The sequence below is a fragment of the Tunturiibacter empetritectus genome, from assembly GCF_013410875.1.
In the GTDB taxonomy this organism is placed as follows: Bacteria; Acidobacteriota; Terriglobia; order Terriglobales; family Acidobacteriaceae; genus Edaphobacter; species Edaphobacter empetritectus.
The window spans coordinates 1,957,192-2,418,564 of the sequence record NZ_JACCCU010000001.1 but is presented as its reverse complement, the minus strand read 5'-3'; the positions used below and the strand labels follow the sequence as shown (position 1 = coordinate 2,418,564).

Here is a 461,373-nt window from a genome sequence, read left to right as displayed (position 1 = left end):
AGACATATAGAACGTGACTGTAACGTCAGCTCTGGTGGCAGGTTTTCCATCTGCGCCTGTGAGTTTTACTCGAAAGACGTTGCTGCCCTTTTGCGGCGGGTTGGGATCTGTGGTGAAGTCGATATCTGCCATGGCTGCAGCGGGTGCATTTGCTGTCGAAGAACTTCCCCCCGCTCCCGGCGCGGGTGGCACGAAAGAACCTGCCGCAGCCTGTAGCTGGCTTTCTGAGTCGATGAGGAAGCTGGCAGATGTGACGATGGATTCGTGTGCCTTCAGGCCCTTGAGGACTACAAAGTCATCGCCAACGCGGGGACCAATTGTGATCTCTTTTGGCTCAAGACTGCCGTTGCCGTGATTGAGGAAAATCAGTTGTCGTGTACCGGATTGAAAGACGGCCGACGCAGGGACAATTAGTTGATGTCCCAGGTTTGTTTTCAGATCGACGTTCACGAACATACCCGGTTTCAGTTTGAGTCCCGGATTTGTCATCGCTAGCCGCACACGAACGGTGCGTGTTGCCATATCCACTTGCGGCAGAATCGCTTCGATCTGACCGGAGAAGGTGCGGCCCGGATACGAATCGACGGTAATCTGCGCAGTATTGTTGGGTCTTATGCGGCCTATGTCGTCCTGGAAAACCTGGGCATACACCCACACGCGAGATAGATCGGCAACGGTATAGAGTTTGGTCGAAGGCTCGGCGTACATATTGGGCAGGGCATTTCGTTCGGTGATGTATCCCTCAACCGGAGAGTTGATGGTGAGGTCAGTCACCGGTTTGTCAGTTTCTTTTAGCTTTGCGATCTCGCTTTCGGGTATATCCCACTGCTGTAGCCGCTGCTCCGCCGCGCTCGAAAGTGTGGCCGCGCCATCAGCTACACCATCAATGGTGCTTGCGCTCATGGTCTTCTGGTTCCGCCGTGCCAGCAGATACTCTTGTTGTGTCGCCACAAGGTCAGGGCTGTAGATAGTGAAGAGCGGCTCACCTTTTCTCACATATTGATACGTGGCATTGGCAAACACCTTGCGGATGTAGCCGGGAAAGCGCACCTGCACACAGGAGATCAGACGCTCATCGATGTCTACCGTGCCGGTCGTGCGTATATCGTCGCTCAATTGTTTGTATTCGACTGTGCCAGTCTGCACGCCGATACTCTGCATCCTCTCGGGTGTGAGTTGGACTGGAACAAGCTGAGCATCCATCTTCATATCTGGCATGGATGGCTTTGGATCATCCACACTAGCAGGCGGACCAGAGGCTACTGGCTGCATATCGCCGGACATCGACGTCTTCATTGCTGCTGGCTGGTTCGCCTGATGGAAACGGTATGCCCAAACTCCAGCGACAACTGCGAGGACGGCGATCCAGACGAGTGACGTTCTCAAGACATATTTGTTCATCGCAGTGTCGCTCCTGTTAGAGATTCGAGGTGGGCCAAAGCAGCTTCGTGATCCACGAGGGTCTGCGCGTATTCGAGCCTCAGACTCAGAAGGTCGGTGAAGTACGAGAGAACGTGAATGAATTGCTCACGATTGAACGCATAAGCGTTTAGTGTGGCCCGGTACGCTGCATCTGATTGTGGGATGAGACCTTCCCGATATTCCTTTAGCAGCTCCGCATCGCTCGTAGCTTTGACATACCCTCCCTTCACTTCAGCGAGTTGCTGTTGCAGATGTGCATTGAGTGTTTGTTGTGATTCTGAGCGCTTCTCCGTGGCCTCTGCGATCTCCGCATTCACCCGCGTTTTGCGCGGGAAGCGCACATCGAAGGTGAACATGTAATAGTCCCGATACTTGCGGTCGGTGTTTTGGTAGATATAACCAACTTCAAAGTCCGGCTTTCCTTCACGCTTCGCGGAGGCCAACTGCGCGTCCTGCTTCCGAATGGAACTCGCATCGACCTGAATCTGAGGGTTGTTTTGCTTGACCATCGCGAGCAGCTCGTCGGAGGAGCGGTTGAGTGGAGTCTCGACCAAGTCTTCCGTAGCAATGTCCGGCGATCCCTGATCTCGATTGAGCAGTCCTTTGAGATGAGCCTGTATCTGCCCCATTTGCTGATGGTGCATCGTTATCTCTTTCACGATCTTTGTTCGATTCATCTGCGCCTGCAGGACATCCTGCTGCATCCCCTGTCCAACCTGATAGTGGGCCGTTGCATCCTGAATGAGTTGGTCGAGAACGGCTTCGTTTTGCCGCAGGATGCCGAGCGTCTGTTGCAGATACGCCAGTTGGAGATAGTCGGCTTTCACCGAATCGGCAATGTTGGTTTTCGTGACTTCAACTTCGGCCACCTTTGTATCGGCATCACGTTCGGCTACTGCCCCGCGCGCTTGCAACTTCCCGGGATAGGGCAGTTCCTGCGATGCGCCAACGCCGATGTAGGCAAAATCGCTGTTGGTGTATCCGGCAAACGGCTTCGGACTACCCACACTCAACTGCTGGTAGGTCAATTTGGGATCAGGCAGCGTAGTCATCTGCGGCGCCACTTGCCTCGCGGCTCGTGCGCCGTGATCGGCTGCGGAAATCTGTGGGTTGTTTGCCCCGGCCTCAGCTAAAAGCTGGGACAAGGATGTGGGTGTACTCGCCATCGGCGTCTGCCCAGAGGCAGAAAATGCAGTGGCCAGCACGAGCGCGGCAGTCAAAGAGACCACGTTCATACGGAAGCTCCAATCTCAAATGCAGTTCAAGGCATTCGCCAAAACACGCAAACAGGTGTGCGTGCTCGGCAAAAGTAGAGTGCGAGAGGGGAGCTGACTAGATTCGTAGAATGGAAATGGTCGAAGGCGGGGGCTTCGGAGGCGAGTAGTCGGGATGTTCGACCCATTCAATGATCGTTACGGGCCTATTCAACATCTCAAAAGCAGCCAACCAGATTACATCTGCCACAACTGGATGGAAGGTCACTGCTTTCGTGTCCAACGCGTTCTCATGAACACTCGGGGGAGTCTTCTGGCAGCAGCCATGCGACGCAGACATATTGTCCGTCAGCCCACACTGGTTCTTCATCATGCGGCAGCAGGCACGTTCTTCGGTGTTCATTTCCGTGCTGGAAACCATGCAGGCCATCGCCGGCGCCAAGCACGACATCAGTAGCAGGACCAACACACCGAATTGTCGGACAATACGCATCGCTGTGACTAGACTACGTCTACCCAATGAATCGAGCAAATGGCGATACCGGCGTCGTGGCAGCCACGCGCAGATGCACCGACGACGCCGAGTTCAAGTCGTTTTCAATTCTTCTTCGCTCCAGCGCATCGGATGTCAGTCGATTGGAATTCCTGTTTATGAGAATCCGGACAGCCGAATGATGGACAGTGAAGGGAATGCCTCTATCACTGACACTGATATTCGCGTACGAGATAGTTCTGAAGAAAGTCATCGGACGGCACAGCTTCCGGTACTCTCTGACAACTAACCTGAGCGGTTTCCGGATCACGCTCGACGTCTACACGCGAGCGACCTCCGAGACGAAACGGGGATGCAACAACAAAGTCATGGAGATGGTAATTGAAGTCGGCAAAAACCAAGCTTTCAGCACCCTCGCAACGAGAACCTCGCTTACTTAAAGCCAGCAAAAAAGGTGCTGGAAACTCTCAGCACCCTCGCGGTAAGACTTGAATTGTCACTGTGCCATAAACCATTCATTTCTTTGGCTTATGGCGGGGACGACGGGGCTCGAACCCGCGACCTCTGCCGTGACAGGGCAGCGCTCTAACCAACTGAGCTACGTCCCCAAATTTCGCCTTCGACAACGATTATATCTTACTCGAACGGCATAAATAAATCATTGCCAATCCTGATTCGTTGTCTTTGAGTTCGGTTACGGTCTCTTCCGAAGGCCAGTACGCCCAACCCGACGACAGCACTAAGTCTATCAGATCAAGGAAGATTTTAATGGTCCGATTCGTCGTTAGCGCGCGTTTTTATAGATGAGTTCGAGTAGCTCATCGTACATCGCCTGCCTCTGCTCCAACGATCCGCTGCGAATTGCCTGAGTCGCGCAGTGAGAGAGGTGATTCCGCATTAGCGCACGAGCCACCGAACGAAGCGCCTCCTGCACAGACGACACTTGGGTCAGAATGTCGGCGCAGTAGCGATCGTCCTCGACCATACGCTGCAAGCCTCGGATCTGTCCTTCGAGTCGCCGCAGACGGCGCAGGTTGGAGGCCTTTATCTCAGGATCGACTCCGGTAGCCTTGCGTTCCGATTCGCCTATCTCACAGGCGCAGGAACCTGTCATCGCGCTTTCAGATTGAAGATCCGTTTTTTTCGTAGCCATGTTTTCCCTATTCGAGCCGCAACCGTCGCAATCGGAGGCTGTTGGTCACCACACTGAAAGAACTGAGCGCCATCGCCGCGCTGGCTATCACCGGGCTCAGCAGCAAACCAAACGCCGGATAGAGCGCACCAGCCGCAACTGGAATTCCGATCACGTTATAGACGAAGGCCCAGAACAAATTCTGCCGCATCACGCGCATCGTGGCCCGCGAGAGGATTATCGCTGCAGCCACGCCGGTGAGATCGCTCCGCATCAGCGTTATATCGCCAGCTTCCATAGCGATGTCCGCGCCACTGGCCATCGTAAGCCCCACATCAGCCTGTGCCAACGCAGGAGCATCGTTGACCCCATCTCCCACCATCGCGACCACGCGATGTTCCGCTTGAAGACCCTTGATGGCATCCACCTTGCCCGCAGGGAGCACGCCCGCAATCACCTCATCGATGCCAACCCTCTGTGCAATGGCAAGAGCTGTGCGTTCGTTATCGCCGGTAAGCATCACCACGCGAAGCCCCTCGTCGTGCATCTTCCGAACAGCGTCGAAAGAGCTAGATTTGATCGTATCTGCAACCGCGAGAACGGCGGCCAGTCTGCCCTCGATCGCAATCCATAGCGGAGTCTTTCCTTCCACTGACATTCGCTCGGAGGTCGAAACCATCGGTTCAACGAAGACACCGTACTTCTCCATCAATGCAGTATTGCCGATCAATACGGCTTCCCTATCGACGACTCCCACCACGCCAAGTCCGGGAAGCGATTCAAACTCCTCAGCATGAGGTGGATTTAAACCACGCGCTGCGGCGTATTGGACGATGGCGTCAGCAAGTGGGTGTTCACTGGCGCGTTCCAAGGCTGCGGTAGCGAGCAGGACGTGATCCTCGGCGGTACTCCCGCTCTGTGTTCCAGCCACATCGTTACCACTTGCAGCGAGAAAAAAATCAGTAACCTCGGGACGCCCCGCCGTAACGGTCCCCGTCTTGTCCAGCACGATCGTATCGATCTTCTCTAATCGCTGAAGAGCCTCACCACCTTTGATCAGAATCCCATAGTTGGCTCCTCGTCCCGTCGCCACCATCACCGCCGTCGGAACAGCCAAACCCATCGCGCAGGGGCAGGCAATCACCAACACGGTGACAGCAGCCGCAAACGCCTGCATCACGCCCGAGTGCGGCGCGAACAACTGCCACGCCGCGAAGGTAACGATAGCAATCGCCAGCACAGTAGGAACAAATATCGCGCTGATACGATCCGCGATCCGTTGAATCGGAGCACGAGATCCCTGGGCCTCACGCAGGAGGCGCACGATCTGTGCCAACGTGCTGGCCGCCCCCAGGCTAGTCGCCCGGTACTGCAGCGATCCCCGCTGGTTCAGCGTTCCCCCCATCACCCTGTCTCGAGCCGTCTTTTCAATCGGCAATGACTCGCCTGTAAGCATCGACTCGTCTACGCTACTCCTGCCCGAGATCACCTCTCCATCCGTAGGGAGTCGCTCGCCAGGCCGCACCAGCACAATGTCGCCACTCTGGATCGACTCCAACGGTACGCTGCTCTCGATACCATCTCGCAGAACGGTCGCAGTCTTCGGTTGAAGCTGCACAAGCTTTCGCAGAGCGCTTGCCGTCTGTCCCTTCGCCCTGCTCTCCAGCGCACTCCCAGTCAGCACCAATCCAATGATCAGAATGGCAGCTTCAAAATAAACATCGGGGGCGATGCCGCGCGCCACAAAAAATCCGGGTGCGATCGTACTTGCAGCCGAGTAGAGATACGCAGCGCCGGTGCCAAGCGCCACTAGCGTATTCATATCCGCCGTCCTATGCAGAAGCGCAGACCATGCCTTGATGTAAAAACGTCGCCCCGCCCATCCCAGAATGAATGTCGCAAGCGCAAAGAGAAACCAGCGAATCACTTCCGCATCCATCCGATACATCCAGGGAAGCACGCTGCGCAACAATGGATCAATCACCCGCGTGCTCCAGCTCATCAGCGGATCTTTCATTCGCTCCAGCCCGCCCGTGCCGCCAATCGTCATCAGTGGCGTCATCAGCGGCATCGACAGGAGCATAGCCACTCCACCGGCGATCAGGCTTGTCACAGCCTTTAGTCGCAGTTGCCGATACTCCATCAGCTGCGCCTCGTCGTGTTGCTCTTGTTCTTCGAGGGCGGACTGATGTTCGGCAGGGAACTCAGCGCCGTAGCCTGTGCTTCGAATCGCATCTACCAGCGCAGAGGTCGAAGTCGCATCAGGATCGAACGTCACCGTCGCATTGTGCAGCATCAGGTTGACCGTCGCATCCCGCACCCCAGCCTGGCCGGCAAGCTCCCGCTGAAGAAAGGACTGACACGCCGCGCAGGTCATCCCGAAGACCGGAATAGTGACATGCTCTACCAAAGCCGTGATTTCGGCTGGGGCAGTCACGTTGGCGTCAGCTCCGTCTTTGATATTCAGACTACCCGGCATCGCTTCCTCCCTTGTTACTTCTCGCTGCGTACCGTAAATCCGACCCGATGGACCGCATCGGCGATCTTCTCCGCTGCAACCCGCTCCGGATCGAATGTCACCATGGCCAATCCAACCTCGACTGAACTCACCTCAACTCCGTCGATCTTTCCGAGAGCATCTGTCACCCTGCGAACACAAGCTCCGCAGTGCATCCCTTCAATAGACAATGCAAGCGCTTCTCGCATGAAATCCCTCCTCTCCAAGAGTAGATGCAAATACCCCCTGGGGGTATTCATAAATTATAGCTACTGTAGAAGGTGAAACGAATATCAGGCGGCCACACATTGCATCCAGCCCGCCGCTCCCATACACTGTTTTAAGTCCCAGAGAACTTCAATGGGCGGTTAGCTCAGTTGGTTAGAGCGCCTGCCTTACAAGCAGGATGTCGGGGGTTCGAGTCCCTCACTGCCCACCAGCCCATCTTCTAAATTTATCGCCAAAGCCAAAAGAACACGTTGCAGTCCTCTGAGTATTGAGAGCAGCAGGGCGATCTAATTTGTGCCACTAACGACGAAGCGCAAAGAAGCCTGATAAAGTTCTTTTGCCATGTCAAACCCCGAGTGCTACAGAACAGAACGGCATTATGAAGAAGCCACAAAGACTCGTTTAGCCGCCGAAGACGATTTAAAGAGCTCTTCTCCAAACGCGTCGCCGGCCGCCGTGCGCACCGCAAGGCTTCAGACAGCAAAGCGCGAACAGGCCGCGGCGAGGGAGATTCTCATCGAGCATAGGGGCAGCTGCCCCATCTGCAAAACCAAGGGCATCCCGGACTAAAGCCGTTCGCGGATTACAAACTATCAAATGCGCTTCGAAAGTCAGGCGCTTCGCAGGTTCTCGATCATGTCCAGCACATCAGCCGAGTCCACCACGAAGCGCGAGGTGCCATCGAGCGAATCTGCATCCTCGAGCACCCAGCGACGCTCGTGTTGCATCCTGCCGGCTTCGCTGCGACGCAGAGAACCATGAAAGTGGCTGGCGCCTGTCGCTCGAGCCAGGGTCTTTGCATCCTTAACGCGCAGACCGCCGCCCACAGCGATATCAATTCTTCCGTCAGCAACTTTCACCAGCCGCGCCAGCTTGTCCGCTCCCGACAGCACATCAGGCTCGCCCCCAGAGGTGAGAACACGTCTGCAGCCGGTTGCGATCACGTCTTCCAGGGCCTGCTCCAGCGAGTTGGTGTAATCAAAGGCGCGATGAAAGGTGACCTCGAACGGGGCAGCCAACTCCACTAGTTCGCGCGTCCGCTCCAAGTCCACCGTGCCGTCCATACGAAGGATGCCAAGCACAAAGCCACTCGCTCCGAGGCTGCGCGCGTGAAGCAGATCCTCCCGCATGACCGCGAACTCATCGTCCGTATAGTTGAAGTCGCCGCTTCGAGGCCGCAAGAGAACATGCACGGGAAGTCCGCTGCGAAGGACCGCTGCGCGTGTCAGACCATGACTCGGAGTAAGCCCGCCTTCGCTGAGGGCAGTGCATAGTTCAATCCGATCAGCCCCGCCTTCGCGCGCGGCGAGACAAGCCTGAAGACTCTCAGCACAAAGTTCGAAGATAATCTTGCGCATCAACTCACACGAACCACAGGAGCTTTCTGATCCTTATACAGAGGCTAGCCCGGCCATCTTGCGACGGCGTTCTACCGAGTAGCCCTTCTTTATATACAGGATAAATTCATAAAGTGGAAATTTTAGCGTCAAACGATCAGAATTATGCGAAATAAAGACCGAGAGGGTCAAAGTCACCTTCGACCCCAGTCGCAGTTAGGCATCTCCTAAGCCCCTCCAGCTTTCAGCAGTTCTCCAATCCGAGCCCGCCACAGCGCACCCAGGATGGGATCAACAGTGCCGGGCAGAACCTTCAAAGAAGGGTACCGGCGTTGCAGGGCTTGAACGATCCCATCGCGAATCGGCGCGACATGTTCAAGGATGCTTCCAGTGAACGCAAGGTCGGGAACCCATCCCGGACGGCCTTCTGATGCGTCACGCTGCAGCCGCTCGATGACCAGGTGAGCAAGGTGGGCCAGCTCCTCTGCTTCGCGCTGAAGAACGTTCTGTGCCACAGCGTCTCCCTCCGCCGCGCACCTCACCACCAGGGGAGCCAGGCGAGTAAAGTCCGGAGCAGGGATCTGGTTAGCATATCCGATCAGCGAATCGAGATCAGGCAACTGCCACAGCTCAAGAATCGTCGGCAGCAGGGTGGTCGTACGGCCTTCGTCGATAGCAAAAAAGGTATCGCGCAGCGCCTGGTGCCCGATCCGGTTACCGGAGCCCTGATCGGCCAGCGCCGGTCCCCAACCTCCGGCAGTCGTCAGATTCCCCGATAGAAAACGCCCCGCAACGTTTGAGCCCGTGCCTGCCATTACAAGCACCCCCGGTCCGCCAAAGAACGCAGCATCGAGCGCGATCTCCACATCTCCAACCAGGACCAGCGAGCCGCCCACACGTTTCGCAAAGGCCTTCCGTATCCAGTCGGTCACCAGCGCCACCGTGATGCCGGCCGCACCAACACAACTGCGTGTGACCGATCTCATCGACACGCCGGTTATCGAGGTCAACTCCGCAAGTGCCTTATCCAGATTCTGCGTCGCAGTATTCGCGTCGGTGCGCATACGTTTGATGGTGCCGCCCCGCACTCGCGCCAGTTCGCGGGTCTCATCTGCCAGTACATACTCCGTCTTCGTGCCGCCCAGATCCAGTGCCAGATAAAACGCCAAGCGTCTTCCTCGTCTCTCTCTAACTTCAAAAAATAGTAACAACAGAAGACAGCATATTTGTTTCTACCTGAGACAGTGTCGCAATAAAGTGTGCGGCGACCTCAGGAGAGCCGTGCCTCAACAGCCAAGGGCAGAGCCGAAGCCCCGCCCTTGTCATCATGACGCATACTGCAGCCTGATGCTTCTATAAAAAGTAGCGTTAGAACCGGTAGTTCGCTGAGAACTGCAGATGTCTTTCTGAAGATCGCACGGATTGTTGAATACCATTGGCTGTGCCCTGGTTCGAGATATTGCCGAAGTTGGCCGCATCGTTGATATTCGTACCCGGATTGCCGTAGCTGACGATGTTGAACGCGTTGAACGCATCGAACCGGAAGCCAAGAGTCTGTTCACGAAACGTGTGAAAGTCCTTGAAGGCCGACATGTCCACATTCAGATACCCCGGACTGCGGATATTGCCGTTCCGTGCGGTGCCAAAGGTGTTGGGAGCAGGCACTCCGAAGGCGCACACGCCGTTGTCGACACCGGGCGTCGTACAAGGTATCGCGGAGGGGTCGGTTCCGAACCAGTTGTCGATGCTGCGATGAACGATCTTCAACTTCCGATACTGATTCGGGCGCGAATTTCCGTAGCTGTTCGAGTTGTTGCCAGGACCGTTGGTAGTCCCAGGGAAGCCCGAATACACCACGCCGGCTACCGAGAGCTTCCATCCCCCGATCGCTTCGTCGGCCCAGCGGTTGATGCCGGAGAGGTATTGTTTTCCGCGCCCGAACGGCAGCGCATAGACTCCTGTGCCGCTAACATTATGTTTTACGTCATAGGCTGCCGGTCCCCAGTCTGCAGCGCTGTCGTAGTAATTTTGAAACGCGCCCTGTCCGAAGTTGGAAGCCCCGGAGCTATTCACAGGATAGTTGCCCGCGCTATTGGTCAGCGCCTTAGCGTAGGTATAGTTCAGCGTAAACTCCAGTCCGTGGCTGGTGCGCTGACGAAGCACCGTCTGGAGCGCCTGGTAGTTCGACGCTGCACGAGACTCGGTGATAAGCAGCGAGCCGGAGCCGATGCTCACCGAAGGGTCGATGGCGTTAATGCCGATGAAAGGATTGTTGTAGTAGGGAGCAGTGGTCTGATCCCCATTGACCAGGTATTGATTGAGGTTTCCGTAGTCTTCGATGTGCTGTCCCTGTTCGCCAAGATATCCGACCTGAAGCGACAGAGTACGGCTCACAGCGTATTCAAGGGTGAGGTTCCACTCCTGAACATAGGCAGGCTGAATGTCCTTCGGGTAGACGTTGAAGGTACCGCCAAAGGCGACCGTGCCGCTGGCGAAACCCTGCTCTGCGGTACGCGGGCTACCTGGATTCCCGGGCGTCGGCGTGACGACGTTGACATTGACGGCCTGGATAAAGGGAGTGATGGAGGTGAGACGCTGGTTGGAAGAGTTGCCCTCAAAGAAGCTGGTCGCGCCGTATCCACCGCGAACGACGAAGCGGTCGTTTGCCTGGTAGGCGAACCCGAGTCGCGGAGTCAGTTGCCGGTAGTTGGCGTCGTAGCAGGCATGGTTGCTGCACAATCCTGAACCAGCTGGTGCACCGGCCGGAATATGGCCGGCGTAGATCACCTGGCCCGTTGCAACATCGATATTGCCGGTCTTGTCATTGGACTCCACCCACGGCTGGTCGTACTCGTAACGCAGACCGATATTTAGTGTGAGATTAGGCAGCGCCTTGAAGTCGTCGTTGATATACCCGGCAGCGCGCCACTGTCTCTGTCCAACATTCACGCTGGCCAGGGTGGCCGACGCTGAACTCACACGATCGAGTACAAAGTCCGCACCGCTGTAGCCACCGAGACCGGCAGGGTTTGTTGAAGAGGGATTACTGGTGAAGGATCCGGTGTAGCCAAGTGAACCCAAAAAGCCATTGTTGTTGCTGGTCGGATAGTTATTCTGATACCGGATGGCTTGAACGCCAAGACTGAGCGTATGCCTTCCGCGCTGCCAGGTAAGGTTGTCGATGTAGCTGTAGGTGTTGTCGACAAGACTGCCATTGTTGCTCGCATTGTTTCCGAGAGTAGTGAACCCCGCGTCGTTGTTACCTGAAAGACCCTGGGCTGTGAACCCTTGGTAAGCCTGATTGGGAAACGTAATGCCAACAACAGCATTGCCGTTAGTCCCGAACACACCCGTCGTGTCGACCGGCAAGCCTTTACTCCAGCTGACGCGGGTATAACCGATACGCGCCGAGTTCACGATCGCCGGCGAGAAGATGTGGACCCAGTTCGCGCCCGTCACCTTAGTGGGGTAGACGCTGGTTCCGGGGAAGGAGATCGGCAGAACCGAAGTCGAACCATCGTAGGCCGTGGAGATGGAAAAGAATCCCGTAATCTTGTCCGAAGAGCGCGGATCGTACTCGATCTTGATGTCACCCTGGTTGTTGGCCTGGTAGGTCCTTGACGGTCCCGTAAGGTCGTTGTTGATGATGCCGTCCGAAGGAGTCGTATTGGGAAGCGGGTAGAGATTCGGATGAGCGAAGAGATACTTTGCAACTGGATTCACGATCGGTATACCTTGGTTCCCGACGTAAGGTGCGAAGTTGTTCTCCGGATCGTAGAGCTGCGTACCGCCATTGGCCAGAAGCGCGGAGAAGTCCCCGTTCCGCATGGCCTGGGTGAAGACGCTATTTCGGGAGAGGCCTCCGCTATGCCGGCGTGATCCAAGGTAGTCGACGAAGAAGAAGAGTTTATCGCGCTTGATGGGACCACCCAGGGTGCCCCCAAACTGAGACTGGGTGAACGGATTGATCGGGATAATCTGATCCCGCGTCGCGTGATTGTTCGTCCAGGAGTTCGCGTTGGTCTTGGAGTCCTGAACGTAACCATAAGCCGAGCCATGGAACTGATTGGTTCCGCTCTTCAGCACGCTGATCACGCCCGCTCCATTGACGTTGCCGTAGTCCGCAGGGGAGTTTGCGGTAATTACCTTAAGCTCCTGCAGCGACTCCGGCGCAGGACTGTAAGCGATCAGATTATTAAAGCTCTCGTTGAGATCGATGCCGTCGAGCGTGTAGTTATTCGCCTGAGCGCGATTCCCGTTGAGATTCACCGAGTCGGTGTAGAAGGTGCTGCGCTCGATGCCGGTCGTGCCCGAGGTTCCTACGCTGCTCACAGCACCTGGCACATAAAGCGTCAGCGCGGAGAAGTCGAGGCCGTTCAGGGGAAAGTTCTCAATCGTATTCGTGGTGAAGGTTCCGCTCAGCGTAGCGTCATTGGTGTTCAGAATCGGAGCCGCCTCAGACACATTCACCACCTCCGAAGAAGCTCCCAGCGACAGCTTGACGTTGAAGGTGACCGTCTGCAGGACCTCGAGCTGAAACGCCGGGATCGTCTCTTTATTGAAGCCCTTCGCATCAACCAATACCTCATAGCGGCCGATCGGCAGAAACTGAACTCGATACAGCCCAGCCGAATTTGTTGTCACACTCGAGTCCACACCCGTATCCGTGTTGTGCGCCACAATGCTCGCCCCGGCAATGACGGCGCCGCTCGGGTCCGTTATCACGCCAGTGATCGTCCCAGTGACGGTCTGAGCTAGCAGGCTTTGCGTACAGAACAGCGCGGCCATAACGATCACGGCCCCGGAGATACATTTGAGAAATTTCATCTTTTGCGCTGCTTTCATCATTTTGAACAACTCCAGGGTGTCTGTAGGACATGGGAGGGATCCGCGCAGCGGACAACGGCTATCTGAGGCCGAAGATCCGTTCATTGCGGTCAGGAAGAATCAAATTGTTGCTAGAGAATAGAAATCTATGGAAACATTTGTCAACATTACTTTTCATAATTCTGAAGAAAATCAGTTCATATACTCAAAATGAAAGCACCAATCTGCCGAAATCCAGCCCGTCTGCAGACTTAAGCGTGATTAGAATGGACGAGACATGGCCCAGAAGACCCAGGATCGCGCAAACCAGATACTTCATCTCCTGCTGCAGAAGGGCCAAAGCTGCGTTGAAGACTTGGCCGTTACCATCGACGCCTCTCCGGCCAGCGTCCGCCGGGACCTCATCAAACTGGCCCAGCGCGGCCTGGTAAACCGCACCCACGGCGGCGTCGAGCTGGCCGGAAAGATGACCTACGAGCCATTCCGGTTCGATGCCGCCTTTCCTCTGCGCGAAGAGCGTTTCGCGAACGAGAAACGGCGAATCGCCATCGCCGCCGCCGAGATGGTCAACGAAGGCGACACCATCGCGCTCTCACCCGGCACCACCACCACCCAGGTAGCCCGCAGCCTCCGCCATCGCGAGGGCATCCACATCGTCACCAACGCGGTCAATATCGGCATGGAGTTCTCCAGCCTCCCCAACGCCCGCGTCACCCTCACTGGAGGCTCCATCCGCTGGCCCGGCGCGTTCTCCATGGTCGGCGCAACCGCCTTCGACTCCCTGCAGCGGCTCTTCTTCGACAAGGTCTTCATGGGCGCATGCGGAATTCACCCCGACCACGGTCTGACCGTCATCGAATCCGACGAAGCGCTGGTTCTAGGCGAGATGGTCAGACATTCCAAGCAGGTCATCGCCGTCGCGGACGCCAGTAAACTCGGCATCTTCACCTCGGTCAAAGTCTGCGCCACAAGCGACCTGCACACCATCATCACCGACGACAGCGTCGACCCCGAACTCGTTGAAGCCTTCCAGCGAAAGCAGGTCCGTGTAATCACCGTTTAAGCAAGATCATCGCCCGATGCGAAGCAAGCCCGAATCGCAAAAAAGATTGAGGTTACGCCCTCACCAACTCGTGAGAGTATTTAGCTTATGCGTACAGTCTGGGCCCTTCTTCCGCTTTTTCTCGGAGCGCCCGTGCTCCTGCAGCTGCACGCCCAAAGCAGACCCTCGATCACACCGCCCAGGCTGATCAGCATGCCACCCCCGGATTGCAGGGCAGGGAAGCCCTGCCACAGAACCCACGGCCAAGTCCGTCTCATCGTCGATGTCCTCGAGGACGGCAAAGTAGGCGACATCCGAGTAGAGATTGGGGATGATGCCACGCTGGCCGATGCCGCCACCGCCGCTGCCCAACAGGCCGAGTTTGTCGCCGGCTCCTTTCTAGGCAAGCCGCAAAATATGGATTACGTCTTGAACTTTCGTTTTTAAGCCGTTCCTGGACATTTGTAGGCCTTCGTTCTCGGCGCCCATCGACAAAAAAAACTGGTAGATTCAAATCTTTTGTCCTCCGATCGGCATCCAAAGAACGCAACCCCGGGAGTATCATCATAAAGTGCCGAAGTATTCCATCGTCGTCCCCTTCCATAACGAGGAAGAGAATGTCACCACACTCTACGATCGCCTGAAGGCCGTCATGGAGCACGTCAACGAGACCTTTGAACTGGTCTTTGTCGACGACGGCTCCCGCGATCGCACCTACAGGTTGCTCGAAGAGATCGCTGCGGTAGACAGCCGCGTACTGGTCATCAAGCTCCGCCGCAACTTTGGCCAGACCTCGGCCCTTGCCGCCGGCTTTGACCACGCCCAGGGCGACTTCATCCTCGCCATGGACGGCGACCTCCAGCACGACCCCGATGAGATTCCCGGCTTCCTCGCAAAACTGGAAGAAGGCTACGACGTAGTAAGTGGCTGGCGCTCCCAGCGCGGCGACAACTTCATCATGCGCCGCATCCCCTCACGCGCCGCAAACTGGCTCATGGCCGCGCTCAGCGGCGTCGACATCCACGACTTCGGCACCACCTTCAAGGCCTACCGCCGCGAGGTCATCCAGAACATCCCCCTCTACGGTGAGATGCATCGGTTCATCCCCGCCCTCGCCTCCTGGTATGGCGCCAGCATCTGCGAGATTCCCATCTCTAATCCCGCACGCGAGTTCGGTGAGAGCCACTACGGCATCTCCCGCACCTTCCGCGTCTTCTTCGACCTCCTCACCATCCGCTTCCTGCTCCGCTATATGACGCGGCCTCTGCACTTCTTCGGAACTATCGGAGCCTTCGGCGTGGTTGCTGGCTTCGGTATGTCTGCGTGGCTTCTCATCCTCAAGATCGTCACCGGCCAGCACATCATGAGCCTCCACGGCCCGCTCTTCGTCATCGCCGGAGTTCTGATCCTCGCCGGAATTCAAATGATGGGCATCGGTCTGCTTGGAGAACTCCAGGTTCGCCACTTTCACACAGCCGCCCACCGCGCACCCTACGCCGTAGACCGCATCCTCCGCCTCCGCTCCGAAGAGAGCCTGATCCAGTAATCCGCGTCGTTCAAGACAAGCACGCCCCCTATCAGATTCCGATGACAGGGGCCGGCAATACTCGTCGTCGACCGGAGATCAACTTGTATCGGCCATTCAACCACCTAAGTAGGGGCGTTTCCACGAACCAAAAACAGACCATACCCGTCAGAATTACGCACACCAATGCGATCCCTTCTCTCAAGACAAGGGGACCGCTCCTCAGGAGCTCTATCGGAATCCTGGCCATGAGTCGCGAGATCATCTCGGTAGAAATCGCAGATGTTAAATAGATCGAATAAGATCCATCCCCAATAGCGACCAGCATCTTGCCAAGCCGGGACCTCACCTGCGGCCCCCAGAAAACCACTCCGCTAACCAGCAACCACGCTGCAATCCCCCACGTCCCCACGCGCAGAAGCATACCTACCCCCAGCAGGACGTTCTGTTCCAGTGCGACGTTCGTCGTAGTGTAGAAAGTCACCAGTCCTGCCGCAATTACTCCTGCAACCAGCATCGCGACACCCGCCTTGCGCTGTCTTGCGAATCTCTGAAACCCAAGTGCCGTAATATTTCCCATCACAAACTCAAGCAGAATTGGATTCATGACAATCACAAGCCCCGATCGACGGATGCCCAGAAACTGCCCAGCCACCACCAGAAGAACCAGCGCTGCGATCGTATTCCGAACCGCATCTCGTAGAGTGATCCGCAGAAACACAGTCAGGACGTAATAGAAGAACATCTCGAAGATCAGCGTCCACGCCAGACCAATGATCAAATGGATCCGTGGATAAGAGAGGCCCGGGAGCAGAAACCAGAAGTCCAGGAACGTGAATCCAGACACCTCACTCGAACGAAGCCATCGAGTCAAAGGGAAGAGAATAACGATCCAGTAGATCGGCAGGATTCGCAGGATGCGCCGGGAGATGAAGTGGAGTGACTCGAATCGAGCATCTCCCGATGCAGCTCTCAACGCGGTCAGTCCTAAAATAAATCCGCTGATGACAAAAAAAATGTCAACGCCGAACATTCCAAGATTTCCAAATCGCACCATCGTCAAACTACCGCTTCCGCCCATCACCTGCATCAGATGGAGCGCAGCCACCAGAATGACGGCAATCGCCCGCCATATCTGAAGGCCTTCGATTTGATGAGGGGTCTTTGAAAGCGGCATGGCGCTGGAGTTGATCGGCAAGCTGATCCTGTTCAGTCGGAGGCTAGAGAGGCATGCGGAACCGATGCTGCTCCACCCCCATCTTAGCAAAATGCCTGAGCCTTATTTGCTTCCGGACGGTGCAGGCGGCACCTTCTGCTGCTCTCTCTTCAACTCTTCCTGCGCCTCCCTGGTCGAGTCCTTGAACGCCGCAGCATCCAGATCCTTGGCCAGTTTGTCTTGCTCGACCATCGGATCGGTCAACGCCTCCAGGTATCCCACAAACTGCTGAACACACTCCTGCTCTGCAGAGGGTTGCGGGTTTTCGTTCAACTTCTTCCGCAGCACATCCTCAAGCCGCAGCGCATCGTCCAGGCTGAATGCAATGGAGACGTACGACGTACGGCTGCGCATCCCAAAGATATCCTCATGCAATCCCGTCTGGCTCACGATCAACCCGTTGCGCGCATTTTCGAAGGATTGCTTCCCACACGTCTCCACAATTGCGGCCGCACCCTCCGCCGCTAAATGATTCGGCCCCAGCGTCTTCGCTTGTGCCTGGCTCGTAAGAGCATTCAGAAGAGCATCGCTTTGGGGTCCCGAATGACATCCCTCGATCAGTACCACCATCCCAGCGAGGAGCAAACCACGCCCCACTGCCGCTCCTCTTCCTCCACGTGCCCATTCATTCACTGTTTAGCCTCAACCATCCCACGGATCTCCCCATTGCAAAAATCCGCATGTGCAAAATTCTGCTTAATTCTAATGCCTGAAGTCCAGCCCGGCTATACCCTTTCAGAGCCATTTCAAATTAAGACCCGTTTCCTGATTGTCTCGCCAACTCTGCTCGAAATGCCCTCTCTCGCTTATCAACATAGGCCCTATATCCCGCAGGATCGACAAATGCGTTTACATCTCCCACCTTCGACTTCGCGAACATCTCTTTCAAATCAAAATAGTTCCCATGGGCTCCCAGAAACACATCGCAAGGCAGTGACTTCATCATCCGAAATGTCAGCTCATAGTCTTGCGCCATCGTCGGATACACAGCACTTTTTCCCAGCCTGTATCCCGGATTCACGGTTGTGCTGATTGCGCATCTGACGCCCGGGCACACGAAGGGCTGTGCGACCTGGCGTATGAAGGCATGGCAAGAGCACAACTCTGCGCAAAATCAGCCGCCACTCATCTGCCTGAAAGAGAATTAGCCTTCCCGGTACATCGCCGTCGCCATTCTCAAAAACTAAACCGCCGCCTCTGCCTTGCCGCCGATCACCTGCGCCCCAAACCGCTCCATCTCCTCCGCCTGTGGGCTCGACTGCAGCAGCACCAGATCCACCCCCACCGCGGCAAACTCCTCCATCCGCTCCGACACCTGCTCCGGCGTTCCCACAAACCCGCACCGCAGCCCGCGATTCGACACCGAATAATCCTTCAACGAGATCTCCGTCTGCAGATTCGACCCCGTCACCCACTGCTCATAGTTCGCATACCCACGCGCCGACTGCTTCACATCCGTAATCCGTTCCACCTCGCGCAGCGCATCCGCCTCCGAGTCCCGCACCACCGCATACCCCGCCACGCCGAACGTCATCGGCCCCAGCCCCAGCCTCTCGCGCCGCTGTTTCATATCGGTGATCTTCTTCCCCACAGCCTCCGGAGCATCGCCATGCATCAGGTACGCATCGCACTTCGCCGCAATCAGATTCTTCGCCGTCTCCGACTCGCCACCCGCATACAACGTAGGCCGCGGCTTGCTCACTGGCTTCGGCGAAAGCACATTCTCCCGCACGTCGTAGTAGTTGCCTTTATAAGAAAACCCCTGCGTCTTCCAGCATCCATCCACCACATCCAGCCACTCCGAAGTCCGCGCATACCGATCGTCATGCTCGTCGAAGTGGACTCCATACTTCGTCGCCTCATCCTTCCACCAGCTCGAAACCACGTTCAGAGTCAGCCGCCCATGCGACATCTGATCGATCGAAGCCGCCTGCTTGGACAGCAGCGCCGGATTATGAAACGTGGGCCGCACTGCAACCATCAGCTCCAGCCGCTCCGTCACCGCAGCCAGCGCCGCCGTCGTCGACCACGCATCGAGCGAAGGAGCATCCACACCCTTGATGTCATTCAGGTTCAACTCCGCAATCAGAGTCAGATCGTATCCAATTGTCTCGGCCTTCTTGGCCAGGTCGCGCACATACTCCCAGCTGGCCTCCATCTTCTCGTCGTCGACGTTGCGCAGCCACCCACCAAACACCGGCAACCAGAAGCCGTACCGCATCCTCGTCTTTATGCTCCCCGCCTTTGTGCCCCCTACCTTTGTGCTCCCTGTCTCTGTACTCAACGCCGCGCTCCCGTCAGTTCCGGCACACCAGCCCGGCGCTCATTTACGATCCGAGCCTCCTCCTCCAGCCAATCTGCCAGCTTCACAAATGGATCGAACCCCACAACCTTCTGTCCATCCGCCACAAAGTTCGAGAGCGCATTGATGTCGTAGTACATTCTCACACCGTCGCGATCATCCACCATAAACTCCACACCACCAAGCTCGATTCCCGCAGCCGCCATCAACCGCTCCACCTCTTCGATCACCTCAGGCGGCGCGTCAAAGGCCTCTACCGCCAGCCCATCCTTAGCCGCATCGATCGGGCAAGCCGCACGCTCCAACTCCACTCCCAACGGTGTCTTGCAGATATCCGCCGGGCAAAGGTCAAACGTCTCGCCGGTAATATGTATCTTGATCGCGTACAAATACTTCCCGTTCAAAACCTCGACCCGAACGATGTACGACCCGCGCGCCGGAACAAACTCCTGCACCAACCCGGTCGAATCCATCCCCAGCATCAGCCCGTTCTCGGTAGCCGAAGCCTCCGCCAGATGCTCCTTCGTCTGGAACTTCACCACGCCGCTGCCACTGCCGCCAATATTCGGCTTCACCACAACAGGGAATCGCAAACCCTCCGCCGCAACACTCGCCTGTGAAGCCCGATGAATCACTCGCGCCTTCGGATACCCAAGCCCCAGCGCCTCCAGCATCGAAAGCTGCGCCGCCTTCGACAACTCACTTCGAAAAGCCTTCACACCGTTCACCACGCGAACCCCGCGGCACTCCAGGTGCTCCAGAAACCCAAGCGTGTAAAAGATCTGATCTCCATGCCCACGATTCCACGCCGATGGGCTCATCTTGTTCAGCACAACCGCGTACTTCTCCTCCGGATGATCCTCCGGCCCATAGCTATGCTCTACCGCATTCACCTTCACGTAGTTCGCCCCGCGCCGATCCAACTCCTCAAACAACAACCTGAACCAGATCGGCTGCTCATAATAAATCGCAATAGGCAAAGACTGACGGCTGGACATAATCTTCTTCACATCCTCTTCAAAAGGGTTCGACTCAAAACTCTTCACGCAGTTACAACGGCCGGGAAAGGGGGCGAAGCGACGCCACGAATCTGATATCTCAAGTTTAGATGAAGAAACGATATGGGAGCTTCAAATAGGCCACCCAAACCAAAGCCACTCTCTATGCCGCCATGTTGTACCCTGAACCAGCCATGCAAGCCATCCAGATCCACACCACCGGCTCCGCCGACGTCCTCACCCTCACCGACCTACCCACGCCAACCCCCGGCCCCGGCGAAGCCCTCATTCGCATCGAAGCCTCCGGCGTCAACTTCATCGACACCTACTTCCGCGAGGGCCGCTACCCCGCCAAACTCCCCTACACCCTTGGCCAGGAGGCCGCCGGCACCATCGTCTCCGTCGCCCCCGACGTGACCACCTTCAAGCCCGGCGACCGCGTAGCCTGGTGCCTCATCCCCGGCACCTACGCCCAGTTCGCCGTCGCCCCCGCCGCCCGCCTCGTAGCCATCCCCGAAGGCGTCACCACCCAGCAAGCCGCAGCCGCCATCCTGCAGGGCATGACCGCCCACTATCTCCTCCACTCCGCATACCCCGTTCAGTCTGGCGATGAGATCCTCATCCACGCCGGCGCAGGCGGCACCGGCCTCCTCTTCATCCAGATGGCCAAAGCTCTCGGTGCCCGCGTCTTCACCACCGTCTCCAGCGAAGAAAAAGCCACCCTCGCTCGCGCCGCCGGTGCCGACGAGATCATCTTCTACACCAAAGAAGACTTCGCCGCGAAGGTCAAATCCCTAACCAACAACAAGGGCCTCCCCGTGGTCTACGACTCAGTCGGAAAATCCACCTTCGAGCAATCCCTCCAATGTCTGCGTCCCCGCGGCACCCTCGTCCTCTTCGGCGGATCCAGCGGAGCCGTCCCACCCTTCGACCTCATCCGCCTCTCCACCATGGGCTCCCTCTTCGTTACTCGCCCCACTCTCAAGGACTACATCGCCACCCGCGCCGAACTCGAACACCGCGCCAAGGATGTCTTCGACGCCATCGCTAACGGCACCCTCAGGCTTCGCGTCGAACACGTCTACCCCCTGGCCGACGCCGCTCAGGCCCATCGCGAGCTGGAGTCCCGCGCCACCACCGGCAAACTCCTCCTAATTCCGTAACCTGATCCCATAGCCTTCCGACCAACGGGAGGACCGAAGCAGCAAGCCTCGCCCAAACAAGGTATACAAGTCACGAAGTGACCGCCCCACGCGAAGTGGGCCCGTCCGGCAGGACTCACGCACTTACAATCAAACCATGCAAACCCCGGCGCCCCGCAGCGCGATCAGCCTCCTCCTCGCCCTCGCCGCCGCACTCCTCCTCACCCCACCCGCCCGCGCCGTAGTAGTTAGAGGTAAAGTCACCACTCCCCTCGGCCTCCCCCTAGGCAACGCCCGCATCCAGCTCATCCAGGGCAGCCGCGTCGTCGCCTTCACCTTCTCCCTCATGGACGGCACCTACGAGCTCCGCAGCGGACTCCCCGGCCGCTTCGTCCTCCTCACCTCCGCCTCGCCCTTCACCCCCAGCATTGGCGACGCCTTCTACGGCGGCCGCATCGCCGTCGTCAGTCGCAACATCGTCCTCGAGTACGCCACCGTCACCCCGCAACTCGCCAGCACCTCCACCGCCATCCCCACGCCAATCCAGCAAGTCCCCGCAGCCATCACACTCATCCCGAAGCAAGTCCTCGAAACCCAGATCAATCTCCTCAACGATCTCCGCCAGGCCCCCGGCACCAACGTTATCCAGACCGGCCAGGCCGGCGGCCCCATCGAGCTCTACCTCCGCGGCGGCAGTCCAGACGCCAACAAGATCCTCATCGACGGCATCCCCGCCACCAACATCGGTGGCCCCTTCGACTTTAGCTCCCTCGCCACCACCGCCCTCAGCGGCCCCGAGATCTATCGCGGAGCCAACAGCGCCCTCGAAGGCACCGGAGCCGAAGCCTCCATCGTCAGCCTCGGCACCACCCGTAGCAACTTCCTTCGCCCCACACTCGACTACACCGGCGACGCCGGAAACCTCCGCACCTACCGCAACGAAGCCATCCTCTCCGGCACCTACAAAAGGCTCGACTACCAGGCCGCCTTCAGCCGCCTCAACACCTCCAACGCCCTCCCGCGCGACCAGTTCCACCTCGTCACCAGCACCGCCAACATCGGCTACACCATCCTCACCAACACCACCGCCCGCTTCACTCTCCGTAATGCCGACTCCGCCGCCGGCCTCCCCCAGGCGCACGACATCTACGGCATCTCCGCCTCCGGCAAGCAATCCGATCAGGATCTCTACTCCGGCATCACTATCGAAAACATCCTGGCAGGGAACTGGCACAACCTCGCCCGCTACGGCATCGCTCGCAAGCGCGAGCAAGAGCAGCAGTTCGACCAATCACCCGACACCATCACCTACGGTAACCTCGTCACCCTCCGTGGAGCCAACGGCTACACCGTCACCGGCCAGGCAGCCTTTCTCTCTCCAACCCTCGACAACGTCCACAACCGCGACGAGCTCTACTACCAGACCGACTACACCCTCCCCTACCGCATCGCCCTCCTCTTCAGTTTCCACTACGAAGACGAGCGTGGCCGCCTCTATAACCCCACCACCGGCTTCAACCAGCAGGCCCAGCGCACCAACTTCCTCTACACCCTTCAACTCCAGGGCGACCTCCATCACCGCCTCTTCTACTCCTTCGGCGGAGCCATCGAGCGCAACCACCTCTACGGCACCGCCGGAACCCCGCGTCTCGGCCTCACCTACGTCCCCGTCCTCCCCGGCCACCGTCCCTTCCACGGCACCAGCATCCGCGCCAACATCGCCACCGGCGTACAGGAGCCAACCCTCGAAGACCAGTTCACCAGCCTCGACACGCTTCTCGCACAAACCGCCAACCAATCCGCCATCGCCACCTACAACATCCGCCCTCTCGCCGCCCAGCGTTCCCGCACCTTCGACCTCGCCGTGGACCAGAACATCCTCAACCAGAAACTCATCCTCAAAGCCGGCTACTTTCACAACCAGTCCAGCCATCAGTTCGAGCGCCTCGCCCCCAACGGCCTGGAGCAGTACTTCAACATCCCCGCCAACATCGCCCTGCAAGTCCCCGACGCCTCGCTGAACTCCCTCGCCTACCGCACCCAGGGCCTCGAGCTCGAGCTCCAGTACCAGCCCCTCACGCACCTCTTCCTGCGCGGCGGCTATACCTACCTCGCCTCACTGGTCGAGCAGTCCTTCACCTCCGACAACGTCGCCCCCGCCTTCAACCCCGACCTCCCCGGCATCCCCATCGGAGCTCTCTCTCCCATCGTTGGCAATCGCCCCTTCAACCGTCCGCCCAGCACCGGCTTCTTCGCTGTTCAATACTCCGCCAGCAGATTCTCCGCCGCCATCAAAGGCGCGCTCGCCAGCCGCAGCGACGACTCCACCTTTCAACTCCACAACGATCGCAACGGAGACAACACGCTCCTCCTCCCCAACCAGAATCTCGACTTCGGCTATGCCAAGCTCGATCTCAACCTTCTCTTCAGCGCCACCCGCCACGTAACAGTCTTCACCCAACTCGACAATCTTCTCGGCCAGCAACACATCGGCCCCATCGGCTATCCCGGCCTGCCCTTCACCATCCGCGCCGGCCTGAAGATCCGCATCGGCGGCAACTAGAGTCGTCCTTCACGGGATCTGTTCTCCTCCCACACCCGAAAACACGTCATCTCGACCGAAGCTGTTCACAGTCTCACCGTGAACAGCGCAGCGGATTTGCGGCCACAACTCTCGGTTGCAGCGGACCGATTCGCGCTGCTGTATCCGTCAAGACCCGTACTTGCTTTTGCTATTGCCGTTGTTGTTGACGTTGCCTTTGTTGTTGCCTGCTCTTCGCAGTCATCCTGAACGGAGTGAAGGATCCCGACACAGTCCACCCACCCATACCGTTCGAACCTTCCAACCTAAGCATCCAAAGTTTCGCTCCCCCACAGAGACCGTCATCTCGACGGCTCAGACGCCCAATAATTGCTCCGCGCCGACACCAGCAGCTCCGGATGATGACCCAGCCGCACCTTGATCGTATGCAGCCCCGGCTCCGAAGAAGTCGGTGTAAAGCTGAGTACGTAGCTGTTATGAAGATGATTCGTCAAAACGCCAAGATCCTGCGTCAACTCCTGCGCATTGTCAAAGCTGCTCCACTCGCCCCCGGACAACGTTGCAACCTCAGCCGAAGTATTCTTGCTCATCGCACCGAGGATCAAACGCAGTGGCTCGCTCAGGTTGAAGTAAGCAATCAACTCCGCGGGGCTTCCCGTATCTCCTCCTTTTGGATAAGTTCCAACTGTAGGCGGTGTTACATTCCCAACAGCAATCGGTTTTGTCTTGGGCCCTGGTTCCTTTAACTCCTGTCGTAGGGCCGTCTTCTCCGCTGAAAACGTGACGCTGTAGATCGCGGTATTTGTCTCGCCCAGCTCCCGCACAACATCCTTCAACGGAGTCTTGCTCCCCACATCGTGCCCCTGGCTCAGCAATAGAATGGCGCGACGATTGTACGTAGGGCGCTTCTGTAACAAATCAAGTCCATATGCGATGCTGTCGAAGATCGCAGCTCCTCGATCCCCCACATCAGGATGATCGATCGCATCGCCCCACTCCGCAACGTTTGTTGTAAAAGGCGAAGCCGCCTCCGGCTGACTATCGAAGTTCACAATCGACACCTCGTTCGGAGCTTCGCCCAGCAGCGAAGCAATCATCGTGTCGAGATGCGCATAACTCGAAAACTGCCCCCGAGCATCTCCGCCCGTCTGCATCAGCACCACCAGCGACAGCGGCCGCCTCGTCTCCTCCTCCAGCGTCACCTTCTGCGGAACTCCATTGTCGGTCAGCACAAAATCTTCCGCCCGAAGCGAGTACACCAGATCTTTGTCCGGCGTCTGCACAAGAGTCGGAACAACCACCAGAGTCGTAGTGGTATGCAGCGTCGTCTGCGCCATCACAGTGCTGCTCAAAGAAGCAAGGAAAACAACGGTTTTGCGGAGCCCTAACATCATCGTGTCTGAGTTAGACGAGCCAGTGGTGTGTCAGGACGGAAAAACCAGTAAAAAAGGTCCTGCCGGACGGGCCTCCTGCGCGGAGGGCGGGCGTTCGCACGCCTCTTTAGAGCTTCGCGTAGTCCTCCCGTTGGTCGGAATCGTCTTTCTTCGCAACCAACGGGAGCGCCTAGCGAAGCGGTATACAAGTCACGAAGTGACCGCTCCACGCGAAGTGGGCCCGTCCGGCAGGACCGCGCACCAAAAAACGCAACCAAACATGTCTCCCACGTGTTTCCATCATGTATGTTCTTTCCCTCCCCGCATCGCCCAGCCTCACTGCACCGTCTAACCTAACGAAGGGAAACAAAAATGACCCGATATCTGCTCGCACTAACCCTCCTGGCAGCGACCACAGCAAGCACAATCCACGCCCAGGAGAGCCCCGCTACCACCCAGGCTCTCGTCGCATTCGACAGCAAAGCCCCCGTCAGCCCCACCGCAAAAGATCTCACCCTCAAGGTCGACAATCGTGTCAGCCCACTTACCAACCTCGCCGCCATACCCCCTGGCGGAGCCCAGGTCGCCCTCCTCATCGATGACGGCCTCCGCACCAGCGTCGCCCGCGAGATGAACAATCTCCGCGCCTTCATCACCAGCCTACCCGCTGGCACCGAAGTCTTCGTCGGCTACATGCAGAACGGCACCGTCTTCCCCGGCTCCGGCGCCTCAGGCTTCACCTCAGACCTCGCCGCCGCCGCCCAGGGCCTCCGCATTCCCAGCGGCATCCCCGGCTCCAGCGCCAGCCCCTACTTCTGCCTCTCCGCCTTCGTCAAGAACTGGCCCGGCCAGGCCGAAAATCAGGTCAGCCCCGTCCAGCGCACAGGCCCCGTTCACAAGCCACGCTTCGTCCTTATGATTACCAATGGCGTAGACCCCTACAACGGCAGTACCAGCCCGCTCAACCAGAACAGCCCCTACGTCGACTCAGCCGTCACCGACGCCCAGCGCGCCGGCGTCCCCGTCTACTCCATCTACTTCAGCGATGCCGGCTTCAGTCGTGGCCGTGGCAGCTTCAGCGGACAAAACTACCTCGCCCAGATGGCAGAAGGAACCGGCGGCCTCTCGCTCTACCAAAGCACCGGTCAGAACCCTGTCTCAATGGCCCCGTACCTCAAGCAGTTTCAAGAGGCCATCGCCCGAACCTACGTCGCCACCTTCCCCGTAGACGCCAACAAAAAACTCGTCAGTCTGAGAACTTCAACCGACCTCCCCAAGACCAAACTCCGCGCTCCCACCCAGGTCCGCCCAGGAACCGTCGTGCTCTCTCAGCCCTAGCCAAAAATCTTGTCACTCTAACCTTGAGCTTGTCGAAGAGGAAGAACCGCGCGGTTGCAGTAGTCGTTGCTTGTTCTCGTCAACCTTACCAAAACTCGTCACTTCGACCGAAGCCGTTCACAGCCTCATCGTGAACGGCGCAGCGGAGAAACCCTCTGTCGCCTTCGCTTGCTCTTCCCTTCTCTAACCCCAGAGCAAGCGATCCCAGGAAACCAATCTTGACCGTAGCAACAAGTCGACGGTTGCTGGGTTTCATCAAAGGTTCTTCAAAGGGGGTGGCAGCGCCTTCTACTTTGTTTAGAGTAAAAGTGTCTTTAGCATGTCAGAGGAGGCATGATGGATCGGCGCGAGTTTCTCATTGGTACAGGAACTTTGGTATCTGCCCATCTGTTGACCCGCATGGCGCACGCTGCTGGTGCATTTGGTCCCTCGTGGGGCCGTGGCAGAAAGGCTCCTTTCCGCACGCTCTACAACAATGACTCAACCAATCTGCTCTCCTGCTACAGTCCATGGAGCAATCCCGGCAATAACCTACATCCCCAGACCTTCAGCAAACGACTGATCGAGGCAAGTGTCGCCGAAGTTGCCGGCATGGTCGACGTGCAGCTCTTTTGTCCTGGCCTTTGCTGGGTCCCATGGTGGAAAAGCAAGGTGTATCCGGCGACAGAGCACTACCCCTAGTACTACGACTTGATTGGTCGCCCAAAGGGACCCTTCGATGCATATGCCAACTACATGCTGGGTGGCGGCGATATGGTCCGTGACTTCCTAAGTGCATGTCGTAGTCATCGGCAAAGGGCCTTTGTGAGCTTTCGCCTCAACGATGTGCAGTTTCTGGATACGACCGGGAACACCGTCACCACCAGCTCGAAGATGTGCAAGTTCTGGTACGAAAACTCAGCTTATCAAAGAAGCGATAACTTTACCTTGGGTAACGACTACTTGAAGAACCCTGAGCGTGCCCAGAATTGGGCAATTCCGGAGGTGCGGCAATATAAATTGAGTTTGATCAAGGAGCTTTGCAGATACGGCATCGACGGTCTTGAACTTGACTTCAATCGTTATGCAAACTATTTTCCGCCTGCTTCCAATGCTCAAGAAAATCAGAAGATCATGGTCGACTTCATACGGGGCGTGCGTGCTGCGCTTGATGAGGGGCCCGATCCCGATCTGACTCTGCCCGATCCAACGAACGAGTGGCCTGTAGAACACAACGAGTTGAGACGCAGGTTTTTGTGCGTGCGCGTTCCCTCGTTCCTCGACGTCCATCAGAAGCTGGGCATCTCTCTGCCGGCGTTTGTCGAGGCTGGCGTCGACATGGTCAATGTCTCCGATGGCTACTACACCACCAACGAGAGCGATCTTCCCACAATTCGGAGCTTGATTCCGGAGACGGCGATCTACTTCGAAGCAACCCAAACGACAAATGTTACTGCGACCTTGCCGGATGGAAGTAGGCCGTTTCTGCGCACGACAGACCAGCAATTCCATACCGTCGCCAATACCGCCTACAACCAGGGTGCCGATGGAATCAGCCTGTTTAATTTTGCCTACTATCGGGAAACGAGCAACTCCATAGCGTCCGATCCCGGCGTCGGGCCTTTTAACGAACAGCCCTTTCACATCTTGGATAGCCTGCGTAAATCCGATGATGTAGGGAGTCCACAGTGGTATGTTCTAGCCGTTGACCACGATTCTTATATATCGCCCTCCATGCAGATGCCGCAGACACTGCATGTGGGAGAGTCCTTTACGTTCAAGTTATCTATGTATCTTCGAGGAAGGCAACCCAAGGGAACTCTCCGGGTGCGGATTGAGCCGCCAGTGGGCTATACGGATGGGCCAGTTCCCGATTGGGCATCCTCGGTGGAATGGAACGATATGCCGCTCGAACCCACCCCGTTTATTGCGGCGCCCCTGCATGATCCCTACCAGGCCAATCTTGCTGTGGATCCTACTCGTTTTTGCTGCTTCAAAATAGATCATGCAACAGTAAAAGAAGGGCAGAATCTCATCAAAGTAACATTGGCGCAACCGACATCGCAGAGCGCAGGCAAGATTACCATCGACTATCTCGATGTGGCTTGGCCGTAAAAGTCTTTAGGTTTTTTCCTGCTCACAATGGTCTCAGCCTGAGAGAGGCTTTACTCCTTTACGCTTTCAGGTTGAAAGCGGCTCAAGAGGGAGAGCTGCCTTCAGCCAACCCGATACACCCTCCGCAAAATAAATCCGGATTTGGTGGCGTATTTTTCGGCTCCGAAATCATTGCGGCTAACGACCATGTTCAGACCACCATCCCACCACGTTTACACCAGCAAAAAACCACCACGAAACACATGTTTTTTCCAAAACACCCCTCAAAACTCCAGCAAAAACAGCAAAGCCCTGGCTCTCACCAGGGCCCCACTTTTTTTGAAACAACTTCTTAGTACATGCCGTCCATACCGCCGCCGCCATGGTTGTGTCCGCCGCCCGCAGCTTCCTTCTTCTCCGGGATATCAGCGATCATCGCCTCGGTGGTCAGCATCAAGCCAGCGATCGAAGCCGCGTTCTGCAGAGCAGTACGCGTAACCTTCGTAGGATCAATGACGCCAGCCTTCACCAGGTCCTCGTAGGCGCCGGTAGCGGCGTTGTAGCCGTAGTTGGTCTCCTTCGATTCGTGGATCTTGCCGATCACCACTGCGCCCTCTTCGCCTGCATTCGAGACGATCATGCGCAAAGGCTCTTCAATCGCGCGACGGATAATCGTTGCACCGATCTTCTCATCGCCTTCAAGGCCCTTGATTACAGCATCAACCGCTGGGGTGCAGCGAACAAATGCCACGCCGCCGCCCGGAACAATGCCTTCCTCAACCGCCGCGCGCGTCGCATGCATCGCATCTTCAACACGAGCCTTCTTTTCCTTCATCTCGGTCTCAGTCGCCGCGCCAACCTTGATCACCGCAACGCCGCCAACCAGCTTGGCAAGACGCTCCTGCAGCTTCTCACGGTCGTAGTCAGAGGTGGTCTTGTCGATCTGGGCGCGAATCTCCTTCACGCGTCCTTCAACATCACCATCCTTGCCGCCGCCATCAACGATGGTTGTGTTGTCCTTATCGATCGTCACGCGCTTCGCAGTGCCAAGGTCCTCGATCTTCACACCCTCAAGCTTGATGCCGAGGTCTTCCGTGATCGCCTTGCCACCAGTCAGAATCGCGATATCCTGCAGCATCGCCTTGCGACGATCGCCGAAGCCAGGAGCCTTCACGGCCGCGACATTCAACGTTCCGCGCAGCTTGTTCACCACGAGAGTCGCAAGCGCCTCACCGTCCACATCCTCGGCAATAATGACGAGGGGTTTCGCGGTGCGTGCGATCTGCTCGAGCAGGGGAAGCAGGTCCTTCATCGACGAGATCTTCTTCTCGTAGATCAGGATGTAGGGATTCTCAAGAGCAACTTCCATCCGCTCCGCATCGGTCACGAAGTAAGGCGAAAGATAGCCGCGATCGAACTGCATGCCCTCGACGACATCCAGTTGAGTCTCCATCGTGCGAGACTCTTCGACGGTAATAACGCCGTCCTTGCCAACCTTCTTCATAGCCTCGGCAATAATCGTGCCGATCTGAGAATCAGAGTTCGCCGAAATGGTTCCAACCTGGGCAATCATGTCGCCCGAAACCGGCTTCGAGAACGTCGACAAGGCACCACCTACTGAAACACCGTTCTCATCGCGCTTGCCGATGATGGCCTCAACCGCCTTATCGATACCGCGCTTCAGCGCCATCGGGTTTGCACCGGCAGCAACCGTCTTCACACCCTCGCGATAGATCGCCTGAGCCAAAACGGTAGCAGTGGTGGTACCGTCGCCGGCAACATCGGAGGTCTTCGAAGCCACTTCGCGAACCATCTGCGCGCCCATGTTCTCGAGCGAGTTCGAAAGCTCAATCTCCTTGGCAACGGTCACGCCGTCCTTGGTGATCGTCGGCGAACCGAACTTCTTCTCGATAACGACATTGCGACCCTTCGGTCCAAGCGTCACCTTCACTGCGTCAGCCAAAATATTGACACCACGCAGGATAGCCTGACGCGAATCTTCTCCATGCAGAATCTGTTTTGCCATTGTCTTACTCCTGTTTACCGGCTCAAAGCCGATCAAAGTATGTTGATTGGTAAGCAAGCAGCTTTGTTTTTGCGCCGAAAGCGCATCCGCTGCGTGCAATGCCACGAAGTGCCTACTTCTTGAGAATTCCGAGGACTTCTTCTTCCCGCATGATCAGCAACTCTTCGCCGTCGATCTTGATCTCTGTGCCCGAGTACTTTCCAAACAGAATGCTGTCGCCGGCCTTCACATCCAGCGGGAAAACCTTACCTTCGTCGTTTGACTTGCCCTTGCCGACGGAGATCACCTCGCCCTCCTGCGGCTTCTCTTTTGCCGAGTCCGGGATGATGATCCCACCACGAATGCTTTCGCCCTCTTCAATGCGCCGAACCAGAATCCGGTCGTGCAGCGGTGTAAATGATGTTGTAGCCATTGCTTACATCTCCTTAGTGCGATTTGGCGAACGGCTGGCCGTCCGCGTTGTAGAGCGCAGCCTCTGCCATTGACCTCTGGCCCGAGCCGCAATAAATGAGTGGAACAGGCCGCAGCCCAGGCTCCTAAAGCAAATAAGAGAGCCGTTAGCACTCAAGCCTTCCGATTGCTAACGATAGTCAGCCCGCTTCCCGTTGTCAACCCGGCTGCGTGAAATGTGAGTGAAACCCGCGCAAGGCCCGCCAGGCCTACCGGGCCATGATGACCGACCCACAAACCCAATCTCAAAAGTCGTAGAATGAGGCCATGTCGTCACGCCGCACCGTCTGGTCCCTATCGTTCCTCGTTCTCCTCTTCGCCTTCGCATCCAGCCTTCCCGCCAGGGCTCAGGATCAGGATGTCCCTGCCAAGCGTGGCCGCAAATACAAGGCGCCGCCAGCTACGTCCCACATCGAGGTTACCGTCGTCAAGAAGTTCAACGGCAAGCCCATCATGAACGCCGCTGTCATCTTCAATCCATCGATGGACGGCAAGGACGAGGGCAACCTCGAAGTCAAGACTGATCCCGACGGCAAAGCCGTCATCGACGTTATCCCTACAGGCAGCACGGTGCGCGTGCAGGTTATCGCGCCGGGCTTCGCAACCTTTGCCGAAGAGTACGAAGTCAAAGAGGCCAGCAAAGAGATCTCCGTCGCTATGATTCATCCCAGGGAGCAGGTCTCCTCCTACGAGAACAACGATGGCAAAGCTGCAACCAGGAAGCCAGGCGTTCAGGAGCCGATAAGGCCGACTGTGCCGGTTACCAGGCCGGCACCGGGCAATCCGCCCGCAACTTCGCAGCCTGCCACTCCCAACTCGACACCCCAGCTGTAACCGACCAGGCAGTATGAAAAGAGTCTATGGACAGGCCGCTAACAGGAAAGACTGTGCTTGTAACTGGGGCGGCCAAGCGAATCGGCCGGTCTATCGCTCTGGCTCTCGCCGAACGCGGCGCAGACGTAGCCATCACCTATCTCTCTTCTCAAACCGAGGCGCAGCAGACAGTTCACGCGCTCGCGGCCCACGACGTCGACGCTTTGGCCATCCGCTGCGATCTACGCAATCCCGAGGACATTGAACAGACCGTAGCTGCAGTCATCAACGATCTGGGCCGCATCGACTTACTCGTCAACAACGCCGGAATCTTTGCCTCCGAAGCGCTCGAGAACATCTCAGTCGATCAGTGGGATGCGATGTTTACCACCAACACCCGGGCACCCTTTCTTATGGCCCGGGCTGCGCACCCACACCTGCGCGCTGTCAAAGGGCGCATCCTCAACATCGGCTCGCTAGGAGGCCTGCATCCCTGGGCCACTCACGGCCACTACTGCACCTCCAAGGCGGCGCTGCATATGCTCTCGAAGACCATGGCGAAGGCCTGGGCGCCTGAGATCAGTGTCAACTGCATCGCCCCCGGCATGATCGTTCAAGGAGAGGTTGAAGAGGCCTATGAGCACTTCGCCCGCAAAACACCCATGCAGCGCAACGGCACTGCCGAAGATGTAGCGGCAGCTGCCGTCTTTTTCGCCACGGCGCCCCACTTTATTACTGGCCAACTCCTCGCCGTCGACGGCGGCCTTGGATTGTAAAAGATAGGTCCTGCCGGACGGGCCTACTGCGCTTGCCACCCCACGAACGAAGACCTGTTCGTGAGGCCCCGATTCGCGCGGTCACTTCGTGACTTGTATACCGCTTCGCGTGGTGCTCCCACCAAATCTACTGCCCCAGCAGTCTCCGCCACCAGCTCTTCTCCTGCAGATCCTCATAGAGGTTCAGCGGCTCCACTTGTGGCGGCATCGGCTTCCCCATAAATACCGCAAGAGGATTGGATACACAGAGCAGATGCGCATAATCCGGCCCATACTTCGCTGCGACCAACTCCAGCGCCTCTCGCATCTTTGGTGCGCGCGAGGTCGTATTGTGCGCATCGGTTGCCAGAAAGTGCACCCACCGATTCTCGAGCAGCTCATGCGCCATCCGCTCTGCATGCTTGCCCATCCGGCCTAGCACAGACCCCGCCGTGACCTGCACCAGTACTCCCCGCTGCAGCCACTCCGCGATTCGATCCTGATCGGCCTGCAGCGTAGGATTCCTCTCCGGATGCGTCAGAATCGGCGTTAGACCGGCCAACTGCAGTTGATAAAAGATTTCAGTCAAACCCCGCGGCAGTCCATAGTCCGGAACCTCTACCAGTAGATAGCCCAGCCCGTTGATGCTGAACTTTGTCGGGTCAACTTTGGCCTCCTGGATATTTTCATACGACATATGGAAGTCGCATCCACGGCCCAGCTTTATACCGATCGAATCACGATCTAACCGCTCCTGCAACTCGATAATCTTCGCGTTGATGATGGGAGGGTCGTAGGAGTATTGGCCGTTCGAGTGCGGCGAACACACGATGTGGGTGATCCCATCCGCTGCAGCCATCTTCGCCATAGCTACAGAGGCTTCGAGGGTCGAAGCACCATCGTCCATGCCCCACAGAAGGTGATGGTGAATGTCAATCATTGCGTGATCAGCTTATCATCGCGTCAGTGGGCTGGTTGCGTTATCGCGCTGTAGCCAAAGACTCCGCCATCGCTTGAAACAAGCGCAAGCCATCCGCAGATCCAAGGAGAGCCTCGCTGGAACGGTCCGGATGCGGCATGAGACCCAGCACATTGCGTCCTTCGTTCAGGACGCCAGCGATGTTCTCGAGCGATCCATTCGGGTTCGCAGCAGCAGTCACCGTGCCCTCTCGAGTGGCGTAGCGAAAGGCGATGCGATCCTGTTTCTTCAGCGTTTCCAGCGTATCGGAGTCGCAGAAGTAGTTACCTTCCATGTGGCCAATTGGCATCTGCAACACCTGCCCGCGAGACAGCCCGTGCGTAAAGGGAGAGTTGTTTGTCTCGGTTCGCAGAAAGGTTTGTTTGCAGATGTAGTGCTGGCTGGCGTTGCGCATCAGTGCGCCGGGAAGGAGGCCTGCTTCGCACAGAATTTGAAAGCCGTTGCAGATTCCCATCACCAGTCCACCGTTTTGGGCGAACTTCTTTACCGATTGCATGACTGGCGCAAAGCGGGCAATGGCGCCGGTTCTAAGGTAGTCGCCGTAGGCGAATCCGCCGGGGACGAGGATGGCGTCGCAGCCCTGAAGGTCCTCTGAGGCGTGCCAGAGGTAGGTCACAGGCTGGTGCGCGATCGCGTCCACCACGTGGTGGGTGTCATGGTCGCAGTTGGACCCGGGGAAGACCAGAACGCCGAATTTCATGCTTTAAGGATAGCATTTGCCTTCCGGGAGTTCGAAAGATGGGCTCGAACCCTTGAAAAAATCTGGTTGTGGTGGCGGGTGCGGTTTTATTGGGGTTTGTGGTTTTCCACCGTGCAAAATGATGGTTTTTTGCTGGTGAGAACGTGGTGTTTTGCGTGGCTGACGTGGTGTTTTAGCACCGTGTTTTTTGCTCACTAAAAATACGCCACGTTTTGGAACTTTATTTTTGGATTAGGTGCGTGCGTCCTGCCGGACGGGCCCACTGCGCGTGGGGCGGGCGTTCGCACGCCTTTTTCCGAGCTTCGCAAGGTGCTCCCGTTGGTCGCGGACCAGAGCTTGGCCGACCAGCGGGAGGATTGATGCTGTTTGATTCGCCGAGACCGGTATACGCGTCACGAAGTGACCGTTGCCCGCGCAGGGCGCTCGTCCGGCAGGACATCTCTTACACAGGGGCGTAGATGGCAAAGCCTCGAGGCGGAGCAGGGAACTCGGAGTTGCCGTCCGCGTCGGTCGTTCGCTCGTCCGGGTGAGCGTCGTCGTGGCCGTCCCAGGCGATGGGAGCGAACTTCTGATTCGCCCACTTGGTCTTTACTGAGGTGCCCGACCACTTGTCGCCAAGGTTGTTGAGCACGTAGATCAGGCCCGGTTGATCGACACTGTCGTCTTTAAAGCCGACGCGCTGCATGATGTAGAGGTCGGGATCGGCGTGCAGGATCTGCGAGTCGCCTCCAGCGTACTTCTGGTGGGCGATGATCAGGGCGTCGATTCCGTTCGGAGTGAGCGGCCGCGCCAGGCCGTTGTTGTAGTAGTCGTACCAGAAGATGCTGGGATACCCCTCGTGCACCATGATGAACGAGTAGGCCATCATCTTGTCGTTGACGATCGCGTTGTCGCCCATGTCGTGGTTGTCGACGAAGGTAGCGGCGTGCATGGGCCGCTTCATGACGACTGCGCCGTCGTCGGTCAGGTTGCGCAGATCGTAGCTGGGCTTGTCGCAGACGTCCTTCAACTTGTAGCGGAGCGGGAAGTCAAAGGCAGCAATCTGGGTGTCGGTCAGCTTGTTGACTTTGTCCAGCCACTGTCCTATATCCTCGCCGCCAGACCACATCTCACCGACAACGTAGGGGGTGAACTCCTTGCCGTCCTTGACGTAGCGATACTTCGCCAGCAGACCGATGATCCACGCGCCGAAGCCTTTTACGAAGTCGAAGCGGAAGCCGTCGAAGCCCAGCTCCTCGATGAGGAAACGGGCATACTCGAACATCGCGGTGTAGACGACGGGGTTGCGATGGCAGAGGTGAGGGAAGCCGGCGAAGTTCTCGCCCTCCATCATCACCTGCTCGTAGCGGCTGGGATGAAAGCAGTTCCAGTCGCGGGGAAACTTACCGCTCTTGGGATTGAACTTGGTCCAACGTTTCTCGCCGTCGAGAGGGTTGACCTCCTCCTCGTCGGCACCGGAGTTATGGTTGATGACCATATCCGCGTAGAGGCCGATGCCGTGTTTGTGCGCTTTGGCGATCAGCGCTTCGAGCTCGGCGCGGTTGCCGTAGTAGGTCTTGGTGCCGCCCTTCTGGTCGAAGTCGCCAAGGTCGAAGTAGTCGTAGGGATCGTAGCCCATTGAGGCGTGGTCGGAGCCTTTCGAGACCGGAGGCAGCCACAGCGCACTAAATCCTGCGTTGCTAAGGTCCTCTACTTTTTCGGCTACGAAGTTCCACCACTCGCCCTCTTTTTTATCGTGCTTGGGCGAGTCCCAGTAAAACGCCTGCATCATGACAGCCATCTTGATCGTGCTCCATTCCAGTGCCGTTCGCGCGAGCGTGTCCCTCGCGGTTGCAAAGGTGCGCATCGAATGAAGTGGCTTGAGTTATAGTTCTGCTTCAGAGGGTCTGATGCGCGCCGAAGCGGACAGGTTGGTATGGAGATTCGAAACAACAATACGACGGCTCATCTGAAGACGGCGGGCGGCGCGCTGCTTAACTGGTGGCGGGCGGCGACGCTGGATGGACTGATTGTCGGAGTTCTGTGGCTGATCGGGCTGGAGTTGATCCGGGTTCCGTTCGCGCCGCTCTGGGCGGTTCTTGGGGGTATCCTGCAGATCGTTCCAACCTTCGGCGGTATGATCGCGCTGATTGGTCCGGTGCTGGCGGTTGCGTTCAGCGGCCATGACGAGTGGCGTCTGGGGCTGGTTCTGGGCCTCTATGGACTGATTGTTATTCTGGAAGGGCTGGTCATTGGGCCTTACGTGCTGCATCGGACTACGAAGGTTCCGTGGTGGGCGGCGTTTCTGGGGCCGATTGTGCTGGGGATTGTAATTCCGTTTTGGGGTGTGCTGCTGGCTCCTCCGCTGCTGGCGGTTGTTTTTGCGTTTCGCAAGCAGCCGGGTGCGCCTCCGCTCTGAACGAACGACCATCGCATGTTCTCTGGAGCTTGAATGACCTACGAAGTGAAAGAGGGAAGATTCCCATTGAGGTACATTGCGGGTTGAGAAACCCTATGAAGCTCATTTCAAGTAGGAGCGGCGCAAGCCTCGGGCGGCGCGGGCTGCGATTCGCAATCAGTGAACTCTGAATCGACCGAAAAGGATCGCTTGCTTCAGCGCCTCTCGAAGACTATAAGTTACAGCCATCTTCAATCCGCGGGCCCCGTTTAGAACGCAATCAGCGCAACACGGAGGAGCCCATGATTAATGTCTCATTGCAAAGCACCGATCTCCAATTTCCCCTGGATATAGTAGGCCTTATCGCTTACCCACCCAACAACCAAGTCAGAGACAACACGCACATAAGTCCCGGTAATAACAAGCCACGGTCGCTATGGCTTCGCCCCGGAAGCAGTTGGTATTCCCCTGGTGGTGCATTCAGGCTCACCTTGCAGGAATCCGATGGAAACCTGATTCTCGAGAGCGTCGACTCGTCCTCCATCGGCTTAGCCCAGGTGACTGGGGGCCCGGCGCCAGCACTCGATCCTAACAACCAGATGCGATGGGTACCGGTCTGGAGTGCCAAGATAAACGGAAAGGGCGTCACAGAGGTAGATTTTCAGGAGGATGGCAATCTGGTGGCGTATGCGGGGTCAATTCCGGTGTTCAATACGGGTACATTTGGCATCCAGCACCCGACCCTCTATCTGCAGGATGATGGGAATCTTGTCGTTTATACGGATGGCCCCACCGCCAAGTGGTCCACCAAAACAAGCGTGCTCTTAACTCCTGGAAAGAACACCTGAGTATGAAAGTGGGCGGCAGCCACTGACCAGAAAGGCAACAGAAGTGTTTCCCGGGGGGTTGATAAGTTCTGGTCGAGCGTGTGCGAGGAAACACTTCGGGGGTCAATCTGTGCGCATCCTATCTCGTGGTCTTTGTGGAAGCGCTTTCGTTCTGCTTGTCAGCCTGATAGCTGGAGCACAGAGTGAAGGCTCACCGAAACGTCCTCGAGCCGCCGACATTGGGCTGAAGGTTGGCGTGTTGCCAACAGGTCCGCTCGATGCGATTACGGATGTTGCAGGTGTGGAAGTTGGCCAGACGACTCTTATTCGCGGTGACAACGTGCGAACTGGAGTGACGGCCATTCTGCCTCACGCCGGGAATATGTATCGCGAACGCGTTCCCGGCGGGATCTTTATTGGTAACGGCTATGGAAAGCTTACAGGGTCTACACAAGTGGATGAGATGGGAGAGATTGAGACGCCCATCCTGCTGACCTCAACCACCAGTGTTCCTCGTGCGGCTGACGATTTGATTAGCTACATGCTTTCGCTTCCGGGCAACGAGGGTGTACTTTCGATCAATGCGATCGTGGGGGAGACGAATGACGGATGGCTTAGCGACATTCGTGGTCGCCACATCGCGCCGGAGGACGTAACCAATGCGATCAGAGATGCCAAGCCGGGGCCTGTTGATGAGGGCACAGTGGGAGCCGGTACGGGCACCGTAGCCTTTGGCTGGAAGGGTGGCATAGGAACCGCGTCGCGACGCCTTCCGGCCACGCTGGGCGGATACACGGTCGGCGTGCTGGTGCAGTCAAACTTCGGAGGGATACTTACCATCAACGGTGCGCCTGTGGGTCAGGAGCTTGGTCAGTATTATTTGCGCAAGGAAGCCGGTCAGGTCGAGGGCGTAAAAGATAAGGCCGATGGTTCTTGCATGATGGTGATCGCGACGGACGCTCCACTGGATGTGCGCAATCTGAAACGCCTTGCAGCTAGAGCTTGGGTCGGGATGGGCAGGACGGGCAGCTCCGCGTCGAACGGTAGCGGCGACTATGCGATCGCGTTCTCCACCGCATCCCAGGTTCGCATTTTTACGAGCGATGTATCCACGACGCGCAGGACTGAGGTGCTCACTAACGATGCGATGTCTCCTCTCTTCGAGGCCGTGATCGAGGGGACAGAGGAGGCGATTTACAACTCGATGCTCAAGGCCACCACTGTGACTGGCAACGGACATACGGTCGAAGCGCTGCCGATCGACAGAGTTGTAACCATCCTCAGACAGCACCAACTCACGAAGTAAGCGCGATGCAGAAGCATCCTTAGATTTATTTGTTCTTTTGCTTGTCGGCGGAGGGCTCAGGCTTTTCAAAGATCAATCCGTATTGAGCCGCTACTTCGAACAGCTTGCCCATGTCGGACGGCGCAATCTTCGACGCTTCCGCGAAGAAGCGCTCGATACCCGCCGGATAAGTAAGAAAGATAATGGTGCCCGGCGCCTCTCCCACGCAATGGTAGGTGTGACGCACGTTGCGGGGTGCATCGAGGACGTCGCCGGCTTTCGCGCGAATTGTCCGGTCTCCGAGCAGGATGTCGAACTCGCCGGAAGCGATGTAGAACACTTCGTCCTCCCGCGTATGTATGTGCGGGGGCGGTCCGTCTCCTGGATTTAGGAGTTGTTCCATTACGGCATATCTGCCGTTCGTACTTTCGGCGCTCTGTTTGATGAGCATCTTGTCGCCCAGCACGAGGAACTCTCTCACGGCAGGTGGTTGCGCTTCCACTGCAGACTTCGGTGTGTTTGTCATTCTTCTCTCCTGAAGTGTTCTGATCCCGTTTCCATTTACTTCTCGCCCAATTTACTTCCCGCCGGACATGTCCATGCGTGTGTCGGCGGCTGGCCGAAGGACGTCTGGGCCCGGCACCGGCTTCATACCAATCTCCGCAAACAGCTTCATGGCGTCCGCCATGGAACCACGCATGGGCAATCCTTTCGGAGGGAGTGTGCGGTGCTTTGCCGGCTCTGCAAGCTCAACGATCGACCGCTCAAAACCAGCAGGTACGTACAGGTTGAGCACTCGACAGGTCTCTGAGTCGACCCTGAAACTGTGCGCTACGCCAGGTGGCACAGTCACCGCGGATCCCGCTTTGGCTTTGATCTGTTTTCCGTCCACCAGAAAAGTGATCTCGCCATCCAGCAGGTAGAAGATCTCCGTTTGAGTATGCGTGTGTGGAGGCGGTCCGGAGTCTTTGGGGCATAGCTCTTCAAGGAGCGAAAAGCTGTTTCCGGTCTGATTCCCATCCGCAAGCACCAGCCAAAGGATGTCCACCTGCCAGTATGCGGGGGCGGTCTCCCGGTTCTCTATAAACGGCGCAAAGGTAGCTGAACCTGTCATAGAACCTCCTATCGTCCACGCTAATAGGATGCGAAATCTACAGGCAGCACGTTAATATTCAAAGTTCCGCTTGCAACAGCTTCTCGTCAGAGGGTGGCGCGGTCGGAGGGTTGCAGTAGTTCAGGCTGGTATGCGTGCCTGGCATTGGCGCGTTCGCTCCTCTCACTCTGGCGTTTAGCCGCCTAGTTTGTAACGAGTTTCGGCGAGGCGGTAGAGCGGGCGCCATACCAGACGGTTGATGGTAACGACCATGATTGCCATCACGATCGTGGCGAGGAGCAGGATCTGGAATTGGCCGCTGTCTGTTGCCGCGCTGATGACTGCACCAAGCCCAACCGTCTGCAGCGTCTGGTTTTTGAGCCGGAAATATTCTGCGATGATGCTCGCGTTCCATGCGCCGCCGGAGGCTGTCACCATGCCGGTGATGAGGAAGGGAAAGATGCCGGGCAGAATGACCGTCTTCCACTTCTGGATGGTGGTGAAGTGGAAGAGCGTCGCGACTTCTTTTAGATCGGATGGGATCGCCATTGCACCGGCGATGACGTTGAACAGGATGTACCACTGCGTTCCTAAGAGCATCAGCGCGATAGAGCCGATATTCATGTTGCCGCCGATACGGATGAGAGCGAGAAGGATGACGGGGAAGAGTGCAGTTGCGGGAACGGAGGCTGCGATCTGCGCGATGGGTTGTGCGATGCGCGCGAGCCGGGGATGGAAGCCGATGGCAACGCCTGCGGGAATCGTCCACGCAGCAGCGAGAATCAGTGAGATGTTGACTCTGAGGAAGGTAGCCATCGCGCCCTTTAGGATTGTGGCGAACTCGCTGCCATGGACCTGCCGTAGAAGCGCCAACGCCTGCCAGGCCGCATAGAGAACCGCGGTTGCCCCAATCACGATAACAAGTCCGCGCAAGATGGTAGACGCAGAGCCGTTCTTTTTGACCTCGCCATCGGAGTTTGCAGCGTTGGCAACTGTGCCGCCGGCTCGTCCCTCTGCGAGCCGGCGATAGAGACTCTCCTCGAAGGGAACGATCGTGTGCTGACGTAGCGTTCGCAGTCCGCGAGACTGCTGGAGAAGATGCAGCAGTGGCGAGCGCACTCTTGAGTTGCTCTCTACCTGCTCGAATTTGAACTTGTCGCTCCACGCGATGATGGGCCGCCAGACGAGCTGATCGGTCGCGACGATGATCGCAACCATCGTAAGCAGGCCCCAGGTGATGGCTGCGAAGTTTCCCGTGCCGGCAGCGGTTTGGAGGTATGATCCCAGTCCCGGAAGCCTGAAGTCGCGTGTGCCCAGGACGAACATCTCGCAGGCCATCAGGAAGAACCATCCGCCTGCGACCGACACCATGGAGTTCCATACCAGTCCGATGGCGGCATAGGGAAGCTCTAACTGGATCAGCTTTTGGAGGCGCGAGAACTTGTAGATGCTCGCGGCTTCGGAGAGCTCTCGCGGGATGCTCTTGATGGACGAGTAGAAGCTGAAGGCCATGTTCCAGACCTGGCCGGTGAAGATGAGGACGATGGCGCCCATCTCGACGCCGATCTGCCGGGTGGGAAAGAGCGCGACCATCGCCAGCATGACGCCGGGGAGAAAGCTGAGGACGGGAATCGATTGGAGGATGTCGAGGCCAGCGATCATGAGCGGCTCGACGCGTTTGCTGTAGGCGGCGATGTAGCCGTAGCCGATGGCGAAGACCAGGCTGAGCAGGTAGGCAAGGCCGATGCGCACGATGGAGTAGAACGCATACTGCGGCAGTGCGCGCGGACTCTGCGAGATGACGATCTCCGGTTCGGGATGGCCGAACCAGTAGCGCGCGATGACGACGACTCCGTAGAAGCAGGCCAGGCCGATGCCGGCGACGCAGAGGTCGAGCACGACGGGCCAGCTGCGCTGCAGCACCTGGGAGCGCGCAAAGGTCTCACGTCCGCGGATGTTGCTGAAGCTATCCGGCAGCTTCATCATGCATCGATCTCCGCGGTGGAGCTTGCTTCCGTGTCGTGATGAAGTTTTTCTGACTGGATGAAGCGTCGGCGGGAGGCGTCGAAGTCGAAGAGCTCGGCGTAGCGGCCCCAGTTGATGGCGGTCTCCAACTGGCGGAGAGTCTCGTCTTCGCTGAACTGCTCGTCGAGCATGTCGTGGAAGAACTCCTCGGGGACGCTGCGGTCGCTTTTGGACTCGATGGCGCGCACGATCTGGCGAAGGAGCAGGACGTTTTCGACGGCGGCGGTGCGGAAGAGCTCTTTCTGGCGAAGGATCTCGGAGTTGGCGTACTCGGCGCCGGTGGGTGTGATGGCGGCGTCGCCTTCTGTAACCGTGAGGAAACCTAATAGCTGCGCGGCGTCGACGATGGGGAGCAGGTCGTCGATCTGGAAGGCGAGGTCGTCAGCGAGGCGATAGATGTCGTCCTTGCCGTTGTGGTCGAGAACGAGCTCTAGCAGACCAGCGATTCCGCCGGGGCGTGCGTGCGGCAGCATCTGGTAGTGCATTTGCCGTTGATCGCGGACCGTCTTTCCGGTGGAGGTCTGGGGCAGGGCTGGCGGCTGGGCGTCAGGCTGCGTCAGCACTTTGTAGATGTAGTCGACCAGTTGGGTGAAGGCGGTTGCTTTGCGGTCGCGCGGGTGAGGGATTGCGACGCGGAAGTCGGTTCGCACATGGCCCGGGTTGCGTCCGAGGACGATGATGCGATCGGCAAGCTGGACGGCCTCTTCGATGTTGTGGGTGACGATGAAGATCGACTGCGTTGGGATGGTCTTGTTCTGCCAGAGCTCCAGCAGTTCGCTGCGGAGGTTCTCGGCCGTGAGCACATCGAGCGCGGAGAAGGGCTCATCCATGAAGAGAACTTCGGGCTCGACGACCAGCGCGCGTGCGAAGCCGACCCGCTGCCGCATGCCGCCGGAGAGCTCCTTGGGATACGCAGCCTGGAAGCCGTCCAGACCCACTGTGTCGAGGATCTTCATGCCTCGTTTGCGACGGTCGGCGGCGTCCATACCACGAGCCTTCAGCGGAGCTTCCACGTTTTCCAGCACGGTCAGCCAGGGGAAGAGGGCAAAGCTTTGAAATACGATGGAAACGTTGACATCCGCGGTTGCAATTGGTTTTTCGTGCCAGTACACCTCCCCGGCAGAGGGCGCGGACAGGCCCGTCAACATGCGCAGCAGGGTCGATTTTCCTGAGCCGGAAGGCCCAAGTAACGCAACAATCTCCCCGGCCGTAATTGACAGGTCGGTGGGCGAAATTACCTGGATGCGGTTTTCGCTCGGTTGCGCGTAGTACTTTTCAACACGTTCGGCACGAATGATGGCTGGCTGCATAAGAAATTTGGTGGTACTGGATGCGGCGGGTGAATTTGTGGCGGTTTGTGGGTCAACCACCTCTGCGCTCAGCGTATCATTACTAGGTGGGCGAAATATAAATCCGCTGCCTGCGTACGTCACATTTAAAACTGAACTTTGAACCTTCTACTTTTGGGGAAACTTAGCATGGCAGATTTAACTTCTACCGCAACACCCAAGCCCAAGGTGCTGGTCGCTGACGACGAGCAGGTGATTGCGAATACTCTGGCGATAATTCTTAACCAGGCAGGCTTTGAAGCCCGTGCTGTATTTAGCGGCGAGAAGGCCGTCGAGTTGCTCGATAGCTTTCAGCCCGATATGCTCATCAGCGACGTCATCATGACCGGAATGACAGGCATCGAAGCTGCCATCATCACGCGCAGCAAGCTGCCGAAGTGCAAGATCCTTCTCTTTTCGGGCCAGGCCGCTACTGCGGATCTGCTAGAAAAGTCTCGTGCGCAAGGTCACGAGTTCGAGATCCTCGCCAAACCCGTTCATCCGACCGATCTTCTCGCAAAACTCCGCGGATAGATCTATGGATAGATCTGAGGCAGTCTTAGAGCGAACGACGAAAACAGCGGGACTTCGGTCCTGCTTTTCTCTGCCCCAAAGAGGCAACCGCATCAGGCGGGGTTGGAAGAGCTAACCGGGAACTGACGGCGCTCCTTTACTTTGACCGCGGGCACGCCAGCGTACACGGTCCAGGCCTCGAGGCTTCGCGTGGCAACTGACCCCAGACCAAGCACCGATCCCTCGGCCATATTGACTCCCGGCGCGACTGAGGCCCGGGCGCAGACCCAGGCGTAGGCCCCGATATTCATCGCATACGCGATCAACGGGAATGCCGGATCATCGTAGTCGTGGGTTGCCCCGCAGAGGTAGGCTTCCTGGGACAAGATGGCGTGCGACCCCAGAGTGACCGGCGCCGGGTTGTAGATCTCAACGCCATCTCCCGCAGTGACCTGGTCGGCACAGATCAGATTCCACGGAGCCCACACCTTTGAGCGCGGATAAAAATGGCAGTTCGGCCCCATCGTTGCCCCGAAGAGACGAAGCAAAAACGCTCTCCAGGAATGTAACGGTCTTGGTGACGTTCTATAAAAGATGGCCCAGCAGAGATTCCAATTTAGCCGCCTCAGCCGGTCTCGCAGCGAAAATGCGGGACGCAGGTATGGGTCCGCAGCCGTCTCTGCCGAGATATGGTCTGCCGCGTTGTAATGAATCTGCCTGGGCATCGGGGCTCCTTCTTACTCTGAGTCCACAACGGTGGGAGTGAGAACCGTAGCTGTTCCAAATAGCCGGATGATAGCCTTCGCATTCTCGCGCATATCGTAGCGGCGATGGAAGCACTGATACGCCAACTCCGCCATACGTTGCCGCTCTGCAACGGTCATGCCGATCCACCCCTTCAACAACTTCAACGTGCCGTCCGGAGTGTCCAACTCCATCAATCCTGCGCCATCCTCCGCGATCTCCTCCGCGATGTTTACCTTGTCGGCCAACAGTACGGCCTTTCCGCAGGCCAGTGCCTCGGCAACAGCAATGCCGAAGTTCTCCTGATGCGAGGGCAGGATGAAGGCCTCCGATCCGTAAAACGCCCCCCACTTCGCGTCGCCCGTCACCATACCCGGCCAGAAGACGCGATCCTTGATACCCAGGTTCGCCGCTGTCGCCTTCAACTTAGCGCTCCACTGCTGCTGGTCCGGCCCTGCCATCACCAGGTACAGATCCGGATCGTCCGCTGCAACCTTCGCGAACGCGTCGATCAGCATATCGCAGCCCTTCTTGCGATGAATGCGCCCGAGAAAAACAAGATATCGCTTTCCCTTGGCCTCAGGACACTTCGCGAAGAAGGCGCGCTTCTGCACCTCGGGATCGCCCGTCGGTCCGCTGGCGCCGTAGGGCACAACATAAGCATTCCACCGATGCAGCCAGAAGCTCTGCTCCGCGAGTCGCTTCTCAGCCTTCGAGGTAAAGAGTACCCGATAGGCACCACGCAAGATCCAGTACTCAGCCGGAACCCAGTAGAGCCACTTCTTGATGTGCTTCAGCGGAAACGCGTGTTTGAAGTAAGGGTCCAGCATACCGTGGGTAAACACGACATAAGGCGTATTGCCTGCCAGAGTTCGCCACGCCGCATATCCGCAGTACTGCCAGAGGCCGTTGACCACCACGCCGTCGAAGCGATGACGATTATTCCTTAGCCATGGCAGCAGCTTGGAGTTAAACCCATAGGTCGTATTGGTAGGACCTAGCGCATGGACTGGAAACCCCACATCATCAAGGTATGGCGCTGACGGATCGTCGAGTGTGACCACCTCGCCGGTATAGCCAATGGGGCCGTAACTGAGCAGCACCCGCACCGACTCTGTAGGACCGCCCGCCTCAGGGTTCAGTGTTCCAATGATGTGCAGAATCCGCATAATTCTTCGACTATCAACTGTTAAGCATAGCAGCAGAGGTAGCCCTCAAATGATGGGCGCACTAAAGTTGTAATCACGTCGACAACCTCCTTGTCACTGCCGAAATCGCTCGTCGAAGACCGATGAGATCCTCTTCATAACTCCACCCGGATATTCTCTTCAGGCCGCGCTGCCCAAGGGCCTTCGCTGTCTCCGGGCTTTCAAGAACTCGTCGCAGGGCATCTCTCAGTGCGTCTACATCGCCGACGGGAAACACAAATCCTTCGACGCCATCGCTCACCAGATCAGGCTGACAACCCACGTCATCAGAGAGGATGATGGCGCACCCCGAGTTCATCGCCTCATTCACGATCAGCCCCCAGGGCTCATCCTGCGAGGGCAGCACAAAGACCGTGGCGAGACTAAAAAAAACCGGCAGCTCCGATTGATTGCGAAACCCGCAAAAGCGAACTCCAGCATCGCCGCTCTCGGAGGCACGCCTCTCAAGCGCCGCCCGTTCCTCGCCATCCCCCACGATCAGGAGGTAGGGAACTGGCTCGCTTCCAACTTCAGAGCAAAGACTCAGATAAGCTTCGAGCAGATCTTCGCATCTTTTCCGTCTCTGCAGCTTTGAGGCAAATAGAATGATGGGGCGGGAGGCGTCAAGATTCAACTCCCGCAAGAGATCGCCTCGTCGCAGATCAGCCTCTCGGCTGCGACTTTGAAAGTAGTTGTTGTCCACCGCATACGGCATCGGGAACTGCGGGAGTTCCTCGCCCAGAGTGTGACGCCAGTAGGCAGCGTTCAAACTCCCAATCGGCAGCACGCCGTCGACGAGTTGCTTCAACCCGCCGAAAAAAAGGTGCTTCACTATCTGTTTCAGAGCATCGCTCTGCTTCCTTCCAAGTCGCGACTCCGCACGAAGCAGCACCGGGATTCCAAGTGCTTTGGATGCCAGCATTCCCTGCAGCGCGTTCAACGTCGAGTAGCCATGAACCCAGAGCAAATCGAATCCCCGCGCTGCATTGTTTCCTCGAAGCCGGCTAAAGATGCCGTAGTTCAACTGACTCGTCGGCCCGGTTCTCCTCTTATCCCATATCGCCGGGAGGAATTCGTAACGATAGCCGTCCAGCAGAGGCACGTCCCACTTCACGTCCACGCCGAATCCTTTATCGACATACTCCTGCACCGAGAAGTCCGATCCAAAGAAAACGGTCAGTTCAATATCCGGCTCCTGCGCGATGCGCCGCAACAACGGAGCCTGGTACTGGATGGGATGGCTCACCAGATAGGCGACCTTCACCTTCTTCTTATTGTTCTCTCGGCTTTGGTCAGGAGATCTCATGAGAATGGACTGCGCTAGGCGATGATCTTTCGCGTCAGTTGCGCGATGGCCTGGCGCAGCGCCTGAATGTCCTCTTCAAAGCTCCAGGCATTGATTCTGTCGAGGGCGCGCTGACCCATCTGCGTCGCGGTCTCCGGTGTCGCCAACACGCGTTGCAGCGCCTCGGCGAGCGCATTCACATTGCGCACGGGGAAGACATACCCTTCCACTCCATTCGTTACCAGATCGGGCTGACAGCCGATATCGTCGGACAGAATGACCGCACGTCCAGCGTTCATCACCTCATTCACCACCAATCCCCACGGCTCATGGCGGGCGGGCAGCACAAATACGGTTGCGAGATCGAAGAACCTCGGCAGCTCCGATTGATTGCGAAATCCACAGAATCGAACGTCAGCCAGCCCGCGCGATCTGGCCTGTTCTTCGAGCGCGGCTCGCTCCTCGCCGTCGCCGACGATCAGCAGGTACGGGCGTGGCTGGTCGCTCTCGCGGTTGATCAGCCTCACATAGGCGTCGACCAGATCGGAGCAGTGTTTGCGCTGCTGTAGTTTGGAGGCGAACAGGATGACTGGTCTGCCGGCATCCAGGCCAAGCTCTCTTCGGAAGGCCTCGCGGGTCGCAGCTGCTTCCTGGCATCGTCGCTGGAAGTAATTATTGTCCACGGCATATGGCATCAGAAAACGCGGCACGTCGTCGCCCAGATAGTGCTGCCAGTACTCGGTATTCAACGTGCCGGCAGGTAGAACTCCATCCACCATGTGTTTCAGAAACTGAAAGAAGAGGCTCTTGAAAAGAAGCTTCGGGCCGCTTCGTGGACGGTCTCGCAGCCACATGTCGGCGCGCACCAGCACGGGAATTCCCAACGCCTTCGCAGCCACCATTCCGTGCAGCGCATTCACCATGTTGTAGCCGTGGGTCCACAGCAGATCGTAGCCAGGTTCTCCATTGCGACCGCGAAGTTCGCTGTAGATACCGTAGTTCAGCGGGGTCGTCACCGTCTGCGTTCCATCGTCGCGGATCACGGGCAGAAATTTGTGGCGGTATCCGTCGAGCAGCGGCACGTCCCACTTCACGTCCACACCGAAGCCTTCGTCCTGATAGCTGCGGACAGAAAAATCCGAGCCGAAGAAGACAGTCAGGTCAATGTCTGGCTCCTGCGCGATGCGGCGCAACAGTGGAGCCTGGTACTGGATAGGATGGCTCACCAGATAGGCCAGCCTTACTCTCTTCTTCAAGTCTTTGCCAACGTTCGACGGTAAAACCATATCTTTTAGGTTCTCAGGCGAAGCCCGGTCGATGCGTCCGTGACTACTGTTGAATGGCAAAAATCAAAACCGAAACAATCGCTAACAGAGTAGAGATACCGCCGTTCTTGAGGACTGCCTTCATGGAATCGGTCGGCAGGAATACGATGTCTTCGGCCTGCAGAACAGGGTCTGGAATCTTACCGTTGATCACCTTGGCGATATTGACGCGAACCACCTGTCGGGTGGTGCCTGTCGTACGAATAATTCTGAGGTCGTTGAATTTGCCTTCGAAGCCTGGGCCGCCTGCAAGGGCTGCCACCTTCATCAGCGTCAGAGGAGAGTTTGGCGGTAGCGGGATCGCACCCTGGGTCTTGAAGGCGCCCAGCAGATAGACCACGCCAACCCGTGGAACGATAATCGTGTCGCGCGGAAAGACTGGGATGTTGATCAGCGCGCTCTTCGAGGGATCGGTGCCAAGGTCAATGACGATCGGCTCGGCTGCGCCGTAACGATTGATCGTGATGATGTGGCTTGCGGTCGGTGGCAGTCCTCCTCCGCTTCCTCCTCCGCCAGTTCCGCCACCACCTGCCAGTACATCAAACAGGCGGCGCTGGCCAACCACCGGCACGATTCCGTGTACTTCGCCCATGAGTGTAACGACCTGATTAGGAGACTCCGTAATCAGAATCGACACCTGTGGATCGCGAAACATGCCAGCCGCCATCAGCTTCTGCGCGATCAGATCCTGAGCCTGATGAATGGTAAGGTCGTTCAGCAACACATTTCCAATCAGGGGCAGCTGAACGGTGCCGTCAAGACCGATCCGTGCGGTCGGGGCATAGTCCTGGTTTTCGAATACACGAATGGAGAGCACGTCGCCAATCCCGAGATAGGGGTCACGGCCTGCTGGGAACAGAATTGCAGGATCGGTGGTGATCGTAATGGGGGGATTGATCTCGGTGGTGATCCCGAGCCCAGGTCCGCTGAACTGCGCCTCTGCGAAGCGGCCGCAGAGTGCCATCAGAAGAAAAACTGTTGAAGTAAGCCAGATCTTTCGACGGTCAATTCGATTTACGTGTTTCTCGGCTTCTGTCCGGAGACCTTCCCGCTTCTGTCTCATCGCTTCGTCTCCCCGGCGTTGGTGTGATCCCCTTCGGCAGCCGTCTGCGACTCCCAACTGTCGGAGTCCACACTGGAGTAGGAATAGCCCGAGTAGCCGTAGTAGCCGTAGTACTCCGGCGAGTTCAGGTCAACTGCATTCAGCACAATTCCGGTGATGGCCGCGCCCGAGCGGAGCAGCAGATCCCTGGCCCGGCGCACCACATGCTTGCTCGACTTCCCATGCCGCACGACCAGCACTACCGCATCCGCCTGCCGCGCCAGAATCACGCCGTCGGTCACCGACAGGATCGGAGGCGAATCGATCACGATGTAGTCGTATAGCTCTCCACAGCGTTTGAGGATGGTCTCCATCGCTCCCGAACTCAACATTTCGGTAGGAAATGGTGGAACCGGCCCACTCGGTAGAATGTCCAGATTTGGAACCTCAGGCACCCTCTGTACCGTCTCCTCCAGCTTGGTCGCTCCGGTTAGCACCGTAGTCAGACCGATCTTTCCGTTCAAGCCGAACCGATGATGAATATTGGGTCGTCGAAGGTCTCCATCGATCAGCAGAACCCGCGTATCCCGTTGCGCCAGAATCGCAGCGAGATTGCTCGCAGCAGTCGTCTTTCCTTCCGACGGCGTTGCGCTGGTCAGCACAATGAACTTCGGCGGCTGTCCGGTACTAGAAAGCAGCAGAGACGTACGCAAGGAGCGGAACGCCTCCGCAAACTGCGACTTCGGCTGGGTCAGGATTCCGACGTTGCGTTGCGCTGTGCTCAACGTCGCGGCCTGATCGACCGATGACCTGCGCGCTCGCGGAATGATCGCCAGCGACGGCAACTCCGTAATGCTTTCGATCTCCGCAATGCTGCGCAGTCCGGTATCCAGGCTCTCCATCAGGAAGGCCACCACAATTCCCGCCAGAAGGGCAAAGACCAGAGCCGTTATGATCACCGTCGATTGAGGTCGTAGCACGGGCTCCGCCGGAGGCAGCGCCTGGTCCACCACATCGACATCCAGAGACTCAAGCCCCGACTGAACGCTGGCCGTTCGCAACCGGGATTTCAGGCTGTCATACAGGGTTCGGTTGGCTTCATACTCCCGTTGCCGCAGGGTGTACTCCACCAGTTGATCCCGCAGCTTGTAAGCGTCGGTCTTCTCAGTCTCAAGCGCTGCGGTCGTTTGGTCTTCATTCGCCTTTGCGACCACATAAAACTGCTTCGCCTGAACGATTAGACGGTTTTGCTCTGCATCGATCTCTTTGGTGTACTCATCGATTGTAGCCTTTAGCGCTTTCGACTGGGGATGATTGGGGCCCAGCGAAGACTCCATCGTGGCGTAGTTCGCTTTCGTCGCCGCCAGCTGAGAGCGCAGTTGCGTAAGTTCTCCAGGCGCCGTTCCGGGAGTCAGCTCGATGGTACCTTCCATCGTATTCGGGTCCATTCCGCTTACGACGCGGTAGCGTGCTTCGGCGATGATGCGGGCCAGCTTCGCCCCGCCGGCCGCTTTGGCTAGGTCATCGATCGATGCGCTGATCTGATTGTGGTTTGGGTCAAATCCAAGGATGCCAAGGCGGCGCTGCATGTCCATCATCTGTTCCTGCGACGCCTCTACCTCCTGCTTCAGGCCTTCGAGCGTGCCTGAGAGCCAGACAGAGGCGCGCTGCGATGATTCGTATCGGACCTGATAGCTTCGCTGAACGTAGTCCGAGATGACCTTGTTGACGATGTCTGCTGACAGCTTCGCGTTCAGGCTGCTGTAGCTGATGCGGATAATGTCGGTCTTTGCGACGATCGTGATGTGAAGATTGCTCTGAAGGCGATGAACCGTATCCTGCCTGGTTTCGCCATCCTCCAGAGTCGCTCGCGGCTCCGGGCGGCTTTTCTGCTCCAGAAAGTCAGCGTTGTTGGCCAGGTCCATCTCGCGGCACACGCTCAGCATCAGCGAATCGCTCTTGATAATCTCAATCTCGCTCAAAAGCTTTGTGCCGGGATCGCCGCCGTAGGTCGTGGCCGCACTGACCCGGTATTCGTTCGACGAGCCCGAACGCACCTGAATCCGTCCGTAGGCCTCATAGAGCTTAGGCTGCGACTCAGCCTTGTAAATCCCGTATGCCAGGCCCAGCAGGACAGCAATAATCAGGACCAGCTTGCGTTTCCGCAGCACAATCAGAGCTTCTGAAAGCGTAGTATCTGTAACCGTCGTACTGAACCCTGCCTGGTTCGTCTCCGGAACACCTACATGCGGCGGCTGCGTATTTTTAGAACCCATTCCCTCTAGTCTACCCGAGCGGCCCCGATGGAAGCAGTATTAGATGAGCATCAGGCTCCTAATGGTCCAAAAGTGTTACCTGATCCTGTAATGGCCGGTTACAATCCGATCCCGCATATTCTCGACCAGGAGCTATGACCTAATCAAATGTTGAGCAATCGATAGAAACTGATACTGCAAATCTTTTACGAGCGGGTCTTCCATCCCATGGAAAGGCGTGACCGAACCGAAAGATTTTCGCCACAGGAGCCGCCGCTTTCCTGAGTCTCCTCCGTGGGAGGCTTTGCTCTCGAAAGCGTGAGTCGCTTCGCGAGAGCCGGGTCGTGATAGCAGGCAGCCGGCTAGTGAAAAGACCCATTCCGTAACTTCGGATACCAGGTCAGCTGTACCGCCGTCGAAGTATCCTTCTGCAGTCCCGACTTGTAAACCGGAGCCTTCCAGCCCTCGTACTGAACCCAGGCGTTTAGCTCGACGTCTTTTCCCAGTCGCTTCACAACGCTCGCCATGAACTGGTTTTGCGTTGTGCCGCCGGGGATGAAGTTCGCAGGCGTCTTCTTGTTCAGATACTCCAGCTGAATCCACTCGTTACCCGAAAGATGATAGGTCAGCCACGCCTGGCCGCCCTTGGCCTCGCGACCGATCCAGTCCCCCATAATGAATCCGTTATTCGTATAGCCCTGCTTCTGGACGGTCTCCCAATAAGCGAGCTGTCCTGAGTGAGCCACCGAGACGCCCGGGTCCGTAGATACCGCCTCCACTCGAAGATCGAGGCCTTTGACTCCTGGAATCTGTGACAGATATAGCCCAGTTCTATACGACGCACGGCGAGGCGCGCTGATTGGCGTTACATCGTCGTGCGAGATAGAGTCCACCACGAAGGTTACATATTTGCGAAGGAGGGGAAGCCGGTACGAGGCGCTGAAGTCGCTGTACCGCGCTCCGGGATCGTTACGGCCTGCTTTTTCAGACGCGGACGTATCATTCGGATCGAAGAAGCCGCGCAGAAAGGTGTGCAGTGTTACCGGCGAGTGACCTTTACCACCGAAGATGATTGTTCGCTCAAATCCAAACTCGAAGTTTTCTGTCGGCCGGAAAGAGAACATCTCTGCGTGCACCCAGGGGTCACGCGGAACGTTATGCCCCTTCAGGTCGCCGTAGAAGAAGTCATAACGAAGCGGCCCCAGTAGCTTTGACACGAACGGAATATACAGGGGTTCAACTCGGTTGATGCGAAACGAGTAGATATTCTCCGCATTGTTGGACCATGCCATCGAACTGCCTGCCGCTGGTCCCAGCCATGCATCGCTCTTGCCGCCGGAGATCTCATGGCCCAGCACGTGAACCGAGGCGTACGCCTCAACCAGCCGAAACGGGTTCTGCGCAGAAAGAGGTCCCAGGGGGATCGTGGCCTGAGGCCCCGGATAAGGAATGATAAGGTCGACCGTAGACAAAAGCTGCGCCAGATCGAGAGAGTACCCGTCAGCCGAAGGGGCATGTTGATACTCACCGCGAATATAGAGCGAAAACGGCCCCCACTCTCCGAGTCCCGAGGCACCCACGACGCTGTTGAAGCCGCTCTGGTAGGGGCGTCCGTAGTCGTTATTGAATGTCTGGCCAAGATGGTAGCTGTCCCGCAGAATCGGTCCGCTGATTCCCAGCAGGCGCGTATAGGAGGAGTCCAGCCCGTACACAACCCCGCGCTCAATCAGCCCGCCGTCAGGATCCTCCTCGCTTATCTCGTTCTCCAGCTTTGCGAGGATCGATTGTGCCTCTTCGTTTCCGCTGTTGACGATGTCGCCCTGCGAGTCCTGCAGCATGTGCAGAATGCTGCGACGCGTGTAGGGGCGCATTCCGAGAAACATCGTGTTGACGAAGCCCATCGAGTAGAGCCGTGTGATCGCCGGATACACCCAGCTATCGTCCGGAATATATGTCGATCCAAGGCGATCCGGCGGTGGCTTCAGATCATCAGGAGCATAGCCGGGATAACCGATAAACGGTCTCTCCCGGCTCGTCTGCTCCGGAGGAACGACCGGCTGGCCTGTCGGCGTCGGAGGAGCCAGCGAAGGGTTGGACACAGGAGGAGCTGCAGGGGATGTGGGATTTGCAGGAGTTGTTGAGGACGCTGGCGGCTGTTGCTGCACTGCGTAAGGCGGAACTCCGTTCGTTGTTCCGTTTAGAGCAGGCGCCGGGGCTGAGTCAGAGGCTGGCGGTGGCGGAGCGGGAGGGAGCGCTGGCGTCTGCGCGATCGCTGTTGATGCGGCACATAAACTCAGTGCAGCAAAACAAAGAGAAACTCTGGTCCGCACTCACACCTCAATCTGGGTCTTTGAAACGCCGATACCAGTGTAACTGCCGACAGCGGTTCGTCCGAAGTTACCAACTGATGACGGGGGGAAGTCCTTGTTCAGTGCATGAAATACGGCAACAATATCTCTGGCTTACCCTATTTGGCTTACCCTAATTCATTTGGAATTTGCGATAACCCAGCCGTAGATCGTTGTTGCGAGTTCAGTTAGAGGGAGATGCCGTTCAGTGCATGAAATACGCTTGGCTGAGCCGCTCCCCGGCCCTCTTCAGCCACGCCCTCGTGCAGACTTTGCGACCCAGCAAAAACCCCTGCATTTGCACCAGCGGATCGTGGGCCGAGTCGTTCCGCGTGCCCTGAAGCCGATATCCTTTGCATTCAATCAGAACCGGACCCCCGCCGCCCCGGATTCGCCCCAAGGACTCCTGGGTCACGCGATACAGGGCCACCGCATCGTTCGCGTCCACCGGCATTCCGGGCATCCCCCATCCGCGAACCTTCGCACTCAGCCGATTCACGCCATCGTTGCCTTTGCCAGTGGGTGGTAAGACGACAAAGATCATCGGCAACTCAAGCTTCGCAGCGGTCTCGATAATCTCCCGCCACTCCCTCTTGCTCAGCTCCGAGTGGCCAGCATATGCGACCACCACGCTTCCACGCTTCAGCGCCTTGAACGAGAGCGCTGCACCCATTGCCATGCGCAGCCGGTCGCTAGCATTCTCCACCCAGGGCAGAACCCGCGCCAACGCACCCTCCCGGGCCAGCTTCGCTTCATCGATCTTGCCCTCATGAAACTCTGCAACCCGCCCTAACAGGGAATCGATCTGCGTCTTCGACTGCGCGCCCGAGATCAGATCCATCACCACGCCCGGTTGTGAGTCGCTCACCAGATCGCCCGGCAGCAGCTCGAGCGCAGTTCCCACTCGGCAGGCCTCCTCCCCGCGTGTAGAAGCCAATCTTCGTCGCGCCTTCACGCTTTTCTGCAATCCGGCGATGTGCTCGTTGAGAGCTCTCGCGTCGGCCATCACGCTGTACATCTGCAGCAGCTTCTTATTCGGCACCAGTGGATTCTCGTACAGCCCCGCGTCGCTCAACCAACCCTCCGTAACACTTCAAGTTACAAAACGAGAGGGTTCCACAAGGAACCCTCATCGCCATCAAACCCTTCAAAAATCCGTTAGGCACGCGCCGGATCGGCCGCATCCACATCCAGCCCAAGCTCAACCAACGCCTTCTGCGCAGCCTTCGGTTTGAACTTCCCATCGCGAGCCAGCTTGGAGAGCGTAGCCCCAACGACTGCCTCGGCACTCACTTCAAAGTGCCTCCGCAGATGCTCGCGGTTGTCGCTCCGTCCGAAGCCATCCGTTCCCAGCGTTACCAGGCGAGAAGGCAGCCATGGCGAAAGCAGATCCGGCACCGACTTCATATAGTCGCTGGTTGCAATGATCGGTCCAGCCGAGTTGCCAAGCGCCTGCAACACATATGGCACCTTCTCTTTCTCCGCCGGATGCAGCCTGTTCCACCGCTCCACCGCCAGTGCATCGCGCCGAAGCTCCGTGTAGCTGGTCACGCTCCACACATCGGCATGCACGTTGTACTTCGAAGCCAGAATCTCCTGCGCTCGGAGCACCTCATTCAGAATCGGCCCGCTGCCGAACAACTGAACAGTGGCCTCGCCGCTTGCCGGCTTCAGCTTGTACATCCCGCGCAAAATCCCCTCTGCCGAACCCTCCGGCATTGCAGGCATCGCGTAGTCCTCGTTGTACATCGTGATGTAGTAGAAGCAATCTTCGCCCTTCTGATACATCCGGCGAATGCCATCCTGAATCACTACGGCCAGCTCGTACACGAACGCCGGATCATAGGTAATGCAGGTCGGAACAGTGCTGGACAGAACGATGCTGTGTCCATCCTGGTGCTGTAGCCCTTCGCCGAGCATCGTGGTGCGGCCAGCCGTACCGCCCATCAGGAAGCCCTTGCCGCGAGAGTCCGCAAACGCCCACACCATATCCCCGATGCGCTGAAATCCAAACATTGAGTAGTACATGTAGAAGGGAATCGCCGGCACCTTGTAGTTCACATACGCCGTGCCCGCCGCGGTAAACGAGGCCATCGACCCCGCTTCGGTAATCCCCTCTTCGAGAATCTGCCCGTCTTTGTCTTCGCGGTAGTAGAGCAGCATATCCGCATCGTGCGGGCTGTACTTCTGGCCCTCAGGAGCATAGATTCCAACCTGCCGAATTGCGGACTCCAGCCCGAATGTGCGGCCCTCATCCGGCACAATCGGGACAATCAGCTTTCCAATTGCCGGGTCCTTCATCAGGTGCCGCAGGATGCTTACGAACCCCATCGTCGTCGACACCGCGCGCTTGTTTGAACCGGCAGTCCACTCGCCGAAGTACTCAAGCCCAGGAGCCTTGAAGTCGATCTTCGGAACTTCGCGTGTCGGCAGATATCCGCCGAGTTCCTTGCGCCGCTCCTGCATGTAAACAATCTCAGGAGAATCCTGCGCCGGACGGTACGGGGTACCCGACTTCGCCGCCTCCTCCGGAATCGGAATCTCAAACCGCTTCACAAACGCCGCCAACCCATCATCGGCCAGCCTCTTCTCCGAGTGGGTCGCGTTGCGCGACTGCGCCGACCCCAATCCATGCCCCTTGACGGTCTTCGCAAGAATGACCGTCGGACCGCCTTTGTGTTCGACCGCTCGTTTGTACGCGTTGTAGATCTTCGTCCGGTCGTGGCCGCCGCGATGCAGCAACCCAAGCTGCTCGTCGGTCATATCCTTCACCAGCTCCAGCAGCTCTGGATACTTCCCGAAGAAGTTCTCCCGTAGGAAAGCCCCGCCCTTCGCCTTGAAAGTCTGGTACTCGCCGTCGACGCACTCTTCCATCCGTCGCAGCAGCAGGCCGGTGTGGTCGCGCTCAAACAACGCATCCCAGTCTGAACCCCAGATCACCTTGATGACGTTCCATCCTGCTCCGCGGAAGACGCCCTCCAGTTCATCGATGATCCGCTTGTTCCCGCGCACCGGGCCGTCGAGCCTTTGTAAGTTGCAGTTGACGACGAAGATCAGATTATCCAGCTTCTCGCGCGCCGCCACCGAGATCGCGCCAAGGCTATCCACCTCGTCCGTCTCACCGTCGCCCACAAAAGCCCACACCTTGCGTTCAGTCGGCTCAATCAGCTTGCGATTCTCCAGGTACCGCATAAACCGCGCCTGATAGATCGCATTCAGCGGTCCGATGCCCATCGACACTGTAGGGAAGTTCCAGAAGTTCGGCATCAGCCAAGGATGCGGATACGAGCTCAGCCCCGGCGTCTCTCTCAGTTCATGGCGAAAGTTCTTCAGCCTGTCGTCATCCAACCGCCCCTCAAGATAAGCCCGCGCATAGACCCCCGGCGAAGCATGTCCCTGAAAGTAGACAAAGTCCCCCGGTTGCTGGTGCCCATCCACCGTGTACTTCGCATGGAAGAAATGATTGAAGCCAACCTCCAGCAGCGTTGCCAGTGAGGAGTAGGTCGAGATATGGCCGCCGATCCCGGCGTCTTTCTTGTTCTGACCGTGAACCATTGCCATCGCATTCCAGCGAATCAGGCTTTCGACTCGGCGTTCCAGCGCTCTGTCGCCTGGATACGCAATCTCGTCATGTTTGGGAATCGTGTTGCGATAGGGAGTCGTCAGCTCGCTTGGCGTTGGGACTCCGGCTTCGTGGGCGCGCTTGCGCAACGCCTCAAGGAGTTCCGACCCCTGCTCCCAGTCTGCGGCAACGACGTCGTCAAACGCCTCGATCCACTCCGAGATCTCTGCGATAAAGTCCTGCTTGGCGGCTTCTTCCAGTTTCGTTGTCATAGGTCTTCTTATGCTCCCACGCTTATAACGATATAAGGCTTACGTGAAAACGTAAAACAAAGGTCCTGCCGGACGGGCCTCCTGCGCGGAGCGCGGGCGTTTGCACGCCTCTTTAAAGCTTCGCGCGGTCCTCCCGTTGGTCGGAATCATCTTCCCTCGAGACCAACGGGAGCGCCAACCGAAGGGGTATACACGTCACGAAGTGACCGCCCCACGCGCAGTGGGCCCGTCCGGTAGGACCCCGCCTCTAAGACGAGTAATCCGCATTAATCCGCACATACTCTTCGGTAAGGTCACAAGTCAGAAACCGGCACTCCGCCTCACCCAGTCCCAAATCCATCGTGATCGTATAGTCCCGGGCCTCCATCTCCGCATGCGCCGCCGACTCCTGGAACGCAGCCGACCGCACCCCAAGCTCAAACACCGGCTGGCTCCCAATCGTGATATTCACCAGCGCTGGATCAAACACCACGCCACTGTATCCAGCCGCAGCCAACAGCCGTCCCCAGTTCGGATCGGCGCTCGACCACGCCGTCTTGCACAGCGGCGAGTGAGCAATCGCCTTCGCCACCTGCTTCGCCTCAGCCTCGGTCCTGGCGCCGGTGATGTGCAGCGTGACGACATGACCTACGCCCTCGCCATCATCCACAATCTGGTACGCCAGCGACCCGCACACCAGCTTCAGAGCATTCGCAAACGGCTCCTGCGTGCGGGCATCGAGCTTCACGCCACTAACGCCGCTGGCCAGCAGCAGCACCGTATCGTTGGTCGAAGTATCGCCATCAATCGAGATCGAATTAAAGCTTCGCTCTACGGCAGGCTCGAGCACCCCGCGCAACTGTTCACTCTCCGCGGCAATATCGGTAAACAAGTAAACCAGCATCGTCGCATGCGCCGGACCCACCGGTGCACCAAGCTGCGGATGAATCATCCCCGCACCCTTCGCCACGCCGAAGATCCGCACCTCAACGCCATCGACATCGATCGACGCTCGCGCCACCTTCATCTTCGTATCAGTCGTCATAATGGCGCGTGCGAACGAGTCTGCATGCTCCGCCGTCGCACCCATCTCCTGCTCCAAGTCAGGCAGGGCTTCTACTACCTTCTCCGCAGGAAACGGCACGCCGATAATCCCGGTCGAAGAAGGGAAGACCTCATCGAAGATGCAGCGAAACCTCTCCGCCGCAGCGACACACGTCTGCACACACGCGTCGACTCCCGGCTGCCCGGTCGCACAGTTCGCATTCCCCGCATTAACCAGCACTACGCCCACGCGCCCGCCGGTCGAAGCTATGTGCCGCCGCCCTACCGTGACCGGCGCCGCCACCACCTGGTTCTTCGTAAACATCGCAGCAGCATTCGAGCCTTTAGACGCGACTGCAATCGCAACATCAGTGTTGCCGCTTGCCTTGATTCCCGCCTTCACCGCGCCCCACACGAAACCCAGCGGCAACCCCGGCGACTTCACCATCTCGTCACTTTGCATACCCTTTACTCTACAATCCTCAGTTCCGCATGTTCATCGCTGCCAAACCTCGCCATATGCTTCACCACGATGCGAGCTCGAGATGCAGCCAATCACGGCCATTTGCGGGAAAGCTTTTGCAAGCGCAACAAAATAAGCGAGTTGAAACTAGGGAAGTTGCCTATCAAAACGCTATAGGCAGCGTCCGGCCTTCCAGCGAGCTCTGCCGCGCCATCTCCAGCAGCTTGATGGTGCGGTAGCCGTCCTCCGGCTTCACGGCCAGCTCAGCCGTGCCGTTGATCGCATCGCGCACATTGGCGTAGTAGAAACGGTAGTCCCCCAGTTCGGTCTTCACCTTGGCTCGGGCCAAAGTGCCGGGTTCATTGGGATGGGGAGCGACGGTCAGACTGCCCCAATGCTCTTCGGCATCAGCCAACCACTCGCCCTCGCCCATGCGCGGTAGCTTCGCTCCACCCAGCAGGGCCGGCTCCTGCGGATCGAGGCCGAACTTCTTGAAGCTGCCCTTGGTTCCGTGCAGCAGAAACCTTGGCGCAGCATCACAGGCCAGCATGCTTGACCGGCAGTGCGCCCGCAGCTTCGGATACTCCAGCGTAATGTCGAACGCATCCTCAATATCGGTAGAGTCCCGATCCATCCGGACGCTCGCCGTGATCCCCTCGGGAACGCCAAACAGCGTCAGTACCTGGTCCACAAGGTGAGGCGCAAGGTCGAACAGCAGCCCATTGCACCCGCTCGCTCCCTCCTTCCACGTATTCTCGCGAGGCACCGGCCGGAAGCGGTCGAAGTGCGACTCAAAGGTCACGAGCCGCCCCACCGACTCGTTCTGCAGGATCTTCTTTACCGTCAAGAAATCGCCATCCCAGCGCCGGTTATGAAACGGAGCCAGCACTCGCCGCTGCTTCAGCCCGAGCTCTTTCAACTCCAGCGTCTCTTCGCTGGTCGCAGCAAACGGTTTGTCGACGACCACATGCTTTCCCGCCAGCAGAGCCTGCTTCGCCAGGTCGTAGTGGGTCTCATTCGGCGTTCCCACCACCACAAGCTGTACCGCAGGATCGCTCAACGCATCCTCGAACGACCGCAGAATCCGTGTCGACGGATAGGCCTTCCCGGCTTCGTCGCCCTTACGCTGGACGATCGCCTCCAGCTTCAACCCGGGAACAGCACTCACAAACGGGGCATGAAACACCTGCCCTGCCAGCCCAAACCCGACTACCGCTACCCCAATCTCAGCCATTCCCCGCTCCTCGCAGACTCACTCGAACGCCGTATTGATCCGGCGAAACGGTTTATAAACCCATTCACAACAGCTCCGCTCTTTGTTACCAACTTCAACAAAAAAGCAACAAAAATTTCTTTGCGCAAGCTGAAATCCTGAAACAACCGTGATGTGAGTGTAACGATTGCATCTTTTGAAGATTTTTGACAATCGAGCGCATCAGTAACTCATACAAGTAGTTTGTGACAAAGCCAACAAGCTCCCGCTGTTCCACCGGTCTTGCCATAAACTAGTCCGTGAATCTAACAAGATGCAGGTTACGATTAACCGTATGAGCAAAAGCAAAACAGCGGGCGCTCCTCAAGCGTCAGTTCGTTATCTCGGGTTCTGCCTCGTTCTGGCGAGCGGTTTCTCTTATGCCCAGGGGCCCGGCGCCCAGACTGCGCAGACCCCAGCCAGTGGACCCAGCACAGCCACCAACAGCTCTGCCGTGGCGAACGCCCAGCAGAGTCTGTACACCGCCTCCGGCCAGAACGGCGCCCAGCCGACACAAGACTCCTTCAAGGGCAGCGTGGTCACCGGCAAGGCGACCGAGGGGGTTCTCGACCTCTCGCTCGATGACGCGATCCAGCGCGGCCTGCGTCAGAACCTCGGCCTCATTCTGCAGAGCTCGTCGGTGAAGAATGCCGCCGGTCAGCGTCTCGAGGAGCTTCAGCCGCTGCTTCCCACCGTCACCGCTTCGGCAAGCATCGAGGTGGAGCAGGTCAACCTCGCGGCCTTCGGCATTAAGTTCCCTGGTGTCCAGCCCATCATCGGGCCATTCCAGGTGGTCGATTTCCGCGCCTACTTGACCCAGAATCTGGTCAACGTCTCAGCCCTCAAGAACTACCTCGCCGCGAAGCATAACTTCCAGGGCGCACGACTCACCGCAGAAGATGCACGGGACCTGGTAGCCCTCACCGTGGGCAACGCCTACCTGTTGTGCATCGCAGACTCGGCCCGCATCGAAGCGGTCACGGCGGAGTTAGCTACATCAAAAGTCTCGCTGGATCAGGCCGTAGCCGCACACGACGCCGGCACCAGCCCGAAGCTCGACGTGCTGCGCGCGCAGGTCGACTACCAGAACGAGGAGCAAACACTGATCTCGGCGAAGAACAGCCTCGAAAAAGACAAGCTGGCCCTGGCGCGAACCATCGGGCTGCCCCTTGAGCAGGTCTTCCGGCTGACCGACCTCGTCCCCTTCCAGGTACTCGACAACGTCGATCCGCAAGTTGCATTTCAGCAAGCCCTCAAGGGCCGCAAAGACCTAAAGGCTTACGCCGAACAGGTGAAATCTGCGAGCGATGAAAAGACCTCGGCCTGGGCCTATCAGCTTCCTGTCGCCAGCTTTTCAGGCGACTACGGCGACATCGGCACCACACCCGGCCACTCGCATGGCACCTTTACCGCAACCGGCCAGGTAAGCGCACCCATCCTCCAGATCGCCAAGACCAGGGGGCAGGAGCAGGTCGCCGACGCCCAGTACGAACAGGCCCGCGCGAAGCTCTCCGACCAGGTCCAGCAGGTCAACCAGGATGTGCGCGACAGTCTGCTCGATATTCAGTCGGCGGCGAAGCTGGTCGAGTCTACGCACTCCAATGTGGATCTTGCCAATGAGGCTCTCAGCGAAGCGCAGCAGCGCTTCCACGCCGGGGTTTCGGACAACCTCCCTGTCTCGCAGGCGCAGTCCCAGACGGAGCAGGCCAACGACCAATACATCAGCGCGCTCTACCAGCACAACGTCGCCAAGCTTGGTTTGGCGCGTGCCCTTGGCGTAGCGCAGTCCAACTACAAAGATTATCTCGGAGGAAAGTAAACTTGCCAGACCAATCAGATCAGCAGCAGGAAGGCCAGACCGCGCAGATCAGCGGCACAGTGCAGATCAAGCAGAACGGCGGCGGCAAACAGCCCCCGGACGATTCGCAGAAGGATTCCCACAAGCAGGAAGAGGACGACGCGCCGGAGAAGAAATCCGGCCGCAAGTTCATCATCATCGCTGTCATCATTCTCCTTGTCATTGGAGCAGGAATCTTTTACTGGCGCTCTACCTTCAGCGAGGACACCGACGATGCCCAGGTTGATGGCGATCTCTATCAGGTAAGCTCCCGCGTCACCGGCCAGGTCATCAAGGTCTACGTGGAAGACAATCAAGAGATCAAAATAGGCGATCCTATCGCCGAGATCGACCCGCGTGACTATCAGGTAGCCCTCGAGCAGGCTCAGGCTAACCTCGCCAGCTCGCAGGCCGCTGCGCTCCAGGCCACTGTCAATGTGCCGATCACCGGTGTCAATGTGAACACCAGCGTAAGCACCACCGGCTCCGACGTTACTGGCAGTTCTGCAGCGGTCGAGCAGGCCCGCAAGCAGGCTCAGGCGGCAGAGGCTCGCGTCGTCGCAGCCAAAGCTACCGCGGTCAAATCGCATCTCGACGTCGAGCGCTATACCCCGCTGGTCGAAAAAGACGTCATCTCGAAGCAGCAGTATGATGCCGCCGTGGCTACAGATGCCGCGAATCAGGCCTCTGTGCTGGAGGCCGAAGCAACGGTCATTGGCCAGCAGGCCGCCGTCACCCAGTCGATCCAAAAGCTTGCCCAGTCGCGTTTTCAGGCAGCGCAATCCATCAAAACCGGCCCAGATCAGGTGCGGGTCCAGCAGGCCAAGGCTAACTCCGCCCTCGCCGATGTCAAACAGGCGCAGGCCAAGGTCGATCAGGCCCTGCTCAACCTTGGCTATACCCACATCACCGCTCCCACCACCGGTATCGTCAATAAAAAGAACGTGCAGGTGGGCGCGAACCTCAGCATCGGCCAGGACGTTCTGACGATCATTCCGCTGACCAATCTATGGGTTACGGCAAACTTCAAGGAGACGCAGCTCGCCAAGATGAAACCCGGACAGTCGGTGACTCTCAAGGTCGACGCTCTCGGAGGACGCAAATTCCACGGTAAGGTGACGCAGATCGGCGGAGCGACCGGCTCCAGGCTCTCTCTCTTCCCGCCTGAAAACGCGACCGGAAACTATGTTAAGGTCGTCCAGCGAATACCTGTTCGTGTCGATTTCACGAATCTGCAACAGGAAAACGGCGACTACGCGCTGCGCCCTGGCATGTCGGTTACGCCGGATGTAGAGGTCAAATAAGCGAGAGGGAAACCACCGCGGTCTTCGTGGCATCTGAGAACTGAAAGCATGTTCTTACGAGGTGGAAGATGGCAGTTGCAATCAAGAAGGCCAGTGTGAGCGCCGCGAATGTAGCGCCGCACTGGCACGCACACGCGAAAGAGATCCAGAAGTACGGCTCTGTGGTCGAGGATATGCCTCACCCTTTGAGCGCAAAGGTTCGCGCCGAGGTGGTCGCCCAGCTCAATCAACTTCTGGCCGATTCGATCGCATTGCGCGATATGTACAAGAAGCACCACTGGCAGGTCTCCGGACCCACCTTCTACCAGCTTCATCTCCTCTTCGACAAGCATTTCGACGAGCAGATCGAGATGGTAGATACCATTGCCGAGCGCATTCAGCTTCTGGGCGGAGTCACCATCGCCATGGGTGGCGACGTTGCGGAGATCACCCGCATCCAGCGGCCGCCACGCGGCAGGGAAGAGGTGCCGGTACAGATCTCTCGCCTCCTCGAAGCCCACAAGATCATTATTCAGAGCTGCCTCGACACCTCCGAGGCGGCAGATAAGGCCGGCGACCAGGGCACAAACGATCTGGTCGTCAGCGACATTCTGCGCCCCAATGAACTCCAGTCCTGGTTCATCGGTCAGCACCTGGTCGAGATGCCGTTGATCCTGGAAAAGTAGATCCTCGAACAACAGTCGAGGATTGGCCCGGAAGTCTGTGAATCCTGGCTTAGCCTCATCAGACAGCCCGGTCGCGCGAAGCGTCCGGGCTGTGTATGTTAAAGAGCAGGAGTTCGCATCCAACTGCGGCCTCCAATCATCTTTAGTACGTACACTCCTATGCCGATCGCACTCGCATTCTTCGTCCACTACGCCTACCTGATCGTCTTCCTTTGGGTATTGGTGGAGCAGGTCGGCATCCCGATTCCAAGCATCCCGGTCCTGCTCACCGCGGGAACCCTCAGCGCAACCCACACCGTCAGCCACCTCTATATCGTGATTGCGGTTCTGTTCGCTTGTCTCATTGCGGACACCATTTGGTTTGCCCTCGGCCGTCGTTACGGCAACAGCGTGCTGAAGCTCCTATGCCGCCTGTCATTTGAAGCCTCCACCTGCGTCAGCAAGACCGAAGGCTACTTTACCCGCCGTGGCCCAGTCACCTTGCTCTTCGCCAAGTTTGTCCCCGGCCTCAGCACTGTCGCTGCTCCCATCGCCGGTCAGACCGGGATGCCCTACTCGAAGTTCCTCATGTGGGATCTCGCCGGCTCGCTGATCTGGGGAGAGACCTTCATCCTCGCTGGCCGGTTCTTCGGCGACCTCGCGAAGAAGAGTGCTCCGTTCTTTCACTGGCTCGGCCACTTCGCCTTCGTAATCTTCGCTCTAATGGTTCTGGGCTTCCTGGCTCACCGTATCTGGAAGCAGCGCAAGTTCCTCCAGCAGGTTCGTGAGCTGCGCCTGGAGCCCACCGAGCTGAAGGCGATGCTTGACGCAGCCGAGGCCAGCGGCAATACGCCACCCTTCATCGTCGATCTGCGTCATCCCCTCGACTATCTCCCCGATCCGCGTGTGCTGCCCGGAGCGCTCCGCATCGGCCCCAACGAACTCAAGGCTCACAGCGAGATCATCCCCCGCGATCGCGATGTGATCCTCTACTGCACCTGCCCCAGCGAAGAGACCAGCGCCAAGCTCGCCTTGCAGCTGCACAAGATGGGTGTCTACCGCGTCCGTCCACTCCGCGGCGGTTTTGATGGCTGGAAGGAAGCAGGCTTTCCACTGGTTGACTATGTTACCGAGGCGCCAAGCACCGATGTCGTCGAGAAGATTCTTCCAGTCGACTCAAAAACCGCCGTCCCGTCAATGTAAGTCGGACCCGTCACGAAAGTGACCGCTGAATCGGTCCCAGCAAACCAGTCTTCGTTTATGAGTGACTGAGCACAGGAGGCCCGTTCGGCAGGGACTCGAGTCATTCTGTTGCTTCAGCCACCCATCCGAAAATTAACGGTAATCGTTGTCTGCACCTCCACAGCTTCCCCATTTAGCTGATAAGGCCGGTATCGCGCCGCTCGTATCGCATCCATCGCCGCGCTTTGCAGCATCATCGGCCCGCTGAGCACGTGCAGACTCTCGATGGTTCCACCTCGCGAGATGACCGCCTCTACGACCACCGATCCTTCCACATGAGCAGCTCTGGCAATCGCCGGATACACTGGACGAATCGGCGCAATCAGCAATCCCTGCGAGACCCCTGTCGAGACATTAATCGTCTTATGCGGAGCTCCACCCGTCCCAATGGACACACTAGGATGCGGCTCACATTCTTCGGTGACAATCCCAATCGGCAACCCGCGCATCCCCATGTTGTCCGGAGATAGAAGCGCAGGCTCTTCGGCCGCAGCAACTTCTCTGCCCGGTAGCAGCGTTGAGATGATCGCCGGTTGAGACGGCGTAGCTGTCGCAAAACTCGAAGCGGCCTCTGTGACCTGCTGCACCCGCAACGGAGGCGCAGGAGGCTTCGGCAACAACGGCAAGAGGATCTTAGGCGCTCCAATAGAAAACGGCAGCGCCTCCGGATGCAGCAGGGGCAAAGCAATCACAAGGCCGGCAATGGCAAATTGCAGGCCAATCGACGCCACGGTCGTCCAACGTTTGCTCGATGACACTTCAGCAACACGCGACTCAACCAGACTGTCCTCAAACATGGAAGCACCTCCAACTTTCGGATCTAAGGTGCGCATCCAGCGAGGAATACGGCTGTACGTTGTTAGACACCTACAAGGTGTGCGTATGTTCCCAGCGGGAGCTAACCTGCACACAGCCTGGAATGCGTTCGTGCCTCAAACCCTCCAAAAAGAGGCGAGGACAATCCATCCTCTGAAACTCAAGGAGGGTACTTGACACAACCACCCCCTGCTACCAGCTAAACTGAAAGAGCACAACAGGCTAGTCAGCTACAAGTACACCCATAAGGCGTTTCGTTCGAATAATTTGCACACTTCACGGGGTAGGGGGACAACAATCCGCCCCGTCGCACTAAAGCATCAGCAGGAGAGGGAATTGGCCTACAACGATCTACGCAAATGGATTAAGCAGCTTGAGAAGGCCGGAGAACTGAAGCGCATCACCATCGAGGTCTCGCCGGATCTCGAGATGGCAGAGATCGCCGATCGCACAGCCAAACTAGGTCGAGGCACTGCAAAGGCAGGCGGCCCCGCGCTTCTCTTCGAAAACGTTGAAGGCTATCCTGGTGCTCGCGTCCTGATGAATCAGTTCGGCAGCGAACGCCGCATGAGGCTTGCGCTCGAGACTGACTCGCTCGACGCTATCGCCGACCGCATTCGCACCCTTATCAAGCCGCAGATGCCAACCAACTTCATGGACAAGCTCAAGCTTCTGCCAATGCTGTCCGAGATAGGCAGTTTCTTTCCTAAAGTCGTCTCCGCCAAAGACGCCCCCTGCAAACAAGTCATCCATCGCGGCGAAGAGGTCAATCTTCTCGAACTCCCCATCCTCAAGACGTGGCCGCAGGATGGCGGGCCCTTCATCACACTGCCCTGCGTCATCACCCGCGACCCGAAGTCCGGCAAGCGCAACGTAGGTATGTACCGCATGCAGGTCTACGACGGCAAGACCACCGGCATGCACTGGCAGCGTCAGAAGGTCGCCGCGGAACACATGCGCGAGCGCCTCCGCGAAGCCTCTCCCGACTCCGCCGCCCGTGTCGACCTGATGGCCATCACCGCCGGCGGTACCGCTGCCGCATCCTCTCTCGACACCCTCACCACCACCACCGTCACCAGTATCCGCGAAGACCGCATGGATGTGGCCGTAGCCATCGGCACTGACCCTGCCACCACCTTCAGCGCCATCGTGCCCGCCCCACCCGACGTCGAGGAGTACCTCATCGCCGGCTTCCTCCGCCAGAAGCCGCTCGAATTAGTCAAAGCCGAGACCGTAGACCTTGAAGTCCCAGCCAACGCCGAGTACATCCTCGAGGGCTACGTTGAGCTGGGCGAACTCCGCACTGAAGGCCCCTTTGGCGACCACACCGGCTTCTACACCATGCAGGACGAGTACCCCGTCTTCCATATCACCTGCATCACCCACCGCAAAGACCCCATCTACGCAGCCACCCTCGTAGGCAAGCCACCCATGGAAGACGCCTGGATGGGCAAGGCTGTCGAGCGCATCTTTCTTCCGCTTATGCAACTGACACTGCCGGAGATCGTCGACGTCAATCTTCCCGCCGAAGGTGTCTTCCACAACCTCATGATCGTCTCGATCAAAAAATCCTATGCGGGTCACGCACGCAAGATCATGAACGGCATCTGGGCTATGGGTCAGGCGATGTTCACCAAATGCATCATCGTTGTCGACGAAGACTGCGACGTCCAGGACCTCGCTGAAGTCACCCTTCGCACGGCCAATAACATCGACCCCGAGCGCGACATCCAGTTTACCCTTGGCCCCGTCGACTCGCTCGACCACGCCAGCCGCCTGCCCAACTTCGGCAGCAAGATGGGCATCGACGCCACGCGCAAGTGGGCCGCCGAAGGCTTCGATCGCCCCTGGCCGCCCATGCTCACCATGGACGCAGAAGTAAGGGCAAAAGTTGATGCTCTCTGGAAGAAGCTGGGCATCGAGTAAACCGAACAACGCTGCCGCCGGTAGATTCAGTTTGCCGTGTGGGTGGCAAGCGCAATCGTCACTACATCGTTCGGAGTCTTGGTGGTGCTCCCGTCGCTCTCCGGATGATATTCGACCGTCATCGTCGTCGCATTCACGATCACGCGAAGGTATCCGTAGTCGGTGGCATCGTAGCTCTCCAGCGTCAGCGTGTTGTCGATCTTGTATGGCGTTCGAAACGTGCCCCGCATCGCTGAAAGCGGGTTATGCCCTCCGCAACCCGCGACGACGAACGGTATTTGGAGCTTGTTGACCGTGCGTGTGTACCGCTGGTAGTTATGCGCATGGCCGGAGAAGACCGCGTGAGGCCACACTCCCGCCGCGGTGCAGGCTGCGTCAATATCCGCAAGCATCAGCGGGCTGCCACCATGCTCTACGCCTCCCGTGAACGGAGGATGATGCACCGCGATGATTACCGCGCCAGCAAATTTATCGCTCTTCACCCGCTTTAGTGCAGCCGTTAGAAATGCAATCTGCCGATTATCCAGCACGGTGTTCTGTCCGTTCTCGCCGGATATGACGCCGGGATCCTCCAGCACATTGCTATACAGGCCGAGGATGCGCACAAACGGAGCCTCCAGCGTGAAGTACACGCCGGGCTGAATCATCGTTGTGCGAAGAAGATTCCCTGAGTCCGGCGACTGGGCCGCTGTAGCCGAGCAGAAGTTACGCAGAAACGCATCCAACGTGGGCGCAGGATCGTTCGGATAGACCACACCGTCATGGTTGCCCGCAACCGCGAAGATGGGCGCGGGATAGTCGCGATAGGGCTCGAAGAACTGGTCGTAGTAGTAAGTGCTCTCGCCAAAGTAATAGACCACGTCCCCCAGGTGGAAGAAGAACGAGGGAACATCGGCCGGGTTGGCTTCGCTGAAGTCGGAGACCATCTTGTCGGCAACCAGCGACTGAGTGTCTGGCCCGGTTACGCTGCCGGTGTCGCCAACCGAGTGAAACACAATCTGCTTCGCCTGTTGAATCGCCTTGACGACGCCAGCGCCCGCAAGTCCATACGCTTGTTCCAAGGTGACGATCGGTTCGACCGCACCACCGGCAGGTGGCGGCACGGGTTCAACCTTGGCGATTCCTTGATACTTCTGATCCGTAACTGGATCTTTGAAGCTAACGGGATCGGGAGAAGGTTTAGGCTGCGAAAAGATCGGCTGATCGTTTGCAGCGCCCGGCTGCTGGGATTTGCCATTGGCATCGAAGCTTTTGATAGCGTACTGCAGCGTCTGACGAGGTGTTTTTTTTCGCATCGGGACCTCCAGCGGTCAGAGAGTGCAACCCAGATTACGCGCCCTGGGGACGAAGAATTGTGAAACCTGGGATATTTGATGCCGCCGAAGACGCCGCGTACATATGAGAGCACCCGGCACTACTCCGCGCTCTTCACCGTAATCGCACTTAGATTCCGTACCCAACGCTGCGGCTTCTTGTCTTCACTATCGACAAGCTTGAACTGCCCATCGTCCCCCAGCGGCTTACCTCCCATACTGGTCGCAACAAGCACCGTGCCGTTATGTTCTGACCCCTCAATCTCTGTAACCGAGTAAAGCACCCAATACTTATCCGTCCCCTCCGCCACGAGGTAACTTCGCAACATCTTCTGGTGCGTCGTCTTATCCACGGGCAGTCCAACCTTCGCCAGAAGTGCCCCCAGCAACACACCGGAGTAGGTCTCATCCGCCTTGGTGTGCTCGTTGTGAACGGTGATCGTCGTCTGCGGCATTGCCGATAGATCCGCAACCGACAGCGTCGTCGCCTTGCCATCCAGGGTTAACATCAGGCTCGTCGAAGGCTGCGCAGGAGCGTGCTGGTGCTCTGCCATTACCCCCATCGGAACCGTCTGCGCGCACGCCTCGACGGCGATCACTCCGGCAAAGCAAAGACTTACGAGCATCGAGAGGGGGAGGCATGCGCTTTTCATGGCTTTCAGCCTACCGCGCCCCCGTCGTATACTCAAGGCATGTCTATCGTCCGCGACGCCGCAGCCATTGCCAAGGGAATGAGCATCACGATGAAGCAGGTCTTCCAGCCGACCGAAGTCGAGAACTATCCCGACGGCAAAGGTCCCATGCGCGGAGCCAAATTTGAGGAGCGCTTCCGCGGCAAGCACCAACTCCAGCGCGACGAGAACGGCCTCGAAAAGTGTGTTGCTTGCTTCCTCTGTGCTGCCGCCTGCCCCTCGAACTGCATCTACATCGAGGCCGCAGAGAACACCGAAGAGACCCGCATCTCCTCCGCCGAGCGTTACGCTAAGGTCTACAACATCGACTACAACCGCTGCATCTTTTGCGGCTACTGTGTCGAGGCCTGCCCCACCGACGCCATCACCCACGGTCACGGGTTCGAGCTTGCCAGCCTCAACGCCACGACCCTCGTCATGCGCAAGGAAGACCTGCTCATTCCCACACCAGCGCTTCCCGATGCCGTGCGGTCCCAGAAAGACCAGGCAGAGATCCTCGCCTAAGAGATTCGCGCATAAAAGATCCACGTTGATGTTTACAGAACCTGACGGTGAGTCCCGGTGGCTCTCCGCACTACGACCGGCGCGACAACGCACCGCGCAACCAGTGAAGGACATCAAATAAAGATGAAGACAGCTAACCAACATCCCCTTGAAAAGATCTTCAAGAGCCGAATTGCCATTATCGACGGCGCAATGGGCACGACGATCCGCACCTACGGCATGAAGGAAGCTGACATCCGCGGCGAGCGATTCAAGGATTCGACCAAGGACCTGCTCAACAACGGCGATCTCTTCTCCCTGACCCAGCCGAAGATGATCTGCGACATCCATCGCCGCTTTCTGGAGGCGGGAGCGGACATCATCGAGACCAACACCTTCGGCGCGACCAGCATTACCCAGAGCGAGTTCTTCGTAGACGATCCCCGCGAACACGGCGGCCGCAAAGATCCGGAGTTCTACCAGAAGATCATCGACGATCCGATGCTCAACAATCTGGCATGGGAGATCAACGAGCAGTCTTCACGGCAGTGTCGCGAATGGGCCGACCGCGTCGCGAATGAAACCGGGCGCCAACGCTTTGTTGCAGGAGCGATCGGTCCGCTGACCGTCTCTCTCTCGAACTCCCCCGATGCAGATGATGCGGGTTTCCGCGTCGTCACGTTCGATCAGGTAAAAAACGCATACATGCAGCAGGTTCGTGCGCTCATCGCAGGCGGCTCCGATCTGTTGCTGGTCGAGACAATCTTCGATTCTCTGAACGCCAAGGCCGCACTCGTAGCCATCCGCGAAGTCTTCGACCAGGACGGCTTTACGGCGAACAATAAGGAGCTTCCGGTGATGATCTCGGCAGCAGTCGGGCGCGGCGGCGAGACGCTGATCTCCGCGCAGACCACGGAGGCCTTCTGGAACGCAGTGAAGCACGTGAAGCCCCTGTCCGTTGGGCTCAACTGCTCTCTCGGCCCCGATCTGATGTATCCGTTCCTGGACGAGCTCGCAACAAAAGCGGACGTGGCGATCTCGTGCTACCCGAATGCCGGCCTGCCAAATCCTCTCTCCGAGACCGGCTTCGATCTCGGACCGCAAGATATGGCGCGTTATCTTGGCGACTTCGCACGGGCAGGCTTGATCAACATCGCCGGCGGCTGCTGCGGCAACACGCCCGAGCACATCGCAGCGATCGCCAAGGCACTCGAAGGCCAACCGCCCCGACAGTTGGTCCGTCAGATCGAGCGTGCCGCGTGAGTGTAAGCGCAGCCGAGCCGACGCATCCCAAGCCGCTTCGCCTCTCAGGATCACAACCCTTCACCCAGCAGGCTGGCGTCTTCATCATGATCGGCGAACGGACCAACGTTGCCGGCTCTCCGAAGTTCGCCAAGCTGGTCAAAGAGGGCAAGTACGAAGAAGCGGTCAGCATAGCCCGGCAGCAGGTTGAGAACGGCGCCAACGTTCTCGACATCTGCATGGACGAGGGCATGATCGACGGCGTCGCAGCAATGTCGCGCTATCTGCAGTTGCTAGCCAGCGAACCCGAAGTCGCCAAGGTTCCGTTCATGATCGACTCCTCAAAATGGGAGGTTATCGAAGCGGGACTGAAGTGCCTGCAGGGCAAGGGTATCGTGAACTCGATCTCGCTTAAAGAGGGCGAAGAGAAGTTTCGCAAGAACGCTGCGACCGTGCTGAAGTACGGGGCGGCGGTCGTTGTGATGGCCTTCGACGAGCAAGGCCAGGCCGCGACCTACGAGGAGAAGATTCGCATCTGTGAACGCGCCCACCGGATCCTCGTCGACGAGGTCGGCTTCCCGCCCGAAGACATTATCTTCGACCCAAACATCCTCACCGTCGCCACCGGCATGGAGGAGCATAACAACTACGCCGTCGACTTCATCAACGCCACGCGCTGGATCAAGGCCAACCTGCCCAACGCAAAGGTGAGTGGCGGCGTCTCGAACATCTCCTTCAGCTTCCGTGGCAACAACAAGGTGCGCGAGGCCATGCACTCTGCGTTTCTCTATCACGCCGTCGCCGCAGGCATGGACATGGGAATCGTCAACGCCGGAATCCTCGAGGTCTACGAGGAGATCGAGCCGGAACTTAAAGTTTTAGTTGAAGATGTTTTACTCAATCGCCGGTCGGACGCGACTGAGCGACTGGTAGAGTACGGCGAAGCCCTGAAGGCCGCAGGTACAGGATCGGTCGCAAGTGAGAAGAAGGCAGAAGAGTGGCGCAATGGCACGGTCGAGGAGCGTCTCTCCCACGCCCTGGTCAAAGGCATCGATACCTACATCGAACTCGACGCAGAAGAAGCTCGCGTCAAGCTTGGCCGTCCTCTGCTGGTCATCGAAGGTCCACTGATGGACGGCATGGGAATAGTAGGCGATCTCTTCGGAGCTGGAAAGATGTTCCTGCCCCAGGTCGTCAAATCCGCCCGCGTCATGAAGAAGGCAGTAGCGCATCTGACCCCGTTCATGGAGGCCGAAAAAGCCGAGATGGCCGCCTTGGGCCAGGTCGTCAAGGCTCAGGGAAAGATCCTGCTCGCAACCGTCAAGGGCGACGTTCACGACATCGGCAAGAACATCGTCGGCGTCGTTCTCGCGTGCAATAACTACGAGGTCATCGACATGGGCGTGATGGTCTCCTCCGAGAAGATCCTCGAACGCGCCAAGGCAGAGAAGGTCGACCTTATAGGCCTCAGCGGCCTCATCACGCCGTCACTCGACGAGATGGTGCACGTAGCTCGGGAGATGGAACGGCAGGGCTTTAAACTGCCGTTGCTCATCGGCGGCGCAACCACCAGCCGCAGGCACACAGCCATCAAGATTGCGCCGCACTACAGCGAGCCGGTGGTCCACATCCTTGACGCCAGCCGCGCCGTACCCGTCACGACCAGCCTTCTCAGCGACGAAGGTAAGCCGGCGTTCGTAGCGCAGCACCGCACCGAGTACGAAGCCCTCCGTGCCGCCCACTCCGCACCGCGCCAGACGGTAATCTCCCTCGAGGCCGCTCGCGCAAGACGGACTTCGATTGAGTGGCGAACCGAAGACGTACCCACACCCGCGTTCACCGGGGTACGTGTGCTGGATAACTTTCCTTTGGCCACATTGCGCGACTACATCGACTGGTCACCCCTCTTCCACGCCTGGGGCCTGAAGGGCGTCTACCCTCGCATCCTCGAGCACGAACAACAGGGCGAGCAAGCCCGCCAGATCTTCGCGGACGCCAACACTCTGCTCGATCGCATCATCGAGAAGAACCTCATCACCGCGCGCGGCGTCTACGGCTTCTTTCCTGCCAGCGCCGTTGGCGACGATGTGGCGCTCTACTCAGACGACACGCGCAAGACAGAGCTCGACCGCTTTCATTTCCTCCGCCAGCAGGCAAACAAGGAGGGCAGCGAACCATGCCGATCACTCGCCGATTTCATCGCACCCACCGAGGCAGGGCTGTCCGATCACATCGGCGCCTTCGCGGTGACCACCGGCATCGGCCTGAAGGACCTCTGCGATCGCTTCCGGGCCGACAACGACGACTATAGCGCCATCATGGCCGAGGCTGTCGCGGATCGGCTCGCCGAAGCCTTCGCCGAGTGCCTGCACAAACGCGTCCGGGACGAGTGGGGTTACGGGCTCGAAGAAGGTCTCACTCCCGCCGATCTCATCCAAGAGAAATATCGCGGTATCCGGCCTGCCGCGGGTTATCCGGCTTGCCCCGACCACACCGAAAAAGGCACACTCTGGCGTCTGCTCGACGTGCAGGCCAACACCAGCATGTTGATCACGGAGTCATTCGCGATGTGGCCTGGCTCGAGCGTAAGTGGGCTCTACTTTGCACACCCGGAGTCACGCTACTTCAGTCTCGGCAAGATCGATCGCGATCAGGTCGCCGATTATCACAAGCGCAAGGGAATGAGCGTGGCTGAGGTCGAGCGATGGCTGGGCCAGAATCTGAACTACGATCCCGAGTAACTGCGCTTCCAATCAAGACCGCGGTCGGTAAGGTGAGCCCAGCCTCTCGATTTGCCTATGGAATCCAAACCTCCGGTAAAATAAGAGTGACTGTTTTCAAACGCGATTGGCCTGGGAAAGTCTCCTTATCCCAACCCAGGAGCGTTCTCTTTGAGGATTTGAAGATTGGGCGTATGGTCTAGCTGAAAGTTGTTTAAGAACCAATGGAAACTCCCATCAACGGCACTCGGTCCATTTTGCATATCTGCACCCGCGAGACCATTCGGCCCCTCCGCGATCAGGTTCTCCGGCTTTCAGGATTTCACGTTGACTCCTCCCTCGAGCACGCCGAAGGTCTGTCCATGTTTCGGTCGCGCCACTACGATCTCGTCCTGATCGACGTGGAAGGGGAAGAAGGCATTCCTCGCGCCGAACAGATGTGCTCTGAGATCAAGACCGCCCAGCATCAGCAGCTCGTAGCCTTCGTCTGCAACTGGCGCGTCGCGATCCTCACCGACTGCCCCGACGAGATCGTTCGCACAGAGTTCGACCCCGCCGCCTTCGCCAAGGGAGTCAAGGACATTATCCCGCTTCCGTCGAATGCCGCTTCAAACTAAATCTGTGGAACCGGAATCGTCCGCTTATCCGCGCTGACCATGGTCTTTGGCTTCGTTGTCACAGTGGTCGAAGTCGTCGCTGCAGCCCCGTTCGCTTGCCCATTGGCAGCTGGAGCCGCCTGAGTATTCGCAGTCGGAACTGCACTCTGAGTCGTGGTGCTCGTAGCCGCGGCGGTCGTTGTCGTAGCCGCAGACTTCTTCGCCTTCGCCGTCGTAGCACTCTGCGCCACCGCGAACGAACCAGCCAGCAGCAGCACGCTCATCGCAAAACTCCCAACAAACTCGATCTCTCTCTTCATCGGCGATCTCTCCTCAACTAGATTCGTGCACTCACCACCTGCCCAGTACACCCATCCACCCGCATCCCGTCGATACAACTTCCGCGTCAAAATCTCCACAGAGTTGCGACGTCAGCCAGCCTGTGGTACAAACGATGTATTCCAGTCTGCTTCGGCAGATTTGAATTTCATGCAGAGTGGTTGAGGGACGAGCCCTTTGACGCCACGACAACCGGACAGAACAAACGCGTACCGGTGTCAACTCTCTCCTGGGGGCCTTTTAGGCTGCTACAGGGAACATGAGATTCGGAGCACGCAAGCCAGAGTTCCAGGCTTGTACCCCGCATTTCACCTTCCCAGCCTATCCGGCGACCCCCAAAAAAGAGAGTAAGCGCAAAAGTTCACCCCTTTCCCCTCGGAAAGAGCACGATGAACTACTCCTGTAGCCGGTACGAGCTGAAGTGCAACGAGTGCGGCAAGCGGTTCGGCAACCAACCCCTCTCCGCCTGTCCTGATTGCCTCGCCCCTCTGGAAATCGCCTATGACCTCGAGGCCGTCCGAGGCATCTTCACCAGGGAAAACATCGCAGCCGGGCCGGCCAACATCTGGCGTTACGCCGCTCTCCTCCCCATCCCCGAAGGCTTCGAGCCCGATCTCCCCGTAGGCTTCACCCCGCTCGTCCGTGCCAAAAACCTCGGCAAGCATATCGGTGCCAACAGTCTCTACATCAAGAACGACGCCGTCTGCTTCCCAACCCTCAGCTTCAAGGATCGTGTCGTCTCCGTCGCGCTCGCCAACGCGCAGAAGTTCGGTTTCAAGATCGTCGGCTGCTCCTCCACCGGCAACCTCGCCAACTCCGTCGCCGCTCAGGCAGCCCGTCTTGGCCTCAAAGCCACAATCCTCGTCCCCGCCGACCTCGAACCCGCCAAGATCCTCAACACCCTTGTCTATGGCGCACGCCTCATTCGCATCGACGGCAACTACGACCACGTCAACCGTCTCTGCACCCAGATCGCCGACGAGTACGCCTGGGGCCTAGTCAACGTAAACCTCCGCCCCTACTACGCTGAAGGCTCGAAGACCGTAGGCTACGAGATCGCCGAGCAGCTCGGCTGGCGTCTCCCCGATAACGTCATCGTCCCCATGGCCGGCGGCTCACTCATCCGCAAAATTCGCAAGGCCTTTCAAGAGTTGATCGATCTGGGATTGGTGGACGCCAAGCCCGTCCGCTTCTTCGGCGCTCAAGCCTCCGGCTGCTCTCCCATCTCCGTCGCCGTCAAAGAGGGAACTGACACCATCGAGCCGCAGCGACCCAACACCATCGCCCGCTCACTTGCCATCGGCAACCCAGCCGACGGACCCGCTGCGGCGAAGATGATCCGCAGCACAGGAGGTTGGGCGGAGGACGTCTCCGACGTGGAGATCGTCTCAGGCATTCAGGAGCTAGCCGAGACCGAAGGCATCTTCACCGAGACCGCCGGCGGGGTCACCACCGCCGTCACCGCGCGTCTTTACGCCGACGGCCGCATCAGCCCCAACGAGATCACCATCGCCTGCATCACCGGCAACGGACTCAAAACGACCGACGCACTCACCGGCCGTTATCAGCCTGAGCGCGCCGTCCGTCCGCGCCTCGCAGACTTCGACGCCTACCTCCGGGAACTCGACGGAATCACAGAGCCAGAACTGGCCACAGCAGGAGCCCTCTAATGTCGATCAAAGTTACCCTCCCCACTGCCTTCGTCCGCCACACCGATGGCCGCAAGCACTTCAGCTCCGCGGCCGCCAACCTCCCCGGCCTCATCGCCGACATTGACCAGACCTTCCCCGCGCTCTCCACCCAGATCAAGGACGAAGAGGGCAAGCTCCGCCGCTTTATCAACATCTACGTCAACGACGAGGACATCCGCTTCCTCGGTGGCGAAACCTACGCCTTCCAGGACGGCGACGAGATTATGCTCATCCCCTCCATCGCCGGCGGCTGCATCTAAACTGCCTGAAAACAGTTGATACGCTGAGCCGTAAGGACCGCCTCCACACCATACTTGACCAATATCTTGAGCCGGAGCAACGCGTAGGGTGCATTTCAACTCTTATGTGCTGTAGACATTCGCGCGTTGGTGCGCAACTCAGTTCTAGGAAAGAAGGTCAATCATGTTTCTCATTCTTGCAGTTGTACTAATCCTGCTTTGGATCGGTGGCTTTTTTGTTCTTCACGTCAGCAGCTTCCTCATCCATCTGCTTCTGATCTTTGCCTTGATCTCAATCATCATGAACTTCGTCAGCGGCCGACGCGCCGTCTGAACGCCATAAGTTTTGTAAAAGAAAAGGGCCGAACCTGTTTTAAAGGTTCGGCCTTTTCGCGTTACGAAAGCTGGATCTATTGGTGCGCTACAGGCTGAGGAATCTCGATCCCAACCGCCGGTATGACGTTTGCTAAAGCCTCAGGAGTCTCTTCCTGCAGCTCAGGCAGATTGCCCTCAAGCGCAAGCTTCAGCACCTGATCCATCTCTTCAACAAAGTGCAGCTTCATGCTCGTCTTCAGCAGTTCCGGCAGATCCGCCATATCCTTGCGATTCTCCTCCGGCAGAATCGCCTCGAAGATTCCCGCGCGATGTGCCGCCAGCAGCTTCTCCTTCAGACCGCCAATCGGAAGCACCTTGCCGCGCAGAGTAATCTCACCGGTCATCGCAATATCACGCCGCACCTTGATTTTGGTAAGCGCACTTGCCAGCCCGGTAGCCAGCGTGATGCCCGCCGATGGACCATCCTTCGGAATCGCTCCCTCCGGCACGTGCACATGGATGTCGACGTTCTTATAAAAGTCCTTCGCAAGCCCAAGATGATGCGAGCGCGAACGAATATAAGTCAGTGCAGCCTGCGCTGACTCCTGCATTACATCGCCAAGCTGCCCGGTCGCCGTCATCTTGCCCTTGCCGTCGAGCACCTGCACCTCGGTCTGCAGAATCGTCCCGCCCATCTCGGTCCACGCAAGGCCCGTCACCAGGCCAACTTCGCTCTTCTCGTGAACCTGTGAGTCGCGGAACTTCGCTACGCCGAGAATATCCCCGATATTCTCCCCGCTGATCGTCTCCCTATGCTCCGCGCCGTTCTTCACCACGCGCCGTGCAACCTTGCGGCACACATTCCCAATCTCACGCTCAAGGTTTCTGACACCAGCCTCGCGTGTATAACCGCGAATGATCTGCCGCAGCGCATCGTCCTCGAAGACGATCTGCTCTTCCGTCAACCCCGTGCCTTCCCGCTGCTTCTTCACCAGATACTGTTTGGCAATCTCCAGTTTTTCGATCTCGGTGTAACCATGCAGCCGCAGAATCTCCATGCGGTCCTGCAGTGGGCCGGGAATCGTGTGAAGCACATTCGCCGTAGCGACAAACAGCACCTGCGACAGATCGTACTCAACATCCAGGTAGTGATCCTGGAACGAAGTATTCTGCTCCGGATCCAGCACCTCAAGCAGCGCGCTCGCCGGATCGCCGCGGAAGTCCGAAGCCATCTTGTCGATCTCGTCCAGCATGAACACCGGGTTCTTCGTTCCAGCCTTCTTCATCGACTGAATAATCTGCCCTGGCAGAGCGCCAATGTAAGTGCGGCGATGCCCGCGAATCTCCGCCTCGTCCCGAACGCCGCCCAGCGACATCCTCACAAACTTGCGACCCGTAGCCTTCGCAATCGACATCCCCAGTGAGGTTTTACCAACCCCCGGAGGCCCGACAAAGCAGAGAATCGATCCCTTAGGATTCTTTACTAGCTGCCGAACCGCAAGGAACTCAAGGATCCGTTCCTTGATCTTCTCCAGCCCATAGTGGTCTTCGTTCAGAATCTGTTCCGCATGCTCGATCGAACGAATCTCCTTCGACCGCTTCTTCCATGGCACAGCTAGCAGCCAGTCCAGATAGTTCCGCGACACCGTCGACTCGGCCGACATGGGCGGCATCGCCTCAAGCTTCTTCAGCTCCTGCAGCGACTTCTCCAGTACATCCTTCGGCATCCCTGCTGCTTCAATCTTCTTCTTCAGTTCGTCGAACTCAGACTTCTCCCCGCGACCAAGCTCCTTCTGAATCGCCTTGATCTTCTCGTTGAGGTAATACTCCTTCTGAGCCTTCTCCATCTGCCGCTTTACGCGCGACTGAATCGTGCGATCCATGTTCAGCTTCTCAATCGCGACATCCAGCACATCCGCAACTTTGGTCAGCCTGCTCTCCGGGTCAAAGACCTCGAGCAGCTGCTGCTTCTCTTCAATCGAGAGCTGCAGGTTTGCCGCAATCGTATCGGCCAGTTTTGCCGGCTCATCCGCGCGCACGCTCGCCGCCATCGTCTCGTAGTTCAACGACTGCTGCAGCTTCACATACTGCTCAAACAGCGAGTGCACCCGCTGCATCAACTGCTCCACCTGCGGCGTCATCTCCAGCTGCGTTTGGCCGGTCCGTACCGTCGCGACAAAGAACCCATCAACGTCATTAATCTCGGTAGCGTGCGCCCGCTCCACGCCTTCAACCAGCACTTTAATATTTCCGTCCGGCATCTTCACGCTCTGGACGATATTGCCAATCGTGCCCGTCTCATAGATATCATCGGCGTTCGGCTCGTCCACGGAAGCATCGTGCTGGGTTGCGAGAAAGATCTTGCGGTCCCCCGACAGTGCCTCCTCCAGAGCCCGAACACTGGACTCGCGCCCAACAACGAACGGCGTCATCATATGAGGAAAGATGACCATGTCACGTATGGGCATCATCGGAAGCTTGCGAACATCGCCGCTTAGCGCTTTTTTTGGTTGATTTGTCATCTCTCTCCAATTAGACGTTAAAACGCCAGAAATGATGCAGTGGCGTCGCGGCTTCAGGTGATTGTAATTCCTCGCGCGACATAAAGGTATTCCACAAATACAACTGGCAGGGAATTGAAAAATATACTCAGCTGTTAAAGCAGCAATCGCAACGACAATCGATATCGTTGCGACCCACTGACATCAAAGTAATTCCATCTCCTCAAACAATCTGTGCGACAAACTGATGCCTAACCTGCTTTTTCCAGCAGCATCGGCAGCGTAAGGCTGTGCTTCTTCACCATCTCCGCTGTGATCGAAAGTTCCTTGACCTTCTTGTTTCCTGGAACGTAGTACATCAGATCCAGCATCAGCTCTTCCAGAATCATCCGCAGACCGCGTGCTCCGACCTTCCGTTGCAGCGCCTCACGAGCGATCTCCCGCGCAGCCTCATCCGTGAAGGTCACCTTCACACCTTCAAAGTCGAAAAGCTTCGTGTACTGCTTCAAGATCGCATTGCGAGGCTTGGTCAGAATCTCAACCAGGGCCACCTCATCCAACTCATCGAGAATCCCCAACACCGGCAGTCGTCCAACAAACTCGGGAATCAATCCATACTTAAGCAGATCCTGAGGCTCCGCCTGACGCAGCAACTCCGCGTCCCGCTGTGCCCGAATCGGCGTCACATCGCCATCCTTCGCATCCGGATCGGCAATCGCCTTGAACCCAAGCGCCTTCTTGCCAATTCGCCGCCCGATCACCTTCTCCAGCCCGACAAAGGCGCCGCCGCAGATAAAGAGGATGTTCGTTGTATCAACAGCAGTAAACTCCTGGTGCGGATGCTTCCGCCCACCCTGTGGTGGCACATTCGCAACAGTACCTTCCAGCAGCTTCAACAACGCCTGTTGCACGCCCTCACCTGAAACATCACGCGTAATCGAGGGGTTCTCATCCTTGCGCCCAATCTTGTCAATCTCGTCGATGTAGATAATCCCGCTCTGCGCGCGCTGCACATCGCCATCTGCAGCCTGTAGAAGCTTCAGAATGATATTCTCAACATCCTCGCCCACGTACCCGGCCTCGGTCAGCGTCGTAGCATCCACAATCGCAAACGGCACGTCAAGCATCTTCGCCATCGTCTGCGCCAGCAGCGTCTTGCCTGAACCCGTCGGTCCCACCAGCAGAATATTCGACTTCGCCAGCTCCACATCGTTGCCGCGCGTCTTGTTCATCTGAATCCGCTTGTAGTGGTTATAAACCGCCACGGCGAGCTTCTTCTTCGTCTGGTCCTGCCCGATCACATACTCATCTAGAAAAGCCTTTACCTCTTGCGGCTTAGGCAGGTGAGCCGGTGCAGCGCCAGGCTGGGTCTCGGTGCGGTCGTCTTCCAGAATCGAGTTGCAAACCGCCACGCACTCATCGCAGATATACGCCCTTGGATAGTCCGAAGGCGATGAGATCAGCTTGGCAACTGCGTCCTGCGATTTATGGCAGAAAGAACAACGAAGAGATTCGTCTGAGCCCCGTGAAGTTTTCATAGATGCGACTACTCCTGAGTCGTGCGCACAACAAAGTCCTGCTGTAAGTTTACACCCGATTCAACTTACAAAGCATGGTTCGAAGGGCACCGGAGTACCCCGAAATGGTCATATGCGAAAGAGCCCGAACCAGTGCCCGGGCTCTTCCAATAGCACCGCGGTAACTAGGTGCGGGGCCGATCGATGATGTCGTCGATGATCCCATACTCCTTCGACTGCGCGGCCGTCATGATGAAGTCGCGCTCCACATCCCGCTCGATCCGCTCCAGCGTCTGGCCCGTGCTGGCGCTCATCAGCTTGTTCGTGATCTCGCGAATGCGCAGAATCTCCCGTGCATGGATGTCGATATCGGTAGCCTGTCCGCTCAGCCCGCCCATCGACGGCTGGTGGATCAGGATGCGCGAGTTCGGCAGAGCAAATCGCTTGCCCTTCTTGCCCGCCATCAACAGAAACGCGCCCATGCTGGCAGCCTGCCCAATGCAGAACGTCACCACATCGTTCTTGAGGTATTGCATCGTGTCGTAGATCGCCAGTCCGGCCGTGATCGATCCGCCCGGCGAGTTGATGTAGAGCTGAATATCCTTCTCTGGGTCTTCCTGGCTCAAAAACAGCATCTGCGCAATGATCACATTGGCGATGTTGTCATCGATTGGCGTGCCCAGAAAAATGATGTTGTCCCGCAGCAGACGGCTGTAAATGTCGTAGGCGCGTTCGCCCCGGCTCGTCTGCTCGATCACCATCGGTACTAGTCCCATAACGCTCTCTTTCTAAAAAATCTTTAAACAGAATCCTCTGTTTTGTTTTTTATATCTACGAAGCCAGCTTCTCGTAGAGCACGCTTCCAGTCTTCTCGCGCCGCATCTGCTCGCGAATCCGGTCCAGCCCGCCATCGTTCGACAGCCTGTCACGAAGCGTCTCCAGCGGCTCACGCGACTGAATCGAGAGCAACAACAACTCGCGCTCCAGATCCTGTTCGCTCAGCGTGACGCCCTCCACCTCCGCGATGCGATCGAGGATCATCGAAACCTTCACCTCGTTCACCGCCAGGTCGCGCTGCGAGGCACGCAGCTGCTGAAAGTCCAGCTTGCGCATATCCTCAACCTTCATACCCTGTTGCGCCAGTGCCCGCAGCCCGCGATCCAGCCGCGCCTCGACCTGCTGCTGCACAAACGCCTCGGGAACAGGGAACTGGAACTTCTCGACAAACTCACCGAGCATCTTGTCCTTCGCAGCGTTCTCGAGCGCGTTCTTCTTGCGATCCGAAGCATGCTCGCGCAGTTTGCTCTCGAACTCCTCCCAGCTCTCGTAGTTGCCCAGCTGCTTGGCGAACTCCGCATCCCGCTCCGGATAGCTCTTGTGCTTGATGCCCTTCACGGTCACGTCATAGCTCACAGTCTGCCCGGCAAGCCGCCGCTCGCCGAAGTCCGCCGGATAGTCCACCTCGAACTTCAGCCCCTGCCCAGCCTTCGCCCCACGCAGCGCCTCGTTGAAGGCAGTCAGCGTATTCTTCCCGCCAATCTCGATCAGCACATCCTCGCCCGTAATCGGCTCGCTGTTCGAAACGCTCTGCACGCCAGCCTCGGTCACCGTCTGCGCCACGTCTTTTACTTCGCCGCGAAACTGGATCTGCGCCCAGTCGCCATCGACCAGCGGACGATCCTCTTCCACCGGCTCGACGGTAGCGTGGCCATCCAGCACGCGGGCCAGCTCCGCATCGTACTCCTCATCGGTCAGCGAAGCCTCGGGCTTGGTCACCGAGACGCTGTCATAGCCGGCAACGTCGATCTCCGGTGCAACTTCAAACGCAGCCTTGAACTTCAACGGCTGGCCGTCGAACAACTGAAGATCCAGCAACTGCGGCTCCGACACCGGACGCAGCTTCTGCTCATCAATTGCCTTACGGAAGCGCTCCGACACCAGGCTCTCCAGAACCTCCTGCCGAACCTCCTTCGCAAACTTCGAGCGCACCAGCGTCTCAGGCACCTTTCCCGCGCGAAAGCCAGGAATCCTCGCCAGCTTCTGGTATCGCTTCACTACGGTCTTGAAGCTCTTCGATACTTCGTCAGCGCCAACCTCGACGTCAATCTCCCGGGTCAGCTCCGGGTTAAGCGCGGGCGCATGCTGATGGGTGTGCTCATGATCGTGATGGTCGTGAGCGTGGTCATGATGCTCATGATCTTGCGTTGTCGCTACTTCTGGCTGCAGCTCTGCAGTCTCATTGGTCTCTGTCATCTCAGTCGGGGTCAATTCCATGCCTTCCAAAGTGCGTCTGTGTATGCCGCGCCGACGCCGCTATCCTGACGAGCGCGATCCACGCCTCTTTCTCTACTGTACGAGTCCCGGTACGAGGGGGTCAAACCAGCCACCGTCGCCTGCGCCTACACCTGTCTTCGCAAGCTCTCCGCAAACCCTGCTCCACAACTTCGGAGCGTCAAAAAACTCCCCTAAAAACGTTCCGGCTGGCCCGAGTCTAAAGAAAATATCTCAAGCCTCACCCTCCATTGCGTAGACTCGCCTGGCTGCAGCACGACCATCCCGGTATCCTCCCCCTTCGCCCACTCATGCCCGAAGGGATCGTCGTAGTTGAACTGTGGCTCGATCGAAAGATACGAGCCGTCCAACGGGGCATACACCCGCAAAGCCTTGATGGTAGGCGAGGTTGCCGTAATCCGCAGCCCGTATCCGCTCTCCGGATCGCGCAGCTCCGCCACAGGCCCATCTGCCATCATGCCGCGCTTCAGCTCCACAAAGCTGTCGTCCAGGTTCAACGCACCCAGCTGGGCCCCCTCCCGTCCGGTAAAGTCATACTCGGTCCCGGTCACCGGCAGCAGTCTCCCACTCAACTCACCCGTGCGACGATCCTTCACCTCCGCGCGAAGGCCCTCCGGCAACCGCAGCGATATCTGCCCGCGATGCCCGCTCAGAATCGCAAACCGAGGATGCCAGCCAATACCGATCGGCTCCGCAGTATCGCCGATATTATGGGCGACGATCTTCATCTCAATCACCCTGCCGCTTAACACCACAGTCGTATCGATCTCGGTCTGCGAGAGCCAGTGGCCGTCGAAATCCTTGGGCCGAAACGTCGCCGTTGCCTCTCCTCCATCCGGCATGATGTTGGTGTGCACCGCAGTCGACGGCTCCTTCAGCAGCAAACCGCCCGCCGCAACCGCGCCGTCGAGCCCATAGCTATCCTTCACCCCCGTCGGCAGGTTCAAATGAACGCCGCGCCACATCGCCGTCAATCCACCATCCGGGGTCCGCGTTCCATAGATCCGGCCAGCCCAGGGAGCCTCAATCGCCGCGCCCATCGCCAGGCTCTTTGTCCCCATGGCATCCGCCCCAGTGCCGCTCAGCTGCTCTGCTGCCGTCTCCAGCGGCGGCGAAGCCAGCAGATTCACCTCGCCTTTGTTCGGAAGATAGGCCGAGATCTGCAGCATATTCATCCCGCGCCCGGGCATCAACGTCGTCGACAGAAACTCAGGCCCGCCCCCACCCACCATCTGCGTGCGTTGCAGCGTGATCACATCCTGACCACCGGGACGAAAGACGATATCCTGCTTTGGCTTGGCCCGAAGCTGCTTCTTCAGCAGCGCAAACTGTCCCAGCCTGTGGGTCCGCCAGCCAAACGCCAGACCCGCAATCAGCAGGGCCAGTAGCAGCACTGTCAGCAGGCCGGAGCGCATTACCGCGGCATGCCAGATACTTCTGCGCCGCCGCGCCGCCCACTGCTTTAGAAGCGCCCAGTACATCCTGCTCAATCTTGGATCTTCCAACTTACCGCCTATTCCCTCTGTGATATACGAACATCATTCTACTCAGTTGTTTGACGCGCCAATCTCCCCGCCGTCTCCCACCCACTATCATGGAGAGCAGTGACGCCGGCCAACCTACAAAGTACGTCCCCCCTCCTGCAGCAGATTCGCGAAACCATCATCACCTGCGAACGTTGCCCTCGGCTTCGCGACTACTGCCGCGGCATCGGCGAGACCAAACGCCGCGCCTATCTTGATCAGACCTACTGGTCCCGTCCGGTCCCCGGCTTCGGCGACCCCCGCGCCCGCATCCTAATCCTTGGCCTCGCCCCCGGCGCCCATGGAGCCAACCGTACCGGCCGCCCCTTCACCGGCGACGGCTCAGGCGACTTCATGTACCCCGTGCTCCACGAGCTCGGCCTCGCCAGCAAACCCCGCGCCGTCACCCGCGACGACGGCCTCAACCTTCGCCATGCCTGGATCGCCTCCGTCGTCCGCTGCGCTCCCCCCGGCGACAAGCCGCTCCCTCAGGAGATTCGCAACTGCGGCACCCACCTCGCCCAGGAGATTCAAGCACTCCCTCGCGTACGCGTTGTGGTCTGCCTCGGAAAGATAGCCTTCGACGGATACATGGCCTTCCTCCTGCAAACCGGCGTCATCGCTCGCAAATCGGACTATCGCTTCTCCCACGGCGCAGAGTATCTCCTTCCCAATGGCCTCAGTCTGCTCGCCACCTACCATCCGTCCCTGCGCAACACCAACACCGGCCGCCTCAACCGGGTCATGTTCACGCGCATCTTTTTGCGGGCAAGGGAACTGGCCGGACTCGCCGTCTAAAACTGCTTCTTCTCCCCGAACACATCTATAGCAAAAAAACCCGGCCCGACGATCATGGCAAGAAAAACAAGCGCGATCACAACGTCTTTCATCGGTATCCTCTTCCTCACTGTAGCCTGCGGTTGCTGACCGCTGGGCAGCATGGATAAGCGGGGGAACCGGCTCGCCATTACCTCAGAAGATTCCCTCTAACTGCTTCAAAACCTTCGCCATGCCAAAGAAAAAACCAACCAATTGTCGCTCCGCTGAATCTTATTTCAAAGAAGCGAAATTTCGCACGAGGTAACTTCGAATGAGTGCAAAGAACTATTGGTTTGCCTTCGGCATCGGCGTCAGCGCAGGAGCGGCAATTGCTCTCCTCTACGCTCCGCAAACAGGAGTCAAGACGCGCAAACAGCTTCGCAAAAGAGCTGAGGACGCAGGCGATTATCTCGAGGACGCAGGTAACTATCTCAAAACCCAGGCTGAGCGTCTCAGCGACGAGACCCAAAAGGCTATCAAGCGCAGCAAAGGCCAGGTGGATTACGCCATCGACAAGGCAGGCGACGTCGTAAATAGTGCTGTCAAGACTGCTCAATCGCTGGTTTAGCCTCCCTATTGTTGTTAGCCCTCGCCGTCTAACGCTGCGGGTCTGTTCTTCTTCCCTACAGGTCTGGATTTTCTGCACCAACACCAATCTGCCTTATCTGGAACGCGAACATCCCGGCCCTCCCTCGGGATGTTCGCGTTGTCTGTTCTTTCATCCTCAAAAAACACCGTCATTTCGACTGATGCTGTTCACGGCCTCATCGTGAACAGCGCACTGGAGAAACCCCTGTATCTCGCCTTTGCTGTTGTCCGTTCTTCCCCAGTACGTTCCAAAAAAATAAAACGCCCCGGCGAATAGCCGAGGCGTTTTGTATACGTACTAACAGCGCACTAAACAGTGGTCAGTTCAAGCCCAGCCATCTTCTCTTCGCCATCAGCGGAGATCGGACGGTAGTACAGCTTGTTGTTCTCCATGTACACCTCGAGGAACGCAGGACGCTCGACGATCCCACCGCCGATCAGCGCCTCCGACAGAGGATCCTCAACAAACCGCTGCAGCGCCCGACGCAGAGGCCGTGCCCCATAGCTGCGGTCCGAAGCCGTCTTCTCGATGATCCACTTCTTCGCATCATCGGTCACCGAGATCGTAATCGCCTTATGCACGAGATTCACATTCAACTGCTGCACCAGCAGCTCGAGAATCTGCATCAGGTCCGCATCCGAGAGCGACGTGAAGATGATGATCTCGTCCAGACGATTCAGGAACTCCGGGTTGAATGTCCGTTTGACCTCGCCCCGAACCAACTCTTCCATCTTGTCCATGACCATGTCTTCCTTCTCGCTTTGGAAGCCCAGCCCCTGCCGCTTTTGCAGATGTTTAGCCCCAATGTTCGAAGTCATGATGATGATGCAGTTCTTGTAATCGACTGTATTGCCCAGCCCATCCGTCAGCTGCCCGTCTTCAAATACCTGCAGAAGCAGATTGAACACATCGGGATGAGCCTTCTCGATCTCATCGAGCAGCACCACGCAGTACGGATTCCGCTTCACGCGCTCCGTCAACTGGCCTCCCTCTTCGTAGCCCACATATCCCGGAGGCGAACCAATCAACTTGCTCACCGAGTGCTTCTCCATGAACTCCGACATATCGAAGCGGATCAGCGCCTTCTCGCTCCCAAACAGGAACTGCGCGAGCGTCCGCGCCATCTCCGTCTTACCTACGCCGGTAGGTCCAAGGAACAGGAAGCTTCCGATTGGTCGAGCCGGATTCTTCAATCCAGCACGCGATCGTCGAATCGCCCGCGCCAGCGCCGAGATCGCCTTATCCTGCGAGATCACGCGCTTGTGCAGCTCTTCCTCAACTCGCAGCAACCGCTGCGTCTCCTCTTCCTTCAGTGAAGTAATCGGCACGCCCGTCCAGCGGCTAACCACATCCTCGATATCTCCACGCGTCACAATGCCCGCCGAAGAGTCATCCAGGTGATACTTGTCCCGCAGCGCCCGCAGATTCTCCCGCTCCTTGCGCTCCTCATCCGAGTAGAACCGAGCCTTCTCGAACTCATGATTCGCAATCGCGTTCTCCATCCTGTGCACGATGAACTTGATCCGCTTCTGTACTTCGGTCAACTCCTCAGGCATCGAGGTCTGCCGCAGCTTCACCCGCGCCCCCGCCTCATCGATCAAGTCGATCGCCTTGTCCGGCAGGAAACGATCAGGAATGTACCGGCTCGAGTGCGACACCGAGAATGTAATCGCATCATCGGTGTAACTCACCGCGTGGAACTTCTCGTACTTCTCCTTGATCCCCATGATGATCTTGATCGCGTCTTCTTCGTTTGGCGGAGGCACCTTTACTGCCTGAAAACGCCGCTCCAAAGACCGATCCTTCTCAATCGACTTGCGGTACTCCGCAGGTGTGGTCGCGCCAATGCACTGAATCTCGCCGCGAGACAGAGCAGGCTTGAGGATATTGGCAGCATCGAGCGACCCCTCGGCCGACCCAGCGCCCACCAGTGTATGCAGCTCATCGATGAACACGATCGAGTTCTGATTCTCCATCAGCTCTTTCATGATCGTCTTTAGCCGCTCTTCAAACTGCCCGCGATACTTCGTCCCCGCAACGATCAACGAAAGATCCAGCGCCAGCACGCGCTTGTCGGCCAGGAAACTTGGCACCTCGCCATCAGCGATCTTCTGCGCCAGTCCTTCAACAATCGCCGTCTTACCCACGCCAGGTTCGCCAATCAGTACCGGATTATTCTTCGTGCGCCGGCACAGAATCTGGATCACCCGATCCACCTCGCTATCCCTGCCAACCAGCGGATCAAGCTGCTGATCCATCGCCGACTGAGTCAGGTCCCGCGAAAACTCCGCCAGCATACTCTGCTCGCCGCGCTGTCCTTTGCTGCCGCTCGTGGAAGGAGCCTTCTCTTGAGTCGTCCGCTGCAGCTCCTCGCGAATCGCCGGAAGCCGCAACCCTCGCTCCTGCAGAATCTCCGCCGCGAAGCACTTCTCCTCGCGCAGCAATCCCAGCAGCAGATGCTCAGTGCCGATATGTTTATGCGAAAGCCGCTCTGCTTCTTCAGCCGCGTACGCAAGCACCCGCTTGCACTCGTTCGAAAGCGGCAGATCAACCGAAGTCGACACCTTCTCCCGAATCGTCGTATGGCCTTCAATCTGTTTGCGTATCGACTCCACCGACGCGTGCGACCGCAAAAAGCGGTTCGTCAATGCCTTGTCCTCGCGCAACAAACCGAGCAGCAGGTGCTCGGTCTCGATGTAAGGCGACCCAAACTGACTGGCCTCATAGCGGGCAAAAAAGATCACCCGCCGCGCCTTCTCCGTATAGCGTTCGAACATATATCCCCTTCAAGCCGGCCACCACTTAGCCCGAAGGCCGCATAGCGCCGTTGGTCCCTACAACCATCTCCGTGCCGCTCACTCCCGGAGACAAATCAGGCTACTTCAACCTGCGAAGCATCCATCCCACTACTTCCTAGTGTAGTCGTCCCCGCAAAATATTCGAAATCCCTCGAAAGTTATGCATAACTTAGCACTCTTTTAGACGTGCCCTGTGCAAAACCAGCACCAAATTAGGTGCACTTCTAGGAACTGTAGTTCCTTCTCTTGATTGGATGATCTGCCAACAGGGAAGAAGCAGGATTGCAACTCGCTGAAGCATCGTAAGATCACAGATCACTGACCGGCAGAGCCCTGTCCCACCAGAACTCTCTTCCCCAAAAGCACGAAGCCGAATCACCCGCCGCGGTAAAGCTGCGAATCAACCTTTCCAGTCGGCAAAGGTTCAGGCCATGAGCGCCCAGACACCGTCGCTTTCAATCCCGCGCACTCTGTTCCGTTCAAACTCGACTCTCCCCCGCTCGTCCATCTACCAGTCGCCCCTCCCGCAGCTTCAGCACTCGATCGCATCGCTCCGCAAACTCAAGATTATGCGTCACCAGCACACTCGTCAGCCCATGCGCCTCATGCAGCCGCTGGATCAAACTGAACACCGCCTCCGCCGTCTTCCCATCCAGATCGCCCGTCGGCTCATCGGCCAGCAGCAGCCTCGGCTCCGTCACCAGCGCCCGTGCCAGGCTCACCCTCTGCTGCTCCCCGCCGCTCAGCTCCCCCGAGCGATGCTCCGCCCGATCCCCCAACCCTACCTCCGCCAACCAGAACTGCGCCTTCTCCAGGGCATCCGCCCGTCGCATCCCGCGAGCCAGCAGCGGCATCGCAGCATTCTCCAACGCAGAAAACTCCGGAAGTAAATAATGAAACTGCCACACATACCCCACATCCCGATTGCGAAACTCCGCCGCCTGCTTCGGCGTAAACGAGCTCAACCGGCTTTCCCCACACCAAACCTCCCCAGCCGTCGGCGTATCCAGCGCCGCCAACAGATGCAGCAGCGAGCTCTTGCCCGCGCCGCTCTCCCCAACAATCGCGACCATCTCGCCCGCATGAACCTTCAGATCCAGCCCGCGAAACAGCTCCATCGCCGGCCGCGCCGAACCGGTCCTTGTCGCAACAGCCGCATAGATCTTCGTCAGCCCCACCGCCCGCATCACCACAGTACGCTTGCGCACAACAGGCAGCGGCTCCAGCGTCCCCTCATTCTCAAACCGGACATCCCCTTCATTCGGATCCATCAACCCTTCACCTCATCCATCCATCCCCCAACGAAGCATTCCCCAACCCAAACGAAACGTTTCCCAATATAGAAGCGATCTCCAATAGAAGCGTCATCTCGACCGGAGTTGCGCGGCCTCATCGCGCGACGCAGTGGAGAGACCCCCGCATTTTTGCCATTCAGCCATGTATCTCTCCGCCGACGACCTTCGCACCGTCATGCCCCGGATACTTTCCCAACGAGATCGCCATCCGGTTCCACGCATTGATGGTCGTAATCACCAGCGTCAGATTCACCGTTTCGACCTCGCTGAAGTGCGCCCTTACCTCGTCATACATTGCATCCGGAGCATGGCCATCCTGAATATTCGTTACCGCCTCCGCCCAGGCGAGTGCCGCCCGCTCCCGTTTCGTATAAGCCTCCGACCCGCGCCAATCGCCAACCCCCGCTACTCGCTCCGCCGTCTCATTCAGCTTCTTCAACTCCGCCGTATGCAGATGAATGCAATACTCACACCCATTCATCAACGAAACCTTGAGCCTTACCAACCCCAGCAACGAAGCCTCGAGCCCAGCCTCCGTATTCAAGTAATGTTCCAGCGCAGTCATCTTCGCCAAACCCTCCGGCGCCAACTGCCCATACTTCAATCTAGGATTACTCATATCGCAAAGCCTCCGCCGGCAGCACCTTCGCCGCGCTTCCACTTGGATAGATCGTAGCAATCAGACTCACCCCCAACGAGACAGCCGCCACAATCACCGCATCCACAACCCGCGGCGCGAACGGCAGATAATCAATCGAATAGACCGCCGCATCGAGCCGAATAAACCGGTAGTGCCCACCCAGCCAGCTCAGTCCATACCCAAGAACCAACCCCAGCACCGTCCCAATCACAGAGATCAACAATCCCTGCATCAAAAAAATTCGTCTTACCTGCGCCCCACTCACTCCGAAGCTCATCAGCACCGCGATATCCCGCGTCTTCTCCATGACCATCATCGTCAACGCAATCAGAATATTCAGCGCAGCCACGCAGACAATCAGAGCCAGCACAATAAACGTCACCACCTGCTCCAGCTTCAACGCGCGAAACAACTCACGATTCTGCTCCATCCAGTTCGTCGTCTGAAATCCCTTGCCCGCCGCATCTTCAATCGCCCTTCCCACGCGATCCGCATGATAAAGATCATCCACCTTGAAGCTGATCACCGAGATCAGGTCCGGCTCACTAAATAACCTCTGCGCATCCGCCAACCGCAGAAACGCGTAGCTCGAGTCATACTGATAAAACCCCGACTTGAAGATCCCCGCCACCTGAAACCGCTCATACTTCGGCACCAGCCCCAGCGGCGTCAACTCCCCTTGCGGACTCGTCACCAGCACCCCATCCCCTACCTTCGCCCCCAGAGACTCCGCCATATCCTGCCCAATCACAATCGGCGGAATCGCCCGAGCACTCGGCAAGCTGATCTGCTGACTCGCTGACTCGCTGCTCTCTGGCTCCAACGCCGCAGCCGAACCCTGCACTACACTCTGCAGCAGATCCCCCACCGTCTTCTCATCCTTCGGGATCACGCCCTTCACCAATCCGCCGCCGCTCCTCGCACCCTTCGAGATCAGCACCTGCCCATACAATCCCGGAGCCGCCGCCACCACATGCGGCACGCCGCGAAGCCGCGCCAGCAGCGGCCGCCAGTCCCGTATCCCATCCCCCGCCACTCGCATCAGGTCCACATGCGAGGTCGACCCCACCAGCCGCTCCTGCAGATCCCGACGCATACCATTCGTAATCGCCAGCGCGATAATCAGCGAAGCCACGCCCGCCGCTACGCCGATCACCGAGATAGCCGTGATCACCCCTACCACCGCCTGCCGCCGCTTCGCCCGCAGATAACGCGCCGCAATAAAAAATTCAAATCGCATCGAACTCCAGCTTACTATCCGCACAGCCGAGCAACGCGAGGCACCACGCCCTACACCCGCCCCAACAAGGTATACAAGTCACGAAGTGACCGCGCGCCGCGCAGGCGGTCCGTCCGGCAGGACAAGCAGCCTTAATGCGCGATCACCTTAGGTAGATTCCAATGCCGCGCCACCGCCACCATTCGCAGCACAAAGCAACAAACCCCACCCACTGTCATCGCAATCGTCCGCGGCACCTTCAAAGCCAGCCCAATCACCATCACCACCGCACCCGCCAGCGCAGCCGAAGCATAGATATCCGTATTCAAAATTCCCGGCACCCGCGTCATCAGCACATCGCGAATCGTCCCACCACCAACACCAGTCAACACACCCATCAGCACCGCAATCATCGGATTGATCCCAAACTCCAGCGCCTTCGCGGCACCCGCCATTGCAAACAGCGCCAACCCCGCCGCATCGAGGGTAATCAACAACTGTTGCGGCACATGCTGAAACGACTGATAAAAACAAAACACCGCACCACCACCCGCAAACGCCGTCGCTCCATATCGCCAGTCGCGAATGCTGTTCGGTGGCACCGCACCAATCAGCAGATCCCTCACCGTCCCGCCACCCAACGCCGTCACAAACGACACCACCAGCAGCCCCAGCAGATCCAGCTCGCCGCGAATCCCCGCCAGCGCCCCCTCCACGGCAAACACAAACGTCCCCACCAGGTCCACCGCCAGCAGCACCACATCCTGCCTGTACTTCGGGAACCAGTCCCGCAGCGCCATTACCGCACCACCGCCTTCACCGCGGCGACGTTCTCATACCGGTCATACACCCTCACCGCCAGCACATGCTCCTTCGCATCACTTACCGGAGCAGTCGCGGCAGGCACCGCCACCGTAAAGTCATACCGCTCCGTTAGAGAATCCGACACCTTCCCCACCGGCTCCAGATACTGCCAAGGCCCTGCGTCAATCGAATACTCCGCATGCGCAATCGGCGAAGTAGCATCTCGCACCTCCAACGTTGCATGAATGAATGTCGAGGCAGCTTTGTTCGGACCGCTTTGCTCGAACAAAATCTGTTTCGTCGCCGTCAAAACCCCAGGCACCGGCGGTGTCGTATCCACCACAAACACCTCGCTCGCGCGCTCCCCCGTCAACGCCTCCGCATCCGTATGCACCGGAGCATCGCTCGCCACCACCTTCATTTCGTAACTCCCATCAGGCAGCAGCGCAGAGTCGAAGCTGTAAACCCTCTCCGAGATCTTGTCCTTCAGTAACCGCCAGTTCGCCTCACCCACCCCGCGATACCACACCGCAAACATCAATTCATCGCCGTTGTCGTCATGCGCCATCCACCGCACCGTCACCGCCGTCTTATCCTTCTGCGCCATCAGCGGAGCAGCATTCGCATCCGTAGAAAAATTCACCGCAGGCGTAGCACCCGCAGCAGCAGGGAAGGCCACCTGCACCGTAGCGCTGCCCGCAACCGGAGCCACCGGCGTCACCCGAGCCCCTGGTTGCACCACCACCTCATCCACCACCGGAGCCAGATTCCGCTGCAGATAGTTCAACCCCACCGCATCCACCGATCCGCCCCCATGCAGCACCGCCTTCCACTGCACAAATCGTCCCGGCGGAACCGCAAAGCTCCCATCCGCGCCAACCCGAGCCCACTCGCTCCACCCCATCACCGGGCTCTCCACATTTCCACTCCGCACAAACAGATCGAACCCGGCAGCCCCGCCGGATCGAACCTCCGCGCGCCCCCACTGCGAAAAACTCTGCGCATCGAAGACATCACTCGTGTAAGTCGCCGCAGGCGCAACCGCATCCCCCAGCCGAAACACCTTCCCGCTATTACTCGTCGCCACCAGCAGCCCATCTTTCGCCGCTGCAAACGCCATCGCCTGTGACGCCTCCAGATGTGCCACATCACTAAAGCGCCCACTACCGTTGGTATCGACGCGATACACCCGCCCACGATTTCCCGTAGCAGCAAGCAAGTTCCCACCCCGAACCGCCAGCGCATACACCACATCATCTTTCAACGTCAGCAGCTTCTGCGGGGCACCATCCACCCCTATCTTGTAAATCTCCGACCCATCCGGCACCAGCGTATTCGCCCCAGCCGCCGTCGACGACCCCGGCTGCACAAACGTAATCGTCACCCCCACGCCCCCCGTTACCGGCAACGGCGGCAGCGTCGAGCGTCCCTTCGTACCCACCCCCGCCGCATAGACATCACCTGCCGCATCCATCGCCAGAGCTGTAATCTCCCGCCGCCCCGCAGCGTAAGCCGCAAACGGCTTCGCCCCCGCCGTCCCCGTCGCAAACCGGTACACCACACCTGATCCATCCGACCCAGCCCACAACGTCCCATCCGCCGCCAGCAACAGACACCGAATATGCTGATCCGCCGTCCTGAACAAAACCTCCGCCTTCCCGCCACCCGCGGCCACCCGGTACACCACCGCCGGAGCACCAGCAGCCACATACACCTCGCCGCCTTTACCCACCGCCAGATCCCAGAGATACTTCGGTTTATCCTCCGTATTCGAAGGATCAAATATCACCGCAGCCGCCCCCCCACCCGCAGGAATCCGATACACCTTCCCATCCGGCGAAGTCGCCGCCAGCACACTTCCATCGGCCGCCACGCGAACCGCCTGCACCGCCAGCTCTTTCCCCGCAAAGATCTCCGCAGCCTTACCCTCCGGCGTCACCTTCATCACCACAGCCGACCCCGCCGCCGTCCCACCCAGCCCCACATAGCCGTTCCCCGCCCCATCGTTCGCCAGCGCCCACGCATAGCTCTTTCCCGTCTCATACATCAACGAAGTCGCCGGCCCCGCCTCCAGCCGTCCATCGCTGCGGATCGCCATCCCCTCCGCATTGCCCTTTTCCATCTCGTCGTAGCGTTCCACGCTCCACAGCTTCGTGCCCTGCGCGCTCGCCCACCCAGACAGCAGGGAAGACACTACTAATCCCGTAACTAACACTCGTCGCATCATCACCCTGAGTCTAAAGTATCTCCGCCATTCCCGAACGACGTGGGTCGACGCATTCACAGCGTCAGCCTAAAATCGATCACGTGACGAAACCCGCCACCATCCAGGCAGTCTTCACCGGCCAGCCCAGATCCATCACCGATGAACGCGGAACTTGGACTTCCTCCATCTTTCGCAATCGCGTGGATGGCCCGGTACCGGTCTCCCTTCAGGGACTCGCCGAAGACAAGGTCGCCCAGCCCTATCACGGAGGTCCGGGCGCAGCGATCTGCGTCCATTTGGCGGATCACTACGCCTTCTGGAACACCCAATACCACATGAACCTCGAAGCCGGGAATGTCGGCGAAAATCTCACCCTCGACGGCATCACCGAAGATCAGGTCTGCGTAGGCGACCAGGTGCGTCTGGGCACTGCGCTCGTTCAAGTCAGCGGTCCGCGCGTCCCCTGCGCCAATCTCGCGCGACGAATCGGACGCCCCGACTGGGTGAAGCTGACGATTCGAGAAAATCGTACAGGCTTTTATCTGCGCGTCCTCGAACCCGGCACACTTCACTCAGGCGACTTATGGCTGATCGAAGAACGGTTAAACCCTGAAGGCTCGATCCCCGCAATCAACCGCTGCATGTACCTGAAGTTCGATCTAGACTACGCCCACCGAATGCTCGAGATGTCCGGCCTCGAATCATTTTGGAAAGACCAGGCACGAGAAAAGATCGAAGACCGAACCAGCCACTGGACTTCGACCATGAAGAACGGAGGCGACTAGAAGCTATCGACTACCTAATAACTGCTAGTTCGTCAGCACCGCTCGATACCGAACCTGATTCTTCTTCACCTTGGTCACCGCATCGTTCGCCTTGGCCATCGCAAACCGCTCGGTAATCGCCTTCACCCCGTGACGAGCCGCCACGTCCAGCATCTCGCTTATCTCCTGCGGACTCCCGGTATTGCTCCCCGCAACAGCTTTCTGATGAGTAATCAGCGACCCACCCAGAATCGGCATCGGAGATGGCGGCGCCCCAACAACGCAAAGAGTCCCCTTCGGCCGCAGCGCATTCACATAAGCCTGCCACTCCTGGTCCGCGCTCACCGTCGAAAGCAGCAGATCAAACGACCCGGCAACCTTCTTCAACGCTCCCGTATCGCGCGTATTTACAAAATGGTGCGCTCCCAACTGCTTCGCCTCGGCCTCTTTATCCTTCGAGGTCGAAAACGCCGTCACCTCCGCGCCAAAGGCCCTCGCAAACTGCACCCCAAGATGCCCCAGGCCACCAATCCCAATCACACCCACACGCGACGACGGACGCACCTCATAGTTCCTCAACGGAGCGTACACCGTAATTCCAGCGCACAGCAGCGGAGCCGCATTCTCGCTCTCCAGCGTCGCAGGCAACGGAACCGCAAACCGCGAGTTCACCCGAACCTTGTCCGCAAACCCGCCATTGCGTCCCACGCACGTTGGTTGGGACTTCGCACACAGCTGCTCCTGGCCCTGCCGGCACCACTCGCAGATCCCGCAGCTATCTGCCTGCCAGCCAATCCCCACTCGCTCACCCATTGCGCGGTCTTTTACCGCAGAGCCCACCCCCACCACCGTTCCCACAATCTCATGGCCCGGAATAAACGGATACTTACTGATCCCCCAATCGTTATCGATCAGGTGCACATCGCTGTGACATACGCCACAATGCGAGATCTTTACCTCGACCTCATTTGCCTGCAGCTCGCCCGGATCAAATTTATAGGCTAGTAAGTGTGCGCCGGCCGCATGCACAGCGAGACCATGTATTTCACTCATTCGAAATCATTCCCTTTTGGCGCAGAACATATCCGCCGCGCCTGACCCTTTGATGCTATCTACCCTTTGATGCTACAACACCACCCAGAGCAAAAAATCATCCACCCGCTAATCGCACCAGCTCGCAACAATCTAGTAACAACACCTGCTTCAACACTTATTAGCCTGGCCCGCAAGCCCTACCGCACCACCAGGTTCAGCACCTGGTATCCGCTCACAGCATATCCCGCCTCCACCGATCCCGCCGCAACAACACTCTCTCCGGTCAGTTGCATCTTCTGCGCCTCCTTCAACGGCTCAAACACATTAGCCATCGACAACGGGACTTCCGTCAGAGCCTCGCCTTCCAGCACTGCCTGTGCTGAGTGATTCAACAGCGTCACGTAAACCCGATCATTCTCATGAATCCTGTTCAACGCCGACACCGTATCGGCCAGCCCCACCGACCGCTCCGCCCCTGCCTTCGTCGTCAGCCGATCCACCGTAGCGCCGTCGCTGACCACCACCCGCATCGGACCCGCGCTCACATCCTTCGGCACCCTCACCTTCACCCGCACCATCCGCGCCTCACCCTGATAAGGATGCACCATCGCCTCCACCTCAATCTCATCCCCCGCCCGAGCCTCCATCCTGCTCAAACGCGCCGACTCCAGCACGGCCGACATCCTCGCCGGAATCGCCTCCACCCTCAACTTCACTCCCGTCACCACCGGCTGATCCAGCGCATTCCCATACACCTTGCTAAACCTGTCATTCACGAGTAGAGCGGCGTTGATCGTAGCCGGATTCAGCTCGTTCTGTGCCATCAACCCCTGCATCGCAACCGGCGGCTGTCCCTTCAAATCAATCTCGCCCGACAGCCGATAGCTCAACTCTTCCGCCGCCGTATTATTCGTCTGCATACATTGATAAACCGAAACCAGCATCGCAGAAGGCGTCAGCTGCCGATTATCCAACACCTCAAAGCGCAGCGTTCTCGTCTTAACGGACACAGCCTTCGCCGGCACTCCTTTCTCCACCGGAGGAGGAACCACCTCCACCTCAACCGGAATCATCCGCGCCTCCACCCCGAACCGGCCCATAATCGCCGAAGCGCGATCCTCGGTAAACGCCCCCACCGTCTCCGTCGTATTAATAATCTTGAACGCGTTCAGCGGAGAAGCAAGCGAAGCCAGCACCGTAGCCTTGGTCATCGGCATATCCACCGGTCCATACTGTGTAATCGGATGCCCACAAGCCAGCAGCCTCTTCGGGTCCACATACGTCACCGTGCAGGTCCCCGCCATCGACAGATCCCCCCGCACCAGCACCGCGCTCACCGCACTCCCCGGCACCAGCGGCTCCGGCTGCACCGCGGCAGAGTCCGCCCCACCCAGCCCCACCACCGGCGTCAATCCCATCGCCCGGAAACGATCCCCAAACCGCTCCACCGTCTCCTGGCTGAACCCGCCCATCACCAGCGGAGTCTCCATCGCTCGCATCTCAGGCTGTCCCTCAAACTCTCTGCTTACCTCAGGCAGCTTCACTCCGGCCAGCTTCATCCCCGCCGCTGCGCCATCCTCATCCCGCACCTGCAGCATCGACTCGATCGGTGTAATCCCCGCAATCGGCTCCTTGCTGAACTGCCCAATCCGATAACTCAGCGCCCCCACCAGCCGCCCATCGATATACACCGGGCTCCCGCTCATCCCCGCCACCACGCCCGTGTACTCCGGCTTATCCCCGTGCAACCGAGCCAGAATCATGTCCTGCCCCGGCCCCAGCGCATCCTTCAACAGCCCAAGAATCTCCACCTGCATCGGCTCCGGGTTCACCCCTTCAAACACCGTATAAGCCACCCCGCGCATCCCCCGCCTTACCTCAGCCAGAGGGAAAAACTGAGTCACCGCCGGAGCTACCGAAGGCGCAGCCACCGCGGTCCAGCCGCCCGTCCCACTCACAGCCTGTCCTGCCGCCCAGGGCCCACCCAACAACGCAGAACTTCCCAACACCCAGCCCGCCATCAGGCCAGCCATGCACAACCGAGTCTTTACCCCATCCATCACGTCTACAGACTACTAGGGAAACCCGAGCCGTTGCACAAACTATCCTGCGACCAACGGGAGCACCAAGCGAAGCGGTACACAAGTCACGAAGTGACCGCCCTCCGCGCAGGAGGCCCGTCCGGCAGGACACACACTCCACTCACAATTGAACTTAGAACCCGTCCAACATTCGGAGTAAAGTTTCAGATGATGACTATCCTTCTCAGGGCTCGCATCTTCCTTCTTCTCTTCTGCTACCTCGTCCTAACCCTTCCGCCCGCCCGGGCGCAGGAAGCGCCCGCGCAAAACCCGCCCCAGCAGACCAAGCCCACCCCCGACGACGCCGGCCCCGACACCGACAACGGCACGATCATCCTCAAGAAAAAGAAGGAAGCCGACGAGCCCCCGCCGCCCCCAGCGCCCGTCACCCCCAAAGTCAAAAATCCCGACAACGAGACCTTCTCCCTCCGCGTCGACGTCCCCATCGTCAACATCGATGCCAGTGTCATCCTCGACAAGACTCATCAATTCGTCCCCGGCCTCAAGGCTAACAACTTCCTCATCCTCGAGGACGGCGTTCCCCAGACCATCACCAGCGTCCGCACCACCCAGACACCCATCACCGCCGTCATGCTGCTGGAGTTCGCTGCCAACAGCTACTACCTCATCAACGACATGCGGAACGCCTCCTACTACTTCTTCCGCTCCCTGCGCCCCGACGACTACATCGCCGTCATCACCTACGACCTCCGCACCCACATCCTCACCGACTTCACCAACAACAAAGACCTCATCGCCCAGTCCCTCCAGTCCCTCATGATCCCCGGCTTCTCCGACACCGACATGTTCGACGCCCTCTACGAGACCCTCGACCGCACCAGCCGCATCGAAGGCCGCAAGTACATCATCCTCATCGGCTCCGGCCGCGACACCTTCTCCAAGCTCACCCTCGACAAGATCCTCGCCAAGGTCAAAGCCAGCCAGAACGTCACCATCTTCACCATCAGCACCGGCGCCATGTTGAACGAGCTCCGCGGCGGCGGCGGTCCCCGCGAACTCGACTACCTCCAGGCCCAGAACCAACTACAGACCTTTGCGAGAATGACCGGCGGCCTCAGCTTCGCCCCCATCTTCCAAGGCGAGCTTCCCGACATCTTCGGCCAGATCAACCAGTCCATCCGCAACGAGTACATCCTCACCTACCGCCCCTCCAACAACAAGAACGACGGCAGCTACCGCAAGGTCAAGGTCCTCCTCGTCGACAACGAAGGCCACCCCCTCCGCATGCAGGATGAAAAAGGCAAGCCGCAAAAGTACTCCGTTATCGCCCGCGATGGCTACAACGCTAAACTCCCCGTCGAGTAATCTGGTCCTAAGGAGTGGTTGATGGCTGGACCGCGTCAAAAGGCCATCGCCTCACCGTCGCATGCACCACCCGGCTATTCGGGTTTTGCAGCGGGCGGAAATCATTGCCAAGAATCTTGCGAAACGCCTCAAACTGTTCCGGCGACAGCTCCGCCCATTGCTTCAAAACCAGCCATGTCACTACGGGGCTGCACGGCGGCGTCGTAAGGGAGCCGGGGTAAGTGAAATATTGTGATGCATCGGTCAAGGCCTTCTCCAGATCTGGCATCACCGCAACGTCGGGAGACGTCGTCTTTTCAGGCAAACCGGCCTCAATCAAAGTCTTCAGGAAAGCGTTCGGCCTCCCAACCCTGTACAGCACTCCAATTACAGCAAAGTCGGCGTCCGAGTGCTTGAAGACAAGGTGCAACTCCATCACACCGTGCCTTCCCGCCACCGTGTGTTCTGAAAGAGTATGAAAGTGAAATTGGAGGAGCGAGTAACTGCGCCCATCTAACGTCAACGAACTTCCAAACGCAGGAGTGGCCTGAATCGTATACCCCAGATTTTTCAAAACGAACGGTGCCTGAACAAATCTGACCTCCAGAGGCCCTAGCCCCGGGTCTTCCACCACCGTGTTGATGTCTATTGGAGACTGCCGCGCAGAGGGCGACGGAGCACACGCCAAAAAATCCTTCCCATGTTTGTCATGCAGTTCAGCCCAGAATCCAGGCCCCTTATCTCCGGTGTAAGCAAAGTCATCAGCGTCAACTCCAGCGGCAGCGGCGACAATCTGCGCATGGGCAGGGAACTCGCCCCATGTACACACCAAGAAAAGAACAAGAGCAAATCTCTTCTTCATTGAAAAATCTCCTTTTGGGGGCCCGGGACGCTAACTTTACCATGCACCACAAAGCATCAGCCAAAGAAAAGTTGCTCGCAGCCCCACCGTGAGCAATCCGATTACAAGCCGTAACCAAATAGCTGTGGTTTCGGTCTGTGAAGCTGGCCAGTGTCCATTATGTCTTCCCCCAACCGGATCTCTGGTTCACGGCGTAACTGCGGGTAACCCATCACTTGAAGTGCCCATCACTCTCTGCAAGCCGGCTCTTAGAAACCCTTCGCTAATAAGGAATGAACCCATTCGATCTGAATCTCGACGCGACGTGTTATAAACGGGCGCTAGAGATCAGCGAATCTTATGAATGCTGCCAACCAGCAGGACCTGCTGTTGCCGGACGCTCTCCCGTCCGTTCTTGGTGACGCCACTGTCAGCGGGGATCGGCCCTGGATCTTTGGTCTGCTCGTCGCGCCGTCGGCTGTCGTAGCCAACGGGATCATACAGGGTGGGGTACTCGGATATCTGCTCACCCAGCAGGGCATGAAGATCGACGTCGCATCCCATTGGCTCTCCATACTGGCGCTTCCCACAACGCTTTATTTTCTCTACAGCCCGTTAACGGACTTCCTCCTCAAACGGCGCACCTGGCTGATGCTTGGTTCGCTCTGCGCGGCTGTCCTCATGCTGCTCGCCTTTCGCCAACAAAGCATCGCCGCGCCCACTCCACTGCGGCTTATTCTCCTCAGCGGATGCCTCACACAGCTTGTCTTTGCCAGTTGTGGCGGCATGATGGGAACGCTTCACTCCGACAAGTCTCGGCACACAGCGTGTGGTTTTTTTCAGGCTGGCTCCATGGCCTTCGGCGCGCTCGCCACCTGGGCCTTAATCCGCGAAAGCTCACGCGTTCCTGCCGCATCGCTTGGATGGATGGCAGCTGCCATGATTGGACTTCCCAGCATCTTTGCTCTTCTCGCACCGCATCAGCCCGTCGTGCGAAGCTCCGGCCTTCTACAGACCCTCAGAATTCTGGGTAGCGAGTGCAAAGCTACCTTCCTGCGCCGGGACTCCATCCCTTATCTGGTATACGTGCTCCTGCCGGCAGGCACCGGCGCAGCCATAGGACTACTTCCCAGCATCGCGCAATCCTACAGCATCAACAGCGACCAGATTGCCTGGATGAACGGCTTGATAGGAGCCTTAGCTATCGCCGCAGGCTCAATGGTGACAGCCCTGTTCCCAACTCGTTGGGGAATCGCACGCCCCGCTCTCGTCGTTTACATTCTCAACGCGTTGGTCCTTGGCGCAATGGCGTTCGGCCCCATGCGCCCATGGAGCTATCTCTGCGCCACGGTCCTGTATCTGTTCACCTCGGGCTGCTGTTACTCGACCTCGACTGCGATTACACTTGAGTTCCTCGGAGAGTCAGGCAAGAGCGGCAGCGGACGCTTCTCAGTCATCAACGGCATCATCAACATCCCGGTGCTGCTCATGATCTCCATCGACGGCTGGGCTGCGGCCCGATGGGGAGCACGAGGACTGCCCGCTATTGAGTGTGTGGCCGCCCTCGTAACCAGCATCCCTATGTTGATCTTCGTCTGCCTGCGGCCACTTCGCCCCACCGTGATCAAGACCGCACAACTCGAACTCTAAAGGGCTTCTCAGGGTAGAGCGCAGGCTCGTACCATCTCCTTAGCAACCGTCCGGGATTAAGCAACCAATCTAAGAGGAGCAGGCGATGCATGTATTTGTAGCAGGTGCAAGCGGAGCGATCGGCGGACCTCTGATCGCGGAGCTACTTAAGCAGGGACACTCTGTAGTGGGCATGACTACAAGCGCGGCGCGAGCGAAAGACCTGGAAGCTCAGGGAGCCGAGGCCGTGATCGTAGACGCCTTCGATGCTGTAGCGCTCGAAGCAGCGCTGCGGCATTCAAAGGCCGAAGTAGTGATCGATGAGCTGACATCTCTGCCCAAAGAACAAAGCGATATGCCAAACTACGCGGCTGGAGACAGAAAGCTAAGGATTGAGGGTGGTGGCAATCTCTTTCGTGCAGCGATTGCAAGCGGCGTGCGGCGATATCTGCAACAGTCGAGCGGATTCTTCTTGAAAGCGGCCGAAGGTACTTTGGCCGATGAATCTTCTCCCTTGGATGTGCACGCAAGCCCAGGCGTAGCGGCAAGTGCGCGGACGTACACAGAACTGGAAACACGCCTCTTCAGTTCCAAGGCAATCGAGGGCGTGTCGCTGCGTTATGGGTTCTTCTACGGGCCGAGAACGTGGTATCACCCCGGTGAGGCGGCGGCGAACATGGTGATGAAGCAACAAAATCCCGTGGTCGGTAAAGGTGAGGGAGTGTCGTCCTTTGTGCATATCGACGACGCTGCAATTGGAACAGTCGCAGCTCTGACCGCCGAACCAGGTGTGTACAACTTGGTCGATGATGATCCTTCCCCTCAGGCCGTGTGGCTGCCGGCGTTTGCGAAGTTCGTGGGCGCTCCGCCACCTCCGCGCATGAGCGAAGCCGAGGTGAAATCAATCGCAGGGGAAGATGTCGTATATTACGCAACAAAGTTGAGTGGCGCCTCCAATGCCAAGGCGAAGCGGATTCTCGGATGGAAGCCGCGAAGATTGCAGTGGCTGGAGGCGTAATGGAACCGTTGCCGCGCAAAACATTAATCTCACCGTCGAGCAGGTTCGATACACAAACAGTATGCTTCGATACACAAACGGAGATACCAGATATGGTGCCACGATCCAAGGAGCAACATCGCACAGAGCGCGCTCTTCGGAACAACTCTACAAAGCTGACGAGGCTTGTTGCGCCTTGGCCGTCAAGCCTCGTCAGGGTGTCGTCGGGCGGACGAACGTACCGATTTCCACCCTTGAACCAGCAATTCATCACGTCATCACGCAACGCTCTTCGCCAGCAACTCCCTCATAGCCAACGCAACCTCCTCTACATGCGTCTCCAGCGCAAAGTGTCCCGTATCCAGAAACTGCACCGTAGCATTCGGATTATCCTTTTTGAAAGCCTCAGCCCCCGGTGGAATAAAAAACGGATCGTTCTTCCCCCAGATCGCCAGCAACGGAGGCTTCGACGTCCGGAAGTACTCCTGAAACTTCGGATACAGCTTCACGTTGTTCTGATAATCCAAAAACAAATCCAGTTGAATATCCGTATTTCCTGGGCGGCTCACCAGCGCATAGTCTAGCCAGTAAGCCTCTGGGCCAACCGCCTCCGGACTCTTCACCCCATGCACGTACTGAAACTTGATCCCCTCAAAGCTCACCGCAGCCTTACGTACCTCCTCGCGATTCGCCGCCGAAGGATCGCTCCAATACTTACGAATCGGCCCCCACGCATCGCCAAGCCCCTCTTCATACGCGTTCCCGTTCTGCGAGACGATCGCCGTCACCCGCTCCGGATGCGCCACCGCCATGCGAAGCCCGGTAGGCGCCCCATAGTCGAACACATATAATGAATACCGCTTCAGATGCAGCGCATCGGTAAAGGCCAGCATCGTCTTCGCCAGCGCATCGAAGCTGTACTTGTACTGCCGCGCCTCAGGCACATCCGTAAATCCAAATCCCGGAAGATCCGGCGCAATCACCCGATACTTATCCGCCAGCCGCGGAATCAGCTCACGATACTGAAACGAAGAAGTGGGGAAGCCGTGCAGCAGCAACACCACCGGTGCATCCGCCGGACCAGCCTCACGATAAAACACGGTCACTCCATCAGCTGTAACGCGGCGAACGGTAGTCAGCGGAACTCCTGAACTCGATACTGCTGAACCTGCGGAGATGTTGGACATACTCTCTCCTCCTTCGAAACTTCGTGAGTCTTCAAACAAACTTTGTGAAAGGACAGCGGGAGCGGCACCAGCCATTGCCAGTAGGCTCCCACCTCCAGCAATAAAGCCTCGACGATCCATTCTGTCCTCCGGATGCAACTCAAATACGTGAAACCGTTGAACCTGGTATTCAATAGTTACAAGTGAGATGTAACCGCCTGAAATAGGTTTCAGAAGTTACAATAAAAACAGAAAAACTTTACCCTTGCCGACACCCGTCAATCTCGTCGAATCTCCAAAGGTAGGCGATCATCCCGCGCTCGATGTCCTCAACACCGTCTTCCTTCTCGACGGCGTAATCGTAGACTCTCTCCAGACCGATCAGGATGCACTTCAGTGGCTTGCCGCTGCGGGCTGGCGAATCGAGCACGATCTCGCAAGGTCAAAGCCAGGTGCTCTCCTGCGCAGTGCCCGGTCCCTTCGGGAAGCCATTCGCAAGATCATAGAAACCAGAAAAGCAGGGAAGCGCGCCGACCCGGCTCCTCTCAACGCCTTCCTTGCCCAGTCACAAAGCCATCTCAAACTATCTTCTGCCCAAAAAGGAACGTTTCATCTCGAACGTCATTGGCAGCAGCGGACCCCCGAAGAGATTCTCGCCCCCATAGCCGAAGCCGCTGCCGAACTCCTCGCCACCGGAGACTTCAACCTAGTCCGCCGCTGCGAAGACTCCGAGTGCATCCTCTGGTTCTATGACCGAACCCGCTCCCACCATCGTCGCTGGTGCAGCATGGCCACCTGCGGCAACCGCAACAAGGTAGCCGCCTTCCGCCACCGCCACCAATCCACCACCTAACCACCATCTCGCAACCACAACCCACCACCTGGCAACCACGGCCCACCACCTAATCTCCACAATCTACCTGGTCCCTACAACCCACGGCGTGGCCCCTGCCAACCTACCTGGCCCCCACAACCCACCGCGTAGCCCCCACAATTCGATCGTCATTCTGAGCAGAGCGAAGAATCCCCGTATTTTGCAGTTGCGTTGTGCTGTTGCCTGTTCTTACCGTCATCCTGCCTCTGTGCGAAGTCAAATGGAGCCTGCCCACCATTCATTGCTGTTCCCCTCGCTTGCTCTTCCCCTGAACGAAACCGCCAAAACCCCAACAAAACACATGTCAAGCCCCACCGAGACCTAAACACTTCTATCCAAAGAACATCCACGTGGCGTATTAGATAAGCCTGCCGCACTATACTTTAAGTAAGAAAGCGAGGAGGAAGAGATAATGCTTCAACAAGCAGCTTGCATATATCTACTAAATCATTGATTATAAGTATTTTGTGACCAACTCAAGCAAAATCAATATTTTGCAGACAATCACCCCTCGCAAACCAATAAAAACAAACAACTTCCATACAAGATACCCATTGGGGGAGGGGGGAGGGGGAGCGGCACTATCTGGGCCGGGGAATCGTAAGGTCAAGATCCCCAGCAGTCATCTGCTTCGTCAGCAAAATAATCTGCCCTACATGCTGCTGCACATGTCCCACAACCTGGTAGATCGCCTCCAGCACACTCACATCGCGCCCCTGCGGAGTGATCCTCTCCGGCAACCGCCCCGCCGGCACCGCAGCAATCACACCCTTCGCCTCCGCAAAAGTCGATTGAAACAGCGCAATCAACTCCTCTGGGCTCATCCCACCCTCTGCACTGAACTCCGCATCACGAACTCTGACATCGGCAGCCCCGCCCACCCCATGCATCACCCACTGTCGGGCATTCCCGCAAAGATGAAGCACAAGATTTCCTACAGCATTCTCATGGTCCCCCTGCCGCTGCCAAACCTGATCGTAAGTCAGCTTCCTCAAACAAACTTCGAAGCACTCACACATCATGTCGAGCCTGCGACATGAAACATCAAGAAAATCGGCAGCAACAGCATCAAGGGTCATAGTCATCCCTGCATTCTAACCCGCACCAGCGGATCCAGATCCGTCGAGCCGTTGACGGGATAGGAGATAGGGGGTTTCAAAACTGCCCCCTTGACTGTGTTGCGATAAGTGACTCGGCGATTGTTTCTTCGTTGTCCCATAGGGCTTCCTCATTTTTTTAAGCCCCAAAGAACGCAGGGGTGGGTTTCCTCCAAGAAGAGGGTTGCGTTCTGGTTGGGGAGGGAGGGCTGCCATTGGACGGATTCTTGTGCCGGGCTCGCCGAGCGCAGATAGTTAATTAATCCCCAAGAAAGAAACATTGCTTTAGATCGAAAGGCGTGATATCTGTTATGTCCCCGGCCCAGAGTGTCCCACGCAGCAGAGTGTTCTACACGCGAGGAGAGCCTAATGGAGTCACGACTAGGTAAGTCCAAGGCTATAGGAGGGTGCGTATTCACAATAAGCTCACACCCAAACTACTCCGACCGTTACAATTGATTGGTCTAACAGGACGACGGGACAACAAGCTTGCATTGCACCTGGAACGGGTGTAACTAACGCGCAGTTAACTCTGACAAACGCAAATATCATTCTCTACACGTACTCCCTTGACGTCAAAAGTTACGAACTTCCCGGGAACGACGCCGGTAGACTGCCCGGCGGTGGCGCGCTGGGTGGAGGCCAGCAGCCTGTGGCCGGGGCTCCTCACCTAGACTGCAGCGCCTACGAAACCGCCCTAGAGGATGTTTCGAGTAATCAATCTCTATTTCCGAAAAATGGAAACAGTGTTGGCCTGAGTGAAACTCAGACAGCGCTGACTAGCCAATCGGTCACCACAGTGCTCACAAACGCGAAATGCAGCGATCGAACCACACCTGGATATGTGCAGATCTCAAGCCACCTTTTAGACGTAGCACAAGAAATCCAAGAGTACGAGGCGCTCAATGAAAAGCTTGGTTCTGGGACTGCGAGTGTCTCATTCCCGTATCAAGTTGATAGCAAACACTGGGATGCCTTCACGGTGAGGGAGCGTTTGCGCTACAACAATCAGCTTAGCGATTCGACTTTATCTTGGCGATGTGGGATAGATGACGTCTTAACGCTGTCTGTTGGCGTTATGTTCACGACACTTCCATATCGAACTTATGTGAGCCAGTCAGTGCCAACCTCAACGGGAACGCAGAATGTTCTTGTCGTGAATGGCAATTCAAATGTAAGCCCACAAGGGCTGGCCTTACTCAACTATAAGTTATATGTCTTAGACAAGGGTCCGCAGCCGGGGCTTGCGTTTTCTACGGGTCCTGTATTCAAATTTGGAAGCACTCCCTCCGTGTCCAATTTCGGCTGGTTTGCTGGTGGTTCATTTTCGTTGTGAAGGCGGCTGTTTCTGTCTGGGGGCATGCATATGGGGGAGTTTGCCGACTACCCTCCAGGATTTCACAACGGCAGCGTAATCCCCCCTAATTTTGGGCAGTTGACGCCCGTGACACGCTGGTCTGCCCGGTTTGCTGGAGGAATTACGTTCCAAACTAATTCCTTTGTGAAGTCCGACAAGAGTACGCCTGCCACTCCTACGACCACGAGCCCCACCAAACCTACCACTGCAAAGAAGCCTTGAAGGATACGAGGAGCAACTATGATGCGACCGTGGTTACTGGTTGTTGGCCTTGCAAGCTTGGTTTCGGCGGGGCTTCAGAATGAATCAAAGTCGCCCAGTCCGAATCTGAAAATACACGTTTGTTCGGCCAAGGATCCACCCAGGGTCAGAAAGGCTTTGAATAAGCTCGCTCAGTCGCCGATGTTCAACCAAGAGCTAAATATTACAAGTTTGTCTGCCTCGCAATTAGCTGATATTCGAGCAATTTCGCCAAGCATACAGCAAGGGGTAATGAAGCCGGAACTTTGGCCTCAAGGTTCCACTATCAAAGTAGCGTTTCTGAGTGGAGATCCGACTGTTCGCGAAAGAATTAAGCAATCAGCAATGAAGTGGACTGACTACGTCAACGTCAAATTTAATTTTGTTGATGATCCCACCCAGGCGTCGATTCGTATCGGCGTAGACGGGAATGGAAGATCAGAATCGGAAATCGGAAATGATGCGTTGCAAATCGATGGAACGAAGGAAACGATGCACTTCGGTTGGCTTACAACTTTTTCATCACAAGCGGACTACGACAGCGTGGTTCTTCACGAGTTCGGCCACGCTCTCGGTTTGGTTCACGAACATCAACTACCGAACACGGGGATTATTTGGAACAAACCGTACGTTTATCAATACTGTAAGACGCAGTGGGGCTGGACAACAGACGACGTAGATCAGAATATTTTCAACCAATACACACCTAAACAGCTTATCTTTACCAGAATGGACACAAGCTCGATCATGATTTACAGCTTTCCATCCGAGTGGACTCAGAACAATATTTCAGCGCCCTGGACCTATCAACTGTCGGACGGAGATAAGCAGTTCATGGCTTTGCAATATCCTAAGGCTCCTATGCCTAGCGTGAGTGGCCATCCCTAGTCATGGGAGCATATACCCACATCTCAATCCCTGACCTACTGGACAGCGTAGCACGTGATTCTCGTCGTCGGCTTTAAGTACTCGCGCTAAGTCACATGTCGATCTCTTGGACAATATTCCTTGCTACTAAACAGAGGAAGTGTGAATGGGCGACAACAAGGCAATCCACTCACTGAGCACTCGCGTACCGGTTCCACGGCAGAACCCTCTATTCTTACAGCCCTATAAGTTTGGCCAAAGCCATCCAATGCCGTGGATGCGGCACCCGGCCCTGCCGAATCTCGCCTGCATAGCCTCGCGAAACTGCAAGTCGGGTTGTTATGGAACTGCAAGATAGAGAGGAGATTTGCGGCTGAATGTTCTCAGCATAAAATTCTGCTGTCAGCCAGGACGGTTGGTCCGAAGGTGACCATTCCCGGATCTCTACTTGGTTCGCAATCTGAGTCGTGGACCGCTTAACTTGAGCATTGGCTGAACGAGAAACTACACGCCCCTCTGTCGCAACTGCTTTAAGGCGCCGCTTAGACTCTTCAACTGAGCAAACTCTGCACTTCTCATTTGCATTGATGATCGGAGTGCCGCAGTCATTACAGACGTTCTGCAAGCTAACCGAATTGTTGGACGTTACAAACGGATCTCCTCCCCGGGTCTCGCGCTTGTGATTCTGTGTCAGCCGCGTTGCTGGAGTCGCTCTGCGGATTTTGGTCGTTGACGCAATCTCCTTCACGGTCCACTCAGCAAGTGGAGCGACTAAGCGAGCCCAGGTCGAAATCGTTTCTGCGAGCTGACTCGCTAGATCAGCCATCAGACGGCAATTGCCGTTGCGCTCTTCGAAAAACCAATTTCTTTTTAGAGGCTGCTTCAAAATGCGGTCTAAAACATAGGCATCAACATCGGGTCGGATGGCCTCCATCAGATCGCACGCCAGGCTGTCTCGGTTGATCGTATCCATGTGCAAAACTCCCATCTCTGGATCAAGTCCAAGGGCAGCGACAGCAAGACGACACTCCGCATCCAGCAGTGCATAGAGATAGTTCAAAATTGCGTTAACCGGATTTACCGCGAGTCTAGGAGAGCCTGAGAGGACAGACGCGCGTGAGCGAAAGATCCGCCAATGTTCGGGTGTGCGAGGCAGATCCTTGTCGGGAAACTTGATTGTGACTGCCCGCCACGCTTTCCAATAGATCTTGGCTGCGCGCAACTCCACAGACCGAATCTCATCAAGGGTCGTAACTCTTCGTCGCTAAACTTTCTGTTACGTCCAGGGCCACCCGGTCGCAGTCTCGGACCGGCGGGATAATGGACGGATGATAGCCGACCTACGAGGTCACCGTGAGACCTGTGTGATTTCTCCCGGTCACTCAAGGCTTCGTCGCGTGTCGTCATTCATAATCACTGGCTAAGCGTCCAACGAACAAGCTGGCAGCATCCTTTGCGATTGCAATGGCATTGCGCACGTCTTCTCGTTTCAAGTTTAAGGCGCGCAGTTTGCCCTTTACCTCGGCAACGGATTCGATCCGCCGGTAAGCCACTGAGTGCGCCTCCGCGAACAGTGCCAATCCTCGCAGTTTGGGTAGCGCGTCGTTCAAATAGAGGCCGTGAGGGTCAACAATGTCACCAACAACCTTCCCATCTTCTAGGGTGGAGAAGAAGATGAAGTCAGGGCGGACGATTTTGTATTGGTCACCATCAAGGTAAGCGATGCCAAGCGAAGATTGCCCAGGTTGTTGGGGATTGCGATACCAGAAGCTGAAACCCTTGCGCTTTGATTCGGTCTCTGCAACAGCGATCTCCCATGAATTTAGATTCGCCGGGTAATTGCCGTTCTCATCGCACAATAGATGGTTCTTGTAGGTCGGAAATTCTGTTTCCTTGTCGTTCTCTATTACCTTGGTCGGCTCGAACTTGGTTTCCGGCTTGACCAACTCCAGATCTTGCGGCTCGCTGCTCATCTCGACAATCTGTCGGTAGGCTTCCTTCCGGTCATCGGTCAGCTTCTTGATTTCGTTGCCGTATTTGGCTAGCCAAGCCGTGGCCAGCTTGTCGGCCTCGGCATCGAAATAACCTTGCGCCTCCATCACCAAACCCAGAGCGGCGATAGATACACGCGATTCGATAATGGATTCCTCGAATTCATCCGGTTCATCCGGCGCGGCCACCTTGTAAGCAAGGAACTCGGCATAGGTGCGCGAAATGTCCGGGGTAAAGATGCGCGCGGCACGGCGGTAGGCATCCTCGATCACTGCCATATCCGCATCTTCCCAGAAATCATCGAAACTCTTGTTCTTACCTTTTAGGTCGGCAACTATGGTCTTGCCGTCTACCGTCATCACAGCTTTGCGTTTGGCCTCTATCTTCACCTTCTCACTCTCTTGGAACTTGTCCAAAGCCTTGTGCATGTCTGCATGAGCCAACTTTCCAGCACCGGGAAGAATGTCATCGGAAGCCAATTCGTGCGCAAGCGCAGTCAAACGCTTTGCAGGCTTTGCTCCACGCTGTGGTTGCGTTTGGGATGGCAATGCTTCAAAGACCTCCCAAACAGCCGCTGATGCCGCAGGATTGGGCTTCACCTCAACAGGATTGACGAGGATGCGTCCAGTAGAAGGCTGCATCGTGTCATCGCCCTTCATCAGAGCCTTGACAACGTCACCAACCGTCTTCTTCTTGAAATTCGGCAACAGGCATTCCACTGCATTCAATCGCTCATTGCCAGGGATACGGCGAGCCAATGGCGAACGCACCAGGCGGCCCAGCAACTGTGTGATGTGGGTATAATCCGTAGCAGCACGGAAGGACACCATCACCTCTGCCCGCGGGCAGTCCCAGCCCGTACTGATGGCATCCTTGGCAATAAGCACACGCACCCAAGCACGATCCTGCACCAACTCTGGCGAAATGTACGGCACGTTGTGGTTGCCAAACTGTTGCGCGATGTGGTCGGCAAGCACATGCGCCACGCTTCCGCTGGGCAACTCCGGCCATTGCTGATAGATGGTATCCAACGCTCGGCCAATATCGTTCGGATCAGGTTTGTTGGGAACCTGCAACACCATCAGCGGAACCACAGTATGCGACTCCTCCTGATGCTTGGCGTACTCAGCCCAAGCAGAGGTGGATGCTTTCAACTTGTCCGTCGCTCGGCGCACCAGCACGGTATCGAAATCACCCGCCTCATCCGGGATGTCAATCAGGATGGTGTCTTTGATAAGACCAGATTCCTGCACTTTGGCAGAATCCACCAGTACATTGGGCAAGATCGTGCGATTGACAGCAACTTCCATAGCTGCGTTAAAGCGTTCCACTGTGGCCGAAATACCCCAGACTACTGGAACGCCCGGTACGCCGTTCGCGCCGTTGATGAGTCTCTGGACGATGGTATTCTTAGCGTTCCTGTCGGCAGCGGTGGGATTTCCTATTCCGCGGTGCGCTTCATCCAGTACCAGATACAGAGTTAAGTCCGGATCTTCAATGGTGTTCTGGATGGTCTCCCAAATCGTATATGACCGCGAGTCAGGACGGAGTTCCAGCAACTGCGCACCGGCTCTTGTTTCCACTTCCTCTTGGTCGAAGCCGCGGGTCAGCAAGCTGTTCTTGGAGAGCTTTCCGGTGTTGATGAAATAAATCTTCTTCGCCTGAAACTTATCCCTGCTGAAGGTGTTTTCGACTGGAACTAGATCAGTATGGCTGAGCCGGTCACTGGCTTCCATTAAGCGGAACCGGGTCTGCTCGTTCAACGCTGGATCGTCGCTGAACCAGATCACCACCGCGCCAGGGTCTGCATCGAAATCGAATTCGTCATCACCATGAAACAGCGCCTCGAACACAGCGGCGGCCATGACCGTTTTGCCCGCGCCGGTGACGGCAGTCAGGGAGAACGCGGTCTTGTCGGCCTCGCCGTGCCAATACTTGCGGGCCTTCTTGAGATTGGACAAGGTATCGCGTGCAGCATCCGTCTGGTAGCTTCTCTTTAGCGTGAACTTCATCTGTCATTCCCCGTTCGCAAAGCTGAAGTTGGTCAAATACGATTCGTACAGGCGCACCGGTTCCACACCTTGGGGTAAACGCCGTGCAATGGCTTGGAAACGGCGATCATCGTCGGTAACAATGTAGGCGACGCCCGCGTCTTTAGCCTTGCTCACAGCCTTGATGAAGGGCGTAGCGGTATCCACGTCCACCAGCAGTCCATAGGCACACACCACGGCCCAACCTTCGGCGGGCAGATTGTCGATGCGCTTGCCACGGCTACCGGCACGCAACCACAACAGCGGGGCGATGCGGGCAAAGGCCACGTTGTGGTTGACTGCAATCGGAGATTCGTAAGTCAGTGTGAAGAACTCCGCATTCTCCTTAAAGCCATCGGCCATCGGAAATTCGTCGGTGAAGTTGTATTCGCCCTCGATAAGTTCACCGCTCGGTGTCTTGCCAGTGATAGCGGCTTCGACGCGGGGCTTGGTGATGTAGTCGCAGATACCCCATTGTTCCCATTCGGCGTCTCCTGGGCGCAGACTCCTTTTAAGAAGCGCATCCTGCTCCTTGGCAGCAACCTCATTGTTAGTAACAGAGATGCACTGGCGAGAGCCGCCATCCTGCTTGTTCAGGCGCATGACGGCGTGGGCAGTCGTTCCTGACCCTGCGAAGAAATCCAATACGACGGCTTCTTGCTTTGCAGCCACAAACAAACGTAGCGTGTCTTCAACCGCATACAGTGACTTGGGAAACGGAAATCGGCGATCTGGCAGCAGTTGTGTGAGGGTGAGAGTGCCGCCAGTCTCTGCGTTGTGGGAGGGTCTCATCCACGTAGAAGTTGGAGTCTTGCGCTTATCGACCACATACTCGGCTATGACGCTCCCATTTGGCTCTCGATCTACTATGATTGCGCGCCCAGTATCAATGTCTTTAATCTTTCCTGTAGTCAAGTACGAAATCTCCCACTGTTGAGGCTCTCCTGGCGTGTGTCGCCCAACACGAACGTACCCACGGGAGTGTATTTTGCGCAGAGCCGGAGCGATAAGTCCCCAGTTCATTTCTAATCCCGAATCGCGCATAGGAAATACTGCTGTGCAACCTTTACGAAATGGCGCAGTTTCGCGTGGGACGCCATGAGGTAGCGCAGTGCCGATCTCTTCGATGACGCCCTCGGCGTTCACGTAGATGGGATAGAACTGAGCCGGGCCGCCTTTCAGGGTGCCCCGCGCTGAAGTCGCGTCGCTACGTCGCAAAGTACGCCAAGGAACCCGGCTGCCTCCGCCGAAATTGGGGTCTGCCTCTTGGCCGACCGTCGCCTTCCCTAGCATGACCGTAAAGATGTATTCCTCTGACCGCGAAAATCGTCCGGGACGATGGCGTCCACGTGGGTTCACAACGGTTGTAACCATCTCAATGACAGCTTCTGGGAAAACCTGCTCCAGCAACAACCCCAGCCGTAGATATTCCTTCTCGTCAATGGTGACGATTAGCGCGGAATTCGCCGCATTTAACAAGTCCTTTGCGAGCAGCAAGCGCCGCTCCATCATCGCCAGCCACTTGCTGTGCCGATAGAGATCATCTGCCTCGACGTAATCGTTGTTGTATTTCCAATCTTTTGCCCTGGAGTTGTATGGCGGGTCTATGTAGATGGCATCCACCTTTCCACGATGCGTGTATGTCAACGCCTTCAGCACGTGGTAGTTCTCGCCATTGATGACTGTGTGGAAAGGTCTGTCTCCACCTCGCTGTACTTTGCCGGTGCTGACCAAGCCCGGATAGATGGTGTCGCGAAACTCAGCAACAATCACCAAATCATTCACCACCACGGATTGCGCTTCCGTGTTCGCCGCGCCCAACAGTTCCAGATCGGCCATCTTGCCGTCACCGACCTTGCGGGTCGCCTTCACCTGCCAAAGGAGCTGGTCTCCTTTTTTGCCGGAGCCACGTTTCGGCAACACGCGCACCTTGTCACCCTTGCGAACAGGACGCTGAGGCAACTCCACGGCCTCCGGGCGGTGGCGCTCGAAGTTCAGGCCGAACGGCAACCGTGACGACAAAACCTTGAATTCCTTGTCCAAATCTGCCCCTAATTGCGGGTCTTTGGTTTTGGCTTGGGCAATCAAGTCGGTCAGTCGTGACACAGAAACTCCTTGGCGGCTGCTTGGAGCCGCGATGTGGTGGACAGCGTTTTAAAGATGTTCTAAACCACTGTAACGCAGAGTTGCGTGCAAGAAATGAACAGGCTTTCGGGGGATCGTGGAGGCGGGAACGAAAACTGTTGTGGTTCAATATCAAAGATCTACGTTGGGATATTCCTGCTGACTCTTGTTTTCTTTCAAATTCGTGCGTGCGGGAATTGAGGGGGGCAGTTTTGGAGCCCTCTATCTCCTATCCCGTCGAGCCGTTGACCTTCTCTCCCTCACCTCGTACACTCATAAAAGGCAGTCAGCGAGCACCCGTCGCGACGCAAAAGCGCACCCACGCCAAGCACGTTGCCCCCTAGTTCAATGGTAGAACAGTCGGCTCTGAACCGATCAATCGGGGTTCGAATCCCTGGGGGGCAACCAAAATCCATAAAAATTAAACGTCCCCAAACATCCTCTCGCACGAGCGATCCCGATGGAGCTCCTGATCCAGCCGGCTTGACGGACTGGTTATGAGAGAGGAGATCATTCAAGAGCTTTAGGACGATGAGATTGAGGTTGATGCCGCCGTTCGGAGGATACGACAAGTTTTGTGCGACGACTCATCGAGCCTCCGCTTTGTCCAGACGATCAGCAAACGAGGGTACCTATTCCTGGCTGAGACCGCACGGCCAGCCATACCACATCAGGCGCCCGCATCAACCTCGAAGACGATCCGATGGGCCTGCCCGTCGGCCTAGCAGCTCTGTTATGCGTCGGTCTGCTCGTCTGGAGCATCAGTCATTTCCGGAACGTCATGCGAGCAGAGAAAGACCCTCTCTAGACGGTTTTGTCTTTATAATTCAGAGTAGGATCGCTCTTTCCACCTCACACTTCCGCCAGCTAGTTTTCGTATAAGAGCGTACCACTGTATAACGAGAAGTATTCCAACACCGAGGGGATGGAACCACCCCCCGCGCCAGTTCTGGCGAAAACGGTATGCCGCCATAAAACGCGGCACCCATGCTCCAGCGATTGCAATGACTACATAGATTGTCTCCGCAAGCGAAGTTCCTTCTACTAGCCATAGCCATGCTGCCAGCATGAACGGGACTATCTGACCCAGGAATAAAAGCAGGCTGATCGGCAAAATTCTTACCGGTGCCGCGAGTCCCTCCGTTGCATTTTTGGCAAGCCCTTGCCACACTTGCCAAGCGTTGCGATACATCCTGCACGTTGCAAGATCAGTGAGATCGGTCAAATCTGTTCGATACCCGCGTTGCCGGAACAACCTTGGAAGGAGAAGTCCGTCGTGCATCGTTGTCTTGATCTCCGCATGGCCACCGCATGCAAAGTAATCTTTGCGTTGAACGAGAATGAACTGCCCGCAGCCCGCCGCGAACGACGGATCGGTAGTGTTTCTCATTCTTTCGACCGGAAGAAATCCGAGGAGGACAAAATGAATGAGAGGTAGCAGTAGCCGTTCAAGCCAGGTCTCCGTCAGCTGCCGCGGGAAACCACTGACTAACCCCCGTTGGCCTTGTATCAAGAGCGCTGCCACACGAGCAAGGCACTCGGGGCTCAGTCTTACGTCTGCGTCAACAAAACAGAGCAGATCGTGCCTGGCAGCATGTGCCAGCGCCCAACACGCGTGTTGCTTGCCATTCCAACCGATCGGCAGTGTTTGAGTACGCTCGAGTCTGACTCGCGCATCTTTCTTCGCGATCGCCTCGACGATATCAGCCGTTTGATCGGTCGAGCCATCGTCCATCACGATCAATTCGAAGGCCACGCCAGTGTTCGCGAGAACGCTTTCTACTGCGGCGGCAATTCCATCCTGCTCATCCCTCGCTGGAATAAGAACAGAGATTGCGGGCAGGTATAAGGACCCGGCTTGCGGAGGAGGCACATATCGCCGCCAGTTTACGCAAAACAATACCGCGGGCGCCAAAGAACAGAGCATCACCGCTATTGTGAAGGCGTCAAAGATCATCGCCACGCTCCTTGCAGGAGGCAACATCCCTACCGTACTCCGGCAGTACCGTGTGCTCCGCTTGATAAGGCCGTCCGGTCAAGGAGGCTTTCAGTTTTTGCCATCCTCCATAGAAACCGCCCGTGCCGAGCTTTCCATGCGCTAAGGTGTCGAAGTTTCGGGCATCGCGTTGTATGGCTATGAAGCGTAGAGTGTTCATTGCCGTTTCCAGCGATTGCACCAATTCCTGTTGCAACTTCTCCGAATCCTGCGGTGAGTCAACCTTTAGTGGCTCTCCAAAGTGCAGTAAGCATTCTGGCAACCGCTCGTCCCAGAACGGATACTCGATGGCAAGCGGAACTACTGTGCACCAACCAGTGCTTACAGCTACTCTCGATGCCAGAATAGAAAGACCTGGCTTGAACTCCAGCGGCCGCGCCCTGCTATCAACGAAGCGTGCCTGCGGTGTTATCCATACAACTCCGCCCGAAGCGAGGATTGCTTCGCTGGTCCTCAAAAACGTCATCGCTCCACGGGCTGAGTTCATCTCGACTCCAAAGATGCCCATACGCTTCAAAACTGCATATCGCTCGAGAGCAGCTGCGTCCATCGGAGCGTAGTGCCGCCTGGCGCCCATGAGTCTCTCCGCTAGATAGACCGAAACCATCGGATCCCACCACGAACTGTGATTTGCATACACAATCACGGGTCCAGCATCTGGTTTTGCCAGCGCGGAAAATCTAGCCGCTCCACTTATCCTTACGGCGTGAAAGTGCCGGCGAAAGTAACCGCGAACGATTTTTCGGAAGAAGCGAAGGGCCGGTAGCGAAATAGGTGGCGCATTCATCATCGGTGAGCATCATGATCGAGCGAATCCGCCGCGATCCATCCCGACATCATTACCATAGGCATTCCGGGCCCTGGGTGTGCGGCTCCCCCGGCAAGATACATTCCTGCCAGTTCCTTACTGCGGTTGGCCGGTTTGAATGCACCCTGGAAGACTCCGTGGCTTGAAATCCCATAGATAGCTCCGTTTAGTACCCTATATCGTTCATGAATATCCTGAGGGGTCAGTGTCGCTTCAAAGACGATACGTTTTTCAATATCCTCGAGCCCTGCGGTTCGTTTTAGCTTATTCAAGATTACCTGCCTATACGCGGGAAGCATTTTGGACCAGTCATGATGTTCGCGCAAATACGGTGTGTGTACGAGCACGTATAACGCTTCGCCGCCTTCAGGGGCGCTGGTTGGATCGGTCGAGGCCGTGGCAGCGAGATAACACGTGGGGTCGGGAGCGGGCTCGCCCAACTCATAGATTGAGTGAAATTCCTCGTGGGGGTCACGCGAAAACACGAAGTCATGATGCGCCAGATGTTCGTACCGCTTATTCAGCCCGAGATAGAGTACTACGCCGGAGCACGCTGGCTCATAGTGTCGCTTATGTTCAAACTGCTGTGCGGCCGCTCCGCCGACGAGTTCACGGTGGGTCCGCACTGCGTCTTCATTCGAGACCACCGCATCGAAATGATGCACCTTGCCCATGGTCGTCACGAGTCCAGTTACCTTGCCGCCGGCCCTTCCTCCGTGCCGAGGGACGTCGGTAAGAATCTGCGATACGTCTGTCTCTGTACGAAACACAACACCAAGCTCGCCAGCCAGTCTCACCAGAGCCTCTGGCACTGCGCGTGTCCCACCGAGTGGGTACCAGATTCCTTCTGCCATCTGCATGTATCCGATTGCACAAAGAATCGCAGGCGAAGCATCGGGTGAGCTTCCCACATACTGCACAAAGTGATCGAGCATCTGTGCCACATTCGCATCCGGGATGAACTCTCGGATTGTGCCCGCAACTGTCTTACCCAGCCTCATCCTCATCACGTCTCTAAGAACCTTGATGTCAAACGCTCCACCTAGATCGATGGTGTCTTTCATCGACCCGATCGATCGCCAAAAGAAGAACCGGTCGCTGATCGAGTGCAATTGCTTTGATGTTTCAAGAAACTTGAGGTAGCCCGCGCCCATCCTCGGCCAGATAGCCTCGAGTTCTTTCGCCATCCTGGAGGCGTCATCGCGCAAGTCCATGCTTGTTCCATCTTCGAAGAAGCACCGCCACTGTGGATCGAGTCTTACCATGGGCACATAGTCTTCCATGCGTCGTCCAGCTTCTTCGAAGATTCTTCCCAGCACCGAAGGCTGGATTAAAATCGTCGGTCCCATGTCGAAGCGGAAGCCGGCGGCACGCAACTGTGCAGCCTTTCCCCCGAGCCATGCATTCTTCTCGAACACCTCCACCCGGTATCCCCGGGCAGCCAGCGTACAAGCCGCCGCCAGCCCAGCTAATCCGCTTCCGATCACTCCAACTTTCATTCCGCCGTCCCGCATGCTCTTCCTTTGGCTACTTCCGGCGAAGCCGCATTGCGGCTCCTACTGCTCTAGCTAAGCCTTGACACCGTTGATGTATCGTTTGCGAGTGCGATGCCAGGATTACTCCATCGAACAACTCGCGATGCTGATCTCCTGTTACTTCGTAGTGGCGAACGCTCTTGTTGCGTTGCACTGTAACCACCTTGGCAGTAGTCATCTCGAGAAGTCCCTCAGTGCCGCGGGTGGTTCCGTAGCCGCTTTCTTTTCGTCCGCCGAACGGGGTCCGCGGATCCACAGTAGCAACGATGACGTCGTTAATCAGCACGTTGCCCACGTTGAGCGTTGATGCCAAACGTTTGGCTTCTGCCTCATCGCCGAATACCGACGCCGTCAGCGCAAAAGGGCAGGCCTTCTGCGCCGCCAGCACTTCTGTCTCGCTCGATATGTCGATCATCGAGAGCACAGGAGCGAACAGATCGGCTTGGGCCAGACGCATCCCGGGTTTTACTTCAGTCACCAGGATAGGCCGTTGCTCTGTATTGATAGAGCCATGCACGTGAGCGCCTAAACGCTCCGCCTCGTGAAACATCTCGCCCAAATTCGCTCGCGGCGTCTCGCCAAGATGCACCGGCCTGCATTCATTGAACGCAGTGGACAACATCCCGACCAGCGTCCTCTTTCGATCCTCGGATGCACCCAACAGCAATAGCCTTCGCGGCGCCATGCACGTAGCCGAGCCATTCAGACGCATACCAAACGTTATGGCCCTCACAACTCGCTTCAAATTGGCCGAAGGTAGCACCACGACAGCGTCACATCCCGATGCCTCGATCACACATGGGATTATCTTTTCCGCGCATACTCGCAGTACTGTTCGCGCAGTCTGAGCGGAACCTGTGAAGATCACCTTGTCCACGGAGGACCGTAGAGCCTCCTCTGCCGCCTCGACCGAATCATCGGTCACCTCCAACAACGAACGTGGAAGGTTCGCAGCATAGAGCGCTTCGGCAAAGAGTTTCGCTATCGGGCCGCCGCCATGCCCAGGTTTTAACATTACTGCATTGCCAGCAGCTAATGCCTGCAAAGTCTGTACTCCGGGTAAGAAAAGTGGATAGTTCGCTGGTCCCAAAATAAGAACAACTCCGTAGGGTACGCGCTGAACCTCGCTGATGAGGCCTGCCAGCCAAAAAGGGCGCCGTCGGCTGCCCAATCGTTGGACCTCGAGAATCTTCTCTGCTCTTTGTTCCAGAAATCGGCACGCCGCAAGCAGTGGCAAGACCTCTGCGACTCTGGTATCTGCAGGCGTCCGGCACAGATGAGATGGTATTGCGTCTGAGAATGCGTCGGCCATGCGCGACATCGCAAACCTGGCACGCCGCAACACATCAAGGCGCCTCTGTATCGGCAAGTTGGCCCATGTCAGCTGCGCTTCGCGACGCAAAGAAAATTCAATGGCGTTGACTTCCTCGGCTTCGTCCATACGTGATGATCTACTGAGAGGTGCCTCTTCCCCGATCGCAGAGATGGGCATTGTTATGATGCCACGCCGACCAACTCATCGTCGGATATCGGTGATACGGACTCCCAGCGAGGCTCAATCTTCATGTCTTGCAGCAAGAGTCGTGATGTAATTCGGGCCGACTCGAAGATGACAGGCAATCCGCTGCCCGGGTGTGTTCCTCCACCGACCAGATACATCTGTCCGATGTCCTCGAATCGATTATGAGGACGTAGATGCAGCATTTGTTTCAACGAGTGCGCCATGCTAAAGGTCGCTCCTTTGTAAAGATTGAACTCGCTGCTCCAATCTGATGGGGTAATAATCTTCTCTGTTCGTATTCGTCTCTCGACATCCGTGATTCCTATCTTCTCCAATTGTTTAAAGGCTAGCTTTCGGAACCGTGGGGTCTCCATTTCCCAATCCACAGAGTTGCTCCCTTTTGATCCAGTCTCATGTGTAACTGGTAGCAGTACATATAAGGTGCTGCTGCCCTTTGGAGCCAGCGTTGAGTCTGTGACACTAGCATTCTGAACATAAAACGACGGGTTGTCTGAGAGGCGGTGTAGCGTTTCAATATCCTTCAGGTTCTGCCTGTAATTTTCAGCCAGGTAGATCGTGTGATGTGATACCTCGTCGTAGCACCCATCGATTCCCAGATACATCATGAACGTCGAACACGAATAATCCTTCTTAGCCAGCGTTTCGTTTGTCCATTTTCTTCGTTGATGATTCGGAATCATCTGCCGCATCGCACCTGCGAAGTCTGCGTTCACCACGACTGCATCTGCGGGCAAGCTATGGCGCGTTGTTTTTACGCCGATTGCCTTTCCGTTCTCCACGAAGACTTGCTCTACCGGCTCGTTGAGCAGAATCTTTACCCCCATTTCTCGAGCGATTCTCGCCATTGCCTGTGTAACAGCCCCGCACCCGCCTGTCGGATGAAACACTCCATGTTCATATTCGAGAAACGAGAGAATAGAAAATAGACTAGGGCATTGGAATGGACTCATTCCTAGATATTTCGACTGAAAGCTGAAGCCGAGTCGGATCCTCTCATCCTTGAAGTGCTGCTGTAGATCTTGATCTAGGGAACGCCAAGGAGCCAGCAAGGGCAGAAGCTTCATCATTCCTGGTTTTGCCAAATCCTTCCAGCTCTCGAAGGGTGATTGCAGAAACGGGATAAAACTAGTGAGCTTTTTTCGATTCTGCGTCATGAAGTTATCGAGACGAGCCGCATCCTGCGGCGAGATCGTGGCAATTGCCTGCCTCATGCGCTCCGCATCTGGCGTTGCCAACAACTCACCTCCTGCGCCGAACACCAACCTATACTGAGGATCAAGCCGAGTCATCGGCACTTCGACATCCAAGTCATATCCTGACGTCTTGAAGATTTCTCTTAGGACCTTTGGGTACAAGAAGAACGTTGGACCAATGTCGAACTTGAAGCCGCCCCGTTCAATCGTCGAGGTCCTCCCTCCAACTTGGCTGCGCTTCTCGAGGACAGTAACTTGAACTCCTGCCTTCGCCAGGAGCATCGCCACTGCCAGTCCGCCCGGGCCCGCTCCGACTATTACAACTTCTGAAGGTTTTGTTTTTCCCATATTCCTGCGCATAGAGTCTTGAGCCCAGCTGTGCTATTCGCGGTAGCCTGTTAGTTATCCTAAGCCTTAATCGCACCGCGCTCTTCGGAGCTTTCGTAGTGTGAATATTTTGCGCTCCAAACATCCGTGCGATCTAAATGGAGAAAAGTTGGCTTCAGAAAAGCCCGAGAGTCACAAACGGCGCATCGCCATGACTGTTCGTCCCGGTTTAGAGCTCGTGGCTCAAGCTGAGAGATGGATAGAAAATTACTCTCCAATTGTGGCAATAGGATAGAAAATACACCGCTTCGGCTTTCTATCCCTCCGTTCGCCCGAATGCATCAATGATGCTAAGGATGTTGGATCACGCTGAAAAGTGGGCACACTGTTGAACGATCGAACATAAACAGATTTATCCTTACCGTAATCCGCTTACTACATGAAATCTTTCTTCAGACTTTCGCTGGCGTTCGTTATTGCTACGACCTGCTATGGGCAGGTTGACTCCTCTCCAGTATTGAAAACCGGCGGTCTGCAGGAAGATGTTGCCGTCCTGCGCAGCGCGTATGAGCAACTGCATCCGGGCCTCTACCGCTACAACAGCAAGGCGGAGATGGATAAGGATTTCGCAACACTCAGTCGCCAGTTGGATCACGACCAGAGTTTGCAGGACGCCTTCCTCGCCTTTTCGGAATTTGCCGCGAAAATCCGTTGTGGTCACACCCAAGCGAATCCATTCAATCAGCCGAAGTCGTTGATTGAGACTCTCTTCAAGAGCCCAACGCGGCTCCCGTTCTACTTCGATTGGCTTGATGGACATATGATCGTCATGCGAGACTTCACGACGGACCACCTTCTTCCTCCCGGCACCGAGGTAACCCGGATCAACGGTGTTGCCGCGTCGGTGATTCTTATGCGGCTCCTTAGCGTCGCACGTGCCGATGGAGCCAACGATAGCAAACGTGTCGCGCAGCTTGCCGTAAACGGCGACAGCAGCTACGAGACATTCGACCTGTACTACCCGATGTTCTTCCCGCAAAAGATGGCCAACGACACCTTGCTCATACGGAAACCGATGAGTCAAAAGGTCGAGCAGATTTCCGTTACTCCGTTGACCTTCGAAGAACGGATTGCCCCCATAAAGCGGCGCGAAGAACAACGCAAAGGCGGCGACGGAGCGTTGTTCTTCTGGAAATACCTGTCGGATGGAAGCGGATACCTCAAGATGCCAACGTGGGCACTTTATGACAGCAAGTGGAATTGGAAACAGTGGCTGAACGAGCATTTGGATGATGCTGCCACCCGCAACGCTTCCGCGCTCATACTTGACCTTCGCGGAAACGAAGGGGGAGACGATGTCGGTAACGAGATCATCCCGCATCTCATCGATCAGCCTATTACTCTCTCGTCCATGCGCCGCCTCGTCCGCTATCGCAAGGTTCCCGACGAGCTCGTTCCCTATCTAGACACCTGGGACAAAAGTTTTCGTGATTGGGGAAATTCCGCAGTTGATCTACCCGAAGCATGGCCGACTGCACCGACAGGCGTGGCGTACCTGAAGCTCGCTCGTTACGACGACGATGCCAACGGAGACATTATCAAGCCGGCAAGCAAGCGCTTCCATGGAAAAGTCTTCGTCTTAATCGACGCAAGCAATAGCTCCGCGACTTTTCAGTTCGCACAGAATATCCAGAGTCACCATCTTGGCACGCTCATCGGTCAGCCAACCGGCGGAAGCCAGCGAGGAATCAATGGCGGTGCTTTCTTCTTTCTGCGGCTTGCGCATTCAAGCATAGAGATGGACCTGCCGCTCATTGGCACATTTCCTCCCGGTCCAGTGCCGGACGCCGGGGTGACTCCGGACATCCTGGTTAAGGCAACGGCGTCGGACATCGCCATTGGACACGATGTAGGATTGGCAGCTGCCATGTCTGCAATTCTAAAATAGAAGTCTGCCCTTTCAAACGTTTCTGCTTTGGAAGTACATGGCAATTGACCGTGTGGGGAGAGACCCTGCTGGTTTCTCCCTGAACCCGTATCTTCGCTCCCATCGGCGGCGTTAAGTGCAAAAAAGTCGTGAAAGATATCACGAGGCTTGTTTATCTGCGAGATGTTAAAATGGCAACAATCAGGCAATGATTTTCGGGTTTTGCATGTTGAATGATTGAGGACGTGGATTTGTGGCGCGCTAGGGTGGGCTGTGGCTATTTGACAGATCAATAATGATCAATAATGTCGGACCTTCAACGGTGGAGACGGCAGGGAAGTGCCTGCTACTGACTAACTACAGCTAGCCGAAGGTAATATCCCATCGCAGCGGTGCATTTGGTGAACTGCTGCCTCCAAAGCTGGTCCACCCATCGTCCGAATGCAGTGCTTCCTGCTTGCCGTTTACGGTGAGGTTCTTGAGGCGATGGAATATCTTCTCTGGCAAAGTGATTTCGATGCGCCAGTATCCGGCGGTCATTGGTGCATACCAGCCGGAGTATCCTGCGGACGTCTTTTTAAATCCCAGGAGGGGAGTGTTGAACTCGTAGTCGTCGAGAGGAAGATCTGGCTTGAAGTGAATGCCGTCCCGGCGAAACTTGGCACCAAGAAGCTTAACGGATGCGTAAAGAGGCCACGCGTGTGCGTGCATGTTGAGGACAGGAAAGTCCACTCCTGTACCGCCGGGTTGCGTGGATTGCACTGAGTGATAAGCATCGGGGCCGCTCCAGATGCCGAACCACTTGTCCGGGTAGATCTCGGCGTGGCGAGCGAGGGTGTTCTTCTTCCACTCGTCCCAAGCCATCTCGCCGTTTTCCAATGCGAGAGCCCAGATGAGGGTCCCGTTGATCGCGTAGAAGATGCCTCCGTTGGTGCCGGTACCTGGCTCATCTTTCATGGTCGGGTCGGGTTGACTCAGCAACATTGCGCCGATCGGTGAAGGCTTGCGCACCAAGTCATCGATTGTCGTCACCAGGGCTGTGATCTTCTCTTTAGGCACACAGCCGCCGATCATAGCCCATGGCTGGGGTTCCAGCCACATTTGCTTTTCGCCCATCCAACCGAGGTTTTCATCGAGCCACGCGCGGCGGTACCATCTGTCATGCCACTGGGCGCTTACGGCTTCGCGTTGAGCTTTTGCTTTTGCGCGGGCCAGGGTGGCCGGTTCGTGGTGGCCGAGGCCGTCGAGCATCTCCGCATAGTAGTCGAGGACGTAGGCCGCCATCGCGGAGTTTAGAACGCTCTCGCCGATTGGAACCACTTCTTCCCTCTGTTCTGGCGTGAGATGGGTGTACACGATGCTGTCATTCCAATCGCCGTTGAAGAGGCGTTGTAAACCATGTCGTCCGACGCCAATTGTGGAAGTAAAGTACGTAAAGCAACGGGACAGGAGGTCGAGGACCGTGGGGTCGTCGGGTCTCGTATCGTGGCGTGGGTACAGCGGAATACGCTCCTGGAGAAATTCCCGGTCGCGAGTTGCGAGCACGTACTCGCTGGCCACCCAGAGCACCCACAGCTGCAGGTCGCTGGGCTGGTAGACGCATGGCATCGGGATACCATGACCGACGATCGCGTATGGGATGGAGCCGTCGGACTGGATCTCTTTGAGGGTGTAACGGAGAACCGACCGGACAAGATGAGGATCGGTAAAGATGAAGGGCAGCACGTGCTGAAGCGGATCGCGAGCCGCGCCCTGCAGGCCGGCGAGATATTGGTAGCTCGCCCCCTGAGAAAGAATGTGTTCACGGAAGAAGCTGTCGTAGGTCAGACCGCTGCGCAGGTAGTAGCTGCTCCACATAGCTTCGCGTTCTACCCACGGGTGAGCCGGCGTGCGAAAGATGGGAGCAATCGACTTCCACTTAGCGCAGGATCGCGGCCAATGTGATGCTGGTTCAACGCTGTACCTAGCGATGAGTTCATCTGCGGAGAAGCCTTCAGGAAGATAGCCGTAGAGGAAGCTTAGGGTGCGGCTCTCGCCGGGTTTCAAGACGAGTTTTCGCTCCAGCAAGAATGCGCTTTCAGGTCCCTGCACGCTCAGGTCGTTGTCGAGGGATGCCGTCATTCCAGGCGGATGCTCGATGCTGCCGTCGAAGAATCGTTTGCCGCTGGTCGCAAAGTTGTCGGCTGGCGCATCGAGTGAAACCAGGAAGGTGGGCGGCGGCGCGAGATCTTCCATTGCGGTGCCGGCAGCTAGAGGAGCGGTCGAGCCGCCGAAGAACCCTGTCGGTTTCGCACGGAGAGATTCCTGCGTCTGTTGCCAAGCAAGCTGCTCTTCGGGGGTGCGTCCGAGGAAGGTCTGCGTTTCAAGAAGCCCTTTGCTGCCGAGTAGCTTGCGGAAGCGATGAGAGAAGCGAGCAGCAAAGTCGCGACGACGTTTGACCGCTGTTGGAGCCGCTGGGAGAACGCCGGACTCCATGAGCGAGCGCCAGGAGAACTGGTAGTTTTGGCAACCCCAATACTCCACCCAGCGAGGCCTGACCGTTTGGGCGGATTGGTTTGTGATGGTGACTTGAGAGATGAGGACTGGGTCATCGCCATAGGGAGCGAAGATGATCTGATCGACAACGTACGCGTGTGCCGCGACGCGCTTCTGCAGGTAGCCCATGCCGAAGACGCGATCGAAGGTTGTGGCGGCGCCAGTGTAGTACGTGCTGAGAACGAAGCCATTATCGTCTGCCAGGAAGCCGATTCCAGCTCCATAGCGATCTTCCTCCGGGCAGAAGTCGTTGAGGAACTTTGGACTGCCTTCATCCTGACGAACCTGCACATGGCCGTAGTTGGAAGCGATGGCAACGAGACGGTCGTTGCCTACCTGATGCATATGATCGGTGGGTGAGCGCCAAACCTTATCGACAGGCAATACGGCGAGCGGGTCAGTGAGTTGATTGCAGGTATATCGGTAGGCGGGGAGACCGTGGGCATCGGTTTGCCAACGGCCGAAGTGTCCCGAGCCATAGGCCTCAGTTGCGGTCTGCTGCTGATCCTGCCTGATCGGCCGAGTGTGTGGTGCTGCCTGCGTCACGAGAGTTCGCGGAGTGAGCGTGTTGGCCAGGCCCAGGCTAGCTAACTCAAGGAAGGTTCGGCGTTTCATCCGGGAGATCCTTTCTCTGCGGCGTGCGGGATTTTCGAGGCCTGATGCGCTACCGGGTTACGGGCGGCGCGTCGCTGAGCGAGGGAGGTGCGTCTTCAGGAGCCGCACCCCAGTGCCGATTGGGAACAGCGCCAAGGTCGAAGTGCAACGTGCCGCCGTCTGTGATGTTGTGAAAGGCGATCCAGTTTTGGGAGTGTTCGCGACCATTCAGTGTGACATTCTGAATGTATGGCGTGGTGTCAGGATGTTCACTGGTTGTGATGGTGAAGGCCTTTCCCGGATAGGGTGAATGCAGATGCACGACGGCTTTCGAAAAGACCGGGCTAACCAGCTCATAGGCGAGGCTTGACGGGTCCACGCTGTAGATGCCCAACATACTGAGGACAGCCCATGACGACATGGCTCCGCAATCGTCGTTGCCGGGGACGCCGTCAGGAGCGTCCGTGTAGTTTTCCTTCAGGACTCGTCGAACCACCTGTTGTGACTTCCACGGCTGGCCGGAAAAGTTGAAGACGAACGGCGCCTGAATGTCGGTTTCGTTGTAGGGGTTGTAGTACTGCCCATACCATCCGGGCGAGGGATAGTTGAAGAATTCCGTCATCGCTGCGTTGAATCGTTCTTGTCCGAAGGCCTTCACCAACCAGCCGAGGTCGGCAGGAGCGAACGAGCGATAGTGCCAGCCGGTGCCTTCGACGAATCCATGACTATCTTGCGCAGGATTGAATCCTTGCACCCAGGTACCATCGGCATTGCGTGGGCGGAAGAACTTGTCTTCGAGATCGAAGAGGTTGCGATAGTTGAGCGCGCGGTCGTACAGGCGCTGAGCGTCAGTGGTTTTTCCGAGCGCGACCGCGAGACGGGATAGGGACGCGTAGGCGAGCGAGTATTCTTGGGTCATCGCAACCGAGCCGTACGTCACCTTGTCGGCAGGAAGATATTGGAGCTTGTTGATCCAGTCGATGCCTTCTTCTCCGACGTAGGGATGGCCGGGCGGAGGAGCCTCGGTGGCATCCTTCTGCATGGCTTCCCAGGCGGTATGGATGTCAAAGCTGTGAAGTCCGTCAAGGTACGCCGTTGCGAGTGCGATGGAGAGCGGGCTGCCAACCATATCTTCTGTGTAGAGATTGATCTGCGGCCAGCGATCGATCCAGCCACCTTGCTGGTACATCAAGACGACAGACTGCGCCATGTCTTGCAGGCGCTGCGGCTCGACTATGGCAAGCAGAGGAACCTCACTGCGGTAGATGTCCCAACCGGAAAAATTTGTGTAGACATGGTGACCGGGGGGAATGGTATGGATCTTTCCATCGAAGCCGAGATAGCGGCCATCTGCGTCGTCGAAGAGCGAGGGCATGAGGAGGCTGTGATAGAGCGCGGTATAGAAGACCGTGTGATTTTTTGCGGAGCCGTCCGAGACTTCAATGTTGCTTAGCTCTTTGTTCCATTCACTCGTAGCGGCTTGGTGGATGCTGGTGAAGTCGCTGCCGGCAGCTTCGGACTGTAGATTCTTGTCCGCGCCTGCGACATCGACATACGAGATGCCAATCTTGGCCGTAACTGCCTGCTCATGATCTTCCGTCGCCCAATTCGCGTAGGCGCCAGTTGATTGCTCGTGGCTGGTCTGCTCGGCTGAACGTGTGCCGGGGGCGACAGTGCCACCGCGATCCTGGTCGTCGACCCACTTGCCGAACCAGGTGCCGAACGAAGTGAATGGCCTGTCGAAGACCATAACGAAGTACACCTTGTAGGTCGGTGTCCTGTTGCAGAAGAGGTGGTTCTCGACAAAGCCTTCAATGCGGCGGTCGCCGACGACGCGGACGGATGCTGCAGCCGTGTGGTTCAGCGTATGGCTGATGGGCACCAAGATATTGGAGACCTGATGGGCAGGGAAGGTGAATCGCGCGATGCCGGTTCGTTCCGTAGCGCTGAGCTCGGCGCGGATGCCCCATTGCAGAAGCTGGACCTGGTAGTAGCCGGGGGACGCGCTTTCTGAGTTGTGCGAGTAAGGTGTTTGATAGTCTGCGACCTGCGTGGCGATAGGGCCGGTGGTCGCGGTAAAGAATACGTCGCCCTGGTTCGCGCAGCCGACCCCGCTCATGTGGGTCATGCTGAAGCCTTTAATCCAACTTTGAACGGTGTGATAGCCATAGCCGTGATCTTCTGTATCTGGGCTGAGCTGAACCATGCCGAAGGGTCTGACGGCTCCGGGGTAGAGATTTGCGCCGTTCTCCGGATCGCCGCCAGTGCCGATCAGCGGATGGACGCTGGCCACAGGTTGCGCGGTCGAAGACGCGTCTTGCGCACACGATGTGTCCAACCACAGTGTCAGGAAGATAAGAAGCGCCCCGGCCGTGTGCGACCAAATTTTCGTCGTTCTTCGCATTCAGGCCTTTCTGCTGTGTAAAAAGCTAAAGTTGCTCAATTCGGTTCCGACATCGAAAGAGGCCGCTTCGGCACGAAAAGGCAGTGTCGTTGAATGCGCCTTCACAACCCAACTTCTGCAAGCGCAACAGGTCTCCTTTCGCGTGCCGACTGGATAGCAGCAAACGCAACACGAGTCGCTAGCACGGCCGCGTCGACGCCGCAGACTTCGGGGCCAATGCCCAGTATCTGATCGACGAACCGCTCCAGCGCGTGGGCATGTCCCTTGTCGGGTTCAGCCGTGAACTGAAGGACAGGATCGTTATGCGCGGCTGCCTCTTCGCATGCGGCACGCTTCTTGGCAAGCCAACCCGGGACGCCTCCCTTTACACCGATCTGCGGATGACGATCGTGCACCATGGGGTAGGTTGTTCTTGCTGCCGCGCCTCCGATTCCAACCGTGCGCACTTCCAGCATGTGATCGACGGCGAGATATGCGCCATTCCCCAGGAACTCATACAGCTCTTTGCAATAGCCCATGGTGCCGTTGTTCCCGAGTACGATCGTTGCCAGCGCGCCACTTTGATAGCGGACGATGACGGCCAGGTTGAGGATTCCCGTTGCGACAGCGGTTACCTCCACGGGCTCTTCCGCAAGGAACCAATTACAGACGTCGGTGAAGTGCGTCATCTCGAAGAGCATGGGGCCGTGAGGTGCTTGGGACTTGTCGAAGACCCAACCCTTCCAGCTGTACCAGTCGTCGTTGATGCGTACGGAAACGGATGGAACCCCGTCGTCGGGAAGAGCTGGAAGATGGTCGCCTTCGCGCCGCCAGCGCCAGGGGCATGGTTGCGGATGGGTCATGTGCTGGCGAAAAATTTGTTGCGCATCGAGCATTGCGGGACTGGCGCGGCGATTGTGGCCTACGCAAAACGGTATGCCCGCACTGGTCACCACGCGCTGAATCTCGCGCATCTCTTCGAGGGTTGTCGCCAGCGGCTTCTCGACGTAGACAGCCTTGCCGGCCTTCGCGGCGAGAGCGATCACGGGTAGCCGAAGCTTCTCCGTGGTCGCGAGGCAGATCATGTCAACCTCAGGATCGTTGAGAGCTCCTTCGAAGTCTTTGCGGATATGCAGCGCGCCAAATACGTCTCGGCATTCTGCAAGGGTGGCGTCATCGAGATCGACGCAGGTATGTAAAACCATTCTTGGAGATTGAACAATGTTGGGGATATGTTGCGCGCGAGCGACTGAGCCGCAACCGATGACGGCAATGTTTAGAGGTCGATTTTCAGCGAGCCGTTTCACGATGAGTGTGCGTATTCTTTCAGAGAATATTTTTGGCAAAAGAGCGTGTAGTGGTTTCAGGGTCGAGCTGAGCGAAGTAGTCTCGGCGCGAGATAAGACCAAACTCCCGCATAATTTCGCCGATGGAAAGGTCGACCGAGCGCGACTCCACAAAGAAAAGGCAGTTGGACTGATCGAAACGAACGTGGACCTTGGGGCCGTAATGCCGCTGCAGAGCCTGGATTTTTTCCCCATTGAAGTCCGCGAAGAGGCTTACAGCATTGAAGTTGATGCATGCCTGCTGCATCGGCGCGCCCAAACCGGCACGCAACGTCTCCGACCGAAAGCCGCCCGCCGCTAGTTCCTTGCCATCACGATCGAGGATGCGACTCCAGGGCGAATAGGCAAGCACGAACGGAACACCATACAGAACTGCACAAAAATCCAGGAACGCTCCGGCAGGTGTCATGCTCGGGATGACAAAGAGATCCGCTCCAGCCTCCATTTGCGGATCGAAGACGCTGTGGGGGAAGTAGACATCAATGCAGATGCCTCCGCCCAACGTAAGACCCTCCCAACGAAGCGGCGTGTTGCGCGCGGGTTGAACGCCGGCCAGGCGCTCACCCGTGGCGGGAACCTGCTTTTGATAGAAACCGAGCTCAGATCCGTCACGTGAAAGCAAATAAAATCGGTTGGTAAGACTTGTCCCATCGCGCACCAGCAGTGGAAGCACAAGCGATATCCGATGCTTGGCCGCAGCTTCGCGGAGCATGACTGTCTCACTTCGCCAGTCCTCGAGAGCGAAATGTTCAAGAGGAGCGTCGTGTGCAGATCGATGCAGCAGGTTGACCGTCTCAGGCAGCACGGCCAGGTCCGCCCCCTGTAAGGATGCGGCTTCAACCCAGTGGGCCGCCTCGCGAAGCACTGCCTGCAAATCCGCGAAGCCCTGGTCCCTGAGCGCGATTGTCGCAATCGTCTTCTCGTTCATGGCACCTGCTCGGCCCGCGGGTTGCAATCGCGCTCGCCGTGCGATTGGAAGTTATTCACGACAGGATCTGCGAGATGATCCCGAATCGCTAGGACAACCAACGGTCCAGATGCTCTGCGACGAATTGGTCGTCATTCAACAAAGGATACGCTGCATAGACTCGATCGATCTCCTCCAACTGCCCTGGCGAGAGCGACTCGTGGGGATCAAGACAAACGCGGTTGCCGAGGAGCCCCTGTCTGCGCAAAACTTCATGAATGCCAGGGATGCAGCCGCGGAACTCATGTCGGGCATCGAAGATGGCGGCGTTAGCGTCGGTGATCTCGGCACCTCGTGCCAGCACAGTGTCGAGCCGCGCGCGGTTGCGCTTCACTTCCTGAACAGTCTGCAGCAGTTCGACGGCTCGGCTTGTCCAGACGGCCCATTGGCCCAGCAAGCCTCCGACGAAGTGGGCCGTGCGATCGCCAAAGCGAAATTCGGTAAGGAGGTCGGCAACAATGTTGTCATCGTTCCCTGTGTAGAGGGCGATCTCGTCGCCACGGCCGCTATGTGCGACGGTGCGCAAAACCTCCATCGTTTGATACCGGTCGAAGGAGGCCACCTTGATGGCGACGACGGATTCGATCTCTACAAATTTTTCCCAGAACGCAGCATTCAGCGGACGGCCGCCAACAGCCGGCTGTAAGTAGAAGCCGATGATTGGCGCATTGTCGCCGACAGCGCGGCAATGCTCAATCAGTTCCGCATTGGAGGCATCGGCGAGAGCGGCTAAGCTCAGCAGGCCGCCATCGTAACCAAGTTTGCGGATCGTGGCAGCTTCGGCGCATGCCTGGCGCGTGTCGCCACAGATCCCGCCAATCTTGGCGAGCCGTTTAGCGGTGCGATGTTCAAAGGCGCGCACTTCCTCCATTGCAAGTTCGAGCACCGGTTCGAAGAGTCCGACATTGCTGTCTCGAATCCCAAACTGCGTCGTGTGAACCCCAACGGCTACGCCACCGCTGCCTGCATCGCAGTAATAACGAGTCAGCGCCCTCTGGCGTCGCTCATCGAGACGCAGATCCTCTGTCAGCGCCAAGGGGTGTGCGGGGATCACTAGACCCTGCTGCAGGAGAGAGCGAAATTCGTGGGTGCTATCCGACATCAGAACTTTCCATCCGTAACTTGAAACTTGGTTGCTTTATTCAAAGTCGTGCCCCCGGACTCCACCCACGTAGCGACCGCCTCCATGAGCTGATCCGCTGTCACTTCGGGATATCCAAGTGCTGCATGACAGGCGCTTGCGTTGTTGAGCAGCGCGGTCCCCGACGACTCGCCGTTGAAGATCGCCTCGCGATCGAAGCGCTTTGCGAAGAACTCCGCCGCTCGACGAACCTGGATCGTTTCAGGTCCGGTCACGTTGAGACTGCGTGCCGGGGATGTACAAAGCTCCAGCGAACGCATTGCGTAGGAGTTCGCATCGCCCTGCCAAAGCACATTCACCGCGGGCACAGAGAGATTCACCGGTCTCCCAGCGTAGACCTGCTGCGCTATATCGACCAGCACGCCGTATCGCAGATCGATTGCATAATTAAGCCGGAAGAGGAGATAAGGCGTTTGATAATGTTTGGAGTAATACTCGAAGACACGCTCGCGGCCAAGACACGACTGAGCGTATTCCCCTCGCGGTGCCGGTGCATCGGTTTCCACGCAGCCGCCTTGCTCCGGCGTGACGAATGGATAAACGTTTCCGGTAGAGAATGCGACGATGCGCGAATCGCGGTATTGCTCGGCCACGTGGGCAGGAACGATGGTGTTCATGGCCCATGTAAGATCCGGATCACCAGCGGAGCCGAACTTTCGGCCAGCCAGAAACAGCACATTCGGCACGCGCGGAAGTGCTTGAACTTTAGCGCTGTCAAGAAAGTCGCAGCTAACGGTCTCGACGCCCGCATCGCGAAGTTCCGCGACGGCGCTGGCAGACTCGAAGCGTGAGGCAGCCAGGACACGCGCGTTGCGGCCTGCTTCACGCAGGGCCAAGTGGAGACGCTTGGCGAGAGTGGGACCCATCTTTCCGCCAGCCCCCAAGACGATCGTGTCTCCCTCAAGCCGTTGCGCAAACGCGATGTCCGCGGCGTTCGGCTGTGTCAGCAATCGATCGAGTTCTTGCTCCGACCTAGGCGATATCATCGACAGGGGATACTCCACATGAGGTTTTGGGACGGAATTCTCTCACCTCTGCGTTTGTTGAGATGTGGTTGATAGTTTCGAAATGCGAACACCGTGTTTGAATAACGGATAAAGAGTATTAGGCGGCTGTCCGCCTGTCAAGCACTCCGGAGCGTCAACCGCGCAGCCACACCGCTGCCTGCGCCGCTTGTTGATAGGGCACGCTCCAGTATTCAAGCGTATTCCACTCGATGGCCGTTGATTCTTCCAGGTAGGGTGTATCATCCGGCCGTCCGACGAAGCCGACGAACATGGCTTCCGGCAATTGGGGTATGCGGAACGAATATCCTACAGGTTGACGATAGCCAATTCCCGTGAAGAGTGAACGGTTGCACGTGTTGTGTCCGAGGCACCAGTGCAGCAGTCGTTCAGCGGCAGGACGCCATTGTGGTCGGTCGAGCAGCGCGGCGCCGCGCGCCAGCAGGTGAGCGTGCGCCATTAACACGGAACTGGTTCCGTGCACGATGCCCTGCGCGTTGAATGGGTGCATGAACGTGCGGACCCCATAACCCGCTCCGGCATTGCGAAAGAGCTGACGTTTGGGATGTGGAGGATTAGGGTAGACGCCGTACGGAGTCAGCGAAAACGGATTGCTGGTGCTGTCGGCAAGCAGATAGCGTTCCACGTAGTCAATCACAGCTGTACGTGCCTGCTTGGCGAGCGCGTCAGAATCAAATCTTGAACGCAGCTCCCAGAGCCGCAGCAGTGCGAAGACCGGCTCGGCGGCGAAGGCGATCGACCGGAAAGCATCTTTGGCTGTTTCCTCTTCGAGGAAGAAGCCGGCAAGTCCGTCCTTGTGCCGCACCTGACGGTCGAGCAGCCGCTGCGCAACCGCGAGTAGTGGGCCAGCATCATCATCAGCTTCGGGAAGAATCCGCATCTCCAGCCGAGCACGCAACTCGGCTGCGAGGAACAAGGTGCGTCCATCGTGTCCGCGCCGTGTGCCGTAGTTGGCGGCGCGCTTTGCCATGGCGGCGCACTCGCGTGCTTCGTTAGCTGAAAGATGCAGCGCCGCCCGCGCCTGCATCTGCACGAAGCTCCATTGCACAAGCGGGTTGTAGGTCGTGCGGACCGTGCGCTCATCGCCCGAGAGTGCGATGTTGTCGGTCCATCGGTTATCGCTGGCATCGCCAAAGCAGCCCGGATGATTCTCAAACCACCAATCGTGTTCGTAACTGAGCTTGCTTCCTGCAGGAGCGCGTCCCCCTGCTACATCCTCGTAGACCTGTCCAGAAGCTGCGATCATGCGATGAAAGAAACGATTGCCCCAGCGTAGCTCCTCCAGCAGCGCGTCCGAGGCATAGCCCTCCTCCTGAAGATCTTCTTCGCAGTGTTCGCGGATGCTCAAGAGAGCTTCGATGTGCGGCAGCGTGAAAGCAAGCCATTTGCGGAAATCTCCTGCATCGTGCCAGCCGCCGGCCGCATCATGCGGTGATCCATCAACATCCAGAATGCCGTCATCGAGATGACATGCGGCATGTACGCCAAAGACGGCGCAGCCGCATCGCTGTGCCTTCAGGAACGCGAGATAGCCAAGGATGATGCGATCGTACAAGCGCTCGCGAATAGCAAACGGTGGAGAGATCTGACTATCAGTTTCAATCTGGTAGCTGCCTGGCGTGGTGAAGTTGCTGAAATCTGCCTGCCAGAACCTCCCCCAGCGAGTGTTTGTGCGACGCAGTTCACCTTTGTAGAACACAGCACTGGAGGGAACTGGCCCGAGGTGTCCCTTCATCAGGTCATAAGGTGCAGGGAAGCGCTCGGAAAAGCCTGCAGGTTGCGGAGTCTTGCTAGGCAGACGAAGACAGTTCTGGCGAAGAAAAAAAGGCAGCGTATCAGGGAGATCCTCGGCGCCTTCTGCAAGCAGCGTGAGAGTCTTTGGGCCGTTGGGCAGGTAGCCGAGATGACTTAAACTGAGTTGCATTCTCACTACTATGCATGATTGAAGGCCGATCTTGTTATCGGCGGCGGCGGTCTACGGCTATGTCCTATGCTCTGTCCAGCTCCCGCGTGGCCAAGCTGTAGCGACGCTTTACGCGCAGCTTCCTTGACCAGGGCTGAGATCGCTACCTCACTTTCCGGAGAAAATTCATCCAGCGGAAGCGTGAGGCTGATAGCGGCAGCCGGACTGTTTTCCTGTCCACCCACTCCTGCGGCGAGCACCCAGTAGCCTGGCAAAAGCTCCTCCACGTTGCGCGCGTAGCGAATCTTCCTTACCTGCGTAATCTCCTGTTTCATCTTTACGATCGAGGTGATGGTGCTGCTGGTGTATTTTTCCGCGCTCTTCGCCATGATGCGCTCGACGTCTTCCTGCGACATGCCCGCCAGAAATATCTTTCCGGAAGCAGTGGCATTGAGCGGCCGGCGCAGGCCCACATCCGCGAAGGCATGAGGCGCACCGGAGTACCCGACGGAATGGATGAACAGCACGTAGTCCTGGTCCAGCACGCCAAGTTGCACCGTGCCCGGCACTTGGCGAGCGAGGTCCTGCATGGGAAAAAACGCGGCCCGGTAGATAGGGGAATGACGGAGATATCCGGAGCCAACCCATAGCGCATGGCTGCTGAGCATATATCGCCGGGTCACTGGCTCCTGGACGATGAGATTTGCTTCGATGAGAGTAGTGCAGAGTCGATGCGCGGAGGCTTTTGGAATTTCAAGTTTCGCAGCCAGGTCGGTGAACGACAGTTCAAACGGTTCCTCGGCTAGCAATTCCAAAACTTTGAGGCAACGCAGCGTGGAGCTCATGGCCGTAGATGCCTTCTTCATATAAGCAACACTCTCACGATAGGGCTTGACAGCGCAACGCAAGTTCGATTAAGTTGATCCGCATTACAAACATTTGTTTCGTAATGCGGAACAATACTGCATTTCGAGTAAGTAGGCCCCGGTTTCGCAATCATCGATAGGGAGGTCTAGAAAACCATGAACACTTCGCATTCGCGTTTGGTGAAGAGGCACTCAGGCGTTCGGGCGTTGATCGTTTTTATCCTGGCAGTCTGTTGTTCCGGGTTTTCTGCGCTTGCGCAGGAAGTGACCGCGACCATCACTGGCATTGTCACTGATCCCACTGGTCGGATTGTGGCGAATGCCGACATCAAGGCTCAGGATCTGGACCGGGGCACGATTTGGCCGACCCGTACCAACGGATCCGGTTTTTACACCATTACACGGCTTCCAGTCGGGCGCTACGAGGTCCGCGTAATCTCTCCCGGCTTCAGGACGGCAATGGAGTCGCCGATTGAACTGCAGCTCAATCAAGTAGCGTCGGTGAACATCAAACTCGTCTTGGGTGCAGCCAACGAGACGGTGCAGGTAACGAGTGAGGCGCCACTCTTGCAGACCGACACGACCGATGTCGGCACGGTCATCGACGCGCGCACCAACGTCAGCTTGCCGCTGGCCAGCCGCAACTATCTGCAGCTCACGCTTTTGACACCAGGTGCTGTGACTGTTCAGCCGACAGGATTTCAGAGTGGCCAAAATGCTGGACAGGTCGCTCGTCCGGAGATCAACGGAAACCGCTTCGATGCGAACAGCTACCTGCTCGACGGCATGGATAACAACGATGCAGGAAGTAATTACGTTGCATACTCCCCGCAGCCTGACGCAATTCAGGAGTTCCGCGTCCTGACGCAGAATGCTCCTGCCGACTTTGGCAACTACATGGGCGGTGTGATCAGCGCCTCGATCAAGGAAGGCACAAACTCCTTCCACGGCTCCGCCTTCGAGTTTTTCCGCAACGATGTGCTCAACGCGAACCAGTGGATGAATAAGCTAATCCCGGGTAGCATCATTCCCCGGCAGAAGCTGCGCTGGAACGAGTTTGGGGGCACAATCGGCGGCCCAATCTTGAAAGACAAGCTCTTCTTCTTTGCCGACTACCAGGGTGAGCGGTTTGACTTTCCCAGGACAACGTCCACCATCACTGTATTTACTGCAAAGGAGCGTACTGGCGACGTCTCTGAACTGGTGGCGGCAGGCAAGACGATCGTCGATCCGCAAACCGGATTACCTTTCGCCGACAACGTCATTCCGCAACCTCGCCTCAGCCAGACAGCGCTGGCTATTGTCAATTCGCAGTATTACCCAACGCCGATCAACGGCTTGCTTCAGGCGAATGCGCACAACACGACTGCCGTCAAGACAGACAGTGACCAGGGGGATGGCCGTATCGATTACGCCGCAAGCGTCAAGGACCACTTCATGGGTCGCTTCTCGTACTCCGATTTGACGAACCCGACCGTAAACTCATTTGCCCTCGACTACAACCCATACAACCTGGTCTCGACGTGGAACTTCGTCACCGGCTACACGCGGACAATATCTCCAAACCTGCTGAACGATGCGCGTCTGGGCGTGAACTACGTCAGGGTTGGACAGAACCAAACCACATCAAACTTTTCAGGAGACGCGACCAGCTTGTTCAAGATTCCTGGTTTGACGACAAGCTTCCTTCCCGCTATGAGTTTTAGTGGGGGCTATGTGAGTAACTTTGGCACCAAGGAAAGCGTCACCGATAACTACGACACCTCGGTTCAATATTCGGACGTAGTGAACTGGGTGCGCGGGAAGCACAGCATGCGCTTCGGCTTCCAGGGATGGCGGATTCGTACCAATGGTTTATTCAATGGTAGTAATGGACAGGCCGGAAGCTTTGGCTTCAACACCACATACTCGGGTAGCCCCGAAACAGACTTCCTGCTCGGCTTGCCCACCAATGTTGGTGTTGGTAACTTGGGCGCGGAGTGGGGACAACGTAACAACGTCTTTGCCGGCTTCGTTCAAGACGACTGGAAGGTGACGGATCGGTTGACGTTCAATCTCGGTTTCCGTTACGAGACGCACACACCTTTTGTCGAAGCCAACGACAAAGAGGTCAACTGGGACCCGCAGACAGGTACCTTTGAGTTGCCCGGTCAGAACGGCAATAGCCGCGCACTCTACAACTCGTATAACGGCTACGGGAATTATCAGCCTCGCGTCGGCGTGGCTTACCAGTTGATGCCAAAGACCACGGTTCGTGCGTCTTACGGATTGTCGTCTTTCATGGAAGGCACGGGTCTGGGGCTGCGACTGCCGGGTAACCCACCGCAGCCGATTGCGGCCAGTGCCAATTACAGCGCCCTCGGCTACCCGACGACAACGCTGGACCAGGGCTTTACCCCGATCGCGGTTCCTGCTGGATGTACGATTGCCGGTTTGGAGAGCGCAGCCCCAAATTGTTACAAAGGCGCCATTATCTACTCGTGGGATAAGCACGTACAGCCGGCACACTCGAATCAGTGGAGTCTCTTCGTGCAGCACGAATTATCACCGTCGGCTATCGTTCAAGTGGGATATGTTGGGCAATCGACTACACACCTGACCAACGCGGAGCTGCTCACGCAGCTTGTGTGGGACTCGCCGGGTGTGGTCAGCCCATCACCATTCTTCGCACAAAACCGGCCTGTCATTAATCAATTGGCATATATCTTCGGCACTTTCGCGGCGGCACATCAAAACTACAACGCCTTACAGACACAGATGCAAGGACGGCTGAACCACGGCCTGTCATATCTGCTCAGCTACACGTGGTCTCGCTGCATGACCAATTCACAGGGATTCTGGGGAGAAGGCGGGCAATCTCAAGCGCCAAGCGCTTGGTGGCAGAACACCTACAATCCCTCGGGCGAGAACGGAGCTTGCTACTACAACGTTAAGGGGGTCTTCACAGGCTATGTGATCTACGACCTGCCCTTTGGCCGCGGAAGGCAATTCGGCACCAATATGAACAGAGCCGCCGATGCTGTGGTGGGTGGTTGGAAAGTGAACGTGATACCGACCTTCCGCGGCGGTTTCCCGCTAACGCTTAGCTCTAATAGCGACCACTCTGGCACCAACTCCTTTCAAAACCGGCCGGATTGCATAGCGTCCCCGCATGTACTGCATAAACAGACCATCGGAAACGGGTTCTATGGGTATCGGTGGTTTGATCCCGCTTCCTACCAGGAGCCTAAAGATGGTTACTTCGGCAACTGCAGTGTGAGTTCGGTCTATGGCCCAGGCGAGCAGAACATCGACGCAAGCATTGCCAAGACATTTTCTATCACTGACCATCAGAATATCGAGTTCCGCACCGAGTTCATCAATGCTTTCAACCACGTGATCCTCGACGCGCCGAACAACGGAGGCATCGACATTGCGAACCCGGATGGCGGCACAATAGGTCAGATCAAGACGTCAGAGGGAGCACGGAACATTCAATTCGCCCTGAAATATAACTTCTAACCCGGTCTTATACGCCGGCTGAAATAATCAGTTGTAATCACGCGGCGTCTGGCTATCGGGCGGCAGCACAAACCGAGGTCCGCCGCGTCTCTCTTTTGAATCCCACGGCTTTTCGTGGGGTAGATTTCCAGCGGCTTCGCTTACTCGCAAGTAGCCTTAGCCGATGCGTTCGACAGCCTCATCCAATATCCATGGCGTCTGTTTTCCGGGCCACTGGAGCGCCGGACGGAGAAGATGATAAACAGCGATCTCATCGCTTACTTCAAACCGATCGCCTCTCAGTTCAGCGGCGATGATAATGTCCAGCTGATCGATCTGACCGGTCGCGTGACCGACATCCAGGCGAACAAACATCGCCTTACCTTGCACCTCTCTCTTACAGCTGGCCTCTATCGCGGCGTCCTCTCCACTCTACCCGGCTCCTTCGACATGGCCACCGCGATGATCGATATGGTTCAGGTTCCCGATGGCAAGCGAGTGCCCGTAGGACCGTGGGATCTTGATCATCTTCACAACGTGATGGCCGTCCCGATGGTTCGCACCTACGTCAATGGCAGGCTCAAGGGTGGCCTATGGTTCTCGATGCCTGGCCCGCAGCAGATCGCCGAGGGTCGTCTCACGGCAGACTTCGGCTTCGAAGCGCAGGATGGCGTCAACGAACTCGTCCTTGAGCTGATCGAACGTGACCGCACGCGCATGGATTGGGGGAAGCTCGCGTACTTCGAACTGCGCGAAGATGATCGACACCCAGTCCCTCTAGAACCATCCGCGACAAGTCATCCAAGCATCTTCTTGCATGCCGATGACCTTGAGCAGCTCCGCGAACGCTGGCAAAATATCGCTGAATTTGAAGAGTTAAGGAATCAGCTGTCCATGGAAGAGCTTGTCTTCCTCACGGACAACAGCCAGGGAACACTTGAGCTAGCCTGCCTCTTCTACGCGCTCACAGGTCATGCGGCAATCGGCGCGCGCGCCAAAGATCGGATACTTAAGCTTGCGCATGCTCCGACTTGGAGCGGCCGCCCCGATCCACTGCTGATGGGCGGCGATAACGATCGCGGCATCAGCCTCCGGCTCTACCTCACCGCGCTGGGTTGGGACTATCTGCAACCCCTGCTCAACGATTCCGAACGTCACGCCATACTTGCAAAGGCAGAGGAGTACATCGGCAAGATGTACGACTTCACCCTGCTGCAACGCGGCTACATGGGCTGTCCAGCCATCGATCCGCACTCGCTCGGCGCATGGAACGGCACAGCCATCGCGTGCATGGCATTCTTCGCGGAGCTTGCGATCGCACGTCGCGCGTTGCCGCTCTTCCACGGTCTCTTCTGCGAAAGCCTTACGCTTTTTCCTGACAGCGGCAAGGCGGCCTGGGCAACATACTTTCCCTTCCACCTCGTGCTCTACCTCGCCGCGGCGCATACCTTCGCCGGAAAGAGGGAAGAGCTGGACACAAGTCCTTTCCTCGATCACCTCGGCGAGGCGCTTCTGGCCAGCTTCGAGGTGCCGAACAGCCAGGAACTCCAGCGTGGACTGAGGACCCGCGAGCATCGGTTTCTCACTGCGTTCCTCAGCCGTTTCCACCCCACGCAAGGAATCGATTCGATCTACCGCGCGTTTGTCGAAAGAGAAAAACGCGCCACTGGCAACGTGGTGCCGGGCATATTCGACGTACTCTATGCTCCGCAGTCTACCGGCCCCATCGCTTCCTTCCCGGATCGGCCGCTGTTTGCAAAAGATGCTGGCGATCTCATTGCTTCGGTTCGCGGAGAACACACGATAGCGGTGTCGGTGAGTGGCGGCCCCAAGGCGGGGCGCAAGGCTGTCTTCCACCTGATGCCGCAGAACCGCGAGTTCGCGCCGTCGATGGGAGCGCTGGAGATCACTGTCGACGGAACACCTGTAATCTGCAACATCAATATGGGGCTCTATGGTCTCAATAGCGCGTTGACCAACACGATGTGCCTTGAAGACGGTGGCGCGCTCACCAACGGTCAGTACCTGAACGGCGCCGTTCCGCCGGAGTGCGGTGGCGTCATTCGTCGCTGTCTCATCAGCGACCGCTTCATCTACGCGCACATCGTCATCACCGATGCGCTCGATCCGAGGCTCCACGTCCAACACGCCGACAGAGTGTTTGTGCTGGATCGAAAGACAGGGGCGATTGTTGTCTCGGATGCCTTCAAAGGCGAGCGCCCAATACGATTCGCCACGCATCTTCATTGCTCTGGATCGGTGACCGAATTTGGCGGCCAGCAGTATCGCCTCACCGGCGGCCAGGCAAACCTGATCGCAGGAATTAAGGGTGGCTGCAAGGGGTTCGATGATGCCGAACGAGGAGAGATCTTCGTACAGATTCTGGAGAGTCCCGACTCCGCCCGTGTCGTTGTGGATGAACCCCGCTGGGTCCCGGGATACATCTACGGACTGAACAACACGGGTCAGGAAGACATCAGCGAAGGACGCTTTCCACGCTATCGTCGCTGGCGCCTCGAAGTTGCTGAACCCGAGGTGCAGGGTCGGTTTCTACTAGCGCTCAGTCCGCGTTCTGGAGAGATCGAGTATGTTGACGGTGTTGTCCACCTGCCGCAAGGCGGTCACCTCCGGTTCGGCAATCCCAATATTGCGGCGCTTGGCCTCGAGTGCGACTGCGAGTGCCTGCTGTGGGATGAGGAAGCACGAAAAATTATGGCGCTCGGTCTCCTCCGGCTACGCCACGGTAGAAGTGAGCTTTCCTTCAACCTGCCCGTCGACGCGACCTACGACGCAGACGATGGCACGGGCACTCTCTACGCGCAGGGGACACTTGATCCCGAAAATACACTTGGTTTCCATCTCTCTCACTGGACGCATATTGGGGAAGAAGGTTGGAAGACGCTGAATACGCACCGCGCGTCCTTTAAGCAAGCGGCCGCTAACAATACGAGCACGGAGGTGGGAATATGAGTGCGGAAAAAGCAATCGAGGTGGCCATTCTCGGCTGTGGGCAAATGGGACAGAACATTTTACGTACGCTTCAAAACAGCCCAAGAGTCAGTGCCATCACGGCGTTTGATCGAAACGCTGAGCGCATGAAAGAGTTGAAAACCACGTTTGGCGTGAAGTCTGCTCCAACACTTGACGACGTACTGCGGGATCCGGCGATCAAACTGGTCTTTGTCACCGCCTCCAACAATGCGCACCGAGAACTAACCGTGGCGGCACTCGAGGCAGGGATGGCCGTGATGTGCGAGAAGCCCATGGCGACCACCATTCCGGACGCGCAAGCCATGGTGGAAGCAGCCGAACGCACGAACGGGTTTCTTCAGATCGGCTTCGAGTTGCGCTACTCACATCTCTACACCACGGTGAAGGACTGGATCACTCGCGGCCTCCTTGGCCGTGTGCTCAATACGCAGTGCACCTACTGCTCAAGTGCCTGGGGACGTCACGATGTCTGGAGGGTTGCCTCCAAAACCAGCGGCGGCATGTTTGGGGAGAAGCTCAGTCACTATGTCGATCTCGTGCGTTGGTGGATCGGCGACGAGGTGGAGGAAGTGTACGCGACGTGCGCGCCTAACGTGATTCCGTACTATGAAGTCCACGACAACTATCACTGCAGTTACCGCTTCAAGAACGGCGCCATCAGTCACCTCACCTTCATGATGGGGCCCGCTGCCAGCTTCAAAGGGGACCCGCTGCAAAATGCAGTCTCGCAACAGGCTGGCGACGGCCATGTGCTGCGCTACATGATCTATGGGGAAAAGGGCGCTGCCGAGACGGATGTTTTTCAGCGAACGATTAAGCGCTGGGAGTTCGGCGAAGACGACTATGGTCAAACCAGCAAATGGATCCAGAACGAGACCTGGGATCCGGAGCATGACTTCGCCTACTTTCACAACACCCATGACCAGGCTCTCGACATCGTGCGTCGCGTTGCCGAGGGAGAGCGTCCCAGCATCAACCCGCGCGATGCGCTGGAAACAACAAAACTCTGTTTTGCCGCTGAGCTATCGGCTGCTGAAAAGCGTCCCGTCCGCTTGGATGAACTCAAATAAAAAATTAAACTCGAGCGACATGCGGTCGCGGCCCAAGTCGGAGGCAGGAATGATGCAGGACGAAGAGAGCGCGGAGACTGTGATACCCGCCATAGAAGGGGTTACACCGCCTTCTGCGACGAACAGCGCGCTCACAACCTTCTACGCTGACCGCAAGCGGATGTGGAGCAATGTCCTCTGGATTACCTTCGGCCAATTTGGCATGTCAGTCTCGATGACCATCGTCGAGCCGCTCATGAACCTGCGCCTCAAAGCGATCGGCGTCAGCGAATCGAGTGTTGGCCTGCTGACTTCGGCAAATTTATGGGCAGTCAGTTTTCTCGTCATGTACTTCTCCTGGAAGAGCGACCATAGCACCAGCCGATTAGGACGCCGCACACCCTATACGCTGCTGTCACTGCCGTTCATCGCTGTGGCGCTCGTGCTCTTTCCGTTGTCTACCCAAAAGTGGGTGCTCATCACGTTGATGCTCACGTACTTTTTCTTCAACGATATGAAAGCATCGACCTACCCGCTCCTCGCGATCGATTGTGTATCCAAGGAAGTTTTAGCGCGCGTCTCCGGCCTGGTTGCTATTACCGTCAGCATGGCCGGATTCCTCTCGACCCGTCTGGGAGCGAAGATGGCGGACGTCAATCCCAAAGGCGTCTTCTTCATCGCGGCAGCCGTCATGACCAGCATGACGCTAATAGCGCTGTGGCGTATCAAGGAGCCACCGGTCTACCACCCAGCCAAGAGCAGCTTCAATCTATTAGCACCTATCAAAATCGCGTGCCGCGACAAACGAATCCTCGTGCTTATCGTCGCCGTCGCGTTGCTCAATTCATTTCCCATGATCTTCAAGACCTGGGTGTGGTTCTACGCGAAGAGCAAGCTCGGTCTCACCATCGGTGACACCGGCGTCGCAATTTCCTGGGGACTGTTGTTGCAGGTTGCTTTCTCCTACCCTGCGGGTTGGCTCATCGATCGCTTCGGAAGCTACCTCGCGCTCTGTATCCAGTGGTTGATTATGCTGACACTCGTACTCAGCTCGATCCATGTCACTAACTCGCACGGCCTCGTTCTTCTCATGTCGTTGTACTTCCTCTTCCTTCCGTTGCAGGTAGCAGGAGACACGATTCTCTGGAGGACCATGGACAAAGCAGATACCGGCTCCTACACCTCGACAGTCGCGCTCGTGCGCAACTTCAGCACTGGCACTGTCATTGCTATCTCCGGCTTCCTGATTAAGTGGACCGGAAGTTACATCGTCGCATTCTGGTTCGGTTTCGGTCTGAGTTCCATTGCGTTGGTGGTCTTCTTTATCTATCGCAACATCATGCGCAACGGACGCTCTTCACCTGCTTCCATTGCGACAGGGAACAAGCCAGATGACATCAAGAAATCTGATTCGCGCTTTGGCGCGTCACCTAACCCGAGTGTCGCAGCCGTATGAGGTGCCTCTTTCAAACAGCGGAAGCATGGAGGACGTCATGAAAGTTCATGTAGCGAAATCCCGCGCAGAACTCGGCCATTTCGCTGCGCATGAGATCGGCGAAACACTGCGCGAAGGTCTGCGTACCAAGACGCACCTTCGTTTGATCTTGGCAGCGGCGCCAAGCCAGAGCGATATGCTCGCGGCCCTTCGCCGTGAGCCGGAAATTGACTGGACTCGCATCACAGCATTCCACATGGACGAGTACATCGGGCTGCCCGCTGATGCGCCTCAGGGGTTCGCCAACTGGCTCAAGCGGGAGTTCATCGACCACCTTCCGCTTTCTCGCTTTGAGCCAATCAATCCAGACAACAATCCCGAAGCAGCGTGCAAGCGGTACGCCGCGCTGTTGGCTGAAGATCCTGTGGACGTCGTTCTGCTCGGCATCGGAACCAATGGCCACCTTGCCTTCAACGATCCACCCGCGAACCTCGACGACCCTGTTCCCGTCAAGGTCGTCACGCTGGATACGATGTGTCGGGAGCAGCAAGTTCTCGATGGCTGCTTTCCCACCCTCGACGACGTGCCGCACCTCGCAATCACGCTTACAATTCCCACACTCCTTTCAGGCCGCGAGCTCTTCTGCTGCGTGCCTGGCCGGCATAAGAGCACCGCCGTGCAGGCTGCGCTCGAGTCGACCATTAGCGGGGATTGCCCGGCAACCGCACTGCGCACCCATCCCCGGTGCACCCTTTACCTCGATCATGAGTCGAGCTCGATGCGTGAGATCTATGGGCATGACAACCATAACCGGACGTGATCCGCAAAGCGGGCACAATCACACCCTTTTCGTCGACGAGGGTGTGATTGTGCGCATCGAAGAGAACTCTGCGAGCAGCGATCTCTTTCTCTCCCCCGGCTTAGTGGATCTTCAGGTAAATGGCTGCTCTGAATTTGATGTAAACGCACAGCAACTCACGCCAGGCACAATTACAGACCTTGTCGATGCGATGCTGTCTCGTGGTGTCACCTGTTTCGCGCCGACGATTATCACCGCACCCGAAGATAAGATCTGCCACGCCCTCAGCGTAATTGCCGATGCGCGCCGCAGTCATCCACGTGCGGCCGCATGCATTCCGTTTGTTCACGTGGAAGGTCCGCACATCTCTCCGCTGTATGGATACCGCGGCGCCCATCCTGCCGATGCCGTGCGGCCACCCTCGATCGCAGAGTTCGAGCGCTGGCAGCAGGCTTCCGGCGGCATCGTCGGCATGGTCACGCTGTCTCCGCATTTCGAAGAATCCTGTGCGTATATCGCTGCGCTGGCCAAGCAGGGAATCCATGTTGCCATCGGCCACACACATGCTTCGCCTGAAGAGATTCGGCGCGCGATCGATGCAGGGGCACGCCTTGTAACCCACCTTGGAAATGGAATTGCGCCGGAGATCCCGCGGCACCGCAATGCCATCTGGTCCCTTCTCGCCGACGACCGCGTCTCCGCGACCTTCATCGCGGATGGACACCATCTGCCGCCTGACGTTCTCAAAGTAATGCTGCGCGCGAAAACTTTGCAGCACAGCGTGCTCGTATCTGACTCGGTCGCGCTCGCGGGTATGCCTCCAGGCACCTACTCCACTCCGGTTGGAGGGCGTGTCGAACTTCGGCCAGATGGCAAACTCTGTGTCTTCGGTTCCGAACTTCTTGCGGGAGCTACGGCTTCACTCGCGCAATGCATCGGCACTCTCGTCCGAACCTCCGACGTGCTTCTCCACGAGGCGCTGGCCATGGCCACAACGAATCCCGGAAAACTCGTTGGAGGCCGCGGTCAATTTACAACCGGATTTCGCGCTGACCTCCTCAGATTCAGCTGGCAGGATTCGATCCTCATTGAGGATGTCTGGCTGGCCGGAGAACAAGTGTATACACGCACCGAAGTCCGCAAGTAGCCGGGGAGATAGTGAAGATGAGACGCATCGGGACTGTAGATATTGGAGGTACCAAGATCGCCGCCGGCATTGTTAGCGATGATGGAAAGATCCTTCACCGGAGCGAGTGTCCCACCCAGCCGAAGCGCGGATTGCGGGATGCTGTCGATCGAATCCAGCGGATGCTGCAAGCAGCAATCGATCAATGCGGCCGCATCGACGGCATCGGCATTGCATGCCCAAGCCCGCTCGATCCGCTAACCGGAGTCATCGGTGTCGTAGGTACGTTGCCCGGCTGGGAGGGGGGCCCTCTCGCCGATGCCGTTGGCGAGCGCTTCGGCCTCCCTGTTGTCGTCGAGAACGATGCGGACGCGGCAACTCTTGCGGAATATGCCTGGGGCGCAACGAAGACGTCAGGAACTCTTATCTATGTCACGATCAGTACCGGCATCGGTGGTGGCATTGTGCAAAGCGGCCGGCTGTATCGCGGCGTGCGCGGCGCCCATCCCGAGTTTGGTCACCAGCTCATTGACCCCACCGGACCTCTTTGCTACTGCACACTCTCCGGTTGTTGGGAGAGCCTTGCGAGCGGCGCAGCGATGACTGCGTCTTTCCCCGAAATCGATCCCGGCAGAGGCCTGCTGACGGCCGCTGAGATATGCGGGCTTGCCCAACAGGGTGATCCGCTCGCACTTCGTGCAGTCAAACGCGAGGCCCATTACCTCGGCCTGGGCTTGGCCAACCTTGTCACCCTGTTTGTTCCCGATGTCATCTGCCTGGGAGGCGGAGTGATGCGAAGCAGTGATTTGTTTCTAGACGATGTTCGGGCGACGGTGCGAAGCCTCTGCACGCAGGTGCCCGTTGAATACACCACCATTACTCTGTCTTCGCTCGGACCCGACGTCGGCCTGCTGGGTGCGGCGCAGTCATGGCTGCTTCGGAATCCATCATGCTGAAAAATTCACAAAAAGGTAAGACATGCACAATCTAGCCAGCAACATTCACGCCCAGCCCGAATCACTCGCGCGCACGCTGCACTACCAATGCAAAGACGGCGCACCGGCCATGAAGCACGCTGCTACACTTCTCCGCTCTGGAAAAAAGATCATCATCACGGCCATGGGCGCGTCGCTGTTCGCTTCCATCCCGCTCCGGTATTTCCTTTGCTCATTCGGCCTTGACGCAGTTGCGATTGAAGCAGGAGAACTTCTGCACTACTTGAACAGTGTCTGGAAGGATGCCGTTGTCCTGTTAGTCTCGCGGTCGGGTGAGTCCGTCGAGATCGCGAAACTGCTCGAAAAGATGAAAGGCAAGGTGCCCATCATCGGTGTCACCAACGAGCCACTAAGCCAGTTGTCCCGATCTGCGGACGTGAGCCTCTCGATCGCCAGCCTCAATGATGAGATGGTCGCCATCCAGACGTACACCGGCACGCTTCTTACGCTGCACCTCTTGGGAAATCTTGTTGCCGGCTACTTCGACGCCGCCGCAGAAGAGGTTCGGACACTCCTGCCTTCGTTCGCCTCTCTCGTCGAGGCAAGCATGAAGACTCTCACAAGTTGGGACGCCTTTCTGTCGCCCTCTGTAACGCCGTATCTGCTCGCGCGAGGCCCCTCCGTCGCATCCGCCCATGAGGGTGCACTGCTCTTTCATGAAGTCGCGAAGAGTCCGGCAGTCGCGATGCCGATCGCCTCCTTCCGGCACGGCCCGGTCGAGGTCGTCGATCAAAACTTCCGCGGCTTCGTCTTCGCACCGCAGGGCCCTACGCGGGATCTCAATCTCGCCTTGGCCCATGACCTTGTACAGTTTGGCGGCGAAATTCGGTTGATCGGTCCATCCGGATCGCAGGTCCGTGATGCGCGCTGGTGTGATCTCCCCTCGGTATCCCAAACACTCTCACCCCTCTTTGAGATCGTGCCCTTGCAGGCGGCGGCCTTTCAATTGGCGGTCTTGCGAGGAATCGAGCCGGGAAGTTTTCGCTACGCGCCGCAGGTGGCGGTTGACGAAGCCAGCTTCAACCAGCGGCACGTCTCGCGGTGAAGGGGAACCTACAGGAGGAACGATGGACCTATTGAGAAAAATGTGCAACGCATCCTGGTTCTGGTACTCAATGATCTGCGTGCTCTGTTGGGGCGCCTGGGCGCTCTTCTCCAAACTTGGGTCACGAGAGATCCCCCCAGACACGATGCAGTTTCTGTTCACGATAGGCACCGTTCCCGTCGGACTCGTACTGCTGATTGCACGTCGCGGGAAGCTCGAAAAAAGTCCTCGCGGTGTCGCCTACGGCGTACTCAACGGTGTGCTGTCTGGAATCGGCGGCCTTGCGCTCTTCGCCGCCTATCACACCAACGGCAACACCACCCTCATCACGGTGGCTGCAGCGCTCTATCCCATGATCACCGTCGTTCTCGCGATCACGATCCTGCGTGAGCGCTTCCGTCCCATTCAGGCACTCGGCCTGTTGTTCGCCACAATTGCCATCGTCATCTTTTCCCTATAGGAGGTTTTGCGTCGTGCATATCCCCCCCTGGCTTTGGTACTCCATCCTGACCGTGCTCGCGTGGGGTGTTGTCGGCATCCTTCAAAAACTTGCAACCAATTACATCTCCGCGGAGTCGTCGCTCATCTGGCTGGTGGTGGGTTTTCTTCTCCTGGAACCATTCTTCTATCCGGGCCCTGCGGTTCTGCATTACTCAAAGCTCAACCTAACGTATGCAATCCTTAGCGGCCTGCTCAACGCTCTTGGTGCCTGGGCGCTCTTCGCCGCTCTCAAGCGTGGAGGGAAGGCGTCGATCGTGGCGCCCCTTACGGCGCTCTATCCTGTTGTGGTCATTGTGCTTGTGCCGTTGATCCTGCATGAGTCTGTCAGCCGTCTGCAATGGGCCGGAGTCGCCTGCTCCCTCATCGCAGTCGTGCTGCTGTCCATCTGAACCAGCACCGGTAGACACCTTGCCTTAGAGAATCAACTGGCCCCTCATGCCGTGAGTGCGCCTGACGAGAGCAAGAGACAGTCCGGACGAGGAGTTTTGTTGCAGTTATTTTTTGGTGTGGTGGATGCGTGTTTTTGTGGGGGTTTTTGCAAAAAAGGGGTGCTAAAGCGTGGTGTTTTGATGGTGAGTTTGTGGTGGGATGCGTGGTAGACCTGGTGTTTAAGCAGTCACTTTTTCGGGCTCGAAAAATGCGTCACGGATTCAGGATTTATTTTTCAGGGGTTCCCGTTTTGGGAATCTGATCGGCAAGCTGGCGTCTGCTCCGAATCGCCTGAAATCTTCCTATCGAATATGTCCTAGTTATTTCCTAGTTATTGATGAAAGGTACTTAGCCAATTCGTGAGCAGGAGGAAGTCCGCGGCGGTCCATGTCATACCGGAGTCGTACTGACCGGAGCCGGTGGAAGCGTCGTAGTTCTCGCGAAAATTTCCGTCGCGCGCACATGCCTCACAAAATCGTGTGGCGAGAGTCCGGGCGAGAGTGGTTTCGCCACACTCGATGAGTCCTGTGCAGATGAGGTATGTGGATATGCCCCAGACCGGACCTCTCCAGTAGCCGTTCGGAGCGTAGAGAGGGCTACTGCGCGCCTCAGTTGCGGGGCCTGCCGGAGCGAAGAAGTGTGCCGGGTCCGAGAGGGAACGAACGAGTTCAGTGCGAATGGCGGGGTCGAGACGTTCTCCGAGAAGGAGGGGAATCGACGTGATGAGGCTTGTACTGCTTTGCTGTTGCGGGCCGGCGGGAGTGAGGCTGAAGAAGTGGGGTTGGCCGTCGAGCCAGAAGCGTTTGTGAAAGCGAGCGAGCAGATCTCTCTCATGCTCGCGCCAACGCGCGGCCTCATTGGTGCGGCCTAATTGAGTCGCGATCTTCGCCAGAGCCTCAGCGTCCAGAATAAGCCAAGCCGCAAGATCGGGACTCTGCACAGGCCATCGTCCGGCAAAGATGCTCGCGTTGTCCCATCCTGAGTCGTTGCCGCTCATGTAGCACGGTAGGCCGTCGCCCAGTAGATCACGCTCCCGGAACCACCACTCATGAAAGCGGACGATCTTTGGATAGACCTCTTCGAGATGAGCTGTGTGATCTGTGGCGGGCGTGGCGGGTAGAAGTTTTTGAACCGTCCAGGCCCAGACGGGCGGCTTGTTGAAGCCATATACAATCTCGGAGTCGCTGATGGCATCTGGAAGAACGCCGTCGGCTCGTTGATGATCAAGAATGGTCGAAAGCTGGTCCCACGCAAGTGCCGGGTCAGCCTTTACAAGGGCCAGCGCATTGATGCAGTTGTCCCATGACCAGACCATGTTCATACCCTTCTTGCTTGAGAGAACGGTCTGTCTCCGCAGCACTCCTTCGGGGCTGACCTGCAACGCAGAGAAGAGGTACCAGGCGGTGCGTGCAGCGGGCTGATAGGAGTCCGGGACATCCGGGCAACGCCGCATCCATTCGTCGAGCTCATGGTTTCGTCGCGTGCGGATAAGTTTGAGGTCAGGTATCTGATCGCTGGAGTGCTCTTCGCGTGTTGTGCAGCGTACCGTCATACTTTGGGTGGAATGTGATGCAAGTGTCACCGTGTCGTATGGAATACCCATCGCGCCGGCAGGTTGAAAGATGAGCGGGCGGTCAGCGTGGAGGTTGAGATACGTCTTCGACTGTTGGTCGTAAGCACGAAACGAGGTGGCACGAAACGCGGCGTCTGATGCCTGGTAGATCCAGGCGGGAGGGTGCGCCAGTCGAAGCTGTACGCCGCAATGCTGTGCGGCGATGAAGAAAGTATCGCCGTCGGAAGATATCACTTCGACCGACGAGTCGCCTGAAGCAAGTCGAACACTCAATATGGAAGCCGTGATGGTGCTGGGAGCCTCTTTCCCATCACGAATCATGACGATCTCAAACAGCAGGTCCGCCCACGGACCGGTCTGCTGCCAACGATAGGAGACGGCGGAGCGGCGCACTGTCTTAACTGCCGCACGGCCTTCGCTGAGGTCAACTACGAGCCAGGAGCCTGCGATGCTGTAGGGAATATGAGAGAGATCGGAGATAGTCTGCGCCTCTGCGGATCGATCGTTCGAAAGTTTTCCCGACGACGAGTCTTCGCTGGGGAGAGCGAGCATCTCCGCAGTTGATGGCACCGATGACAGCACGACAAGCGATCCTAGAAACTCTCTGCGATTCATAGTGCCTCGATATCTGTAAGTTCAGTGCCGCCACGCACGTTCACGCAAACGTCCTATGCGTTCAGGAGTTCCATGCGTCGAGGCCCGGAGGACCGAAGCCGGATCTTGCATCATCGACGACAAGCACCCAGTCTGGACCGTAAGGCGGCGTGGTGACGTCAACCTTAGAACCTGAGAAGGATTGTGCGATCCTGGTACCGATCCCAGTGCGCGGATCGTACCACCAGGCAGTCCGTTCGCCCTGAGGCATTGACGATAGATTGAGCGAGATGGGTTGATCTGCGCATGGAATGTAGACCAGCAGATAACTGCCATCCAGTGCTCTGGTAGCTTGCACATGGTCGGCGCGGCGGTTGGTTGTGCTCAACAGCACAGACTGATCTGGAGCGCGGGCGAAGAAAGGCCGAGACTCGATCAGTCGACGCAGGAAGACCGCTTGACGCCCTGCCGGACGCTGAAGCGCATCGATCCAGTCACGGTCCGCGTGGTTGATGACGCCGTTGCGAAGACTTGCGAACTGCCAGACGGCGTGATGCCCATAGGTAACCCCGCAGGCCCCAGCGAAGACAGACCGATAGAGCTGTTTGCGCACATCGTAGTCGCGAAAGTATCCGGTAGCGGGGTCCCATGCGGGCCACGGATTATAGGGATGATCTTCGTAGTTGGGCTCGAGGTCAAGTGTGGGTTTAGCGGGCGTGAGCGCGTAATCCCGCGCAATCAGCTCCCAGTTGGGAGTGTCGCGTCCTGCGCCGTGTCCGCTCTGTATACCGTTCACCGAGAGCCAATCCGCATCGCGCAGAAGAATGGAGGTCGACTCACTGCCTCCTTGCGGGTGATACAAGGTCAGAGCATGCTCCTCCACGTTCAGGCCGTCCGCGAGCGCAGCCCAGATCGGAGTCCAATCCTGTTTGGAGTCGATGTCGAAGCTCTTTGCCTTCTCGATGAGGTACTCCGAACCACAGTCGCGAATCCGTGCAGGGCGGTCGCCGCCAAGCATCCAGATCACATTCGTTCTTCCCTTGAGCTTCTTTGCGAGATAGCTGCCGTAAGTGTGGGCTGTTGCGAGGTTATCGTTGCGAAAGATGCGAGGCCCGTCTCCCCAGGGCGCGGTAAGCTTGTCTCCCCAGGTGGGAAGCAGCGCAACGTAGAGCCCGTATCGCGCAGCCTCGTCAACGATCTCGACGACGCGGTCGAAGTACAGGTCATTCGGACGGAGCGAGTCTTCGTCTTTAAAGGGCAGGAGGCCAAGCGCCGAGGGTTTGCGGACGCCGTTCATCTCGGCGAGCACGACCGCCTGGATGACGGTATACCCCTGTGTCGCACGGGTTTGTAGATAGTAGCTGCACTCTTCTCGAGTGGTGGAGTGAATGAGCTGCCACGCTGTGTCCCCAAGCCAGAAGAATGGATCACCCTTTTCGGTCTGGAGATAGTGACTGCTAGAGTGAACCTGAAGACGCGGCAGGGAACGGGATGCGTGCTGGAGTGGGGCGACAGAGGTTGCGTGCGAGAGAGGGTGATTTCCTAGGGTCAAGCCGGCCGCTGCTGCTCCGAGGAATCGTCTTCGAGAGTAAGGAGATTGTGGCAATAGGTCGTGCTCCTTGTGGCGGTCTCGCAGTGGGGTCCGCGAGACTGGTTCATTCCAGACCAAATGGGGTCTATCCTTGAAGCGCTTCAAATCATTATTCCGAATATTACGTCCATCGTATGCAATGAGGGAAGGAAATTCAGTTGGGATGAGCGCAGCTTCGAGGTGGACTATCAATCGCGCTTACAAACAGTTTGGGTGCGGGTAGTTTGGCTTTCGGAACTTTTGGGAATTATTCCTTTTATAACTGTGCCTTTTGTCACCCGAGCGATGAATGACGCGATTCTCGACGTACTGGCCTATTACGCCAGATAGTTCCTGACTCAACAGGCAGTTCGATAGAACTCTCGATCTCATAGGTAAATATCCGAAGCGAAGAGAGTCAGAGTCGAATATTGGTGGGAGCGTGAATAAACTTCTTGCGCTGACGGCGCTACAAGCCTTGAAGGGAGACAGGCAGAGAAACCAGTGCTCTGTCGCAGGCCAGGATGCGTGTCGCGAGTCTTGGGCAGATGCGGTAGCCAAGTAATCCAGCTAGCCATCGATACCTTGCATTCTCCAGCACTCATGCGATCAGGCAAGTTTGTCTGATCGGAAGTCAGTGCGAAGAGTAACTACTTTTTTCGGGGTCGCTTGCTCTTTGAGAAAAGTTGTTTGCTCCATCCTGACTATCTTTTCTGCGATCGCCAGGCTGATGAAGTGGTTGAGCGATATGCCTTCGACGTGTGCAAGATCGTTGGCTTGTTGACGGATCGAAGGAGAAAGACGGAGTGGAAAGCTCTGGTGCCGTTTATATTCTTGGGTCATTTTGGTGCTCCCGTCGTGCTGCTCGACAGACGTTGGTACTCTGCGAATTCAATTCTGATCCTCGAATTGCGTAAATGGCAATACATAAATCGGTTACTTTTTCTCCTACTAAGAAAAACTCTTCACTATTACTCTTCCACTCGAACGTTGAGGATCATCTGTCACTCCGTACTCAAGGTTTCGAATTCCTTTGGATTTGATTTATAAAAAGACGATTTTCCTCTGAAAAATTCTAAAAATCTGCTGTTGATATCACGTTTGATATCAAACGACGGATTAATCCGAAAAGCCTAAATCCAAAGTAATGGGTACTTCCCTATACAAGGTGACTGCAAAGTTTTGCGGTTACTTTTGGAATCTCTCTGCGCTCGATTTGGCCTTGGAGGAACTATGTTGCAACTGCCCCGTAAGCCCTGGTTTCACCACGATGCGAAGGATTCCAGTCGGCCTTCGCCTTTGTTTTCAGGCTCAACTACCGAGTTTCTCGTGGGACTAGAGAACTGGCCCCCACCCGTTAATCGCCAACTTCAGACCCCAAAAGTGATTCATTTCTCAAGTTTTGTTCGTTACTGCCTAAATCCAAAGGAGTTTTACATGCTGAACAAATCAATGTTGTCTCTGAATACGGATCGCCTGAGTCTTGCAACTCTGAACGAGAGCCGCACTGAAATGTCAGTTGTGGAGAACGTCATTCGTGCGAGTGCAACCTTGCTGTTTTTTCTCACGATTTGCCTGGCATTTACCGGATGCGGGAGTGGCGGATATGCAGGTGGAGGAGTTGTCAGCCTGTCGAGTTCCGCGGTGACACTCGACGCTGGTCAGTCATTCGCGGTCAGTTCGAAGCTCTCCGGCACACCGGTGGTTAGCTGGGTGCTTTCGAGCGCTGCCTGTGGCTCGAGTTCGTGCGGGGCGCTCTCGAACTCGGTTGGCGCTTCAACGACTTATACGGCTCCTTCGAATATCACCTCACAGCTGAAGTTGACTTTGACAGCAGGAGTGACAGGAACGAAAAACTCCAGCACGGTGAGCATCACGGTCAATCCGGATCCCACGATCTCCGGGGCTCCTCCGGTTGGGACCGTAGGGAGTGCTTACACTGCTACGCTGATCGCCGCCGGAGGCACAGCTCCGTTGAAGTGGAGCGTCGCGGGTGGCTCGCTTCCAGCTGGTCTTAGCTTCAATGCGGCGACAGGTGTGATCTCCGGAACACCGACCGTTGCGGGTACTTCGAGCTTCTCAGTTCAGATCATCGACTCAAGCGACATTCCGTTTTCTGTAACGGCACAAGAGATAATTGTGATTTCGACAGGACAGGGCACGTCGCAGTCCGGCCCGCTTACGGTCCTTCGAGGCAATCCCCCAGCCGGCACGGTCGGCACAGCCTATTCGACGACACTGACCGCCTCGGGCGGAGCCACGCCGTACTCCTGGAGCATTATCTCGGGCGGACTGCCTGCTGGTCTTGGACTTTCCTCGTCGACGGGCTTGATCTCGGGAACGCCGACAGCGCAGGGAGTGAGCTCCTTTACCGCTCAAGTACAGGACGCTAGCGGAACTCAGGCGAGCGCGCCCTTCAGCATCACGATCAACCCCGCCCAGTCTGCGGCAACGTTGACCCTTACGAATCTGCCCGGCGCGACGGTCGGTGTTCCCTACATGGGGACGATCGGCGCCACCGGAGGTACGTCTCCTTACTCCTGCGTGATTACGGCGGGTATGCTGCCTGCTGGACTTACTCAAAACGGGTGCGTCGTGAGTGGAACACCTACGGTTCCAGGAACCAGCACCGTTACGGTGAAGGTGACAGACTCGGGCAATCCGGTTGCAACTGCGACAGGGCCGGTCACTCTCACGGTTCTGCCTGCTGGGCTTTCGTTGACACTGTCGTCGCTGCCGAATGCGACGGTCGGTGTTCCTTACACTGCGACGATTGGAGTAGCGGGCGGTACGTCTCCCTACTCCTGCGCCATCACGGCGGGAATACTGCCTGCGGGTCTTTCGGTCTCGGGCTGCGTGGTTAGTGGTACGCCGACAGTTGCCGGAACCGCGAACCTCATGGTTAAGGCGACCGACTCAAGCAGTCCGGTCGAGACGACTACTGGACCAGAGAGCCTTACGGTTCTGCCTGCTGGGCTTTCGTTGACACTGTCGTCGCTGCCAAATGCCACGGTCGGTGTTCCTTACACTGCGACGATTGGAGTAGCGGGCGGTACGTCTCCCTACTTCTGCGCCATCACGGCGGGAATACTGCCTGCGGGTCTTTCGGTCTCGGGCTGCGTGGTTAGCGGCACGCCGACGGTTGCCGGTACCGCGAACCTCATGGTCAAGGCGACCGACTCAAGCAGTCCGGTCGAGACAACTACTGGACCAGAGAGTCTTACGGTTCTACCTGCTGGCCTTTCGTTGACACTGTCGTCGCTGCCGAATGCGACGGTCGGTGTTCCTTACACTGCGACGATTGGAGTAGCAGGCGGTACGTCTCCTTACTCCTGCGCGATCACGGGGGGAACGTTACCTGCGGGTCTTTCGGCATCGGGCTGCGTAGTTAGCGGTACGCCGACGGTTGCCGGAACCGCGAACCTTACGGTCAAGGCGACCGACTCAAGCCCAACCGTCGAAACAACTACTGGACCAGAGAGTCTGACGGTTCTGCCTGCAACGATAACCCTAACCCTCACTTCTCCGCCGAACGCAACCGTTGGAACGCCGTATACCGGAACGATCGGCGTAAATGGAGGAACCTCACCATACTCGTGCACTATCACCAGTGGTACGCTTCCCGCGGGTTTGTCGATTTCAAACTGCGTGGTAAGCGGGACACCGTCGGTTGCTGGAACTGCGAACCTCACAGTGAAGGCAGTTGATACGAGTAATCCTGTTGCCACCACTACTGGACCTGTGACCCTGGTTGTGTCCCCCGCAACGGCAACACTAACGCTCACCTCTCCGCCAAACGCCACGGTTGGAACGGTGTATAGCGGCACGATCGGCGTCAGCGGAGGAACAGCACCTTACTCCTGCACGATCATGAGTGGCACGCTACCCGCCGGACTCACAGCGGCTGGGTGCGTGATCACCGGTACGCCAACAACCGCAGGAACAGCCAACCTGGTCGTCAAGGCGACTGACTCGGCCACACCTATCGCAACCACTACCGGGCCGGTCACCTTGACCGTCTTGCCGATTCCAACCCTGAGCTTAACCGGTTCGCTTCCGAACGCGATTCTGGGTCAGCCGTATATGCAGACCCTGCTCGCCACGGGAGGCGTGCAGCCCTACAAGTATCAGGTAACTGCCGGCAATCTGCCTGCGGGGCTCAGCCTATCAACTTCGGGTGTTATCAGCGGAACGCCGACCACCCCCGGAGCAAGCAGCTTTACCGTGACCGTCACAGACACGGAGACGACGCCACAGACCGCAAGTCTGCCTCTGGTTCTTCTTGTGGTCTATCCAACTACACCGAATGACGCCGAGTTGACCGGCCCATACGCGTACCTCTTCCAGGGATACGACGATGTGCTTGCCGGCGTTCTCGCCTATCAGACTGCGACTGTCGGAAGCTTTACGGCTGACGGCACCGGAGTTGTCAGCAACGGAGAGCTGGATGCAAACCACCAGAGCTCTGCTCCTACGGGAACGACTGTCAGCAGTAACGACTTCCTCGGCACCTACACGATTGGGACCGACAGCCGCGGCTCGTTGACGATCACGACTCTGAACCAGGATGGAACGACTGCCGGCACCTCAACCTACGCCATCGCGTTGAAGGCTCCGGTATCGCCAGCAACTATTTCGACTCGAGGAGACTTGATCGAGTTCGACAATAACTCGCTGCAGGGAACTCGAGGTTCGGGGACTTTGCTCGCACAACAGACGGCCGCCTTTGCTGCCGGATTGAATGGCAGCTATGCCTTCGGGTTGTCAGGAGATACTCCTTGCCTGCCAGCCTGCACGCTAGGTATCGTAGCCGGTCCAGCCGCCTCTGTCGGTCAGTTTACGGCTAGCGGTTCCGGTCTTATCAGCAGCGGATCGAGCGACGCCAATATCGCTACGACCAACTATGCAAGCGAGACGTTGTCCGGCAGCTATGGTTCAGCGGACGCAAACGGGCGGGTGCAGCTGGCGATGAGCACGACCGGTACGCCGGCCGGGATCTATCCGACCGACTATGCTGTCTATCTCGTCAGCGCGAATGAGGCGTTTGTTCTTTCTACTGACAAACACTCGTCGTATGTCCTGCTCGCCGGTTCTGCTCAACTGCAGACTCAGGCGACCTTCACCAACGCATCGATGTCCGGTCCGTTCGTCGGCTATGAGAATGCGCAGTCGAATCCTGGTCTGCTGGGTTCGACTCTGCAGAATGTTCTTAACTTGTCGACGTCAACGATTTTCCGCGGAACCGCGAGCGGAGGAAGCTGCAACATCACGAACGTTGACGTCGCAGGCACAACAGCACTGGTCAACCAGATCACCGGGCTTGGCGGACTTCTGCCCACGAGTGTGGTGCAGGATCTGTTAGGCACCTATCAATCAACCGGTACCGCTGCTTGCCCGGTTGCCAACAGCGATGGTCGCGGAGTTCTCAATTACCCGGTTCCGACTGGACTGATTGCCACGCTCCTCGGACTTCTCGGACTCGACAACCCGCCTGCCCCGAGGGTCTTCTACCTGATCAGTCCTGAAAACGCCTACTTCCTGGAGACGGGTTATGCCGGGCTGGGTAACTTCGAGCCGCAGACTGGAGCTCCCTTCAGCAATGCAACGCTCGATGGAACCTTCGTCTATGGCACAACTCCAGCAAGCTCGCTGGCCGGGGTCAACGGCTCAGGCACTATCACCGCAAACGGCGCAGGAAGCGCGACGTCCACGCTCGATTTGAATGTGGGTGTCGGCACGATCAATGTGCTGCAGCTCGGCGTCACCAGCACCATGAACTACAACCTTACGGATGCGACGGCGGGCCGCTACACCTACGGCACCTCCGTACTCTACGCGATCTCGCCCAGCAGATTTGTCCTGTTGGATACGAGCATCTTGTCGACCTCGCCATCCGTTGCTTTGCTGTACTAGGTTCCGGCTTCGCGAACACCGGGCACTAAGTCCCGGAAGGAGAAATACTATGCGACGAATCACTCTAGCTTTGGTCTTTGGAACACTTGGAGTCTCTGCTGCGGTTGCGCAGCAGAGACCCGACAATCCGGCATACCTTGTCCCGCAATTCTCTGTCTCTCTTGGCTTCAACCACATGAACGCGAATGCGCCTCCCGGACAGACCGATTACTTCGGCCTGAACGGAGGCTATGTCTCCGCAGATTTCTACTTTACCCACTGGCTTAGCATCACCGGCGAGTTTACCGGTGGTCATGCTAACGACATCAGCCTGCTGGGACAGGACCTCACCCTGACAACCTATCAAGCTGGTCCAAAGGTGTCGCTGACCGGACATCGCTTTGTGCCTTATGGCCAGGTTCTCCTGGGAGGAGCTCACGGGAGCGGCTCTTACTTTCCGACAGCAAACTCCTTTACCACCAGCGCATCGAGCTTTGCGTTCTCTCCCGGCGGTGGACTCGATATAAACCTCACGCATCGCATTGCGATTCGCGCGGTCGATGTCGACTACTTGAGAACAACGCTGCCAAACGGAACCAGTGACTCTCAAAATCACCTCACGGTCGGAGCCGGCATCGTCATCAAGTTTGGCGAGCGCGACTCTCCCTCCACGCCCGTTCGGATGGCGGTGGAACGCCCGAGCGAGATCCTGTTCACCTGCGGCACTGACGTCGCTAATGTCGACGAAGGACAGCCGTTGGAGATCACCGGTCACACCCTAACCGAACCAGATCGCCTCAACGTTAAGTATTCCTGGGCCTCAAACGGAGGCAGGATTGAAGGTACGGGACGGCGTATCACCGTCAATACCGCAGGCCTCGCCGACGGCACCTACCGTGTTACCGGTCACGCTGCTCTCACCACAAGTCCGTCGACTTCGGCTGAGTGTGATGCCGAATTCCGGGTGCGCTCCCACAGCATTGCATCTGCTCATAACTCTGATGATGGAAATTCTTCGTCACAAGCTAAGAGGGAGGCTGTCTTCCACGAAAATGTTCAAGATGCTCTCTTCGACTACGACAGCGCAGACATCCGAGCCGACGCAGAGACTGCTATCGAACATGCCGCGAAGTATCTGCAAGACAATCCATCGATTCGTGTTCTGGTGGGTGGTTACGCGGATGAGCGCGGCTCAGCCGAATACAACCTGGCACTTGGGGAAGAACGCGCGAACGCCGCACGCAACGCGCTTATAGCAGCAGGCGTTGATGCCGACCGGATTCAGGTCATCAGCTTTGGAAAGGAGGCACAAGTGTGCACAGCTGAAACGGAGAGCTGCTGGCAGCAAAATCGCCGGGCTGCTTTCCAAATGCATCCCTAACGGCAAGCACGGCCGTTCGAGATCCCAACGGGATGCCTGGATTTCAGAGGGGGCGTCCCGTTTGTACAGGTTTCTTCGCAACCATCTTGTCGCATCCAGATTTTTTGGAGACACTTATGAGAAGCTCACTCTCGAACGCTGAAACTGCCTCTTCCGAGTCTGGACCGCACATTCCGGACTCCTTACCTTTTTCAGCGCTGATCCCCGCACTCTCATTCGCGCTCGATCTGACAAAGGGCCGTCCAAAGGGCCATGTTCTTCGCTCATGCGTCATCGGGATGCGTATAGGAGCGCGGGCTCGCTTGTCTCAAGAGATGCTCTCTCATCTCTATTCCGCTCTCCTGCTTAAGGATGTCGGGTGTAGAGGCAATTCTTCTCAGGCACCGGACACGCTAGCTCTAAATCGGTATCCGTTCACGCTCGCTGAAGCGTCACCGGCCGGCATTGGCCTGAGTGCAGGAGATAGAGATGCCCGGAAGCAGGCGCATACCGGCTGTTTGTCCTGGGGTTGGGCCCAGCCGCTCCCCGCTGACTCAACTAGCTTTTCCGATTCCTGTGAGTTCAATTCTTTCGAGACCAGTGCCAATCTTCCTTGTGAGCGTGCCGCTCGTATTGCAAGAGATCTTGGCCTGCCGTTCGAAGTTAGCCAAGCAATCTATCAAGCTGATGAGCGCTGGGACAGAGTGGAATCACCTCAGGATATACCGGCTGAAGAAATATCCTTGCTTGCTCGCATTATTAGAATTGCTCAGACGCTGGATATTGCGGTGGAGCGATACGGTCCCATAACCGCTATTGATCTCGTATCGAGACGGTACAGCAGAGGGTTTGATACGAGCCTCGTTGCGGCCTCTAACCTGCTGCACGACCAGCGCGAACTATGGAAGGACCTGCAATCGCCAGAGATTTTATCCCATGTGATAGAACTCGCTCCCGAACGCAATAGACAGTCTCCAAATATATTTTTAGTAGACAACATTTGCCTCGCGTTCGCCGAGGTTGTAGACGCCAAGTCTCCTTTTACGTTCACCCACTCCACCGGTGTCGCCACGACAGCGAGCGCTATCGCTAAGGTGATGGGCGTGGGAGAGTACGATGCCAAATTGTTGGAACGCGCCGCCTTGCTTCACGACATTGGAAAGCTCGGAGTACCCAATACAATACTCGAGAAGCCGGGTAAACTCACCTCTAGGGAGTGGCAATCTATCTACAAACATCCTCGATACACGAGAGAGATTCTCGATAAGATTCCAGGATTCGAAGAGATTGCGGAGGTCGCTGCGGCGCATCATGAAAAGCTCGATGGATCTGGTTATCCGCGAGGGCTTCATGGGTCGGAGCTTTCACTTCTTGCACGGATATTAACGGTTGCGGATATTTATGATGCACTTTCATCCTACCGACCCTACCGACAAAAGCTCAGATGTGCGGAGGTGCTCAAGCTGATGCAAAATGATTCGCCGCGAGCACTCGACCAATCCTGCATGGATGCACTAGCGGTGGCAATTCATACAGTCTTTATTGGAAAGCCGTCGCGAAGAACTGTAAAAGACACCGGTTCCGATTGAACGGATTGCGGAGAGGCCGAACCACCCGAGACCGGGGAGCCTGTCGCAGAGAACGGCCACCATCCCTGTTTGTTCCGACGCTGAGAATCGGAGGCATGAAACCTGCATGTTCAAGGTCGGCGACGAGAGGTGAGTCCGTGACTGCGGACAGGGACGGGAGCGGAGGCGATAAATTGATGGTATGAGTACCACCAAACGGGCTATGACCAATTAGGTATATGGTTCATGGTTCGGAAGGGTGCTCTAATTTTGCTGCGAGGAGAGATATGCCGAAGCGGCTGGCTATTACGATTGCGGGTGCGGTGTCGTTGGGGAGTTATGAGGCGGGTGTTCTGTATGAGGTGCTGGATGCAATTCATCAGCATAACTCCGCTGAGGGAGTGACAGACGACGAAAAGATTCTTATCGATGTCATGACGGGCGCCTCGGCCGGTGCGATGACGGCGGCGATTGTGGCGCATAAGATGTTGTACTCTGCCGATGAGTTTCGCGACGCGTACGATAACCCGCTGTATAACGTGTGGGTAAAACGGATCGACCTCGATGGATTGTTGAAGACGGTGGACGAAGCGACAGGCGAGGTGGAGCCACCGCTGCGTTCGATCTTTTCGTCGAACGTGGTGGAAGGAATAGCAAAGGATACGCTCCTGGGACGATATGCATCGGAGGAGTGGCCCGCTCCCATAACGCACCTGGCTGCTGCCCGGTCGATCTCCATCGGAATGACGCTGACCAACCTGAACGGCGTGGACTACGGCTATGACATGCAGCCTTGCGGGAGGTTTATCTACACGCGGCATGAAGACCAGATAACACGAGTTGTGAGTGTGGACGGGAGCGATAAGCCGGAGGTGTGGCGTGAGCTAGCGGACGCGTCGGTGGCAAGCGGGGCATATCCGTTGGCATTTCGTGCAAAGGAGGTGGACCGCTGGCGGGCGGATTACGCAAAAAACGGTCTGGAGCCGTGGACGGATGATCCGTCGAGGTTCACGTACACCGATGGCGGAATCTTGCAGAATGAGCCGCTGGGTATGGCGAAGAATCTGGTGGATGAGATCGACAAGCATTGGTACAACGACAGCCGGTTCTACTTGTTTGTGTCGCCGCATGGGAGAACTTCGAGCGCGGATTCGAGCTTTTGCGAGGTGAATGCAGACTACTTCCAGATGATGAAGCGGTGGGCCAAGGTGCTGCTTGGGCAGTCAGAGTTTCAGGACTGGATTACAGCGGTGGAGATGAATGAGCAGATTGCTCTAATGGACGCTCGGGCCAGCGAACTGGTAGAGAAGCTGCGTTCAGGCGAAATCAAGAGCGGAAGTCTGAAGAGGACCGCGGATGGTCTGCTGAAGGTGTTGTTTTCGCAGCCGACGCGGACGGGGACTAGGCAGGTTGCGAAGATCGGGAAAGAGAGCCTCGCTAATGCCAGGCGGCGGATTGAACACCAATATAAGGAGGAGATCGTGCATCTGGGGGCAGGGAGCTACGCCGCCGATGCATTTCGCGATACTGTGCTTGCGTTTGAGACAGCGGCGAATTTGGGACAGTGCGACTATATGCGGATCTATGGAATCGCTGTGTCCGAGGAGTTGTTGGCGGGGGCGGACCTAACGGGCTTTCTGGGGTTCTTCGATGAGCGGTATCGCGTGCATGACTATGACCGGGGACGGATGGTGGCGAGAATGGTGTTGACCGATCCCGTGATGAGTGAAGCGGGAGAGCTAGGGCCGATACGGTATACGCCGACGCATACGAACCCGATCGACAGCACCCTGAACGGGCTGCAACTGGCGCAACTGTCGATCGAGGATCAAAAGAAATTTCGCGAGGGTGTGAAGAAGCGCGTGAGCGAGATGGTGCGATATCTGATTGGGTTCTGGTCTTATCCGGCGGACGTGGTGGTGATCGAACCGCTGATGAATGCGATTCTGAATCATTTGTTTCGGGAGTAGAGTGGACGAAATCTCGATCTATCTAACCATCTCCGCGCTTTTATCGCCCAGGGTGCCACACGCATCTCTCCTTCGGACAGAAGTTATCGTCCTCATGCTCAAGTCCAAAAAACGCAGCCGCAGTGGCCGGCGGAGGCTTCACTACGGTTGCTGCCACACTCACCTACGCATAGTCACTGAGTCACTCATGAGATGAGTATCGGGATTCAGATTGTGTTGATCCGACCACTACCGAGATGCGTGACTACGTTCGACAGAGACGCCGGACCGTCCTTCTGGCGTAGTTTGGAGCTTTAGTCCTGGGACAGCCGAAACGGGCAAAGGAGATAGAGGTAGTTCAAGCCTCACTCGCGTACCTCTGCCTTCCACACTTTCTATCGACATGGTTCCGCCGTGGGCCTTTGAGATAGCTTTCGCGATCGATAGTCCCAGACCAGTACCGCCCGACTCTCTAGTCCGTGCCTTGTCTGAACGGTAAAAGCGTTCGAAGACATGCGGCAGCGACCCAGCCGGAATACCTATGCCGGTATCACTGACCTCCAGAATCGCAAGCTGGGTTGCGCCGATTGCTGATATAGAGACGGTCACCTCGCCTCCATTTGGTGTGTACTTGATAGCGTTGTCCAACAGGTTTACCAGCACCTGCTTGATTCTGCCGGCGTCAGCCAGAATTGCCACCGGCTCAGCCCGAGAGCATCGCAGCGTGAGATTCTTTTCCTCCGCCATCAGATGCATCTGGTCAACGGTCCACTGTGCGAGGCAGTTGAGGTCCACTGGCTTCAGGTCCATACCGTCAGTGCCGGAATCCAGTCGAGAGATGGTCAGCAGGCTCTCCACGATCTGTGCCATGCGGTCGATCTCTTCGAGTGCGCTGCCCAGGGAATCGCGCTGCATCATCGGCATTCTGGAGGTGTGGAGCAATTGCTCTAACTCGCCGCGGAGTATCGTGAGCGGCGTACGCAGCTCATGGGACACATCTGCAGAGAAGCGCCGATTGTAGGCAAGCGCGTCTTCAAGGCGGCTGATCATACGATTCAGCGAGAGCGACAGCCTCTCCATCTCGTCGCCGGTCGCTATGACGGGCAAGCGCTCGCCAAACTGATGAGTACCGATCCGCTCTGCTTGTTCGCTCAGGATCTCCAAGGGCCGCAGCGGTAATTTCATCAAGAAGTGTCCACCGAGTGCGGCTGCAAAAAGAATGCACGGCGTTATCAGGAACAGAATCTTCAACAGGCTTGCCAGTACGCGAGAGATCGGGGCCAGGGAAGCGCCCATTTCAACGACATATCTCGTTCCCGAGGGCGACACGTATGGTTGTGTGTAGATCAGCAGATTGTGGGTTCCGCCGGCACTTTCCTGTCGAAAAAAATCCGTCGACTCACTCAATTGAGGCTGCGGAACAATCGAGGAATCGATATGAGGTTCTCGTGTGTCGCCGCCCTGGTACAGCACGGTACCGTCCTGCCTGCTAACGCGAATAAACCTTCCGCTGTTCTCCGGGGCATATGCCTCAGCGATTTCACCCTGCATCCAGGACTGTCCCTTGATCTCCTCCTGAGAGAGAAAAGTGAGGACGATCCCTTTCGCTTCGCCAATCAGCGAGTTCTCTAACGAACTTCGTAGATAGCTCTGCACACCAAAGTAAAGAGTTGCGCCGAAGACAAGCAATGCGGCTGCCATCAGGCCTACGTACCAGGTCGTGACCCGTGTTCGCAGCGTTGTCAAACGGATGGCCGGAATCAAGCCTCACCACCTGCACGGATCATGTATCCCGCTCCGCGCACTGTGCGAATCAGCTTACTCTCCTGTCCGTCATCTACCTTCGAACGCAGATGCCGCACGTAGACGTCGACGATGTTTGTTACTCCGTCGAAGCTCTGATCCCACACATGCTCGATGATCATATTGCGTGAGAGCACCCGCTCTGCATTCTGCATTAAATACTCCAGCAGAGAGTACTCCTTCGCTGTCAGTTCGATGCGTCTGCCACCGCGCTTAATCTGTTGGGTCAGGCGATCTAGCTCCAGGTCTCCCACCATCAACGTGCTCGATCGATTTACCGGTCCGCGCCTCAACAAGGCTTTCGCCCGAACCAGCAGTTCAGCAAAGGCGAAAGGCTTGGTCAGGTAGTCGTCCGCACCGCTCTCGAAGAGACGCACCTTGTCTTCTATGGAGTCCCGCGCTGTGAGCACCAGTACAGGCACGCATGCATCCTTATGGCGAAGCCGCTGCAGAACTTCGCGGCCATCCAGCCGGGGTAGCATCAGATCCAGGATGATCAGATCGTAAGGATAGGTCTGTGCCATCTCCAGACCATCGCGGCCGTCCGCCGAGACATCCACTGCGTACCGCTCGGCAGCAAGTCCACGCTCTACGAAGCCCGAGACCTTAGGCTCATCTTCCACCAGCAATATCCGCATTGCGTACACCTCGCACGATTACAGTCTTGAGCAGTAAAGCAGAGATGAAGCAAAGATGAAAACCCCTTCACTTGCGATTGCCTGCTACAGCGGCAGTTTAGTGGCGAGAAATTGCTACGGGATGCTGAAGTACATCACCTTGGCAACGGCCTTGGTATCCCCCGGGGAAGCCGCTAACACCAGCTTCTTGCTCGGTAACAGAATCCCCGTCTTGGCCCCGGGTGCGGTCGATATCTTCTCAACGGGCTTTAGATTATTGGCGTCGGAAGTGTCATAAATCTCGGTGTATCCTTGACCGCCAGGAACATACAGACGATGCATGGTGAGGTCGTATATTACTTGGTCGACTCTTGTAGGCGCGTCCTGCGTGCCCACGACGGCGCCGTCATCCGAATTCATCACCACAACCTTGCCCGCCGGAGCGCCGCTAAGGTCTGCGCGGCATACTACATACAACCTGTGCTGCATTTCATCCAGAGCCACCATCGCATTCTGTTGCGCCGGCGGAACCGGCCACTCGGCAATTTCTTTCATCGTCGTTCGATCCACGACAGCCATCTTGTTGGTCTGAGTCAGATTCACAAAGATGCGGTTACCACCCTCCTCCAGCGCAATTGCCTCGACATGGTTATCTTGAAACGTAACCCCGCCCAGTCGCTGCCCCGTATCCGGGTTCACCGCCTCGACACTGGCCGTCTTCATGTCTACATCTTTGCCGCCGGTCACGATGTAGTACACATTCGTCTTCGGGTCATAGGCCGCTGAATCTGCGCCCTCCGTCAACTTGATCGATCCCTTGATCGCATATGTTTCTGCGTCGAGGATCTTAGTCATCGTTTTGCCGCTATCCGTTACGATGACCGTTGAAGCGGCAGGGCGCACCAGAATGCTGTGTGGCGCGTCAAAACCTTTCACTGTCTTTAGATGTTGACCCGTTTTCAGATCGAAGACCTCCAGCGTCGCATGGTCTTCTGCCGCCAGTAGCAGTCGTCCGCGCTGTTCATCCACGGCGAAGTGATCGAAGTCACCTGTATAGCCCGGCAGCTCTATGGTTTGCACCAGTTTCATAGCGGGTTCTTGCGCGCGAGCAGCCGTCACTCCTGCAACGGGACAGATTGCTACCGAGGAACTCAAGACAAGCAGTCCGGCCAATCTCTTCTGAATCTTCATCTAATACCTCTCCTCGACGGCCGCATACCTTGTGGTGCCCGAAGCGATCCACTCCATCTACGCGGACTTCACAGTAAGCCTCATGCACCTTCATGAGGCTGTCTTGAAACCAAAATGAAATTGCATTCATCCACCCTCCGCCGCTATGCTTGCTCGTCCCCCCGTTCAAAACAACAAACGCCATCCATAAACAAACTTTTATGTAATCTTCAGCGACTCTTCATTCGCAAAGAACTAAATGGCAGAGGTCCGAAGTCATGCATCGCCGCCGTGATGAATTGGGTCACCGCCGCGTCAGCGTCACTCTGGCATTACGTAATAGCGATTGCATTGCAGTCAGCCAGTATTGAGAGGCACTACATGAAAGTACGGTCCATAAAGCGAGCACTTTACCTATCTACCCTTCTTCTCTGCGCGGCTCCAGCTCTGCGCTCACAGGTCTCTACCGGAACCATCGCAGGAACCATCACAGATCCCGCCGGTGCGCTCGTTGCAAATGCTCCTGTTGTTATCACAAACACCCAAACGGGCATCGTCACCGAGTCCACATCCAGCTCCTCCGGCTTCTACTCTGTTCCCAACCTCCAGACGGGTACTTACACCATCTCCATTAGCGTATCTGGCTTTGTGCCGCAGGAGATCAGGGATATTGCCCTCAATGTCGGTGCTCAGCAGGAGATCAACGTTCAGCTCCAAGTCGGTTCAGCCAAAGAGAAAATCGTAGTCACCACCGCGCCGCCCGCAATCGACATGGTCACTTCTACCACCATGCCCGTCGTCGACGAGCGCACAATTGTGGCTCTCCCGCTCAACGGGCGTGACTGGACTCAACTTGCTAATCTGCAGCCCGGCGTCGCCGCAGTGCGCACCCAGCCCGCTGTCGCCGTCACCAATCAACGAGCCAACCGCGGCATTGGGAATCAACTCACTGTCGGCGGCGCCCGTCCGCAGCAAAACAATTATCGGGTCGACGGCATCAGCATTAACGACTACTCCAACGGTGGCCCTGGCGGCGTCATCGGGTCAAACCTTGGCGTCGACGCCATCCAGGAGTTTTCCGTCGTAACATCCAACGCCTCTGCCGATTACGGCAAGGCTGCTGGCGGCATCATTAACGCGGTCACACGCGCCGGGACGAGTCGTCTACACGGCTCCGCCTACGAGTTTTTCCGCAACTCCGCGCTCGACGCGCGCAACGAGTTCGATACTCCGGGCCAGATCGCAGAATTCCGTCGCAACCAATTCGGCGCATCTGCAGGTGGTCCCGTGATCAAAGAGCGCACCTTCCTCTTCGGTGACTACGAGGGCCTCCGCCAATACCAGGGCGCAAATACCTCCAGCATCGTACCCTCCGCCGCGGCCCGGACGGGTAGCCTCTGTGTCGCCTCCGGTGGCAATCCCTGCGCCAGCCACGTGCAGGTGCCTGTCAGTCCCGTCGTTACTCCTTATTTTGCTCTGTATCCGCTCCCGACGGTCGACCCCGGTCCTAACGCCGACACTGGTAGCTTTCTCTTCAACGATCCCTTTGTCAGCCACGAAGATTACTTCACCATTCGCGCCGACCATCGCATCTCCGACAAGGATTCGCTCACAGGAACCTACTTCTACGACAACGGCAAACTCACCTCGCCAGATCCATTCAACGTCCGTATCACCGGCAACCTGGCCAAACGCCAGCTGGCGACAATCGGTGAATCGCACGTCTTCTCCGCAGCGCTACTCAACTCCTTCAAATTTGGTTATAGCCGCGTCTTCTCCGATGCGCCCACCACCCTCACGGCTATCAATCCTGCTGCGAGTGATCCCGCTCTGGGCTTCGTCCCGGGGCTTCCGGTCGGGTTAGTCAATATTGGGGGACTCTCCAACTTTCAAGGCGGTCTCAAGGCCACCGGCGAGTTTGTCTTCCACCTCAACTCCTACCAGATCTACGACGATCTTTATTTGACCAAGGGCAAGCACGCGCTCAAATTCGGCTTTGCCTTCGAGCGCCTGCAGAACAATCAACTTGGCACCTCTAATCCCAATGGCCAATTCATCTTCTCCAGCCTGCAGAGCTTTCTCACCAACCACCCCACAAGCTTCAATGCGCCGCTCGCCCAGGGTGTCAGCCCACGCGATCTTCGCCAGTCGGTCTTCGGCGGCTACCTCGAAGACAACTACCGTATCTCCAATAATCTCACTCTTAACCTCGGTGTCCGTTACGAGCCTGTTACTGTTCCCACCGAGACGGCTAACCGTCTTGCCAACCTCCGCAATCTCACCGATACAACCCCCCATCTCGGCAGTCCATACTTTCAAAACGCCAGCTTCAAGAACATAGCTCCACGCGTCGGTTTTGCCTGGGATCCATTTGGCAAGGACATGACGAGCGTTCACGCTGGTTACGGCATCTATGACGCGCAACAGCTTAACTACCTGTACGAGGGGCTGTCCATCTTCACCGCTCCCTATCTTGAGCTGGGCAACAACGCCGCTCCCGGTATCGGCTCTTTCCCAACGGGTGCTTATCCCTCGCTCTCGGCAGCAAATCTGCGTTACGCCTATGCCCCCGATCACTCCTCCCGCAGCTATGTCCAGCAGTATTCGATGAACGTTCAGCAGCAGTTGCCCTACGACATGATCTTTCAGGTAGGCTACGCAGGGTCTCGCGGCACTCACCTTCCTTACCGCGTGGACGATGTCAACACCGTTCAACCCATCGTCAGTAATGGGAGTTACCTCTTCTATGGTCCCAACGGAAAAAACTCGCCCAGCGCAGCTGCTCTCACTGCTGCCAAGCTGAACCCCAACATCGGTCAGATTAGCGCCGTATTCATGACCGGCTACTCCCACTACAACTCGCTACAGACCAGCCTCAATAAACGCTTCAGTCACCATACGCAGTTTCAAATCTCTTACACATGGTCCAAATCCATAGACGACGGCTCCTCCTCCACCTTTGGCGACACCTTTGCCAACTCGGTGTCCAGTCTGCCGCTGTGGGCACCCATTCGCCGCCGCGCCATCTCCGACTTCAACGTCGGACAGAATCTCGTTCTCAACTACATCGTCGAGCTTCCCAACGTCCGCAAGGACATACCGGTGGCTCACATACTCCTGAATGGCTGGCAATGGGGATCGATTTTTCAGACCAGCACAGGCGAGCCCTTCACGCCTCTCATCTCTGGCGATTCTCTCAACCTGCATAGCGCCGACGCGTTCGCCTTTCCAGACCGTCTCACCGGTCCGGGATGCACAGGCAATCCAGTCAAAAGCGTCTCTTCGCTCAATCGTCATTATGTCAACCTCAACTGCTTCGCCTTCCCCTCCTTCGACCCTACGACTGGGCTCACGCATCTCGGAAATGCCGGTCGCAACTCCATCATCGGCCCCCGCCTCAACGATCTCGATACCTCTCTCGTCAAGAACACGTATATCCCACGCATCTCGGAGACGTTCAACCTCCAGTTCCGCGCGGAACTCTTCAACGTTCTCAACCAAGTCAACTACGCCACACCACCCAAGACCGGCACTCAGCTGTTCAACGCCAGCGGCGCGGTCCTTACCTCCACCGGCGGAGTGCTCGTAGGCCCCACTGCCGGAAGCAGCCGTCAAACCCAGTTCGCTCTCAAGGTGATCTTTTAACCGCTACCTCAGTCACTAGCTCTGAATGAATGCAATTTCATATCCGGTTAAGTCTCGGCTCATCTCGGAGAGGCATCGTTGTTACGGTTGAATACCCGTAAACCTGCATCAACAGCGTTACACAGAAGACCGGAGTAATCGCCGGATCAAATCCAGGAGACATGATGAAAATAGCAGTTCGAATCCTATGGATCGCAAGCTTTGCGACACTGTTCGGCGTAGCACACGCGCAGCAAACACGGGAGCAGGCCATCGCAGGCATGCGAAAGGTCGATGCCAAAGAGATGGACCCCACCTACACCACTGCCGCCCCCGGAGCGCAGAAGTTGGTCGACGAAGCACTCGCCAAACACCCTGAAGTCATCCTCCTTGCAATACACGCAACGCCTCCCGGCCACAAAAACCTCATCGTAGCTTCCAACTTCGGACGCATCGGCAAGATCGGCGACGAGGATGACACGCGCTGCATTCGCACCGGCAAGAGCAACCTTGAGGTCAACGGCAATCACTTCGAGGACGAAGTTGTCATGAAAGATCAAACTGGCAAAACGATAGGCGCTGTGGGCGTAGTCTTCAACTACAAGCCAGGCGACGATAAGGCTGCGATGGCTAAAATCGCAGAGCAGATCCGCGATGAGATGCAGGCCGGGACGCCGACCGCCGCGGCTCTGTTCGGACCTCCTGCATAAGTGAAGATGCAATCCGTGGTGTCAAACCCGCGATAAGATCATTTTTTGGTTACATCTAATGTCATTGTCAGCTTATGGATAATGTGAGCTCACAAGCCATTGAATGCGCTCCAGAGAAGAAATCGCCTCACTAGGGGGGTATGTTTTCGGGCGATTGGGACTGCGCCATCACTGGCGCTGACAGGCCAAATGCACTCATTGAGGCATTGCGTTACCTAACGTCAGGCCGAAGTTACTGGAACGAGGCTTCTCGTTAACTTCGACCCGAGTACGTTTATCTGGTACCGAACTTGCCGGAAAGTCGACTTTGCGATCTCCCGAAGCTCGACCACAACTATCTAATAAGCTCTTTTGAGGAGCCATGTTAATGAGCGCATCGACCTGTTCTCTCGCCAACTAAAAAAATCTAGTGTTGATTTGGTGGTTCCTCGCCATTTGCTTCCGGACTGTTCCTCAGAGACGGCCTCTCACACAGAACTCTGCTTGACACCTTGCGCTTCTACAGGTTGATCATGTATATGTAGAAGGAACAGGCATCATGACGACTCAATCCAAATTTGATCTCCCACAAGGTACGCTGGATTTGCTGATCCTCCGCGTTGTTGCGCTGGGGCCAGTCCACGGCTATGCGATTGCGCAGCGCATTCAACAGATTTCGAAAGAGGCACTGCAGGTACAACAGGGTTCTCTCTACCCCGCTCTGCATCGACTGGAAAACAAGAAGTTCCTCGTTGCCGAATGGGGACCGAGCGAGACTGGTCGCGAGGCGAAGTTTTACCGGTTGACGACGAAGGGTCGAACGCAACTGAAGAACGAAACCGAAAGTTGGGCCCGCTTGATTGAAGTTGTCGGCCTGATTCTGCAACATCCGCAAGGAGAGACCTCATGAACTTGTTGCAGCGGCTTTTACGACGGGCTCGGATGGAGAAAGAGCTCGACGACGAGCTTCGCTTCCACTTTGAATCACAGGTTGCGGATAAGATTCAGGCCGGCACGAGCGAAGCCGAGGCACGCCGCACCACTCGACTTGAGTTCGGCGGGCTCGATCAGATCAAGGAAGACTGCCGCGAGAGCCGCGGTACGCAGTGGCTTGCGTCCATCGCGCAGGATTTGCGCTTCGGTTCGCGCATCTTGGCAAAATCGCCCGGCTTTTCTTTTACGGCGATCCTGGTGCTTGCGCTGGGTATTGGGGTCAGCACGCTGGCGTTCAGCCTGTACAACCTGATCGCTTTGCAGACGATCCCAGTGCGCGACGCCGCCACTCTGGTCAGCATTCAGCGGCGATCTCCGGAGAACAACGCACCCGGTATTCCTTACGTTTCGATCGCCTACTATCGCGACAATGCCAGATCGCTCTCTGCGGTGATGGCAACGATGAGTGTCGCTCCTATGGTTCTGAATCATGAAGAACAACGCATTAACCCCAGCTTTGTCAGCTCGAACTATTTCATAGAGCTTGGCGCTTCCGCAACGGCTGGACGGTTGTTCGATCCCGCTCACGAGAGCTCTTCCGGGGCGGCTCCAGTTGCTGTTCTCAGCTTCCGCTTCTGGCAGAGAGAGTTTGACAGCGATCCATCAGTCATTGGCAAGACAATTTATCTCACCGGCAAGCCGGTCAACGTGATAGGCGTGACCTCGCAAGCGTTCGCGAATCTGGGGACAGAGAATCCGGATGTATGGCTTCCTCTCTTGCAGTATGCTTATTTTTTCGAAGGCAGTAAGGCTCTGGATGACCCGCAGTTCGATGAGAACATTCTTATGTGGGGACATCTTGCGCCGGGCGTTAGCCCATCAAGGGCCGAACATGAGCTGCTTGCGCTGACCGGCCAACTGCGGAAGCTCTACCCAGCTGTTATCTGGGATCATGAGCGCATCCTCGTCACCCCCGGCGCTCATTTCTTCTCGTTTGAAGACGGCATGCCGGTGCTGGCCTTCGCCGCGCTTCTTGTTCTCCTCATCCTGGTTGTGGCCTGCGCCAATCTAGGTGGGCTGTTGCTTGCGCGTGGAGTCCGGAGGCGACGGGAGATCCAGCTGCGGATCGACCTTGGCGCACGCAGGTCGCGCGTCCTTCGGCAATTACTGACGGAGAGCCTGCTTCTGGGTCTGCTGGGCTCAATGGCTGCGCTGCCTCTCAGCTACATCGTTCTTCGCCTCACTCTGGTCTATGCTAACGCTCCAGCATGGATGAGCGCGTTGCCGGACTGGCGCGTTCTTATCTTTACTGCTGCGATGGGTTTTCTCGCGGCACTCTTTTTCGGCATGTTGCCAACGGTGCAGATTGTTCTGCAGAAAAAAGAGAGAACCTTGTGGCATCAGGTGGTGGTCTGTGTCCAGGTGGGGGCAAGTTGCGTGCTGCTTATCGTGTCTGGATTACTTGTCCACGCGACGCTCCATACGCTGTATACCGATCCGGGTTTCGGCTATGAGCAGGTACTGTCGCTCAACCCGGGCTTGAGCGACCACGGATACACACCATCTACGGCCGAGAGCTATCTCGACCAGTTGCGGAGCCGACTGCGAACGGTGCCCGGAGTTATCTCCGTGTCGATGGCTCAGAACCCTCCGCTGGTCAATACGAACGTGATGATTCAGGGTTTTCACGTTGATGGCCGCCTGATCAAGACCTATCCCAACTGGGTCGGTCCGGAGTTCTTCGAGACGATGGGTATTCCGTTGCTGCGGGGCCGGTACATGCACGCCGGGGAGACCCATGTAGTTGTGCTCAGCCAATCGTTGGCACGCAAACGCTGGCCGACGGAAGACCCAATCGGCAAAGAGTGGAGCACGGGCAAGGACACCGTTGTAGGGATCGTCGGTAACACGCGGGCGATGGAACTCAATAACTCGGACGCGACCGAAATCTACTACCCGCTGTCCGCCAAATCTCTCCCCAGGATGTCTGTTCTGATCAGGACAGCCGGTGCTCCTGATGGACTGTCGCCGACTCTTCAGCAGATTGCCGGTGGCATCGACCCCAAACTCTTCCCGACTATCACCCCGCTTAAGGCCGGCTTCAGCAAGAGCATCGGGCAGATCGAACAGGTTGCGACGATCATCAGCCTGCTCGGCAGCATAGCGATCTTCCTCGCAATCATTGGGTTGCTCGGCCTTGTCACTTATGCTGTGTCGCAGCGGACCAAAGAGATTGCGATCCGCCTTGCACTCGGAGCTAATCGCATGGAGATCTTCCTCACTGTGTTGCGCCGATTCGCATGGCCGGTCTTGGCCGGATTGGTGACAGGAGTAGCCTTGACCGCTGGCCTCTCGCAGATACTTCGTCGCGGGCTTTACGGTATCAGTGGTCTGGATCCAATCAGCTACCTGGGTGCGATAACCTTGCTGATCGCAATACTGGCCACGGCCGCCTTACTTCCAATCCGGAAAGCCCTTCAGATCGACATCGCAAGAATACTGCACTCCGACTGAGTTCGCTTATTCTCCTCAGATATTCGTTACAACAAATGCGTTTGTTGGAACTGCCCCTTGAGCTATTTGCTCATACCTCAGCGCGCAAGTGGACTGAACCCATTTGGCTTCTCAGATCCGCAGGATTGTCACAAACACTACAATCCGAGTCTGATGCTGCGTCAGAGAGACTCGCCGGTTGACGCCCTCTCCTCTGAGATCAGGCCAGAACTATCAGGTCTGCTGAAAAAGGCGTTAGAGGTGATGTCAAAATAAGCTATTGACATCATAAGGCAGACTCTATAGCATGACTTCTATGGCTCGGGTTGCGTTCACTTTGCGGATCGGTACAGAAGAGCGAGATGCTTTAGAGACTCTAAGCAAGGTTGAAGGGCGCCCTGTCAACCAGCTCTTGAATGAGGCGATTCAGGGTTATCTTCGTCGGCAGCGCCCGAAAGAGCAATCCCTTGAAAAAAGCTTGGCTCGTCTGCGGGCCTACCGTGAAAAGGATCCTGAGTTCAAGCAGGCTATTTCAGAGTTTGTGGAAGCTGAAGTTCGTCATGAAGACCCCCTTGAAGGGGAGTGGACCGAGCTGCAATCAGCTACACAAGGCCCTGTACAAAGCAAGATTCGTGAGCTGCTAGGTGCCTCCTAATTGGGACGAAGACAGCCCTCGTCTGCGCAAAAATCTCACCGAAGTTCTTTATGAGATCGCCCGCGCTGCGAAAGCGCGTGAGATGCCTTCTTGTGAGACTGCGAGGCACTGGCAAGAACTTTTTCTGCGTGGTCTGCAAGTACCAGACCAGCGATTTGTAGGCTCCTTTCGCGGTGAGCCAGGTCTTGAGAACATTGCAGTTCGAGTTGCTGGAAATTACGGTGTTGAACCTTCCGCTGTCGCCGATGAACTGAAAGGCTTTGAAGCGAAGCTACAGGCTCTGATCATGCAGCTCGATACGCTGGTACCTGTAGATCAGAGACCGGATGCCGACCAGCTCTCAGCCATACTCGACCTCTGCGCTTGGGCTCATGCTGAGTGGATCCGCATCCACCCGTTTGCCAATGGCAACGGCCGTACCGCGCGTCTTTGGGCCAATAGTCTTGCTCTGCGTTACGGGCTCCCGCCATTTATTCGCCTGCGGCCGCGGCCTGACAACGGCTATGGAGACGCGGGAGCCAAAGCGATGCAGGGCGATTGGAGGCCAACCGCGGTTGTCTTTCAGCGGTTGCTGGACGCGTTTATAGAGGAACACTGAACCGTGTGGCGGTAAAGATGCAATAAAGCGCGAAGCGCGTTTTCTACGAGCAGGTCACTAGTGTCAAGTCTTCGGGAGATTGTCATGGCGCCAAGTCGTCACCCATGAGACGCCGGACCGGAACTCGTTTATTCTGATCTACCGATGATGCCATCTCCTCCGCAAGACTCGAAGATACGGCGTCAAGTGCACATTCGAGGAATCGTGCAGGGAGTCGGGTTTCGCCCATTCGTTTATAACCTTGCCACATCACTCGGGCTGACCGGCTTCGTCTTCAATTCTTCGTCGGGTGTGACGATAGAAGTCGAGGGTCACGCCGCAACGATTCGCACCTTTATCGAAAGCCTGCAACACGATCTTCCAGGGCTAGCTCAAATTCTCGAACTCACTCTCTCCGAACTGAAGGTCGTGGGTAGCTCAGGCTTCGACATTCTCGAGAGCCGGGAGGAGATCGGTGAGTTTACTCTGGTCTCTCCCGACGCCGGCACCTGCGACGCCTGCTGGCGTGACTTCGGAGATCCGCTTAACCGTCGCTTCGGCTATCCATTCACAAATTGCACACACTGCGGTCCGCGCTACACCATCGTCCAGGACATACCATACGATCGCGCGAAGACAACGATGTCGGGCTTCATTATGTGCGACGCCTGCACGGCGGAGTACGGCGATCCGACCGATCGGCGCTTCCATGCTCAGCCAAATGCCTGCGCGGTCTGCGGCCCGGCGTTGTGCCTTGTCCCACGCGGCTCGTCACCGGCTGACTGTTCCTTTGCCGAGAAAGATTCGCTTCCAGCAATTCGCGCGACAAGGCAAATCCTGCGGGAGGGCAAGATCTTGGCTGTCAAAGGGTTGGGTGGCTTTCTACTTGCCTGCGATGCAGACAACGACGCTGCCGTCGCCGAGTTGCGCAGACGTAAGCGTCGGCCTATCAAGCCATTCGCTTTGATGGTACGGGATATGAAAGGAATCCGGAGAATTTGCGCGGTGTCACCTGAGGACGAGGCCGCGCTGCAGCATCCGCGCAGGCCGATCGTAATTTTGCCTCGCGCGTCATCTGAAAGTATGGCAGCTGGCGGCCTACCGAACATCATTGCTCCAGCAAACAACACACTCGGCATCATGCTCCCCTATACGCCTCTGCACTATCTACTCTTCAGCGACTCACCGGAATCGAAGTCAGAGTTTGTCGCTCTTGTTATGACGAGCGGTAATCTCAGTGAGGAACCGATTGTGATCTCGAACACAGAGGCACTCCTGCATTTGTCGGGCATTGCCGATTGGTTCCTGTTGCATAACCGCGATATCGCCACACGAGTGGACGATTCCGTGGTTCGCACCATGGAACGAAAAGAAACTGTGCTGCGTCGCTCGCGGGGCTTCGTGCCGCAGACTATCGATTTGGGCACCGAGATGGAGCAAGTTCTGGCTGTCGGAGCCGAGCTAAAAAATACATTTTGCTTGACCCGGGGCAGGCACGCCATCTTGAGCCAGCACATCGGCGACCTCGAAAACTATGAAACGATGCGCTTCTTCGAAGAGACACTGGAGAAGATGAAGCATCTCTTCAAGGTCTCACCCAAGGCCATCGCGTACGATCTGCATCCCGGCTATCGAAGCACGCGCATGGCGCTCGCCTCCGGCATCGAGTCAAGGTTTGCGGTGCAGCATCATCATGCGCACATCGCCAGCTGCATGGCGGAAAATCACCTCGGCGGAAAGGTCATCGGCGTTGCCATGGACGGCACTGGCCTTGGCTCCGATGGCACCATTTGGGGCGGCGAATTCCTGGTGGCGGATCTCGCTGGCTTTGAGCGCCGCGCCCACCTCCGCGCCGTGCCGATGCCCGGCGGCGATGCGGCGATACGTCAGCCCTGGCGAATGGCCTTGAGCTACCTCCGGGATTCTCTTGGCTCTCAAATGCCTGACAATCTTGCGTGTTTCCGGGCAGTTCCCCCCACGCAGTTCAGGCTTGTGGACACGATGCTTTCGCGCCGCATTCAGACGGTGCAGACCTCTTCGTGCGGACGCCTGTTCGACGCGGTAGCGGCGCTGTTGGGGCTGGGCTCCGAGATCACCTTTGAAGGGCAGGCCGCCATTGCGCTGGAGATGGCGGCGGAGCCAGGCGTCTCGGATCGCTACGGGTTCGATCTGGAGCAAGGTGAATCGACGGTGATAGATCTTCGTCAAACCATTGCGACGATCGTCAGGGATATCGTTGCGGGACGGTCTGTGGCCGCGATCTCCGCCTGCTTTCACAACACGCTCAGCGCCGCCATCGTCGAGGTCTGCTGCCGCATCCGCAAGAGCGACGGACTGGACGGCGTATGCCTAAGCGGCGGCGTATTTCAAAATCATCTTCTGCTGGGACTTACGGCAGTCGAGTTGCGTCGTTTGCGATTTGGAGTATTCTTGCACGCGATGGTTCCTGCGAACGACGGTGGTATTTCGTTGGGTCAAGCGGTGATCGCGAACGAGTTATTGCGTCGAGGAGACTGACATGTGCCTGGCAATTCCCGGCAAAGTGGTAGACACCTACGACCAACGCGGTCTGCGCATGGCCAGGGTCCAGTTCGGCGGCATCGTTCGCGAAGCATGCCTCGAGTATGTACCTGAGACTCAGGTGGGCGAATACGTCTTGGTCCATGTCGGCTTCGCCATCAGTCGAATCGATGAAGCGGAAGCAGAACGTACCTACCAGGCGCTGAAGGATCTGGATCAACTCACCGAGCTGGACTCCCCGGTGGTCGAAGAGATCGCTGAGACGGATAAGCCGTTCTACCCAGCCTGGATGAACGCCGGAGGGCTTCGCCGATGAAGTATCTTGATGAGTATCGGAATGGGGACATAGCGGCGAAGATCGTCGCCGAGATGCGCCGGGTCCAGACCCGGCCGTGGGTTTTGATGGAAGTCTGCGGCGGCCAGACCCACTCGATTGTCAAGAATGGCCTGGACCATCTGCTGCCGGAGGGTGTCGAACTCGTGCACGGACCAGGCTGCCCGGTATGCGTCACGCCGCTTGAAATGATTGACAAAGCGCACGTCATAGCACGTTCGCCTAATGTGATCTTTTGCTCTTTCGGCGACATGCTGCGCGTGCCAGGCTCCGACGGCGACCTGTTCTCGATCAAATCTCTGGGCAGTGATATCCGTATCGTGTACTCGCCTCTAGACTGCCTGAAGATTGCCCGCGCCAATCCAGATAAGCAAGTTGTCTTCTTCGCCATTGGCTTTGAGACCACGGCCCCTGCGAATGCAATGTTGGCGTGGCGAGCCCGCGAAGAGCAGGTTAACAATCTCTCTCTGTTGGTCTCCCATGTCTTGGTGCCGCCAGCGCTCGAAGCCATCCTCAATGCCTCCGACAATCGCGTGCAAGGCTTTCTCGGTCCGGGTCACGTCTGCGCCGTGATGGGGTACAGCGAGTATGACCCTATCAGCGCCCGCCACCACGTCCCCATCGTCATCACCGGATTCGAGCCAGTCGATATCCTCGAAGGCACGCTAATCACCATCAAGCAGTTGGAAGAGGGACGCGCCACGGTTGAGAATCAATACTCGCGCATACTCAATCGCCAGGGGAATCTGCCAGCTCAACAGCTGATCGGCAAAGTGTTCGAGGTCGGAGATCGCAAGTGGCGCGGCATCGGCAGTATTCCGATGAGCGGCTACCATCTGCGCGACGAGTTCTTTCAACACGACGCCGAAAAGCTCTTCGATGTGGCCGAGATCGCCACGTTGGAGCCCGAGGTATGTATCAGTGGTCAGGTACTTCGCGGGATCAGGAAGCCGCACGACTGTTCCGCCTTTGGAACACTCTGTACTCCGCAGCACCCGCTAGGTGCGACCATGGTCTCGGCTGAGGGAGCGTGTGCCGCGTACTACGCGTATGGCCGTCACCTGAACCCGCAGGGAGCGGATAAGCTTCATCAGATCGTTCCCGAACCCGTTCTGGACGACGTCAGTGTCAAGCCCCGCAAGGAGCGCGAATACTCTCATGCCAGCCGCTGAAGATGATCTGAAGACGGAGAAAGCAATCGCTGGCGAGAGTCTGACGCCGTTCGGTTCGTGCCCAATCCCGATCTTTGACCATAAGCGGATCGTTCTTGGCCACGGTAGCGGCGGCAAGCTCACCGCCGATCTGATCGACAAGATCTTCCTTCCAGCCTTTCGCAATCCGACGCTCGATAAGCTCGACGATCAGGCTGTGCTCACGATCGGGGGGGCGCGACTGGCGTTCTCCACGGATTCCTTCGTTGTCACACCTATCTTCTTCCCGGGCGGAGATATCGGTCGGCTCGCGATTCACGGGACGGTGAACGATCTGGCGATGAGCGGCGCCCGTCCGCTCTATCTTTCGGTAGCGTTCATCCTTGAAGAAGGCCTGGCAGTCGACGATCTGCGCCGAGTGGTCGAGTCCATGCGGGCCGCCGCTGCGGAGGCCGGTGTAAAGCTCGTCACCGGCGATACCAAGGTCGTCAACCGCGGCAAAGGCGACCAGATCTTCATCACAACAACCGGAATAGGTGTGATCGAGCACGACATCAGCATCTCGGCCGATCGCGCGCGCGCCGGCGACAAGATTATCCTCAGTGGCTACATCGGCGACCACGGCATGACCATCATGAGCCAGCGCGAGGGTCTCGAGTTCGAGGGCGCTATTGAGAGCGACTGCGCACCGCTTAACGGCCTGGTCTCGGCCATGCTTGCGACCGCCTCCCCCGCGAACGACTTCATCCATACGCTGCGCGATCCGACCCGCGGAGGCGTCGCAACCACGCTCAACGAGATAGCCAAACACGCCAACGTTGGTATGGTGCTTGACGAGCGCACGATCCCTGTGCGCGAGTCGGTCAAGGGCGCCTGCGAGGTGCTCGGCCTCGACCCGCTCTATGTCGCGAATGAGGGCAAGTTACTCGCTCTGGTTGTCCCGGAGATGGCGGGTGCAGTTCTCGAGCAGATGAGGCAGCATCCTTTCGGCCAGGACGCCGTAATCATCGGCGAGGTCGTCGAAAATCATCCTGGCATGGTGCTAATGAAAACTGAGATCGGTGGCACGCGGGTCCTCGATGTGATGTTCGGTGAGCAGCTTCCGCGCATCTGCTAATTCCGGACCGGTAACTTCACGGCCTGAATAATTCCATCGACCGCGTAAAAGTTGTATTAAGTCCAATAAATATGCGGGTATAAGCGATTGACAGCCAGCTTCGAATAGGCGTAGTGTCTCTGGCATTCGAGCGAGCCGGCTTCGCTCGCGGGCTCTTGAGTCAAAGCTGACGCATCGCTTTGCGAAGGTGACAGGCTTGTCCTGCTTCTACCATTCCGCTCTCCCGAATCCAAAATCACAGTTCATGTGCTACGACTTCTCTGCTTTTCGGTCGGAAAGTCGTCACGCTAATTCATCTTCGAGCAAGCTCGCGGAGCAGGTCACAATGTCGTCCCAAGGAGAATTCCATGGTTGACTCGCCAAGCCGTATTACCAAGCCGTCACCGGTATCCGACGTCCACATTCTCTGGATCACTGCCGGTCTCAGTTGCGACGGCGACAGCGTCTCGGTGACCGCCGCCGAGCAACCCTCGATCGAAGACGTTTTACTGGGTGCCATACCCGGTCTGCCCAGGGTTCATCTTCACAATCCGGTGCTTGCATACGAGAACGGCGACGAGTTCATGCAGTTCTTCTACGATGCTGAGAAGGGTTTGCTCGAACCTTTTGTCCTTGTGGTCGAAGGCTCCATCCCCAACGAAAAGATCAAGAAAGAGGGCTACTGGGCGGCCATGGGGACGAATCACGACACCGGCCAGCCCATCACCACATGCGAGTGGATCGATCGCCTCGCTCCCAAGGCCCTGGCCGTTATCGGTGCCGGCACCTGCGCAACCTACGGCGGTATCCACGCCATGGCCGGTAACCCAACCGGCGCCATGGGACTGGCCGACTACCTGGGCTGGGAATGGCGTTCGAAGGCCGGTCTGCCCATCGTCAACGTCCCCGGCTGTCCTGTTCAGCCCGACAATTTCATGGAGACCGTTCTCTACTTGCTCTACCAGGTAGCTGGCCTCGCCCCAATGATTCCACTCGACAAACAGCTTCGTCCCACCTGGCTCTTTGGCAAGACGGTCCATGAGGGATGCGATCGCGGCTCCTACTACGAGCAGGGAGACTTCGCTACCGAGTACGGTTCTTCAAAATGCCTCGTCAAGCTCGGTTGCTGGGGCCCGGTCGTCGACTGCAACGTCACCAAGCGCGGCTGGATGCGTGGCATCGGCGGATGTCCTAATGTCGGCGGCATCTGCATCGGATGCACCATGCCCGGCTTCCCCGATAAGTTCATGCCATTTATGGATGAGCCACCCGGAGGCATGCTCTCGGCTGCGCTTGTCGGCGGCTACGGCCGCATGATCCGTGCGCTTCGCAGCATCACCAACGCTACCGTCAACAAGGAACCGAAGTGGCGTCACAATCGTCCGGAACTCACCACTGGCTATCGTCCAGCCCCCCCTAACGCCTAATAACCACTTGAGAGGACCAAGCTATGGCTACGTTTCCGGATACCATCCCTGAACTCGACATTAAGAAGCGCAATCTCGTCGAGATGAACTGGGATCCCATTACCCGTATCGTCGGCAGTCTTGGCATCTTCACCAAGATTGACTTCGCCAACAAGACCGTTGCCGAGTGTCACAGTACATCGTCCATCTTTCGCGGCTACAGCATCTTCATGAAGGGCAAAGACCCGCGCGACGCTCACTTCATCACCAGCCGCATCTGCGGCATCTGCGGGGATAACCACGCGACCTGCGCATGTTATGCACAGAACATGGCCTTTGGCATTCGTCCCCCCGCGCTTGCCGAATGGATCATCAACCTTGGCGAAGCAGCCGAGTACATGTTCGATCACAACATCTTTCAGGACAATCTCGTTGGCGTCGACTTCTGCGAGCAGATGGTCAAGGAGACCAATCCGAACGTCTGGGAAAAAGCACAGCATACGCCTGCGCCGAACGCCGACAAGCACGGCTACCGCATGATCTCCGACATCATGACCGCGCTCAATCCCTTCACCGGCACCTTCTACCGCGAGACTCTTGCCATGAGCCGCATGACCCGTGAGATGTTCTGCCTCATGGAAGGACGCCACGTCCACCCGTCGACTCTCTATCCAGGTGGCGTCGGCACTGTAGCAACCATTCAGCTTTTCACCGACTATCTCGTCCGGCTGATGAAGTACGTTGAATTCATGAAGAAGGTCGTACCGTTGCACGACGATCTCTTCGACTTTTTCTACGATGCGCTCCCGGGCTATGAAGAGGTCGGCCGCCGCCGAGTCCTGCTCGCCTGTTGGGGCTCTTACAACGACCCCGACTCCTGCGACTACCAGTACAAGAACATGGCGGAATGGGGACGCAAGATGTTCGTTACGCCCGGCGTGGTCGTCGACGGCAAGCTGGTCACCAACTCGCTGGTCGACATCAATCTCAACATCCGAATCCTGCTCGGGAGTTCCTACTATGACGATTGGCAGGGATCTGAGACCTTCGTACCCCGCGACCCGCTCGGCAACCCTGTCGATAAGCGCCATCCCTGGAACCAGACCACCATCCCGCGGCCGCAAAAGCGCGACTTCAAAGGCAACTACACCTGGGTCATGTCGCCGCGCTGGCTCGATCAGCGCACTGGAGACCACCTCGCCCTCGATACCGGCGGCGGCCCCATCGCACGTCTCTGGTCAACTGCGCTCTCCGGCCTGGTAGACATTGGCTATGTCAAGGCAACCGGGCACAGCGTCAAGATCAATCTTCCCAAAACCGCAATGCTGCCAGAGACCGAGTTCGAGTGGCACATCCCAAAGTGGTCGAACACACTCGAGCGCGACCGTGCCCGTACCTACTTCCAGGCCTACGCCGCTGCTACCGCTCTGTACTTCGTTGAGAAAGCGCTCGCCGAATTGAATGCCGGCCGCACCTCCACCTGGACCGAATTCAAAGTTCCGGAAGAAGCTATCGGCTGTGGCTTCCACGAGGCCGTTCGCGGTGTTCTCTCGCACCATGTCGTCATCCGCGAGGGTAAGATCGCCAACTACCATCCCTATCCCCCCACTCCTTGGAACGCTAATCCACGCGACATGTATGGAACTCCCGGGCCCTACGAAGACGCGGTCCAGAATACGCCGCTCTTCGAAGAGAACGGTCCCGACAAGTTCAAAGGTATCGACATCATGCGCACCGTCCGCAGCTTCGATCCTTGCCTGCCTTGCGGCGTTCACATGTATCTCGGTGATGGCAAGATCCTCGAAACTCGCCACTCTCCTATGTTCGGCGTAGCGGGGCACGAATAATGGCTGCTGCGCCTCAGTCGGAGACTCAGCGGGAAGTTGTCGATAGCATTGCGCCTCCACAGCGTGGTGAGTTCCGCTTGCAGACGGAGCGAGTTGAAAAACTCGCCGGCCGCCTTCAAAGTGCAGGGGACCCGGAGATACGGGCCACCGCGCTCGACCTCGTGCAGTCTGTCGTTGAACTGCACGGCGCGGCCCTTCAACGTCTTGTCGACTCGCTCCTAAAGACGCCGGCGGGTGAACAGGCTCTAAGCGAAGCGTTGGAGAACGACTTGGTCTCGAGCATGCTTCTGCTGCACAACCTCCACCCGGACGACATTGAAACCCGTGTGCTTCGCGGCATCGAAAAAGCTCGTCCTTATCTCAAATCCCACGGAGGCGATGTGGACCTTGCTGGCGTCCGCGACGGCATTGTTCACCTGCGCCTCCACGGAACCTGCGGTAGCTGCCCTGGTTCCTCCATCACACTTAAGAATGCAGTCGAAGACGCGCTCTTCGAGGTCGCACCCGACATCGTCGAAATCGTCTCCGAGAATGCTGCCGCGCCTAAGCAGAGCGGACCTCAACTCGTAACCATCAAGTAGGGAGAACCGTCATGGCCAAACAGGATGCACGCCCCGCTACTCCAGCCAGTACCATCGGAATCCGCAAAAGCGAGAGCCGCGTTGACCAACTCACCCCAAGCCCCACCCGCACTGCGAAGGACGCCACCGGCATCAACCTTGAGCAGCGCGGCCCAATCAGCCCCAAGATGCCTCAGTTGCCGCCTGCCTGACCCCGGGAGCCCAGCATGAACGAACTCTCTGAAGAAGAGCAGGAACGAACTCCGGTCCCGTCATTCCTGAGACAGGTTGCCCGCCGTCGCCCGATCTCCTACGGCGCCGAGCGCTGCGAGCTCTGCAGCGCCGAACTGTCACCGGTCCACCAGCATCTGCTCGCCCCCCGCAAGCGCGAGATTGCCTGCTCCTGCGATGGTTGCGCCGTGCTCTTTTGCGGCCAGCCCGGAGCCCATTACCTGCGCATTCCGCGCCGCATTCGCGCTCTCGCCGACTTCCAGATGCCGAATCTGCAATGGGAATCTCTCATGATCCCCATTAACCTGGCTTTCTTCTACTACGACACCGCGGGTGGCAGGATGATCGCAATGTATCCCAGCCCCGCTGGCGCCATCGAATCGCTCCTAAGCCTCGAATCCTGGAGCGAAATTGCCACTCAACATCCCTCGCTCCAGAGGATGGAGCCCGACGTAGAGACTTTCCTCGTCAACCGAGTCGGCGCCATCCACGAGTACTACATCGTTCCCATCGACGAATGCTTCCATCTCGTTGGCCTCATTCGCATGCACTGGCGCGGCCTCTCCGGTGGGGCCGAAGTCTGGAAGCACATCCACGAGTTCTTCGCGAGTCTACAAGCCCGTAGCACTGAAGTGAGAGAGTCTGTTGCGAATCAGCACCCGGAGCCCATCCATGCCTGAGCTCCACTTCCAGATCGAAGGCGCTGAAGCGGTGCCTCATGCGGCCACACCATTGATCGCACTCAAGCTGCGCATCACAAACTTTCCCGCCACTGAAACCATTCACGCCATCACTCTTCGTTGCCAGGTTCAGATCGAACCCGCCAAGCGCCGTTATGTCCCCAACGAACAAGAGAAGCTGCTCGACCTGTTCGGCACACCCGAGCGCTGGGCACGTACCGTCAAACCGCTGCTGTGGATGAACACCAGCATTGCCGTCCCGCGCTTCACCGGGGAACTGCTTGCCGACCTTGAACTTCCTTGTACCTTCGACTTCAACGTCGCCGCCACGAAGTACTTCCACGCCCTTGATTCGGGCGACATCCCGGTTGCCGTCATGTTCAGCGGCACGCTTTTCTATGAAGGTTCCAATGGCGCTCTGCAGATCTCGCAAGTCCCATGGGACCGTGAGTGTAGCTATCGTCTCCCTGTCTCCGTCTGGAAAGACATGATGGAGATGCACCATCCTAACTCTGCCTGGCTCTGCCTTCGTCGCGACGCCTTCGAGCAGCTCTACAACTACAAGGTGCGTCACGGTCTCCCAACCTGGGAACAAGCCATCGCCAGGGCCCTGGCCAGCGAAAGCGCCTTAGCAAAAACTCCAGAGGAGGTCGAAGCATGAACTTCACCTCCGTCGAAAAAATCGCCGCAGCTGTACTTTACGAGGGATACATTCTTTACCCATACCGGTCAACAGCCATCAAGAATCGCCAGCGGTGGAACTTCGGCACACTTTACCCTCGCGTCTACGCCGAGGCCCAGCGGCCACAGGAACCGTTCAGTCTTGTCTCAGAGTGCCTTCTTAGACCGGGCCACAGCGTCTCGCTCGATATCAAAGTCAGCTTTCTCCAACTGTTGCCGCAGCCGCGAACTAGCTCAGACCTCGCCGATCCATCCCTCGATTGGGATGAAGCAATTGAACGTACGTCGGACCACTGCGACCTGAGTCTTAAGGAACTCCTCACCGAACCAATTAGACTGCACATCAACCCTACGGCAGAACTCGCTGCGAGCCTCACCGTCCGTGCCCAGATGTTGCCCAGCGGCGCCTGCAAGCTGCATCTCGAACTTGAAAACATTAGCCCTCTTTCGAGCGGCGCCGAAGCCCGCCGCGACGAAGCGTTGCCCCAGTCACTGGTCTCCGCGCACCTCCTGTTGGGCCTGACCGGCGGAGAGTTCATCTCTCTCCTCGAACCCTCCGACCTCTACACTGCCGATGCCAAAGCCTGCATCAACACTGGTGTCTTCCCGGTTCTCGCAGGAGACGAACCTGATCGCTCCATCCTGCTTCTCTCGCCCATCATCATGTATGACTACCCCAAAACCTCGCCCGAGAGCGCCGGCGACTTCTTCGACGGTACAGAGATGGACGAGATGCTTACACTACGTGTCCTTACCCTCACCGAAGACGAAAAGCAGCAGATGCGTACAGGCGATCCACGCGCTCGCCGCATCCTTGAGCGCACTGAAGCTCTCACCGGCGAAGAGATGCTGAAAGCCCATGGCATCGTCCGTCCGACACGTGAAATCCGAGGAGATGCCTTATGAATCCAGACGCGCCTGATGGCTTCATCACCGAGTGGGATCCCTTCGCCGAAGAGAAGGCACCGCCTGAGTCGGTCACCGTCTTCGGGATTGCTCTCCGCGTCGGCGATCGCGTCCGTATCTGGCCGCAGAAGACCGCCGACATCATGGACATTGCACTCACCGGCAAGGTCGGCGTAATCGAAGCCATCGAGCAGGACTTTGAAGATCAGATCCAGTTAGCCGTGGTAATCGATGACGACCCTGGTCGCGAGTTTGGCGTGATGCGGCAGCCTGGCCACCGCTTCTTCTTCGGCACTGAAGAAGTCGAGCCATATACAGACAAAGAACACAATGCCTTGAGAGAGGATGCCTCGGCGTGACCAAGACAATCCTCATCGCCGGCATCGGCAACATCTTTCTCGGAGATGACGCCTTCGGTGTCGAGGTCGTCCGTTCGCTGTCACGCCGCACACTTCCCGGCGAGGTCTTGGTGAAAGACTTCGGCATCCGCGGCTTCGACCTCGCTTACACGCTGCTCGACCCGTGGCACACAGTTATCCTCGTCGACGCGCTTTCCCGCAACGACGTACCCGGCACGCTATTCGTCCTCGAACCCGATCTCACCGGACTCGGCAATCCCGGTGCAGTGGGCATGGACCTGAACCCTCATGGCATGGACCCCATGCGTGTCCTCAATCTCGCTTCTGCCATTGGTCCCATAGCGGCCCGAATCCTTGTCGTTGGCTGCGAACCCAGAGACTTTGGCGACGAACTCGAAGGCCGAATGGGGCTGTCGCCGCAGGTGCAGGCCGTGGTCGAACAAGCGTCGAACATGATCGAAGAGTTGATCGGAAGAACCCTCGCCGAAATCGAGGATTCGCCGATGCCGTTGCAGACCCCCGTCCGGGTTTCGGACAACAGAGAGGTGACATCATGACAGGAAAATTTATCTTCGGAGTACTGGGCGTGGCCGTAATCGTTATAGGAATTATGGCTGCGCCAGACATCAAGCGCTACATCAGAATCAGCACAATGTAGCCGCTCGCAACCTGATGCGGTAAGTAGGAAAGGCGGCTCATGCACGAGTTATCGATCGTTCTCAGCATCATCGACGAGATCGGCGACCAATCCGAAGCGCTCGGTCTTAAGGACGTCGAGACCGTGCATCTGAAAGTTGGTGTCTTCTCGGGTGTGGACCGCGACGCGCTCCTCTTTGCATGGGAGCTCGCCTGCGAAGGCACGCCGCTCGAACATTCGCGACTCGATATTGAGACCGTTCCGCTCGTCATCCGTTGTGCCGTCTGCCATCAAAACCGTACGCCGCCGTCGCTCTATCAACTTTGCTGTCCAGAGTGCGAAACGCCGAGCGACACCATCGTCACCGGCCGCGAACTCGAAGTCGTCTCTCTGGAGGTTGCCGCATGAGCACACGCATCGTAGAAATACGCGCCAAAGTCATGAGGCAAAACGATCTGCTTGCCCATGCGCTCCGCGAGCGATTCGAGACCTCTGGCGTCAGCGTCGTCGGCTTGGTGTCAAGCCCCGGCTCAGGGAAGACCGCGTTCCTCGAAAAGCTCCTCAGCGGCCTCGCGCGCGACTTCCGCGTCGCTGCGTTAGTTGGAGATCTCGCGACCGAAAATGATGCCGCGCGTCTCAAGCGCGCCACTCCCAACGTCCGCCAGATCACTACCGGAACCATCTGCCATCTCGACGCCCAGATGATCGAAAAAGCACTGGAAGGATGGCAGCTCGACACCCTGGATTTTCTCTTTATTGAGAACGTCGGCAATCTCGTCTGCCCCTCCAGCTACGACCTCGGCGAAGAGCTCCGCTTCGTCATGCTCTCGGCCACCGAAGGGGAAGACAAGCCTTTGAAGTATCCCACCATCTTCAACAGCTCCGATGTGGCGATCATCACCAAGATGGATCTGGCTGAAGCTGCAGAGTTTGATGTGGCCGCCGCTCGCCGAAATATCGAAAGCGTACGCCCCGGGATGCAGATCTTCGAGGTCTCCGCCAAGACCGGATCTGGCATGCAGCGCGTCTTCCAACTCCTGCGCGATCAACTCGCTCATTCTCGCGAAACCCGCCCGGCATTGCAGATCCAGACGATCCAATGAACGCTCCAAGCGGAATCTATGCGCTCGGCCACACCACAATGTTCGACTTGGAGGATCGTCAGAACTCATGGTAAATGGCGTGTTCCTCGTGGTCGCTCATCAAGATCCGGATATCTCGAAGATTGTTGCCTGTCGGTCCTGTCATGATTGCGTCCCCCAACTCCTTGAAGACCAAGAACGAATCAAAAGTATCAAGACAACTCTGAGCATCAATTCCCATCAGCCGCGCGCGCTCAAAAGTCGTCCAGTCGGCAATCGCTCCCGCTGCCGGGCTGTTGCCGTCGATTCCGTCAGAGCCGGCGCTAAGGACTGTAATGTGCGAATGCCTTTGGCGAAGTTCCATCGCACACGAAAGAACAAAATGCTGATTTCTGCCGCCCTTTCCAGAGCGACCGTGCACTTGGACCAAAACTTCACCAACTGAGATGAGACACACCCTGGGATGAATGCGGGCCAGCGCCTCAGTTCTATCTAGTAGGTATTTAACCGCATCTCTGCACTCCCACTCATCGCATGTTGAATCGACCTCGACATGGAATCCAGACGCTTTCGCAAGTCGTGTCGCGGCTTCAGCAAGCTCGGTGCTTGATAAAATCACCCGATGAAATGACCGTGCAAATGCCTTATCAGTTTGTTTCGGCGTCTCTGTGAGCAGCGGCCCGTTGAAAAAGGAGATCACGCTCTCGGGCAGAAGCACACGATCCTGCAGACCTTCAAAAAGGCTAATACTATCTTGAACTGTCGAAGAATCTGGTAGCGACGGGCCCGAACCGACCGAGTCGCTTGAATGAGAAGGCACGTCGGAAACAATCAGAGTGCACTGAGCGGCAGCGCGAGATGCGGCAACTGCAAGCCTCCCTCCTTTGACTAAGGAGAAGTGTTTTCGCAGAACATTCATCTCGGTAATAGAGAGCCCAGAAGCTACAAGAGCCCCATAAAACTCCGCTGTCTCACTTATCGATATGTTCGGATCGATTGGTGCCTCAAGCATTGAGGACGCCCCTCCACTCATCAAGAACATCACAAAGGTATGTCCATCCACTTTGCTGAGATAACTCAAAGTAGATTCAGCGGCCTCTCTGGAAACTTCGTTCGGTGTGGGATGAGCGCCGGGAAAAAAAGTTACGTTTGCTCGTTCATGCCGGGGTGCAGTCGGAGAAATAAGCAAGGCGGTCACGTTCATCCAGACGTGGGGAGATCGCTCCAACTCCGCGACTACTGCGTCATGCATAGGAGTCGCCGCTTTTCCTGCAGCGACAATGACGAAGTGCTTGATCTCGCGAAGATCGTAGCGACGGCCACACACTATCAACTCTGAACCGTCGCATCGAATCGACTTCGAAACGACATCGCTGATGTTTATCAGTTCGAGAGTTTCAGTAAAGATCGACCGAATCAGTACCGACGTCTTTCTCATGCCTGCTCCAATACACGGATCTGCGCTAGCGTATCCAGGCATCCGTTAAAAAATCAAAACTCCCTGCACCGCGAGGCACCACCCCCTCAACCCGCCTCGTATGAATCACCTCATTATTCGGATACCACATCGGAATCCCAGGCAACTCCTCCGCCAGGATCTTCTGCACCTCGACGTATGCCCCTCTTCTCGCCGCCCGATCTGAACTGGCCGCAGCCTCCTTCAACAGACCATCCACCCGTGCATTTGAGTACCGTCCCCGGTTCCCGCCCTTCGGCGGAAAGCTCGTTGACGCATACGCATACCGAAAGATATCCGGATCTTCATTGCTCCCAATCCACCTCAGCGCATACATCTGAAACGCTCCCTTCGTCACATCCGCATAGAACGTTCCAAACTCTGCCGACCGAATCTCCAGCCGAATCCCGGCCGCCCGCAGCTGCTGTTGCAACACCGTCACCATCAGCCGAGTCGTCTCATCCGTACTTGTCTTCATCGTCAGCCGCAGCCGCACGCCATCTTTGCCGGCAGGGAAGCCAGCCTCATCCAGCAGTCTCTGAGCCCGCGCCACATCATGAGGATAATTAGCAACCTGTGCCAACTCTGCATCGCTTGCTGCTGCCCAATGTCCCTCCGGCAGCAAAGTATCCGCAAGTCGAGCCTGCCCCCGCCAGATAGCATCGACAATCGCCTGCCGATCCATCGCACAGGCAATCGCCTGTCGCACGCGCATATCCTTCAACAAGGGATCTGTAACGTTGAAGGTGACATAAACCACCGGCGATCCAGTCCCCGACTCCACCTTCAGGTTTGGCACACTCTCCAACGCATGCACCATATCCAGCGTCACCACATTGCTAGCCAGATCCGCCGATCCCTTCTTCAACTCCAACGCACTCGTAATCGCATCCGGCACCACCTCAAACCGAACCCGCTCAATATCCTGCGCACCCGCCGGAGCAACCGGCATCCCCGCCCAGTACTCATGATTCCGCGCAACAACCACCTCTTTGTCCTGCACCGCACTCACAAACCGAAACGGCCCGGACCCCACCGGATGCAACCCAAAATCCCTCCCACTCCCACGCGGCACCACTCCAAACAATCCGTCGCTCACATTGAACAGCAACCCCGCTTCCGGCCGCTTCATATGCACTACAACCGTCAGCCGATCTTTCGCTTCAACCTTATCCACCGCATTAAAGCCACCGCCCTTTGCCGTCACCAGCGAGCCATCAATCAAACTTCGAATCGTATAAGCTACATCCTCCGCTTCCAGCGGCCTTCCATCATGAAACCGTACGCCATCGCGCAGATGAAACACCCAGGTCAACGGATCAGGCTGCTCCCAACTCTTAGCCAGCCAGGGCTGCAGCTCATAATGCTCATCCTTCTTCGCCAACGCATCGAAGATCAGCCCCCCAACCCGCTCCGACTGCGCATCGGCCCCCACTCGCAAGTCCAAATTATTCGGACTGCTCTCGATAATCACCACCACCGAACCTGGCTCTGTTCTCCGCTCTTTGCAGCCCGTAACGCAAGGACAGACCAGCAGCAGTGCCAGCAAAACACGGCGTCGTACCACGCCAAACAGGTCCTGCTTCATCTGGCATCTTCTATCCAGCAACGACCCGTCGCCACCCTGAACAGAATGAAGCTTAGAAAGCATGCAGCTTGCCTTGATCCCAGCCTGTTCTTTCACTATCCATGCGTCACCTTTCCCAAAACCACGGACCTCCCAGCCCCGGTAGCAACAGGGATGTTCCCCGGCAGCCCATTCCACCTCAACCAGGCCAACAGCGCAAACGCCACGGCCTCCTTGGCCTGCGCCGGAATCCCCAACTCATCCATCAACCGTACCTTCACTCCCATCGCCCCAAGCGCTTCGGTCAACATACTCATCAACAAAGCATTCTTTGTCCCACCGCCTGCAACCACAAACTCCACCCGAGATGAAGGTGCAGCCTGCCCCACATGCCCCCTAACAAATCGCCGGTAAGCGTCTACAACCGAAGCAGCCGTCAACGCTGTTGCTGTAGCCACCACATCTTCATCCCGGTCTTCGCGTCCTCCAGCCTCCCGGCACATCGCGATAAAGCGCGAAACAAACACCTCACCAAACTGCTCCCGCCCGCAAGACTTCGGTGGAAGGGCAGAGAAGTACGGTTCCTGCAAAATCTTCTCCACCACATTCCGCAACACTGTGCCCGTTCGAGCCACAGCTCCACCACGATCGAACTCTCGTTCGTACAGTCTCTTCATGCAGGCGTCGATCACCATGTTTCCCGGTCCCGTATCAAACGCCATCAGCCCATCGGGACCAGCCTCCGCCGGAATAGCCGTCAAATTCCCAATCCCCCCAAGATTCAACAACACCCTGCTCACCTTCGCCGAACGAAACATGCAGTAGTCCAGCATCGGCACCAGCGGAGCCCCCTGCCCGCCGGCAGCCAGATCTCCCGGCCTGAAATCGCTCACCACAGTCGCCCGCAGCTTCTCGGCAATCACCGCTGCCTCGCCCATCTGCCAAGTGGCGCGCATCGCCCTCCCGAGATACGTCTGCGAAGCCCCTTGGTGGTACACCGTTTGCCCATGACAACCCACCAGCTTCGCCTTCACTCCAAACTTCTCCTGAGCCTTCGCCACTGCTTCGGCATACACCTCACCCAAGCGCCAGTTCAACCGCGCAAGCTCGGCCACCGAGATCGCATCTGCATCCATCGCACACAACACTGCCGCTCGCACAGTCTTCGGATAGGCCATCCCAAGATGTCCAATCAGCTTGATCCGTGGCGTTCCACCTACCTTGAACGCAGGGGAGATCCTGCAGATCGCGACATCTACCCCATCAGCCGATGTCCCACTCATCACTCCAGCCACCACCATGCTCTTCACCAAGCCTCCAAACCGGGCAAAGCCCGGAACCCAAGCATCAAACATCACCAAGAAAAGATATACAAGTCACGAAGTGACCGCGAATCGGGGTCCCCATAAACAGGTCCTCGTTTATGGGGTGACAAAGCGCAGGCGGCCTGTCCGGCAGGACATCATCCTTTCAACTCCCTCTGCAACTCCGCCAACAAATTCAAAGCATCCCTCGGAGTCAACCCATCCACATCCGCCTCCGCCAGCCGATCCACAATCTTCTGCGAAAGCGGAGTAAACATCGTCATCTGCATCCGCACGCCTTCAGTCGGTGAAGCCTCTCGTACCTGCTGCGTCTCCGCCCGTTCGTGCACCTTCAACACCTCGCGAGCCCTCGCGATCACGCCACTCGGCAATCCCGCCAACCGCGCAACCTCGATCCCATAGCTCTTACTGGCAGGCCCAGCCTCTACCGTGTGCAGAAACACAATCCCCCCCGCAGTCTCCTTCACCGTCACGCGCAGATTCGTCAACCGAGCCAGCCGATCCGCGAGCAGCGTCAGCTCATGATAGTGCGTCGCGAACAGAGTCCTCGCCCCAATCCGATCATGCAAGTGTTCCACCGTAGCCCACGCCAAACTCAATCCATCGTAGGTCGCCGTGCCGCGCCCCATCTCGTCCAGCAGTACCAGAGAGCGGTTCGTCGCCGTATTCAGAATCGCAGCCGTCTCCGTCATCTCGACCATAAACGTAGACCGCCCCCGCGCCACATTATCGCTAGCACCAATTCGCGTGTAGATCCGATCCACCAACCCCAGCCGCATCCCCTCGGCCGGAACGAAGCTCCCCATCTGCGCCATCACCACCAGCAGCGCGGCCATGCGCAAATACGTGCTCTTTCCCCCCATATTCGGCCCGGTAATCAGCAGCACCGCTGGCCCCACATCCGCGTCCAGATGAACGGAGTTCGGTACAAACCTCCCGCCACCCGACTCCTCCATCCGACGCTCCACCACCGGATGCCGTGCCTGCACAAACTCCAGCACGCCCGACATCTCAACCTGCGGCCGCACCCACCCACGCAGCGCCGCCAAATGCCCAAAACACCCCAGCAGATCAATCTCCGCGATCTTCCTCGCCGTCTCCCGCATCCGCCCTGCAGCCTCCAGCAACTGTCTTCGCAACTCCGCAAAGATCCTTCGCTCAATCTCTCCACTTCGTTCCTGCGCCGTCAAAATCTTCGTCTCATACTCCTTCAGCTCCGGCGTCGTAAATCGCTCCGCATTCACCAGCGTCTGCTTCCGCTCATAGTCAGCCGGCACCGCCTTGGCATTTGCCTTCGTCACCTCAAGGTAGTAGCCGAACACGTTATTGAACCGCACCTTTAATGATCCAATCCCAGTCCGTTCGCGCTCTCGTTCTTCAATCGCCGCCAACGCCTGTCGTCCACTGCGGCTCAACTCGCGCAGCTCATCCAAATCAGGATCGACGCCCACGCGAATCGCTCCACCATCCCCAATCGACACCGGCGGCTCCTCCGCAATTGTCCGCACAATCATCTCGTGCAGGTCCTCCAAAGGATCGACGCTCTCCCCCAACTCCCTCCACCTTGCACTCTCAAACAGCCGAACCGCCCCCACCACCCCAGGCAAACATCCAAGCGTCTTCGCCAGAGCCATCACCTCACGCGGCCCAGCCGAATCCAGCGCGACCCGCCCCAGCAGCCTCTCTAAGTCCAGCAAACCATCCATCGACCGCCGCAGATCTTCACGTCGACGCAAATCTCCCGCAGCCTCCCCCACCGCCTCCAGCCGAGCCTCAATCTCCCCCATCTCACTCGCAGGCCGCAGCAGCGACGCACGCAACAAACGTTTTCCCATCGGAGTACAACAAGCGTCCATCGTGTAAAAGAGCGTAGTCTGCGCCGACTCACCAGAGAACAGCGGCTCCACCAACTCCAGGTTCCGCACACTCACCGCGTCAAGCTCCAGGCAAGTAGACCGCTCATAAAACCGCAGTCCATCCACGTGCTCCAGCCCACCCTGCTTGGTCGCCCGCATATAGTGCAGCAGAGCCCCAGCCGCCACCGCTGCCGCCTCGTGTCCTCCCAGCCCCATCCCATCCAGCGAGTGCACTTTGAAGTGATTTCGCACCAGCGGCACCGCATACTCTGCCGTAAAGACCCACTCCTCCACCGCGGTCTTCGTCCGAATCGCATCCAGTCCCACCGCCGTCTCACTCTCGCCAGCCAGGTTCACACCGCCCAACAACCCCGACCCATACAACAACTCCACCGGCCGCACCCGTCCCAACTCATCCACCAGCGCCGCCCATCCACCAGACCCGGCAAACTCAGTAGCCCGAAACTCCCCCGTCGAAAGGTCCAGCAGCGCCACCCCACAACTCTGCATCGCTCCCGCACCCAACACCGCCACGCTCGCCAGGTAGTTGCTCTGCTCCGCCCCCAGCGTCGGATCGAGCGCAGTTCCCGGCGTCAGCACGCGCGTCACCTCGCGCCGCACCACCGACTTCGTCAGCTTCGGATCCTCCATCTGCTCCAGCAGCGCAATCTTGTATCCCATGCGCAGCAGCTTCTGCAGATACACCTCCGCCGCATGATAAGGAACCCCGCACATCGGCTGCTTCTTTTCGCGATCTCGTGCTGTCAGCGTAAGCTGCAGCAAACGCGACACAAGAATCGCGTCCTCATAGAACAGCTCATAGAAATCCCCAATCCTGCAGAACAACAGACAGTCGGGATACTGCTCCTTCGCCGCAAAGTACTGCCGCATCGCCGGCGTAGCCCCAGCCGCCTCTGCCGCAAAGTTCGTTACTGTCTCGTTCGCCATCCCATTCATAATCACACAAAGGCAATAGGCGCCGGAGGCGCGTCAGCCTCGATAGCAGATCGCGCCGTGCGCGCAGCACGCAGTTGTCTGTTTTACTTTTACCCAAACCCAAAGCCCAATGCGGTACACTCATAGCCAGCAGTCTTAGATCGTCCCGAGAGGTTCTCATGACACAGTCGACCTGGGCCACGCCCGACTTTGAAGAAATTACCCTTAACTGCGAGATCAACTCCTACGCTCCCGTAGAACTCTAAGCAGAGTTCCCGTGAGGATTAAAGTCCTGGGGGCCGCCGCAGGTGGCGGCCTTCCTCAATGGAACTGTACCTGCACGAACTGTTCCGCCACTCGGCAAAACCATCCCAACATCCAACCCAGAACCCAGTCGCAACTAGCCGTCAGCGCAGATGACGACGTGTGGTTCCTTATCAACGCCTCCCCCGACCTTCGCCAACAACTCATCAACAATCCTGAACTCCACCCAGACCCCGTAAAAGGACTCCGCAACACCCCTGTCGCTGGAATCATCCTGACCAGCGCCGACCTCGATCACATCCTCGGCCTCCTCCTCATGCGCGAGTTCACCCCGGTCCGCATCTACGCAACCCGTCCGGTCACCAGCATTCTGAAAAAAAACAGCTTCTTCCAGATGCTCGATCGCCTCCCCGGACAAAGCCGTTGGACAGAGATCGAGCCCGGCGTCAGCTTTCACGCCGGCGACGGCCTCATCTGCACGCCGATTGCGTTATCAAACAATCTGCCAACCTACATCAGCGAAACAGACCGCGCCTCTCTCGACCCAACCGGCGCGACGATCGGTCTGCTCCTTGAAGATCTTCAAGGAGCCCGAGCAGCCTATCTCCCAGCGCTACCCGCGATCACCCCTTCCTTGAAGGAGCGTCTCTCCACATCTTCCACTATCTTCATAGATGGAACGTTTTGGAGCGATGACGAACTACAGAAGATCCAACCCGGAACACCATTAGCCCGCTCCATGGGCCACCTTCCAATACACGGTCCGGAAGGCTCTCTCGCAACCCTCAAAGATCTCGTCAGCACACGCAAAATCTACACCCACATCAACAACACCAACCCGATCTTGCAGGAACAAAGTTCAGAGCGTCGCACCGTCGAGGACGCAGGCTGGGAGGTGGCATGGGACGGACTAGAGATAACGCTGTAGCTCAAACAGAGCCGGTTCTACTGAGTAAAACCGAGCTGCGCCAGCGCCTCCAGCAGGTAGGCGAGGCGATGTATCACCACCAGCACCCCTTCCACATCCGCATGCATGCAGGCCAGCTAACACGCGGCCAGATGCAGGCCTGGGTGCTGAATCGTTTCTACTACCAGAGCCGCATTCCCATTAAAGACGCCATCATCCTCTCCAAGTCCGAAGACGTAGCCTTTCGCCGCGCATGGCGAAAACGCATCGTTGATCATGATGGGGATCACGACGGCGACGGTGCAGGCGGTATCGAAAAGTGGCTGCAACTCGCAGAGGCTGCCGGACTCGACCGCGACTACGTCATCAGCACCCAGGCCATCCTCCCCGGTGTTCGCTACGCCGTCGACGCCTACATTGACCTCGTCACCCATAACACCCTGCTCGAAGCCGTCTCCTCCTCGCTCACCGAGTTATTCGCCGGACAGTTGATCGCCTTACGCATGGACGCTCTCGCGAAGCACTACCCCTGGCTGCAAAACGGTCTTGCCTACTTTCAGGGCCGTCTCACCCAGGCTCCCGAAGACGCCGCCTTCGCCTTCGACTACGCCGCCGAACACGCCGTCACGCCACAACTACAATCCTTAGTAATCCACTCCCTCGAGCGAAAGTGCGCCCTGCTCTGGGCCCAACTCGACGCACTGCACTACTGCTACGTCGAGCCGGGATCCCTCCCCCCACAGCCCAACATCTTCCGCCCCGAGTCATCATGAGCGAGCCCACCGCAAACTCCAGAATCCCGGACACCAGAATCCCTCGTCTTGCAGTAGGCTGCCGTGTCCGCACCGTCTCGCGCGACGAAGCGATGCTTCTAGTCCCGGAAGGTGCACTTCGCCTGAAGGGCGCAGCCAATGAGATCATCGGCCTCATCGACGGACAGCTTTCCATAAACGCGATTACCGCGCTTCTCCAACAAAAACACCCCGCAACCGACTCCGCGCAAATCGCCGCCGAGGTAAGACAGTTCCTCGACAAACTCCACGCACGCAGCGTTCTCCTCTACAAGTAATCACCCACATTCATAAAGTCGTCATCCTGAACGCAGTGAAGGATCCCCGTATTTGCCGTTGCTGTTGTCGTTGCTTGTCGTAACCGGCGAAAGAAGTAAAAAAGATGGCCTTCCGGCCGGGACCGCTACGCGCGGAGCGGTCACTTCGTGACACGTATACCGGCTTCGCCTCGCCAGAAGAAAATCCTAATCGCGACCAACGGGAGCGCCAACCGAAGGGGTATACGCGTCACGAAGTGACCGCTGCCCGCGCAGGGCGCACTTAAACCGGCATACAATCCTTATAAGCCGCAAATGCCAACACTCCCAGGCCCACTCTCCCTCGTAGCCGAAGTAACCCATCGCTGCCCCCTGCACTGCGTCTACTGCTCAAATCCCTTGCAGATGCAGTCCGCGACAAACGAGCTATCAACCGAAGACTGGACCAGAGTCTTTCACCAGGCTTCAGCTCTAGGCGTCCTCCATCTCCACCTCACCGGAGGCGAACCCCTGGCGCGACCCGACATCGCACAACTAGTAGCAGCGGGCAGGGAAGCGAACCTCTACGTCAACATGATCACCTCAGGCCTCGGCCTCACCGCCGACCGCATGACCGAACTCAAAGATGCAGGCCTCGAACACATCCAGCTAAGCCTCCAGGACGCAGACGAAGAAAAAGCCAACGAATTCGCCGGAGCCCGCGCCCACGCCAACAAACTCAAACTTGCCGCCCTCATCCGTCAGCAGGACATAGCCTTCACCGTCAACGTAGTCGTCCACCGCGACAACCTCGATCGCCTCGAAGAAATCCTCGCCCTCGCCGAGTCCCTCGAACCGCAAAGAATCGAAGTCGCCCACGTCCAGTACTACGGCTGGGCTCTCAAAAACCGTGACCGGCTCATGCCCACCCCCAGCCAAGTAGAGCGCTCCGTCCAACTCATCCAAGAGGCCCAATCCCGCCTCAGCGGCCGCATCCAGCTCCAGGCCGTCTTCCCGGACTACTACGCCCGCTACCCTAAGCCCTGCGTCGGTGGCTGGGGCCGTCAGATGATGCTCATCGACCCCGCCGGCCTCGCTCTTCCATGCCACGCCGCCGCCATCATCCCGGGCATGGACTTCGACTCCGTCCGCACCCACTCCCTCGAATGGCTCTGGACACAATCTCCAGCCTTCAACCGCTTCCGCGGCCAGGACTGGATGAAGGACCCCTGCGCCGCCTGTGACCGCAAGGAGATCGACTTTGGAGGATGCCGCTGCCAGGCTTTCCAGCTAACCGGCGACGCCGCCAACACCGACCCAGCCTGCAGCCTGAGCGATCGACACTCAGATCTGGTTGCCATCACCCAGGCCCCAGCACCGCCCCCTACCCAATGGGTCTACCGCATCCTCGTAAACTCCTGATCCGGGCTCTTGGAGCAGATTGGATGATGACGTAAGGGAAGAGAATGTCTGTGATTCTGAGCGAAGCGAAGAACCCCCGCATTTGCGTTTGTCCTTGCGGTTGCTTGTTCTTTCGGCCTCTATACCAACTCCTGATCTCTCACCTTGGACGCCTTCCCGCCCCACTCTAAAAATAAAGTCAAAAACAGTGGCGCATTTTTCAGAGACCGAAAAAGCGATGTCAAAACACCACTTCTACCACGCATTCCACCACGATCTCACCACGTTTTCACCACAGCAAACACCACAAAAAACTCAAAAAACCCTGCAAAATCGTCAATTCATCCCCAAATTAAAATCCTCCCGATCCCCGCAAGATTCCCCCGTACATCCTTCGGGGGATGTCCCATCGAACTCGCGTCCCTGTACTGTCGTCCTCGTTCCAAAAGGACAGGACTATGGCCAGAGTCACAATGCCGGTAGCGATCAACCTGAATCTCACCCCTTCAACCCGAATCAAAACCGAAGATGTCCCCCAAAAGGACCTCCACAAGGGTTCAAGCGCAGCCGCAGGAATCGTCTTCGGCCTGCTCTGCTCCACGATCGCTTGGATGTTCCTCGCCTACGGGATCTATCGTCTCCACGCAATGTCCATCGCCGTTCGGTAATCAAGCCCCTGAAACGACGTTGACCGCCAGCCACGCTGGCATTGGTGCAATAGGCAAGTCTCGAAAGAACCCTCAAGGTAACCTCAAAGATATCTACACCTTGCCCCTCTCTCAGACAGGCTCGCGCCGCCGAATAAGATCGGGCGAAACCGGCTGCACCCACGCAGAATCAAACTCATAAGCGATATACTCGATGTTTGCGGAAAACTCCGCGAAGTACGTCACTTATGTCTCTTTTCTGGCTCAGAGTCGCGGTCTTACTCTACGGCATCGCCGCGCTTGCGGTCCTGCCGGCGGCCCTATATGACCGCCCCCGCTGGCGCCACATCGCCGTCCCCGCCACTGTAGCCGCAGTATTCTTCCACTTCGTCTCGTTGGCCGAGATGCTCAACGCGGCCCACCATCGCCTTCCAGTAGATACCCACGAAACTCAGTCTTTCCTGGGCCTTCTTCTCGCCTTGGCCTTTCTCTTGGTCTATGCCCGCTACCGCACCGTTTCGCTCGGCATCTTCCTGCTGCCCATCTGCTTCCTTTTTTGCCTACTCCCGGCCTTTCATCCGGGTCAGGAGAGCACCACCTTCCCAATTCTTCACACCGGCTGGATCTTCCTCCACGTTGCTCTTCTTCTTGCCGCCTACGCCGCTCTCTTCCTCTCCATGCTGGCGTCGCTTCTCTACCTGGTGCAGGAGCGCCGCCTCAAGCAAAAATCGCCAACCATCTCATGGCTGCCACCGCTTGAAACTACCGATCAGATCGCCCTCAAAGCCCTCCTCTTCGGCCTACCTTGTATGACCGCCGGCCTTCTCATCGGTTCGCTCATCGCCCAGGCCACCGTCGGTGCTTCTTACTTCCGCGACCCCAAGATCCTTCTCGCATTCGCCATGTGGCTGGTTTACGTGGCGATGATCCATATCCGCCGAATCTCAGGCCTCCGAGGCCGCCGAGCCGTCTACCTCTCCAGCTTCGTCTTCCTGGTCATACTCACCGTGTGGGTGGCAAACCAGTTCTCCGCAGTCCACAGGTTTAGCGCCCCATGAACCAAGCCAAGCCCACATCCACACAGGGCCGTCTCGTCCTCCTCGGCATCAACCACAACACCGCACCAATCGAGGTACGCGAGCGTCTCGCCATCCCCGCTGAACGCCTCGCCGACGCCACCCGCACCCTTCTCCACCAGCCCGGCGTCCGCGAAGGCCTCATCCTCTCCACCTGCAACCGGGTCGAGCTCCTTACCCTCCAGGACGACGCCGAAGCCGCATCGGCACAGGACAAAACCGACCTCCTCCGCTTCCTGCACGAGTACTTCGCCGTTCCACCGCACGACATCCAACCGCATCTCTACGAGTTTCGCGAGCGCGAAGCCGTCCGCCATCTTTTCCGCGTCGCCAGTTCGCTCGACAGCATGGTCGTCGGCGAACCCCAGATCCTCGGCCAGGTCAAAGAGGCCTACACCGTGGCCCGTGACGCCGGCGCCGTCTCCAGCCACCTCGAAGCCCTGATGCAACGCACCTTCACTGTCGCCAAAAAAATCCGCACCGAAACTCAAATTGGCTCAAGCTCCGTCTCCATAGCCTCGGTAGCCGTCGATCTCGCCAGGAAGATCTTCGGCTCCCTCTACGGAAAGACTGTCCTTCTGGTGGGTGCCGGCAAAATGTCCGAGTTAGCCGCCCGTCATCTCATCCAGCAGGGCGCATCCTCCATCCTTGTCACCAACCGCACCCAATCCCGTGCTGAAAAAATAGCCTCCGACTTCAGCAGCCTCACCGTTCACACCGAAGCCATTTCCTTCGAAGCCCTCTACGAGCAGGCTGACCGTGCAGACATCGTCATCACCTCCACCGGCGCCCCCCAAAAGATCTTCGGTCGCTCCCACGGCCAGCACTTCCTCCATCGCCGCCGCAATCGGCCCATGTTCTTCATCGACATCGCCGTCCCCCGCGACGTCGACCCACGCATGAACGAGGTCGAAGGCTGCTTCGTCTATGACATCGACGATCTCCAGCAGGTAGCCGCCGCCAATCTGGCCGATCGCGGTCGCGAAGTCGCCGCCGCCGAGATTATCGTCAGCAGGGAAGTAGACAAGTATCAGGAGCGTCTTCAATCCCGCGACGCAGTCCCCGCCATCAAAGCCCTTCAGCAGCAGGCCGAGCAGCTCCGCCAGGCCGAACTAGACCGCTCCCAATCCAAGCTCGCCGACCTCACCGCCCAACAGCGTGACGCCGTCGAAGCCCTGACCCGCTCGCTCACAGCCAAGCTTCTCCATCCCCAACTCACCGCGCTCCGCGAATCAACACGCAAAAAAGACTCCGAGTAGATGTCAGGCGCTCTCGCGTCATGTCTACTAGGAGTCCTTCTTAGTCGCGAGCCGCCATACCAACTGGTGTTGTCGGAGATCTGTATTTACACTGCCCCGGAGCCACGAAAGACTGCAGGAATAGTTTGAAACAGGATCTTGATATCGAGCCATACCGACCACTGGTCGATGTAACGCATATCCAAAGCCATCCACTCATCGAAGCTGATCGAGCTTCTCCCCATCACCTGCCACAAACAAGTAATTCCGGGTTTGACGCTGAATCGTCTCCTGTGCCAGTCCTTCGTAAAACCTTCATAATCTCTCACGGGAAGTGGCCGTGGGCCGACAAGACTCATGTCTCCACGAAACACATTGATGAGTTGAGGAATCTCGTCAAGACTTGACTTCCGTAGAAACCTGCCCAGGGGTGTTATACGAGGATCATTCTTCAGCTTGAAGGTGGGACCTTTCGTCTCGTTCAAATGCTCCACCTGGGCCATCAACTTCTCGGCATCCGACACCATTGTCCTAAACTTCAGAATCTCGAAAGGTCGTTTGCCATAGCCAATTCTGGTCTGACGAAAGAAGACCGGACCCTTCGAGGTCAACCTGATCAATAACGCAACGATGAAAAAGACAGGAGCAAGGGCCAGCAAAAGCACCGCCGAAACGACCGCATCGGTTACTCGCTTTATCATCGATCCCCACGCATTCCAAGACTCATCGTGCAGAGTAATGGTGCCAATGCCACCCGGAAGGTAGGCAGTTCGATGTGCCTGTTCCTGATCGAAGAATGATCCCACTCCCCGTACCGTGATCCCATGGTCGCGGCACGTAGCCACCACCTCTGCAATCTGCTGGTAAAACGACGCGAGTGGCAAGGTCACGATCACTTCGTCGATAGGCATTGTTCGCAGCAGCGACGGAATCGTCTCCAGATCCCCAAGAAGGTTCCCTAGACCGGATGTAGCCGTCTCCTGGAACCACCATTGGCCGTCAATGAAGCCCCGCACATCGTAACCCCACTCCGGGTGCCGCAGTACATCCTGTGCAAAAGCGTGGGCCCGACGATTCGTCCCAACGATCAATACATGGCGAAGGTTATAGCCTTTGGAACGAAGTGTGTGCGCCGTAGTCCGTCCCAGAAATCGTGTCGAGAGGAAGACCGTAAAGCTGACGATCCCAAAAACGACCGCAGTTGAAGCGAGCTCATTTGCATGATAAGTACGTGTCGCGCGGGAACTTATGACCCACAGCCAGGCAAAGCAGGCTGCAGCGCACAAGGCGCTCGCAAGAAATACATCCATCGCCTCCATGAGGAATCCATCCACTCTTCTGGAGCGATAGAACTTATTCGAATATAAAACTCCGTGCCATACTATGCCCAATAACAGCGTCGCCAGAAATACTTCAACAGGATGATGTGTCACCAGGGACCTAGGTAAACCAAAAGCCTGATGCCCGGAGGTGACAACATAAGCTGCCGCCAAACTGCAAAAGAGAAGTAAAATATCGCTAAGTTTTACTAATTCCAGAAAGATACCTCTATTCGACAATGTCATTGGCATCCCTTCAATTAGCGCTTTGCCTCTATGATGCGTGTTCAACTTTTGAAATTTAGGTTACCTAACGTAACTACGGTAACTAATTACGGAGCCCGTCACAATAGAGCGGACGGTTTGAGAAGGGCTTCTCAGTGAGCGCCGTTATTCTGAAATAATGCAATTGTCGGGCCAACCGGCCGCTGTACTACAGCTGTAACTTGTATGAGAATTTCTTACGACGTCGCATACGAACGTAGGCCCGTCCCTCAAGATGGCCAACAGCTTGGGTTATGGTCATCAGCCGTAAGAACTTCTTTCTAAAGCTCGTCAATCATGACTTGCGGTGATTTTCCGCTAGTAGCTATTTGGCATTGCAATTGCACACATAAGTGTTGTTGGCATTGACTTTCCCTCGAAAGACGAAAATCAATGCATACAAAAAGGCATTATGGAGCTTTAGATAACTTGAAGTACCAGAGTTTTTCCTAATTATAGGAAATTCATTTCCCTCACAGGGATGAGGTAACGGCCCGGCGGAGGAGCAATGAACCCACCAATGGTTCGGTTCTATCAAGAATGCAACCCACTGCGTCGGTGTCAGGGAGCGATATGCAAAACGAAACTAGCATTCGAGACGTCTCAACTCGGCTTGATCAACTTTCCATCCCAGAGAGCTCTGCAAGCTTAGCCGAACGATATCGGAGTAACTCGCCTTTTCCTTATCTCACCATTGATAATCTGTTCGAACCCGACCGGCTAACTACTGTAATGAACGAGATGTCGGTAGCCAAGAGGTCCGACTGGGTACACCATAACACCCATAAAATCGAGAAGTTCGGTCAGAAGTCTGCCGTTTTGCTCGGCGAGGCAGGATTTCAGCTCGTCGCACTTCTTCACTCGGCCCCATTTCTTTATCTCTTATCCGAGATCACGGGGATCTGGAACCTGCTGCCTGATCCATATATGCACGGCGCCGGCTACAGCATTATCCCTCCAAAAGGAAAGTTTGATGTTCACATCGACTCAAACGAGGACCTCACCAGCGGTTTGACGCGCCGCCTCGCGCTGATCATCTACCTTAATCAGGATTGGTCTCCGAAGTACGGTGGACAACTCGAATTGTGGAATAAAGACGCAAGCCGTAAAGTTGCAGAGATTGAGCCTGTTTTTAATAGAACTCTACTGATGGAGGTCTCTCGGACGTCTTTTCATGGCGTCAATCCGGTAGTAGAACCGTCAGGCCGTTCGCGCTACTCTTTCATGGCCTACTACAACACAGCAGGAGGCATCCTCGGGAAGGAAAAAGGTGTACACAGCTCCATGTATGCGCCTGATATCTATGGGCCGAAACCCACCGTGCGCAGCCTCGCCCGTAAATTTACGCCACCTATCTTCTACGATTTTGTTCGCCAGAAAATTAAGTAGCCCTTAAGTAGTCGCGTGTCACTGCATTATTCAGAAACCGTTCGCAGACATTGGGCGGACCTGCATCTTGTCACTTGACGCGTCAATCCGTCAGCGGCACTCAACTTCCGACCGAGGGAATGGAGTGAGAGATCTTTCTCACTCATAAGTCCAGACCAAAAGGCACAATGGACAGAGCGACTGTATCCCAACTGAATATTCATAGATCTTGAGGCCTGATGCGGATTCTGTTTCTACACAATCGATATATCTACCGAGGTGGAGAAGACGAGTCCAGAGAGCAGGAAATCTCGATGCTTCGTTCCCGCGGAGAGGAAGTCATTGAGTATGTCTTGGACAATGCTGAAATTCGTTCTGAGAACCTGATCACTGTAGGCTTGCAATCCATCTGGAATTCTAAAGAGTTCGATAACATAAAACAGCTCATTCGGTCGGAACGGCCGGACATTATGAAGGTGGATAACTTTTTCCCTCGTCTCTCTCCCTCAATCTTTCGTGCCGCAAAAGAGATGGGTATCCCAACCGCTCTTTCGGTAAGAAACTACAGGCTCGTCTGCCCTTCCGCTAACCTGTTTCGCGATGGCCACGTCTGCACTACATGCGTTGGCAGTAAGGTAGCCCTCTCCGCCATTCAACATCGTTGCTATCGGAAGAGCTATCTGCAGTCAGCCGCAGTAGTCGCCAGCAATGTCTACGCTCATCTGCGTGGGGTGTGGGGAGACTCGGTCGATAGGTTCATAGCAGTCAGTAGCTTTGTAAAACAACAATTGGTCGCAGGTGGATTTCCCGAAGATAGAATTATAGTCAAACCGAACTTTATCTCGGACACCGGGGTCGGCGACGGTTCAGGCGGCTACGGCCTGTATGTCGGACGTCTCACAGAGGAAAAAGGTGTTCGTTCTCTGCTCAAAGCCTGGAAGAACATTCTGCAACCGGTGCGTCTGAAGCTTATCGGCGACGGCCCTCTCGAATCAATCGTCAGGGAAGCTTCTGAAGCCGATTCACGTATCGAATATCTAGGCCGCAGGTCGCTCTCCGACGTATGCGAATACTTGGGCAATGCTGCTTTTCTGATCTTTCCGTCAGAGTGGTATGAGCCATTCGGCCGCACAATCGTCGAAGCTTACTCCAAAGGAACGCCAGTCATCGCAGCCGCTACGCCACCTATGCAGGCAATGGTTGAAGACGGCGTGACCGGTCTCCTGTACCGGCCCGGAGATAGTGTAGAACTTGCCTCTGTCGTCAGCAGCCTCACATCTGATCCGGACCGTCTTAGGTCGTTGAGACTTCAAGCCAGGGCAAGATATCTTGCTCTCTACACCGAAGAGCAAAACTATCAACAACTCATGGCTGCCTTTCAGGAATGTATTGAGGCTCACCGTCCCTCATACGTATGACCCTATTCACTTGATAGTGAGCAGAAAGATCGGATAAGCGTCGGAACGGCTACGATCTCACAGCGGGCGCCGCTAAGCTTCTTCTTTCAAAAAGCCGCTTGCGGATCGCATCGGTGTTGCGCTCGAAGAGCAAATACATAATCCATGCGTAAGAATATGCGATCACCACGAATAAGATCGACAACAACAAGTACGTCGGCCGTTTGGGCCACGCGTGCCAGGGCTTGTTGACCAAACCTACCAGGAACACTAGAAACGGCAGGTGCACCAGGTAGAGAGTGTAGGAAGATTTAGACAATGTTGTCGCAACTCTCTGGTAGGAAAGACTATTGACAGGCTGCCTCGCATGCAGAATCACGTAAAGAAATAGTGCGAAGCTCAGGCCAATCGCGCTGGCAGTCAATACGAAGTGTGTCTGATACCGGCGTAGGACTGTAACCACAGCTAAGAATTGAAGCAAGGCAACGATCGTAGCGGGACGCCTGAACCTCGGCGGAATCGTTAACTCCAAGGTCGAAACCCCAAAGCCCAACAGCCACACCAAAAACAGGCCGGCAATCTTTATTCCAATCAGCATAAGAATGCAGGCGGCGATTAACCCAAACAGCACACGTAGAATGACCGGCGTTCGGCCTACGAAAATCAAGAGTAAGAGGGGAAAGAGCATGTAGTACCAGAACTCGTTTGCCAAACTCCACATTGCCGCGTTAGTTCCGTAGGAGGGAACTAGAATCTTTTGAAAGAAGAAGGCATTGCCGGCCAACACTTTTAATCCCATTGCAGCTCCAAGAGTTGGCTCGATCATCCCCTGACCCGGCGGCGCTGAATAGATACCTCCATTGCTATAGAGAAACTGCATGCCAACATGGTCAAAAATCCCCCCAACGATCAGTGCCGGGATCAGGACGATCCACAGCCGGGTCATTCTTTGGAAAAGATACTTGCGCCAGGACCATCTACCTTCTTGAATCGAGCGCCATGCGCTGCCGCCAACCAGAAATCCACTCAGCACAAAGAAAACCATCACCGCCTGGCCGCCTAAGCCAAGTGCGCTCGCCCCTGCCGCTGCAGGGTTTCTATGAAGTTGGTGTTCGCCAAAGAAGAGCATCCTCGCATGACCGGCAAGAACGAGAAAAGCAGCGATAGCTCGAATCGCATCCATGTGCACCGAGTACGCGGGAAGCCGAACACTATCAGATCTGTTGTGAAGTCTTATGATCGACCTTTGGATGGCTGCTAGCATTAGCGTGACCTTAAGTTCTTGGGCATTCAGATAGAGATTAACGACATCACCAGACTGTCAATTACGAAGAGCTAATAAGGACGTTCCAGATCCACGCTTCGAAACGGGCGTCTAACAGGCACTAATGCAGTTAAGCACGCATTGAACCCATCTCGACAGATTTCACGATGCCGCATCGGAATACTATTTTGATGGCTCGGAAGCCTTGCTTGTATCAACAAAAAGACATCGAGAACAATAGGATCTCTTGCTCCAGATTATAACCAACTATGCGCATGCGACGGTTCTAAAAAGATGTAATCTGCGCGGCATATATATTCGAGCGATGATTTTTTTTGATCCCTACTAAACTCTCCCGGACACAAATTTTGGAAATTGTTACGCAAGTGGTTGCGAGTGATGCAACATCGATCCGCAACACCTTTGAAATTAATCCGCGAGCGTGGCAACCTAAATTTAGAATCCCGATTCCTTAGGAACAATGCTAAAATTTTCAAGACAAACAAGACAAGTCGATACGGTCTCCTCTGATCCAACCTTTCTTCCCGACGTAGGCACGAGGATTTTTTATTTGACACTCGATACCGCGAAGCTTGCTCTATCTTCTGAAGCCGTCCGAACCTGGCTCTTTCTTCTCAGACACGAGACCAAATACACGAAACTTCTTTTGGCTCGACTGCGCCAACGCAACCACCAATCCATCGCACCGGTGACTGCGACTGGCGGCCCTGTCGTGTCGATGACTAGTTACGGAGATCGGCTCCGGACAGTCCATCTCGTCTTGGAATCGATCGCCGCTGGATCGGTTCTCCCTTCAAGGCTCATCCTGTGGGTGGATAAGGATGAGATGGATGCGGTAAGAACGCCTGGACTTGAGAGATTAGTTCGCAGAGGCTTGGAGATCCATCCGTGTGAGAATCTGGGTCCCCACAAAAAATACTATCCGTATTTGATGTCGACAGACGTTTATGAAACTCCCTTGGCAACTGCTGACGACGACATGTTGTACTGCGACTGGTGGCTCGCCGGCCTCGTACGATCGCATCAAGCAGATCCAGAGTCAGTGAGTTGCTATCGAGCTCACATTGTAGAGCTCAGAGATCGAGCCGTTGCACCTTATCAAAGTTGGCAGCCATGCAGGACGACAGCTCCAAGCTTTCTTCATTTTGCTACCGGTGGTTCTGGTTGCATCTATCCCTGCTCGTTGCTTCGCAGTCTCAAGGCCGCTGGTTCCGTGTTCATGCAGCTGTGCCCTAAAGCGGATGATGTCTGGCTTCACGCGAACGCATTGCGGGCTGGCAACAAAATTCGACAAGTCTGGACCCGCCCCTTGCGATTCCCCTTCGCTCCTGGAACTCAGGACGTTGGGTTGTACCATTCCAACGTCCTTTTGGCCCGGAATGACGATCAAATCCGTGATACTTATACGGCCGCCGATATCACGCTGCTGGAAAATGTTGCAGGCCAGAAGCCGTAAGCGGTAGAGATCCCTTGTCGTCATTGATTGTTGGTCGCTTTCTTTCCACTACGTTACAAATCGGCCAACTACATCTTCCGACATAGGTTGCCTGCACCACGGTAACCCTTATGAAAAGTAACTTCCCTACGGTGAAAGCTAGATGAGAGTTTTGTGGAGACACATGACGCTTGTTCATAATAGAATGATGCTGGAAGTTCATAACGTTCGGTAGTGATGGTCTATCTTGAGTTGGCGGTCACGGAAGCGTAGAAAATCGAACGTAGGGTGAATTGATATCTGGCCGTTCGCATTCAGCCACTCGCAGAATACAAAAAATAATTTGGGGATAACGCTCAATGTCAATGAACCCGCTTCTGCCTGATGCGCGTCCGGGACCAAAAGCAATGGAGCATTACGGTGGCTTTGGCTCCACAATCCACGAAGAATTATCGATGGGTGATGTTAGTCGTGTATTGCGACGTCAAAGGCCTGTGATTTTATGGAGCATTTTGGCAGGGTTGGCGTTAGCGCTCTTAAGCTCGCTCCTCATGACGCCCAACTATCGTTCCGTGGCTCACGTTGAGTTGAAGTCGGCCGACGGTAATAAGCTCGGCCTAAGCGATTTCAGCCCAGAATCTGATTCCGGAGCAGACGATCTCGGAACGAACCTATCCACCCTGACTGAGATGTTGCACAGTGACGGCCTTGCAATGGAAACAATTCAGCAGAACAATCTTGAGGCAGTCGATCCATATAAGACTTCAAAGATCGGCAAATTTGCAGCCGAGGCTGATTTGCCTTTGGCAGATGCTCCGCTCCGTAGAATCGAAGTCCTTAAGCGGTTCAAGTCGAATCTCAATGTCAAACCTCTTCCGGGCACGCGTCTGGTACAGATAAGCTTTGATGACCGCGACCCCAAGCGTTCGGCCGCCGTCGTCAACTCGCTAATTGGGATTTATATATCCGATTACATCGCCCGACATTACTCGAGTGCCGTCCAGGCCTCTGACTGGCTGCAGAAGCAGATCGAGGATCTCAAACAACAAGTTGCGGTTTCTAACAAGCAGGTTACCGACTTTGAGAAAGAAAATGGTTTCTTTGGGTTTGTCGGCACAGGCTCGGATAACGCACAAAATCCGCTTTTGCAAAAGCTTGTCGCGCTCAACCAATCTGTCGTTCAGGCTGAGTCGGAGCGAATTCAAAAGGAAGCTATTATCAAACTCCTGGCCACCCGCGATCCAGAACTCATTGTGGGACTAGGATCGAATCCTCAAGTGCTTAATGGAGTTGCCGGTACGGATCTCGCTGTGCTTCAAAGTCTGAGGTTGCAGGAAGCGCAGCTCAAGGCTCAGTACTCGGATATGGAAAGCAAGTATGGCTCTCGTTACCCGACGCTTGTTGAAACAAAGAGCCAGATGGCCTCCATCCAAAGCTCGATCGCTCGTGCAGTAGATAACCTGCGATCGCGAGCGGAAAATGATTACTCCCTCGCCGCTAAGAACGAATCGATGCTTAAGCAAACCTACGATCAGAACGTCGCTGACGCTAACAAGCTTAACGATAAGGCGACTCAGTTTCAGCTATTGAGCAAAGAAGCCGAAGGGAACCGTGCTCTTTACGAAGGCCTGCGAACGAAGCTCCGTGAAGCAGAGGTTGCCGCTAGTGTACGCGGAGCGAATATTACCATCGTTGACCGCGCGCTGCCCATGCCAACTCCAAGTTCGCCGAACTACCCTTTAAACCTATCCCTCGGCCTTGGCGCTGGATTGTTATTTGGATTGGGAGCGGCCTTCTATCGCAATCGTGGTGACCATACACTTGAGACAGTTGAGGCGATGGAGGCAGTTTCGCCTGTGCCGATTCTTGGTGCCGTACCCAGCCTCACGCGGCTCAAACAGGCCTCTTCCCCTAGAGGGCTGGCTAGCAGCGTGGGAAGAGTCATCAACGGGCATTCTCAAAGAATCGAGAATGAAGATAGACTTTCCCTCGAAGCGTATCGTCAGATTCGTGCCTCGATCTTGATAAACACAGCTGGAGCGGCGCTCCGCACTATTCTCGTGACAAGCCCGATGAACGGCGATGGTAAATCGAATTCTGTCATCGAACTTGCTAGCGCCTTTGCCTTTAGCGGAGCACGGGTGCTCGCCCTCGATAGCGACCTTCGTCGGGCGGAAGTAGATACTCGATCAGGGAAGAATACACAAAAGGGTTTGAGCGATCTGCTGGCCGGCGAAGGGGATGCCAACGACTTCATCCAACCGCACAGTTCAGTAGCCAATCTCTTCGTTCTCCCCTCAGGAAGTTCGCTGGAGTCGCCTCTGCTGTTGATTGAGTCACCTCGTTTCAGGCAATTGCTCGAGAATCTCAAACGGAATTTTGACTTTATCCTGATCGATTCGCCACCTGTCTCTTTCTTCGCGGACGTAAGTGTCATGGCTCCGATGATGGACGCAACAGTACTCGTTGTACGCGCTGGAGTCACGCCAAAACAGGCGTTTCAGCGATCATGCCGTGCGCTCCTTGATTCCGGTAGCAAGTTGCTTGGAGTCATCGTTAACGACGTGGCGCTCGACTCGTCGAATTTCTACGGTTATTACGGATATCACGGAAAGGACGCTGCCAGCTCCTATGCCAAAAATTAATACATATACCCATACTCTTTTTGTTCTATCGCTCTTGTTTGCAGCATCAGTGCCATCAAGGCTCGTCCAAGCACAGACTCCTTCACTGATTCCACAACAGCAGACTGGACCGTTACCAAACACCCAACCCCAATCCGTATTTGGAAGAAGGCCTCTTGGCGCCAATGCAGCGGGTGGAGGCATCGTTGCAGCGCCTGCCGACCTGGAGAAGCTTAGAATTCAGCCAGGATTTCTTCTTCAAATATCCGTCTTTAACGAGCCCCAGCTCAATCAGGACGCCCGTGTTAGTGAAAATGGCGAAATAAATCTTTCTCTCGCCGGACATGTACATGTGCAAGGAATGAACGAAGCCGAGGCGGGGGTAGCAATTGAGAACGCCTATACGAAATCTGAGATGCTTAAAAATCCTCAGATTACGATTTCAATCACGCAGTATGTCTCGCCTCAGGCAGCAATCTTGGGTGAAGTTCAGTCTCCTGGCAACTATGAGTTGATCTCGCCAACCGATTTGCTCACAGCAATTACCATCGCTGGCGGGGCCACTGCCAACGCAGGCAACCGCATCATCCTCAGGCATGGATCTAGCCACGACGAAGAGGTTGTTAAATTCCTGCATGACGGTGACACCAGCAACCTCAAGAAATTCACTGTGAGTGCAGGTGATACTGTCGTCGTAAATCGAGCAGGAATTGTCTATGTACTGGGTGCCGTAAATCGGCCCGGCGGATACGTGATGCAGCCGGATGGTTCCATGAATGTCATTCAGGCGATCTCCCTTGCGCTCGATACGAACTACTACGCTGCCCTGGGGAAGATTCGTATCATTCGGAAGACCGATGACGGATTGATCAGCATACCGATCGACTACAAAGCCATCGTTGCAGGCAAAGCTAACCCTAAACCGCTCGAGCCGGACGATATCGTTTATATCCCGAACAGCAAGACGAAACTCACGCTCGGAACCACGAAGCAGCTAGCTTTCCAAGCTTCGAACGCACTTATCTATACCGGCGTGTCGCATTAGTAAGAGTCTTCTAAGGCCCGATCCTTGCCTTGGTTGAATGTGCAGGTCGAATAGGACGCAATGTACAGGTTTTGGCTAAAAATGCTGGCGGGGCTGCTTTTGGGGTACATGGTCTTGGACCGTGGCTTCGCGCACTTCGGTGTCCCACCGATTTACGTGGGAGAGCTGGTTCTTGTGCCGGGCATTTTGCTGGCGTTGGTGCCCGGCGCCATCATGCCTGTACTGCGTACCCCGTTAGGTCTGCTCTATATTGTCTTCGCCGTCTTCAACTTGGGCTGCACTTTGCCCTATCTGGGCAGTTACGGCGTGGATACAGTGCGCGATTCAGCGATCTGGATCTACGGAATCTTTTTCTTGCTTGCGGCCAGCCTGTTGATTCGCCGGCCGAAGATGTTGATGCGCGTTCCTACTGTGTATGGGCGGTTTCTCATGTGGTATACGCCTATACTTTGTGTGCTCATGATGCTCCGTTTTCTACTCCACGCAGACGACGAAACTGAAGGAGGAACCCGCTTATTCTCGATAAAAATGGGAGACATGGGGGCCCATCTGGCGGGAGTGTTCGCCTTCCTTCTTCTTTCGCTCGACATGCTATGGCAGCGAACCGACTCTAAGCCGCGCGCTTCTGTGCGGTACCTGATAACCGCTGCTGGGGCTCTGGTGTCATTCGTCTTCGTTTCGTCGGTCAATCGTGGTGGAATGCTTTCGGTTATCGTAGCTCTCGTCCTGGTAACGTTGCTGGCCAAAAAGATCAGTTGGGGGCGTGCGGGAATAATCTTAGCTGGCGGAGTTGTCGCTGTACTTCTAGTCTTCGGCGCGGCGGGAGCTAAGGTGCACATCAGCGCTGCCCGCACCCTTTCTCTTGACCAACTTGTAACCAACGTGAGTAGCGTCTTTTTCCCTCAGGATTCAAGCAACACTGCCACGAGCAATACGGCGCACTGGCGGCTGGATTGGTGGAAGAAAATCATAGGCTATACCTTTGGCGGCTCGTATTTCTGGACTGGAAAAGGATACGGCGTAAATTTAGCCGATTCCGATGGTTTTCAGATTGGAGCAGGACATGTCCTGCGAGCACCCCACAACTCGAGCATGTCAATTCTCGCGCGGTCCGGTGTTCCAGGGTTTGCGCTTTGGATTGCGCTATTAGTGACCTTCGCGTTTCAAATGGTCAGGATGGTGCTCCACGCCAAGAGGCGCGATCGCGTGGTATGGTCCCGCGTCGCGCTCTGGTGTTTCGTCTACTGGCTCGCCATGGTGGTTGACTCCTGCTTCGACGTTGCTCTGGAAGGCCCTCAACTGGGCATCTGGTTCTGGTCGTTAATGGGCTTTGGTGTAGCTCTGCAAACTGTTTACAAAGAGCACTTCGCTTATGCGGACCACGGAACGATCACAAACTTAGTGGCAGAAAGCGACTGGACTGAACTTCCGGTTCTCGCTCATATTCAATCCAACCGTACAGCCTCCTCTTAACTTCAATCAAATCTCTCAGGGGGAGCGGAAGAGGGAGGGGTACATTTTTTACTCACACCAAACACCAGGGGCACCCGTGAAGCATAACGACAAGTCGCGCCTCTGTGCGCTAGCCACGATACTAATAGTGTCGGCGGTTACGCCGCTAACGGCACAGATCGTCAAGTTGGCCCCCGGAACTGACGTCGCTGCACGGGTTGCAGCGGCACCGCCAGGTACAAAGTTTGTCTTTTCGCCAGGCATTTACATCGGCCAGCAAATCAATCCGAAAGATGGCGACAGTTTTACAGGGGAAGGGAACGTAATCCTGGATGGGGCGCAGCCTCTCAATTTTCGTGGCTCAGGCAACGTCTGGTCTGCTCCGGTGGGCGTTATTACTATCGGGAAGATTCGCTGTATGCATGACCACCCCCTCTGCAATATTCAACGTGACTTGTACCTTGATGACAAGCCATTGATGCCAGTCGCGAGCTCTGACGCACTAAGCGTAAACACATGGTTTTATGACGAAGCCAACGGCAGCGCTGTGATAGGGTTCAATCCCGCTGGCCATAAACTCGAGATAGCCGTCGCCAAAACCGCGTTCAACAATACGGGACGAAATGTAACCATCTCTCACCTCATCGTGGAAAAGTATGCATCCATTCCGCAATTTGGAGCTGTTGGAGGTCAAGGGTCTCTAGGTAACGGACAAGGTGGCGCGCAAGGGTGGACCTTGACCGACACCGAAGTGCGATTTTCTCACGGTACTGGCATTCAACTGTCAGACGGGGCCACGATCGAGCATTGCAACATCCATCACAATGGGCAAAAGGGCCTTGGGGCGCGCGGAGCGAACGTGCTGGTTGAAAACTCCGAAATCGCGTTCAATAACTACGCCGGTTACGATCCCGGTTGGGAGGCTGGCGGCACCAAATTTGCCCGCACCACCAACCTGCGAGTTCTGAATAACTACGTACACGATAACGTTGGCAGCGGACTGTGGACCGATATCGATAATAAGAACACGACCTACCGCATGAACCGAGTCGAGCACAATGCTGGCAGCGGAATTCAACATGAGATAAGTTACGACGCTCTGATCGAACAGAACACCGTTCGCTGGAACGGAGCACCGCCGCGTATCTCTCTTTGGCAGGCACAGATTAGCGTACAGAATTCAAGCAATGTTATCGTTCGGGACAATATTGTTATCGTGCCCCCTGACGCTGGCAACGGGATAGTTGTTATCAATCAAGAGCGTGGAATGGGAGATTTGGGAACCAGGCTCGGTGCGAATAATCAAATTATTCACAACACCATCACCTTCGAAGGCCGTGGAGGAGCCAGTGGCTTGATGGATGCCTCGGGATCCGCGACAAATAATCACTTCGATAACAATACATATATTCTCAAAGCCGGTGGTGAACACTTTGAAAACCGTGGAAAGAAAACCTGGGAACAGTTTCGCGCACTCGGAAACGATCCAAACAGCAGCCTGGTAGACCTTGCTGGCAAACAAATAAAGCAGTAAGCGCGAGGGAAAATCGAGGGGAGATCTCGGCCCTTCTGCATCCGAAAGTTGATCGTTCCTTCGCTGAAGTGCCCAAGATCCAACACTCGCAATCTCGCACGCATGTGCGTCACGAATCTTTGATCCGATCCATCAAGCGGCCATCCACTGCTATACCTCCAAAGTTGCAACTATTTGCGCAAAAATCAGTATGCTCACCTCGGATTCTTGGTAGAGTGGTTGCAGTTAGACACAAAAGCACAATTCAACGCACTCGATGTTTCTCTCTAAATAGCGAGGAGGTCGAGGGGCCGCTTCATGCTGCAGCAATGCACATTTTTGCCGGGTATCCAGTTGTAGATGAAGGGGTTCTACAGCTCTGTTGTGGGCTACCACCTCTCAACTGATCTCTTCATAACCTCGCAGGAGTCGGCATGAAACAATCCAAGTTTTTTCTGAAGTGGCGGTTCGCTCATCGTTCTTTCGTCCATTCAGCGGAAGGCTTTAAAACACAAATTTGGACCAGCCTTCTGGGTGTCCAACTCTCCTTTCTTCGAAATTTTGTCTCTTCTCCGAAGCTTCCGAGACGGTTCTTACGTTCTTCAGCGATTTGTGTGTCTGTTTTTATGTTCTCCTCATTGTCTAATGCCGAAACAATCTCCCTAAAAACGGGTGAAAATATCGCCACAATCGTGGCAGGTGCTCCGGAGGGCACCAGTTTCGTCTTTAGCGCAGGCACCTACCATCTCCAACAGATCACCCCCAAGAAGGGAGATTCTTTTGCCGGACCTGCGACAGGAATGGTCGTGCTCGATGGAGCAGAACCAATAAAGTTCTCGTCGGTCGCCGGATCCTCGCCACAACTTTGGCAGGCGAGTATTGGCGCCAATCCACTCGATTTGGGTAGATGTTTCACCGGGCATACGCTCTGCCATTACACTCGGGAACTATTCGTGAGTTCGACAGTTTTGATGCCTGTTGCAAGTACCGGTCAACTCACAGCCAGCACGTGGTTCTATGACAGCACAAATGGAACCGCCGTTATCAACTTCAACCCGGGTTCAAAAACCTTTGAGATTGGTACATCGACCTGCGCCTTCTGTGGATATGCAACCAACGTTACCATCAAAAATCTGACGGTTGAGCGATACGCTTCCCCCTCTCAAACAGGGGCAATTGGAGGCAACGGGAATGGTGCCTATTGGACAGTGAACAATGTTGTCGGCCTTTACAACCATGGTGGGGCTGTTCAAATCGGCGCAAATAGCACCGTTGAGAACAGTTACCTCCATCACAATGGGCAAAAGGGCATAGGCGGCGGCGGTGCCAACTTGCAAATCGTCAATAACGAGATTGCCTACAATAACTACGACTGGTTCGATTATGGGTGGGAAGCAGGCGGCGCAAAATTTGGAGATTTGAATATCGCCGAGATCTCAAACAACTACGTACATGACAACAACGGCACCGGGCTATGGGACGATGGCAACTCCATCTACGTTCACTACAAGAGTAACCGCATAGAAAACAATGCCGGCTCGGGCATACAGCATGAGATCGGTTACAACTCCGTGATCGAAGACAACACCATTAACCGAAATGGCGCTGCACCCCGCATCTCCATGTGGGATGGCCAAATCTCCGTGCAGAATTCAACCAACACTGTGGTGCAGAACAATACGGTCATCGTGGCAGCTGCCTATGGCAGCGGCTTGGTCATCGTCAATCAGGATCGTGGATCTGGAACCTATGGACCCCACCTCGGAGCCTATGACACGGTCGAGAATAATAACGTCACCTACGAAGGAACAGATGGGGCAGGTGGAGTCATGGGCATTGTCGCGACGGGCGTAGCCAACATAATCGACTACAACACGTACCACATCACGGTTGGTTTGGATAAGCATCACTTTGAAGCTTTTGGCGTGAAGACCTTCGTACAATTTCAAGCCGCAGGTTTCGATCAGCACGGCCAAATAGTCTGGAACGCTGCGCCCGCTAAATGAGTTTTTATGATCAGGGGCTAGTTCATGATGGAAGTGGCCCGCGCAGCAACAGAAAAACCATTTCCTGTGAACTCCCGTGTTTGCTCATCAAAAAACCTGTCGCGTGGCCTCGCTTGCAACCGGTAAACTCTTGCATAGCCTAGTCATTTACTGTCGCTAGTCGTAACGACGATTGGCTGTTCCGTCTCACAAAGAAAACCTGCTCAAACATTGCCCTTGATTATGTTCTTTCTCGCTCATGCCTTGTAACATGAGAGAAGCGGGTTGGGTCTGTTTTGATTTGCCTAAGACACTTGCGAGGTGGAGCATTTTCGCTCTGACTACGTTCGAGTACTAGGAACCTGCTGATAGGGCATTTTTTACTTCGCCATAACTAAACAATGATTTTCACATGATCGAAATCTTCCAATCAGGTCTCGACGGGTAATACTTTCAAAACTTAGAGGCGCGCATACGTGGCATTGAACTCTGATGATGCAGAACCAAAGCCGTCCTTTCTTGCTCGTATTCTTGCCAGGGTCGGAGGAGGGAAAACGCCCGCCGCCCTACTTGATCAGGGGCTAGTCAGCGGCGCAAACTTCGTGACGAATGTGTTGCTTGCCCGAGGCTTTGGTCTAAGAGACTATGGCGTATTCGCTCTTGCTTGGGTCGCCGTTTTGTTTGCGAACAGTCTGCAGTATGCGCTAATCGTCACTCCCATGACCAGTGTCGGGCCAAAGCAGGATGCGGAAGAACGACCTGGTTACTATGGCTCCGTCCTCGTCCAAGAGGGAACGTTTGCATTGTTTGCGGCACTCGTGATGTACATCTCGGTTCGACTTTCCGTGAGATTCTTTCCACAATGGGGAGTGGGAAATCTTGCTCTCTCGATGAGCATGGCGACGCTCGCGTATCTGCTTCAGGACTTCCTTCGCCGCTATTTCTTCTGTACCGGTCAGAGCAAAAAGGCTCTCGTGACCGATGCGTTGAGCTACCTCACCCAACTTCCCATTATCTTCTGGCTCGCCCATACCCATAGAGCAAGCATATCCACTGTTCTTACAATCATCGCCGTTACTTCTTTGATATCGTTCTTCGCCTGCCTACGATGGTTAGAACCGGTCATCTTCGATTGGCATACGATAAAGCGCGTTTTTTTGAGGCACTGGGCTATCTCTCGATGGCTTGCGCCAACCGCTTTCATGCAGTGGGGGGCAGGGAACTTGTTCCTGATGGCAGCCCCTGTCTATTACGGCGCCGCGGCCTCCGCAATCTTGAGAGCAGCACAAAACATTGTCGCCGTAGCGCACGTCTGGTTTCTGGGCCTGGATAATGTCGTTCCAGCTCAGGCATCCAGGCAGATGCGACTCGAAGGCGTCGACGGCATGCTGCGATACATCAAGCGCATATTTCTTTTGTGGGGTGGCATTACGTTACTATTCACCTCTATCATTGCCTGCTTCCCCAGCTTTTGGCTAAAGATCACTTATGGGCAAAAGTATTCGTCAGACGGAACCGTGCTTCGGTTATATGCGCTGCTTTATCTTGTCATCTTTGTCTCGGGGCCGCTACGAGCTGCTCTTCAAGCGTTAGAGTACACCGCCCCAGTTTTTTGGGCATATCCGGCCCTTATTGCATTTTCTGTAGCCCTTGCAGGTCCGTTTGCCCGCCACCTCGGACTTAACGGCGTAATGCTGGGTATGTGCGCAACGCAATTTTTCTTTCAAAGTATCATCGGCGTTGCGTTGTGGCTTCGTGTTCGTAAGATTCGCCATCTTGCCATATCAGAAGGAATTGAGTCTTTAGAATCTTCCTCACTCATTCCAGAAGCTGCGCGTCAACTAAAAAAATAAGCAATATCGACTGCAGCACGTCTTTGCCGCGTTTACTAGCGACGCGAAATCTCTTCCAGTTGGGCAATGTCTGATGCCGTGTAGGTGTCGCGAATCTGCTCATCGTTTCGCGCCAAGATCACATTGCTATGGTAAAGACCGCCACTCTGCGTCCCGGGAACAAACGGAAACCGCAGCGGACGGCTCCAAACCTGTCGAGACTTAATCCCTGCTCGCAGGGCGTTTACATGGAGCCACAGATCGTCGGCCTTTGGGCACACCCGCATAAACTCCGAGCCGGCATCCTTTAGGCTGTGTAGAAGACGCAGCGGATAGATGCAGCCCGATACTCCAGTTGCGAAGTGAAGAAAGCTTGGATTCGTTGAACTGCAAGGCCCCCACGTTTGATACGGCGCGATCGTTCCATTCTCAATCTTCATGCGATGTGCCCGATAACAACTCACTGCTTCAGGGTCCTCACGATGCGCTCGCAACAGCCCCTCCAGCCACCACTTGCCATATAAGAGATCATCATCCGCGGTGACCAGCGGAGATCCGAAGGTGTCCGCTGACAGAAGATAGGGATAATACTTGGTGTGCGGCCCAAAGTTAGGGCTAAGGTGTACCTCAGCGCCTCTCTCCACAAGTCTCTTAAGGCTTATGGACTGATTTGCATACGCTTCCTCGCTATCAACCCACAATATTAATCTCGATGGAAGCACCGTCCCCCCTGCAATCGACTCCAGTGCCAGGTGGACCGTGCGAAGTCGATCCCCATGGGTCGTCATCGACACCACTGGACCGCCGGACGCCACAACCGGCGTTTTCGAACTCTCGTTGCGAGAATTCAAGCGCATCAACTGGATCTTCGTGACCTTCGCTTCGTTTCGGAGAAGAAAAAGCCACGTTTCGATGAAGCGGCTGGACAAGTCACTCATCTCGTTGCGGGGGTCCAATGCAAGAGCCTCCTGATAAATCAAAGATCAGTTATTACCAAAAACTAACCTCCGGCTCCAGGCGTGGGGTCGGAGAAGGCTCCATCAATCTGTAGCACTTGCCGCCACCAGCTTTGTGTAAAGTTTTTCGGCTTTCGCAGCTCGCGCCGTCCAGGTGCTTGTTCTTGCAAACTCCCAGCTCGCCCGAGACATCGCGTCCTTCTGCTCAACACTCATAACGGCAAAACGTTCGATAGCGGCTGCCAGTCCACAGACAACCTCCGAGGGTGTCGTAACGGGGACCTTGATGCCAGCCTCTTCGGGAACCACATCCCGTGCGCCATGCAGATCCAGTGCAATCACAGGCAGACCCAGCGCCATCGCCTCCAGCAATTGCACGCCTGAAGTCTCGCGCAAGCTCGTAAATAGCATGGCATCGCTCGTCAAATAAGCCGCTCGAACCTCATCTACACTAAGACGCCTGCCTGCCCACTGGACACGGCTATTCAAGCCACGCTCGCCGACCATTCTTCTTACTTCCGCTTCTTCCATTCCATCTCCCACAATGGTAAGTGTCGAAGCATGTTGAACCTTGGCAAGTGCATCCAGTGCCATCGGCAGAGCCTTTCTCGGTAGCATCCTTCCGACCCAGATCAAGCGAAGCGGACCAGGCTCTCGCTCGAAGCTCCTTGGTCCCGCTGCGAGATACTCGGTCGCCACGCCATTGTCGAACTGTAAGCTGACGTCTGAGCGTCCCATCGCTCTTATCAATTCCAGCGTATCGCTGTTTGCCGCAAGCACGGTGGTCATCCTTTTCAGCCATCGTTTGTGCAGATAAGAGTAGCGAAGCGCCTTAGTCAAAAGAGTGCGGCGTTCCTCCGCTCCTCGACTGGGGCCGAAATATTCAAGCATAGCCGGGGGCGCCGTCTGACCTCCTCCGACTGGTCCGAACACGGTCGGCCTGCCTAATCGCCACAGCTGCGTCGGCACATGAATGCTTGTGTATGTCACGTGATGGACCAAATCGAAGCGTCGTTGGAGATCAAGGCGCCTCGCAACTTTGACAGCAAACATCTGCCACAGTGCATAGTGGAGGCCGCTTCCAGGCCTGAATAGTCTAGTCGGTACCATCACGTAGCCGAATTTAATTCTGACATTCGGGTGATCGCGCTGGTACGCGTCAATCTTCTCCCTATTGTCACTGCGGGTCAGTACCGTGACGTCGATTCCGCGCTCCGCAAGATGAATCGCCCAGTTCCACCCATTACCAGGTTCAGATCCAGAATTGGGCATGCATGCATAGGCGGATAGTAAAACATTCATTTCGAAAGCGCGCCCCTTTGTAAGCCTGAATCCTTACACCCGATCAAAAGAATATGGACGGCATAGGCGCGGAAGATATCTCTTTCGTTCATAGTCCCTCAACCAATACGCAGTCACAGTGTACCGAGAAGCGATCGACAATGTTAGCTGAATCAAATAGAGCTTCCAAATATCATTCCTCGTCGCATATAAAATAGAGATATCGATAGATAGATACGGTTTCTCAACCAACAGACGATGATCGTCTAGCGCATTTCATAACTGAGGAGTGATCATGATCGCCAGCGACCAGCCACGAGTCAACATCCTTGGTGTAGGCATCAGCGCGTTGTCCATGCAGAGCGCACTGGAACAGACCGAAGGGCTTTTGGATCGCGGAGACACCGGATATATCTGCGTCACCGGCGTCCACGGCATCATCGAAGGTCAATCCGACGATGCTTTCCGAAGCATCCTCAACAAATCATTCCTCTCAACACCAGACGGCATGCCAACCGTCTGGCTGGGACACCTGCACGGCTTCAAAGACATGACTCGCGTCTATGGTCCGGATTTCATGCTGAACCTGTGTAAGTCCTCTGTTGAGCGAGGCTACCGTCACTTCCTTTACGGAGGCCGGCCTGGCATCGCCGAGGAGTTGAGAGCCGAACTCACCCGCCGCTATCCCGGCCTTCAGATCGTAGGCACCTACACCCCACCCTTCCGCCCACTCAACGCCGAAGAGGAGGAAGATCTGCGAGCCCAGCTTACAGTGTCCAAGGCCGACATTCTCTGGTGTGGCCTCAGCACGCCCAAGCAGGAGCGCTTCATGGCCGCCTACAACGGCCGGCTGCCGGTAAAACTCATGGTCGGCGTCGGGGCGGCGTTCGACCTCCTCAGTGGTAACCTTGCCGAAGCGCCCGACTGGATGAAGAAGTCTGGCCTTCAGTGGCTTTACCGGCTTATCAAAGAGCCCAAGCGTCTATGGCGTCGATACCTGATCAACAATCCAAGATTCATCTGGCTAAGCTTTCTACAACTCTCCCGTCTCAAACGCTTCTCCGTATAAAGAAAAACTAAACTTCTACCCAAAGTGTTGCGTGCGATCTCAAGCTCCATCTACTCCGTGCGCAGCGCCGTCATCGGCTCGATATTTGCAGCCCGGCGAGCAGGAATAAACCCCGCAACCGTAGCCGATCCCAGCAGCACAGCCACCGCAATCAGCAGACTCACCGGATCATACGAGCGCACGCCATACAGTTGATCGGCCATCGCCCTTGCTCCAAAGATTGCAATCGGCACCCCAATGGCCAACCCCAGCCCGGCCTGCACAAATGCGCTTCGCATCACCATTCGCACGACGTTACCGCGGTCTGCCCCAAGCGCCATGCGCAGCCCGATCTCGCTCGTTCTTCGCGCCACCTGGTACGACGTAATTCCATATAAGCCCACCGAAGCAAGCACAAGCGCAAGTGCGCCAAACAACATCGTCAGCCGCGCAATCAACCGCTCCTGCGTAAAGTTGTCTGCCACCTGATAGTCCAGCGAGTGAAGGTCAAGCACCGTCAGGTCTGGATTGATATTTGCCAGTGTTCGTCTCATGGTGGCATCAAGATTTTGCGGCTCGCTCCGAAAAAACAGCGTCACCGAGTTGATATAAAGCCCCCTCCCCTCAGCCATCGCTTCATTCGGATCCGTCAGCCCTGTCATCGTCTGAGTCAGCGGACGAAAGTACATCGTCCTCACTTCATCTCGCGGATTCGTGTACTTGGCATCGGCCACAACGCCCACGATCTCGAATGTAGAAGAGTACTTCTGCTCGAATATTCCGAAGTGCCTGCCGACCGGATCCTCCTTCGGAAAGAACTTCTTCACAAACGCCTGGTTCACCACAGCAACCTTCTGTGACGTTGCCGTATCCTGATCTGTGAATCCGCGTCCGCGTAAGACCGGTTGCCCCACAGTCTCAAAAAAGTGGTTGCTCACCCGATCCCAAGACGAACCGTTATGGTCATTTGGCCCCGGTGCAGGCCGTCCATCGACGAACACACCCTCCCCCCAGTTGTTTCCCTCAAGTGTGCTGTAAAGCGCCAGGCCAACGCTCTGCACTCCTGGCAATGACCCGAATTGATCTTCCAGTGTCCTGTAAAACGCTGGAAGCGTCTCCGGCTTGTAACCTGCGCCAGCCGGATCAAGATGCAGAACATACCGGTTTGCCGTCTGAATTCCAAATTTCTGGTGCTCCATATTCCGTAGGCTCTTAGTCAACAACCCCGCGCCTACCAGTAGCACCAGCGACAGCGCCGCCTGAAACACAATCAACGATCTCTGCGGCAGCGACGACCTGTCCCGCGTCGAGCGGTTCGCACCCCGCAACGCCTCGGCGGGGTCAGAGTGCGAGGTAATCCACGCCGGCACAACCCCAAACACCACTCCCGTCAACAGTGACAGCAAGAATGCAAATCCCAGCACGGCCAGTGAAGGGCTCGCCGCAATTGGCAGTTGCGGCGAATCAGGAAAGGCAAGCGCCAGAATCATTCGCGTCCCCGCATAAGCTACTGCCAGTCCGGCCAGCCCACCAGCGCAACCTAGCAGGAGACTCTCCGTCAGCATCTGCCGTATCAACCTGCTCCTAGCCGCGCCCAGCGCCATCCGTACCGAAGTATCAGCCCGCCGTGTTGTCCCCCGCGCCAGTAACAGGTTCGCCACATTCGCGCATGCCACCAGCAGCACCAGCCCCGAGATCGTCATCAGCAGATAGAGTCCCTTGCCCGTCTGCTTCTGCAGATTCTGAATACCCGCGCCACCCGGCACAATCACCACATGCTGCTTCGGAATAATCGTCGACCCACCATTACGAGAATAATTAGGCTGCGCCGAAAGGAACTGCCTCAAGCTCCCCGACATCTTCTCCTGCAGCGCCGTAATGCTGACCCCCGGCTTCATCCTCCCCACGGCATACAGCCAGTTGCTATCCGGAACATGCAAAATCGAGTTCTTCCCTTCAATGGCAGGCTCCATCGCCAATGGAATCCACAGCCCCGGTGGATTACTCCTGATCCGGTCCCCAAAGAATCCCGGCGGAGCGATCCCCACCACCGTAGCTGGCTGGCCCTGTAGATAAAACGTCGATCCCACCACCTTTGGATCGCTGCCATAGTCCGATTGCCACGCCTGGTAACTCATCACCACAGCCGGAGCCCCACCCGGCGTATCGTCCGCATCCGTCAACATTCTCCCGGCAAACGCCCCAATCCCAAACGTCGTAAAGAAGTTTCCCGACACATACTGCGCCCGCTCAGACTTCGCCGGCTCCGAGCCTCGCCGCGTCGTCTTCTGCTCTCCGCCAGCCTGCATCGCCGCAAGCCGTTCAAACTCTGGCGTCGTCTCCTGAAAGTGCTTGTACAACTCGTAAGAAAAAAGATCGAAGTCCCCATTGTCATTGATAAAGCCGCCATTGACGCAGCAATCATCCTGGTCCCCCACGCGAAACAGTGTCTTCGGATCCGCTACCGGCAACGACTTCAACAGGATCGCGTGCACCAGCGTAAAGATCGCCGTATTCGCCCCGATTCCCAACGCAATCGTAAGCACAACCGTAATGGCAAAGCCCGGCGACTTGTAAAACTGACGCAACGCAACCCGAATATCCTGCATGAACTCCCTCCAGCTCTCATGTCTGTCAGGCACTTACGCTCTCACCACCGACTTGGTTCCACGAACGCTGAAATTTTGAGGAATGATTGCCACCGATAATACGTGGCATCGAACCTGCCCCCAAGGAGAGTCAAAACGGAAGTGGAGCAACCTGCTTTTCCTCACCCCGGGTACAAACCACAGCTCTATCATGCAAACACCGGCCCATCATCCCGTATCCTAATTAAGACTATGAGTTCCGAGCACAATAACTCCAGCAACCCAATTCGCATAGGCAGCCGAGGCTCTCAACTCGCTCTCTGGCAGGCCAACCACATCCTCTACGCCCTTCGTGACGCCGGGTACCACGTCGAGCTCGAGATCATTCGCACGACTGGCGACCGCATGCAGCAACCGGGCTTCATCCCTCCGCCAAACCTCGACGGCAAAGGCATCTTCATCAAAGAAATCGAAGAGGCTCTCGAAGAAGGCCGCATCGACCTCGCCGTCCACAGCTTGAAAGACCTCCCGACAAAACTAGCCCCGCAGTTCACCCTCGCTGCAATCCCCAAACGCGCCGACGCCCGCGACGTCTGGGTCTGCGAACCCTACTGGGCGCTCCACACCCTCCCTGCAGGAGGCCGCATCGGCACCACCAGCCCCCGCCGCCGCGCACAGATCCTCGCCCTCCGCCCCGACGTCACCTTCGTAGATGTCCGTGGCAACATAGATACCCGTCTGCGCAAACTCGAGCAGGGCCAGTGTGACGCCCTGGTCCTCGCCGCCGCCGGCCTCGACCGGCTCAAGCGCACTGAATCCGTCCACCAGCGCTTCTCCCCCTGCGAGCTCTGTCCCGCCCCCGGCCAGGGAGCCCTCGCCCTCGAAACCCGCAGCCCCGAACACGCCATCGACGAAGCCCGCGACACCTACCTCCGCAACGCCATCGCCTTCCTCGAGCACCCCTACACCCGCTTCGCCATCGACGCCGAGCGCACCACACTCGACGCCCTCGGCGGCGGCTGCTCACTCCCCATCGGCGCTCACTGCTTCCACGAAGAAGGGAAGTGGAAGATGGTCGCCCAGGTCGTCTCCCCCGACGGCGAATCCATGGTCCAGGTCGAAACTGAAGCCGCTCCCGACACCGACCCCATCACCCTCGGCCTCCGCGTCGCCGACGACCTCAAATCCAAAGGCGCCCTCGATCTCCTTACCCTCGCACTCTCCAACAGCTAACCGTTCTTGTAAAATGATGCCTGCTTCACGGGTCCCGGGCCATACGTCTCCGCGTTGTTTTATTGGATACGACTATGCCAGAGGAAAACGATAAGCCTGAAAAGCTAAGGCCGCGATTCTTTCTTCTTGCCGCGCTACTTGTGCTTTTCTTCGCCGGTTTGTGGTGGCTGATCTTCTGGGCAGCCTTTCGCATCACCCCAACGGAGATTCACTGGAACGATATCTACCTCAGCTGGATTGAAAAGTGGGGTCCACACCTCGTCATCGTCCACGCCATCGTATTTTTCATCCTGCCGATAGCCGTGTTTCTCTTCATCCTCTACAAAAAGTCTCACGCATTCGAGAAATCCCGCACACGCCAACTCTACTGGCTCCATCTCACCATCGCTGCACTGACCGGCCTTCTGGTCAGCCTGCTCTGCTGGTACCTGGTCTTTCGCCGATCCGTCGGAGACCACTTCGCCTCCCATTCCTTCTACTACAACGTACTCGCGCGCTCTATCCTTTGCACCGGCCTCCTCCTCGTGGGCATCCTCCTCTACCTGTTCAAAAAACATCTGAAGATCTTCTATGGCCTGTCGCAAATCGTTATCGCAATCTTGTCGAATCTCACGCTTCTTCAAAAATCCAACCTCACCCACATGCCCGCACGAGATCTAAGCTCCTTAGGACTCTTTGCATTCGCCGCATTCACCTTCTTGCTCAGCAAAGGTGTCAGCGACGTCGTAGAAGGAGTGCAGGAACGGATCGTCAAGATTCCTGACAAACCCCCCATCCCGGCCCAAATCTCCGAACCTGAGACCCCCAAAGCGCACACACCATAAATAAGACCAATCACACCATCCCACGCAAGCCGGCAAACCTCACCCGGCTCCTTCGCATCTACTTCTTGCATAGCCGGCGACCGATCGCGTCGTCGCCGGCCACATTTCTCTCCGTACGCCGAGAGTGTTTCGAACCTTTCCTATGCAGCGTCTGCTAATAACAGCACCGCCCAGAGCAGCGACGGCAATAAATCCAGAACCGAACCAAACAGGCGAGCACCATTGCCTAACCCGGCTGCGCCACAAAGCAGCCAAGCCTCACCAGAAAAGGAACGTCACATGAAAGCACTCGTCTACCACGGCCCGAAGAAAGTTAGTATTGACTCTGTCCCCGACGCCAAAATCGAAAAGCAGACCGATGTCATCATCAAGCTCACTACTACCAACATCTGCGGCTCTGACCTTCATATGTATGAAGGCCGTACCGACGTAGAAAAAGGCAAAATCCTCGGCCACGAAAATCTCGGAGAAGTGGTCGAGGTTGGGAAAGCCGTCGACTCTGTGAAGAAGGGAATGAAGGTTGTCCTCCCTTTCAACATTGGCTGTGGATTCTGCGCTAACTGCGAGCGCGGCCTCACCGGCTACTGTCTCACCTGCTCCGACCCATCAGTCATGCCAGGCATGGCCGGAGCAGCCTACGGATTCGCCGGCATGGGCCCCTACTCCGGCGGGCAGGCCGAGTACCTCCGCGTCCCCTACGCCGACTTCAACTGCCTCAAACTCCCCGAAGACGCCACCGCCAAAGAGAAAGACTACGTCATGCTCTCTGACATCTTTCCCACCGGCTGGCACTCCACTCGTCTCGCCGACCTCAAACCCGGCGAATCCATCCTCATCTATGGAGCCGGCCCCGTCGGTCTCATGGCTGCACTCTCGGCCAAGATCCAAGGCGCCAGTCAGATCTTCGTTGTCGACCACAAAGCCGACCGCCTCACCCTCGCTAAAAAACTTGGAGCCACTCCCATCGACTCGTCCAACGACAACGTCAGCGAACAGATTCGCGAATTGACCAACGGATTAGGCGCAGACTGTGGCGCAGAGTGCATCGGCTACCAGTGCCACAACTCCAAAGGCAAGGAGGTGCCCAATATGGTCATGAACGCCCTTGTGGACGCCGTCAAAGCCACTGGAACGCTCGGTGTAGTCGGCGTCTTTATCCCGCACGATCCCAAAGCCGACGACCCCCTCGAAAAGAAGGGCCAAATTGCCTTTGACTTCGGTAAATTCTGGTTCAAGGGACAGAAGATGGGTACCGGTCAATGCAACGTTAAGGCCTACAACCGCCGCTTGATGGACCTCATCCACCACGGCAAGGCCAATCCATCCATCATCATCTCCCACGAGCTTCCTTTATCCCAGGCTCCCGAAGCCTACAAGCACTTCGACAACCGCGATGATGGCTGGACTAAAGTAATCCTCCACCCCCACGCCGCATGATCTTCACCTAACTCTCAACCGCCGAGCCTCATCAACGGGCCCGACTTCACCAGGAAGGGAACTCATGAGCAAGGAATCGAACATCGAAGCACAGAAAAAAATGGGCGAAGCTATCAACAGCGGCAAACTCGAGAGACTCCACGACGTCATGGCGTCCGATGTAAAAGACCACGATCCCGCACCCGATCAAGGTAAAGGGGTGGAAGGTTTCATCATGTTTTTCACAGAACTTCGCGCTGCCTTTCCGGACCTGTCCATCGCTGTCGAGCATCTCGTCGCAGACGAGGACAATGTAGGCTTCGCTTATACCATCACAGGCACGCACGACGGCAACTTCCTCGGCATCCCGCCCTCCGGCAAAAAGGTTAAAGCCCGCGGCATGCAGATCTCGAAGTTCAAAGACGGAAAGATGACCGAACGCTGGGGTAGCTCCGACCAACTTGGAATCATGCAACAAATCGGCGTCATCAAACCAGCCAAATCCGTAGCTGCTCCACCCGTGCTCAGCGGTAAAACGGCTTAGTCGCCTCTTCCCAGTCATATGTCTTCACCAAAGCCGGACCTGCCAGGTTCGGCTTTTCGTTTGGAAGCCGGGAAGATTACAGTTTGCTTCTCTCGAACCGCTGCATAAGATGCGCCATCAGCGAGAGACATACAATATCCAAAGGATGCCAACCCTAACTAACAAACGCATCCTCATCACGCGAACCCGCCATCAGGCCTCCGAGCTCGCAACGCAACTCGAAGCCCTTGGCGCGATCACCATCCTAATCCCCACCATCGAGATCGTCCCACCCGCCTCCTTCGCCGCCCTCGACGCGGCCATCACCTGCCTCCGCACCTACGATTGGCTCATCTTCACCAGCGCCAACGCCGTTGAAGCCTTCCATCGCCGAGCCCAGTTCCTCCACCTCACCCAACTTGCCAAACACATCGCCGTCATCGGCCCCGCCACCCTTCGCGCCGCCAACGCCATCGGACTCACCGTCGACCTTATCCCTCCGCAATACATCGCCGAATCGCTGGCCGAAGCTCTTTTGCCCGAAGCCCCCGGCAGATCCTTCCTGCTCCCCCGCGCCGCCGAAGCCCGCGACACGCTCCCCGCAACCCTGACCGCCGCCGGAGCCACCGTCACCATCGCCGAAGCTTACCGCAACCAGACACCACCCGACTCCATCCCCGCGCTTCAACATCTCTTCAGCGCACCGGAGAACTATCCCGACGCCATCACCTTCACCAGCGCCTCCACTGCCCGTAACCTTATGGGTTTGTTAGAAGTTGCCAAGCTCACCCTTCCGCCAAAGATCACCCTCGCCTCCATCGGTCCCGTCACCAGCCAGGAGCTTCGCGACCTTGGCCACGAACCCTCGATCGAAGCTGCCGAATCCACCATCCCGGCGCTCGTCCAATCCCTCGCCACTCACTTCACTCATCGGTAAAAAATCTGGCGAGGCGATTTGTGGTTTTAAAAGGGGTTTTTGAGAAATGTATGGTGTTTGGTGTGGAATTTCGCTGGTGAGATTGTGGTGGTTGGGTGGTGAAACATGGTGAGTTGACAGCCATGTTTTGGGGGGCGAAAAGTACGCCAGATTTTTCGGATTTATTTTTTAGATTTTTGCGTTGTGTCGAGAGGGGAGGGGGAGGGTACTAATGCGAGCTCCACGTTTTGTCCGCTGAGTTACAAAGCCTCTCCAGCGTACAGTCCGCGCACCGTGGCTTCCGAGCGAGACAAATCTGCCGCCCATGATGAATGAGTTCATGGGAAAACGCGATCCACCGGTCCTGCGGAAGTATCTTCATCAGATCCCGCTCCACCTTCTCCGGCGCAGTCTCTCTGGTCAACTCCAGCCGCCGCGACAGGCGCATAACATGCGTATCTACAACCACTCCCACCGCAATGTTGAACCACGACCCCAACACCACGTTCCCAGTCTTCCGAGCCACCCCCGGCAGCGTAAGAATCTGTTCCATCGTCTGAGGCACCTTCCCCCCAAACTTCTCTACTACCACCCTTGCCGCACCCTGAATCGACTTCGCCTTATTGCGAAAAAAACCAGTCGTCCGAATCAACTCCTCAAGTTCCGGCAGGGAAGCAGCGGCCATCGCCTTCGGGGTAGGAAACGCCTTGAACAGCGCCGGAGTCACCAGATTCACGCGAACATCCGTACACTGCGCCGACAGAATCGTAGCCGCCGTCAGCTCCCACGCACTCTTATGATTCAGCGCACACACCACTCCGGGATAGGTCTTCCGTAGAGCATCAAGAATCGCCGCTACCCGCTCGGGCGAAGTCGGATTCACCGTCTTTCCAGCTTTCTTCTTAGCCGAAACCGACTCCGTCTTTGCGATCGCGCGAGCCTTCGCTCCAACCACGGCCTTACTTTTAGCAGCAGTCCGAACCACAGTCGTCTTCGCCATGCGTTCCTAACCCAGACGATCCAGCATCTCTGCCGCAGGCACCCGCACACAGCTGAAGATCGGAGTATCAGCCAGCGTATAAAGACTGATCTCGGTCTCCCGAAGCTGCTGCACCAGATCCAGAAAGTCCTCCGGAAAGTTGGTCTCGAACGCCACCACAAACTCCTGGTCGTCGATCCCGAACGAGTAGGTCGTATTCAGCTTCACCCGCGGATACATCAGCCCAATCCGAATATGCTCATCCATCAGCCGCTTCCGCTCCGCAGCCGACAGCAGATACCAGGGCCGCGTCTTCCAGAACGGATAGATAAAGATGTACTTCTGCCCACCCGGCCGAATCGCTCCACGCCCTTCGCCCTCGCTCTCATCCGGCCGGTCAATCTGGTACTGCGACCGCTTGGTCATCGCCAGAAAGTTATGCGGCGAGTTCAGATATCCCCCCAGCGGCGTCCGCATCAACTCGCTCCGCATCTGGTTCAGCTCATCCACCCCATACCCAATCGACCACACGCACATATCCACATCGCCGCGTGTCCCAATCGTCGAGTACGTCAGCGACACAAACTCCCCCGGCTTATTCCACTTCGCCAGCACCTCGGCAAACGCAGCCTTATGCGCCGCCTTCTCCTGCGCCGGCAATCGCCGCCACTCCGGCATCACCTTGTAGAAGCTGAAGCAAACAATCTGCCGCTTCACCGCCGGCTTCGAAGGGTCATGCGGAGCCGCCTGCGGCTGAGAACCCGTCCCATAGCCACTCGCTGGCCGTCCCGCCTGAGTCGGCGCACTAGGATTAGTCTCGGTGGCAACAGAGGTTCCCGCTTCGGTAACAGTATTCGACATGGTGCAGATCTCCTGACTCTTCCATGCTAGCTCATCCTCACCAAACCCTCACCCCGTATACTGCTCCTGCATGTCAGAAAAAATCATTGCACTCCTCATCGGCGCCATAGCCGCGGGCGGCTACGCCAGCGTCATCCTCCTGATGGCGATTCAGTCCGCCTGCATCCCCATCCCGTCTGAAGTCATCATGCCGCTCGCCGGCTACGCTCTCGCGCACACGCAGCTCCAGCTCATCATCCTGGCCACGGTGGCATCGCTGGCCTCGAACCTCGGCTCCATTCCCGCCTACTGGGTCGGCGCAAAGGGCGGTCGTCCCATGGTGGAGCGCTACGGCAGCATGATGCTTCTAAGCCGTCGCGATCTCGACCTGGTCGATCACTTCTTCTCCAAATACGGCTCCATCACCGTCCTCATCGGCCGCATGCTCCCCATTGTCCGCACTTTCATTGCCTTCCCCGCGGGCGTCGCAAAGATGAACCAGCTTCGCTTCCATCTCTACACCTTCATCGGCTCGTGGCCCTGGTGCTACGCCCTCGCCTGGGTAGGCATGAAACTAGGCGCAAGCTGGAACACCAACCCCCAGTTCAAAGCCATCTTCCACCGCTTCCACCTCGGCGTAGAAATAGTCCTGGTGATCGGCGCAGTCTGGTTCATTACCTCCCACTGGAAGAACCGCATCCGCACCGAAGCTGCCTAGCCGCAACCGCCTCTACCGCATGGCACGGCGTCGGTTGACTACTTTGCATTATGCAAAGTAAAATTGGAGAGATTGGAGAGTAAGTTAGGCTCTCATGACAGGCTTTCGTCTATGAATGTAGTAACCCGAAAGCATCTGCTCGAAGCCGAAACCCGGTATCCAGAGGCCGCAAATGAGATAAGAGCCTGGTACAAGATCGCGACCGCTGCACGGCGGAGAAACTTTGTGGAGGTCAGGCAGGTCTTCCCAGACGCAGATGCCGTCGAGGGATACGTTATCTTCAATATTCGTCAGAACCGCTTTCGACTCATTACCATCATTCACTATTCGCGGCAGAGGGCCTCACGCATCACCGAAGGCCACATCTACATCCGGTCTTTTCTTACGCACAAGCAGTACGACAACACAGCCAACTGGGACAAGGGGGTCAAACGATGAGTACAACGCTAGCCAATCCCGCCAGGATGATTCGCCTGGGAGCGCCCCACCTCATACGCTCCGACAAGGAACTTGCCGCCTATTCGAAAGCATTGTTCGAGCTCACCGCGAAGTCTGCCCCGACCGCTTACGAGGACGAAGCGATCGCGCTCCTCACTCTGCTCATCGACCAGTATGAATCTCAACATCACGTCGTGCCTGACGCCGAGCCTGCAGAGGTGCTACGCTTTCTGCTCGACCAAAACGGTCTCACCCAGCGCGACATCGCCAACGAACTCGGGAGCGAAACCACCGTCTCACTCATTCTCTCCGGGCGCCGCCAGCTTACGCGCGACCATATCCAGCGTCTGAGCCGCCGCTTTCACGTTCCCCCGTCCGTCTTCTTCTCCGAAATCTAAGCACCCGCCGTCCGTGATAGACCTCGGTTTGACGGAATGAAGAATATCGCGAAAACCTGCCACGACTCTGCGAACGAGATAATCTAAAGTTAAACGTGACCTTCCTCGGAGCCAACCATGAGCCGTGTCCTGGTCATTGGAAGTGATACCCAAGTCGCCAAAAGTATCGGCGATGCACTCGCTCTCGCCCGTATCCCCAGTGACTATGCCTCTGGTCACGCCGACGCCCTGCAGCGCCTGCGGATGCGATCCTTCAGCGTTGTCATCACCTGCGCCAACAGCTCCGTCGAAGAAGATCTGGCTCTGCTCGACGAGATGCGCCACATCCGTCCGGGCGTAAAGTGCATCGCTCTCGCCCACCACAGCACGCCGGAAGACGTAATCGCGGCCTTGCGAGCCCACGTGTTCGCCTGCTTTACGCCCCCCTTTGATGTGCAGGCGATCGCGAACCTGGCCGCCGATACAACCTCCGACAATCGGTGGCAACAGGACATCCATGTTCTCTCCGCTCGTCCTGGCTGGGTCTCCGTCCGTGTCAGTTGCCGCCTCATCACCGCCGAGCGCCTCCTCACCTTTGCTAAAGAGTTCACCAACCTTCTACCCGACACTGCACAACTCGACCTGATGCAGGCGCTGCGAGAGATCCTGCTCAATGCCATGGAGCATGGCGCCGCCTTCAATCCCGAGCAGGTCGTCGAGGTCACCGCCATTAGCACCGCACGAACACTGGTCTTTCACGTACGCGACCCCGGCGCAGGATTCCGCCAGGAGTCTCTCACCCACGCCGCCATCGCAAATCCTCCACAGGATCCCACCGCCCATATCCGGAAGCGCGAAGAGGATGGAATGCGCCCCGGCGGATACGGCCTCCTCCTCGCAAACGGCACCGTAGACGAGCTGATCTACAGCGAGATCGGCAACGAAGTCCTGCTCATCAAATACCTGGATACGCCTCCGAGGTAGAAACCCTATCCCACGCCTCTGGCTATCGTCAGAGTTGCGCAAACATAGTTGCGAACAAACATCGCCCTGTGGATGTTCGGACAGTGCCTCCCCATTTGCACCCCTCCTCTCCGCTAAGCGATACTAGAGAGTCCGCACTACACGGAATATCGCACGACAGAAGGGTACCGCCAAGAATGTCTACACCCCCGGCCGCTAAGCCAGCATCCGCTGCGCAGGACGCGGCAACCATCAAGCCTGCCACTGGAAAACTAGGCGTCATGATTCCCGGCATGGGAGCCGTCGCCACCACACTTATCGCCGGTGTAGAAGCTATTCGCCGCGGCTTCGCTAAACCCATCGGTTCCACCTCGCAGATGGCCACCATCCGTCTCGGCAAACGCACCGATGCACGCACCCCGCTCATCAAGAACTTCGTCCCCATCGCAGACCTCAACGACATCGTCTTCACCGGCTGGGACATCTTCGGCGGCAACCTCTACGACGCAGCCAAGACCGCGCAGGTACTCGACCGCGACCAGCTCGAACAGATGCGTCCCTTCCTCGAGTCCATCGAGCCGATGCCCGCCGTCTTCGACCAGCACTACGTCAAGCGCCTCACCGGCCAGAAGATCAAGACCGGCAAGAACAAGTGCGACCTCGCCAACCAGATTCGCAACGACATTGCGGAGTTCAAAACCAAAACCGACCGCCAGGTCATGATCTGGTGCGGCTCTACTGAAATCTACCTCGAGCAGACAGCAGTCCACCAGACGCTCGAAGCCTTCGAGAAGGGCCTCGTCGATAACGACCCCGGTATCTCGCCCTCGATGTTGTACGCCTGGGCCGCGCTCAAGGAAGGCATACCCTTCGCCAACGGCGCACCAAACCTCACCGTCGACATCCCCGCACTGCAGGAGCTTTCGAAGAAGATGAACGCTCCCATCTGCGGCAAGGACTTCAAGACCGGCCAGACCTTCATCAAAACCGTTCTCGCTCCCGCATTCAAGGTCCGCAACCTCGGCGTCGCAGGCTGGTACTCCACCAATATTCTTGGCAACCGCGACGGCGAAGTTCTCGACGATCCCGACTCTTTCAAGACCAAAGAGGTCTCGAAGCTCGGCGTTCTCGAGCACATCTTTCAGCCCGAGCTGCACCCAGATCTCTACAAGGATCTCTATCACAAGGTCCGCATCAACTACTACCCGCCCCGCGGCGACAATAAAGAAGGCTGGGACAACATTGACATCTTCGGCTGGCTCGGCTATCCCATGCAGCTCAAGGTAGACTTCCTCTGCCGCGATTCCATCCTTGCTGCTCCACTCGCTCTCGATCTGATCCTCTTCATGGATCTGGCCGCCCGCACACCTTCACTGCGTGGCCTCGGCATTCAGGAGTGGCTCAGCTTCTACTTCAAGGATCCGGACTCCGCCCCCGGCGTCTACCCAGAGCATGACCTCTTCATTCAGCACATCAAGCTGAAGAACACCCTCCGTCACATCATGGGGGAAGACCTCATCACCCATCTCGGCCTCGAATACTACGGCGACTAGCCCACCACACGTTCCAAGAAAAACAAGGGCGGCATGACAAATCTGTCATCGCCGCCCTTTCCATCTCTACGGCACCTTACTCCGCGTGCTGTCGAGTCGTCTTGCCATTGCCTTGCTCGATCACCTCGACCGGTACATCCCGCATCGCCTTTCTCGGAATGCCCAACCGTGCCGCTGCAGCCGGAGTGATATCGAGAATGCGGCCAGCCTGCACAGGTCCTCGATCGTTGACCTGCAACACCACGCTCTTATCATTCTTGGTATTGGTCACTTTGATCTTGGTTCCGTAGGGAAGCGTCTTGTGCGCTGCCGTCAAGGCCGATCCGTTATACATCTGCCCACTCGCCGTAACATGCCCATTGAGTCTGCTGGAATAAACGGCCGCAAGCCCCGTCTCCTTTTGGCCGACCGTCTGCCCCTGCGCCATCACCACCGGGGCCAAGCCCAGCACTGCAACAAAAAACATCATCAACGTGCGTTTCATAAAAACTCCTTCGGAAGAATTGCCTGGGAGATTTTGGCCCGTCTCAGCCACGACGCCAAAATTGTAGCCCCGTATGATTAATGGCAGTCGCGCCGGAAATCGCCTTTCATCCGATGAAGGTTTCTTCCAGCTACTCCGCCACCTCCATCATCTTCGCCCAAAGCACCTTTGTCCCCGCATCCGTCTTCGCGGACACCGGCAAAATCTCCTCTACTTCATGAGCCTTCTTCAACGCCGCAACAGACTTCGCCAGTTGATTATTCGAAAGCCGGTCCGCTTTGGTCCCTACCACCAGGTAGGGCCGCTGCGTCTGTTTGAAATATGTAATCAATTGAGTATCATTCTCCTGCGGCGGAATATTCGTATCCACCAGGCAGATGCAAAGGGTCAGCGTCTCCCGCTCCGCAAGATAAGGCTCGATAAACGACGGCCACTCCGCCGAGATCGACTTCGAGATCTTTGCATACCCATACCCCGGCAGGTCCGCGAAGATCAACGTCGGCCTCACCTTCATCTTGTCTCCCGCGCCCTCATGCAGCGCAAAAAAATTGATCGCCCGTGTCCGCCCCGGCGTCGACGACACCTTCGCCTCGCGCGAACCCAGCAGGGAGTTGATCAACGAGGACTTTCCAACATTCGACCGCCCGAGAAACGCCACCTCAGGCGCGCCGAAGGTCTTCGCTTCAGTAGGGAAGTGTGCCACATCGGTGGCGGACAACAAAAAAACAGGATTCAGTCGCATCTTTCAAGTCTACCGTCATCCAACCGTGTTCTCTGCGCACAAAAAAACACCTGCCCGGAAGATCGAGCAGGTGCTTATCAATCAAACCATTGCGGATCTTATGGTGTATCGCTTGGTCTATCGCTGTTGTCCCGATTCCGATCTCGATTGCGGAATGTGATCGAGACCGGCGCCGTCAGGTGAAAGGTGACAGTCGACTCCGACGGAATCACCACATCCTTATTCCCCGTAAACGCTGCGCCGGCCGTTCCTGCGCCCGCTCCAAGTAAACCGCCCAGCAATGCACCCTTGCCGCCGCCGGCGATTCCGCCAATCAGAGCGCCGCCACCGGCGCCGCCGCCAATAAAGCCAGCCGAACGCTTTCCTTTGCCCGACTGATCCTTCTCATAGGAGCTCGTACTTACCGCCGTCCCAGAGATCTGCGTCACCGCGATGCCAAGCGCGCCTGATCCCTTGAACCGTCCGCGACCCTTAGCCGCAACTACGGTGCCGACGACATGGGCTCCTCGCGGGAAGACAACCCCGCCTCCGGCAGTCTTCACCGGAGCCGCCAACACCCCGGAGAACCCATCGCCAACACTGTTTTTGCTTGCACTCAGCTGCTCGGTCACCGTAACCGTCACCGAAGCCCCTGCCGGGGCGGTCAATCTCACCGGAGGCGGCGGAGGTGGAGGTAGATTCGGAGCCGCTGCAGCTACGGGGCCTGGAGGCGGCGGAGGGGGAATCGCAGGAGTCGAAGTCGTAGGCGATACCGCAGGAGTAGCCGGCGCCGCCGCGCTCGACGAACCCGGGTTAGCAGGTGTCCCATCCGGATTCAGGCTTTGGGTTGGAGCCGGAGTAGCAGCTGGAGCCGGAGCAGGCGTGGAACTTTTGCATCCGCCCAGGAGTAAGGTCGTAGAAAGAGCTAAGCTTGCTGCAAGATACATTGGTTTCATGGTCTTCTCCGTTAGCGAACGATCTAATGGTAGCAGTCTACTCGGTTAGATTAGCTCTCTTTCCCGAACGTTGTCACCGGCCACCCCGCCAGTCAAAATCACCCTCAGTCACCCCTCAACCGGGTCGGCAAAACATTAAGCTCCGGGGGCGAACCGCCGGCAGTTTGCCCAAGCGAATCAGTCGAATAATGGTCAAAGTCCCACCCGCATCCCTAAGAAGAAACCAGGCCGTCGGTAACGCCTGCATCGGAGGACTGCAATTAGTTGCATATTGCGGGCAGCTACGCCGTCGAGCCTGTTAACTCTTCCATATGAATGACCCAAAAGTGTCACGAGTTATTTAGCAACAGAATGGCCAACCTCGGTTATGCTCCATCATGAGATGTTGAAAGACTTTCCGTTGTCCTGTAACTGTCCTCCCCCCTCAGGGGCTCTCCGACCCGAAGAGGCTCCGTTATCAAAGGAAGTTCCAGATGCTCCATAGTTTTTTGCATTAACCTTGCAGCCTGCATTGACCTGACAGTTTGTATTTATCCGACAGACCGACATTTTTCCCCCAGCCTGTCTCACTCTTGATATCGTGCTCTTGATTTGACATTCGTCTCTGGTCAGCATCACCTTGAACAGCAAACCGCACTACCACCTTTCGGAGGGAACACCCATGATTGGCAACTCTTTCGCCCGGCTGACGGGCTCAAAGCGAAATCTGCTCGCGCTTATGGCATCGAGCGCGGTCTTCACCGCCGGCTGTTCGAATATGGCGACGACGGCTACGAACACAAACCCACTCAGCCAGGCTGCCACCCTCAGCGGAAAGATCCACGGCGGCAACCAACCTGTCGTCGGCGCAACCGTGAGCTTGTACTACGCCGGACTGAAGGGCAGCCCAGGAACGGTGCCCAGCGTCGCCGCGACCACAACCACCGACGCCAGCGGAAATTTTGCCTTCATCAAGGACCCCGTCAACGGCAACACCGATACCGGAAACACCTTCTCCTGCCCAGCCGGCAATAATGACCCGCTTGTCTACGTCATCTCGAAGGGCGGAAATACCCAGAATAACGGGGATACTTCGCAGAACAATACTGCCGCTGCTTTCATCTCTGTCTACGGCACCTGCGTTGAACTCACCGCAGCTAACCACGTCGATATGACAGAAGTGACCACCGTCGCAACAATGGCAGCCGTGCAACAGTTCTTCAATCCGACCGGCGGTGCGATCCCATATGCCATCGTTTCCGACGGTACTGGCCAGCAGTCCACCATCATCAAACAGATTCCAGCGACCATCGCACTTCTGGCTGACTCCTCCGCAGGTACCGCCGTCACTTCGACCACACTGAACGCAGCCAGCGGAAACATCGCTCCTGGCGTCTCCGTCACGGCAACGCCCGAGGTCGGCAAACTTAATCTGCTCGGAAACATCCTCTCTGCCTGCATCAACACCGCCACCAGCGGCTCGGCACCCTGCACCTCACTCTTCGCAGCCGCGGTACCGCCAACCTCGGCGTACACCAACAACTTCAACACTAATTTCACCGCAGCAACCGATACGCTCCAGGCGATCTACTACATTCTCACCAATCCCAGCAACGGCAGCACAGCTAACGTAGCTACGCTCTTCGGCCTCGCCGGCGGAGTCGCCGGTCCTTATCAACCCGCGGCTGCCACCCAGCCTACGGATTGGACCATTGCGGTTAGCTACTCCAGCATGAGCACCTGCGGTACCAGCACAGGCGGCAGCGGCGGCTTCATCAGCTCGCCCATCGACATCAATATCGACGCGGCAGACAACGTATGGATCGCCAACTCGCAGGCCGGTACCGGCAACCTCTCTGAGATCTCGGGCGCTGGAGTACCCACCACCTGCGTCCTTCTCGGCAGCGGCGGATCGCAAGGCGGAGCGACTATCGACTCCAACAACAACGTCTGGATCGGTTCCGGCGCAAGCCTTTATCGCTACAACCCGTCCAACTCCACCGCTCTCGCCTTCCCAGCCACCGTCTCGCCCGTCGGCGGGGTTACAGCGGATGGCGTCGGGAACGTTTATTTCACCTCCGTCGCGGGGGCTGTTGGCTCTCTCTACAGGATCCCCAATGCAGCGGCAGCAACTACCGCGGTCACTCCGATTCAGATCTCCAGCAACGTTGGCACAAACCCGGTTCGCCTCATGCCGGACTACCAGGGAAATGCTATCCAGGGCAACATCTTCGTGACCACCGGTACGACGTCAGTCGCCGAGGTATCGCCCAGCGTCGCAGGTGGAAACCTGAATGGCTTCCTCACCAGCTCAATCCCAACCTCCGGCAACTCCTACGGCATCTCGCTCAGCCATGACAACAGACTCTTCGTCTCGTCGTTCAACAACGGCAACATCGATGGACTCATTCTCTCTGCTGGCACCTACACCAACCTCAACGGCTTCCCCTACAATACTCCGGCAATGATCGGAGCCGCCGCCCCAACCTCCATCGCAGTCGATGGCCGTCTCAACGTGTGGATTCCTAACAATACAAATGGCACTCGTACCGGTAGCGTCAGCGAACTCGGAAGTCAGAACATCGCGGGCGGACTCTCTCCCGCCACCGGCTACCAGAAGGATTCGACCGTCTTTACCTCCGGTCGCGCCACCGCAGTCGACCAGGCCGGTAACGTCTGGGTTGCAGGCGACGGTGCCAACTTCATCACCGAGATCGTCGGTGCTGGTGTACCAATCTATGCGCCCTACGCGGTTGGCCTGAAGAACGGCCGCTTCCAGACCGTCCCCTAACCCACTACGCTACAAACCATCAGAAGACCCCGGATGCTCTCGTCCGGGGTCTTCTGCATGGAGAGCCCTCATCTTCCGGTAAAGTAGGACAAGGTGCAACAAACCAGCCACAAGATCTTCTTCGCAGAGTACGTTTGACCAGCCTTCATGGGTAAGCAGAGCCTCCCTCACCCTCTCCGCACAAGAATCGTTCCCTTCAGGATCGCGCTCCCCCTCCTGCTCTGGCTCCTCTCCCTCTCGAGCCTTCCCGCACAAACCACACCACATCTGTCTCTGCGCTGACGATCCCTCTCGTCCTTCCCTCCGCCATCGCCTTCGATTCAGCCGGCAATCTCTACTTCGCCGAAACAGGGAACCACGTCATCCGCAAGGTCGACACCAACGGCAATCTCACGACCATCGCAGGCACCGGCACTCAGGGCTTTTCCGGCGACACAGGTCCTGCCACCTCTGCCACCCTCGACTCCCCCCAGGGCCTCGCCCTCGACTCGGCAAACAACCTCTACATCGCGGACACCCACAACCACCGCATCCGCAGACTCAACCTAACCACTGGCTTCATCACCACCATCGCAGGTACCACCTCGGGCTTTTCAGGAGACGGCGCCCCCGCCCTCTCCGCCCAACTCAACCTCCCCACCGCTCTCGCCATCGACGCCTCCGGCAACCTCTATCTCGCCGACACCGCGAACCACCGCATCCGCCGCATCGATGCCAGCACTGGTCTCATCACCACCATCGCCGGCACAGGCACGCAAGGCTACTCCGGCGACGGGGCCGCCGTCCTCTCCGCTGCCATCGACTCGCCCACGGGCATTGCCATCGACCCCTCCGGCAATCTCTACCTTGCCGACACCCACAACCACCGCATCCGCAAGATCACCTCCAGCACCGGCCTGATCACCACCATCGCCGGCACTGGCCTGCCCGGCTTCTCCGGCGACTCCGCTTCCGCGTCTGCCGCAACCCTCGCACTCCCTCACGGCCTCACCGCCGACGCCTCCGGCAACCTCTACCTCGCCGACACGGCGAACCACCGCATCCGCCGCATTGACGCCAGCACCGGCCTCATCACCACCGTCGTCGGTGACGGCACCCAGACCTTCTCCGGCGACAACGGCCCCCCCACAGCCGCCTCGCTCGATAGCCCAACCGCAACCTCCCTCTCTCCCGCCAGCAGCCTCACCCTCTCCGACACCGGCAATCAGCGCATCCGTCAGGTCGAGACCCAGCCCGCAGGCAGCAACATCACCACCATCGCGGGACTCGGTTCCACTACACCCGGAGCACTCACCCTCACCGCACCCTCAGCCATCGCCTACGGCACCGGGCAGCTCACAGCCAACCTCGCCACCAGCACCGCGGATAATACAGCCACAGGCAGCATCACCTTTCTAGCGACCACCTCCGTCATAACGAAGACACTGGGCACCGCGCCGCTCGTCTCTAACACCGCAACCTTCTCAACCACCACCTTGCCTGCTGGCGCCTATAGTCTCACCGCAATCTACTCCGGCGATCAGACTCATCCCTCCACCCAGAGTCCCCCGCTGGCTCTCACCATCAACCCTCAGCAACTCACTGCGACCACCGATCCTATTTTTGTTCTGTACGGTCAGTCGATCCCACGCCTCAGCGGTACTCTCACCGGCGTTCTCCCTCAGGATGCTGCAAACCTCACCGTCGCCTTCACCACCGCCGCTACTACAGGTTCGTCCGCCGGAACCTATCCCGTCACGCCTGCTCTCACCGGACCGACAGCAGGGAACTACACCATTGCTGCACCCTACCCCTCCCTTACCATCACCCCGGCCGGCACCGTCATCACGCTCAGCAACCTCGTAGCTACCGGCACCACTGGAGCCACCGGATCAACCGGATCAGCCTTTACCCTCACGGTGCACGTCGCCAGCACCACTACCGGCACGCCAACCGGCTCCGTCACCTTGCTCGATGGCAGCAGCCCTCTCTTCACCAACCCACTCTCCTCTGGAGACGCAGTGTTCCTCACCAGCCTCCTCGCTCAGGGCTCTCACACCTTTACTGCTGTTTATGACGGCAGCACCAACTTCACCCCCAGCCTCTCTGCGCCGCAGCTGATCACCGTCGGAACTGGCCCTCCCGCCACACCCGACTTCGCTCTCTCCGCCACTGGCAGCACAACGCAGACCATCCTCTCCGGCTCCACTGCCAGCTTTACCTTCGCCGTTCAGACGCAGAACAGTCTCTCCAGTCCCATCACCCTCGCCGCCACCGGCCTGCCGAATCTCGCCACCGCCTCCTTCAACCCCGCCACCCTGCCTCCCGGTGCCACGCCCAACTCCTTCACCATGACCATCGCGACACCTACGACCGTCGCAACAAACAGCCCCTCAGCCCACGGCCTCTACCGATCCTTCCTTGCAGGAGTCTTACTCGTTTGTCCCCTTGCACGCGCGGCTCTACGCAGACGCAAGCACCACCTCACCGCAACCAAACTTATCATCCTGGCCATCGCCGGCGTCACCCTCACCCTTGCCAGCGGCTGCGGAGCCCGCATCAACTCCGACCCTCAGCTAACCTCACCCGCAAAGAGCTACACCATCACGGTAACCGGCACTGCCACCTCCCCCACCGGAAGCCCCCTACAGCACTCCGCCACCGTAACCCTCACTCTCGATCCAGCCAGCTAACTCCAGCCGATTCCGACCAACGGGAGGACCAGCAAACTCACCATACCCCGGAAAAGGTGTACAAGTCACGAAGTGACCGCCTCCCGCGCAGGGAGCCCGTTCGGCAGGACAAGCGTATTCCCAAAAAACAAAAACCTACCCAGGCCCCAGCAGCCGCAGAATAAAAAACACCACCACCCCAGCGAAGAACACCAGAGCCATCCTCAACCCAGGTTCCCGGTTCACCTCCGGCACCAGATCCGTCGCCGCGACATAGATCGTCACCCCGGCCGACAACGGCAGCCCCACCCGCACCCAGCTAGGCTCGAGATTAATCACAAGCACCCCAAGCACCGTCATGGCCCCCAGGAACAAAGCCGAGTTCAACGCCGCCGCCGCGCCCCGGCCACCCGCCAGCATCACGCTCGCCATCGTAAAGCCTTCAGGAATCTTGTGCAGAAATACCGCAAAGAACAAAATCCATCCCAGCCAATGCGACAGCACAAACCCCGACCCTATAGCCACCCCGTCAAAAAAAGTGTGCGTCGCCAATCCCAGCAGAACCGAGTAGCTGGTCTTCGCTGAAAGAAACTCGTGGTGGTGCGTCTCCTCCCCAAAGTGAAAGTGAGGCACCAGCGAATGCTCCAGCAGATGCACCCCGCAGTACCCAGCCAGAATCAGCAGCGGAGCAAACCGCGCATTCACCCGCAGACCCTCCGGAATCATCTCCAGCATCGCCGCTGCCAGCATAAAACCCGCGCCTAGCGCGACGAAGTAGCGCAGAGCCCGGGCCGAAGGCGACTGCCGCACCAGCAAAAATCCACCCAGAAAATCAGCCAGACCCGCTACCAGCCCCAGCGTCAGGCTCAACCACAACGCCGACACCGCTAGCTCCTCCAGACGATCTTCAACTCATCGCCATCCGTCCCGGAAAATAAAGTCGCCGCATCTCCTCGCAGCAAACCAATCGCGCAGATCTTCATGATCTTAAGATTCTACCGTCTCCTGATGCGACTCACGAGACAGTACAAACACCACACCCAATCCGCAAAAGAAAACGAACCCCTCCAACTGCTCCGACAAAATATGCAGCCGCTCAAAGTCCGCTCGCCCCGCGTTCCCCACCGGAGCCGTCTCCACCACTCCACCTGCCAGCGCCCGATCCACCTCCATCGCCGGCAGTACTTTGAACTGCGAATAGTACGTTGTCGCCATCATCATCCCGGCAAGAATCATCTCAATCGCAAACTCCATCCTCGCCGCCACTTTGGCCCGCAGCCACAACAACGCTGTCGCAACATAGAACACTGCACCCCCCACCAGCCCGATCCAGTGCAGCACCCGCAGCGTTCCACCCACTACCCTCCCTGCATCATGCGCACTCGCCAGACTATGAAAAGCCACAGGCGCCACCACAAAGGCGAAGAATCCCAGCCCTCCCACCCACGCCACTATCGCAAACAACCGCAGAGCCCGAAGCAAAGTCTGCATCCTAGAGTTGGTCCCCTCGAATCACTAGATGTGATCCCTTCCAATCAGCCGTTGAATTCGTTCCTTCATCGGAGGATGCGTCGAAAAAAGACCCGCAATGCCGCCGCTTCCTAGTAGCGGAGCCACGATAAACAGATGCGCGTTTGAAGGCGAAGCCTCCATCGGAATTCTCTTCGAATATTCATCCAGCTTCTGCAGCGCACGAGCCAGCGCATACGGATTCCCCGTCGTCGCCGCTCCCGTCGCATCAGCCTCAAACTCCCGCGTTCGCGAGATCCACAGCTGAATCAGCGAAGCTGCAATCGGCGCAACAATAATCATCAAGAGAGCCTGCAGCCCGCCACCGCCGCGTCTGTCTCTTCCACCGCCCCCGCCAAACAACGAAGCATAGTAGCCCATCCGCGCCACCATCGTAATTGCCCCCGCCAACGTCGCCGCAATCGAGCTGGTCAGAATATCCCGATTTCGCACATGCCCCAACTCATGCGCCAGCACACCTTCCAACTCCTCATCATCCAGCAGCTGCAGAATCCCATGCGTCACCGCCACCGAAGCATGCTGCGGATTTCTCCCCGTAGCAAATGCATTCGGAGACTCCGTCGGCAGAACGTAGATCTTCGGCATCGGCAGCCCCTGCTTCGCCGTTAGCCTCTCCACCGCCGCGTAAGCCCGAGGCAACTGCTCCCTCGTCACCGCCTGTGCGTTGTACATCCGCAGCGCTATCTTGTCCGAGAAGAAGTAAGTCCCGAAGTTGAACGCAACCGACAGGACAAACGCCAGCACCATGCCGTTTCGGCCGCCAAAACGATCCCCGATCAAAATCAGGAACACCGTTAGCAGCACCAGAAGTAACGTCGACTTGAACGTATTCATCGCCAGTCCCTCAGACTACGGGTCCCGCCACATCAGACGTCTCTTTACTCCGTTCGCCACGCGCTAATGCCCTGCGCAGCACCACCTCAAGCGCAGCCTTCTGCTCAACATACTCGCTCTCGGTTAACTTGCCCTGTAACTTATCGGTCTCAAGCGAAAACAACTCCTCCTTCATCGCCGCAAGCAGGGAATCAGGAGTTCCCAGGGAACCACTCCCACCCGCAACCTCAGCGGGCGCACCCACAGCAGCAGCAGGCCCATTCTTTAACATCACCCCCGCACCCACCGCCAGCACCAGCCCAAGACCACCCAGAATCCACCACTTGTACTTGGCCCAGGGATCGTTCGTTCCCTCAGGATCGAGCGGAGTGCCCAGGCCGCCACCCGGCCGCGTATCGCTTGCCGCCGGACTCGTAGCCCCGCCCGCACCCGTCTGTGCCGAAGCATCTGCCGGCTCTCCACCCTCACCCGCCGTCGCCGCAGCACCGGTATCTCGCGGCATCTGTCCCGTACCCGAGATCGTAAAGTCGAGCGCCTGAGATGGAGCAACATTCCGCGCCACATAAGTCTGCGCTGTCGTCTCTTCGGTCACCGGAGCATACGGTGCAGAAGGTCCCGGCTTGAACGTCATGCTCTTCGGCATCATCACCGCAATCGTGTCGGTCGGCATCATCACCCGAGGCGAAAACTTCAGGTTCCCGCTGTAGGGCAGCTTGTACGTAATCTGAAACCGCGTCTCGCCCGGCCGAATCGGAAAGATAAATGCATAGTGATTCGGCTCTCCCAGCGGCACTGGCGAAGCCTGCACCGGCATCCCACCCGGCGCCAGCGCAGCCGACCCCTCCACCACCGCACCCTCCGGCAGATAAAACTCAAACGGTCTGTCGCTGAACTGCGTCAACGGAGGACTCGACTCGTTCTTCACAAAGAAATTCTCCACCACACGCAGCGACTTCCCGCTCTCGTCCGTCTGCAGTCGCATCACATCAGCCTCGCTGCTCACACCCTTAACCTTTGCCGCAGCGTTATAGACATCCACTTCAACCGACTGCGTCCCCGGAGGCGCGGGTCGAAAGTAGTTCGCCTTATCATGGGTCACCCGCACCAGATGAATTGCCTGGCTCTCGTTCGCCGGCACATCCAGCGTGAAACGACCCTTCGCGTCCGTCTTGGTCCGCGTGGCCTCCTGCATACCCTGCTGTAGGCGAATCAACACCACATCATCGCCAGCCGCAGGCTTGTTCGTCGTCTTATTTGTAACTGTGCCGGTGATCGAATCGGCAAACGCCAGACTGGAAAATGTCGCCACCAAAGCAGCAGCCAAAACAACACGTCGAAGAAAAGAAGGGAAGTATCTCACCCTTCAAGTTTACGTCAACCCGGCAGCAGAGAAACACGCTGGCAAAAGCATCGCAACCCAGCACCGCGCAAAATCCGCGAAATCAACAGTCGCCAAACCCAAACCAGGCCGCCTGCCTAAAGCAACGAAAACAAACAAATCCGCTCTTATCAGCATTTATTCCCCGTATCACCGTTACGCCGTTCCTCCAGCGGCATCCGCGCAAGATCCGCGGCATCCGCGGTCGTTCAAACTCGACTCCGCCGCCCAAAATCCCCACGAGCCTCCAGCCCCTCCATCTCCGCAATCACCCGCGCCGCCTCATCTTCAAGCCCAGCCCGCTGCTCCGCATAGTCCTGCTCCGAATACTTCCCAGCAAGATACTCGAAGTTCAGATCCCGCAGGTTCTCATAGATAACGTCCTTCCGTTCCCGCAGATAATCCACCCGCGTCTTATCCGCCTGAACAAAAGGATTACGCTCCGGCCAGAAGATAAACCCAAACAGCGCGAACGTCAGCATTACACCTGCGATCATGCCCATCTCAGTACTCCGTCTCCCGCCGAATCCGCTCGCGCACAGCATCGCCACCCAACACAGGCCCCGCCGCACTCACAGCCCGACGCTGCGCCGATCGCTGCGACCACATCCTCACCAGCAATCCCGTTCCAATCGTCGCGAGCAAGAACACCGCCATCGGCGCGATCCACGCCACGTTATCGAACCCCCCACGTATCGGCGCCGCCAGCACCGTCGCCCCATACTTCGTCTCGAACCAGCTCATCACCGCGCTGTCAGAGCCTCCACCCGCAATCTGGTCGCGCAACTCTCCAATCATCCTGTCTGAATCCGGGCACCCCACGTGGTTGCACTCCAGAAGAATCTGCCCGCATCCGCAGGCACACATCATCTCGTGACCCACCTTGTCGAATCGCGATGCAGGAGTAGCCCCCAGCATCACCACTGCGAGCAAACAAACCAAACCAGCACCGACAAAGCGACGAAACTGAAAGCGACCAACGGGAGCCGCACCCGAAGGGGTACACAAGACACGAAGTGCCCGCACGAATCGGGGTCCCTGCAAACAGGTCTTCGTTTGCGGGGTGACTGAGCGTCGTGAGCCCGTCCGTCCGGACACCCGCGCAGCAAACTCAAACATGATGAACCTCAGCCTTAATCACCGGCGTCTCCGCAGCCGCACGCGCAGAGGTCCGGGCAAGGTTCGGCACCAGCGCCAGGAACGTCCCCCCCACCACAATCAAAACCCCAATCCAGATCCAGTTCATCAGCGGATTCAGAAACACCTTGATGATCGGCCGATCCGTATCAGGATTCTTCCCCTCATAGATCACATACAGATCGCTCGCCAGCGTCGAGTGCAACGCCACCATCGTCGACGACGTCTGGCTCGCAATGTAAAACCGCTTCTCCGGAGCAAGCTGCGTAATCTTCTTCCCCCCACGGAAGACATCCATCAACGCATACTCCGTGTCGTAGTTCCGGTTGCTGTCCTGCGTATAGCTCTTGCACACCAGCCGATACGGGCCCAGCTTCAACGTATCGCCAAAGCCCATCTCCTGCTCATGCGACTGGTTGAACGCCCCACCGGCAATCCCGATAAACATCACCACGATGCCGAAGTGAACAATATACCCGCCATAGCGCCGCGTATTCCGCCGCACCAGCAGCACCGTAGAAGCCACCAGGTTCTTACCCGTCTGCGTAGCAACCACATTCGCTCCGCGCAGAAACTCCGCCCCAATCGCCGTAATCACACCAGCCGCCAGCGTAAACGTCACCAGCGAAAACAGCGTAGCCTGCCAATCGTCCCCAGCCGCCCACGGCCTCACGCCCACGCCCACTAACACCACCAGCGCGACGCCCATAGCAATCGAAGGCAGAATAAAATTCCGTCGAATCGACCGCAGCGAAGTCGAACGCCACGCCAGCAGCGGCCCAATCCCCGTCAGAAACAGCAGAAACAATCCAATCGGCAGATTCACGCGGTTATAAAACGGAGCACCCATCGTGACCTTCGTGCCCTGCACATACTCGCTCAGCACCGGAAACAGCGTCCCCCACAGCACCGTAAAACAAGCCGCCAGCAGGATCAGATTGTTGAACAGAAAACTAGACTCGCGGCTCACCAGCGACTCCAGCCTGTTCTCCGACTTCAAATGATCCCGCTGCTTGAAGAACGTAAACAAACACACCGCAAACACAATCAGGATGAACCCATAGAACCAGTCCCCAATCGAGCTCTGCGCAAACGCATGCACCGAGCTCACAATCCCCGACCGCGTCAGCAGCGTCCCCAGAATCGTCAGCATGAACGTCGAGAAGATCAGCCACACATTCCAGCTCTTCATCATCCCGCGCTTCTCCTGCATCATCACCGAGTGCAGAAACGCCGTCCCCGTCAGCCACGGCATCAGGCTCGCATTCTCCACCGGATCCCAACCCCAGTACCCGCCCCAGCCCAGCACGCTATAAGCCCAGTGCGCTCCCAGGAAGATCCCGCACGTCAAAAACAGCCACGTCACCATCGTCCAGCGCCGCGTGATGTGAATCCACTTCTCCCCCGGATACCGCATCATCAGCGCACCCAGCGCAAACGCAAACGGCACAGAAAATCCGACGTAGCCTAAATAAAGCATTGGAGGATGAATCACCATCTCCGGATACTGCAACAGCGGATTCAACCCAAACCCATCCGCAGCAACCGGCCCTGGCTGAATCGCAAACGGAGGAGCCGCAAAGTTCAGCAGCAGCAGAAAGAAGACCTGAATCCCAGCCAGAATCGTCGAAGCAAACGCCGACAGCCGCACATCCACCTTGTGCCGCATCCGCAGTACAAATCCATAAGCACTCAGCAGCCAAGCCCAAAGCAGCAGCGAACCCTCCTGCCCCGACCACAGCGCAGAGAACTTGTAAGCCGTATTCAAATCGCGATTCGTGTGGTGCAGAATGTACGAGACCGAATAGTCGTTGGTAAACGAAGCCCACACCAGCGCAAACGCTGCGCTGCTCAGTGCGACGAAACTGGATATCCCCGCCCGCCGAGCCGTCTCCCCCAATCGCCTCGCGCCGCCGTCGACGCCCGCCGCCATCCCGTGCGTACGCCACAACGCAACCCCACCTATTACCAACGTGTAAGCGCTCAGTGCCAGAGCCAGCAACAGCGTAAAACTACCAAACTCCGGCATAGGATGCAGTCGCATGAATTCCTCTGCCCTTATTCTCTCAAGCGCAGAGCGTATCAGCAATCAACCAATGGATGGACGCATCGTTTACCGGACAAGTCCACAGGAAGCACGCCAGTCACGATGGGCCACAGCCAAGCAATACAGCCACAGACTAAACTCGCTACTGTGGCAATACGTCCGAGTCGCGCCGTCCATCCCGCACCAGGCCGTGCACAGTCGCCAGCAGATGATCCGGCATCAGCGGTTTCATCCGAAACGTCACATTCAACTCCCGGTACTCTTCTTCGGCCTCCTGTAGCCCGCTAATGACCAGCACAGGCAGCGCCGGATTGGTCTTGCGCAAAGCGCGAACAAAATCCGCACCCGTCATCCCCGGCATCAAGTGGTCCGTAATCACCAACCCGATCTCTGCAGGAAATTCGCCCCGCTGAATCTGCTCCAGCGCCCGCGACGGATTCAGAGCCGCAATTACAAAGTACCCCGCCCGCTTCAAAATCGTCTGCCGGGTCGCAGCCTGTACAGCATTGTCATCGATAAGGAGAAGGGTGGCCGGCATTCGAGAGGTCGGTTGCTCCAAAGGAGAGTTCACCAGTAAATCCAATTCAGAACCTCTTTTCAGAAAATTCACGTCTCTTGCAGCCACAGGTGATCCGACCAATTCAATCCTTGTGATGCACGCTCTCGATCAAACGTTGGTAACCAGATTCTCTACTTTAGGAAAAAAAGTGAGATCCCTGCAACATTTTGTCCATGTCTCAGGTCTAAATCTCCCTGAAATCCTACTCCAACACCCTACAAAATTTGGAAGACCATACCAAAACAATTTACAGTTGGCCCAGTACCATCCAACTTCCCGTAGCGAAAACTGCGCCGAGCAGCATTAGAACAACAAGGGTTACCGTGAATCTCTCCATCATCGACTGGCTCATCATGCTGGTCTATTTCGTCTTCGTTCTGGGCATAGGCTTCGCCCTCAAGCGCTACATGCGCACCTCGAACGATTTCTTTCTCGCCGGCCGCTCCATTCCGGCCTGGGTCTGCGGACTCGCCTTCATCAGCGCGAATCTCGGCGCCCAGGAGGTCATCGGCATGGGCGCTTCAGGCGCCAAGTACGGCATCATCACCAGCCACTTCTACTGGATCGGCGCCATCCCTGCGATGGTCTTCGTCGGCATCTTCATGATGCCCTTCTACTACGGGTCTAAAGCGAGATCGGTGCCCGAGTACCTCCGCATGCGCTTCGACGAGAAGACCCGCGCCGTCAACGCCTTCTCCTTCGCCATCATGACCGTGCTCTCCTCCGGCATCTCCATGTACGCCATGGCGCTTTTGATTCAAACCCTCGGCCTCTTCCACGGCATCATCCCCGACGCCTATGTCTTTCACGTCTCAGTCTTCCTATCGGCAATTATTGTGCTGGGCTATATCTTTCTCGGCGGTCTTACCAGCGCCATCTACAACGAGGTCCTTCAGTTTTTCCTCATCGTCGCCGGCTTCGCCCCCCTGGTCTGGATCGGCCTTCGCAACGTAGGCGGCTGGCAGGGAATCAAGCAAACCCTCCCCGCCACCATGACCCACTCCTGGCGCGGCATGGCCCACGCCTCCACCAACACCCTCGGCGTCGAGTGGGTCGGTCTCGCCATGGGCCTTGGCTTCGTTCTCTCCTTCGGCTACTGGTGCACCGACTTCCTGGTCATCCAGCGGGCCATGGCCGCCGACTCCGAAGTCTCCGCCCGCCGCGTCCCCCTCATCGCCGCCATCCCCAAGATGTTCTTCCCCTTCCTGGTCATCCTCCCCGGCCTCATCGCCGTCACGGTCACCAGCCACATGGCCGGAGCAGGCCAGACCACACCCGTCGTCACCCAGTCCCTCACCGTCACCCATCACGGCGTCGAAGGCACCGAGCCCGCCCTCTACACCCCACCCCTCGACGACCAGCACCCTCACGGCATCATCCCCGAAAAGACCAACCCCGTCACCGGCCAGGCCGTCCTCGACAACCACGGCAACCCCGTCTATAACTACGACCTCGCCATCCCCGTCATGCTCCTCCACTTCTTCCCAACCGGAATCCTTGGTCTAGGCCTGACCGCCCTCCTCGCCAGCTTCATGTCCGGCATGGCAGGCAACGTCACCGCCTTCAACACTGTCTGGACCTACGACATCTACCAAGCCTACATCAACAAAAAGGAAACCGACGCCCACTACCTCTGGATGGGTCGTATGGCCACCATCGGAGGCGTCGCCCTCTCCGTCGGCGCCGCCTACCTCGTCACTAACTTCAACAACATCATGGACGCGCTCCAGCTTGTCTTCTCCATCGTCAACGCCCCCCTCTTCGCCACCTTCCTGCTAGGCATGTTCTGGAAGCGGACGACAGGCCACGGTGCGTTTACAGGATTGATCGCCGGCACCGGCGCAGCTCTCGTGCACCACGGCCTCACCCTGCCAGCCGATGCGTCCCCCGGCATCCACGGCGGCTGGATCGCCATCCTCCACCACTACCCCAGCGATATGGCGCAGAACTTCTGGACCGCCATCTTCGCCTTCACCATCAACCTGCTCGTCACTATCGCTGTCTCCCTCGTCACTAAGCCCCGACCCGAGCCTGAACTGGTAGGCCTCGTCTACTCCCTCACTCCCAAGCCCATCGATACCCACCTCAGCTGGTATCAGAAGCCCGCTACCCTCGGCCTCGTCGTCCTCGCCATGCTCATCGTCCTCAACCTCGTCTTCGCGTAGTCATGCCAAAACAACAAGCAGCCCTTACCATCAACCATTCAGAAGATGGAAGACGGTGACGGCACTGTCTTTCGTGTTTTCAGAGTTGCTGATCTATCTCGGTACCGTCTGCTGATCCACCGGCCTCTGAAAACGAAAGAAACGGCGATCGCAACGGTCACATCGGAACGGAAACAGAAAGATCAGGCTAAGTAGTTTATCGAGTGGATGACGATGGGATCGTCTCACTTCACCTTGACTTACACATTCGGGACACTTCGGCATCATGTTTTTGCTCCGGGGAGGCGCAAAGAATAGTCCCACGCCGCAGGGTGTAACGGAGCACCACCTTTGTGGGATTTACGGATAGCCATGCTCCTCTTCGGTGCATAATTAACCTCAACTACGAAAAGGACACATCTTGGGACTAGACATCCGCATCCCCCTCGGCCTGATCTTCCTGCTCATCGGCGGCCTCATGAGCGTCTACGGCCTCATCACCCGCCACAGCGCCGCCGTCTACGAAAAATCCATGGGCATTAACCTCAACCTCACCTGGGGTCTCCTCATGTTCCTCTTCGGAGCCATCATGTACTTCGTAGGCCGCCGCCAAAAATGGCAAGACGACCCCGTCGACCCCCGCCCCTGGGAAAAACCCACTGGCCCCCGCCACTAATCCAAGCACATCGAATTTGACATGACCGAGGATGACTTCGTCGCCGAGACAACTCTCAACTCACTATCCGGCTTCATAGGAAAAATCTATACAGCTATGCCTGCCCGGACACGCTACCCTTAATCCATGGGTCAGACCTCCACCGTAGCCACCCCACTCTCCGCCGCATCCTCCTCCCGGACTCTGCTGCGCGTCCTCACTGCCGCTAGCTTCTGCCATCTCCTCAACGACATGGTGCAGTCCCTGCTGCCCTCCATCTATCCCATCCTTAAAAGCTCCTTCCACCTCAACTTCACCCAGATCGGCATCCTCACTCTCACCTTCCAGATCACCGCCTCTCTCCTTCAGCCCGTCATCGGCCATCTGGGAGACCGCACTCCCCGTCCCTTCGCTCTGCCCATCGGCATGACCTTCACCCTTGCCGGCCTGCTCCTCCTCGCCGTGGCACCCACCTTCGGATGGCTCATCTTTGCGGCCTCCTTTGTCGGCATCGGCTCCGCCATCTTCCACCCCGAATCCTCCCGCATCGCGCGCATGGCCTCCGGTGGTCATCACGGCTTCGCGCAGTCTTTCTTCCAGGTTGGCGGAAACGCCGGCTCAGCCATCGGCCCACTCCTCGCAGCCTTCATCGTCCTGCCGCGCGGACAGATCGGCATGGCCTGGTTCGCCATCCCTGCTCTCCTCGCCATCTGCATCCTCATCTGGGTTGGCCGCTGGTACCGCACCACCCACGCCAACACCGCCGCCAACAAGCGCCCCGAAGTCACTCCCCACACCCACCTCTCCCGCGGCAAAGTCATCGGAGCCATCGCGGTACTCATCGCACTCATCTTTTCGAAGTACTTCTATCTCGCCAGCCTCACCAGCTACTACACCTTCTACCTCATCAGCCGCTTCCAGGTCTCCGTCCGCACCTCGCAGGAGCTGCTCTTCCTCTTCCTCGCCGCAGTCGCCGCCGGAACCCTTATCGGCGGACCCGTAGGCGACCGCTATGGCCGCAAGTACGTCATCTGGGTCAGCATCCTCGGCGTCCTGCCCTTCACCCTCATCCTGCCCCACGCCAATCTGCTCTGGACTGCCATCCTCACCGTCATCATCGGCTTCGTCCTCGCCTCCGCCTTCTCAGCAATCCTCGTCTACGCGCAGGAGCTTGTCCCCGGCCGCGTAGGCATGATCTCCGGCCTCTTCTTCGGCTTCGCCTTTGGCATGGGAGGCATCGGCGCCGCCGTTCTCGGCAAAGTAGCCGACGCCACCAGCATCATCCACGTCTATCAGCTCTGCGCCTACCTGCCCGCCATCGGCCTCCTCACCTGGCTCCTTCCCAATCTGGAACCGGCCAGAAAGCGCCCATAGAAGGTATACCCCACAAATAACCCTCCCTCAACCATCCACACCCTTGCGCCTTGCGATAATCAATCCATGAAGCGCCGCGAGATCAAGCAGTACGAGTTCGTCCGCAAGATCGGCACCGGCGGCAGCGGCGTCGTATACCTCGCCAATGACACCCTCCTCCAGCGCCCCGTCGTGCTCAAACTCCTCAAGCGCGGCAACCTCACCATCGAGCAGATGCGCGCCACCCAGCTTCGCGAAGCCCGCCTCGCCTCCGCCATCGACCACCCTAACGTCTGCGCCATCTACGACGTCGGCGAAGCCCTGGAAGAGAACGGCAGCGGGGAAGAAGCCTACATCGTCATGCAGTACATCCCCGGCAAGTCCCTCGACAAGCTCATCGCCGAAGGCCCCGCCAGCCTCCAGCTCGTCCTCTCCGCCGGCATCCAGACCTCCGACGGCCTCTCCGCCGCCCACTCGCTCGGCATCTTCCACCGCGACCTCAAACCAGCCAACGTCATGCTCACCGACGGTGGCCTCATCAAGATCCTCGACTTCGGCCTCGCTCGCCGCCTCCGCCCCGATCAGACCGAGTTTGACCCCGGCGGACCCGTGAACAAACGCACCCCGCTCGCCGGAGCCACCTACACCGCCCGCGGAGGCACCATCGCTTACATGGCGCCCGAGCAGTTCGTCACCGGCCAGTCCAGCGTCCAGTCCGACATCTTCGCCCTCGGCCTCATCCTCTACGAGCTCGCCACCGGCCGCCACCCCTTCCACCGTCCCGACGCCGCCGAGTTCCAGTCCATCCGCGCCATCCAGTTCGCCGACCCGCCCCCCATCCGCGACATCGCCCCCGACCTCCCCGTCGAACTCGAATCCGTCATCCTGCGCTGCCTCGAAAAGCAGCCCTCCGCCCGCTTTGGCTCCGCGGCCGAGGTCCGCGATGCGCTCAAGACCATCATGCGCGCCATGCAGCTCGACTCCGTCCTCCTCCCCGGCGACAACATCTCCCTCCGCCCTAATCAGGCCCGCCTCCCCCTCGACACCCCTGATGAAGAAAAGCGCACCACCGGTATCCTCTCCATGCTCGCCGAGCGCTTCCGGGAGTCCGGCACCTCCTCCACCAGCAATCAAAACAGCATCGTCGTCCTGCCCTTCGTCAACTTCGGGCCCGCCGACGTCGCACCCCTCTACGGCTACGCCCTAGCCGACGCCATCGCCACCCGCCTCACCCGTATGTCCACCCTCGTCGTCCGCCCCTCCAGCTCTTTTATGAACATCCCCACCCAGCAGCTCGACCCTTTAAGCATCGGCAAAAAGCTGCTGGTTAACTATGTCCTGGCCGGTAACTTTCTTCGCTCCGACAAAGGCTTCGATCTCAACTGGCAGCTCCTCGACGTCCCCAACCAGAGCGTCCGCGCCGGCGGCTCCATCAACGTAGCCTCCTTCGATCTCGTCTCCGTGCAATCCGAGATCTGTAACGAAGTCTTCAGCACTCTCCAGGGCTTTGGCGACCTCGCCCCTCAGGAAAACAACCGTGCCGGCGCACCACCCGCGCGCTCCCTCAATCAGGCGCTCTCCGAGGAGTATCTCCAGGCCCGCGCCGTCCTCTCCTCCTTCATGACCCGCACCGGCTCCCGCGACGACCTCAACCGCGCCTGCGAGCTCTTCACCTCTGTCGTCAGCCAGGATGAAAAATACTCCCCCGCCTGGTCCGGCCTCGGTGTTACCCATCTCCAGTACGTTCGCCACGGCCTCGGTGGCCAGATGCACGTCCTCGAAGCCCGTCGCGCCTTCGACAAAGCCCTTCAGCTAGACCCAGGCTCCGTCGAAGCCAATCTCTACCGCGTCTACATGCTCCTCTCCCGCGGAGAAAAAGAGTCCGCCCGCCACGGCATCGAAAACCTCCTCCAGACCGCAGGCAACGACTGGAACGTCCGCCTCGTCGCCGGCCAGACCCTCCGCATCGACGGCATGTACGACGAGGCCCTCGAGCAGTTCAACGCCTCGCTCCGCATGAACCCCTCGAACGCCGCCATGATCTACAACCACCGCGCCCGCGTCTACCAGTACCAAAACCAGATGGAGCTGGCCTCCGACGAGATCGAAAAGGGCCTCACCCTCGAACCCCGCCAGCCGTTGCTCAGAATCTCTCTCGGCTACCAGCAGATGCGCACCGGCGACCTCCCCAAGGCCATCGAAACCCTGGAAAACGTCATCCGCGACGACACCTCCCTCCGCATCGTCTTCCCGACGATCGCCCTCTGCTACGTCCAGCTCGGCGAACGCGAAAAAGCCGCCACCTTCATCGTCGACGAGACCCTCTCCGCCGCCGAAGCCGACAGCGAGATGGCCTACCGCCTCGCCACTTACTTCGCCCTCGAAGGAGACGAGTCCGAAGCTCTCCACTGGCTTCGCCGCGCCATCTACTTAGGCAACGAGAACTACCCTTGGTTCAGCATCAACCCAGCCTGGCGCAAGCTAAAGGGCCACGCCGACTTCGAGCGAATCCTAGAAGACCTGAAAAAAAGCTACCGCCGCAATCAGAAAAACTGGAAGCGCCTACTGGCCCAGGTCCGCAACTAGCCGCAGGCAACGAGCAAGCATCAAGCCGCAAAAAAGGCGCCGAAGGCGCGTCAGCCCGCCCTTGCCGTTGCTGTTTCCTGCCTCTCACTATCAAAATAGCAATATCCTTCACCTCAATCGACCCGAGCGGAGCGAAAGGATCCCTAGCTTTTGCCTGTTCATCTCTCTGTTCATCCGCTCGTCGATAGGACTCTACTACTTTGACGGGGCTCTAAAATGCAACGGGCGCGCAGCCACCATCGAGCATCCTTAATGACATGAGACCCGCAGCCTTGGCCTTCATCGCCTTCGTCTTCCTCTTTCGTCTCGCAACTCTGGCGATATCAATCCGCCACCAGCGAGCCCTCCGAAAGAATGGCGCCACCGAGTACGGTGTGCTCAACTCTAAGATCCTCACCATCGCCTACACCAGCTACCTCATCGCTGCAGCTATCGAAGGAGCGATCCGCAACGCACCCTTTGACCTCGTCTCTGCCGTCGGATTCGTACTCTACGGCATCAGCGTCATCGCCCTCCTCGTAGTCATCCACCTTCTCGGCCGCCTCTGGACCGTCAAACTTCTGATCGCCCGGGATCACGCCCTCGTGCTTCATCCCTTCTTTCGTCTCACCAGGCACCCCAACTACTTTTTGAACGCAACTCCGGAGCTGGTAGGTGTTGCCCTTGTACTTCACGCCTATCACACGCTCGCAGTCGGTCTGCCTATTGTCCTCATCCTCTTCGCCAATCGCATCCGCCAAGAGGAGAGCGCCATGAAAGCAACCTTCGCGGCCTACTAAACCGCGGCCCACTAAACCGTTTCTGTCGTCTCCCCTCATGATTCGTCATCTCGACCGAAGTCGCGCAGTCTCATCGCTCGACGCAGCGTAGAGATCCCCGTATTTCATCTTTGCCTCTACGTTGCCTAACCACCGCCTATCAACGAGGAATCGCGTCAGCACTCATCACACCGACAAAGAAAAAGGGGGCTCCGCAAGAGCCCTGCTAAAACATACTCAACCGCAGTAGCCATCGAATGAGCGGGCACGCTAAGGAATCCATCACCCCTTTGCCGGGACCGCGGCCGCCTTTACGCTTGGAGTCGCACTGGCTGCCGGAGCAGCCTTCGGCACGGTAACACCCAGATAGCCATCGACGGTTGCAACCGGGATGCCAAGGTTTGAAGCTATTTGAAAGAGTGCCTGCCCCTGTTGCTTCATCAGGTGAATCTGCGCAGCTTGCGAGAGCTTCACCGTGTCCCCGGGTGCCGAAACCGGTCTCTGAACGACCTCCGTTGGGGTCGATTCAGAGGGCGAGGGAGCAGCAACGGGCGATTGAGACGAGAGAGAGCCAGAGATAGAAACAGCCATGAAGTGTCCTTTCCTACACACGGGGTAAGATCGGCAGACCGGCTGAAGACATCTCGTTGTATCAAATGGTGTCGCTTGTGTCGTAGAACGACACAAGACTCACGGAACATTCGCAACCTGTTCACGCAGAGAATTGGGTGAACAGGCTGTATCGCTCGCAAAGTTACTGCGTAGCGCCCACTCCACCCACCGCAACAGGATTCAAGCTACTCACGGGCGAGCCACTCAGCGGAGTCAAAATCATTGGTGTAGTCAGACTGAACACCAGCAGCTCATCCTTCGGCAGCGTAGCCTGTCGATCCTGCTTCAACCAGATCACCGTGCTCACGCCCGCTCCAATGCCAGCACCCACCACTGCGCCAACGCCGCCGCCAACCAGCGCTCCAGCCACCGCGCTCGCCCCAGTCACGCCGCCCGCAACCGCCAGCATCTCCTTCGGATGATCCTTGCGCTTCAACGTTCCTTCGTTGTTGACATTGAACTCGCTCTTGCCCGTATCGATCAGCTGAGCATGAACAATATAGTGCGTCCCATCCGGCAGCGTGACATCGTTCGTCTCCAGATGCAGCAACGCCGCACCCGTAATTCGCCGCCCACCGCGAACCTCCGTCACTCGCCCCTCAAGAATTGATCCAGCGGGAATGATCACACGTCCATTCCTCTCGATTGCTTCCGTAACAGTCGCCGAAAATCTCGTCCCCGCGATCGTCCTGTCTGTAGCCAGCGTCTCGCCGATCTTTACCTTCAGCAGAGTCCCTTCCCGCAAAGTGCCACTACGCTCCGGCACACTCGTCACAATCATCGCGTCCGGATCGTTCGGATCGTCCGCCGAAGGTTCAGCCGTCATCAAGCTCGAACCCGCAACCGCCGCACCCTGGTACGGGACATAAGGCCCATACTGTACCGCAGGTGACGCAGGAGCAACCGCAGGAACATCCGCACTCGGCTTCGCTACCGGCGTCTGAGCCGCATCGTCTGTGCTCGAGATCACAGCAGAGTCAGGATGAGAGACTCCCATCATCGCACTCTGAGAGAACGCGGGAGCAGTAGCAAGAACAAGAGCGACGGTAGTGATGTGCATCTTCATGGTGATACCTCGACGAAAATTTCTTGGACCAACTAGAGCACCCGGTCTTTCAGCACCCTTATCACTCCAAAGAATAAAACTCCCCCGGCTTCCATGGAACAAATTCCTTACCCCGGAATCGACCCTGCTAATAAGCCCTTCAACGCTCCGGTAACGCTCATCGATTCATTGGACGTTGCGGCAATCTCAACGTCTCCTTTGCTAGAATCCGACAGGTGAGCCCATCTGACGCAAAGCTTGTCGAGTCCATCACCCTCGCAGGTGGCAGCACCCTCCCAGTCGACCGTCGCCCAAAGTTAAACGAACGCTTGAACCACCGCGTCGTAGCCCAACATTCCGCAACGCCAAGCCAATCACAATTCAGGAGCAACATGACCGAGATCGTCTCAATCCATGCACGCGAAATTCTGGACTCCCGCGGTAATCCCACCGTCGAGGCCGACGTCCTCCTCGACAGCGGAGCCAAAGGCCGTGCCGCCGTACCGAGTGGAGCCTCCACCGGCGAGCACGAAGCCGTAGAACTCCGCGACGGAGACAAAGAGCACTACCTCGGCAAAGGCGTCCTCCAGGCCGTCGAAAACGTCGAGACCATTCTCGGCCCCGAACTCACCGGCATGGACGCCAGCAATCAGCGCCTCATCGACGCCACCATGATCAACATCGACGGCACCGAGAACAAATCCAAGCTTGGAGCCAACGCAATCCTCGCCGTCTCCATGGCCGTAGCCCGCGCATCCGCCGAAGCCCTCAAACTCCCCCTTTACCGCTACCTCGGTGGAGTCAACGCCTGCCTCCTCCCCACGCCCATGATGAACATCCTTAACGGCGGCAGCCACGCAGACTCCAACGTCGACTTCCAAGAGTTCATGGTCATGCCCGTCGGCGCCGAAACCTTCTCCGACGCGCTCCGCTGGGGCACCGAGGTCTTCCACACCCTCAAAGGCGTCCTCAAGAAGAAGGGCTATAACACCGCCGTAGGCGACGAAGGCGGCTTTGCTCCCTCACTCAAATCCAACGACGAGGCCCTCGACCTCATCCTCGAAGCCATCCAGCTAGCCGGCTACACCCCAGGCGAAGATATCTCCATCGCCCTCGATCCCGCCTCCAGCGAGTTCTACGACAAAGAATCCGGCAAGTACGTCTTCAAGAAATCCGACAAGCGCGAACTCTCCTCCGCCGAGATGACCGCATACTGGGAGAACTGGGTTCGCCAGTATCCCATCATCAGCATCGAAGACGGCCTCGCCGAAGATGACTGGGACGGCTGGAAGCACCTCACCGAAGTCCTCGGCGACAAGGTCCAGCTGGTAGGTGATGACCTCTTCGTCACCAACACCCAGCGCCTCCAGCAGGGAATCGAACAAAAAGTAGCCAACTCCATCCTCATCAAGGTCAACCAGATCGGCACTGTCTCCGAGACCCTCGAAGCCATCGAGCTGGCCCGTCGCTTCGGCTACACCAGTATCATCAGCCACCGCAGCGGCGAGACCGAAGACACCTTCATCGCTGACTTGGCCGTAGGCACAGGAGCAGGCCAGATCAAAACCGGCAGTGCCTCCCGCACCGACCGCATCGCCAAGTACAACCAGCTCCTCCGCATCGAAGAAGAGCTGGGCCAGTCCGCCGAATTCCTCGGCATCGAGTCCGTCAACTTCGGCGAATAAAAATGTCCTGCCGGACGGGCCGCCTGCGCGGCGCGCGGTCACTTCGTGACGGGTATACCGGTCTCGGCAGCCAAGCATCAAAGGTCCTCGCGTTGCTCGGAATCCAAAGCCGAGCAACGCGAGGACTCATGCCTCTAAACAAGCAACACAAGTCACGAAGTGACCGCCCGAATCGGGGTCCCCGCAAACAGGTCTTTGTTTGCGGGGTGACCAAGCGCAGCGGGCCCGTCAGGCAGGACAACCGCATCAAAACCCTCATGCACGTAACCCCACAAGACCGTCTCTTCGTCCTAACCGGAGCCGGTATCTCCGCCGAAAGCGGCCTCGCCACCTTCCGCGGCTCCGGCGGCCTCTGGAACGGCTATCGCGTCGAGCAGGTAGCCACTCCAGAAGCCTGGGCCGCCGATCCCGAACTCGTCTGGCACTTCTACTCCCAGCGCCGCCGCAATGCCATCTCTGCCCAACCCAACGCTGGGCACATCGCCCTCGCCAAAATCGAACATCAACTAGGCGACCGCTTCTACCTCTGCACGCAAAACGTCGATGAACTCCACGAGCAAGCCGGCTCCCAGCGCATCCACCACATGCACGGCAACCTCTTCCAATCCCGTTGCACCCGCTGCAACCAGCCCTTCTCAGACACCGCTCTCTACGAGACCGCCGCAACCCTCCCCACCTGCGATCGCTGCGGCTCCCCCGTCCGTCCTCACATCGTCTGGTTCGGCGAAATCCCCCTCGACATGGACGCCATCTACCGCAAGCTCGAACGCGCCACTGTCCTCCTCGTCGTAGGCACCTCCGGCTCCGTCTATCCTGCTGCCGGCCTCGTCCACATCGCCAACCAGCAGGGCACTCGCACCATCTACATCGGCCCCGAAGAACCACTCAACCATGAAGCCTTCGACGAGATCCTCCTCGGCACCGCCACCGAACTCCTCCCCGCTCTTGTCCCGTAAATCCCGTAGAAAAGGCGCCCGAGGCGCATCAGGCTCGCTGTGAGCATTTCCATCGAACCACCGCACCCTAACCCGCTTTGGCGTGCCTCACCAGCGCAAGCGCAGTCAGATCCTCATCGTCCCGTCGCGGCCCAAAGGGATTGAGCCCCCTATACCAGGGAACCCGCTTGAATTCCTCGGCCGCCTTCAACGCCGCGCGGCAAATCTCCGTCGCCGATTGGGTTTGGGTCTCATCCAGCAGCGGAATCAGACGCTCTACCCCAAAGTGCGTCCGTCCATGCTGCGTCTCCATTACACCCTTGGTCACCAGCAGCAGCTTTGCCCCTGGCTCAAACGCCTGCATCACAGGCTCATGCGTCAGGTGCGTAAACAGACCCAGCGGAGCCGATTCGCTCGGCAGAATTCGCGCACCCTCCGCGTCATGAAACACCGCCGTCAGGCCACCCGCATTCACATAGGCAAGAACCCCAAGCGACACATCGTAGCAACCCAGAAAGGTCGGGGAAAATCGAACTCCCTTCGCCGCCCGGATCAACGCATGGTTCACCGCCTGCGCCAGCTGAGCCGTAGCATCCATCACATTCGTGCCAGCCGGCCCCAGCAGCTCTGTAGCGCTCCCGCGAAAGATCCTCTGAACCTCGGCCGCAATCGGTTGCGTTGCTTCTTTGGTGCCCGCAATATCGGTCAGCAGAAAGATCACATGCGAGCCAAGGTCCACCGCATCAAAAAAGTCTCCGCCCGTCCGCACCGAGTGATACTCCGCATGCAGGTCAACACCCTGCAGCCCTGGCAGCTCCATTCGCCGAGGAGTTCGGTCCACCGCTGCCGCATCCTCTTGAGAAGACTTCATCGCATATCCACCCAACGAACCACCCTCGTGATTGTAACCCCCCGCGTTACTCACGGAACTCCCCGAAGAACTGTCCTTTCGACAGGAACGAGATTTTTGTTTAGCGAAGTGAAAAAACTGCTGTTCGTCGTTACCGGTTCTCTTTTTTGCCAACCCAAAGAGGTGGTGTCATCCTGAGGAAAGGCGCTAATAACACCATCGTGAGTGCCACGGTCGAAACAAGCATTTGCCGCTGCCAGTTCAAACGCCGATCCCCGAATCAACACTCCCCGGCTTTGTTGATATCCTGACCACGAGCCTCGAACCCACAACCATCCGCGAGAGACAAGCCCATCATGCCCAAAGCACCTGTAGTCCTCACCATCCTCGACGGATGGGGTTACCGCGCCGAGACCCACGGCAACGCCATCGCCCAGGCCCGCAAACCCACCTACGACGCGCTCCTCCGCGACTACCCCAACACTCTCCTCCGCGCCAGCGAACACTTCGTCGGCCTCCCCGACGGCCAGATGGGCAACAGCGAAGTCGGCCACCTCAACCTGGGTGCCGGCCGCATCGTCCGCATGGACATGACCCGCATCGACACCGCGATCCTCGACGGCAGCCTCTACACCGACCCCACGCTCGTCCGCGCCTATGAGCTGACAGCCCAGAAGGGAAGAGCACTCCACCTCATCGGCCTCCTCTCCGACGGCGGCGTCCACTCCCACCAGCGCCACCTCGACGCCCTCATCCGCATGGCCGCCCGGCATAGGCTCACCCGCGTCTACATCCACGCCTTTATGGATGGCCGCGACACCATGCCTACCAGCGGCCTCGGCTACTTAGAACTACTCCAGCAGACCCTCCGCGAAGCCGGCATCGGCCACATCGCCTCCGTCAGCGGCCGCTACTACGCCATGGACCGCGACTGCCGCTGGGAGAAGGAGCACCAGGCCTTTGACGCCCTCGTTACCGGCCACCCCGAAGGCGGCACCTACCCTGACCCACTCCTTCGAATCAAGGACCTCTACAACAGCGGCATTACCGACGAGTTCATCCCACCCTTCACCTGCACTAACTCAGAAGGCGACCCCATCGCCCTCATCCGCGACGAAGACGTCGTCATCAACTTCAACTATCGCGCCGACCGCGTCCGCCAGATCACCCGCGTCCTCACCCGCAAGTCCGGCCTTACCGCCGACCCCATCGGCAGCCAGGGCCATCAACTCCCCAAAGCCGCCGAACTCGACGCCGAGATCCCCCTCGACCTCATCCCCTCCAACCTCCACTACGTCTGCATGACCCAGTACGACAAAAACTTCAAACTCCCCATCGTCATCCCCGCCGAGTCGATGGACAATCTCCTAGCCAACCTCATGTCCCAGGCCAACCTCCGCAACCTCCGCGTAGCCGAGACCGAGAAATACGCCCACGTCACCTACTTCTTCAACGGCGGCATCGAAAAGCCCTTCCCCGGCGAAGACCGCGCCCTCGTCGACTCGCAAAAGGTAGCCACCTACGACCTCGCCCCCGAGATGTCCGCCGCAGGCATCGCCGATGCCGTCCTCAAAGCCGTCAACGACACCGCCTTCGACGTCATCATCGTCAACTTCGCCAACGCCGACATGGTTGGCCACTCCGGCAAGATGGAGCCCACCATCCGCGCCGTCGAAACCGTGGACACCCAACTAGGCCGCATCTATCAAGCCATCAAACAACGCGGCGGCTCGCTTCTGGTCACCGCCGACCACGGCAACGCCGAGATGCTCATCGACCCCGCAACCGGCGGCCCGCACACGGCCCACACCACCAACCCCGTACCCTTCCTCTACATCACCAAAGACGGCAACAAGCCAACCATGCGCGAAGGCGGCAGCCTGCGCGACATCTCCCCCACTATCCTGTCGCTGCTAAACGTAGAACAACCCAACCAAATGACCGGCGGCAACCTCCGCGCAAAACCTAATGCCGACTAATTTTCTTCCGACCAAAGGGAGGACCCACACTCCTAACCCATCGAGACCGGTACACACGTCACGAAGTGACCGCCTCCCGCGCAGGGAGCCCGTCCGGCAGGACGATACGGCGCGAAGCGCAAGCAGTATTCAAGCGAAGTTAGTAACCGTCCCATCCACCTTCTTAGTAAACGCGTGGATCAACCGCCCCTTCTCATCCAGATGCCTCAGCGTAAGCGTCTCCGGAGTAACCTCAAGATCGCTGAACCCATAAACCCGCTGCGCATAAGGCCCACGCTGAGCCTCATCAATCACAAGAGGATACAAGTCCGCGCCACCCCCACCGGACAACACAAACGAAGTAGGATGCCCCTCAAACTCCAGATGCTGCATATCATGATCATGCCCGGCCAGATACATATGAGCTTTATGCTTCCTTAGTAGCGGCTCCCAGTCCCGAACCAGCACCTTATGATCCCCATGCGGCCCATTCGAAAAGATCGGATGATGCCCCATCACAATAAGAAACGGAGTCGTCCTTGGCTTCTCCAACTCCGCCGCCAGCCAGGTCAACTGATCCGCCTGCTGCGCTGGAGTCAAGGTAAAGTTCTCTCCTTTGTTCGGCTTGCCGTCCTCGTGCGGCATGTTGCTGTCCAGCGCAATCACCGTCATCAACGGCTTCTTCGCCGGAAACTCAAAGCTGTACCAGAGCGAAGGCATCGTCCACCGCGTCCTACCTGCCTTCGCATACTCTAGCTCCGCCGCCACCTTGCTCGCCGGCATCGTCTGGTAGTCATGGTTGCCCGGAATTGCATACGCCGGACAGTCGAACACGCTCTTCGGATACATCTCCTCAAACTGCGTCTTCCACCGCGGGTCTTTCACCCCGCCCGGCAACGGCCCATACCAGTTATCCCCCAGCATAAGCAGCCCCTCGGTCCTGAACCCCTGCTCCCGCACATACGCCTGCATCGCAGCGGCCACGCGGCTCTGGGCCTGGAAGTCCTCATAACCCCAATCCCCCACCATCAACAACCGCGACCCACCCCGGGACCCCGCAGGTTTCGCACCAGCCAAAGAAGGTAAACTGCCAAGCCCGGCTAGCGCACTAAAAGCAAAACTCTGTCGAAGAAAGCCGCGGCGGGACAGCGCGTTATTCACAGTCATACTGTTTTTATAACACTGCCTTGTTACACAGTGTTGACGAGGCATTCAGCGATTCTTAATCTTGGGAGCGACAAAGAAGGCGAGTTCACTCAAGAAAACGAGCCACACAAGCAAATCATCTCAGGTCATGCAGCTAGAACTCGCGCCGTCCCTCCATCGCTCGTGTCATCGTCACTTCATCGGCGTATTCAATATCGCTCCCCGCCGGGACTCCCGTAGCAATCCGCGTCACCTTTACCTCGCCCTTTGTCTTGCGCAACTCCAGCGCAAGATACCCAGCCGTCGCCTCGCCCTCAGTCGTCGGCGAAGTCGCAAGGATCACCTCATCCACCTCCGCCAACCGGGTCAGCAGATTCGCAATTAGCAACTGCTCCGGGCCCACTCCACCAATCGGCGACAGCGTCCCATGCAGCACGTGATACACCCCGTGATAACTCCGCGTCTTCTCAATCGTCGCAATATTGGTAGGCTCTTCCACCACGCAAACCACCCGCTGATTCCGCACCGGACTCGTGCAATATCCACAAGGATCGACGTCGGTGATGTTGTTGCAGACTGAGCACAGCCGCAGATGCAGCTTCAACTCACGGATCGCAACTGACAAAGCCTCGGCATCCTCCGCCGAGGACCGCAGCACATGAAACGCCAGCCGCTGCGCACTCTTGCTTCCAATTCCAGGGAGCTTCCTCAACTCCTCGATCAGCCGCGACATCGGCTCCGCAAAGCGGCTCGGCGCTGCATGGAACGAACCAGCCACCTAGCCCAACCCCGGCAGATCCGGCAGGCCCAGCCCACCCATCATTCCGGCCACGCTCGACTTCATCGCCTCATCGGCCCGCCGCCCCGCCTCATTCACCGCCGCCGCAATCAGATCCTCCAGCAACTCCAGATCGCTTGCCGAACTTCCCATCGCAGTCGACTCAATCTTTACCCGAAGGACTTCCTTCTTGCCATTCATCCGCACCGTCACCACCCCGCCGCCGCTTGAAGCTTCCACCACCGTCGCAGCGAGCTTCTTCTCCATCTGCTCCTGCATCAGCTTCGCCTGCCCCATCATCTCTTTCATCTTACCCAGATCAGAAAAATCCATCCTCACCCCCAAACCTGCTCTTCGTGCCTAATCGTTATCCCGCAGATCGATCACATTCCGAACCTCGGCATTGAACAACGTCTGCGCCCTCTGCACAATTGGATGCTCCAACGCCTTTGCCTGAACGCTTCCACTCTTCGCTGCCCTCGGCTTTTTTGCGCTGTCAGCACTCTTCACGCCCGGCAGTAGCACCAGCTTCAACGCTCCAGCACCTGCACCTCGCAGTGCAGTCTTTACCAGCTTCTCTGCCTCCGCGTTGATCACCATCGGCAGCATCGTCTTTGAAAGCTCCGTCTGCACCCGAATTTCGTTCTCCGTTACGGTCCACTCTGCATCCGCCAGAGCATCCGCTGCTGTCGCCTGATTCTTTGCAGCCGACGACGCATCAACAGCCACCCTCTGCAGCTCTTCCGAAGAATGTAACGAAGTCGGTTGCATATCAGAGCTGCCCGCACTCTGTGCCACCGCTTCTTCAATCGGCACGAACACCGGCAAAGCCACAACTGCCGTCTCCGCCAAATCCCCAGTCTCCATCAGCGCAGCTCCGAGCACATCACCGTCAGTCAGCACCATCTCCGCAGGAGTCGCCACGGGTGCTGGTGTCGGAACAGCCACACGCATAGGCATCGGCGCAACGATCGACACAACAGGAGCCACAGGCAAAACTGCAACCGGTGCAGCCGCTACCGCCTTCTCATCAAATCGATTTCTACTCTGGTCTTTTTCAAACGGAGAAAACGCCGGTCTGGCGCTCGCCACCGTTGTGCTCGTCTCCAACACCCGCGCCGTCGCAGCTCCGCTCACCGGACCCCTGGCAGGCGCGGAAGCCGAGCTCACCGTCCTCGCCGTCGCCACACCCGGGCCAGGCCGCGAGCCGCCGCCAACAGGGAACTGGCTCAACACCTCTTCAATCGGCAACAGCCGCCGCAGATGCACCAGTTTCAACAGTCCCAGTTCGAAGTGAAACCGCTGCTCCTGCCGATATCCCAACTCATCAAACGTCCTCAGCATCACCTGCAAAAATCGCGTCAGCTCTTCTTCGCCGAACAACGCAGCCGACCGCCCAGCACGCCGCTGCTCATCGGCCGAGATCTGCAGCAGTTCCCCCGCAACCCCATCCGCACCGGCCCCATCCACGCCGATCCCCGCAATCTTTGCAATCACTGCATTCCGCAGATACCTCACAAACTGCCGTGCCAGCTGCGCCGGAGAGTTTCCCGCATCCAGCAACTGGTTCGCAACCGTAATCACCTCTGCGCTGCGATTTCCATCTACCGCCTCGAGTATCCGCTCAAACACCGCATTTGGAACCGTCCCCATCAGCTCCCGAATCTGTCCCGCATCCAGCCGCGCTCGCCCGTCTTCCACCGGTGCGCTCGCAATCGCCTGGTCCATAATCGACAGCGCATCGCGCATCGACCCATCGCCAGCCTCGGCCAGCAAACTCAGCGCAGACTCATCCGCATCTACGCCCTCCCGCTCTGCAATGCCGCGCAACTCACCCAGAATGTCCACCAGCTTCACCGCATGAAAGCTGAAGTGCTGACATCGCGACCGCACCGTCTGCGGAATATCCTCCGGCTGCGTCGTCGCCATCATAAAGACGATATGATCCGGCGGCTCTTCCAGCGTCTTCAACAGCGCATTGAAAGCCGCATCCGTAATCTGGTGCGCCTCATCCAGAATGTAAATCTTGTACTTATCCCGAGCCGGCCGATAGCGCGCAGCATCCCGCAGCTCACGAATCTCATCGATACCGCGGTTAGTCGCTGCGTCGATCTCAATCACATCCACCGCATTGCCTGCTTTGATCTCCGTGCAGCTCTCGCAGACCTCGCAGGGCTCTGCCGTAGGCCGCACCGCCGACCCAATCGCATTCCGGCAGTTCAGCGCCATCGCCAGGATTCGCGCAATAGTCGTCTTTCCAATGCCGCGATGTCCGCTAAAGATATAACCATGCGCGATGCGGCCCTGTGTCAGCGCATTCATCAGCGTCACGGTCACGTGGTCCTGTCCCGCAACATCTACGAAACGCTGGGGCCGGTATTTCCTAGCAAGTACCTGATATGCCATATAGAAAAGATAGGGAAGTCACAACTGTCGCGACCGGTCCGCAGCCTCTATTGTATCGCCCATCGCCCAGCCATTTATCCTCTGCAACGAATGGCGCCGAAGGCGCGTCAGCCTCGATGGCAGATCGCGCCGTGCGCGCAGCACGCCTTTAGCTTTTGAAGTTATATCTACCGCCCAGTCCGAGCCAAAGCCCGAGCCTTCCGCGCCCGCCGCTTCACCTCAGCCTCGCTGAACATCGTCCCCCGGCACTTCGTCGCTCCGCAATAGCAGTTCTGCTCGTCATCGTCGCTGTCGTAGAGGTTGTACTCATAGGTCAACTCCTCGCCGGCGGCGATATCCCGGATCGCAACCACAAACACGCGACCATCGACGTTCTCCGACTCGCAGTTTGGATCGCAAGAGTGATTGATAAACATGGCCGTACCAAACCCGTCGATCACCAACCCATTCTCCCCGCAGCTGAACAGGTAGGTAATATCCCGATCCTGATATCTGTCGTCCGCCTCGTCCTTAGTAAACCGCGGCCCGTCATACTCGCAGACCCGCTTCCCTTTCTTGATCGCCCGCGTGGTATAACAGCCCGCTGCATGAATCGACGAAGAACGAATAATTAGCCCATCAACCATAGTCAAAGAAGTTCCATCCAATAAAATAATAAAAATAAAACGGTTAAAATAGTGGCAGAGAAACAGCCAAGGTGAGCTGACTATAACAAACCACCTCGCAACACCGTCCAAGTACCGAATAAGAACTCTGAACCTCATGACAACCGGCTCTAAAACCCGCGCAACGCTCGCTGTGTTCCTCTTCTCCGCAGCCTGCCATGCCCAGTCCACGCCAGCGCAAAACCCACCCGCACCATGCCCGGCTCCCGGTCAAAACACATCTCAACCCGCCACGCCATGCTCCCCGCCGCCATCGGTAAAGAAGCCCTCAACCGCCGAACAGTTCCCCTTCCCCGGGAGCCCCGCAAAGCCTTCGACCCCTTCAGACTCTTCCCCAACACCTCCGCCCGACTCCCCCAGTCCCGCCACAAAACCCTCCTCAGCTGCAGAGGAGCATCCCTTTCCCACAACGCCCGCCCCCAGACTTCCAGGCGACGACTCCAGCAGCAGTAGCAGCAGCTCCGACTCCAGCTCCACCCCAGACCCCGACGCCGTTCCCGACACCGACATGCCGAAGCCAGGCACCGAAGGCAGCTCCGTCCACCGCAAGCTCCCCAAGGTCAAGCGTGTCCAAACAGACGACGAGCGCGTAGACGAAGACCTGAAAGTCGCAAAGTTCTATATGCGCGACGATAACCTTCCCGGTGCCTACCTTCGCGCCCAGGACGCCGTCAAAACCCAGCCTGACTACTCAGCCGCGCACTACGCCCTCGCCGAGATCGCACAAAAGATGAAGAAGAAAGACGAGGCTATCGCCGAGTTCCAGACCTACCTGAAGCTCGATCCCGATGGCGAAAGAGCGAAAGAAGCTCATAAGGCATTGGATCAACTCAAGTAACCGGCCACCGCAGATCCCTGCCAGTCCATCTCCTCCGCACACCCGCAGAGACACTAGCCCCCACGTCTGTAACCGGTGTAACGTAGTCCTGTCTTATGAACTCAACCCTCCATCGCCTTCAGCGCGAGATCGCCTTCTCCCTCGGCGGACTCGACGCCGCTCAAACCCAGCTCCAACCACCCTCGCGCCCCCATAAGTGGACCATCCAGCAGATCATGGAGCATCTCCTGCTCAGTTACTCCGGCACCGAGCTGGCTCTCAACGCCCGACTCGCCAAACAAGCTCCCACCCGCGCAAAGCCCAGCATCCCCCAACATCTCGGCCAGTACACGCTTATCCGTCTCGGCTACTTCCCGCACGGACGCAAAGCTCCGCCCATGGTGACGCCTGCTCCCACGGCCCATCCTCTCTGCGGCGAAGAGCTCACCACCGCCGCCGCCGAACATCTCGCTCACCTCGACCTGCTCTGCGCTGAAGCGGAAGAGTTCTTTGGAACCAAATGCAAGTTTGCCAGCCACGCAGTCCTCGGCCCGCTCGACGTCAATCAGTGGCGAAAGTTCCAGCTCATTCACGGCGAGCATCACCTCAAGCAGATCCTCGCCATTCGCAAAGCCCACAGTCTTTCGCCCATCGATCGACCAACCCACCAGGCGTAAGAAAAAGTAGATTTCGAAACCGCCGTTTCAAGGTCGCGAGCTCGGCGGTTTATTCCTCCGACTCACCTACCGCAGCCTCAGCCTTTTCTTCTTCCAGATCGTCCTCGACCCGCAGGTAACGTCGCATATAACGAAGCGGCTCTTCGGCAGCAGCCATCTCCTTCAGGTGATAGAGCCACGCATCCTCCCTCGCGCTCCGTCGCGTATATCCCTTCCGCTGCACCGTCCCGATCGACCCGTCCTTCATCCTGCGCGTAAACGACTGCATTGGAACCTGGAAGGTCATCAACTCCCCCGGCTTCCAGAAACTCGACGCAAACTCATGCGAGAACAGCAGCGCATAGTAACGCCGCTCCGCTGCCAGCATCTCCACTGCATGCCGCGCGCTCTGCCACGGCAAACCAAGCTTCCCCACATACCATTTGCGGAACTCGAACCCGTTGCTACGCGCCTGCCCGACTAGTAACTGAAGCAACTCAACCCGTGTCATAAAATCCGTTTCCGTTTGAAAGAAGGATACCGCTGCATCTCGGTCCGTCCCGATGCCCACAGGGTACAGTCTGCGATGTCATGCGTCCAACTCCGTGTACGCTATCAAAGATGAGTCTCAGCATCAGAGTCTGCATCGCAAGCTGCCAACTTCCTTAAACGCTTCGCAGCCCATGGCCCGGAGAAGAACTATAAAACGCAGCGTCAAAACTTTCAGCCTCCTCCTCGCACTCGCGCTGGCTGCTCCCTCCCACTCGCAGTCCTACAATCCTGCCGCCCACACCGACCCCATCAACCTCACCCCCCAGGTTCGCGACGCCTTCGAGCACTTCTACGACCTCGACTATGAAGGCGCTCTCTCCCGCTTCGAGGCCGTGCAGCGCGCCAATCCGCAAAGCGTCATCGCCACCGGCAACATCCTGCTTACCCTCGTCTTCCGTGAGCTCTACCGTCAGGATCTCCTCGACACCACCTACTACGCCCACGACTCTTTCCTCACCTCCAAACGCAACGTCCCCGTTCCCCCACCCATCCGCGACCGCATCGAATCCCTCACAAACCAGGCCGTAGCCCTCGCCGATCAGCAGATTAAAGCCAATCCCAACGACGCCAACGCCTACTTCGCCCGCGGATACGCCCGCGGCATGCACGCCGCCTTCATCACGCTCGTTGATCACAGTTACGTCGCCGCAGCCCGTCAGGGTCTTGCCTCCCGCAACGACAGCGAAGCTACCCTCAAGATCGACCCCGACTACGCCGACGCCAAGATGGCTATGGGTATCCAACAGTTCGCCGTTGCCAGCCTCCCACGCCTCGTCCGCATGCTAGTAGGAATCGCCGGCGTAGGGGGCAACAAAGAAAAAGGCCTCGACCTCCTCCGTGAATCCGCCGCCCACGGTATCGTCACGCCCATCGAGTCCCGCACCGCGCTCTCGCTCTTCCTGCGCCACGATGCCCGCTACGCCGAAGCCATCGCCGTCCAGAAAGGCCTCGCCGATCAGTATCCCCGCGACTATCTCTTCCGCCTCGAGGTGGCCAATCTCACCAAGGACTCCGGCAACGGTCCCGGAGCCATCACTCTCTATAACGCGATTCTCGCCGACGCCAAAAAGCCCGGCTACTTCATCGAGCCGCGCCTCCACATGACCTACTTCGGTCTTGCCGACACCCAGCGCGGCCAGAACCAGATCGCCGCCGCCGCCCAGAACTACATCAAGGCCGCTGCCCAACCAACCTGCAGCGACTGGATCCGCCGTCGCGCCCAGCTCAACGCCGGCGAGATGTTCGACCTCCTCCACAAACGCGAAGAAGCTACCAAACAATACGAGCTAGCCTCAGCCGGAGGCGGCGATCAATCCCAATCCGACGCAGCCCACCGTTACCTCAAGACGCCCTACACCGGAAAATAAAGGTGCGCAGCACGACACGCACGCCACGAAGTGGCCGCGCCACGCGCAGTGGGCCCGTCCGGCAGGACACATGCGGCGAAGCAAGCGCAATCCAAGTCGCGACGATTGCGAGCAAGTAAGCGAACCCAGGCTTACCCCGCAAGCTCTGCTAGCCTGATCAAACCTATGCGAGCCCACCTAGCCCTCATCACCCTGATAGCAGTCGCCACAACCCTCTCCGCCCAACAGCCCCCGCAAACCAACACCAGCACCCTCGACGCCAACGGCACCGCACACATCACCCGCGTCGTTCCCGTCCCCACCACCATCAGCTCCGAGGCCCAAGCCTCCCTACGCCGCCCCGCCGGAGCCGAAAACCGAACCCTGGCCGAGCGCCGCACCAGCACCGACGCCTGGCAGACCCGCGCCGGCGAAACATCCCGAAAAGCCTACCCCGTCAAGATCGAATCCCTCACCATCGCCAACGTCCCGGTCCGCAACGTCCTCCCCCTTCAAGACACACACCCCGACCACGTCCTCATCAACGTACACGGCGGCGGCTTCAACTCCGACTCCGGCTCCTTCACCGAGTCCATCCCCATCGCCAACCTCACTCACACCCGTGTCGTTGCTGTCCTCTACCGCCTCGCACCCGAGCACCCCTTTCCCGCCGCCGTCGACGACACCATCGCCGTCTACCGCGACCTCCTCAAGACCTACAAGCCCGCCCACATCGCCCTCTACGGAACCTCTGCCGGAGCCATCCTCACCGCCGAAGTAGCCGTCCGTCTCAAACAGCTCAACCTGCCCCTCCCCGCCGCCCTCGGCATCTTCTCCGGCATGGGCGACTTCAGCCAGAACGGCGACTCCCTCTCCCTCTACGCCCTCCGCGGCCTCACCGGCAGCATCTCGGTAGCCGGCACCGAGCCTCGCAGCACCGAGTACACTGGCACCACCGACCCCAAAGACCCCGTTCTCTCGCCCCTCTACGCCGACCTCCACGGCATGCCCCCAACCCTGTTCATCACCAGCGGTCGCGACATTCTCCTCAGCGGGACCGGCATCCTGCATCGCGCCTTCCTCCGCAGTGGAGACGACGCCCGCCTCATCGTCTTCGAAGCCCTTCCCCACGCCTTCTGGAATGACATCAGCCTCCCCGAGACCAAAGAAGCCTACGGCTACATGGCCGACTTCTTCTCCCAGCAGCTGAACCGCTAAATGCCAGATAAACTGAACTAACAGCCCGATCTTTGCGTATTCAACCTCGAGAGCATATGGCAAAATAGAAGCTCTCGGAGACACCTATGTACTGCACACAGTGTGGCAATAAAGTCGATCCCTCCTCCCGCTTCTGTACTGCCTGTGGAGCGCCCGCGCCGTCAGTTCCTCCCCCGATGGGCTACTACCCGGCCGCAACCACGCAACTCACACGCCCACGCACCAACCGCATGATTGCCGGCGTCTGCGCAGGCTTCGCCCTCCACTACGGCTGGGATCTCAACCTCGTCCGCGTTCTCACCGCACTCATGATCGTCCTCACCGGCGTCGGCGCCATCGCCTACATCGCCGCCTGGGTCATCATCCCCGAAGCCCCCTACGCGCTTCCCGTAAAGAGCACCTAAGTTTGTCAAAAAAGATCGCCGCAACCCCGCCTCTAATCGAGGCCAATCCACGCCCCTTTGCCTACCGCAATCGTCTCCTCCACTGCGACGGAGCCGACCTCACCGCGCTCGCCGCCGAACACGGCACACCGCTGTACGTCTATTCGGCCCAACAGATCTCCCACCGCCTCCAGCTCTTCAAAGACGCCTTCGCCACCCGCCCCCACACCATCTGCTACGCCGTCAAAGCAAACTCTTCCCTTGCCATTCTGCGTCTCCTCGCCAAACAGGGAGCAGGCTTCGACATCGTCTCCGGCGGCGAACTCGAACGTGTCCGTAAAGCCCACAAGCCCGCCCTCAAAAAAGCAGTCTTCTCCGGCGTAGGCAAACAAACATGGGAGATCGACGCCGCTCTCGAAGCTGACATCCTCCTCTTCAACGTAGAGTCCGAAGCCGAACTCCATCTCCTCGCCGCACGCGCCGAAGCCCGCAACAAAGTCGCCCGCTTCGCCCTCCGCGTCAACCCAGATGTCTTCGCCGAGACACATCCCTACATCTCCACCGGCCTCAGCGAGCACAAGTTCGGCATCGACATCAAAGCCGCACGAGCCATCTATCGCAGTGCAAAAAGGTCAAAGTGGCTCGACCCCGCAGGTGTATCCGTCCACATCGGCTCGCAGATCCGCAAGGTAGATCCCTTCGCCGCTGCGCTCGCCCGCGTCACCAGCCTTATCGCGGATCTACGAAAAGACGGCCACAATATCCGCTACGTCGACGCTGGTGGAGGTCTCGGCATTGACTACGGCGCGACAGCGTTCGATCCAGCGAAACAGGTAGCAAAGTACGCCGCTGCAGTTACGAAGGGTTTAGGAACAGAATCTGCCCATCTCCTTCTCGAACCCGGCCGCTTCATCATCGCGCAGGCAGGCGCGCTCCTCACCCGCGTCCTCTACGTAAAAAAGAACGGCACAAAAACCTTCATCATCACCGACGCAGGCATGAACGACCTCATCCGTCCCGCGCTCTACCATGCCCACCACGAGATCATTCCCATCAAACAACCAGCAGGGAAGCAGCCCCTCCCGGAAACCGACGAGAATAAAGTAGACGTAGTCGGCCCTGTCTGCGAGTCCGGAGACTTCTTCGCCCGCGACCGCGTCTTGCCTCCCGTAAAGCCGAACGACCTCCTCCTCCTCCTCGACGCCGGAGCTTACGGCATGTCCCAAACCTCCAACTACAACTCCCGCCCCCGCCCCGCCGAGATCCTCATCGACGGCGCCACCACAAAACTCATGCGCCGCCGCGAAACCATGCGCGATCTCCTCGCCCCCGAACTTCTCTAACGCCAAACAAAGCACGAATCAGGGGAGTGCCTTTGAAGTCAATGAGCGCTCTGCTTTCTTCGATGTTTCGGACTAACTTATCCTCTTACGCTCTGCTACAAAGCAGAATGCGCCTTATCCTCTCCTGCCTGTTCTTGCTTTTATTTGTTAGCCCTAATGTCGTCCTCGCTGAGACAAACCCTTCATGGACAACTCCGATTGCTCCGTTTCGAATAGCTGACAACCTCTACTACGTGGGAAGCCACGACCTTGCCAGCTACCTCGTCGTCACGCCACAAGGGGACATCCTCATCAACGCAAACCTGGCCACCTCTCCGTCGCAGATACGGGCGAGTGTGGAGAAGTTAGGTTTTCATTGGAATGAAATCAAAATTTTGCTCAACAGCCAGGCGCACTTTGATCACATGGCTGGCGCGGCGGAAGTGATTCGCGAGACCCATGCGAAGAACATGGTGATGGACGGTGACGCGAGCGTCGTTGAGACCGGCGCACGGACGGACTTCTTAGCGCCTTCGTCTAACGTACCCGGGTACGCTCCTGTTCCTGTGGATCGCATTCTCCATGACGGAGACACGGTAAGTCTGGGGGATGTAACTCTGACGGCCCACAAAACCGCAGGCCATACGCGCGGATGCACCACATGGACGATGCGCTCTCACCTTCCAGGAGAGCCAACGGGAACGACGCGCAACATCGTCATCGTCGGAGGCACAGGTTTTTGGTCGGAGTATCACTTCGTCGCCACCCCCGGCCACCCCGTAAGCTACCCCGGCATCGCTCAGGACTTTCAGCACACCTTTTCGGAGCTGCACAGCTTGCCCTGCGACGTCTTTCTTGGAGCCCACGGCGGGTACTTCGACATGCTCACCAAACTGAAGCGCTATCCAAAAGACGGCCCCCGTGTCTTTATCGACTCTGCCGGATATAAAGAGTTCGTCGCTGATGCCCAGGAGACCTTCGAGAAGACACTAAGCAAACAACAAGCCGCCGCAGCTCATTGAAGCTTTGCGAGACGCAACGTTGTCATCTCGCAGCACCAATGGACTGCCGCACCCCAGCCAGTGGAGCCTTCGCGTCAAACACCACTCCATGATTTGGCCCGGCACTCACACCTAACTCCTTCCACAGCGACGAAAGGTCCACAGACACCGGCCTTTCACTCCACTTCGCGTACATATCAGTCAGAACAGTTGTCCCTGTCGCTCGATCCCCAATCTGCAGCACCCGCGACAGCGGCCAGTCTTTATCAATCCCACCCCCGCTCTCCACCACGGCACGCAGCGCATCCTTCAACCCCTTGCGGTCCTTCGTCTCACGCCGAATCGATACATCCGCCATCAAGCAGAACATAGCCCCACCCCAATACGTCCGTCCCCACGTCTGCGTCTCGTTCAACCCGCGATCCCCACGCTCCGGCTCGCCGTTATGCATCTCGTGCAAAAACTCAGCCCACACCCTCGCCTCGCTCAGCCTGCCCGTCTCCGCACGCGCCAGCGGTTCAACGTAGGTCGCCAACCCTTCTTCCATCCAGTGCTGATCATCGGGAAGATCCGGCAGAGCCGTATGCACAAACTCGTGCGTCATCACCCAGTCGTCCTTCAGCTCGTCCTTCGTCACATGCTGGCCCAGACGAACTCGCGTCACAGCAGGGAAGCCGCCAACATCACCCCACGTCGTACCGTGAATCGAGTCGGAATCACCGGAGATCGGCTCAATCACCACCCGCGCCCGCGCCACCGGAAACCTGCCGTAGAACACCGCTACCGAGTGAGCCGAAGCGTGCACCCAGGAGACAATATCGGCCTGCGGAAGATCGAGATCGCCCGCCGTGAAGTCCACCTGAATCGTCGCACCTCCCTCCACAAAACTCTGCGAAGCAACGATCCGTTCCCCCCGCCATCCTCGATGTCCATCCGTACGGTTCTCACTCTGCGCGCGTCCCACGCAAGCAGGCCAGAGCAACGCCACGCAACCGCATATCACCACGATTCTCAGCCCCACAAACAGCTCATTCCAACCCCAAACCGGACTCTGCCCGATCCCTCGACCTGCTGATAAGACTCGTTTGCAACGGAAACAGTTTCACCACGCCCAGACAGGCGCTTGATCTACTCAACATGCTAAAATCACAAGGTCGCGCAAGTCCGCAACACATCGCAGGCACACGCAAAATCAACACCGAGGTAGTCCATGTCCGGCCACTCAAAATGGGCGACAATTAAGCATAAAAAGGGCGCCACAGACGCCAAACGTGGCAAGATCTTCACCCGCCTCATCAAAGAAATCACCATCGCCGCCAAGTCCGGCGGAGGAGATCCCGACGGCAATCCCCGACTCCGCGGAGCCATCGTCGCCGCCAAGGCAGAGAACATGCCCGCCGACAACATCAAGCGCGCCATCCAGCGCGGCACCGGCGAACTCGAAGGCGTCAGCTACGAAGAGATCACCTACGAGGGCTACGGTCCCGGCGGCGTAGCCGTCATCGTTGACGTACTCACCGACAACAAAAACCGCGCCGTAAGCGAGATCCGCCACGCCTTCTCGAAGAACGGTGGAAACCTTGGCGAATCCAACTCCGTCTCCTGGATGTTCACCAAGAAGGGCGTCGTCACCATCGCCAAATCAGCCGCAGGCGAAGACAAACTCACCGAAATCGTCCTCGACGCTGGAGCCGAAGACCTCTCGGACGAAGGCGAAAACTGGGAGGTCCTCACCGACCCCAAGGACTTCGAAGCCGTCACCGAAGCCCTCAAGGCCGCAAAGATCACCCCCGAGCACGCCGAGGTCACCAAGATCGCTTCCACCTACACCAAACTTGAAGGCACACAAGCCAACGCTATGATCCGCCTCCTCGAGACCATCGAAGACCTCGACGACACGCAAAACGTCTACTCCAACTTCGACTTCGACGAAGCGGCAGTCGCCAATGCAAGCCATTGATCGAAGACGGTAGCTAAGCCCCAAACGGCCGCCGTTTATCGGCGGCCTTCTTCTGCAACCAACATCGGAGACCTAAGTGATCAAGCAACCCGCACGCCATGGAGCGACCGCCCTCTGGATCTTCGTCCTCCTGCTCGCCGTCACACGAACCTCTTCCGCCCAGGCCATCGTCAGCAACGGGAACAATCCCTTCCTCGATCCCAAAGGTCATCAGCCCCTCGAGATTGGAGCCCTCGTGCAAGGCGGCTTCGGCCTCACCGAAAATCGCGACGACTTCAAATTCCTCATGGCTGGCGTCCACGCCGGCAAAGTTCTCACAGCCAACATGGGCCCTGGCCCCCTGCGAGGCAACTTCGAGTACGCCGTCGAGGCCTTCCCCTTCTGGCAGTCCTACACGCCAAAGTTTCAGCGCCCCTTCTGCACCAACCCGCCCGGCACCCCGGAGCAATGCACGCCCCTCTACACTGTAGGCGGCACCTACACCGGAGCCTCCATCACTCCGATCATCCTCCGCTGGAACCTGGTCGGCACCAAGAAGTTCTCCTTCTGGGGACAAGCCGCCGGCGGCCTCCTATGGACCAACCATAAGTACCCAGCCTTCGGAGGCCCACCCTACAACTCCCAAAATGACGGCAAGTACGCCGATGCCAGCGTCTGGAACTTTACCCCCCAGGGCGGCGTCGGCCTCCACTACTTCCTCCGCCCTCGCCGCTCCATCGACTTCAGCGCCAACGGCATCCACATCTCCAGCGCCTCTCTCGGAGATCGCAACCCCGGCGTCAACGCCAGCGTCCAGTTCACTCTCGGCTACACCTGGTGGAAATAATCTCGACACCACTTCACGAACCACAAAGTAATTGCACAAACTCAAAATGAACCCAGAAGCCATCATCGAGTGCGTCCCCAACTTCTCGGAAGGCACCGACGCCGCCAAAGTCGAGCAGATCGTCGCCGCCACGCAGGTCGACGGCGTGCGCCTCCTGGACTGGTCCCTCGACACCGCCCACAACCGCTCCGTCGTCACCTTCGCCGGCTCGCCCGAAGGCATCGTCGAAGCCGCTGTCCGTGCCGCAGGCAAAGCCGCTGAGCTCATCAACCTCACCGCGCAAAATGGCGTCCACCCCCGCATCGGCGCCGCTGACGTCATCCCCTTCATCCCCGTCAGCGGAGCCTCCCTCGCCGACTGCGCCGTCCTCGCCCGCCAGGCCGGTCTCCTTATCTGGCGGCGCTACGGTGTCCCTGTCTACTTCTACGGAGCCGCAGCCGCCCGCCCCGACCGCGTCCTCCTCGAAGATGTCCGCCGCGGCCAGTTCGAAGGCCTTCGCGACGCCGCCCTCCGCGACGCCACCCGCCGCCCCGACATCGGCGGCCCCGAAGTCCACGCCACCGCCGGAGCCTCCGCCGTCGGAGCACGCAGCTTCCTCATCGCCTACAACATCCACCTCCAACAGCCCGATATCGCCGCCGCCCGTGCCATCGCCCGCGATATCCGCGCCGCCAATGGCGGCCTCCATGGCGTCAAAGCCATCGGCGTTCTCGCCAACGGCCGCGCCCAGGTCAGCATGAACGTCACCGACTTCCGCATCACCCCTATGCACCACGTCCACGCCACCGTCCAGCATCTTGCCCAGCGCCACGGCGTCCTCATTGGTGATGCTGAGCTTATAGGCCTCATCCCACAGGCCGCCTATGAGCCCGATTCCGATTGGGTACGTCAAATCACTGGCTTCGATCCCGACGGCAAGGTCCTCGAGCGCAGGCTCCACTCCCCAATCGCGTGGCCACAGCATTAGAATCGCCAAAATCGCCGCTTCTACCACGAAAGTAGCAAGCTTGCTAACAGAAACATGACCCATCCAGTCTTGCAACTAGCGCGTATTCACGGAACAATGGTGGTATTGCAGCTACACTGCCAGTAGCTCAAGGAGTAAAGGAAACAATGAACACTATCAAGTGCAACCTCTTCACCACCGCCGTCGTCATGGCGACCATGCTGGCAACTAACTTCGCCTCCGCTGCGCAGCTCTCCAGCGACGCTAAGTCGGCCCTGCCCAAAGAGATTCAGCAGCTCATCGTCGTCGACTACCGCGCCATGCAGAACTCCCCCGCCGCGATGGATCTCAAAGACCGCGTCCTTCCCCCCGAACTCAAGCGCCTCGAGACCGCTCTCAAGAGCTCCGGCCTTAAGGTCGACCAGGACGCTGACGTCCTCGCCTTTGCCGCCTTCCGCGACCAGAAGGGTGACGGAACCCGCATTGTAGGCATCGCTCAGGGTCAGTTCCACACCCGCGAGGTCATGGCCAACTTCACCAAGAATAAGGTCAAGCCCACCATGATCCGCAACAACAGCGTCTATCCCATGGGCGCCAACGGCATGAGCGTCGTATTCCTTAACCAGACCACCATGGTCTTCGGAGACAAAGACGCCGTCAGGGAAGCCATGGACGCACGTGACGGCATGAACCCCGACTTCCTCTCCAACGGCGACATGGTTAACGAGATGGGCGTCGTCGATACCAAGGCCGTATGGAGCCTGCTCGATGCCAAGGGCACCCAGACCATGATGAAGGGCGTCCTGGGTGACGCCTCTCAACTCACCGACTACGACACCGTCAAGAACCGCATGAAGAGCAGCCGCTACACCATGGACTTCCAGAACGGCGTCAAGTTCGACATGGCTGTCGTTATGTCCGACACCCTCACCGCCGCCACCGCCGCCACCCTGATGAAGGGTGTTTCGATCCTCAAAAAGAACTCCGGCACCCCGCTCGAGAAGTCCGCGCTCGATCAGACCACCATCGACTCCAACGCCGGTACCCTGACCGTCTCCTACTCCTCCTCCGACAGCCAGTTCGCCAGCCTCCTCACCTCACCCCTCTTCCAGTCCGTAGTCAAGTAGTCCCTCACGATCTGCAAAATAAGCGACTCGCAAAAAGCCCGGCCTCCGCATCCAGCGGACCGGGTTTTTTTGCGCGGTCGAGTTGCGAAGCCCGTATTAGAACTTTGCTGTCATCCTGCCCCTGAGCGAAGTCGAAGGGAAGGATCCCGACGAATCCCATTCTGCCCAAATCGTTCGTACCATTTCCACTTACCTCTTAAGTCGTCATCCCAACGGAGTGAAGGATCCCCGTATTTGTATCAACATTCGCTACGTTTTATTCCTACGCAATCTGCGGCCGACTCAACTCCGTCCGCCAGTTAGCCGGGTCCGGACCAGCCTCCATGCCGGTAAGATATCGCTCCCATAGATCGTCTGCAGTCTTATACCCACTCTTCGCAATCCAGGCCTCAAATTCACCCCATCCCCCGCCAAGCCCCGAGTAGTCCCCGTGGTAGACCGTCCTCACCAGCTTCATCGCAGGCCACGCTCCAGCCTGCACCCGGCCCGCAGTCACAATCGGCGTAGCAACCGGCACGCAAATCTCGAAGTCAAACGTGTCCTTCGGCTTCCTCAGATGGTGAGTAAACCAGGGTCCGGCCTCGGCAATCCCTTGTGCGGCAACCGCGGCCTTCACCTCGTTCAACCCGGGAATCATAATCTTTCGTATCTCCGACGCCGGAACCTTGAGAGGAAGAAAGGCCATCGGCAGCGTAACGGTCTCAACGATCTGTGGAGTATCGATCAATGTTGTCTCCCTGCGACCCGAATCATCTAGACTCTTCAACTCGGTTGTTTGCTTCAATGCATCGTTTACGGTTGAAGATCGAATGCCGGCCGCAGACTGCCATCCATATAAAACGGCACCGACGTATGGGAGTGTGTGATCCTCCACTGACCAGCCTCTCTCTTCAACTGAAGAGTAGAACGCATCCAGAAGCTCACCAGTCGCGCTGCTGTTTTGGAGGTCGCGTTCATGTGCATAAAGCCATGGCAGAACGCAACATCGCCGCTGACCGTCACCTCAAAATCGCGCGCTTCCACCTCCACCGGCCCATCCCAGGAATCAAACCACGCCTGCTTCTCGCGGAGATCGATTCCACGATGAGAGAGCGGCGGAGCCAGATTGTAGTCGGCCACATCCGCCGCGAACAACGCTGCAAATCCGGCAGCATCTTTCTCATGATTCATCTTGCGGAGTTGATCGATCACCGCCAGAACTTCAGCCTCATCCTTCGAAACATCGGTCTGCATCGTCGCTGTCGCCATCGTGGTTCTCCTCTCTAGTTAGCTGCACGGCCCATTGCTGCACCTTCAAAAGCAAACGTCAGTCCTAACGAATCGGCACCCACACCTCAACATCCCCAGCGCCGATCTTCGGATCAAAGCTCTCGCCATAGCGTTCGAAGAAACCCGGTGCCCCTGGCGTCCCCAACGCGAACGAGTATTGGGACCTTGGCAGCCACTCATGCTCAATCGCGCGGCAGGTCTCCGCCAGCTTCGACACATGGCCCCTGTGCGTGAACACCGCATATCGCTCTACCGGCATCGTCACCACGCTGAACCCTTCAGGCAGACCCTCCGCACTCTGTACCTCGACACCCGCCATGTAGCCAAAACCATCCGACGAAGGAAAACAAATCCCGTAAGCCACCCTTCCAATCTGTCCGGGGATCTTGCCCAGGTAAGCAGCAAAACGCTGCCACAGCGCCGGAATCTCTGGCATCGTCGCCATCGTGTACTCACCCCGCAGTCCAGCCAGCAACATCGGCCTTCCGTCTTCAAACCGCGGCGATTCCAACCCATCAGAAACTGTCTTAACTCCCTGCTGTGGAACCTCTGTCATGAAGTGCTCTCCTGGAATCGATTGAGAAACAACATCTCAATATACCGGTGTAAATGATCGATACAGGAGAGTGCAATCTCGGGGCCACTCTTGGCCTTGGCAAGGACGAACGCTCCTTGCAGCGTCGCTTGTATGTAAAGTGCCAGACTCTGCGCAGTCCACTCCACCTCCATGCCATGCCTCTGCATAGCCTCCGCGATGTCCGCCTCCACAGTCGCCGCATGCTCGCTGATGCTCCGGTTGCACGCCTCTCGTATCAGAGGATTGGTGTCGTACACCTCCTGCACCATCGTACCCACCAGGCACGTAAAGTCACACAGCGGTCTTCCCAGCAGGATCGCCTTGCGGAAGTCCACATAGGCAAGAACACGATCCAGCGGATCGGAAAGCTCGCGATACGGAGCATACGCAAACAACCCGCTCGTAACCTCGCTCCAGTGATCCGCCGCAGCCGTAGCCAACTCTTCCTTGCTCTTGAAGTGGTGAAAGAAGCTTCCCTTGGTCAGGCCTGCCTCTTCGCAGACATCTTCAATGCGCGTAGCGGTGTAACCCTTCACGCGAATCACGTGCATTGCCGCATCCAGGAACTTCGTCTTCGATTCGTGCTGGATATCGATCATGAGAAGAGGTCTCTGATTGAAATAAAATACCAACCAGTTGGTATGCTGTCAACCCAGAATCTTCCCCACTCCTGCCAAATGCAGATCGTTAACGCCTTGTCCCTCACCGCCATTGCTCTCAGCAAAATCCTGTCAAGCCCCACACGAGGCTAAGTGCCTTTCCATCAGACAGATCCGCATGGCACATTAGTTACGTACCACCAGCTATACTGAATACAGAGATCTATCCGCAAAAAGTCGCAAAAGAACCGTTATTTCGACCAAAACGAACCACAGTCTTATCGTGGTCCGCGCCGCGGAGAAACCCCGCATTTGCATTTCTGCGTCTCCCTTGCATTCGCCGTGGTTACCATCACCGCAGATTCTCCGTAAGCCCTTTGCCATCACGAATCTGCAAGCAACCTGTTTGGAATGAATATTTTGCGGAGACCTATTCCGCGTAAGTCGTTACAAAGAATAGACTTACGCGCGGGTAATAGGGGGGGCCCTTACTAGAACGCAAGTACGACGCCGAACACATTCCCCTGAAAAGAATACTTCCGGCTAAACTTGGTCCCGAACCTCGCCTGATAGCCCTCAAGTCCATTCCGAGTGACGGCAGGGGTCGAGATCGTGCAGTTGGAGTCCGGAGAGGCAAGCTTGCTCTTCCATCCGCCGGCGATCATATTGCAAAGCTCCCCGATCGCATCGTCCACCATCGGATCGTGCGGCTCGGACGGCGTCCCCAGCAGAGCCTCCGCAGTCACCGACGCCGTAGCCTGACTCGCATACAACAGGCACTCCCCGTCCACCGCACCAGTAAACTGAATCCTCGCCACGATCCGCCCCTCCACCGTGTCGACCTCACCCTCCAAGGGATCGCAACTGCGCTCCAGCATCGTCTCAAAAACCTCTGCGACAGCCGAATCCAGCCGAGTCACTGCCTCATCCTGCGTATTTGACACAATCGTCCTCTTCCCGCTCCAGGTTTATGTTCCGCAATCACTCAAGCAACTCTCAACCAACCGACCAACCAACAAATCAAGATCGAAGCGATGCAATCAGCAAAGCTCCAACTCATCTCAACGAACCAGGTTCCAACCGAAAGGCTCAACCCGCACGAGCAGCAACAGAATCGCTCACGCCACACGCAACAGAGGAAGAACCCGCGCCTTGACCTGCTCGGCAGTGAACGGCTTGCAGATATAGCCTTGCGCCCCCGCAGCGATCGCCCTCAGCACGAAGCTCTCATTGCCCTCCGTCGTAATCATCACCACCGGAACGCCGTGCGCGAGATTCTCCTGCTTCCGAGCCTCCAGAAACTGCAGCCCATCCATCACCGGCATATTGATGTCACTCAGGATCAACGACAGCCCACCCGAACCTTGATTGTCACGAAGAGTCTGCAACGCCTCCTCCCCATTCGAAGCCTGCAATACCTCGCTCAGTTCGAGGCCTGCCTGCCGCAACGCTCGCTCGATAACCTTCCTCATCACTGCCGAATCATCAATAATTAGAGCTCGCACCGACCCTCCCAACACATCTTCTGGTCTAACTACTGTATCGGCAGATCAACAGCAACCTTGAATGAACGCCGTTAGCGTTTTCTAACTATCTCCTCTCCAACTTCGGCCACCGAACTGCATAAGCTCGTGGCATGGACAGCGGACTCTACGCAGCATATACAGGGCTCTTGGCACGCACGCAGGCACTCGACACCGCGGCCAACAATCTGGCCAACGCCGGAACCTCCGGCTTTCGTGCCCAACGCGATTACTTCAGTGGAGTTCTTGCAGGCGGCATCGACCAGGATCCCGAGACAGCATCGCAGGTCGGCCAGTCCGTTAACGGCTTCGGAGTCTTAGGTGGCAACCGACTCGATCTCGGACAGGGAGAGCTGAAAGCCACCGGCAATCCGCTCGACCTGGCGCTCGAAGGGCAGGGCTTCTTCGCCATCCAGACCTCCAACGGCATCCGGTACACACGAGATGGAGCTTTCTCCCGCTCCCCCAAGGGAATGCTCCAGACAAGCCAGGCAGAGCCAGTGCTCGACGCCAATCTCAAGCCCATCATCATCCCCACGGGCAACATCTACGTATCCCCCGACGGCAGCATCTCGGTTTCGACAGCAGACGGCAGCGTAATTGTAGGTAAGGTCGGAACCTTCGATTTTGCAGATAGATCAGTTCTCTCTGCTGAGGGTTCCAACCGCTTTTCCGCTAATGGGGCAAAGCCCAGTGCTGCAAACGTCTCGGTAGAACAAGGCTCGGTAGAGGGAGCCAATGAAGACGCCGTTCACGGCACGATGCAACTCGTGTTGATGCAACGGCAAGCGGAGATGATGCAAAAAGCGTTGAGTGTCTTCAATAACGATTTCGATAAAACGGCCTCAGAGGATCTTCCCCGAGTTTGACGAGAGACCCATATTTCTGAGTCATCTACAGAACAAGGAGCTTGAAATGATTCGTGCACTATACACAGCAGCAAGCGGAATGAGCGCCCAGCAAACAAATCTGGACACTATCGCAAACAATCTCGCGAATTCTGGAACTGCGGGTTTCAGACAACGTCAAGTGCAATTTGAAGACATGATCTACCAAAACCTGATCACTCCCGGATCTGCCGAGACACAGCAGACTCTTTCCGCTGGCTTGCAGGTCGGTCTAGGTACGAAGACGGCGGCAAGTGAAGTAATTATGACGCAAGGTGATCCCAATAATACCGGTAATCAATACGACCTTGAGATTCAAGGCGCGGGATTTTTCCAGATCTCTCTCCCTGATGGAACTATTGCTTACACTCGCGCTGGTAACTTTCATTTGAGCAGTCAGGGGACAATCATAACCTCGAATGGGGACACAGTTTTACCTGCAATCACCATTCCTTCCAATGCCGGCGCGGTAACGATCTCTCAATACGGAGTCGTAACTGCGATGCTTCCCGGGCAGACAAATGCCGCCCAACTTGGCACGATTCAACTAGCAACTTTTCCTAATCCTGGAGGGCTTAGTTCTATCGGAAGCAACTTGCTGCAGCAGACGGCCGCTTCGGGAAATCCCATTACTGACAGCCCAGGTGGTACCAGCGGAATAGGAACACTACAGCAAGGGTATCTAGAAAACTCAAACGTTGACGTCGTCGCGGAGTTCGTGCAAATGATCTTGGCACAACGCGCCTACGAAAGTAACTCCAAAGTAATACATGTCGCTGACGACATGTACTCGCAGATCAACGGTCTTGTTCGGTAGGTTGACATGATTAGCATTTTTTCAGAATTCAAGACAGCCGGCAAAAGCCTCTTCTTTTTGCTACACGGAATAAGCGTTGCCAATACAGTTCCCGCAATCTGTTATGAAACGCCATCAGTTGCAATTGCTGCGGGCACCACAAGTTTCTCATTTCCGATATTGGAAAGCGGTGGTTATCGTATAGCGAGAACTCAGTCGGACCTGATACTAGGACAGACCTGGGCGATGGTTATACATTGTGATCATCCAGACTGGCCAGCCCTTGCTTTTCCATTGCAAAATTTGATTTTGTCGGCACAATTCAGAGGGCATGAGAATGCCAAAAATACTCTAGGATCCGTAGTAATTCATGCTGGTGATGTCGTTCGGGTTTGTAGGCAAGATCTATTTTCGAGGCTTGAAGTTACCGGAATCTCGGAAGAGAACGGCAGGTTGGGAGAAGTTATAAAAGTTCGATTATTACGCGAAAACACGGACGATCAGTCTGTATCAGAACAATACTCCGGTATTGTTCGAGGGCCGTCCAATGTGGAGATGAAGCCATGAGACGAATTTTAAGGATCAGCTCGGTTTTTAGCTTCATCCGCGAATCAGAATCCCGTAGAGACCCGCTCTTTACAAGCCAATCGTTTTGGACTTTGTTCGAAAACAAAAGTTGCAGTCGCTTCGCGTCGACGATCGCAGCAATATTGCCGTTGCTTCTGGTGCTCCCCTCGTTGCATGCACAGACTGAAATGATCCATAAACTGATTGAGCCCAAACCGAATGTGGCAGCCTCATCGTTATCCTCCTATCTGGAGAGGGTTCGGGCGGAAAATTCCAACATTCAGCCTGCGCCAGGATCCATCTGGACAGATAGCGGAAGACTGACCCGCATCAATACGGATGTGCGGGCCATGCGACCACATGATCTGATTTCGGTTGTAGTCTCTGAAAGCCTCGCGGCCTCGACGGATGGCACCGTCAAGAACTCACGGGCATCGAATGCAAGTTCCGCCATATCAGGTCTCATCGGTACACTTCATGCAAGTAACGCATTGCAGAATTTGATCAATCAAACATCCTCGTCTGGACTTAACGCGGCCGGGACAAGTGCAACGAATTCGAGTCTAAGCACTACATTTGGCGGACAAGTGATAGAGGTGCTCTCAAATGGGATGCTTGTTATTGAGGCAGCTCGGCAAGTTGAGTTCAGCCAGCAGACACAGACAATTGTTTTGCGGGGCCTTGTCCGTCCTGAGGATATTTCTCAACAGAATCAAGTTTTATCGACAGCTATCTCTAGTTTGGAGCTTGAAGTACGTGGGAAGGGAATTATCAATGACTACACCCACCGTCAGATTCCCGTAGTTCGTCTTCTACAAAAGGTTTTGATTTTTTAGTGAGGAATTGTATGTACATTGTTAAGAAACGCCAAAAATTAGAATCAAAGAAACTGATCAGAGGACTTTCGGCCTTTCTTTCATGTTTGCTATTTGTTATCTCGTCTGCGTGTGCTCTTTCTTCAGACTCAATTACATCTGCATTAAGGCAGGCCCGCGTTAAAGATATCTCTTCAATTGAAGGTATTCGTGACAATCAATTAGTTGGATACGGTATAGTTGTCGGGCTGCAAGGCACCGGCGACAGCCAGCAAACAACCTTTCCAGCACAAACATTAGCGTCAACTTTGCTGCGGATGGGAGTAAGCGTACCAGCATCGGCGATTCGAGTACAAAACCTTGCCGCAGTTTTTGTGGCGGCCACCTTACCCCCCTTTGCTCGGCCGGGCACCAAGCTGGACATAACTGTTTCTTCTGCAGGCGATGCAAGGAGTCTCGAGGGGGGGCTACTTCTAATGACTCCTCTCTATGGATCGGATGGAAAGATATATGCCCAGGCACAAGGACCGTTAGTAGTAGGTGGCTATTCGATCAATGTGAACGGGAACTCAAAGCAATACAATCACCCCAACACTGCGAGAGTACCTTTTGGGGCGATGGTAGAACGTGGGGTTCCGTTGGATCTTGAAGGAAAAAAGCAATTCTCGCTCCTGTTGAACGAAGCTGACTTTCGTACCGCGGAAGCCATGGCACTAGCAATCAATCAATCATTAGGACGGCCTGCTGCGCACGTTCTCGATAGCCGAAGGATTGATTTGCTGGTTGCCGCCGATGAAGAGATTCCAGCGTTATTGGCTCAGGTCGAGTCAATAGAAGTACCTGTCTTTCCTCGAGCGAAAGTAGTTGTCAACGAGCGTACAGGAACGGTAGTTATTGGCGGAACGGTCGTCCTGCAGCCGGTGTCTATCCTTCATGGTGGATTAGCAGTAAATGTGGTGAGCGAGTTTCAGGTGTCGCAACCTAACGCATTGTCCTCAGGTGGCACGACGCAGGTCGTGCAGCAGACGAGAATCGACGCTCAAGATAAGCCGGTCAACCGAATCGAGTTAAAACAGGGAGCTACGGTAGATGATCTGGTTCGAAGCCTACAGACAATTGGAGCTTCAGCACGTGATGTGATCTCGATCCTTCAGGCAATGAAGTCTGCGGGCGCGCTAGAGGCAGAGATCGAAGTCCTATGAAGATTAACCCGGATGTCTCAAGTTCGCCTGTTATCCAACTTCAGAAGCAAGCCAAACTAGTCGATGCTGCTCAACAATTCGAGGCAATGATGCTACAAGAACTGCTAAAGCCAATGCAGCATGGTCAGAGTAGTTGGGGAGAGGAAGAGAAGAGCGATGACTCGGCTTCTGACACGATGAGCAGCTACGGAACGGAATCTGTTGCAAAAGCCATATCGAAGGGAGGCGGCTTTGGGATTGCTCAGTGGGTTGTCGAGCAGGTCGCTAAAGCGCATCAGCCGCATGCGGAAAAAGAAAAATGATTGAGTACTAAAGTTTGCGGATTGAAGGCCGATATAGTCAAGTAGACGGAGGCTCATCATGAGCTATACAAGTGGAATCGGCAGTCAACAGACAACCAACGCGATCACTCCATCTGAGACGCAGCCGGCTGTAATTGTTAATACGTCAGGGACTGTAGCCGGCAAATCTGAAGCACTTAGCGCAACTGTAGTACATGCCGACGAGACGGCTTTGAGTTCAACAGGGGGCCTCGTATTTCAGTCTCTAGGGGCTTCCGATACGCGAACTGTGAAGGTTTCATCTTTGCAGGAAGCGATCGCAGCTGGAACGTACACAGTGTCGTCGTCAGATATGGCAGACAAAATCATACAGTCCTTACTGGAATAACAATGACAATTGATCAAACAGTGGCTGACGTATTCGATGAGACGATTAAGGCTCTCACTATTCTGGATCTGAATAAACTGCAAACCCTGGAAGAGCGAATTGCAGCGCTTGCGAAGTACAGCATCGTATGCAGCAAAGGCAGTCTTAGTTCGATTTTGGCAAAGAGGCATCTACTTGAACTCATTCTTCGAAATCTTGAGTCGAATCTAGCTACACTTCACCGCCTGCACGGGAGAGACATGAGAGACCAATGGGCACACTAACCTCATTATTGAATATAGCCAGCGAGGCCTTACTGGCTGATCAGGCTGCCCTGAACGCGACCGCTAACAACGTTGCGAATCAACTTACTCCTGGCTACACGCGTGAGGTCGTTAGCTTCCAGTCGGGGGATTCCGTCTCCCTTAGCGGGCAGGCCCAGAGCACCGGCGTCACTGCTACCGTTTCGTCACAGAGGGATCGCGTTCTCGAACAACGAGTACAGCAGCAAACACAGACCACATCGCAGAGCGCAGCGCTTCAAACTGCTTTGCAGCAGGTTGAAAACATATTCGGATTGACCTCGGCTTCGACGGGGTCGGGAGCCGTAGCTTCGTCTCAACTTGGCACCGCGATCAACGGATTCTTTAGCTCTTTATCTTCCTTGGAAGCTAATCCGTCTGATGCAGCAACGCGACAGAAAGTACTAACTGCTGCGACCGCTTTAGCCGGCGCATTCAACAGTGCATCAAGTCAGCTTTCGCAGATCTCCGTCAATCTTAATCAGCAAGTCAGCGGTGACGTCGGCCAAATAAACTCGCTCACCTCTTCGATAGCTTCACTTAATTCCAAGATCGCCAGTACCAGCCCGAATGGGGATGCCGGCAGTCTTGAAGATCAGCGGCAAGAGGATATCGATCAACTGTCTCAGCTCGTTGGATTGGACCAAATTTCAACTTCACAGAACGGCATTTCTCTGACAACCAGCGGCGGAGCAGTTTTGGTTAGCGGTGATCAGGCCATTCAGGTTAGCACGACACAGGTGGCAGGCAACACAGACGTGCTGGCAGGGGACCCTCCTCAGGACGTGACTTCAAACCTCAGCGGCGGAGACCTGGGTGGAGCGTTGCAAGCGAGGGATCAGTACTTGTCGACTTATTCCGCGGCGTTAGATAAGTTAGCCTTTTCCCTTGGAACTGCAGTAAATCAGCAGAACGAGCTAGGAGTTGACAGTAGCGGGAACCCAGGACTGGCGATCTTCAGCCTGCCGGGCAGTGCGACTGGTTCTGCTGCAACGATCGCGGTTTCTGCAACCTCTCCTGGGGCCGTAGCGGCTGCCTCTGCTGGAGAGGGGTCTTCGGGCAACAGCAACGCTACTACTCTTGCCGATCTTTCCACGACCAATGTGGTCGGGACCCAGACGGCCACAGGTTTCCTCGCCTCGTTCCTTGATCAGGTTGGCAGTGATGCTTCGGCCGTGACGACGGAGAATGCAACGCAACAGGCCACGCTCACTCAGCTTTCGACTCAGCGCAATTCGCTCTCGAGCGTATCTTCTGACGAAGAAGCATCGAATCTAACGCAATATCAGCGCTCCTATCAGGCGGCGTCTCAGGTGTTCTCGATCGTTGACACCCTGATGGCGAGCGCAATCAATCTTGGTGAACAAACTACAGTGACCTAAGAAGACGCGGCACTCTTAGACTTAACCAACTACCAATCAGGAGCGCATCTTGCGAGTAGATCCGACTTATCTCAGCAGTCTGACCGGGGCACTCAACCAGTCCAGTTCCGCGATCAATAACCTGACCTCCGAGCTATCTAGCGGATTGAGTATCCAATCGCTTCAGGACAATCCGGTTGCTGTCGCACAGAGCACCCTCTTGGCCAGTCAGATCGAACAGGCGGACACGTTCGTTCAATCTGCTGCCGGGGTGGGATCGAGGCTGCAGGTTGCCGACTCGACTTTGGGCGACGTGGTGACCCAGATCAATCAGGCGCTCTCGCTCGCGGTGCAAGGCAACAACGGCACACAGAACGCGTCGAACAATGCCAGCATCGCTCAAGCGCTCAGCGGGATTCTTACTGAAGTGGTCTCGCTGGCGAATACCAGTTATCAAGGGCAGTATCTCTTCAGCGGGAGCCAGGGGTCCGTCCAGCCTTTCACGCTCAATACCGCTGCCGTTCCACCCACAGCTACCTACGCCGGCGACACTAATGTGCAGACCGTCGAAGTGCCAGGAGGACAAAAACTTCCAATCAATCTGCCTGGTTCCTCTGTCTTCGGTTCGGGGACCACCGGGATTGTGGGGGCACTGAGTCAGTTGATCGGCGATATCTCGAGTGGCGCCTCGACCGCTAGTCTCACGACCGATACGGCTGCGCTCACCACCGCTCTTGGTCAGCTATCCGATCAGCGGCAAACACTCGACAGCTCTTTGAGCCGACTCAACTCCGCCAGTACCTTTGCGCAAACCAGTGAAAGTCAGCTTGTGGTGACGCAGGGCACTCTGGTTTCAGCGAATCCTGAGGAGGTGGCTACGCAACTTTCGTCTGCCGAAACTCAACATCAGGCGCTGCTCAGCGTCATTAGTAACCTGGGGAACCAAGAGGACCTCTTTCAACTGATGAGATAAGTGGTCTCGGCATTCCGTTCCGCCATACCATGATGCGGAGTAGTTTTGCGGCTCGTTTTGCGTGCAAAGTGCTTATTGCAAATGGCTTGAAGATAAAGTATTCAATTCAGGTCGCTTGCAGGCTTAAAGCGTTGGACATAGCCAATTCGTGCAGGGCTTCAGGGTCCTAATTCAAGTACAGCTGATTGGGTATTACAAATGCGCGAGGCGTATGTTTTAGGTGTTGGCAGAACCGCAGGACTGAGGATCCGACTGCGATTGCTCTTGGACTGTGCAACTATCGCTTTTGCCTGAGTTTAAAAGAACTAGTTGGATGGGACGATAGAGGAGACAAAAGAAACAGGAAACCGTAACCGCAACCGCAGATCCCCTTCGGGGATGACAACAAAAGAACAGGCTACAATCGAACATCTTTGGGGGAGTGCCTATACTTTGATCTGAGGACTACTGATGGGTGAAGAGGTGAGATTTCTTTGGAACGCGACGCGCGGTAACAGATTGAGGCCGTGGCGAAGCCCCTATCTGCGATGGAGACTGGAGACCTATTCGGGCCAACACGCGGATACCGTACGGGCGCTCGATTTTTGGAATCTGTTCTGGAAAGAAAAAAGGCAACTGTTTCGATTTCTTCGCTGGACGCGTGAGATCAAAAGCTACACCGAATCCGAGACGAAATAGAAAACACGAGCCAGCGGAATCAATGTCGAAAGACTGCGTGGTCTCGAAGAGTGACTTTTTCTTTTATTTGACAACCCACGATGGCAAAGCAGCTCGATGGATTGGATATGATGGAGTTATGAGTGAGTGGATCAAGCTAAAAGCAAAAGACGGTCATGAACTGGGAGCGTACGTTGCAAAGCCCAATGGGGAAGCAAATGGGGTTTTGATTCTTGTGCAGGAAATATTTGGCATCAACGCCCATATCCGCAACGTGGCGGATGGGTATGCCAAAGATGGATTTCTCGTGGTTGCGCCTGCGATCTTTGACCGGTTTGAGCCTGGCGTCCAGTTGACTTACCAGCCCGGTGACATGAAGCGAGCTTATGAGTTCTATGGCATGTTGAAGCCCGAGACGACGCTGATGGATGTGGCTGCGGCGTATGCGTGGGCGAAGAAGGCCGGCAAGAAGATTGGTGTTATCGGCTTTTGTTACGGCGGGTTGACTAGCTGGCTGGTGGCTACGCGCGGCAAAGACTACGAGATGCAACCTTCCGCCTGCGTCGGCTACTATGCGGGCGGCATTGGGGCGGTGGCAAAGGAAAGTTCAAGCTGCCCGGTGATGTTGCACTTCGGCGCGAACGATAGCCACATTGGGCAGGATCAGATAGAGGCGGTTCGTTCGGCTCATCCGGAGGTAGAGATCTTCGTCTACGAAGGGGCGGGACACGCCTTTAGCCGTGATGTCGATCCCAATAGCTATCACGCTGTCTCGGCCAAGCTGGCACGAGAGCGCTCGCTCGAGTTTTTGAAGTCGCATCTCGCCTGAAATTTCCCAAAATCGTTAGCATCGTTGGCGGCGCTCGATTGCCCGGTTTCGCCAGCGGTGCTATCCTTATGTGGACACTAAGAGTGAATTAGAAAGAAGATTAGGAGTAGAAACAGCTGTGTTGGCATCCGCTAAAAAGACAGACATTATTGAGAAGTTCCGCACGCACGACTCAGATACCGGGAGTCCAGAGGTTCAGATCGCTATTTTGAGCGAGCGTATTGGCGAGTTGACGGAACACTTCAAGGCACACAAGAAGGACCACGGATCGCGTCGCGGCCTTCTGATGCTTGTGAGCAAGCGTCGCCGTTTGCTTGACTACCTGAAGAAGTGTGACGCGGACCGTTATCGCGAGGTCATCGGCAAACTCGGAATCCGCAAGTAACCGCACTATCCCCGGAGAAACCGTTCAAACTATGGGAGCATACACGGCCCGTTCCTATTCGGCTGCCAACTTCGTGCAAGGTCCTGTAAGACCTTTGTCGCCGGGGTTGCTGACGATGGGACGCCACGGTGCCGTATCCATAGTCTTCGACTCACGCGGGCTCTGGTCCATGAACAACCTCAGGAACAATCTATTCCAGCGCAGCTCGCTGGCGGCTTACTAAACCGCCAGCGTCTAGCTGCGCTTTTTCGCGCCCGATCAAAGGATGTCGCGATTCAAGCTTATTTATTCGATAGAACACGAGAGAAGAGAGGCAACATGAAACAGGATGTGACAGTTGAGCTTGCCGGCGGCAAGCAAATTAAATTCGAGACCGGACGCATGGCGAAGCAAGCCCCCGGTGCGGCCCTTACTTCAAGCGGCGATAACGTAGTTCTGGCAACGGCAACCGCCTCCCCCGATCCGAAAGAAGGAATCGACTTCTTCCCGCTCACCGTGGAATACCGCGAGTTTACCTATGCCGGCGGCCGCATCCCGGGTGGGTTCATCAAGCGCGAAGGCCGTCCTAGTGAGAAGGAGATTTTGACGAGCCGTCAGATCGACCGCCCGATTCGTCCGCTCTTTCCTGAGGCGTTTCGCAATGAGACCCAGGTAGTTGCCTTCGTCTACTCTGCGGATAAAGAGAATGATCCCGATGTACTTGGCATCAATGGAGCGAGCTGCGCGTTGGCGTTGAGCGACATTCCTTTTCACGGCCCGGTTGGGGCGGTGCGAATCGGTTTGATCGACGATCAGTTTGTGGTGAATCCTACTTACGCTGAGCGGGCGCAGAGCAAGTTGAACATCATGGTCGTCGGCACGAAGGACGGCATCGTGATGATCGAGTCGGGCGCAAAGGAGGTCGCAGAGAACCGCGTGGTCGATGCGATTGAGTTTGCTCATGAGCAGATCAAGAAGATCTGTGCGGCGATTGAAGATCTCGTTGCCCGCGCGGGTAAGACCAAGCGCACCGTCAACGAGGTGGAAGTCGATCACGCGTATCTGAACGAGCTGACGGCAAAGGTTGGGGAGAAGCTGAAAGATGCTCTCGACACCGAGAAGCATCCGAAGTTCGAGAGCTATGCGTTGGTCAAGACGATCAAGGATGAACTGAAGAAAGATCTGCCTGAGGGCGATGCACCCGCTGCGAAGAAGCTCAGCAAGTATTACGAGCTCTTGCGCGAGAAGATCTTCCGCGACCAGGTTTTGCACGATCGGATTCGTCCGGATCATCGTGCTTTCGACAAGATTCGCGACCTCAGCATCGAGGTTGGTGTACTTCCGCGGGTTCACGGTTCGGCACTCTTCACGCGCGGTGAGACGCAGGCGCTGGTGAGTGCGACTCTGGGTACTACCGACGACGCGCAACGGCTTGAGAGCTATGAGGGAGAGCAGAAGCGCCGCTTTATGCTGCACTATAACTTCCCGCCGTTCTCGGTTGGCGAGGTCGGTCGTATGACTGGCGTGGGTCGGCGTGAGATCGGTCACGGTGCGTTGGCTTTTCGTGCGATTGAAGCTGTGCTGCCGGCCGAGGATGAGTCGCCTTACACGCTGCGCGTTGTTTCGGACATCCTGGAGTCGAATGGATCGTCGTCGATGGCTACGGTGTGCGGTGCGTCCCTCGCATTGATGCAGGCAGGTATTGCGATCAAGGGATCAGTCGCAGGCGTTGCGATGGGCCTCGTGAAGGAAGGCGATAACTACGCCATTCTGACGGATATTGCCGGTGCGGAAGATCACTACGGCGATATGGACTTCAAGGTTGCGGGTACGCGCAACGGCATTACCGCGCTGCAGATGGACATCAAGATCATGGGGATCACTCCGCAGATTATGCGCGAGGCTCTGGAGCAGGCGCGAAAGGGTCGGCTCTTCCTGCTCGATACGATGGATGGCGTCATCTCGGGTGCGAACCAGGAGAAGTCGCAGTTCGCTCCGCGCATTCACACGCTGCAGATTCCTACGGATAAGATCCGCGATCTGATCGGGCCGGGAGGCAAGGTGATTCGCGGCATCATTGATGCTACGGGCGTAAAGATCGATGTGGATGATACAGGGCGCGTGAATGTGGCGTCGAGCGATGCAGATGGCCTTGCACGCGCGATCCAGATGATCAGCGATCTGACTGCTGTGCCTGAGATTGGGAAGACCTATCTTGGGAAGGTGGTTCGTCTTGCGGAGTTCGGCGCATTTGTCGAGATCTTCCCTGGAACCGATGGGCTGCTTCACGTCTCCGAGATCGCGGAACATCGCGTGAAGGAGGTGAAGGATGAACTTCGCGAGGGCGATCAGATTTTGGTGAAGGTTCTTGCGATAGAAGGGAACCGGATCAAGCTTTCGAGAAAGGCTGTGTTGCGAGAGCAGCGCGCTAAGCTTGGTCTTCCGGAGCCTGGTCAGATCGGTACCGATGGAGGCAGCGTCGCGGCCGGTGCAACCGGGGGACAGGGTCATCACGATGCTGTTGCCGGTGATGCCGACGGGAGCGACGAGGACGGTGAGGACTTCGACGAGGATGGTGACGAATCGACGGAGGAGCCCAACTTCAACCGCGCGGAGGGCGCAGTTCCGGTCCCGGCGGGCGCCGGAGCACCGGGCGCGAATGGCCCTGGTGGACAGAGGCGGCCGGGTGGCGGAAGGCGTCGTCGTAGCGGTCGTCGGCCAGGCTCAGGTTCTGGCCCCGGCTCTGGCGCGCCTTCGGGCGGCGGCAATCGGTAGGACTCCATAATGGACAGAAAGACCGCGCATCTCGCGCGGTCTTTCTGTCTGTGGAGTGAATTGCAGGGAGCAAACTGCGGAGGAGTGAGTTGCGGGGTGAGTCGAGATGAGACGCGCGATGTGGATTGCGTTTGCAGCAGTTTGTGTCTTGTCGGCTACCTCGTGGGTTGTTCCTCGTACGGAGGGGTTGCCTGCGCTTGAGTTGCAGGGGCTTCGTTATGGGGTGATCGGGCTGGTTGCACTTTTGTCTGGGCCACGCCGAGTTCGGTTTGGGAGTGTTGGGCTGCGGGTGGCGGCCGCCGGGGTGGGGTTCTTTGGCCTTCCAATGTTGGCGGTGGAGTGGGCGCGGGCTGGCGTGGCAGAGACCAGCAGAATCGCTCTGTTTGCCATGGTTCCCGTAGTCGTGGTGATCGTGGTTGCCTCTGGAGATGAGGAGCGTGGGGCGCGACGGTCCCTGGTTCCGGCTCTGGCGGGACTCGCGGGGCTTCTGTTACTTCTGCCGCTGGAGTTTTCGAACTCGCTTCGTGGGCGCTTGATGCAGGGTGCGCTGTGTCTTGCAGTAATTGCGGTGGGGTTGTCGAGCGTCTGGCTGTATCGCATGTTGCGGGGGATGGCTCTGGCAGAGGCGCTGGCGGTTGTATGTATAGGTAATGCGGTGTTCTTGCTGGTCTGTAGTGCAGTTCGGGAGGAGTTGGTCTGGCGGTGGAGCGGATTGGCCTCTGTGGCGTCACTGGCTTCGCTGGTGGATGTTGCCGAGGTGGTCTTGCTGGTCTGGCTGCTGCGGGAGATGGCTCCGGTGCGTTTTGCCGCGCGGTACCTGGTGATTCCGCTGCTGACTCTACTGGAGAGTTATGTACTGATGCGGCCTGAACTGACGGTGAGGGTCATCAGTGGGGTCATCCTGCTTGCGGCTGGTGCGGGGGTGCTTCTGGCTCTGGAGATGAGCGAGGAAGAGACGATGCTGTCTCTTCGTTGATACTTTTCTGTGTCGACTTCTGCGCTGTACACTTTGTAGAATGGCTGCTTCCATGTACATTGTGGTCGAGGGCGAGGACCCTGGGTTCGATATCTTCGTAAATGGGAGATCGCTGGCGCGGCATGAGGATGCGCTGGAGCGGCTTGCTCTTCGGCTTGCTGTTCGACCGCTGATCGAGTTCTTTTCTGCGGATGAGAATTCCATGTCACTGCTGATCGAAGAGGGCGCGGGGAATCAGGAGCTTCTGCGCCGGCTACCTCCACCGCAGTGGTATTCGCCCGCGGATGGACTGAAGACAGTACGTGCGTTGTTGAGAACGCTGGAGGCTGATCCGCAACAGCTGGGTACCGAGGGGGAGCAGGTGCTCTCTGAGCTGTTGGAGTATGCTCACGTGCTTGAAAAGACCATGGATCGCAAGATGCGATGGCATCTGGCGGTTAGCTGGCGGTAATTCGACTCCCGGATCGTTTATCCTTATTAGGCACTCCTTTCTGCTCGGCTACACGACTCAGGGTACGGAGAAGAGTAAGTTTTCGCCGCATGAGCATCGTCTCTTGGCGTTCGGCTTGCTTACGGAGGGACAACTTCCAGGCCTATTTTGATCCCGTCATTAGAGTGTAGAAATCCGAGGGTTTCTTGCATGATCGGGAGTACGGAGGCGGACTAGAGAGTACCCCGGAATGGGGTAAGTACGGCGGCATTGGGTGGCACATGTTCCGGCATACCTACCGCTCTTGGCTGGATGAAACGGGGGCACCGATGGGGGTGCAGCAGAAGCTCATGCGGCACGCCCAAATCTCGACCACGATGAACGTGTACGGCAACGCGCTGATAGAAGCAAAGCGGGAAGCCAATGCGGCTGTCGTTCGCAGGATCTTAGGGAGTGTATAACCCATGACGCGAGCGTCCAAACATGCGAAAACCCGGCGGAGCAGATACCCTTGCTCTTACACCGGGTTATTCCGGGTTGGAAGTTTCGCTAAGTGGTTGCGGGGGTAGGATTTGAACCTACGACCTTTGGGTTATGAGCCCAACGAGCTACCGGGCTGCTCCACCCCGCTCTTTGAATATACCGTTACTTCCAGCTAAGGTCAATCGACCCTGATGTGAGCCGAGAATGCCGTTTTAGACTGTGTGAGACGAGTTGAGCGTAACTTTTTTCTGAAAACCGAGTCTGCACTAATAGGATGTTAGCGTGGCGATAGCGTGCCGCGCCGGAGGGCGTAGGGGCTTATGTGCGAACGGTTTCAGTGCAAGTTTTTCAAGTTAGCGATGACGGCATTCTTGATGGCCAGTGTCGCGTCGGCAGGTGGCGTAGGGTTAGCGCAGGCCAAGCCAGCGACTGTGCCCGATGCCCAGATTGAGGCAAGTGTTCTAAAGGCTTTAGCGGGTGCCCCGGAGTTGGCCGATCAGGCGATTACTTCGACTACCGTTTATGGTGTCGTGACGCTGAGTGGCACGGTGCGGGATGAGCCGTCGCGTGATCTTGCGGATCACGTGGTTTCGAACACGGCAGGAGTGCAAAAGGTTGTGGACCAGCTGATCGTAGGTGCGCTCCCAGCTGTTACAGGCAGCAACTCTCCGCAGCAACAGCAGGACTCCCATCAGGGGACAAATCCCAATCTGCAATCTGATGGCTCGGTTGCTCCTCCGCAAGCGCAGAGTCCTCCAGCTCCAAACAGTCCGAGTGCATCTGCTGCGCCGCAGGGTTCGCAGCAGAACAGTACGTACCCACCCCCTTATCAGGGGCAGCAGCAGGGTGGGCAGTATCCGCCGCCTTACCAAGGGCAGCAGGGTGGTCAGTATCCTCCTGTGTATGGTGGGCAGGGGGGGCAGTATCCACCGCCTTATCCGGGACAGCAGCCGGGACAATATCCGGCTTATGGGCAGCCTTATCCTTCGCAGTATCCTCCGCAGCGGCCTTATGTGGCGCAGAGGGGTGGAGACGCTGTTGTGGTGCCGATTGGAGCCAACCTTCGGGTTCGTATCAACCAGGGGATGAACAGCAAGAGCACCACGGTAGGGACTACGTTCGACGGAGTGGTTCTGAATGACGTTGTGGCTGGTAATTCGATCGCGATTCCCCGTGGTGCTTCTATCCAGGGAACTGTGGTGGCGGTGCATACTGCGGGCGAGTTGAAGGGCAAGGGCGAGTTGAAGTTGCAGCTCAACTCTGTTTCGCTGGGTGGCAGGGTCTACCCGATTGCTACCGATTTCTGGTGGCACCAGGGGGTGGATAAGACGGGGAACACGGTAGGGAATACGGTGGGGCTGGGCGCAGTTGGCGCGTTGATCGGTGCGGTTGCAGGCGGCGGCGTCGGAGCGGCTGTTGGTGCCGGGGTGGGTGGCGTGGCCGGTCTTGGCGTGTCGGCGGCTCAGGGCCGGGGTGAGGCGTCTCTGCCTCCTGAGGCGATCCTGGTCTTCCATCTGACACAACCGGCTGACATTACGACGGTGTCTCAAGCTGAGTTGAACCGGCTGGGGGCAGGTGTTCCGGTGGGCGCGGACCCACAGTTCCGCCGCCGCTATCCGCCACCTCCGCCGCCTGGCTACTACGGACCTGGTTACTACCGGCCCTACTAAGTTATCGTTGGGAGAGAGTCGGCTTTTGGCTCTCTCCTTCTTTTTTCGTCTCAGATTTTTGTACGCCCGTGATGCAGCTTCGGCTGTTGCGGGCGTTTTTTGCGAGGGTGCGAGTGGTGCGGACTTCTGACACTGCCTCGGCACTGCCACAGCTTGTGGTAAGTTTATGGTGTGAAGTGTGGCGGCTGTGGTGTTTTCGTGGCTATCTTTTTGCTGGCTTCGGGTTGGGTTGGGCGTTGCGATGCCTTGGCTGAGGCTCTGACCCCCTCCCTCTTGGGGTATTTTGGGAGTAAGGTGCTTATATTCAAGGGCTTACAGGTGGGTTGTGGCTGTAACGCATTCATTCCAAATGGGTTGCGCCTAAATTACTATTATCAATAAGTTAGCCCCGGTGGCCTCCGGGGCTGATGTGTTTTGGATCTTGTTATCAGTATAGCTGTTGGAGTGGAACTCATACGCCACGCGATTCTCCTTGTCTGGCGCGGGGTTTCGTTGTTTTGGGGCTTGACAGGTTTTTGGGGTCGGATAGAAGATGCTGGCTTAGACGATTCACCGATCCTTTCGTCTGCAAGCATCTTTACAACAACTGCTTGCGCGTATAATGCAAGCAGTATTTATAAAAAAGGTGCAAGCATGAGCGAAAAGATATCGGCAAAAGCTAAAGGCGGATTCGCAAGGGCAGAAATCCTTGGCCCAGAAAAGCGAAAACAAATCGCAATCAACGCAGCTAGTGCTAGATGGTCGACTACACTGCCGAAAACTCTTGGCCAAGGAAATCTGAAAATCGCTGGTTCCGAAATTCCATGCGCCGTGATTGATGGCGAAGTGCGAGTACTTAATCAAGCTGGATTTCTCAGAGCGATTGGTCGCGCTCGTTCTCCCAAGTCGGGAACAGGGGTTTTGACCACCGTCGACGATCTCCCCTTCTTTTTGCAGGCAGAGTCACTTAGGCCATTCATTTCAGACGATTTAAAAAAGTCGTCCAAAGCCATCTTTTACGATGGAGGATCATCGCGCATGGTCGGGTATGATGCTCGGCTGCTTCCCCAGGTGTGCGAGGTGTATTTGAAGTATCGGGACAATTGCCTATCGATTGGGAAGGCGGTCCCAAAGCGATACGAGCACATCGTTCTCGCTTGCGACATACTCATGCGCGGCTTAGCACACATCGGAATCATCGCTTTGGTTGACGAGGCAACTGGTTATCAGGAGGTGCGTCCCAGGGATGCGCTGCAAGCATACCTCGAAAAGATAGTGGCTAAAGAGTTAGCTGCTTGGGCGAAAAAGTTTCCCGATGAATTCTATGAAAACATCTATAAGCTCAAGAATTGGCCGTGGCCGGGAATGTCTAAGAATAGATACAGCGTGGTAGCTCACTACACAAACGGGCTGGTTTACGAGCGGATCGCGCCGGGGCTTCGCAAGGCACTTGAGGAGAAGAACCCTAAGAACGAAAAGGGCTGGCGTCCTGCCAAGAACCATCAATGGCTAACAGCCGAAATTGGCGATCCAATGTTGGCTCAGCACTTGTACTCGCTGGTAATGTTTCAGCGCCTAGCGATATCTAGCGGATTTGGATGGAACCGTTTTGTCAAGATGGTCGACCGTGTGCATCCAAGAAAAGGCGCAACGCTCGAATTGCCGTTCCCTGACGAGGAACTCTAATTTCTCGCCTGACTTCCCTAATGATCCGCGCGGCGGCTTAGTTCACCTCACGGGTCTTCGGCTTGGGGGATTTGGTCGCAGAACTAGTCTCTTCTACAGAATGGCGATGTCCCAAATGTTCAGTAAATTGCTGATCCCGGAGTCGCTGCCACTCAGCTTCAGTCGCAGGTTTGGGGCGAGCAGTGTTTCGTTGGATCTTGAAAGCACCGCATGAGCAGCTGTACTCCGTTTCGCTAATCTTGATGAGTTCCGGTTTCTTCGCCATTTCAAGAGCCTACGCCGCACCTCAAACCCAAGCAATTCTGTGGAAATTCAAACTGCAACACTACCCAAAGAGGCGATTGCGAGTACAACGGGTGGCGGGAATGCTAGGCTGCTGAAGGGTACCAGGAGTAAAGATGATTTTTGATGTTGAGAAGATTAAGGCGCGTGAGACCTATAACCTGCTGATCGGTTTGGTTGCGCCTCGGCCGATTGCTCTGGTGACGAGCATGAATGAAGAGGGCAGGATGAATGCTGCGCCTTACAGCTCGTACAACTACCTTTGTACCGATCCGCCGATCGTCGGGCTGGGGGTAATGAATCGTCCTTCGGAGCATTTTGTGCCGAAGGATACGGCGCGGAATATCCGGCGGACGGGGGAGTTCGTGGTGAACGTGGTGACCGAGGATATCGCGCAGCAGATGAACATCTGCGCGACGGATTTTCCTGCGGAGTTTGATGAGTTGGAGATGGCCGGGTTTACGACTGCGCCCTCGCAGGTGGTGAAGGTGCCGCGGATCGCGCAGGCTCATGCGGCGCTCGAGTGCAAGGAGTTTACAACGATGGAGATTGGGCGGTCGCGGATCGTGCTGGGTCGGGTGGTGTCGATCTATATCGAGGATAAGTTTCTCGATCCGGCGGGGCCTTATGTGCTGTCGGAGGAGTTGCATGCGATTGGCCGCATGAATGGGCTGGGCGCTTACGTGAAGACGCGGGATTCGTTTTTGAATATTCCGCGGATTCCTTATGAGGAGTGGAAGAAAGGGAAGCGTTAGCGGAACGCAATAGAGTCGAGCGCTGAGTGACGAGTGGAATGATTGATCAATAGAAGGATATTTCTTGTTTCTGATTAGTATTCGGGCCGCTGAACCCACGCGGATAGGCTGATAATTTGTACGGCCAAGTCGTCGAGCGTCGCAGCAGTCAGAGCGGAAGTTTTAATCAAGTAGATTTGAGGTCATAATCTTGCTGAAGCGTAACTTTGTGTCGTCAGCGATTCTCCTTCTTTTCGCAGTTCGGCTGTACGCCTCCGATTCTGCGGCTCTCACCTTAATCCATGCCGGCCTCACCGCACAGGGCGGTGAAGCCAAATTGCGAGCCCTGCGCAGCGTGCAATGGGAAGCCAACGGTTACCGAAACGAACTAGAACAGTCCGAACGTCCTGAAGGGCCCTACATTGTTCAGATGAATGAACTAACCGAAATTCACGACTTGGCTGCTCATCGGTATCTAAACCGGCAGGTGTCGTCTCTCTACCCTGTAGCGAGGTTCACAAATAGCGTAGTTGTGGCTAATTACGTTGCCATGCGCTTAGTTTCATCCCAGGGGGCAGCAGCGCCGCCGCAGCAGACTGCACAACCCGGAACTCCGCAGCAGGTACAGTCTGCTCAGGAACGCATGGCGTTGAGTCCGGAACGGCTCTTGCTCACTGCGCTCGATGCACCCGATTTGCACGTGGCACCTGATACCACTTTGCAATCAATTTCGCAAAACGTAGTCTTATTCACATTCGATGGCGCACCAGTTACGATTTATCTCAATCCCTACACACATCTTCCTACGGCGGTTGATTATTCCGGCCCTCTGGCGCATAGCAACTTCTGGAACTACCTAGGTGATGTAACCATGCGCACCAGCTTCAGCTTTTGGTGGTTGGCAAAAGGAGGCATTCACCTGCCGCTCCAGTGGAATGTGGAGGAGAATGGGTTGCCGGACAGCATGTTCGTGATTAGTGAACTAAAGATCGACGAACCGTTGGACGAATCCGAACTCACCATCCCTGATGAAGTGCGTAAGCGCTACAGCCCCGATTCGAAATCCGCTGACCTTGAGGCTCGTCCTCTCGGCATCCCCGGTCAACCAGCGAAGGAGCTAAAGCCTGGCGTGGTTTCGTACCGGGTATTTGGAACACGACTTTTGTCCGCCAAGACGATGGCATTGTCATTCTGGAAGCGCCAATCTCTTCGGGCTATTCCGTAAAGGTGATCGCAGAAGCCAGAAAACGCTTCCCCGGTATACCCGTTAAGGCCGTCATCACAACTTCCGATTCATGGCCGCACTTGGCAGGAATTCGGGAATACGTGGCAGAAGGTGTTCCGATCTACGCTCTTAACTTAAACCGGCCCATTCTTGAACGTGTAATTGCTGGAAAACGCACGACCAAGCCCGATGCATTGGAGCGCTCGCCACGACAACCCGAGTTTCATGTTGTTAGCGGAAAAACTGTGCTTGGCGCGGGGCCGAATCGGCTGGAAATCTACCCAATACATGGTGAGACAAGCGAGCGGCAGATGATGGTTTATTTTCCTGAGCATCACCTGCTTTATGGCAGCGACCCTTTCCAGCAGAATGACGATGGCTCATTTTTCTATCCGCAGACCGTTGGGGAGTTGATGGATGCCGTTGCGCGCGAGCACCTCGTAGTTAATCAGTTTTTCATGATGCATATCGGTCTGACGCCATGGAACGACTTGCCAAGAGTGCTCGTAGGTGCAGCCATGAAGGACACACCTGATGGCAAACTTTAGCGCAAGTGGCACTATCTGCCAAAGCTGCTCAGGGCCTGCGCTTTGAGAATTGGTTGGCTAGGCGATTTTTGTGGGTAGAGTGGAGTCGAGGTGCTTCGGCGTTCGATGGGGGCTAGGAGAGGTATTCCCTGAGCCAGGGGTCGGTGGAGTGGACGAGCTCTTCGGTGGTGCCGTCGAAGACGACTTTTCCCTCGTTGAGGACGAGGAACTTTGTGCTGTCGTCGATGCCGTTGTTGGGGATCTGTTCGACTTTGCCGGTCTCTTTGTTGAAACGGCTGCGGGCGAGGAGGTAGGCGTCCTGGATGCGGTGGGTAATGACGAGCGAGGTGGTCTGGGTGACGTCGCGCTGCTTGATGACGAGGTCGATGATGGTGGTGGAGGTGATGGGGTCGAGGCCGCCGGTGGGGGAGTCGTAGAGGATGAGGTCGGGATTGGTGATGATGGCGCGGGCGATGGAGACGCGACGGCGCATTCCTCCGGAGAGCTCAGAGGGAAATTTTTCGATGGTGTTTTCGAGCTCGACGAAGCGGAGGGCCTCGATGACGCGGGCGTGAGTTTCTTCTTCGGGGAGTTTGTCTTCGTGGAGGCGGTAGGAGACGTTGTCGCCGACGGAGATGGAGTCGAAGAGGGCCGACTCCTGAAAGACCATGCCGATGCGGCTGCGGAGTTTGAAGAGATCTTTCTCGCGCATGGTGGAGACGTTGTGGCCGAAGACTTGAATGGAGCCGGTGTCGGGCTTGAGGAGGCCGTTGATGAGCTTCAGGAGGACGGATTTGCCGCCGCCTGCGGGGCCGAGGATGATGCGGGTTTCGCCGCGCTGGACGGTGAAGGAGACGTTCTGGAGGATGGGCTTTACATCGAAGGTGATGGAGACGTCTTCGACGACAACGATGGGCTCCTGCGAGTCGGGTTTGTTCTCGAGGGTTGCGGAGCCGGATTGGGCGAGGTCTGCCATTGGAGTGTGATTCTGCCTTTACCTGCCGAAGACGCCGATCATGGCGCGTGTGACGAGGAGGTCGACGATGATGATGAAGACGGAGGAGACGACGACAGCCTGAGTGGTGGCTTTACCGACGCCCTGGGTACCCCCCTTGGTGTTCATGCCGAAGTAGCAGCCGACGGTGGCGATGATGAAGCCGGAGAAGAGGGGCTTGGCGAGACCCTGTACGACGTCTCCGTATTGGAGAGCACGGTAGGAGTTGTGAAAATAGGATGAGCCGTTGAGTCCGAGCAGGGCGATGCTGATGAGAGCGCCTCCGGCGATGCCGCAGGCGTCCGACATGATGGTGAGGAAGAAGAGCATGAAGACGGTGGCGTAGAGGCGCGGGGTGACGAGTTTTCGGACGGGGTCGGTGCCGAGGGCTCGCATGGCGTCAATCTGCTCGGTGACCTTCATGGAGCCGATCTCGGAGGCCATGCCGGAGGCGTTGCGGCCGGAGACCATGAGGCCGGTGAGGACGGGGCCCAGCTCCTTGACCATGGAGAGGGCGACGAGGTTGCCGGTGAGGCTGACGGAGCCGAAGGCCTCGAGCGAGGTGGCGGACTGGAGGGCGAGGACGCAGCCGGTGAAGAAGCCGGTGAGGACGACGATGGGCATGGAGCCGACGCCGATGTAGTCCATCTGGGTGTAGATGTCGGCCAGATAACGCGGCTTGCTGAAGAGGTTGACGACGGCTCGCCATGCCAGGATGGAGTAGTCCTGGATCGCGGCGAGTCTTTCCTTGGCGAAGATCTCTGGGGAGACAAAGGGCATGTTTATGTGGCTCAGATTATCAGATGCTGGGGCGGCGGCGAGGATTGCATGTTCTTGAAGGATTTGAGGGATGGCGAAATGTGCACCAATCCGGTCGGGAATGAGAAGATAGAAGAGTGAAAGCTGAGATGACGGCGGCGGTGTTGTACGGCAAGGAAGACCTGCGGCTGGAACGCGTAGCGATACCGCAGGCCGGTGCCGGGGAGTTGGTGGTTCGGGTGGGGGCGGCGCTGACCTGTGGGACGGATTTGAAGGTCTATCGGCGAGGCTACCATGCCAAGATGCTGAAGCCGCCAATACCGTTTGGGCATGAGCTGGCTGGGGTGGTGGAGGAGGTAGGCGCTGGGGTGACGGCGTTCAAGGTGGGGGACCGGGTGGTGGCTTTGAACTCGGCTCCGTGCGACGTGTGTTTTTTTTGCAGGCATGGACAGCAGAATCTGTGTGAAGATCTCTTGTTTAACAACGGGGCTTATGCGGAGTTTATTCGGATTCCGGCGCGGATCGTGGAAAAGAATACGTTAATTGTGCCGGATGGGGTTCCGCTGGAGTTTGCGGCGCTGACCGAGCCGCTGGCGTGCGTGGTGAGAGGGCTGGAGGAGAGTGTAGCGAAGGCCGGAGACACGATGGTGGTGATCGGAGCGGGGCCGATCGGGTTGATGTTTATGCATGCTGCGGAGATTGCGGGGGTAGAGGTGATTGCGGTGGTGAAGCGCGAGGACCAGATCGGCGCGGCGAAGTTGTTTGGGGCTCGCGAGGTGGTTCACGTGGGCTCCGTGCCGGATGTTGTGGCGGCCACGCGTGCTCTGACTCCTGCGGGAAGGGGCGCGGATATCGTGATCGAGGCGGTGGCGGTTCCGGCCACGTGGGAGTGGGGAGTGGATATGGTGCGGAAGGGCGGAGTAGTGAACTTTTTTGGGGGTCCGCCGAGCGGGACGAAGGTAAAGCTGGATACCAACCGGCTGCACTACGGAGACATTACGTTGAAGGCGAGCTTTCACCACACGCCGGCGACCTGCAGGACGGCGTTTGAGCTGGTGACGAGTGGGCGGTTCAAGTGCGCGGAGTACATCACGGGACGGGCTGGGCTGGAGGAGGTGCCGGCGGTCTTTGCGGGGATGATGCATCGCAATGGAAGTGCGCGGGATATCAAGACGGCGGTCTTTCCTGCTGGGGGGCCGCGGTGAACGATACGACTGCGATGCAGCATGCGCTGCTGGGTGCTCCGCATGAGTACCTGACGCCGCTGGAGAGGCCAACTCTTGCTGAAGCGCGGGCCTGGTGCAGGGAGCTGGCGACTTCGCACTATGAGAACTTTCATGTGGCGACCTTTTTTCTTCCGGCGAAGGTGAGGCCGCACTTCGAGAGTATCTACGCGTACTGCCGGGTGGCCGATGATCTGGGAGATGAGGTGGAGGATCACGAGGTTGCGACTCGTCTGCTGAATAGCTGGGGCGCGATGCTGGAGGAGTGCTACGACGCGCCGGAGCGGTCGATGCACCCGGTGTTTGTGGCGCTGCGGGAGACGATTCGAGAGTGCGATCCGCCACGGCAGCTCTTTCTGAATCTGCTGCATGCGTTTCGGATGGATCAGTACAAGACGGAGTATGAGAGCTGGGAGGAGTTGCTGGAGTACTCGCACTACTCGGCGAATCCGGTGGGGCGGCTGGTGCTTTGGGTTTGCGGGTATACCGATGAGGCGCGGGCGCTGATGTCAGACAAGGTTTGTACGGCGCTGCAGCTGGCGAACTTCTGGCAGGATGTGGTGGAGGATAAGGAGCGGGGTCGGCGGTATCTTCCTGCGGAGTCGATGGTGCGGTTCGGGGTGGACGAGGGACAGATAGAGGGGCGGGTGTTTACGCCGGAGTTTCGCGGGATGATGCAGGAGCTGGTGGTACGGACGCGCGTGATGCTGCTGGAGGGTGGGGAGATCAGCCAGCATGTGGATAAGGAGTTGAAGGTGGTGCTGGATCTGTTTCGAAAGGGGGGAGAGGCGATTCTGAACGGCATTACAAGACAGGACTTCGATGTGTTGCGCGGAAGACCGGTGGTGTCGAAGACGCGGAAGGCGGGTCTGCTGATCGAGGCGCTTGTAGGCAAGCTGAGCGCGGGGATGGCCTCGTGACGACTGTTGAGGCTTATGCTGTGTGCGCCGGGATTGCGCAGCGGGAGGCGAAGAACTTTTATTACTCGTTTCGCGTGCTTCCGGAGCCGAAGAGAAACGCGATGTGCGCGGTGTATGCGTTTATGCGGCGGGCCGATGATATCTCTGATGAGGAGACGATGCCGGTGGTGGAGCGGCGCGTGGTGATGACCGAATGGCTGGGTGCCTGGCGTGAGGCGCGGCGCAGTGGCGTGTCGGATGATCCGGTCTTTGTGGCGTTGAACGATACACAGAAGAAGTTTGCGATTCCGGATGCGCTGCTGGAGGATCTGGTGCGGGGTACGACGATGGACCTCGAAGAGTCGCAGGCCGATGTGGTTCTTGTAACCGATATCGTTGCAGATAAGACGCAGACGCTGCAGGTGTATGAGGATTTTGAAGGGTTGTATCGCTACTGCTACCTGGTTGCTTCGGTGGTGGGGTTGGTTTGCATCCGCATCTTTGGATATAGCGATCCACGGGCTGAGGTGCTGGCGGAGAAGACTGGTGTTGCGTTCCAGTTGACCAATATTCTGCGGGACGTGAGTGAGGATGCGGAGCGTGGACGGATCTATCTTCCGATGGAGGATTTGACTGCGGGCAGGGTTGAGGTGGGACAGCTGCTGCAGGTGGTTCGCCGGGAGGCTGAGACGAAGGTGGTCCGGAGTCTGCTGGCTCAGGAGGCGGCGCGGGCGCTGGTTTATTATGCTGCGGCGGAGGAGTTGCTGCCGCTGATCGATAGGGACAGTCGCGCGGCTCTTTGGGTACTGGTGACGATCTACCGCGGGTTGCTGGAGCGGATTATGGCTAAGAACTACGACGTCTTCTCCGAGCGCGTAAGTGTGCCGACCTCGCGGAAGCTGCTGATCCTGGCGCAGGGAATGGGGATGGCTGTGCGCAACCGGATGGTTTCGTGAGTGGCGGGGTCATGAGTAGTGCGGTTGTGAATGGCGCGGAACATTGCGATGTGATTGTTGTCGGCGCCGGGGCGGCGGGGCTGGCTGCGGCGAGTGCGCTGGCGAGGGCAGGGAAGTCTGTAACTGTTCTTGAACGTAAACCTTATGTGGGTGGGAGAGCTTACTCGTATGAGCATCCTGCGCTGGGGGAGGTGGTGGACCAGCAGCATGTACTGCTGGGATGTTGCACAAACCTGATTGAGCTTTGCGAGCAGGCGGGGACTGCGGGCAAGATTCGCTGGTATGACGAGCAGACTTTTCTCGAGCCGAATGGAAGTGCCAGCACGATTGTGACGAGCGATCTTCCGGCACCGTTTCACTTCGCGCCCAGCTTTGCGGGCATGTCGATGCTGGGGTTGAAGGACAAGGTTGGGGTTGCGCGTGGGTTGATGGAGTTCTTTCGCGGGTATCCGGCGGAGGATACGGAGAGCGTCGAGCACTGGCTGAAGCGCACGAAGCAGACGGAGCTTGCGATTCGGCACTTCTGGAACCCGATTGTGATGGCTACGCTGAATGATCGGCCGGCGCACTGCTCGACTCGGTATGCGGGCAAGGTATTTCATGAGCTGTTTGTGAAGTCGTCTACGGGGGGGCGGCTGGGGATACCTACGGTTCCGCTGAGCGAGTTTTATTCGGCTGAGGCGCGGATGATCGAGGCGTATGGGGGGGCGGTGCGGCTTCGCGCGAGCGTAGAAGGGCTGGTGCAGGAGGCGGATGGACGGTGGCGTGTGTATACAGCTGACGCGGGTTATACGGCGGACGCAGTGATTCTGGCGCTTCCGTTTGAACAGACGCAGAGGCTGCTAGCGGCGGTTCGGGTGAACGAGGAGTTTGCGGGACGATATGCCGAGACTAAGGATGATCTGGAGTTAAAGATGGCTCGGCAGATGCACTCGGCGTTTACTTCGATTCTGCTTTGGTACGACCGCGAGATTACAAATCTTGATCATGCGTGGTTATTGGATACGACGATTGAGTGGTTCTTTCACAAGTCGCGAATCAGACGGTATGCGAAGAAGCGGGGGAGCTACGTCGAGCTGGTGATTGCAGGGTCGAAGGCGCAGCTGAGTATGACGCGGGAGGAGATCCTCTCGTCGGCTTTGCGGGAGCTGGAGATGTTCTTTCCTGAGGTGAAGCAGGCGAAGCTGGTGAAGAGTGGGGTGCTGAAGGAGGCGCGCGCTACGTTTTCTGTGACGACGGGGCTGGATCAGTTTCGGCCAAAGCAGGAGACGGAGTGGCCGGGGCTCTTTCTTGCGGGGGATTGGACTGCGACGGAGTGGCCTTCGACGATGGAGGGTGGAGTTCGGAGTGGACGGCTGGCGGCGGGGGCTGTGGTGGGGGATGCGAAACGATTTATGGCGGCGGAGACTCCGCCTAGTGGGTTGATGCGCTGGTTTAGCCGGTAACTACGAACGAGATGTCCTGCCGGACGGGCCCACTGCGCGTGGGGCGGTCACTTCGTGACTTGTATACCTTGTGTTGGGGAGATGATCTGTAGTGGACCTCCCGTTGGTCGGAAGGGGCATACTGCTTGCTCGCTTTTAGAAAAACTATTTTGCCAGGAGGGCTACGCCGGCGCAGACGAAGAGGGCAGCGATCCAGCGGCGGCTGTCTACGTTTTCCTTGAGGAAGAACTTTGCGGCGGCGGCTGTGGTAATGAAGGTGAGAGAGGCCGTTGCGGGGGCGACGAGGCTCAGGTCTGCTCCGGAGAGGGCGAAGAGGAGCGAGAAGAAGCTCAGGGCCATGCAGGTGATTCCTAGAAGGAACATGCCGCTGGAGAGGACGGCTTTGATGGCGCCGAGGAGGCCGGACTTGGCGCGGATGTCGTCGAGGTCGCCTAGCTTGCGCATGCCGCCGGCGATGAGGATGTCGCCCGCGGTAGCGGTGAGGACGACGACGGCGATGGTGGCCCAGGTGTGGAGGGTGGGGTTCATGGGAGGGCCTCGACTTCTACTGGGGCGTGTTCGGTGCGTGAGGGACCGTTGGCGACGAAGCCTACGCCGATGACGATGAGGGCTACGCCGAGCCAGCGGGAGCGGGAGACATGCTCGTGGAGCCAGAAGCGGGAGAGAACGGTGACGATAACGTTGCCGAAGGCGGTGGCGGGAAGGACGAAGGTGATGTCGGCCCAGCTGAGGGCGGTCATGTAGCAGGACATGAAGCCGAGCAGGACGAGGATGCCGGAGATGATCCAGGGGCTCTTGAGAGCGAAGAAGAGCGTGCTGAGGTGATTGAGGGAGATGGGGCCGATTTGCTTCATGCCAATGCCGAGGAGCGCGTCGCCAATGGATGCGCCGAGCATGACGGCGATGAGGACGAGCCAGCGGCGGGGAGTGAGGGTGTGTTGCATTCGTGTCGATCCGTTCCGGTGATACAGGCTAAGAGAAAGCGGCCAGCATCTGCATGCTGACCGCTTTTAGATGCTTCAAGAACTGGATAGTTACGCGTTCATGCTGACGGACTCCTGCGCCTTGGCGGCGTTGGCTTCCTTGACGGCACGGACCGCTTTGTTGCGCTTGGAGCGGAGGCTCATGAAGGATTTGGCTTCGGTGTAGAGGCGGGGCACGTCGCGGTTGACGATGGCCTGCCAGACTACGCGGAAGGCAGCCTTGGGGCGGAAGTAGTATTCGTCGTAGAACTTGTGCACCATCTCCATGACGTACTCGACGGGGAGGCCGGGGTACTCGATGTGGGCCATCTGGTGGCCACCCTCATCGCTCATGGCTTCGTTGGTGATGAAGCCGTTCTCCTTGGCGTAGTCGAAGAACTCGGTGCCGGGGAAGGCGTGGGCGATGGAGACCTGGATGGTCTCGCAGTCGAGCTGCTTGGCGAAGTCGATGGTGTTGCGGATGGACTCGCGGGTTTCTCCGGGGAGGCCGAGGATGAAGTCGCCGTGGACGACGAGGCCCAGCTTGTGGCAGTCGCGCTGGAAGTCAAGGGCACGTTGAACGGTGGCACCCTTTTTGATGTTTTTGAGGATTTGAGGGTCGCCGGACTCGTAGCCGACGATGAGGAGCCGGCAGCCGGCTTCCTTCATGGCTTTGAGGGTGTCGTAATCAGTGGTGACGCGCGAGGTGCAGGACCAGGTGAGGCCGAGGGGCTTGAGCTTCTCGCATAGCTCGACGGTACGGACCTTCTGGATATTGAAGGTGTCGTCGTCGAAGAAGAACTCCTTGACGTGAGGGAAGAGCTCTTTGGCCTGCTTCATCTCGGCCGCCACGTCGTCGGTGGAGCGCTTGCGCCAGGCATGGCCGGAGAGGGTCTGGGGCCAGAGGCAGAAGGTGCACTGAGCGGGGCATCCGCGGGTGGAGTAGAGCGAGACGTAGGGATGCAGCAGGAAGGGGACGCTGTACTTGGTAACGTCTAGGTCGCGATGGTAGATCTCGGTGGCCCAAGGCATGTTGTCGAGCTCTTCCGGGGTGACCTGTGGGCGGTCGGGATTGTGAAGGATCTTTCCGGTGGATTTGTCCTTGTAGCTGACGCCGAGGATCTCGTTGAGCGGCTTGCCGTTGGCGTACTCGACGACGGAGAAGTCGAACTCGCGGCGGCAGATGAAGTCGATCGCGGGGCACTCGTTGAGGGCCTTATCGGGGGAGGTGGTCACCGGGGGGCCGACGAAGGAGATCTTGATGTTGGGATAGGTCTGCTTGATGACCTCGGCCATCTTCTGATCGCCGTCCCAGCCCATGGTGCTGGTGAAGAGCACGAGGAACTCGTAGTCCTTGAGAATCTCGACGACCTCCTGCCACTTGATGTGGTGGGGCGGAGCGTCGAGGAGACGGGAGCCTTCCAGCATGCCAGCCGGATAGGTGAGCCAGACGGGATACCAGTAGGACTCGATCTCGCGGGTTGCGGGCCAGCGGGAGCTGGCGCCACCGTCAAACTTTTCGAAGGAGGGCGGGTTCAGGAACAGTGTCTTGAGAGGCATAATAATAACTCGATTTTACCATTTCGTTAAGGGCTTGAGGGGCTTTTCTGACGTTTGCAGCAGGTATCTGCAGCGATGCCTGAGTGCGCCAGACGATTCATTCCAAATCGGATATTCGTGATCTTGCTAGGGTTTTGTGGGAGTGACGGACTGGGCCTGCAGGGCGGCGGAGATCCAGCTCTCGAGGTCCCCGCTCTCTCGCATGAGATTGATCTGAGCCTGTTGCAACTCGAAGTTGGCATTGAGGACGGCGAGGAACTTTTCCCGCTCGGCGATGCGGGAGGTCTGCTCGTCTTTGGGGGTCATCTGGGCGCCTGCCAGGTTTCCGTTGCCGGTATTGAGTTGAACCATGAGGATGTCGAGGTTTTGCTGGGCGAGCTGCTGATCGAGGGTGGCGATCTCGGCGCGGACGGCGAGCTCTGCTACGGCGTGCTGGATTCTGAGTCTGGAGTCGAAGAACTGATCGCGTATCGAGTCGGCTTCGTGCTCGGCGTGGGCGGCATCAGCGTCTGCCTCGCGGGCTTTGGCCTTGTGAGCGACATCGAAGAAGGGAATGGTGATCTGGACGCCGATGGCGGCGTTGTTCTGCTGGAAGCGGAAGTAGTAGTCCTGCAGGTTGTTGAACTTTGCGTAGCGGCTGTACTGGGCATCGAGAACGATCTGCGGCCGCCAGAGATAACGGTTCTCCCCGAAGGCGATCTCACGCTTGGACCGCGCGATAGCGTAGGCAGACTCGACGGCTGGGTTGGTTCCGACCAAGGTTGCGGTGAGATTGGCTTGCTGGCTGCCGGAGACGTCGCCGGTGAGGGCGGGGATGCTGCTGGCTGAGGTGCTGATCCCTTGCGGAGGCAGGCCAAGGAGGCGGGCAAGGTGAGCCTGGTCTGTCGCCGCCTCGTCGTCCACTCGAAGACGGGCGAGATGGATCTGCGCGGCGGAGAGGCGGGCGGTGGTGAGACCGATGGGAGTGTCCTGACCGGAGGAGAGACGATCCTCAACGATAGAGACGAGATGGTCGGCGAAGCCTTGCTGCTGCTGGAGGACGGCTTGCCGCTGAAGGTCGCGATGGAGCGCGAGGTAGGTGATGGCGGTGTCTTCGGCGACGGCTTCGCGAACGTCCTTCAGTGCGAGGCCGGCCGCTTCGAGCGAGGCCTTGGCGCCGCGAATGTAGTCGCGCTGCGGATAGCTGAAGACGAGAGACTGCGCCGTGAGGTTGTAGATGGAGGGCTGGCCCAGCGGGAATCCATAGGAGGGAGGACCGATGGAGGATGCGCCGACAACATTTGGGACGAAGGCATCTCTGAGCTGATCGAGGGCGGCTTGCGCCTTGTTGACGTCGGCTTGGGCGGTCAGGACTTTAGGGCTGTTCTTCAGGGCCAGACCTACCGCGCTGGTAAACGATATCTGCGCGATGGCAGGCGTCACGAAACAAGCCAGAGCAGAGCACGCGATCAGTGGGCGAAGAAGACGAATCATACTTGCTGGAAGATTCCTTAAGACGGGTTAGAGATCATGGTATCGCCTTTTGGCTGCGATCTTCTTTAGGATCCCTGTAATGCTTTGCGGGCGGGACCATAGTTCGATGCGAGGGAGAGAGCTGCGACGTATTCGTTATGGGCTCCGGCGGTGTCTCCGTTTTGGGCGAGAAGATCACCGAGCTGGAGATGAACTTTGAAGGCGGGTGCTCCGTCGGTCTTGTCCGAGGACGCAAGGTAGGTGCGAAGAAGACTGATGGCGAGCTGAGGCGAGCTGTGAGCTCCGGAGAGGGTGCTGGCGGCGTCGACCAGAGGCGGCCCTTTGCGGTGATCTATGGCTACGGCCGCATGAAGGGCTTCGAGCATCTTGTCCGGTTGATTCTGACGTTTGTAGAAGTCGCCAAGGTTGATGTAGGCTTCGGGCGTTTTGCCTGCGGCGACGGCTGCCTGGTATTCGGCTTCCGCGGCTGCACTGTTTTTTTTCTTCTCTGCGATGAGGGCGCGAAGCCGGTGTGCTTGAGCGGGGAAGCTGGGTTCCATTCTGGCGGCGAGAGCGTGGGCCCTGTCGGTGCCGCCGCCGATCATCGATGGGGCTGCGACGTAGTACTCGCCGAGGTCGCTCATGGCCTGGAAGTTTTCCGGGTCGAGCTGGACGGCGCGCTCGAACTCGTTGTGGACTTTGATGGCGAGGCTTAGCGCAGAGAACGGGCTGGCATGGGCGGCTTTGAATCCGTAGGCGCGGGCGAGCCACATGTGGTCTTCGCTGCTCTCGGGTGCGTTGGCTACGGCCTGCTCGCACTCGCGGATTGCGGGGTCGGCTTTCTCCTGGGCGTAGTAGACGCGGCAGAAGAGCTGATGAGCGAGGGCACTGTTGGGCTGGGTGGCGAGGATGTCCTGAAGCATGGCTGCGGCTTCGTCGACGCGACCCTGCTGGAGGAGCGCGTTGGCCTGGGTTTCGTCAGCAGCGAGTAGGGGAGTCGTGACCAGAAGGGCGAGCAGGAACGCTTGGGCAAGACGAAGGGGGTGTGTCGGAGACGGGCGTGTCGAAGGGGACATAGCTACTCGACTATTTTGACGGGGAGCCCATTGGTGAGTTCGCGGTTGTTGACGGCGCTGAGGGCGACGGTGTCCTTTTCGGAGAGGCCGCTGACGATCTCGACGCGGGTGAGGTTGACTCCTACTCCAACCTGAACGGGGGTGCGAACGAGCCTGTTGTTGACGACGCGAAAGACGAAGTCTCCGCCCTCGGTGTGGAGGGCTTCGCGGGGAACGCTGAGGACGTTGAAGCGCTGCGAGGTGGTAGCGGTGACGGTGACGTTAGTGTTGGGCAGGAGGTCGCCGCGGGCGTCGTCGACGGTGATGATGCACTCGCCGACGTTGCGCGTGCCATAGGTGATGACGGTGGAGGGGGCGCGGCTGATATGGCCGTGCCATGCTTGTGCGGGCTTTGCATCCCAGACGATCTTGACGGCCTGGCCTACTGCGAGTTTTCCGATCTCGGGCTCGTCGAAGTAGGCGCGGACCTGAATTCTGTTGAGGTCGGCTTCATCGAGGAGGTTTTCGCCGGCGGGGACGAAGTCGTAGTTGGAGACGGGGATGGAGTAGACGGTTCCGGCGAATGGCGCGCGGATGTTGGCATTGGCGTAGGCTGCTTGAGCGGCGGCGAGCGAGGCACGGGCATCCGCCAGCTGGGCTTCGGCGCGGGACCTGTCCGTGGCGCCGTAGCGCTGGGTGCTGCGAGTCTGAAGGCCTTTGAGGGAGCTGTCGGCGGACTGCAGGCGCTGCTCCGAGGAGGCTACTTCGCTGGCGGAGGCAGCACCCTTTTGCTGGAGGGCCTTAAGCGCAGCGAGATCCTTTGCAGCCTGCTGCTGCTGCTGCTCGGCGCGGCTGAGATCGCCGGAGAATCCGATGCGCTCGTCCTGCGAGCCTCCCTGGCCGATGTCGTGGAGGGTCGCTTCGGCGGTGTGAACGGCGGAGTTTGCGGCGGCGATCTTGGCGACGGCGTCGGCGTCATCCATCTTGAGGAGGAGCTGGCCTGCTTTGACCTTCTGGCCAACATCGACGTAAACCTTTTCGACAACGCCTGGAGTGGACGCAACGGCAGGGAACTGTTCGACGGGTTCAACCTTGCCGCTGGTTGAGACGGAGCTGACAATGTTCTGGTGGTCGACGACTGCGACGCGAACGCCAACCAGATCGCGGGTAGAGGAGCGCACGATGATGAAGCCGATGACAATGATGGCGAGGAAGATGCCCCACAGCATTACAGGATTCAGGCGTCTTGTCTCAGTAGTGGGCATCAGTCGAAGGTTCAGTATATAAGACGCCGCACGAGGTCTGATCGGACCAGAAAGTTTTGAGGATAAGGTAGTTAACCGATGCGATGCAGCGGATCAGGCGGGCCTGAGAGCGACTAATTCGAGCTCGAGACCGGGGAACTGAGGATTGGTTTTGGCTTTCAACCGGTAAACGACATCGAGCTGCGAGCCTGTATCGAGGCCTATTTCAGCACAGCGGGCGGGCCAGTCGATGGTGCGGCTCCAGCCTAGCGCGCTGATGCGGTTGGTTGTGCCGGAGCTCTGAAGACTGGGGCTCTGAAGCTGAAGGCAGATGTGTTTCTCTTTGATGAATCGAACTGGCTCGGAGAGGGTGAGGTTGCGGGTGAGGAAGACGGGTTCGCGGTTGCCGATGCCGAAGGGCTCGCAGCGCATGAGCCAGTCATAGAAACTCTGCGTGAGGTCGCTGAGGAGGAGCTCGGCATCGCACTCGAGCGGTGGTGCGGTGATCTCTCCGGTGAGGCGGGTGGCGCCGTAGCGCTGCATGCGTTCGCGCAGGAGGGGCATGTGATCAGAGGGCATGGAGAAGCCGACAGCGTGAGCGTGGCCGCCGAATCGGGAGAAGAGCGGGGCGTCGGATGAGGTGAGCGGCTCGTGGACCGCGCTGATGGCGTCGAGCAGGTGGAAGCCGGCGATGGAGCGGCCGGATCCGTGGGCGTGGCCGTCTTCGTGGGTCATGACTATGGCGGGTCTGCCGGTGCGGTCGACGACGCGAGAGGCGAGAATGCCGAGAACGCCGCGGTGCCACTCGGGATCGTCGAGGATGATGCACTCGGCGAGGTAGTCCCCGAGGCTGTCGCGCAGGGGGGCCAGCTGAGCTTCGATGGCTTCGAGGGCTTTGGCTTCGGTGGCGCGGCGCTCGTCGTTGAGGCGGTCGAGTTTCTCTGCAAGGTCGTTGGCGCGGGCGGGGTCCTTGGTGAGGAAGAGCTCGACGACATCGCCGGCGATGTCCATTCGGCCTGCGGCGTTGATGCGTGGGGCGAGTCGAAAGCCGACCTCCGTCGCGGTGGGTGGGCGGTTGATGGGGATCTGCGCCACCTGCATGAGGGCGCGGAGGCCGGGTTGGACAGGGTTGCGGAGCTCTTTAAGACCGAGGGCCGCGATGACCCGGTTTTCTCCTTCGAGGGGGACCGAGTCGGCGATGGTGGCGATGGCGACCAGCTTGAGGAAGGAGGGAATGAGGCTGCGTTTCAACTTTGTGCGCTGCTCTTCGGTCTCGGTTGCGGCGAGGAGGAGAGCATGGGCTAGTTTGAAGGCCACCGCCGCGCCGCAGAGGTGTTTGAAGGGGTAGGGGCAGTTCTGCTGGGCAGGATTGAGCACCGCAACCGCCTCCGGAATGCCGATGACCCCGTCGGGGAGGTGGTGGTCGGTGACGATGAGATCCATGCCGAGGGCCTTTGCTTCTTCGGCTGCAGCGAAGGCGCGGATGCCGGTGTCGACGCTGATGACGAGACGGATGCCAGAGGCTGCGGCCTGACCGAGGACGCCGTTCTGCATGCCGTAGCCCTCGCGGATGCGATGGGGAACGTGATAGGTGACGATGGCTGGAGTTTCTTTGGGAGCGATGCGTTCGATGGCGGTTTTGAGTAGGACGGTGGCGGTGGTGCCGTCGACGTCGTAGTCACCGTAGATGAGGATGGGTTCGCTCGAGCGGACGGCGTGCTGGATGCGGGCGACGGCTATTTCCATGCCGAGCATGAGCATGGGGTCAAGGAGATCATCGAGCGATGGGGTGAAGAAGGTTTGGGCGGCTGCGGTGTCGGAGATGCCTCTGGAGACTAGGACATGAGCGATTGCCTGGGGGCAGCCGAGGGCTTCAACGAGCGTCTTAACGGCAGTCTCGTCTGCGGGGCGGGTGGTCCAGGCTGGCAGCCCAGCTGGGAGCCCAACGGGGGCGGTGGACATTGGCTTAGGCTACTCGTCGCTATCGTCGACTACGATGCCGCCAAGGTCGGTGACGGTCTCCATGAGGTTCTGGAAGCTGTCGTACCAGTCGGTCGCGACTTCGAAGATAAACATGACGCCCTGGTGGGCGAAGCCGAGCTGGAGGTAGCCGACTTTGCCGACGTGGTTGACGAGGTACTCAGCGTCGTCGATCTCTTCGGAGTTGTCGTCCGGGAAGGTCTGGTCGCGAAGCTGATCGAGGAGGATGGCGACGTCTGCTTTTTCGAGGATGACTTCGCTCATGGTGACGAAGGGGGAGCCGGCAGCTTTCGCGTGCTCGACGAAGTCCTTCCAGCCGTCGGGGTTTTCTTCTTCGAAGATGACGGTGGGGACGTCTTCTGTAACGTAGGCGTTGAGGCGACGCATGCCATGGCCGGCGATGAAGGCCACCATGTCGTCTTTGAGCGAGATAAGATTGTCAGGTTGCATTCGATAAGTATTGTCTCAGAAACGCCGGTGCATCGCACGGGAAAGACTTCGTTGCGTGCCCGGCCAACGGCTTGTGGAAGGGATTGTGGATTGGCAAAGTTCAAGCATCATGTTTTTATCTGCACGAATGAGCGGGACGAAAGCGCATCGCGGCCCAGTTGCAGCAGCGAAGGGAGTGGGAAGCTGAAATCGGCCTTCAAGGATGCGGTGAAGGAAGCCGGGTTGAAGGGGCAGGTCCGGGCGAATGAGCTTGGCTGTCTTGACCAGTGCGAGCATGGGCCAGTGGTCGTGGTCTATCCGGATGCGGTGTGGTACGGGTTTGTCCATGTGAAAGATGTGGAGGAGATTGTGACGGAACATCTGCTGCGTGGGCGTCCTGTCGAGCGGCTACGGCTGGCGGATACGTGTCTGAATACAGAGAGTTGTCCGCATAAGCCAATGCCGAAGCGTAAGTGATGGGGCGTTGAGGAGTGGGCGGTGGATGAGACGAGTCGCGTGGTATATTCGAAGGAAAGTCAAATGATTTTTTCAAAAGATTACGTTGGATACCTGGCGCGCCAGACCGTTAAGCATTTAGTCGCCGAAAAGATGATCCACACTGACAAACCGGCTGTGGTCAATGAACGCGTTACTGCGGGAATGGTGGATGAGCTGGCGCTGGAAGACCGGATCAACGATGAAGTTCGCGTGATCCTTGAAGCCTTTCAGGACGACATGCGCAAGACCGGCGCGAGCTATCCGGAGATGTTCAAAAAGGTGAAGAATGAGCTGGCCCGCAAGTACAAGGCGGTGCTGTGAGAATCTCTCGCGACAAGCTCAACAAGCTGGCCCATACGGTGGCCGACACCCTGGCGGAGATTCCGGAGGTCGACTTTCTGGAGGATCGGAACACGATTCGGCAGGAGGCTCGGAAGGCTCTCGAGAAGCTGTTGATGGAAGAGACAAAGATCGATGCGGCGGCGCGGCAGAAGATCGCTTCGCAGCGAAAGATCATCGTGGAAGGGTCGCAGGAGTGGGACATCCTGTACCGCAAGTACTACAACGACGAGGTGAAGAAGCTGGGGCTGTAAGGGCTTCTTTTTCAGAGGGGCGCGGGTCGCTCAGCAGCGTCGTTAGCTGATATAATTTGTTTATCGCAGTGGAGCAGTTCCTCTCCTGTCTGGTTTCTGGCGTCATGGTGTAACTGGTTAACACGCCGCCCTCTCAAGGCGGAGAGTACGGGTTCGATCCCCGTTGACGCTACCAATCCTTTCCTTCTGCAACTTCGTGTTTTGGCGCCATGGTGTAACTGGTTAACACGCGGCCCTTTCAAGGCTGAGAGTACGGGTTCGATCCCCGTTGGCGCTACCAAACTATCAATCAGCAAACTTAGCGGCGCATGGCATTTGGCTTGCGGCGATTCTGTTTTTAACATGCTCAGTAAGCAGCGGCCAGGCTGATGCGCCTCTCATAACTACGACACGGCCTATTCCGGATTGTAGTACTGGTATTGCGCCCTAGGCGTTAGCTTCAGCGTCCTCTAACAGGAGAGAGTTGAAACTAGATACCATTAGTTCGACGACTCCAGGTTGGTCGATAGCTTATGCTGATCTTACAAAGACAAGTAAGCGATTTGCGAATTGAGGGAGAGCTTTGTTTACAAAAATTCGGTCCACGATTTGCAGTCCTGCTTCATTTTGTGCGTTCGCCCTTTTGATAGGAGTTATACTCGCCCGTCCGATGCTCGAAATGGGTATCTATGACGACTGGTCGTACATATGGAGTGCCCGTGTACTTTCCGAGACGGGACACATTGTCTATAACGGTTGGTCGACCGCCATGCTCGGTTGGCAACTCTATCTAGGCGCACTTTTCTTTAAGCTCTTTGGGTTTTCTTTCCTGCTCGCTCGCGTCTCTATCCTGATGGTTGCGATGGCGACGGTCATGCTGATCCAGCGTCTCTTTGTGCGCTTCGGCATCAATGAGTGGAACGCAACGATGGGGACTCTTGCAATTGCACTTTCGCCACTGTTTTTACCGCTTGCTTTTAGTTTTATGTCGGACATTCCGGGTATCTTCTGCCTTGTTCTCTGTATCTACAGTTGTACACGCGCGATTGAGGAACGCACGGACCGGGCAGCCATAGGATGGCTCGTGTTTGCTGCGCTCTCAAATGATGTGGGAGGCACTGTGCGCCAAATCGCATGGCTGGGTGCTTTGATTATTGTGCCGTCCGCTGCATGGCAGATGAGGAAAAGGTCACGGGTTCCAGTAGTAGGCGCCGCGTTATGGATGATTAGCGTTATTTTTATTGGCGCTTGCATGCATTGGTTCAGTCATCAACCTTACTCGGTTCCGGAGCCAATGTTTCATAGGCCTCACGGATCAGAAAAAGCTCAATGGGCGAACTCGGTGATAAGGAACGGTCTCGCACTTTTTTTGTTCGTGCTACCGATCTTAGTTGCATTTATCGCAAAGTTTCCTTTCGCTGAGCGGCGACCCCGCAATGAAGCTATCGCTGCGGCAGCCGTCGTCTTAGTTGCAGTGGCATTGCTTATCTTTTTACATAAGCCGGAGAGCCTACTTGTACTGCTTGGGACCTATGCGGGCAGTATTGTCGTCGTGGATGATCTTTCCTACACTCTGCAACTGGCTCTGTCTGTCCTGACTTTGGCTGGCATCGGCGGCCTGCTGCTTTTTTACCGAAACGCTTCCTGCCTGACGGACCATGCTCTGGCGTACAAGGCTGCGCCTTCAACAAGATCCTTTCTCGTTCTTTTAGGTCCGTTCACTGTTGCCTATCTTCTCCTGCTGCTGACGAGGGTACATCTCTATGATCGCTATCTGCTGCCTCTTCTGATTGTGGCTGTCGCGGTACTTCTAAGACTTTATGAAAAGAAGATTGGCGGCCGGTTGCCATCGGTGTGCCTGTTTCTGCTTCTTCTCTTCGGCGCCTTCGCTGTCACGAGAATGCATGATCTTTTCGCCTTCTATCGAGCACAACTTGCTGCGGCAGACGAGGTCCTCAGAGCAGGCGTGCCCAGAACGGAGATTCAAGGAACCTTTGAGTATGACGCATGGACGCAACTTGAAGTCGCGGGGTATGTGAACGATGATCGGCTGCGCATTCCGGTCGGTGCCTATCACCCTTGGAGCCGTCCGGAAGATATTCCAGAGAATTGTTACTCATGGTTTGCAGCACACACTCCTGCGGTGAACCCTCGTTATGTACTGACCTTCGATCAGACGTCCTGTTTTAAACCGTCGCAGTTTTCGCCTGTCCTCTATCACACATGGTTTGCACCACATCAGCGTATGCTCTTTATTCAAGAAGTTCACTGAACGGCTCTGGGTCATCAACTTCCGTGACAGTCGATGAGTGGCGTTAGCGAACGGCTATACTGTAACTGTGAGTAAGACTTTTTACATTGAGACGTTTGGCTGCCAGATGAATGCTCATGACTCGGAGAAGGTCATCGGGACGCTGGAGCAGCAGGGGTATGCCCGTGTGCAGGAGGAAGATGCGGCCGGGTTGATCTTGTATAACACCTGCTCGATTCGCGATAAGGCTGAGCAGAAGGTGTTTCATCGACTGAACGAGTACAAGAAGCTGCAGGGTGAGGGGAAGAAGTTCGCTGTGCTGGGTTGCGTCGCTCAGCAGGAGGGCGAGAAGATCTTTGAGAAGGCTCCGTATGTGTCGATGGTGGCGGGGTCGGCTTCGTACCGGAACCTGCCGGAGATGCTGCGGCGGCTGGAGGCTGGGGAGGAGCGGATTACGGGGCTCGACGACCGGCAGACCGATCTGACGTTTGAGACGGAGTTTACGGCACGGTCGAATCCGCATCGTGGGTACATCACGATCATTGAGGGGTGCGACAAGTTTTGCGCATATTGTGTTGTGCCTTACACGCGGGGCAAGGAACGCAGCCGGACTGCGGCTTCGGTGCTGGTTGAGGCGAAGAAGATGGTGGATCTTGGGTTCACGGAGATTCAGTTTCTGGGACAGAATGTGAACTCGTATCGCGATCCTTCGGGGCGGATGTCGTTTGCGGAGCTGCTGGTTGCGGTAGGGGAGTTGCCGGGGATTCGGCGCGTGCGTTTTACGACGTCGCATCCGCGGGACTTTACGCGAGATATTGTGCAGGCGATCGACGATACTCCGACGCTCTGCGACCATATTCATTTGCCGGTGCAGTCGGGTTCGTCTGCGGTACTGAAGGCTATGTCGCGGGAGTATACGCGGGAGTGGTATCTGGAGCGGATGAGCTGGATCAAGGCCGCTAAACGCGACATCAGCATTACGAGCGACATGATTGTGGGTTTTCCGGGTGAGACGGACGCGGACTTTGAGGAGACCATTACGCTGGTGGGCGAGGTGAAGTATGACGCGGTGTTTGCGTTCAAGTTTTCGCCGAGACCGAATACGCCGGCGGTGACGATGGCGGACAGTATTCCCGATGAGCTGAAGTCGGAGCGGCTGCGAATCTTGATGGACCGGCAGCGGGAGATTCAGCGGGAACACTACGGACGACACCTGGGCGAGATGCAGGAGGTGATGGTGGAGAGCTACAATCCTTCGCGTAACCAGGTGGTGGGGCGCAGCTCGCAGAATAAGACGGTGAATTTTTCGACAGCACAGATTGCGCAGCCTCCGATTGGAAGTTATCTGTCGGTGCGGATTACGCAGACGCTGCCGAACTGCCTGGTGGGTGAGGCTATCGCCGATGCGGAGGCTTTGCCGTTCGTTGCGCTGCAACGGGTTGCGGATTTTGTGGTGCTCAACTAATGAATTCTTCTTCAGTTCAACCCGTCGTGCAGGCTCCCGACGAAGTGGAGATGCAGATTCGCGGCTTGATGATGGACCCGGTCACGAATATGCCCATCATTGTGCTGAAGGATGTTGGGAGCGATCTGGTGCTGCCGATCTGGGTGGGGATCTTCGAGGCGAATGCAATTGCGCTTGAGCTGGAGAAGACGGCTACTCCGCGGCCGATGACGCACGACCTTCTGCAGAATATGGCTCGTGGTCTGAATGCTGAAGTTCGTAAGGTAGTTGTGTCGGAGCTGCGAGACGATACGTTTTTTGCCGTGATCTGGATGGACCATGCGGGCGAGACAGTGACGATGGATGCGCGGCCGTCAGATGCGATTGCGCTGGCGCTGCGGTGGGACTGCCCGATCTATGTCAATCGCACAGTACTTGAGAACTCAAAGCAGGCTGTCAGCGGCTCGCCGAATGTGAATGCTGAGGAGATGCGGCGGTGGCTTGAGAATCTGAACGACGATGACATGGGCCGCTACAAAATGTAACGGTTTCGGTTACAGCCAATTGCAAAGTGTTGCAACGCGTTTGGCCCACTCGTCTTCGGTGGGGAGATGAGGCTGCGGGATGGTGAGGTGCTTGCCCTGGAGAATGGCTTCTATTGCAGATTGGAGCGCCGGGGTCATGTTATCTTCCCCTCCGGTGAAGACGGTTGCCCAGGGGGTGTCGAGCAGAATGTCGCTGACGCCTGATTCGCGATGGAGCAGAACGGGGATGCCGCGGTGCAGCGATTCGATGGCGGGGATTCCGTAGCCTTGAACGGCAGGCATGAGGAACAGGTGGGTCTGTGAAAAGAGTCGCTCGAGATCGTCGTCGGGGACGAAGCCGTGGAAGTGTATTCGATCGCCAATGCCGAGGGTTTGTGCCATCTGGGTAAGACTGGGGATGAGAGAGCCTTTGCCTGCGAGGTCGAGCCTCCAGTCGATGATGGAGGAGAGTGGTTTGTTGCCGCGCTCAAGTTCAGCGAGGGCGCGGATGATCCAGTCGATGCGCTTGTTGGGTTCGATGCGGCAGACGGAGAACATCCGAAGTTGGTCTTTTACCGGGTGAGGGGGTGGGGCTGAGGCGCTGGTAACTAGGCCGCCCATGCGGGCGATCTTTGCGTCGACATTGAAGTCGTTGCGGCATTCGCTGCGGAGGTATTCGCTGGTGACGATGGTGTTGCCGCCGGAGCGCAGGCCGTAGCCGATGATGCGATTTGAGACGGCGATGCGAAGGTCGGTGGGGAGGCGGCGGGTGTCCTGATCTCCGAAGAGAGAGGGCGTGTCGTGCATGAGGCTGTGGAATCCGCGCTGCCCAGCGAGGGTTGCGTGGAGGGTAGGTTGATAGCCGGAGGCGAGTGGCTTGGGTGAGTTCGTGGGCTGCTGATTGAAGTAAGTGCGGAGGGAGGCGATCTTGTTGCGTGCTCCCGGTGTGGGGTTGAGTTCGACGACCTGCAAGGGGTGGGTGGCGTATTGAGCGAGGTTGCAGCGGTCGAAGTAGGTGACGACGTGATTGGGCAGATTGCGTTGATGCAGCCAGCGGGAGAGCGCGAGGACGCTGCGCTCGGAGCCGCCGAACTGTTCGATCTCGGTGATGAGGATGGGGCGGGAGCCGCCGGGGGGTGTTTGCATGGACCTGTGGAGATTGAAGCCAGCTTAGCAAATTGCAGTGTTGACTGCTTGCAATGTTGACTGTGGGGTTCAGCGTTGGCAGAGATTGTCGAGATGGGTGAAGAACTCTGGGAAGCTGATGGCTGCGGCTTCGGCTCCGTGGATCTCAGTGTCTCCGGTGGCACGCAGCGCGGCGATGGAGAAGGCCATGGCGATGCGGTGATCGGTGCCGGAGTCGATCTGCGCTCCGTGAAGGCTCTGGTTGCCTGGGATCACGAGGCCATCCTCGTGCTCGGTGAGTTCGGCTCCCATGGCGCGGAGGTTCTTTGCGACCAGGGCGATGCGATCGGACTCTTTGACGCGGAGTTCTTTGGCGTCGCGGATGGTGATGCCGTCGTGGGTGTACGGGGCGATGGCTGCGAGGACGGGGAGCTCGTCGATGATCTGGGCGGCGAGAGCTCCGCCGATATGCATGCCGCGGAGGCCGTTGGGTGAGACGTTGACCTGAATGGTGCCGATGAGTTCGCCGTGGTGCTCCTCGACGTTGAGGACTTTGATCTTGCCGCCGAGGGCGGTGATGACGTCGAGCAGCGAGGCTCGGGTCGGGTTCATGCCGACGCTGTCGAGGATGAGATTGGAGTCGGGGAAGAGGAGCGCGGCGCAGAGGTAGAAGGCCGCGGAAGAGATATCGCCGGGTATGGTGGCGTCGATCGCTTTCAGGGTTTGGCTGCCGGGGATGCTTAGCTTGGTTACCTCTCCTCCTCGCGAGCTGGTGCGATTGAGGGTGGCGCCGAAGGCTCGGAGGGCGTGTTCGGAGTGGTCGCGGGTGCGAATGGATTCGGTAAGGCTGGTGGTGCCGTTGGCCTGGAGGCCGGCGAAGAGGACTGCGGTTTTGACCTGGGCACTGGGGATGGGAGTGTCGAAGTCGATGGCGTGGAGCGGGCCGCCGTGGATGGTGATGGGGGCGTGACCTTCCTTATCGCCAGGGTTCGTGGTGAGGTCGATCTTTGCCCCCATCTGTCCGAGCGGTTTGCGAATGCGTTCCATGGGACGAAGGGTGAGGGAGTGGTCGCCGATGAGAGTAAAGGTGTGAGGATGAGGGGCGATGAGGCCGGCGAGCATACGCATGGTCGAGCCAGAGTTGCCGCAGTCGAGGGGGGCGGAGGGCTGCCGAAATTTGCCGGCGGTGCCGGTGATCTCGATGGTCTTGTCTTGTTTGTGGACGATGGTTGCGCCAAGAGCCTCCATACAGGCGAGCGAGGAGTGGGGATCGGCGCCGGTAGAGAAGTTGGAGAGGCGGGTAGTGCCTTCGGCGAGGCCAGCCAGCATGGCGTAGCGGTGGGAGATGGATTTATCGCCCGGGAGGGTGAGTGAGCCCTGGAAGTTGCGCGCGGGGCGGATGGTTTGCGTGCTGGAAGAGGAAGACATTGGGTTCTAGCTTACAATCCTTTCGCGTGATTGCGAGAGCTGCAGATCAAAGCCAGAGTAGAGATGAGGGTGGTAGAAGCCTCAAGGGACTGGGAGCGCCGGTGAAATATCGCTTGCGCTTGCTTTACATACCTCCAAACAGAAGATGTACTAGAGGCGTTTTGTGCAGCTGGGCTGATTAAACGCATCGCGGCGGGAGATGGATCTCCGCCGCGATGCGTTGTGGTGCTGGGCAGGTGTTTTGGGTGAGGTGCGACTACCAGCGATCGTGATCCGGTCGTGTGCCGGGGGTGAAAGATACGCCACGGAGGACCTCGGCGAAGTCGGCCTTACGGACGGTGAAGAACTTCTCCTTTGCTGCTTTGGTCGCGTCGGTGTTGGATAGATCGTCGGTGACGAAGACGAGGCGGTTTGGATCGGCGCCCTGATCTCCGCTGCCGCTGACGGTGGAGGTGATGGCGTAGAGGGTGACTTTGCCGTCGTCGCTGACCCTGCCGGTGAGATTACGGACGCCGTCGGTGGCTGGCGACCAGGGAAGGCTGGTGGCGGAGTTGTTGCCGGTGGGGTACCGGTTGACCGTGTAGGGGACGCCGAGTTCGAGGCCGGTCTGCAGGGTGTAGGCGCGGTTCCAGGACTTGGTGGAGGCGTTGAAGATCCACTTCTGGATGCCTGCGGTGGTTTGGGCGGCGGCGTGGGTGTAGAGATCCAATCCACCGGTGTAGCCGTCGCCTTCGTCGGCTACATAGAGGGTGTCAGCATTGGCGAACCAGATGCCGAAGGGAAAGGCGAGCGGGTTCGCGGTTTTGGCAAGGGCGGTGGGGAAGCCAGCGAGGATGCACATGTTGCTGGGCAGGCCGGAGGTTTGGAGCTTGGTCGGATCGTAGGCGAGAGGCGCGATGGGGAGGGTTGCTCCGACGGCGGGGACGCCTACGCCGTTGGGGCAGGCGGTGCCGGTGGTGTCGACGAAGTAGACGGTGTTGACGCCGTTGCCGCCGCTGCCTTTGGTGTAGTAGAGGACGTTGTTAAAGACGGTCAGGCCGCGGAAGTTGTCGTCCTTGCCGATCTTGTCGGCCTTATCGCCGAGCAGGATGACGGAGAAGCTGGCGACGGGGGTGGGCGTGCCGGGATTCTGGAAGCTTTCGGGTGCGTTGGCGGGATCGATGATCTGAGCGCCTGCGCCGAGGATGACGCCGTTGGGCTGGGGATTGCTGCCGTTGCCCGCGTTGCCGGAGGTGTAGAAGAAGTCGGCGCCGTTGGTGTTGTTGAAGATTGCGGCGCGGCCGTTGTTGCCGCTATAGGCGTTGGTTTCAGTGAAGGTGAACTTGCCGGAGCGGCTGACGGTGGCGACGGCACGATAGTAGGCGACGCCGACGGGGTTGGTGGGATCGATGACGCCGGGGGTGTTGGAGTTGGAGACGTCGATGGTGTTGACGGGAGCGACGTAGTCGATGAAGGTAAGCAGCTTGCCGTCGGTGGAGAGGTTGAGGGCTTCTTCAGACTTCGAGCTGAAGCTGGTGACAAGCTGATTGCTCTCGGAGCGGACGTTGCGCTGGGTGCTGTTGGGCACTTCGAGGCAGTTGAGGAGGAAGCCGAAGGGGGTGATCTGGTCGAGATAGACCTTGGAGGTGATGCCGAAGCTGCCATCGGCGAGGACGTTGTTGAAGACGTAGGGGAAGGTGCCGTCGTTGGTCGCGGCGACGCAGGGGGTGGTGGTGTTGGCGCAGTTTGGCGGGAGGAGCGCGCCTACCTTTACGTTGTTGGGGTTGTTGTCGTAGACGCTGCGAGAGACGACGAGATTCCCAGGGAAGAAACGTATATGGTCGTCGTGGTCGCGGTCCTGCGCGCTGGCCGGGATACCGGCGACGGTGGCCAAGGAAAGAGCTGCGACTCCCTTGAGGAGCGGCTGCCAGGAACTTTTTGACATTGGAAAGAGGGGCTGCATAGTGTCTCCGTGTTGTTGATTTATCGTGCTGCGTTACCGAGAGGACTCTATGCCGTCTGTGTTAGGAACTGGTGAATCTGAAGTAAACCTGAAGAAGGGCTAAGCCAGGTAAGGGTGGATGACGAAGCGCACGGGTTCGAGAAGTGAACGAAAGTAGACCGGCCTGCGTAGGTTGTCCTGAGAGAGGCGCGGAGCATCCTATAAGTGTTGAAACGGGATGTGATTTGCTATCGCCTGGATGGTTGGTGCGACGTTATGGCGTGGTGTACGTCCATTGGGAGTGCGCCACAGAGTTTGTGCGGGCACTGTGAGTAGTTGGTGCAGGATAACGGAAAGGGATGGAAGATGACTCCTCAGGAACAGGATATGATTGGCGGTCTGATCGACCGCATTCAGAAGACGCAGCTTGCAGAGAAAGATACGGACGCGGAACAGATGCTGCAGCAGGGATTGGGACGGAATCCCGATGCTCTGTACATTCTGGCGCAGACGGTGCTGGTGCAGAAGTATGCGCTGGATCAGGCACAGACACAACTGACACAGGCGAAGGCGCAGATCGAGCAGATGCAACAGCATCCGGAGCCGAAGCATGCGACGAGTTTTTTGGGGAGCTTACTTGGGCGCAATGAAGAGCCTGCGCCGCCTCCACCGCAGCCACAGCAGGGCTATCCGCAACAAGGGGGACCGGGTTACCCTCCGTATGCACCCGTGGGTGGTGGCTATGGGGCTCCGGTACAGTATGGTGCTCCGCCGCAGTATGGCGCTCCGCAGGGGATGGGCGGAGGGGGGTTTATGCGGGGCGCTCTGCAGACGGCTGCTGGGGTTGCGGCAGGAGCGCTGGCGTTTCAGGGCGTGGAGTCGCTGATGCATGGGTTTGGGCATGAGGCCGGGTATGGCGGCGGCCAGGGATTGGGCGGCTTCGATGGTGGTCAGCGTCCGACCGAGGAGGTCGTCAATAACTACTATGGCGATGATCGTGGAGGGCACGATGTCTCGGCAGATGAAAGGTCGCTGGGGCAGCAGGAGGATCGGGACTATGGATCGCGTGGAGGTTCGGATGCGTCCTCAAACGATAGGGATTCGCTCGATGGGTCGGATGACACCGGCTCGGGCGATGATGCGAGCTTCGACTCGGACAACTCCGGCGACGACGCTTCGTTCGATGATGGCGGCGACTCGGGTGAAGATGGGTCGAGTGGCGGAGACGACAGTAACTTTGCCTAAACTAGAGCGTGATTGAAGCGAAGAGGAGAGGTCTGCTTGTGCGGGCCTCTTTTCTTTTTTGTTGATGCTTGTCCTGCCGGACGGGCCCACTGCGCGTGGGGCGGTCACTTCGTGACTGGTATACCGCTTCGCTGGGCGCTCCCGCTGGTCGCGAAGGAATTGAGGAGATGGTGGCGATGACGCTGGAGTCATTCGGGGACGCGGCCACTTCGTGACGAGTTTTTTTACTCTAGGTTAGGGGCTTTGACCGGTGGCACGCAGCACTACGATGGTCTCGTCGTCGAAGTGAGCGGTGCCGGCCTGAAAGTCAGTGACCGCCTTCAGGACAGCGTCTACCGTGAACTGGGCCGTAGGTTGGTGCTGAGACTCGAGGAGCTGAGTGAGTCGTTCGTCGCCAAACATATCGCCGGTGGCGTTGATGGCGTCGACGATGCCGTCGGAGAAGAAGACGATGAGGTCGCCGGGACGGGTAGAGAGAGTGAACTCTTCGTACTCGGCGTTGGGGAAGAGGCCGAGAGGGAAGCCTTCGGCCTGAATGGTGCGGACGCTCGGAGGCTTGGTGGTGTCGGAGTTGGCAGCGACGAAGAGAGGCTGGACGGAGCCGGCGTTGGCGATCTGCAGGGTCTGGTTATTGTCATCCCAGACGGCCATGAGCATCGTGACGTACTGGGAGTCCAGCTTGCGCTCCTGGAGCTGGTCGTTGAGGGCGGCGAGCATAGTGGCAGGAGAGAGATGTTGGGGGGCGAGGGAGCGGAGGATTCCACTGACCAGTGCGGCGTAGAGCGCGGCGGGAGCTGCTTTACCGCTGACATCTCCTACGGCGATGGCGATGCGGCCGTTACCGTAGTCCAGGTAGTCAAAGACGTCGCCTCCGATGGAGCGGGCGGCGACGAAGCGGGAGGCGATCTCTGCGCGCTCAAGCTTTGGCGGGTGCGAGGGCATGAGGCGGAGCTGGACCTGACGGGCCATGTCGAGGTCGCGCTCCATGCGCTGCTCCTCCTCGTGGATGCGCTGGTAAAGGCGGGCATTGGCAATGCTGATGGCGACCTGCGAGGCAAGGGTGGAGAGGGTGCGCTGGTGGTCGTCGTTGTAATAGTTGACGCGGGTGTGTTCGAGGTCGAGGACGCCGATGACTTCTCCCTTGTAGACGAGGGGGATGGCGAGTTCGGAGCGGACCTCGGGGTTGGCTTCAACGTAGCGTGGATCCTTGCGGACGTCCGGGGCGAGGATGGGCTCGCGGAGCTGGGCGGAGGTGCCGATGAGGCCTTCGCCGAGAGCGATGGTGCGCTCGCGGGTAACGCGTTCGCCGAAGCGGGAGGAGAAGCGGTGCTCGAAGAGCTGGGTGCGGTCGTTCCACAGGAGGATGGTGAACATGTGGAAGTCGATGACGCGCTTGAGGAGCTGGCCGATACGTTCGAGAAGGTCGTCGGGGTCGAGGATGCTGGTGATCTCGCGGGAGATGTCGTTGAGCACGGCGAGGGTTTGAGCCTGACGGGAGACGCGGGTGTAGAGGCGCGCGTTCTCGATGGCAATGGCCATGCGAGAGGCGACCAGCTCGAGGAGTCGCTGGTGCTCCATCGTGAAGTAGCCGATGGTCTCGGACTGCAGATCGAGGACGCCGATAACCTTGTTCTTGACCACGAGGGGAACAGCGAGCTCGGAGCGGACGTTGGGGTTCGCGTCGATGTAGTTCTCCTGCGTGGTGACGTCTTCGACGAGGAGGGATTTGCGATGGAGTGCTGCCTGGCCGGAGACGCCGCGACCGAGCTTGATGCGAATGCGTTCGATCTCGGTGGTGTGGCCGATCTGGAAGCGCATGCGGAGGTCGGAGGCGCGCTCGTTGAGGAGGAGGATTGCGAAGATCTTGTAGTCGATGACGGCGCGGACGAGGTCGGCGACGCGGTGCATGAGGGTGTTGAGGTCGAGGGTGGTGTTGAGGGCGTCGGCGAGATTATGGAGGAACTCGACCTGGAGGGGCTCGACGCGAATTTTGGGATCGGCGGCGTGGGGGTGGAAGAGTTGCTGGGACTGGGGGCGGTAGTCCCCCTCGTAAGGGTGCTCTGGCGCGGGCACTTCTGGGCCTGTGGGTGGGGTCGTGCTCGGTTTGATGGGCGAAGGCATTCTGCGTTGCGTTGATATTACCGGGTGAGGTCGGGTTTGGGGAGTGCCAGAGACGACATGGCGAACCAGTCCCGCCATTCCCGCGATCTAAACTGCGGGAATGAGTCAGAAATGATCTTCGGTTCGAGCCAAAACTCGCAAAAATGATATTGCGCGAAAATCCTAGTACCCAGGGGCCGCAGAAGTGCCTTCGACTGCATGCCCCGCTAGCTCGTTGACGATCTTTACGCTGGCGCTGGCTCCTATGCGGGAGGCTCCGGCGCGAAGCATGGTTGTGGCGTCGGCAAGGGAGCGGATTCCGCCTGAGGCTTTGACACCTGCGCGAGTGCCGGCTACGCCGCGGAGGAGGCTGATGTCGTCGGCGGTGGCGCCACCGGTAGAGAAGCCGGTACTGGTCTTGAGGAAGTCGGCCCCGGCGGCGAGGGCGAGCTCGGAGGCGCGGAGCTTCTCTTCGAAGGTGAGGAGGCAGGTTTCGAGGATGACTTTGACGATGGCTCCGGCGGCGTGGGCGATCTCAACGACGCCGTGGATGTCCTGACGGATGGCCTCGTAGTCGGCGGACTGGGCGGATTTGAGCAGGCCGACGTTGAGGACCATGTCGATGTCGTGCGCGCCGTGTTTGAGCATGTGCGCGGTCTCTTCGCGCTTGGAGATGGCGAGGGTGGCACCGAGGGGGAAGCCGATGACGACGCCGACAGGGATCCCGGTGCCCTTCAGGGCAGCTGCGGCGAGCGAGACCCAGGTGGGGTTGATCATGGCGCAGGCGAAGCGGTGCTCGGCGGCCTCGTTGCAGAGCTGGAGGACCTGGGTGCGGGTAGCGTCGGGCTTGAGCAGGGTGTGGTCGAGGACGGCTGCGAGGTTTTGCGGGGAGGAGAGAGTGTGTGCGGCGAAGGCTGCGGCGTCAAAGTGCTCTGGGCCGTGGGGGAGTGGATCGGTGATGGACAGCGTGTTCAAAAAAGTGCTCCTTCGGCGAGGGGAGGTGTCCGCGCCGCGTACTTTCTATCATACCGAGGTTAGGGCTGGCTTATGTGCGGTGTGCCAGGCCAACGCCAGGTCGTCGCGGAGAAATTGATAGAGCTGCTCGCCGGAGTCTTTGTCGCGGGCGCGGAGGATTGCGCTAGGGTGGATGGTGGCGATGACCTGGTTGGCGTAGGGGGTACTGAGGACTTTTCCGTGGTCGCGCATGAGGGCGAAGGTTCCGCCCAGCAAGGACTTGGAGGCTGAGGCGCCAAGACAAAGGACGACGTTGGGGTGGATAGTGTCGATCTCGGCGAGGAGCCAGGGGCGGCAGGCGGTGATCTCCGACATGCGAGGATTCTGGTGAAGGCGGAACTTGCCGCGCTGGATGAATTTGAAGTGTTTGACAGCGTTGGTGACGTAGACTTTGCTGCGGTCGATGTCGAGTTCGGCCATGACACGATCTAATATGTTGCCGGCAGGACCAACGAAGGGCTGACCCTGGAGATCTTCCTGATCGCCGGGCTGCTCGCCAACGAGGATGAGTTTGGCACGGGCTGCTCCGACCCCGGGAACCACTTGGGTGGCGTGCTGGTAAAGTTCGCAGCCTTTACATGCCGGGAGTGCGGCGCGAAGGGTGGGCAGCGAGTGGTCTTCGGGGACGAAAGGTTGCGCCGAGGGTTGTTGCTGTTGACGTGTGACCATGTCGGAGACTCGGCTTTGAGATTTGGTGAGGAGGTCGGGCAGAAGCGAAATTTCGGGAAGATTCTTCCAGTAGCGAACGGGCATCTCGCTGCGCATCATCTCCGGGTTGATGCGCGCGGGGTTGTAGATGCTGGCGTAGTAGGAGCGCCAGAGATCTTCCAGTTCATCTTCGGCGGGGGCAGACTCGCGAGGCAAGCCAGGAGCGAAGGCAAGTTGTTTGCCGGTAGGGTCCCACGAGACGGAGGCGTCGGGGGTAAGAATAGTCCAGCGCATGATGCCGAAGCGTTCCGCAAAGAAAGGCGCAGCGAGGGGAAGGATGCGGTGGTCGGGTTGGTACCAGGCGATGAAGTGTTCGCAGGTGTCGGGCTGGGAGGGCGTGGGGGTGGCGTGAGGATCAGGTTCGCAGTGGGGAAGTGCGGTGTGGTTGAGGCCAAAGGGCGTGGGTACGGCGAGTACGAGGTGATGCGGATTGGGGTCAGTGGGGAGGGATTCGTCGACGACGATGGGGCGGCCGTTGAGATCGTCCGGTTCGAGCACCATGCGAAAGCGGACGAAGGCGTGCATCTTGTGAAGGTCGCGGCGGACCTGCGATTCGAGACGTTCGAGTTCGGCGATATCCGGGTCGACGGAGACTTTAAGGAGATTGCGATTGGCCTGCAGGCGATAGAGGATGCGATACAGGAGATTCCAGCGCTGGGGATCGCGATGGACGGCGGCGTACTGTGCAGCTTCGAGAAAGGATTTGGAGGTGTGCGGCGCCGTAATTGGAGGGCCGGTGGGACCGTCGGCCAATTCGAGGGTAAGGTCCAGCGTGGAGGGGACAGTCGAGTCTTGCAGCTCGAGTTCCTCGGGGAGATAGCCGAGGTGCAGGGCTTCGCGTGCTGCTTCACGCCATGCGTTGAAGTCGGGTTCAAGGAGAATTCGCTTCATGTTTTAAAGAGAGCCGGTGAGTGCGCTGAGAGGTGCGAATAGATCGAGCTGTGTGAAAGGTTGCGCCTCATCTGCGGCGGGTTGCTGATGAGGAATGTGGTCGATAGCGATGAGATAGGGTAAGGCGTTCTTCAGGCGAACGTGAAGTTTCTTCAGGTCGTCGATGAGGAGGCGATGGTACTTACGGATGCTGAGGATGCGCTCGACGTTGCGGTAGCCGATGCCGGGGACGCGGAGAAGTACTTCGCGCGGCGCAGCGTTGACATCGACAGGGAAGAACTCAGGATGGGATTTTGCCCAGGTGGTCTTTGGATCTTCGGTGAGGGAGAGCGAGGGTTCTTCTTCGGAGGTGAGTTCGGCTGCGGTGAAGCCGTAGAAGCGCATGAGCCAGTCGGATTGATAGAGGCGATGCTCCCGGATCAGAGGCGCCGGCTTCAGCGGGAGGCGAGCATCTGCATCGGGGTAGGGACTAAAGCCGGTGTAGTAGATGCGGCGCAGTTTGTACTGGCCGTAGAGATGGGTGGCGGTCTTGAGGATCTCGCGGTCGGTGGCTGGCGTGGCTCCTACGACCATCTGTGTGGACTGGCCTGCGGCGGCGAACTTCGGAGTTGATGGGAGCTTGCGACGATCTTCGTCGGCCTCGTCTTTGCGCACAGCGATCTTGTTCATCGTGGATTCGATGACAGTGGTTTTCTTTTCCGGGGCGAGTTGGACGAGGTCCTGCTGGGTGGGAAGCTCAATGTTCGCGCTGAGTCGGTCCGCGAAGAGCCCTGCCTGCTCGATGAGACGTTCGCTGGCTCCGGGAATCGCCTTCAGGTGGATGTAACCGCCGAAGTGATGCTCGGTGCGTAGGGTCTTGGCGACTTGGATGAGCTGCTCCATGGTGTAGTCGGGGGACTGAATGATGCCGGAGGAGAGAAAGAGACCTTCGATGTAGTTGCGCTTGTAAAAGTCGAGCGTGAGTTTGACAACCTCGTCGGGAGTGAAGCGCGCGCGTTGGATATCGGAGGAGATGCGGTTGACGCAGAAGACGCAGTCGTAGGTGCAGAAGTTGGTGAGCAGGATCTTGAGCAGGGAGACGCATCGGCCGTCGGGGGTGTAGCTGTGGCAGATCCCCATGCCGTCGGAGTGGCCGACACCCTTGCCGTTGCCGCTGCGCTTGGCTCCTGATGACGCGCACGAGGCGTCGTACTTTGCAGCGTCGGCGAGGATTTCGAGTTTTTGTTGAACGTTCATGATGGTTAGGTGCAACTCCAGGCTCTCTGATGCCTTATTATAGCGAATAAAAGGCGAATATTGTTCCTAGAGGTTGATTCGATTTGAGCGGTTCAACATCAAACAGAGGTGACTTTAGATAACGTAGAAAAAAAGCTTCGACTTTCGGTGCTGGATCAGTCGCCGGTGCCTGCGGGAAGCATGCCGGGACAGGCTCTGCAGAACTCGATTGAGCTGGCGCGGCTGGTGGATGGGTTGGGGTATGGTCGGTTCTGGATGTCGGAACACCATGCAATGGATACGCTGGCGTGTACGGCGCCGGAGGTGATACTGGCGCGGATCGGTGCGGAGACCAAGCGGATCCGGATTGGGTCGGGTGGAATTATGCTGCCGCACTACACGCCGCTGAAGGTAGCGGAGTGCTTTCGGACGCTGCATGCGCTGTATCCGGGGCGAGTGGATCTGGGGATTGGGCGCGCGCCGGGCGGTGGGCCGATTGAGGCATTGGCTTTGAAGCGTGATCGGAAGACGAAGATGCTGGATGATTTTCCTGACCAGGTGAGCGAGCTGCTGGCGTTTCTAGGGCACCGGTTTCCGGAGGGGCATCCCTTTGCGGGGATTCGGGTCTCGCCGGAGATGCCGGGAGCGCCGGATGTGTGGATGCTGGGGTCGAGCATGTGGAGCGCCGCGGCGGCGGTGGAGTTTGGCCTCCCTTACTCGTTTGCGCACTTCTTCAGTCCGGTGAATACGCGGGCGGCGATTGAGACTTACCGTCGTGGGTTTACGGAGAGCATCTACCGGAAGGCGGCGGAGGCTACGGCGGCAGTGGGTGTGATCTGTGCAGAGACGCAGGAGGAGGCGGAGTTTCTGTTTTCAAGCGTGCGGTTGCTGCAGCGGCGAATTCGCCAGGGGGATCGGCGGCCGGTGGCTTCGCCCGAGGAAGCGGCGCGGGAGTTGTACCTGTTAGGCGATATGCCGCAAGAGGAGGGCGAGTGGCCGCGGTACTTTGTGGGAACGCCTGCGCTGGTGCGAGAGCGGCTGGAGGCGATGGCGGAGGAGTTGGGGATCGGGGAGCTGATCGTGAATACGATTGTGTGGGAACAGAAGAAGCGGCTGCGGAGTTATGAGTTGCTGGCCGAGGAGTTTGGGATGGGCGTATTTGCCGGTGAGAGAGATGCGCGAATGGTCGATCTTCGAAGTTAGTCGATGATTCATGGGAGATTGAACGTAAAGTCTGCGGCTGGAGATTAGGACCGTGCCGACTAGTTCTCCTTTGACTCTGAACTGGCCCAGCCCATCGATGCCGGGTAAGACATGATGGAGTCTGTCGCTGATCAGATGCGATCGTCGCTTGTTTTGCGAAGTTGTAAATACTTTGTCACTTGTTGTGCCTTCGGCGGACATGGTTGATGCGAGTGGTCTATTGTTTCGCTTGCTGCTGAGAGATGGGCGCCGCTGTGGTCTCACTCGAGGCAGAAATGTCTCGCTTCGAGGTACAACGAAATGCGAATCTACGAATGTTTCTCGCACTGTGAAACAGATGCGCCGCTGCTTCGCCACGGAAGCAGGTCTGGTTGTAGCAAAACTCTTACAGCCGTTACGCTGTTGGTCTGTGCGACTGGAGTGGGACTCGCACAGCGCCATGACGGCGACGATGCTTTTCTGCCGAGCCCGGTGAGAAGTGTCTCAACGGTACCGAGTAATGGGGATGTGAATCCGTACGGGGTTGCGTTCGTCGGGGATAACTTTCAGGCTGGGTCCGGGCCGTTGAAGCGTGGAGACATTCTGGTCTCGAACTTCAACAACAGCATGAGTCTGCAGGGGACGGGAACGACGATCGTCAGGGTGCCGAAGAGCGGATCGCCGACCTTGTTCTTCCAGGGTGCAGCGGGGCTTGGACTTTCTACGGCGCTGGGAACGCTGCAGCAGTATGGGTTTGTGGTTGTCGGGAATGCGCCGACGGCGGACGGCACCGCAGCAACGGCAGGGCCCGGGTCGCTGCTGGTGATCAACAATCAGGGCAAGCTGATACAGACCATCACGAATGCGGCGATCCAGGGGCCGTGGGACATGGCGTTGGTAGATGGTGGAGATTGGGCGATTGCGTTTGTCTCCAACGCCCTGACCGGGACTGTCATTCGAATGGACTTCAAGGTGAGCTCTGGTGGTCTGAAGCTGGAGAGTACGAAGACGATTGCTTCGGGGTATGTTCACCGCGGCGATCCGGTGACGCTGTTTGTTGCTCCTACGGGACTGGTGTACGACGACCGTCGCGACATGCTGTTTGTTGCTTCGACGGGAGACAATGCCGTCTTCGCGGTGCGGGATGCGGCGGATCGTAAATCTGATGGTGGACTGGGAACCATTGTCTACCAGGACAATATTCATCTGCATGGGGCGCTGGGGCTGGCGATGGCTCCGAATGGCCACCTGCTGGTGACGAACAACGATGGCATCAACCCCGATGCAAATCAACCGAGCGAGATCGTCGAGGTTACGAAGGACGGACGGTTTGTGAAGGAGATCCCAGTGGATCCGGCACAGGGCGGATCGTTCGGTTTAGCAGTGCACACAACGGAAGACAAGGCGATCCTGGCGGCGGTCGATGACAATACGGCGACGTTGACGATCTGGACGCTGAATTTGGAGTAACTGCGAAAGGCTTCCTCTGTTACGGGCATAGGAAGCCTGCGCGTTTGTTGCGCGTGTTGCGCATTTCATGTTGTGGCGTTGACTAGTGGCCGGCGACTTCAGAGGGGAAGATGCGGATGTCTTCTACGCCGCGGTAGCGTTCGGCGTAGTCCATGCCGTAGCCGATTACAAATTTGTTGGGGATCTTGAAGGCTACGTAGTCGGCTTCGATGGGGACGAGGCGGCGCTCGGGCTTGTCGAGGCAGGAGGCGATCTTGAGCGACGCAGGCTTGTGTTGCAGCATGAGGCCGCGGAGATAGCTGAGGGTGAGGCCGGTGTCCAGAATGTCTTCGACGATGATGACGTGCTTACCTTCGATGGGGTTGTCGATGTCCTTGATGAGCTTGACGGCGCCGGAGGAGACGCGGGCGCGGCCGTAGCTCGAGACGGCGACGAAGTCGAAGGTGTTGTCGACCTGGATGGCACGAGCGAGGTCGGCGAGGAAGATGGCTGCGCCTTTGAGGACGCCGATGAGGACGATGGATTGACCCTTGTAGTCGGCGGAGATCTGGGCTCCTATCTCGCGGGTGCGGTCGGCAATCTGTTGTTTGGAGAAGAGAATCTCCATCTCTGCTGCGGGGGGAAAGACGGGCGTGCTGGTGGACATAAGGGATAGGCTATCGCGAGTAGGGGGCTGAGGCAAAGGCCGCTATACTTTTATAGAGCGAGGATTATGTTTCCCTATATCGATATTGGCCCGATTCACCTGGGTACGTTTGGGTTGTTGTTGTGGCTGGCGGCGGTGGCGGCGACGGTGGTGCTGCATAAAAACTTTGTCCGGAACGGTGTGGATGCGGATGCACTGAACGTCGTGGCTTTCGTCGTGATCGCGGGGGTGCTGGGCGCGAAGGCGTGGCATGAGCTGCAGAATCCGGCGGATCTTTATGCGGCATATCGGCAGATTATTGCGCCGGGGTGGCATCGGCCGTTTGCGGTGGCGATGGATTTTCTGCACTGGTTTCAGGCTGGATTTGCGTGGTTTGGCGGGATGCTGGCCGGGATCGCGATGCTGATGTGGCAGGGTCGGATGGCGAGATTCAAGGGGGCTTTGGAAGGTACTCAGGGGAAGGCGGTCGGACCCTTGCGGATGCTGGACCTCGCGGCTCCTGCGGCGGCGATTGGGTATGGTGTGGGGCGGATTGGGTGTCTGCTCTCAGGCGATGGGGACTACGGAATCAACACGACTCTGCCGTGGGGCGTGCATATGGCGAAGAATGCGCTGGTGCTCCCGACTCCTCCTGATGCTCTGGTGCAACCTACGCCTGTGTATGAACTGCTTTTTTCGCTGGTGCTGGCATGGTGGTTATGGCGGCGCGGCACAAAAAACCTGTCGGTTGGCACGATCACGGGCGAGTATTTAGTACTCAGTGGAGTAGGCCGGTTTTTGGTGGAGTTTGTGCGTGTGAATCCTCGACTTTACTTGGGGATGAGCAATGCGCAGGTGGCTGCGCTGGGATCAGTCGTTGTGGGATTTGTGCTGATCGGCGTAGCGAAGACGAAGAAGGTGCAGTGGGCTCCGGAGCTGACTGCTGATCCTCGAACTTGACCTGAAAGGCGAAATGGTGAATTCTTAGGGGATTGTGTCCTGCCGGACGGGCTCGCTGAGCGCGAGGCGGTCACTTCGTGACTTGTATACCGCTTTGCGTGGTCCTCCCGTTGGTCGGAAACATGCTTCGACTAACGGGAGAACGCGACTAATGACTGTCTAGGGCTTATCGCGGGCCATCTCTTCGCGGATGGGTGGCTGCGGGGCGGCGAAGAAGGCGGTGGAGACGAGCCCGCCGAGGACGGCACCTAAGATTGGCGCTACCCAGAAGAGCCAGAGCTGGCTGAGTGCCCAGCCTCCTACGAAGATTGCGGGACCGGTGCTTCGGGCGGGGTTCACCGAGGTGTTGGTGACGGGAATGCTGATGAGGTGGATCAGCGTGAGGCAGAGGCCGATGGCGATTGGCGCGAAGCCTTTGGGGGCGCGCTCGTCGGTGGCGCCGAGGATGACGAGAAGGAAGAAGGCGGTGAGAACGACCTCGGCTACGAAGCAGGCCAGGAGAGAGTAGCCGCCGGGGGAGTGGTCGGCGTAGCCGTTGGAGGCGAAGCCGGCGGCGAGGGAGAAACCAGGTTTGCCGCTGGCGATGAGATATAGGACGCCGGAGCCGGCAACGGCTCCGAGAACTTGCGCAATGATGTAGGGCAGCAGTTCGGAGGGTGCGAAGCGTTTGCCGACGACCAGGCCGATGGAGACGGCGGGGTTCAGGTGGCAGCCGGAGACGTGGCCGATGGCGAAGGCCATCGTGAGGACGGTGAGACCGAAGGCCAGGGATACGCCGACGAATCCGATTCCCAGGTTGGGGAACGCCGCGGCGAGGACGGCGCTGCCGCAGCCGCCGAAGACAAGCCAGAAGGTGCCGAAGAACTCCGCTGCTGCTCGTTTGGAGAGATCCATTGGGGTCTACCTGCTCTTTCTCGTGATTTGGATTTTCGCCCGACGGAAAAGATATCTGGAGGACGAGGCCCGTGCGACTGGTCGAATTGGCAGTAAAGGCCAAGTTCGACGATTCATGCGTAGTTCTGGATGCAAGAAACGCTGGTGGATTTGCGTTGCGGAATCGTAGCACGGGATTTTATGCCTGCGCATGAAATTTTGGTTTGCGCTGATTGCAGGGGAAGGGTTTAGAGGCGCTTGAGGTAGGATTTGGCGGCTTCGAGTTCGGGGAAGAGGCGCTCTTCTGCCTGGAACTCGCGGGAGTGGACGCAGCGACGGCCGGCCTTGACGCGGACGGGATGTTTGAGATGGAGCATCTCGTGATAGAGGAGGTACTCGATGGCGCAGCGCGGGGTGTCGGGACGGTCGAAGACGCGGCTGACGACGATGGTGTTGTGGGCGGCGTCGTAGTGGCCCAGCATGCGGCGGGCGTGGTGAGCCGACCAGGTGAGGGTGGGGCGTCCGAGAAGTCCGTGGAAGAAACGGATATTCAAAGATTCGAAGACTTCGTTGAGGTCGTAGTGATGGCCGGAGGGGGTGGAGAGGCGTTTGCGGCCACGGGTCTGGCGGATGTGCTCGGCCTGGCGGGAGATTGCCTCAGAGGAGACGTGGCGGCGGTAGCGGTCGGCGTGGACCGACGCGATGGGCTTCTTGTAGAGCTTGGCGAGGAGGATGTGGGCGATGGCGTGGTGGATGGAGTCGGGCGCGGACTCGAGCAGGTCGGAGAGACGGACGTGGAGATGGCCTTCGCGCAGGCGGATGGTGGTGTTGAGAGAGGTGAAGCGGCGGAAGCGAATGTCGAGTGGGGGGATGGGGGCGCGTGGACGGAGTTCGCGGTACTGCTCCTCGAAGACGGCTACGAGGGAGGTGGAGGCGGTGGACTTGGATTTTGCGGCGCGGGGCTTGCGAAGGGTGGGCGGACGAATCGGGACTGCGGGTGGTGGGGCTGGAAGGTGGTCGAAGAGAGTGGGCGAGGGCGAAGAGAAGAGCTGCAGGAATTGGCGCAGGGGGGAGGGGCCGGGATGCTTCGGGGTGGTCAGGGCTTCGTCCTTGTCTTGGTGCTATAAGACGATTTTATAAGAGGTGAGGCTGTGCAGGAGGTGCGTTGGATGGTTCGTGCTTGGCTGTCCTGCCGGACGGGCCTCCTGCGCGGAGGGCGGTCACTTCGTGACTTGTATACCCCTTTGGTTGGCGCTCCCGTTGGTCGCGATAAAGATGATTCCGACCAACGGGAGGATCACGCGAAGCTTTAAAAAGGCGTGCGAACGCCCGCACTCCGCGCAGGAGGCCCGTCCGGCAGGACAACTTCTTCGAAGCTATCGGGGAAGGTCTAGAGGAGCGTTCTTGTTTTCTTTTGGGGGCGGGTGGGCGAGGAACCAGGCCTTCTGCTCGTCGATAAGCTGGGTGGCTTGATCGTGGAGGTCGTGGACAGCTTCAAGGGCGAGCCGGCGGGAGACGTTGTAAGTCTCGTTGTCGGGTGGGGACTTCAGGTTGGAAGACCAGCGCTCGGTGGCTTCGACCAGCTTAGGCAGGGCTTTGCGAATGTCGCGGTGACGGGGGCCGTAGTCGTCGAGGTTGTCGTTCAGCTCGTCTGCGATTGCGGTGAACTGTTCGAGGAGATCGTGGGTGTCCTGCTCGCGGCCGGGTTTACGTGGAATGGCGAAGAGATCCTGGATGGATTTATTGCGGGCGTCGAGGAGCTTGATGAAGAGGAGTACGCGGTCATTGGGATAGTAAGCGACCTCTCGGAGTTGCTCGACTTCGCCGTCGGAGAGGGAGGCGTCGGTACGCTGGGCGGGAAGGCACGGAGCAAGCGAGAGCAGAAGAAGGACGAGCGAGAGTCTGCGGAGCATCGGTTCCTGGTGTTTGATTCTAGTGTTTGAAGACCTGAGCTAGAAGTTCGTCGTGGACCTGGTCGAGCTGCTTGAGAGTTGCCTGCAGGGTGTCGCGATCTTCATTGGAGGCTTTATGGAGATACTCGCCGAGGCGATAGGAGGTGTGATGCATCAACTCTTCTGCGTTCTTGAGGCGCTTGGAGTTGCTGGCGAGGTCCATGTGGATGAGCCTCGCGTAGGCGTTGACCTTTTTGAGGGTCGCGGTGGCCTGATCGACGTCGCCGTTGAGCATCTGCTTGCCTGCGACCTCGGTCATGACGTGAACGAGCTCGGTGTAGAGGTAGCATTGGTCGCGCGGGTTGGCCTGCTGGGCGCGGAGTTCGAGCTGGACAAGAGCTTCGGCGGTTGGAAGGTTGTCGTCAAAGGAGGCGGCGCGGGCGGTTGCTGGAGAGGACAGAAGCAGCGGCAGGGAGAGAAGAAGAGCGAAACGATGGATCGATTTCATCACGCACCTCGAAGGGAGCGCTTGCCTACTTCATGTGATCGAGGGTGAGGAGGCGGTGGCGGGCCTCCCACTCCTCGTCCGGAAACTGGCCGTTTGCCACGGAGAGGAACTGTTTGTACAGGTCGGTCGCCTGTTTGGTGTGGTGCAGCTTGTCGTGCGCAGTTGCCGCGAGGAACAGGGACGACGGTGACTGTGGCTGCACTTTACCACGAATATCGAGAGCTTGCAAGGTTGTTGTGGGGTCGTTGTTTGCGGACGCTGCGAAGGCGAGATGGCTGGCCGCCTGGGCAAGATCGTCTTTGGTGGGGAAGGCGCTGGTCTGGGCGAGGGCACGTTTGAGGAGGGCTTCGGCCTCGGCGAAGTTTTTGAGATGAATCTGAACATCGGCGCTGTCGTCGAGGAGAGTGGGATCCTGCGTGGATCGGGTCAGGAGGCCGTTGTAGAGCGGCGCGGCCTGGTCGTACTGCTGGTTTCGGCTGTAGAGACGGGCGAGGAGGCGGGTGATGGCGGAGTCTTCGGGGTGTGCAGCGTGGAGTTTGGCGGCGAGGGGGATGGCCTGGGCGGTCTTGCCCTGCTGCTCGTAGAGGCTGGCGAGCTGGGCGTTGAGGGTGGGGTTATCGGGGTCTTTGGCGAGGGCGGCAGTCAGGAGTGATTCGGCCTTTTCGGGTTGTTGCTGGTGGAGGAGGAGATGGGTGAGGGCGGCGGTGGCGTCGTGATTCTGCGGGTCGACGGCGAGGAGGCGACGGTACGCTAGTTCGGCGGCGGTGGAGTCGCCGGAGGCCTCGGCTAGCTCGCCGGAGAGGAGGATGTCTCCTGGGGTTTCGGGGGTGATTTTGATGGCAGAGAGGAGTTCATCGCTGGCGGCGGGGGGATTGACGGACTGATCGATGCGGGCGAGGGCGCGGTAGGCGCGGCCTTTCAAGGCTGGGTTATCGGTGGTGAGGGTAATGGCTTTTTGAAGCTCGTTGTGGGCGTCGGTGAGCCGGCCGCCGCGAGCGAGGAGGAGGCCGAGGGCGAGATGGGGGTCAAAGTAGGCGGGGTCGGCAGCGATGGCGCGCCGATAGGTTTGCTCAGCGGCGGTGGTCTGGGCTGGAGTTTCAGCGAGCGCGTCCTGGGTGAAGGCCAGGTCGTAGAGGAGGTGGGCGTCGGTAGGATTCTTGTCAGCGAGTGGGGTGAGAATTTTGAGGGCGGTGGGGTAGTCCCGCTTGTCAAGGGCGTCGTTGGCCTGAGCGCGGGCGGGGTCTTGTGCGGCGGTTTTCGGGGGAGCGGTGGTGTCGATGGCACCTGCCGGGAGTTGGGCAAGGGCCGGAATGGACGCGAGGAGAAGTGTGGAAAGTATCAGCGACAGGATGACGGAGGGACGGCCGAGGGACTGGCGTAGCGGCTTCGACCCGGTGTGGCTTGCGGTCTGCATCGGTGGTATTTTCCCTCCTACCGTAAGTAGGCAAAGTCTGTGATCGCGACACTTTAGGTCTGGACCTTCTGTGATTCTTAAGTGCGGAAGCCCGACCTGGAATGGCCGGGCTTCGACAGCTTTCTCTGTTTTAAGAGTAACAGACGAGTCGAGAGGGTGCGGCTGGAGACTGTACGAAACTTTATGGGTAGACGAATCTATCGCTAGGTAATATCCGATTTGCTGTCAAAGCAGAAGTTGCAAAACAGGTTTGATGTCGCGCCTCGATGAGTGACTCGTCTTGTTATCGCCGACCGAGGATCTGTGCCCACCTGGATTTAGCAAACAAATGCGGCTTGCCAAGACCCAATCGCATGATCCTAGTGGCCCAGCGCATGCAAGGCTTGCGCTGCATCAAGCCTCATCCAAGTTCAGAAGCGTGCTGGATCAACTGGGAATGCTGGGTCGGTACCTGGAATGTGGACTGCTGCACCAGGGCTAGTACTTTGAAGAAAACGCCGGCTCAGCCATGCGCGGACGGGTTCGTCGTAAAGTTTGAGGCAGGCATACCCAATCGCCACGGCTGTAAACCAGAGAAGAGTGCCCCATGCAGCGCGCTGACCCAGGCTGTGCACGCCTTGCCCAATCCAGGCGGTGTAGAGGTAGATCAGGGGGTAGTGGGTCAGGTAAAGCGGGTAGGAGATGTCCCCCAGAGTGCGGCAGAGCCGATTGGAAGCAACGGTGGCCTTCAGATTTCCGGCCCCAATGGCAACGATAATCGGGAAGACGGCGATAATGCAAAATGCTTCGTAGAGGCCGTTCATCCAGAGATGGTTAAGACTACCGAAGCGCGGCAGCGCAAAGCAAATGACCAGTAACAGGCTGCACAGATAGAAACCATGGCGTACATGAATTCGCTTACCCGAGCGCATGAGCAGCATGCCTGCAAGGAAGGGATAGAGCAAGCGTGCAAACCCTATGTGAAGCTGCGCTCCGTTGAGCGCCCAACCTCCGATGGCGTCGCCCTCCCCGGTGACCAGCATGTGAAGGAGAAGAATGGCAGAAAGTGCTGTAAGCAGGCTTAACCAACGAGTCGAGAGCTTGCGCAGCCAGCAAGCGTAAAGGATATTGGCGATGTACTCGAAGAAGAGAGACCAGGCGGGGCCATTGAGCGGATGCATCTCGTCCCAGCCGCGGATATCGAATTGGGTCGGCAGCGGAAGAAGCGTGCAGCCGAAAAACATGACGGCGAGCAGCTTCCACGATGGAGTTGTGGCAATGAGCGGAAAGGCAGAGCCTCGTTGGAAGTAGAAAAGCGCGGCGCCGATGAGGCTACCCATAACGATCATGGGCTGAAGACGGATAAGGCGGCGCTTGTAAAAGTTCCATTGGCTCATGCGGGGCCAGCGGTCGTCGTAGGCGTAGGCCACTACAAAGCCGGAGAGCAGGAAAAAGAAGTCGACGGCCAGATAACCGTGGTTGATGATCTGGTTGAACCGGATGCCGTGGTCGTTCGGTTCCAGGATGTGGAAGGCGACGACCAGGAGTGCTGCGACGCCGCGCAAGCCATCCAGGACTTCGTAATGATTTTTTGACTGGGAACCGCTGGAAAGATCTGAGACGCTATTCATGATGTTGCTTCTACTATAGTGCGCTCACCGCCTCATCGGCCATCGCTGCATTTGTGCCCAGATCCAGCTGAGGTGCGACAAGCCCGAGCCTCAGGCCGACGTCTCGACACTCGCGATAGTCCTGATGAACGCATTTCTCGGATTTGAGCTATAGACATTCTCCGTTGACGCCAAATCGGCGAGTCACTCGTCAGGCACTTCAGCATTACTACCGTCAGCTTGGAAGTTTCTCCGGGACACTTCAAGAGGGGCTGTTTCCGGTAAGTGCTAATGCCTTTGCATAAACGTTGTGGGTGTTGTTTTCAACAAGGTTCTTCGTTGGCGGGCAGTGTTTTTTGTGGGGAGTTATTTCTTTGCGCGTGGCTTTATTGGAGGGCGGCTTCGTGCTTCGGCGATAGCTGCCAGGTTCTTTTGCATGGCTTCGAGACGCTTGCGGCCCTTGCGTGATCCTTCGATAAGCTGTTCGACGTTTATCAGGAACTCGGGCAGGTTCATCTCTTCGCGGAACTGTGCCAGGTAGGTCTGAATTTTGGCGTATTGGAAGTAGACCTCGGGGCAGGTGTTATAGAGCAACTCGGCGTCAAGGGCACCGCTAGTTACAAAAGCAGCGACCATCTCCCAGTACCCATACACCTGAAGAACAAAACTACTGCGCCTGTCTCCTGTACTCACGATCTGGATCAATTCGCTGGCGGATGCGGGTAGAAAATCGCCGCCTACATAGGAGCGCGCTTCACGCATGACCGCCTCCCGCCGGAGTTCATACAGTTTCAGAATCAGTTCAGCCTGCTGAATGGCGTTCACGGTTGCTGCTTTCTTTTTTGTCATCTTTGTCATCGCCTCTACGATAACAGCCGTCAGTTCGGCTACACCCGGCGAACTTATCGGTAAAGGTAGACGAGAGCTTTTTACTGATCCCAGCGAACCCCTTCGGTCATTCGCCACACCGACGAAGCGGCGTGCAGTTTGCACCTAAACCTCACGCTCGCGTATTGTCGCCTCAACTATTCTGAAGAATCCGGGGCGCAGTTTGTACCATGGCAAAGCTTGTTTATGGATTGAATCAGTCTTTGGATGGCTACGTCGACCATCTGAAATTTAAGCCAAGCGTGGCGCTCTTTCGTCACTTCATAGAGCACATACAGGAGCTAGCGGGCATTGTGTACGGTCGCCGCATGTATGAGGTAATGCGTTATTGGGACGAAGACCTTCCGGACTGGGCCGCGGAGGAGCACGACTTCGCGGCGGCATGGCGGAGCAAGCCGAAGTGGGTTGTGTCGCGCGCGTTGAAGTCGGTCGGGCCCAACGCCACGCTTATCGAAGATGACATCGAGACGGTTATACGCGGGCTGAAGGCACAGCACGTCGGAGAATTTGAGGTTGCCGGACCAGACTTGGCAGGAAGCCTAACCGACCTTGGTCTTATTGATGAGTATCGACTTTACCTTCACCCCGTCGTACTTGGTCGCGGCAAGCCATTCTTCTCCGGTCCTCGGCCGCCACTCCGCTTTGTGGCCAGCGATCTAATTGGCGAGGACGTGGTCAGGTTGACGTACGTTCCCGCTTAATCGCGACTCGCCCGACGGATTGCGCCGGTGCGTCAGGTTCGCTCTTATTTTCGAGGGTTAGACATTAAGAGCCATATGCCACCACAACCGCGTATCATTCTCATCGAATGAGGTGCAAGCAGTCCTGATTTGGAAGCAGGTCTCTCTGCTCCGTGCCAGGCACTCCCGCCGACGTGTCGTTTGCTTCAATTGATCGGAGTTGCGTTGCGTTGATCGAGCGAGAGTGTGTTTGGCCCGGGCTTTAGTTGTAGGGGGTGGTCCCAGACCAGAGCCTGATTGTTGTAGCGGGCTGAGATCATCAGGTAGTAGGTTCCGGGAGGGACGCCGGGGAAGGTTGCGCTGCCGTTGGCGTCGGCGCGGATGGCGGAGGCGGCGTTTGCCTTGACCGCATCCAGAATCTTTTGACAGTCAGGGGTCCGATTTCCGCAGGCGGTGCCGAGGACTTTATAAGGGGACGACCCGGGAGGAACGGCGACGCCTTGCTGTGCCAGTATGTCGGCAACGCTGTTGCGCAGAAGGGTGTAGGGGTGTCCGGCGAGAGGGTTAGGAGTGCCGGCTTGTGGCGGGAGCCCGGAGACTATGGACAGAGTGGCGTTGCCGAGGGGCGTGGCAGAGGAGGAGAGGGTGCCGCTGTTGTTGGCCGGGGATGCTGCCGGACTTCCAGCAGATGCAAGCATGGTGGAGCCGCCGCCCGACGAGGGAATCGTTTTGCTGGGAGTGAGGACGGCGAGGTTGCAGGTCTGTTCGAGTGGAGCGAAGGTGAAGTCGTCGTTGTCGTTCTGGCCGGTGACGACGCGTCCGTGGACTTGGTAGGGGCCGGAGGCGTCAGGGTCGAGCGACCCATCGGGTTTGATGGCGAGGGCTAGGGGATGATCGGGGGCGGCGATTTTGATGGCTACACCTGTTGCGCCAGGCTCGACCGTGTAGGGATAGGCTCGTGCGGCATCGGGACCGCAGCCGAGGATGACGGACTCGGGGAAGAATTGGACACTGAAGCCGGTGGGTGCGGCGAAGATGCCGTGCATGCGGACTCCGGGTGGTGCGGGTGCGCCTTTGTCTCCGCCGAACACGGATTTGAGAAGGTCTGTCTGCATGGTCTGGATGCCTGTGCCGGCTCCCTTCGAGGAGAGGTTGATGGCGGAGCAGGTTGCGCGCTTAGGAACGAAGTTGGTGGAGCCGGGGGTGGATGCGCCGGGGACGTAGGTGCTGCTGGTGTGAGTGGTCGCGGCGTCGTATTGGCCATTGCCCTGGTAGGTGAGCTGGGATTGGTTGTAGCTGCCGGCCTGGCTTTGACTGACGGCTTCGTGGGTGGTGGTCTGGGAGGTTTCGGTGTGGCCGGGGGAGGAGGTACCTGGGGTATAGCCGCCGGCGACGACGCCATCGATGGTGACGGGGCCGGGCGGCCCGGTGATGGTTTCAGTACCGTGGAGGGTGAGGACAAGAGGCCTGGGCCTGGTGTTGATGGTGAGGACAGCGCGGCCGCCTCTGAAGTCTAGGGAATAGGCCTCTTGATTGGGTGAGAGGAAGGAGCAGTTGACGAGGACGCCACCGTCGATGAAGTCGAGACGCCAGTGGCCGGGGCCTTCGAAGACACCTGCCATATTGGGGCCGGAGGAGGGCTGCTCTTTTTTGACTTCTCCTGGAGCGAGCGCAGAGGTCACTTGAGTGAACATCTGGGTGAAGGCGCCGAGGAGTTGGTTGCCGGTGCAGCTGGAAGGTAGCCTGCCGGAGCTGACGCAGCGGCGCATCTCACGCTCTTCGGCGTTTTTGAGAGGAGCGGGTTGGCCGGGTTGAGGGATCGGTTGCGTGGAGGCTTTGAGCTGGGTGTCGGCTTTCTGGACGTTCGCGTTGTAGGTGTCCTGCTGCTTCTGTTGGAAGGCCTTTGCGGCGGCGACCTGTCTGGTGGATGGTTGGGTGCAGGTGGGGAAGAGTTTTTTCAGCGCTCCACGAGTGGCGTTGGTGTACTGCATGAGGCCGTTCGGCTGGATGTGGTCGGGGTGGCCGACCATGCAGGTGGAGGTGTCGGAGGTGTCGCGGACGTTGCAGTTCTCGATGAACATGCGCTCGCCGCTGCAGACGTAGACGACGCCGGGGAGGAGTGGATCGTTGGCCTGAGCGGCAGCGACAGAGAGGGCGCACAAGCCAAATAACGTTGCTGTGGCTAGTCGAAAGCTAGAATGACGCCGGTTCAGACAGGATGGACCCATAGTATCCCCCTGGAGTTTTCTGAGGTGCCTGGCCCGCAATGCCTGGGGAGGAGAGAATCAGATACTAGACCGATGGAACGCGAAAGAGCAAACGAGGGATGCTGCAAGCTAGGCGGTGACTAGTTCTGGTTCGGCCTTCAAATTCCGTTAAAAGTGTGGACGCCAGAAGACGGGACCGGGCTGGTTCGTCGGTACGAGATGAGTACGAAGGCGTTTTGGATTTGCGAGCTTGTAGGCAAATTCTTTGCGATTCGACTTGCAGCCGGCAATCTCTATGCAGCCCACGATCTGCACACTACCGACTATCTTTCCCTTTGGCAGTTGTTCGGCGGACTTGTCCATTTTGCGCCAGAATTCCTCTTCGCGACGAGGCTTGAGGGAAGCGTATATGTAGACACGTTCTCGGATATTTGTCGGAACGGTACGGTACTCGTAACGCTTCGAGCCGCGTAGGATCTGTTCGGCGAAAGGCTGCTTGACGCTAATTGCTCGAATAATTGCTGCCATTCGAGGATTGTAGAGCGAGCCTCATTTGCTTATCGATTTTTCCCGACGATAGAGTGTTGCCGCTGCGAGCAAAAGACAGCGGTTCTTCGCTTCGTTCAGAATGACAAACGTTTCATGCGGTGACCTGGAGTTCTGGTTCGGCCTTCGGGGTGGCTAGGTTGAGGACGGGGGCCAGCCAATGGCCGGTGTGGGATGCGGGGTTGACGGCGATCTCTTCGGGTGTGCCGGTGGCTACGATCTGGCCGCCGCCGCTGCCGCCCTCGGGGCCCATGTCGATGACCCAGTCGGCGGATTTGATGACGTCGAGATTGTGCTCGATGACGAGGAGGGAGCCGCCGCCTTCGATGAGCTTGCGGAAAGCTGCGAGGAGCTTGGCGACGTCGTCGAAGTGGAGGCCAGTAGTGGGCTCGTCGAGGATGTAGAGGGTGCGGCTGCGGACCTTGGCGGCTGTGTCGTTGGCGCTGCGGTTGGTGATGGAGCGAGCGGTGGCGAGGTGGGAGGCGAGTTTGACACGCTGGGCTTCGCCGCCGGAGAGCGTGGTGGCGGATTGGCCGAGACGGACGTAGCCGAGGCCGACCTCGTCGAGGACGTAGAGCTTGTCGACGATCTTGGGGTGGCCTGCGAAGTAGACGAGGGCTTCCTTGACGGTCATATTGAGAACGTCGTGGATGTTCTTGCCCTTGTAGCGGATGTCGAGGATGGTGGATTTGTAACGTGTTCCGTTGCACTCTTCGCAGGGGAGTTCGATGTCGGCGAGGAACTGCATCTCGACTGTGACGGTGCCGTCGCCTTCGCAGACGTCGCAGCGCCCGCCGGGGACATTAAAGGAGAAGTGGCCGGGTCCGAAGCCTTTGCGCTTGGCGTCCGGTTGGGCGGCGAAGAGGGCGCGGATATCGTCGAAGGCTTTGATATAGGTAACTGGATTGGATCGCGGAGTGCGGCCGATTGGCGACTGGTCGACGAGGATGACATCGTTGAGGTGCTGGGTGCCGGAGAGCTCGCGATAGAGGTGGGCTGGATCTGCGCCTTCGGTCTGGCCGAGCGACTGCATAAGGGCACGATAGAGGACCTGGTGGACGATGGTGGATTTTCCGGAGCCGCTGACGCCGGTGACGCAGCAGAGCAGGCCGAGGGGGATGTCGATGTCGACCCCACGGAGGTTGTGGATGCGGGCTCCGGTGAGCTTGAGGTGCTCGCGGCCGGGCTCGCGGCGGTGCTTTGGGATGGGGATGGTGGCGCGGCCGGATAGATATTTGCCCGTGATGGAGTTTGGGTTTGCGATGACTTCAGCGACTGTACCTTCGGCGAGTAGATGACCGCCTAGCTCGCCGGCTCCGGGACCGAGGTCGAGGAGGTGGTCGGCGGCGCGGATGACGTCGGGGTCATGCTCGACGACGAGGATGGTGTTGCCGAGGTCGCGGAGGTCTTTCATGATGCTGATAAGCTTGGCGGTGTCCCGGGTGTGGAGGCCGATGCTGGGCTCGTCGAGGACGTAGAGGGCGCCGACTAAGCGCGAACCCAGCGAGGTGGCGAGTTGGATGCGCTGGGCTTCGCCACCGGAGAGCGTGGAACTGAGGCGGTCGAGGGTGAGATAGTCGAGGCCGACCTGGTGGAGGAAGTGGATGCGCTGGCGGACCTCTTCGAGGATCTTTCCGGCGACCTCTAATTGTGCCTGCGTGAGTTGCAAATTATCGAAGAACTCCTGGGCGCCTGTGATCGTGAGGGCGGAGGTCTCGCAGATATTTTGGTTGTTGATAAGGACGGCGCGGGCTTCGGCGCGGAGACGCTGGCCGCGGCAGTCGGGGCAGAGGGCGTAGCCGCGGTACTTCGAGAGGAAGACTCGGACGTGGAGCTTGTATTTTTTGCGTTCGAGCGCGGCGAAGAAGCCGCGGATTCCGGGGAAGGTGCCGTTGCCGTCTTCGATAAAAGCTTGTTGGGCGGGTGTGAGATCGTACCAGGGGACGTCGGTGGGGATGCCTGCAGCCTTGGCAGCGCGCTTCATCTCGCCGTGGTGGGGGCGGTATTTGGTGGTGGTCCAGGGGGCGATGGCGCCTTCGTCGAGGGTCTTCGACTTGTCGGGGATGATCAGATTTGGATCGAAGTCGATGGTGTTGCCGAAGCCCTGGCAGCGGGGGCATGCGCCGTAGGGATTATTGAAGGAGAAGAGGCGCGGTTCGGGTTCGCGATAGGCGCGGTGGCAGGTGGTGCACTCGAAGGCTGCGGAGAAACGGTACTTCGTACCGTTCTCGTTGTCGTGGCGGGGAAGCAAGTGGAACTGGACCTCGCCGGATTCGCGGTAGCCGGTCTCGATGGCATCGACAACTCTGGCGCGGCTCTCGGGGCTGATGGCGAGGCGGTCGATGAGGGCGAAGATGGGCTGGGTGAAGTCGAGTTCGAGGAGGGATTCGGGAGTGGAGAACTCTACGATTTTTCCTGACTGGTAGAGGCGATTGTAGCCGCGGCGTCGCAGTTCAGTGAGCCGATCTTTGAGTGCGTCGGTGAGAGTGAGAGCCTCGGTGGAAGACTTTGCGGCTTTCGAAGATTTCTTTGCGGCGGCCTTCTTTGGTGTTGGGGCTTCAGTTCCGGGCTCCGCGGTCGCGATCTGCATAGGCTCGAGTTTGAGCTCGGCGCGGAGGATGGGAAAGAGGACGTAGGTGCGTGTGCCTTCAGGCAGGGCGAAGAGTGTGGTGATGATCTCGTCTACGGTGTCGTGCTTGACGATGCCGCCGCAGTGCAGGCAGGTGACGGTGCCGCAGCGGGCGTAGAGGAGGCGGAGGTAGTCGTAGATCTCGGTCGCTGTGGCTACGGTGGAGCGGGGGTTGCGAGTCTGATTTTTTTGCTTGATGGCGATCGCGGGGGCGAGGCCGTCCATGAAGTCGACGTCAGGCTTTTCGATGCGCTCGAGGAACTGTCGGGCGTAGGCGGAGAGCGATTCGACGTAGCGGCGCTGGCCTTCAGCGTAGACGGTGTCGAAAGCCAGCGAGGATTTGCCGGAGCCGCTGACGCCGGAGACTACGGTGAGGGCGTTGTGCGGGATGTCGACGTCGATGCCCTTGAGATTGTGGGTGCGGGCGCCGCGGATTGTGATCTGGTCATTCATAGAGGAAAGGAAGTGGAGCTTAGGAAACAGGGCTTAGGAGTCTGTTGGTTGTGGGCGGAAGATTTCGATTAAGAGGAGGCAGGCTCCGATGACGATGCAGCTGTCGGCGACGTTGAAGTCGGGCCAGTGGTAGCTGCCGATGTGGACTTCCAGAAAATCGACGACGTAGCTGTAGCGGACGCGGTCGTAGAGATTTCCGAAGGCTCCTCCAAGGATGAGCGCGAGGGCTACTGAGCTGACCGAGAGGACGCGCCCTGCTCGCCAGAGCATTCCGAGCAGGACGACGACCGCGATGACGGAGAAGGCGATGAGGATGTTGCGCACGGTGGTAGGCGAGGCGGATTCGGCGAACATGCTGAAGGCGGCGCCGGTGTTGTGGACGTCGGTGATGCGGAAGATGCCGGGGATGACGGTGTGGGCTTGGCCGTTGGGGAGTTGCTGCACGACGATGCGCTTGGTAATGCGGTCGAGGAGGACGACTGCTACGGCGATCGCGAGCGCAACACCGCGTCGGTCGCGCGGTTCGGTCGCAATGGCGGGCATTGCGGCTTCGTAGGTCGTCTTGTTCGGTGATGACATTGAGGACATCAGGCTTGCGGCTCCGTGGTATTGCTGGGTGGTGCGTCGTAGGGTGGGAAGTGGATGGCTTCGAGAGCGTCGGCGCAGCGAAGACAGACGGTTGGGTAGTTGGCTTCTTGGCCTACGTCTTCGGTGAAGCGCCAGCAGCGTTCGCACTTCGAGCCTGCGGCGGGTTTGGCCTGAACATAGAAGGCTCCCTTTTCTACGTTGCCTTCGGTGATGATGGCGTTTGAGATTTTTACCTGGGCCACGCCGAAGAGCTCGGGGAGGATGGCTTCGTAGTGCTCGAAGACGGGGTTGGGCTGCTCGGCGACGCTGTTGAGCCAGCCGAGGACGATCTGGGTCTCGGAGGATTTATTACTGATGGTCTTCGCGGTGCGTTCCTCTTCGAGAACCTTGAGGACCTCGTCGCGCAGTGTGAGGAGGTGGCCGAAGTCTTCCTCGAGTTTGCGGGTGGTGACAGGGACGATCTCGGACATGGTGGGGAAGAGCGCCAGGTGGACGCTTGATTCGCGATCTTCCATCTTGGGTAGGAGCCCCCAGACTTCGTCGGCGGTGAAGCTGAGGATGGGGGCGATGAGGCGGGTGAGAGTTTCAGCGATGCGCCAGAGAGCAGTCTGTGCGCTGCGGCGGCCAGGATGGTTCGGCGCGAAGGTGTAGAGACGGTCTTTGAGGACGTCGAGGTAGAGTGCGCTGAGGTCGGTGTTCACATACTCGTTGAGAGCGTGATAGGCGCGGTGGAACTCGAAGCTGTCGTAAGCGGCGCGGATCTTGGCGTCGAGCTCGGCGGTGCGGGCGAGGATGTACTGGTCTAAATGTTCCAGCTTCGCAAAGTCATGGATGGCATCCGTGGAAGGGTTGAAGTCGTGGAGGTTGCCGAGGAGGAAGCGCAGAGTGTTACGCAGCTTGCGGTAGTTGTCGCTGACGCGCTGCATGAGGTTTTCGCTCGCGGCTACGTCCTCGCGGAAGTCGACGGAGGCTACCCAGAGACGGATCACCTCCGCGCCGAGACGCTTGGCGATGTCGACAGGGTCCACTCCATTTCCCAGGCTCTTTGAAAAGGCGCGGCCTTGTTCATCGAGGGTCCAGCCGGAGGTCGCGACCATCTTGTAGGGTGCGTGGTTGCGCACGGCAACAGAGGTGAGCAGGGAAGAGTGGAACCAGCCGCGGTGCTGGTCGCCGCCTTCGGTGTAGAGGTCGGCGGGGGAGTGGAGCTCGGGTTCGAGGTCGAGGACGGCGTGCCAGCTGGAGCCGGATTCGAACCAGACATCGAGGATGTCCATCTCTTTGCGGAACTCTTTGTGTCCGCACTTTGCACAGGCGGTTCCGGCTGGCAGGAGACTAGCGACATCGTGGGCATACCAGGCGTCGGCTCCCTCTTTTTTGAAGAGATCGACGATGCTTTTGTTGACGGCGGGTTCGTTGAGCGGCTCGCCGCACTTTTCGCAGAGGAAGACGGCGATGGGAACGCCCCAGATTCGTTGGCGGGAGATGCACCAGTCGGGCCGGGTGGCGATCATGTTGGAGATTCGCTCTTCGCCCCAGGCGGGATCCCAGACGACTTGCTTGATCTCGTCGAGGGCACGCTGGCGGAAGGTGGTGATGGTGCCTTCGTCGGTGACCATCGGAGTTTCCATGCCGATGAACCACTGCTCGGTGGCGCGAACGATGACGGGGTTGTGGCAGCGCCAGCAATGGGGATAGGAGTGCTCGAAGGTAGTGTCGCTGAGGAGTGCGCCTTTTTCTTTGAGGAGCTCAATGATGGACGCGTTGGACTTGAAGACAGTGAGGTCTTCGTAGGGTTGGGCAACTCCGCCTCCGCCGTTGGTGCCGGTGTGGCGTTGGCGGCCGGCGTTGTCGACGTACTGGATCTCAGGGAGTTTGTAGCGCTGGCCAGTGTAGAAGTCGTCGACGCCGTGAGCGGGCGAGGTGTGAACAGCTCCGGTGCCTTGTTCGGCGGTGACGTAGTCAGCAGTAACACCGAGGATGCTGCGATCGAGGAATGGGTGCTGGAAGGTGGCGTGCTCCAGATGATTGCCGGTGAAGACGGCGACGATGTCCGCCTGCGACGCGGGCTCGGTGGGTTTCTTTGCGCTCATCAGACGGCAGTGAGCGATGACCGAGGACAGGAGCGCCTGCGCGACGATGTAGGTGCCCCCTTCGCAGGCGAGTGCAACGTATTCGAGCAGCGGGTTGAAAGCTACGGCCTGCGATGCCGGCAGCGTCCACGGCGTGGTGGTCCAGATGATGGTGTAGAGGTCTTTTATCGCAGCGAGGGACGGGGCGACGACAGCGGGATCGCTGGTGAGGGCGTAGCGTACGTACACGCTGGGCGAGGTGTGTTGGTCGTACTCGACCTCGGCTTCGGCCAGTGCGGTGCGGTCGTGGATGCACCAGTAGACGGGCTTCAGGCCTTTGTAGACGAACTTCTTCTCGAAGAAGTCGTAGAAGGTCTCGACGATGCTGGCCTCGTAGCCGAAGCTCATGGTGAGGTAGGGGTCGTTCCAGCGGCCGAAGACGCCGATGCGCTCGAACTGGCTGCGCTGGAGGTCGACATACTTTTGCGCGTACTCGCGGCAGGCGCGGCGCACGGCGATGGGGTCCATCTCGAGTTTTTTGCGGCCTAGCTGCTCGTCCACCTTAATTTCTATAGGCAGGCCGTGGCAGTCCCAGCCGGGCACATAAGGGGCGTCGAACCCGGCCATGGTCTTGGTCTTGACGACGAAGTCCTTGATGCACTTGTTGAGCGCGTGACCGAGGTGGATAGCTCCGTTGGCGTAGGGAGGGCCGTCGTGGAGGATGTACTTCGGCTGGCCGGTCCGGGCGGTGCGAATCTGGGCGTATAAGTCGCTGTGCTGCCACGCTTGGAGGCGCGCTGGCTCGTTCTGGGGCAGATTGGCCTTCATCGGGAAGGCCGTCTGCGGCAGATTCAGCGTCGACTTCAGCGCTTTGAGCTCGGGTTTTGCCTGGGTTGCTTCCGACATTCGATCCTCTTGGTTGCTGATAACAAAGTTGCGGTTTGTGGCAAACCTCTATTGTAGACGGGGAGGAGGGATGGTACATAGGATGGCAGTCGATACTCCTTAGGAGACATTCCCCTGTCGGCGTGCGTCCAAGGGTATAAGCGCCTATGAGTACAAGCGCCGGTTGGTGAATGTTTGTAGAATGTTAATGACCAGGTGATGTTGGCCAGAGCCGGAAAGAGAACCGACCTGGCATTTGGCGCGTAAGAAGAGCAGCAGGTTTTCGAGGCGGTGAGATTTTTTGGAAGTGGTGTGCGGGGGCTGCGGCTTACTGCACCGAGGCGAAGCAGCTTATGGCAAATAGTTTATTGACACCTCCACCGCAGATAGATCCAGAGAGACAGGCTCCGACCCTGCGACCGGCAGATGCTCCAAAGTTGAACGAAGAGACCGATGGATCCATGTGGACCTCGTTCTTCGCGAACCTGCGGGATGCGTTCAGCCGATCCGACGAAGCTCCGCTACAGCTGGAATCCCGGCCGGCTGAGAGCGATATGGTGATTGAAGAAGAGGGAGTCTTTTCTTCCCTGTGGAACAGCATCCGGGATGTGTTCTTCCCAGTGAAGCTGCCGCCACTGGTGCTGGAGTCGAAGCCGATAGCGGTTGTCGACCGGATGAAGACGAAGCAGAATCCTATTGCGACGACATCCGCCGTCGTGATCTATGGATTGATTATTCTGCTGATCGCGTTTTTGCTGGCGAAGAAGGTTCAGTTTGCGGCTCCCGTGAGGACTATTCAGGTGACGGATCTTTCGATTCCACCGCAGGCGCCGCCTCGGGCTCAGGCGATGGGTGGAGGCGGTGGTCAAAAAGGGCCAACTCCAGTAGTCAAGGGATCCCCGCCGAAGTTTGCGGATACGCAGATTGTGCCGCCGAACAAGCCCCCGCTCGTTGAGCCTAAGATCAAGATTGAGCCGACGATTGAAGTGCAGCAGGATGTGAAGATGGCGAGCAACCTGCCGCAGGTCGGAGTTCCTAACTCGCCGATCATTGGCCCATATTCGGGTGGCGGCGGGACGGGTACCGGTCTCGGATCGGGCAACGGATCGGGGCTTGGACCTGGGTCGGGCGGCAATACCGGTGGCGGACCAAGGCGTATTGGCGGCGGCGTCTCGGCTCCGGTGCTGATCTTTTCGGTGGAACCGGAGTTTTCTGAGGAAGCTCGGAAGGCGAAGGTTGCCGGAAATGTTCTAGTCAACCTGTGGGTCGATACCAATGGAAATCCCAGCCACGTCCATGTGATTCGCGGCGTTGGCATGGGTCTGGATGAGAAGGCAATGGAAGCTGTGAGGCAGTATAAGTTCAAGCCGGCCATGGAAAATGGGAAGCCTGTTCTGGTGGAACTGAACGTTGAGGTTAACTTCCAGATCTTCTAAACGATGGTTGTTCAAACAAAGAGGCCCGCGCAAAGCGGGCCTCTTTGTTTTGGCGAGCGATGGTTCGGTTATGCGTGCTGGAAGGTGGCATGACGCTCAGAGGTCTTTGCGACGCGAATCAGCCTTGAGTCGGGTGCCGAGCTGAGGCTGAAGCGCTCAACCTGTTGCTCGAGTGTGACTGCTGTGGAGCGGAGCGATTCGATTCCGGCTGCAGTAGTGGCCATCTCGGTGAGATTTTCGTGGCTGAGAGAGTGGATCGAGTGCAGGCTGGCGCTGGACTGGTCGGCCGCGGCGGTCTGCTGGGAGGCGGCGATGGCGATCTGGGCGATCATGCGGTCGACACGTTCCGCCATGCCGATGATGCGTTCGAGAGCTTCACCAGCCTGATTGGTGGTGATGACGCCCTGCTGCACAGTTCCGGTGCCGCTCTCCATGCTGGCGATGGCGGTGAGGGTGCGGTCCTGAATGCCTTGAATCATGCTGGCGATCTCGCCGGTGGCCTGTGCGGTAGATTCGGCGAGGCGGCGAACCTCTCCGGCGACTACAGCGAATCCGCGGCCCTGATCGCCTGCGCGGGCGGCCTCGATGGCGGCGTTGAGGGCGAGCAGGTTGGTCTTGCGGGCGATCTCGTCAATGACGGTGACGATCTGCGAGATGCGGCGTGAGTCGTCGCCAAGCAGGCCGACGGTGGCGGAGGTGTCGCTGACAGCGGTGGCGATAGAGTGCATGCTGCCGAGAACCTGCTTGACGATAGTGCCGCCTTCGCGGGCGGTCTCGGCGGCGCTGCGGGCGGTCTCGGCGGCGGACTGGGTGTGGCGGGAGACCTCGGCGATGGAGGCCGACATCTCCTGCATGGCGGTGGCGGCCTGCTGGGTCTGCTGACTCTGCTGGTCCATGCGGCGATGAATCTGATCGCTGGCGGTGCCCATAGTCGCGGCGCTGCCGGTGATGGTGGAGACGGTTTGAGCCAGCGTGCCGATGATGCCGGCGAGGTTGGACTGCATCTTCTGAACGGCGTTAGCGAGGGCTCCGGTCTGGTCGCTGGTGTCCAGCACCAGAGGCTGGCCGCTGAGATCGCCGGAGGCGATGGCGTCGGCGCGGTGCATGACCAGATTTAGGGCGTAGGTGATCTTGCGAGCCAGATAGATCGATACCGTGATTCCGATGAGGGAGGCGATGATGGTGCCGAACCAGAGGACGATGAGAGTGAAGTGGTTGGCCTCACGGAGGTGCGCCTGCTCTTCGTTGGCGAGCCGGGTCTGGGACTGCGTGATCTCGCTAATGTTGGAGAAGAGGGTGTTTTCGAGAGGGAGAATCTGGTTCTGCAGGGTGTCGTAGGCGGCGGCCGAGCCCTGCGGGGTCTTCGATTCATTAAGGCTTTCGACCTTCTCTTCGAGGACCTTGAGCGCTGCGAGGTCGTTGTCGAGGGCGATGAGCCGCGGGGCATCGGAGCCCAGGTCGAAGTGCGAGGTCTGCTGGTGGAGCAGGGCCAGCGAAGCCTCGGCCTGCTCGAACTCCTGGCGCCGGGCGTTGCGATAGGTAGCCGAAGCGTTCGCGTCGATGCCGAAGAGCATGTAGGACTCCAGCAGGCGAACGGTGTCGGTGAAGTGGGAGCGGATGTCGCGACTGGACATGATGACGGGGATGCGATTCTCCGTGACCATGTTCGAGAGAGCGTTGGCCTCTCCGATGTACCGGTGGGCGATACATGCGCTGAAAACGGTAGTGGCGACGATGGCGCCAGTCATCAGGAACATCTTCGACTGCAGTTGCATGTGGACCTCGGAGCAGAGTTGAGAGGTGATTGATTCCAGGGTTTAAGAGACACCGCCGGATGGCTCCTGACGGTGGCTCTGTCGCGATGCTGTTTGTGCTGATGCTGCGTTGGCCTGGTGATGCTTTGGGCTACTGGTCGAGGTTGAAGTTGACTTCGATCTCCGACTCGGAGGCTTCGGAGTTCGGGGCGAAGCGCCAGTGGGTGACCGCGTCCTGGGCGGCGGGAGCGAGAAGCGCGTGGCCGGACTCTACTTTGGTGGCCGATACTGTTCCGTCTGCCTGAATGGTGACGAGAAGAACAACCTTGCCGCCTACGTGCATACGTTTCGCCAGTTCGGGGTAGGAGGGGCTCGTGCGGGAGACGATTGCGCGATGAACGTTGCCTGCGAAGGCAGTGCCAACGCAGAGGGCGACGCTTCCGGCAAGAAGAAGGGGGCGCGAAGAGCGAAGTGGGATTGCCAAGGAAAACCTCCGGGTACAGAGGTTGTATCGGCGGAAGGGCGGGAGGCTTTAGCGCAATTTCCCTGTTGCTGGGAACGGAGGATCTACCGCAGTGCCGTCTTCCTTGAGAGAAGACGGCCATCAATCCATTGACTCACCCCACACCTACAGGGAAATTGCTTTAGCGGAGAGAGAGGACGGGGGAGGTTACTTCGGCGAAGGTGAGATTTTCGGCGGGGCTGGCGGTGCGCTGCTTCCAGTCGAGAAAGAGCTTGCCGTAGCTGTCGGTGAGGCAGGTTGCTAGGTCGATGTTGAGTGCGGCGAGGGTCTGGTCGATCCAGGCGGTGGGGCCTTCGAGCTCGGCGTAGGTGCCGATGGGGGTCTCGTCAAGGACAAGATGGGCGACGAGGTGCGCGGTGACTTCGGAGCCGGGGTCTGCGGAGTGCGACCACTCGGTGCGGTACTTCTCGTAGACAAAGGCAGGGAGGTAGCCCAGCTGCTTGAAGATCTCGGCCATGGCCTCGGGTTCGGCGATGGTGGTCTCGGTCTCGACACGGATCTTATAGCGGGTGGTGTCGACGGGGTCCTCTTGGTCCGGGAGGCGCTTGTGAGTGAGGGTCGAGAGGCTGCCGTACTGCCGCAGGCGGAGGATTTGTTTGCGGGCGCGGAGGTCGCGGCTGGGGGTGTCGTAGAGGGTGTTGTGCTCGAAGGTGCGGGGAGTGACGAGGTGGAAGCCTAACTGCGCGAGGCGGGCCTGGAGAGCTTCTGGATCGGGGACGGGGAACTTGAGTTCGATCTCAGAGTTCTGCATGGATGGAGTATACGGCTGGCAGGTAGATTCGCGACGATAGAATGGCGATATGTTCAGTGGAAAAACGGTACGGTTCGCTGCGGAAGATGGAGTTTCGCAGGCCGCCGAGATGCTGCGCGCGGGTGGGACGGTGGCGTTTCCGACCGAGACCGTGTACGGACTGGGCGCGAATGCTCTTGACGCTGCCGCAGTTGCGAAGATATTTGCGGCGAAGAAGCGGCCTGCGTGGGACCCGGTGATCGTCCATGTGAGCGATCGCGAGATGTTGCAGCGGGTTGCCGTCGTCTCAGCGAAAGCGGAGGCGTTGATGGAGGCCTTCTGGCCGGGGCCGTTGACGCTTCTGCTGCCGCGGACCTCAGCGGTGCCGGATGCTGTCACGGCGGGACGCGAGCTGGTGGGGGTCAGGATGCCTGCGCATCCGGTGGCGCTGGAGTTGATCCGCAGCGCGTCTGTGCCGGTGGCAGCGCCAAGCGCGAACCTGTTCGGAAGAACGAGTCCCACCACTGCGGCCCATGTGTTGGAGGATCTGGACGGGAGGATCGACGCCGTGTTGGATGGAGGTGCGACCTCGGTGGGAGTCGAGTCCACGGTGCTGGATGTGGAAGCGATGACGATCTATCGGCCGGGAGCGGTGACTGCGGAGATGATCGCCTCGGTTGCGGGCGAAGTCACTATCTTCCAGTCTGAGGCGGTGGAGCTGTCGGGGATTGCGGAGCCTCCTGAGAGCCTCCCTTCGCCGGGCGTCGGGCTGCGGCACTATGCTCCGCGGGCGAAGCTGGTATTAGTGGATGTGGTCTCCGACTCCGATTTGATCTACGCTCTCAACCCGGCGATCGAACGCTATGAGCGCACTTCGGATCTGCTCGGGGATCTGCTCGGAGTGATGCTGCCGGATGATTGGGATGCTCACTCCGCGAAGTATGTCTTTCCGTGGGGGCCGTGGGGCAACAACGAAGTTCTGGCACGGAGACTCTTCGCCGGACTGCGCATGCTGGACGAAGCAGGGGCCACCGTGATCCTCTGCCCATTGCCCGATGCGAATGGAGTTGGTCTCGCGTTGCGGGATCGCCTGCAAAAAGCCGCCCGCAAAAAGTGACCGCAGGCGGTAATCAAAGAACTGAAAATAAAGTTGAAAGACGTGGCGTATTTTTAGGCCTAGAAAAAGTGACGGTCAGCGCACCACGTTTACCACGCAATTCACCACACCCTCACCAGCAAAAAACCACGTTCTGCACCCACTTTTTCTCAAAACCCCCAGCAAAAACGCCTAGCCACCACAAATAGAAAAAACTGCCTGGGATGGATCTATTTTCTATTGCGCCGAGGTCGTGAGCTGCCCGGCGAGGGCGTCGAGCGAGAGGCTGCGGAGGAGGTTGCGGCGCATCCCGCTCTGCACCTGGTCAAGGGCGCGAGAGGCGGATTCGATCCAGGCGAAGCTCAGGGTGCTGCTGAGGCGATCGAGCTCTGGGCGTAGGTCGGTGTTGCGAACCAGTTCGGGTGTGCCTGCCCCGAGGAGGAGCAGGTCTTCAAGAAGCAGGGAGAGGCTGCGGAGGAGAGCTGATGTTTTCTGCTGGCCTTCGGCTCCAGCGCGGTAGGTCTCGGTCATCTTGAAGAGGGCGGTATGGTCGGGTTCAGCGGAGCCGGAGTTGGCTGCGGCGGCGTTGCGCAGGAAGAGAAGCGCGTCGGCGCGAGAGGCGGTGTAGGCTTCGAGGTCGAAGCTGAGGGCCTTGCCGGCGGCTCCCTGGGCGAGGCGCGCGATGAGGGTGCGCTGCTTGGGCGGTATGTCTGGACGGCGGTCGGTGAGGAGCATCTCGATCTCTTCGACGGGCAGTGCGCCCAGGCGGACGGTGGCACAGCGGGAGCGAATGGTGGGGAGGAGTTCGCCGGGGTTTTCGGCGAGGATGATGATGTGGACCGTCGCGGGTGGTTCCTCAAGGACTTTGAGTAGGGAGTTGGCGGCCTCCTTCATCATGTTCGCTGCGGTGAGGATAAAGATCTTGCGCGGGGCCTCGTTGGGGAGGTAGTGGGAGCGCTGGATGACGGTGCGGATCTGTCCGAGTTTGATGAGGAGCTGCGGGGGGTCGGGTGGAACGATGAGGACGTCGGGGTGCGGCTGGACGAGGACGCGGGTGTCCTTCCTGTCGGCTTCGGTCTTGAGCTCTTCACGGGCGGCTACAGCCTTCTCGACCTCGTCTTCGAGGTTGGCGGCGGAGGCGATGCGGGTGCAGTTGTGGCAGACGCCGCAGAAGCTGGCGAGGGACTGGCCGTTGGACCCGAGAGCTTCGCTGTAGGAGCGTAGCTCGCGCGGCTGGCGTTCGCACTCGACGGCCATGCTGAGCATGAGGGCGAGGGTGTACTTTCCTGCTCCGCTGGGGCCGGCGAGGATGAGGGAGTGGGGAAGGCGGCCTGCGGCGATGGCGGTGCGGAGGTGCTCAATGGCGGTGCTGTTGCCGAGGAAGTCGTTGAAGGTGGCAGGGAGAGCGGTTTTGGATATCGGTATCGTCATGTTCTCGGGTCTCCTCTCTGCCTTGGCGGCGCACTTCACGTGGACTCCCTCGCGGGGATACTGATCTGTGTCAAAGTCTTCAAACAGCGGGGGCAAGTCTGGACTTGAAGCGTGCAATGTGTCCTGAAGCCGTGTGCAGTGAAGCTTTCTGGGCTCGTACGTTGCGTGCTTTCCCTGCTACTGCGAACTACTTCTGAACTACTTCTATGATACGCGTTGGGAGCTGGAATTACGCTACACCGGGGGCGGCTGAAAAGGTGCGTCCTTATTGGGTTTCGTGCGGTACTGAAATGTTTGGGGGCGTGACAGGTTTTTGGGTTGGACGACAGTCTGTCTTCGGCTCCTGAAGAGTTGAGGCGAGACGCGGCTTTCTCCTTCTTCCCGTTCTGCCTGCTCAAGATCAGAATGACAACGTGTAAGAAACAACTGAAGGTTAGGCAACTAACTAAATTCAACAAATAACTGAATGCAAATCAGACATTTGAATGTAGAGTTTGGACGACGCATTTTGGCGGGATGAAGGTGCAGGAAGCCTATTCACGCCAGGATGTTGGCCCGGGATCAGTTTTTCTGGTTCGGACGATGCGACTGTCGGCAAGTAGTTACGTGAAGATCGGGCAACACCTACGCGTGGGTGTTGCGTTGCTGCTGATCGGAGCTTCGACGGCTCTGGCTGGGCAGACTACGGGATCTACGGGATCAATCAGGTCTGGGGCGACCTCTGAGTCCAGCCAGTATCAGCCTCAAGCGGAACCGGCGCTCGAGAGGCTCCTGCCGAAGTACGCGCAGGAGTTGGACTCTGCGACCGCGGCGTTGGGAAAGATACCGGCTGATCCGCTCTTCGAGACCGATCCGATTGGAATCTTTACCAGAACCACAGATGCCAGCGTCCGTTGGTTGGAAGGTAGTGCGCGGCTTCGATTTGGAGCGACCTATACGTTTCTGAATCAGTATGCGACCGTGGTTCCCGACACGGCGCGGCGGCATGACCAGTTGAGCGGGCGGCTGGATTTTTCGGGTAACTGGGCGGTTTACGACAACGAGAGAACGGCCGGTTCGATTGGGCTGTTGGTACGTTCGGGAACGAATATTGGGATGAGTCAACAGTGGAACCTGAGTGATCAGATGGGCTCGGGCATCTTTTTAAATTGCCTGCAGGGGGGCGGGGCGCAGAGACCGATTACGGTGAATATTCTCTATTGGAGACAGGATTTTCTGGAGAAGAGATTGTCGTTCTATGTGGGTAAGATTCATCCGAATCAGTACATCAGCCTAAGTTTTTATAACAACGATGAGAGAACGCAGTTTTTGAATGGGGAGAACGACGGCAACCTTGCCATTGCATCGGATGGGACCTATGCGGGCGGGGGAGCGGTTGATTTTCAGATCACACACCATCTTTACGTGCATGCTTTAGCGATCGACACGGTGGGTTCGCAACAGAGCAACATCAGAACGCTGGTGGACAAAAAGTATCTGGAGGCGGTGGAGTTTGGCTGGTTTGCCGGTGCGCCGGGCACTCGGTACTTCCATCTCCGTGGTACGGTTTGGCGGGACGACACGAAGAATCTGGGAAGCGGACATGGCGCGGGAATTGGCTTCGATCGTGAGTTTTCGAGTGGCTGGGCGCCGTTTGGGCGCTATGGCTTCGCGACCGAGACAGGAACGGCGATCCGGCAGACCGACACGCTGGGACTGACGAATGTTCGGCCGTTTGGACGGCGGGGCGATATGTTTGGCGCGGCGTTTAATTACATTCAACCGACACGTACGGGAAAGCGGCACGAGAGTCTCTTCGAGACGTTTTATCGGATTCGGGTGACCAAAAGCATGGAGATCGGGCCGGACGTGCAGGTGTCGATTCATCCGATGTATGCGGCGAAGAGTTATACGAGCGTTCTGTTGAATGCTCGTATGCGGATTATTTTTTGAGGCTAGGTGCGCCCTGCGCGGGCGGGGTTCACTTCGCGACTTGTATACCCCTTCGGGTGGCGCTCCCTTTGGTCGCGATTCGATAGTTTCAGCCGACTGTCGGTATAAACCTCGCCAGCGGCTCAGTAGAGCAGGACGGCAACGTTGTAGGTGGTGAACTGGGGATTGGGTTGTTTGCTGGAGCAGACTCCTACTTCGGCGGAGGTGTATTGGCCGGTGGAGATGGCGTGCAGGAGAGCATCGGGCAGGAGAGTGGGGTCGGGGCCATCCCACTGGACGACAAGTTTGGGCGAGCCTGCGGCTCCTGTAGGCATGGTGCAGGTCTCGCGGGCGTCAGCGTTGGAGGGAGCGGAGGCGATGCCGTGGGATTGCAGGATCTGAGCTACGCGTTTTTCGAGGCTGTCGTAGGACTGAACGGTTGCGCTGTGGGAGAAGTCCTCGACGGCGGTGAGGAAGCCCTGGTCGGGAATGACGGCGATGCCTATCGCATCCAGATTGGGGTCGAGAATGTTGGCACGGTGGGTTGGACTGCTCATCCAGGTTTGTTGGAGGGTGGTGGGGTCGGGGCCGCGGCCAATGTTTTCGGAGATGGTAGTGAAGTGGGCACCGGCCTGGGCGCCGCGGGTGGTCATGTCGGGTTCGCCTGGGTACTGATGAAGTAACTCGCCTTGTTCACGCAGGACTCGCTGGGCGTGGACTTTGGCGGCGCGGGCGAGGGCGCTGTCCCAGTGGACGGGCGGGAGATTGTGGGTGGCTCGGGTTTGATTGGTGAGTTGGAGGATGGCCTGCTCGGCGCGGGAGGGGGCGGTTTGGGCCTTGGCGAGAGGGGCCGCGAGGGCTAGTGCGAGGAAGAAGGTTCGTGCTTGGCTTGCTCTCTGCATGTGTTGGTTGGAATCTTTGGCGTTGGGGAAAGTTGGCCGGGTGACGGCTTTTTAGGTTGAGTACGATAGGGATGAGGTGAATGTACATGAAGACAAGTGCACGGAATATGCTGGCGGGAACGATCAGCAGGATTACGAAGGGTGGGGTGAACTCCGAGGTGCTCCTAGAGACTGCGGGCGGCAATGAGGTTGCTGCGATCATTACCAATGGCAGCGTAAATGCTATGGGATTGAAAGAAGGGATGAAGGCTTATGCGCTGGTGAAGGCTAGCTGGATCATCCTGGGCAAGGAGTTGGATAAGAGCAGGATCAGCACGCGGAATATTCTTTGCGGCGTGGTGGAGAGTATTCATGAGGGCAGCGTGAACGATGAGGTTTCGATCAAGCTGTCGGGGGGTGAGTTGCTGACCGGCGTGATTACTGATGGTAGTTTGCACCGGTTGGAGTTACAGATAGGTGAGACGGTGTGTGCTGCGTTCAAGGCTTCAAGCGTGATTCTTGCTGTGGATTAATCTTGTCCTGCCGGACGGGCCCGCTACGCGCGGCGCGGTCACTTCGTGACTTGTGTACCGGTCTTGGTGGGTGATGTGCATGGGTCCCTCCCTTTGGTCGGGGTGTGGCTTTTTTTAGCGGGGGATTAGCTGCATCATGAGCGGATCGCGTGGGCGCAGGGTTATCTTCGCCTGGACTTCTGGCGGTGTGGAGCCGAGGTAGGTCATGCGCCAACGCTGGGCTAGGGTTGCGATGCTGAAGACGCCCTCCATCCAGGCGAAGCTCTCGCCGATGCACTGGCGACTACCTCCGCCGAAGGGGAAGTAGGTGAACTTGGCACGGGCGGCTTTGTTCTCGGGCGTGAAGCGGTCGGGGTCGAAGCGGAGTGGGTCGGGGAAGTACTGGGGATCGCGGCCCATAATGTATTGGCTGAAGAAGAAGTGCGCGCCGGGTGGGATGGTGTAGGGGCCGAGGGTGATGGGTTTGGTGGACATGCGGCCCATCGCCCAGGCGGGTGGGTAGAGGCGCATGGATTCGGCGAAGACCTGCTCGGTGTAACGGAGGGCTGGGTAGTCGGCTAGTGTCGGGAGGCGTTGGGAGGAGCCAGTGCCGAGGACTCCGTCTAGCTCGGCGTGAAGGTTGGCTTCGATAGCGGGGTTCCGGCTCAGGAGATACCAGGTCCAGGCGAGGCCGTTGGCTACGGTTTCGTAGCCGGCTAGGAAGATGGTGAGGACCTCGTCGCGGACCTGCTCATCGGACATGCCGGTTTGCTGGGTGGGGTCTTCGGACTCGTATTTGCTGGCTAGAAGCATGGAGAGGAGGTCGCCGCCGGTTTTTTCTTCCTTGCCTGGTTCGCTGCGTGCGGCTGCTTCGCGATGCTCTCGAATCAGGCGGTCGACTACTGCGTCGAGTCGGGCTTTGGAGCGGCGAAACTTCATGATGCCGGGGATGGGCAGGTGGAGGAAGGATTCGATTTTGGGGAAAGCGACGATGAAGTTGTAGAGGTCCATGATGGTGTTGACCTCGTCGTTGATGCTGCGGATGTCGGCGGTGACCTCGGTGTTGAAGAGGGTGCGGGCGACGATCTCGAGCGAGAGCTTCATGCTGGAAGCGGAGATGTCGATGGGCTGGCCGGAGGGGGATTCTTGCTGCCAGGCTTGGCTCTGGTGGGCGGCGCAGTCTACGATCTGGTCTCCGTAGGCTGCGATGCGCTGGCGATGGAAGGCTGGCGCGGCGATCTTGCGCTGACGCATGTGGATGGGGTCGTCGGAGGTGATGAGTCCTTCGCCGAGGAGAACCTTCATGCGGCGGACGGTGCGCTCTTTGACGAAGCTGGCGGCCTGGGTGACGAGGATCTCGCGGATGTACTCGGGGTCGTTGATGAAGACGATGGGTGTGCCGAGGAAGCGATAGCAGGCGATGTTGCCGTAGGTCTTGAGCAGGTACTCGAAGAGGAGGATGGGGCTGCCGAGTTTGACCCAGGGCTTGAAGGAGTAGAAGGGGAGAGAGTGCTTGAGGCCGGGCGGCATGCTTCCCGTGTCGCTGGCTGAAGATGCGACGGAAAGGGTGGGTTCCGGTGGAGCTTCGAGCGTGGGGGGAGGGGTGGTCATGGCTTCGACTTAACTTCTTAGATGAGGAGAACACAGTTTGACGCGTTGGGGCTTGCAGGGACGAACGGCGTTGACGAGGTGGAAAGAAGCGAGATCAGGCTTCGGCGTGGTCGAGCCGGGAGAGGACGATGTTGCGAATAATCTGTTCGATGTGGTCGATGGAGGCGTCGTCGCGGATGACGACGACACGGTGTGGTGCGCGCGCGGCGATCTCTTCGTACTTGTCGTAGATGCGGCGGTAGAAGTCGTCGGACTCGCGCTCAAAGCGGTTTTCGTCGGTGCCTTGCTTTTCGACGTGGCGCTGGTTGCGGCGGCGGGCGCGGCGAAGGGAGGACTCGAGTGAAGGGAGGAGGAGGAGGGTGAGGTCGGGCTGCAGGTTGTTGCAGGCGGCGGCGTGCATGCTAAGGATGCGTTCGCTGCCGAGTTGACGGCCTCCGCCCTGGTAGGCCTCGGAGGAGTCGGTGTAACGGTCGCAGAGAATGATGGAGCCGGCGGCGAGAGCTGGGAGTATGACCTCGGCGATGGACTGTGCGCGATCGGCGAACATAAGGGCCATCTCGGCGGCGGGGGCTATGGGGCCTAGAGCGGCTTCGGAGCGGGAGTCGAGTAGAATGCTGCGGATGCGGTCGCCAAGGGCGGTTCCGCCGGGCTGACGGAGGGTGACGACGGTGTGGCCCTGGGACTCTAACGAGGTGGCCAGGCGGCGTAGCTGAGTGGTTTTTCCGGAGCCGTCCAGGCCTTCGAAGGTGATGAAATATCCGCGCGGCATTGTCTTCAGCTTATCGCAGATGGATCGGATGGCATCTTAGTATCCTCGGTCGCCAACCACGAGCAACAGCGCAACCATCGCTCTTGCCAGTGTTAGTCGGGAGAGCCTAAGATGTTGCGCGCTGCGGAAAGCGGGTGCAGCAGAGGTCTCTGAATTATGACAGTTGTCGTTTTTGCAATGTTATTTGTGGTGTTGGCGTTGGGTATTGTGATTCTTTTGATGGCTCGTGCACACAAACACGCCGTGCAGCACAACCGGGTGGATGCTGGTACCGAGACGCACGGCCGGATCTAACGCTGGATCGGCCAGAAGCAGGGAATTACCTGCCTGGTGTCACGGTGGGCGCGGGTTGCCAGGTGACTTCGGGGGTCGTAATAGTGATGGCCAGAGAACCTTCTGCTCCTTCTTTGAGGAAGGGGCCATCGGACTTGTGTTCCTGGTGGGCGCTGTCGGTGTAGAGGAGCTTGGTGGGGCCGGAGCCGAGAACTTTGAAACGATAGTGAAAATCGGCGCCGGTGGCGAGGTTTTGTGTGCCAAAGCTTGCGCTGGGGTAGTCGACTTCGAGAAGCTCGATGGGCTTGCCGGTATGATTGCTGATTATTGCCTCAACGTATGGGGAGTGGCAGCCGGTAATGAGGCTGGCGAGGAAGGCGAGCGCGAGCAGAGAACGCATAAGTCTCAAGGGTATCAGGGTGGAGGGTGTCATACTGTTTCGCGGATACTGCAAAATGCAAAGAGGCCGGTGACTCTTTTCGCTTAGGAGGGTTAACAGATTCATGAAACGCAGACGGAGGCTACCGTTCCGCACCATCATTGGGCTGGCGATTTGCTTTTTAGCTGTCGGCAAACTATCTCTATCACAGCGTTTTGGAGTCTCTTTAGCGACGAGTCAGGATGGAAGATTTAAGTATGAGATCTTTGGAAAAGATGACCCTGGGAAGCCGCTAATGATCCTTCTTCATGGTGCGAGCGGACCCGGTGTGGGGTTCTATCGCGAGCAAGCCGAATATTTCTCGAACAACGGCTACACCGTCCTCTTACCTCATTATTTTGACGCGACAAAGTCCAACAATCCGACAATCGACAACTATCGTGCCTGGGTAAACGTCGTGAAGACGCTGCTGAGAGAACAGAGAACACCTGCCGCTTCAGATCACAGAAAATCAGTACTGGTTGGTTATTCCCTTGGGGCCTCGGTTGCCTTGGCGGCTGGCTCACAAGAGGTGCCGGTAGATGCGATTGCTGAGTGGTATGGGAGCCTTCCAGATGATTTCTTCGAACATCTGCAAGGCATGCCGCCGCTTCTAATCCTTCACGGTGAGCGCGACACCAACATTCCCGTTGGGAACGCCCAGCAGCTTATTAAGCTCTGTGAGATAAAACAATTTCAGTGCGAAAGTCACATCTATCCGGATCAGGGTCATGGATTCACGGGAGCAGCGCTGAAAGACGCGGATTCAAGAACACTGTCGTTTTTTTCTCGTTGAGGCAAAAGCGAAATGTGGGGGATACATTATGTTGCGTGACGATACGGCACGGTTCTGGTGAAGATGACGCATATACAAAGTCTCTGGAGTCAAGAGGCTTCATAGATGCGCCCCCCGATCAGGCCTACACGCATACAAATTTGTCGAAAGTTACCGTCAATGTGCCAACAGGCCTAACGAGTGGTCTAACGTGTTTGCTGCAGGACTATCAGACCCATTCCCCCGATTAGATTGCCCTGTAGAGAAGGTCGGTTGACCGATGACTGTGGCGGCTCTCATGCCTGTGCTGAAGGGTGGTGCAAAGATTAGAATTCTGTTGTTCCCGGCGTCACTGACGCTGAGATTCCCGCTGCCGTCGAACGATAACGCTTGGGGACCCGAGAGGGTGTTCGCAGTTGGATCATTTCCACCCTGATTTGCATCAGCGTGTGTGAAATCGACCTGTCCCAGTACAACGGTGGCCTGCATGTTCTGGGTAAATGGTGGAGCGTACTCCACGACCCGGTTGAAGATCCAATCCGCTAACCAGAGATTGCCCGTCGAGTCGAACGCCAGACTAATCGGGGCCTGCGTTGTATTGAAAGCAGGACTGCCTACATAGGAGAGGGAAGGCAAAGTTTGCGGCGCCCCCAATTGGAGAGTTGAAGCCATACCCGTCGAGAAGGGCGGCGTAAACTCGAGCATGCGATCGCTGCTTGGGTCCGCTACCCAGAGGTCTCCGGCGGAATCAAAAGTAATCCCTTCAGGAGAGCAGATTGTTCTGGCTGTCGGAACTTGATCGGTAGTGCACGCTCTGAAGGCTTCGGGGCTGGGTTGACCGATTACCACGGTCGCGGCCATGCCGTTACTAAAAGGCGGCACATACTCCGTGACTCTTTCGAGAGATCCGTCCCCAACCCACAGATCTCCCTTGCTGTCGATCGCAACCGAGGAGGGGGTTCCCATTCCGCTTGCAGTGACTTTCAATCCTTGAGACGAGGTAAAATCCGGTTTTCCGATTACCAGACTTGCGCTCATGCCCGTGGTGAATGGTGGCCGGAACTGTAGGACTCGATCATTGCCATCGGCCACGTAGAGATTGCCGGACGAGTCCATGGCAACGCTACTAGGATTGTCCAGGGTCTTCGCGCTAGGGCCTCCCCTTCCATCGCTCGACTGCGATTGAGTAAAACTCGTTTGCCCCAGAACGACGCTGGCGGTCGAGGTGCTGGTAGTTGGGGTGGCGTAGATCAGCACGCGACTGTTGTTTGCGTCGGCTACTACGAGACTCGGCTTGCTTACGGGCGTTGTGTCGGTCGTGCTGCATCCGACAAAGCAGATTGAGATAAAAAACAGGGCCACTGGTATTGCTCTGGAAAGTGACTTATGTGTATCCAATACGAACTCCTCAGAGTTGATGATCTAAAACTGGCGCGACAGCAGGCCTAGAATAGCATCGCGATTCGAGCCGGACGTTGATCGATGTGAATCATGCGGAGTTGTGCGATGCCCCTGATGGCGTGAGATCTTAAATGCGGTAACGCCTCCACAAGCTGTTGTTTATCTATGGCCCTGTATTGATGTCTAAAGAAAGGGCAGAAGCTCCGAGGTTCGCGTGGGGGGCTTGTCGAGGATGCGGGCGGTGAGGACGGCTCCGGAGCGATTGTCGTGCAGGGTGATGGGGAAGGCGAGGACGCTCCAGATAAACTGTGGTTCCTGCGGTCGGGGTTGAGCCAGTAGACCGCGATGGGTGCGGTCGATGTAGGTTTCGCGGGTGAGGCAGACGGTCTGGAGGACGTCGCTCCAGTCGCGCATGAAGGGCCGCATCTCCTGAAAGACGCTGCGGCCGATGAACCACTCGCGAGACTGACCGAGATACTCGGCTGCACTGTCGTTGCAGTACTGCCAGACGCCCTTCTCGTCGAAGATCTGAACGAGGACATCAGTGCCGATGGCCATGGCAATCCTGGAGTAGAAGAAATCGCGGGCGTCGACGACGACGGGCGCGCCGCGACGCTTGGCTTCAAGGGAGCTGAGAGCGTCGAGGAGATCTTCGACTGAGCTATGACCCTTGAGCAGATGCATGTCTTCGACCCCGCCGAAGTAGCGGTCGATGGTGGCTGAGAGGATGATGATTGGGACGTGGGGACGACGGCGGCGAAGGAGAGCTGCGACCTCGGTGCCGAACTGGCCCGCTCCAAGATGATAGTCGAGGACAGCTATATCGATATTGTTGAAGAGGTCGGTGGCCTCTTCGATGCTAGAGGCTGGGACGCACTCGTAGCCGTGCTGGCGCAGGATGGCGGAGCGTAGATGGAGGTTGGTTGGTTCGTCATCGAGCAGAAGGACGCGAACGGATTGGGTCGTAGTGCTGTGCATCTCGTTCGAGCCGTTTTGGAGACTTTCAGGAGGTTCTGTCATGTCCTACCCCCAAGTACCTCTCTGATTTATATACGACAAGGGTCACATGGTGGATGGTTATTTTAGTTTCGACTTGATGTCGCGCAAGAGCTCTGGCAGACGATTAAAGAGTGCGACCGAGCGGAGCCATTGACGGTTGTCGATGGCGGGATAGCCACTGACGACCTTGCCGGGGGCGACGTCGTTGGGGATTCCGCTTTGAGCGGTGGCGATGGCTCCGTCACCGACGGTGCAGTGTCCGGCGACGCCGACCTGGCCGGCGAGGATGACGCTTTTTCCGATGATGGTGGAGCCGGCGAGGCCGACCTGGGCGCAGAGAAGCGTGTTCTCCCCAACGGATGAGCCGTGTCCAACTTGGACGAGGTTGTCGATCTTGGCGCCGGCGTGGATGCGGGTTTCGCCGATGGAGGCGCGGTCGATGCAGGCGTTGGCCTGGATCTCGACGTTGTCTTCGAGGATGGCGGGGCCGGATTGAAGGATCTTGTACCAAGTGCCGTCGGATTGGCGGGCGAAGCCGAAGCCGTCGGCCCCTACGATGGCTCCGTTCTGGAGGGTGACGTTATCGCCTAACCGGCAGTATTCGCGGACGATGGCGTGGGCATGGGCGAAGAGGTTGTCACCGATGCTGGCGTGGGGGTAGATGACGACGTGGGGGAGGATGATAGCGTTGTCGCCGATGGTGACGTGATCGCCGATGACGGCGTAGGCGCTGATGTGTGCGTTGGCGCCGATCTGTGCGGTGGGCGCGATGGCGGCGGTGGGGTGGATGCCGGGGGCGTAGGAGGGGGGCTGATAGAAGAGCTCGATAGCACGGGCGAAGGCCAGGTATGGGTTTTTGAGGCGGAGGGTGGCGGTGGAAATCTGGGCAAAGTCGGGTTCGACGAGGACTGCGGTGGCCTGGGTGGTGTGGGCGAGAGAGGCGTACTTGGGATTGGCAACGAAGGCGAGGGCGCCAGTGGTGGCGGTTTCGATGCCTGCCACCTGGGTGATTCGGGCGGAGGGGTCGCCATGGAGGGTGGCGCCGAGGTGGTCGGCCAGTTCGGCGAGAGTTACTGACTTCGGACTGGATGGCATGGGGTGGATTGTAATGGAAGAGACTAAGCGTGGCTGAGAACTGACGGTGGGTTTAGTTGGGGCGGGTGTTGGGTGGAATGAGGTTGGTGAAGAGGTCCTCCTGAAGGCTGGGGACCGAGGAGGCGGGGAGAGGTTTGCGGCGCGAGGGGGTGGTGATGACGGCGAGAAGTTGAAGGTCGGTGATGGAGGTGCGCGGGACGAAGATGCGCTGGGTGTTGGAGCGGACGTCGGGTGGGGTGAGCTGGAGGCCGATGTCGTTGATGAGGTCGTCGGCGAGGGTCGCATCGATAGGGGCGAGGCCTTCAAGCAGGTCGCCGGAGCGGAAGGTGAGGCGGAGCCAGAGGCCTTCGGTGCGTGGCTTGGCGAGGAAGGTGCGGCGGGTGAGGCGCTCGGGATTGGCGGCGTCATTAAGGTTGTAGTCGCGGACATAGCAGATGTGCTTTATGTCATTGATGGCAAGTGAGATGACACGGCCCTCGAGGTCGAGAAGGTCGACGATGCGGTTACGCGTGAAGCCGGCGAGTGGCAGGTAGCCGGGGAGAGTTTCTCCGGTGAAGCGGCGGACGATGACCTTCTTGTGCGCGGAGGACATAAGGACTCGCGGATTGTCGCACACCAGCGGCTAGAGCAACGAAAAAGGTGCAACCGGAGTAGTCAATTCGCTAATGCTGTGTTACATTGGCCTTTTGCGTTTACCTGTACTCATCATTATAAACGCTTGATTCGTCGGAGCTTAGCCTGAAGTTGGAGGGCTCCGATGGGTTGCGGCGGTCCGGTTCGAACCGGCTTGGAGTAAAAGTACCAGTTATGGCCGACTACATCTACCTGCTCGAAAATCGCCTCTCTCAAGCGCAGCGTAACTCGCTGCTGGCAGTACGCGAAGTGGCTCGTGCCAAAGGACTTACCGTGTTTCTGGTGGGCGGAGCGGTAAGAGATATGACCAGCGGATCGCCGGTGCGGGATCTGGATGTAGTGGTTCAGGGAAACGCGCTTAAGCTGAAGAAAGATTTAGAGAAAGCTCATGCCGTAATCACCGGTGAGAACGAAGCCGGACAGGCGCTGTTTGTGCGGTTTCCCGGTGGTGTGAGGATGGAGATTGGCAGCACTTTGACGGTGACTTATCCGAAGCCGGGTAAGCCGCTGGTCAAGGCTGCAACGATTCTGGACGACCTGCGGCGGCGGGACTTTACGGCCAATGCGATGGCGCTGTCGCTGAACGACGGCTCGTATGGCTTGCTGATGGATCCGCTGAACGGGGTGGCGGACATTGAGAATCGAGAGCTGCGGCTGGTGAGCAACTATGGGTTTATCGAAGATCCAGTGAGGATGATTCGGGCGGCGCGGCTGATGGCCAGGCTGAGCTGGCAGATGGACGAGAAGACACAGACACGGTACGAGGCAGGGAAGCAGGAAGGGTACATCTCGGCGATGGGAGAGTTTCATCGCGGGTATGAGACCGAGGAGATCTTCCATGAGGAGGATCCGCTGCGGGTGCTGCGCAAGCTGGAGGCCGAGGGGTGGATGAAGAATCTTTTCCCGGCGCTGTCGTCGACCAAGGCGAATGTGACGGAGCTGGAGAAGCTGAGGGATGTGCAGTCGCAGTTGCAGATTCAGGGAATCTATCCTGAGACGGCGGCGGCTAACTTTCCTTACTTGACTGCGAAGATGGCTCCGAAGGAAGTAACGGCGCTGAAGAAGAGCTTTGCGCGGCAGGGCTTCGTGCATGAGATTGAGGCGCTGGAGGACGAGGCGAAGGCGTTTGCGGCGGAGTTCTCGGGCAAGGGCGCGTCGTCGCCTTCGCATGCGTGGAAGCTGCTGCACTCGGCTAAGCCGGAGTCGATCCTGTGGGTGGCGCACACGTCGAAGAACGCTGGAATTCAGAACAAATTCAAGGGGTTCTTTACCGAGTGGGCTCATGCGAAGCAGAAGCTGCCTTATGCGCTGATGCAGGAGATGCGCATCGTTCCAGATCTGCCTGGCTATGGCGAGCTGCTGGACAAACTTTTCTTTGAGCTCATGGATGGCAAGCTAGGGACGGTTGAGGAGATGAAGGCTTATCTTGAGCCTTACTCGCCGCCGGCGCCTCCTCCTCCGGTACATCTGCGCAGGCCGCGCGTGGCGAAGAAGGATGCGAAGCCAGCAAAGAGCCGCAAGAAGGCTGCTGTGGTGGATACGAATGGAGAGGCTGAGGCGGTCGCGGGGGCGGGGACGAATGTGGTTCCGGCGAGTGCTCCAGCGCCTGCGAAGGGTGGAGTGGCTAAGAATTCTGTGCCGATGAAGTCTACTGCGCCATTGAAGGTTGTTGCGCCAGTGAAGACAGTTGCTAGGAAGACGGAAGAGCCTGCGAAGAAATCTGCTGCTGTGTCTAAAACGACTGTTCCGGTGAAGGGTAAATCAGTTGCCAAGGCTCCGGCGAAGGTTGCGGCTAAGAGTGTGGGGGCTAAAGGTGCAGCGAAGAAGGCTCCTATGAAGACTACGAGCAAGGCACCTGTGAAGAAAGTTGTGAAGGCTGTGGCGAAGAAGGCTCCGGTGAAGACCGTTTCAAAGAAAGTCCCTGGGAAGGCCGCGGCTAAGGCTTCTGTGAAGAAGCATGCTCCGGCAAAGAAGGCAGCGCCTGCGAAGAAGGCAGCTGTGAAGCATCCGCCTGCGAAGAAGGCACCTGCAAAGAAGGCAGTGAAGACTGCTCCCAAGAAACGCCGCTAACGGTCGCAGGCTCGAATTGGGACCTGCGAGTATTTATCGTGAGCCCGCAACAAGGTGTAGTCTGCTGTCATTTCTATCTTTGCGCCGGACCATCCGCGCGTCGGCAAATTATCTCGCTATAGCAGTTTTTAAAGTCTTCCTGTGCCGTGGCGATTCCTATTTGCCGCCCTTTTGCGTCAGGTCGCGGGCAAAACCGTTGGTCTCCTCGATCAGGTGGCGATGAATCCAATAGTTGGTGGCATTGAAGAAGCCAGCAAAACGGATCCAGGGTGGATTCATCACGTCAATCGTGCAACGGAGTTTTGATTCCTCTGCAGATACGCTGGACACCTGCATCTCCCAACCAACTTGCAATGTGAACGGAAGAAGATGCATGAGGTAACCTCGGCTTCTCTCAGAGAACAACTTAACGTAGTCCGCTTCAAGTTGTTTCGTCCGATAGTGCTGGATGAGCAGGGCTCCCGCCATCGACTCAACGTTTACCATGCCGTCAAAGTGTTCCCCTCCATTGGTTCCGATGGCCCGGTGTCCGCGAGCACATGCCATGTACTCCTTCTCGGATAGGTGGAACAGCCACTCGTCGAGGCGTATGGAGCTGACCGGAAGTGGTATGGGTGCTTCATGAGAAAAAATCATCCTTGCTCCATCCGACGCGATCTTATTATGCGTGCAGTGCTGGAATGACTTCGTTCTCGACACCGACCAGAAACTCACAGGCGTGCAGATCAAGGAACTTCTCTTCATCCGGACGAATCGTTGCCATGTAATTGGGAGACTGGAAGACGCCTGCCAGGCCAGTGAGATCGTCAAACCAAAGCTCGGTAGATCCGTCGATGTGGTTGTCAGGCAGACCTGGAAGCTGTTCGCCGGTTGCGTGGCATTGGACATAGCGTCGCACATGCTGTTTCACTTCTTCGAGGGAGAGGAACAGCGGTGCGTGATTCTTGCGATGATAAGTGACGAACTCGTCATGGCTCATCTCCGGCTTGCGGCGAAGAAGGATGGTCATCTTAATCAATTTGCGCTCCAGGATGGACGCTGTCCATATTTCCATTTGAGATCCTTAACTGCCTGGAAGGATGTACCGGAGAAGATAGTCTCGGCAGAAATACTCGCTCGCAGATTGGCGATCCGAAGAGGATTCATACCGAAAATGCGCATTCTCGGTCATGCTGGTCGCGCTTTGTCGTCAACTCCTCCCCTCCGACAAGCTCGTCAGAATGACGAGAATAGTGGTGGGAGAAGGTATCGGGGCGACCAGAGTTGATCGTGGAAATTTCAATCGTAGTCATGCCCCCGCGGTGCGTGTACGCATCTCACGCTTGCGAGGTGATTTGCGATGGTGGTTGCGGTGTTGCTGGGGTCGGTGCGGAGTGCTCGGATGGGCGATCGCGCTGCGAAGTGGGTGATTGCGGAGCTGGAAAAACGGGGACATGAGGCGGTTCTGGTCGATGCTGCGGAGTTGAAGCTGCCGCTGCTGGACAAGATGTGGAAGGAGATCAAGAAAGATCCTCCGGCCAAGTATGCGAAGTTGCAGGAGAAGCTCGCTCCTTTGGCGAAGCTGTATGCGCGGGCAGATGGATTTTGCATGGTGAGCGCGGAGTATAACCACTCCATTCCGCCGGGGCTGACTAATTTGATCGACTACTTTCTGGAGGAGTACTTCTTCCGGCCTTCGGCGATTGTGTGCTACTCGGCTGGGACGTATGGCGGGGTGAGGGCTGCGATGCAACTTAGAGCGCTGCTGCCTGAGGTGGGGATGCCGTCAATTCCTTCGCTGCAACCGATTCCGTCGATTGGAAGCTCGCTGAGCAAGGATGGGGTGGCCCTTACGCAGGAGCTGGCGGAGAAGAGCGGGAAGTTCTTCGAGGAGTTTGAATGGTACATGCGGGCGATGAAGGCGGAGCGGGTGAAGGGCGTGCCTCACTGAGTGACTCAGGATTTGGGTTCTGCCATGTAGTTGGCCATCTCTGCGCTTGGGACGGCTTCGGTTGCGAAGTTGAAGGTGCCGTGGTCTTTCACTTCGCACGCCGCGCGTAGAAACCCGCCGAAGGCGGCGCGGGCGAAGGCTCCGCCTACACTGATTCGTTTGACACCGACAGCGGCAAGTTCCTCAACTGAGAAAGTTGCGCCCTTGAGACCCATCACAACGTTGACTGGCTTGGAGACTGCGGCGCAAACCTCTCGTATCGCTTCAAGGGTGGGAAGTCCGGGCGCGTAGAGAACGTCGGCGCCCGCGTCGGCAAAGGCCTGAAGGCGGCGGATGGTGTCGTCAAGATCGGGTCTTCCATGGAGAAAGTTTTCGGCTCGCGCAGTTAGGAGGAGTTGATGGCGACGGGCCGCTTCAGACGCCGCTGCGATGCGCTCAGTTGCGAGTTGCAGATCGTAGATGGGATTGGTTGGATCGCCGGTAGCGTCTTCGACCGATCCGCCGACGAGTCCAATAGCGGCGGCAAGTCGAATGGTCTCGGCACAGCTATCGGCAGAGTGGCCGAATCCGTTCTGGAGGTCTGCTGAGACCGGGAGTGTGGTGGCCTCTGCGATCTCGCGGGCATTTTCGAGGATATGCTCACGAGTCACTTCAGGAGCGGAGTCCTGATATCCGATGGAGAAGGCATACCCAGCGCTGGTGGTGGCGAGGGCTTCGAACCCGAGTGCGGTGAGGATCTTTGCGGTTCCTGCGTTCCACGGATTGGGAATGACAAAGGCCCCCGGGCGCCGATGAAGCGCTTGAAAGACCTTGAATTTTTGCTCGCGGGTCATCGTTGAAGTTTCCCTGGAGGAAGAGATCTGACGGTTGAGCTAGCGGTGGCGTTTGAAGAGGATCAGCGTGCCGAGGAATAGTGTGCCGGCGGTGACGGTCATAAAGATGATGGCGTGGCGGTAGGCGGCCTGGGTCTGAGGTGGGGTTGCGGCGGTGTTGTCCTGACATTGAGTGCAACCCTGGGCGTGGATGGGCAGAGGGCTTTTGAGAGATGCGGCGAAGAGAATGCATGCGAGGAGAGTTTTTCGGGAGACGCGGCTCATTGGAAGAAGACGAGAAGGGTGAAGAGAAAGAGCCAGAGGAGGCCCATCGTGTGCCAGTACCAAGCAGCACCGTCGACCAGGATCTGACGGGTTTCGAGCTGGCGGGAGACATAGAGGCCGGTGAAGGCGGTGAGGAGGCCTGCGATACCGAGGAAGAGGTGGACCGCGTGTACGCCGGTGATGAGATAGAAGAAGTGGCTGCTCTGGTTGGTTTTGAAGAAGATGTGTTGGAGAGCGAGCTGGCGCCAGGCGATCCACTGACCGGTTAGGAAGAGGATGCCGAGAGCGATGGTGGCGGCAAGCCAGGGCAGGGCGCGGCGAGTGATCGGCTTTCCGAGGCCCAGCCATTCGTCCATGACGTCGGTCTCGCGGAACATGTTGCGGCGGGCGAACTCGATGGCGGCGGAGCTGAGAAGAAGGACGGCGGTGTTGAGCCACAGGATGGGCGGGATGGTAGTGGGGAGCCACTCGTTGACGTAGTGGTTGTAGGCGTCGAAGTGGCCGGTGGACTGGTTGACGAAGAAGGTGCTGACGATTGCAACGAAGAACATGAGGTCGCTAGCCAAGGCGAAGAAAAGGCCCATGCGGTAGCGATGGAGGCGTTCATAGGGGCCGCGGCGGCCATTGGGGCGATCATTCCAGTTGTCGTTGTCTCCGCCGCCGCCGGTTCGCTTGTCGGTTGGCGGACGTCGGCCTGAGCCGTTGTCGTGGTCTTCAACGCGGCGTTTTCGGTCCTGCTCGGTTTTATTGGGAGTGATGGTTGCCGGCATGAAGTTGCCCTCTGGGTGCTCGCGTAATGGACAGCTTACTCCGGTTTTGTGTCTGTGGCGTCTTCGATTTCGTCGAGCGCGAGCGGGACGGGCTCCCATTGCGGCAGGAACGAAACTTCGGACCTATTTGATTGATAGTGGCATGGAGCGCGGTGAACTGACATCTCTGGTGTATCGGATGCGGCTAGTGCGGTGAAAGGATTCATGGAGGGGTGCCATTCGAGCGTCGTGGCCTGCCATGGGTTAGACGAGGCAAAGTCTCCTTTGCGCAGGCTGCGGACGAGATTGAAGAGAAAGACGAGCTGCGCGGTGGCGAGGAAGATGGCGGCGTAGGTGATGAAGCGGTTGAGCGGGAGGGTGTGGGAGAGGAGAGCTCCGGCGGGGCTGAGGGAGCCGCCTGGGCCGGGGATTCCGGTGAGTTGGGCGTAGTGGCGGGGTTCGCCAGCGAGGCCGGTGAGATGCATGGGAAGGAAGACGGCGTAGGCTCCGACGAGGGTGCACCAGAAGTGGAGATGGCCGAGGGGTTCGGAGAGGAGGCGGCCGGGGTGCTGCCTTGTTGCGGTTAGGAGAGGGAACCAATAGTAGGTGGCGGCGTAGAGGCCGAAGATGCCGGCCATCGCCATGATGAGGTGGAAGTGGGCGACGACGAAGAAGGTGTTATGAAGGTACTCGTCGAGAATGGGCTGGGCGAGGATGGGGCCGGTGAGGCCTCCGGTGAGGAAGAGGCTGACGAAGCCGAGGGCGAAGAGCATTGGGGTTTTATAGGACGGGCGGGAGCGCCAGGTGGTGGCGAGCCAGCTTAGGACCTTGGCTGCGGCAGGAAGCGCGATGGCCATGGTGGAGATGGAGAAGGCGGAGCTGGCGAAGGGGTTGAGGCCGGCGACGAACATGTGGTGTCCCCAGAGAAGAATGCCGAGGAGGCCGATGAGGAGGGTGGTGAGGATCATGGTGCGGTAGGCGAAGACTTTGCGGTGGCTGAAGTTTGCGAGGAGCATGGAGGTGAGGCCCATGCCGGGGAGGATGGCGATGTAGACCTCGGGGTGTCCGAAGAACCAGAAGAGGTGTAGCCAGAGGAGGGGGCTGCCGTTGCCGCCTTGATGGAGGATGCCGTTGACCAGGTCGCCGGTGGGGAGAAAGAAGCTGGTGCCGGCGTGGCGGTCGCAGAAGAGGAGCAGGATGGCGGCGAGCAGGACGGAGAAGGCGATGATGCTGAGGAGAGCGGCGGTGAACCATCCCCAGACGGTGAGTGGGAGGCGCTCCCAGGTCATACCGTGGCAGCGGTTGCGAACGATGGTGGTGAGCGTGTTGATGGAGCTTGCCGTGGATGCGATGGCGAAGAGGGCGATCGAGGCGAGCCAGAGATCCATGCCGAGGGCCTGGCCGGGGCCTGCGCTGGCGACTGCGCTTAGGGGTGGGTAGGCGGTCCATCCGGAGATGGCGGCTCCGCCGGGGACGAAGGTTGAGCTGAGGAGCGTGAGGAGCGCTGCGGCGGTGAGCCAGAAGCTGGCGGCGTTGAGGGCAGGGAAGGCCATGCTGCGAGCGCCAATCTGAGCGGGGAGGATGAGGTTGCCGAAACCAGCTTGTGGGGCGGTGGTGAGGACGAAGAAGAGCATGATGGTGCCGTGGATAGTGACGAGCGCCAGGTAGTCTTCGGGAAGGATGGGGCCGTGGAGGGGGAGATGCCAGTCAGGCCATACGAGGTGAATGCGCATCAGCAGGGAGAGCACTGTGCCGATGACTACCGAGATGAGTGCAAGGACTAGGTACTGAATGCCGATGATGCGGTGATCGATACTGAAGAGGCGGAGAGGGAAGAGGGCTGCGCGGCGCTTTTTCCCTGCGGTATTTGCTGGCTGCGGTTGTGCTGGCGGAGTGTTGAAGGGAGGAGTCATGGGGCCGCCTTTTGTTTTGCGGCTAGCCAGGATGCGAATTGGTCTCGGGGCAGAATGAGGAGCGTGGCGTTCATGCGGTAGTGGCCGAGGCCGCAGAGCTGGGTGCAGAGGATGGCGTAGGTGCCGGGGGTGGTGGGGGTGAAGTGGAGGTGGATGGTCTGGCCGGGGACGGCGTTCTGCTTGAGGCGCATCTCGGGGATGGAGAAGCCATGGATGACGTCCTGGGCGCGGAGGCGGAGGTCGACCTCACGGTTGGCGGGGAGGACGAGCTGGGAGGAGACGAAGTCGTCGGCAGAGTGCGGGTCGGCTAGGCTAAGGCCGAGGGGATTGCCTTCGCCGGGGGCTACGAGTTTGGGTTGGGTAAGGCCGAAGGTGGCGTCGGGGCCGGGATAGCGGAAGTACCAGGCGAACTGGACTCCGGTGACCTCGACCTGGAGGGCTGTAGGGGAGGCTCCGGTGTAGCGGGAGGCAGCCCAGAGGCGCTCGGCCTTGAGGGTGAGGACGGCGAAGAGGAGGCCAAGGGCGGCGAGCGGGAGGTACTCGATGCGCCAGAGGCGAGTGGGTGCGGAGTGTCGCCGGGTGAGGAGGCCGATGAGGAGGATCAGGTGTGCGAGGACAAGGAGTGCGAGGGCGATCCAAAGGTTGAGAAGGAGGTGGTCATCGAGGGCGAGGCCGTGGACGCTGGCGTCTCTGGGTAACAGCCATGGACTGCGGCTTGCAGCGCGATCGAGCAAGAGACCGGGGAGACAAGCGCTCGTAAGGTGGGAGGAGATCACCTATGCAGGATATCTCGTCCGCGAGGTAAGGGAAGAGCGCTTCAGCCTAGCTTGCCGATGAGGAAGGCGTAGAGGATGACAAAGATGAGCGCTGCAGCCACTCCGACCAGAAGAGGGGCGAGCATGTTGATGTCAATTGCGCTGGTTATGTTGTCGATCTGCTTCCTGTTGCCGGTGAAGAGAAGGAATTGCTCTTCAGATCTTCCGGGCTCGAGCGCATCTGTCTGGATAGGTCTGGAACTCACACTTTAATGTTAGTTGCTACGGTATAAAGAAGTCGTAAATTGGCCAGATGTGGGATTCGGTAATCGGCGGCAGGTCCGGTTTCAGAGATTTATGCTTTCAACGAACTAACGCTGAGATGGTTTTGGACGAGATCGAGGAAGAGCTGGTGGACACGGGGATCGTGGCCGAGCTCGGGGTGGAAGGTTGCGGCGAGGAGGTGGCCCTGGCGGACGAGGACGGGGTAGTCGTCGCGGGTGGCGAGGGTTTCGACCTGAGGGCCGGTGCGGGTGATGCGAGGGGCGCGGATAAAGACCATCTCGAGGGGGCCACCGGGCAGTTTGGTGGGGGCGGTGAGGATGGTGGAGTCCAATTGGCGGCCGTAGGCGTTGCGTTCGATGGTGATGTCGAGCGCGCCGAGGGAGATCTGCGGGGGATTCTGTACGTCGTTGGCAAGGAGGATGGCTCCGGCGCAGGTGCCAAAGGTGGGGACGGTGCGAACGAAGGAGGCGAGGGAGTCCAGGAAGCCATTGCGCTCGAGGAACTTGAGCATGGTGGTGGACTCGCCCCCGGGGATGATGAGGCCGTCAATAGCTGGAGTGCCAGCTGGAGTGCCGCTTGGAATGCGGCTGGGAGTGCGGCCGTCCGAGGTGAAGAGCTGGTCCGGTGTGCGGATGAGCCGGGTTGGGATGGCGAGGGCGGCCAGAGTTCTGGCGTGGGCTTCATAGGCACCCTGGAGGGCGAGTATGCCGATGGCCGGAGAGCTGGATGTTGTGTGATTTCCGGTCATGCCTACCCCTCCCCCCTCCCCTGTATGCCGCGTCTAAGCCTTTTGCCAGCAATCAGTTACGAAGCGACGAACCTCGTAAATTCGTCCAGGCAAACGGCTTACGTCCAAATTCGTCTCAGCAAAGGACTTAGCGGCGAATACACCTTTCCGTGTTTTCCTGCTGAGTTTTATGGCTACTCTTTCAGTATAGAGGATTGGATGGGGTCAATACGCCACGTGTAACTGGCTGTATAGCAATGGCTTAGGAAGGATAGGGGCTTGACAGGATTTAGAGCCTCATGACGGAAGGTCACCATCTGGTCCACCGGCTCTCGCTTCTCCGACAAACTCCATACCCGATACTTCCGCCGCATCCAACCCTCCATTCGATGGAAATGGGCTTTCGTTCCGTGTCTCAGTTTATGGGACACTCCAATTTTCAGTTTGCACAAGGAGGGGAGCCTGTCCAATCCAGGCAGTGACACCTGCCAGAGTTTCCGCTGTCGCAATCGATCAGGGGATGATTAGCTTTTGAGGAAATTTGAGAAACGTGGATGGCGGCAAGTCTCCATTGTCGCTTTATCTTGACCCAGACCGCGGTTACGAGGGCCGCTGTATTCAACGGGCTTTCCGTGGAACAGGAACTTTTCATGCACAGTAGAAACGACAACTGCCGAAGTGCGGTAGATGCGAACGTCCATGTCTCCGTAGTCAAGAGCCTCCATGGGATCTGAACTGTCCCCGATGATTGGCAGAAACCAATTCTTATCGTGAGGTTTTCCATCGCTTGCGGAGATCAAAACAAAATCGTCGGCCAGTATCTGCGCCGCCGCCACCATGTCGTAGTGAAGCTCTGCCTGTCTGAACTCCTCTTCGCGCCCCTTGATCTCTGAAACAACACCCGGTTGAGCGATCGCAGGAACTGAACTGACGAGAAGCAGGGATAGCAACACAAAGCGACGCATAGTGATTCCTTTCGCAGATGAGTCTAAATCTACGGAGGAAAAACCCAGGTCGCCGAGAAGTAGCGAGGTCGTTGTAATCAGAGCCCAGCTTGCTGTTCGATAAGGGCATGAGCCGTCTTGCGGTGCGAACGCAAGAGCCAATAGAAAATAACGAAGTACGTGATGACCATTGATAAGTAGAGAATTGGGATTGCGTATGCGGCACCCAACTTGCCCCGCCAACTGAGGAAGATCAAGTCGGTCGAACTCTATGTGAATTTTAAATGAAAGGCCGGACTCAGGGTCCGGCCTTTTTGTTTTCGTTGATGGCCTGAAAGAACGTGTTTAGTGAGCGCCGCTGGCGTGGAACATCTGATTGACAGTGCGTATGAAATGCTCAGAGGATGCCTTCGCGGGGACATCTCCTCCCAGGATCTTTTCGTAGGGAACATCTGAGCCGTAGTAGGCGGTGGTATCTTCTGTGTTCTGGTGGACGACATCGCCGGTGAGGTCAACGCCGGCGAAGAGGCCTTTGCTACGAGAGTAGGTGAGGAAACCTGCATTGGCAGCGTCGGTTGTGGAGGCCTGCGAGTTTCGTCCGACGGGACCTGCGGCTACGCCGATGTCGCCGCCGAGTTTGACCTTGTCGTGGAGCAGACGGTCAAAGGCGTCATGGGTGGTTCCAACGAGGACAAGGTCTGTGGACTGGCCGCCGGCCTGGAGGCCGAAGCTGGCGCCTGTGAGCTGGATGAAGGCAGGGGCGCTCCAGCCATGACCGGTGCGGCAGGTAACTACGCCCTGACCGTACTGTGCGCCGACGAGAAAGGCTCCTTTTTTGAAGCCGGGAACGACGGCGACGCAGGTGGCTTTGGCGGCGATATCGTCGGGGATGCCCTTGTCGGGAGTGGCCATGAGCTCGTGAAGGACCGCGTGGGCGGCTTCAATGCGTTCATCGAGCTTTGCCATGTCGGTGGCTGCTGTGGCGGCGGCGGTGAGGGACATCGTAAGAGCCGCAGTGGCGCAGACTGTTTGCAAGAACTTTTTTGTCATCATTTTTACTTCTCCCTTGTGATGCTGACTTTCAATGTCTGTAATGCGATGCGCGTGCAGGAAGGTAAGTTGTGCAGAAGAAGATTTGGGCGCCGCAGGTAGGCCGTTTGGGAAGGAGGCGATGGTTTAGGCAAGTGATGGTCTGGCACGAGATACACCGTTTGGGGGATGGTTGCGGGGAGTGTGTTTCGCTATAGGTAAGGGGTGCGAGTTCATCGGGCCAAGGTTAGTTCGTGCGTCGTGCTTTTGCTGGGATGTGTGTCGGCCGAAGCGTCGGTTGTGCCACTTGTTCGACCAGACGTTGTTGCAGAGAGACGGATTGTGGCAGTGACGCCGCTGGAGGACGCAGCTGCGGTGCAGGCTAGTCTGCGGCGAGATGTTGCGGAACATCCGGAGGAGTTCGTGGTGTTTCCGACTGAGGCGGGGGCGGGGCAGTTCATGTCGGAACATCGGTTTTCTGTCGAGGTGGAGACCAGTGGCAGGATTCTGTCGCGTGGGGTGATGGGGTACTGGCAGGGGAAGACTATCGTGGTTTTGCCTTGGGAACCGCTTAAAAACTTTCAATAAATAGCATTGTCCTGCCGGACGGGCTCCCTGCGCGGGAGGCGGTCACTTCGTGACTTGTGTACCTTGCTTAGGCGAGGCGGACTGCTTGGGTCCTCCCGCTGGTCGGGGCAAGATTATGCGCTACCAGCCTCGGGTCTGCATGAGGTGCTGCTCCTCGATGGCTGCGGCGGCGAGGCCCTTCATGGATCCTATGACTGCTTCGCTGGCTTCGGCTACGATCTTCGGGTCGTTGAAGTGAGTCGTGGCGATGACGATGGCGCGGGCGCGGCTGACGGCCTCTTCACGCTCCTTGGGGTCATTCTCGACGTCGAGTGGTGTGGCGCGCTCCTTCATGAAGATGCCTGAGCCTACGAAGACGGTCTCGGCGCCCAGCTGCATCATGAGGGCTGCGTCGGCTGGAGTGGCGATGCCGCCTGCGGAGAAGTTAGGAACGGGTAGCTTGCCGGCTTTGGCGACCATTCTTACTAACTCATACGGGGCGCCGTGGACCTTGGCGGCGTTGTACAGCTCTTCATCGCCTAATACGGTAAGGGCCTTGATCTCGCGAACGATCTGACGCATGTGCTGGACGGCGTGGACGACGTCGCCGGTGCCGGGCTCGCCTTTGGTGCGGATCATGGCTGCACCTTCTGCTATGCGGCGGAGGGCTTCGCCCAGGTTGCGCGCGCCGCAGACGAAGGGCGTCGTGAAGGCGTGCTTGTCAATGTGGTAGGTCTCGTCGGCTGGGGTGAGGACTTCGGATTCGTCGATGAAGTCTACGCCGAGATGCTGCAGGACTTGCGCTTCTGCAAAATGCCCAATGCGGGCCTTGGCCATGACGGGGATGGAGACGGCGCCGATGATCTGCTTGATGAGCTTGGGGCTGGCCATGCGGGCGACGCCGCCTTCGGCGCGGATCATGGCGGGGACACGCTCGAGGGCCATGACGGAGATGGCACCAGCCTCCTCGGCGATCCGGGCCTGTTCGACGTTCATGACGTCCATGATGACGCCGCCTTTGAGCATCTCGGCGAGGCCGAGCTTGAGGCGGAGGGACGGGGTGCCGAAGTTGCCGTTGTGGGTGTGATCTGCCATGGTGTCTCCTTGTTTCTTGTGACGATGCGCGGTTTCTTGTGAGCGGTGCGCGGCGGTGGGGCGCACGATGCTGCCTGATTGTCCGCGAGGCCTTTAAGTTTAGCAGCTTTGGGGTCCTCGCGATGCTCAGGCCGGCCAGCGTGAGGAACTATGCTGCTGATACTGCCGAGACCCATATACGCGTCACGAAGTGACCTCTCCGCGCAGGAGGCCCGTTCGGCAGGACGATGCGGTTAATCGGATCGGAATCGGTGCGTCTAACGGTAAACCGCGCAGCCTCGTGCTTCCAGATCTGCGATCCATGCACACTCATTCAGCGTTGTGACCCAGCGCAGATCTAGTTTCTCTAATCGGGGGAGGCCCGCAATGGCAGGTGGAAGATAGGTGAGCGGATTGCCGCGGAGATCGATTTGACGCAGATCGTGCATAAGGTTGATGGAGTCTGGCAGTGTGCTCAAATTATTGTTTCTGAGGTGAAGCTCCCGAAGGTGTGAGAGGCGTTCGATGGAGATGGGCAGGGACTTCAGAGAGTTGTCGGAGATGCGAAGCTCCTGTAGACGAGACATGCCGGAGACGCAGTCAGGCAGAACTTGAAATGCGTTCTCGCTGAGATTGAGGTAGCGCAGGCGCGTCAGCCTGGCAAAGGATTCGGGCAGCGAGCTTAGATCGTTGTCGTGAAGATAGAGAAAGTCGGTGAGGCTGGGGAGGTCGCCGATCTCGCGGGGCACGTAGCTGAGTTTGTTGTGGCCTAGATCGAGCATGCGAAGCTTGGTAAGACGGCTGATCTCTCCGGAAACCTGGGTGAGTTCATTGTCGGCCAGTACGAGAGTTTCGATCTCTGTTTGTTGCCATACGGAGTCGGGCACCTCTCCGAGTTGCTTCTTCCATAGGTTCAGGTGGAGAGGTGACGAGGCTGGCATGCAGTCGATTTTAGCTCGGCCCTATAGCTCTGCCGATGTGGGGATGATGGTATCGATTCGGACCCCGCGCTCTGGTGGCGGTGGCACGGATCGGCCTAATGTTTATTGTGGTAGAAAGCTGTTCGGCTCGACGAGCACGAAGCCAGGTGTTTCGGTTACACACTGCCGGAGCAAAAAAGCGTGTCCGGAACCATAGAAGATGACGATGCGATCGCCCGGATGAGCGTTCTGCACTATGTTTGCGCAGATCAGAAAATTGCGGTGATACCAGGCCGTAAGAAGATCGGCGCCCGGCTGCTGCGTGCCTGCGCCAACGCTGAGCATCTGGCGATAAAAGCTGTTGCTGTGGCTGAGAAGGACGGGATCGTTGAGATACCGCAGAGTGGCGGTAATGCCTTTGGACTGGAGCAAAGCTGTTTGCGTTTGCGTTGAGGCTTCCATCTCAACATTGGCACGCTCGAGAAGTTGTGACTGCCCATGCGCCTGAGCGAAGACCTGTACAGGTTCGTAGGGAAAATCGCCATCTGCATCGATGCCATAAAAATGGCTCAGCCTTGAGGCTTTTGCGAGTCGGAAGCCGAGTTGCACGACCTCGTTGCGGCTGGGGGCAAGGGTGCTGTTGAGATACTGGGCATAGCGCTGGCTAGCCACGTCAGCCGGCCACTCTGCCATGACTTCGGTGGGATGAAAGCTTGCAAGGGCGCCCGTGATCTTCTCGATCTCCGCCTGCCGGTCGGGTTGGAGCACATCACCGGCATTGACATTATGGATATCGTGGCCGGGATTGGACATGTGAAAGTTTGCGACCACCATGATGGAGACTGGCGCGTCGGCAGGAGGATGCTGAGCGACGGCGGCTATGGAAAGAGTTAGTAGGCTGGTGACCGCGATAAGACAACGTGAAGGGAACAATTTGTAAGCGCCTCGGTATGGAATGTGTGCCTTGAGGTACGTTGAATGGATCCCTATGGTTCCTGATTACGGTTGATGCTTACCCAAAATCAATGTTGTCCAGGTTGAGTCAACAAGGGTGGATTTGGCTGAAAATTCAACTGCAATTTATCAGGGCAGTGAGGTCGCGGCCTCAAGCTGCGCTTACGGGGCGGTATGTGGGCCTCGACGGAGGCCTCTGGATGGTTGGTGAACTGACGATCGTGATTCCTGCCAAGAACGAAGTGACGATGCTTCCTAGACTGCTGGAATCTCTTTGCCGACAGGACTATGCGAGGATGGCGCAGACGCGGGTACTGGTGGCGGATGCGGGTTCGACTGATGGAACGGTAGAGGTGGCGCTGGGCTTTCGCGACCGGTTGGCGGTGGAGGTGGTGCCGGGTGGGCTGCCTTCGGTTGGACGCAATGCGGGGGCTAAGCTGGCGACTACAAAGTATGTGCTGTTTCTGGATGCGGATGTGGAGCTGCCTGAGCCTACGCTGTTGCGACGGGCGCTCTGGCGAATGGAACGGCGGGGATTGCACCTGGCTACGACAAATATTGCCTGCCGGCAGGGAAGTCTATTCGATGATCTGCTGTACGCGGGAAATAACCTGATGCAGAGGGTGGGGTCGTTTACGAAGCCGTTCGCTACGGGAATGTTTATGTTATTTGACCGCGAGGTTTTTTGGGCGCTGGGTGGGTTCAATGAGCGGGCTCTGTTTGCGGAGGACTATCTGCTATCGAAGGGCGTGGCGCGGCAGCGGTTTCGCATTGTGCGGGGGCGGGTGCTGACGACGAACCGGCGGTTTCAGAAGCTGGGTCATTGGCGGATGGTGTGGATGTTCTTCAAGACGATGGTGCATACGTGGGATGAGGAGTACTTTCTGGAGGATCAGGGGTACTGGGGTGAAGCTGGGTAGTTAGCTGCTGCCCTGTGTGCTGCGCTTGTCCTGCCCCAGCAGTTGGCGTGGGGCGGCTACTTCGTGGCGTGTATACCGGTGTTGGTATCAACTGCATGCGGTCGGCCGTTGGGCTACTTGGACAGCTAGATTTCGGTTTGGGCCAAGCCGGCAGCTAAGAGCTTTTCGTCTATGGCTATGAAGAGTCCCTTACTGCGGGCCAGGACTGTGCCGTCCGGGAGCTGGATCTCGCCCTGATGGAAGAGCTTGCGACCAGGAGTGCCGTCGGCTTTTGCTGGACGGCTGAGATGGCGGCCTATGAGGACTAACGGCTTGTAGAGCGGCGCTGGGCGGAGGTAGTCGATCTCCATGTGTCGGGTCATGGCGAGGACGTTCAGGGGGCGGTTAAGCTTGCTCATGGCCTCGTCGAGGAGCGCGGCGACGATGCCACCGTGGATGTGGCCCGGCGGGCCTTCGTGCATTCGGTCGAGCTGGAAGTGGCAGGTGGCGGTGATGGCCTGGGGATTTGAGATGTCGGTGGTGAAGCGGAGATGGAGACCCTGGGGGTTGGCGGGGCCGCAGCCGAAGCAGTGGTTGGCACGCTCGTCGATGGTGGGATTGCCGTCCATGGAGAGGGGGGTGTGGCGGGCGTTGTCGGGGAGGTTTATGTCTTCGCTCATAGATCGACCTGTGCTTCGGACGTTAGCACAGAGAGGGATGAATGAATAGGGATTCAGTTTGTTTTAGGTAGTGCAAACCTGGATGATTCCCGGGCCGAACTTTTCGATCTTGTCGAGGCCTAGACCGTGGACGGACTTTAGCTGCGTAAGGCTTTGCGGGTGCGCGAGAACTATGTTGCGGAGGGTGGTGGAGGCGAGGACGAAGAAGAGTGGGAGGTTGAGACGCTCGGACTCGGATTTCCGCCACTCGCGGAGGCGGTCGTCAAGCTCCTGCTGCCTGGGGGTAAGGACGCCGGTGGGTTCGGTGGTGGTGATGCGTTGGCGGTGAAAGGTTTCGCTAGAAGCGGAGGTTGTCCCGTTTACAGCAAAATGCGGGGGTCTTTCCACTCCGCTGCGCTCCGGCCAAGATGACGATTCTTTTCTTGGTGCGGTCGATTGCAGGGTCTTCAGCTTGCTTGTAATGTGCGGTCGTGAAGACGGTTCTTTTTCGGTCGTGATCGGCGGAGAGGAGGAAGCTTCGGCGCGGCAGAGGGCGATGATCGTGGCGCCATGGGTGTCGGCGATGCGCGGGCCGATGCCTGGGAGTTGCACGAGTGATGGAATGGTGGTGGGGCGAGTGAGGACTATCGCATTGAGGACAGCATCGGACAAGACCATGAAGGCGGGTTTGCCTGTCTTTGCAGCTTCGGCCTTTCGCCAATCGCGGAGATTTGTTTCAAGAGATCTTTGTGCGGGAGTGTAGGCTGCGATGGTTTGTTCGCGTTCGGCTTTGAGAGAGGCCTTGGAGGGTTTACTGCTTGCTCCGGATTTCTTGCGCGGGGTTGAGGTCGTTGTACCGGCGTCTTTGAGGAAAAGGTCGGGTGGCAATGGGCCGGTGAGGGTGCGGCCTTCGTGGGTGAGTGAGGCTTTTTTGTAATTGATTACGTTGCCTTCGGGGTTGGTCCACTGGTCTGAATTTAACGTTATGAGTCCTGCACGGGTTAAGGCGTCGAGGAGGGTGTCGAAGACTTTTCGGTCGGCGGCAGGGGTGTTACGCAGGGGGCCGGTGGTGAGTTCGGTGTGGAGTTTACCGGTGGCGCGGGTTTGGCCGTCCAATGCGCGGAGGATGGCGCGGAGTTGGCGTTCTTCTTCGGTGGTGGGTTGGCGGAAGGTTTGGGCTGTGGCGCTTTGTGGGGAGCAGAAGTCGCAGTGGCCGCAGGGGCGGAGACCGTCGGCGGTGTCGCCGAAGTGTTGGATGAGCGCGGCCATGCGGCACTGTGCGGATTCGGCGAACTGGACCATGCGGTCGATCTGGGAACGGCGAAAGTTGATCTGTTCGTCGTAGCCTTTGCGCCAGGCTGCGCTGCGGGGGGCGTCTTCGGCGGCACGGACGTTGCCACCCATGTCGATGTTGGCTGCGCCTTGAGCGATGAGTTTTTCAACGGCTTTGTCGAAGGTCTCGGCGTCCATCTTGAGGCGCTGGCGGAGGAGGTCGGGCATCTGGTAGTCGTCGGAGAGGAGGGCGGCAACGCGGGTGAGATCGGTTATAGCGGGGTAATCGCGCTCCAGGAAGAAGTCATGCATCTTGCGGTCGGCGAAGGAGTGAAGAAGCACGGTGCGGGACGGTTGGCCGTCGCGTCCGGCGCGGCCGATCTCCTGGTAGTACTGCTCGACCGAGCCGGGCAGCGCGGTGTGGACTACGGTGCGGACGTCGGCTTTGTCGATGCCCATACCGAAGGCGATGGTTGCGACGACTACTTCGAGGTTTCCCGAGAGGAAGTGTCGTTGGACACGCTCGCGTGTTGCGGGGTCGAGGCCGGCGTGATAGGCAGCGGCGCTTCCACCGAGTGAGGAGGCGAGTTCTTCCGCGGCTTTGCGCGAGGGTGCGTAGACGATGGCGGGGCGGTTGGATTTTTCTTTGAGGAGGTTGGCGGTGAACTCGTTGCGGCGCGGCTTGGAGAGCTCGACGACTTCGATGGCGAGGTTGTGGCGGCGGAAGCCGTGGATGAAGCGGTCGGGTTGGGTGAGTTTGAGCTGGGTGATGATGTCGCGTTGAACGGTGGGTGTGGCGGTGGCGGTGAGAGCGATGACGGGGGCGGGGCGCAGGGCGGGGAGGAAGTCGCCGAGGGTGCGGTAGTCGGGGCGAAAGTCGTGACCCCAGGCGGAGATGCAGTGGGCCTCGTCGATGGCGATGAGAGATGGCTTGCGGCGGGCAAGCATCTCGGGGAAGTTTGGGACGCGCATGCGCTCGGGTGCGATAAAGAGGAACTGGAGGGTGCCGTCGAGGTAGTCGCGGCAGGCCTGGCGGGCTTGGTCACGGGAGAGGCCGGAGTGGATGCGAGCGACGCGGAGGCCGGCGGCGGTGAGTTTGGTGGCCTGATCGTCCATAAGGGCGATGAGGGGGGAGATGACGAGGGCAGTGCCGCCACGGGCGATGGCGGGGAGCTGGTAGCAGAGAGACTTTCCTGCTCCTGTGGGCATGACGAGCAGGACGTCGCGTCCGTCGGTGGCGGCGCGGCAGACGGCTTCCTGGTTGGCGCGGAAGGATTCATGGCCGAAGGTCTTGTGGAGCAGGGAGGTAAGGTTCATGCGGCTTGCTTCGAGTTTCGCATAATCTTCGCGTGAGGGCGAAGTGGCTGATGGGAACACCTGGTAGGCGGCTCGAGTGGGATGCGTAGTGGAAGTTCGGGATGGGTCTAGTAGATCCGGAAGTTCACTTCGACCTTAAGCTCAAACGGAACAGGACTGCCGCGATAGCTTGCGGGTTCGAACCGATACTGCTCCACCGCTTTGACACAGTTTTGATCGAGAGTAAGCGCGACCTCTCGGTCCTTCTGTGGGACTGAATCGGCGATTGATCTCGTGAGGTGTATGTCTGTGGGTGTGCCATCTGTGCGAACGATGAAAGAGACAAGGCAGTTGCCTCCGACTTTCTTCTTCCGAGCCTTGTCCGAGAACTCCGGTTCGACGGAGTGGATCAGCTTGGGAGCCGTAACGCCGTCTCCTGCGTGATAATTGCCGGCGGAGTCTGGATTGGGACGGGATGGTTTTGCCGGGAGGGTTTGATGAGCGTCAGGCGGGGAGGACGCCGATCGTTGACTGGCCTGAGTGCCAGGCACGATGCAAGCGGTGAACAAGAGAGCCAGACAGAGTTGTGCGAAGGTCCTCATGGTTGATGTCCATCGTCGGTTGATATTCAGTATCACGGAGAGAGTAGCATGTGTCCTGCTATCTCAGGGGTTTCAAAACAATTGTGACGTGGGTCGCAGAACTGGCTGGAATTTCCCGCATCTTTTGTGACAAGGAAATGATCAGATAGAAATAAAGGGCGCGTTGGAGGAGGCAGCATGTATCTGATTGCGATTTGCGTGGTTGGGTTCCTGGTTCTGCTGTTCGGTTTGCTACGGATCAGGCAGTTGCGGCGGAGGCGTGAGTTGGAGGCACACAGCATCGAGGCGGACGCTCTATACGATCTTCTGGAAAAGAACTCGGATATTCTCCTGTTCGATGTTCGCCAGCCGCTGGATCTGCTGGCACACTCGGAGATTATTCCTGGAGCGAAGAGGCTTGCTCCAAAGGAGATTGTTGAACAGGCTTCTTTGATTCCGAAGGAAAAAGATTCGGTGATCTACTGCACCTGCATCAGTCAGAGTACGAGCCGGATGATCCTTGAGAGGGCATTGGCGCTCAACTTCACGAAGATTAAGTTCTTGAAGGGCGGGCTGGATGCCTGGAAGGCGAAGGGGTATCCAGTGGAGAGATACACTACTCCGTTTCATCTTGATACCGCTTGATGTCCTGCCGGACGGGCCTCCTGCGCGGAGGGCGGTCACTTCGTGACTTGTATACCTTTTCTTGCTTGGTGAACTACTCGTGTCACCCCGTTAATTGGGGTTAGAGAGTCATGTCGTCTGCATGATCTTGTCCCCGGTGATGGGGCAGCCGCAGATGCGTCTGCCGGTGGCCTTGTAGATGGCGTTGCCTATTGCCGCGGCGGCGCCGGTGAGGACGGTCTCTCGCGCTGTGTGGCGGGTTCGAGACGAAGAGTCAATACCACTAGACGTGACCCTCTGAAAAAAAGATGCATGCCGGTAGACGCTGTGGCGAACAGCCGGAAAGGTATGATGATCGCGTCCATACAAGGGCCGTTGGTTCCAATGAGGTTTGATCTGTGCGGTTGAGACGGTATGTTCCGGGAGAGTGGGATTGATTCAGATCAGAGCAACCAGATTTCTTGCGGTATCTCGTATGTTTTGCATTGTCGCTGCGGTGGGGTTGATGGTTGGTGCGGTCGTGCCTGTGTTCTCGCAGACACCGGAGAGCAAGGCAAAGACTTTGGGCGATGTAGACGCGAAGAAGGAAGAGGCGAGTGTGCCTGTTCCGCCAGAGACGAGTTCGGTGACCAGGCATGAGTGGGCCGCGGGCGGGCGGTTGGTTCACTACACGGCGACCGCGGGAAATCTGCTGATTCGGGACGACCAGGATAAGGCGAACGGGAGCATCTTCTATGTGGCGTACACGGAGGACGGGGTTGAGGCGAAGAGTCGCCCGGTGACCTTCTTTTACAACGGCGGGCCGGGGGCGGCGTCGATCTGGCTGCATATAGGATCGTTTGGGCCGGTGCGAGTGGTGACGCAGAGCCCGGAGGCAACGGGGCCGGCACCGTTCGAGTGGGTGCAGAACCAGTATAGTTTGCTAGATAAGAGCGACCTGGTATTTATCGATGCGCCGCTGACAGGGTACTCGCGCGCGGTGGGCAAGGGGACGGTGAAGGACTTTGCTGGGACCGATCAGGACATTCTTGCATTCAAGAAGTTTATTGTGCGGTACATCACGGCGAATCAACGGTGGAACTCGCCGAAGTTTTTATTTGGGGAGTCGTATGGAACGACGCGGTCGGGTGGGCTGGTGAGTGCACTGCAGAACGACGGGATCGAGTTCAATGGGGTGACACTGTTGTCGTCGATTTTGAACTATAACCGGCGTAGTCCTGGGCTGGACTATGAGGCGATTGGGTACGTGCCTTCGTTCGCTGCGATTGCGTATCACTACCACAAAGTGAAGACGAGTTTAAGTTTGGTGGAGTGGGTGGAGCAGGCGAGAGTCTTTGCGCGTGGACCTTATGCAGAGGCCTTACAGCAGGGAGACAAGCTGCCGACTGCGGAGTTCGACGCGATAGCTGCAAAGCTGGCGGCGATTACCGGGTTGAGCGTGGAGTATGTGAAGGAGACGAAGCTGCGGATCTCGGCCACGCGGTTTCGCAAGGAGCTGCTGCGTGGGGAGGAGCGGACGCTGGGGCGGTACGATGCGCGGTTCATGGGATGGGATGTGGACTCGGCCGGGGAGAGTCCTGGGTACGATCCTTCGGATACGGGGATCAGCGGGGTGTTTGTTGGGGCGTTTCATGAATACCTGCAGAAGGAGTTGAAGTATCTAAGCCAGGAGCCTTACTACACCTCGGGGCCGGGCGTGAATGAGAACTGGGACTTCAAGCACAAGGCTCCCGGCAGTGGGCCGGGGAGGGGTGGGGAACAGTTGGCGCCGGATGTGGCGGTGGATCTGGCGGATGCGGTACGGAAAAATCCCAGGTTGAGGGTGTTCTCGGCGAATGGGTATTTCGACCTGGCTACGCCCTTCTTTTCAACGGAGTACGACCTGAGCCACATGGATCTGCCGGAGAAGCTAGTGAATAATGTGCAGTTTGGTTACTATCCGGCGGGTCATATGGTCTATCTGAATGTGGATGCGTTGAAGGAGATGAAGGCGGATATGGCGAAGTTCTACGCTCTGGCTCAACAGCGCTAGCGCTTGAGAGATAGGGGCAAAACGTTTGCTTTTGCCGGATAAATGCCTTAGAATGAAGGTTGCGTTTCTTTCCCAGTGTGCAAAACGCTATGTGCGGAAATCAAATTGTGAAGAGGTACTGAAAAAGATATGGCAAAGCGTCGTGGAAATCCCAACTGGGGCAAGCCTGAGCCGATCGGGCCGGTTGTTCCAACGGTAACATCGTTCGAGCAGGTTGTGAAGGAGTTCAAGCTAACGCCCGACCAGTACATTCGCTCGACCCGGCTTCGTGAGTGGGCCCGCAGAAACAAGAATTCGAAGTACATTCCTGAGGCGCTGCTTGAGGCATGGGGATTTGAGATCGAGTCCACGCTGTAAGTGGTTGTTTGGATCTTGTCATCGGATTGTAAAAAGAAGACGCTGCCCATTGCGGGTGGCGTTTCTTTTTTTGCGACGGACGTAAGATGGGATGCGTCGAAAGAGATGCAAGTGGAAGGCGGGGAATATGTTTGCTGACGTGACGGAAGCAGTAGCGGAGATCAAGGCAGGTCGAATGGTGGTCGTTGTGGATGACGAAGACCGCGAGAACGAGGGCGACCTGACGCTGGCTGCGGAGTTTGTCACGCCGGAGGCGATCAACTTTATGGCGAAGTATGGCCGTGGGTTAATCTGCCTGACGCTCACTGAGGAGCGTGCGGATTACCTGAGGCTGGGGCCGATGACGCAGGAGAACACGTCGCGGTTTGGGACTGCGTTCACGGAGAGTATCGAGGCGCGGGAGGGTGTGACGACAGGGATATCTGCGGCGGACAGAGCGCATACGATCAAGGTGGCGATCGATCCGCGATCGACAGCGCATGATCTGGCGCGGCCGGGGCATGTGTTTCCGTTGCGGGCGCGCAAGGGTGGCGTGCTGGTGAGGGCCGGGCAGACAGAGGCTTCGGTGGATCTGGCGCGGATGGCTGGGCTAGTTACGGCTGGTGTGATCTGCGAGATTATGAATGACGATGGCACGATGGCGCGGGTGCCGGACCTGGTGAAGTTCTGCGCGGAGCATGGGCTGCTGATGGTGACGGTGGCGGATTTGATCCGTTACCGGTTACAAAATGAACGATACATCCATCGCGTCGCGGAGTCGTTGATGCCTACGGCGCATGGGGAGTTCCGCATGATCGCCTATGAGAGCGAGGTCGATGGTGGGGAGTCGCATATTGCGCTGGTGTTTGGCGATGTGAGCGGCAAGGAACCGGTGCCGGTGCGGGTGCATACGCACTGCCTGGCGGGGGATGTTTTCTCTACGACGTTGTGCGATTGCAGGGCGGTGGTGGAGCAGTCGCTGAAGATGATTGCGCAGGCGGGCAGGGGGGCGTTGGTGTATCTGCACAATGGCAGCGCGGGTTTTGGCGTGGATAGAGGTGTAACGCCGGCGCGGATTGTGCTGCATCGGGAGCAGCGGGCACGCGAGGGAAGTGATGACAGGGCGCATCGAACGCTGCGGCAGGTGGGGCTGGGCGGGCAGATTCTTTCGGATCTGGGGATTCATAAGATTCGGCTGCTGACCAATACGCCGACGCACGTGCCGGCGTTGCAGGGGTTCGGGATCGAGATTGTGGAGCAGGTTCCGGTGTCGATCGAGAGGGTTCGGCGGTAGATTTTTTTCAGAAAACATTCCGGCGTGTTGGGCTGGGGGAGAACTGCGCGTTATGGGCGTTTTTGAGGGGTGTTTTGGGAAAAAGTGTGTTTTGGACGTGGTATTTGGGTGGTGTAGTTGTGGTGAGATGCGTGGCTGATGTGGTGATTTCGCCGCGTGTTTTTTGGCTCTGAAAAATGCGCCATGTTGAGACAGTTTTTTTGAGGTTTTTTGGGTGGGTTGTGGAGTAGTATCTGCATTACCTCCCCGAACAGTATGATTGACGCTTCAGGTTTGAGAAGCACGATGTGGCTACGGTCAGACGACTTGGCACGCAAGCAGATGGGTCAGAATCGTTTAGCCAGATTCAAGGAAGGTTTTGAGATGAGCGCGCTTACTTCGATGGCAGTGGACACCGGTTTGGAGGTAGTCGACCTCTTCGAGGACGCTTCGTTCGCGAGAAGACTGTTGCATGAGCGCAATGTTGCGATGCAGATGGAGGGCATGAGCCGGCTGGGACATGCTTTTGTAGAGAACCCGGACACGATTCTGCAGGAGCTGGTGAATGCGGCGGTGGAGTTGTGCGGTGCCGACAGCTCGGGGATCAGCATTGAGCGGGAGAACAAGAACGATGCGGAGTTCTACGAGTGGGTTGCGACGGCGGGGGAGTATGCAGGCTTCTTAAATGCGACGTTGCCACGGAGTCCCAGCGCCTGCGGGATGTGTCTTGAGCGGGGACGGCCGCAGCTGTTTCGCGTGACACAGCGGTTCTTCGATCTGATGGGGATCGAAGCGCCTACGGTGACCGACGGCCTTTTGTTGCCTTGGGTGTCGGGGGAGACGCGAGGCACGATCTGGATCATGGCGCATGGACGGGATGAGGCGTTCGATGGAGGCGATCTTCGCATGATGCAGATGCTGGCTGACTTCGCTGCGATGGGGGTGAGACAGCAACGGCAGCAGAAGCTGCTGATGGAGCAGGCCGTACATGCTGCGGCTGCGGGAATGGCCAATGAACTGGCTCACCGGATCAACAATCCGTTGCAGAGCATTACGAATATTGTGTATCTGGCGGGTGCAGGCAAAGAGCCCAAGGATGCGAAGACACTGGCGGAGGAGTTGGCAGAGCCAATTCAGCGGCTGTCTGTGTTGGCGGCGAGGTTGCTGTCGCTGCCGAGAGCGGCTAATCGTCCCAAGTGAGTTTGCTTCGCGGAAGCTCTGAACTGTCACCCAAAATGATGGCGGCGAATGATTTCATATGTTCTAATTTGCCGACGTGCGATTCGGGAGGATTGTAGCTTCGCCTTCATGCAAGGAAGAGAGCCGTGATGAGTCTCGTTCGCTTTAACAGAGCAGCGTTGTGTGTATTGTTGAGTGGCCTTGTCTTTACGGTGGCAGGGATGGCTCAGCTTATGCCCGCGCCACCGCAGGCGCCTCAGATTCCGCAGGGACCGCCGATGCCGAGCATGCCGACGATGCCGTCGGACTCGCAAAATCCGCAGGGGCCTCCGCCGGATGCGTCGCAACAGAGGCAGCAACAGCAGGACCAGGAGCGAAGGAATAATCAGCAGTGGCCGGGCGGATTTCTGGGGGCGTGGTGCGCGCAGGGAGATCCTTCGAAGCAGGCATCGATCAGCGCCAGCGGGCCGATGCTGAACCTGACGAATGAGAGTGGAAGTACCTCGATTGGGAATCTGCAGGGAGATAATCAGATAGTCGCGCCGGAGTGGCAGTTTGTGACGGGGACGCTGAGTGGCGGACGGATCGATTGGTCGAATGGGACCTTCTGGACGCGGTGCTATAACGGCGGTGGTGGTGGCGGCCGTCGTGCTCCGAATCTGAATGGGCGATGGTATCCGAATGGGAACAGGTCGTTGTCCTGCTCGATTCAGCAGCGTCGAGGAAACCTGACGCTACAGAATGAGAATGGGGACAGGGCGACTGGGTCGTTCAACGGCAAGTGGAGTGTGACGACGAACTGGCAGGGGACGAGTATCGCGGGGACGATCAGCCGGGATGGGAACCGAATCGATTGGAGTAACGGGACGTACTGGATTCGGTATCGGCTTTATGGGCAGTAGGGCATTTTCTCTATTTGTTTCGTGGGGTTGGCTATCGGCGGGCGTGGGGATAAGCAAAAGACGAAATGCGGGGCTTCTCCACTGCGCCGTGCGATGAGACTGCACGGCTTCGGTCGAAATGACGATTTTTGTTTAAGGCGGATAAGAGAACATGTAACGAAGAGCCACGCTGAAAGACGATTTTTGTTGCGGAGGAGAGAAGTGGTCCTTTGCGCCTGTGCGGCTTCCTTGAATTTTTGGTGAGAGGCGAGGAACGATGGATTTTTCGTGCATCCTAAGAGCATGTCCTCTCAATATGATGCGATCGTGATTGGTACCGGAGCGGGCGGCGGTACGCTTGCCATGCATCTTGCGCTGGCCGGCAAGAATATTCTCATTCTGGAGCGTGGGCCGTTCCTGCCCCAGGAAAAGTTGAACTGGGACACCTCCGCTGTCTTCCTCGACAATCGGTATCACACCAAAGAGGTGTGGCAGAACAAAGAAGGCCAGGATCTGCACCCACAGCAGGCGTATTACGTTGGAGGCCAGACGAAGGTGTACGGGGCAGCGATGTTCCGGATGCGGGCCGAGGACTTCGGTGTGATTCGCCACCAAGGCGGAATCTCACCGGCGTGGCCTATCAGCTACGCGGATCTTGAGCCGTACTACACGCGTGCTGAAGAGCTCTTTCATGTACACGGCGATCTTGGGTCTGCGCCGTCCGTCCCAGGTGGATTCGGGTCTTCGTTTGATCCTACGGAGCCTTTTCATTCGAAGCCGTACCCCTATCCTGCCTTGTCGAATGAACCCCGAATGCAGACGATCGAGGATGACGTTCGCAGGCTTGGAGTTCATACTTTTCCGATACCGTTAGGGCTTAAACGGAATGAGGCCGATCCGGTGGCCTCGAAGTGTGCGCGTTGCGACACCTGCGACGGCTATCCGTGCCTGGTTCATGCAAAGTCGGACGCTGACATTAACTGCATTCGAGAGATCATGCACCTCTCGAATGTGACCTTGATGACCAACACGCGCGTTACTCGCCTGCTGACGAACGCAACGGGTACGGCCGTCACTGCGGTCGAGGTGATCCATTCGGGCCCTGGAAGCGCTTATGGCAACGCTTCGGAGCAGAGTAAGAGCGATGCGCTGTCTCCTTCGCGGTCGGATCGGACGGCTACTTACACGGCGGGTATCTTTGCCCTTTGTGCAGGCGCGATCAACTCCGCGGTGGTGCTGCTTGCCTCTGCGAACGAGAAGCACCCGAATGGACTTGGCAATCGGTCGGATCAGGTGGGGCGCAACTTTATGTATCACCAGGCGGACGCGCTGCTGGCTTTGTCGACCCAGCGCAATGAGGATGCCTACACCAAGACCTGGGGCACGAACGACTTTTACCTGAAAGACAGTGATCCGGCGTATCCCTTTCCCCTTGGGCAGGTTCAACCGGTGGGCAGCTTCCACCACGAGATGATGAAGGGTGACGCGCCGCCCCTGACTCCGGGGTTTGTGCTGGAGACAATGAAACATCATGCGGTGCCGTGGTGGTTGACGACGGAGGACCTGCCCGACCCCGAAAATCGGGTCACGTTGCATAACACGACCCCGCTGTCGGTCGAAGACGTTCAGCCCGGTGTGGTTGGGGCGCATCCATCCGGCGATACAGGGCAGACCAATCAATCTGAACCGGTGACCACGAACGCACCGCATCGGATTCAACTCGCTTATATGCCGAACAATGTAAAGTCCTTTGATCGTTTGAAGGAACGCTGGGTCGATGTTCTAAAGAAGGCAGGCCATGCTACGGCTCAGGTTCCGCTGCACGCTTACTTCAAGAAACGCATTCCGCTGGAGGGCGTGGGGCATCAGAACGGCACATGCCGCATGGGAGAAGATCCCAGCACAAATGTTCTGGATGTGCATTGCAAGGTCCATGATCTGGACAATCTTTACGTGGTTGATGCGTCGTGCTTTGTGTCGGCTAGTGCGGTGAATCCCTCGCTGACGATCATTGCGAACGCAATCCGTGTCTCGGAGCATCTGCTGCAGGAGCGGCTGAGATGATGGATGGGGACGAGTCGAGCACTCCGATGCAGCGGCGGCAACGGTCTCATGGGCGATGACGATTCGTTTGATGGTGATGGTCTGGCTGGTGGACTGAGGTGCTTTATGCAGGAAGCTCATCTTTATGCGGGAAGAGCGTCGACGACGGACTCTGCGAGATAGCTCTTCATTGCCTGAGCGAGTTGTGAATCGATCTCGTCGGCGATGGTCATAACTCCGATCAGTACAACGCTGAAGTCAATGTTCGCGAGGTTTTTCTGCAGGGTGTTGAAGACGCTGACCTGGAGCATGCGCGACTCCTCGACCATCATGGCAGCGGTATAGCCCTGTCTGCGGCGTGTGGTGCCGTGCTCTGTGGCTGCCTCCGAGAAGATTTCTTTGGTGCCAAGAATCTTTGAGGAACGGAGACGCAGGACGAGATCCAAGAAGACCTGAGGTAGATGGCCGGAGCGCAGTTGGAATGTCATTGGAATTGCCATCAACGACTCTTCCTTTTCGACGAGTTCGTACCAGTCGCTGATGGTGCTTTCGGTGGAGCGTTCAAGAATGGTGGCGACGCTCTCGACTATGCGGACACGAGTGGGGCCGGCGGCGAGCCGTTGTTTGATGGCATCCACCAGCATGTTTACGTCCATTGGCTTAACGAGAATTTCGTCGGTCTGGAGCAGGATCGCCTGAGCCGCGGCGTCCATTTGGGGAAACGAACTCAGCAGTATGGTGACGGCTTTTGGGTTGGCGTGCCGCATGGCGCTGACGACGGTGAGGCCGTCTCCTGGACCGGGCATGTGGAGATCGCTGAGAAGGACGTCGAAGACCTCGGAGCTGATGCGCTTGAGAGCTTCGGTTACGGTTGCAGCAATCGTCACGTCAAAGCCATGCTTTCTTAGAATGATGTCGAGGGTAAGGAGTATTGTCTCGTCGTCGTCGACTAATAAAAGCTTCGCGGCTGCCATCGTTTTCCTCCCAGGATTGCGCGAAGACCAGGAAGCTCGCGGCATCAAAGCGCCAGTATACTCCTATGTGGTCTGGCAGACATAGGGTAATGAAACAATAGGGTTTGTCTGCTGGTTTGTGGCGTGACGATGAGATTGGGGGTCACGTTTTGGCTTGGCTGGACGCCGCTCGGGCTGCGTGTCTACGAATTAGAGCGTTGCGGCGGCGCTGTCTGAAGGAGAGTGACATGAGGCACGGTCTGCTTGCTTCTTTGGTTGTGGCAGGCTTTCTGTATCCAGCGACGCGTGGAGTGGCTATACCGAAGATCATAGAAGTGGAACTGGTTCAGCGCACACCGCCGCTCTAAGATGCGGTAGGGCCTGGTGATTGGGCGCCATGGAAGAGGTGGGTGTGACGCCGAGTTCTAATGTGTGGATCTGTGCTGCTGGAGTGATTGTTCTTGTTATTGGATTTGTCGCCGCGAGACGAGAGTTGCAGAGGGCGGTGGGGCTGGACAAACTTGTTGCCGTCGGACGGGTGTTGTTTGCTGCGCCGCTGGCAGCCTTTGGTGTGGAGCATCTGGCGCTCGGTAAGGTGATACTTGGCGTTGTTCCTGTGTGGATGCCGGCGCGTTTGTTCTGGGTGTACCTCGTTGGCATTGCGTTGATCGCTGCGGCTTTTAGTCTGGCGCTTGGGATACGTGTTCGATTGACCGCGACGCTGCTTGCGATCATGTTTCTTCTGTTTGTGATGATGATCCATGTGCCGAATGCGGTGGCGCAGGTGCACGACAGAATCATCTGGAATGTGGCGCTGCGGGATCTCAGCTTTGGTGCAGGGGCGCTGGCGCTTGCTGGGTCTTTGTGGGGTGGGTCGCGAGATGGCGGTGAGAGTTTAGCGGTGTGGATTGGGCGGGTGATCTTTGCTGTTGTGCTGATGGTGTACGGCGTAGAGCTGATCCTGTATCCGCAGTTTGCGCCGGGGGTTCCGTTGGGTAAACTGACGCCGCCGTGGGTGCCGGGGCCTCATGTTTGGGCGCTGTTGACGGGGCTGGTTTATCTTGGGGGCGGAGTGGCGATGTTGACGAGGAGATATTGCCGCGACGGGGCGACGGCGGTGGGTTTGGTGATGACTCTGCTGACGCTGTTTCTTTATCTGCCTATTCTGCTGATGGCGTCGGGGGCTCCGGCGGTGCTGGAGGGGGCGAACTACGTCTGGGATACTCTGCTGTTTGCCGGAGCGGTGTTGCTGGTGGCGGGAGCAAGACGAGACTTTGGCTTCTACCGGGTTGGGAAGTCGATGATGTCGAGGTCGAGCGGGAACTGATCGTGGCGTGGCGAGGGTGTGGGCAAGAGGCCTTTGTTCCAGACGCCTTCGAGATCCTTGGCGTCTTGAAACTGTTGCGCGGAGATCTGGCCGGCGAAGTCGAAGTGATCAATCGCGTAGGCGATGCCGTTCGAGCCTAACTCCGAGGCTCCTTCCATGAGGTGAAAGTGCAGGTGCGGCCCTGAGGTGTTGCCGGTGTTTCCGAGCTTGCCGAGGAGCTGGCCGCGTTTGACGTGGTCGCCTGGCGAGACCAGGACAGACCCTTTTTGCAGGTGCGCGTAAAAGGCGAAGACTCCGTCGCCGAGATTGAGGACGACGTGGTTTCCGTCTACGTTTTCAAGGTTGATGGTCTTTGGGTCGGGCATGACTCCGGGGACCTGGTCGGTGAGGTCGTTGCGTGTGCTGACGACGGTGGCGTCTGCGACTGCGATGACGTCAGCGTCGTATGCGGTGTAGTTGCGAACGTTGGCGGCGTCTCCGTGGATGAGGCGGCCCTCTTTGTCGAGGAGCATCCAGTCGATGGCGAAGCGTTGGGCGTAGAAGATGTCTCCGTTGATGGCGAGGCCGGTAGAGCGGTGGGCGCCGGTGAGGCCGCAGCATCCGTTGAGGACGACCCAGCCTTTGCCGCGGAGGGGCGGACCGATGGTGGGGAGTTTGTGCAGAAGGGTGATGGGTGCGGCGGTGTAGCTGAGATGGGTTGGTGTGGCGGGTTCGCGCGCTGGTGTGGCCCCGCCCAGCAGCTCGAGGTGGTGGGCCAGGTGTGCGGGGAGAGATGCGGACTGATCGAGGGCGATGTCGAGGAGGAAGAGACGCGAGCCGTTGAACTCGATGGTGGTGTCGGTGACGGGTGCGCCGTTTGTGCTTCGCAGGTGAGTGAGGAGCTGCTTGCCGGAGTAGCCGGCGAGGACGGTCGAAGGCGAGGAGGCGTCGACGACGTCGATGGTTTGGAGGGTTGCCGGGGTGGCGTTGGTGTTGGTGAGGAGAAGCTCGTAGACGATGTGGATGCGGTTGTCGGTTCCGAGGAAGGGCCGGGCGTTGGGGGTGTGGGCTGAGGCGATGAGGGGCGTGAACTGATCGGATTTTGCTGTGGGGTTTGCCGCGGGGCTCGCCACCGCCGGGACGGTGAACAGAACCAGGGCCCAGAGGGTGAGGAGATGTCGTCTATCGCGCATAGGTCGCGATTATACGCATGGGCTGAGATGGGATGGTGAGAGAATTTCGGGCGATGTCGGTGGTTGCTGAGTCAGATGGGCGACTGCTAGTGAGCGGTGACGATGAGGTTGAGGGTTACGGTCTGGCTGAGCTGGACTCCGGTGGTGGAGCTGGCGGTGACTTGATATAGGTAGGTGCCGGGTGGGGTGAAGCGGAGGTTGGGGTCGGTGTCGCCTCGGCCGCAGCCGGAGATCCAAAGGGTGGGTAGAGTGAGGATGATTGCGAACAAGAGCAGGCGGAGGGGGTGTTTTTGCAGGGTGCGGTTTTTTGATCTCCAGAACAAGAGGGCCGAGAGCGGGAGAAGGCAGAGGAGGGTTCGGCTACGGGTGTTTGTTGCTGTGGTTTGCGGGATGTACTCGGCTACGGTGTTGAGGGTGGCGATGGAGTTTTGGGCGGCTCCGTTGAGGGTGATGCTGGAGGGGAGGAGCGAGCAGGTGGCCCAGGCGCCGGGGTTGACGGGGGTGCAGTTGAAGATGACCGTGCCGGCGAAGCCTGATTGAGGAGTTAGCTGGAGGGTGTAGTCGGCGGCGTGCTCGCTGGGGATGGTGAGGGTGGCGGAGGGGCCTCCGTTGACGGTGAGGGTGAAGGCTCCACTCGAGACTCCGGTGCCGGTGAGGGGGATGTTGAGGTTCTGGAGGCCGGTGTTGGGGTCGGTGGAGGTGATGGTGCCGGTGAGTGAACCGAGGGTGGTGGGGGCGAAGGTGACGGTGATCTGGCAGCTGTTGCCGGGGGTGAGCGTGGAGGTGGCGCAGGGGATGGAGATGGCGTAGTCGCCGGTGATGGTGAGGGCGAGGTTGGTGATGGGGGCGGTGCCGGTGTTGGTGAGGGTGATGGTCTGGGCGGCGGAGGCTCCGAGGGCGATGCTGCTGAAGCTGAGGGTGGAGGGGACGGCCTGGAGACGGGACTGGATGCCTTTCCCGGTGAGGGGGTATTCGATGGGCAGGGTTGAGGCGGAGGAGCGGATGGAGAGTAGTCCGCCGATGGTTGCTGGCGTGGTGGGGGTGAAGGTGACCTGCTCGGTGCAGCTGGTGGAGGGGGCGAGGGTGTTGCCTTCGGTGGGGCAGTCGCCGGTGGCGGTGTAGGGGCCGACGGCGGAGATGGTCTGGATGGCGATGGGGGCAGTGGTGATGTTGGTGATCTGGACGGGGAGGGTGGCGGAGGTGCCGATCTGGACGCTGCCGAAGTTGAGCGTGAAGGGAGAGAAGTTGAGTGGCGATGGGTTCGCGACGCCGAAGATAGAGAGGAACTCGAGTGCGGTGCTGGAGTCGGAGGTGATCTCGAGTGCGCTGATGCGGTTGGAGACGGTGTTGGGGAAGCTGGCCTGGGGGGTGAAGCTGATGTTGATGACGCAGCTGGCGGAGGGGACGAGGGTGCCGATGCAGTTGCTCTGAACGGTGAAGTCGGGCATGGGCCGGAAGCCGGCGATGTGGATGGTGGTGGTGCCGGTGTTAGCCAGGGTGACGCTTTGGACGTCGCTCTGGTCTCCTACCTGGGTGGCGAGGAAGGTGAGGGAGCTTTGGGAGAGCGCGTAGGAGACCAGCGGGGCAGTGTTGCTAGGTGCGGCTACGGTGATTGGGGCGGCCCGGCCGGTGAGGGTGAGGAGGTCGGGGCCGGTGAGGGCGTCGCTTTCGATGATGAGGGTGCCGGAGTCAGGTGTGGCGGGGCCGGGGGTGGTGGTCTGGTTGAGGGGGGTGTAGGTGAGGGTTGCGGTGCAGCTTACGGTGGGGGGCAGGGTGGCGCCGCAGAGGGTGGAGGTGATGAGGAAGGGCCACTGGCTGGTGAGGCGGCGGATGGTGAGCGGTATGGCTCCGATGTTGGTGAGGGTGACGGTTTGCGCGGCGGTTTGGCCGGAGGGGACCTGACCGAAGTCGAGGACGGTCTGGCCGGGAATGATGTTGCCGGTGATCTTGAGGGTGGCGGGGCCGATGCCGAAGCCTTCGACGTAGCCGAGGCCGTTGAGGGTGGCGGAGCCGTCGGTGGGGGTGCCCTGGGCGAAGAGGGTGCCGGTGATGTCGCCGTTAGTGAGGGGGAGGAAGGTGACGTTGAAGTTGCAGGAGGCGTTAGGAGCGAGGGCGGCGCAGGCGGGGCCGTTGAGCAGGAACTGGCGGGGGAGGGCGATATTGAGGGCGAGGGATTTTGCGGTGAGGTTGGTGATGGTGAACTGGCGGGTTCCGCCGAGGGTGCTGGTGGGGGTGGCGGCGTAGTTGGCCTGGTTGGGGAGGATCTGGAGGCCGGCACTCTCGGTGGTGTAGGCGCCGGAGAGCGGGACGGTGTAGGTGGCGAGGCCGGTGGTGGAGCTGGTGACGGGGATCTGGAGAGTGTCGGTGACGGTGGCGGTTGTGGGGAGGAAGGTGACGGCGATGGTGCAGGCGGCGGTGGGGGCGAGGGTGGTGCAGTTGTTAGTGGAGGTGAAGCTGGGGGTGGCGTTGGTGGGGGTTCCGATCTGGAGGGTGGCGGCGCCGGTGTTGGTGAGGAGGATGTTTTGCTGGGTTGCGGTGGGGCCGGGAACGTTGTTGAAGAGGAGAGCTGTGGGATTGAGGGCGAGGCCGGGGTCGGGTGAGGCGAAGCCGGTGAGGTTGGCGGTGATTGGGCCGGAGGAGGCCGGCACGGTGAGGGTGCCGGTGCGGCTGCCAGTGGCCGTGGGAGCGAAGACGACGTTGAAGAAGCAGGAGGCGTTGGGTGCGAGGGGGCCGCTGCAGGGGGAGCCGCCGGTGGGGGCGTTGCTCAGTGCAAAGTCTCCGGTGGGGGTGGGTGCTGTGAGGGTCACAGGGGCGGCGGTGAGGTTGGTGACGGTGAAGAGGGTGGGGGCGCTGGCGCTGTTGATGGGGACGGTGCCGAAGTCCTGCGTGGTGGGGCTGAGGAGGACGCCGGAGAGGGCGGTACCAGTGCCCGTGAGGGTGATGGAGGAGGGATTGCCGGAGGAGGCTAGGGTGACGGCGGCGGTCTGGGAGCCGGGGGCTGAGGGGGTGAACTGCACTCCGAGCCAGCAGTTGGCGCAGGTGCCGGTGAAGGAGGAGACGAAGGCGGAGGTGGAGGGTTGGCCGTGGCCGAAGCCGATGTCTTCGACAAGGATGGCTTTGAAGTCAGGCGCGGAGGTGGTGGCGGTGAGGGTGGTGAACGGGGAGGTGATCTTGTACCACTGGACGGCGGGCTGGCCGACGGGGACGCTGCCGAAGGCGAGGGTGTTGTTGGGCGCGGTGAGGATGGCGGAGCCGGTGCCGCTGAGGGTGACGTAGGCGGGGGCAGAGCTACCTGCGGTGACTGCGAGTAGGCCCTGGCGAATACCGGGTTGTGAGGGGGCGAAGGTGAGGACGACGGTGCAGGTGGCGTTGCCGGCGAGGGTGGCGGGGCAGTCGGTGGCGTCGGTGAAGTCGCCGGTGAGGGTGAGGGCGAGGGAGAAGGCGACGGGGCCGGTGTTGCCGATGGTGACGGTCTGGGTGGTGCTGGAGGTGGTGGTGACGGGGACGGCGTTGGGGAAGGTGACGGCGGCGGGGGTGAGGGTGAGGTTGGGGTTGGCGGACTGGCCGACGCCGGTGGGTTGGGGTTTGGTGGTGCCGGTGATGAGGACGGTGAGGCTTTCGTCGAGGGTGAGGGTGGTGGAGTCGGCTGAGGGGGCTGCGGGGGACTGGTAGTTGATCTCTAGCTGGCAGACGGTGTGGGGGTTGAGCGTGGTGGGGCAGTGGTCGGTGAGGGTGAAGGGTGCTTGCAGGGTGACGGGGGTGTGGGTGACGGCGTTGGCGGAGTTGTTCGAGAGGTAGAGGTAGCGTGGGAGGCGTATGCCGGGCTTGCCGCCGACGCCGGAGGGCGTACCGAACTGGGTGCCGAAGTCGATCTCGGTGGCGGAGAGGTAGATGTCGGTGGGTTGGGTGTAGGCGGTGAGGAGAATGTTGCGGGAGGCTATGGTCGAGTAGGCGTTGACGAAGCTGCCGGTTGCGGTGGTGGGGGCAGTGAGGGCAATGGTGAGGTGGCAGGATCCGTTGGGAGGGAGGGTGTAGCTGTTTGGCGAGGTGGCAGGGGTGCAGTCCGTGGACTGCTGTGTGAAGGTGTACTGCGGAGGAACCGTATTGAAGACGCCTGTATAGGAGGCGAAGGTCTGTGCCTGCTGGCTGAGATTGCTGATTGTGACGGTGCGTGTGGTGGCCGGGCTGGAAGCAGTCTGGATGCCGAAGTCGAGCTCTTTTGGGGAGAAGACGATGGGGTTGGGGGTGGCTGTGGTGGCTGGGAGGTTTGCGGTTTGAGAAGAGGCGTTAGCAGCCTGCGCGGTGAGTGTGCCGGGACCAGGGCCGGTGAGTGCGATGCCGCATTCGCCACCAGGAGGGAGGGTTGGTGGGCAGTTGGTGGCGAGGGTGAATCCCGTTGCAGAGAGCTGGAGGTTGGTTGCGTCGGCGCTTCCGAGGTTGCGGAGGGTGAGGTTGGGGGAGTCGTCGGTGGAGAGGGCGAGGGATGGGGCGGCGGTGGTGCTTAGCTGGGCTAGATAGGCAGCTGAGCCGGAGCAGAGGCTGCCGTTCGTGCAGGAACTTGCTGGGAGTGCGGCAGAACGAAGGGTAGAGGGAAGTGCAGGGGTGGGGGTGTTGACTAGCGGTAGATCATAGGTCTCAGTTGAGAGGAGACTGGCGCTGGCCGTGGGAGAGGCGCTACCGGCGAAGGTGGGTTGGCCGGTGGAGTCTACGGTGAGGCCGGTGAGGGTGACTGGGGCGCTGGCGAAGGCGCCGGTGGTGATGGGCAGGCCGCCGAAGCGGATGGTTTGGTCGATGGTGTTTTGTTGGGTGAGGCGGAGGGCGTAGCTGTTGCCGATGGTGGAGAGTGGAGTAAGAGGAAGCAGCCAGGCGGGGTTGGCTGTGAGTTCACCGGTAAGGGTACCTGTGACCCATGCGGCGCCGGAGGGTGCGAGGGCAACGGAGGATTGGGTGCCGGGGGCGAGGAGGTCGGAGGTGAGCAGGGTGCTGCCGTCGAGGGAGAGACGGAGGAGGGTCTGATAGTTGGTGTTAACCAAGGGGGAGGAGACGGTGGCGATGGGGAACTGGCCGGGCGCGATGGAGCCGGTGAGGAGGAGATTCTGGGTGGTGGGGTCCTGCGGCGAAGGGTCGATGACGAGGGAGGAGATGCCGGGGCCGGGGATGAAGGTGGAGAAGACGATGCCGTCGCCGGCGGGGGTGAGTTTGGTGAGGAAGCCGGAGGTGGGGGTGAGGAGGTCGGGGATGATGGCTGCGAGGGTGGGGTAGCCGGTGGAGGTAGTGTAGCCGGCGATGTAGGCGTTGTCGCCGGCGTCGGCTGCGATGGCGGCGGGGGCGGTGTTGCCGTTTTGGCCGCTGAGGTAGGTGGCATAGAGGAGGGTGGTTCCGGTGGTGTTGAACTTTTCTACAAAGCCGTTTTGCAGCGAGCCGGAGGCGGGGGACTGGATGATGCCGGAGGGTGTGACGGGAAGCGCGGAGCCGAAGATGCTGCCGGTGAGGAAGACGGCGTCGGCTGTGGCGGCGATGGCGGAGGCTGCGGTGCGAGGGCTTCCGGCGTAGGTGAGGAAGACGGTGTTCAAGTTCTGGTCGAATTTGCCGATGTACGAATTAATGGACGTGTCGCCCGGGTTTGGGGCCGCGCTGGGAAAGGCTGCGCCGGAGGTGGTGGAGAGGGTGCCGGAGGTGGTGGTGCCGGTGAGATAGAGGTTGCCGGAGGGGTCGAGTGCCATGGCGAGGCCGATGTCGCCGCTTGAGCCGAGATGAGTTTGGGCGAGTACGTTGGTCGCGGTGGGATCGGTCTTGAGGAGGCGGATGCCGTCGCCCTGGTCGAGCAGAAGGTAGAGATTGCCGGCGGAGTCGGACTTGATAGCGTTGAACTGAGCGTAGTGCGCGTTGGTGGGATCGGGATTTGAGGAGCCGAGGAGGCCAGTGAAGAGGAGTTGCTGCGGGCCGGTGGCTGAAGCCTGTGCAGCCAGGGGCAGGGAAGCGAGTAGGAGGAGAGCTATGACGCCGCAGAGACCGGCACGTACACGTCGGAGAGAGAGCGGTGTCTTCATGAGTTGTTGGCTGCGGGCAGTACGCTGGTGCAGCCTGACCTTAAATATTCCTTGCGCTGGAGCCTTGATGAATGGAGGAATTTATCGAAGACGTTACGGAAGTACTATAGCTTCCCGTTTTGGGAGTCCGTATGCCGCTCAAGTTGTAGGAGGTAGTTGAGGCCGCGGGCTTGCATCTCGCGTTCGAAGGCGGCGTGGGTAGAGTACTGAATGGCCTGCATGCCTGCGGCCAGGGCTGCAGTGATGTTCTCCTCCTTGTCGTCGAGGAAGAGGATGTGTTCTGGAGGTGTCTGGAGGCCTTCGGCGGCGTGTTGATATATCTCAGGCTCAGGCTTGGCGCGATTGACGGCGTGGGACCAGGTGTGATGGTCGAAGCCTTCGATCCATGCGTGGCGGCCGCGGAGGCCTGCCTCCATGGCGTCGGGCATGTTGGAGAGGATGCCGGTGCGGATGCCGGCGCGCTGGAGCTGGTCGACCCAGGCGAGCATGGGAGGGTTGAGGGTGGACCAGAGATCGGTGTCGGCGGCAATAAGCTGGGCCAACTGCGTGGGTGTGATGACGATGCCAGCGCCTGCGGCGACGGTGTGCCAGAAGGATTGGGCGTTGAGATCGCCGCGGTCGTAGGCATGGCGGTGAGCCCAGTACTCGCGGTTGAGGGGTTCTTCGCTGAGGCCGGTGATGGTAAGGAGGCGGGCCCAGGCGGTGGGATCAGGTTTGCCGGAGAGGACCATGCCGTAGTCGAAGAGGACTGCTTTTACGAGTGCCATGAGTGGCAATTGTAAGGCAGCTGATTTTGAGTTTTGCAGGGACGCATGCCGATGCGGTTGGCGGGGAAGATGTGGCTGAAGTGGTAGGGACGATTAAAGATTGCGAGAGCTGTTCTTTACGTGCGATCGGAGCGCTAGTTCCATAGGAGAATAGGTGTCTATACAGAATAAAGCTGAGCTTCAAACAAATGCCTTGACAGTGCTTCTCGCCATGCGGTCTTATAACTGAGTTTCAAACTTATAAGCTTGATCGCCCCAGGGAATAAAGCTTCTTTCGAACCGCGTTGTTGGTGCAGGGCAGCGGTCTTCAGAGGCCTCAAAAGACTTTTCCGGGAGCTGGTCCTACACGAAGACAGACGCTGTATTTTTAGGAGAGCCGTCCCATGAAAAGCAGAGTGTTGCAAGACAGTTCGTTCTTCGTACTATTGATCGCCGTGATATTGGCTGGGTTTGCCGGACCGCGTGCTTCCGCACAGTTGAGTACCGCGACGATGTTCGGTATTGTGACAGATTCGACCGGAGCGATTGTTCCCGGGGCTACGGTTACGTTGACCCAGACGCAGACGAACTTCGTTCGCATGACCAGGACAAATGACCAGGGTCAGTATCGCGCGGAGTTTCTGCCGGTTGGGCAGTATACGGTGAAGGTGGGTGCTGCGGGATTCAAAGAGATTGCGCAGAGCGGGATTGTGTTGACGGCGACACAGGAGGCGGCTGTGAACTACTCGCTTGAGATTGGCGGCGAGACCACCGTCGTTGAGGTTACGACCGATGTTCCTCTGGTTAATATGGGGAACTCTGTGCTGGGGCGCACGGTAGATAACCGCGAGGTCGACAACCTGCCGATTGTGGGAAGAAATGTCTATCAACTTCTGAGCCTGACGCCTGGGATTCAGAACAGCCAGACAGAGAACACGGTCGGCTTTCCTGGCCAGCATGTGATCATCAACGGTTCATCGGACAATATGGTGGGACAGGTGACCTACTATCTGGATGGCGGATTGAGTATGACCGGTGTGCGCAATACGGGCAACGTTCTGCCGAACCCGGATGCGATCGACCAGTTTGCGGTTCAGACGAGCAACTTCAGTGCGGAGTATGGACGAACGGGTGCTGGTGTGGTCTCGGTGCTGACTAAGTCGGGCACAAATCAGATACATGGTTCGGTCTTCGAATTTCATCAGGAGACGAACTTCAACTCGAACGCGTGGCTGCAGACGACGAGGACGCCGCTGCACATCAATCGCTTTGGTGCGACTCTGGGCGGCCCGATCGTGAAGGACAAGACGTTCTTCTTCGGTAGCTATGCGGGGTTGAGACAGGTGAGCCCGGTCAACTTCAACACGGTTGTGCCTGATGCTCTTCAGCGAGCCGGAAACTTCTCTGAGAATCTGCCTACGACCACGACGATCGGGAAGGGATTAGGCGCGTGTGCGACTGCCCTGTCTGCCGCGGATAAATCCGTTACGGCTTATGGCGGAAGGTTTATCGTCTGCGATCCTGTGACGCACCAGCCGGTGCCGGGCAATCGTCTCGATCTCGATCCGAACTATCATCCTGATCCTGTGGCCGCGGCGGTGCTGGCGAAGAATGTTCCACTGCCTACGCCGGGGCGGACGGACAACCGGTTTATCGGAAATGAAGGGCTGCCGAATCAGACGGACGAGTTCCTGATCAAAGGCGATCAGCAGTTGACGGCTGCACATCGGTTGACGCTGGACTACTTCCAATCGAATGGAGCGCAGAGCAACCTTCCCTCCGGCTCGAACCTGCCAGGATGGGCGGTGAACAACTATGTCTACCGGCAGCAGACGGCCAATGTGAGCGATGTCTGGACAGTGTCGGCGCGGTCGGTGAACCAGGTGTGGCTGAGCTTTACGCGTATGCTTGCGGGCCGCGACAGTACGCCGGGAACTTCGCTGGCGGCTTATGGCTCGGACCTGAATGTGCAAGGGACGCCTTCGTTGCCGGATATCAACGTGGCGAACTTCTTCCATCTTGCAAATGCGATCAGCGGTCCGGTGGCCGGCGATAACGTGTATGGTCTGCGGGATGTCTACAACACGACGCGAGGGAAGCACTCGATCTTTGTGGGCGGCGAGATCTATCTGGAGAAGGATAGGCTGGAGACGCTGTTGAATAACTACGGCACGTTCAGCTTTACGAGTTCCGCTGTTCCTACCACCGCATCGGGGCAGGCTACTTATGTGAAGACTGGAGCAGCCATCGCCGACTTTCTGATCGGCCATCCGAATGCGGTGGGTCAGGACTCGCCCGACGATGCGAATGCCAACTACTGGAACTATGGGATCTTCGGGCAGGACGATTGGCGGATCACTCCGAAGCTGACCCTGAACCTGGGGCTGCGCTATGACGTGCAGACGGCTCCGACCGATACGCAGCGCCGGTATGCGATCTTCAAGCCGGGTGTGCAGTCTACGGTCTCGCCGAGTGCGATCCTGGGACAGTTGTTTCCGGGCGATCCGGGAGTTCCTCAGAGCGGTGTCGGCACGAACTACAACCATGTTTCGCCGCGTGTCGGTTTTGCGTTCAACCCTTATCGTGACGGCAAGACGGTCTTCCATGGCGGTGCCGGGTTGTTCTTCGACACGATCGGCGGCAATGAGTGGATGCTGCCGCAGAACTTTCAGCCGTTTGCGGTGAGGGAGACAGCGGCGTTTAGTCATGTGACCAGCTTGCAGCATATCTACTCGACTGACTGCCAGGACTTCCAGGGTTGCACCTCGCCGTTTCCGTATCTCTACGACAAGGCGAATCCGCGGTATGTGTCTCCTGCGTCGCTGGTGTTCCTGCAACAGGGGATGCGCTGGCCATATAACATTCAGGCCAACTTCGGCGTGCAGCAGCAGTTCACCAAGGATCTTGCGGTCAGCATCAACTACGTAGGAGCTTTCAGCCGGAAGCTGCCGTTGTACATCGATGCGAATGCGCCGATCTACAACACGGCGAACGCGGCGATGAACACGGCGACGAACTACAACTGCCGGCGTCCCTTTGATGCGCTGCCGTTCGGGACGGGAACCTCGTGCGCGAATCCTGCGGTGGGGTCGAAGTACATGAGCAATGGGTATGTGATTGAGGATGGGCAAAACACGAACTACCAGGGTCTGCAGGTGACGGTGGAAAAACGTCTGAGCCAGCACATCAGCGTCAATGGCTTTTATGTGTTCAGCAAGGCGCTGTCGAGTGCTTCGCTGCAGACGACGGGCAATATCGGCAACAGTGGCGCGACCGAGCCTGAGGACTACTACAATCTTGGGTTGGAACGGCAGCGGACGGATAGCGATCAGCGGCATCAGGCAGTGATTGCCGCGGTGTGGAAGCCGGATTACTTCGGTAAATCCAACAGGGTGGTTCAGAATTTGCTGAATGGATGGTCCATCTCCGCGATTGTCACGATGCGGAGTGGGGTGCCGTTCACGATCACCAGCGGCAGCGATGACAACATGGATGGAGACACGAACGATCGGCCGAACCTTGTTCCGGGCAAGCTGGAGCGGGTGAACAGTTCCAGCGGGTCTCGCGCAATCGAGAGGAAGCAGTGGTTCGACACGAGCGCGTACTGCAGGGTCGGTTCGGCGGGATGCTCTGCCGGCACCGGAGCAGGCAATGTTGATGGTACGGTGAGCCCGAACTCGATAAGCGGACCAGGGTACAAAGACGTTGACGCAGCGATCTTCCGTGACTTTGGGATCTTCGAACGGGTGAAGTTCCAGTTTCGCGGCGAGGCGACCAACGTCTTCAACTTCGTCAACCTGGGCAATCCGGGGGCGGTGTTGAACAGCCCGAGCACCTTTGGCGTCATCTCAGCACAGACGACTACGCCACAGGGGTCGGGGATGCGGGTGATCCAGCTTGGAGGCCGCATCCTGTTCTAACCCTGGGTGGGAAGCAAATAAAGCGGGCGATGCTATTGCGTCGCCCGCTTTGTTTTGCATGCCGGTGGATTTCGTTTGGATTTGGTTGAGGGAGGGGACCGGATTCGCTGAACGATTAGCATGGAAGGGTGAGCTATCGGTTTTCGACGCGGACGGGTTGGGATGTGGGGGAGAGTGGGTTCGCAGCTGCGATTCGCGAGGCGCGGGCGGCGGGGCGGAAGCTGGTGGACCTGACGGTGTCGAACCCTACGGTGTGTGGGTTTGAGTATGACGCGGAGGCTGTGCTTGCGCCTTTGGCTAGCGGGGAGGCAATGATCTACGATCCCGATCCTCGTGGGATGAGGTTCGCGCGGGAGGCGGTTGCCGGGTACTACGGGGGGCATGGCGCGGAGGTTGATCCGGACAGCGTGGTGCTGACGACCAGTACGAGCGAGGGGTATGGGTATCTTTTTCGGCTGCTGTGCGACGCGGGTGATGAGGTGCTGGTGGCGCAGCCGAGCTATCCGCTGTTCGATTTTCTGGCGGATCTGGAGGATGTGCGGCTGAGGCCTTATCCGCTGTTCTATGACTATGGATGGTGGATCGACTTTGCGGAGCTGGAGCGCCGGATTGGGCCGAGGACCAAGGCTCTGGTTGTGGTGCATCCGAATAATCCGACCGGGCACGTAACGGGGGCGGGGGAGCGGGGGCGGCTGGAGGAGATCTGTGCGCGGCACGGGTTGGCGCTGATCGTGGATGAGGTGTTTCTGGACTATCCGCTGGAGGAGGGGATGAGGCTGACGAGCTTTGCCGTGGGGCCGCACCCGGAACTGACGTTTGTGCTGAGCGGGATGAGCAAGATTGCGGGGTTGCCGCAGATGAAGGTTGGGTGGATCGTGGGGCTTGGGCCGGAGAGGGATCGAATGCAGGCGATGGGGCGGCTGGAGGTGGTTGCGGATACTTTTCTGTCGGTGAACGCGCCGATGCAGCGGGCGCTGCCGGTCTGGCTGGCGGAGAGACGGGGGATTCAGGCGCAGATTTTGCAGCGGGTGAGGGAGAATCTGCGGCTTGCGGTTGAGGGTGGGGTCGAGGTGCTGAAGGTGGAGGCTGGGTGGAGCGCGATTCTGCGGCTGCGTCAGAGGCATGGGGTGGGCGATGTTGCTGAGAGTTTGTTACGAGAGGCGGGGGTGATCGTGCATCTAGGGAGCTTTTACGGGATCGGTGAAGCTGGGCGGGTGGTGGTGAGTTTGCTGGGATCCGCGGAGGAGTTTGCGGAGGGGATTTCAAGAATCAAAAGGGTAACTGGGTGGAACCACGGTAGTTACTAGTTCATGTGATGCATGTAAAGCTGTACATTTAATGTTTTATGTAAGCGATTGTTTTTACTAGCTTTGAAGAAATGGATTAGAGTCTCGTTCTGCACCAATGGTGGTTTTGGAACCGTGTCCGGGGATGACGGTGACCTCGTCCGGCAGGGTGAGAAGGCGGTCGTGGATGGAGGCAAGAAGCTTGCGAATGTCGCCACCGGGGAGGTCCGTGCGGCCGATAGAGCCGGCGAAGAGGGTGTCACCTGCGAGAAGGAGGGATTGGGCGGGAAGGTAGAGGCAGACGCTGCCTTCGGTGTGGCCGGGGGTGTGGAGGATGGAGCCGGTGAGACCGGTTACAGCGATGAACTTGCCGTCGTCGAGGGTGTCGTCGGGGGTTGAGACGGTGGGGGTGGGGATGCCGAGCCAGCCTGCCTGAATGTCCATCATCTTGACCAGAGGGAGGTCGTGTTGGTTGTAGAGGATGGGGGCGCCGGTGAGCTGCTTGAGGCGATGGGCTCCGGCGATGTGGTCGATGTGGGCGTGGGTGATAACGATCTTTTTGACAGTGAGGTTGTGGTTAGCCAGGACGGCCATGATTCGGGGAATGTTGTCGCCGGGGTCGACGACAATGGCCTCGAGGGAGGTTTCATCTCCCAGGATGGAGCAGTTACATTGCAGCGGGCCGACGGGAAGAATCTCGTGGATCATGCTGTTTTAGCCTTCTTAGGGGAAATGTTGTGAGTGAAAATGCGCAAAGCTGGAACTAAAAATGCGTAAGGCTGTGAATTAAAAAATGCGCAAGCCCAAGGCCTGCGCATCTCTGAAGATTCGGCAGCTACTTCTTGGCAGGTGTCGTCTGGCTGGCGGGGTGGGCGGTGCCGGAGAGGACGGAGTGGTCGCCACTGGCGCGTGAGAGCAGGATGGTGAGGCCAATGGAGGTCAGCATGAAGACGATGGCCGAGTAGGTGGTGAGCTTAGTGAGGAGATTGGCCGCACCGCGGGGGCCGAAGGCGGTCTGGGATCCCTGGCCGCCGAAGGCGCCGGCGAGGTCGGCGGACTTGCCCTGCTGCAGGAGGACTACGCCGATGAGAAAGAGACAGACGATAACGTGAATGATGACGAGAAGAATAACCATCGGAGCTGCTTGCTACCTCTTGGAGTCGGAGAGTGATCTCCGGAGAATGTCTGGGATCGGCACAAAGTCCCCACGCCTTGCGGCGTTCGCACCTAAACCTAAAACTTAGTGTACCACCGGGTGGCGAGGAAGGCCCAGTTCGTGGTGACTTCGTGGTGCGGGCTTTCTTGCAGTCTTCTGGCGATCGCCTGGCGCTTCAAAAGACGGAACACTAGGCGGTTTTGATGATTGCGATCTTGTTGGAGGATGCGGGGTGGCTGGGGCGATTTTGTGTCGGGTAATGCACGTCGCGAGGGGTTAGGGCGTAGAGGACGGCCTCCATGCGGTTGGAGACGCCCAGCTTATCGTAGATGCGGAAGAGGTGATTTTTTATGGTGTGCTCGCTGAGCTTCAAGATGGTCGCCAGCTCGGAGTTGCTGAGGCCGTCGGAGAGAAGATGCAGAACCTGCTGCTCACGGGTGGTGAGCAGAGGCTTGCCGTGGCGATCGATGACGTTGGTCGATCTGGGGTGCGAGAGAGAGGACACCAGGTGGGCGAGCAACTCGTTCTTTGCCCAGATCTGCCCCTGGTGAACGCATCGGATGCACTTGCAGAGGAGCTCGAAGCGCAGGTCGGCGCTGCCGAAGATGCCTTTGGCTCCAGCACGGAACAGGGAGATAACTTCGGCGTAGTCGGGATCCTGGGTGAGGACGACGACGCGGGTATTTTTGTAAAAGTCGGGAAGGGATTGAAGGATGGAGACGGCACCCTGAGTGTTCTCCATCATGGACGAGCCGATGAGGATGATGTCGACCGGGAGGGGCCTGGTCGCGTTGACGAGATGCAGGACATCATTGACCGGGGCGACGATCTGGATGTCGGGAACGGTTTCGAAGGCTCCCTGCAAGAGCTCGCAGAGCATGACCGGCAAGTTGGCCACAAACACCTTGATGACGTTCGGGGAGATGCTTTCTTCAGTAACTCGCTTCATGAGTCCCTCCAGCGCAAAGAGTGATGGCTCAATTGAGAACATCTTCTCACTGTTGAAGATGTTCCCCAGATGAAAAAGTTACAGGATCTGCTGTCTATAATTGTGGGCTAAGTGCTTATCGAGCGTCGCTTAGAACGATTCAAATCCACGAGAATTTAACAATGGAAGTTGGGCACTTTTTCAGATTATGCGGATCTAAGTTCTTTGTTTTGCATAGAGACGACTTTACTGGTTTTTGCATGAGAAAAACTTCTCAGGTCTGCGAGTTTTGCACTAGTCCAGTTTCGGCGTGCTCCTGGAAGTAGGACAGAGACATTTCGAGTCCTTGACGCAGTTGAATTTTGGGAGTCCATCCGAGAAGGCTGATCGCCTTACTGATGTCCGGCCTGCGACGGGTTGGGTCGTCTTGGGGGAGGGGCTTGAAGACGATTTTTTTGTCGGATCCGATGAGCTTGAGAATCTCTTCGGCACAACTGAGGATGGTCCACTCTTCGGGATTGCCTATGTTGACGGGGAGATGCTCGTTGGAGGCTGCAAGGGCGAGGATGCCTGCGATCAGATCGGAGACATAGCAGAAGCTTCTGGTCTGCATTCCGTCACCGTAGATGGTGAGAGGCTCGCCACGCAGGGCCTGTGACATGAGGTTGGAGATGACGCGGCCATCGTTAATTTGTAACCTTGGTCCGTACGTGTTGAAGATCCGCACCAGGTGCGTGTTGACGCGATGGTAGCGGTGATAGGCCATGACGGCGGCCTCAGAGAATCTCTTGGCTTCGTCATAGACCGAACGGGGTCCGATGGGATTGACGTGTCCCCAGTAGGTCTCGGTTTGAGGATGAACCTCGGGGTCGCCGTAGCACTCTGAGGTAGAGGCGTGGAGGTAGCCGGCGTGATACTTCTTTGCGATCTCGAGAGTGTTGATGGTTCCGGCTGACCCGACGAGGAGGGTTTCGACGCCGAGCCGGGCATAGTCCACGGGGCTTGCCGGGGAGGCGAAGTTGAAGACGTAGTCGACTTTGCCTGGGTCAAAGGGCTGGCAGATGTCGAGGCGCTCGAAGTCGAAGCGGGACTCGTTATGAAGGTGGGCGAGATTGGCCATGTTGCCTGTGCTCAGGTTGTCGACGCCGAGGACGGTGTTTCCGGCACTCAGCAGGGAGTCGCAAAGGTGCGAACCGAGAAACCCTGCTGCTCCGGTTACTAGAATTTTTTTGGCGTTCATATCTTCCTCAAATCCCCCTAAGGTGCGAGTTCCGGTTGGCTGCCTGAGGTCCTACCGGATTGCACAAGACAGTTCAGTGGCTAATGTCCTTATCGAGTGCGAGACGCGACGGTTGCGAGCTCCTCCGTGTGATGCCGCGTTGGTCTGCCTACGCTGAAGTATGTAATCTCATTTTCCAGCATCAGCTCGGGATCATAGAGATTGCGGCCATCAAGGATGATAGGGAAGCGCATTGCCGCGGCGAGACGCTGAAGGTCGAGACGTGCAAACTCCGACCAGTCTGTGAGGATCAGAAGAGCGTCGACGTCGCTGGAGGCGTCGTAGGGGTCGAAGGCGTATTGAATCTCAGGTCCGGCAGGGAGTATCTGCTGCGCACGCTGCATGGCGGCGGGATCGAAGGCACGGATGGAGCATCCCTCTTCGATCAACATTCGGACCAGCTCGATTGCGGGAGAGTCGCGAATGTCGTCGGTCCCACCTTTGAAGGCGAGGCCAAGAACGCCGAGCTTTTTGCCGCGGAGCGTCCAGAGCGCGGAACGAACCTTATTGAGGAATCGCCGCTTCTGGTCGACGTTGATGTTCTCGACTTCAGAGAGCAGAGAGAAGTTGACTCCAAGCTGCTCGGCGACTGAGCGGAAGGCGGCGACATCCTTCGGGAAGCAGGATCCGCCGTAACCGATGCCGGGCCGCAGAAATTTTGGTCCGATACGGCTGTCGAGGCCCATGCCCTGGGCTACCTGTTCGACGTCTGCGTCTGCGGCCTCGCAGAGATTGGAGACGGCGTTGATGAAGGAGATTTTGAGGGCGAGGAAGGCGTTGGAGGCGTGCTTGATGATCTCGGCGCTCTTGGTGGAGGTACGCAGCAGAGGTGGCGGAGCGTCGTTATTGCAGGAGCCGTCGATTGCTCCGGCTTTAGCGTAGTACCTGCCCGTGGTCAAGGGCTCGTAGATCTTCGCCATGATCTCGGCGGCGCGGTCGCTGTCGGTTCCTACGACGATTCGGTCGGGATGGAGGAAGTCAGCGACGGCTGTTCCTTCGCGGAGGAACTCGGGGTTGGAGACGACATCGAACATCTCCCGAGAGACGCCGTTGCGCTCCATGACCCTGCGAATCCATTCATTGGTATAGACGGGGACCGTGCTCTTTTCCGCTATGACTTTATAGGTAGTGATGGAACGCGCAATCTCACTGGCGACGGCTTCGACATAGGACAGGTCGGCATCTCCTGTCTCGCTCTGGGGTGTGCCGACTGCGATGAAGATTGCCTGCGCTTCGCGGGTTGCGGCAGAGAGGTCGGTGGTAAAACGCACTCTGGCGTTGCGATATCGCTGAAGAAGCTCCGGTAGATACTTCTCGTGAATCAGGCTTTCGCCGTCCTGCAATGCGGTCACTTTTTTCTGGTCGTTATCGACGCATACGACGCTGTGACCCATCTCTGCAAAACAGACAGCAGCTACTAATCCGACGTAACCGGAACCGACGACTGCAATGTGAATCGAATCACTCATAGGGTCTCCCAGGGTCTATCTTTTTTATGCACAAGATCGAGGTTGGCGGACGACTGCCCGCATCTTCCATCGGTCTATAAATAGGTGTCTACGGGCAGTGGGTCTTTTTGTAGGACGATCAAAATCGGGGATGAGTTGGCTTGATCGTGTCGATATTTCAGGTATCTAAAATATCGACAGCGACGAACCACTGGAGGAGGTCCTCCGAATACCAGCGGGATCGATCTGGAGTTCACGGAGAGGTGGTTGGTGGAAGGTGCAGGAGCAAGATTGTTTGTGAGTCTATCCATGAGGCCCTCCAGCACGGACGATGCTCGCTAATGAAAATTTTCTCAGTTCGATGTCGCTCTGTTGCAGAAAAACGCTCAAGTCTCCTTATATCGCAGGTTGCGGTGTTGATGCCATCTTATTTTGTCCACGGGTGTCGCCTTCGTGAATAGACTGGAGACAATTTAGAGACATATCGTCGACTTCTCAATAGATTGACCGCCTAATTAAATTGAGATTTTCGGGCAAATGGCGGGAGAATTGCCTGCTTTATGATCGCCTCGACTCTTGTGAGAAATCCTTCTTGGGTATTTTTTCTTCATTGCTTGATGTTGTTGGGACAGGTTAGTCTGAGTGTGAGACGTTCGGGCTTAATCAGCTACTCAGCGGTTCCACCAACTTTGCGAGAAGACACTTTTCAGAAGGGGCTTCCCGAATGACACCGTCCAATCGAATAACCATTTTAGGGCTGGCCCCAATCGGCGATATCGGGCTTTTGCTTTGCTGTCTTGGACTCTCTTACATCACTGCGGTTCATCAGCGGGCATCTGACGTCTTCAACTCACTGGAGACCCACTATCCTATCCAGGTTTTTGCGGCGACTCTGGTGCTGGTTCTGGGATGGCACGTCATACTCAGGTCCAATGGTTTTTATCGTTCCCGCCGATTGGCCGGCTCAGTGAGAGAAGTACTCGATGTCTGCACTGCCAGTTCGCTGTGTGCACTGTTGAGTTGCGTCTGGCTGTGGCTGATCGCATCGCGTTCCATGCGTAACACGATGGATCTGGCCGTTGTCGCGGCGCTCCTCGGCATTATGAGCTTTGCGGCGTTTCTTACGACCCGTCTCGTCGCTCGCGCGACGATGCAGGTTTTTCGAGCCCGTGGACACAACCGCAGGCATGTGCTGATCGTGGGCACCAATCGCCGTGCCAACAGCTTCGTGCAAGAGCTGGCCAGCCACCCGGAGTGGGGGTACTGTATCCAGGGTTTTGTGGACGATCAATGGTGGAGCAAGCAGACAGCGGACTCTCAGCTGGGAACCATAGTCGGTGGTTTGGATTCCGTTCCTGAACTATTGAGGACACTGCCTGTGGATGAGGTCATTGTTGCTCTGCCTCTGGCTTCGTTCTACCAGCAGATTGCGGGCATTATCTCCTCCTGCCGCGATCACGGTATCGCGGTCCGGTTTCTGGGCACGTTCTTCGATCAGGACGAGTCGAAGCGAAGCGATTTTCTGCGTGGAACCATTGGCACCATCACACTGCATGATGAGTCCTGGGATGCCTGGGCGTTCCTAATCAAACGTGCGACCGATATCACAGTTTCGCTGCTGTTGCTGCTGGCGCTCGCACCACTCTTCCTGATGATCGCGTTGTTGATCAAACTGACTGATCCCGGTCCTGTCTTTTTTAGACAGATCAGGATGGGGTACGGCAAGCGTCCTTTTGAGATTCTGAAGTTTCGCACGATGGTGCAAAATGCGGAACGTCTTATGTCGCAGGTGGAGCACTTGAATGAGACCCAGGGGCCGACATTCAAGCTGAAGAATGATCCGCGGATCACCTCAGCGGGCAAGTTTCTTCGCAAGACGAGTCTGGATGAGATTCCGCAGCTGATCAATGTGCTAGTCGGGCACATGAGCCTTGTGGGTCCGCGACCGCTTCCGCTGCGCGACTACGAGGGATTTTCGCAGGACTGGCATAGACGGCGGTTCAGCGTGAAGCCTGGAATCACATGCCTGTGGCAGATTATGGGCAGGAGTTCCATTGGATTTGACGAATGGATGGCTTTGGATATGCGGTATATCGACCAGTGGTCGGTGTGGCTGGATATCAAGATTCTTTTTCAGACGATTCCTGCGGTGTTCCGCGGGTCTGGTGCTGTGTAGTACAGATCTCCTGATGTTCGTTACTCTTTAGCGCATGACGAAGCCACCGTCGACCGAGATCGACTGGCCAGTAACGTAGCTCGCGGCTGAACTGCAGAGCCATAGGACGGCATCGGCGATCTCTTCAGGCCGACCCAACCGTCCCATCGGCACGTAGGTCTTCATCATCACATCGAGCTCTTCCCCCTGACCTTCGGCGATCATCTTATCATCCTGGGCATATGGCGTTGACGCGAATGCCGCGCGTAGCATATTCCAGAGCCGCACTTTTCGTGAATCCAAGAACACCGTGTTTCGCGGCATGGTAAGTGCCACGCCGGGGACCACCGATAAGACCTCCAAGCGAAGAGCAGTTAACGATGGCTCCGCTGCCTTGCTTGCGCATCTGCTGCAGCTCGAACTTCATGCAGCTCCACACACCACGCAGGTTGATCCCCATGATCCGGTCGTAGTCGTCGCGGGGAGAGTCGGCAGTCTCGGCAAGGACATTTTGAACGCCGGCATTGTTGTAGGCTGCATCGAGTCGTCCGAAGGTGGCGACCGTCTGCTGAACCATTGCTTCTACCTGAGCGTCATCAGCCACGTCACATTGGATCGCCAGCGTCTTGTGACCTTTCGCAGCCAGTTCTTCGGCTGCGGACTGGACCGCTTTCTCGCTCCAGTCCGCCAAGACCACGGATGCACCTGACTCAGCAAAAGCCCTGGCTGTGGCAAGCCCCAAGCCGGACGCCGCGCCTGTAACGACTGCAACTTTATTTTCGAAGGAGATATTCATAGCGAATTCCTCATGTTTGGTTATATCGTGCAGACAGCTTGAGGTCAGTCTCGGTTGATTCCGCGAAGGTGACGCTATTTAGAGTCTGTGCGTTGGATGGCGGCGAGCACAGAAAAGGCCGACCGCTCTGGTCGACCCTGAATAAATCCTTCAAAAAGGTTGGATTGGTGCGGAGGAGGGGACTTGAACCCCTATGCCTTGCGGCGCTAGCACCTCAAGCTAGTGCGTCTGCCAATTTCGCCACCTCCGCGCTTTGACTCGACGCTGGGGAGCGCGAGGTGCGGTAAGCAATCCGAAGGTAAGTATAGCATCTGCGACGGGTTGAGCGGGAGTGGGTGTGGATAAGGTTTCTCGGCTGAGTGCGTAGAGTGTTCCAAGCTCAAGGACAGAGGTCGCTCAAGAGCCGCACGGCCTCTTTGTCAGGTAGAAGAGGCCGTTCCAATTGCCTTGCATGTGCCGATAAGCACTGTATCGAGATTATCTTTCGGTTGCGAGGCCGCTTCCCGGGACGATAGGCGAGGTGGCAGAGACGCGCTTCTTCTTCTGGACCGGCGGGGCGGCGTTTGGTGGACGCTGCTTTCCGTGGCCATTGCCGTTCTTCTTTTTGCCGTTGGTCTCGATGACGGCGCGCATCCAGTAGTTTCCTTCCGCATCGGTCTCGATGCCGTGGACCTCACGCTCGAAGCCGGGAAAGCGCTTGCCGAACTCTTCCATGGCGAGGATGAGCTTGATGACCGGGCTTTCGGTGCCGCCGAGGCGTTCGCCGGGCATGGACATGGGGATGCCGGGAGGGTAGGGAACCAGCATGACGGCAGCGATTCTGCCGGCCATCTCTGAGAAGCGGATCTTCTCCGTCTCGTGGCGGAGAAGCTTCTGGTAGGTCTGGGCCGGAGTGAGGACGGGATCAAAGTCTTCGTCGCAGGCGTCGTTGACGAGGCCGGAGAGGTTGAGCTGAACCATCGCTGTGTGCATCTCGTCAGAGAGCTCTTTGAGGCTGACGTTGCGATAACGATGAGGAAAGCGGGAGACCAGCTCGGGCAGAGCCTCTTCGAGGGAGGCTTCGGAGTCGTAGAGGCGTTTGAACTCGAAGAGGTTTTCGAGCAGGGCGCCCCACTTCCCTTTGGAGGTGCCGACGGAAAAGAGAACGAGGACCGTGTAGTCGCCAGTGCGGGCGATTTCGACGCGGCGTCCGTCGAGGAACTCGGTGACGATGGCTGCGGGGATGCCCGACTCACTGACCTTCCCTTGCGCGTTGACGCCTGGGGTGAGGATCGTGACTTTGGTGGGGTCGAGCATGCAGTAGTCTTCGGCGATGTCTTCGTCCTGGAAGCCGTGCCACTCTTCGCCGGGCTTGAGGGTCCAGGCGCTGGAGCGGTTGGTAAGAAGACCGTCAGCTGCCTCTTCGAGGAGGTAGGTCTTTCCATCGAGCGGATCGAAGACGTACTCAGGTTGATAGAGACGGAAGAACCAGCCTTGCTCGGCTTCGCGCAGACGGTGGCCGATGGAGGACATGGCCTTGCGGAAGCTGATGGCGTCCTGCAGGGTCTCGCTCATAAGAGTGGGGCCTGCGGGCTCGTCCATCATGGCGGCCGCTACGTCCAGCGAGGCGATCAAAGGATAGAAGGGCGAGGTGGTTCCGTGCATCATGAAGGACTCGTTGAACTGATCGAAGTCGAGGTTGGCGCGAGGGCTTAGCTTGACGTGGATCATGGAGCCCATCGAGAAGGCGGCTAGCATCTTGTGCGTGGACTGGACGGCGAAGATGGTGGGGCGATCGGGCATGTCGTCTGGGACGCCCATCGCGAAGCGACCCTGATAGATCTCGTGGAACTTGGCGTAGGCGTACCATGCCTCGTCGAAGTGAATGCGTGGGACGGACTTCGAGAGCTCGGTGACGACCCGGTTGACGTCGTAGCAGAGGCCGTCGTAGGTGGAGTTGGTGACGACGGCGTAGGTGGGGTTCTGGTTGGCGACGCCGGTGGTGAGCGGGCTCTTGTCGATAATGCCGCGGACGAACTCTGGGCTGAAGCGCTTGAGGGGGACGAGGCCGATCATGCCGTAGCCGTTGCGCGTGGGCTTCATGTAGACCGGACGCGCGCCGGTAACGGTGAGGGAGTGGCAGATGGACTTGTGGCAGTTGGCGTCGGCGAGGACGATGTCGTCCTGCGCGATGACGCCGTGGCCGACGATCTGGTTGGAGGTGCTGGAGCCGCCGAGGACGTAGAAGGTCCAGTCGGCACCGAAGATGCGGGCGGCGTTGCGTTCAGACTCGCCGGGAGGCCCAAGATGGTCGAGCCAGGAGCCGAGCGGCGCGGTGGAGATGCCGAGGTCGGAACGCATGATGTTTTCGCCGAAGAACTTGTGGAACTCCATGCCGACGGGATGCTTGAGGTAGGCGACGCCGCCCATGTGTCCGGGTGCGTCCCAGGAGTACGCTCCCTGGTCGTTGTATTTTTTGAGTTCGCGGAAGTAGGGCGGGAGGAGTTGCTCGTGGTAGCGCTCTACGGCGAAGTCGACGCGATTGGCGATGAAGGCGGGGGTGTCGCCGAAGAGGTGGATGTACTCGTGGACCTGTTTGACGACTTCGAGGGGGAGTTCACTGACGAGGGTGCGGTCGGCGATGAGGAAGATGGGGATTTTTTTGTTGCGGCGGCGTACAGCGCGAAGGATCGCCAGCGCTGCGCCTTCAGCGAACTGGTTCTCGCCCTCGAGGTCCCAGTCCAGGAGGATTGCACTGTAGGACGGATCGGATGTGACCAGGGACAAACCGTCCTCCGGCGTGGAGGTGCGTACCACCTCATATCCTTCAAGGCGAATCGCCTCAACCAGACGCTCCATGGCGCGGTCTGAGACTGAATCCGTACCGCCAACTTCACTCGCAATCAATAAAACCCAACGGCCTTCGCTCATACACCTCTCACTTCTTGTTCTTATCCTCTTAGATGTTACAGGGAAGTTTTGTGAGGTGTTTCTCGCAGGTGAATGTTAGGCAAATTGTTGAACGGATGGCACAGTTCAACGAGCGAAGTGAGCGCTAGCTTTCACCGCTGGCGCGTTCCTGCAGGTAATCGGGGAGAGCGCGCGGCTCCCTTTCGAGAATGGCTCGCAGGACCAGAGCGTTTCCTCCGGGAAATCCGTAATGATCGTAGTCTTCATACATTCGCTTCAGACCTTCGTAGACTGGGCCTTCCGGTACTTTGGATTGTTGAGCCCACTCCTCGAAGGGCGTCTCTGCCGCTACGATTGTCCGTCCGAGCGCTTTACTCATCATGGCCGCGACCTCGACCCGGTTGACCATTCCTGAAGCACACAGCTCGAAGGTTCCGTACGCTAACCTGTCAGTCGTCAGAGCCAAGGCTGCAGCTTCGGCAACATCGCGATAGTCGACGTAGCAGACCATCGCCTTAGTCGAGTAGGGAAGCGAAAGTCGACCTGATTTCACGATCTGACTCCATCCACCGTCGAGCGTCTGCATAAACATAGTGGGTTGAAGCACAGTGAAATCCATTCCCGACTCGTACATAGCCTCTTCAACTGGGCGCTTCGATGCATGGTTTGACATCTTTGATATGGATGGGTGTATGGCGCTCGAAAAGACAAACTTTCGAACGCCGGCAGACTTTGCCGCTTCGACCATGGCCACGCCCATATCGGCTTCGTGGGGTGCAAAAGCAGGATTGATGTGGAAGACACCATCGACTCCATTCGCTGCCGTCAGGAGAGTCTCCGGTTTTTGCAGGTCGCCTATCGCAGTCTCCCGAGCTCCCCGCTGCAGGGCATCCGCTATCTTGCTCTCGTCTTGCACCAGCGCACGTACCGTGACACCACGCCTCGTCAGCTCTGGTACGACCAGGCTGGCATATGTTCCTGTTGCGCCTACCATCAAAACCTTCATCGATCTCTCCCATAGTGTTTTTCTACTCTTCACCGACCATAGACGCTAAAGAAGGTGGAGCCGGATGCCCGCTCTCACTCTATGTGCGGTCTCAGACCAACAAGAATGACGAACGGTAAGGTATTCAAACGGTGTCGGGGCCTGATTTGAGTGCGAGAATTCGGTTTGAAGTGAAGATGCGAGCTTATTCTGAGCAGAGAAACTAACGATATTTGATTGGTAGAGAGCTGATGAATCGACGGACGTTTTTGCAGCATGCGAATATGACTGCGGTGTCGCTGGCCGCTGGTGGTGGATTGTTTGGGTGCGTCAGGAGGCCGATTGGCGCGGCAATCGCAGCGGGGGCTTTGCCGGTGAATCTGCCGGAGACGGCTTGTTCGCTGCCTAGGGTGAGGGTGTCTGCGGAACGTGAGATACGGACGGTTGTGGGGTTGCGGCCGTTTCGGCACTCTGGATTTCGCGTTGCCAGAGAGATGGTGGGCGAGACGATCGTTGTCCATAACTATGGTCACGGTGGCGGCGGGATTACGTTGAGTTGGGGAACTTCAAAGTTGGCGACTGACCTTGGTTTGCCGGGGCATGTCGGGCCAGTTGCAGTGTTGGGGTGTGGTGCAGTGGGATTGGCTACGGCCCGGCTGGTGCAGGAGGTAGGATTCGATGTGACGATCTACGCAAAGGCTCTCCCGCCGGAGACTACCTCGAATATTGCGGGTGGGCAGTGGCTACCGGCCACCGTATATGACTCGGACAGGACTTTGACCCCGGAGTTTACGGCGCAGTTCGTGGCAGCGGCACAGTATGCGTACCGGCGTTACCAGATTATGATGGACCCGAAGTATGGGATTCGGTGGATGCGTAACTATGTTTTGTCGGATGAGCCGTGGCCGTCGCAAACAGATGAGGGGATGCTTAAGGGACTAAGGCCGGAGATCAAGACCCTGCCGGCGGGAGCGCATCCGTTTACAGGCAAGTACGCACGACAGTTTGACGGGATGATTGTTGAGCCTCCGATCTATCTGCCTGCGATGCTGACTGAGGTTCGCATCGCAGGTGGCAGAGTGGTCGTTCGCGAGATGAAGAGTCTCGACGAGGTGCGCGCGTTGCCGGAGAAACTCGTCTTCAATTGCACGGGCCTCGGGGCAAAGGCACTGTTCGGCGATGAAGAGATGACGCCGGTTCGGGGACAACTGACGATCCTGCTGCCTCAGCCCGAGGTGACTTATGCCACGGTCTATGAGGACACCTACATGTTCTCGCGGCGAGATGGAGTGGTGCTGGGTGGAACCCATGAGATGGGCGATTGGAACCTGCAGCCTGACCTGGCGACAAAGGCTGCGATTCTGGCGAAGCAGGCGAAGTTATTTAACGGGATGCGGGATTGCAAGAGCCCGGCGCTTGCTTAGAAGTGCTGGGTAAGTTCGGCAAAGCTGGCTAGCTCGAGTAACTGCTGGCCAGCAGGGGGCTGATTGACGGCCTCGTGCTCCAGCACCCATGTGAAGTCGTGAGGGATGAAGATGGCGTTCAGTCCAGCGGAGAGCGCAGGGTTGACGTCGGAGCGTGGGCTGTTGCCGATCATCCAGGTGTTACAAGAGTCGCAGGCGTGGTGGGAGACGAGAGACTCGTAGGCCTGAGGATGTTTTTCAGACAGCACCTCGACGGCAGTGAAGTGAGGAGCCAGGCCGGAGCGATGCAGCTTGCCGGTTTGCTCGTCATGGTCTCCCTTGGTAACCAGAATGAGGCGGTGACGCGTGGCGAGTTCGCTGAGCGTGGGGGCGACGTTGGGGAGAAGTTCGATCTCCTGATTCGCTATGGACTGGGCGAAGCTTTCAATGCGGTGATGCTTTTCGTCGGTCATGGGGGCGTCGCTAAGCTGCTCGAAGCAGGTGACCAGCGATCGGCGGAAGCTGTGGAGTCCGTAACCGTGGGCGCGGATGGTATCGTGCTCGACCTGGTTGAGGTGGCTGCGAACCTCTTCGGCGGTGTGAACCCGGTGATCGAGGTAGGAGATGAAGCTGGTGATGGCACGCTCGAAGTAGATATTGTTCTCCCAGAGCGTGTCGTCGGCGTCGATCAGGAGGGTCTGGTGGAGTGGGCGACGGTCGATTTGGGTGGGAGAGTTCACAGACTGATTATAAGGTCGAGGAGGCGGCGCTTGATGGAGAGGATGGAGACTGAACGACATGCCACGCTTGGGGGATATATTCCCTGAACTGGTTATGCGAGAGTTGGAAGCGATCACCAAGCGAAGATATTGGTTCTGACCGGGGCTGGGGAGAATAGAAGGAACCGAGGCATGATTCCAGAGGCTGGCCAGAGATTCGGCCCGTACGAGATCCTGGGCACACTGGGCGGCGGAGGCATGGGCCTGGTCTTTCGCGCCTGGGATGAAAGGCTGCATCGCGAGGTTGCGGTAAAGCTTCTGCACGAGAGCTACAAGATGCCCGGTATGCGGGAGCGCTTTCTGCAAGAGGCTCGGGCGGCGTCTGCATTGAATCACCAAAATATCTGTACGGTGTTCGACATCGGCGAACAGAACGGTACTCCATATCTAGTGATGGAGTTGCTGGAGGGCGAGACGGTAAAGTCTCGAATCGAACACGGTGCGCTTTCGCCAGAGGAGATTGTTCGCTATGCACTGGAGATATCGGACGCGCTGGCGGCAGCACACACCAAAGGGATTGTGCATCGCGATATCAAGCCGGCAAATATCTTTCTGGTGAAGTTGCCAAATGGAAAGAGCCAGGCGAAGGTGCTGGACTTTGGCCTGGCGAAGATTGGGATCGAAGTACGCGGCGGGTGGGAGTCGCGGACGCTGGATATGTCACTGTCGGGAGCGACGGTCGGAACGGTGGCGTATATGTCGCCGGAGCAGGCACGGGGCGAGTCGCTGGATACGCGGTCGGACATGTTCTCGCTGGGTGTCGTGATGTATGAGATGGCGACGCGACGGGTGCCGTTTGAAGGAACGACGAGCGCGCTAATGTTTGTACAGCTTCTTAGTCATACGCCTGACTCGGTGCGTAACTGGAATGAATCGATTCCACGTGACCTGGAGCGAATTATTTTGAAGCTGATGGCGAAGAGCCGAGGTGAGCGATTCCAGACGACGCAGGAGTTGCAGGAGGCGCTGGTCAGGGTTGGTGGGAAACTGGGTCGAGGCGGATGGCTCCATAAGGGATCTTTGGCAGCGGTTCCGCTCGTTCGCGCTTATGATCCGGTGGCTTTGCATAAGGGGCCGAAGCGCAGGTCTGAGCCAGACAAGGGCGATACGGCGGGACGGCGGCTCTCGGTAGCGGAGACGAAAGGGGTGAGTCATGGCAATAAACGGATACGCCCCGCGCTCAGACCGAGGCAGGATCGTGGCAGCGATGTGGAGGGCTCGCGATCCGCGCAGGCGAGCGCAATCGCCTTTGAGAGTACAGATACGCAGTGGCAACCGCTCTCCGAATACGGCGTGGCCGAGCAAGGCGATTCGTCTCAAGACTCTGTCCTACCACATGTTGGTTATGGCGCGCCGGCGGCAGCGAAGACGCGATCTTACGAACCGGGTTCGATAAGATTCCGAAGTGGATTGGCTGCTGTTGACGAGGACCGCGACGACGATGCCAAGCACGAAGCAGGGGAGTGGGTCGCCTCTGAAGAGGACTTACTGTCGGAGTTGGTGGCCGAGCAGGGGAAGAAGGCCCGGGTGCGGATGGTAGTCGCGGTGACGATGATTCTCGGCGTCGCGGCGGCAGCCTCTCTCACGATGGGGATGAGCCTCTTTCGACCGATGGTGCTAAAGCCAAATGATCGTTTGTTACTGACTCTTATCCAAAATAAGACCGGGGACAAGACGCTGGATGGCACGGTGATGCAGGGGCTTGAGATTGCGCTTCATCAGTCGAGGACTTTGAATGTCCTGGGTAGTGAGGCGTATCACGCGGGCCTGGTCCAGATAGAGCCCGGAAACACAGGCGCGACTATAGCAGTGCCGGTGTGGAGCGTCGCGCAGAAGATTGGCACGCGAGCCTATTTGTATGGCGAGATCAATGGAGCGGAGGCGCCCTACACGATTAGTGTCGACGTGTTGCGGACAGACTCGAATGACAAGGTGGCAAGCCTCGATGAGACTGCCGCAAGCAGGGAAGAAATTCCGGCGGCGATCGGACGCCTGGCGCTGGCTGTGCGGAGAGAGATCAGCGCAGACAGTAAATCCGACCTGCGAAGAAATATTCCATTTGCCGATGAGGCATCGGCAAGCCTGGACGCGCTGCACGCTTACTTCGCGGGCGCGACGGCGGAGCAGAGTGGCCGAGTCACCGATGCGTTGAAGGCATACCAGGAGGCTGTTCGTTTCGACCCGAAGTTTGTTCAGGCGCAGATGCGTCTTGCGTGGCTTTATCGCGAAGAGAGAGCTGAAGTGGCATCGGCCAACGCTGCCGGTTTCGCACGCGATGCTGCCGTTCACTCGAGCGAAGCGGTGAAGTTGCTGGCGAAGTTTTGCTTCGAGGTGAATGGGAGCGGGAATCTGGTTCAGGCTACCAGGACGATCCGTGAGTATGTGCTGCGGTATCCGCTCAGCGTCGACGGGCGAAAGGATCTGGCGCTGGCACTGCGAGTGCAACGGCTGTTCCCGGAGGCTTTGCAGGCTGCGCAGCAGGGGTATGAGACGAATCCGTTCGATGCAGAGGCTTATATCGAGGCAGAACGTGACTTGATCGGGATGGATCGGTACGGGAGCGTTCTTGAATTGGAATCACAGGCTGGTCATGTTGGCGTTGCGAGTGGCACGAACGTTCTGACCGCGGCATACCTGGACGGAAGAGAAGATCTTGTGGCCGAGCAGAACAAAGAACTGCAGGCTGCGCTCACCGGACCAACGATGGGCAATCGCGCGCAGGTGACTTACGCGGATTTGAATAACTACGGTCTTTATCTGGATAACACGGGGAAGAAGAGCGCGGCTCTCGACCTGTGGCGGAGTGCGGCTGCGAAAGCCGGCGACGAGGCTAAGCTTTCTGGCACTCAGGCGTCTTTGTTGGCACAAGGTGCGCTTGATCACGCTCTTGCGGAGAGTTGCCCTGTCGCGCTTGAGATGGTTGAGGAAGGGAAGGGCTTGCCGAAGGGGCCAGTTGCAAGCTTCAACGCGGGAATGGCAGCGGCTCTTTGTGGAGATCAACCGTACGCGATAAAGACCGCTCTCATTCTGCAACAGGACTTTCCGCGAAATACAGCAGTGGTTCAGGATTACGCGCCGGAGTTGAAGGCTGCAGCGTCAATTGGAATCAATGAACCCGGAAAGGCTATTCCGAATCTGGGTGCTTCTGGAAACGAGAACCAGACGTTGTTCGCGGCCTATCTGCGCGGCATGGCACATACCGCATTGGGACAGACGCCTCAGGCAAACATCGATTTTCAGGAAGTGTTGGCTCGGCGTGGCGAAGCGTCGATGCAGGATGGAGACCTCTATCCGATGGCAGGGATAAGCGTAGCGCGGAACTACAAGGCTAGTCGCACTCCACCGGAAAAAGTCGAGACGTATCGACCATTGAAGTATGGAAAGAAGGAGGCTAGGGGTGGCCTCTAATATAGTGGCATTTGGCTGAGACTTGTGACCCAAGGAGATAGGAGTCGCCCTCGCGAATAAGATTTCTGATACATTAGGGCGCACACCCTGGACAACTCCTATGAAGCAATGCGGCCTCTTCCGTGCAAAGCTAGCCATGTTTTTGATAATGGCCCCCATCTCTATTCCCGCATCTTCTGCAGTGAAAACGGCGCCAAAGCCCAGTGTGGATCTTCGCAAACATCCCACCGGCGGCAAGACGCCAATTGAAGTTTCGCTGGGGCTTTACATCACAAACTTTGTAGCGATAGACGAATCTCGTGAAAGTTTTGAGGTCGGTGGCTACCTTACTGGCAGATGGCAGGATCCGCGTCTTGTCTTGCCCCCGGGCCAGATCGCAGACAAGGCAACAGCGCAAACTCTGACTCGTACCTTTCGTCTGGAAGACCTTTGGACTCCCGCGATTGAGGCGGCAAACTCCATCTCCCATAAGACGACCCAGTATTCTTTAATTGCCGATAGAGACGGCTTTGTCACGTACATCGAGCGCTTCGACACCGTTCTTTCCAACGACTATGACTTGAAGAGATTCCCCTTCGATACTCAGGTCCTTCAGTTTGAAGTTCAACCGTTTCTCTCAACCGCCTCCGAGATTCGATTCGCCCCTCAGCCTCTGCAATCCACCGGCGTCAGTCCTGAGCAACACACTCAGCTTGCTGCCTGGGAGATAAACGATCTTCGCTACACTGCGGAGAAGGTGGCCCGCGATCGCTTCCTTCCTCCTACCCAGGAAGCGGTCTTCCAACTTGCTGTCAAACGGCGATCGGGTTTTTATCTCTGGAAGATCTTTGTTCCGCTGGCGATGATGACTCTGGTTCCAGTGGTCGTCTTTTGGATCGACGTTGAGCAGTTCGATTGGCTCCTGAAAGTTCCAATGACCATGCTGCTCTCCATGGTGGCCTTCGAGTTCACGATTACGCGCGACCTTCCGCGAGTGGGCTACGTGACGTTTCTGGACGCTGTCTTCCTCGCCAGCTTCGCCCTCTGCTTTCTTTGTATCTTTGAAATTACTGCGGTCTATCTCATGCAAAAACGTGGAATGAGGTCTACGGCAGAGAAGGTACATTCCAACGGGAAATGGATCTACCCGGTGACGTACCTCGGCGTAATTTTGCTCCTGGCCGCTACCTTCCTTACTTAGAGTTTATTGGCCTATCATTGGCCACCGGTACGCGCTAAAGATCCACAACAGGGCACATCGGAAGTGCCTGAGGAAGCACTTTTGATGCTGATTTGCCCGGCTTACGGCTATAGTTTATTGAATTTGAAAAGGGGAGTTTAAAAATATGGCGGAGAGACAGGGATTCGAACCCTGGATACCTTGCGGTATACACGCTTTCCAAGCGTGCGCCTTCAGCCACTCGGCCATCTCTCCGCAGTATTGCGGGCCTTTTTGAATCTACCACAATTCGAAGGCCGCCGATGCCTTCGCGCACCTCCTAATCCTATGGAGCCTGCGCAACTACATTCTGCTTCACGCTTGCAGAGGGCTTCAGCTCCATCGGCACCCCTTGCGTGAGATAGCGGCGCAACGTCGATCGATCTCCCCAGTTGATCTGCCATCCTTTGTCGATAACGACCAGAATGTATTGCCCCGGGATGACGTTCTCGATATCAAAGCTTCCATCTGTATTGGTCTGGTCCTGCCGCAAAAAATCAATGGAGTCAGGCTCTTCAATCGTGATTGGAACCAGCAGGGCCATTGCGCCCACCGCGGGTTTTCCCTCGAGCGCAGCGATTCCACTAACATTGGCCCGGCCATTCGCAACATGCACGGTAAGGGTCGTCTCACCCGCGGGCACCGTCACATATCGCCCCGAGGCTTCAGCCCCCTTAGCGGTCAATCCAGTCAGAAAGATGTTGGAGCCGCCCTGCAGAACAACTTCGTAACGTCCTGGCGGGACCTCGATGATCCGGTCTTTGGATTCCTTAGACTCCGCAGAAGGCGCTCTCGACCCGCGACGCCCTGCAAACCCGCCCTCCTCTCCCGCCGAAGAAAACGTCCCACGCTGCGTATCGGTGTCGATCAGGTTGACGCGAAGCCCTCTACCGCGTCTGTCACCGGCCTCTTCCGTATCACCGGCAAACCCGTCGATGTGGACTGTAACTCTGGCAATATCGTTCCTGGGCGCATCGAGATCCAGCGGTCGAACCGAGTTCGCCGCTACGTCGACCACAGTGGAGCGCCCATCCTGGCCCGGTATCCTCACCTGATAGAGCCCCGGCGTCAGCCCGCCAACATCAAACTCTCCCTGTGGGTCGCGATGGGTCGCAACTGAAACCAGGCGCGGAGCATTTGCACCGGGCATAATCTCTTCCACAATGGGAATTGCTTGTCCCTGGCGGACGTTAGCCCCTCCCACACCTCCTAATGGCGGAGCGATCTTCAGATGAATCGAAGCGATCGGAACAAGATGAAAGTCTGCCTGACGTGTATCGCCCGCATGCAGGACAATCGTCTCAGCAGTTGCGACATCACTGCCTCCAGGAAACCAGGTTGGCGGATATGCAACGTCGAGAGAAGGATCGACCGGCGACCCAGCAACTGCTATTCCACTTTGCTGCGACACCTCCGCATACCAGGGACGCGCCCGCACCGACAGGCGATATCCACCCGGAGACAGATTCGCCAACTCATACATGCCGCGATCATCGGTCCTGGCGCTCGTTCGCGAACCTGTGTTAGCTGGCGGACCTCCTGGACTTGACGGCGGCACGATGAAAAGAGAGATCTGCGCGTCTCTCACCGGCTCCCCGGCTTCATCCAGAACAAGGCCTTTGATGCTGGCCTCGGGACTAATTTTGAAACGCAGATCAATCTCCGGCGAATCAGCGGTCAGGACAACCGCAGACGAGAAGGCGCCGTGCTCCTCATAGGACTGGGTCACATAGCCCCGCGCACTCGCCCGCAGATTCCATGCACCAGCTGAAGGCAGCGGAATCGAAAAGCGGCCATGCTCATCGGCTTCAGAGCCGTCAGTCGAGGAAGGGAAGCGACGGCTCCCGAAGACCCCCTGAGCCACAAGAGTCGGGGTCAACCTGCAATGAGGAATCGGGCTCCCATCGATGCTGCTGACAACGACCCCGTTGATCTCATAGTGTGCCCCGACAGCAGTATGCTTCGCCTCCGGCTTCGTCTGTGCTCGAATTTGTGCGTGCGCTATCCCTCCGCACAGAGCTCCGGCAAAGAGCAGCAACGAAGCTTCCACAAGGCTCCATCTCATGGAATCACCTCCGTTGCCGGCACAGCATCAAGGTTCAGCGTAGGCTTATCGCCGACGTTGACCGTAACCGACTGCACATGACCACCAAACGGTGTCAGGCTCTCGGAATTACCGTAGTCGGCCGAGTGCCGTCGCTCAAAGGCGATAGCCTGATAACTCCCTGGCGGAAGATGATCGAAGCTATAACTGCCGGTCGAACTGCTGCGGGTACTGTAATCCAACTGAGCGCTCCGCCTGTTCGGGATCAGATATACCCAACTCGCCACAGGATCGCCGTTGAGGCGTACCGTCCCCTGCAACGCAGCCGTCTGATTGCTCACCACAACCCGTATCGGAGTTCCAGACGCTCCAGGCGCTACAAGCAGCTCCTGCTCCAACAGGTCGGAGTCGCCATAGCTGGCAGACTTGATATACCACGCGCCGCTATTACGTCCCACCAGCCGATAACTTCCAGGCGCAGCCGAGAAGAAGAAGGTCTGATTGCTCCGAGGTGACAACCTGACACTGGCCGATCCGCCATCAGAATCAGCCTGCTCACTCTGCAGACTGAGGCCCAGTTGCGCCAGTACAGTGGTACTCGCGGCGGAGGAGGAAGATTCGTCGATCAACAGCTCCACCGGAATCGACGGCACTGGCGAAAATCGTAGAGCCACTCCAGAGATATCGTGATCCGGAACCGTAACCGTTGTCTCAGCCAGCTCAGGAGCATCGGTATCTCCCATCGTCCGCACCGTCAGCGCATACGTTCCCTGGGGGAGCTGTATCTTGGTCTCATCTCCGCTTGCCGGCATCGAGCTAACCTGCACCGTACCTCCATTGGCGGCGCGGGCAGAGATGCGCTGGAAGCCGCGATCAGGGCGAACCTGCGAAATCTCAACGGTGTGGATCGCACTAACCGCCGGACGCAGCTCGAACGTCTGCTCTTCGCCGCTATGAATCCGAACTAGTTGTGAAGTATTACTTGCGCTACCGCTCGGAAATGCAACAGGAAGTACAGCTTCGCCAATTGCGGAGCTCCGCGGCAAGTAGCCCGTCTGTACTCGGTACTCTCCGGCAGGCACAGGAATTCGAAAGCCCCCATGCACGTCTGTCTGACGTTGATCAACCGGCACCCAACGTCGCCCCATCTCGTCATACACCCTTCTCATCGCGGTCACCGAGATCTCCGGAAGAGGTGTTCTATCCGGAGCCAGAACCACACCGGTAAGCAGCGCCTCAGGGTAGATGCGAAGCTCCAACGGCGCCGCAAGTTGTGCGGACTGCAGATACAGATTGCCCGCATCGCCATACTCTGCACTCGCATAAAACCCAGGCTTGGTCACCAGAAGGTTGGCGCTACTCTCTTTATTCTGTTCGAACCGGAATCTGCCTTCGCTATCGGTCAGCACTGCGCGGGTGTTGAGCCGAACCAGCGCTCTACGAACGGGCTGACCGGTGGCGGCATTGATCACTCGTCCCGAGACCAGGTCTGGCATACCCGGGTTTGCAATCGATGGGCCTCCCCCCGCGCTGCCGCCAACCTGGGCAGGCGATCGAACTCCATTCCCCAGCAAGGCACAGACCAGAGCCACAAAGCAAAGCAGCGAATCGCTGCGTCGGAGGCGACAGACGATTCGGTTTATGGACACGAAGCAGCACCTCGCCAGAAATAAGACGTCTCACACCCATATTAGTGAGAACCGAGTACCCCGGGTGAACTTTGCCTGACGCTACCCACAACTCATGAGATCCTGCGCCTTGCAGTAGATTTGAGGTGTTGATTCAAGCGCATCGAAACTGTTCTGGCCATGCCACGCCTATTCCCATATCGAACGTTCCTCAGTACAAGCCTCCTCCTCTGGATGACCCTCCCTGTAGCAGGGCAGGGGCAGGCTCTGACTTCCACTCCGAATCAAGCCGTCAGCACCGAAAGCAACGCAGCGAACGACAGGAACACCTGCTTCGTTCATCGAGTGACTGGCCTGCCGGGAAGTCATCAATTTGCCAGCGACTTTATCGAGGCCATAGCTGCCGACCCCAGCCCTGACGCCGATCCTGATTTGATCTGGGGCCTCACTGCGGATCTCAGCAACAAGCTTCCGTCCCAGGACCGAGCTATGTACATCTCGAAGTCAACCGACGGAGGCGCGACATGGACGCAGATCGCTCGAGTCGACTCCAAATACTTCGATGCTCGAATCGGTGAGGGTCTACGCAACGGTTTTATCATCTCTCCCGATGCAACCTACTTTATAATCACCACGCAGCGCGGAGCATTTCAAGTATCTCCTCAACCAAACCCCAACCAGACGCTGGTCAAACCCATTGCAGGTCCTCGCGTTCCCGACACGCCGCCCCGCACTCCCATCACGAAGAAGCCGGGCGACCCCCTGAGAGCCAGCGTCGTAGAGATCACACCCGACGGACAACATCTCCTCATCGGCTATGGCTACTTTGACCTCGAGCCCCAGCTCCTCCGCTACCACAAAGAGAGTGACGGCTCATGGATCGAAGATGGTCCCATCCCGCATCTCCCAACCGATATGGACCTGCTCTCCCTTCAGTTCGATGATCCCAAAAAACTCAACCCAGGCTTCCTCTATCTCGGAACAGGGGATCAGGTCTACCTGCTCAACCTCCACTCGATGAAGTGGAGCCGCATCGAAGGCGTCGGCCCTGACTCGGCGATCCATGGGATGAGTGTCGTCGGCGGTCTCCACCTGGCTGCGTGCTGGGGAGTCTACAACCCCTCAGGTCCAGGCACCGTCCGGCGAGTCACAAACGCCAGATTTTTGCTGCACAGAACCACCGACGAGACCGGTTCCAATGTCCGGGCCTACAGCATTGAGGTCGACCCCTCAAAGCCAACCCGCGAGGTCATCACCTCACTCACCGGCGTCTACACCAGCCAGGACAGCGGCGAAACCTGGACGAGGCTCAACGATCTTCCAGAAGAGGAGTTCCGCTCCGCCCACTTCAACTCCGATGGAACCGTCCTTATCTCTGGAATCGCAGGCACCTTCCTGGTCAACCCATTTGTAGAGTCCTGCGCGCCTCATTTGAAGAATCGCGAGAGATAACTCTCGTTCTTTGTCGATAGCGACGCAAGTGGAGTTATTGAGAGGCAACAGAACTAAAACACAACGTCTGATAACACATATTATGTATAGTGAGAAGGAGATGGTCGACAGAAGTGTCATGGTTCTAGCCATTAGCGCATTTTTGCCAGCTTTCATGAGCTAGTTCAATGAGCGTTTGCTAACCTTCTGCACGTCCTGAAGATCTGCACTGGCCTAAATCCATCCCCGTGTAAAAGCTGACCATATCTTTTGTGCCATCGTGAGTAGCGATACGTTGGAAGCCATTGACCTTGGGTCTCCCGCTTCCCTACCGCGTTTTCAGAAGGCATTACCCTGGTCTCCAAAACCACGTTTGAGGTATTCTCCAGGGCTGGCCCCGACAACTCGTTTGAACGCTTTACTGAACGCAGCGTCGGACTCGTAACCGACCGACCGAGCAACGTCTATGAGCTTTTTGTCACGCTCTTGTATCAGCTGCATCGCCTTCTGCATCCGCCACTCGGTTACATATTCCAGTGGTGTTTGTCCGAGTAGTTCTTTAAAACGGACTGCGAATGCGGAGCGAGACATGGTCGCCGCTGCGGCCAGGGATTCGACTGTCCAGGGTGTCTTGACACTGTCGTGAATGGCACTCAGGGCAGTGCCCATCTGAGGATCAAAAACCGCACGAAGCCATCCTTTGTTACGTTCCGGTCCCGACGCGATATGCGCACGGAGCACTTGAATAAACAGAACCTCGGCCAGTCGAGTCGCGACGACTTCAGATCCCGGCGCCTGTTCTGCCATCTCTGACGCCAGCGCCTGCACCGTGCTGTGAAGCGCCAGCGTGCGTGCCTGATCGGCCTTCATCAGAATGAAGCGCGGCAATAACTGAGTGACCGGCTTCAGGCTGGCGCGATCGAAACTCAGGGACCCACAGACGATTGTCGTCGGTGCGCCACCACCTCCATAAAGAGCGACATTGCCGTTGGCCGTGGCCCCAATCTCGCGGAAACTCCACCTCGGATGTGTTCGCGGGCTGTCGCGCAAAACAATCGAAGTCCCCTTAGCCAGCAAAAAGCAATCACCACCGGTGAGCGGAATCGGCTCCGCAATCCCTTCCACACTCAGCCAGCAGTTGCCGCGCGAGACCATGGCGAAGTGCGCCAAATCTGTGGGCGGCATCTTATTGCCGGAAGGCGTGATTTTTTCTTCGGTCTGATTTTCCTGTTTCACGCCCCACGGAGCTGTGGCTTCGAGCCTGTGCAGGCCGAAAGCGGTTACGTGCAACGTTCTGAAGATGTCTGTTATCGGGTCCAACTTAGCCTCCCTTCTTTGGACGAATAGACAAAATATTAGGACTACTGAGCAGTTCTCGTCCACTGCCAAAGAACTCTACTCTACTGTACCGAATGCTACACATCTATCAAAAGGGAGTCATTATGGGAAAGCTTGAAGGTAAGGTTGCAGTCATCACGGGTGGATCGAGCGGCCTGGCGCTAGCAAGCGCCAAGCGCTTCGTTGAAGAGGGTGCGTACGTTTTCATCACGGGCCGGAGGCAAGAGGCGCTGGACGAAGCTGTCAAGCTGATTGGCCGGAACGTGACCGGCGTGCGCGGCGACGCGGCCAATCTCGACGACCTCGACCGTCTGTTCGACATAGTGAAGCGGGAAAAGGGCAAGATCGACATCGTGTTCGCGAGCGCCGGCAAGGGCGAAGCCGCCAAACTGGGCGAGATTACCGAGCAGCACTTCGATGCGGGCTTCGACTTGATTGTGCGCGGAACGCTGTTTACCGTTCAGAAGGCGTTGCCGCTGTTGAACGATGGCGCATCGATCATCATGACCGGGTCCGTTGCTTCTGTGAAAGGCTTCCCTGGTTTCGGCGTGTATGCGGCGAGCAAGGCGGCATTGCGTTCCTTCGCACGCACATGGCTCAACGAACTGAAGGGCAGGAAGATCCGGGTGAACGTGCTAAGTCCGGGGCAGGTGGACACTGCGGACTCGCAGCGACTCGACGAGCAAACGAGGCAGATGTTCGAGTCCCTGATCCCACGAGGAAAGATGGGTCGCCCTGAGGAGATCGCAGCGGCCGCGTTGTTTCTTGCTTCCGACGAAGCAAGCTACGTGAATGGGGTGGACTTCGCTGTCGATGGCGGCTTCTCGGCGATCTGAATCGGGGGCTGTTGGTGAGTGCGCTACACAACTATCAGCTACACAACTATCAGTTACACAACGATCAAGGGAGTCATTATGGGAAAGCTTGAAGGTAAGGTTGCAGTCATCACAGGTGGGTCAAGCGGCATGGCGCTGGCGAGTGCCAAACTGTTCGTGGAAGAGGGTGCCTACGTTTTCATCACGGGCCGAAAACAGGAGCAGATCGACGAGGCGATTAAGGTAATAGGCCGGAATGTAACCGGCGTCCAGGGTGACGCGGCCAATCTCGACGACCTCGACCGACTGTTCGACACAGTCAAGCGAGAAAAGGGCAAGATCGACGTCCTGTTTGCGAGTGCCGGTATAGGCGAGCCCGTCCCGCTGGGGGAGATCACCGAGCAGCACTTCGACAAGACATTCGACCTGAACGTGCGTGGCACCCTCTTTACGGTGCAGAAAGCGTTGCCACTGTTCAACGATGGTGGATCTATCTTCATGACTGGGTCCAATGCTGCCGCGAAAGGCTTCCCTGGTTTCAGCGTGTACGCGGCAAGCAAGTTGGCGCTGCGCTCCTTCGCACGCACTTGGCTCAACGAACTGAAGGACAGAAAGATTCGGGTCAACCTGCTGGTTCCCGGTGCTATTGCCACACCAATGCAGGAAGCAGTTCTCACCAAGGAGGCGAGGCAGTATTTTGAATCCCTGATCCCGCGGGGAACGATGGGTCAATCTGAGGAGGTCGCGACGGTCGCGCTCTTTCTTGCTTCAAACGACTCGAGCTTCGTGAACGGGGTGGAGTTATTCGTCGACGGCGGCATGACGGCGATCTAACGTCTGCAGACCTCGGCTAGGGGCTGACCTTCCGGCCGCCCGCAAATTTGATTTACTGCGGGACGTTTACGGAAGGTCGCCACAGAACGAAACTGGATGTCCCTCGCCGTCGAAGGTTGGAAATCAACAGCAACACGGATCAGAAAAAGGATCGGGGAAACATGATGAGCTATGCAATCGTAGGATTCGGAAAGATAGGCCAGGCCCTCGCCCACGCCTTCGCCCGCAACAACATCAACGTGACAGTCGCGAGTCGACGGCCGCCTGAGGAGTTAGCACCGCAGGCTCGGGCGATTGGACCAACAGTCACCGCCAAATCACTGCAAGAGGCGCTCGAGGCCGACACAATCATCCTGGCGGTTCTGTTCGAGCAACATCGCGAGGTTGCGAAGGCCCTGCCAAGCTGGAAGGGCAAGACAATCATCGACACGACGAACGCGTTAGTTCCATCTGAGGATCTGGAAGGCCTGCTGTCCTCCGCCTTCGTTGCGAAGTCTTTTCCCGGCGCCAAGCTCGTGAAAGGCTTCAATCATCTGGGTGCGGCCACCCTGGCCACTGATCCGATTGTCGAGGGCGGACATCGTGTCGTCTTTCTATCGAGCGACGACGAAGACGCGATCGCTCCCGTAGCGGATTTGGCCAAACAACTCGGGTTCGCACCCGTCAAGCTGGGAAAGCTCAACGAGGGTGGCGCGCTGGTGCATGCGCGCGACCGCATTTGGGGTCCACTCATCTTCCAGGATTTGTTCAAAAAGAAGCAGTAATCGATCTACGAGCGTGTGATGCTGCCCAAGAAGTACCACTGCAAAATGCCTGATTCGCTCGAATACGCATTCCTGTACGGGAAAAGGAGATTTCGATGAGCATTGAAAAGAATGTCCAGACTGTAAAGAATTTTCTTGCGGCACTTGGCAGCCGCGATAAGCATGGCCTGCTGGCGTTGTCTGCGGAAGATATTGAGTGGACCGTTCCAGGCGAGGACTGGCCGCTGGCCGGCACGTACCGCGGGCATGCAGGATTGGAGAAGTTACTTCAGAAGGCTAACGAAACGGTGGAGACTTCGTACCCAGAGCCCCCCGAGTTCGTAGCGCAGGGAGACCGGGTTCTGGTCGTCGGCTTCGCCACGGGGAGAGTCAAACCAACCAATAAGATCTTTGAGGATCATTGGGTCTTCGACATTACCGTTCGAGATGGCAAATTGAAGAACATCCGGGAGTATGTCGACACGCAAGCACTGGCTCGGGCTGCCGAGATCGACGCGAGCCCTAAGCCCTGACACATCGCACCGATCCCACGCGAACCGATTCGTAAGGTCTACGAACACGTTGAACAGGGACAACGCTTTCTGAACCTTTAACAGCGTGCCGTCCTGAGAAATTTGCGACGGTCGCGCTGTTTCTTGCTCAGACGATTCGAGCTTCCTGAATGGGGTGGAGTTGAATGCCGACGGCGGCTTCTCGGCCATCTGATATCAGCGATCTCGGTGAGTGCATGATCGCCAATGCGCTCATTGCTTCAGGCCGCACGGCTACGGCGAGGTATAGAGTGACATTTCTAAAGGGCGAATCCCCCTGTCATTTCAATTGAGCAGCAACAGACGACCTGGCGACCTAGGCCAATCCTAGAGCCAGACTCTATACTTCTCTCTGAAACACAATCCGGAGGCTCGGCCCTGACGCAACACAATATCGGCATCTCTTCCCCTGCGCTCAAACCGTCGACCTTGCGCATCCTGTTCGCCCTTCTTACCGTCTGGCTAGCGGTCTCCGTAGGTATCACAATCGTTCACTCCATGCACTGGCCGCTGGTGCACGACAGCCCCATCCTGCTCTACATGGTCTACCTGAGCGAACATGGAATGCGTCTCTACCGCGACATCGTCGAAGTACAGTTTCCCGGATCGCTTCTTCTTTACAGCCTCGAAAGACACCTTCTCGGCCCCAGCGACCTCGCATTCCGCCTCTTCGATCTCTTCGGCCTCGCCGTAGCTTTTACCTCCATGCTAGTCATCACGCGCCGGCGAGGACTCTGGTTCGCCTCCGTCTTCGGCATCTCGTTCTTCGTGCTCGAGCACACCGGTACCTGGGCCGGCATCATCAACCTCGGGCAGCGAGATTTCTACATGACCTGCCTGCTCGGGGCCGGTGTCGCATTGCTGCTTGAATCCTTCCATCGCCAACGCCCGCTCCTCATTCTCTTCTTCGGACTCTCAGTCGCGCTGGCTTCGACGATCAAGCCTACCGCCATTGTCTTCATTCTCCTCGTTCTGCCGTTGATCCTGGCACTTCGCAAGCGGCAACTCCCCCTCCGCTCTTATCTTGGATATCTCCTCGCCGGTTTCGCCGCCGGTTTCGCAGTCATATTTGCCTATCTCCTCTACGAAAAAGCTGTCGGCGCCTTTCTCAATCTCGAATGGACCATGGTTCCGGTCTATGCGACCACAGCCTCAAGGAGCTTTCTGGAGATACTTCCAGCCATCTTCGAACCAATCCATGTCTTGCCGGAGCTGGCAATCGGCTCGCTGCTCCTCGTCGCGCTGCAACCGGCCCTCAGAGACGACCTCGACCAGCAGACCTTACTCCTCGCCACAGTGCTGGGCGCCGCATCCTTCTTCCTGCAACACAAAGGCTTCACCTATCACCGGCTGCCCTTCTATTACTTCTTCTTTCTCTGGGCCGCCTGGGTCCTCGTAGCCACGGCCAGACAAAGCACAGCAAGCTATCGATGGCTGGCTCTCGCCCTGCTCCTGTTTTCCTCCGCAATCTACCCCCGTCTCTCACGTCCAGCCACGTGGGACAGGTGGAACGAAGGCGCACTTCAGAGTGACCTGACGGCCCTGCACGCTTCGGATGCGCCCGGCGAGGTACAGTGTCTTGACGTGACCAGCGGCTGTCTCAACGTCCTGCTCCACATGAACCTCACCATGGCCACTGGCTACGTCAACGACACCGTCTTCTTCCTCGACCGCAACGATGCGCGGGTAGAACACCTGCGAGACGACTTCCTCGCACAGTTAAAGAAATCCAATCCGCGGATCATCATCCTGACCAATGAACAATGGCCGACCTTCGGTGCCCGTGGCTACGACAAGCTGCAGTTCTGGCCACAGTTCACTGATCTCCTGAACCAGAACTACATCCTCTCCATACAACGTGGCGGCGATGCGCAGCACGAACGCGGCTACCGCATCTACCTTCGAAGAGACACTCCAGCGGCGACCCCACTTACCTTGAAGCCGGCCTCCCTCTCTCGATGAAACGACACGACTCGATCCAGATCCTCCGAGCGATCGCGGCCCTGCTCGTCGTCTACGTCCATTCCCTCTTTGTCGTCTCAGGCCACGCAGTCTCCCGCCAAAGTCACTTCTTCAACCTCACCAACTTTGGCGCCTGCGGAGTCGACATATTCTTCGCGATCAGCGGATTCATCCTCTCCACCGTCGCCATGAGCGTTCGCCCCACTCATCCCAACCTGCCCCATGGCGCAATCGACTTTCTCCTTCGCCGCTTCCTCCGCATCTTCCCCATCTACTGGATCCTCTCCTTCTTCTTTGTCCTGGTGCAGTGGAAGCAACACCATCTCACCCTTGCCTGGCTTCTCAACTCCTACCTTCTGCTTCCCTCGCTACGCTTTCCCATGCCGACGCCGCTCATCTTCATCGGTTGGACGCTCATCTTCGAGATGTTCTTCTACTACCTCCTCACCCTCAATCTCTTCTTCGGCGTCGTCCATGTAGTCGAACGAACTATCCTCACTATCCTCGCCTTCGTCGTTGTGGGTGGCCTGCTCGGCTTCCATCAGCCTGTGCTCATTTTGCTGGCCAATCCCCTCAACATCGAGTTCACCTTCGGCTGTCTCATCGGCTTGGCCTACGCGCGTTTTGGCAAGCGCCACGCCGTCGGCACCATGCTGCTCGCCGTCGGATCGCTATGGCTTCTCTCCACGCTCTTCTGCGGCTACTATGACCTCGGCAACGCAAAATATGTCCTCAACGGAGACCTCAGCTGGCATCGCGTCTTCCTCTGGGGCATCCCCGCTGCCATGATCACTGCAGGCCTCGTCTTCCGCTCTACGCAGATCACCTCCACCACCGGACGTTTCGGTGTCTTCCTCGGCGACGCCTCCTACTCCATCTACCTCGTCACGCTCCTCGTCTTCTACGGATACGATCGACTCTATCCCCATCTCGCGCGCCTGGGGCCCGACATAAACGTAGTCCTCGCCTTTCTGTCGGTCGCTCTCATCGGCCCACTCTGCTATCTCTTCGTCGAGCGACCCGTCACCCGCTTCCTCACCGCCAAATATCATCGCCCCGCCGTCCAGTCCGCCCCCTGACCACCTTTGTTACGATGAACCGAGGTCAATCGCCCACTGGCGCTATGCGAATTGTTCAGACGGTCTTCGGTGTCTTCCATCACTTTGAACTAGCCCGCCAGCTTAACCGCCGAGGCCATCTCCAGCGCATCTACTCGACCTGGCCCTGGACGCGCCTCAAGCGCGAAGGCCTTCCCCGCGAACTGGTCGAGACCTTCCCTTGGGTCCACACCCCCGAAATTCTCATGCAACGCTTTGGCATTCACCATCCATATCTAATGGATCAAATAAGTTATGCAAACTCACTCTCCTTCGATGAGTGGACCCTCCGGCGCACCCGCGCCGCCGCAACCCCAAACACAACCCCGGACGCTGTCATCGCCATCTCCGGCTCAAGCCTCAAAACCGGCAGCGAGATCCAGTCCCGCGGTGGCCGCCTCATCTGCGACCGGGGCTCCTCCCATCAGCGCTATCAGGAGACCATCGTCTCCGACGAGTACCAGCGCTGGAATGTGACCCGTCCCGTCACCGACATTCGCGACATCCTCCGCGAAGAAAAGATCTACGCTATCTCGGACGCCATCACCGTCCCCTCAAGCTTCGCCGCCCGTTCCTTCATCGAAATGGGCCTGCCAGCTGAAAAGATTCACGTCATCCCCTACGGCGTTCGCCTCGAAAACTTCACCCGCACCGGCGAGCCTCCCGATTCCAACGACCGCTTCGAGGTCCTCTTCGCCGGCTCCGTCACCCTACGCAAGGGAGTTCCCTACCTCCTCGAAGCTTTCGCCAAACTCCGGCATCCCGCAAAGCGCCTGCGCCTCGCCGGGTCCATCCACCCCGACATGAAGACCGTCCTCGATCGCCTTCCTCAGCAGCAAGTCGAGTTCCTCGGTCCACTCCCGCAGGAGCAGCTCGCCACCGTCATGAGCACCAGCCACGTCATGGTTCTCCCCAGCATCGAAGAGGGTTTGGCGCTGGTCCAGGGTCAAGCCCTCGCCTGCGGCTGCCCTGTTCTTTGCTCCACCAACACCGGCGGCGAAGACCTCTTCACCAACGGCGTAGAAGGCTTCGTAGTCCCAGTTCGCGACGCAGCCGCCCTCACCCAGCGCATGCAGCAACTCGCCGACGACCCCGGCCTCCAATCGCAGATGAGCGAAGCCGCCCTCCGCCGCGTCCAGCTACTAGGAGGCTGGGACGACTACGGCGACCGCTGGGAGTCTCTTCTAAAACGTCTGACAGCGAAAGATATACCGCACAAACCGGCCCATCAAACCCCACCCCCGACAAAGTGAACCACCTCCAGCCGGTCCCCTGCGCGCAGCGCCGTCTGTGCCCAGTTCGAGCGAGCAGCAATCTCCCCATTGTGTTCTATCGCCACGCGGTCGCTCTTCAATCCCAGCTCCACGACAAGTTGTTCAAGGCTGGCAGCTTCTTCAAGCGCGTCAAAGCTGCGGGACTGGCCGTTCAAGATCACCGTAAGTGCCATACCTATTCAGCCTAGCAGCATCGCCATCTAATCCAGCAACCGCACCGTCCGCTCAACAAACCAGTTCCACAACCTGCGAGTCAGCGTCTTCGGCTGAGCAAAGTCCTCAAACACACTCCGGCTCAGACCCATCAGGATGTGAATCGCCTCATCGTCAGATTTATTGTCGAAGGCCTGAATCGAATAACGCCGCGAGTTTGCCAGATACTCGGCCGCATGGCCCAGCGTCAGCAGCGTGCGGCCATGGTGTGTCTGGCTGATCCTGTGAATCGTCAGGTCTGCGTTCTTCGGCGCGGGGTTCCCCGGCGAAAGAGTTGGAACGCTCGAGGCGCTCCGGTTTACGAGTTCGGGTCGAAAGACCCCGGGAAAAGCTACTGTGGACATGGACCTGAATCCTCCGTCCTAATCCCTATCGGCCAACCTCTCCAAGGCATTATCCGGAATATTCCGACTAAGGCAACTCAACGCAGACCCTCAGCGCTATTCAAATAGTCCAGCCAAAGCCCGGCAATGACCCAAACGATGTAGTTTGTTCGTCTCAGAACCTGCCTCGCCACCCAAAACCGCCCCGCCACTCCAATTCCCGATTCAGCACACACCTTGTGCCATATAACTACTCATCCCGCAGAGGCCACAGCGGATTCACCGGCCCCAGCCCCGCACCCCTCGGCTCGGCCGTCCGAATCGCCTCCGCCACATACCGCTTCGCCATCCTCGCCGCAGCCAGTGGAGCATCTCCCATCACCACTCTGCTCAGCAGCGCACTTGAAAACGCACACCCCGTCCCATGCGTCGACCGGCTTACAATCTGCTCCCCCGGCAGCCACTCCATCTCTCCAGTCGCACGCACCAGTAGATCGTCCGGCGGCATCAGGTGCCCACCCGTCGCCACCACATTTAACCCAGCTCCCATCGCTTGCAGATCCCGGGCCGCCGCTGGCATATCCCCCCGCTGCATCACAATCCGCCCCGCCAGAACCCCCAGCTCTTCCAGGTTCGGCGTCACCCAATCCACCAGCGGCAGCAGCCTCCCCCGCAGCGTCCCTACTCCCTCCGCATCCAGCAGTTCCCTGCCCGAGCTCGACCGGATCACCGGATCCAGCACCACCGGAACCCGCCACCCCCGCCCGCGCAGGCCCTCAAGAAACTCCGCCACCGCAACCACATTCGCTGCTGTACCCAGCATCCCAATCTTGATCCCCTCCGCCGGCAGATCGCTCTCCAGACAACCGAGCGTAGCCCGCACCAACTCCGCGGGTACCGGCAGACTATCCCGCACCCCCAGCGTCGACTGCACCGTCAGGCTTGTTATGCACGAGGTCCCAAACAACCCATGCGCCGCAAACACCATCAGGTCGGCGGTCACACCCGCACCCGATGAGGGATCAAATCCAGCAATCGTCAAAACTGTCTGCGCCATCGCCTCTCAAGCATAAAGGAAGCGCTGCCTTCGATGAGCCCGCGATCGACAAGTAGTAGCGGAGATATCTCCAGCAGCTGCGAGAAGCTAGCCGCCTCGTTCGCTGAGCGCCGGCCGGAGCTTAGGCTGGCTCTTGGCTTTGCCCTTGCCCTCGAGATTGAGCGCCACCGCAGCCCTGATGAGATCCTTCAAAGCCGCTTCATTGATCTTGTCGCCTTCCTGGATATCGATGGCACGCCTGACATTCCCTTCAAGGCTTGAATTGAACAGACCTGAAGGATCCTTCAATGCAGCTCCCTTGGCAAAGGTCATCTTGACGACGCTCTTGTATGTCTCTCCCGTGCACACAATGCCGCCGCGGGAAAAAACGGGAGTTCCCATCCACTTCCACTCTTCGACGATCTCAGGGTCTGCCTTACGGATGATCTCGCGCACCTTCGCGAGCATCTTCCCACGCCAGTCGCCAAGTTCGTTGATCTTCGCGTCGATCAACGCAGAAGCAGACTCCACCGGAACGGACTTCTTCATGGACATCTCCAAATCTCGCAACCTAATTTAGCCGTACTCAGCGCAACCTGCAACCTT

Annotated in this window: 383 protein-coding genes, 8 tRNA genes, 3 pseudogenes and 1 riboswitch (1 of these 395 only partly in view); of the genes and pseudogenes, 194 read left to right on the top strand and 200 right to left on the bottom strand. The window is 57.8% G+C overall.

The annotated features are described in order from the left end of the window. The 6 genes from HDF08_RS10265 to HDF08_RS10240 form a co-directional block, all read right to left on the bottom strand. Positions 1-1,401, bottom strand: the 5' portion of a protein-coding gene (locus HDF08_RS10265) for an efflux RND transporter periplasmic adaptor subunit (protein ID WP_179638344.1). 189 nt of this gene lie to the left of the window's left edge; only the first 1,401 of its 1,590 coding nucleotides appear in the window; its start codon is at positions 1,399-1,401; its stop codon lies off the left edge, out of view. Next, a complete protein-coding gene (locus HDF08_RS10260; protein ID WP_179638343.1) occupies positions 1,398-2,657 on the bottom strand; it encodes a TolC family protein in 1,260 nt (419 codons plus the stop codon). Before HDF08_RS10260 ends, HDF08_RS10265 begins: the two co-directional genes overlap by 4 nt. A gap of 1,003 nt (positions 2,658-3,660) precedes the next feature. Beyond that, a tRNA-Asp gene (locus HDF08_RS10255) sits at positions 3,661-3,737 on the bottom strand. A 176-nt stretch (positions 3,738-3,913) separates the two neighbouring features. Continuing rightward, positions 3,914-4,282 carry a metal-sensitive transcriptional regulator gene (locus tag HDF08_RS10250; RefSeq protein ID WP_179638342.1) on the bottom strand — a complete coding sequence of 123 codons (369 nt, stop codon included), beginning with the start codon at positions 4,280-4,282 and terminating at the stop codon, positions 3,914-3,916. Between the two features lie 7 nt (positions 4,283-4,289). Then, complete coding sequence (locus tag HDF08_RS10245) at positions 4,290-6,740, bottom strand: heavy metal translocating P-type ATPase (RefSeq protein ID WP_179638341.1); 2,451 nt, start codon at positions 6,738-6,740, stop codon at positions 4,290-4,292. Positions 6,741-6,754: 14 nt separating this feature from the next. After that, positions 6,755-6,967 (bottom strand): heavy-metal-associated domain-containing protein, encoded by a 213-nt coding sequence (locus tag HDF08_RS10240; protein WP_179638340.1) that lies wholly within the window; start codon positions 6,965-6,967, stop codon positions 6,755-6,757. 153 nt (positions 6,968-7,120) lie between these two features. On the opposite strand from HDF08_RS10240, the gene HDF08_RS10235 reads away from it, so the two are divergent. Next, positions 7,121-7,197 (top strand) — tRNA-Val (locus tag HDF08_RS10235). Between the two features lie 400 nt (positions 7,198-7,597). On the opposite strand, the gene HDF08_RS10230 is transcribed toward HDF08_RS10235, so the two are convergent. The 3 genes from HDF08_RS10230 to HDF08_RS10220 form a co-directional block, all read right to left on the bottom strand. Continuing rightward, complete coding sequence (locus HDF08_RS10230) at positions 7,598-8,344, bottom strand: copper homeostasis protein CutC (protein ID WP_179638339.1); 747 nt, start codon at positions 8,342-8,344, stop codon at positions 7,598-7,600. Between the two features lie 206 nt (positions 8,345-8,550). After that, positions 8,551-9,492 (bottom strand): N-acetylglucosamine kinase, encoded by a 942-nt coding sequence (locus HDF08_RS10225; protein ID WP_179638338.1) that lies wholly within the window; start codon positions 9,490-9,492, stop codon positions 8,551-8,553. A 199-nt stretch (positions 9,493-9,691) separates the two neighbouring features. Then, a complete protein-coding gene (locus HDF08_RS10220) occupies positions 9,692-13,150 on the bottom strand; it encodes a TonB-dependent receptor (RefSeq protein WP_257030951.1) in 3,459 nt (1,152 codons plus the stop codon). Positions 13,151-13,427: 277 nt separating this feature from the next. Here HDF08_RS10220 and HDF08_RS10215 point away from each other — a divergent pair, with 277 nt between their 5' ends. The 3 genes from HDF08_RS10215 (at position 13,428) to HDF08_RS10205 (ending at position 15,738) form a co-directional block, all read left to right on the top strand. Beyond that, positions 13,428-14,213 (top strand): DeoR/GlpR family DNA-binding transcription regulator, encoded by a 786-nt coding sequence (locus HDF08_RS10215; RefSeq protein WP_179638336.1) that lies wholly within the window; start codon positions 13,428-13,430, stop codon positions 14,211-14,213. Between the two features lie 87 nt (positions 14,214-14,300). Next, positions 14,301-14,639, top strand: coding sequence for an energy transducer TonB (locus HDF08_RS10210; RefSeq protein ID WP_179638335.1), 339 nt, complete (start codon positions 14,301-14,303; stop codon positions 14,637-14,639). A gap of 124 nt (positions 14,640-14,763) precedes the next feature. After that, on the top strand, positions 14,764-15,738 hold the full coding sequence (locus tag HDF08_RS10205) for a glycosyltransferase family 2 protein (RefSeq protein WP_179638334.1): 975 nt from the start codon (positions 14,764-14,766) through the stop codon (positions 15,736-15,738). A 31-nt stretch (positions 15,739-15,769) separates the two neighbouring features. Here the strand turns inward: HDF08_RS10205 and HDF08_RS10200 are convergent, their stop codons facing one another. The 4 genes from HDF08_RS10200 to HDF08_RS10185 form a co-directional block, all read right to left on the bottom strand. Continuing rightward, a complete protein-coding gene (locus tag HDF08_RS10200) occupies positions 15,770-16,915 on the bottom strand; it encodes an acyltransferase family protein (RefSeq protein ID WP_179638333.1) in 1,146 nt (381 codons plus the stop codon). A gap of 81 nt (positions 16,916-16,996) precedes the next feature. Next, positions 16,997-17,530 carry a hypothetical protein gene (locus tag HDF08_RS10195; protein ID WP_179638332.1) on the bottom strand — a complete coding sequence of 178 codons (534 nt, stop codon included), beginning with the start codon at positions 17,528-17,530 and terminating at the stop codon, positions 16,997-16,999. Positions 17,531-18,116: 586 nt separating this feature from the next. Next, the gene (locus HDF08_RS10190; protein WP_179638928.1) at positions 18,117-19,154 is read right to left on the bottom strand and encodes an LLM class flavin-dependent oxidoreductase; all 1,038 of its coding nucleotides are present in this window, start codon (positions 19,152-19,154) and stop codon (positions 18,117-18,119) included. 59 nt (positions 19,155-19,213) lie between these two features. After that, positions 19,214-20,233 (bottom strand): ATP-grasp domain-containing protein, encoded by a 1,020-nt coding sequence (locus HDF08_RS10185; RefSeq protein WP_179638927.1) that lies wholly within the window; start codon positions 20,231-20,233, stop codon positions 19,214-19,216. Between the two features lie 194 nt (positions 20,234-20,427). Between HDF08_RS10185 and HDF08_RS10180 the strand changes: the two genes are divergently transcribed. Further along, the gene (locus tag HDF08_RS10180) at positions 20,428-21,396 is read left to right on the top strand and encodes a quinone oxidoreductase family protein (RefSeq protein WP_179638331.1); all 969 of its coding nucleotides are present in this window, start codon (positions 20,428-20,430) and stop codon (positions 21,394-21,396) included. A gap of 136 nt (positions 21,397-21,532) precedes the next feature. After that, positions 21,533-23,938 carry a TonB-dependent receptor plug domain-containing protein gene (locus HDF08_RS10175; protein ID WP_179638330.1) on the top strand — a complete coding sequence of 802 codons (2,406 nt, stop codon included), beginning with the start codon at positions 21,533-21,535 and terminating at the stop codon, positions 23,936-23,938. Positions 23,939-24,258: 320 nt separating this feature from the next. Here the strand turns inward: HDF08_RS10175 and HDF08_RS10170 are convergent, their stop codons facing one another. Beyond that, a complete protein-coding gene (locus HDF08_RS10170) occupies positions 24,259-25,254 on the bottom strand; it encodes a VWA domain-containing protein (RefSeq protein ID WP_179638329.1) in 996 nt (331 codons plus the stop codon). Between the two features lie 408 nt (positions 25,255-25,662). On the opposite strand from HDF08_RS10170, the gene HDF08_RS10165 reads away from it, so the two are divergent. From HDF08_RS10165 to HDF08_RS10150, 4 genes are all read left to right on the top strand, one after another. Then, the gene (locus tag HDF08_RS10165) at positions 25,663-26,628 is read left to right on the top strand and encodes a vWA domain-containing protein (RefSeq protein WP_179638328.1); all 966 of its coding nucleotides are present in this window, start codon (positions 25,663-25,665) and stop codon (positions 26,626-26,628) included. Between the two features lie 333 nt (positions 26,629-26,961). Next, the gene (locus HDF08_RS10160; RefSeq protein ID WP_179638327.1) at positions 26,962-27,309 is read left to right on the top strand and encodes a hypothetical protein; all 348 of its coding nucleotides are present in this window, start codon (positions 26,962-26,964) and stop codon (positions 27,307-27,309) included. A 54-nt stretch (positions 27,310-27,363) separates the two neighbouring features. Then, a complete protein-coding gene (locus HDF08_RS10155; protein ID WP_179638326.1) occupies positions 27,364-28,722 on the top strand; it encodes an alpha-amylase family protein in 1,359 nt (452 codons plus the stop codon). Further along, the gene (locus HDF08_RS10150) at positions 28,713-29,057 is read left to right on the top strand and encodes a hypothetical protein (RefSeq protein ID WP_179638325.1); all 345 of its coding nucleotides are present in this window, start codon (positions 28,713-28,715) and stop codon (positions 29,055-29,057) included. Before HDF08_RS10155 ends, HDF08_RS10150 begins: the two co-directional genes overlap by 10 nt. Here HDF08_RS10150 and groL read toward each other — a convergent pair. Beyond that, entirely contained in the window at positions 29,054-30,727 is a 1,674-nt protein-coding gene (groL, locus tag HDF08_RS10145; RefSeq protein ID WP_179638324.1) for a chaperonin GroEL, read from the bottom strand. The two genes, HDF08_RS10150 and groL, sit on opposite strands and share 4 nt — an antisense overlap. A gap of 112 nt (positions 30,728-30,839) precedes the next feature. Next, positions 30,840-31,139 carry a co-chaperone GroES gene (locus HDF08_RS10140; RefSeq protein ID WP_179638323.1) on the bottom strand — a complete coding sequence of 100 codons (300 nt, stop codon included), beginning with the start codon at positions 31,137-31,139 and terminating at the stop codon, positions 30,840-30,842. A gap of 305 nt (positions 31,140-31,444) precedes the next feature. Here HDF08_RS10140 and HDF08_RS10135 point away from each other — a divergent pair, with 305 nt between their 5' ends. Next, positions 31,445-32,011: a peptidase associated/transthyretin-like domain-containing protein gene (locus tag HDF08_RS10135; protein ID WP_179638322.1), complete on the top strand. Its 567-nt coding sequence runs from the start codon at positions 31,445-31,447 to the stop codon at positions 32,009-32,011. A 26-nt stretch (positions 32,012-32,037) separates the two neighbouring features. Continuing rightward, entirely contained in the window at positions 32,038-32,766 is a 729-nt protein-coding gene (locus HDF08_RS10130; protein ID WP_179638321.1) for an SDR family NAD(P)-dependent oxidoreductase, read from the top strand. Positions 32,767-32,893: 127 nt separating this feature from the next. Here the strand turns inward: HDF08_RS10130 and HDF08_RS10125 are convergent, their stop codons facing one another. The 3 genes from HDF08_RS10125 to HDF08_RS10115 form a co-directional block, all read right to left on the bottom strand. Then, complete coding sequence (locus tag HDF08_RS10125; RefSeq protein WP_179638320.1) at positions 32,894-33,685, bottom strand: tyrosine-protein phosphatase; 792 nt, start codon at positions 33,683-33,685, stop codon at positions 32,894-32,896. Between the two features lie 40 nt (positions 33,686-33,725). Then, positions 33,726-34,424 (bottom strand): phosphoribosylformylglycinamidine synthase subunit PurQ, encoded by a 699-nt coding sequence (gene purQ / locus HDF08_RS10120; protein ID WP_179638319.1) that lies wholly within the window; start codon positions 34,422-34,424, stop codon positions 33,726-33,728. A gap of 442 nt (positions 34,425-34,866) precedes the next feature. Further along, entirely contained in the window at positions 34,867-36,204 is a 1,338-nt protein-coding gene (locus HDF08_RS10115) for an alpha-amylase domain-containing protein (RefSeq protein WP_179638318.1), read from the bottom strand. Positions 36,205-36,339: 135 nt separating this feature from the next. On the opposite strand from HDF08_RS10115, the gene HDF08_RS10110 reads away from it, so the two are divergent. The 3 genes from HDF08_RS10110 to HDF08_RS10100 all read left to right on the top strand — a co-directional run bounded on the left by HDF08_RS10110 (position 36,340) and on the right by HDF08_RS10100 (position 38,934). Then, positions 36,340-36,822, top strand: a complete 483-nt coding sequence (locus tag HDF08_RS10110; RefSeq protein ID WP_179638317.1) for an AI-2E family transporter — start codon at positions 36,340-36,342, stop codon at positions 36,820-36,822. Between the two features lie 281 nt (positions 36,823-37,103). Next, positions 37,104-37,649: a hypothetical protein gene (locus HDF08_RS10105; protein ID WP_179638316.1), complete on the top strand. Its 546-nt coding sequence runs from the start codon at positions 37,104-37,106 to the stop codon at positions 37,647-37,649. A gap of 238 nt (positions 37,650-37,887) precedes the next feature. After that, on the top strand, positions 37,888-38,934 hold the full coding sequence (locus tag HDF08_RS10100) for a DmpA family aminopeptidase (protein WP_257030950.1): 1,047 nt from the start codon (positions 37,888-37,890) through the stop codon (positions 38,932-38,934). Positions 38,935-38,959: 25 nt separating this feature from the next. Here the strand turns inward: HDF08_RS10100 and HDF08_RS10095 are convergent, their stop codons facing one another. From HDF08_RS10095 to HDF08_RS10080, 4 genes are all read right to left on the bottom strand, one after another. Then, a complete protein-coding gene (locus tag HDF08_RS10095) occupies positions 38,960-39,439 on the bottom strand; it encodes a cupin domain-containing protein (RefSeq protein ID WP_179638315.1) in 480 nt (159 codons plus the stop codon). 51 nt (positions 39,440-39,490) lie between these two features. Further along, a complete protein-coding gene (locus tag HDF08_RS10090) occupies positions 39,491-40,027 on the bottom strand; it encodes a cupin domain-containing protein (protein WP_179638314.1) in 537 nt (178 codons plus the stop codon). Between the two features lie 174 nt (positions 40,028-40,201). Continuing rightward, positions 40,202-41,992: an ABC transporter permease gene (locus HDF08_RS10085; RefSeq protein ID WP_179638313.1), complete on the bottom strand. Its 1,791-nt coding sequence runs from the start codon at positions 41,990-41,992 to the stop codon at positions 40,202-40,204. Further along, positions 41,989-43,341 carry an ABC transporter ATP-binding protein gene (locus HDF08_RS10080; protein WP_179638312.1) on the bottom strand — a complete coding sequence of 451 codons (1,353 nt, stop codon included), beginning with the start codon at positions 43,339-43,341 and terminating at the stop codon, positions 41,989-41,991. The genes HDF08_RS10085 and HDF08_RS10080 overlap by 4 nt, the downstream gene beginning before the upstream one ends. A gap of 168 nt (positions 43,342-43,509) precedes the next feature. Here HDF08_RS10080 and HDF08_RS10075 point away from each other — a divergent pair, with 168 nt between their 5' ends. Further along, on the top strand, positions 43,510-43,893 hold the full coding sequence (locus HDF08_RS10075; RefSeq protein ID WP_179638311.1) for a response regulator: 384 nt from the start codon (positions 43,510-43,512) through the stop codon (positions 43,891-43,893). 92 nt (positions 43,894-43,985) lie between these two features. On the opposite strand, the gene HDF08_RS10070 is transcribed toward HDF08_RS10075, so the two are convergent. From HDF08_RS10070 to HDF08_RS10020, 11 genes are all read right to left on the bottom strand, one after another. Next, positions 43,986-44,597: an LbetaH domain-containing protein gene (locus HDF08_RS10070; RefSeq protein ID WP_179638310.1), complete on the bottom strand. Its 612-nt coding sequence runs from the start codon at positions 44,595-44,597 to the stop codon at positions 43,986-43,988. Positions 44,598-44,609: 12 nt separating this feature from the next. Continuing rightward, a complete protein-coding gene (locus tag HDF08_RS10065) occupies positions 44,610-45,785 on the bottom strand; it encodes a glycosyltransferase (RefSeq protein WP_257030949.1) in 1,176 nt (391 codons plus the stop codon). Positions 45,786-45,858: 73 nt separating this feature from the next. Further along, complete coding sequence (locus HDF08_RS10060) at positions 45,859-47,109, bottom strand: glycosyltransferase family 4 protein (RefSeq protein ID WP_179638309.1); 1,251 nt, start codon at positions 47,107-47,109, stop codon at positions 45,859-45,861. Positions 47,110-47,123: 14 nt separating this feature from the next. Next, the gene (locus tag HDF08_RS10055) at positions 47,124-48,344 is read right to left on the bottom strand and encodes a glycosyltransferase family 4 protein (protein WP_257030948.1); all 1,221 of its coding nucleotides are present in this window, start codon (positions 48,342-48,344) and stop codon (positions 47,124-47,126) included. A 73-nt stretch (positions 48,345-48,417) separates the two neighbouring features. After that, on the bottom strand, positions 48,418-49,476 hold the full coding sequence (locus HDF08_RS10050; RefSeq protein ID WP_179638307.1) for a polysaccharide biosynthesis/export family protein: 1,059 nt from the start codon (positions 49,474-49,476) through the stop codon (positions 48,418-48,420). Beyond that, a complete protein-coding gene (locus HDF08_RS10045; RefSeq protein WP_179638306.1) occupies positions 49,473-51,731 on the bottom strand; it encodes a GumC family protein in 2,259 nt (752 codons plus the stop codon). The genes HDF08_RS10050 and HDF08_RS10045 overlap by 4 nt, the downstream gene beginning before the upstream one ends. A gap of 341 nt (positions 51,732-52,072) precedes the next feature. Further along, a complete protein-coding gene (locus tag HDF08_RS10040) occupies positions 52,073-53,809 on the bottom strand; it encodes a capsule assembly Wzi family protein (RefSeq protein ID WP_373563152.1) in 1,737 nt (578 codons plus the stop codon). A gap of 454 nt (positions 53,810-54,263) precedes the next feature. Then, positions 54,264-55,133 carry a thiamine pyrophosphate-dependent enzyme gene (locus tag HDF08_RS10035; RefSeq protein WP_179638305.1) on the bottom strand — a complete coding sequence of 290 codons (870 nt, stop codon included), beginning with the start codon at positions 55,131-55,133 and terminating at the stop codon, positions 54,264-54,266. An 83-nt stretch (positions 55,134-55,216) separates the two neighbouring features. Next, complete coding sequence (gene aceE / locus HDF08_RS10030; protein WP_179638304.1) at positions 55,217-57,892, bottom strand: pyruvate dehydrogenase (acetyl-transferring), homodimeric type; 2,676 nt, start codon at positions 57,890-57,892, stop codon at positions 55,217-55,219. A gap of 247 nt (positions 57,893-58,139) precedes the next feature. After that, on the bottom strand, positions 58,140-59,378 hold the full coding sequence (argJ, locus tag HDF08_RS10025) for a bifunctional glutamate N-acetyltransferase/amino-acid acetyltransferase ArgJ (RefSeq protein ID WP_179638303.1): 1,239 nt from the start codon (positions 59,376-59,378) through the stop codon (positions 58,140-58,142). A 163-nt stretch (positions 59,379-59,541) separates the two neighbouring features. Next, entirely contained in the window at positions 59,542-60,612 is a 1,071-nt protein-coding gene (locus tag HDF08_RS10020; protein WP_179638302.1) for a Gfo/Idh/MocA family oxidoreductase, read from the bottom strand. A gap of 313 nt (positions 60,613-60,925) precedes the next feature. Here HDF08_RS10020 and HDF08_RS10015 point away from each other — a divergent pair, with 313 nt between their 5' ends. From HDF08_RS10015 to HDF08_RS10000, 4 genes are all read left to right on the top strand, one after another. Then, complete coding sequence (locus HDF08_RS10015; protein WP_179638301.1) at positions 60,926-62,449, top strand: TolC family protein; 1,524 nt, start codon at positions 60,926-60,928, stop codon at positions 62,447-62,449. A 2-nt stretch (positions 62,450-62,451) separates the two neighbouring features. After that, the gene (locus tag HDF08_RS10010; RefSeq protein WP_179638300.1) at positions 62,452-63,771 is read left to right on the top strand and encodes an HlyD family secretion protein; all 1,320 of its coding nucleotides are present in this window, start codon (positions 62,452-62,454) and stop codon (positions 63,769-63,771) included. A gap of 68 nt (positions 63,772-63,839) precedes the next feature. Further along, on the top strand, positions 63,840-64,436 hold the full coding sequence (locus HDF08_RS10005) for a Dps family protein (protein ID WP_179638299.1): 597 nt from the start codon (positions 63,840-63,842) through the stop codon (positions 64,434-64,436). A gap of 159 nt (positions 64,437-64,595) precedes the next feature. Beyond that, positions 64,596-65,618, top strand: a complete 1,023-nt coding sequence (locus tag HDF08_RS10000) for a VTT domain-containing protein (protein WP_179638298.1) — start codon at positions 64,596-64,598, stop codon at positions 65,616-65,618. Between the two features lie 113 nt (positions 65,619-65,731). On the opposite strand, the gene HDF08_RS09995 is transcribed toward HDF08_RS10000, so the two are convergent. Then, entirely contained in the window at positions 65,732-66,454 is a 723-nt protein-coding gene (locus tag HDF08_RS09995) for an energy transducer TonB (RefSeq protein ID WP_179638297.1), read from the bottom strand. 355 nt (positions 66,455-66,809) lie between these two features. On the opposite strand from HDF08_RS09995, the gene HDF08_RS09990 reads away from it, so the two are divergent. Continuing rightward, positions 66,810-68,399: a UbiD family decarboxylase gene (locus HDF08_RS09990; RefSeq protein WP_179638296.1), complete on the top strand. Its 1,590-nt coding sequence runs from the start codon at positions 66,810-66,812 to the stop codon at positions 68,397-68,399. Positions 68,400-68,425: 26 nt separating this feature from the next. Here the strand turns inward: HDF08_RS09990 and HDF08_RS09985 are convergent, their stop codons facing one another. After that, positions 68,426-69,694 (bottom strand): metallophosphoesterase family protein, encoded by a 1,269-nt coding sequence (locus HDF08_RS09985; protein WP_179638295.1) that lies wholly within the window; start codon positions 69,692-69,694, stop codon positions 68,426-68,428. 119 nt (positions 69,695-69,813) lie between these two features. Next, the gene (locus HDF08_RS09980) at positions 69,814-70,365 is read right to left on the bottom strand and encodes a molybdopterin-binding protein (RefSeq protein ID WP_179638294.1); all 552 of its coding nucleotides are present in this window, start codon (positions 70,363-70,365) and stop codon (positions 69,814-69,816) included. A gap of 39 nt (positions 70,366-70,404) precedes the next feature. On the opposite strand from HDF08_RS09980, the gene nuoI reads away from it, so the two are divergent. The 4 genes from nuoI (at position 70,405) to HDF08_RS09960 (ending at position 75,466) form a co-directional block, all read left to right on the top strand. Then, on the top strand, positions 70,405-70,908 hold the full coding sequence (gene nuoI, locus HDF08_RS09975) for an NADH-quinone oxidoreductase subunit NuoI (RefSeq protein ID WP_179638293.1): 504 nt from the start codon (positions 70,405-70,407) through the stop codon (positions 70,906-70,908). A gap of 123 nt (positions 70,909-71,031) precedes the next feature. Beyond that, positions 71,032-72,150 carry a homocysteine S-methyltransferase family protein gene (locus HDF08_RS09970; protein WP_179638292.1) on the top strand — a complete coding sequence of 373 codons (1,119 nt, stop codon included), beginning with the start codon at positions 71,032-71,034 and terminating at the stop codon, positions 72,148-72,150. Beyond that, positions 72,147-74,870, top strand: coding sequence for a methionine synthase (gene metH, locus HDF08_RS09965; RefSeq protein WP_179638291.1), 2,724 nt, complete (start codon positions 72,147-72,149; stop codon positions 74,868-74,870). The genes HDF08_RS09970 and metH overlap by 4 nt, the downstream gene beginning before the upstream one ends. 203 nt (positions 74,871-75,073) lie before the next feature. After that, entirely contained in the window at positions 75,074-75,466 is a 393-nt protein-coding gene (locus tag HDF08_RS09960) for a response regulator (RefSeq protein WP_179638290.1), read from the top strand. Here the strand turns inward: HDF08_RS09960 and HDF08_RS09955 are convergent. Beyond that, a complete protein-coding gene (locus HDF08_RS09955; protein ID WP_179638289.1) occupies positions 75,463-75,765 on the bottom strand; it encodes a hypothetical protein in 303 nt (100 codons plus the stop codon). The genes HDF08_RS09960 and HDF08_RS09955 overlap by 4 nt on opposite strands. A gap of 164 nt (positions 75,766-75,929) precedes the next feature. Then, positions 75,930-76,050, top strand: a riboswitch (SAM riboswitch). Between the two features lie 123 nt (positions 76,051-76,173). Between HDF08_RS09955 and thrC the strand changes: the two genes are divergently transcribed. The 3 genes from thrC (at position 76,174) to HDF08_RS09940 (ending at position 78,048) form a co-directional block, all read left to right on the top strand. Beyond that, complete coding sequence (gene thrC / locus HDF08_RS09950) at positions 76,174-77,454, top strand: threonine synthase (RefSeq protein WP_179638288.1); 1,281 nt, start codon at positions 76,174-76,176, stop codon at positions 77,452-77,454. Beyond that, positions 77,454-77,735: a MoaD/ThiS family protein gene (locus HDF08_RS09945; RefSeq protein ID WP_179638287.1), complete on the top strand. Its 282-nt coding sequence runs from the start codon at positions 77,454-77,456 to the stop codon at positions 77,733-77,735. Before thrC ends, HDF08_RS09945 begins: the two co-directional genes overlap by 1 nt. 163 nt (positions 77,736-77,898) lie before the next feature. Beyond that, the gene (locus HDF08_RS09940; protein ID WP_179638286.1) at positions 77,899-78,048 is read left to right on the top strand and encodes a lmo0937 family membrane protein; all 150 of its coding nucleotides are present in this window, start codon (positions 77,899-77,901) and stop codon (positions 78,046-78,048) included. A gap of 76 nt (positions 78,049-78,124) precedes the next feature. On the opposite strand, the gene lon is transcribed toward HDF08_RS09940, so the two are convergent. The 5 genes from lon to HDF08_RS09915 all read right to left on the bottom strand — a co-directional run bounded on the left by lon (position 78,125) and on the right by HDF08_RS09915 (position 85,820). Further along, positions 78,125-80,551: an endopeptidase La gene (gene lon / locus HDF08_RS09935; protein WP_179638285.1), complete on the bottom strand. Its 2,427-nt coding sequence runs from the start codon at positions 80,549-80,551 to the stop codon at positions 78,125-78,127. 230 nt (positions 80,552-80,781) lie between these two features. Beyond that, positions 80,782-82,068 (bottom strand): ATP-dependent Clp protease ATP-binding subunit ClpX, encoded by a 1,287-nt coding sequence (gene clpX / locus HDF08_RS09930; RefSeq protein ID WP_179638284.1) that lies wholly within the window; start codon positions 82,066-82,068, stop codon positions 80,782-80,784. Between the two features lie 164 nt (positions 82,069-82,232). Beyond that, a complete protein-coding gene (gene clpP, locus HDF08_RS09925; protein ID WP_158792738.1) occupies positions 82,233-82,823 on the bottom strand; it encodes an ATP-dependent Clp endopeptidase proteolytic subunit ClpP in 591 nt (196 codons plus the stop codon). Between the two features lie 55 nt (positions 82,824-82,878). Then, positions 82,879-84,300, bottom strand: a complete 1,422-nt coding sequence (gene tig / locus HDF08_RS09920; protein ID WP_179638923.1) for a trigger factor — start codon at positions 84,298-84,300, stop codon at positions 82,879-82,881. Positions 84,301-84,512: 212 nt separating this feature from the next. Continuing rightward, entirely contained in the window at positions 84,513-85,820 is a 1,308-nt protein-coding gene (locus HDF08_RS09915) for an aldose epimerase family protein (protein WP_257031088.1), read from the bottom strand. 123 nt (positions 85,821-85,943) lie between these two features. Here HDF08_RS09915 and HDF08_RS09910 point away from each other — a divergent pair, with 123 nt between their 5' ends. Together HDF08_RS09910 and HDF08_RS09905 are read left to right on the top strand one after the other, a co-directional pair. Beyond that, positions 85,944-86,660: a uracil-DNA glycosylase gene (locus HDF08_RS09910; protein WP_179638282.1), complete on the top strand. Its 717-nt coding sequence runs from the start codon at positions 85,944-85,946 to the stop codon at positions 86,658-86,660. 292 nt (positions 86,661-86,952) lie between these two features. Then, positions 86,953-87,249: a YtxH domain-containing protein gene (locus HDF08_RS09905; RefSeq protein WP_179638281.1), complete on the top strand. Its 297-nt coding sequence runs from the start codon at positions 86,953-86,955 to the stop codon at positions 87,247-87,249. Positions 87,250-87,578: 329 nt separating this feature from the next. Here HDF08_RS09905 and HDF08_RS09900 read toward each other — a convergent pair whose 3' ends face one another. The 6 genes from HDF08_RS09900 to HDF08_RS09875 all read right to left on the bottom strand — a co-directional run bounded on the left by HDF08_RS09900 (position 87,579) and on the right by HDF08_RS09875 (position 96,220). Next, a complete protein-coding gene (locus tag HDF08_RS09900; protein WP_179638280.1) occupies positions 87,579-90,047 on the bottom strand; it encodes an ATP-dependent Clp protease ATP-binding subunit in 2,469 nt (822 codons plus the stop codon). Between the two features lie 500 nt (positions 90,048-90,547). Beyond that, positions 90,548-91,342 carry an ABC transporter ATP-binding protein gene (locus tag HDF08_RS09895; RefSeq protein WP_257030947.1) on the bottom strand — a complete coding sequence of 265 codons (795 nt, stop codon included), beginning with the start codon at positions 91,340-91,342 and terminating at the stop codon, positions 90,548-90,550. Between the two features lie 157 nt (positions 91,343-91,499). After that, on the bottom strand, positions 91,500-91,982 hold the full coding sequence (locus HDF08_RS09890; protein WP_179638279.1) for a carboxymuconolactone decarboxylase family protein: 483 nt from the start codon (positions 91,980-91,982) through the stop codon (positions 91,500-91,502). Further along, positions 91,975-93,243: an FtsX-like permease family protein gene (locus HDF08_RS09885; RefSeq protein WP_179638278.1), complete on the bottom strand. Its 1,269-nt coding sequence runs from the start codon at positions 93,241-93,243 to the stop codon at positions 91,975-91,977. Before HDF08_RS09885 ends, HDF08_RS09890 begins: the two co-directional genes overlap by 8 nt. 131 nt (positions 93,244-93,374) lie before the next feature. Beyond that, positions 93,375-94,022 carry a trimeric intracellular cation channel family protein gene (locus HDF08_RS09880; protein WP_179638277.1) on the bottom strand — a complete coding sequence of 216 codons (648 nt, stop codon included), beginning with the start codon at positions 94,020-94,022 and terminating at the stop codon, positions 93,375-93,377. Beyond that, positions 94,022-96,220 carry a hypothetical protein gene (locus HDF08_RS09875; RefSeq protein WP_373563151.1) on the bottom strand — a complete coding sequence of 733 codons (2,199 nt, stop codon included), beginning with the start codon at positions 96,218-96,220 and terminating at the stop codon, positions 94,022-94,024. The genes HDF08_RS09880 and HDF08_RS09875 overlap by 1 nt, the downstream gene beginning before the upstream one ends. 113 nt (positions 96,221-96,333) lie before the next feature. On the opposite strand from HDF08_RS09875, the gene HDF08_RS09870 reads away from it, so the two are divergent. Further along, positions 96,334-97,017, top strand: coding sequence for an MOSC domain-containing protein (locus HDF08_RS09870; RefSeq protein ID WP_179638276.1), 684 nt, complete (start codon positions 96,334-96,336; stop codon positions 97,015-97,017). A gap of 24 nt (positions 97,018-97,041) precedes the next feature. Here the strand turns inward: HDF08_RS09870 and HDF08_RS09865 are convergent, their stop codons facing one another. Beyond that, positions 97,042-98,049, bottom strand: coding sequence for an NAD(P)-dependent alcohol dehydrogenase (locus tag HDF08_RS09865; RefSeq protein WP_179638275.1), 1,008 nt, complete (start codon positions 98,047-98,049; stop codon positions 97,042-97,044). Positions 98,050-98,228: 179 nt separating this feature from the next. After that, positions 98,229-100,091, bottom strand: a complete 1,863-nt coding sequence (locus HDF08_RS09860) for a SpoIVB peptidase S55 domain-containing protein (protein ID WP_257030946.1) — start codon at positions 100,089-100,091, stop codon at positions 98,229-98,231. A 189-nt stretch (positions 100,092-100,280) separates the two neighbouring features. Here HDF08_RS09860 and HDF08_RS09855 point away from each other — a divergent pair, with 189 nt between their 5' ends. Then, positions 100,281-101,438 carry a VWA domain-containing protein gene (locus HDF08_RS09855; protein ID WP_179638274.1) on the top strand — a complete coding sequence of 386 codons (1,158 nt, stop codon included), beginning with the start codon at positions 100,281-100,283 and terminating at the stop codon, positions 101,436-101,438. 7 nt (positions 101,439-101,445) lie between these two features. Here HDF08_RS09855 and HDF08_RS09850 read toward each other — a convergent pair whose 3' ends face one another. Beyond that, positions 101,446-102,279: a carbonic anhydrase family protein gene (locus tag HDF08_RS09850; protein ID WP_179638273.1), complete on the bottom strand. Its 834-nt coding sequence runs from the start codon at positions 102,277-102,279 to the stop codon at positions 101,446-101,448. Positions 102,280-102,618: 339 nt separating this feature from the next. On the opposite strand from HDF08_RS09850, the gene HDF08_RS09845 reads away from it, so the two are divergent. Together HDF08_RS09845 and HDF08_RS09840 are read left to right on the top strand one after the other, a co-directional pair. Further along, on the top strand, positions 102,619-103,908 hold the full coding sequence (locus HDF08_RS09845; RefSeq protein ID WP_179638272.1) for an MFS transporter: 1,290 nt from the start codon (positions 102,619-102,621) through the stop codon (positions 103,906-103,908). A gap of 85 nt (positions 103,909-103,993) precedes the next feature. Continuing rightward, the gene (locus HDF08_RS09840) at positions 103,994-104,905 is read left to right on the top strand and encodes an NAD-dependent epimerase/dehydratase family protein (RefSeq protein ID WP_179638271.1); all 912 of its coding nucleotides are present in this window, start codon (positions 103,994-103,996) and stop codon (positions 104,903-104,905) included. 257 nt (positions 104,906-105,162) lie between these two features. On the opposite strand, the gene HDF08_RS09835 is transcribed toward HDF08_RS09840, so the two are convergent. Beyond that, positions 105,163-106,071: an alpha/beta fold hydrolase gene (locus HDF08_RS09835; RefSeq protein WP_257030945.1), complete on the bottom strand. Its 909-nt coding sequence runs from the start codon at positions 106,069-106,071 to the stop codon at positions 105,163-105,165. Positions 106,072-106,315: 244 nt separating this feature from the next. On the opposite strand from HDF08_RS09835, the gene HDF08_RS09830 reads away from it, so the two are divergent. Continuing rightward, positions 106,316-106,903: a CGNR zinc finger domain-containing protein gene (locus tag HDF08_RS09830; RefSeq protein ID WP_179638269.1), complete on the top strand. Its 588-nt coding sequence runs from the start codon at positions 106,316-106,318 to the stop codon at positions 106,901-106,903. 602 nt (positions 106,904-107,505) lie between these two features. Here the strand turns inward: HDF08_RS09830 and HDF08_RS09825 are convergent. Continuing rightward, on the bottom strand, positions 107,506-108,003 hold the full coding sequence (locus HDF08_RS09825; protein ID WP_257031086.1) for a DinB family protein: 498 nt from the start codon (positions 108,001-108,003) through the stop codon (positions 107,506-107,508). 862 nt (positions 108,004-108,865) lie between these two features. On the opposite strand from HDF08_RS09825, the gene HDF08_RS09820 reads away from it, so the two are divergent. Beyond that, on the top strand, positions 108,866-109,357 hold the full coding sequence (locus tag HDF08_RS09820) for a hypothetical protein (protein ID WP_179638267.1): 492 nt from the start codon (positions 108,866-108,868) through the stop codon (positions 109,355-109,357). 261 nt (positions 109,358-109,618) lie between these two features. Beyond that, on the top strand, positions 109,619-110,506 hold the full coding sequence (locus HDF08_RS09815) for a matrixin family metalloprotease (protein ID WP_179638266.1): 888 nt from the start codon (positions 109,619-109,621) through the stop codon (positions 110,504-110,506). Between the two features lie 214 nt (positions 110,507-110,720). On the opposite strand, the pseudogene HDF08_RS09810 reads toward HDF08_RS09815, so the two are convergent. The 3 genes and pseudogenes from HDF08_RS09810 to HDF08_RS09800 all read right to left on the bottom strand — a co-directional run. Further along, positions 110,721-111,731 (bottom strand): annotated as a pseudogene (locus HDF08_RS09810) (CRISPR-associated endonuclease Cas1); the annotation flags it as partial. A gap of 157 nt (positions 111,732-111,888) precedes the next feature. Continuing rightward, positions 111,889-114,489 (bottom strand): DEAD/DEAH box helicase family protein, encoded by a 2,601-nt coding sequence (locus HDF08_RS09805; protein ID WP_179638264.1) that lies wholly within the window; start codon positions 114,487-114,489, stop codon positions 111,889-111,891. 3 nt (positions 114,490-114,492) lie between these two features. Beyond that, on the bottom strand, positions 114,493-116,613 hold the full coding sequence (locus tag HDF08_RS09800) for a site-specific DNA-methyltransferase (protein WP_179638263.1): 2,121 nt from the start codon (positions 116,611-116,613) through the stop codon (positions 114,493-114,495). Positions 116,614-116,965: 352 nt separating this feature from the next. On the opposite strand from HDF08_RS09800, the gene HDF08_RS09795 reads away from it, so the two are divergent. Then, a tRNA-Gln gene (locus HDF08_RS09795) sits at positions 116,966-117,039 on the top strand. 412 nt (positions 117,040-117,451) lie between these two features. On the opposite strand, the gene HDF08_RS09790 is transcribed toward HDF08_RS09795, so the two are convergent. Genes HDF08_RS09790 through crtI form a run of 5 tightly spaced genes read right to left on the bottom strand, consistent with a single transcriptional unit; the run spans position 117,452 to position 124,045 of the window. Next, positions 117,452-118,588, bottom strand: a complete 1,137-nt coding sequence (locus HDF08_RS09790; protein WP_179638262.1) for a glycosyltransferase family 2 protein — start codon at positions 118,586-118,588, stop codon at positions 117,452-117,454. Beyond that, the gene (locus HDF08_RS09785; protein WP_257031084.1) at positions 118,578-119,414 is read right to left on the bottom strand and encodes a lysophospholipid acyltransferase family protein; all 837 of its coding nucleotides are present in this window, start codon (positions 119,412-119,414) and stop codon (positions 118,578-118,580) included. The genes HDF08_RS09790 and HDF08_RS09785 overlap by 11 nt, the downstream gene beginning before the upstream one ends. Further along, entirely contained in the window at positions 119,414-120,934 is a 1,521-nt protein-coding gene (locus HDF08_RS09780) for a phytoene desaturase family protein (protein WP_179638260.1), read from the bottom strand. The genes HDF08_RS09785 and HDF08_RS09780 overlap by 1 nt, the downstream gene beginning before the upstream one ends. Before the next feature lie 28 nt (positions 120,935-120,962). After that, positions 120,963-122,411, bottom strand: coding sequence for an aldehyde dehydrogenase family protein (locus HDF08_RS09775; RefSeq protein WP_179638259.1), 1,449 nt, complete (start codon positions 122,409-122,411; stop codon positions 120,963-120,965). Between the two features lie 53 nt (positions 122,412-122,464). Then, complete coding sequence (gene crtI, locus HDF08_RS09770) at positions 122,465-124,045, bottom strand: phytoene desaturase family protein (protein ID WP_257030944.1); 1,581 nt, start codon at positions 124,043-124,045, stop codon at positions 122,465-122,467. Between the two features lie 406 nt (positions 124,046-124,451). On the opposite strand from crtI, the gene HDF08_RS09765 reads away from it, so the two are divergent. Continuing rightward, positions 124,452-125,960, top strand: coding sequence for a S41 family peptidase (locus HDF08_RS09765; protein WP_179638258.1), 1,509 nt, complete (start codon positions 124,452-124,454; stop codon positions 125,958-125,960). A 342-nt stretch (positions 125,961-126,302) separates the two neighbouring features. Here HDF08_RS09765 and HDF08_RS09760 read toward each other — a convergent pair whose 3' ends face one another. The 8 genes from HDF08_RS09760 to HDF08_RS09725 all read right to left on the bottom strand — a co-directional run bounded on the left by HDF08_RS09760 (position 126,303) and on the right by HDF08_RS09725 (position 138,699). Then, a complete protein-coding gene (locus HDF08_RS09760; protein ID WP_179638257.1) occupies positions 126,303-129,089 on the bottom strand; it encodes a GH36-type glycosyl hydrolase domain-containing protein in 2,787 nt (928 codons plus the stop codon). A gap of 49 nt (positions 129,090-129,138) precedes the next feature. Continuing rightward, complete coding sequence (locus HDF08_RS09755) at positions 129,139-131,472, bottom strand: GH92 family glycosyl hydrolase (RefSeq protein WP_218884542.1); 2,334 nt, start codon at positions 131,470-131,472, stop codon at positions 129,139-129,141. Between the two features lie 101 nt (positions 131,473-131,573). Beyond that, a complete protein-coding gene (locus HDF08_RS09750; RefSeq protein WP_179638255.1) occupies positions 131,574-132,758 on the bottom strand; it encodes a Gfo/Idh/MocA family oxidoreductase in 1,185 nt (394 codons plus the stop codon). Between the two features lie 19 nt (positions 132,759-132,777). Beyond that, positions 132,778-133,725 carry a carbon-nitrogen hydrolase family protein gene (locus HDF08_RS09745; protein ID WP_179638254.1) on the bottom strand — a complete coding sequence of 316 codons (948 nt, stop codon included), beginning with the start codon at positions 133,723-133,725 and terminating at the stop codon, positions 132,778-132,780. An 88-nt stretch (positions 133,726-133,813) separates the two neighbouring features. Next, entirely contained in the window at positions 133,814-134,866 is a 1,053-nt protein-coding gene (locus tag HDF08_RS09740; protein ID WP_179638253.1) for a dihydrodipicolinate synthase family protein, read from the bottom strand. Continuing rightward, positions 134,866-135,855: an NAD-dependent epimerase/dehydratase family protein gene (locus tag HDF08_RS09735; protein WP_257030942.1), complete on the bottom strand. Its 990-nt coding sequence runs from the start codon at positions 135,853-135,855 to the stop codon at positions 134,866-134,868. Before HDF08_RS09735 ends, HDF08_RS09740 begins: the two co-directional genes overlap by 1 nt. A gap of 190 nt (positions 135,856-136,045) precedes the next feature. After that, positions 136,046-137,854 carry a glycoside hydrolase family 9 protein gene (locus HDF08_RS09730; protein WP_179638251.1) on the bottom strand — a complete coding sequence of 603 codons (1,809 nt, stop codon included), beginning with the start codon at positions 137,852-137,854 and terminating at the stop codon, positions 136,046-136,048. A gap of 8 nt (positions 137,855-137,862) precedes the next feature. Then, entirely contained in the window at positions 137,863-138,699 is an 837-nt protein-coding gene (locus tag HDF08_RS09725; protein ID WP_179638250.1) for an IclR family transcriptional regulator, read from the bottom strand. Positions 138,700-138,855: 156 nt separating this feature from the next. Between HDF08_RS09725 and HDF08_RS09720 the strand changes: the two genes are divergently transcribed. The 10 genes from HDF08_RS09720 to HDF08_RS09675 all read left to right on the top strand — a co-directional run bounded on the left by HDF08_RS09720 (position 138,856) and on the right by HDF08_RS09675 (position 152,509). Beyond that, the gene (locus HDF08_RS09720) at positions 138,856-142,200 is read left to right on the top strand and encodes a TonB-dependent receptor (protein ID WP_179638249.1); all 3,345 of its coding nucleotides are present in this window, start codon (positions 138,856-138,858) and stop codon (positions 142,198-142,200) included. 234 nt (positions 142,201-142,434) lie between these two features. Next, positions 142,435-145,149: a hypothetical protein gene (locus HDF08_RS09715; protein WP_179638248.1), complete on the top strand. Its 2,715-nt coding sequence runs from the start codon at positions 142,435-142,437 to the stop codon at positions 145,147-145,149. Beyond that, positions 145,146-146,240, top strand: coding sequence for a Gfo/Idh/MocA family protein (locus HDF08_RS09710; protein ID WP_179638247.1), 1,095 nt, complete (start codon positions 145,146-145,148; stop codon positions 146,238-146,240). Before HDF08_RS09715 ends, HDF08_RS09710 begins: the two co-directional genes overlap by 4 nt. Positions 146,241-146,289: 49 nt before the next feature. After that, positions 146,290-147,675, top strand: a complete 1,386-nt coding sequence (locus HDF08_RS09705; protein ID WP_179638246.1) for an MFS transporter — start codon at positions 146,290-146,292, stop codon at positions 147,673-147,675. 37 nt (positions 147,676-147,712) lie between these two features. Next, a complete protein-coding gene (locus HDF08_RS09700; RefSeq protein ID WP_257030941.1) occupies positions 147,713-148,474 on the top strand; it encodes a glucosamine-6-phosphate deaminase in 762 nt (253 codons plus the stop codon). Further along, positions 148,452-149,600 carry an N-acetylglucosamine-6-phosphate deacetylase gene (locus HDF08_RS09695; protein ID WP_179638244.1) on the top strand — a complete coding sequence of 383 codons (1,149 nt, stop codon included), beginning with the start codon at positions 148,452-148,454 and terminating at the stop codon, positions 149,598-149,600. The genes HDF08_RS09700 and HDF08_RS09695 overlap by 23 nt, the downstream gene beginning before the upstream one ends. A gap of 17 nt (positions 149,601-149,617) precedes the next feature. After that, positions 149,618-150,535 carry an ROK family protein gene (locus HDF08_RS09690; RefSeq protein ID WP_179638243.1) on the top strand — a complete coding sequence of 306 codons (918 nt, stop codon included), beginning with the start codon at positions 149,618-149,620 and terminating at the stop codon, positions 150,533-150,535. A 22-nt stretch (positions 150,536-150,557) separates the two neighbouring features. Then, a complete protein-coding gene (locus tag HDF08_RS09685) occupies positions 150,558-151,619 on the top strand; it encodes an SIS domain-containing protein (protein ID WP_179638242.1) in 1,062 nt (353 codons plus the stop codon). Positions 151,620-151,641: 22 nt separating this feature from the next. Further along, complete coding sequence (locus HDF08_RS09680; RefSeq protein WP_306459676.1) at positions 151,642-152,079, top strand: EamA family transporter; 438 nt, start codon at positions 151,642-151,644, stop codon at positions 152,077-152,079. Positions 152,080-152,092: 13 nt separating this feature from the next. Further along, entirely contained in the window at positions 152,093-152,509 is a 417-nt protein-coding gene (locus tag HDF08_RS09675) for an EamA family transporter (protein WP_179638240.1), read from the top strand. Between the two features lie 371 nt (positions 152,510-152,880). Here the strand turns inward: HDF08_RS09675 and HDF08_RS09670 are convergent, their stop codons facing one another. Further along, on the bottom strand, positions 152,881-154,737 hold the full coding sequence (locus HDF08_RS09670; protein ID WP_179638239.1) for an amylo-alpha-1,6-glucosidase: 1,857 nt from the start codon (positions 154,735-154,737) through the stop codon (positions 152,881-152,883). Positions 154,738-154,798: 61 nt separating this feature from the next. Beyond that, complete coding sequence (locus tag HDF08_RS09665; protein ID WP_179638238.1) at positions 154,799-156,268, bottom strand: glycoside hydrolase family 140 protein; 1,470 nt, start codon at positions 156,266-156,268, stop codon at positions 154,799-154,801. Between the two features lie 69 nt (positions 156,269-156,337). On the opposite strand from HDF08_RS09665, the gene HDF08_RS21445 reads away from it, so the two are divergent. After that, positions 156,338-156,637 carry a hypothetical protein gene (locus tag HDF08_RS21445; protein ID WP_218884654.1) on the top strand — a complete coding sequence of 100 codons (300 nt, stop codon included), beginning with the start codon at positions 156,338-156,340 and terminating at the stop codon, positions 156,635-156,637. Between the two features lie 258 nt (positions 156,638-156,895). Here the strand turns inward: HDF08_RS21445 and HDF08_RS09660 are convergent, their stop codons facing one another. Beyond that, entirely contained in the window at positions 156,896-157,129 is a 234-nt protein-coding gene (locus HDF08_RS09660) for a toxin-antitoxin system HicB family antitoxin (protein ID WP_179638237.1), read from the bottom strand. A gap of 594 nt (positions 157,130-157,723) precedes the next feature. Between HDF08_RS09660 and HDF08_RS09655 the strand changes: the two genes are divergently transcribed. The 4 genes from HDF08_RS09655 to HDF08_RS09640 all read left to right on the top strand — a co-directional run bounded on the left by HDF08_RS09655 (position 157,724) and on the right by HDF08_RS09640 (position 167,076). Then, entirely contained in the window at positions 157,724-162,199 is a 4,476-nt protein-coding gene (locus tag HDF08_RS09655; protein ID WP_257030939.1) for a beta strand repeat-containing protein, read from the top strand. A 49-nt stretch (positions 162,200-162,248) separates the two neighbouring features. Further along, positions 162,249-163,559, top strand: a complete 1,311-nt coding sequence (locus HDF08_RS09650) for an OmpA family protein (protein WP_179638236.1) — start codon at positions 162,249-162,251, stop codon at positions 163,557-163,559. Positions 163,560-163,861: 302 nt separating this feature from the next. Continuing rightward, complete coding sequence (locus HDF08_RS09645; RefSeq protein ID WP_179638235.1) at positions 163,862-165,127, top strand: HD-GYP domain-containing protein; 1,266 nt, start codon at positions 163,862-163,864, stop codon at positions 165,125-165,127. Between the two features lie 266 nt (positions 165,128-165,393). Next, positions 165,394-167,076 carry a patatin-like phospholipase family protein gene (locus HDF08_RS09640; protein ID WP_179638234.1) on the top strand — a complete coding sequence of 561 codons (1,683 nt, stop codon included), beginning with the start codon at positions 165,394-165,396 and terminating at the stop codon, positions 167,074-167,076. A 228-nt stretch (positions 167,077-167,304) separates the two neighbouring features. Here the strand turns inward: HDF08_RS09640 and HDF08_RS09635 are convergent, their stop codons facing one another. The 3 genes from HDF08_RS09635 to HDF08_RS09625 form a co-directional block, all read right to left on the bottom strand. Further along, positions 167,305-168,819, bottom strand: a complete 1,515-nt coding sequence (locus tag HDF08_RS09635; RefSeq protein ID WP_179638233.1) for a sensor histidine kinase — start codon at positions 168,817-168,819, stop codon at positions 167,305-167,307. Next, positions 168,816-169,496, bottom strand: a complete 681-nt coding sequence (locus tag HDF08_RS09630) for a winged helix-turn-helix domain-containing protein (RefSeq protein WP_179585890.1) — start codon at positions 169,494-169,496, stop codon at positions 168,816-168,818. Before HDF08_RS09630 ends, HDF08_RS09635 begins: the two co-directional genes overlap by 4 nt. Before the next feature lie 114 nt (positions 169,497-169,610). Then, positions 169,611-170,666, bottom strand: coding sequence for a hypothetical protein (locus HDF08_RS09625; RefSeq protein WP_179638232.1), 1,056 nt, complete (start codon positions 170,664-170,666; stop codon positions 169,611-169,613). A 360-nt stretch (positions 170,667-171,026) separates the two neighbouring features. Between HDF08_RS09625 and HDF08_RS09620 the strand changes: the two genes are divergently transcribed. The 22 genes from HDF08_RS09620 to hypB all read left to right on the top strand — a co-directional run bounded on the left by HDF08_RS09620 (position 171,027) and on the right by hypB (position 193,127). After that, positions 171,027-174,290: a TonB-dependent receptor gene (locus tag HDF08_RS09620; protein WP_179638231.1), complete on the top strand. Its 3,264-nt coding sequence runs from the start codon at positions 171,027-171,029 to the stop codon at positions 174,288-174,290. 161 nt (positions 174,291-174,451) lie between these two features. After that, positions 174,452-174,979, top strand: coding sequence for a hypothetical protein (locus HDF08_RS09615; RefSeq protein WP_179638230.1), 528 nt, complete (start codon positions 174,452-174,454; stop codon positions 174,977-174,979). A gap of 538 nt (positions 174,980-175,517) precedes the next feature. After that, positions 175,518-175,868, top strand: a complete 351-nt coding sequence (locus HDF08_RS09610) for a PadR family transcriptional regulator (RefSeq protein ID WP_179638229.1) — start codon at positions 175,518-175,520, stop codon at positions 175,866-175,868. After that, positions 175,865-178,405, top strand: a complete 2,541-nt coding sequence (locus tag HDF08_RS09605; protein ID WP_179638228.1) for an ABC transporter permease — start codon at positions 175,865-175,867, stop codon at positions 178,403-178,405. Before HDF08_RS09610 ends, HDF08_RS09605 begins: the two co-directional genes overlap by 4 nt. Positions 178,406-178,691: 286 nt before the next feature. Next, complete coding sequence (locus HDF08_RS09600; protein ID WP_179638227.1) at positions 178,692-179,039, top strand: hypothetical protein; 348 nt, start codon at positions 178,692-178,694, stop codon at positions 179,037-179,039. A 286-nt stretch (positions 179,040-179,325) separates the two neighbouring features. Continuing rightward, a complete protein-coding gene (locus tag HDF08_RS21440) occupies positions 179,326-179,637 on the top strand; it encodes a Fic family protein (RefSeq protein ID WP_218884541.1) in 312 nt (103 codons plus the stop codon). A 144-nt stretch (positions 179,638-179,781) separates the two neighbouring features. Continuing rightward, positions 179,782-182,133 (top strand): carbamoyltransferase HypF, encoded by a 2,352-nt coding sequence (gene hypF / locus HDF08_RS09590; RefSeq protein ID WP_218884540.1) that lies wholly within the window; start codon positions 179,782-179,784, stop codon positions 182,131-182,133. Position 182,134: 1 nt separating this feature from the next. After that, positions 182,135-182,452 carry a HypC/HybG/HupF family hydrogenase formation chaperone gene (locus HDF08_RS09585; protein ID WP_179638226.1) on the top strand — a complete coding sequence of 106 codons (318 nt, stop codon included), beginning with the start codon at positions 182,135-182,137 and terminating at the stop codon, positions 182,450-182,452. After that, complete coding sequence (hypD, locus tag HDF08_RS09580) at positions 182,449-183,642, top strand: hydrogenase formation protein HypD (protein WP_179638225.1); 1,194 nt, start codon at positions 182,449-182,451, stop codon at positions 183,640-183,642. Before HDF08_RS09585 ends, hypD begins: the two co-directional genes overlap by 4 nt. After that, a complete protein-coding gene (hypE, locus tag HDF08_RS09575) occupies positions 183,629-184,738 on the top strand; it encodes a hydrogenase expression/formation protein HypE (RefSeq protein ID WP_179638224.1) in 1,110 nt (369 codons plus the stop codon). Before hypD ends, hypE begins: the two co-directional genes overlap by 14 nt. A 347-nt stretch (positions 184,739-185,085) precedes the next feature. Beyond that, positions 185,086-186,144 carry an NADH-quinone oxidoreductase subunit B family protein gene (locus tag HDF08_RS09570; RefSeq protein ID WP_179638223.1) on the top strand — a complete coding sequence of 353 codons (1,059 nt, stop codon included), beginning with the start codon at positions 185,086-185,088 and terminating at the stop codon, positions 186,142-186,144. A 23-nt stretch (positions 186,145-186,167) separates the two neighbouring features. Further along, a complete protein-coding gene (locus HDF08_RS09565) occupies positions 186,168-187,970 on the top strand; it encodes a nickel-dependent hydrogenase large subunit (RefSeq protein ID WP_179638222.1) in 1,803 nt (600 codons plus the stop codon). After that, positions 187,970-188,551 (top strand): NifU family protein, encoded by a 582-nt coding sequence (locus tag HDF08_RS22135; RefSeq protein ID WP_179638221.1) that lies wholly within the window; start codon positions 187,970-187,972, stop codon positions 188,549-188,551. The genes HDF08_RS09565 and HDF08_RS22135 overlap by 1 nt, the downstream gene beginning before the upstream one ends. A gap of 11 nt (positions 188,552-188,562) precedes the next feature. Then, positions 188,563-188,742, top strand: coding sequence for a hypothetical protein (locus HDF08_RS09555; RefSeq protein WP_179638220.1), 180 nt, complete (start codon positions 188,563-188,565; stop codon positions 188,740-188,742). Between the two features lie 15 nt (positions 188,743-188,757). Further along, positions 188,758-189,441 (top strand): DUF5947 family protein, encoded by a 684-nt coding sequence (locus tag HDF08_RS09550; RefSeq protein ID WP_179638219.1) that lies wholly within the window; start codon positions 188,758-188,760, stop codon positions 189,439-189,441. Further along, entirely contained in the window at positions 189,434-190,102 is a 669-nt protein-coding gene (locus HDF08_RS09545; protein ID WP_179638218.1) for a DUF6084 family protein, read from the top strand. The genes HDF08_RS09550 and HDF08_RS09545 overlap by 8 nt, the downstream gene beginning before the upstream one ends. Next, positions 190,099-191,028: a hypothetical protein gene (locus HDF08_RS09540; RefSeq protein WP_179638217.1), complete on the top strand. Its 930-nt coding sequence runs from the start codon at positions 190,099-190,101 to the stop codon at positions 191,026-191,028. The genes HDF08_RS09545 and HDF08_RS09540 overlap by 4 nt, the downstream gene beginning before the upstream one ends. Further along, a complete protein-coding gene (locus HDF08_RS09535) occupies positions 191,025-191,387 on the top strand; it encodes a hypothetical protein (RefSeq protein ID WP_179638216.1) in 363 nt (120 codons plus the stop codon). Before HDF08_RS09540 ends, HDF08_RS09535 begins: the two co-directional genes overlap by 4 nt. Next, on the top strand, positions 191,384-191,944 hold the full coding sequence (locus HDF08_RS09530; RefSeq protein ID WP_179638215.1) for a hydrogenase maturation protease: 561 nt from the start codon (positions 191,384-191,386) through the stop codon (positions 191,942-191,944). Before HDF08_RS09535 ends, HDF08_RS09530 begins: the two co-directional genes overlap by 4 nt. Beyond that, positions 191,941-192,045: a DUF6893 family small protein gene (locus tag HDF08_RS22130; RefSeq protein WP_373563150.1), complete on the top strand. Its 105-nt coding sequence runs from the start codon at positions 191,941-191,943 to the stop codon at positions 192,043-192,045. Before HDF08_RS09530 ends, HDF08_RS22130 begins: the two co-directional genes overlap by 4 nt. A gap of 39 nt (positions 192,046-192,084) precedes the next feature. Continuing rightward, entirely contained in the window at positions 192,085-192,432 is a 348-nt protein-coding gene (gene hypA, locus HDF08_RS09525; protein ID WP_179638214.1) for a hydrogenase maturation nickel metallochaperone HypA, read from the top strand. Next, entirely contained in the window at positions 192,429-193,127 is a 699-nt protein-coding gene (gene hypB / locus HDF08_RS09520; protein WP_179638213.1) for a hydrogenase nickel incorporation protein HypB, read from the top strand. The genes hypA and hypB overlap by 4 nt, the downstream gene beginning before the upstream one ends. Before the next feature lie 58 nt (positions 193,128-193,185). On the opposite strand, the gene HDF08_RS09515 is transcribed toward hypB, so the two are convergent. The 4 genes from HDF08_RS09515 to mutS form a co-directional block, all read right to left on the bottom strand. Next, positions 193,186-194,544, bottom strand: a complete 1,359-nt coding sequence (locus HDF08_RS09515) for a glycerate kinase type-2 family protein (RefSeq protein ID WP_179638212.1) — start codon at positions 194,542-194,544, stop codon at positions 193,186-193,188. 25 nt (positions 194,545-194,569) lie between these two features. Then, on the bottom strand, positions 194,570-196,150 hold the full coding sequence (locus tag HDF08_RS09510; RefSeq protein WP_179638211.1) for an ABC transporter substrate-binding protein: 1,581 nt from the start codon (positions 196,148-196,150) through the stop codon (positions 194,570-194,572). 95 nt (positions 196,151-196,245) lie between these two features. Beyond that, positions 196,246-197,430, bottom strand: coding sequence for an anhydro-N-acetylmuramic acid kinase (locus HDF08_RS09505; protein ID WP_179638915.1), 1,185 nt, complete (start codon positions 197,428-197,430; stop codon positions 196,246-196,248). Positions 197,431-197,591: 161 nt separating this feature from the next. Next, the gene (gene mutS, locus HDF08_RS09500) at positions 197,592-200,258 is read right to left on the bottom strand and encodes a DNA mismatch repair protein MutS (protein WP_179638210.1); all 2,667 of its coding nucleotides are present in this window, start codon (positions 200,256-200,258) and stop codon (positions 197,592-197,594) included. 265 nt (positions 200,259-200,523) lie between these two features. On the opposite strand from mutS, the gene pqqB reads away from it, so the two are divergent. The 7 genes from pqqB (at position 200,524) to hemA (ending at position 206,827) form a co-directional block, all read left to right on the top strand. Next, complete coding sequence (gene pqqB, locus HDF08_RS09495) at positions 200,524-201,438, top strand: pyrroloquinoline quinone biosynthesis protein PqqB (protein ID WP_179638209.1); 915 nt, start codon at positions 200,524-200,526, stop codon at positions 201,436-201,438. After that, entirely contained in the window at positions 201,411-202,190 is a 780-nt protein-coding gene (gene pqqC / locus HDF08_RS09490) for a pyrroloquinoline-quinone synthase PqqC (protein WP_179638208.1), read from the top strand. The genes pqqB and pqqC overlap by 28 nt, the downstream gene beginning before the upstream one ends. Further along, positions 202,187-202,486, top strand: a complete 300-nt coding sequence (gene pqqD / locus HDF08_RS09485) for a pyrroloquinoline quinone biosynthesis peptide chaperone PqqD (RefSeq protein WP_179638207.1) — start codon at positions 202,187-202,189, stop codon at positions 202,484-202,486. The genes pqqC and pqqD overlap by 4 nt, the downstream gene beginning before the upstream one ends. A 294-nt stretch (positions 202,487-202,780) precedes the next feature. Then, positions 202,781-203,866 carry a pyrroloquinoline quinone biosynthesis protein PqqE gene (gene pqqE, locus HDF08_RS09480; protein WP_179638206.1) on the top strand — a complete coding sequence of 362 codons (1,086 nt, stop codon included), beginning with the start codon at positions 202,781-202,783 and terminating at the stop codon, positions 203,864-203,866. A 437-nt stretch (positions 203,867-204,303) separates the two neighbouring features. Continuing rightward, positions 204,304-204,513 carry a hypothetical protein gene (locus HDF08_RS09475; RefSeq protein WP_179638205.1) on the top strand — a complete coding sequence of 70 codons (210 nt, stop codon included), beginning with the start codon at positions 204,304-204,306 and terminating at the stop codon, positions 204,511-204,513. A gap of 227 nt (positions 204,514-204,740) precedes the next feature. Beyond that, positions 204,741-205,550, top strand: coding sequence for a cytochrome C assembly family protein (locus tag HDF08_RS09470; protein WP_179638204.1), 810 nt, complete (start codon positions 204,741-204,743; stop codon positions 205,548-205,550). Then, entirely contained in the window at positions 205,547-206,827 is a 1,281-nt protein-coding gene (gene hemA, locus HDF08_RS09465) for a glutamyl-tRNA reductase (RefSeq protein WP_179638203.1), read from the top strand. Before HDF08_RS09470 ends, hemA begins: the two co-directional genes overlap by 4 nt. Positions 206,828-206,913: 86 nt before the next feature. Here the strand turns inward: hemA and HDF08_RS09460 are convergent, their stop codons facing one another. Beyond that, positions 206,914-208,416 carry a sugar transferase gene (locus HDF08_RS09460; protein ID WP_179638202.1) on the bottom strand — a complete coding sequence of 501 codons (1,503 nt, stop codon included), beginning with the start codon at positions 208,414-208,416 and terminating at the stop codon, positions 206,914-206,916. A gap of 546 nt (positions 208,417-208,962) precedes the next feature. Here HDF08_RS09460 and HDF08_RS09455 point away from each other — a divergent pair. Both HDF08_RS09455 and HDF08_RS09450 read left to right on the top strand, forming a co-directional pair. Beyond that, positions 208,963-209,778, top strand: coding sequence for a 2OG-Fe(II) oxygenase (locus tag HDF08_RS09455; RefSeq protein ID WP_179638201.1), 816 nt, complete (start codon positions 208,963-208,965; stop codon positions 209,776-209,778). A gap of 293 nt (positions 209,779-210,071) precedes the next feature. After that, positions 210,072-211,175, top strand: a complete 1,104-nt coding sequence (locus tag HDF08_RS09450) for a glycosyltransferase (RefSeq protein ID WP_179638200.1) — start codon at positions 210,072-210,074, stop codon at positions 211,173-211,175. A gap of 49 nt (positions 211,176-211,224) precedes the next feature. Here the strand turns inward: HDF08_RS09450 and HDF08_RS09445 are convergent, their stop codons facing one another. Next, the gene (locus HDF08_RS09445) at positions 211,225-212,337 is read right to left on the bottom strand and encodes an acyltransferase family protein (RefSeq protein WP_179638199.1); all 1,113 of its coding nucleotides are present in this window, start codon (positions 212,335-212,337) and stop codon (positions 211,225-211,227) included. Between the two features lie 1,896 nt (positions 212,338-214,233). On the opposite strand from HDF08_RS09445, the gene HDF08_RS09440 reads away from it, so the two are divergent. The 6 genes from HDF08_RS09440 (at position 214,234) to HDF08_RS09415 (ending at position 224,346) form a co-directional block, all read left to right on the top strand. Continuing rightward, complete coding sequence (locus HDF08_RS09440) at positions 214,234-216,519, top strand: GumC family protein (RefSeq protein ID WP_218884539.1); 2,286 nt, start codon at positions 214,234-214,236, stop codon at positions 216,517-216,519. Next, on the top strand, positions 216,506-217,543 hold the full coding sequence (locus HDF08_RS09435) for a polysaccharide biosynthesis/export family protein (protein ID WP_179638197.1): 1,038 nt from the start codon (positions 216,506-216,508) through the stop codon (positions 217,541-217,543). Before HDF08_RS09440 ends, HDF08_RS09435 begins: the two co-directional genes overlap by 14 nt. A gap of 60 nt (positions 217,544-217,603) precedes the next feature. Next, a complete protein-coding gene (locus HDF08_RS09430; protein ID WP_179638196.1) occupies positions 217,604-219,016 on the top strand; it encodes an O-antigen ligase family protein in 1,413 nt (470 codons plus the stop codon). A gap of 76 nt (positions 219,017-219,092) precedes the next feature. Next, complete coding sequence (locus HDF08_RS09425; protein ID WP_218884538.1) at positions 219,093-220,529, top strand: right-handed parallel beta-helix repeat-containing protein; 1,437 nt, start codon at positions 219,093-219,095, stop codon at positions 220,527-220,529. A gap of 413 nt (positions 220,530-220,942) precedes the next feature. After that, the gene (locus HDF08_RS09420) at positions 220,943-222,514 is read left to right on the top strand and encodes a right-handed parallel beta-helix repeat-containing protein (RefSeq protein ID WP_179638194.1); all 1,572 of its coding nucleotides are present in this window, start codon (positions 220,943-220,945) and stop codon (positions 222,512-222,514) included. A gap of 455 nt (positions 222,515-222,969) precedes the next feature. Next, positions 222,970-224,346 (top strand): lipopolysaccharide biosynthesis protein, encoded by a 1,377-nt coding sequence (locus tag HDF08_RS09415; protein ID WP_179638193.1) that lies wholly within the window; start codon positions 222,970-222,972, stop codon positions 224,344-224,346. A gap of 35 nt (positions 224,347-224,381) precedes the next feature. On the opposite strand, the gene HDF08_RS09410 is transcribed toward HDF08_RS09415, so the two are convergent. From HDF08_RS09410 to HDF08_RS22125, 3 genes and pseudogenes are all read right to left on the bottom strand, one after another. Next, positions 224,382-224,969: a hypothetical protein gene (locus tag HDF08_RS09410; RefSeq protein WP_218884537.1), complete on the bottom strand. Its 588-nt coding sequence runs from the start codon at positions 224,967-224,969 to the stop codon at positions 224,382-224,384. A gap of 396 nt (positions 224,970-225,365) precedes the next feature. Then, on the bottom strand, positions 225,366-226,019 hold the full coding sequence (locus HDF08_RS21660; protein ID WP_257030938.1) for a glycosyltransferase family 4 protein: 654 nt from the start codon (positions 226,017-226,019) through the stop codon (positions 225,366-225,368). Further along, positions 226,020-226,553, bottom strand: a pseudogene (locus HDF08_RS22125) (glycosyltransferase); the annotation flags it as partial. It lies immediately after the preceding gene. A 304-nt stretch (positions 226,554-226,857) separates the two neighbouring features. Between HDF08_RS22125 and HDF08_RS09400 the strand changes: the two are divergent. After that, positions 226,858-227,631: a WecB/TagA/CpsF family glycosyltransferase gene (locus tag HDF08_RS09400; protein ID WP_179638190.1), complete on the top strand. Its 774-nt coding sequence runs from the start codon at positions 226,858-226,860 to the stop codon at positions 227,629-227,631. Positions 227,632-227,681: 50 nt separating this feature from the next. Here HDF08_RS09400 and HDF08_RS09395 read toward each other — a convergent pair whose 3' ends face one another. Continuing rightward, on the bottom strand, positions 227,682-230,219 hold the full coding sequence (locus HDF08_RS09395) for an ABC transporter permease (protein WP_179638189.1): 2,538 nt from the start codon (positions 230,217-230,219) through the stop codon (positions 227,682-227,684). A 231-nt stretch (positions 230,220-230,450) separates the two neighbouring features. On the opposite strand from HDF08_RS09395, the gene hemC reads away from it, so the two are divergent. The 5 genes from hemC to HDF08_RS09370 all read left to right on the top strand — a co-directional run bounded on the left by hemC (position 230,451) and on the right by HDF08_RS09370 (position 235,131). After that, positions 230,451-231,431, top strand: coding sequence for a hydroxymethylbilane synthase (gene hemC, locus HDF08_RS09390; protein ID WP_179638188.1), 981 nt, complete (start codon positions 230,451-230,453; stop codon positions 231,429-231,431). Positions 231,432-231,505: 74 nt separating this feature from the next. Further along, on the top strand, positions 231,506-232,255 hold the full coding sequence (locus tag HDF08_RS09385; protein ID WP_179638187.1) for a hypothetical protein: 750 nt from the start codon (positions 231,506-231,508) through the stop codon (positions 232,253-232,255). A gap of 279 nt (positions 232,256-232,534) precedes the next feature. Beyond that, entirely contained in the window at positions 232,535-233,692 is a 1,158-nt protein-coding gene (locus HDF08_RS09380) for a glutathione-independent formaldehyde dehydrogenase (RefSeq protein ID WP_179638186.1), read from the top strand. Between the two features lie 64 nt (positions 233,693-233,756). After that, complete coding sequence (locus HDF08_RS09375; RefSeq protein WP_179638185.1) at positions 233,757-234,215, top strand: ester cyclase; 459 nt, start codon at positions 233,757-233,759, stop codon at positions 234,213-234,215. A 145-nt stretch (positions 234,216-234,360) separates the two neighbouring features. Then, positions 234,361-235,131: a uroporphyrinogen-III synthase gene (locus HDF08_RS09370; RefSeq protein ID WP_179638184.1), complete on the top strand. Its 771-nt coding sequence runs from the start codon at positions 234,361-234,363 to the stop codon at positions 235,129-235,131. Between the two features lie 208 nt (positions 235,132-235,339). Here HDF08_RS09370 and nth read toward each other — a convergent pair whose 3' ends face one another. Together nth and HDF08_RS09360 are read right to left on the bottom strand one after the other, a co-directional pair. Beyond that, positions 235,340-236,110 carry an endonuclease III gene (gene nth / locus HDF08_RS09365; protein WP_179638183.1) on the bottom strand — a complete coding sequence of 257 codons (771 nt, stop codon included), beginning with the start codon at positions 236,108-236,110 and terminating at the stop codon, positions 235,340-235,342. Between the two features lie 6 nt (positions 236,111-236,116). Next, complete coding sequence (locus tag HDF08_RS09360) at positions 236,117-236,950, bottom strand: chlorite dismutase family protein (RefSeq protein ID WP_179638182.1); 834 nt, start codon at positions 236,948-236,950, stop codon at positions 236,117-236,119. Positions 236,951-237,020: 70 nt separating this feature from the next. Here HDF08_RS09360 and HDF08_RS09355 point away from each other — a divergent pair, with 70 nt between their 5' ends. The 5 genes from HDF08_RS09355 to HDF08_RS09335 all read left to right on the top strand — a co-directional run bounded on the left by HDF08_RS09355 (position 237,021) and on the right by HDF08_RS09335 (position 240,978). Beyond that, positions 237,021-237,647, top strand: coding sequence for a DedA family protein (locus tag HDF08_RS09355; protein WP_179638181.1), 627 nt, complete (start codon positions 237,021-237,023; stop codon positions 237,645-237,647). Positions 237,648-237,758: 111 nt separating this feature from the next. Further along, on the top strand, positions 237,759-238,085 hold the full coding sequence (locus HDF08_RS09350) for a type II toxin-antitoxin system HigB family toxin (protein ID WP_179638180.1): 327 nt from the start codon (positions 237,759-237,761) through the stop codon (positions 238,083-238,085). Continuing rightward, positions 238,082-238,483 carry a helix-turn-helix domain-containing protein gene (locus HDF08_RS09345; protein ID WP_179638179.1) on the top strand — a complete coding sequence of 134 codons (402 nt, stop codon included), beginning with the start codon at positions 238,082-238,084 and terminating at the stop codon, positions 238,481-238,483. The genes HDF08_RS09350 and HDF08_RS09345 overlap by 4 nt, the downstream gene beginning before the upstream one ends. A gap of 117 nt (positions 238,484-238,600) precedes the next feature. Beyond that, positions 238,601-239,446 (top strand): ATP-binding response regulator, encoded by an 846-nt coding sequence (locus HDF08_RS09340; protein ID WP_179638178.1) that lies wholly within the window; start codon positions 238,601-238,603, stop codon positions 239,444-239,446. A gap of 176 nt (positions 239,447-239,622) precedes the next feature. After that, entirely contained in the window at positions 239,623-240,978 is a 1,356-nt protein-coding gene (locus tag HDF08_RS09335; RefSeq protein WP_179638177.1) for an inositol-3-phosphate synthase, read from the top strand. Positions 240,979-241,054: 76 nt separating this feature from the next. Here the strand turns inward: HDF08_RS09335 and HDF08_RS09330 are convergent, their stop codons facing one another. From HDF08_RS09330 to HDF08_RS09320, 3 genes are all read right to left on the bottom strand, one after another. Continuing rightward, positions 241,055-241,462, bottom strand: a complete 408-nt coding sequence (locus tag HDF08_RS09330; protein WP_179638176.1) for a septal ring lytic transglycosylase RlpA family protein — start codon at positions 241,460-241,462, stop codon at positions 241,055-241,057. A gap of 130 nt (positions 241,463-241,592) precedes the next feature. Then, on the bottom strand, positions 241,593-242,204 hold the full coding sequence (gene yihA / locus HDF08_RS09325; RefSeq protein WP_179638175.1) for a ribosome biogenesis GTP-binding protein YihA/YsxC: 612 nt from the start codon (positions 242,202-242,204) through the stop codon (positions 241,593-241,595). 98 nt (positions 242,205-242,302) lie between these two features. Then, on the bottom strand, positions 242,303-243,139 hold the full coding sequence (locus HDF08_RS09320; protein ID WP_257030937.1) for a hypothetical protein: 837 nt from the start codon (positions 243,137-243,139) through the stop codon (positions 242,303-242,305). Between the two features lie 661 nt (positions 243,140-243,800). Between HDF08_RS09320 and HDF08_RS09315 the strand changes: the two genes are divergently transcribed. Both HDF08_RS09315 and HDF08_RS09310 read left to right on the top strand, forming a co-directional pair. After that, the gene (locus HDF08_RS09315) at positions 243,801-245,909 is read left to right on the top strand and encodes a hypothetical protein (RefSeq protein WP_179638174.1); all 2,109 of its coding nucleotides are present in this window, start codon (positions 243,801-243,803) and stop codon (positions 245,907-245,909) included. 221 nt (positions 245,910-246,130) lie between these two features. Beyond that, positions 246,131-248,581, top strand: coding sequence for an NHL domain-containing protein (locus HDF08_RS09310; protein WP_179638913.1), 2,451 nt, complete (start codon positions 246,131-246,133; stop codon positions 248,579-248,581). Positions 248,582-248,716: 135 nt separating this feature from the next. Here HDF08_RS09310 and HDF08_RS09305 read toward each other — a convergent pair whose 3' ends face one another. From HDF08_RS09305 to HDF08_RS09270, 8 genes are all read right to left on the bottom strand, one after another. Next, positions 248,717-249,445, bottom strand: a complete 729-nt coding sequence (locus HDF08_RS09305; protein ID WP_179638173.1) for a ZIP family metal transporter — start codon at positions 249,443-249,445, stop codon at positions 248,717-248,719. Positions 249,446-249,547: 102 nt separating this feature from the next. Then, on the bottom strand, positions 249,548-250,051 hold the full coding sequence (locus tag HDF08_RS09300; protein WP_179638172.1) for a DUF4149 domain-containing protein: 504 nt from the start codon (positions 250,049-250,051) through the stop codon (positions 249,548-249,550). A gap of 24 nt (positions 250,052-250,075) precedes the next feature. After that, on the bottom strand, positions 250,076-250,924 hold the full coding sequence (locus tag HDF08_RS09295; RefSeq protein ID WP_179638171.1) for a zinc metalloprotease HtpX: 849 nt from the start codon (positions 250,922-250,924) through the stop codon (positions 250,076-250,078). Positions 250,925-250,934: 10 nt separating this feature from the next. Further along, positions 250,935-252,233: a peptidase associated/transthyretin-like domain-containing protein gene (locus tag HDF08_RS09290; RefSeq protein WP_373563149.1), complete on the bottom strand. Its 1,299-nt coding sequence runs from the start codon at positions 252,231-252,233 to the stop codon at positions 250,935-250,937. 278 nt (positions 252,234-252,511) lie between these two features. Beyond that, positions 252,512-252,805 (bottom strand): hypothetical protein, encoded by a 294-nt coding sequence (locus HDF08_RS09285; protein ID WP_179638169.1) that lies wholly within the window; start codon positions 252,803-252,805, stop codon positions 252,512-252,514. 1 nt (position 252,806) lies between these two features. Beyond that, positions 252,807-253,346: a cytochrome c-type biogenesis protein gene (locus HDF08_RS09280; RefSeq protein ID WP_306459675.1), complete on the bottom strand. Its 540-nt coding sequence runs from the start codon at positions 253,344-253,346 to the stop codon at positions 252,807-252,809. Between the two features lie 67 nt (positions 253,347-253,413). After that, positions 253,414-255,483 (bottom strand): heme lyase CcmF/NrfE family subunit, encoded by a 2,070-nt coding sequence (locus HDF08_RS09275; RefSeq protein WP_257030935.1) that lies wholly within the window; start codon positions 255,481-255,483, stop codon positions 253,414-253,416. Positions 255,484-255,628: 145 nt separating this feature from the next. Continuing rightward, positions 255,629-256,024 carry a response regulator gene (locus tag HDF08_RS09270; RefSeq protein WP_179638168.1) on the bottom strand — a complete coding sequence of 132 codons (396 nt, stop codon included), beginning with the start codon at positions 256,022-256,024 and terminating at the stop codon, positions 255,629-255,631. A 344-nt stretch (positions 256,025-256,368) separates the two neighbouring features. Here HDF08_RS09270 and HDF08_RS09265 point away from each other — a divergent pair, with 344 nt between their 5' ends. From HDF08_RS09265 to HDF08_RS09245, 5 genes are all read left to right on the top strand, one after another. Continuing rightward, on the top strand, positions 256,369-258,210 hold the full coding sequence (locus tag HDF08_RS09265; RefSeq protein ID WP_179638167.1) for a sodium:solute symporter family protein: 1,842 nt from the start codon (positions 256,369-256,371) through the stop codon (positions 258,208-258,210). A 400-nt stretch (positions 258,211-258,610) separates the two neighbouring features. Next, on the top strand, positions 258,611-258,865 hold the full coding sequence (locus HDF08_RS09260; protein ID WP_179638166.1) for a hypothetical protein: 255 nt from the start codon (positions 258,611-258,613) through the stop codon (positions 258,863-258,865). Between the two features lie 126 nt (positions 258,866-258,991). Beyond that, complete coding sequence (locus HDF08_RS09255; RefSeq protein WP_179638165.1) at positions 258,992-260,218, top strand: MFS transporter; 1,227 nt, start codon at positions 258,992-258,994, stop codon at positions 260,216-260,218. Positions 260,219-260,284: 66 nt separating this feature from the next. Further along, positions 260,285-262,783: a serine/threonine-protein kinase gene (locus HDF08_RS09250; RefSeq protein ID WP_179638164.1), complete on the top strand. Its 2,499-nt coding sequence runs from the start codon at positions 260,285-260,287 to the stop codon at positions 262,781-262,783. Positions 262,784-263,040: 257 nt separating this feature from the next. Further along, complete coding sequence (locus HDF08_RS09245; protein WP_179638163.1) at positions 263,041-263,562, top strand: isoprenylcysteine carboxylmethyltransferase family protein; 522 nt, start codon at positions 263,041-263,043, stop codon at positions 263,560-263,562. 261 nt (positions 263,563-263,823) lie between these two features. Here HDF08_RS09245 and HDF08_RS09240 read toward each other — a convergent pair whose 3' ends face one another. Both HDF08_RS09240 and HDF08_RS09235 read right to left on the bottom strand, forming a co-directional pair. Next, positions 263,824-264,132 carry a hypothetical protein gene (locus HDF08_RS09240; protein WP_179638162.1) on the bottom strand — a complete coding sequence of 103 codons (309 nt, stop codon included), beginning with the start codon at positions 264,130-264,132 and terminating at the stop codon, positions 263,824-263,826. A 163-nt stretch (positions 264,133-264,295) separates the two neighbouring features. Beyond that, a complete protein-coding gene (locus HDF08_RS09235) occupies positions 264,296-265,219 on the bottom strand; it encodes a hypothetical protein (protein ID WP_179638161.1) in 924 nt (307 codons plus the stop codon). Between the two features lie 371 nt (positions 265,220-265,590). Here HDF08_RS09235 and eno point away from each other — a divergent pair, with 371 nt between their 5' ends. Further along, positions 265,591-266,883 (top strand): phosphopyruvate hydratase, encoded by a 1,293-nt coding sequence (eno, locus tag HDF08_RS09230; RefSeq protein ID WP_179638160.1) that lies wholly within the window; start codon positions 265,591-265,593, stop codon positions 266,881-266,883. A gap of 206 nt (positions 266,884-267,089) precedes the next feature. Beyond that, positions 267,090-267,839 (top strand): SIR2 family NAD-dependent protein deacylase, encoded by a 750-nt coding sequence (locus HDF08_RS09225; protein ID WP_353068960.1) that lies wholly within the window; start codon positions 267,090-267,092, stop codon positions 267,837-267,839. A 67-nt stretch (positions 267,840-267,906) separates the two neighbouring features. On the opposite strand, the gene HDF08_RS09220 is transcribed toward HDF08_RS09225, so the two are convergent. Continuing rightward, a complete protein-coding gene (locus tag HDF08_RS09220; protein WP_179638159.1) occupies positions 267,907-268,689 on the bottom strand; it encodes a PP2C family protein-serine/threonine phosphatase in 783 nt (260 codons plus the stop codon). 335 nt (positions 268,690-269,024) lie between these two features. On the opposite strand from HDF08_RS09220, the gene gpmI reads away from it, so the two are divergent. Further along, positions 269,025-270,647 carry a 2,3-bisphosphoglycerate-independent phosphoglycerate mutase gene (gpmI, locus tag HDF08_RS09215; RefSeq protein ID WP_179638158.1) on the top strand — a complete coding sequence of 541 codons (1,623 nt, stop codon included), beginning with the start codon at positions 269,025-269,027 and terminating at the stop codon, positions 270,645-270,647. A gap of 129 nt (positions 270,648-270,776) precedes the next feature. Here gpmI and HDF08_RS09210 read toward each other — a convergent pair whose 3' ends face one another. The 6 genes from HDF08_RS09210 to HDF08_RS09185 all read right to left on the bottom strand — a co-directional run bounded on the left by HDF08_RS09210 (position 270,777) and on the right by HDF08_RS09185 (position 276,146). Further along, entirely contained in the window at positions 270,777-271,793 is a 1,017-nt protein-coding gene (locus HDF08_RS09210; protein WP_179638157.1) for a metallophosphoesterase, read from the bottom strand. 133 nt (positions 271,794-271,926) lie between these two features. Beyond that, positions 271,927-272,505: a recombination mediator RecR gene (gene recR / locus HDF08_RS09205; protein ID WP_179638156.1), complete on the bottom strand. Its 579-nt coding sequence runs from the start codon at positions 272,503-272,505 to the stop codon at positions 271,927-271,929. A 45-nt stretch (positions 272,506-272,550) separates the two neighbouring features. After that, positions 272,551-272,883, bottom strand: a complete 333-nt coding sequence (locus HDF08_RS09200; RefSeq protein WP_179638155.1) for a YbaB/EbfC family nucleoid-associated protein — start codon at positions 272,881-272,883, stop codon at positions 272,551-272,553. Positions 272,884-272,910: 27 nt separating this feature from the next. Next, on the bottom strand, positions 272,911-274,956 hold the full coding sequence (dnaX, locus tag HDF08_RS09195; protein WP_179638154.1) for a DNA polymerase III subunit gamma/tau: 2,046 nt from the start codon (positions 274,954-274,956) through the stop codon (positions 272,911-272,913). 167 nt (positions 274,957-275,123) lie between these two features. Continuing rightward, positions 275,124-275,582, bottom strand: a complete 459-nt coding sequence (locus tag HDF08_RS09190) for an SET domain-containing protein (protein WP_179638909.1) — start codon at positions 275,580-275,582, stop codon at positions 275,124-275,126. Between the two features lie 261 nt (positions 275,583-275,843). After that, positions 275,844-276,146: a hypothetical protein gene (locus HDF08_RS09185; RefSeq protein WP_179638153.1), complete on the bottom strand. Its 303-nt coding sequence runs from the start codon at positions 276,144-276,146 to the stop codon at positions 275,844-275,846. On the opposite strand from HDF08_RS09185, the gene HDF08_RS09180 reads away from it, so the two are divergent. Both HDF08_RS09180 and HDF08_RS09175 read left to right on the top strand, forming a co-directional pair. Beyond that, on the top strand, positions 276,130-276,459 hold the full coding sequence (locus tag HDF08_RS09180) for a tetratricopeptide repeat protein (RefSeq protein ID WP_179638152.1): 330 nt from the start codon (positions 276,130-276,132) through the stop codon (positions 276,457-276,459). The genes HDF08_RS09185 and HDF08_RS09180 overlap by 17 nt on opposite strands. A 95-nt stretch (positions 276,460-276,554) precedes the next feature. Beyond that, a complete protein-coding gene (locus HDF08_RS09175; protein ID WP_179638151.1) occupies positions 276,555-277,115 on the top strand; it encodes a DinB family protein in 561 nt (186 codons plus the stop codon). Between the two features lie 49 nt (positions 277,116-277,164). Here HDF08_RS09175 and HDF08_RS09170 read toward each other — a convergent pair whose 3' ends face one another. Continuing rightward, the gene (locus HDF08_RS09170) at positions 277,165-277,605 is read right to left on the bottom strand and encodes a hypothetical protein (protein ID WP_179638150.1); all 441 of its coding nucleotides are present in this window, start codon (positions 277,603-277,605) and stop codon (positions 277,165-277,167) included. Between the two features lie 172 nt (positions 277,606-277,777). Between HDF08_RS09170 and HDF08_RS09165 the strand changes: the two genes are divergently transcribed. The 5 genes from HDF08_RS09165 (at position 277,778) to bla (ending at position 282,937) form a co-directional block, all read left to right on the top strand. Continuing rightward, positions 277,778-279,013, top strand: coding sequence for a tetratricopeptide repeat protein (locus HDF08_RS09165; RefSeq protein ID WP_257030933.1), 1,236 nt, complete (start codon positions 277,778-277,780; stop codon positions 279,011-279,013). Positions 279,014-279,178: 165 nt separating this feature from the next. Further along, positions 279,179-280,210, top strand: a complete 1,032-nt coding sequence (locus HDF08_RS09160; protein ID WP_179638149.1) for an alpha/beta hydrolase fold domain-containing protein — start codon at positions 279,179-279,181, stop codon at positions 280,208-280,210. 86 nt (positions 280,211-280,296) lie between these two features. Continuing rightward, positions 280,297-280,614, top strand: a complete 318-nt coding sequence (locus tag HDF08_RS09155) for a PspC domain-containing protein (RefSeq protein WP_179638148.1) — start codon at positions 280,297-280,299, stop codon at positions 280,612-280,614. Positions 280,615-280,616: 2 nt separating this feature from the next. After that, a complete protein-coding gene (lysA, locus tag HDF08_RS09150) occupies positions 280,617-281,936 on the top strand; it encodes a diaminopimelate decarboxylase (RefSeq protein ID WP_218884535.1) in 1,320 nt (439 codons plus the stop codon). Between the two features lie 107 nt (positions 281,937-282,043). Then, positions 282,044-282,937, top strand: a complete 894-nt coding sequence (bla, locus tag HDF08_RS09145) for a subclass B3 metallo-beta-lactamase (RefSeq protein ID WP_179638147.1) — start codon at positions 282,044-282,046, stop codon at positions 282,935-282,937. Between the two features lie 22 nt (positions 282,938-282,959). Here bla and HDF08_RS09140 read toward each other — a convergent pair whose 3' ends face one another. Beyond that, positions 282,960-283,937 (bottom strand): gluzincin family metallopeptidase, encoded by a 978-nt coding sequence (locus tag HDF08_RS09140; RefSeq protein WP_179638146.1) that lies wholly within the window; start codon positions 283,935-283,937, stop codon positions 282,960-282,962. Positions 283,938-284,126: 189 nt separating this feature from the next. On the opposite strand from HDF08_RS09140, the gene HDF08_RS09135 reads away from it, so the two are divergent. The 4 genes from HDF08_RS09135 to HDF08_RS09120 all read left to right on the top strand — a co-directional run bounded on the left by HDF08_RS09135 (position 284,127) and on the right by HDF08_RS09120 (position 287,775). Further along, positions 284,127-284,876: a YebC/PmpR family DNA-binding transcriptional regulator gene (locus HDF08_RS09135; RefSeq protein WP_179638145.1), complete on the top strand. Its 750-nt coding sequence runs from the start codon at positions 284,127-284,129 to the stop codon at positions 284,874-284,876. A gap of 76 nt (positions 284,877-284,952) precedes the next feature. Continuing rightward, positions 284,953-285,702: an acyloxyacyl hydrolase gene (locus tag HDF08_RS09130; protein ID WP_353068952.1), complete on the top strand. Its 750-nt coding sequence runs from the start codon at positions 284,953-284,955 to the stop codon at positions 285,700-285,702. Between the two features lie 46 nt (positions 285,703-285,748). Then, entirely contained in the window at positions 285,749-286,669 is a 921-nt protein-coding gene (ftcD, locus tag HDF08_RS09125) for a glutamate formimidoyltransferase (protein WP_179638144.1), read from the top strand. 146 nt (positions 286,670-286,815) lie between these two features. Continuing rightward, positions 286,816-287,775: a hypothetical protein gene (locus HDF08_RS09120; protein WP_179638143.1), complete on the top strand. Its 960-nt coding sequence runs from the start codon at positions 286,816-286,818 to the stop codon at positions 287,773-287,775. A 262-nt stretch (positions 287,776-288,037) separates the two neighbouring features. Here the strand turns inward: HDF08_RS09120 and HDF08_RS09115 are convergent, their stop codons facing one another. The 6 genes from HDF08_RS09115 to HDF08_RS09090 form a co-directional block, all read right to left on the bottom strand. After that, positions 288,038-288,502 (bottom strand): GyrI-like domain-containing protein, encoded by a 465-nt coding sequence (locus HDF08_RS09115; RefSeq protein ID WP_179638142.1) that lies wholly within the window; start codon positions 288,500-288,502, stop codon positions 288,038-288,040. A 65-nt stretch (positions 288,503-288,567) separates the two neighbouring features. After that, positions 288,568-289,023 (bottom strand): nuclear transport factor 2 family protein, encoded by a 456-nt coding sequence (locus HDF08_RS09110; RefSeq protein ID WP_179638141.1) that lies wholly within the window; start codon positions 289,021-289,023, stop codon positions 288,568-288,570. A gap of 64 nt (positions 289,024-289,087) precedes the next feature. Further along, positions 289,088-289,600 carry a GyrI-like domain-containing protein gene (locus HDF08_RS09105; protein WP_179638140.1) on the bottom strand — a complete coding sequence of 171 codons (513 nt, stop codon included), beginning with the start codon at positions 289,598-289,600 and terminating at the stop codon, positions 289,088-289,090. After that, the gene (locus tag HDF08_RS09100) at positions 289,597-290,220 is read right to left on the bottom strand and encodes a TetR/AcrR family transcriptional regulator (RefSeq protein WP_179638139.1); all 624 of its coding nucleotides are present in this window, start codon (positions 290,218-290,220) and stop codon (positions 289,597-289,599) included. Before HDF08_RS09100 ends, HDF08_RS09105 begins: the two co-directional genes overlap by 4 nt. Before the next feature lie 491 nt (positions 290,221-290,711). Next, positions 290,712-291,164 (bottom strand): chemotaxis protein CheX, encoded by a 453-nt coding sequence (locus HDF08_RS09095; RefSeq protein WP_179638138.1) that lies wholly within the window; start codon positions 291,162-291,164, stop codon positions 290,712-290,714. 174 nt (positions 291,165-291,338) lie between these two features. Continuing rightward, positions 291,339-291,725: a response regulator gene (locus HDF08_RS09090; protein ID WP_179638137.1), complete on the bottom strand. Its 387-nt coding sequence runs from the start codon at positions 291,723-291,725 to the stop codon at positions 291,339-291,341. Positions 291,726-291,856: 131 nt separating this feature from the next. On the opposite strand from HDF08_RS09090, the gene HDF08_RS09085 reads away from it, so the two are divergent. The 15 genes from HDF08_RS09085 (at position 291,857) to HDF08_RS22115 (ending at position 305,786) form a co-directional block, all read left to right on the top strand. Beyond that, positions 291,857-292,612: a flagellar hook-basal body protein gene (locus HDF08_RS09085; RefSeq protein WP_179638136.1), complete on the top strand. Its 756-nt coding sequence runs from the start codon at positions 291,857-291,859 to the stop codon at positions 292,610-292,612. Positions 292,613-292,658: 46 nt separating this feature from the next. Beyond that, positions 292,659-293,447 (top strand): flagellar basal-body rod protein FlgG, encoded by a 789-nt coding sequence (gene flgG, locus HDF08_RS09080; protein ID WP_179638135.1) that lies wholly within the window; start codon positions 292,659-292,661, stop codon positions 293,445-293,447. 6 nt (positions 293,448-293,453) lie between these two features. After that, positions 293,454-293,993 (top strand): hypothetical protein, encoded by a 540-nt coding sequence (locus tag HDF08_RS09075; RefSeq protein ID WP_179638134.1) that lies wholly within the window; start codon positions 293,454-293,456, stop codon positions 293,991-293,993. After that, the gene (locus HDF08_RS09070) at positions 293,990-294,829 is read left to right on the top strand and encodes a flagellar basal body L-ring protein FlgH (RefSeq protein WP_257030931.1); all 840 of its coding nucleotides are present in this window, start codon (positions 293,990-293,992) and stop codon (positions 294,827-294,829) included. The genes HDF08_RS09075 and HDF08_RS09070 overlap by 4 nt, the downstream gene beginning before the upstream one ends. Before the next feature lie 11 nt (positions 294,830-294,840). Next, positions 294,841-296,010: a flagellar basal body P-ring protein FlgI gene (locus HDF08_RS09065; protein WP_218884534.1), complete on the top strand. Its 1,170-nt coding sequence runs from the start codon at positions 294,841-294,843 to the stop codon at positions 296,008-296,010. Next, positions 296,007-296,312 (top strand): hypothetical protein, encoded by a 306-nt coding sequence (locus HDF08_RS09060; protein WP_179638133.1) that lies wholly within the window; start codon positions 296,007-296,009, stop codon positions 296,310-296,312. Before HDF08_RS09065 ends, HDF08_RS09060 begins: the two co-directional genes overlap by 4 nt. 58 nt (positions 296,313-296,370) lie before the next feature. Further along, positions 296,371-296,679, top strand: a complete 309-nt coding sequence (locus HDF08_RS22120) for a flagellar biosynthesis anti-sigma factor FlgM (RefSeq protein WP_179638132.1) — start codon at positions 296,371-296,373, stop codon at positions 296,677-296,679. Between the two features lie 250 nt (positions 296,680-296,929). Then, positions 296,930-298,342: a flagellar hook-associated protein FlgK gene (gene flgK / locus HDF08_RS09050; RefSeq protein WP_179638131.1), complete on the top strand. Its 1,413-nt coding sequence runs from the start codon at positions 296,930-296,932 to the stop codon at positions 298,340-298,342. A 49-nt stretch (positions 298,343-298,391) separates the two neighbouring features. Next, a complete protein-coding gene (flgL, locus tag HDF08_RS09045) occupies positions 298,392-299,294 on the top strand; it encodes a flagellar hook-associated protein FlgL (protein ID WP_179638130.1) in 903 nt (300 codons plus the stop codon). A gap of 796 nt (positions 299,295-300,090) precedes the next feature. Next, complete coding sequence (locus tag HDF08_RS09040; protein WP_179638129.1) at positions 300,091-300,780, top strand: dienelactone hydrolase family protein; 690 nt, start codon at positions 300,091-300,093, stop codon at positions 300,778-300,780. 118 nt (positions 300,781-300,898) lie between these two features. After that, positions 300,899-301,165 carry a 30S ribosomal protein S15 gene (gene rpsO / locus HDF08_RS09035; RefSeq protein WP_158944128.1) on the top strand — a complete coding sequence of 89 codons (267 nt, stop codon included), beginning with the start codon at positions 300,899-300,901 and terminating at the stop codon, positions 301,163-301,165. Between the two features lie 318 nt (positions 301,166-301,483). Further along, a complete protein-coding gene (gene pnp / locus HDF08_RS09025) occupies positions 301,484-303,919 on the top strand; it encodes a polyribonucleotide nucleotidyltransferase (RefSeq protein WP_179638127.1) in 2,436 nt (811 codons plus the stop codon). A 106-nt stretch (positions 303,920-304,025) separates the two neighbouring features. Continuing rightward, complete coding sequence (locus tag HDF08_RS09020) at positions 304,026-304,895, top strand: hypothetical protein (RefSeq protein WP_179638126.1); 870 nt, start codon at positions 304,026-304,028, stop codon at positions 304,893-304,895. A 40-nt stretch (positions 304,896-304,935) separates the two neighbouring features. Next, positions 304,936-305,346 carry a hypothetical protein gene (locus tag HDF08_RS09015; RefSeq protein WP_179638125.1) on the top strand — a complete coding sequence of 137 codons (411 nt, stop codon included), beginning with the start codon at positions 304,936-304,938 and terminating at the stop codon, positions 305,344-305,346. 260 nt (positions 305,347-305,606) lie between these two features. Continuing rightward, complete coding sequence (locus tag HDF08_RS22115) at positions 305,607-305,786, top strand: site-specific integrase (protein WP_179638124.1); 180 nt, start codon at positions 305,607-305,609, stop codon at positions 305,784-305,786. A gap of 93 nt (positions 305,787-305,879) precedes the next feature. Here HDF08_RS22115 and HDF08_RS09005 read toward each other — a convergent pair. Then, positions 305,880-305,956: transfer RNA gene (locus tag HDF08_RS09005), tRNA-Met, on the bottom strand. Positions 305,957-306,167: 211 nt separating this feature from the next. Between HDF08_RS09005 and HDF08_RS09000 the strand changes: the two genes are divergently transcribed. The 5 genes from HDF08_RS09000 (at position 306,168) to HDF08_RS08980 (ending at position 311,932) form a co-directional block, all read left to right on the top strand. Continuing rightward, positions 306,168-307,478, top strand: coding sequence for a BON domain-containing protein (locus HDF08_RS09000; RefSeq protein WP_179638123.1), 1,311 nt, complete (start codon positions 306,168-306,170; stop codon positions 307,476-307,478). A gap of 414 nt (positions 307,479-307,892) precedes the next feature. Beyond that, positions 307,893-309,143: a P63C domain-containing protein gene (locus tag HDF08_RS08995; protein WP_218884532.1), complete on the top strand. Its 1,251-nt coding sequence runs from the start codon at positions 307,893-307,895 to the stop codon at positions 309,141-309,143. Between the two features lie 398 nt (positions 309,144-309,541). Next, positions 309,542-310,180, top strand: a complete 639-nt coding sequence (locus HDF08_RS08990; protein WP_179638122.1) for a flavin reductase family protein — start codon at positions 309,542-309,544, stop codon at positions 310,178-310,180. Positions 310,181-310,370: 190 nt separating this feature from the next. Next, positions 310,371-311,384, top strand: a complete 1,014-nt coding sequence (locus HDF08_RS08985) for a hypothetical protein (protein WP_179638121.1) — start codon at positions 310,371-310,373, stop codon at positions 311,382-311,384. Between the two features lie 2 nt (positions 311,385-311,386). Beyond that, on the top strand, positions 311,387-311,932 hold the full coding sequence (locus tag HDF08_RS08980) for an MBL fold metallo-hydrolase (RefSeq protein WP_179638120.1): 546 nt from the start codon (positions 311,387-311,389) through the stop codon (positions 311,930-311,932). Between the two features lie 112 nt (positions 311,933-312,044). Here HDF08_RS08980 and HDF08_RS08975 read toward each other — a convergent pair whose 3' ends face one another. Further along, complete coding sequence (locus tag HDF08_RS08975) at positions 312,045-312,887, bottom strand: ABC transporter ATP-binding protein (protein WP_179638119.1); 843 nt, start codon at positions 312,885-312,887, stop codon at positions 312,045-312,047. A gap of 18 nt (positions 312,888-312,905) precedes the next feature. Further along, positions 312,906-313,685 (bottom strand): MlaE family ABC transporter permease, encoded by a 780-nt coding sequence (locus tag HDF08_RS08970; RefSeq protein WP_179638118.1) that lies wholly within the window; start codon positions 313,683-313,685, stop codon positions 312,906-312,908. Positions 313,686-313,813: 128 nt separating this feature from the next. On the opposite strand from HDF08_RS08970, the gene HDF08_RS08965 reads away from it, so the two are divergent. From HDF08_RS08965 to hpnE, 4 genes are read left to right on the top strand one after another with little or no spacing between them, the layout of a single operon-like run. Next, positions 313,814-314,869 (top strand): alcohol dehydrogenase catalytic domain-containing protein, encoded by a 1,056-nt coding sequence (locus tag HDF08_RS08965; RefSeq protein WP_179638902.1) that lies wholly within the window; start codon positions 313,814-313,816, stop codon positions 314,867-314,869. Beyond that, positions 314,866-315,807, top strand: coding sequence for a squalene synthase HpnC (gene hpnC, locus HDF08_RS08960; protein ID WP_373563148.1), 942 nt, complete (start codon positions 314,866-314,868; stop codon positions 315,805-315,807). Before HDF08_RS08965 ends, hpnC begins: the two co-directional genes overlap by 4 nt. Further along, positions 315,804-316,742, top strand: a complete 939-nt coding sequence (locus tag HDF08_RS08955; protein ID WP_179638117.1) for a phytoene/squalene synthase family protein — start codon at positions 315,804-315,806, stop codon at positions 316,740-316,742. The genes hpnC and HDF08_RS08955 overlap by 4 nt, the downstream gene beginning before the upstream one ends. A gap of 11 nt (positions 316,743-316,753) precedes the next feature. Beyond that, positions 316,754-318,187 carry a hydroxysqualene dehydroxylase HpnE gene (gene hpnE / locus HDF08_RS08950; protein WP_179638116.1) on the top strand — a complete coding sequence of 478 codons (1,434 nt, stop codon included), beginning with the start codon at positions 316,754-316,756 and terminating at the stop codon, positions 318,185-318,187. A 144-nt stretch (positions 318,188-318,331) separates the two neighbouring features. Here the strand turns inward: hpnE and HDF08_RS08945 are convergent, their stop codons facing one another. The 8 genes from HDF08_RS08945 to HDF08_RS08910 all read right to left on the bottom strand — a co-directional run bounded on the left by HDF08_RS08945 (position 318,332) and on the right by HDF08_RS08910 (position 326,890). Further along, positions 318,332-318,715: an EamA family transporter gene (locus tag HDF08_RS08945; RefSeq protein ID WP_179638115.1), complete on the bottom strand. Its 384-nt coding sequence runs from the start codon at positions 318,713-318,715 to the stop codon at positions 318,332-318,334. Further along, positions 318,712-319,131 carry an EamA family transporter gene (locus tag HDF08_RS08940; protein WP_179638114.1) on the bottom strand — a complete coding sequence of 140 codons (420 nt, stop codon included), beginning with the start codon at positions 319,129-319,131 and terminating at the stop codon, positions 318,712-318,714. The genes HDF08_RS08945 and HDF08_RS08940 overlap by 4 nt, the downstream gene beginning before the upstream one ends. Before the next feature lie 90 nt (positions 319,132-319,221). After that, positions 319,222-320,709, bottom strand: coding sequence for a hopanoid biosynthesis associated radical SAM protein HpnJ (hpnJ, locus tag HDF08_RS08935; protein ID WP_179638113.1), 1,488 nt, complete (start codon positions 320,707-320,709; stop codon positions 319,222-319,224). Positions 320,710-320,835: 126 nt separating this feature from the next. Further along, positions 320,836-322,182, bottom strand: a complete 1,347-nt coding sequence (locus tag HDF08_RS08930; RefSeq protein ID WP_179638112.1) for a TolC family protein — start codon at positions 322,180-322,182, stop codon at positions 320,836-320,838. Positions 322,183-322,247: 65 nt separating this feature from the next. After that, positions 322,248-323,237, bottom strand: a complete 990-nt coding sequence (locus tag HDF08_RS08925; protein WP_179638111.1) for a tetratricopeptide repeat protein — start codon at positions 323,235-323,237, stop codon at positions 322,248-322,250. 2 nt (positions 323,238-323,239) lie between these two features. Next, a complete protein-coding gene (locus HDF08_RS08920) occupies positions 323,240-324,481 on the bottom strand; it encodes an efflux RND transporter periplasmic adaptor subunit (protein WP_257030930.1) in 1,242 nt (413 codons plus the stop codon). Positions 324,482-324,574: 93 nt separating this feature from the next. Continuing rightward, the gene (recJ, locus tag HDF08_RS08915; RefSeq protein ID WP_179638110.1) at positions 324,575-326,422 is read right to left on the bottom strand and encodes a single-stranded-DNA-specific exonuclease RecJ; all 1,848 of its coding nucleotides are present in this window, start codon (positions 326,420-326,422) and stop codon (positions 324,575-324,577) included. Positions 326,423-326,431: 9 nt separating this feature from the next. Then, on the bottom strand, positions 326,432-326,890 hold the full coding sequence (locus HDF08_RS08910) for a hypothetical protein (protein WP_179638109.1): 459 nt from the start codon (positions 326,888-326,890) through the stop codon (positions 326,432-326,434). A 90-nt stretch (positions 326,891-326,980) separates the two neighbouring features. On the opposite strand from HDF08_RS08910, the gene HDF08_RS08905 reads away from it, so the two are divergent. From HDF08_RS08905 to HDF08_RS08870, 8 genes are all read left to right on the top strand, one after another. Continuing rightward, positions 326,981-327,346, top strand: coding sequence for a (2Fe-2S) ferredoxin domain-containing protein (locus HDF08_RS08905; protein ID WP_179638108.1), 366 nt, complete (start codon positions 326,981-326,983; stop codon positions 327,344-327,346). Between the two features lie 63 nt (positions 327,347-327,409). After that, positions 327,410-327,688 carry a DUF507 family protein gene (locus tag HDF08_RS08900; protein WP_179638107.1) on the top strand — a complete coding sequence of 93 codons (279 nt, stop codon included), beginning with the start codon at positions 327,410-327,412 and terminating at the stop codon, positions 327,686-327,688. Further along, entirely contained in the window at positions 327,685-327,960 is a 276-nt protein-coding gene (locus HDF08_RS08895; protein ID WP_179582933.1) for a DUF507 family protein, read from the top strand. The genes HDF08_RS08900 and HDF08_RS08895 overlap by 4 nt, the downstream gene beginning before the upstream one ends. Before the next feature lie 98 nt (positions 327,961-328,058). Continuing rightward, a tRNA-Glu gene (locus tag HDF08_RS08890) sits at positions 328,059-328,135 on the top strand. A 28-nt stretch (positions 328,136-328,163) separates the two neighbouring features. Beyond that, positions 328,164-328,240 (top strand) — tRNA-Glu (locus tag HDF08_RS08885). 378 nt (positions 328,241-328,618) lie between these two features. Continuing rightward, positions 328,619-330,211: an ArnT family glycosyltransferase gene (locus HDF08_RS08880; RefSeq protein ID WP_179638106.1), complete on the top strand. Its 1,593-nt coding sequence runs from the start codon at positions 328,619-328,621 to the stop codon at positions 330,209-330,211. Between the two features lie 67 nt (positions 330,212-330,278). After that, a complete protein-coding gene (gene miaB / locus HDF08_RS08875; protein ID WP_179638105.1) occupies positions 330,279-331,655 on the top strand; it encodes a tRNA (N6-isopentenyl adenosine(37)-C2)-methylthiotransferase MiaB in 1,377 nt (458 codons plus the stop codon). Continuing rightward, on the top strand, positions 331,655-332,179 hold the full coding sequence (locus HDF08_RS08870; protein ID WP_179638104.1) for a bifunctional nuclease family protein: 525 nt from the start codon (positions 331,655-331,657) through the stop codon (positions 332,177-332,179). Before miaB ends, HDF08_RS08870 begins: the two co-directional genes overlap by 1 nt. 9 nt (positions 332,180-332,188) lie before the next feature. Here the strand turns inward: HDF08_RS08870 and HDF08_RS08865 are convergent, their stop codons facing one another. From HDF08_RS08865 to HDF08_RS08855, 3 genes are all read right to left on the bottom strand, one after another. Beyond that, complete coding sequence (locus tag HDF08_RS08865) at positions 332,189-333,304, bottom strand: glycosyltransferase family 4 protein (protein WP_179638103.1); 1,116 nt, start codon at positions 333,302-333,304, stop codon at positions 332,189-332,191. A 69-nt stretch (positions 333,305-333,373) separates the two neighbouring features. Further along, on the bottom strand, positions 333,374-334,711 hold the full coding sequence (gene aroA / locus HDF08_RS08860; RefSeq protein WP_179638102.1) for a 3-phosphoshikimate 1-carboxyvinyltransferase: 1,338 nt from the start codon (positions 334,709-334,711) through the stop codon (positions 333,374-333,376). Positions 334,712-334,967: 256 nt separating this feature from the next. Then, a complete protein-coding gene (locus tag HDF08_RS08855; RefSeq protein WP_179638101.1) occupies positions 334,968-336,635 on the bottom strand; it encodes a hypothetical protein in 1,668 nt (555 codons plus the stop codon). A 363-nt stretch (positions 336,636-336,998) separates the two neighbouring features. Here HDF08_RS08855 and HDF08_RS08850 point away from each other — a divergent pair, with 363 nt between their 5' ends. Then, on the top strand, positions 336,999-337,877 hold the full coding sequence (locus tag HDF08_RS08850) for a DUF2076 domain-containing protein (RefSeq protein WP_179638100.1): 879 nt from the start codon (positions 336,999-337,001) through the stop codon (positions 337,875-337,877). Positions 337,878-338,111: 234 nt separating this feature from the next. Here HDF08_RS08850 and HDF08_RS08845 read toward each other — a convergent pair whose 3' ends face one another. From HDF08_RS08845 to HDF08_RS08830, 4 genes are all read right to left on the bottom strand, one after another. Further along, positions 338,112-339,998, bottom strand: coding sequence for a SpoIIE family protein phosphatase (locus HDF08_RS08845; protein WP_179638099.1), 1,887 nt, complete (start codon positions 339,996-339,998; stop codon positions 338,112-338,114). 162 nt (positions 339,999-340,160) lie between these two features. Continuing rightward, positions 340,161-340,952 (bottom strand): deoxyribose-phosphate aldolase, encoded by a 792-nt coding sequence (gene deoC / locus HDF08_RS08840; protein ID WP_179638098.1) that lies wholly within the window; start codon positions 340,950-340,952, stop codon positions 340,161-340,163. Positions 340,953-341,000: 48 nt separating this feature from the next. Further along, the gene (locus tag HDF08_RS08835; RefSeq protein ID WP_179638097.1) at positions 341,001-342,590 is read right to left on the bottom strand and encodes a UdgX family uracil-DNA binding protein; all 1,590 of its coding nucleotides are present in this window, start codon (positions 342,588-342,590) and stop codon (positions 341,001-341,003) included. Positions 342,591-342,593: 3 nt separating this feature from the next. Continuing rightward, the gene (locus HDF08_RS08830) at positions 342,594-343,826 is read right to left on the bottom strand and encodes a putative DNA modification/repair radical SAM protein (protein WP_179638096.1); all 1,233 of its coding nucleotides are present in this window, start codon (positions 343,824-343,826) and stop codon (positions 342,594-342,596) included. Positions 343,827-343,934: 108 nt separating this feature from the next. Between HDF08_RS08830 and HDF08_RS08825 the strand changes: the two genes are divergently transcribed. Continuing rightward, entirely contained in the window at positions 343,935-345,008 is a 1,074-nt protein-coding gene (locus tag HDF08_RS08825; RefSeq protein ID WP_373563147.1) for an LLM class flavin-dependent oxidoreductase, read from the top strand. Between the two features lie 507 nt (positions 345,009-345,515). Further along, positions 345,516-346,457 (top strand): YncE family protein, encoded by a 942-nt coding sequence (locus HDF08_RS08820; protein WP_373563146.1) that lies wholly within the window; start codon positions 345,516-345,518, stop codon positions 346,455-346,457. 82 nt (positions 346,458-346,539) lie between these two features. On the opposite strand, the gene hpt is transcribed toward HDF08_RS08820, so the two are convergent. After that, positions 346,540-347,103 (bottom strand): hypoxanthine phosphoribosyltransferase, encoded by a 564-nt coding sequence (gene hpt, locus HDF08_RS08815; RefSeq protein ID WP_179638094.1) that lies wholly within the window; start codon positions 347,101-347,103, stop codon positions 346,540-346,542. 66 nt (positions 347,104-347,169) lie between these two features. On the opposite strand from hpt, the gene HDF08_RS08810 reads away from it, so the two are divergent. Then, complete coding sequence (locus HDF08_RS08810; protein ID WP_179638093.1) at positions 347,170-348,042, top strand: prolipoprotein diacylglyceryl transferase; 873 nt, start codon at positions 347,170-347,172, stop codon at positions 348,040-348,042. Between the two features lie 159 nt (positions 348,043-348,201). Here the strand turns inward: HDF08_RS08810 and aqpZ are convergent, their stop codons facing one another. Next, the gene (aqpZ, locus tag HDF08_RS08805) at positions 348,202-348,936 is read right to left on the bottom strand and encodes an aquaporin Z (protein WP_179638092.1); all 735 of its coding nucleotides are present in this window, start codon (positions 348,934-348,936) and stop codon (positions 348,202-348,204) included. A gap of 227 nt (positions 348,937-349,163) precedes the next feature. Further along, positions 349,164-349,469 carry a M48 family metalloprotease gene (locus HDF08_RS21965; RefSeq protein ID WP_306459674.1) on the bottom strand — a complete coding sequence of 102 codons (306 nt, stop codon included), beginning with the start codon at positions 349,467-349,469 and terminating at the stop codon, positions 349,164-349,166. On the opposite strand from HDF08_RS21965, the gene HDF08_RS21960 reads away from it, so the two are divergent. Beyond that, entirely contained in the window at positions 349,449-350,042 is a 594-nt protein-coding gene (locus HDF08_RS21960; RefSeq protein WP_306459673.1) for a hypothetical protein, read from the top strand. The two genes, HDF08_RS21965 and HDF08_RS21960, sit on opposite strands and share 21 nt — an antisense overlap. 249 nt (positions 350,043-350,291) lie before the next feature. Here the strand turns inward: HDF08_RS21960 and HDF08_RS08795 are convergent, their stop codons facing one another. From HDF08_RS08795 to HDF08_RS08775, 5 genes are all read right to left on the bottom strand, one after another. Continuing rightward, positions 350,292-350,828 carry a hypothetical protein gene (locus HDF08_RS08795; protein ID WP_179638091.1) on the bottom strand — a complete coding sequence of 179 codons (537 nt, stop codon included), beginning with the start codon at positions 350,826-350,828 and terminating at the stop codon, positions 350,292-350,294. A gap of 19 nt (positions 350,829-350,847) precedes the next feature. After that, positions 350,848-351,315 (bottom strand): hypothetical protein, encoded by a 468-nt coding sequence (locus HDF08_RS08790; protein ID WP_179638090.1) that lies wholly within the window; start codon positions 351,313-351,315, stop codon positions 350,848-350,850. Between the two features lie 25 nt (positions 351,316-351,340). Then, positions 351,341-352,729, bottom strand: coding sequence for a tetratricopeptide repeat protein (locus tag HDF08_RS08785; protein ID WP_179638089.1), 1,389 nt, complete (start codon positions 352,727-352,729; stop codon positions 351,341-351,343). Positions 352,730-353,139: 410 nt separating this feature from the next. Continuing rightward, a complete protein-coding gene (locus HDF08_RS08780; protein ID WP_179638088.1) occupies positions 353,140-354,339 on the bottom strand; it encodes an acyltransferase family protein in 1,200 nt (399 codons plus the stop codon). Positions 354,340-354,684: 345 nt separating this feature from the next. Then, positions 354,685-355,176, bottom strand: coding sequence for a DUF4760 domain-containing protein (locus HDF08_RS08775; RefSeq protein WP_218884530.1), 492 nt, complete (start codon positions 355,174-355,176; stop codon positions 354,685-354,687). Between the two features lie 200 nt (positions 355,177-355,376). Here HDF08_RS08775 and HDF08_RS08770 point away from each other — a divergent pair, with 200 nt between their 5' ends. After that, on the top strand, positions 355,377-355,907 hold the full coding sequence (locus HDF08_RS08770; protein ID WP_179638086.1) for a dihydrofolate reductase family protein: 531 nt from the start codon (positions 355,377-355,379) through the stop codon (positions 355,905-355,907). A gap of 185 nt (positions 355,908-356,092) precedes the next feature. Here the strand turns inward: HDF08_RS08770 and HDF08_RS08765 are convergent, their stop codons facing one another. The 5 genes from HDF08_RS08765 to ileS all read right to left on the bottom strand — a co-directional run bounded on the left by HDF08_RS08765 (position 356,093) and on the right by ileS (position 365,284). Beyond that, positions 356,093-358,048: a hypothetical protein gene (locus tag HDF08_RS08765; protein ID WP_179638085.1), complete on the bottom strand. Its 1,956-nt coding sequence runs from the start codon at positions 358,046-358,048 to the stop codon at positions 356,093-356,095. Positions 358,049-358,261: 213 nt separating this feature from the next. Then, complete coding sequence (locus HDF08_RS08760) at positions 358,262-358,621, bottom strand: ASCH domain-containing protein (protein ID WP_179638084.1); 360 nt, start codon at positions 358,619-358,621, stop codon at positions 358,262-358,264. A gap of 112 nt (positions 358,622-358,733) precedes the next feature. After that, on the bottom strand, positions 358,734-361,721 hold the full coding sequence (uvrA, locus tag HDF08_RS08755) for an excinuclease ABC subunit UvrA (protein WP_179638083.1): 2,988 nt from the start codon (positions 361,719-361,721) through the stop codon (positions 358,734-358,736). Between the two features lie 33 nt (positions 361,722-361,754). Next, positions 361,755-362,309 (bottom strand): signal peptidase II, encoded by a 555-nt coding sequence (lspA, locus tag HDF08_RS08750; protein ID WP_306459672.1) that lies wholly within the window; start codon positions 362,307-362,309, stop codon positions 361,755-361,757. Beyond that, positions 362,309-365,284, bottom strand: a complete 2,976-nt coding sequence (ileS, locus tag HDF08_RS08745) for an isoleucine--tRNA ligase (RefSeq protein ID WP_179638082.1) — start codon at positions 365,282-365,284, stop codon at positions 362,309-362,311. Before ileS ends, lspA begins: the two co-directional genes overlap by 1 nt. Before the next feature lie 332 nt (positions 365,285-365,616). On the opposite strand from ileS, the gene HDF08_RS08740 reads away from it, so the two are divergent. Next, positions 365,617-366,699: an energy transducer TonB gene (locus tag HDF08_RS08740; RefSeq protein WP_179638081.1), complete on the top strand. Its 1,083-nt coding sequence runs from the start codon at positions 365,617-365,619 to the stop codon at positions 366,697-366,699. Between the two features lie 68 nt (positions 366,700-366,767). Here the strand turns inward: HDF08_RS08740 and HDF08_RS08735 are convergent, their stop codons facing one another. From HDF08_RS08735 to HDF08_RS08725, 3 genes are all read right to left on the bottom strand, one after another. Next, positions 366,768-368,474 carry a methyl-accepting chemotaxis protein gene (locus HDF08_RS08735; RefSeq protein ID WP_179638080.1) on the bottom strand — a complete coding sequence of 569 codons (1,707 nt, stop codon included), beginning with the start codon at positions 368,472-368,474 and terminating at the stop codon, positions 366,768-366,770. A gap of 130 nt (positions 368,475-368,604) precedes the next feature. Then, positions 368,605-368,937, bottom strand: a complete 333-nt coding sequence (locus HDF08_RS08730) for an energy transducer TonB (RefSeq protein WP_179638079.1) — start codon at positions 368,935-368,937, stop codon at positions 368,605-368,607. A gap of 160 nt (positions 368,938-369,097) precedes the next feature. Further along, positions 369,098-369,727 (bottom strand): class IV adenylate cyclase, encoded by a 630-nt coding sequence (locus tag HDF08_RS08725; protein ID WP_179638078.1) that lies wholly within the window; start codon positions 369,725-369,727, stop codon positions 369,098-369,100. Between the two features lie 49 nt (positions 369,728-369,776). On the opposite strand from HDF08_RS08725, the gene HDF08_RS08720 reads away from it, so the two are divergent. Continuing rightward, entirely contained in the window at positions 369,777-370,823 is a 1,047-nt protein-coding gene (locus HDF08_RS08720) for an L-threonylcarbamoyladenylate synthase (protein WP_179638077.1), read from the top strand. Between the two features lie 216 nt (positions 370,824-371,039). On the opposite strand, the gene HDF08_RS08715 is transcribed toward HDF08_RS08720, so the two are convergent. After that, positions 371,040-372,233, bottom strand: coding sequence for a DNA polymerase III subunit (locus tag HDF08_RS08715; protein ID WP_179638076.1), 1,194 nt, complete (start codon positions 372,231-372,233; stop codon positions 371,040-371,042). Positions 372,234-372,749: 516 nt separating this feature from the next. Between HDF08_RS08715 and HDF08_RS08710 the strand changes: the two genes are divergently transcribed. Next, positions 372,750-374,165, top strand: coding sequence for a carbohydrate porin (locus HDF08_RS08710; RefSeq protein WP_257030929.1), 1,416 nt, complete (start codon positions 372,750-372,752; stop codon positions 374,163-374,165). A 122-nt stretch (positions 374,166-374,287) separates the two neighbouring features. Here the strand turns inward: HDF08_RS08710 and HDF08_RS08705 are convergent, their stop codons facing one another. Next, positions 374,288-375,046, bottom strand: coding sequence for a CAP domain-containing protein (locus HDF08_RS08705; protein ID WP_179638075.1), 759 nt, complete (start codon positions 375,044-375,046; stop codon positions 374,288-374,290). A gap of 86 nt (positions 375,047-375,132) precedes the next feature. On the opposite strand from HDF08_RS08705, the gene HDF08_RS08700 reads away from it, so the two are divergent. Continuing rightward, positions 375,133-375,558, top strand: a complete 426-nt coding sequence (locus HDF08_RS08700) for a TOBE domain-containing protein (RefSeq protein ID WP_179638074.1) — start codon at positions 375,133-375,135, stop codon at positions 375,556-375,558. 114 nt (positions 375,559-375,672) lie between these two features. Here HDF08_RS08700 and HDF08_RS08695 read toward each other — a convergent pair whose 3' ends face one another. Both HDF08_RS08695 and tmk read right to left on the bottom strand, forming a co-directional pair. Continuing rightward, the gene (locus HDF08_RS08695) at positions 375,673-377,148 is read right to left on the bottom strand and encodes a cytochrome P450 (protein ID WP_179638073.1); all 1,476 of its coding nucleotides are present in this window, start codon (positions 377,146-377,148) and stop codon (positions 375,673-375,675) included. A 94-nt stretch (positions 377,149-377,242) separates the two neighbouring features. Then, entirely contained in the window at positions 377,243-377,917 is a 675-nt protein-coding gene (gene tmk, locus HDF08_RS08690) for a dTMP kinase (RefSeq protein WP_179638072.1), read from the bottom strand. A gap of 156 nt (positions 377,918-378,073) precedes the next feature. Between tmk and HDF08_RS08685 the strand changes: the two genes are divergently transcribed. Continuing rightward, entirely contained in the window at positions 378,074-378,211 is a 138-nt protein-coding gene (locus tag HDF08_RS08685) for a hypothetical protein (protein WP_179638071.1), read from the top strand. A 25-nt stretch (positions 378,212-378,236) separates the two neighbouring features. Here HDF08_RS08685 and HDF08_RS08680 read toward each other — a convergent pair whose 3' ends face one another. Beyond that, entirely contained in the window at positions 378,237-378,590 is a 354-nt protein-coding gene (locus HDF08_RS08680) for a hypothetical protein (RefSeq protein ID WP_179638070.1), read from the bottom strand. Positions 378,591-378,693: 103 nt separating this feature from the next. Here HDF08_RS08680 and HDF08_RS08675 point away from each other — a divergent pair, with 103 nt between their 5' ends. After that, positions 378,694-379,404, top strand: coding sequence for a dienelactone hydrolase family protein (locus HDF08_RS08675; protein WP_179638069.1), 711 nt, complete (start codon positions 378,694-378,696; stop codon positions 379,402-379,404). A gap of 156 nt (positions 379,405-379,560) precedes the next feature. Here the strand turns inward: HDF08_RS08675 and HDF08_RS08670 are convergent, their stop codons facing one another. From HDF08_RS08670 to HDF08_RS08655, 4 genes are all read right to left on the bottom strand, one after another. Then, a complete protein-coding gene (locus HDF08_RS08670; protein WP_179638068.1) occupies positions 379,561-380,745 on the bottom strand; it encodes an NHL repeat-containing protein in 1,185 nt (394 codons plus the stop codon). 222 nt (positions 380,746-380,967) lie between these two features. Next, entirely contained in the window at positions 380,968-381,804 is an 837-nt protein-coding gene (locus tag HDF08_RS08665) for a response regulator (protein WP_179638067.1), read from the bottom strand. A 57-nt stretch (positions 381,805-381,861) separates the two neighbouring features. Next, the gene (lpxD, locus tag HDF08_RS08660; protein WP_179638066.1) at positions 381,862-382,878 is read right to left on the bottom strand and encodes a UDP-3-O-(3-hydroxymyristoyl)glucosamine N-acyltransferase; all 1,017 of its coding nucleotides are present in this window, start codon (positions 382,876-382,878) and stop codon (positions 381,862-381,864) included. Positions 382,879-382,930: 52 nt separating this feature from the next. Beyond that, positions 382,931-383,470: a DUF6982 domain-containing protein gene (locus HDF08_RS08655; protein ID WP_179638065.1), complete on the bottom strand. Its 540-nt coding sequence runs from the start codon at positions 383,468-383,470 to the stop codon at positions 382,931-382,933. Positions 383,471-383,685: 215 nt separating this feature from the next. Between HDF08_RS08655 and HDF08_RS08650 the strand changes: the two genes are divergently transcribed. Continuing rightward, a complete protein-coding gene (locus HDF08_RS08650; RefSeq protein ID WP_179638064.1) occupies positions 383,686-385,581 on the top strand; it encodes a tRNA nucleotidyltransferase/poly(A) polymerase family protein in 1,896 nt (631 codons plus the stop codon). Positions 385,582-385,737: 156 nt separating this feature from the next. Here HDF08_RS08650 and HDF08_RS08645 read toward each other — a convergent pair whose 3' ends face one another. Both HDF08_RS08645 and HDF08_RS08640 read right to left on the bottom strand, forming a co-directional pair. Next, the gene (locus HDF08_RS08645) at positions 385,738-386,217 is read right to left on the bottom strand and encodes a hypothetical protein (protein ID WP_179638063.1); all 480 of its coding nucleotides are present in this window, start codon (positions 386,215-386,217) and stop codon (positions 385,738-385,740) included. A 25-nt stretch (positions 386,218-386,242) separates the two neighbouring features. Beyond that, positions 386,243-386,590 (bottom strand): EthD domain-containing protein, encoded by a 348-nt coding sequence (locus HDF08_RS08640; protein ID WP_218884529.1) that lies wholly within the window; start codon positions 386,588-386,590, stop codon positions 386,243-386,245. 330 nt (positions 386,591-386,920) lie between these two features. Here HDF08_RS08640 and HDF08_RS08635 point away from each other — a divergent pair, with 330 nt between their 5' ends. Then, on the top strand, positions 386,921-387,511 hold the full coding sequence (locus HDF08_RS08635) for an NADPH-dependent FMN reductase (RefSeq protein WP_179638062.1): 591 nt from the start codon (positions 386,921-386,923) through the stop codon (positions 387,509-387,511). Between the two features lie 5 nt (positions 387,512-387,516). On the opposite strand, the gene HDF08_RS08630 is transcribed toward HDF08_RS08635, so the two are convergent. From HDF08_RS08630 to HDF08_RS08590, 9 genes are all read right to left on the bottom strand, one after another. Continuing rightward, the gene (locus HDF08_RS08630; protein WP_179638061.1) at positions 387,517-388,344 is read right to left on the bottom strand and encodes an isocitrate lyase/PEP mutase family protein; all 828 of its coding nucleotides are present in this window, start codon (positions 388,342-388,344) and stop codon (positions 387,517-387,519) included. Positions 388,345-388,383: 39 nt separating this feature from the next. Further along, on the bottom strand, positions 388,384-388,608 hold the full coding sequence (locus HDF08_RS08625; RefSeq protein WP_179638060.1) for a hypothetical protein: 225 nt from the start codon (positions 388,606-388,608) through the stop codon (positions 388,384-388,386). Then, complete coding sequence (locus tag HDF08_RS08620; protein WP_179638059.1) at positions 388,605-389,378, bottom strand: cytochrome c oxidase subunit 3; 774 nt, start codon at positions 389,376-389,378, stop codon at positions 388,605-388,607. The genes HDF08_RS08625 and HDF08_RS08620 overlap by 4 nt, the downstream gene beginning before the upstream one ends. A gap of 35 nt (positions 389,379-389,413) precedes the next feature. Beyond that, on the bottom strand, positions 389,414-391,270 hold the full coding sequence (locus HDF08_RS08615; RefSeq protein WP_179638058.1) for a cytochrome c oxidase subunit I: 1,857 nt from the start codon (positions 391,268-391,270) through the stop codon (positions 389,414-389,416). Then, the gene (locus HDF08_RS08610) at positions 391,267-392,046 is read right to left on the bottom strand and encodes a cupredoxin domain-containing protein (RefSeq protein ID WP_373563145.1); all 780 of its coding nucleotides are present in this window, start codon (positions 392,044-392,046) and stop codon (positions 391,267-391,269) included. Before HDF08_RS08610 ends, HDF08_RS08615 begins: the two co-directional genes overlap by 4 nt. Before the next feature lie 41 nt (positions 392,047-392,087). After that, a complete protein-coding gene (locus HDF08_RS08605; protein WP_179638057.1) occupies positions 392,088-392,291 on the bottom strand; it encodes a hypothetical protein in 204 nt (67 codons plus the stop codon). An 89-nt stretch (positions 392,292-392,380) separates the two neighbouring features. After that, entirely contained in the window at positions 392,381-393,058 is a 678-nt protein-coding gene (pdxT, locus tag HDF08_RS08600; protein WP_179638056.1) for a pyridoxal 5'-phosphate synthase glutaminase subunit PdxT, read from the bottom strand. 503 nt (positions 393,059-393,561) lie between these two features. Continuing rightward, positions 393,562-394,002 (bottom strand): nuclear transport factor 2 family protein, encoded by a 441-nt coding sequence (locus HDF08_RS08595; protein ID WP_179638055.1) that lies wholly within the window; start codon positions 394,000-394,002, stop codon positions 393,562-393,564. Between the two features lie 324 nt (positions 394,003-394,326). Next, complete coding sequence (locus HDF08_RS08590; RefSeq protein ID WP_306459671.1) at positions 394,327-395,034, bottom strand: lipid-binding SYLF domain-containing protein; 708 nt, start codon at positions 395,032-395,034, stop codon at positions 394,327-394,329. Positions 395,035-395,352: 318 nt separating this feature from the next. On the opposite strand from HDF08_RS08590, the gene HDF08_RS08585 reads away from it, so the two are divergent. After that, the gene (locus HDF08_RS08585; protein WP_179638054.1) at positions 395,353-395,598 is read left to right on the top strand and encodes a hypothetical protein; all 246 of its coding nucleotides are present in this window, start codon (positions 395,353-395,355) and stop codon (positions 395,596-395,598) included. A 120-nt stretch (positions 395,599-395,718) separates the two neighbouring features. Here HDF08_RS08585 and pdxS read toward each other — a convergent pair whose 3' ends face one another. The 3 genes from pdxS to HDF08_RS08570 form a co-directional block, all read right to left on the bottom strand. After that, positions 395,719-396,672, bottom strand: a complete 954-nt coding sequence (gene pdxS, locus HDF08_RS08580; RefSeq protein ID WP_179638053.1) for a pyridoxal 5'-phosphate synthase lyase subunit PdxS — start codon at positions 396,670-396,672, stop codon at positions 395,719-395,721. 257 nt (positions 396,673-396,929) lie between these two features. Then, positions 396,930-397,592, bottom strand: a complete 663-nt coding sequence (locus HDF08_RS08575) for a leucine-rich repeat domain-containing protein (RefSeq protein ID WP_257030928.1) — start codon at positions 397,590-397,592, stop codon at positions 396,930-396,932. A gap of 102 nt (positions 397,593-397,694) precedes the next feature. Continuing rightward, complete coding sequence (locus tag HDF08_RS08570) at positions 397,695-398,504, bottom strand: DUF5694 domain-containing protein (protein WP_179638051.1); 810 nt, start codon at positions 398,502-398,504, stop codon at positions 397,695-397,697. 158 nt (positions 398,505-398,662) lie between these two features. Here HDF08_RS08570 and HDF08_RS08565 point away from each other — a divergent pair, with 158 nt between their 5' ends. Beyond that, positions 398,663-399,445, top strand: a complete 783-nt coding sequence (locus HDF08_RS08565) for a glycosyltransferase (RefSeq protein WP_353068889.1) — start codon at positions 398,663-398,665, stop codon at positions 399,443-399,445. 125 nt (positions 399,446-399,570) lie between these two features. Here HDF08_RS08565 and HDF08_RS08560 read toward each other — a convergent pair whose 3' ends face one another. From HDF08_RS08560 to HDF08_RS08550, 3 genes are all read right to left on the bottom strand, one after another. Continuing rightward, positions 399,571-400,104, bottom strand: a complete 534-nt coding sequence (locus HDF08_RS08560) for a PaaI family thioesterase (protein WP_218884528.1) — start codon at positions 400,102-400,104, stop codon at positions 399,571-399,573. 63 nt (positions 400,105-400,167) lie between these two features. Next, complete coding sequence (locus HDF08_RS08555; RefSeq protein ID WP_179638050.1) at positions 400,168-402,672, bottom strand: RecQ family ATP-dependent DNA helicase; 2,505 nt, start codon at positions 402,670-402,672, stop codon at positions 400,168-400,170. A 107-nt stretch (positions 402,673-402,779) separates the two neighbouring features. Continuing rightward, the gene (locus HDF08_RS08550) at positions 402,780-403,253 is read right to left on the bottom strand and encodes an energy transducer TonB (protein WP_179638049.1); all 474 of its coding nucleotides are present in this window, start codon (positions 403,251-403,253) and stop codon (positions 402,780-402,782) included. A gap of 177 nt (positions 403,254-403,430) precedes the next feature. On the opposite strand from HDF08_RS08550, the gene HDF08_RS08545 reads away from it, so the two are divergent. Continuing rightward, positions 403,431-403,877 carry a rhodanese-like domain-containing protein gene (locus HDF08_RS08545; protein WP_179638048.1) on the top strand — a complete coding sequence of 149 codons (447 nt, stop codon included), beginning with the start codon at positions 403,431-403,433 and terminating at the stop codon, positions 403,875-403,877. 108 nt (positions 403,878-403,985) lie between these two features. On the opposite strand, the gene HDF08_RS08540 is transcribed toward HDF08_RS08545, so the two are convergent. Then, entirely contained in the window at positions 403,986-404,225 is a 240-nt protein-coding gene (locus HDF08_RS08540; RefSeq protein WP_179638047.1) for a hypothetical protein, read from the bottom strand. Positions 404,226-404,331: 106 nt separating this feature from the next. On the opposite strand from HDF08_RS08540, the gene HDF08_RS08535 reads away from it, so the two are divergent. The 6 genes from HDF08_RS08535 (at position 404,332) to HDF08_RS08510 (ending at position 411,621) form a co-directional block, all read left to right on the top strand. Further along, positions 404,332-405,888, top strand: coding sequence for a S10 family peptidase (locus HDF08_RS08535; protein WP_179638046.1), 1,557 nt, complete (start codon positions 404,332-404,334; stop codon positions 405,886-405,888). Positions 405,889-406,017: 129 nt separating this feature from the next. Further along, positions 406,018-406,245 (top strand): hypothetical protein, encoded by a 228-nt coding sequence (locus tag HDF08_RS08530; protein ID WP_020713518.1) that lies wholly within the window; start codon positions 406,018-406,020, stop codon positions 406,243-406,245. Positions 406,246-406,336: 91 nt separating this feature from the next. Further along, complete coding sequence (ribB, locus tag HDF08_RS08525; protein ID WP_257030927.1) at positions 406,337-407,518, top strand: 3,4-dihydroxy-2-butanone-4-phosphate synthase; 1,182 nt, start codon at positions 406,337-406,339, stop codon at positions 407,516-407,518. Between the two features lie 363 nt (positions 407,519-407,881). Then, positions 407,882-408,697 carry a GAF domain-containing protein gene (locus tag HDF08_RS08520; protein ID WP_179638045.1) on the top strand — a complete coding sequence of 272 codons (816 nt, stop codon included), beginning with the start codon at positions 407,882-407,884 and terminating at the stop codon, positions 408,695-408,697. 128 nt (positions 408,698-408,825) lie between these two features. Then, positions 408,826-409,578, top strand: coding sequence for a hypothetical protein (locus HDF08_RS08515; RefSeq protein ID WP_179638044.1), 753 nt, complete (start codon positions 408,826-408,828; stop codon positions 409,576-409,578). Positions 409,579-409,860: 282 nt separating this feature from the next. After that, positions 409,861-411,621: a GMC oxidoreductase gene (locus HDF08_RS08510; protein WP_179638043.1), complete on the top strand. Its 1,761-nt coding sequence runs from the start codon at positions 409,861-409,863 to the stop codon at positions 411,619-411,621. Positions 411,622-411,743: 122 nt separating this feature from the next. Here the strand turns inward: HDF08_RS08510 and HDF08_RS08505 are convergent, their stop codons facing one another. Further along, positions 411,744-412,574 carry a response regulator gene (locus HDF08_RS08505; protein ID WP_179638042.1) on the bottom strand — a complete coding sequence of 277 codons (831 nt, stop codon included), beginning with the start codon at positions 412,572-412,574 and terminating at the stop codon, positions 411,744-411,746. A gap of 391 nt (positions 412,575-412,965) precedes the next feature. On the opposite strand from HDF08_RS08505, the gene HDF08_RS08500 reads away from it, so the two are divergent. Beyond that, entirely contained in the window at positions 412,966-413,880 is a 915-nt protein-coding gene (locus HDF08_RS08500) for a hypothetical protein (protein WP_179638041.1), read from the top strand. Here HDF08_RS08500 and HDF08_RS08495 read toward each other — a convergent pair. From HDF08_RS08495 to HDF08_RS08485, 3 genes are all read right to left on the bottom strand, one after another. Beyond that, the gene (locus HDF08_RS08495) at positions 413,835-415,052 is read right to left on the bottom strand and encodes a M23 family metallopeptidase (RefSeq protein ID WP_179638040.1); all 1,218 of its coding nucleotides are present in this window, start codon (positions 415,050-415,052) and stop codon (positions 413,835-413,837) included. The genes HDF08_RS08500 and HDF08_RS08495 overlap by 46 nt on opposite strands. Before the next feature lie 86 nt (positions 415,053-415,138). After that, positions 415,139-421,102 (bottom strand): choice-of-anchor D domain-containing protein, encoded by a 5,964-nt coding sequence (locus HDF08_RS08490; RefSeq protein WP_179638039.1) that lies wholly within the window; start codon positions 421,100-421,102, stop codon positions 415,139-415,141. 104 nt (positions 421,103-421,206) lie between these two features. Further along, positions 421,207-421,869: an HAD family hydrolase gene (locus tag HDF08_RS08485; protein ID WP_179638038.1), complete on the bottom strand. Its 663-nt coding sequence runs from the start codon at positions 421,867-421,869 to the stop codon at positions 421,207-421,209. A 383-nt stretch (positions 421,870-422,252) separates the two neighbouring features. Here HDF08_RS08485 and HDF08_RS08480 point away from each other — a divergent pair, with 383 nt between their 5' ends. Beyond that, on the top strand, positions 422,253-425,768 hold the full coding sequence (locus tag HDF08_RS08480) for a TonB-dependent receptor (RefSeq protein ID WP_179638037.1): 3,516 nt from the start codon (positions 422,253-422,255) through the stop codon (positions 425,766-425,768). Between the two features lie 128 nt (positions 425,769-425,896). Next, positions 425,897-427,075: a pyridoxal phosphate-dependent aminotransferase gene (locus HDF08_RS08475; RefSeq protein WP_179638036.1), complete on the top strand. Its 1,179-nt coding sequence runs from the start codon at positions 425,897-425,899 to the stop codon at positions 427,073-427,075. Positions 427,076-427,132: 57 nt separating this feature from the next. On the opposite strand, the gene HDF08_RS08470 is transcribed toward HDF08_RS08475, so the two are convergent. The 5 genes from HDF08_RS08470 to HDF08_RS08450 all read right to left on the bottom strand — a co-directional run bounded on the left by HDF08_RS08470 (position 427,133) and on the right by HDF08_RS08450 (position 431,886). Further along, positions 427,133-427,762, bottom strand: a complete 630-nt coding sequence (locus HDF08_RS08470) for an MBL fold metallo-hydrolase (RefSeq protein WP_179638035.1) — start codon at positions 427,760-427,762, stop codon at positions 427,133-427,135. A 127-nt stretch (positions 427,763-427,889) separates the two neighbouring features. Next, complete coding sequence (gene secG / locus HDF08_RS08465; protein ID WP_179638034.1) at positions 427,890-428,189, bottom strand: preprotein translocase subunit SecG; 300 nt, start codon at positions 428,187-428,189, stop codon at positions 427,890-427,892. 211 nt (positions 428,190-428,400) lie between these two features. Further along, positions 428,401-429,159 (bottom strand): response regulator transcription factor, encoded by a 759-nt coding sequence (locus tag HDF08_RS08460; protein ID WP_179638033.1) that lies wholly within the window; start codon positions 429,157-429,159, stop codon positions 428,401-428,403. A gap of 253 nt (positions 429,160-429,412) precedes the next feature. After that, positions 429,413-430,378 carry a UDP-glucuronic acid decarboxylase family protein gene (locus tag HDF08_RS08455; RefSeq protein WP_179638032.1) on the bottom strand — a complete coding sequence of 322 codons (966 nt, stop codon included), beginning with the start codon at positions 430,376-430,378 and terminating at the stop codon, positions 429,413-429,415. Between the two features lie 89 nt (positions 430,379-430,467). After that, positions 430,468-431,886, bottom strand: a complete 1,419-nt coding sequence (locus HDF08_RS08450; RefSeq protein WP_179638031.1) for a UDP-glucose dehydrogenase family protein — start codon at positions 431,884-431,886, stop codon at positions 430,468-430,470. 703 nt (positions 431,887-432,589) lie between these two features. On the opposite strand from HDF08_RS08450, the gene HDF08_RS08445 reads away from it, so the two are divergent. Then, positions 432,590-434,041, top strand: coding sequence for a sugar transferase (locus HDF08_RS08445; protein ID WP_179638030.1), 1,452 nt, complete (start codon positions 432,590-432,592; stop codon positions 434,039-434,041). Between the two features lie 27 nt (positions 434,042-434,068). Here the strand turns inward: HDF08_RS08445 and HDF08_RS21655 are convergent, their stop codons facing one another. From HDF08_RS21655 to HDF08_RS08425, 5 genes are all read right to left on the bottom strand, one after another. Next, the gene (locus HDF08_RS21655; RefSeq protein WP_257030926.1) at positions 434,069-434,245 is read right to left on the bottom strand and encodes an SDR family oxidoreductase; all 177 of its coding nucleotides are present in this window, start codon (positions 434,243-434,245) and stop codon (positions 434,069-434,071) included. Between the two features lie 4 nt (positions 434,246-434,249). Continuing rightward, complete coding sequence (locus HDF08_RS08440) at positions 434,250-434,816, bottom strand: SDR family NAD(P)-dependent oxidoreductase (protein WP_257030925.1); 567 nt, start codon at positions 434,814-434,816, stop codon at positions 434,250-434,252. A 165-nt stretch (positions 434,817-434,981) separates the two neighbouring features. Further along, positions 434,982-435,066 (bottom strand) — tRNA-Leu (locus tag HDF08_RS08435). Positions 435,067-435,293: 227 nt separating this feature from the next. Next, positions 435,294-437,726 carry an Orn/Lys/Arg family decarboxylase gene (locus HDF08_RS08430; protein ID WP_179638029.1) on the bottom strand — a complete coding sequence of 811 codons (2,433 nt, stop codon included), beginning with the start codon at positions 437,724-437,726 and terminating at the stop codon, positions 435,294-435,296. 124 nt (positions 437,727-437,850) lie between these two features. Beyond that, positions 437,851-438,711: an NmrA family NAD(P)-binding protein gene (locus tag HDF08_RS08425; RefSeq protein ID WP_179638028.1), complete on the bottom strand. Its 861-nt coding sequence runs from the start codon at positions 438,709-438,711 to the stop codon at positions 437,851-437,853. Positions 438,712-438,941: 230 nt separating this feature from the next. On the opposite strand from HDF08_RS08425, the gene HDF08_RS08420 reads away from it, so the two are divergent. Beyond that, positions 438,942-440,114 carry an FAD-dependent oxidoreductase gene (locus HDF08_RS08420; protein WP_257030924.1) on the top strand — a complete coding sequence of 391 codons (1,173 nt, stop codon included), beginning with the start codon at positions 438,942-438,944 and terminating at the stop codon, positions 440,112-440,114. Here HDF08_RS08420 and HDF08_RS08415 read toward each other — a convergent pair. Then, entirely contained in the window at positions 440,111-440,833 is a 723-nt protein-coding gene (locus HDF08_RS08415) for an HAD family hydrolase (RefSeq protein WP_373563144.1), read from the bottom strand. The genes HDF08_RS08420 and HDF08_RS08415 overlap by 4 nt on opposite strands. 171 nt (positions 440,834-441,004) lie before the next feature. Here HDF08_RS08415 and HDF08_RS08410 point away from each other — a divergent pair, with 171 nt between their 5' ends. Together HDF08_RS08410 and HDF08_RS08405 are read left to right on the top strand one after the other, a co-directional pair. Next, positions 441,005-444,280, top strand: coding sequence for a serine/threonine-protein kinase (locus HDF08_RS08410; protein ID WP_179638026.1), 3,276 nt, complete (start codon positions 441,005-441,007; stop codon positions 444,278-444,280). 136 nt (positions 444,281-444,416) lie between these two features. Beyond that, positions 444,417-445,460 (top strand): ligand-gated ion channel, encoded by a 1,044-nt coding sequence (locus HDF08_RS08405; RefSeq protein ID WP_179638025.1) that lies wholly within the window; start codon positions 444,417-444,419, stop codon positions 445,458-445,460. A gap of 146 nt (positions 445,461-445,606) precedes the next feature. Here HDF08_RS08405 and HDF08_RS08400 read toward each other — a convergent pair. From HDF08_RS08400 to HDF08_RS08390, 3 genes are all read right to left on the bottom strand, one after another. Further along, positions 445,607-445,694 (bottom strand) — tRNA-Ser (locus tag HDF08_RS08400). A gap of 70 nt (positions 445,695-445,764) precedes the next feature. After that, positions 445,765-447,543, bottom strand: a complete 1,779-nt coding sequence (locus HDF08_RS08395; protein WP_179638024.1) for a carboxypeptidase-like regulatory domain-containing protein — start codon at positions 447,541-447,543, stop codon at positions 445,765-445,767. Then, positions 447,540-449,171, bottom strand: coding sequence for a carboxypeptidase-like regulatory domain-containing protein (locus HDF08_RS08390; protein ID WP_179638023.1), 1,632 nt, complete (start codon positions 449,169-449,171; stop codon positions 447,540-447,542). Before HDF08_RS08390 ends, HDF08_RS08395 begins: the two co-directional genes overlap by 4 nt. 159 nt (positions 449,172-449,330) lie before the next feature. Here HDF08_RS08390 and HDF08_RS08385 point away from each other — a divergent pair, with 159 nt between their 5' ends. Continuing rightward, positions 449,331-450,602: a WD40/YVTN/BNR-like repeat-containing protein gene (locus tag HDF08_RS08385; RefSeq protein WP_179638022.1), complete on the top strand. Its 1,272-nt coding sequence runs from the start codon at positions 449,331-449,333 to the stop codon at positions 450,600-450,602. Positions 450,603-450,920: 318 nt separating this feature from the next. On the opposite strand, the gene HDF08_RS08380 is transcribed toward HDF08_RS08385, so the two are convergent. Next, a complete protein-coding gene (locus HDF08_RS08380) occupies positions 450,921-451,901 on the bottom strand; it encodes an AraC family transcriptional regulator (RefSeq protein WP_179638021.1) in 981 nt (326 codons plus the stop codon). A gap of 122 nt (positions 451,902-452,023) precedes the next feature. Between HDF08_RS08380 and HDF08_RS08375 the strand changes: the two genes are divergently transcribed. The 8 genes and pseudogenes from HDF08_RS08375 (at position 452,024) to HDF08_RS08340 (ending at position 459,174) form a co-directional block, all read left to right on the top strand. Then, positions 452,024-452,755, top strand: a complete 732-nt coding sequence (locus HDF08_RS08375) for an SDR family NAD(P)-dependent oxidoreductase (RefSeq protein ID WP_179638020.1) — start codon at positions 452,024-452,026, stop codon at positions 452,753-452,755. A gap of 78 nt (positions 452,756-452,833) precedes the next feature. After that, positions 452,834-453,568, top strand: coding sequence for an SDR family NAD(P)-dependent oxidoreductase (locus tag HDF08_RS08370; protein ID WP_179638019.1), 735 nt, complete (start codon positions 452,834-452,836; stop codon positions 453,566-453,568). Positions 453,569-453,729: 161 nt separating this feature from the next. Then, entirely contained in the window at positions 453,730-454,332 is a 603-nt protein-coding gene (locus tag HDF08_RS08365) for an NADPH-dependent F420 reductase (RefSeq protein WP_257030923.1), read from the top strand. Positions 454,333-454,427: 95 nt separating this feature from the next. Further along, entirely contained in the window at positions 454,428-454,844 is a 417-nt protein-coding gene (locus HDF08_RS08360) for a nuclear transport factor 2 family protein (RefSeq protein ID WP_179638018.1), read from the top strand. Between the two features lie 89 nt (positions 454,845-454,933). After that, positions 454,934-455,037 (top strand): annotated as a pseudogene (locus HDF08_RS08355) (dehydrogenase); the annotation flags it as partial. A 254-nt stretch (positions 455,038-455,291) separates the two neighbouring features. Continuing rightward, positions 455,292-456,824, top strand: coding sequence for a P-loop NTPase family protein (locus HDF08_RS08350; RefSeq protein WP_179638017.1), 1,533 nt, complete (start codon positions 455,292-455,294; stop codon positions 456,822-456,824). Then, a complete protein-coding gene (locus HDF08_RS08345) occupies positions 456,821-457,903 on the top strand; it encodes an acyltransferase family protein (protein WP_179638016.1) in 1,083 nt (360 codons plus the stop codon). Before HDF08_RS08350 ends, HDF08_RS08345 begins: the two co-directional genes overlap by 4 nt. 44 nt (positions 457,904-457,947) lie before the next feature. Further along, the gene (locus HDF08_RS08340; protein WP_179638015.1) at positions 457,948-459,174 is read left to right on the top strand and encodes a glycosyltransferase family 4 protein; all 1,227 of its coding nucleotides are present in this window, start codon (positions 457,948-457,950) and stop codon (positions 459,172-459,174) included. On the opposite strand, the gene thiS is transcribed toward HDF08_RS08340, so the two are convergent. From thiS to HDF08_RS08320, 4 genes are all read right to left on the bottom strand, one after another. Next, the gene (gene thiS, locus HDF08_RS08335; RefSeq protein WP_179638014.1) at positions 459,150-459,368 is read right to left on the bottom strand and encodes a sulfur carrier protein ThiS; all 219 of its coding nucleotides are present in this window, start codon (positions 459,366-459,368) and stop codon (positions 459,150-459,152) included. The two genes, HDF08_RS08340 and thiS, sit on opposite strands and share 25 nt — an antisense overlap. A gap of 27 nt (positions 459,369-459,395) precedes the next feature. After that, a complete protein-coding gene (locus HDF08_RS08330; protein ID WP_179638013.1) occupies positions 459,396-459,752 on the bottom strand; it encodes a hypothetical protein in 357 nt (118 codons plus the stop codon). Between the two features lie 229 nt (positions 459,753-459,981). After that, positions 459,982-460,788: a bifunctional hydroxymethylpyrimidine kinase/phosphomethylpyrimidine kinase gene (thiD, locus tag HDF08_RS08325; protein ID WP_179638012.1), complete on the bottom strand. Its 807-nt coding sequence runs from the start codon at positions 460,786-460,788 to the stop codon at positions 459,982-459,984. Between the two features lie 87 nt (positions 460,789-460,875). Next, positions 460,876-461,316, bottom strand: coding sequence for a DUF1801 domain-containing protein (locus HDF08_RS08320; RefSeq protein ID WP_179638011.1), 441 nt, complete (start codon positions 461,314-461,316; stop codon positions 460,876-460,878). Between the last annotated feature and the right edge of the window lie 57 nt (positions 461,317-461,373).

Excerpts from the sequence above, each read along its gene's own strand:
- HDF08_RS10260 (WP_179638343.1), bottom strand. The coding sequence starts at position 2,657 with ATGAACGTGGTCTCTTTGACTGCCGCGCTCGTGCTGGCCACTGCATTT.
- HDF08_RS10250 (WP_179638342.1), bottom strand. The coding sequence starts at position 4,282 with ATGGCTACGAAAAAAACGGATCTTCAATCTGAAAGCGCGATGACAGGT.
- HDF08_RS10245 (WP_179638341.1), bottom strand. The coding sequence starts at position 6,740 with ATGCCGGGTAGTCTGAATATCAAAGACGGAGCTGACGCCAACGTGACT.
- HDF08_RS10240 (WP_179638340.1), bottom strand. The coding sequence starts at position 6,967 with ATGCGAGAAGCGCTTGCATTGTCTATTGAAGGGATGCACTGCGGAGCT.
- HDF08_RS10230 (WP_179638339.1), bottom strand. The coding sequence starts at position 8,344 with ATGCGCAAGATTATCTTCGAACTTTGTGCTGAGAGTCTTCAGGCTTGT.
- HDF08_RS10220 (WP_257030951.1), bottom strand. The coding sequence starts at position 13,150 with ATGAAATTTCTCAAATGTATCTCCGGGGCCGTGATCGTTATGGCCGCG.
- HDF08_RS10215 (WP_179638336.1), top strand. The coding sequence starts at position 13,428 with ATGGCCCAGAAGACCCAGGATCGCGCAAACCAGATACTTCATCTCCTG.
- HDF08_RS10210 (WP_179638335.1), top strand. The coding sequence starts at position 14,301 with ATGCGTACAGTCTGGGCCCTTCTTCCGCTTTTTCTCGGAGCGCCCGTG.
- HDF08_RS10190 (WP_179638928.1), bottom strand. The coding sequence starts at position 19,154 with ATGCGGTACGGCTTCTGGTTGCCGGTGTTTGGTGGGTGGCTGCGCAAC.
- HDF08_RS10185 (WP_179638927.1), bottom strand. The coding sequence starts at position 20,233 with ATGTCCAGCCGTCAGTCTTTGCCTATTGCGATTTATTATGAGCAGCCG.
- HDF08_RS10180 (WP_179638331.1), top strand. The coding sequence starts at position 20,428 with ATGCAAGCCATCCAGATCCACACCACCGGCTCCGCCGACGTCCTCACC.
- HDF08_RS10175 (WP_179638330.1), top strand. The coding sequence starts at position 21,533 with ATGCAAACCCCGGCGCCCCGCAGCGCGATCAGCCTCCTCCTCGCCCTC.
- HDF08_RS10170 (WP_179638329.1), bottom strand. The coding sequence starts at position 25,254 with ATGGCGCAGACGACGCTGCATACCACTACGACTCTGGTGGTTGTTCCG.
- HDF08_RS10165 (WP_179638328.1), top strand. The coding sequence starts at position 25,663 with ATGACCCGATATCTGCTCGCACTAACCCTCCTGGCAGCGACCACAGCA.
- HDF08_RS10160 (WP_179638327.1), top strand. The coding sequence starts at position 26,962 with ATGATGGATCGGCGCGAGTTTCTCATTGGTACAGGAACTTTGGTATCT.
- HDF08_RS10155 (WP_179638326.1), top strand. The coding sequence starts at position 27,364 with ATGCTGGGTGGCGGCGATATGGTCCGTGACTTCCTAAGTGCATGTCGT.
- groL (WP_179638324.1), bottom strand. The coding sequence starts at position 30,727 with ATGGCAAAACAGATTCTGCATGGAGAAGATTCGCGTCAGGCTATCCTG.
- HDF08_RS10140 (WP_179638323.1), bottom strand. The coding sequence starts at position 31,139 with ATGGCTACAACATCATTTACACCGCTGCACGACCGGATTCTGGTTCGG.
- HDF08_RS10135 (WP_179638322.1), top strand. The coding sequence starts at position 31,445 with ATGTCGTCACGCCGCACCGTCTGGTCCCTATCGTTCCTCGTTCTCCTC.
- HDF08_RS10130 (WP_179638321.1), top strand. The coding sequence starts at position 32,038 with ATGGACAGGCCGCTAACAGGAAAGACTGTGCTTGTAACTGGGGCGGCC.
- HDF08_RS10125 (WP_179638320.1), bottom strand. The coding sequence starts at position 33,685 with ATGATTGACATTCACCATCACCTTCTGTGGGGCATGGACGATGGTGCT.
- purQ (WP_179638319.1), bottom strand. The coding sequence starts at position 34,424 with ATGAAATTCGGCGTTCTGGTCTTCCCCGGGTCCAACTGCGACCATGAC.
- HDF08_RS10115 (WP_179638318.1), bottom strand. The coding sequence starts at position 36,204 with ATGGCTGTCATGATGCAGGCGTTTTACTGGGACTCGCCCAAGCACGAT.
- HDF08_RS10110 (WP_179638317.1), top strand. The coding sequence starts at position 36,340 with ATGGAGATTCGAAACAACAATACGACGGCTCATCTGAAGACGGCGGGC.
- HDF08_RS10105 (WP_179638316.1), top strand. The coding sequence starts at position 37,104 with ATGATTAATGTCTCATTGCAAAGCACCGATCTCCAATTTCCCCTGGAT.
- HDF08_RS10095 (WP_179638315.1), bottom strand. The coding sequence starts at position 39,439 with ATGACAAACACACCGAAGTCTGCAGTGGAAGCGCAACCACCTGCCGTG.
- HDF08_RS10090 (WP_179638314.1), bottom strand. The coding sequence starts at position 40,027 with ATGACAGGTTCAGCTACCTTTGCGCCGTTTATAGAGAACCGGGAGACC.
- HDF08_RS10085 (WP_179638313.1), bottom strand. The coding sequence starts at position 41,992 with ATGATGAAGCTGCCGGATAGCTTCAGCAACATCCGCGGACGTGAGACC.
- HDF08_RS10080 (WP_179638312.1), bottom strand. The coding sequence starts at position 43,341 with ATGCAGCCAGCCATCATTCGTGCCGAACGTGTTGAAAAGTACTACGCG.
- HDF08_RS10075 (WP_179638311.1), top strand. The coding sequence starts at position 43,510 with ATGGCAGATTTAACTTCTACCGCAACACCCAAGCCCAAGGTGCTGGTC.
- HDF08_RS10070 (WP_179638310.1), bottom strand. The coding sequence starts at position 44,597 with ATGCCCAGGCAGATTCATTACAACGCGGCAGACCATATCTCGGCAGAG.
- HDF08_RS10065 (WP_257030949.1), bottom strand. The coding sequence starts at position 45,785 with ATGCGGATTCTGCACATCATTGGAACACTGAACCCTGAGGCGGGCGGT.
- HDF08_RS10060 (WP_179638309.1), bottom strand. The coding sequence starts at position 47,109 with ATGAGATCTCCTGACCAAAGCCGAGAGAACAATAAGAAGAAGGTGAAG.
- HDF08_RS10050 (WP_179638307.1), bottom strand. The coding sequence starts at position 49,476 with ATGAGACAGAAGCGGGAAGGTCTCCGGACAGAAGCCGAGAAACACGTA.
- HDF08_RS10045 (WP_179638306.1), bottom strand. The coding sequence starts at position 51,731 with ATGGGTTCTAAAAATACGCAGCCGCCGCATGTAGGTGTTCCGGAGACG.
- aceE (WP_179638304.1), bottom strand. The coding sequence starts at position 57,892 with ATGACAACGAAACTGGAAGAAGCCGCCAAGCAGGACTTTATCGCAGAG.
- argJ (WP_179638303.1), bottom strand. The coding sequence starts at position 59,378 with ATGCAAAGTGACGAGATGGTGAAGTCGCCGGGGTTGCCGCTGGGTTTC.
- HDF08_RS10020 (WP_179638302.1), bottom strand. The coding sequence starts at position 60,612 with ATGGCTGAGATTGGGGTAGCGGTAGTCGGGTTTGGGCTGGCAGGGCAG.
- HDF08_RS10015 (WP_179638301.1), top strand. The coding sequence starts at position 60,926 with ATGAGCAAAAGCAAAACAGCGGGCGCTCCTCAAGCGTCAGTTCGTTAT.
- HDF08_RS10005 (WP_179638299.1), top strand. The coding sequence starts at position 63,840 with ATGGCAGTTGCAATCAAGAAGGCCAGTGTGAGCGCCGCGAATGTAGCG.
- HDF08_RS10000 (WP_179638298.1), top strand. The coding sequence starts at position 64,596 with ATGCCGATCGCACTCGCATTCTTCGTCCACTACGCCTACCTGATCGTC.
- HDF08_RS09995 (WP_179638297.1), bottom strand. The coding sequence starts at position 66,454 with ATGTTTGAGGACAGTCTGGTTGAGTCGCGTGTTGCTGAAGTGTCATCG.
- HDF08_RS09985 (WP_179638295.1), bottom strand. The coding sequence starts at position 69,694 with ATGCGAAAAAAAACACCTCGTCAGACGCTGCAGTACGCTATCAAAAGC.
- HDF08_RS09980 (WP_179638294.1), bottom strand. The coding sequence starts at position 70,365 with ATGAAAAGCGCATGCCTCCCCCTCTCGATGCTCGTAAGTCTTTGCTTT.
- nuoI (WP_179638293.1), top strand. The coding sequence starts at position 70,405 with ATGTCTATCGTCCGCGACGCCGCAGCCATTGCCAAGGGAATGAGCATC.
- HDF08_RS09970 (WP_179638292.1), top strand. The coding sequence starts at position 71,032 with ATGAAGACAGCTAACCAACATCCCCTTGAAAAGATCTTCAAGAGCCGA.
- HDF08_RS09960 (WP_179638290.1), top strand. The coding sequence starts at position 75,074 with ATGGAAACTCCCATCAACGGCACTCGGTCCATTTTGCATATCTGCACC.
- HDF08_RS09955 (WP_179638289.1), bottom strand. The coding sequence starts at position 75,765 with ATGAAGAGAGAGATCGAGTTTGTTGGGAGTTTTGCGATGAGCGTGCTG.
- thrC (WP_179638288.1), top strand. The coding sequence starts at position 76,174 with ATGAACTACTCCTGTAGCCGGTACGAGCTGAAGTGCAACGAGTGCGGC.
- HDF08_RS09945 (WP_179638287.1), top strand. The coding sequence starts at position 77,454 with ATGTCGATCAAAGTTACCCTCCCCACTGCCTTCGTCCGCCACACCGAT.
- HDF08_RS09940 (WP_179638286.1), top strand. The coding sequence starts at position 77,899 with ATGTTTCTCATTCTTGCAGTTGTACTAATCCTGCTTTGGATCGGTGGC.
- lon (WP_179638285.1), bottom strand. The coding sequence starts at position 80,551 with ATGACAAATCAACCAAAAAAAGCGCTAAGCGGCGATGTTCGCAAGCTT.
- clpX (WP_179638284.1), bottom strand. The coding sequence starts at position 82,068 with ATGAAAACTTCACGGGGCTCAGACGAATCTCTTCGTTGTTCTTTCTGC.
- clpP (WP_158792738.1), bottom strand. The coding sequence starts at position 82,823 with ATGGGACTAGTACCGATGGTGATCGAGCAGACGAGCCGGGGCGAACGC.
- tig (WP_179638923.1), bottom strand. The coding sequence starts at position 84,300 with ATGACAGAGACCAATGAGACTGCAGAGCTGCAGCCAGAAGTAGCGACA.
- HDF08_RS09915 (WP_257031088.1), bottom strand. The coding sequence starts at position 85,820 with ATGTACTGGGCGCTTCTAAAGCAGTGGGCGGCGCGGCGGCGCAGAAGT.
- HDF08_RS09905 (WP_179638281.1), top strand. The coding sequence starts at position 86,953 with ATGAGTGCAAAGAACTATTGGTTTGCCTTCGGCATCGGCGTCAGCGCA.
- HDF08_RS09900 (WP_179638280.1), bottom strand. The coding sequence starts at position 90,047 with ATGTTCGAACGCTATACGGAGAAGGCGCGGCGGGTGATCTTTTTTGCC.
- HDF08_RS09890 (WP_179638279.1), bottom strand. The coding sequence starts at position 91,982 with ATGAGTAATCCTAGATTGAAGTATGGGCAGTTGGCGCCGGAGGGTTTG.
- HDF08_RS09885 (WP_179638278.1), bottom strand. The coding sequence starts at position 93,243 with ATGCGATTTGAATTTTTTATTGCGGCGCGTTATCTGCGGGCGAAGCGG.
- HDF08_RS09880 (WP_179638277.1), bottom strand. The coding sequence starts at position 94,022 with ATGGCGCTGCGGGACTGGTTCCCGAAGTACAGGCAGGATGTGGTGCTG.
- HDF08_RS09865 (WP_179638275.1), bottom strand. The coding sequence starts at position 98,049 with ATGAGTGAAATACATGGTCTCGCTGTGCATGCGGCCGGCGCACACTTA.
- HDF08_RS09860 (WP_257030946.1), bottom strand. The coding sequence starts at position 100,091 with ATGGATGGGGTAAAGACTCGGTTGTGCATGGCTGGCCTGATGGCGGGC.
- HDF08_RS09855 (WP_179638274.1), top strand. The coding sequence starts at position 100,281 with ATGATGACTATCCTTCTCAGGGCTCGCATCTTCCTTCTTCTCTTCTGC.
- HDF08_RS09850 (WP_179638273.1), bottom strand. The coding sequence starts at position 102,279 with ATGAAGAAGAGATTTGCTCTTGTTCTTTTCTTGGTGTGTACATGGGGC.
- HDF08_RS09845 (WP_179638272.1), top strand. The coding sequence starts at position 102,619 with ATGAATGCTGCCAACCAGCAGGACCTGCTGTTGCCGGACGCTCTCCCG.
- HDF08_RS09840 (WP_179638271.1), top strand. The coding sequence starts at position 103,994 with ATGCATGTATTTGTAGCAGGTGCAAGCGGAGCGATCGGCGGACCTCTG.
- HDF08_RS09835 (WP_257030945.1), bottom strand. The coding sequence starts at position 106,071 with ATGTCCAACATCTCCGCAGGTTCAGCAGTATCGAGTTCAGGAGTTCCG.
- HDF08_RS09825 (WP_257031086.1), bottom strand. The coding sequence starts at position 108,003 with ATGACCCTTGATGCTGTTGCTGCCGATTTTCTTGATGTTTCATGTCGC.
- HDF08_RS09815 (WP_179638266.1), top strand. The coding sequence starts at position 109,619 with ATGATGCGACCGTGGTTACTGGTTGTTGGCCTTGCAAGCTTGGTTTCG.
- HDF08_RS09805 (WP_179638264.1), bottom strand. The coding sequence starts at position 114,489 with ATGAAGTTCACGCTAAAGAGAAGCTACCAGACGGATGCTGCACGCGAT.
- HDF08_RS09790 (WP_179638262.1), bottom strand. The coding sequence starts at position 118,588 with ATGATCTTTGACGCCTTCACAATAGCGGTGATGCTCTGTTCTTTGGCG.
- HDF08_RS09785 (WP_257031084.1), bottom strand. The coding sequence starts at position 119,414 with ATGAATGCGCCACCTATTTCGCTACCGGCCCTTCGCTTCTTCCGAAAA.
- HDF08_RS09780 (WP_179638260.1), bottom strand. The coding sequence starts at position 120,934 with ATGAAAGTTGGAGTGATCGGAAGCGGATTAGCTGGGCTGGCGGCGGCT.
- HDF08_RS09775 (WP_179638259.1), bottom strand. The coding sequence starts at position 122,411 with ATGGACGAAGCCGAGGAAGTCAACGCCATTGAATTTTCTTTGCGTCGC.
- crtI (WP_257030944.1), bottom strand. The coding sequence starts at position 124,045 with ATGCGCAGGAATATGGGAAAAACAAAACCTTCAGAAGTTGTAATAGTC.
- HDF08_RS09765 (WP_179638258.1), top strand. The coding sequence starts at position 124,452 with ATGAAATCTTTCTTCAGACTTTCGCTGGCGTTCGTTATTGCTACGACC.
- HDF08_RS09760 (WP_179638257.1), bottom strand. The coding sequence starts at position 129,089 with ATGAAACGCCGAACCTTCCTTGAGTTAGCTAGCCTGGGCCTGGCCAAC.
- HDF08_RS09755 (WP_218884542.1), bottom strand. The coding sequence starts at position 131,472 with ATGCGAAGAACGACGAAAATTTGGTCGCACACGGCCGGGGCGCTTCTT.
- HDF08_RS09745 (WP_179638254.1), bottom strand. The coding sequence starts at position 133,725 with ATGAACGAGAAGACGATTGCGACAATCGCGCTCAGGGACCAGGGCTTC.
- HDF08_RS09740 (WP_179638253.1), bottom strand. The coding sequence starts at position 134,866 with ATGTCGGATAGCACCCACGAATTTCGCTCTCTCCTGCAGCAGGGTCTA.
- HDF08_RS09730 (WP_179638251.1), bottom strand. The coding sequence starts at position 137,854 with ATGCAACTCAGTTTAAGTCATCTCGGCTACCTGCCCAACGGCCCAAAG.
- HDF08_RS09725 (WP_179638250.1), bottom strand. The coding sequence starts at position 138,699 with ATGAAGAAGGCATCTACGGCCATGAGCTCCACGCTGCGTTGCCTCAAA.
- HDF08_RS09720 (WP_179638249.1), top strand. The coding sequence starts at position 138,856 with ATGAACACTTCGCATTCGCGTTTGGTGAAGAGGCACTCAGGCGTTCGG.
- HDF08_RS09715 (WP_179638248.1), top strand. The coding sequence starts at position 142,435 with ATGATAAACAGCGATCTCATCGCTTACTTCAAACCGATCGCCTCTCAG.
- HDF08_RS09710 (WP_179638247.1), top strand. The coding sequence starts at position 145,146 with ATGAGTGCGGAAAAAGCAATCGAGGTGGCCATTCTCGGCTGTGGGCAA.
- HDF08_RS09705 (WP_179638246.1), top strand. The coding sequence starts at position 146,290 with ATGATGCAGGACGAAGAGAGCGCGGAGACTGTGATACCCGCCATAGAA.
- HDF08_RS09700 (WP_257030941.1), top strand. The coding sequence starts at position 147,713 with ATGAAAGTTCATGTAGCGAAATCCCGCGCAGAACTCGGCCATTTCGCT.
- HDF08_RS09695 (WP_179638244.1), top strand. The coding sequence starts at position 148,452 with ATGACAACCATAACCGGACGTGATCCGCAAAGCGGGCACAATCACACC.
- HDF08_RS09690 (WP_179638243.1), top strand. The coding sequence starts at position 149,618 with ATGAGACGCATCGGGACTGTAGATATTGGAGGTACCAAGATCGCCGCC.
- HDF08_RS09685 (WP_179638242.1), top strand. The coding sequence starts at position 150,558 with ATGCACAATCTAGCCAGCAACATTCACGCCCAGCCCGAATCACTCGCG.
- HDF08_RS09680 (WP_306459676.1), top strand. The coding sequence starts at position 151,642 with ATGGACCTATTGAGAAAAATGTGCAACGCATCCTGGTTCTGGTACTCA.
- HDF08_RS09670 (WP_179638239.1), bottom strand. The coding sequence starts at position 154,737 with ATGAATCGCAGAGAGTTTCTAGGATCGCTTGTCGTGCTGTCATCGGTG.
- HDF08_RS09660 (WP_179638237.1), bottom strand. The coding sequence starts at position 157,129 with ATGACCCAAGAATATAAACGGCACCAGAGCTTTCCACTCCGTCTTTCT.
- HDF08_RS09655 (WP_257030939.1), top strand. The coding sequence starts at position 157,724 with ATGCTGAACAAATCAATGTTGTCTCTGAATACGGATCGCCTGAGTCTT.
- HDF08_RS09650 (WP_179638236.1), top strand. The coding sequence starts at position 162,249 with ATGCGACGAATCACTCTAGCTTTGGTCTTTGGAACACTTGGAGTCTCT.
- HDF08_RS09640 (WP_179638234.1), top strand. The coding sequence starts at position 165,394 with ATGCCGAAGCGGCTGGCTATTACGATTGCGGGTGCGGTGTCGTTGGGG.
- HDF08_RS09630 (WP_179585890.1), bottom strand. The coding sequence starts at position 169,496 with ATGCGGATATTGCTGGTGGAAGATGAGCCTAAGGTCTCGGGCTTCGTA.
- HDF08_RS09625 (WP_179638232.1), bottom strand. The coding sequence starts at position 170,666 with ATGAAGATTCAGAAGAGATTGGCCGGACTGCTTGTCTTGAGTTCCTCG.
- HDF08_RS09620 (WP_179638231.1), top strand. The coding sequence starts at position 171,027 with ATGAAAGTACGGTCCATAAAGCGAGCACTTTACCTATCTACCCTTCTT.
- HDF08_RS09615 (WP_179638230.1), top strand. The coding sequence starts at position 174,452 with ATGATGAAAATAGCAGTTCGAATCCTATGGATCGCAAGCTTTGCGACA.
- HDF08_RS09610 (WP_179638229.1), top strand. The coding sequence starts at position 175,518 with ATGACGACTCAATCCAAATTTGATCTCCCACAAGGTACGCTGGATTTG.
- HDF08_RS09605 (WP_179638228.1), top strand. The coding sequence starts at position 175,865 with ATGAACTTGTTGCAGCGGCTTTTACGACGGGCTCGGATGGAGAAAGAG.
- HDF08_RS09600 (WP_179638227.1), top strand. The coding sequence starts at position 178,692 with ATGACTTCTATGGCTCGGGTTGCGTTCACTTTGCGGATCGGTACAGAA.
- HDF08_RS21440 (WP_218884541.1), top strand. The coding sequence starts at position 179,326 with ATGCAGCTCGATACGCTGGTACCTGTAGATCAGAGACCGGATGCCGAC.
- hypF (WP_218884540.1), top strand. The coding sequence starts at position 179,782 with ATGATGCCATCTCCTCCGCAAGACTCGAAGATACGGCGTCAAGTGCAC.
- HDF08_RS09585 (WP_179638226.1), top strand. The coding sequence starts at position 182,135 with ATGTGCCTGGCAATTCCCGGCAAAGTGGTAGACACCTACGACCAACGC.
- hypD (WP_179638225.1), top strand. The coding sequence starts at position 182,449 with ATGAAGTATCTTGATGAGTATCGGAATGGGGACATAGCGGCGAAGATC.
- hypE (WP_179638224.1), top strand. The coding sequence starts at position 183,629 with ATGCCAGCCGCTGAAGATGATCTGAAGACGGAGAAAGCAATCGCTGGC.
- HDF08_RS09570 (WP_179638223.1), top strand. The coding sequence starts at position 185,086 with ATGGTTGACTCGCCAAGCCGTATTACCAAGCCGTCACCGGTATCCGAC.
- HDF08_RS09565 (WP_179638222.1), top strand. The coding sequence starts at position 186,168 with ATGGCTACGTTTCCGGATACCATCCCTGAACTCGACATTAAGAAGCGC.
- HDF08_RS22135 (WP_179638221.1), top strand. The coding sequence starts at position 187,970 with ATGGCTGCTGCGCCTCAGTCGGAGACTCAGCGGGAAGTTGTCGATAGC.
- HDF08_RS09555 (WP_179638220.1), top strand. The coding sequence starts at position 188,563 with ATGGCCAAACAGGATGCACGCCCCGCTACTCCAGCCAGTACCATCGGA.
- HDF08_RS09550 (WP_179638219.1), top strand. The coding sequence starts at position 188,758 with ATGAACGAACTCTCTGAAGAAGAGCAGGAACGAACTCCGGTCCCGTCA.
- HDF08_RS09545 (WP_179638218.1), top strand. The coding sequence starts at position 189,434 with ATGCCTGAGCTCCACTTCCAGATCGAAGGCGCTGAAGCGGTGCCTCAT.
- HDF08_RS09540 (WP_179638217.1), top strand. The coding sequence starts at position 190,099 with ATGAACTTCACCTCCGTCGAAAAAATCGCCGCAGCTGTACTTTACGAG.
- HDF08_RS09535 (WP_179638216.1), top strand. The coding sequence starts at position 191,025 with ATGAATCCAGACGCGCCTGATGGCTTCATCACCGAGTGGGATCCCTTC.
- HDF08_RS22130 (WP_373563150.1), top strand. The coding sequence starts at position 191,941 with ATGACAGGAAAATTTATCTTCGGAGTACTGGGCGTGGCCGTAATCGTT.
- hypA (WP_179638214.1), top strand. The coding sequence starts at position 192,085 with ATGCACGAGTTATCGATCGTTCTCAGCATCATCGACGAGATCGGCGAC.
- hypB (WP_179638213.1), top strand. The coding sequence starts at position 192,429 with ATGAGCACACGCATCGTAGAAATACGCGCCAAAGTCATGAGGCAAAAC.
- HDF08_RS09515 (WP_179638212.1), bottom strand. The coding sequence starts at position 194,544 with ATGAGAAAGACGTCGGTACTGATTCGGTCGATCTTTACTGAAACTCTC.
- HDF08_RS09510 (WP_179638211.1), bottom strand. The coding sequence starts at position 196,150 with ATGAAGCAGGACCTGTTTGGCGTGGTACGACGCCGTGTTTTGCTGGCA.
- HDF08_RS09505 (WP_179638915.1), bottom strand. The coding sequence starts at position 197,430 with ATGGTGGTGGCTGGAGTGATGAGTGGGACATCGGCTGATGGGGTAGAT.
- mutS (WP_179638210.1), bottom strand. The coding sequence starts at position 200,258 with ATGGCGAACGAGACAGTAACGAACTTTGCGGCAGAGGCGGCTGGGGCT.
- pqqC (WP_179638208.1), top strand. The coding sequence starts at position 201,411 with ATGGGACGGACTAGAGATAACGCTGTAGCTCAAACAGAGCCGGTTCTA.
- pqqD (WP_179638207.1), top strand. The coding sequence starts at position 202,187 with ATGAGCGAGCCCACCGCAAACTCCAGAATCCCGGACACCAGAATCCCT.
- pqqE (WP_179638206.1), top strand. The coding sequence starts at position 202,781 with ATGCCAACACTCCCAGGCCCACTCTCCCTCGTAGCCGAAGTAACCCAT.
- HDF08_RS09475 (WP_179638205.1), top strand. The coding sequence starts at position 204,304 with ATGGCCAGAGTCACAATGCCGGTAGCGATCAACCTGAATCTCACCCCT.
- HDF08_RS09470 (WP_179638204.1), top strand. The coding sequence starts at position 204,741 with ATGTCTCTTTTCTGGCTCAGAGTCGCGGTCTTACTCTACGGCATCGCC.
- hemA (WP_179638203.1), top strand. The coding sequence starts at position 205,547 with ATGAACCAAGCCAAGCCCACATCCACACAGGGCCGTCTCGTCCTCCTC.
- HDF08_RS09455 (WP_179638201.1), top strand. The coding sequence starts at position 208,963 with ATGCAAAACGAAACTAGCATTCGAGACGTCTCAACTCGGCTTGATCAA.
- HDF08_RS09450 (WP_179638200.1), top strand. The coding sequence starts at position 210,072 with ATGCTTCGTTCCCGCGGAGAGGAAGTCATTGAGTATGTCTTGGACAAT.
- HDF08_RS09445 (WP_179638199.1), bottom strand. The coding sequence starts at position 212,337 with ATGGATGCGATTCGAGCTATCGCTGCTTTTCTCGTTCTTGCCGGTCAT.
- HDF08_RS09440 (WP_218884539.1), top strand. The coding sequence starts at position 214,234 with ATGTCAATGAACCCGCTTCTGCCTGATGCGCGTCCGGGACCAAAAGCA.
- HDF08_RS09435 (WP_179638197.1), top strand. The coding sequence starts at position 216,506 with ATGCCAAAAATTAATACATATACCCATACTCTTTTTGTTCTATCGCTC.
- HDF08_RS09430 (WP_179638196.1), top strand. The coding sequence starts at position 217,604 with ATGTACAGGTTTTGGCTAAAAATGCTGGCGGGGCTGCTTTTGGGGTAC.
- HDF08_RS09420 (WP_179638194.1), top strand. The coding sequence starts at position 220,943 with ATGAAACAATCCAAGTTTTTTCTGAAGTGGCGGTTCGCTCATCGTTCT.
- HDF08_RS21660 (WP_257030938.1), bottom strand. The coding sequence starts at position 226,019 with ATGGGACGCTCAGACGTCAGCTTACAGTTCGACAATGGCGTGGCGACC.
- HDF08_RS09400 (WP_179638190.1), top strand. The coding sequence starts at position 226,858 with ATGATCGCCAGCGACCAGCCACGAGTCAACATCCTTGGTGTAGGCATC.
- HDF08_RS09395 (WP_179638189.1), bottom strand. The coding sequence starts at position 230,219 with ATGCAGGATATTCGGGTTGCGTTGCGTCAGTTTTACAAGTCGCCGGGC.
- hemC (WP_179638188.1), top strand. The coding sequence starts at position 230,451 with ATGAGTTCCGAGCACAATAACTCCAGCAACCCAATTCGCATAGGCAGC.
- HDF08_RS09385 (WP_179638187.1), top strand. The coding sequence starts at position 231,506 with ATGCCAGAGGAAAACGATAAGCCTGAAAAGCTAAGGCCGCGATTCTTT.
- HDF08_RS09380 (WP_179638186.1), top strand. The coding sequence starts at position 232,535 with ATGAAAGCACTCGTCTACCACGGCCCGAAGAAAGTTAGTATTGACTCT.
- HDF08_RS09375 (WP_179638185.1), top strand. The coding sequence starts at position 233,757 with ATGAGCAAGGAATCGAACATCGAAGCACAGAAAAAAATGGGCGAAGCT.
- HDF08_RS09370 (WP_179638184.1), top strand. The coding sequence starts at position 234,361 with ATGCCAACCCTAACTAACAAACGCATCCTCATCACGCGAACCCGCCAT.
- nth (WP_179638183.1), bottom strand. The coding sequence starts at position 236,110 with ATGGCGAAGACGACTGTGGTTCGGACTGCTGCTAAAAGTAAGGCCGTG.
- HDF08_RS09360 (WP_179638182.1), bottom strand. The coding sequence starts at position 236,950 with ATGTCGAATACTGTTACCGAAGCGGGAACCTCTGTTGCCACCGAGACT.
- HDF08_RS09355 (WP_179638181.1), top strand. The coding sequence starts at position 237,021 with ATGTCAGAAAAAATCATTGCACTCCTCATCGGCGCCATAGCCGCGGGC.
- HDF08_RS09350 (WP_179638180.1), top strand. The coding sequence starts at position 237,759 with ATGAATGTAGTAACCCGAAAGCATCTGCTCGAAGCCGAAACCCGGTAT.
- HDF08_RS09345 (WP_179638179.1), top strand. The coding sequence starts at position 238,082 with ATGAGTACAACGCTAGCCAATCCCGCCAGGATGATTCGCCTGGGAGCG.
- HDF08_RS09340 (WP_179638178.1), top strand. The coding sequence starts at position 238,601 with ATGAGCCGTGTCCTGGTCATTGGAAGTGATACCCAAGTCGCCAAAAGT.
- HDF08_RS09335 (WP_179638177.1), top strand. The coding sequence starts at position 239,623 with ATGTCTACACCCCCGGCCGCTAAGCCAGCATCCGCTGCGCAGGACGCG.
- HDF08_RS09330 (WP_179638176.1), bottom strand. The coding sequence starts at position 241,462 with ATGAAACGCACGTTGATGATGTTTTTTGTTGCAGTGCTGGGCTTGGCC.
- yihA (WP_179638175.1), bottom strand. The coding sequence starts at position 242,204 with ATGCGACTGAATCCTGTTTTTTTGTTGTCCGCCACCGATGTGGCACAC.
- HDF08_RS09320 (WP_257030937.1), bottom strand. The coding sequence starts at position 243,139 with ATGAAACCAATGTATCTTGCAGCAAGCTTAGCTCTTTCTACGACCTTA.
- HDF08_RS09315 (WP_179638174.1), top strand. The coding sequence starts at position 243,801 with ATGATTGGCAACTCTTTCGCCCGGCTGACGGGCTCAAAGCGAAATCTG.
- HDF08_RS09300 (WP_179638172.1), bottom strand. The coding sequence starts at position 250,051 with ATGCAGACTTTGCTTCGGGCTCTGCGGTTGTTTGCGATAGTGGCGTGG.
- HDF08_RS09295 (WP_179638171.1), bottom strand. The coding sequence starts at position 250,924 with ATGAATACGTTCAAGTCGACGTTACTTCTGGTGCTGCTAACGGTGTTC.
- HDF08_RS09285 (WP_179638169.1), bottom strand. The coding sequence starts at position 252,805 with ATGGGCATGATCGCAGGTGTAATGCTGACGTTCGCGCTGTTTGGGTTT.
- HDF08_RS09275 (WP_257030935.1), bottom strand. The coding sequence starts at position 255,483 with ATGCGACTGCATCCTATGCCGGAGTTTGGTAGTTTTACGCTGTTGCTG.
- HDF08_RS09270 (WP_179638168.1), bottom strand. The coding sequence starts at position 256,024 with ATGCCGGCCACCCTTCTCCTTATCGATGACAATGCTGTACAGGCTGCG.
- HDF08_RS09255 (WP_179638165.1), top strand. The coding sequence starts at position 258,992 with ATGGGTCAGACCTCCACCGTAGCCACCCCACTCTCCGCCGCATCCTCC.
- HDF08_RS09250 (WP_179638164.1), top strand. The coding sequence starts at position 260,285 with ATGAAGCGCCGCGAGATCAAGCAGTACGAGTTCGTCCGCAAGATCGGC.
- HDF08_RS09245 (WP_179638163.1), top strand. The coding sequence starts at position 263,041 with ATGAGACCCGCAGCCTTGGCCTTCATCGCCTTCGTCTTCCTCTTTCGT.
- HDF08_RS09240 (WP_179638162.1), bottom strand. The coding sequence starts at position 264,132 with ATGGCTGTTTCTATCTCTGGCTCTCTCTCGTCTCAATCGCCCGTTGCT.
- HDF08_RS09235 (WP_179638161.1), bottom strand. The coding sequence starts at position 265,219 with ATGAAGATGCACATCACTACCGTCGCTCTTGTTCTTGCTACTGCTCCC.
- eno (WP_179638160.1), top strand. The coding sequence starts at position 265,591 with ATGACCGAGATCGTCTCAATCCATGCACGCGAAATTCTGGACTCCCGC.
- HDF08_RS09220 (WP_179638159.1), bottom strand. The coding sequence starts at position 268,689 with ATGAAGTCTTCTCAAGAGGATGCGGCAGCGGTGGACCGAACTCCTCGG.
- gpmI (WP_179638158.1), top strand. The coding sequence starts at position 269,025 with ATGCCCAAAGCACCTGTAGTCCTCACCATCCTCGACGGATGGGGTTAC.
- HDF08_RS09210 (WP_179638157.1), bottom strand. The coding sequence starts at position 271,793 with ATGACTGTGAATAACGCGCTGTCCCGCCGCGGCTTTCTTCGACAGAGT.
- recR (WP_179638156.1), bottom strand. The coding sequence starts at position 272,505 with ATGTCGCGGCTGATCGAGGAGTTGAGGAAGCTCCCTGGAATTGGAAGC.
- HDF08_RS09200 (WP_179638155.1), bottom strand. The coding sequence starts at position 272,883 with ATGGATTTTTCTGATCTGGGTAAGATGAAAGAGATGATGGGGCAGGCG.
- dnaX (WP_179638154.1), bottom strand. The coding sequence starts at position 274,956 with ATGGCATATCAGGTACTTGCTAGGAAATACCGGCCCCAGCGTTTCGTA.
- HDF08_RS09190 (WP_179638909.1), bottom strand. The coding sequence starts at position 275,582 with ATGGTTGATGGGCTAATTATTCGTTCTTCGTCGATTCATGCAGCGGGC.
- HDF08_RS09180 (WP_179638152.1), top strand. The coding sequence starts at position 276,130 with ATGCCGAAGCCAGGCACCGAAGGCAGCTCCGTCCACCGCAAGCTCCCC.
- HDF08_RS09175 (WP_179638151.1), top strand. The coding sequence starts at position 276,555 with ATGAACTCAACCCTCCATCGCCTTCAGCGCGAGATCGCCTTCTCCCTC.
- HDF08_RS09170 (WP_179638150.1), bottom strand. The coding sequence starts at position 277,605 with ATGACACGGGTTGAGTTGCTTCAGTTACTAGTCGGGCAGGCGCGTAGC.
- HDF08_RS09165 (WP_257030933.1), top strand. The coding sequence starts at position 277,778 with ATGGCCCGGAGAAGAACTATAAAACGCAGCGTCAAAACTTTCAGCCTC.
- HDF08_RS09160 (WP_179638149.1), top strand. The coding sequence starts at position 279,179 with ATGCGAGCCCACCTAGCCCTCATCACCCTGATAGCAGTCGCCACAACC.
- HDF08_RS09155 (WP_179638148.1), top strand. The coding sequence starts at position 280,297 with ATGTACTGCACACAGTGTGGCAATAAAGTCGATCCCTCCTCCCGCTTC.
- bla (WP_179638147.1), top strand. The coding sequence starts at position 282,044 with ATGCGCCTTATCCTCTCCTGCCTGTTCTTGCTTTTATTTGTTAGCCCT.
- HDF08_RS09135 (WP_179638145.1), top strand. The coding sequence starts at position 284,127 with ATGTCCGGCCACTCAAAATGGGCGACAATTAAGCATAAAAAGGGCGCC.
- ftcD (WP_179638144.1), top strand. The coding sequence starts at position 285,749 with ATGAACCCAGAAGCCATCATCGAGTGCGTCCCCAACTTCTCGGAAGGC.
- HDF08_RS09120 (WP_179638143.1), top strand. The coding sequence starts at position 286,816 with ATGAACACTATCAAGTGCAACCTCTTCACCACCGCCGTCGTCATGGCG.
- HDF08_RS09110 (WP_179638141.1), bottom strand. The coding sequence starts at position 289,023 with ATGGCGACAGCGACGATGCAGACCGATGTTTCGAAGGATGAGGCTGAA.
- HDF08_RS09105 (WP_179638140.1), bottom strand. The coding sequence starts at position 289,600 with ATGACAGAGGTTCCACAGCAGGGAGTTAAGACAGTTTCTGATGGGTTG.
- HDF08_RS09100 (WP_179638139.1), bottom strand. The coding sequence starts at position 290,220 with ATGATCGATATCCAGCACGAATCGAAGACGAAGTTCCTGGATGCGGCA.
- HDF08_RS09085 (WP_179638136.1), top strand. The coding sequence starts at position 291,857 with ATGGACAGCGGACTCTACGCAGCATATACAGGGCTCTTGGCACGCACG.
- flgG (WP_179638135.1), top strand. The coding sequence starts at position 292,659 with ATGATTCGTGCACTATACACAGCAGCAAGCGGAATGAGCGCCCAGCAA.
- HDF08_RS09075 (WP_179638134.1), top strand. The coding sequence starts at position 293,454 with ATGATTAGCATTTTTTCAGAATTCAAGACAGCCGGCAAAAGCCTCTTC.
- HDF08_RS09070 (WP_257030931.1), top strand. The coding sequence starts at position 293,990 with ATGAGACGAATTTTAAGGATCAGCTCGGTTTTTAGCTTCATCCGCGAA.
- HDF08_RS09065 (WP_218884534.1), top strand. The coding sequence starts at position 294,841 with ATGTACATTGTTAAGAAACGCCAAAAATTAGAATCAAAGAAACTGATC.
- HDF08_RS09060 (WP_179638133.1), top strand. The coding sequence starts at position 296,007 with ATGAAGATTAACCCGGATGTCTCAAGTTCGCCTGTTATCCAACTTCAG.
- HDF08_RS22120 (WP_179638132.1), top strand. The coding sequence starts at position 296,371 with ATGAGCTATACAAGTGGAATCGGCAGTCAACAGACAACCAACGCGATC.
- flgK (WP_179638131.1), top strand. The coding sequence starts at position 296,930 with ATGGGCACACTAACCTCATTATTGAATATAGCCAGCGAGGCCTTACTG.
- HDF08_RS09040 (WP_179638129.1), top strand. The coding sequence starts at position 300,091 with ATGAGTGAGTGGATCAAGCTAAAAGCAAAAGACGGTCATGAACTGGGA.
- pnp (WP_179638127.1), top strand. The coding sequence starts at position 301,484 with ATGAAACAGGATGTGACAGTTGAGCTTGCCGGCGGCAAGCAAATTAAA.
- HDF08_RS09020 (WP_179638126.1), top strand. The coding sequence starts at position 304,026 with ATGAGACGCGCGATGTGGATTGCGTTTGCAGCAGTTTGTGTCTTGTCG.
- HDF08_RS09015 (WP_179638125.1), top strand. The coding sequence starts at position 304,936 with ATGGCTGCTTCCATGTACATTGTGGTCGAGGGCGAGGACCCTGGGTTC.
- HDF08_RS22115 (WP_179638124.1), top strand. The coding sequence starts at position 305,607 with ATGTTCCGGCATACCTACCGCTCTTGGCTGGATGAAACGGGGGCACCG.
- HDF08_RS09000 (WP_179638123.1), top strand. The coding sequence starts at position 306,168 with ATGACGGCATTCTTGATGGCCAGTGTCGCGTCGGCAGGTGGCGTAGGG.
- HDF08_RS08990 (WP_179638122.1), top strand. The coding sequence starts at position 309,542 with ATGATTTTTGATGTTGAGAAGATTAAGGCGCGTGAGACCTATAACCTG.
- HDF08_RS08975 (WP_179638119.1), bottom strand. The coding sequence starts at position 312,887 with ATGGCAGACCTCGCCCAATCCGGCTCCGCAACCCTCGAGAACAAACCC.
- HDF08_RS08970 (WP_179638118.1), bottom strand. The coding sequence starts at position 313,685 with ATGCCCTTTGTCTCCCCAGAGATCTTCGCCAAGGAAAGACTCGCCGCG.
- HDF08_RS08965 (WP_179638902.1), top strand. The coding sequence starts at position 313,814 with ATGACGGCGGCGGTGTTGTACGGCAAGGAAGACCTGCGGCTGGAACGC.
- hpnE (WP_179638116.1), top strand. The coding sequence starts at position 316,754 with ATGAGTAGTGCGGTTGTGAATGGCGCGGAACATTGCGATGTGATTGTT.
- HDF08_RS08945 (WP_179638115.1), bottom strand. The coding sequence starts at position 318,715 with ATGAACCCCACCCTCCACACCTGGGCCACCATCGCCGTCGTCGTCCTC.
- HDF08_RS08940 (WP_179638114.1), bottom strand. The coding sequence starts at position 319,131 with ATGCAACACACCCTCACTCCCCGCCGCTGGCTCGTCCTCATCGCCGTC.
- hpnJ (WP_179638113.1), bottom strand. The coding sequence starts at position 320,709 with ATGCCTCTCAAGACACTGTTCCTGAACCCGCCCTCCTTCGAAAAGTTT.
- HDF08_RS08930 (WP_179638112.1), bottom strand. The coding sequence starts at position 322,182 with ATGATTCGTCTTCTTCGCCCACTGATCGCGTGCTCTGCTCTGGCTTGT.
- HDF08_RS08925 (WP_179638111.1), bottom strand. The coding sequence starts at position 323,237 with ATGTCCCCTTCGACACGCCCGTCTCCGACACACCCCCTTCGTCTTGCC.
- HDF08_RS08920 (WP_257030930.1), bottom strand. The coding sequence starts at position 324,481 with ATGCCCACTACTGAGACAAGACGCCTGAATCCTGTAATGCTGTGGGGC.
- recJ (WP_179638110.1), bottom strand. The coding sequence starts at position 326,422 with ATGTCCACCGCCCCCGTTGGGCTCCCAGCTGGGCTGCCAGCCTGGACC.
- HDF08_RS08910 (WP_179638109.1), bottom strand. The coding sequence starts at position 326,890 with ATGCAACCTGACAATCTTATCTCGCTCAAAGACGACATGGTGGCCTTC.
- HDF08_RS08900 (WP_179638107.1), top strand. The coding sequence starts at position 327,410 with ATGATTTTTTCAAAAGATTACGTTGGATACCTGGCGCGCCAGACCGTT.
- HDF08_RS08880 (WP_179638106.1), top strand. The coding sequence starts at position 328,619 with ATGGGTATCTATGACGACTGGTCGTACATATGGAGTGCCCGTGTACTT.
- HDF08_RS08870 (WP_179638104.1), top strand. The coding sequence starts at position 331,655 with ATGAATTCTTCTTCAGTTCAACCCGTCGTGCAGGCTCCCGACGAAGTG.
- HDF08_RS08865 (WP_179638103.1), bottom strand. The coding sequence starts at position 333,304 with ATGCAAACACCCCCCGGCGGCTCCCGCCCCATCCTCATCACCGAGATC.
- aroA (WP_179638102.1), bottom strand. The coding sequence starts at position 334,711 with ATGTCTTCCTCTTCCAGCACGCAAACCATCCGCCCCGCGCGCAACTTC.
- HDF08_RS08855 (WP_179638101.1), bottom strand. The coding sequence starts at position 336,635 with ATGTCAAAAAGTTCCTGGCAGCCGCTCCTCAAGGGAGTCGCAGCTCTT.
- HDF08_RS08850 (WP_179638100.1), top strand. The coding sequence starts at position 336,999 with ATGACTCCTCAGGAACAGGATATGATTGGCGGTCTGATCGACCGCATT.
- HDF08_RS08845 (WP_179638099.1), bottom strand. The coding sequence starts at position 339,998 with ATGCCTTCGCCCATCAAACCGAGCACGACCCCACCCACAGGCCCAGAA.
- HDF08_RS08835 (WP_179638097.1), bottom strand. The coding sequence starts at position 342,590 with ATGAAGCGAATTCTCCTTGAACCCGACTTCAACGCATGGCGTGAAGCA.
- HDF08_RS08830 (WP_179638096.1), bottom strand. The coding sequence starts at position 343,826 with ATGAACGTTCAACAAAAACTCGAAATCCTCGCCGACGCTGCAAAGTAC.
- hpt (WP_179638094.1), bottom strand. The coding sequence starts at position 347,103 with ATGTCCACCAGCACGCCCGTCTTTCCCCCCGCAGCAGAGATGGAGATT.
- HDF08_RS08810 (WP_179638093.1), top strand. The coding sequence starts at position 347,170 with ATGTTTCCCTATATCGATATTGGCCCGATTCACCTGGGTACGTTTGGG.
- aqpZ (WP_179638092.1), bottom strand. The coding sequence starts at position 348,936 with ATGGATCTCTCCAAACGAGCAGCAGCGGAGTTCTTCGGCACCTTCTGG.
- HDF08_RS08795 (WP_179638091.1), bottom strand. The coding sequence starts at position 350,828 with ATGCTCCGCAGACTCTCGCTCGTCCTTCTTCTGCTCTCGCTTGCTCCG.
- HDF08_RS08790 (WP_179638090.1), bottom strand. The coding sequence starts at position 351,315 with ATGAAATCGATCCATCGTTTCGCTCTTCTTCTCTCCCTGCCGCTGCTT.
- HDF08_RS08785 (WP_179638089.1), bottom strand. The coding sequence starts at position 352,729 with ATGCAGACCGCAAGCCACACCGGGTCGAAGCCGCTACGCCAGTCCCTC.
- HDF08_RS08780 (WP_179638088.1), bottom strand. The coding sequence starts at position 354,339 with ATGAATAGCGTCTCAGATCTTTCCAGCGGTTCCCAGTCAAAAAATCAT.
- HDF08_RS08775 (WP_218884530.1), bottom strand. The coding sequence starts at position 355,176 with ATGACAAAGATGACAAAAAAGAAAGCAGCAACCGTGAACGCCATTCAG.
- HDF08_RS08770 (WP_179638086.1), top strand. The coding sequence starts at position 355,377 with ATGGCAAAGCTTGTTTATGGATTGAATCAGTCTTTGGATGGCTACGTC.
- HDF08_RS08760 (WP_179638084.1), bottom strand. The coding sequence starts at position 358,621 with ATGGCAGCAATTATTCGAGCAATTAGCGTCAAGCAGCCTTTCGCCGAA.
- uvrA (WP_179638083.1), bottom strand. The coding sequence starts at position 361,721 with ATGAATGACCAGATCACAATCCGCGGCGCCCGCACCCACAATCTCAAG.
- lspA (WP_306459672.1), bottom strand. The coding sequence starts at position 362,309 with ATGTCCTCAATGTCATCACCGAACAAGACGACCTACGAAGCCGCAATG.
- ileS (WP_179638082.1), bottom strand. The coding sequence starts at position 365,284 with ATGTCGGAAGCAACCCAGGCAAAACCCGAGCTCAAAGCGCTGAAGTCG.
- HDF08_RS08740 (WP_179638081.1), top strand. The coding sequence starts at position 365,617 with ATGGCAAATAGTTTATTGACACCTCCACCGCAGATAGATCCAGAGAGA.
- HDF08_RS08735 (WP_179638080.1), bottom strand. The coding sequence starts at position 368,474 with ATGCAACTGCAGTCGAAGATGTTCCTGATGACTGGCGCCATCGTCGCC.
- HDF08_RS08725 (WP_179638078.1), bottom strand. The coding sequence starts at position 369,727 with ATGCAGAACTCTGAGATCGAACTCAAGTTCCCCGTCCCCGATCCAGAA.
- HDF08_RS08720 (WP_179638077.1), top strand. The coding sequence starts at position 369,777 with ATGTTCAGTGGAAAAACGGTACGGTTCGCTGCGGAAGATGGAGTTTCG.
- HDF08_RS08715 (WP_179638076.1), bottom strand. The coding sequence starts at position 372,233 with ATGACGATACCGATATCCAAAACCGCTCTCCCTGCCACCTTCAACGAC.
- HDF08_RS08710 (WP_257030929.1), top strand. The coding sequence starts at position 372,750 with ATGAAGGTGCAGGAAGCCTATTCACGCCAGGATGTTGGCCCGGGATCA.
- HDF08_RS08705 (WP_179638075.1), bottom strand. The coding sequence starts at position 375,046 with ATGCAGAGAGCAAGCCAAGCACGAACCTTCTTCCTCGCACTAGCCCTC.
- HDF08_RS08700 (WP_179638074.1), top strand. The coding sequence starts at position 375,133 with ATGAAGACAAGTGCACGGAATATGCTGGCGGGAACGATCAGCAGGATT.
- HDF08_RS08695 (WP_179638073.1), bottom strand. The coding sequence starts at position 377,148 with ATGACCACCCCTCCCCCCACGCTCGAAGCTCCACCGGAACCCACCCTT.
- tmk (WP_179638072.1), bottom strand. The coding sequence starts at position 377,917 with ATGCCGCGCGGATATTTCATCACCTTCGAAGGCCTGGACGGCTCCGGA.
- HDF08_RS08685 (WP_179638071.1), top strand. The coding sequence starts at position 378,074 with ATGACAGTTGTCGTTTTTGCAATGTTATTTGTGGTGTTGGCGTTGGGT.
- HDF08_RS08680 (WP_179638070.1), bottom strand. The coding sequence starts at position 378,590 with ATGCGTTCTCTGCTCGCGCTCGCCTTCCTCGCCAGCCTCATTACCGGC.
- HDF08_RS08675 (WP_179638069.1), top strand. The coding sequence starts at position 378,694 with ATGAAACGCAGACGGAGGCTACCGTTCCGCACCATCATTGGGCTGGCG.
- HDF08_RS08665 (WP_179638067.1), bottom strand. The coding sequence starts at position 381,804 with ATGACAGAACCTCCTGAAAGTCTCCAAAACGGCTCGAACGAGATGCAC.
- lpxD (WP_179638066.1), bottom strand. The coding sequence starts at position 382,878 with ATGCCATCCAGTCCGAAGTCAGTAACTCTCGCCGAACTGGCCGACCAC.
- HDF08_RS08655 (WP_179638065.1), bottom strand. The coding sequence starts at position 383,470 with ATGTCCTCCGCGCACAAGAAGGTCATCGTCCGCCGCTTCACCGGAGAA.
- HDF08_RS08650 (WP_179638064.1), top strand. The coding sequence starts at position 383,686 with ATGGCCGACTACATCTACCTGCTCGAAAATCGCCTCTCTCAAGCGCAG.
- HDF08_RS08645 (WP_179638063.1), bottom strand. The coding sequence starts at position 386,217 with ATGATTTTTTCTCATGAAGCACCCATACCACTTCCGGTCAGCTCCATA.
- HDF08_RS08640 (WP_218884529.1), bottom strand. The coding sequence starts at position 386,590 with ATGACCATCCTTCTTCGCCGCAAGCCGGAGATGAGCCATGACGAGTTC.
- HDF08_RS08635 (WP_179638062.1), top strand. The coding sequence starts at position 386,921 with ATGGTGGTTGCGGTGTTGCTGGGGTCGGTGCGGAGTGCTCGGATGGGC.
- HDF08_RS08630 (WP_179638061.1), bottom strand. The coding sequence starts at position 388,344 with ATGACCCGCGAGCAAAAATTCAAGGTCTTTCAAGCGCTTCATCGGCGC.
- HDF08_RS08625 (WP_179638060.1), bottom strand. The coding sequence starts at position 388,608 with ATGAGCCGCGTCTCCCGAAAAACTCTCCTCGCATGCATTCTCTTCGCC.
- HDF08_RS08620 (WP_179638059.1), bottom strand. The coding sequence starts at position 389,378 with ATGCCGGCAACCATCACTCCCAATAAAACCGAGCAGGACCGAAAACGC.
- HDF08_RS08615 (WP_179638058.1), bottom strand. The coding sequence starts at position 391,270 with ATGACTCCTCCCTTCAACACTCCGCCAGCACAACCGCAGCCAGCAAAT.
- pdxT (WP_179638056.1), bottom strand. The coding sequence starts at position 393,058 with ATGACCGGAAATCACACAACATCCAGCTCTCCGGCCATCGGCATACTC.
- HDF08_RS08595 (WP_179638055.1), bottom strand. The coding sequence starts at position 394,002 with ATGCGTCGCTTTGTGTTGCTATCCCTGCTTCTCGTCAGTTCAGTTCCT.
- HDF08_RS08590 (WP_306459671.1), bottom strand. The coding sequence starts at position 395,034 with ATGATGACAAAAAAGTTCTTGCAAACAGTCTGCGCCACTGCGGCTCTT.
- pdxS (WP_179638053.1), bottom strand. The coding sequence starts at position 396,672 with ATGGCAGATCACACCCACAACGGCAACTTCGGCACCCCGTCCCTCCGC.
- HDF08_RS08575 (WP_257030928.1), bottom strand. The coding sequence starts at position 397,592 with ATGCCAGCCTCGTCACCTCTCCACCTGAACCTATGGAAGAAGCAACTC.
- HDF08_RS08560 (WP_218884528.1), bottom strand. The coding sequence starts at position 400,104 with ATGAGCGAAGACATAAACCTCCCCGACAACGCCCGCCACACCCCCCTC.
- HDF08_RS08555 (WP_179638050.1), bottom strand. The coding sequence starts at position 402,672 with ATGAACCTTACCTCCCTGCTCCACAAGACCTTCGGCCATGAATCCTTC.
- HDF08_RS08550 (WP_179638049.1), bottom strand. The coding sequence starts at position 403,253 with ATGAGGACCTTCGCACAACTCTGTCTGGCTCTCTTGTTCACCGCTTGC.
- HDF08_RS08545 (WP_179638048.1), top strand. The coding sequence starts at position 403,431 with ATGTATCTGATTGCGATTTGCGTGGTTGGGTTCCTGGTTCTGCTGTTC.
- HDF08_RS08535 (WP_179638046.1), top strand. The coding sequence starts at position 404,332 with ATGTTTTGCATTGTCGCTGCGGTGGGGTTGATGGTTGGTGCGGTCGTG.
- HDF08_RS08530 (WP_020713518.1), top strand. The coding sequence starts at position 406,018 with ATGGCAAAGCGTCGTGGAAATCCCAACTGGGGCAAGCCTGAGCCGATC.
- ribB (WP_257030927.1), top strand. The coding sequence starts at position 406,337 with ATGCGTCGAAAGAGATGCAAGTGGAAGGCGGGGAATATGTTTGCTGAC.
- HDF08_RS08520 (WP_179638045.1), top strand. The coding sequence starts at position 407,882 with ATGAGCGCGCTTACTTCGATGGCAGTGGACACCGGTTTGGAGGTAGTC.
- HDF08_RS08515 (WP_179638044.1), top strand. The coding sequence starts at position 408,826 with ATGAGTCTCGTTCGCTTTAACAGAGCAGCGTTGTGTGTATTGTTGAGT.
- HDF08_RS08510 (WP_179638043.1), top strand. The coding sequence starts at position 409,861 with ATGTCCTCTCAATATGATGCGATCGTGATTGGTACCGGAGCGGGCGGC.
- HDF08_RS08505 (WP_179638042.1), bottom strand. The coding sequence starts at position 412,574 with ATGGCAGCCGCGAAGCTTTTATTAGTCGACGACGACGAGACAATACTC.
- HDF08_RS08495 (WP_179638040.1), bottom strand. The coding sequence starts at position 415,052 with ATGCGCGATAGACGACATCTCCTCACCCTCTGGGCCCTGGTTCTGTTC.
- HDF08_RS08490 (WP_179638039.1), bottom strand. The coding sequence starts at position 421,102 with ATGAAGACACCGCTCTCTCTCCGACGTGTACGTGCCGGTCTCTGCGGC.
- HDF08_RS08485 (WP_179638038.1), bottom strand. The coding sequence starts at position 421,869 with ATGGCACTCGTAAAAGCAGTCCTCTTCGACTACGGCATGGTCCTCTCC.
- HDF08_RS08480 (WP_179638037.1), top strand. The coding sequence starts at position 422,253 with ATGAAAAGCAGAGTGTTGCAAGACAGTTCGTTCTTCGTACTATTGATC.
- HDF08_RS08470 (WP_179638035.1), bottom strand. The coding sequence starts at position 427,762 with ATGATCCACGAGATTCTTCCCGTCGGCCCGCTGCAATGTAACTGCTCC.
- secG (WP_179638034.1), bottom strand. The coding sequence starts at position 428,189 with ATGGTTATTCTTCTCGTCATCATTCACGTTATCGTCTGTCTCTTTCTC.
- HDF08_RS08460 (WP_179638033.1), bottom strand. The coding sequence starts at position 429,159 with ATGAAGCGAGTTACTGAAGAAAGCATCTCCCCGAACGTCATCAAGGTG.
- HDF08_RS08455 (WP_179638032.1), bottom strand. The coding sequence starts at position 430,378 with ATGAACGCCAAAAAAATTCTAGTAACCGGAGCAGCAGGGTTTCTCGGT.
- HDF08_RS08450 (WP_179638031.1), bottom strand. The coding sequence starts at position 431,886 with ATGAGTGATTCGATTCACATTGCAGTCGTCGGTTCCGGTTACGTCGGA.
- HDF08_RS08445 (WP_179638030.1), top strand. The coding sequence starts at position 432,590 with ATGACACCGTCCAATCGAATAACCATTTTAGGGCTGGCCCCAATCGGC.
- HDF08_RS21655 (WP_257030926.1), bottom strand. The coding sequence starts at position 434,245 with ATGATCGCCGAAGGTCAGGGGGAAGAGCTCGATGTGATGATGAAGACC.
- HDF08_RS08440 (WP_257030925.1), bottom strand. The coding sequence starts at position 434,816 with ATGAATATCTCCTTCGAAAATAAAGTTGCAGTCGTTACAGGCGCGGCG.
- HDF08_RS08430 (WP_179638029.1), bottom strand. The coding sequence starts at position 437,726 with ATGAGCGAAGGCCGTTGGGTTTTATTGATTGCGAGTGAAGTTGGCGGT.
- HDF08_RS08425 (WP_179638028.1), bottom strand. The coding sequence starts at position 438,711 with ATGAAGGTTTTGATGGTAGGCGCAACAGGAACATATGCCAGCCTGGTC.
- HDF08_RS08420 (WP_257030924.1), top strand. The coding sequence starts at position 438,942 with ATGAATCGACGGACGTTTTTGCAGCATGCGAATATGACTGCGGTGTCG.
- HDF08_RS08410 (WP_179638026.1), top strand. The coding sequence starts at position 441,005 with ATGATTCCAGAGGCTGGCCAGAGATTCGGCCCGTACGAGATCCTGGGC.
- HDF08_RS08405 (WP_179638025.1), top strand. The coding sequence starts at position 444,417 with ATGTTTTTGATAATGGCCCCCATCTCTATTCCCGCATCTTCTGCAGTG.
- HDF08_RS08395 (WP_179638024.1), bottom strand. The coding sequence starts at position 447,543 with ATGAGATGGAGCCTTGTGGAAGCTTCGTTGCTGCTCTTTGCCGGAGCT.
- HDF08_RS08385 (WP_179638022.1), top strand. The coding sequence starts at position 449,331 with ATGCCACGCCTATTCCCATATCGAACGTTCCTCAGTACAAGCCTCCTC.
- HDF08_RS08375 (WP_179638020.1), top strand. The coding sequence starts at position 452,024 with ATGGGAAAGCTTGAAGGTAAGGTTGCAGTCATCACGGGTGGATCGAGC.
- HDF08_RS08370 (WP_179638019.1), top strand. The coding sequence starts at position 452,834 with ATGGGAAAGCTTGAAGGTAAGGTTGCAGTCATCACAGGTGGGTCAAGC.
- HDF08_RS08365 (WP_257030923.1), top strand. The coding sequence starts at position 453,730 with ATGATGAGCTATGCAATCGTAGGATTCGGAAAGATAGGCCAGGCCCTC.
- HDF08_RS08360 (WP_179638018.1), top strand. The coding sequence starts at position 454,428 with ATGAGCATTGAAAAGAATGTCCAGACTGTAAAGAATTTTCTTGCGGCA.
- HDF08_RS08345 (WP_179638016.1), top strand. The coding sequence starts at position 456,821 with ATGAAACGACACGACTCGATCCAGATCCTCCGAGCGATCGCGGCCCTG.
- HDF08_RS08340 (WP_179638015.1), top strand. The coding sequence starts at position 457,948 with ATGCGAATTGTTCAGACGGTCTTCGGTGTCTTCCATCACTTTGAACTA.
- thiS (WP_179638014.1), bottom strand. The coding sequence starts at position 459,368 with ATGGCACTTACGGTGATCTTGAACGGCCAGTCCCGCAGCTTTGACGCG.
- HDF08_RS08330 (WP_179638013.1), bottom strand. The coding sequence starts at position 459,752 with ATGTCCACAGTAGCTTTTCCCGGGGTCTTTCGACCCGAACTCGTAAAC.
- thiD (WP_179638012.1), bottom strand. The coding sequence starts at position 460,788 with ATGGCGCAGACAGTTTTGACGATTGCTGGATTTGATCCCTCATCGGGT.
- HDF08_RS08320 (WP_179638011.1), bottom strand. The coding sequence starts at position 461,316 with ATGAAGAAGTCCGTTCCGGTGGAGTCTGCTTCTGCGTTGATCGACGCG.